Here is a 461,373-nt window from a genome sequence, read left to right as displayed (position 1 = left end):
GGTGCCTTAATCGCCGGGGCAGATTTTAAAGATGCCAAAGCGATATTCAATTTCGGGAAACATGTGGGAATCGCTTTCCAGATTATGGACGATTATCTGGATGTTTTCGGAAACCAGGAACAGTTTGGTAAGAAACACGCCGGCGATATCTATGAAAATAAAAAAACGGTACTGTATCTTTTAGCGAAAGAACATGCCACCGAGGAAGAAAGAAAAGAGCTCGAATTCTGGTACTCCAAAAAAACCGATAATGTGGACAAAGTCTACAGTGTAGAAAAGATTTTCCGCCGTACGAAGGTGGATGAGAAGACCCTGCATCTGATCCAGGAACACAACGAACTGGCACAGCAGTACCTGAATAAAATAAATGTTTCTGATGAAAAGAAAAAACCGTTTATTGAACTGGCGAATTATTTATTGAGAAGAGAATCTTAACGTATTATTTAGAAAGGAAAACATGTGCAGCTGGCTTCTGCTGAGAATCTGTTCATGTGAATATTTTAACGCAAAGGGGTATTCAGAACTGTAATTTTTGTCTTTTTTAAAACATTAAGGGATGAAGGGAAATTAAGATTTCTTCGAAAATTATTTTTAAAAACTTCACTGGAACGTGAAAAGGAATTGCTTAAATGATTATTAAATAAAACAGACCGTTTGTTTTTAACATTATTTTTTCAACATTAAGAGGTAATGAAGAAATTATGAAAATTAAGAGGTCGTTCGGAAAATAGCTTAAACGGTTTTTAAATAAAGCGGAACGCTTATTTTGAAACATTAATCTTTTAGATAAAAAGGTAAACCTTTATACCGTATGCATTTTACAGACTTTTGAATTACTGTTAAAATAAAACTTTTGCGCCTTTTGCGGTAAAAAAAATCTTTGAAGATCACATCACCCCATCATCAAATCACCACATTAACACATCATCACATCATCACATCACCACATCATCCCATGAAATTTAGAACAGAGGTAGAAATTCCAAATTCCGAGATTAAAATTGAAGTTGAAGATCAGATCTTTTCAATCGGTTCCTGCTTTGCCACTGAAATGAGTGATTTGCTTCAGAGCGGGCAATTACAAACTTTTAATAATCCTTTCGGAACGGTTTTCAACCCGTTTTCCATTAATCATGCGGTCAAAAAATTACATGATGCCCGATGGTACGAAGAGTCTGATCTGATCAGTTTTAATGATGAAGTGATTTCACTGGACCATCACAGCTCCTTTAATTCCCGGTTTCTTCACCAGACTTTAGAAAAAATAAATTCGCAGATCGAGACCGGAAACCGGTTTTTACAAAATACGAACTGGATTTTAATTACGTACGGAACTTCCTTTATTTATGAATTTTTGCCGAAGAAAAAACCCGTGGCGAACTGTCATAAAATTCCGGGAAAGTATTTTGAAAAAAGACTGTTGACGAATCTTGAACTGACGGATGCGATGTATGAAACCATCGTTAATCTGAAAGATATTGCGAAACCGAACGTTCAGATTTTATTTACCGTTTCGCCCGTGCGTCATACCAAAGACGGAATGGTGGAAAACAATCTGAGCAAATCGAAATTGATTACCGCCATTCACGAGATTCTGCCCCAATTTGAAAACTGCCATTACCTGCCGGTTTATGAGATTTTAATGGACGATTTGCGCGATTACCGTTTTTACAAAGAAGATTTAATTCATCCCAATAATCAGGCAATTAGATATATCTGGGAGAAATTCGGGAATGCTTATTTTTCTGATGAGACCATGGATTTCATTGAGGAGAATTTAAAAATCGCCAAATCGTTAGACCATAAAACTACCGATGAAAAAAATCCGAAATACACAGAGTTTTTAGAAAAGCTGAAAGCCAGGATTTCGGTGCAGCAGGCGAAAGTGAAACATAAAATATTTTGAGGACCTGTGATAAGTAAAAAACCAAAGAGTCCGTGGTAGAAAAAATAAAAAACCACAAAGTCACAAAGTTTAGAGGAATTATAGGATGAAGAAAAGTTCATAAAGTTGAGAATCAAATATTTTAAAAACTTAGGTGTTCTTCTTTTGTGTGACTTTGTGGTTCATAAACTTTGACTGAAGTAGTAAAAAATCAGTTTAAATGAAATTTAAAAAGGCTCTAATTAAATCCGAAACATTTTAAAACTTAATGATCTTAATTCCTTCCTCTTTCTTAATGGTTCAGAATTTTCATTTAAAATAATTAATATTTTTGTTTTTAACCCGAAACACGTAACTCAGAATCCCAATGATTGATACCCACACCCATTTATATTCCGAAGAATTCGATAACGACCGGAAAGAAATGATTGACAGAGCTCTTGCAAAAGGAGTTTCCAAATTCTATCTTCCCGCCATCAATTCTGAAACCCACGAAAAAATGCTCGCTTTGGAAAGTGAATATCCAAATCAGATCATTTCAATGATGGGATTGCATCCCTGTTATGTAAAACCAGAATCTTGGGAACAGGAACTGAAATTGGTTGAAGATTATTTAAATAAAAGACCTTTTGCTGCGGTCGGAGAAATCGGAATCGATCTATATTGGGATAAAACCACTTTGGATATTCAGATAAAAGCTTTTGAACAGCAAATTGATTGGGCAATTGAAAAAGATTTGCCGATTGTGATTCATACACGGGAAAGTTTTGATGAAACATTTGAAGTTTTAGAGCGCAAAAAACATCCGAAATTACGCGGGATATTCCATTGTTTTTCCGGTAATCTGGATCAGGCAAAAAGAGCCATAGATTTGAATTTCATTTTAGGAATCGGTGGAGTAGTCACCTTTAAAAATGGAAAGATCGATCAGTTTTTAGATCAGATTCCTTTAGATAAAATAGTCCTGGAAACCGATTCGCCTTATCTGGCGCCGGTTCCGCATCGTGGCAAAAGGAATGAAAGTTCTTATCTGGATCTGGTAGTTGGAAAACTTGTGAATATCTATAATAAAGATTTTTCTGAAATCGAGCAGATTACAACGGACAATGCAGGTCGCATTTTTAATAGGTAAAGAAAGATAATGAAAGAAAAATTCGACAGTATAAGATTTTATCATCCCGAAGAAGTGAATCCTGCGATACGCTTTATAATGCGTCATCCAATGATGAAACTTCTTCTGCACTATAGTCTTCCTAATATTTCAGATGAAGAAATACAGCAAATTGTTAGCGATATCCATTCTATTGGAGATTTTCAGAAAGCCATTATTTATCCAAGTATCAAGAATGTTTTGAAAGCAAGTTCTGACGGATTTACTATTTCCGGCGCAGAAAATTTGAATAAAAAGGAATCGTATCTTTTTATTTCCAATCACCGGGATATTCTTTTAGACACGTGTTTGTTAAATTTCGCTTTGTTAGAGAAAGGTTTAAACCTTACAGCATCGGTTATTGGAGATAATCTGGTGCAAAGAGATTTGTACCTTATTTTGGCAAAACTCAACCGGAATTTTTTTGTAAAACGTAATGCCCCGCTACGGGAACTTTTAGAAAACAGCAAACTTTTATCGGAATATATTTTCCAGTTATTAACCAGTGAACATCGTTCGGTTTGGATTGCGCAGCGGGAAGGTCGTGCTAAAGACGGTAATGATTTCACCCAGGTTGGCGTTTTGAAAATGATTTCTATGTTTGATGAGCAAAGTAAACCTTGTCAATATTTTAAAAAATTAAAAGTAGTTCCGGTTTCTATTTCTTATGAGTTAGACCCGACAGACAAACTGAAAGTTGAAAGAATGTGCGCAAATCATCTGAATCAGGATAAGCACAAAAACGAAGATTTTCTCAATATTATGACGGGAGTTTCTGGCCAAAAGAAAAGAATTCACCTGCATTTTGGCAAGATGGAAGAGGAGATTTATACGGATATTGAAAACTCGGTTTCCAATTCTAATAAGCAAATACAGAAGTTGGCAGAAGTTTTAACCAAAAAAATTGTAGAGGGTTACCAACTTTGGCCAAGTAATTACATTGCTGCAGATTTACTAAAAAACAGCACCCTATATTCGAAATATTATACTGAAAATGAAAAGCAATTCTTTATCAAAAGAATGAATTTAAGCATTGTTAAAAATAATAATTGTATGAATCAAGCGCTTTTAGAAATGTATGCAAATCCCGTTTTTAACAAACAAAATCTATAAAGAATGCCACGAATTCACAAATAATTAATTCGCGAGTTCGTGGCAAATGTTTTCAACTTTGGCCAAGTAATTATATTGCTGCAGATTTATTAAAAAACAGCACCCTATATTCCAAATATTATACTGAAAAGGAAAAGCAGTTCTTTATCAAAAGAATGAATTTAAGCATTATTAAAAATAATAATTGTATGAATCAATTGCTTTTAGAAATGTATGCAAATCCCGTTTTTAACAAACGAAATCTATAAAGAATGCCACGAATTCACAAATAATTAATTCGCGAGTTCGTGGCAAATGTTTTCAACTTTGGCCAAGTAATTATATTGCTGCAGATTTATTAAAAAACAGCACCCTATATTCGAAATATTATACTAAAAAGGAAAAGCAATTCTTTATCAAAAGAATGAATTTAAGCATTGTTAAAAATAATAATCGTATGAATCAAGCGCTTTTAGAAATGTATGCAAATCCCGTTTTTAACAAACGAAATCTATAAAGAATGCCACGAATTCACAAATAACTAATTCGCGAGTTCGTGGCATATGTTTTCAACTTTGGCCAAGTAATTATATTGCTGCAGATTTACTAAAAAACAGCACCCTATATTCCAAATATTATACTGAAAAGGAAAAGCAGTTCTTTATCAAAAGAATGAATTTAAGCATTATTAAAAATAATAATTGTATGAATCAATTGCTTTTAGAAATGTATGCAAATCCCGTTTTTAACAAACGAAATTTATAAAGAATGCCACGAATTCACAAATAATTAATTCGCGAGTTCGTGGCATATGTTTTTTTTAGCGACAACCTATTTTCCTCTCGAAAAATTACTTTTGTTGTTCGGTTTCTTAGTGTGACCGCTCGCAGAATTTCCTTGTGGTGGTCTTGGTCTGAAAGGCTTATTGTTCGAGTCTCTTTTCTCAGCAACCAAATTCTCCGTATGGAAAGGATGCTCCTTCTCAACCGGAATTTTCTTACCGATCAGTTTCTCCGTATTCTTTAAATTGACAAGATCCAAACCATCCACAAAAGAGATTGAACTTCCTTCTGCACCTGCTCTTCCGGTTCTTCCGATACGGTGAACATAGGTTTCAGAAACATCGGATAATTCGAAATTAACCACATATTTCAGTTCATCAATATCGATTCCTCTGGCTGCAATATCTGTTGCCACTAGGATTCTTGTTTTCCCTGACTTGAAGTTGGAAAGCGCATTCTGTCTTGCATTCTGGGACTTGTTTCCGTGAATTGCTTCAGCAGAAATTTTGTGACTTTGCAACTTTCGTGCGATTTTATCAGCGCCGTGTTTTGTTCTTGAAAATACCAAAACAGATTCGCGGATATCATTTTGTAAAATGTGCGTTAACAAATCGAGTTTGTTGTCTTTATCTACGAAATATACTTTCTGCTGAATGGTATCTGCGGTTGCAGAAACGGGTGCTACTTCTACTTTTACAGGATTGGTAAGCATGGAACTCGCCAGTTTGTTGATTTCTTCAGGGAACGTGGCCGAGAAGAAAAGGGTTTGTCTTTTTGGTGGAAGCAATTTGATGATTCTCTTCACGTCGTGTACAAATCCCATATCGAGCATTCTGTCTGCCTCGTCTAAAACGAAAACTTCCAGATGTTTCAATGAAATAATTCCCTGTGAAATAAAATCCAGTAATCTTCCCGGAGTGGCTACTAAAATATCAACGCCTCTTTTCAGGGCTGCCTCCTGTGCGGCCTGCTTTACACCACCGAAAACCACGAGATTTCTCAGTCTCAGATGTCTTCCGTATGATTTAAAACTCTCATCAATCTGAATGGCTAATTCCCGGGTTGGAGTCAGGACCAAAACTTTGACGTGATTGCTTTTGACGTTTTTGGTGGCTAAATTCTGAAGGATCGGAATGGCAAATGCCGCTGTTTTTCCGGTTCCGGTCTGTGCGGTTCCCAGTAAATCTCTGCCTTGTAAAATGTGGGGAATCGATTTTTGCTGAATAGGTGTTGGTTGGGTGTAACCCTCTTCCTTAAGCGCTTTTGCGATAGGATCAATTAAGTTTAAGTCGGTAAAATTCAAATGAAATATTTTTTAATTAAAATGAAACTCGTGTCATTCTATAGTATATGTAACGAAGAAAAATGAAGTAAAAAAACTTTTTGGGTTTTCAGTTCCGCAGGAAAGCGGATTCATCTAGAATGACTACGTCCATAAAAAATCCTTCCGCGAAGAAGGAATTTAGTGGTGCAAAGATAGTTTTTTTATTTTTAGCATTTTTAATTACTAAATTTTATTTAACCACAAAGTCACAAAGTTTATTTAACCACAAAGTCACAAAGTTTTTTTTAAATGGAACTTATTGCGGTAATTAAGCCCATAAAGGAGGCGCTTGCTTATTCTTATCACCTATTTTTATCCAATTTCAAATGATAAAATTTAAAGAGATTCCCTGTTGATTAATCAGTCGATTTTTGTCCAGAATTGATTGGTCTTTAATTCTTCGAAAAATTGATACAGCTTTTCCAGTTCTGGTGTTCCATGTTTTCCGTAATCCTGGATTTTTTTCAGGCTTCCGTCCTGATAATTAACGGTTAAATAAGAGGTTGGTAAATCGCTTACGTTTTTATTTCCGTATTGATCTTTTAAATTTTTAAGCTGTAAAGCATTTAATAAGGCGATTAATTCACTGTATTTTTGCTGATCGATCTTCCCTTTAAAAGTCCCTTCATTTTCCTGAGACTCCGTATCCCGGGAAAAATTAAAACGTTCTGCTTCAAAAACTGCGGTTCGGTCTTTATTAATGGTCATCTTAAAAATCGGACAGAAACCAAAACAGGCACCAGCCTCATATTGAATGGTTGCATATTCAGCCGAAGCTTTATTGGTCGAACAGTTAAGCATTATTGTTAAGGCTAATAAAGGAAACAGGTATTTCATATGTTTATTTTTAAAGAGGTTTCAACTATTGTTCCAAAAAAAAAACAGGTCTGGAAAAATCCAAACCTGCTGTTTATGTAAAATGATATTCAATTATCCGTGTAACTGTTTCCAGATTGCATCTTTTAACTCCATTAAACCTTCCTGGGTAACGGCTGAAAAGAAGATAGGCTGTTTGTTTTCCGGGAATTCTTTCGCGATTTCCGCTTTCAGTTCATCATCTAATAAATCTGCTTTAGAGATTGAAATAATAAAGTCTTTATCTAAAAGTTCCGGATTGTATTCCTGTAACTCGTTTTCTAAAATTTTAAACTCCTGAAAATGACTTTCGGAATCGGCAGGAATCAAGAACAGAAGAATGGAGTTTCTTTCAATATGTCTCAAGAACCGGTGTCCCAGCCCTTTTCCTTCTGCTGCGCCTTCGATGATTCCGGGGATGTCGGCCATCACGAATGATTTGTAATTCCGGTAATCTACAATTCCTAAATTGGGCGTTAAGGTCGTAAAAGCGTAGTTCGCAATTTTTGGTTTCGCCGCGGAAACTGCTGCCAGTAAAGTTGATTTTCCGGCATTGGGAAAACCTACCAAACCTACATCGGCGAGTAGTTTCAATTCAAAAGTGATATAGCCTTCTTCACCGGGAAGTCCGGGTTGCGCATATCTTGGCGTTTGGTTGGTGGAAGATTTAAAATGCTCATTGCCTTTACCTCCTTTACCACCACGTTTAATGATGATTTCCTGACCGTGTTCTAAAATTTCAGCAACGATTTCTCCCTCTTCATTTTTGGCAATGGTTCCCAGAGGAACATCGATGTAGACATCTTCGCCATAAGCACCGGTCAACTGGTTTTTGCTCCCGTTTTTACCGCGTTCCGCCTTGATGTGTCGTGTGTAACGCAAAGGAAGTAAAGTCCATTCATGTGAATCTCCTCTTAAAATTACGTGACCACCACGGCCACCGTCACCACCATCGGGACCGCCTTTTGGGACATATTTTTCACGGTTAAGGTGTGCAGATCCTGCACCACCATGACCACTTGTACAATGGATTTTTACGTAATCTACGAAATTTGACATAATTGGTTTCTTAGTCATTACAAGAGAAAACGACAAAGCAATCCAATTCAACAGATTGCTTTACTGCACTCGCAATAACGGTTTTTTATTTTATTTTTTCTACTTCCGCAAAGAGATTTTCAGAGATTTCATCAATGGCTCCAACTCCGTTTACTTCTACATATTTCCCCTGTTGTTTGTACAACTCGGCAACTTCTGCAGTTTTTGCGTAATATTCTTTAATTCTGTTGCTGATAATTTCCTGATTGGAATCATCTGTTCTTCCACTGGTTTCCCCTCTTTTCAAAAGCCGCTCCACCAAAACTTTATCCTCTACAATTAAAGAAAGGCAGATGTTAATCTCGCTGTTTAAAATTTCTTTAACAATTTTTTCCAAAGCTTCTGTTTGGGTGGCTGTTCTTGGGAATCCGTCGAAAATAAATCCCTGTGCGTCACATGGTTTTTTCAATTCATCGGTCAGCATATCGATGGTCACTTGGTCCGGAACCAATTCGCCTCTGTCGATATATGATTTTGCCAATTCACCTAATTCGGTGTTGTTTTTCATATTGTAGCGGAATAAGTCACCGGTAGAAATTTGTTTTAAATTGAATTTCTCAATCAAATTCTGCGCCTGCGTACCTTTTCCACTTCCTGGAGGACCGAATAGAACGATATTTATCATATTACTTATCAGATTTATTTTTTAGTGATTTATTCTTCCTTCAGACAACTGGTATAAATCCGGAAGATTTCTTCCTAATTCATCATAATCCAGTCCGTAACCTAAGACAAACTTATTCGGGATCTCTTTGGCCACGTAATCGATTTTAAATTGTTTTTTGTAAACATCCGGCTTTAATAATAAAGAGGCTACTCTTAAAGATTTCGGGTGCTGGGTGTTTTTAAAGTATTCAAACAGGCTTTCAATGGTGTTTCCTGTATCGATGATATCCTCCATCAGGATGATGTGGCGGCCTTCTACTTCCTTGGTGAGGTCCATTTTCTTATAGACAATTCCTGTGGACTGTAATCCACCGGAATAAGAACTCATCTGAATAAAAGCGATTTCGCATTCTCCCGGATAATGTTTCAGGAAGTCAGAAAAAAACATAATTACTCCATTGAGAACTCCTATAAAAACAGGGACTTCATCTTTGTAATCTTCATATACTTTTAGGGCAAGTTCTTTAATGAGGGATTGAATTTCGTCGTTTTTCAAGTAGGGGACGAATTCTTTATCGTGAATTTTAACTATATTCATATGTTTTTTCTAAAGTGCAAATTTAAGGAAATAATTTGAAAGAGAATGCTGTAAATCCAGACCATCTATAAAGGCGGTTAATATTTCAGGTCTAAATTTTGTTCAAGATTATTATAAGAACTATTTTTGTAGAAATCTAAATAAAAAGTAAAATATGGCAACTTACGTTGTAGTTGGTCTTCAGTATGGCGACGAAGGCAAAGGAAAAATCACAGACGTTTTATCAGCAAAATCGGACTATGTGGTACGTTTTCAGGGAGGAGACAATGCCGGACACACCGTATACGCGGGCGAAGAAAAATTTGTTCTGCACCTGCTTCCATCGGGAGTTTTGCAGTGCAAAGGAAAATGTATCATTGCCAACGGAGTGGTGGTTAACCCGAAAGCATTTTTGAGTGAAATCGCACAGATCGAAGAAAAAGGCATGCGTACCGATCACGTTTTTATCAGCAGAAGAGCGCATGTAATCATGCCGTATCATATTTTGCTCGATACGTACCGTGAAGAGGAAACAGGCGGAACCTACATCGGTACCACCAAAAAAGGAATCGGGCCTTGTTATGAGGATAAAATTGCAAGAGTGGGCATCCGGATGGTCGATCTTTTGAATCCTGAAGTTCTGGCGGAGAAGATCAGAAAAAATTTAAAAATTAAAAACTCACTTTTTGAGAAATATTTTGAAAAACCAACGTTAGAATTTGAAGAAATCTATAACGAATTTCTGGAATTGGGAGAAAAACTGAAACACCGGATCGTGGATACCGAAGTTGAATTAAACCAGGCGATCCACGACGGAAAAAATATTCTGTTCGAAGGTGCACAGGCAGCGATGTTGGATATTGATTTCGGAACGTACCCGTACGTCACTTCTTCATCGCCAACAACGGGAGGCGTCTGTTCAGGCGCAGGAGTACCGCCAACCAGCCTTCAGAATTTAATCGGAGTGGCAAAAGCGTATACTACGAGAGTTGGTGAAGGACCTTTCCCAACGGAGCTTGATGATGAATTGGGCGAAAAAATCAGACAGATCGGTTTCGAATTTGGGGCGACCACAGGAAGACCAAGAAGAACGGGCTGGCTCGATCTGGTTTCGCTGAAACATGCGACCATGATTAATGGAATCAATAATTTGGTCATCACCAAACTGGATGTTCTTTCCGGGATTTCACCAATAAAAATTGCAACGAAGTACAAAACCGAAGACGGAAAAATCATCGATTATTTTACTTCTTCCACCACGAAGCTCTATAATTACGAACCGATGTACGAAGAACTGGAAGGTTGGGATGAGGATATTACCAAAGTCCGCAGTTATGATGAGCTTCCGGAAAATGCCAAAAAGTATATTAAATTCATTGAAAACCATTTGGGAATCAATGTTTACCTTGTTTCAGTCGGTCCTGAAAGAAGTCAGAATATTATCCGGAAAGAATTATTTTAAGTGTATTAGATAAATTTCTGAAAAATATAAAGTAAAAACCACTCTGCAAAGGGTGGTTTTGTTGTTGGTAGGTTAAAATTATTTATCTGTTATGTTTTGAATGGTTTCTTTTATTTATTGTTAAAAAATTGGCTTGTATTTTGATAAAAACTAATCATTGAATACGATAGTGTATTAAATTAATAATCGTAATTTGATTTTTGCCTTTAACCCATTAAAATAATATTGTGATGAGAAATTTACTCCAAAACAAAGAATTTCAATTGAATGAAATTCTTTTCGAACACCGAAACAAGAACTATGGCGCTTATGTTTTAAGAAATGAAGCAGATCATATTTTAACAAAATCGATGTTGATCGGAATAGGCGTTTTTGCGGTGATGGCAATTTCCCCTTTAGTGGTTAACGCTTTTAAAACAACAGGGAAAATAATCACTGATGAAATTCCGCCACCCTATATTATGAAACAGGTGGAAAGAGCAGAAAAACCTCCGGTAGCTGCTCCCGTAACTCCTCCGGTTCAGAAACCTGTGAATACATTAGATTCGACTGTTCCGACTCCGGCAAAAAATCCGCCGGTGGAGAAAGTAATGCCTAAGCAATCGGATTATATCAATGCTGTTCCGGGAACTCAGGATATTATTGGTGATCCGCCTGTTACTACTTATACGCCGCCTGCGGTTCAGGATGTTCCGGTGAAAGGTTCGGAAATGAGCGTTCCAAAACCGGTCGATAATTCACCCAAAACAACAGTCGATGTGGAAGCCAATTTTATGGGTGGAATCAACGCCTTCAGAAATAAAGTGGTGAATCAGTTTGACGGTTCTGCAATCGACGGAACTGGTGAAGTTTTAAAAACAACCATTGTTTTCATTGTTGAAAAAGATGGTTCTATCAGCGAAGTGAAAGCTTCCGGAGCTAATGCGGATTTCAACCGTGAAGCAATAAAAACCATTAAATCCGTCAAAGGAAAATGGGTGCCTGCAAAGTTAAATGGCGAGAATGTGAGAAGTTACTTCAAATTCCCAATTTCTATGCAGTTCGAATAAACAGGCAGTTAACCAAAAAAGATCAGACTTATCCACAAAATACCTCGTTTTGTGGATAATTTTATTTAGGGCTAAACTATTAATTTATAGTACTTTAACTTTATTCAGGGGTTTGGGAATCATTTAAAAATCAGAAAAAAGTGTATTTTTGGGAATTAAATTTTTATATAATGGCTAAAATCATAGGGATCGCTAATCAAAAAGGCGGCGTAGGTAAAACCACTACTGCGGTAAATCTCGCTGCAGCACTGGGAGTTTTGGAAAAGAAAATTCTGATTATCGATGCAGATCCCCAAGCAAATGCAACTTCAGGATTAGGGATTGAAGATGCTACTTTTTCTACCTATCACCTGTTGGAACACAGTGTAGAAGTTGAAAAATGTATTCAGAAAACAGCTTCTCCCAATTTGGATATTATTCCGTCGCATATTGATTTGGTGGCTGCTGAGATTGAATTGGTCGATCGTGAAAACCGGGAGTATATGCTCAAAAAAGCATTGCAGTCTATCAAAGCGAATTATGATTATATCATTATCGACTGCGCACCAAGTTTGGGATTGATTACAGTAAATGCCCTCACAGCAGCGGATTCGGTGATTATCCCCATTCAGTGTGAATACTTTGCGCTGGAAGGTTTGGGTAAATTGCTGAACACGATTAAAAATGTTCAAAAAATTCATAACAAAGATTTGGATATTGAAGGTTTGCTGCTGACCATGTTCGATTCCCGTTTAAGATTATCAAATCAGGTCGTAGAAGAAGTTCACCTTCATTTCCCGGAAATGGTTTTTGAAACAATTATCAGCAGAAATGTCCGTTTAAGTGAAGCACCAAGTTTCGGCGAAAGCATTTTGAATTATGACGCAGAAAGCAAAGGAGCGATCCAGTATCTTCAGTTGGCTGAGGAAGTTTTACTGAAAAACGAAAATTTAATTAGTAACTAAGAAATGATTTTTAAGGGTTGATTTTATTTAAACTTTAAAAATCAAGAAAATATTTTAAAAATGAAAGACAAGAAAAGAGCAATGGGACGTGGATTGGGTGCGATTTTGAGCGCCGAATCAAAAGCCACTGTCAACTCCGCTACCGATGAAGGTGCAGACAAATTTGTCGGCAATATTATGGAGGTCTTTTTAGAAGATATTGATCCGAATACCACGCAGCCCCGAACTTATTTTGATGAAAAAGCACTGAATGATCTGGCGCAGTCCATCAAAACTTTAGGCGTTATACAGCCGATTACTTTAAGAAAAGAAGGTAACAGATTTGAAATTATTTCTGGGGAAAGACGTTTCCGGGCCAGTAAAATTGCCGGTTTAAAAAGCGTTCCAGCTTATATCCGCCTGGTGAATGATCAGGAACTGCTTGAAATGGCTTTGGTTGAAAATATTCAGAGAGAAGATTTAGACGCTATCGAAATTGCGCTCACTTACCAAAGATTGCTGGAGGAAATCGGAATGACACAGGAGAATTTAAGTCAGCGGGTAGGAAAGGAACGAAGTACCATTACCAATTCGATCCGTTTGCTGCGTTTGAATCCCGATTTTCAGAACGCCATCCGGAGTGGTGAGATTTCTGCCGGACATGGCCGCGCCATCATCAGTGTAGAAGAGGAGGAAAAACAAAAGGAACTTTTTGATAAGATTTTAAAAAATAACTTAAGTGTCCGCCAAACCGAGCAGGAAGCCAATTTATTGAAGAATCCCAAGGAGGAAGTTAAGAAATCGAAAACACAGCTGCCGAATCATTTCAAAAAAGTGGAGAAAAATTTAGCCGATATTCTGGCGGTTAAAGTAGAAATAAAAACAGCTGCCAACGGCAAAAAAGGAAAAATCGTTCTCGATTTCAAAAATGAAGAAGAGTTAGAACAAATTCTGGCACACTTTAAATAATGCAAAAACTTACGGTACTATTTCTGGTTTTATTTTCAATGATGACTTTCGCGCAGATCAGTCCGAAAGACACCATCCGTGTTGAAAATTATCCAACAGATTCGGTTTCTGCAAAACAGGTTCCTTCTGAAATAGAGGTACTTACCACTATTAAAAATGCCAATGCGCCTGCCGGTGTAATGAAGTTTAATCCTACCAAAGCAGGTTTGTATTCCGCAATCCTTCCGGGATTAGGGCAGTATTACAATAAGAAATACTGGAAAATCCCCATCGTTTGGGGCGGTATCGGCACCGGAGTTGGGGTTACTCTTTGGAATCAAAAACAGTACAACCGTTACAGAGATGCTTTTGTCGCGGAATTAAACGGTCAAAAGCATGAATTCTCGAATATTCCCGGTGTTACCAAAGAAGTTCTGGGCAGAACGCAGGACCGTGCAAAAAGACAGCGTGATTACGCGATCGCCATTACCGGTTTGGTGTATATCCTGAATATTGTAGATGCAGTCGTAGATGCACAGTTGTATGAAGGAAGACATGATCCTGATCTGGCCTTAAAACCTACCGTTATTTTTGATGAATTCGGAAAGATGAATTCTAAAGCCGGTTTGAGTTTAAGTTATAATTTTTAATTAAAGGTAAATTACTCCAAAAAAAGGAGGTTACTAAAAATAAAATTTTTAAAACCAGAAAGTCACAAAAGATTTTATGGAAAAGAACCGGAAGTAAAAAAGACAATTTTTAAAGTCCCTAAAGGAGGGTAATCTTTGGATTTTCATTTTGTAAACTTTTATTTGACTCTTTTTTAAAGAAATCTTTTGCAAACTTTGTCGTTGAAAACTGTAGATGTAGATTTAAGTAAAATAAGGTTTGATCTACAATAGATCATTCATTTAATAATAAAACGCATTGCGTTACAAAAAATATGAAAATAGCACTTGTTGGTTACGGAAAAATGGGCCATATCATTGATGAGATTGCCACCAAAAGAGGTCACGAAATTGTAGCGCGGTTAAGCGAAACTCCTACTTCTGAGAACCTCAATAATCCTGATGTAGTAATCGAATTTTCTAATCCTGAAGCCGCTTTTAACAATATTAAAATCTGCCTGGAAAATAAAATCCCTGTGATCTGCGGAACGACCGGCTGGCTCGATCAAAAACCGGAAATCGAGGAAATTGCGCTACAAAATGATACCGCTTTTTTATATGGGTCTAATTTTTCGTTGGGCGTTAATTTGTTTTTTGCGTTGAACGAAAAACTGGCCAGTCTGATGAAGGATTTTTCCGAATACAGTGTGCAGCTGGAAGAAATTCACCATACCCACAAAAAAGACGCACCCAGTGGAACTGCTATTTCCCTCGCCGAAGGAATCATTAAAAATGACAAAAGATTCGACGCCTGGAAACTCGATGAAACCCAAAACAAAGAACTCGGTATTTTTGCCATTCGTCAGGATGAAGTTCCCGGCACGCACAGCGTTTACTACAAAAGCGATGTTGACGAGATCGAAATCAAACATACCGCTTTCAACCGGAATGGTTTTGCAGTAGGAGCCTTAGTTGCCGCTGAATGGATTATCGGTAAAACAGGAAATTTCACCATGAATGATGTTCTTTTCAATAAGTAATAGGTAATACGCAATAAGCAATTACCCATTACTTATCACGCATTACTCATGAACCTGTAACAATTTTGAAATACACTAAACTAATAGTGATAAGCAATAAACTATGAATTACTTTCTTACCTATTCGATTTACGTCGTCATCCTCTCTTTACTGATGGGGATTTCTACGTGGAAACTTTTCAAGAAAATGGGTTACAATCCGCTTTTTGCGTTTGTTCCGTTTTATAATTACTTCATTGTCTTAAAAGAAACTGAGCATTCAAAATGGTGGGTGATCTTATCGTATGTTCCGATTGTCGGACCGATTATGATGACGGCTTTCCATTTGTTTTTAATGAGGCATTTCGGCAAAAAGTCTTTTGTACAGACTTTGTTGACGATCCTGCTTCCGTTTATCTATATGGCCACGGTCAATTATTCGAAAGATCCCGAAGTGGAGAAAGAAGACGATTTGTATTTGACAGAAGAAGAATTAGCTTCGAAAAAGAAAGATACTTTTACCGGTTCTATAACCTTTGCGGTTGTTTTTGCCACCATTATTCACGTATTCTTTACCCAACCTTTTGGGATTCCGACCGGTTCTATGGAAAGAACACTTTTGGTCGGAGATTTCTTATTTGTAAATAAATGGTCTTACGGTTTCAGAATGCCGATGCGACCAGTTGCACTGCCATTCCTGCAGGGAACCATTATGGATACGGGACAAAAGGGAAACCCAAAAGATGATCCAAAATCGTATGTAGACGCGATTAAACTTCCTTACAGCAGGATTTTGCAGTTAAAGAAACCGCAGAGACACGATATCGTGGTGTTCAATTATCCTCAGGATTCTGTGCACACGGCCATTGACCGGAAAGATCCTTACGTGAAAAGATGTGTCGCCGTCGCCGGAGACGTTCTGGAGATGAGAGCCGGCCGACTTTTCATTAATGGAAAACCCGAAGTGATTTTAGGAGACCAGCAGTTGCAGCATAAGTACATCGCGACCACAGGGAGCCAGCTGGATATTCCGGCACTGTATAGAACTTATGGCTTTTTACCGGTTCAGGAAATCCAGACGCAGAACGGTTTCATGTATGATTTCCAGGGATTAACCGATCAGACCGCAAGAGAAATAAAAGCCCTTCCACAGATTATCGACCTCAAAGAACATATTTGGGAAAAAGATTCCGCAGCGGTTTCTTATAAAGCAAATGCGGCCAGAGATGCCTATACCAAAAACATCGATACCACCCAATCGATTTTCCCCATTAATAAAAAATGGAATCAGGATTGGTACGGTCCGCTGAGAATCCCGAAAAAAGGCGATGTCGTAACTTTAAATCAGGACACTTTACCCGAATATCAGTGGATTATTTCAGAATATGAACACCATCATCTGGAAAATAAAGACGGAAAGATCTTTATCGACGGTAAAGAAGCCACCCAATATACAATTCAGCAGGATTATTACATGATGATTGGTGATAACCGGGATGCGTCTCTGGATGCGCGGTTTTTCGGCTTTGTTCCGGAAGAAAATATCGTGGGATCCCCCATGTTTACCTGGCTGAGCGTTCAGGGACTGTTCAAGGACGGCGGCTCTTCTTATCAGGCAGACACCAAAATCCGGTGGGACAGAATGTTCAAAGCGACCAATACCGGCGAACTGCACAAAACCTCTTACTGGTGGGTTGCGGTCTTGATTCTTGGATTGTTTTTCGGCTGGGATTTCATTATGAAATTCTTTAAAAAGAAAGAAGAAGAGCAGTAATGTTTTTGGGAGCTGTTTCCCGCTGTCCGCTGTATCCCCTCACTGCTGCCGCAGATTCGGGGGATGCCGCTTCCATCGGGGCTAGGGGTTCCGTTCCCGATCAGAAATTTGTACATCGTAGAAATAGACTGCGATTTTAAAGGAGTACGTTTAATTTTTATCGAATCATCGTTTTGTCTTTTATCCGGAAACGAAGCGGTATTTCATGTTTTATCTAAAATTTAGTATTGAGCAATGCCTATTTTATTACCTATATTTTACCTTCCGCCAATTTCATGGTTCTCTGTTTTTTTGCAGGAAGATGCCCAGATCATTTTCGAACGGTATGAGCATTTCCCCAAGCAGACTTACCGGAACAGAGCCAATATTTATGGCGCCAACGGTAAACTGTCTTTGATTATTCCGATGAATCACAACGGAACAAGACTATTAAAAGAAATACAGACTTCTACCCGCGAAAAATGGCAGCAACTTCACTGGAAATCCATAAAAACCGCTTACCAGACTTCGCCTTATTTTGACTATTATGAAGATCAGCTCGAAGAAATCTTTAAATTTAAGTCCACTTCATTAATAGAATTTAATCTTAACGCCTTAAAAGTGATTCAGAAAATTCTGAAAACAGAAAAGGCATATTCTTTGAATAGTGAGTTCTTCAAAGAACCTTCGATGCTCAATTACAGAGATCAGTTTTCAGCAAAATCAGAAACCGCTTATCAGATGGAAGACTACTATCAGTCTTTTTCAGATAAGTATGGTTTCTTAGAAGACCTGTCAATCATTGACCTTATTTGTAACAAAGGCCCGGAATCGATGACCTATATCAGAACCATTAAACAGAAATAATATGAAAAAGATATTAATTGCAGCTTGTTTTATGACAGGCGTTTTATCATTTGCGCAGCAGGCAACTGCTCCTTTAGATCCGATCAAGGATAAAAATCTGATGACCTGGTATCATCAGGATTTTGCGTCAGGCAATATTTATGGAGTCAATACCCAAAATGCGTATAAGTATTTAGAATCCAAAGGTTTAAAACCGAAATCAGTAATTGTCGGGGTTTTAGACAGCGGAGTAGATGTTGAGCATCCCGGTCTGATCAAAAACAGGTGGGTTAATGTCAACGAAATTCCGGGTAATGGAATCGATGATGACGGAAACGGATATATCGATGATATTTATGGCTGGAATTTCATCGGCGGAAAAAACGGTGATATCGATGTCGATAATATGGAAGTAACCCGTGTTGTTAAAAAATACCAACCGATTTTCGAAGGTGCCAATTCTGTACAGAATAAAGCCAATCAGGCAAAAATGCCTGCGGATTTTGATATGTACATGAAGTCGAAAGAAATTTTCACCAAAAAAAGCATTGAAGCAAAGCAGAATTACGAAACGTATAAGAGAATTTCCGACATGGTTCCGTCGATGATTGCAATGCTTAACGGTCAAAATCTAACGCCGGAAGTGGTGGGGGCAATTAAGCCAACTACTCCTGAGCAAGCGATGGCAGCTTCTGTTTTAGGGCAAGTTAGCAGAGATCCTTCTGTTGCCGGTAAATCTCCGGCTGAAGTTCAGAAGTTTTTAACCGCTCAGATGAAAGAAGCATTAGATTACTACGAGCCACAGGCCCTGAAACAGTATAATTTAGATTATGATCCCAGAGCTTCAGTTGTTGGTGATCACTATGACGATTATTCAGAAAAAAAATATGGGAATAATCACTACAAAGGTCCTGACGCTCAGCACGGAACCCACGTTGCCGGAATTATCGCAGGTACGCCGCAGGGCAGTGAAGTGCAATATGGAGTAGGCTATAAAACGGCGAAAATAATGACTGTACGTGCAGTTCCAAATGGAGATGAAAGAGATAAAGATGTTGCCAATGCGATACGATATGCGGTAGATAATGGCGCAAAAATATTGAATATGAGTTTTGGAAAACCGGTTTCTCCAGGGAAAGAGTTCGTTTGGGATGCCTTTAAATATGCTGAATCAAAAGGAGTTCTTTTGGTGAAAGCCGCAGGAAACGAAAATGAGAATATTGCGGAGCATGTATATTTTCCAACCAATTTTAAAAATGTAACTGATGCCCAGCCATTCATCAGCAATATGATTGTTGTGGGTGCCTCTACGAATGATAATGAGTTCTTAAGAGCAGACTTTTCTAATTACAATAAAAAAATGGTCAATGTATTCGCCCCGGGAGACAAAATTTACTCAACCGTTCCGGATGGTAAATACGAATATCTGCAGGGTACTTCCATGGCATCGCCGGTAGTGGCCGGTGCAGCCTCTGTTTTACTTGCGTATATGCCGAATCTGACTCCTGCCCAGATGATTGAAGCATTGGTGAAAACCTCAAATAAATCGTCGGTAAACGCAATGATTAATTCCAATACCAATAACCGATTTGATCTGATTTCTGAAGCGGGCGGTGTCATCGATGTGAGGAAAGCAGCGGAATATGCCTACACGAATTTTTACAAACCGTCGGCTCATTCAGTTCCATCAAAAGTGAAACCGTCTGCGGTAAAGAAAAAAACGGTAAAACGGTAAACGGTAATTCGTTCATTTAATTAGACTTAATTTAAATAGTAAAAAAGAACCCGTTAATTCGGGTTTTTTGGTTTTTAATGTTTACTTGGCACGGTTTTTTGTAGTGATAAACTAATTAATTGTAATTACTATGAAAAATTTATTATTAGCAGGAATTATTGGAGCAGCAATGACTGTCTCATGTTCCACCGCGAAAACTGCGCAGTCTGACCGTGCAGATTTTTTGAAACTGAAAGGTGACTGGGAGATTACCAGTGTAAATTATGATAAGAACTACAAAGTGAAGCCTTTTGACGAAGGTGCAGACGTACAATGCTTTGTTGGAAGTCACTGGAGACTGATTCCCAATAACTGGACCGGTTCTTATACCATCAATGGTGGTGGAAGCTGCCCAAGTGTTATCCAGCCTATTGAATTTCAAGTAACCAATGGTAATGAATTCAAATTCAAAAAATTGGTGGAAGGTTCTAAAGCAAAAAAAGTTACAGCGGGCTATTCTTTAAACTTAATCAGCCAAACGACTGACGCCTTTAGTTTAGAACAAAATATTCCTTCAAACGGTGAAAATGTACGTGTGGTTTACAATTTTGCCAGAACAGGAATGAAATAACAATATTAAAATAAACATTATGAAAATTTTTAACAAAACAAATATCGCAGCATTATTTATCTCAGCATCAATGTTGACAATGACAAGTTGTGAGGCCGTAAAAAACTCAAACAACCAGCAGAAGGGAACGGTAATCGGTGCTGCTGCAGGAGCGGTCTTAGGTGGTGTTCTTGGTAACAATCTGGGAAAAGGTAGAAACGCACCTTTAGGAGCCGTCCTTGGCGGTGTTGTAGGTGGTGTTGCCGGTAACGTTATCGGAAACAAAATGGATAAACAAGCCAGAGAGATCAAGGAAACTTTACCTGGTGCTGAAGTAGAAAGAGTAGGAGAGGGCATCAAAGTAACCATGAAAGAGAATATGGTCAACTTCGCATTCGATTCCTCTAATCTTACTGCGACCGCTCAAACCAACCTGGATAAATTAGCAACCATATTGGCAAATAACCCTGATACCAATATTAACATCTACGGTTATACCGACAGCAAAGGAACCGACTCTTATAACCTTGCCCTTTCAGACAGAAGAGCGGCAGCCGTCAAAAGCTATTTGTCTTCTAAAGGTGTTTCTTCAATGAGAATGAATACCATGGGAAGGGGTGAAGCAGATCCAATCGCTTCCAATGATACCGATGCAGGCAGAGCACAGAACAGAAGAGTGGAATTTGCTATTACTGCAAATGAAAATATGATTAATGATGCTAAATCAGGACAATAAGTTCATCTTAAAATACTAATATATAATCCGCTTCGGCGGATTTTTTTTTATTTAAAATTCACTAATTTCGCAATAGAATTTTAGATGAATGAAGAAATACTTAAAACTGCTTCGCATAGAGCAGTGGGTCAAAAATAGTTTTGTTTTTTTGCCGCTCTTTTTTTCGGGCAATATTACCCATTATGATTTATTAGTCAGAAGTATTTTTGCTTTTATTATGTTTTCCTTCGTCGCAAGCAGCATTTATATTATCAATGATTATTCTGATATCGAATCCGACAGAAAACATCCTGACAAAAAAGACCGCCCGCTGGCAAGTGGCGCCATCTCAAAATCAACCGCCAAGATTATTTTAATCATCCTTCTGTCTTTGATTGCTGTTTTAATGTTCCTAAGCCGGGATTTTTTATTGGATAATTTCTGGAAATTCGCAAGTATCATCGGTTTTTATTTCGTGATGAATTTAGCATATACGTTTAAATTAAAACACGTGGCGATCGTAGATGTCATGATTATTTCCATTGGTTTTGTGCTGCGGGTTTTAGCCGGCGGTTATGCGACCGGAATTTTAATTTCGCAATGGGCAATCCTGCTTACTTTTGTTTTGGCCTTGGTTTTAGCCATTGGAAAACGGAGAGGCGAACTGATCAATGCCCAAATATCCGGGAGAACAAGAAAATCACTGGACGGTTACAATGTACAGTTTGCCGACATCGCACTTTCGATCAGTTGTGCATTGGCAATCGTATGTTATCTGATGTTTACCCTTTCGCCCGAAGTTCAGCAGCGGTTCCATCCGAGAGTGTTTTATACGGTCATCTTTGTTGTTTTTGCTTTTTTACGCTATTTACAGCAGACTTTAGTTTATAACAAAACCGAATCACCGACCAAAATTATTTATAAAGACCGATACATCCAGGTTACTTTGATGCTTTGGTTGGCGGCGTTTTTATTACAAATTTATTTCAAAAAATGAAACCAGATTATAAACAGACCGTGACGAACTGGGGGAATTTTCCCGTAGTGGAAAAAGAAATGAAGTCCGAAGATTCGCCCGCTAAAATTAAAGAATATGTCCGCAATAATCACGACATTATCGCCAGAGGAAATGGCAGATGTTACGGTGACGCAGCGCTTTCTGAAAATATATTTTCTACCAAAAGACTGAATAAGTTCATCAGTTTCGACCGTTTGAACGGAATTATCGAATGTGAATCCGGCGTTTTACTTTCCGACGTTTTAGAAGTAATTGTTCCTCAAGGTTACTTTCTCTTTGTAACGCCGGGCACCAAATTTATTACGGTTGGAGGAGCAATTGCTTCTGACGTTCACGGAAAAAACCATCATGCGGAAGGCTGTTTTTCAGAATATGTAAATAAATTTTCTTTAATGAACGAAAAAGGAGAAATCCTCAATTGTTCGAGAAGCGAAAATCCGGAGAAATTCTGGGCAACAATTGGTGGAATGGGCCTTACAGGAATTATCCTTTCTGCAAAATTCAAATTAAAAAATATTGAAAGCACTTATATTCGTCAGGAAAGCATTAAAGCTGAAAATTTAGATGAGATTTTTAAATTATTTGACGAAAGTGAATCCTGGACTTATAACGTGGCCTGGATTGACTGTCTTCAAAAAGATAAAAACTTGGGCAGAAGTGTGATGATGCGCGGCGAGCACGCCTTCAAACATGAATTGCCAAAGAAATTGCAGGAGAATCCTCTAAAACTAAAAAAAATCAGCAGCCCGTCCGTTCCGTTCTACTTTCCCAATTTTGTGCTGAATCGCCTTACCGTGAAGTTCTTTAACTTTTTGTATTACCGTAAACAGAAGAACAAAGAAGTTAAAAATTTCGTGCATTATGAACGGTTTTTTTATCCTCTGGATATCGTGAACGACTGGAACCGGATCTATGGGAAAAATGGATTTATCCAATATCAACTGGTGATTCCTAAAGAAAGAGGAAAAGAAGGATTGAAGAAAATTCTGGAAACCATCGCCAAAAGTGGAAACGGATCTTTTCTCGCAGTGTTAAAATTATTCGGTAAAGATCATCCGGAAGCCTACAATTCTTTTCCGATGGAAGGCTATACTTTGGCTTTGGATTTTAAAGTCAATTCGAAACTGAAAAAACTGGTCGCTCAGCTTGATGATATTGTTGAAGAATTTGGCGGCAGAATCTATTTGACCAAAGATTCGATGAGCAAATCATCACTGACCAATTACCTGCAAAATGTTCAGAATACGAAATTTATTTCCATGCAGCAGAAGAGAATCCATAATCAGTAATCTTGGGAATCAAGTAAGTTCCAACCGTATCCAGAATCCACATCCAGAAATTACCAATAAACTATGATCGTTTTAGGAAGCAATTCAGAAGTTGCCCAGGCCTTTGTTGAGAAAGCTTTAAGTGCGGGTGAAAAATTCGCAAAAATATTTCTCTTTACTTCTGATAAAGAAACTACAGAGAAATTTGCCAAACATCTTGAGGTAAAATATGTTCAGCAGTCAGAGATTATCGAACTCGATTTGCTGCGGCCGGTCGATTATACCACTTTTGATGAAATTACTTCGGATCTGCTCTTTTGCGCAACCGGATATCTCGGTGAAGGAACAGAAGAAGGGCTGTATGATAACAGGAATACGGAGAAGATTATCGACATCAATTATGCGAAATTGATTCCTGTTCTTAATTTTTTCGCCAGTAAAATGGAGCGGCAAAGATCCGGAACGATGATCGTTCTTTCATCGGTCGCAGGAGAACGCGGTCGGCAAAGTAACTTTATTTATGGCAGTGCAAAAGCAGGTTTAACGGCCTATTTAAGTGGATTGAGAAATTACCTGTTCAGCAAAAAAGTTCATGTTCTTACCGTAAAGCCCGGTTTTATGGCCACTAAAATGACCGAAGGTCTGCCGCTGAATCCTAAATTAACTGCAAGCCCAAAACAGGCAGCGGAAGAAATTTACAGCGCTTATAAAAATAAAAAAAATGAGGTCTATGTGCTGCCAGTTTGGAGTATTATCATGGTAATCATCAAAAATATTCCGGAGTTTATTTTTAAAAAATTAAAACTTTAATACGATAAAAATACAGTCCGGAGTTTTAGGGGAGAATTAACAGAAAACGTATTTTTAAAAACAAATGAAAAAATTATATTGCTTTGATTTTGATGGAACATTAACGGATAAGGATACCATGTTTCTGTTTCTCAAATTTTATAATGCTTCAAAATTCAGAATACAGTTTATAAAACATATTCCGCTTTTTACTTTGTTGAAATTGAATCTTTTAGAGGCGGAAAAAGTGAAAAAGAGTTTTATTTCTTCAGTTCTCAAAGGACAGAAGAGGGAGGAAATTGAAAAAAAATCACAGCAGTTTTTTGATCAGTATTACCCTGAAATCTTTAGAGAGAATGCTTTAGAATTCATCAAAAATATCGATCATTCACAGACAGACTGCTATATCATATCTGCTTCACTGGATATTTGGGTGAAACCATTTGCAGAAAAATTAAAAATGAATCTGCTGTGCACACAGGCAGAGTTTAAAGAGGAGATTTTCACCGGCGATTTTGTAGGAAGGAACTGCAATGGCAGAGAAAAAGTAAACCGGATAGAAAAAGCAATATCTGACAAAAAATACGATAAGATCATCGCTTTCGGTGATACTTCCGGCGACCAGGAAATGATGGATTGGGCAAATGAAGCTCAGTTTAAATTTTTTCATTAATTTTAAAGTCTGAAAAATCTAAAAAAAGGAAAAGTAAAAATGAATAAAATTTATTTGGATAATGCTGCGACAACGCCGCTCTCAGAAGAGGTTATCGATGCAATGGTGTCTGTTTTGAAAAACAATTATGGGAATCCATCGTCGACCCACAGTTTCGGTCAGGAAGCTAAAATACTCATCGAAAACGTAAGAAGAGAGATCGCAGATTATCTGAAAGTGAGTCCGGGAGAAATAATTTTCACCTCTTGCGGGACAGAATCCAATAACATGATTATAAAATCGTGTGTCGATCATTTGGGAGTAGAGCGGATTATTACCTCGCCTCTGGAGCACAAATGCGTGGCAGAGACGGTTTTGGATATGAAGAAAAGAAGAGGAGTGGAAGTGGCTTATCTCCGTCCTGATCAAAAAGGAGATGTGAGTTTGGAGCAGCTGGAAAATCTGCTGAAAAGTTCTGACAAGAAAACTTTAGTCACCTTGATGCATGCCAATAACGAAATAGGAAACCTGCTTGATATTAAAAAAGTAGCGCAGCTTTGCAAGGAAAATAATGCCTTATTTCACTCGGATACGGTGCAGTCAATGGCACACATGGATTTGGATTTCTCGGATATTCCCCTAGATTTTGCTTCATGCAGCGCTCATAAATTCCATGGACCCAAAGGAAGTGGTTTTGCATTCATTAGAAAAGCTTCAGGCTTAAAAGGAATTATCACCGGTGGTCCCCAGGAAAGAAGTTTACGGGCAGGAACGGAAAACGTCTGCGGAATCGTAGGTTTAGGAAAAGCCCTGGAGATTTACCTGAAAAATATGGACAGTTACGCTAATCATATCAAAGAAATTAAACAATATACCATCGATCAGCTTTCTCAGAAAATTGAAGGCGTAAAATTCAACGGCAGAAGCGCAGAAATGGACAACAGTTTATATACGGTGCTCAGTGTACTGCTGCCTTTCAAAGACCCGATGATCGGATTAAAATTGGATATGAAGGGAATTGCAATTTCCCAAGGGAGCGCATGTTCTTCGGGAGCGGCAAAACCTTCTATGGTGATGATGATGGTCGTGGATGAAGAAGAAATGGATCAAACAACGCCTTTAAGGGTTTCCTTCAGCCATCTTACCACCAAAGAAGAGATCGACGCTTTGGTTGATGCTTTAGTAGAAATTGCAAAAAGTTTTCAAATAGACAAAGCAAATATTGAACATAGATAAATGAAGACTTGAATTAACAGGAATATCGTAAATTTGTACACTGATAAATTAATTTAAAAATAGATAAAAAAATGGCATTAGAAATTACAGATCAATCATTTCAGGAAATGGTTTTGAATTCAGATAAACCGGTATTGGTAGATTTTTGGGCAGTATGGTGTGGACCGTGTAGAACACTGGGCCCAATTATCGAAGAAGTAGCGGCTGATTTCGAAGGAAAAGCAGTGGTAGGAAAAGTAGATGTAGATAACAACCAACAGGTTTCTGTAGACTACGGAATCAGAAATATTCCTACCGTTTTGATTTTCAAAAATGGAGAAGTGGTCGATAAAATTGTAGGAGTAGCTTCAAAAGAAGTGATCTCTGAAAAATTATCAGCACATTTATAAAAAATAAATTGCTTGAAAATGAGTGCTTTCCTGATCAGGAGAGCATTTTTTTTAAAAAACATTTGCAGGCTCTAATAAAAGTTGTACTTTTGCAGTCATCAAAAAGAAAGGAGTTCTTACAAACAAAGATAATACGGTCATTCAAGTGGTAGAAACGCCCAGTCATCCCGATAAGAGATGGTGGGAGCGATTCAAATCACAAATTGATTGATCAGTGCATAAAAAAGATCCGGTAGTTCAGCTGGTTAGAATGCCGCCCTGTCACGGCGGAGGTCGCGGGTTCGAATCCCGTCCGGATCGCTTTTTTATAAATTCATTTCATTTATAAAAAGTTTAATAAAAGTTTATCATTACTTTAAAAAATGATCCGGTAGTTCAGCTGGTTAGAATGCCGCCCTGTCACGGCGGAGGTCGCGGGTTCGAATCCCGTCCGGATCGCAAATCTCTCAAATTATTTTTGGGAGATTTTTTTTTGATGAAATATTTTGTTTACATACTTTATTCCGCCAGTTTGGATGTTTATTATAAAGGTTTTTCAACCGATGTCAATAAACGTCTCGAATATCATTTAGATTCTAAGCATAAGTTTACTTCGCAGGCTAAAGATTGGATTATCGTTTACGTTGAGGAATTTGATGAAAAGAAAGAAGCTTTAAAAGAAGAGAAACGTTTGAAAAAATTAAACCGGAAATCCATTGAGAAACTGATAGGTTAGCATGCTGCCCTGTCATCTCGTCAGCAGCTGACGAGACGGGTTCGAATCCTCCCGTTCCGAAACGGGACGAATCTCTCAAATTATTTTTGGGAGATTTTTTTTTTGATGAAATATTTTGTTTACATACTTTATTCCGCCAGTTTGGATGTTTATTATAAAGGTTTTTCAACCGATGTCAATAAACGTCTTGAATATCATTTAGATTCTAAGCATAAGTTTACTTCGCAGGCTAAAGATTGGATTATTGTTTATGTTCAGGAATTTGATGAAAAGAAAGAAGCTTTAAAAGAAGAGAAACCAAAAAGTGTTTTAAAAGCACAATCTGGGAATCAATTCTAAATATTCCCCCAGTGTATCTTTTACCTTTTGGTCTGAAATTTGAAATTAATATTTTTTTAAACCCGCTCTTATCAATCCTAATTTTCCTTCCCGTCCCTTTAATTGGTTTTAAGTTTATTATTCAAAAAAATAGGAATAGTAGCATTAATCATTCTGTTTTATTTTGATTAGTACAGGAAAAATGGTAATATTGTTAAGCAGCATTATTTATTAATCTATTAAAATAAACGTATATGAAACCCAGTGTTATTTCAATTGTCCTTGGTGGTGGCAGAGGGACGAGGTTGTCGCCTTTAACCCACAGCCGCTCAAAACCGGCGGTTCCTATTGCCGGAAAGTACAGGTTGGTAGATATTCCTATTTCCAATTGTCTTAACTCGGGTTTTAATCGGATTTTGGTGCTGACCCAATTTAATTCCGCGTCGCTGAATTCACACATCAAGAACTCATACCATTTCGATACTTTCAGCAAAGGTTTTGTAGATATTTTGGCAGCAGAGCAAAATATAGAAAGCGATGCCTGGTATCAGGGTACAGCAGATGCAGTACGTCAGTCTATGAAACATCTGGATAAATATGATTATGACTTTATCCTTATCCTTTCGGGTGACCAACTTTATCAAATGGATTTTCGGGAAATGATCGATTTTCATTGCCGGAATAAAGGAGATATTACCATTGCAACGATTCCCGTAAACGCTAAGGATGCACCTGGATTTGGTATTTTGAAATCTGATGAAGAAGGAAATATTACTTCATTTATAGAAAAACCTTCCGGCGACTTGTTAAATGACTGGAAATCTGAAGTATCAGAAAAGAATAAAGCAGAAGGCAAGGAATATCTTGCCTCAATGGGAATCTACGTGTTCAATAAAAATGGGTTGAAGAAAATGTTTGATGAAGATGCCGGTGATGATTTCGGTGGTGAATTAATTCCCAATGGTATTGGTAAATATAAAACATTGAGTTTTCAATATGATGGCTATTGGACCGACATCGGAACCATACAGTCGTTCTTCGATGCGAATTTAGATTTAACCACAGATTTTCCTAAATTTAACTTATTCAGCAAATCCCCAATTTACACGAGAGCGAGAATGTTGCCACCGTCCAAAATTTTAGGATCTTATGTGAGTAAAGCGGTCTTCGGCGATGGATGTATCGTGATGGCAGATAAAATAGAAAATTCAATTGTAGGGAACAGAAGCCGCATTGACAAAGGAAGTACCATCGTGAATTCCTATATGATGGGCGCCGATTTTTATCAGGATACTCAGGAAATTGTTTCAAATGATAAGGACGGTATTCCTAATCTGGGCATAGGGAAATACTGTTATATCGAGCAGGCTATTCTAGATAAGAATTGTAGAATCGGTGATAATGTCAGAATAATTGGAGGAAAACATTTGCCTGATGGTGATTTTGAAAACCATTCCATTAAGGATGGAATTGTCATTGTGAAAAAGAATGCAGTGATTACGCCCGGAACTCAAATTTCTTAAGAAAGTTCATTTTTAAATAAAACTACACGGTATTATTTTTGTGACCGTGTTTTTTTTGCGCGTCTTTTTACCTATTTTTGCCCCATGCGTTGGTTAAAATTCGGAATCATTATCGTTTTGTTTTTTGGGGCAGTTTATGCTGTCTCTATGACTTTTGTGGATGAAAGCAAAAATTTCACCATTGAAAAAGAAATAAATTATCCTGTAGATAAAGTATTTCCGCAATTTAATAATTTACAGAATTTCACCAGATGGAATTCCTTTTTTGCAGATAATAAAAATTTGTCGGTGCAATACTTTACGCCCTATGAAGGGAAAGGAAGTGCAATGAGCTTCCACGACAGAAAGGATGAGAGTAATTTCGGAGATTTTTTTATCCGGTATGAAAATCCCGGGCACACGCTAAGATATCAATTCTTCGAAGGCAAAAAAAATACGCCCTACGAAATCAACCTAAGGTTTATTTCTGAAAATGATAAAACCAGAATTATTTGGTACGTGCATACTCCAAAACAATCTTTTCTAAGGAGACCTTTGAATTTGATTTCAGAAGATTTTTGGGTAAGCAAAATTGATAAAAGCATGAAAAATCTTTATCAGCTTTTAGGAAATAAAGTAAATAAAGAAACTCAGCTCGAAAGTTTAAAATTCGACAGCCTCACCGTTGAGCAACAAGACAGCCAATTGCTGTTGGGGATTAATGTGACGACGAAAAATAATGCCCTTTTCAAAAACATTGCCATCAGTCACAACAAGGTGCTGAACTATGTAAAAATGGACCTTGGTAAAAAAGACGATGAATATGGCGAGCCGATCTTAATTAATGATGCTGATAATTATAAAGATAAAGAGGTTTCTTATTTTTACGGTATTCCACTTTCTAAAAAAGAAACGGTAACCGATAATAATTTTAGTTTTAGAACTTTAAAGAGCGGCAAGTATTACGTGATCTACTATAAAGGAAATTACGAAGGCAGAATAAGGGCAATTCAGCAACTTTTAACAAAAGCCAAACAGGACACGATGCGAATTGGTGATTTGCAACAGACTTTTTTGGAGGAGCCAACTGCTGATAACAAAACGGTTATGAAGTTATCTCTGCCGGTTTACAAATAATTTGTCGTAATCCCCTTTTTAACCATTTTTAGGCTTTAGTACTTCACTTATTTTTGTTAAATTTGTTCTTTAAATAAAAATAAACAGATAATTTGTAAATAATGGACAAATTTTCATTCCTAAACGCTGCCCATTCGCAGTTAATAGAAGACTTATACCAACAATATTTAAAGTTTCCTGATTCGTTAGAGCCTTCCTGGAAAGCCTTTTTTCAGGGATTCGATTTCGCTTTAGAAGGCTATGGTGATGAATTTAGGGAAAATTCTGGCCCGTCACAGGTTTCGGCACCGGTGCAGATGGCTCAGCAAGCTTCTGCAAATGGTCAGATTCCTGAAGATATTCAGAAAGAATTTCAGGTTCTCAACCTGATCGAGGCGTACCGACACCGTGGTCATCTCTTTACCAATACAAATCCGGTAAGAGAAAGAAGACATTACGAACCCACTTTAGCTATTGAAAATTTTGGTCTGACCACTGCAGACTTATCCCGTAAGTTTAATTCTGCGACGACTACAGGTCTTCCGAATGCGATAACACTTCAGGAGCTTATTAATCACCTCGAAAAGATTTATTGCAAATCGATTGGCGTGGAATATATGCACATTAATGATGTTGCTGAGCGCAAATTTATCAGAGAGTGGTTGCAGGTCAATGAAAACCATCCGAAATTAAATGCTGCAGAGAAGATCGAAATTTTAGAAAAACTCAATCAGGCAGTTGCTTTCGAAAATTATCTTCATACCAAATTCGTGGGACAAAAAAGATTTTCCCTGGAAGGAGGGGAATCATTAATTCCTGCGTTGGATCAGCTGATTACGCGTTCTTCGCAGTTAGGCGTTGATGAAGTGGTTTTAGGAATGGCGCACAGAGGCAGATTAAATGTTTTAACTAATATTTTCGGTAAATCCTACAAGCAGATTTTCTCGGAATTTGAAGGGAAAGAATTTGAAGAAGATGTTTTTTCCGGTGACGTAAAATACCACTTAGGTTCTTCTAAGATTATAAAAACTGAAAATGGGGAAGAGGTGTCCATCAATTTAACGCCCAACCCATCACACTTAGAAACGGTTGCAGCCTTGGTAGAAGGGATTTGCCGTGCCAAAGTAGATAACAAATACAAGGATTTCAAGAAAGTCTTACCGATTATCATTCATGGCGACGGCGCGATTGCTGGACAGGGAATCGTGTACGAAGTGGCCCAAATGATGACTTTGGAAGGATACAGAACGGGTGGAACGGTACATATTGTAGTGAATAATCAAGTTTCATTTACGACGAATTTCCTAGACGCACGCTCATCTAACTATTGTACTGATGTCGCTAAAGTGACAGAATCACCGGTAATGCACGTGAATGCAGATGATGTAGAAGCGGTCGTACATGCGATCCGTTTCGCAGCAGATTTCCGGGCGGAGTTTGGTAAAGACGTCTATATCGATCTTTTAGGATATAGAAAATACGGGCATAATGAAGGTGATGAACCGAGATTTACACAACCTAATTTGTATAAATCAATTTCAAAACATCCGAATCCAAGAGAGATTTACAAAGAACAGCTGATTAAAGAAGGAATGCTTTCTGATGAGGTTCTTAAGAATATGGAAACTTCTTTCAAGAAACTTTTAGATGCAGATTTTGATGCGTCGAAAGAAATTGAAAAAAACACCATGGATCCTTTTATGGCTGATGATTGGAAAAATTTGCCAATGTCACCGAAAGGGACTGTTTATAAAGCTGTTGATACTAAGTTCGATGCTGACAAGCTGAAGGATTTAGCCATCAGAATGTCCACTTTACCAAGCGACAAAAAATTCATTAATAAAGTAACGCGTCTTTTTGAGAACAGAATCAAAGCGATTGAAGGAAATACTTTAGACTGGGCAATTGGTGAGTGGCTGGCATACGCAACACTACTTACAGAAGGTCACAATATCAGAATTTCAGGGGAAGATGTGGAACGGGGAACCTTCTCTCACCGTCATGCTTTAGTGAAAACGGAAGATACCGAAGAAGAATATATTCCATTAAGACATATTTCCGAAAACCGTTTCGATATTTATAACTCACACCTTTCAGAATATGGAGTGCTTGGTTTTGATTACGGTTATGCGATGGCTTCACCCAATACGTTAACTGTTTGGGAAGCTCAGTTTGGTGACTTTGTTAATGGAGCGCAGATCATTATTGACCAGTATTTGGTCGCCGCAGAAGAAAAATGGAAAATCCAAAACGGTTTGGTGATGCTTCTTCCACATGGTTATGAAGGGCAGGGTGCAGAGCACTCTTCCGCAAGATTAGAAAGATTCTTAGGCCTTTGTGCCAATGAAAATATGGTCGTTGCCAATGCGACAACACCTGCGAACTACTTCCATTTGTTGAGAAGACAGATGAAATGGAACTTTAGAAAACCTTTGGTAGTGATGACTCCGAAATCGTTATTGCGTCATCCAAAAGTAATTTCAACCATCGAAGATTTAGCCAACGGAGAGTTCCAGCCAATCATTGATGATGAAACTGCCAATGCAGAAAAGGTTGAAAAATTAGTCCTCTGTTCAGGTAAAATTTACTATGAACTTTTAGCTAAAAAAGAAGAGTTGAACTGCGAAACCATTGCCTTGGTAAGAATGGAGCAACTGTATCCACTTCAGCAAGACAAAATCGATGAGGTTTTTGCGAAGTATGGTAACAGAAAACAGTTACTTTGGGTTCAGGAAGAGCCGGAGAATATGGGTGCTTGGGGTTATATTTTAAGAAACTTCCGCGATACCGGAATTCAGGTGATAGCTGCGGTACCAAGTGGTTCACCAGCGCCTGGAAGCCATAAAATGTTTGAAAAAAATCAAAATAGTGTAATCAACAGAGTATTTGATAGAAATGATGAGCCGTCAAAAAGACCGGTAACCGCTTAATTTCGATGATGAAAAAGGTGTTTTTATTTTTATGTTTTTCATTTTCTGTCTTGGCTTTTTCGCAGAATATTCAATCTGATATCGATAGCCAATTTAGAGATTTCAGTTCTTTAATTGAAAATAAAAACTTCGGTAAGGCCCTTGATATTTTCGGTAATGAAGATTTTTTGAAAATTTTTCCCAAAGAGCAGATGATTGCTTTGATGGATCAGATGTTTAATTCTAAAGATTTTGATTTAAAGATTCATCAACCAGAAAATTTGATAGTAAGCACTGATATCATTAAAGATAAAAATAATACTTTCGTTAAATTAAGTTATAAGCAAAATCTGGAGATGAAGTTCAATATGCCGGGTATAAAGTCAGGACAACTGCTTTCGGCATTAAAGGCAGAATTTGGGGACGGACAGGTAGATTATAATGAAAGTACCGGATTTTTTGAAGTAAGAACTATCAAAGATGCGGTGGCCAATTCTTCAGATTTAAAAAACTGGAAGTTCACCATCATAGAAAAAAAACAAATTCCGATTCTCAAACAGTTTATTCCAGAATCGTTTTTAAGATCATTAAATTAATAAACAAAAAAATAAAAAATATATCCGATGTCAATATTAGAAATGAAAGTCCCTTCTCCGGGAGAATCGATCACCGAAGTTGAAATCGCGACGTGGTTAGTAAAAGACGGCGATTATGTAGAGAAGGATCAACCCATCGCGGAAGTAGATTCTGATAAAGCAACCCTTGAATTACCTGCTGAAGAAAGCGGAACCATCACGCTGAAAGCAGAAGAAGGTGAAGTAGTACAAGTGGGTCAGGTCGTATGTTTAATCGATACCTCCGCCGCAAAACCTGAAGGTTCAGCTCCCTCACAACCAGAAGTGAAAGCAGCAGAGCCGGCAAAAGTGGAGGCTCCGAAAGTGGAAGCAAAACCTGTAGCAACCTATGCAACAGGAACCCCTTCACCAGCGGCTAAGAAAATTTTAGACGAAAAAGGAGTGGATGCTTCACAAGTAAGCGGTTCCGGAAAAGACGGTAGAATTACCAAACAGGACGCTGATTCTGCTTCGGTTCCGGCAATGGGATCAATTTCTGCTACAAGCGGATCCAGATCATCCAGCACTACCAAGCTTTCTGTATTAAGAAGAAAAGTGGCGGCCAGACTGGTGAGCGTGAAAAATGAAACGGCGATGTTGACTACTTTTAATGAAGTGGATATGTCAGAAATTTTCAGGATCAGAAAACAATATAAAGAAGAATTTGCACAGAAACACGGTGTTGGTTTAGGATTTATGTCTTTCTTTACCAAAGCGGTTACCAGAGCATTGAAATTGTATCCGGATGTAAATGCTTCTATTGACGGCGATTATAAAATTAATTATGATTTCTGCGATATTTCGGTGGCAGTTTCAGGTCCAAAAGGATTGATGGTGCCAGTACTGAGAAATGCAGAAGATATGTCTTTCAGAGGGGTTGAAAGCAATATTAAATCTTTGGCGGAAAGAGTTAGAGATGGCAAAATTACCATTGACGAAATGACCGGCGGTACATTTACGCTTACCAATGGCGGTACTTTCGGATCAATGATGTCTACCCCGATTATCAACCCGCCACAATCAGCGATTCTGGGAATGCACAATATCCTTCAAAGACCTATGGCAATTGATGGTCAGGTTGTAATCCGCCCGATGATGTATGTGGCGCTGTCTTATGACCATAGAATTATTGATGGCAAAGAATCGGTAGGATTCCTCGTTGCAGTAAAAGAAGCGATAGACAATCCTGTTGAATTCTTATTAGGAGGAGATGAAAGAAAAGGACTGGAACTTTAATTAATTTAAAGATTTTAACTAATTATATAAATCCCGTCTACATAGGCGGGATTTTTGCATTGTTTCCTATAAAATTTCAATCATGTTTTCAACTACAACTTTCGATATTAAGGTTTCTGTTGTTCCGCAATACGATATCAAAAACAGTTTTCCTGCCGAGAACCGTTTCGTTTTCCGTTATAATATCAGCATCGAAAATTTAGGCCGGGACACCATAAGGTTAATGAGTAGAAAATGGCTGATTTTTGATTTGGGCTATGGCTTTACTGAAATAGCCGGAGAAGGAGTGATCGGTTTAACGCCGATTATTGAAGCCGGCGACAATTTTACCTATTTTTCAAATGTCTTACTGCGTTCCGGAGTAGGGAATATGTCAGGTACTTTCTATTGTAAAAATCTGGTGACCAATGAAACTTTAGAAATAGAAGTTCCTAAATTCAATTTGGTTGCTGAAGTTTTGCATAATTAAAATGAAATAATCTTACAATATTTTCAGATTTTTTTTCATCACCTCGGTTACTTCATCATTTCTTGTCAGCATTAAATTATCGAATGCCAAAAGCGATATTTTTGCACACACTTCTGCATCGGCACCGGCTCTGTGATGTTTAAATTGAATGTTGTGCTGTTCCGCTAAATTTTTCAATCCGTACCTCGGTAGATTTTTCCACGATTTTTTGGCTAATGAAATACTGCATAAGTAATTCAGTTTTGGTTTAAAGAAACCATAATAATCCAGACAGGAACGCAAAACTCCGGCATCGAAACCGGCATTGTGAGCGATTATCAGATTGCCGTACATCAATGATTCCGCTTCATGCCAAATCTCATCAAAGGTCGGTGCATCGCGAACTTCTTGTGGCGTAATCCCGTGAACGTCTATATTCCTGGGATGAAAATAAGGGTAGCTTGGCGGTTTGATGAGCCACGTTTTGGTAGAAATGATTTCTCCATTCTCCACCACACAAATTCCCATTTCACACGCAGAATTTCTTTCGTGAGTTGCAGTTTCAAAATCAATGGCGCAGAAATCGATCATAAGGAGGTATTTTATTTAGATTCAGATTATTATTGGAAATTTCAGTCACCTAATATTTTTTTCATTTCCGTCAAAAATAGGTCATAATTTATTAAGTTATCGTGATTTCCGCCGGGAATTTCAATAAATTTTTTTTCAACCTCAGGTTGAGCTTTTTTAAAGACTTCAAAGAGTTTTTTTCCGGATGTAAAAGGAACGACCTTATCTTTTGTCCCATGAAACTGATAGAGCGGAACTTTTACTTTACAGATGTTTTCATTGGATAAAAAATGGTACGTCATTCTTGGCGAAACTTTATCGGTTACATTTCCAGGCAGCCAACGATTTACAATGTCCTGAATGTTAAAAAATGTCGCTTCTAAAATCACAGCTTTTGGATGATTGTCGGCAGCGGTTTTTATGGCAAAAGCTCCACCTAAACTTCTTCCGTACAGCACCGTTTTATTTTCTCCGTAATGTTCTTTTGCAAAATCATAGCAGAATTGCGCATCAGAATAAAGGAATTCTTCATTTCGCGGTCCTGTACTTTTGCCATAACCGCGGTAATCCATGATCAGAACATCATAGCCGAACTGAGTATATTCATGAGCAATTTTTCCCCACCGGTGAATGTTGGCAGAATTTCCATGAAAGTAAATAATCACGCCTTTCGGATTTTTAATTTTAAAATGAAGCACATTTATTTTGCCTTCAAAAGGAGTGTTCCAAAGATATTCATCGAATTTCTTCTCAAAAATAAATTCATGAGTCTGTGGCAAAACGATGGGCGAAAAAACCACTTTTTCCTGTAAATATTGTAGAATTTTTCCCATTTAATGGTTTACTATAGGCGTTATTCTGGTTATCAGAATTTTATCAACACGCTGTCTGTCCTTATCGATAATTTCTAACTCCAGATCTTTAATTCTTATTTTGTCTCCAACTTCCGTGGACCCACTGTGTTCGTTGAGAAAAAAGCCCACCAAAGTGGTATAATTGTCCTTATTCTCAAATTCGTAATCCAGATCAAAATATTTTAAGAATTCTATGATAGGAAACTGCGCATCTGCCAGCCAGGAATTTTCGTTCCGTTGCGTAATTCGGTAATCAAAATTTTCATTGGTGGCGGTATTTCCGACCAACGCATCCAATACATCGTGCATGGTTACAATACCCACCGTATTTCCGTATTCATCGATGACGATTCCGTAATGGTTTTTTTCTTTCCTGAAAATTTCCAAAACTTTGTACGCATAATAATTTTCGTTGAGAAAAACAGGTTGCCGTACATGTTTTTTTAAGTCGAAATTTAAAGGATCCTCAATAGGAAATAAATCTTTTATCAAGACAATTCCGATAATGTTATCCAGGTTATTTCCCTCTGTAACGGGATATGCATCGTGCTTTTCTTTTTTTATATTGGCGATAATATTTTCTAAGCTTTCATTGACATTGAAAAAAGTTATGGCCGTTCTATGCGTCAGAAGCGTGTTGATTTTTCGGTCACCCAATTCGAAAACCCTTTCTACAATATTGTGTTCTATCTGATCAATTTGCCCTTCCAGAGCACTTTCTTTAACAATCGATTTTATTTCTTCTTCGGTAATTGTGCTGTCTGGTGTATTTTTTATTCCCAACATTTTCAATAGTAAGTTATTCGATAGGGTTAAAAATGTAACAAATGGTGAGGTAACTTTAGATAAAATATCCATCGGTTTTGCGAGAATGGTAATAATGCGCTCTGGAAAAGTCATAGCGATTCTTTTCGGCAACAGTTCTCCCAAGAGAATTGACAGATAAGTAATAAAAATAACGATTCCCACCGTTGCTAATGTTTTGGAATAAGGCTGAATAACCGCAAACTGATCCAGAAAACTTTTGAAATCATCGTTGAGATTCGCACCTGAATAAACCCCCAATAAAATACCGATCAACGTAATCCCTATTTGTACCGTCGATAAAAAGCGGGTAGGATTTTCTGAAAGTTCAAGTGCTTTTCTTGCCCCTGTATTGCCTTTCCGCCCCTCATTTTCTAATTTAAATTTTCGGGATGAGACAAGTGACATTTCTGACATTGCAAAAACTCCGTTAAGTAAAACAAGTAAAATAACGATAAGTAATTCCATTAAATTTAATATTTATTACAAAGTTAATTTTTTTGATTTTAGGACTGTATTTTTTATTTCCGGTGAGAATAATCCAGGCTGGTTTTTGTGGAATCGATGACAATCTTTTTTTCTTCGAAAATTTCTTCCATCACGCGGTGGTATTCTTCAAACTGATGAATATTAATATGTCCCGCACCTAAAATTACATACAGTCTTGTTAGTTCTGGATTTATTTCAGACAGAGCAACCGCCGTGCGGAGAGGAACTACCCGATCATCGCTCCCGTGAATAATCTTAATCGGACAGCGTACATTTTTTAAATATTGAAAAGTCGGAATATTATAACGTAGAAAGGGTTTCGCCGGCATAAAGGGGAGATAGTGGTGAATTGTCCGAAGCAGGGAATAAAGCGGTGACGTCAGAATTAACAGTCGGGGATTATTTTTCGAAGCAAGTCTTGCTGCAAAACCGGAACCCAGTGAGCGGCCGTACACCACAATTTTATCTTCGCTGAATTCGTTTTTAGTAATATCATAAATGAACTGAGAGTCCCGTTTCATCGCTTGTACAGTCCTTTTTCCCGTGCTTTTTCCAAAACCGCGATAATCCATCATGATCACTTCGTAGCCCAATCTGGTAAAATCGATGGCAAATTTACCCCAACCTTTGATGCTTTTTGTATTTCCTTTCAGATAAAGAACAACGCCTTTGGGCGAATCAACATGAAAATGCAGGTAATTAATTTTGGCACCAGGCTCGGGCTCGACCGTTTTTTCATCTGCCATTAAATTGTCGTAAGCAAATTTGAAATCGGGCGGAAGTTTTTCAGGCTGAAAGAAAAATTTATGTTGAAAAAAATAGATAAGAATCCCAAGCACGAGAATAACCACCGCAATGATGGTAACCGCCAGGTAGATATCTATCTTTATATTCATAACATAAAAGTAGATAAATTTAATTCAAAAAACAGAAAAGAAAGTGGTGAAAAATTAAAGAAAGTTTTTAAATACCAACCATTTTGCCTGATAAAATTTAGAAATCTGCTTGTTCTGGCGGAGTTTTACCGTTTCGGGAATCTGAGCATAAAATGAAAAATGTGCCCTGATTACCGCCCAGAAATGGGATATGCCGTTTTTGTAACCCAGGTAAATCCCGGCAAATCCGTCTAAAATCAAACGGAATGGAATCAGCCAAAGCAAAGTAGAAAGTGGAGTATTCTTTAAAATCATCGAAAAATTATTCCGGATATTTAAAAAAGTTTTCTGCGGACTTTGTTTATTTAATGTTCCTCCGCCGACATGGTAAACCGTTGATTTTCCCGTATAGAAAATTTTCCTGCCCGAGTTTTTCAAACGCCAGCACAAATCAATTTCTTCCTGGTGAGCAAAGAATCTTGCATCAAAACCATTTTGTGACCAAAAATCTTCAGACCGGATAAAAAAGCAACATCCTGAAGCCCAGAATATTTCAACTTCATCATCAAATTGCCCGTGATCTTCCTCGATATTTTCAAAAATTCTGCCCCGACAGTACGGATAACCGAGATTATCGATCAAACCGCCGCCAGCTCCTGCAAATTCAAAATAATTTCTTCGGTTATAATCAAGGATTTTAGGTTGAACGGCCGCAATATTTTCATCATTTTTAAAAATAGTTAAAACCGGAATTATCCAGTTTTCAGTCACTTCAACATCAGAATTTAAGAGGCAATAAAACTCGTGGTCAATGTGTTTTAATCCTTCATTATAACCTTCTGCAAAACCGTAATTTTTTTTGTTCTGTATGATAGTAACCCCCGGAAAATTTCTCTTTAAAAAAGCCACGGAATCATCGGTCGAAGCGTTGTCGATGACATAAATATCAGCGTTTTCGGAATGCCGGATGACATTGGGAAGAAACTGTTCCAACCAATGTTTACCGTTCCAGTTGAGTATGACGATTGCTAAATTCAATTGATAAAATATTAAAAAAAATGAAATTTATTCCCCCATGACTTTTATGGCGTGTTGGTATTTCCATCTTCTGTGGGACCAAAGATAATTGTCTGGTCTTTTATTAATGGTGTTTTCCAGCAGGTTATGGAATTTTTTCACGACTTCGTGCTCAACGAATTTTTCACCGTCAGGCATAATCCGGTAAAAATTAACCTGATAGAAACCCCGCTTTACTTTTTTCATTTCACAATAAACAAAAGCCAGATCCATTCTCAGTGAAAGTTTATCGTAACCTACAAAAACAGGCGTTTTCTGATTCAGGAAATTTAAACCGTAAGTTACTTCTGAAACGTGGGGCGTTTGGTCTGCAACAAACATATAAACCGAATTGCCATCATTTGGATTTCTGAAAATATGACGAATAACTTCTTTCGCTTCCAAAGGTTGATTTCCGAACCGGTTCCGGAGACCTTTTATTTTCTCTTCCCAAAAACCGCTCTGAACTTTACGGTAAACCGGGAAACTGTTTTCTTCCGGAATGATGGTCGCCAGTACATTGAACCATTCCCAATTAAAAACATGGCCTGCTAACAGAATAACATTTTTATTTTCGGATTTCGCTTCATGAAAAACATCCTGGTTAAGATGCTGAATCCGTACCCGCAATTCATTAGAAGAAATGGTAAATGATTTAAAGGTTTCTACGATATAATCACAGAAATTGAAGTAGAATTTTTTCTCTATTTTTTTAAGTTCTTCCGGTGATTTTGTGGGAAAAGAATTTTGAAGATTTTCCAGCACTACTTTCCGTCTATAGCCCACAACGTAGTAGATCACAAAAAACATGAAATCTGAAAATAAATACAAAACCCGCAGCGGAAGTTTTGAAAAAAGCAGGATTATTTTAAAAATAAAATTCATAAAGATTTGCAAATTTAACGATAATAAACTTTATGATTGGCTCTGTTTTTGTTAATTTGCACGGAATAACAAATTTGAATACAATGATTAATGTTAATTTGAAGATTTTTGCCGTGGCATCCTTACTGATTACTTCCCTGGCATGTTCTCAGAAAACTGAAAATGTTAAGGTAAAAGAAGTTGCTTCTGACAAGACGCTTCTTATCGAATCGGACAGTACTGCCATCGTGGAAGCCAGGAAAAAAGCAGCGGCTGAAGAAAAAGCCAAGCTTCCAAAACCATATAATGATAAGGAAAATGCTGAAGCTAAAATTGCCGAATTGGTAAAACAAGCTCAGGCAGAGAACAAAAATATTATTTTGCAGGCCGGTGGAAACTGGTGTATTTGGTGTTTAAGGTTCAATCAGTTTGTTCAAACCACGCCGGAACTGAAAAATATTGTCGATGAAAATTATCTCTATTATCATTTGAATTACTCGCCGGAAAATAAAAATGAAAAAGTTTTTGCAAAATATGATAATCCAGGAGCAAAATTTGGTTATCCGGTTTTTATCGTTTTAGATAAAAATGGAAAAATGATTCATACGCAAGACAGCTCTATTTTAGAAGAAGGAAAAGGATATAGCTTAGAAAAAGTAAAAGCATTTTTTACCGAATGGGCGCCAAAATCATAAAATAGAAAAGTCCCGTCAAATCAATGACGGGATATTTTTTACAGCATGAGCAAATATCCATTTTTAACCGCAAAGAGGCAAAAGTGAAATTCAGAAAAAGGTCGAAATCAAAAGTGTGCAAAAGTGAAGCGCTTATCCGTACTGGTTTTGCAGATTTTTCAATTTAGGCAGAATTTTTTCTTTATCTTTTCTGTAAAAGGTTTTGGACCTCTGCAAATTTTATAAAAATTTCTTAATCCAATTGAGTTTTTTATCGGTGTATGGTGGATATTTTAAATCCGGTTCGCCCCAGGTTGCTCTATTTAAAATGGCTTTCTGGTGAGAAAATGCTTCAAAACCAAATTTACCATGATAATTTCCGATTCCGGAATTTCCGACACCACCAAAAGGCAGATAGTCATTGCTCAAATGCATTACGACATCATTGATGCAACCGCCACCGAAAGATATTTTGGAAATAAAATGTTCCTTCTCCTCAGAATTGTCCGTAAATAAATAGGCAGAAAGCGGTTTTTCATGTGCTGCGATTTGAAGCAAGGCCTCATTGAAATTTTTAAAAGTTAAAACGGGAAGGATGGGTCCAAAAATTTCCTCCTGCATTACCGCGTCATCCCAGGTAACATTATGCATGATGGTAGGCTCAATGAATCGTTGTGCTGAATTTGAATTTCCACCGAAAAAGACTTTTTCTTTATCAATTAATTTCACCAACCGGTCGAAATTTCTTTCATTAATGATTCTGGTATAGTGTTCAGATTCTGGTTGGTAATTAAATTTTTGGATATACGATTTCAAAGAATCCAGGAAGCTGTCTTTTATTTTTTCATCGACTAAAATGTAATCGGGTGCGACACAAGTTTGGCCGGCATTCAGAAATTTCCCCCAAACTATTCTTTTCGCCGCCACTTCGAAATTAGTGCTGGAAGTTACAATTACAGGACTTTTTCCGCCCAGTTCCAGCGTCACGGGAGTTAAATGTTTGGCTGCAGCTTCGTAAACTATTTGCCCAACTTTCGGGCTGCCGGTGAAAAATATCTTATCGAATTTCAGTTTCAGAATTTCCGTAATTTCTTCTACACCACCTTCGATAACATATAAATATTCTTTTGGGAAATTCTCATTAATTATTTGTGCCATCGCATGCATCGAATGTGCTGCTATTTCGCTTGGTTTCAAAATACAGGTGTTTCCGGCTGCTAAAGCCGCAACCATCGGTGACAGCGAAAGTTGATAAGGATAATTCCACGCACCGATGACCAAAGTGCATCCCAAAGGTTCCGGATACACTTTACTGGAGCCCAGCTGGTTGGCGAGATTAGTGCGCACGTTTTTTGGTTTTGCTAAAGAATTCAGGTTTTTCAGATAATAATCAATGTCTTTCAAAACGAACGAAATTTCGGTGGAATAAGTGTCAAATCTGGATTTACCAAAATCTTTGTAGATGGCTTCATATAATAAATCCTCGTTTTTTAGGATCACTTCTTTAAGCTTCTCCAAATACATTTTTCGGAATTTCAGATTTTTACTCTTCTGACTGTCAAATAATTCCCGCTGTTCGGTTAAAATATCTTTGAAATTCATTACTTTTAATTATTAATTTAATTGTAGTTTAGATTTTGTTATTGACAATTTAGGCAATAATCCGTGTTTAATGAAATTTAGTAACAACTATCAATCCAAACAAATTTAGCTAAAAAAATAATATATTTAAAAAATGGATTTTAAAAATAAAATAGTTCTCATCACGGGCGGCTGCTCCGGAATCGGAAAAATAATGGCCAGAAAATCTTTGGAAAGAGGTTGTTCTAAATTGATAATTTGGGATATCAATGAAGATGGTTTAAGTAGAACAAAAGAGGAATTCTCCAAATTGGGCGGTGAAGTTTTCACTTTTAAAGTCGATGTCTCTAACCTGGATGAAATCAAAATCAATGCTCAAAGGGTAAGAACTGAAGTCGGTTCTGTAGATATTCTTATTAACAATGCCGGAATTGTGGTCGGAAAATATTTTCATGAACACACGCACGATCAGATTCAAAAAAGCATGTCGATTAATTCAAATGCTTTGATGCACATTACGTTAGAGTTTATTCCCGGTATGATTTCGAAGAATTCAGGTGCCATCTGCAATATTGCTTCTTCTGCAGGATTAATTTCCAATCCCAAAATGTCAGTTTATGCCGCTTCAAAATGGGCTGTCATTGGTTGGGGAGACAGTGTCCGTCTGGAAATGGTTCAGTTGAAGAAAAATATTTCGGTGACAACGATAATGCCGTTCTTTATTAATACCGGAATGTTCGATGGGGTAAAATCAAAACTTCTTCCAATTTTGGAGCCAGAAAAGACTTCAGAGCGTATTATTAAAGCAATTGAAAAAGAAACGAAAATGTTGGCAATGCCACTTCCATACTGGTTTATTCGTCTTTCACAAGGTATTTTGCCGATCCCCGCATTTGACTGGGTGATGGAAAATGTTTTTGGAATTTATGACACGATGAAGGAATTTACAGGCCGAAAATAAGTTTTAGACCTCAATATTTTTCCTTAAATTTGTGCAAGTAAAAAGTAAAAGAAAGAATGAATTCCTACAAAAACCCTCTTGAAGAACGCTATTCAAGTGAGGAAATGCTCTATAATTTCTCCCCGAACAACAAGTTCAGAAACTGGCGGAAATTATGGATTGCACTTGCCGAAATCGAAAAAGATTTAGGGCTTGACATTTCCGATGAGCAGATCGCTCAGCTTAAAGAGCACTCAGATATTATCGACTACGAAAAAGCTGCCGTGTACGAGAAGAAATTCCGTCATGACGTGATGGCGCATGTTCACACCTATGGCGACGCTGCTCCTTTGGCAAAAGGAATTATTCACCTCGGAGCCACTTCGGCTTTTGTTGGTGATAACACCGATTTGATTCAGATGCGCGACGGATTATTGCTCATCAAAAAACAGTTGGTGAATGTGATGAAAAATCTGGCTGATTTTGCCATTCAATATAAGGATCTGCCGACTTTAGGATTTACCCATTACCAACCGGCTCAATTAACTACCGTTGGAAAACGGGCCACTTTATGGCTGCAGTCTTTAATTTTAGATTTCGAAGAATTAGAATTTTTCTTAGAAACTTTAAGATTTCGTGGCGTTAAAGGAACAACCGGAACTGCGGCAAGTTTCTTAGAGTTATTTAATGGTGATTATTCCAAAGTAAAACATTTGGATAAAGAACTTTCTAAGCGTTTCGGTTTTGACAAAGTTTTCGGCGTTTCCGGACAAACCTACGATCGAAAAATCGACGCAAAAGTGATTGCTTTACTTTCAAATATTGCGCAATCAGCCCATAAATTCACGAATGATTTAAGACTTTTACAGAATCTAAAAGAAATTGAAGAACCTTTCGAGAAAAACCAAATCGGTTCTTCTGCGATGGCTTACAAACGAAATCCAATGCGTTCCGAAAGAATCGGAGCTTTGGCAAAATTTGTGATTTCTTTGTCAACTAGTTCAGCGATGGTCGCTTCAACACAGTGGTTTGAAAGAACTTTGGATGATTCTGCGAACAAGAGATTAACCATTCCACAAGCTTTTTTAGCGGTAGATGCGATTCTGATGATTTGGAATAATATCATGAATGGAATTGTGGTTTATGAAAACAGAATTCAAAAACATATTATGGAAGAACTTCCGTTTATGGCGACGGAATATATTATTATGGAAGAAGTGAAAGCCGGCGGTGATCGTCAGGAAATTCACGAAACCATCCGCCTTCATTCCATGGAAGCTTCGAAAAAAGTAAAAGAAGAAGGAAAGGAAAACGATTTGCTTGAAAGAATTTTAAACGATCATTCCTTAAAACTGGATAAATCGAAACTGATGGCAGTTCTGGAACCTAAGAATTTTATAGGTTTCGCACCGATACAGACAGAGGAGTTTATTGAAAATGAGGTAAAGCCGATCTTGGAAAAGTACGCCGAATTAATCGGGTTAAAAGCCGACCTTAAAGTATAAAAATTAATGCAGTCTTCTTGGCTGCATTTTTTTTTAAGCTCCGAAGCAGGAATATGGGTAGAAAATTGTTAATCCACAAATTAAGCTCCAAGCGAGCGACCTATTAAAGCATGTCTGATAAAAGAAACTTCGTAGATAAAAATCAAATTTTCGATGAAAATCTGTTTGTCGAATTGTCGCTGCTTATTGAGCAAAGTCGCAATCAGGTGGTAATGTACGCCAATAGTACGCTCACGGTTTTGTTTTGGCAGGTCGGAAAACGCATCAGCGAAGAAATTTTACAAAACCAACGTGCAGAATATGGAAAACAAATTGTGTCCACAGTCTCTATGCAATTGGAAAACAAATATGGCAGAAATTTTACCGAAAGAAATGTGCGGAGAATGATGCAGTTTTCCCAACGATTTCCAGAATTGGAAATTTTGTCGCCACTGGCTACACAATTAAGTTGGTCACATTTTGTAGAATTATTACCATTAAAAAGCAGTGAAGCGAGATTGTTCTACGCAGAATTGGTAATAAAGGAAACGCTTAGTAAAAGGGATTTACGAAAACGAATTGCTAACAAAACTTTTGAACGCACAGAGATTGCCAATATTCAGGTAAATCAAAATGAAAATATACCAATCAACACTTTCAAAGATCCTTATTTGCTGGATTTTCTCGGTTTGCAAAACGGTTATTTAGAAAAAGATGTTGAAACCGCTATTTTGCACGAATTGGAGAAATTCATCCTTGAACTTGGGAAAGGCTTTGCATTTGTGGAAAGACAGAAAAGAATGATTATTGACGGAGAAGATTTTTATCTTGATTTGTTATTTTATCATCGCACTTTAAAAAGATTGGTCGCCGTGGAATTAAAAATGGGAAAATTTCAAGCCAGACAAAAAGGCCAAATGGAACTTTACCTAAAATGGCTCAACAAAAATGAACGAAAATCGGGAGAAGAAACGCCAATCGGTTTAATACTTTGTGCTGAAAGCAGCAAAGAGCAAATTGAACTTTTAGAAATGCATAAAGATGGAATAGTGGTCGCCGAATACTGGACAGAGCTTCCTCCAAAGAAAGAACTGGAAAAGAAACTCCATTCTGCTCTCATGGAAGCAAGAGAACGTTTTGAGCGTAAAAAATTGATGTAATATACCTACTAAGGTAATAAAAAAGCCCTGAAAGGGTGAAATAAAATAGAACAGGGGTAAAACCGGGACGAATTGTCAAAAAGAAATAAAGTGAAATGAAAAGGTACAAGGTGCCGAAATCTCGATAAAAATGAAAAAAAGAATCTTCGTAGAAAAAAAAGGAATTTTCGATGTTGAAAGTCCACTGGTTTTTAATGAAATAAAAAATATCGTACCGACCATTAAAGATGTTAAAGTCTATAATGTGTACGATGTTTTCGGTGTTAATGACAATGAGTTTTCGAAAGTCATCAACAGTACTTTTGTAGATCCCGTGACCGATATTTTGCATGAAGTGAATCCTGCGGAAAGCCTTCATTTCGCCACCGAATTTTTGCCCGGTCAATATGATCAGCGTGCAGATTCGGCACAACAGTGTATTGCTTTACTCACTGAAAATGAAAATGGAAAAGTCAGAAGCGGGAAACTCATCGAATTGTTTGGGGTTGCAGAATCAGATGTTGAAACCATTAAAAATCATCTCATTAATAAAGTTGAATCTCAGGTTAAGGATTTGTCGAAATTAGAAATTCCTGCAGAAGAAACGGCGGATCCTGTTATTGTTCATGAAGGTTTTAATGATTTTTCTTCCGAAGAATTAAAAATATTTTATGACCGCCACGGTTTTGCTTTAGATATTGATGATTTAGAATTTATTCAAACTTATTTTAAATCAGAAAATAGAAATCCAACTGAAACGGAACTTAAAGTTCTGGATACGTATTGGAGTGACCATTGCCGACATACCACTTTCGAAACAGAACTGACTGATATTCAGTTTAATGATTCTTTTAAATCGACTTTACAAACCATTTTTAATGATTATATTGAGAAAAGAAAATTCTTAGGCAGGGAACTGAAACCTATTTCACTAATGGATTTGGCTACGGTGTGCGCCAGGTATTTCCACAAAACCGGGAAACTGGAAAATCTCGTAGTTTCCGATGAAATAAATGCCTGTACCATTGAAATCGAAGCCGAATTCGACGGAAAAAAAGAACCATGGTATTTATTGTTTAAAAATGAAACTCATAATCATCCGACAGAAATTGAACCTTTTGGTGGTGCTTCAACCTGTTTAGGAGGTGCAATCCGAGATCCTTTGTCTGGGCGTGCTTTTGTTTATCAGGCGATGCGTTTATCCGGAGCGGCCAATGTTTTAGAGCCGATTACTGAGACTTTAGCGGGGAAACTTCCGCAAAGAACGATTACGAAACAAGCTGCAAACGGTTATTCTTCTTACGGAAACCAGATTGGTTTAGCGACAACTTCGGTGAATGAAATTTACCACGATGGTTACAAAGCAAAACGAATGGAAGTTGGTTTTGTCGTGGGTGCCGTGAAAAAAGATTGGGTCAAAAGAGAGCAGCCTCAAAATGGAGATCTCGTGATTTTATTAGGTGGCGCAACCGGTAGAGACGGAGTAGGCGGTGCAAGCGGAAGTTCGAAAGTTCAGGATGAAACCTCAATTCACACTTTGTCGACCGAAGTTCAGAAAGGAAACGCTGTTGAAGAACGTAAAATTCAACGACTTTTTAGAAATCCTGAAGTGACGACTTTGATTAAAAAATCAAACGATTTTGGTGCTGGCGGCGTTTCGGTTGCGATTGGCGAAATTGCTGATTCACTGGAAATTAACCTCGATATTCTTCCTTTAAAATATGAAGGTTTAAATGGAACTGAACTCGCTATTTCTGAATCTCAGGAAAGAATGGCGGTCGTTATTGAAGCGAAAGACAAAGAAAAATTCATCAGTTTCTGTGAAAAGGAAAATATAAAAGCCGTAGAAGTGGCTAAAGTAACCGATTCTGGAAGAATGCAGATGTTTTGGCAGGGAAATAAAATTGTTGATTTAAGCCGCGAATTTTTAGATACCAATGGTTGTGCAAAAACGCAGGATGCTGAAGTATCACATCTGCAACCGGTTGAAAGTGAGACGATCGAATTTAACGAAGAAAACTTTTTGAAGATTCTTTCCAGCAAAAATGTTGCTTCCCAAAAAGGTTTGGCGGAAATGTTTGATGCTTCTGTAGGCGGAACGACCGTTGCGATGCCGTTTGGCGGAAAACACCAGTTGACTGAAATGGAAGGAAGTGTGCAAACGTTACCGATTTTAAACGCTCAAAACATCGAAACAGTATCTTTAGCGAGTTGGGGATTCGATGCGGATATCTCGTCTCAGAACTCTCTGGTTGGCGCTGCAAATGCCGTAGTTGAAAGTGTTGCCAAGATCGTCGCCATGGGCGGCGATTACAAAAATATCCGTTTGAGTTTTCAGGAGTATTTTGAAAAGCTCGGAAACAATCCTCAGAAGTGGGGAAAACCTTTGGCTTCTTTGCTTGGCGCGTACGACGCGCAGATGAATTTTGAACTGGCCGCGATTGGTGGTAAAGATTCCATGAGCGGAAGTTTTCAGGATATTCATGTTCCGCCGACTTTGATTTCTTTCGCCTGTGCGAATGGAGAAAAGAAAAATATCATTTCACCTGAATTCAAAAAAGCGGGAAATAAGCTGTATTTATTTCATCACATTCCACAGGAAAACGGAATGCCGAATTATGAAAATTTGAAACAGATTTTTGATTTCATATTTGAAAATAGTAAGGCTAAAAAGATTGTTTCGGTGAAGACCATTAAAGAGGGTGGAGTTGCAGTTGCCTTAGCGAAAATGAGTTTTGGAAATCATCTTGGAGCAGAAATTAAAGCAGATGAAGATTTGCTTTTAACCAAGAATATCGGAAGTTTAATTATAGAAAGTTCAGAGGATTTAGAAAATGATTTGCTTCAAGTTATTGGTGAGGTTTCAAATTCTAATATTTTGAAAATCAGTGATTTTAAATTCGATATCGCAAAACTACTTGAGGTGTGGCGAGGAACTTTTGAAGAACTTTTTCCAACGACGGAAAAAAAGAAAATGGTGGTTGAAATTGATTCAAAATTGAATTCTACTACTCCCAGAAGTATTACTATACTAAAACATAATTTAGCGAAACCGAAAGTTTTTGCGCCGATTTTTCCGGGAACCAATTGTGAATATGAAACCCAAAATGCCTTTCGGAAAGAAGGTGCTGAAGTTTCAGGATTGCCTTTAATAAATCTTAATCATCAATTGTTAAATGAAAGTTTAGAGGCGTGGATTTCTGAAATTAACCGGTCTCAGATTTTGGTTTTATCCGGAGGTTTTTCAGCCGGCGATGAACCAGATGGTTCGGCGAAATTCATTGTCAATGTTTTGAAAAATGAGAAGATGAAAAATGCGGTTCATCAGTTATTGGAACGCGACGGAATGATTCTCGGAATCTGTAACGGCTTTCAGGCTCTGGTAAAATCAGGATTGTTGCCTTATGGTGAAATTCGGGATTTGAATGCGGATTCTCCGACTTTAGCACATAACGCAATCGGTCGTCATATTTCTCAAATGGTCGATGTGAAAGTGATTAATGATGATTCTCCCTGGTTAAAAGGAATGAAAGATCAGGTATTTACGATTCCGATTTCGCACGGTGAAGGCCGGTTTATGGCTTCGGAAAATGTAATTAAAGAATTATACGAAAACGGGCAGATTGCGACACAGTACATTGATTTTGACGGAAATATTGCCCACGGAATGCCGTTTAACCCAAATAATTCACTGTTTGGAATTGAAGGTTTAACTTCTAAATCCGGAAAAATATTAGGAAGAATGGGCCATCCGGAGCGTTTTTCTGAAGGTTTAATGAAGAATATTCCTACGGCGAATTACCATAATATTTTCAAAAATGGAGTTGAATACTTTAAATAGTTTTCTGAAAATGTAAGTTTTTAACCGCAAAAGAAAAATCAAAAAATGGATTCTCAAAAGAATGCAAAAAGTAAAAAATGTAATCCATATGCATTTTGCATTCTTTTGAATTGGTTTTTAAAAATGAAACTTTTGCAGCTTTTGCGGTTAAAAAAAATTGATCAGGGTTTAAAATATCTTCAATTATTATTTATAGAAAAAGTAGTTTTTAATTATAAGTCATCTTGCTTATATTGCTAAAATATTAGGAAATTAACTTATATTTTAGATTGAATTTTAACAAAACATTATAAGGTGTTTGCCTTATAATTTGAATTTATAAGGAATAATGCTTATATTTGAATCATGATTGCAATTATTACCGGTGATATTATTAATTCTCAAAAGTCCGATTCTGAGTTATGGCTCCCAAAATTGAAGGAGTTGTTGGAATCATGGTCAGTGGCGCCTGAGAACTGGGAAATATACCGAGGTGATGAATTTCAGTTAAAATGCAGCGTTGATGAAGTGTTTCGCAAGGCGGTACTGCTGAAATCGCTTATCAGAACTTTTGAAAATTTAGATGTACGTCTGGCAATCGGTATCGGAAACGAGGTATTTCGGTCTGAAAAAATTACAGAATCAAACGGTTCGGCTTATGTGAATTCAGGAAGATTACTCACTGAAATAAAATCTCAGGGAAAAACACTGTCGATACAAACCGAAAATGACAAAGTAAACCGCGATTTAAATATTCTTTTCAAATGGGCTTCTCTCGATTTTGACAGCTGGACTGCAGCAACTGCGGAGATTATTCATCAGCTTCTCCGGAATTCAGAGTTGACTCAGGAAGAGCTCGCAAAAGAATTAAATATCACGCAATCATCAGTAAGTCAAAGGCTTAAAAGAGCTAATTTCGAATTGTTACAGGAAACCGATCAATTCTTCAGAAAAAAAATAGCAGAATTATAAATGATTTTTATTCCTCTCATATTGGCCCATTTATTAGGAGATTTTATTCTTCAGCCTAATTTCTGGGTGGCTGATAAAGAGAAAAAAAAGGGCGGAAGCATTTATTTGTATATTCATGTTTTGTTGCATGTGGTTCTCGCTCTGATTTTTTTATGGGATTTAAATCTTTGGTGGATTGCCGTAATGATCGGCGTTACCCATTTTTTGATCGATTGGGCAAAACTGCAGTTTCAAAGTGAGAAGACCAAAAGAACCTGGTTTTTTATCGATCAGGTTGCGCATCTTTCAGTCATCGGAATACTGTCGATTTTTTATTTTCCCTATTTCAGATGGGAAGATTTCTTTAACCACGAAACTTTAAAATTACTGACCGCCTTAGTTTTTCTGACGGTTCCATCTTCCATATTAATTAAAACGGTCATTTCAATCTGGACGCCGGTTACCATAGAGCACAGCAAATTACAAACAGAATCTCTGGTCAATGCCGGAAAGTATATTGGTATTCTTGAAAGGCTTTTGGTCTTCGTTTTCATTTTGGTCAATCATTGGGAAGGTGTAGGTTTTATGATTGCTGCAAAGTCGGTTTTCAGGTTCAGTGATTTGGCAGAAGCAAAACAGAGAAAACTCACAGAGTATGTATTAATAGGAACTTTGCTGAGTTTTGGCATCGCAGTTCTTACAGGAGTTTTAATAAAAATTTAAAATAAGAAGTATGTTAATTAGGAGGTTTTTAACCGCAAAAGAAACAAAAGATTTCAAGGGTTATAAGTTGTTCAAAAGCGGGCAAAATATAAGTTTAACATTTTGCAATCTTTTGTAATTTTTTTTCAAATATCTCTTTTGTGGCTTTTGCGGTAATAAAAGAAGGGTTTTTATTCAAGACTAAAAAGTAAAAAATAAATCAAATAAAAAAGTAAAAATGACAAAAGGAGCAATGCTTTATGAAGGAAAGGCAAAGCAGGTTTTCGAAACCGATCATCCGAACGAGGTGATTGTCCGTTTCAAAGATGATGCTACCGCTTTCAATGCACAGAAAAAAGGGAGTGTGGATTTAAAAGGTGAAATGAACAACGCAATTACCACGTTGATTTTCGACTATTTAAACCATAAAGGAATTCCAACTCACTTTATTAAAAAATTAGACGAGAGAGAACAACTCGTAAAAAAAGTACACATCATTCCATTGGAAATGGTGGTTCGCAATTACTCTGCCGGAAGTATGGCGCAGAGATTAGGCGTGGAAGAAGGAATTAAATCCCCAGTGACCATTTTCGATATCTGCTATAAAAGAGATGATCTTGGAGATCCTTTAATAAACGATCATCACGCTGTTTTTCTAGGCGCCGCGACTTACGATGAACTGGATGAGATGTATGAACTTTCTTCAGATATTAATGATATTCTGATTGAACTTTTTGATCAGATGAACATCATACTGGTAGATTTCAAAATCGAACTGGGTAAAGATTCCCATGGCAAAATAATTTTGGCCGACGAAATCTCGCCCGACACCTGCCGACTTTGGGACAAAGATACGATGAAGAAACTCGACAAAGACCGTTTCAGACGCGATCTGGGAGAAGTAACCGAAGCGTATGTGGAGATCTATGAAAGATTAAAAAAAGTATTAAACAAATAAAAATCATTGAAACACGAACTCGTGTTTTATTAATAAATCCAGCTTTCTCTTCTTCGGAGTGGGCTGGAGTGAGGATAAAAATGAAAGATTTACAACAATACAGAGAGGATTATTTTAATCAGTTTAAGGAAAATACGTACGGCAGAAATCTGCTCAAAACAGATGAGCCGTTTGACGCACCTGCTGAGGAATGCGGTATTTTCGGACTGTATTCCGACAATAATGTCGATACCTTTTCGCTTTCGCAGTTTGGTCTTTTTGCTTTGCAGCATCGTGGTCAGGAAGCGTGCGGTATTTCGGTGATGAAAAGCGGAAGAATTTTCAATATTAAAGATGAAGGGCTGGTTTTAGATGTATTTAAAGAAATACGGGAACCGGAAACCTTCATGGGGAATTCTGCCATCGGACATACGCGGTATACGACGGCTGGCGACAAGAAGAAATATAATTTCCAGCCATTTTTTGCCAAGAACGAATATGATCAAATCATTCTTTCGATTGCACACAACGGAAATTTAACCAATGCTGCAGAGTTAAAAAAAGAATTGGAAGCAGAAGGAGTCGTATTCAGAGCCACATCAGACTCTGAAGTTATTCTGAGATTAATTCAGAAACACCTGGATTTAGGCCTGCGTGCTGCCATCAAAACCACAATGGAGAAAATTGAAGGAGCGTATTCGGTCGTCGGAATGACCAGAAATAAATTCTTTGCATTCCGTGATTTTCACGGGATCCGCCCGTTGGTTTTAGGAGCAATTGATGAGAAAACGTATGTTGTCGCTTCCGAATCGGTAGCTTTAGATGCGGTCGGTGCGCAATATGTTAGGGATATTTTGCCTGGAGAAATTATTTATACCAATGAAAATGAAACCGGTTTACAAAGTTTTATGGTTAGAGAAAACTGTGAAAAAAGAACCTGCGCTTTCGAATATATTTATTTTGCCAGACCGGATTCCATCATGGAAGGACTTAATGTTCATGAAATCAGGGAAAAATCAGGGAAAAAAATTTGGGAGCAGGCACCTGTAGAAGCAGATATCGTCATCGGTGTTCCGGATTCGGGAGTTCCTGCGGCCATTGGTTTTTCAATCGCTTCCGGTATTCCGTTCCGTCCGGTTTTGATTAAGAACAGATACATCGGCAGAAGTTTTATCGTTCCGACTCAGGAAATGCGCGAGCGGATTGTCAATCTGAAACTTAATCCTATTATTTCTGAAATTAAAGGAAAAAGAGTCGTCATCATCGATGATTCAATTGTTCGCGGCACGACTTCCAAGCGGTTGGTGAAAATTCTGAAAGATGCCGGTGTAAGGGAAATTCACTTCCGCAGTGTTTCGCCTCCGATTATTGCACCGTGCTATTTAGGAATCGATACGCCAACAAAAGACGATTTGATTTCGGCCAATATGAGTGTAGAAGAATTGCGGAAATATTTAGGAGTTGATTCCCTGGAATTTCTGAGCATGGATCATCTCAAAGAAATCCTGGGCAGTTCTGATCATTGTTTTGGTTGCTTCACCGAAAAATATCCTGTTCAGGTAGGGCCAAATCCAGATTTTAAAGATGAATAAAAAAAAAAGGTTGGGAATTATTTCCCAACCTTTCTTATTAATATGTATGAAGTCTGTTTTTAGAATTTGTAAGCCAAACCTACTTGGAACGCGTTGTTTCTTTCTTTAACGTTGTTGTCTTTGTTAAAATCCGTAAGACCAGCAACATATCTCGCTGTTAAACCAACGTTAGGAGTAAAGTAATAACCGGCACCAATACCCAAGCCTACATTAAATCCGTTGATACTATCCTTGTAATTTCCGGACTCAGCTATAGTATTTCCGCTTGTTTCGTTCTTTTGCTTGTTTTTTGCACTAACCATCAAACCGAATTCTGGACCAGCTTCTAAATAAAATCCTGGTGTAGCATTATACTGAAACATAACAGGCAAAGCAACGTAATCTAAATGTCTCGCACTGGACACAGTTTGATTAGTAAGCAAACTTGCTCCTTCTCGTACTGTCTGTCCGCTTTGGCTGTATTTATCTCCATACTGAGTATAAATAAGCTCAGGTTGAATACTGAAATTAGTCGCTAACGGAGCGTTCATAAATACTCCCGCGTTAAAACCAATTTTACTTCCATTGTCTTGTAGACTTGCATCTGATGAAACGGAGGATACATTCATCCCACCTTTGATCCCGAACTGTTGTGCGAATGTCAATGAACTTATTGCAATTGCTGCACCTAATACTAACTTTTTCATAATGTTAAATTTTTCTGATTAATTTTACGTTTTTAATAACAGAATTTTATTTGTTTAAAAAATTAAATGTTTTAATTTCTAAAATAAGTAAATCCTGATTATCATTACATTTTTAATTTTGTTTTACGTGTCAGTACTTTCAAATGGTGTGCCAAAATCAGAATGGATTCCTGTAAATTAAACGATGGTTTAAATAGTATTTATTGTAAGTGTTTGTTTATTAGGTATTTGGATTTTAAATAAAATATCCTCAATCTCATTGAGATTAGGGATATTATTTAGTAAAATTTAGGATTTATTCTAATTTTTGATAATAAATTAACGCCTTTTTTATGTTTTCATTAGGAATGGAACAATCAAAAGTTGCATTTCCAATTCTTTTAATTAAAGAAAAATTAATATTTCCGAAAGAATTCTTTTTGTCATTTCTCATTAAATTTACTATTTCTTCCAATGAAAATTCAGTGATATCCAAATGAGGAAAGTATTTCCGGATCGCAGAAATGATCTGAGTTTCGGTTTCCTCTGAAATTAAACCCTGAAGTTTTGAAATTCTCGTTTCGCAGATCATGCCCATTGCCACGGCCTCACCATGCATGATGGCTTTTCCTTTTAAGAGAAATAAGCTTTCAATCGCATGACCAATGGTATGGCCGAAGTTTAATGTTTTCCGGATGTTTTGTTCTGTAAAATCCTGTTCAACCACATTCTGCTTAATCGTCATCGATCTTTCAATGAAAGGAAATATATTTTCTGACGTTAAATCTTTAATGGAAATTAAATCGTTCCAATGATTTTGATCTGCAATCAAACCATGTTTCAGCATTTCGGCAAAACCGCTTCTCAGTTCCTCAAAAGGTAGGGTATTCAAGAATTCAGGAAAGACAAAAATATGTTCCGGGTGTGCAAAAGTTCCGATAATGTTTTTCAGAAACTGATGGTCAATTCCGGTTTTTCCACCAATCGAAGCATCGCACATTCCTAAAAGGGTCGTTGGAATATTGATAAAAGGAATTCCTCTTTTATAAGTTGAAGCGATAAATCCGCCCATATCTGTAATCACGCCGCCACCCAAATTGATCATTAAAGCTTTGCGATCGGTTTCAAATTCGGTCAAAATTTCCCAAAGTTGCGCTGCCGTTTCTAGCGTTTTCAGTTCTTCACCCGCTTCGATTTCGATGATTTCAAAAGGGATTTCGGTTTCTAAATTTCCTAAAAGTATTGGGAGACAATATTCGTGGGTATTTTCATCCACTAAAATTAAAAGTTGAGTAGGTTCTAAGGTAGTGAGAAAATCGTTGAGTTGTGAGAAATCGTGGTCTAAAATTGAAATCATTGATGCTGAAATTTATCACAAAATTAAACTTTAATTTAGTTTTATCAATCCATTGAGTATTATTAAATTTGCTCTAATTTAAAAACTATTATGAGCATTTTCAACAATACCCAAATTGCCTTTGCAGACAAAACAGATTCTCAGCTGAAAAAAGCGTATTGGATGTTCAAGGCCATTGAACAACCGGTAATTACGAATTTTGGAATTTCTGCGCTGAATTTTACAGTCAGGAACAATTTTCCTTTCGTAACAGACATTGTGAAACAGACCTTGTTCGAGCAATTTTGTGGTGGCGAAACCCACGAAGAAAGTATGAAAGTAGTGAAGCAGATGTTTAAGCATCATGTGGGAAGTATTTTTGATTATGCCATTGAAGGAAAAGAAGAAGAAAAAGTTTTTGATGGTACGTGTACCGAAATCAAGCAAAACATCAAATTTGCCGAAGGAAATCCAGCGATTCCGTTTGTGGTTTTTAAACCAACAGGTTTTGGGCGGATTGAAATTTACGAAGAAGTTGGTAAAAATGTGGAACTAACGACTTCACAAAAAGAAGAGTGGGCGAGAGTCGTCAAAAGATATGAAGAAGTCTGTCAAATGGCTTTTGACAGAAATGTAATATTGATGATCGATGCCGAAGAAACCTGGATGCAGGACGCTACCGACGCTTTGGTGAATGAAATGATGGAAAAATTCAATAAAGAAAAAGCCATTGTCTGGAATACCATTCAAATGTACCGAACCGGCAGATTGGAATATATGGCGAAAGATTTAGAAAGAGCCAAAGGGAAAAACTATTTCCTGGGCTACAAATTCGTGCGTGGCGCTTATATGGAAAAAGAAAGAGAACGTGCCGCAACCATGAAATATCCTGATCCAATTCAGCCGACCAAACAGGCTTCTGACGATAATTATAATGCAGCGGTTGATTTTGTTTTAAATAATCTGAATAAAGTTTCTGCCTTTTTTGGAACCCATAACGAGAAATCAACAGAACTCGTGATGGATAAAATGAAAGCGATGGGCTTGCCTCACGATCATCCACAGATTTATTTTGGGCAGTTGTACGGAATGAGTGACAATATTACTTATTATTTAGGCGCAGAAAAATATAACGTTTGCAAATATCTTCCGTATGGTCCCGTAAAAGATGTGGTTCCTTATCTGACCAGAAGAGCGCAGGAAAATACTTCTGTAGCCGGACAAACAGGTAGAGAATTAGGTTTGATTCAAAAAGAATTAGACAGAAGGAACGGAAAATAAATTCAGATTTCCGTAGAAAAGGCTGATATTCCAGCATCAGATTTATTCCAATTTGACGGAAAAGAAACTTTGGAATCCGCACCAACGCTACCAATAAAAGGATCGGAACCTATTCCGGTCCTTTTTTATTAAATAAAGTCCATTGGTTTTAGCCGAAATTTATTTCTAAATTTGTACATTGAATTGTAGAAAATCATCACATCACCAAATCAACACATCACCAAAATCATCACATCAACTTTCGCCCAAGTTATTCTTCCCTTAAATTTAAAAGGAACTTTTACCTACAAAGTTCCCGATGAGCTTTTATCTTCCATTCAGATTGGAATGCGGGTTCTGGTCTCTTTTCGCGGAAAAAAAATTTATACGGGAATTGTTTTTGATCTCCATGACCAGGAGCCAGAAAATTTTGTACCGAAAGAAATTATCAATATTTTAGACGATTTCCCGATTTTGCCAAAGGAGCAGGTTCAGTTTTGGGATTGGCTATCAGGTTATTATCTTTGTAATCTTGGTGAAATTTACCGTTTTTCATTTCCGGGTTCTTTAAAATTGGAAAGTGAAACATATCTGAAATTAAAACCGAATGTCACCGTTGATTTCGAGAATTTAGATGTGAATGAAATGTATCTTATTCAGGCCTTAGAAGTTCGGCAGCTCATTAATGTGACGGAAATCGAAGCCTTCATTCCGAAAAGGGAAATCGTGAAAACCATTAATTCTTTAATCGATTTACAATACGTTGAAATTGATGAAAAAATAGCCGAAAAGTACAAAGCCAAAGAAGTAGCCTATTTAAAGATCAATGAAGAAACCGTAAAAAATTCCCATTTACCTGAAATCCTTTTGTCGCTGAAACGATCGCCCAAGCAGCAGGAGTTATTTCTACTGATTCTAGAAAAGCAGACAGAACATCCGGAAAAGGCGATTAAAAAATCGGAAGTTTTTGACGACGGGTATTTTGCCCATGCCCAGTTAAAATCGTTGCTTGAAAAAGATTTAGTTCAGGAATATTACCTCCAGAAAGACCGGCTGCAAAGTTATGAAGGCGAAACCGAAGATTTAGAAAAACTGAGTGATATTCAGCTTCAGGCAAAATCTGAAATTGATGATGCCTTCGAACAGGGAAAAAATGTTTTGCTACACGGCGTTACTTCTTCCGGGAAAACCCACGTTTATCTGGAGAAAATAGAAGAAACGGTGGATGACGGGAAAAACGTTTTATTTCTGCTTCCCGAGATTTCTCTGACCAAACAGATTGTTCAGCGTTTAGAGAAGAAATACGGCAGGCAGTTGGGATATTACCATCAGAAACTGACCGATTTCGAAAAGGTTGAAGTATGGCGCAGAATTAAAAATAATGATATTAAAATCCTTATCGGTACAAGGAATGCTCTGTTTTTGCCTTATCAGAATTTAGGATTAATTGTGGTTGATGAAGAGCATGATTCGAGTTATAAACCACGGGAAATTTCTCCGTTTTTTAATGCAAAAGATGCTGCTCAGGTTTTAGCGAAATTTTACAAGGCCAATGTAATATTAGGTTCTGCGACGCCCTCTGTAGAATCGTATTACGCCGCGAAAAAAGAAAAACTGAAATATGTTTATTTAGGCGAACGTTTTGGAAATGTGAAAATTCCGGAATTCGAACTGATTAATTTTAAAGAAGCGCAGGATACTAAAAAATTAGTCGGTAGTTTTTCTCTTCATTTAATTGATGAAATAAGAAAAGAACTCGATCATAAAAAACAAACCATGATTCTCCATAACCGTCGTGGTTACGCCAATGTGGTCGAATGTGAGACCTGTGGCTACGTTAATTACTGCTCAAATTGTGATGTCGTGATGACCTATCATAAATTTTCAAATGAAATGAAATGTCATTATTGCGGGCAAAAAGCGGCAAAACCAAAAGCCTGTCCGAAATGTCATTCTGAGAAATTGAATGTAAGAGGAGTTGGGGTAGAACAGATTCACGAAGAAGTTTCGAGACTTTTTCCCGACGCAGAAGTCGATCGGATGGATGTGGATTCCATGCGCAAAAAATTTGCTTACGAGAAATTATACGAAAAAATAGAAGAAGGCGAAACGGATATTGTTGTCGGTACGCAGATGATTTCCAAAGGGTTGGATTTTGAGAATATAGAACTGGTCGCAATCCCAAAAGCAGACTCCTTATTATATGTACAGGATTTTCGGGCAGAAGAGAGAGCGTTTCAGCTGATCACGCAGGTTTCAGGCCGTGCAGGCCGGCTTTCAGGAAACGGCAAGGTTTTAATTCAAACCTATAATCCGCAACATTCTATTTTTCAGTTATTAAAAGAGCACGATTCGCCCAACATTTATAAACATTTGTTGACGGAGCGCAAGAAGTTTCTGTATCCGCCGTTCGTTAAATTAATTATGATTGAATTGAAGCACCGCCGTGAAGATAAGGTCAATCGTGCTTCCCAGTTTTTAGGATCAATTCTCAGGAAATATTTACCGGAAGAATGCATTCTCGGTCCTGAAAAATCACCGATCGGTAAACTGAATTTAATGTATCAGTACCAACTTTTACTCAAATTGCCGCGCGGTAAAAAATATGCAGAGTATAAAGATCTGGTCGGCAAAAGTTTGGCGGAGTTTGATGAGATTACCGCTTACCATTCTATAAAAAAGGTGATTTTTGTTGACTTTTAACAAAGTTTAACAGTAGTTACCACCTTTTTAGCACCGTTAAATCACTGTGCTTCAACAATATTTTATACTTTTGAGCGTTAAAGAAATGTTTTGCGGCAGAATCGTATTCTTTCATGCAAAAGCATTCATAGATAATCAAATAATAAAATTAAATGATTAACATCAAAAAAATTCTGGTTTCTTCTGCAATCGCAGTTTCTGCATTTGCATTTGGGCAGGGAACCTTCGCTTCTACCAATTATCCTCAATCTTACGACAGTCAAAATTCGAATAGTTCTAAAGAGTCCGCTGAAAAACTTCTCAGCGCAAAAGAACTCGTAGATATCAAGCTGAATTCCATGATGAACGATCCTGTTTTGCGAAACGCAAACTGGGGTTTTGTAGTATATGATCCGAAAACAAAGAAAATCATCAGTTCTTATAATGAGAACGCTTCTCTGATTCCGGCTTCTACTACGAAGTTGTTGACCACAGAAACGGCGATGAATCTTTTGGGTGAAAACTTCAAGTGGATCACTCAGCTAGAATATTCCGGTGAAATCGAAGACGGGGTTCTTAAAGGGAATTTGTACATCGTAGGAAGCGGCGATCCTTCGCTGGGAACCAATAAAGCGGGCGCTGGTTCCTATAGTCAGATTATTTCTGAATTTATTTCCGCTGCCAAAGAAAAAGGAATTAAGAAAATCAATGGCGATATTATCATTCAGACCGGTGTTTTTAAATTAAATAAATCCCAGTCATTACCGGAAAATATTGTTTGGCTTGAAAACGGAAATTATTATTTACCCGTAGGAACGACGCGCGAAATCAATCCTCAAAATGAAAAGTTGATTGCCAAAAAATCGAATCCTTTTTCAGAAAATAAAAACTATTATTACATCTCGCCGTATATTGGTCAAATGGTGTATGCCGATAAATTTGATGGTGGCTATCTGACGACCAAATTACCGGATGCTCCTGCCTATCTGGCGAACAGCCTGCGTGCAGCCATGCTGAAAAGTGGTTTGCCTGTGGTGGGAAAAGTGGTGACAAAAAGTACAGATCCAAATCCTGAGAAACGGGAAGTAATCACGACATATCAATCACCAAGTTTAGCAGAAATCATCATGTACACCAATCAGCACAGTGATAATGCTCTGGCAGAAGCAACCTTGAGAATGGTTGGTTTTCAGAAACTGGGTGACCAAACTTTGGAAGCGGGAAGAATAGTGGTAAATAATCATTTAAAATCAGTCGGTTTCGAAACTGACGGTTTAAATTACTTCGATGGAAGCGGACTTTCAAGAGCAAATGTGGTGACTCCAATTTCTCAGGTAAAGTTTTTAGCGAATTTGATGAACGAAAAATATTACAAAACCTTTCATGAAACCTTGCCAGTAGGCGGACAAACCGGGACATTAAAAAGAATGTTTAATACTACCGGAAACGGGCAGGTTTTTGCCAAAACAGGCACATTAAATAAAGTAAAAACCTTAGCCGGATATATGAAAACAAATTCCGGTAAAACATTAGTTTTCTCTTTGCTCATTAACAATTATGCCGGTTCTGTAGATCAAGTGAAAACCAAAATGGAACAAATCCTGGAGCCCACTTTAAATCTCTGATTGTTTATTTAATTAAAATAACAGCCTTTCAATATAATTGAAAGGTTTTTTTTACCTTTATCAGTAAATAATTTAATCAATGAAACAATTTTATATAATTGCGTTAATATTATGTTTCGGGCACCTGTTTGCGCAGAACGAAGAGGCAGAAAGAAAAAGCATGATCCGAAATGAAACGCAGCGCTATTCGAAAATGATTAATTACAATGTGAACCCAAACACTTTGAATTATGATTTGAAATATCAAAGACTGGATTTGGACCTGGATCCGGGACAACGTTTTGTGAGCGGAACAGTAACGAGTCATTTTGTTCCGAATCAAAATATTTCCGCGATTTATTTTGATTTTTCAAATGCGCTGACGGTTTCCGAAGTAAAATACCATGGCGCCAATCTTACTTTTGCCCAACTGCCAACCAAAGAACTGAAAATTGATTTTCCGGCCAGCCTCGTGTCGGTTACTTTGGATTCGCTGTCGATTAAGTATTCCGGCGTTCCCAGTACTGCGGGAAGTGCAGGAGATGCTTTTACGGTTTCCACACAAAGCGGAACCCCGGTTCTTTTTACACTTTCTGAACCTTACGGTGCGCAGGAATGGTTTCCTACCAAGCAAAGCATGAATGATAAAATAGAGAAAGTCGATATCAGGATTACCACTCCGGCGCAATACAATGTCGCTTCAAACGGTAAATTGTTTTCCGAAACAATCTTACCAGGGAATAAAAAATTAACTTTTTGGCAAACCAATTATCCGATTCCTGCCTACTTAATTGCTTTGGGAATTACCAATTATACAAAGATTAATGACACGATGGGAACGCCGCCTTTTCCCTTTGTGAATTACGTATATCCTTCTACGGCAAATAACAGTGGCATCATGTCCAATATTAACTGGACGAAAGATATCATGAATATTTTCGAAGAATATTTTGGCGCTTATCCGTACAGAAATGAAAAATATGGCCACATGGAATTCGGCTGGGGTGGAGGTATGGAGCATTCTACCATGTCATCCATGGGATCCTGGGGCAAAGGAATTATCGCTCACGAACTGGCCCATCAGTGGTTTGGTGATAAAGTAACCTGCGGCGCCTGGAACGACATTTGGCTCAACGAAGGGTTTGCAACCTATGGTGAGCACCTTGCCAACGAAAAATTATTAATGACCAATATCCAGTTCATGAATTATCTGGCGAATGAAATGAACAGTATTACCAGCTCGCCGGGCGGAAGCGTGTATGTTGCTGATGGTAATTTAGGAAGCACCAATTCTGTTTTTGACAGCCGGTTAAGTTATTCAAAAGGAGGATATGTTTTAAGAATGATGAAGTGGATTCTAGGCGATGCCGCTTTTTATAAAGCTTTAAAAGAATATCATTCCCAACCCAATCTTGCTTATAATTATGCAAGAACTGAAGATCTAAAAAATGCGGTGCTTCAGTCAACAGGCAGGGATTTTTCCGAATTTTTCAACGACTGGATTTACGGCCAGGGATATCCGTCCTATCAAATAAAATGGAATCAGACGCCGGATAAAGTCATCCGTTTTAAAGTGGGCCAAACGCAAAGTCATTCGTCCGTGAGTTTCTTTGAAATGCCTTTGCCGACTAAAGTGACCGGAACTGGTGGGGAAATTGCTTATTTGGTTTTAAATAACAATTTAAATAATCAAAGTTTTGCAGAAGCGCTTACTTTCAATGTAGCTTCAGTGCAATTTAATTATGAAAATCAAATTATTACCAAAGGTTCAACAGTAACAAAAGATACTTCGATTCTTTCCGTAAATGATACGGCCAAAAATGAAATCAGAATTTATCCAAATCCGGTGAAAGACCGACTTTCTGTAGCTGGAATTACCAAAGATGAATCGTATGAAATTTTCAGCCTCGATGGGAAATTGGTGAAATCAGGAACACTTACTTCAAAAACTTCAATTGGTGTAAACGCCCTTCCGAAAGGCGTTTATATTTTGAATATGGCCAATAAAACTTTAAAGTTTATTAAAGAATAATCGGGTTGTCTTTACAATATGGATGTAATAACAAATTGATAAAAGCACTTGAAACAGTGCTTTTTTTTGTATTTTAGCATTTCAAAATAATTAAATATGATTTCTAAAAATTATCTGGAAAATTTACAGGACGAACTTCAAAATATTAAAAATGACGGTTTGTTTAAGACCGAAAGAATCATTACTTCACAACAATCAGCGGTGATTGAAGCCAACGGGAAGACACTTTTGAATTTCTGTGCCAATAACTATTTGGGATTGTCTAATCATCCCGGAGTGATGAAAGCTTCCCAGGATATGATTGAAAGTCACGGTTACGGAATGTCTTCGGTGCGTTTCATCTGTGGAACTCAGGATATTCATAAAGAATTGGAAGCGAAGATTTCAGCGTTTCTGGGATTGGAAGATACCATTTTATATGCGGCGTGTTTTGATGCCAACGGCGGCGTTTTCGAGCCCTTATTTTCTGATCAGGATGCCATTATTTCTGATGAACTGAATCACGCTTCAATTATCGATGGCGTGCGACTTTGCAAAGCAGCAAGATACCGTTACAAGAATAACAATATGGCAGATTTGGAAGAGCAGTTAAAAGCTGCTTCCGAAAAGAATCACCGTTTCAAAATCATCGTAACCGATGGCGTTTTCTCAATGGACGGAATTGTTGCCGATTTGAAAGGAGTATGTGATTTGGCCGATAAATACGATGCTTTGGTAATGGTTGATGATTCTCACGCCACCGGATTCATCGGTAAAACCGGCCGTGGAACGCACGAAGCCAATGAAGTCATGGGAAGAGTAGATATCATCACTTCAACTTTAGGAAAAGCTTTAGGCGGCGCGCTTGGTGGATTTACTTCCGGAAAAAAAGAAATCATCGATATGTTGAGACAGCGTTCAAGACCTTATTTGTTTTCGAATTCTTTGGCTCCGGGAATCGTGGGTGCAGCCATCAAAGTTTTGGATATGATTTCCGACGATACTACTTTGAGAGATCAAGTGATGGAGAATGCCGAATATTTCAGGAAAGAAATGAAAGCCAAAGGTTTCGATATTCCTGATGGCGATGCAGCGATTGTTCCGGTAATGTTGTACGACGCCCCATTAGCCCAAAAAATGGCAGAAAAATTAATGGATGAAGGAATTTATGTCATCGGATTTTTCTATCCTGTAGTACCCAAAGGAAAAGCGAGAATCCGTGTGCAACTTTCTGCTTCCCATACCAGAGAACACTTAGATAAAGCGATTGCCGCTTTTGAAAAAGTAGGAAAGGATTTGGGAGTGATTTGATGCTATGAAAATCAATTATTTAAAACCGACAGCATTGCATTGACCAAAATAAAATAAGAATATAGCGGGTTGGCTTTAGCCCGCTTTTTTCATTCCGGGTTTTCCTGTATTTTCTCTAAACTTTCATTGATTTTATCAAGTAATTTTTTCGGTAATTTCTCGCCTTCTTCTTTATACCACTCAAGTGCTTTTTTAATATCATTCCCGGCTTCTGGCTTTATAATCAGATCATATTCCATATTCTTTTTTCAGTTCCTGTACGCTTTGTCCGACGGTGATTGATCTAAGCTTCTTTGCAAAGTTTTTTTGTGCCTCATTTTCGGGTGTGGCTTTTATTCAAACATTTAATGTACCTGGATTAGTTAAAATATGATATTTTGATTAAGTTAGCAGCTGATTAATTTTATTGAATGTTTAGCAAGCAAGAAGCACAACAAGTTAGAAAAGAATTCTGGATCGCGTTTGGGAAAAGTTTTCCCCGAAAGTGGATTTTGTATAATACCAAGATTAAAGATTTTGCCTTTAAATTTAATGCTGATCCAAAGAAAGCCGAAGTTTCACTGGATATAGAAATAAACGATGAACTCTTTCGCAATGCTTATTTCGAGAAGATGTGGTCGCTGGAATCTATTTTGGAAGAGGAATTAGGTTCCATTCACAAAGACGAATTTTATACTTTAGAAAACGGAAAAGTGATTTCCAGGTTTTGGATCACCAAAGAAAATGTTTCGATTTATAATAAAAATACCTGGCAGGAGATTTTCAAGTTTTTTGTAGAAAAAATGGATGGGTTTGAACGGGTGTTTTATGAATATGAGGATTTTATCAAAGATATTTAGGGTGCCACGAATTCACGAATTTTAAATGAATTGCCACGAATACACTAATTTTTAAATGAATTCTTGGTTTTAAGACATTGTTAAAGACGGTGCAATCTGTAAAATCCGTGGTATATTTTACCAAAAAACCTTTAAGATCTATTCTTGAAGGTTTTTATTTATCGAAACTTTTATTAAAGATATTTAGGGGTGCCACGAATACACGAATTTTTAAATGAATTCTTGGTTTTAAGACATTGTTAAAGTCGGTGAAATCTGTAAAATCCGCAGTATTATTTAAGCAAAAAACCTTTAAAATTCATTCTTGAAGATTTTTATTTAATCAAATTTTCTTTTTCGCCACCAGTAAAAGAATCCGGCCAACAATCCGATAATTGCTAAAGGAAGCAATAAATTAATCCATTGCCAATCGGTTTTTTCTCCGTCGATTCTTTGTCGGTCGAGTAATCTTGCTTCGATATTTCGGTTTCTTAATTCCATTAAATTAGAATCGTCTAAAAGGAAATCGAGGGCATTTCTCAGAAACTGTTCATTGCCATACGATTGTTTGGTGAGCAAATCTTCACCGAGTGGGAGCGGTTTTCCTTTGTAGATTTGATTTCTTCCCACATCACCGTCAGCGATAATAATCATTTTATTTTCCGGACTTTGTGCCTTGAAATTCGGGTAGATGGTTCGCTCACTTCTGGTGGCATAAGCGGAACTGAATTTGCCTTCCAAACTGACTGCGAATATTTTTGGCTGTGTAGGTTTATCGGCTTCGCTCAGGGAATCGGTACGGACGATTTCTGCAAGCGCCACGTAATTGGGAACCTGTTTGATATTCGTTCTTTCACTGGATTCAAATAAAACTTTTGTCTTAATATTTTTGCGTCCTAAAGTATCAATGGAAGTCGGAAATTCAAATTTTACAGGATTGATATTTTTGGTAACCGGATTTTTATTCTCAGCAATTCCTAAAGGAAAATAAGGCCACAGAAAACTGCTGTATTGTGGATTTCCGGCAACTTCACCCGAGACGATTCTAATGAGCGCATATTTTTTCATATCCTTTACCAAGCCAGCATTTAATCGGATCCCATAATTAAAAAAGAAATCGGTTAAGTTCACATCCATCGGATAAGCCATGATTTTTTTGGCGTGAAAAAGCGTGTCCATTTCAGCATTCACGGCATCGATCATCCAGAGGGTTTTTCCACCGTTCATGATGTATTGATCCAGAATGACCTTTTCATTTTCGGTAAAAGCTTTTCTCGGTTTTGCGATGACCAAAGCATCCATGTGCTGAAGTTGTGGTACATCAGCGTAAGTCAATTCCATTTGATTTTTTGGAATAATCGGTCCGGCGTTATAATTTTCCAAAGCCATCTCCATAAACCCGCGGAATTCTTCGGGACGGAGTTCATCCTGATTGATGAGAATACCAATATTTTTTTTATGATCCTGAGTGATGTTTTTAATATTCGAAACAAAATTATATTCCAGGTTTTCGATCGATTTACTCAACTGTTCAGAAGCATCAATTCCGGTTAAATTCACGATTAACGGAATTGACGTTCCGTGCGAATCATATTTAAGGACCGCATAGGGAAACATGACAATTTCCGAAATCCTGCCTTCCTTCATATCCGGTAAAATGGAAGGTTGCATTCCCATGGCTGCCAAAGTATCTTTCGACATTTTGGTCTTAATGGGATCGATGAACCGGTAATCTATTTTTGGATTCACTTTTCGGAATTCTTCCAGAATGAATTTTGTTTCGTTCTGTAACTGACGGAAACTCGCCGGAAAATCACCCGCCAGATAGACCTCAAAGGTCAAAGGTTTGGTCACAGACTTCAAAACTTTAACTGTAGAAGCAGAAAGCGTGTATCTTTTCTCCTGAGTTAAATCGAAACGTTTCGAAAAAATTCCGAAAGTTCCCATTAATAAAAACAGAGCAATTATACTGTAGAGAAGGTTTTTTTTGTTCATTTTTAAAAGCGGTAAATACGGTAATTACTTTTTCTTTTCTACAAAAATTTTAGCGAGAAACAGACAAATCCCAATCACCAGAAGGAAATAAAATAGATCTCTTGTATCGATCAATCCTCTGGTAAAGGCCAGAAAATGTTGATAAAAGCCAATATTGGAAAGGAAATAATCAGCGCCACCCAATAATTTATAACTGGCCAACTGTTCAATTCCGAAATACAAAAAGAAGGACAGGAAAACGCCGAGCAGGTAAGCCATAATTTGGTTTTGCGAGAGCGATGAAGCTAAGATTCCCACTGCGGAAAAAGCGGCAATTAAAATGATTAAACCAAAATAACTTCCGAAAGTGGCTCCTAAATCGATATTCCCTTCCGGAACGCCTAAAACATAAACGGTATATAAATAAACGAGCGAAGGAAGCAAACATAAAATGCCGACCAACCAAACCGATAGAAATTTACCAATGATGATATCGGATGTTTTTATGGGTTGTGAAAAAAGCCAGTTCAGCGTTCCGGATTGCTGTTCTTCTGCCAGCGTCTTCATTGAAATTGCCGGAATGATGAACATTAAAAGCCAGGGGACCAGCACGAAATAACTCTGCAAAGTCGCCGACCCAATCTCGAAAATATTGGAATCATTATCAAAGAAAAATAAGAAAAGCGACCCGATTAAACTGAAAGCCCCAATAATTAACCAGGCGCTCCAGTTTCCGAAATAAGTCCAAAATTCTTTTTTAAATATTGCAATCATGTAATACGTTGAGTTTATTGCTAAGTTTGAGGTTGAGTTGCGTGATACGAGGTTCGAGGCTTAAAAAATTCACCATTCACCATTACTTATTCTTCTTATTCACCAACTTCACCGTCGTCATAATCAAAAGTACCAGAACGATAAATCCGACAATTAATTGCCACCAGTATTCGATGACCATTGATTTTAAAATTACGGTAAAGACCACTAAAAATAATATAAAAGTAGCAATTTCATTCGCCTGCCGAAGTTTAATATTTTCAATAGGAAGAATATTGCCGTGAAGATTTTTGATTTGTAAAACTTTTTTCCAGCACCAGTAATGATAAACCGCAAGACCGACTAAGAAAGTCAGTTTCAGATGAAACCAGGGAGTTTTCATTAAACCAAAGTTGAGGAAAATCATTGTTAAACCCGTGACCAGCATAATAATTCCGGCCGGAACGGTAATGATATTCCATAATCTGCGCGCCATAAAAACATATTGTTCACGAAGAACCTGTTTTTTATTTTCCTCAAACTCATCGGTGTCTTTATAATAGACAAAAATGCGGGCGAGATAAAAAATCCCTGCAAAATAACTGACCATAAAAATGATGTGAACAGCTTTGATAATGGTATAAAGCATCTGAAAAATTTAGAGACAAAGATAAAGGAATTATCTAATAAATTGGAAATTCGGATTTAACCGCTTCTAAAATGGTAAATTTTCTGCGTCTGAAGGAAATACCGATTTTTTTTGGGTTTATTGATATTCGATAAAGATGCTTTCGCCGACCTGCAAACCGAAAAGCGTTCTGGCACCGCTTTCGCCATTTCCTTTATAGATGGTCAATTCCAGTAAGCCGGCGTCGTTAAATACCGCAGCCGCTTTCCCGTGAAATTCCTGCTCCTTCGTCCAGTCGTGCACCAGATCTGTGTATTGATTATGTATTCTGGACAGTGCTAAATTTCTAAACTTTAAAATAAAGTTTTCATAACCGATTCCGCTTTTCTCAAAGAATTTTTTGGTAATATTCGAGACCACATTTCCGAAATTATCGATATACATAATTTCGCCAATCAGCATTTTTTCACTTTCGATAAAAACCGCGCGCGGAAAGGAAAGTTGTTTCGGATTTTTATAAGGTCGCCCAATAACTTCCGGCAAACCGCCATTTTGAAGATGCACCGCAACCGGCGCAAAGATATCGGTTGAGGTAAATGAGACTTCATCATCAAAACGGTTATTAAAGGTGATCTCATATACCGCTTCGGGATTGATGTCATAGAAAATCAAACTCAAAACTCCATTATCCGCAGCGATGAAATAATGATCATCTGCTTTATAAAGAATGCATTTTCTTTCTTTGGTGTAGAAACTGTCTACCGAGATAATGTGTACCGTACCTTTTGGAAAATAAGAATAGGCATTTCTCACGATATACGCGGTTTGCAACAGATTGTATGCCTGTATCTGATGGGTAATATCGACAATAGTGACATCTTCCTTTAAATTCAAAATAGTGCCTTTCACAGAAGCAACTCTGTGATCGACCAATCCGTAATCTGAAGTGAAGGTTATAACTGACATGTTTATTTTTAGGAAAGCACAAATTTAGTCTAAAAAAAATATTATACGCCTCTTTGTGGAAAAGTTAGCCCGATATTTGAATAAAAAATAATACTTTTAATAAAAATAAAAATTAAAACTACCAATCAATGTTTGAACTGAAATACGAGATTGAAGGCATCGATGCCAAAACTTTTTATGGAGTCAATAACCAATATTTTAATTTATTAAAATCAAAATTTCCAACCTTGAAAATTACCGGAAGAGATCAGTCGATCTCCGCTCTGGGAACTCGGGATGCACTCGATGTGCTGAAGACGAAGTTGGATGATGTAGTGGGTTTTATTTCGAAATACCATTCAATTACCTTACAGGATTTTGAAAGCCTTTTGAGTTTGAAAGATGAAGCCGAAAAGCAAATTGTTTTCGACCAGGATATTATTGTAAAAGGAGTGAACGGTAAAATTATAAAAGCAAAAACCACCAATCTGAAAAAATTGGTAAGAGCCTCTCAGACGAAAGATATGGTATTTGCAATCGGTCCGGCCGGAACAGGAAAAACGTACACAAGCGTTGCGCTGGCCGTACGGGCTTTGCGGGATAAAGAAGTGAAGAGGATAATTTTGACCAGACCAGCCGTAGAAGCCGGTGAAAGTCTGGGTTTTCTGCCCGGCGATTTAAAAGAAAAATTAGATCCTTATTTACAGCCACTTTATGATGCCCTTCGCGATATGATTCCTCATGAAAAGCTGGAGGGTTTGATCGAAAAAAATGTCATTGAAGTGGCGCCGCTCGCTTTTATGAGAGGGCGGACTCTGGATGAAGCGTTCGTTATTCTGGACGAGGCTCAGAACACGACCCATTCCCAGATGAAGATGTTTCTTACCAGAATGGGCATGAATGCTAAATTCATAATCACGGGTGATCCAACGCAGATTGACTTACCAATGCGGCAAAAATCCGGTCTGAAGGAGGCCATGCGAATCCTGAAAGATGTAGGTGAAATTGGCTTCGTGCACCTTACGGACGAAGATGTGGTAAGACACCCGGTCGTTCGTAAAATCATCAATGCTTACGTAAAAGAGGAAATAAGGCAGCGGGAAGAGTAGGACCGGTTTTTCCAAATAAATCTCTTTTTTACTTACTTTATCCAAAAAGTAAAATCAGGGAACATCTCAATAAAACTGTTGTGAGCTCTTATCGTGAAAATTTTGCAAGAGTAAAAAATAAACTACGGATAGAAAAAACTGAAATGCCTGTTTAAATACAATAAAAATTCCTTTAGAATACAGAGATTGTGTTTTTTTGAGATTAAATTATTTTAATCAGAATAGTGTTTACGGTATAAAATATTTGTTAATACTTTGTTATTTTTAAAAAATAGTTTTACATTTACTAAACAAAATAAAATTAAAAACCATGAAAAAAGTATTGTTAGTAGGTGCTATTGCACTTTTTGGAGCAGTGAATGCTCAGACGGCAGGAAATTTTAAATTAGGTGCTCATATCGGGTTACCTGTTGGTGATTCCAGTTCTTCGAGTAGTGTATTAATCGGAGCAGATGCAGCTTACCTATGGCCCGTTGCAGCCGAGTTCAATTTGGGACTTGCCACAGGATATTCCGCCTGGATAGGGAAAAGTGGTTATGATACCGTAAGTATGATTCCAGTTGCGGCAGCAGCAGAATACAAATTTTCACCACAGTTCAGTGTAGGTATTGATCTTGGCTATGGTTTTCTCTTTTCAAATGGAGACAGTACAGGTGGATTTTATTATCAACCGAAAGCGGCTTATCATTTCGGGCCAAGTGAAGTGTATGTAGGATATTTGGCGGTTTCTAAATCCGGAAATACCGCAGGTGCTGTTAATTTAGGATATGCTTACTCTTTTGGCCAGTAATTTCTTTTAACTTTAATACCAGCCGCTCTGTTGAGTGGCTTTTTTTTTGGCTACCTGATCAATGTTGTAATGAGAAGTGATGAGAAGAAAACTGAAGTTGGGCCAAATTATCCGCCATAAAATTTTTATTGAATAAAATTTAAACAGGCTCTTATTATACTCTTTATTTTTTACAGTAACCTTTGGAAAAATCACCGCGGTGAAAATAATAAATCACCGCGGTGAAATTTGGAAAAGACCGCGGTGTTTCTTAGTTTTAGGTTTTAAAAAACAAACTGATATGCCTGCAAAATTTATTACCACCAAGAAGACGGTTCCTTCCGGACCGGAAATGAAGGAACTGTATTGTGCCACCCTGGTGAAAAACCGGGAAGTGAACCTCCACGAAATTGCTGAGGCCCTGTCCGAGAGCAGCACCCTGAACCCGGTGGACTGCTACGGGGTGATGGTAGGCATGGCCGCGCAGATCGCAAAACACCTGCAGGAGGGAAATGTCGTGAACATTGAATTTCTCGGCACTTTCAGGATCAGGGCCAAATCCACCGCGGTGGAATCTCCGGAACTGGTCTCCGAAAAAACGATTGGTAAACCCTCGGTCAACTTCCGCCCCTCTGTCCTGATGAAACAGCGGATTTCCAAAACACAGTTTGTACCTAAAAAATAGATTATTTCCATTAATGAACTCATCATGGAAACCTCTAAAAATAGGGTCAAATTAACCGCCATAAAATTTTTATTGAATAAAATTAAATTGGCTTTAACTAAGGTCAATATTACTTTTTAATGCAGTAAATGCGCAATTATAAATTCCAATGCCTGGAAAAAACTGTTCTTTCATGATAAAAACATTCCATTGGTTTATTGAAACAGCATCGAAAATAGCAACTTGAATGATCATACAAGGCTCGATTCTTGCAGCTTAACTCAGGTAAGCGTAATTTTTATTAAAGGAAATTCGAATCATAAAAAAAATTATTATGAAAAAATTTTTAATTGCAGGGATTTTTGCTTTTTTAGGAAACCCTGCTGATGCGCAGTTACAAAAAGGCAATTGGATGGTGGGTGGTGAAGTGGCCGCCGCTAATTTCGGACTCAATAAGGGAGCGGGTTACAATTTTCAGGTGACGCCGCAAGTTGCTTTTTTTGTAAAAGATAATTGGGCGGTCGGCCCATACGTTAGATTAGGATTTTCCGGAGCAAAATCGTCGCCGACCACGTTTACTTATGGAGTAGGAGCGCTGTCCAGGTATTATTTTTCTTCAGGAGAAGAAGGAATGGATAGTTTAGTGAGACACGGCAGATTCTTCGTGGAAGGCAATGCGGGAATAGGTGGAACTACGATTTCAGATGGCGGAGCTTCGGCAAACGGTTTAGACTTAGGAATTGGTCCTGGATATACTTATTTTCTTACCTCTGATATCGGCTTAGACGCTTCCGTGAAACTGAACGGGAATTTAGGTTTTGGAAATAGAGGAACTACTTCTGCGATCGATTTTAGATTAGGTTTAAATATTTTCTTGCCACCGGGCAGAGCGATGAAAGATTTCAAATCTGAATAAAATTAATTTAATTAAAAAAGAACTGTTTTGCTTTGGTGAGACAGTTTTTTATTTTTCAGTAAACCTGTTGTGTTCCGTGAGCGATGTACCTTGTGAATTATCTTTGCGGAGCGTGCAAAAAAAATCCTGAGCGTTATTAACACACAGGATTTTTTTATATATAAGTTTAAATTATCTTCCAAATAAATTACCGCCGCCCATTCCCGGGACTTTCGGCATTCCTTTGCTCATCATTTCCATCATTTGTTTTCCCTGTGGTCCCTGCATCATCTTCATCATTTTGCCCATTTGGTCAAACTGTTTCATCAAAGCATTCACATCCTCGATTTTTCTTCCTGCACCTTTGGCAATTCTGTTTTTTCTCTGGGTATTAATAATAGAAGGTCTTCTTCTTTCTTCGGGCGTCATGGAATGAATGATCGCTTCAATATGTTTAAAGGCGTCATCCTGAATATCGACATCTTTAATGGCTTTCCCAACTCCCGGAATCATCCCCATCAAATCTTTCATATTCCCCATTTTTTTGATCTGATTGATTTGTTTTAAGAAATCATCAAAACCAAATTCATTCTTGGCAATTTTTTTATGAAGTTTTTTGGCTTCTTCTTCGTCAAACTGTTCCTGTGCTCTTTCTACCAATGAAACCACGTCACCCATTCCCAGGATTCTGTCGGCCATTCTTTCCGGATAGAAAATATCCAGCGCTTCCATTTTTTCTCCGGTCGAGATAAACTTAATCGGTTTCTCTACGACGGAACGAATTGTCAAAGCAGCACCACCACGAGTATCACCATCTAATTTGGTAAGGACAACACCGTCAAAATTTAAAGCTTCGTTAAAGGCTTTAGCCGTATTCACAGCATCCTGACCGGTCATGGAATCTACGACGAAAAGCGTTTCATCCGGTTTAATGAAATAGTGAACAGATTTGATTTCGTTCATCATCTGCTCATCAATTGCCAAACGGCCTGCCGTATCCACAATGACGACATCGTGACCATTTTCTTTCGCAAACTTCACCGCATTTTCTGCAATCGAGGAAGGATTCAGTGCACCTTCTTCTGTATAAACAGGAATGCCGGTTTGTGAGCCCAATATTTTCAACTGCTCAATTGCGGCCGGTCGGTAAACGTCACAAGCCACCAAAAGCGGTTTTTTATTTCTTTTCAGTTTTAAATAGTTCGCTAATTTTCCGGAAAAGGTGGTCTTACCCGAACCTTGTAAACCCGCAATCAAGATAACGCTTGGTTTGCCCGAAAGATTAATCCCTTCGTGGGTGCTTCCCATTAATTCTACCAGTTCGTCATGAACGATTTTGGTCATTAACTGTCCCGGCGTTAAACTGGTCAGTACATTTTGCCCGAGTGCTTTGTCCTGAACTCTCTTGGTGAGGTCTTTCGCTACTTTGTAATTAACGTCGGCATCCACCAACGCGCGGCGGATTTCCTTTACCGTTTCTGCAACGTTGATTTCTGAAATTTTCCCGCGCCCTGAAATATTCTGAAGCGCTTTGTCTAATTTATCCTGTAAGCTGTTGAACATAATTTTTCTTTAAGAGTTGCAAAAATAAGTAATTTCGCCCAATTGTCGTAAAGTTGCTTATTTTTGCCGGATGAATATCCTGACTATCGCTTTATTATTCCTTTCAGCAGCTTGCTTAAATGTAATTATGTTCTACGTTTTTAAAAAATATTTGATGAAAACAGAAAATCCTGCCATGTTATTTTTAATCATCAATATATTTAAAGACATTATTTGGGTAGGGTACTGGTTGATTAATTTAGAGACCAACCAAACCAATTTCTTATTCCTTATTGGAATTTTTTTGGTGACTTCTTTTGCCTTATATTTCAAAGTAATCCGCTTATTAAATCGTTCCTGAAAATAACTGATAAAAATCAATTTTTAATATTGGTGGGTTTTAATAAAATCAATATATTTGCAAACCGATAAATTTGACCTATGAACAAGAGAATTTCTTCTTTATTTTTCGTTTTATTTCTAACGCTTTCAAGTGTTTTCACTTATGCACAGCAAGAAGTTGAAGCCAAGACCCCTGAGAGTTTAGAACAGACAATCGTAGAGGATAATCAAAAATTCGATGCGAAGGAGATGATTATGAGTCACATTAGCGACGCTAATGAGTGGCATATCTTAACTTTGAACGAAGGAACTGCGGAGGAAAAACATATTTCTATTCCTTTACCTGTTATTATCAAAGATAAAAACGGGCTTCACATGTTCATGTCGAGTGCGATTGCTCACGGTCACGAACATGAAGGTTATACTTTAGAAAACGGTATTGTAAAATCAACACAGGGGTTGGAACAGGCCAAATTATTTTCGGTAATGAGCGGAAAGCAAACTGAAGCAAATGCTTTTTATGATTTCTCGATTACGAAAAATGTTGCTGCGATTTTTATCTCCATCTTTTTCATGTTGCTTGTCTTTATAGGAATGGCAAAAGGATATGCTAAAACTTTGGTTCCAAGTGGATTTGGCAGATTTATGGAGCCGGTTATTCTTTTTATCAGAGATGAAGTGGCGATTCCCAATATTGGTGCGAAAAAGTATAAAAAATACATGCCTTATTTATTAACTGTATTTTTCTTTATCTGGATTAATAATATGTTTGGTTTAGTTCCATTGCCTCCTTTTGGATATAACTTAACAGGAAATATTGCAATTACAGCAGTTTTAGCAATTATCACTTTATTAATTACCATCTTCAGTGCCAACAAAGATTACTGGAAACATATTTTTATGCCACCGGTGCCATTATTATTATATCCGATCATGGTGCCGATTGAAATCATCGGGATTTTCACCAAACCATTTGCCTTAATGATGCGTCTCTTTGCAAACATCACTGCAGGTCACATTATGGTGTTGGCGATTATGTCACTGATCTTTATCTTTAAAACACCGCTTTTAGGTTTCGCTTCTGTTCCACTTGGATTATTCATCGGAGTATTGGAACTATTGGTAGCAGCTTTACAGGCGTATATTTTTACCGTTCTTTCTGCTTTGTTTATTGGGATTGCAGTACAGGAGCACGAACACGAAGGAGCGCATTAGTATTTAATTTAGAATATTTTTAACCTATATATTTTTTTATTATGGAAATCATTTCACAAGGAACTGGACTTATTTACGTTGGAATCGGATTAGCAGTATTAGGCGTTGGTCTAGGTATTGGTAAAATCGGTGGACATGCAATGGATGCTATTGCAAGACAACCAGAGCAGGCAGGTAAAATCCAGGGAGCAATGCTTATTGCTGCAGGACTTATCGAGGGTGCTGGTTTGATCGCGATCATCTTTGGAGCGTTCGTAAAATAAGAAACCTCAGAAACTAATTCTTAGCAGCGCGGTTGGCTCTGCTAAGAGTTTTTTTAATTCCATATAGAAAAAAAATTACAAAAAATTACAATTATGATAGAACCGGGAATTGGCTTATTGTTTTGGATGACTTTAACCTTTTTGATCCTTTTGTTTTTATTGGCAAAGTTTGCATGGAAACCAATTTTAACTGCAATTAACGAAAGAGAAGTTACCATTGTAGATTCTTTGAACCAGGCTAAATTGGCCAGACAGGAAGTTGAAAACCTGAAAGCTGAAAACGAAATCATCATCCGTGAGGCGAAAGTTGAACGTGATCAGATTTTAAAAGAAGCCAGAGATATCAGAGACAGAATTGTAGGGGAAGCCAAAGGTATTGCAAAAGCAGAAGGCGATAAAATGATTGACGCTGCCAGACAAACTATTCAGGCTGAGAAATCTGCTGCAATGGCAGACATCAAAAGCCAAATCGGTACCTTGTCTGTAAACATTGCAGAATCTATTTTGAAACAGAAACTGGATAACGATGGTGCACAGGATGCATTGGTAGCGAATATCCTTAATACCTCTAACTTAAACTAGTATGCGTACAAGTAAAGTTGCAAAAAGGTATGCACAGGGTTTACTGAATTTCACCCAGGAAGCAGGAAGTACAGCTTCTGTTTTTGGTGAAATGAAGGACTTGGTGAATACCATCGAAAAATCAAAAGAGTTGCAGAGCTTTTTCCATTCGCCGATTATCGAGGTGAAGAAAAAAATAAGTGTTTCCGAAGAGATTTTTAAGAGCTTTTCTCCAGTGACCAGAAATTTAATCCAATTGGTTATCAAGCATGGCCGGGAAGCACAGTTGATCAATATCGGACAGGAATTTATTAATAAAGTGGATGATATGAATGGAGTACAGAGAATTACGCTGACTTCTGCAACCGCACTTTCTGATGAAAATATTAAAAATATTCTGAAATCTACCAGCCTTGTTAATCATAATAACCAGTTCGATGTAAAATCTATCATCAATCCTGAGATCTTAGGAGGATATATTTTGCGGGTGGGCGATCAGCAGGTAGACGCATCGGTGAAATCAAAATTAAGCCGACTGAAAAAAGAATTTCAATTAAATTAAGACAAAAACAACCATAAAATGGCAGAAATAAATCCGGCAGAAGTATCTGCAATTCTTAAACAGCAGCTAGCCAACTTCGAGACGCAGTCGAATGTAGAAGAAGTAGGAACGGTATTAACCATCGGTGATGGTATCGCTTTAGTGTACGGTTTAGAAAATGTTCAGTACGGTGAATTGGTAAAATTCCAAAGCGGTGTTGAAGGAATCGTTCTTAACCTTGCTGAAGACAACGTTGGGGTCGCTCTTTTGGGGGAATCCAAATTAGTAAAAGAAGGTGACACGGTTAACAGAACTCAAAGAATTTCATCGATCAAAGTTGGTGAGGGAATGTTGGGAAGAGTAGTAGATACCTTAGGAAATCCTATTGACGGTAAAGGACCAATCACTGGTGAAACGTATGAATTGCCATTGGAAAGAAAAGCTCCGGGAGTAATTTTCCGTCAGCCGGTAACTGAACCGTTACAGACCGGTATCGTTGCGATTGACTCGATGATTCCTGTAGGAAGAGGACAAAGAGAATTAATCATCGGTGACCGTCAGACAGGGAAAACGGTGGTAGCGATTGACACGATTATTAATCAAAGAGAATTTTATGATGCAGGTGAACCTGTATTCTGTATATATGTAGCGATTGGACAAAAAGGTTCAACCGTTGCTCAGATTGTTAAAACATTAGAAGATAAAGGCGCTTTAGCATATACGGTAATCGTAGCAGCAAACGCTTCTGATCCGGCACCGATGCAGGTTTATGCACCAATGGCAGGAGCAGCAATCGGTGAGTTTTTCCGCGATACCGGTCGTCCGGCATTGATTATCTATGATGATTTATCCAAACAGGCGGTGGCTTACCGTGAACTTTCTCTTTTGTTGAGAAGACCACCGGGCCGTGAAGCTTATCCGGGAGACGTTTTCTACCTTCACTCCAGATTATTGGAGAGAGCAGCAAAAATCATCAAAGATGATACGATTGCAGCACAGATGAATGATTTACCGGATTCATTGAGACCTTTGGTAAAAGGAGGAGGTTCTTTAACCGCACTTCCGATTATCGAAACTCAGGCAGGGGACGTTTCAGCGTATATTCCTACCAACGTAATTTCGATTACAGACGGTCAGATTTTCCTTGAAACCGATTTGTTTAACTCAGGAGTCCGTCCGGCAATTAACGTAGGTATTTCTGTATCGCGTGTTGGAGGTAATGCTCAGATTAAATCAATGAAAAAAGTTTCCGGAACTTTGAAACTGGATCAGGCACAATATAAAGAACTGGAAGCATTTGCTAAATTTGGTTCAGACTTAGATGCTTCCACGCAGGCAGTTATTTCTAAAGGGGAAAGAAACGTAGAAATCCTGAAACAACCGGTAAACTCTCCACTTCCTGTGGATAGCCAGGTTGCGATGATTTATGCTGGAACAGAAAACCTGTTGAGAAATATCCCAATCAATAAAGTGAAAGAATTCCAGATAGAATATGTAGCGTTCCTGAGATCAAAATATCCTGAAACAATGGCAGCCATTAAATCCGGAAAAATTGACAACTCGATTACAGATATTCTGAAACAGGCCGCTGTAGAATTAGCATCGAAATACAACTAAAAAATATTCAATTTTCAGTATTCAGGATTTTTAATTTTGAATACTGAATTTTAAACATTGACTTCATAGAATGGCAAACTTAAAAGAAATACGAGGAAGAATTACTTCAATCTCTTCAACAATGCAGATTACGAGTGCGATGAAAATGGTTTCGGCAGCGAAACTGAAGAAAGCAACCGATGCAATTGTCATGTTGAGACCTTACTCAGAGAAATTACAGGAAATTATAGAGAATGTAAGTTCCACGGTAGATTTAGAAGGCGTGTCGGGCTACACCGAAGAAAGAGAAGTGAACAAAGTTCTTTACATCGTTGTCACTTCTAATAAAGGTCTTGCCGGCGCATTTAACTCTGCGGTAATCAAAGAATTGAATCTCTCGGTTGCAAATGCAGCGCATGAGATCGAAATTCTTACCGTTGGTAAAAAAGTATATGACGCGGTTCGCAGAAGCAGAAAAGTGTACGATAATCAAAGTGCTATTTTCGATGGCATGAGCTTCGAGGTCGTTTCCAATTTTGTAGAAAACGTAATGAAAGATTTCCGTGAAGGAAGTTTTGACAAAGTATATTTGATTTACAATAAGTTCATCAATGCGGCTACACAGGAAGTTATTAAAGAACAGTTGTTGCCGATCGCATTACCGGAAAAAACCGAAGTTTCCAATACCGATTATATCTTTGAGCCTACGGCGAAAGAAATTTTAGAAGTATTAATGCCGAAGTCGATAAAAACTCAGGTTTACAAAGCGATTTTGGATTCGGTAGCTTCAGAGCACGGTGCCAGAATGACTGCGATGCACAAAGCGACCGACAACGCAGAAGCATTGAGAAATGATCTTAAAATATTCTATAATAAGGCTCGTCAGGCTGCAATTACCAACGAGATTTTGGAAATTGTAGGAGGTGCAGAAGCATTGAAAAATTCATAACTTCTAAGAAAACAATAGTTTTCTTTTATAAAACTGAAAAGCACCATCATTGATCGGTGCTTTTTATTTGGAGTAAACTTCAGTTCCTATTCTCAGAATAGTTAATATTAATTATTTTATTTACGTATCTTTGTCGCAATATTTTTAAATTTCTAAATGGATTCTGACATAATTAAGCTTTTTTTAGCTGTATTTTTAGTAGTACTGAATGGTTTTTTTGTAGCCGCAGAATTCTCAATCGTTAAAGTCCGGTACTCTCAGATTCAATTAAAAGCCGCCGAGGGGAACGCCATGGCAAAGCAGGCGGAGCATCTGATAAAGCATCTGGATGAATACCTTTCTGCCACACAGTTAGGGATTACCTTAGCATCCCTTGCTTTAGGTTGGGTTGGGGAAAGTGCGATGCATCACGTCATCGAAAATATTTTCCATTATTCCAATGTAGCAGTTGCAGACAGTACGATTACCACCATTTCACTTATTCTGAGCTTCCTGATTATTACGATCATGCATATTGTGTTTGGTGAATTAATTCCTAAATCAATTGCAATCCGAAAATCTGAGCAGACCGCTATGTTTATTGCGGTTCCTTTACGGGTTTTCTATACCGTGTTCAAACCGTTTATCTGGTCGATGAATCACATGTCGAATGCTTTTCTGCGTTTGGTGAAAATTCACCCTGCTTCAGAACAGGAAATTCACTCCACTGAAGAATTGCAGTTGCTTGTAAAACAATCTGCTGACTCAGGGGAAATCGAAGAAGAGAATTACGAAATCATTAAAAATGCGTTCGATTTTACAGATCACTCCGCAAAGCAAATCATGATTCCCAGACAGAATATCTCGTCGATTGATATCGAACTGCCGATCGAGGATATCATTAATATCATTATGGAAGGCGGGTATTCCAGACTTCCGGTTTATCAGGATTCTATTGACAATATCATCGGGATATTTTACGCCAAAGAAATTATCCGTGAATATGTGAAGAGAAAAGGTGAAATCGATCATGATGATTTAAAAGATTTGATGCGGGATGCATTCTTTGTGGTCGGGAGTAAAAAGATTTCTGACCTGCTGAAAGTCTTCCAGCAGAAAAAGCAGCATTTAGCCGTAGTTATTGACGAATTTGGAGGTACCGAAGGAATTGTTACTTTGGAAGACATTTTAGAGGAATTGGTCGGCGAAATACAGGATGAAGAAGACGATGAAGAAAGAATTGTTGACAAAGTGGGAGAGAATGTTTTCTGGGTAAAGGCGACACAGCCTTTAGATGAAATCAATGAAAAATTACCCAAAATGTTCCCGTTGTCAGATGACGGCGAATACAACACGTTGGCCGGGTTTATCCTGCATGAACTGGAAGATATTCCAGCTGAAAATGAGGAATTTAATATCAATAACTACCATGTTAAAATTCTGAAAATGCAGAATAAAAGTGTGGATCTGGTGGAATTAACCTACAACGAACCACGCATCATGAATGATTTGTCTAATGAAATAGGAGAAATTTAATGTAAAGAATAGTGATTTTTAAAATTAAAGAAATGGGTTTACATTATAATATTCCGGCCAATATAAAGGATTACGAAAATCCGAAAAGGGAAACCGAAGAAGATATCGCGGTTCTGGAAAGAGAAGACGAAGTTTATAAACTGATTTTGTGGAATGACGATGTCAATACTTTTGATTACGTCATTGAAGCACTGATCGAAATTTGTGGTCATACCCTGGAACAGGCCGAGCAGTGTACCATGCTTGTTCATTACAAAGGCAAATGCACCGTAAAAACCGGGGATTTAGAAAAGCTGAAACCCATGCACGAAAAATTATTAGCAAGAAGTTTAACTTCAGAAATTGTTTAAACCAAAGTTTCGGATTTCGAAACTTTTATTTTATAAAAAAATATGAGTCCAGTTCTTTTGATCATTATTGCAGGCACCGCGATTTTCAGTTATATCGCCTTTAGCAATCACGCGCTTTTCGAAAAATACAAATTCAATGTCGGGGCCATTCTGCGCAACAAAGAATATGTGCGTTTGATTTCTGCCGGTTTTCTGCACGCAGATTTGATGCATTTGATATTCAACATGATGACGCTGTATTTCTTCGGCCCAATCGTGGTTCAGGCATTTGGAGCGTTCGGCTTTCTGCTCGTTTATTTTGGCTCCATTCTTTTGGGAAATATTTTCTCGCTTTATCTGTACAAAAATCAATCCTGGTATTCTGCGATTGGCGCGAGTGGTGGAGTTTCAGGGATTTTATTTGCCTCCATTGCGATGATTCCGGATTTAGGGATTTACTTTTTCTTTATACCGATTGCCATTCCGGGCTATATTTTCGGATTCGCCTATTTCGCCTATTCCGTTTACATGATGCTGAATCCCAAACAGCATGATAATGTCGGCCATGCTGCCCATTTAGGCGGCGCATTTTTCGGTTTGGTTTATGCCGTAGCCCTGCAGCCGGAGCGGGCGATCGAGAACGCATTTTACTTAGGAATCATGGCGCTTCCGTTGCTATATATGTCGTATATGGTTTTTGTAAAGAAGAGAATTAACTAGAATTTTCAGGAGCACCGAGATTTCGATTTTTTAGCGAAACCCGTCCCGCTGTCCGCTGTATCTTTTTCTCCGCTGCGCTGCGAAAAAGGATGCCGCTCCCATCGGGGCTAGAATTTCAGGTGGTTTGTTATTTAAGAAAAAAGTAAATAACGGCAGAAAATTTTTCAAAATCGATCTTATCGTTTCAGCATTATTGGCAATATCATTCTGAGTTTGTTGAAGATTTTTAAAAAATATTTTTCTTAAGTTCGTACAGCCAAATTCACTATGAAGAAAATTGTTCTGTTCTTTTTACTCCATTTCTCTTTAAACTTATGCTTTTCCCAGAGTGTAAAAGGATTTCAAATCCCGGATTCTTTAAATAAGAAGACTTATAAATATTTAGAATCCGCATTTAATTCAACAGTAAAAAGCGATTCCAAAAAAAGAGAATTATATGCGAACTCTATTCTCTTAAAAGGAAAAAAAGAAAAGAATGAAACCGGGATTTCCGACGGTTATCAGTTTTTGTATCGAAGTAAATCTGATCCTTCCTTTCTGGACAGCATGATTATCATCTCAAAAAAGAGTCAAGATTTCGATAACATATCGATCGCTTATTTACTTAAAGGGAACCACTATTATTTCACCTCTGATTATTCAAAATCTTTAAATAATTATTTGCTTGCCAAAGATTTTTCCAAAAACAATGAATACAATTATAATGTTGTCAATTTCAATATTGGTTTATTAAAGTTGGAATTAGGAAATTATCGAGAGGCCCAAAAATTATTTTTAGGTTATAAAAAATATTTGGACGGTGAGCAGTTGACCGATAAAATTGATTATATAAGTTGCTTATATACCATTGCATATACTTATACAAAAATGGATCAACTTGATCTGTCTGATTCTTTTATCAGATTAGGTTTAGAAATAAACAGCAAACTTCCTCCCAATGATAATTATCTTAATTTATTGCTAACATCCGGTATCAATCAATACAAAAGGAAGGAATATCTGCAGGCCCAAAAGACTTTAGAGAACGTTTCTAAACAAATCAAAGATCATTCTTACAATACCCAAAATTTAGCGTTAAGCGAATTTTATATCGGAATGAGTCAATATGAAAATAAAGATTACAAATTCTTAGATACTTTTAAAAAAGTAGATTCTCTTATTAACAAAACAAAATATTTAACTTCAGAATTAAGAGGTCTCTATCCGATTCTTATTGAACATTATAAAAAACTGAATGATAAAGAAAAACAGTTATTCTATATTGAGCACCTGTTAGATTTTGATCGTATTTTAAATAAAAATAGCCATCATCTTTCTACAGAAATTAATGAAAAATACGACACACCCATTCTGTTGAAAGAAAAGGAAAAATTGATTTCCGATTTGAATTCTAAAAATACCGTATTATATTGGATTAGCGGAATTATTGGATCAGCAGTTTTTATTTTGCTATTTCTATACTTTAAAAAAAGTAAGAAAGTTAAACATTATGAAGAGCAGGCAATTCTTTTAACCAAAAATTCAGAACCACTGATTACCACAATTATTGAGGGAAAATATATTGATGAAAATCACGATACCGGAAGAGTTAAAAATCAAATTTCAAAAACAGTTCTTTCTGAGGAACTATTAAATTCTCTTTATCTGAAATTCGAAAGTTTTGAAACGAAAAAAGAGTTTTTGAACAGAAACTTAAATTTAGACATTTTAGCAAAAGAATTTGAAACCAACAGAGATTACCTTTCTAAAGCCGTAAAAGAGTTGAAAGGCAAAAGTTTTTCGCAATATGTCAATGAATTAAGAATCACCTATCTCATCGAAGAATTAAAAATAAATCCAAACCTTCAAAAGTTGACCATAGCGGGAATTGCTGAAGAAGCTGGGTTTAATAATTCAGAAACCTTTACCTCTGCATTTAAAAAAATAACCGGTACACTTCCTTCCTACTATTTAAAGGCATTAAAAGAAGAACACAAACGATTAAGCTAAAAATTAGCTGACTTTTGTTTGCGATTTAAATTCCCAAGATTTATCAATTTCGGTATGCTTTTATTGCGCAGATAAACTAAATACTTCAAATTTGAAAAAACAAAGACTTCATTATTTAGTAGTTGATTTAAGCTGTTCGATATCATCATAGGTGTAAATTTCAGGTAATAAATTTTATAATACCGTATTTTGCAAAACACCAAATAGCAGATATTCTTTTAGGTTTAAAGGCCGCCGCATATAATTCAGGATTTATAAATTTAATCGAATAATTCACCCTATGAAGCTTCAGATAATTACAATAGTTTTATTTCTTCCATTTTCTTTCCTAATGGGGCAAAATAATTTCCAAATTGTAGGAAGTTCTGAATTGCTATAATGTATTCTAATTCAGATTTTTATCAAACAAGAGGTTATATTGTTGAAAGCTCAAGAATAGTTATATTTAAAATTATCAGTTAATTATGAAAAATAATATTATTTGTTTTGTTTTATTTTTATTTCTTACTTCTTGTTTAAAGACCAGTAATACACCATTAAATTTAGTAAATGTAATGCAAGAGGCAGATAGTTTGAATTTACTATCTGATAGTGCAACCATTTCAAACTATACCCATAAAAATTTAATTCCATTATTTCATTTATATAATAATTCTAAAAAAGCTATAATTTTAAAATATCTAACAAAATCAAAAGAAAAAAATAATCTTTTATTAGCTGAAGAACTTATAAAAAAAAATTATAGTAAAATAAATAAATGTGATTTAGGAACCAAAGAACTAATACAATATTATAATCTATATAGTAAATGCAACAAAAACAGTGAATTGAGCCAAATTAATTGGAATAAAATTTATGAAGATGATCAAATGTACAGAAGATTGTTTAATAAATACAATAATGATTCTCAAAAACTAGACAGCATAGGTCGTTTGACTATTAAACAAGATTCAATAAACAGGGAATTTGTAAAATCTTTAATAAAAAAACATACTTTAAATAAAATACTTGATGATGATTGTGATTGTTTGGCAAGCAAAAGTATCTTTTATATTGCTCAACACAGTGACATGGAAATTAATTTTAGAAAAGAAATATTGGAATATGTTTCAAAATCAAACTCCTATTCTTTAAATAATAAAGCTTATCTAATAGATAGAGATCTAGTGAGTGAAAAAAAGAAACAAAAATTTGGCACACAGCTAAAATTTAACGCTGACACAAAAAAATTAGGGTCAGATCCAATAGAGGACGTTAAAAACCTAGATTCCTTAAGATACGAATATAATTTGCCAAAGCTAAGTATATATTTAAAATATGTTAATAAAATAAGATGACTTATTTCAATAGATTTGCTTGTTGCTTGGTAAATTATGGGCATACAAGAAGTATAATTTGCGATACACAAAGAAATAATTATTACCTAATTCCAAATTCTCTCTATATTTTACTTATTGAAGAGTTTCCAAATTTTTCCATTGAAGAAATTTATGACAATTATGGAGAAGAAAATGAAAAACATTTAAAAGATTATTTAAATTTTTTATTAGTAAATGAAATAGGGTTTATAGATACCCAAATCATAAAAGAACTAATTCCTTTAAATTATAAGGTTGCTGAACCAATTTCTAGTATAATAATTGATTTAAGTAAAGAATCCTTTTTTCTTGAAGATTCAGTTCAAATTGCAAAATTTATTGATACAAATAGAATAAAACAATTACAAATTAGATGTTATGATTTGGTTTAGGAAATTTCCGATCAAAAAAAACGCTGTTGGTAATTTTCGCATTGACACACCAATATTTCAAGAAAGAGGGGGTACATGGCTTCTTTTTTTGGACAGATTAAAATTAGAGTATTAATTTTAACGTCAAGAAAAAACAATGAAAAAATCAAGATTTACGGAGGCCCAGATTTTAAAGGTGCTCCAGACCCAGCAAGAAGGTAAAAAAGTGGCAGAGATCTGCCGGGAGTTTGGGATTTCCGAGCAGACGTTTTATAACTGGAAGAGCAAATACGGCGGCATGACCCTCTCGGAACTCCAGCGTGTTAAGGAGCTGGAATCGGAAAATGCCCGCCTTAAGCGTATTGTTGCAGACCAGCAACTGTCCATCGATATTTTGAAGGAGATCAACGCAAAAAAGTGGTGACACCTTATCAAAAAGAGCGCTGTATTGCTTACCTGCAGGAGATAAAACCGGATGTAAGTTATGCTAAGGTGTGCCGCGTAATGGGACGCTCACGAACTTCAAAATATTATGAAAAGCGAATGCCGCCGAAGGATGAAAAGCTGAAAGGAGCCATCACATCAATATTGGGAACCAGCAGATTGGGACGCAAGAAAGTCATTGTGAAAGTGAAGAGGAAATTTCCTGAGTTCGGTGCTTCTCAAATCCGACGCGTGTATCAGAAGTATGGTTTTTCGCTTTACAGAAGAATGAAGAGAAAACGCTTCGACAATCCTGCCAATCCCATTTCTGTCCCGTTGGAGCAGAATGAGGAATGGGCAATGGACTTTATGAGTGATGCACTGGCAAGAGGTTCACGGTTCCGGACCCTGAATATTATTGATCAGTATAACAGAAAATGCCTGGACATTGATATTCGCACCTCGATGCCCTCCAGAGCGGTAATAACGTTTTTGGAGCGTGTTATCGAGAAGCATGGCAAACCCAAGGGTATCCGCACCGATAACGGTTCGGAGTTCACCTCGGGTCTGTTCCAGACGTGGCTGCATGAGAATAATATCGAATGGATCAAAATCCAGAAAGGAAAACCACAGCAGAACGCCATCATCGAGCGGTTCAACAAAACCTACCGGGAAGACATTCTGGATGCGCATTTATTTTTCTCACAGCAGCAGGTGAAGCAGCTTACTGCGGTGTGGATTGAGGATTATAACAATGAAAGACCGCATGAGGCACTGAACTTTAAAACCCCGGCGGAATATGAAGCAGCGTAAGGTTTTATTAAGGCATGAGCTTCTGAAATATTGTTCAGAAAAAAGCACCGCAAAAAGCAGTGCTCCTGAAAATTATATTTCGTCGGCCAACTTATCCCTGTCAGGTTGCTCCTCAGCAGCGCCTGATTCCGTTTCGGTTGGCAAGTGCAAATTTCAAATGAAAAAACTATATTTACAAACTGTCGAAAAAGTAGACCACTTACCAGGGAAAATTCAACTTGAAAAATGATGCAGAGATAACAATTGAAAAGAAATCAACTTATTAAAGTGATTTTCAAAATATTAAAATTAAAAAATAAGAAGATGTAACAAAACACTTCTTACTAATGTCTTTATAAAAAAGAAGCTTATTGCATGAAATTTACTATTCTTCCTATTGCCCTTGTTTGCTCAACATTTATCACGGCACAAACCAAACAAGACAGCACCAAACAAAAAGATATTCAGGAAATTGTCGTAATTGCTAAAAAACCTACGGTAGAAAATAAAGTAGACCGCACCGTTTTCAATGTAGCCAATAGTTCTATTCTTGCAGGAAATACCACTTGGGATGTCCTTCGAATGACGCCTTTGGTAAGTATTGATAATAATGATGTCGTTCAGGCTGAGGGGCAAAGTGTCACCGTTTATATTAATGATCGGAAATCGGTATTCTCAGGAAAAGAACTTAAAGAATATTTAAAAACAATCCCAGCCGAAAACCTGATGAAAATTGAGGTTATTACAAGTCCCTCCGCAAAATATGAAACCACCGGCGAAGTCATCAACATTGTTCTAAAGAAACTCGAGAATGAAGGTTTGAAAGGCAGTGCAACATTTAATAATAACCAAAGTGCCAAGAATTCGCAGTATTCTAATCTGAACCTCAATTATCATAAAAAAAGTTTTACCCAAACACTCACCGGCAGTTACGGTGATAATTCCGGCGTCAACACCACCGATAATCAAAATTTTTTGTACGCCAATAAAGCATTGAGACTTATTCATTCCGAAAACGTTTACAGAAATCTAAGTCCATCAATGTCTGCAACCTCCGAATTAGAGCTGAACGATAAAAACAATATCGGACTTATTTTTGAATATTACAGAAACAAAAGAAATCAAAATATCGATTCCTACGGAAGCAATTATTTGGATGACGTGTTCCAAAACTCCTACACCAAAAACCAAACATTGATGGTTTAAATCAAAATTTGGGAACCAATTTTTTTTACAAATATTATGATAAGGTTAAAAATAAAATTTTAGATATCAACCTTGGAGTTAACTATAACCGCTCCGAAGACTCTAACCACCATTTAACCTACCTCAACACCACATCAATCCCTTCTGGAAAAAGAATCGATGGCAATCGCCAACAAAGAGAATATTATCTGAAAGTAGATTACTCTCAACCCATCGGTGCAGACGGAAGCCAACTCGAATTTGGTGGGAAAATCGCTTTTAAAAATAATGGTATTCCGAATGATTATTTTAATTTAACGAATGGCAATTGGATCTTCGATGATTCCCAAAGTAATAATTTCAAATACTCCGACAACCAGAATTCACTCTACGCCAATTTCAGTAAAACTTTCTTTAAAAAACTGGAAACCAGAATCGGATTGAGATTCGAATACATTTCTTACACCGTTCGGCAAGAGGTTGGGAATATCGAAAAAAGCAATTCTTACGGCACGCTTTTACCAGATCTTTTATTGAAATATGCTTTATCCGAAAACTACAATCTAAGCGCAACTTATAATCACAATATTTGGCGACCGTATTATTCGGAATTTAATCCTTTTATGATGCCGACAAATGAGGAAGATACTTTTTATCGTGGAAATATGGATTTGCAGCCGAATCCAAGCGACCGGTTTTCTTTGAAATTGGGAATTAAAAAGAAATATTTTTTCTCTGCAACCTATTTTTTCAGTAACCACGATTATTGGACTTCCTATATCATTGAAGATGGAAAAACCATCAGCACACCTACTAATTTTGACGGTCGTGTTGAGACGCTATCGGGTAATTTTAATACCAATCAAACTTTTTTCAAAAATAAACTGAATGTCAATGTAAACGTTGGAGTTAACTATACGGACAACAGCGATTTCAACAAGAGAAATAAGATCAATGCAAAAGATTATATCACCAACATCACTGGTTCTACCAACATGTCTTACACAAATCTCTTTGAGAAAAACATTAATTTAAATGCGTGGCTTGGTGTTTTTACTCAGAATAATGGGAACTCGAATGGCAATGGAAGTAATGTATACCACACTTTTTCTGCGACCAAAATATTTCCAGTTCTTGAAATGGAAGCAACAGTAAGATTAAATAATATTTTCATGAAACCCTCCTTCGATAGTACAACTTTTGCCCCAATTGGAACCTTCCGAAATGTTGGAGTTTTCGACTGGTATGGCGTCTCTTTTTCCTTAGTTAAAAGATTTGGAAACCAGAAAGTGAAGGAAAATACGAAAACCAATGTCGAGAAAGATGGCGGTGGAGCCAAATAGAATACTAAACATTTTTTTTAGGTGCCAGAAAGATTTCCGCTTCTTAGAGAAACCCGTCCCGCTGTCCGCTGTATCTTTTTCTCCGCTGCGCTGCGAAAAAGGATGCCGCCCCCATCGGGGCTAGAATTTCAGGTGGTTTGTTATTTGAGGAAAAAAGTAAATAACGGCAGAAAATTTTTCAAAATCGATCTTATCGTTTCAGCATTATTGGCAATGTCATTCTGGGTTTGTCGAAGATTTTTCTGCTTTTTTAAATTATTGATAAGGAAATTGGGCCATTTAGTCTTGTGAAATTGGAATTTTTATATAGCTGTCATTGTATAACTTGATTTCTAAAGGTTCTTTTGCATCTTCTATTGATTCGTTGCTTACCTCTTTTCCTGATCCATAATTTATTTCGTAGAAAGGATTTTTGTTAACACCAATTACTGCAATTAATCGGCTGCCTCTTTCTATTTTTTTACTTATAAATTCATTGTTTTTTATTTGTATAGTGGCTTTCTTGTTAGGAATGAGTAATTTTCTTTTTTCAGGATTTTGGGAATAACTGGCTCTTCCTACATAGCTGGAAAGTAGAAAATATTTTCCGTCTGGTAAAAGCTCATATAGTTTTATATTAAGGTCAACATCTTTTTTATTGACTGAAATTTTAAAATTCCCAGAAAAATTTCCAGAAAACTCAAATGGCTTCTCAAAAATATTTGTTGAAAATGTCAAACTATTTTTATTATAAATTGTACTGCCTAAAATTTTCACTTCTTGTTTTATTAATTCACCGGCATCGCTTCTATCTTCGAAATTAATATTCAGTTTTGAAAAACCACTCTTTTTTGAGTTTGATTGAGATAAGACAAATTGATTATTCTGGTTTTGAAGATAAAACCTTAATTGATGTTCATCGAAATTTTCAATTGATGGAGTATGTTTCCATTGATTGGTTCCCATCACTTGATAATTAATTTTATCCTTGAAAAAAGTTGGTTTATTTTTTTCTTTCAACACATAATCAAACCATTCCATACAGATTTCATTCAGGTCAATTTTTGCAATAGGGGCAATTTTGTATCCTAATAATTCATTTTTGATGTAACCTTGTGCTCCGGAATGATCGTAAGGACCAATTATTAAATAATGATTGGCGTTTCTGTTATATTTATAATGATTTCGAAAATAATATAATGCTCCTAACTGATCTGAATCATAATATCCAGTTATTGTTAAAATAGGGATATTAATTTTTGAAAATTCCTCTTTGTAAGGAATCATATTTTTCCAATATTGATCATATCTCGGGTGTTGCAGCCAACGTTGAAAAACTTCATTTCTGTTTCCGCTAATAGAATCTAATTTATTGAAAGGAAGTCCACTTATGTACCATTTTTTATAAATTGAATTCCACTTTTCTTCATTCCTGAAATTTGCAGCATCCGTGGTGTTATTGTTTGTAACATAATTTAGCCATCTTAAAGAATATGAACCAAAGACGTTGTTATTCATAGGGAAATCCATAGAACCAATTCCCACAGAGGCTTGAGGAATTATGGTTTTAAGAGCTGGATGTAATTTTTTGGCTGCTGCCCATTGACTGAAACCTAAATAACTTCCTCCAATCATTCCAACTTTACCATTGCTCCAGGGTTGCTTTATAATCCAGTCAATTACCTCATTAATATCTTCTTGCTCATGCTCAAAAGGTTCAATTTTATCAGTGCTTAAATGTTTTCCACGAGTATAAATGTATACGCAGTTATAGCCATAACTTGCCCTCACTTTAGCATCATTGATATCATCTTCATCAGCATAAATTGTATTGATGATAATTGTAGATTCCGGGTTTTTAATTTTATTATTTATTACTACTCTGACAGATATATCGCGATTGGATTTGTTTTTTATCAAGATACTGTCTTTGACCGTAAAGTTTTCCGCGTCAAATTCTTTTAAATATTCATTTGCCAGGTGAAAAGATTTATTTGCTACAATATAACCGTTGTAGTCTCTGCAAAGTTTCAAAGCAGTTTTTACATCAACACTATCTTTTCCGATAAACTCTTTTTGCAGCAAATCTATAAGTCCTTTCCTTATTTTATCACTATCACCTTTAAAATACAGTGGTAAAATAATTTGTGATTTAGCAGGTAATGTTTCATATTTTTTTTTGAATTCAGTCTTATAGATATATTCAAAATTATTTTTGGCAGCTGGATTAATAATGGTTTTAATATAAATCTCATGTTGTGTCCCCATAGCATTTGCAATCGTAGAATTGCTGTCCATGTAAATACTTCTAACCGAATCCAACTCCGTAAGTGCTAAATCATATTTACCAGCGACAATGCTGATCCTATATATATTATCGTAATAGGTTGACTTATCTTTTTCATCATATTTTTGGAGAATTTTAGACGTGAGATGTTGTACCAAGCTCTCAATTTGATTAAAATCGATTTTCTCAGAAAATTGTTTTATGGCGATTTTTTGAGAAAATGATAACCCATAAAGTAGAATTAAAAAGAAAGAAAAATAGTGCTTCATTATTTGATTATAAAAAAATCAGTAATTTAGTTTTCGTGGTCTTTTTCCAATAGTTTGATGTAAAAGGACGGTAAAGTTCCAGTAGTTCGTTTAAAAGCATTCGAAAATGATTCTGAATTACTAAATCCAACTTCACTTGCAATAGCACTAATTGTGTATTTTCTTAATTTTTTGTCATTTTTTAGTTCTAGAAGAATGTAATTAATTCTTAACTCGTTTAAATATTGAGAGAAATTTTTTCCTTTTTCCTCATTTATAAATTTGGACAGATAGTCACGGTTGGTATCTAAATCTTCAGCAAGTTTACCTAACGTTAGATTGTTTTGTATAAAACCTTTACTACTTTCAAAATGAGTTATTTTAGTCTTTATGTCGTGGTAATTCTCTTCAGATAAAGTGCTTCTGTTTTTTTGATTATTATTTAATCTATTCTCACCACTTTCTACGATTCGTACTTTATTACTATTCTCAATTTCTACATTCTCCAGAAGAATAACAGCTTGCTTCTGATATCGTCGTAATCTCTCTCGCGTACGGAAATATATAACTGTCAAGACAAGAACTAATAGTGAACTAAATAGAAGAAACCACTGCAACGAATTGTTTTTATTTGCTAGTTTATTAATTAGCAGCTCTTTATCCTGTAATAATATTGGGGTGTCATATTTTTTGTAAATGTCTTTCGCAATATATTTGTTGTTATGAGCCATTACACTATCAGCATAAAACAAATGATTAATATATTTCAATTGTTCAACCTGATTTCCATCTTTTTTAAAATAATCTATTAGTCTTTCATATCCGTCACGGGTTACAGGTAGAAATTTATTTAACGCAAAAGATAAGGAGTCAGTCTTTAAAAAATAATTGATCGCTTCTTTTTCTTTTTGCGTTTGATCATAAGTCTTACCAAGGAAATAATAGGAGATTGCTAAATTTTCATAATCCTTATTCTTTAATAACTCCTTTTCTACGGATAAAAAACTTTTAATCGCCTCTTTATAATTTTTTAAATAGAAGTTTGAAACCCCATCGGACAGTATAAAGTAAGTGTAATAGGTATAATCCTTATATTTATGACATTCTTTTAAACCTAAATTGGAGTAAAATCTACTTTTATTATAGTCTTCATTTTTGCTGTAGCTGTTTGATAGAGAAAAGATAGATCCTATGTAGTTTTTTGTATCTCCATTATTGTTATTGTTAATTTTGTTTTTTTCATATCGATAATATTCTATAAAGAGAGGAAGCGCTTCCTCATTTTCGCCTGTAGCAGTTTTTAGAATACCAATAAGTTTTTTTACGTAAAAAAATTGATCTTTATTTTTATCTTTCGCCAGTTTTTGTGCCGAAATGAAATAATCGAGTGCATCCGAATACTTAAAGTCATAATATAATAGGGTCCCTTTTATGATATGTGCTTTTGCAGGATATTCATTTGAAATAAAATTTTTCGTCATTTGCAATAGAGAATCAGCAAAAGGATGTCCATTTTCAGAAGCAAGACCTTTCACATGTGCTAGTTTATAATAACCATCATAAATTAAATTAGAATTTTTGGTCATTTTACCTTTACGAAGAATTGCATTTGCATACAGTTCTGATTTAACATTATCAATTCGGAATACCTTATCATAGGATTCAGTAAGCTCCTTCCCACTTGTATTTTTAAGGGAATCTGGAATCTTAAAACCTACTACACTTTGGCTGAATATAAGATTATAGCATAAAATAAGTAGAATCGTTAACTGTTTTTTCCACATTTCACAAAATTTTTACAATAGTACAGATTTTAACTACAAATTGTTTGTCTAATATGAAAGTAATTTTTATTTAATTAAAAATCAGCGAAGTAAATTATTGTTTTAACTCTGTTTTTTATAAATTGTTGGATGCATCGAAAAAGATACAAACACTTTTCATCAAATAAACTAAAAAGGCAATGTTTTACAAAGTGCTACAAAGACAAAGGTTTTGAAATTATAGTATTCTCTACAGACAGGACACTAGATATTGCTAACTGGCGGAAAACCGTTGATAAAAACAATCTATCTTGGCAAAATGTTTTGGATGAAAATGGGGTAGAAGCAAAGAAATATAATATCAATCAATTTCCCACAACATTTCTTTTAGATGCGGAGGGAAATATTATTAAAAAAAATATTTCGCCAGAAGAATTAGCACAGTTTTTAGAGGAAAATCTTAAAAATTAAGAGTTAATATTTTAAATTTAAAACACGTCATTTTTGTAATTGTATCGTACAAATGACTTAATATCAACAATATAATAATATTATATCCCAAGATTTATCAATTTCGATATCCATTTTATCTTTTCTTCAAATATTAACATTAAGTTTGAAATGTCAGTAATAACGCGAGATAATTTAAAACATTTTAATTAAACCATTTTAATGATTAAAAAATGAAAATGAAAAAAAATAAAAAAAGACTATTTCTTTATCTTTTATTTTTTGCAGTATTTACTTATTCATGCAACAATAAGCAAACCGTCAAGATTGTTGGGGATATCCCCAATCTTCCGGATGGTACCGTTTATTTATTTAAATGGTCTATGCTCGATAAAATAGATAGTGCAGCAACTTCAAAAGGACACTTTGAAATGAATTACGAAGTGAAAGACGAGTTGCCCTTCTATATTGGCATATTTCACAGAGACAAAAAGAACGTTCAGAGGGTTATATCATATACTACCAATGTCCCTAAATGGGGGTCTCCAACTTTTATGACAGATCCTGTAATAAAAATAAAAGGAAACCTTATAGAATATACTCCTGGAAATATTATAACTTCTCCAGACGTAATCTTTGCGGATATCTCCATCTCTAAAATACAGGCAGGCAGGCAAACGGAGGCATTATTTAATACCGGCGACCCAATTTTTACAAACAACACTCCCGGCAATGTAAATATGATAAAAGAAAAACTCAAAAAATATCCTTTTTCATATCATATCCTTTATAAGCTTATTGATAATAAAACTGTTTTTAACAGCCATCAGACTGATGATTTTCTCAAATTGTTTGATGATAATATTAAGCAGAGCAAACCATATAAAGAACTTTTAGAATACAATAATAAAGCAAAAGAAATTGGAAAAATAACATTTCCTCTATTAGAAAATACACAGGGAAATAGAGTTGCTATGTTGGATCCTCATTATAAAAAACACCTCATTGTTTTTTGGGCAAGTTGGTGTGGTCCTTGCAGATTGGAGATTCCTATGCTTAAAAAAGCATATGATCGCAATGGAGAAAACATAGAATTTATTTCTATCTCTACGGATGATGATAAAAACTCATGGAAAAATGCACTTTTGAAAGAACAAATGCCTTGGAAGCAGCTCCTTATAGACAAGAAAAACCCGTCTTTTAACGATTTGCAAATATTACTGAAATTCAATACAGCCATTCCTTATACGGTATTAGTTGATAGTAATCTGAAAATTTTGGGATCTTCTACCGGACTTTCTTCCGAACAGTATTTGCTTAAGCTGATTAAAAAACAATGAATTTCCCAATCTATTAAGCAACTAGAAGTCGATATCCAATATAATTAGATATTTTCAATTTTGGTGTACCTAGTTTGTTTGTATAATACTGAGGATATACTCACAGTTGAAATATAAAATACAGCGGCATCCGAACAGCTTAATCGATCACTGAAAATATCAAATATTTGTACGATGGAAAATTTTAAAAAAAATTTCGAAAAAGGAGTTATAACCTTAGAATCGTCAATATATACTACGGCAAAATAATCCAAAATTTTGCCGAAACTACAAGAGAAGGAAGCCAACTTTTAGGTTTAAAAGGCGGTGCAGAAAATTTAGGATTTGGAAATTTGATTGATTGCAATACAAAAATATAAAACCTAAATACAAGAAAATTTATTAATTTCTGAGCTGAGTTTTCACTATTTTAATTTATAAATCTTGTAATGCCATATCTATAAAACACTAAATGTCAAACATTTAAGTAATTAATATCCCAAGATTTATCAATTTCGATATAGCTTTCATCTTTGCTCCAAATATTAATGTTAAGTTTGAAAGATCAATAATGGCAAAAACAAATAAAACATTTTTATGAAAAAAATATTTTCAGCTTTAATGCTTTTTTCGTTTTTAATTTCATTTTCTCAATACCGGTTTCATTACAGATATAGTTTTATACCAGACGGTAATAAAAAAGATTCCATCGTTCAAGATATCATGACCCTCGATGTTGATCTCAGCAAAAAAGAATCTAATTTTTATAATGATGCCAAAAGATATAATGACTCAATTTTAAGTAAAAATGGAGCAGCAGCGGTACAAAGGCTGTTTTTTCTACAACACAATTCTAACCTGACGTATAATATAACCAAAGATTTATTGAAGGACAAAATGATATACCATACAGTTTATTCTGGGATTCGAATGAAAATCACAGAAAAAAGTCGTCCGAAATGGGCTCTCGCGAATGAAGAAAAAAAAATAAGAGACTATCTATGTCAGAAAGCAGAAACAAATTTTAAAGGACGAAATTGGATTGCTTGGTTTACAAAAGAAATTCCGGTTTCTGAAGGTCCATATAAATTTTCGGGATTACCAGGATTGATTGTTGAAATCTATGATGAAGAAAAGAACCACGAATTTAGCTTGGTAGAAGTTAAAAAAAATAAAAATGCAGAATTACATGATTTTTCAAAAAAAGAAAAAGAAATTACCCAAATGCAGTTGAATAAACTTATTGATGATGGGTACAAAGATCCTAATGCAAACATCAAAGAAATGCACATTTCAAACAGTAATTATACATTCCTCCTGAATGATGGAAACATCTTGAAAATTCGAAAAGGCATAAAAAATTTAGACAGTGAACTTTCAAAACAAATGCGGCGTATGACGAATTCTATTGAAATTGAAAAACGGCTTAACTAAATATCCTCATTAAATCTTACCTATAGAAAAGTTTTCATAAAAAGTAACTTTTCAAATTTTTTAAAAAAAATTATGAAATATTTAATAATAATTTGTTTGATTTTACCGGCCATATATTTTTCTCAAGATACTCGATTTACATATCATTATAAATATGTTACAGATACTTTGAACAAAGATGTTAGCACCGATGAAATTGTAGTTTTAGATTTTAATGCCAAAGAAAAAAAATCTGTTTTCACTGGTCTGAAACATATCATCTCTGACTCAACCATGACAGCAAAATCAAGCCTGGGAATTTCATCATTCCCAGACATATCGACAAAAGTGAGATATGTTATTGAAAAAAATCACATCCAAAACTTAATGCATTTTTACACTACTAATCACCTGATTGATCCAGTTTTAAAAGTCAAAGATGATAGAGAGATGAATTGGGAAATTTCAAATGAAAAAGACAGCATATTGGGTTTTGCAGTTCAAAAAGCAACTATTTATTTTGCCGGAAGATATTGGACTGCATGGTACACTGACGAAATCCCTATATCCGATGGACCGTATAAATTCTACGGATTACCTGGCTTAATTTTGAAAATTTCAGATAAAACCAATACCCATCTATTTCAAATTTTATCTGTGAAAAAACAAAGATCTAATTATGTTGTTTTAGAGGACAAAACATACGAAAAAGTTAAACCAACTTCTTTAGCGGTATATAATAGAATTACTGAAGATGAAAGGAAATCCCCACTAGCAACTTTTAGAAACAAGGCTTTTACCGGAGAAATGTATTTTCACAGTAATGAGGAAAAACAAAAATTCTTAAATGAAATTGATAGAAAGGCAAAAGAAATAGAAATTCATGATAATAATCCTATTGAGCTAAATCATTAAATGAATTTTGAAAGGGATTGATAAAATATTAAAACTATGAGTGCTATTCTACTGAGGGTTATCCTTTTTTTATTGCATAAAATAATCTTTTTAATGCTGTGCGTTTTCAGTTTAACAGCATTTGCGCAAAACGCCACCATTTCCTACGAGCTTATTTACAAACCCAATCCGGATCAAAAAGACAAAATAAAAAAGCAGCAATATAAGCTCGATATTTTACAGGGCAAATCAGTTTTCCGTACAGAAACGCGCAGAGCATCTGACTCGCTTATCAATAAAACAGGATTTGGTTCGGGATATAATACAGATCCTTATTTTGAGCTCTATCTGACCAAAGAACAGGATCATGCGGTTATTAAAAAGCATTTTGTTTCACCAATGAGTCGTGACAGATTTTTCATTAAAATCGAAGATCAGTTAAAATGGAAAATTTTACCGGAAACTGCAGTAATTGCAAATTTTAATTGCCAAAAAGCGGAAGTGGAGTACGGTGGTAGAAATTGGTCGGCGTGGTTTACTAAAGAAATTGCAGTTTCAGAAGGCCCTTATTATTTTCATGGACTTCCGGGTCTTATTTTGCAAATTCAGGATGAGCGGGAAGATTATATTTTCACAGCCACGGAGATAAAAAACTTAGCGGATCATTCCTTGTATGAAACAGAAAACGGTAAACAGATAACCTGGAATCAATTTAATAAGATATTGCAAAATTATTTTGACAGCCCTTATTCCTTTGCAAAAACGAAAGGGATGAAAGTTGTTCAAGATAACGGAAACGGTGGTACTGTTGAGATTAATTACCGGGAAAGAACAAAAGAAACACAGAAAATGCTGTTGGAAAACAACAATCCCATTGAGTTGAATTATAAAATCGATTATTAGTAAAAAATAATTTCAATCGTATTTTTATGGATTTTAACTTTAGCTGAGCATTTTATAGGTTCTATAAGACCCACTTTATGAATAATTTTATGAAAAAAATACTTTTCGTGCTGCTGTTATCGTCGAAGTTTTTAACAGCACAAAATCTAACATTTGTTTATGAATTAAAATTCAAATCTAATTCTGCCAATGAAAATCTCACGACAGCGATGTATTATTTGGATCGATCAGAAAAGCAATCTGTATTCAGATCGGAGAAGGCAAGACTGTCGGATTCATTAAAAGAGAAAATAGGCTATAAATCTGTAGAAAAAATGACTTATGACCAACTGTACATTGTAAAAAACAAAGAAAATAAGGAAGTCATAAAAAACATTACCACTCCGATGATGAATGACGAATTCTTTTTAACCATCGAAGATCAGCTTGTTTGGGAAGTACTGCCCGAAAAAAGTAAAATGGGCGAGATGGAATGTCAAAAAGCGACTGTGAAATATGGAGGTAGAAATTGGACCGCCTGGTTTGATCCCAAAATACCAGTTCAGGACGGACCCTATATTTTTAATGGATTGCCGGGACTTATTGTGAAAATATCCGATGATAAGGGAGATTATGATTTTAGCCTGGCAGAAATCAAAAATCATAACGGTAATAAAATGTTCAATCTGAGAAAGGGAAAAGAAATAAGTTGGGAAAACTACAACAAATTACAAAAAAATTATTATTCAGATCCGTTTTCTGAAATTAAGAGCAAAGGTGTGAAGTACAAAGTAGCCGACGAAAACGGCAACCCTGTTGACATGAATTTTAAACAGTTAACAGAAAATATTCAAAAGCAGATGAGAGAAAATAATAATCCAATTGAATTAAATCACAAAATAAACTACAAATAAAAACTTCTGAAAATATAGAACTATGCTAAAAATGTGGTATAATTTTCTTGGTTTTTTTCACCAGTTTTAATTTCATAACAGTTATAAATAATACATTGATTTATTAAAGTATAAACGTCAAGATGATTTTTTTTTAATGAAATATGATTTCGAATGAAATAATCACTACTCTTATATAAAATTAAAGCGGAATCCGAAAAGCTAACGAGTAGGTAAAATAATAAAATTAATAAATGAAAGTCTACATTTTAATTCCATTTGTGATTTTTAATTTTTGTAATTCACAAAGCGTAAAATTAAAAATTGTTGATGCTGAAAGCGACCTACCAATATCAAATGCAAGAATTATTCTTTCAAATGAAGTTACTTATAGTAACTCTGATGGTTTCGCATTATTACAAAAGCCGATACAAAATATTTCAATCTCAGCATTCGGTTACAAATCTGAGACAATTTCAAATATAACTACAGAAATTAAGCTTACACCATTATATCAAAGTATTGATGAAGTTCAAATTAAAGCAGTTGACTTTAAAACAATTCTTGAAAATGTTTCTGAAAATTATTCTAAATTATATTTTAATAAAAGTTCGATTTATGACATAGTCTACAAACAAAAAAATATAGAAGACGATAGTATTTATTTTCTTTTAATTGCAGAGGCCAATCTTTGGACTAAATCTAATTTATACAACAGGAAGAAAGCTGATCAAAAAAAATACGATGATTTTATTCAGCTGGAATTAAACAATATTAGATTCTTGAAAATTGCTGATGATAAGAAAGATGAAATGAATAATGCAGATATAAGTGCTTCAAAAGAATTCTTGGGAACGCTTTTTTTCAATTACAGTTTAGAAAAATTTTTAAATTTTTTAAATGGAAAAGGAACCAAATACTCCGGTAATTTGACAAACGAAAATAATGGACTTCAAAACATTTCCTTCAATGCAACTTCCCAATCCGGTATAAAATTATTCGGAAATTTCACCTATAATAAGGTTGATAAAGTGATAACTTATTTTGAATTAAATTATGACCAATCTGTTGTTACTCCGTATAAATTCAAAGATAAAAATAACATTGAGCACGAATTTAAACCCGGAAATGGACAAAATATATTTGAGTTTTACAAGAATGAAGATAAATATATACCTTCATTTTCCAAAACCCAAAGCGATAGTTACATTACAACAGATAATATAAAACATAAAAAGAATTTTTCCAGAGAAATCATTTATCAAAGTTTTTTACCAACGAGGGAACTCGGAGTTAGTAATAAAGTTGATTTCACCAAACAGATTTGGAATAATTTAGTAAATGAAAAACCCAGAGAAGATGTAATTTTATTGACTGTAAAAGAACAAGAATTTTTAAAACAAGATATTAATGAGGAATAAGCTACTTTTTATTTTATTTTTAATCGTAATTTCTTACAACGCTCAAACAAAGAGATTTATTTATGATGTAGAATATAAGAAAGATTCTACGTCAAATGTAAAAACTAAGGAAAATTATCATTTGGATATAAATGGGAAAGCAGTCGATTACTACACCCGAGATTATTTTATTGCTGACTCACTCATTGTAAATAATATTCCTTTTCCAGAAACCTTAAAACTCAAACCCTCCTCAATAGTAACACACATCATTGGGTTTAATAATTTTGAAGAGTATGATTTATTAGAGAACACCATTATAAATTTAAAATCTAAAGACCTTCAATCATGGACGCTCACAAACGAAACGAAAGTAGTTAAAACCTTGAACTTACAAAAAGCTCAAACTTATTGGGGTGGAAGGCATTGGACTGCATGGTTCACCGAGGAAATACCGTTTCAAGTAGGTCCTTATAAATTTCATGGTTTACCTGGTCTAATTGTAGAGTTATTTGATGACAATGGAAATTACAAGTTTGAATTGGTGAATTCTCAAAATCTAAAAAATAACGCCGAGAATCAATATTTAAAAGTAGCAAAGCAAAGAAGTGTGCCGGTAAACTGGGAGAAATATAAAAACACAAAATTAAAATACTATCAATCTCCTATTGATTTTATTAAAAATGCTAAGGGTTCATCACAAAAATCGGAATTTTTTCTAAATGATGGCACAATCGTAAATCCCAATAACTCACGCGAAATAAACAAAACGCTTCGGCAGGCAATTAAAAAATTCAATAATCCTATTAACTTAGATAGTGCAATACAATACGATTAATATTTTTAATATGAAAAAGAAATTAACTTTAAGTGGGAACTCATCAACGAGTTTTCAAATATTTTAGATCACAAAGTTCAAAAAGCAACCACTGAATATGGTGGACGAAAATGGAGTGTCTGGTTTGCAGCAGATATTTCCATTCAAGACGGACCGTATAAGTTTAAAAGTTTACCGGGATTGATTTTAAAAGTTGAGGATGAAAAGCAAAATCATATTTTCGAATTGAAAGGAATTCAAAATAGTGAAACTGCTTTTATTTATCCAGATGTAAAAAATTATAGGGAAGTTAATATCACTTTCCCCCAATATGCAAAAGCATATCAAAATTACAGAAAGAACCCCGCGAGCTTAATTGGAAGGATACCTGATCAAAGAAATGCGGACGGTAAATTTCGAACAGGCACAGAAATCATACGGGAAATAGAGAAAAATCTACTTGAAAGAATCAGCAGAGATAATAATATAATAGAAATTGATTTATTAAAGTAATTGCTGGGGAAAAACCGTCTAAAAACTAACGATATGCAAAAAATTATTATCATTATCTCACTTCTATCCTTTCAATTTGGAATATCGCAAACAGTGAGGAATGAATTTGAGTCTAAACAGCCGCAAGATTTAAATGTTCCACCACCACCAAATATTACATTTCCTGCACAATATCCGACAGGAAATAAGAAATTCATTGAGGAAATAAAAGCTAACATTGATAGGACTGGTTTAGAAACAAACAAAACTTATAAAGCCAAAATAATTTTAAAAATTGAAAACGATGGAGAAGTTCTAAATATTTCAACTTATGGAAGTGATGAAAATTTTAATAACGAATTGAAGAAAACAATTCAGAATATTACACAACAAAAAAAATGGACGGCAGGAAAAAACAAACAAGGAGAAAATGTAATTGATATTGTTGCTTTACCAATAGAAATAAAAAGAAAATAAAGAGAAATGGGCGGGATGATGGAGTGTCAGAAAGCGACTGTGAAATATGGAGGTAGAAATTGGATTGCCTGGTTTGATCCCAAAATACCAGTTCAAGACGGAGCCTATTCATAATGGTAATACAATGTTCAATCTGAGAAAAGGAAAAGAAATAAGTTGGGAGAACTACAACAAGTTACAAAAAGATTATTATTCACATCCGTTTTCTGAAATTAAGAGCAAAGGTATGAAGTACAAAGTAGCCGACGAAAACGGCAACCCTGTTGATATGAATTTAAAACAGTTAACGGAAAATATTCAAAAGCAGATGAGAGAAAATAACAATCCCATTGAGTTAAATTATAAGATAGAATATAAAAAATAAACTATTAAATGAAAATTTAGAATATCGATTTATACTTAAAAAAAACATGAATAAAATACTTATCCCAAGCTTTTTCCTGCTTAATACTTATAATTCACCATTAAAGACAAAAAAGCAATCGATTTTAGGCTTAAAATCTGAAGTAACAAATCATTATATCACCGAAAGTTTTACTGGCACAAATTTCAAACTTAAAGATTTGAAATCGATCGCAAAATATTACACGTCCAAAATATCTCAAAAAGGCTTTTCTTACAAATACGAATTGGTTCAAAATATTTACATTATTAAACCGGAATTTAGTGATAATTAAGAACCATCCTTCACTAAAATGGATGATTTTCAAGATCTTATTCCCGGAAATATACAGTCATTAGTTGATGAAAATATTCTCAAATAAAAACATACAATGCAAAAATCTAGTATCCTTTTTATTTTCTCTATAGTATCCGCTTCGTTATTCTCCCAAAATTACAGAATTGGATATGAGTATTCGTTTAAGATGGATTCTTTGAATAGAAATTTAATTGAAAAAGAGTTGATGAATTTAGATATTACGAGAGAAGGTTCCAATTTTTATAGTAACGAAAAATTTATATATGATTCGCTTATAAATGTTGAGATGAAAAGAGCAGAGTCAATGAAATCACGTAATATGGATATTTCAAACATCCCATTAAACTACAAAATTGACTATTCGGTGACCAAAAAATACCCAAATTTTGAAACAAATCTCCACACCGCGATTAACGGTGATGAATTTTCTGTACTTAATACAGATAAATTAAGTTGGAATATTCTGGCTGATAATAAAGAAATTGAAGGTTTCAAAGCCCAAAAAGCAATGACTGAATTTGGCGGAAGAAAATGGATTGCCTGGTTTACTACAGAGATAGCAATCCAAGACGGGCCTTATAAATTTAATGGTTTACCGGGACTAATTCTAAACATTGAAGATGAAAAAGGAGATCATATATTTAAATTTGTAGGAAGTAAAAAAATCACTATAAATCCAACTGTCAATGGTGACTCAAAAGTCAGGCCAGTGGAAATTTCTGCTAAAAAATTCACCCAGATTTGGAAAGAATATACTAATGATCCTACAAAAAAGATACGTCAAATCTTTTCCCAGAATTCAGAAGCAAAACTACAGATGTTTGATAATACAGGAAGGGAGCTTTCAAAGCAGGAAATCCTAAAAATTAGAGATCAACAAGCTAAAGAAAAACTGAAGAGAAATAATAATTTTTTAGAATTATCACTATATCAGTGAAAAAGGCTCAAATTATTAAGTTTAGATTCAATTAAAAACGAGCATTTATCTAAGTCTAATCTAATCTTCGTGAGATAATATTTTCAATTATCTTTCAGTAAAATTTATATTTTCAATATTATGAAAAAACCTCTTTTACCTTTTCTCTTTTTATTAATTAATTATTCAGTTATTCATAGTCAAATTTTCACATATCAATACCAATTTATACCAGATTCAACTGCAACAGAAAAGAAGGTTTCTCAACTAATGATTTTAAACATTGATAAAGATCGATCGGAGTTTTATAGTTTAGAAAAAATGAAAATTGATTCCACACTTTTAGATAGAAGAATTAAGGGAGACAATGATCCCCGATATTCTCAAAGTGAATATATTACGACGTACAGAATTCTTAAATATCCAAATGTTAAAACACTTGATCATAAGCTTACTTTAGGAGTGTCGCCATTTGTATTAAAAGATAACCGTAAGATTAACTGGAAATTAGAATCAGAATTTGCTGAAATACTCGGGTTTAAAGTCCAAAAGGCAACAACAACTTTCGGAGGTAGAAAATGGATTGCTTATTTCACCAGGGATATTCTTTTTACCGATGGACCCTATAAATTTCGTGGATTACCTGGACTTATTGTAAAAGTTGCAGATGAAAAAGACCAACATGTATTTGAATTAATAGGTGTAAAAAACGCTACTGAAAACTTTGTCTATCCCTCCTCCGTCAGTTTAAAAGATCTACCAGCGATAGACTATAAAATGTTTAAAAGAAAGTTTAAAGAATACCGTGATAATCCAGCAGCAGATTTACTGGGAAGTATTCCCGATCAGCCTGATCGTAATGGAAATATGAAAACAGGAACAGAACTTTGGTTAGAAATTTCAAAGATAGAAAAAGATAAATTAAAGAAAGATAATAATATCTTAGAAATTGATTTATTAAAACATTAATCTTGTGTCTGTTTTAATCAATCGAAACTTCACTAATCGAAAAAGTAATTGTAAAAAGTACAATGACAAACAAACCTATAATTCTATTAATATTTTCCCTAATTTTAATTTCTTCCGCACTTCAGGCTCAACGAGTTAGGTTTTATTACAACTACAAATCCATTCCTGATTCACTGAATAAACAAAATGTTTTGGATGAATTAATGGTTCTGGAACTTGATATAGATAAAAAGGAATCTGTTTTCTTTTCTCAAATCAAATTAAAATCAGATTCAGTAATGGCAGCAAATACAATTAAAGGAAATTGGATGATGCCGAATTCATCTATTAGAACTCAATATGTAATAGAAAAGAAATTAGAACATAAAGAAATTTTTTTCTACACGCGCAATCATACGATAGTTCCAGTTTCTAAGGTTAAGGATCAACGCAAATTTGACTGGAAAATCACCAATGAGAAAGATAGTGTGTTGATCTATTCAGTTCAAAAAGCAACTACGGAGTTTGGCGGTAGAATTTGGAATGCCTGGTTTACAAATGATATCCCTTTTTCTGATGGACCTTACAAATTTTCCGGATTACCAGGTTTAATTCTTAAAATTTCTGATGTCACTAACAGTCACAATTTTGAGCTGTTTGGCCTTGAAAAAATAGAATCTAATGCCTACAAATTATTGGGTCAAAAATCATATCTTCAGGCTATGAATCTGTCCTTCGATTCCTATTTTAAGTCAGTGTTAGCTGATCGAAAAGAACCCGGACTTCTTTTAAAACAAAAAGTTTTTCGAGGAGAAGTTTATTTTAAGGATGAAGAAGATAAACAAAAGTACTTGAGAGATAATGAGGCTCATGCTCAGGAAGAACTTGCAAAAGATAATAATCAGATTGAAATTTTACTCTAACAATTTTCAAATTTCAAAAATTTAATAACTATTTATGTTAAAAACATTTCCTATAAAATTAAAAATAGGCTTATTATTTTTCTTTATGTGTAAGTTTTCTTATGCTCAAGATATTAGAGTTTTTTATAAAATGAGTTATAAAAGTGACTCCACTGCAAGTAAATTGTACGATAAAATTATGATTTTAGATAGCAACAAGGATTATGACTTGTTCCACTCCTATCGAATGTACAAAAGTGATTCTATTACGGAAGTAAGTAATAAAAAATCATTTGAAAGTGGCGATAAATTCATAGATTACGATTTTACTGTTAAAATAGATCGCAATAAAAAGGTGATTGATAAGTTTTATAGAATTCTTTTTGGGAATGTTTTTAAAACAAGTGAGAATATAACAATGCTGAATTGGAAAGTACAATCTGCAACAAAACAAATTGGTAATTTTAACTGCCAAAAAGCTACTTTGAACTATAAGGGACGTGAATGGATCGCTTGGTTTACTACCGATATTTCATTGCAAAAGGGACCCTATGTGTTTCAAGGATTGCCTGGATTAATTATTTATATGGCAGACACCAAGAATAATTTTGAATTTACGTTTGAAAAATTACAAAACAATAAAACAATTTTATTCAATGAAAAAACGGCAACTTTAATTAGCAAATTGCAACTTAATAAACTCTATCTCGATTTTTATTATGACCCATTTAAAGAGGCTAAATTAAGCGATGATGGGATTAGAATTGAAACAAATACGGGTGAAGTAAAGAATCCAGACTTTCGTACTATGACAAACAGGATACAATCAGATATCAAACGTTACAATAATCCCATTGAATTGTCTGAAATTATAAATTTTCCATAATTTATGTTTTTGTATGCGGACAATTATATTAAAAAATTAGTTAATCTCTGCTTTTAAGAATATAATTGTAAAATAATAAACAGCAACGAGAACGCGCTTTCGCCGCTTAGTGAGAATCTGGAACAACCATTCACAAAATTCCCCAAACAAACCTCTCATTCCCCGACAGATCCTTCATCAACTCCACTTCAGACAAAACATCAGTAAAAAGTTCCAGCGTCTCTTTTCCCAATTTTTGGTTGATTTCCAGAAAAACCAAACCATTTTCTGCGAGGTGATTTTTGCAGTCTTCAGCAATTTTTTCATAGAAAATTAAAGCGTTTGAAGTTGGAGAAAATAACGCCATTTTCGGCTCAAACTCTTTTACAGAATCTGCGATTTCATCTTCTTCCTCCATCCCGATATAAGGCGGATTCGAAATAATAACGTCATAAATTTCAGTCAAATTTCCGGTCAGATAATCCTGATGGATAAAATGAATTTCAGCCTGATAAAAATCTGCATTTCTTCTGGCCGTTTTCAAAGCGTTTTCAGAAAAATCAATAGCCGAAACTTCCGCGTTGGGAAAATGTTTCTTTAAAACAACCGGAATAATCCCGGAACCGGTTCCAATATCCAAAATTTTAAATGCTTCCGACTTCCGACTTCCAGCCTTTATCTTCGCAATCGCGAACTCCAGAAGTTCTTCTGTTTCAGGTCTTGGGATGAGAACATGTTCATCTACGAAAAATGTCAGACCGTAAAATTCGGTTTCACCCAAAATCTGCTGATAAGGTTTTCCCGATTTTAATTCATCAATGATCCTTTGAAAGTCTTCTGATTGTTTCTCCTGAACCTCATTATTCATCGCTTTCCTCAGTTCAACCTGATTCAGGTCCATCAGATTTTGCACGAAAATACCGAACAAAACTGAACTTTCAGAATCGCTGTATAGTTCAGAAACCTGTTCTTTAAAATAGATTTTGTATTCCCTTAGAGTCATTGTATGTTTTTCGGAATTTTTAAAATATAAATCCTTTTTTTCAAATGCAAAGATAGACTCTTTAAAAAAAATGAGAAAACGGCTGTCAAAAAGGAAAATGTCTTTTAATTAAAAGAAAGATTTGAATATTTTCACTATTTTTGGGAAAATTTGTGATATTAATAAAATGAAGAAATATTTGATGCTTACTTTTTCCGCATTAGTAATCATTTCCTGCGGTTCTTCCAGGAACGTGGTGGTAAAAAGAGAAATCCCTACAAAGACGGTGAAAAAGGCAGACAATTTGAAAACATTGGAGTCTAATTATTCGGGGAAAAACTCAAATGTTGTTAATGAATTATTGAAAGATGCTCAGAAATATTTGGGCGCGCCCTATAAATATGCAGGGAATACTTCCGCCGGTTTCGATTGCTCGGGATTAGTGACCAAAGTTTTTGATGAAAACAGTTACAAACTTCCCAGAAGATCTGAAGAACAGTCAAACCAGGGAATTTCTATTAAAATCAATGAAGCTAAACCCGGTGATTTAGTCTTTTTTGCAACCTCAGGCGGAAATAGAGTTAACCATGTCGGAATCGTTCACGATATTGGAAATGATGGCGAAGTTAAGTTCATTCATTCCTCCACTTCGAAAGGAGTTATTATTTCTTCACTTAACGAAAAATACTGGAACAATGCTTACCTTTTCGCCAGAAGAGTTTTGTAAATTTGCCCTTATTCAAAAATTAAAAATTCAACAATAAATATGTTACAACAAACGATAGAAAATATTTGGGACAACCGGGAACTGTTACAAAATGATGACAGCAAAGCATCAATCCGTGAAGTAATCCGACAATTAGATTTAGGAGAACTCAGAGTTGCCGAACCTACGGACAATGGCTGGAAAGTGAACGAATGGGTAAAGAAAGCTGTGGTCATGTATTTCCCAATCCAAAAAATGGAAACCATTGAAGTAGGTCCGTTTGAATTTCACGACAAAATGCCTTTGAAAAGAGGCTATGCGGAAAAAGGCGTTCGTGTAGTTCCGCACGCGGTGGCAAGAGAAGGTGCTTATATTGCGCCAGGTGTAATTTTGATGCCATCTTATGTGAATATCGGAGCTTATGTAGATTCAGGAACCATGGTCGATACCTGGGCAACGGTTGGAAGTTGTGCGCAAATCGGAAAAGACGTTCACTTAAGCGGTGGAGTAGGAATTGGTGGGGTTTTAGAACCTTTGCAGGCCGCTCCGGTAATTATCGAAGATAATGTTTTCGTTGGTTCAAGATGTATCGTTGTAGAAGGAGTTCATGTAGAAAGAGAAGCGGTTTTGGGAGCAAATGTTGTTTTAACGGCATCCACAAAAATTATCGATGTAACCGGTGATACGCCAGTAGAAATTAAAGGAAGAGTTCCTGCCCGTTCGGTAGTGATTCCCGGAAGTTATACGAAACAGTTTCCTGCTGGGGAATTTCAGGTTCCATGTGCTTTGATTATTGGTCAGAGAAAAGAATCGACTGACAAAAAAACCTCTCTTAACGATGCTTTAAGAGAAAATAATGTTGCGGTTTAAATTTTATACACTGCTTAAAATTGAAAGATAAATTCTTAAAATTCATATCAAATCCCAAATATATTTTTGGGATTTATTTTCTTGTTTCTGCTTTATCGGCCATGGCGAAATACCGCGGCGGACCGGAAAAGTATAATAATTACATGATTTTCAAAAATGTTTTTACCAATACTTTGGCACAGAAAAACATCTATCTGTTGTATCCGGATGTGCATTTTGATTCCAATCATTACGGTATTTTATTCAGCCTATTAATTGCGCCTTTCGCCATTTTACCCGATTGGTTGGGAATTGTCTTATGGAATATTGCCAATACTTTCGTTTTTGTTTTTGCCATTCATAAGCTGCCGTTCTCTAATCCGAAAAAAGCATTTTTTGCCTGGTTATGTTTGCAGGAATTCATTACTGCGGCGGTGAGTCTTCAGTTTAATATTGCTTTGACCGGTTTATTAATGTTGTCGGCGGTTTATATTTATGAACGGAAAGAAACGCAGTCAGCGATTTCCATTTTAATAGGATTTTTTGTGAAACTCTACGGAATTGCCGGGCTTTCTTCTTTCTTATTTATTAAGAATAAATGGAAATTCATCTTTTCTTTTTTAGGATTCGGTATTTTATTTCTGATCTTGCCAATGTTGATTTCTAGTCCGCATTTTGGGCTTCAGTCTTATGCAGATTGGTTTCATTCATTGTCAGAGAAAAATGCAGCGAATCAGGTTTTAGGAAACAGACAGGACTATTCTCTGATGGGAATTGTGAGACGGATTTCGGGACACGCCGATATTTCCAATCTGGTTTTTCTCCTTCCCGGAATGGCCGTTTTCGCTCTTCCTTATTTACGGATAAAACAATATAAAAATCTTTCGTTTCAGTTGATGATTTTAGCGTCGACCCTTTTGTTCATTGTTCTCTTCAGTTCCAGTTCAGAATCGCCGACTTTTATTATCGCCGTTTCGGGCGTGATGATTTGGTTCATCATGCAAAAAGAAAGATCACCATTAATAATTGGTTTATTAATCTTTGTCATCATCTTAACCTGTTTTTCATTTTCGGATTTATTTCCCCAATTCATTAAGGATAATTATATTATGAAATATTCCTTAAAAGCATTACCTTGTTGCATCGTTTGGTTCCGGATTATTTACGAATTGCTGACCAAAGATTTCGAAAAAGATTATCAATTAGATTAATTAAATTTCAGCCGTGAAGAAGATTTCCATCGTCATTCCCGCTCATAATGAAGAAGAGAATGTTGCTTTGATTCACCAGAGAATCAAAAAAGTTTTCGCTAAAATCGAAAATTACCGTTTTGAAATCATCTTTGTAAATGATGGAAGCCGTGATCAGACTCAAACAAAAATTGAAGATTTATCCCGTGAATTTGAAGAAGTAAAATACATTGAATTTTCCAGAAATTTCGGGCATCAGCCTGCCGTAAAAGCCGGAATGGATCTCTCTACCGGAAACGCTGTAATATCAATGGATGCCGATTTGCAACATCCGCCTGAACTCATTCCCGACATGATAAAAAAATGGGAAGAAGGATTTGATATCATTTACACGATACGAACTTATCCTAAACAAATTTCTGCTTTTAAAAGAAAAACGTCTACGATCTATTATAAGTTTTTATCCGCGATATCCGATGTTAATCTTTCTGAAGGTGGCGGTTCCGACTTTCGGTTAATGGATGCCTCGGTGGTCGGTGTTGTGCGGAATATGAATGAAGCGGATATTTTTCTCCGGGGATTATCGAACTGGATGGGTTTCAGGCGAGCCGGAATTCGTTTTACCGCAGGTGAACGGGCGTTTGGTGAAAGCAGTTATGATCTTAAAAAAATGATGAAGTTTGCCTTTACAGGAATTACAGCGTTCAGTGTTAAACCATTGTATTTGGCGGCGTATCTTGGATTCATTTTCTCAGTTTTTTCTATTTTCGGATACGGAATTTATGTGGTTCATTCTTTTATTACGAAAACTGAAATTTCCGGCTGGGCTTCCTTAATTATGACCGTTGTTTTTTTTGGCGGTTTACAGTTAATCATTATGGGAATCATCGGCATTTATCTGGGCAAAATTTTCAAACAGGTAAAAGAAAGACCGAATTATATCATCCGTTCCAAAAATTTTTAACAATGGTTTTACTCAGTTTTGATATTGAAGAATTTGATATGCCTTTCGAATACAAAGGCGATATTTCCTTTGAGGAGCAGCTTTCAATTTCGAGAAAAGGACTACAGAATATATTGGAACTTCTGAAAAAATACAACGCGAAAGCTACTTTTTTTTCAACGGTTGTTTTTGCGGAAAATAATAAAGATTTAATTGTCCAGCTTTTAGAAGAAGGTCACGAATTGGCTTCTCATACTTGGTTTCATTCAAAATTTGAAATTGAAGATCTGAAAAAATCCCGTGAAAGATTAATGGAACTTTTTAATACCGAAATTACCGGACTTCGAATGCCGAGAATGATGAAAGTGGATGAAAAAGAAGTTGAAAAAGCCGGTTATTCCTACAATTCATCGGTCAACCCAACCTTTCTTCCCGGAAGATACAATAATTTAAAAGTATCGCGAACCTATTTTAAAGAAGGCGACGTTCTACAGATTCCGGCTTCTGTTTCTCCGAATTTCAGGATTCCGTTATTTTGGCTGAGTTTCCATAATTTCCCTTTAAATTTCTATAAAAAACTGGCGAAAGATGTTCTGAAAAAAGACAACTATCTGAATATTTATTTTCATCCTTGGGAGTTTGCAGAAATTAAAGACGGGAAATTTAAACTTCCCGGATTTACAACCAAAAATTCAGGAAAAGAAATGATCGAAAGGTTTGATCAGTTTCTATTTTGGCTAAAAAATTCCGGCTGTCAGTTCGGAACTTTTCAGGAATTTCAAAAAAATATTTCATCATGAAAATTGCTTTTGATGCGAAACGTTTCTTTAATAACAGTTCGGGTTTAGGAAACTATTCCCGCGATTTGGTAAGGATTTTGGCGACCTCTTTTCCTGAAAATGACTATATTCTTTTCAATGAAAATCAGTCTGAGAAAGGAAAGGATATTTTAAATTTACCCAGTGTTTTTTTTGTCGAAACTTCTAAAGGAACGATGTCGCGGCAATTTAAAATGGGAATAGACGCGCAAAAAACAAACGCCGGTATTTTCCACGGCCTTTCCGGTGAACTGCCTTTAAAATGGACGGATCAACCGATTAAAAAAATCGTCACCATTCATGATTTGATTTTCATGAGATATCCGCAGTATTATTCTTTTTTCGACCGGATGATTCATTTCTGGAAATTTAAAAGAGCCTCCGTTCAGGCGGATGTTATTATTGCCATTTCTGAACAGACGAAAAGAGATATTATTAAATTCTTAAAAGTTCCGGAAGAAAAAATCCGAGTTGTTTACCAAGGTTGTCATCACGCTTTCAAGGAAAATCAAAGTGAAGAATTTTTAATTTCAGTTAAGGAAAAATATCTTTTACCGGAAAGATTCATCCTGAATGTTGGAACCATCGAAGAACGTAAAAATTTACTAAATGTGGTGAAAGCGGTTAACGGAACAAAAATTCCTTTGGTCGTCGTCGGTAAGAAAACGAAGTACTTTAAGAAAATAGAAAAGTATATCCTCAAGCATCAATTGAAGAGCCAGATTATCTTTCTGGAAAATGTTTCAATGGATGAGCTTGCGGCAATTTTTAAACTCGCAGATATTTTCGTTTATCCCAGTTTTTTTGAAGGTTTCGGGATTCCTGTGATCGAAGCTCTTTTCTCTGAAACACCGGTTATTACAAGTAATGTAAGTTGTCTTCCGGAAGCTGGAGGAAAAGATTCAGTTTATATTAACCCTCATAATGTTGAAGATATCAAAGCAAAAATTCTGTTTCTCTGGAGTAACGAATCCGAAAGAAAACGTCGGGCAGAAAAAAGTTTGGTATTCGTTCAAAAATTTAATGATGAAAATATCGCGCAGGATTTGATGAGTGTTTACCGGCAGATTCTTTAGGTAACCAAAAGAAATATTCAAAACAGAAATTATTTTACAATCAACAAAACAGGATGAAAAATATTTTACTATTTGCTTTTTTTATAGTGTCCACGTTCCTGTATTCGCAGGATGAGAAACAAAGATTCGAACAAACGCAAACCAAAGAACTGGTTTCCAATGCCGCTTATAACAACGCTCTGAACGAAATGCAGAGCAGTGCGGACAAGAGTACTAAAGAAAAAATAAAACAGGTGGACGAACAGTTCGAACTGAACTTCAGTAAAAAAGCAAAATATGAAACCAGGTTGAAATTATTGCTGCAAAAGAAAACAGACGCGAATGAGAAATTAATGCGGGCTAAATCAGATGCAGAAAAGGAAAAGTTTAAAGAAAAAATATCGGAACTCCATGTTGATATCGATAAGTTAAAGAAGAAATTGGTGGAAAATGAAGTCGAATTAAAAACCCTTCAAAATTTCTATAATAAGTTGAAGAAATAAATTATTATCAAATTTAGTATCTGTTTATCAGGTGTTTATGTTTTTATAAAAAATATATCTTGCACATTCGGAAATTTATCAGCTATATTTGCACAGTTAAAATAACATGAAAAATACAACCGCTTTATTCCATCATTATCATCTCATCTAAAGACGAGTTGATTTAATGTGGTCCAAAGTGGCTAAAATAATAATAAACCGTCTGAGCAAAGACGGTTTTTTTTGTTTAAAAAATTAAGACATTTGTTCAGACCCAATCCCAAAACTGAAGATGAACAAATTAAAGATCGCCATCCAGAAAACCGGACGGTTAAGCGAAAAATCTCTTGAACTATTAAAAGAATGCGGTATTAAAATCCCGGATTTTAAAAGCAAACTCAAAAACTCAGCTACTAATTTTCCGCTGGAAATTCTTTTCCTCCGCGATGATGATATTCCAAAATATGTAGAACAGGGCATCGTCGATATCGGGATCATTGGAGAAAATGAAGTGCTAGAACAAGGCAAAAATGTAGAGGTAGTGAGAAAGCTGGGTTTTGCCAACTGCCGGTTGTCATTGGCTATTCCAAAAGAGCAGGACTATTCTGATCTCAGCTTTTTCAACCAGAAGAAAATCGCGACTTCTTATCCAAACATTGTTAAAAATTATTTCGAAAAAAATAATATTGAGGCAGAAATTGTTGAGATTTCAGGAAGTGTGGAAATTGCGCCAAGTATTGGTTTAGCAGATACGATAGCGGATTTGGTGAGTTCCGGAAGTACACTTTTGCACAATGGTTTGAAAGAAGTGGAGCAGGTTTTAAAGAGTGAAGCCGTTTTGATTTCCAGTCAAAATCTTCCCGAAGATATTTCCGTTATTTTAGAATCTTTCCTGTTCCGAATTCAGGCAGTTATCAATTCTCGGGAAAATAAATATATTTTGCTGAATGCCCCGAACGATGCTATTGATAGAATTATTGAAATTTTACCCGGAATGAAATCTCCAACCGTTTTGCCGCTGGCGGAATCTGGATGGAGCAGTATTCACTCGGTAGTTCGTGAAAATGAATTCTGGAAAATTATCGATGAATTAAAAAAATGTGGAGCCGAAGGAATTCTGGTCATCCCAATCGAAAAAATGGTTTTGTGAAAAATTAGAAAGGAGACGATTAGATATTAGACATTAGATGATTAGATATGAAAAATATTATTAAATATCCAGCGCAGAATACCTGGGAAACTCTTTTACAGAGGCCGGTTCTTGAAAAAACTAATTTGAGAAATACCGTTCAGGAAATTTTCATTGAAGTTAGAAATGAAGGTGATTCAGCATTAAAAAAATTCTCGGAAAAATTCGATCGGGTAAACATCGATAATTTATTGGTTGCGAAAGAGGAAATAGAATTGGCTATCAATCAGGTTTCACCGGAATTAAAAGAGGCGGTTTCTCAGGCAAAGGAGAATATTTACCAATTTCACTTTGCTCAGAAAGAGAAATCCGATGAAATTGAAACCATAGAAGGCGTCGTCTGTTGGCGCGAATCCAGAGGGATTGAAAAAGTGGGGTTGTACATTCCTGGCGGAACGGCGCCGCTTTTTTCTACCGTTTTAATGTTGGCCATTCCGGCTCAGATTGCGGGTTGTAAAGAAATTATTTTGTGTACGCCACCGCAAAACGACGGTTCGGTCAATCCCGCGATTTTGTACACGGCAAATCTGTGTGGAATTTCCAAAATATTTAGAGTTGGCGGTGCCCAGGCGATCGCAGCTTTAACTTTTGGAACAGAAAGTATTTCTAAAGCAGATAAAATTTTCGGTCCAGGAAATCAGTATGTTACGCAGGCGAAACAATTGGCCATGGAATATAATGTGGCAATCGATTTGCCGGCGGGTCCAAGTGAGGTTCTGGTGATTGCCGATCAAACTGCAAATCCGGAATTTTGCGCGGCAGATCTATTGTCACAAGCCGAACACGGCACCGATTCTCAGGTGATTTTTATTGCGACAGATGAAACTGTTTTTAATGAAACTTTAAAGGAAATTAAAAAACAGTTATCCGATCTTCCGCGAAACGAAATCGCAAAATCTGCCTTGGAAAAAAGTTCTTTTATCTTAATGGAAAATCTTGATAAATCCATTGAAATGAGTAACTTTTATGCTCCGGAACATTTAATTTTAGCAGTTGATAATCCCAGAGATTCTGTTTCAAAAATCACCAGTGCAGGTTCTGTTTTCCTCGGAAATTATACGCCGGAATCAGCGGGAGATTACGCCAGCGGAACCAATCACACTTTGCCGACGAACGGTTTTGCCAAGAATTACAGCGGCGTTTCGCTCGACAGTTTTGTCAAGAAAATAACCATCCAGGAAATATCAAAAACCGGGATTCAGAATATTGGAAAAACAATAGAAATCATGGCTGCCGCAGAAGGTTTGATGGCTCACAAAAATGCAGTTTCACTTCGCTTAAAATCTTTAGAAAATGGAATTTAATTTAGAAAAAACAATCAGACCGCATTTGGTGGGAATGAAATCCTATTCAACTTCGCGACCGATTGAAAACAAAGACCAGTATATTTTACTGGATGCCAACGAAAATCCTTTCGGCGATTTCAACCGCTATCCGGATGCTGAAAATGTTCGGTTAAAACAAAAACTGGCCGAAATCAATAAGGTTGAAAGCGAAAATTTATTTTTGGGAAACGGAAGTGATGAACTGATCGATTTGATCATGAGAATATTTTGTGATCCGGGAAAAGATTCGGTAATGGTTTTCAATCCTAGTTTCGTGATGTACGAGATTTATGCAAAAATGAATAATGTGGCAGTTGAAAAACTACAATTGAATTCAGACTTTCAGTTGGATAAAAAGGAGTTTGAAAATGCCATTTCGAAATCAAAGGCTAAAATTTTGTTCCTTTGTTCACCCAATAATCCAACGGGAAATTCGATTGATGATTTAGAATATTTTATTCAAAGTTTTAATGGAATCGTAGTGGTGGACGAGGCTTATATTGAGTTTTCGCCTCGGGAATCAACAGTCAGTTTACTGACTCAATATCCGAATTTAATTGTTTTAAAAACGTTGTCAAAAGCTTATGGAATGGCGGGATTAAGAATAGGAGTTGGGATTTCATCAGTCGAAATTGCGGCGTTTTTAAATAGGTTTAAGCCACCTTATAACATCAGTTCAGAAAGTCAGAGACTTGCCTTGCAACAATTGGAAAATGAACAGCAGCACGCAGAAAATATCCAAACAATTTTGGCTGAGAAAGAAAAATTGAAGAAAGGTTTGGAAGAAAATAAAGAGGTTATTAAAATATATCCGTCAGATGCTAATTTCTTTCTGGTAGAATTTAAAAATGCCGAAAAGGTATATCAAAAATTACTGGAAGCTAATATTTATACGAGTCTTCGCCATCCTAAATTAAAAAACTGTCTTCGGTTGAGCGTAGGCAAACCTGCTGAGAATTTAAAAGTTTTAAACGTATTATCAGAAATTTAAATCATGAAAAAAGTATTATTCATCGACCGCGACGGAACTTTAATTATAGAACCGCCTACGGATTTGCAGGTAGATTCTTTAGAGAAACTGGAATTTTATCCTAAAGTCATTCAGAATTTGGCGAAAATTGTCAACGAACTCGACTATGAATTGGTCATGGTGACCAATCAGGACGGTTTGGGAACGGATTCTTTTCCGCATGAAAATTTCCGAATTCCACAGGAGAAAATGCTGAAAACTTTAGAGAATGAAGGGATTGTTTTTTCTGACCTGTTAATTGACAGCAGTTTTGAAACAGAAAATTCACCGAACAGAAAACCGCGAACCGGCTTACTGCAGAAATACATTTACGGAAATTACGATCTGAAAAACTCTTTCGTCATCGGTGACCGAAAAACGGATATAGAACTGGCAAAAAATTTAGGAACGCAATCTATTTTTATTGGAAAGGAAAATTTGGAAGATGCGGAATTAACTACGGAAAGTTGGGACGAAATCTATCAATATTTAAAGCAGATTCCACGCAAAGCCAAGGTCAGCCGAAAAACAAAGGAAACCGAAATTACGGTGGAATTGAATCTGGATGGAAGCGGAAAGTCGAATATCAAAACCGGTTTGGCATTTTTCGATCACATGTTGGAACAGATCTCCAAACACGGAAATTTTGATTTGGATATTTTGGTCAATGGCGATCTGCAGGTCGATGAACATCACACCATCGAAGATACGGCTTTGGTTTTGGGAACCTGTTTTGAACAGGCTTTGGGATCTAAAAAAGGAATAGAAAGATACGCGTTTGCTTTGCCCATGGATGATTGTTTGGCGCAGGTTGCGCTGGATTTTGGCGGACGAAACTGGCTCGTTTGGAATGTAGATTTTAAAAGAGAGAAAATTGGCGATGTTCCGACGGAATTATTTTACCACTTTTTTAAATCGTTTACCGATACCGGAAAATGCAATCTCAATATTCAGTGTGAAGGCGAAAATGAACACCACAAAATTGAATCGATTTTCAAAGCTTTTGCTAAAGTTTTACGCAATGCGGTGAAGCAGGATCAAAATAATTTCTCCATCCCAAGTACCAAAGGAATATTATGATAGCGATCATTGATTACGGTGCGGGAAATGTAAAATCCGTGGAAAATGCCGTAAGAAAATTGGGTTTTAAAACAATCATTACTTCAGATTTTGAAGAAATCCGAAATGCTGAAAAAGTAATTTTTCCCGGAGTTGGAGAAGCTTCTACAGCGATGAATTATTTGAAAGAGAGAAAATTAGATATCTTAATTCCAACGTTGAAGCAGCCGTTTTTGGGAATCTGCTTGGGACAACAGTTATTGTGTGATTATTCGAAAGAGGGAAATACAAAATGTCTCGGGATTTTTGATTTGAAAGTGAAGGAATTTCCCGCCACAGATATTGTTCCGCACATGGGTTGGAATAATTTGCAGAAGATAAAAGGTGACTTGTTAGAAGGAATTTCCGCAGACGATAATTTCTATTTTGTCCACCGTTATTATTGTGAAGTTGGTGAAAACACCACTTCGGAATGTGATTATATTTTGTCATTTTCTGCGACTCTGCAAAAAGACAATTTCTATGGAACGCAGTTTCACCCGGAAAAATCGGGCGATGTGGGTTCCAAGATCCTTGAAAACTTTTTAAAGCTAAAAGTAATAAACTAAAAAACGTAAACCACAAAGTCACAAAGATTAAAACTAATTTAAACTTTTCAGAAGTTAAACTTTCACTTTGTTTTAGAAAATCTGATGTGAATAATGTGTTTAAAAAAGACCAGAAAAACCTTGTGTCTTTGTGGTTTAAATTAAACTTCGACCATTTAGAAAATCTTTGTTTTTCAAACTGATGTGAACTTTTCAGAAGTAAAATTTTCAATTTCTTTTAGAAAACCTAATTTGACTAATGTGTTTAAAAAAGGCCAGAAAAGCTTTGTGACTTTGTGGTTTTAAAAATAAAATAAAAAATGAAACTCATTCCAGCTATAGATATCATCGACGGAAAATGCGTCCGTCTCTCCAAAGGCGATTACGATACCAGGAAAATCTATCATGAAAATCCTTTGGATATTGCCAAAGAATATGAAGCTCACGGAATCCAATATCTGCATTTGGTCGATTTGGATGGCGCAAAAGCCAAAACCATTAAGAATTTAAAAACTTTAGAAATTCTTGCATCTCAAACGAATTTAATTATTGATTTTGGAGGTGGAATAAAAACTATAACCGATTTAGAAAGCGCTTTCAATGCAGGAGCAAATCAAGTCACAATCGGAAGTATCGCCGTGGAAAATCCGGAACTTTGCCAAGAATGGATCACTGAATTTGGCCCAGAAAAATTACTTTTAGGCGCAGACTGTTTAGACCGGAAAATAAAAACTTCGGGTTGGTTAACCAATTCTGATCTGGATGTTCTGGATTTTATTCAATCTTATGAAACGAAAGGATTGAAAGAAGTCATTTGTACTGATATTTCAAAAGACGGAATGCTTCAGGGGCCTTCTTTTGAATTGTATCAAGAAATTTTGAAACAGTCTGAAATCTCCTTAATCGCAAGCGGTGGAATTTCTTCAATGAAGGATCTGGAGGATTTAAAAAAGATCGGCTGTTCCGGAGCAATCATCGGAAAAGCATTGTACGAAGGAAAAATCAGTTTAAAGGAACTTCAAAAATTTAATTAAATGTTGAAAAAAAGAATAATCCCGTGTCTGGATATCAAAGATGGGAAAACCGTGAAAGGAATTCAGTTTGAGGATTTACGCATTGCCGGAGATCCCGTTGAACTCGCCAAAAAATATGTAAAAGAGGGTGCCGATGAATTGGTTTTCCTGGATATTACAGCAACTTTAGAAGGAAGAAAAACATTGATTGAATTGGTGGAAAAACTCAGTTTGGAAATCAATATTCCCTTCACGATTGGTGGCGGAATTTCCTCAGTTAAGGATGTGGAAGCTTTATTAAAAGCCGGGGCGGATAAAATTTCTATTAATTCAGCGGCAGTTCGAAGACCGGAATTGGTTCGGGAAATCGCCCAACAGTTCGGGAATCAATGCGTCGTGGTTGCGATTGATACGAAGAATATTAATGGTGAAGACTATGTTTTCATTAATGGTGGAAAAATTCAAACGGAACTGAAAACTTTGGACTGGGTGAAAACCGTGGCCGATCTCGGAGCCGGAGAAATTTTGCTGACTTCCATGGATTTTGACGGCACGAAAAAAGGTTTCGATATCAGAATGTTGCAGAATGTCGCCGAAGTTTGTCAACTTCCCGTCATCGCTTCCGGCGGCGCAGGAAAAATGGAGGATTTTACCGAAGTTTTTACCAAAACAAAAGTGACCGGAGCATTAGCAGCCAGTATTTTTCACTTCAATGAAATAAAAATAACGGACTTAAAAGAGAATTTAAAACAAAATAAAATCGCCATACGATGAAATTGCTATTAACAAGTTTACAAATAAACACGAATAAAGTCTGATGCGATTGCATATGACATTTAAAAACAATAAAAAATTACATATGAAATTAGATTTTGAAAAAGGAAATGGATTGGTCCCCGTAGTTATTCAGGATTCCCGCACACAACAGGTTTTAATGTTGGGTTATATGAACGCAGAAGCGCTGGAATTAACTCAAAAAGACGGACGTGTTCATTTCTTCAGCCGCACCAAAAACCGAATTTGGCTGAAAGGCGAAACTTCTGAAAATTACCTTTATGTAAAAAATATTAAAGAAGATTGTGATTCCGATGCGCTTTTAATTCAGGTAAAACCTGCGGGAAATGTTTGTCATACCGGAAATTTCAGTTGTTTTGAAGATAAAAATGCCAAAGGTTTTTTATACGAACTGGAAGAAACCATTTCAGAACGGATCGACGGTAAAGTTGAAAAGTCTTACACTTATGATTTATACCAAAGAGGCATCAATAAAATGGCGCAGAAAGTAGGAGAGGAGGCCGTAGAATTGGTCATTGAAGCGAAAGATGACAATACCGATTTATTTAAAAATGAAGCTGCGGATTTGCTGTATCACTTTTTGATTTTATTAAAAGCAAAATCGTTTTCATTAAGTGATATCGAAGAGGTTTTGATGGAAAGAATCCGGAAATAAAGCCGATTTTTTAGCATTTAATAGTACATAATGCCACGAATTCACGAATAATGAATTAATTTATTCGTGAATTCGTGGCGAAATATAAAAACTACTTTTTGATCATAATTTTCTTGGTCAACTTTTGATCTTCAACCGTCATCGTTCCTAAATAAATTCCCGAAGAAAGTTTCGAGATATTAATCTGTTTTTCATTCTTCGTTTGTATTAAAGTTCGGCCGTTTAAATCAGTAACCATAAAGCTGAAATCTTTTAAATTATAGTTCATCATCTCAATCTGTAGGAAATCTTTTGCCGGATTCGGAAAAATTTTTAGTGATTCCAGCATTTTTTCAGGCGGACAATCTGCTGTCGATAAATCTGTCGTATCTGCGTTCGCAAAATGTTGAACCGCTCCCAAAGCAGCTTTACCCACATTATAAACATATACAGGATCCATATTTACGTAAGTGTCAGCCGCGCTGTGTGGTTTTGTACTTTCATTAAATTCAAAAAATCCTGTAATGACCTCATTATTGGCTTGAAAAGGCATGTAATCTGAGGAATAAGCATTTGATAATTTCGTCTGAAGTGGCGAATAGAGCACGACACAATTCATCAGTTGCTGCGTGATCGTCGCCGAAGCTGCGTTGTTAGAAGTTGGACTGCTTGTGTCCTTTTCGCAGATGATGGTGTCATTTGTTTTCCCGGCAACGCCGCCCACTTCATCAATATTGAAAACCAGTTTGATATTCATTTTTGGGCTCGTGGCATTCACTACCGTCTGAACATAATTCTGACTTCCTAGAAGTCCCTGTTCTTCGCCGGTAAAATTGATAAACTTAATGGAATATTCAGTCGGTATCTCTTTCAGAATTCTTGCCATTTCCAAAAGGATAGAAGTTCCGCTTCCGTTATCATTTACGCCGGGACCAACGATGGTATCGTAATGTCCGCAAACGATCACATAAGTATCGGGATATTTCGTTCCGGTTTTTGTCAGGATTAAATTTTTAGCGGTATTTCCCTGGTAAATAAAAGCATTTTCTGAAAGCTGGTCTTCAGAATAGCCGAAAGAAATATATTTGCTTTTCAGCCAGTTAAAGGCATTGTTATTATTCACGCTTCCGGTCTTTTTTACCCCCAGATCTGCAAATTCGGTCAGGTAAGTATTAATATTGGTCTGCGATATTTGGTTCACTCTGTTTTGATAACTCTGGATAAAAGTCTGAGCAAAGAAAGAGCTGGAAAAAGCGATAGAATAGAGGAGAATAAATTTTTTCATGATGGTAATAGAGGCGTAAAAATAACAAAAAATCTCACACCTGATGGTATGAGATTTATAATTGATAACAAATAATTCTACATTTATTTTACTTGATCAACGATTGCTTTGAACGCTTCAGGGTGATTCATTGCTAAATCAGCTAAAACTTTTCTGTTCAATTCGATGTTGTTCGTTTTAAGAGCGCCCATAAACTGGGAGTAAGACATTCCGTGTTCTCTTGCACCAGCGTTGATACGCATGATCCAAAGAGATCTGAAATTTCTTTTCTTTTCTTTTCTACCGCGGTAAGCATATTGCATTGCTTTTTGTACGGCATTTTTAGCGACGGTCCAAACGTTTTTTCTTCTACCGAAAAAACCTTTCGCCAGCTTAATTACTTTTTTTCTGCGAGCTCTGGAAGCTACTGCATTTACTGATCTTGGCATAATTAAATTTGTTTTTTTGAAAAGGGCGGCAAATTATTTCATTACACTTGTTTGCACCGTTTCAGGGTTAAATTTTCTGAATTTGTTAATTCTTATAAACCGGTTGATTTATAAAAACTATTTTAAAGCTAATTGACGTAAAACGCTCTTTTTGTCCACTTCTGCAACATAAGAAGTTTGCGTAAGATTTCTCTTTTGCTTCGTTTCTTTTTTGGTCAGGATGTGGCTTTTGAAAGCACCTTTTCTTTTAATCTTTCCGGTTCCGGTCAGCTTAAAACGCTTCTTAGCACCTGATTTAGTTTTTAATTTTGGCATTTTGCTTAATTTTATCTATTTGTTATCAATGTCATTTTCTTGTCATGTGCACCCACTTTACAGTATTCTACACATTTTTCAGACTGCAAAAGTACGAAATTTCAGTGAATTACAAAAACATATTATCACCGAATATCATTAAAGGTTCACACGCGTTATTTTGTATTTCAGTTCAGAATTTGGGCGTGCCCTTCAGTCGGTCATTATCCCGTCTGACGACGGGACCATTCCCTCCTTCAGGTCGGGCTCTCCGCTCATACTCCTCATGTCAAAGCTTTCCCACCGCTTATTCCGGGGTAACCGCTGCGATCCCTCACGCGGGAGCGTTTTGTTAATTAGAAGATTTTGTGTTGATGATATGGTTACCGTTCATGTAATTTAGACCTGTTGTTGGAATTATTCTTTATATTTGAGAAAAGATGAGAAAATTAAAAATGATTCAGTAAATAATCATATTTTCGTTTTAATTGAACGATTCCGTTTTCGACTTTGAAGCGAAAACATCACCCACTTTAGGTTTACAGAAATCTTACTTTATATAAACTAATTAAATTCATTATCAAAAACCATGACCCCAAATAAAATAGAAATAATAGAGTATACCAACGACCTGAAAGAAGCCATCAAACTCCTCAATTACGAATGGCTGGAAAAATATTTTCGGGTGGAAGAAAGTGATATAAAATCGCTCTCCAATCCGAAAGAAGAGATCATTGATAAAGGTGGATTTATTTTTTATGCAAAACTCAATGATGAAATCGTTGGCACCGTTTCCCTGTTAAAGAAAACCGAAAACGTTTTTGAATTAGGAAAAATGGCCGTCTCTGAAAAGGCACAAGGTCACAAAATCGGAACACTTTTAATGGAGCATTGCTTGGATTTTGCGAAACGGAAACAGATTAAAACTTTAATTTTATACTCCAACACGCAGCTAGAATCAGCCATTCATCTTTACCGTAAATTCGGTTTTTCTGAAATTAAACTGGATGAAGGGCTTTACGAAAGAGCAAACATCAAAATGGAAAAACATCTTTTGTGAATTTCTTACTGATACCATCAATCGCACAAATCAGGTTTAAATAACAGAAATTGAAGTGATCGTTGAAAATTTTCCTCATTTTTGCATCTTGAAAATAGGAGAATGAAGTTAGATAAAAGAATAATACCTCTAGCCATCGGAGGTTTAGGAATAGGAACTACCGAATTTGCGGTAATGGGTTTGTTGCCGGACATCGCAAATACTTTACAAGTCAACATTCCACAAGCGGGGCATTTAATCTCGGCGTATGCTTTGGGAGTGGTCATTGGAGCGCCTTTGATCATTGGATATGCGGTAAGATTTCCTCCTAAAAAAGTACTGATTGCCTTAATGATTATTTTTACTTTATTTAATGGTCTTTCGGCAATTGCGCCCGATTATACTTCGATGCTGATCATCAGATTTCTTTCAGGTTTACCGCACGGTGCATTCTTCGGAGTGGGAACGGTGGTCGCTGCAAGAATGGCAGAAAAAGGCAAGGAAGCATTTAACATATCACTCATGTTTACGGGGCTTACCGTCGCGAATCTCGCGATGGTACCGTTCGTTACTTATATTGGTCATGCCTTTCACTGGCGGTGGTATTTTGTGATTGTTGGAATCATCGGGGTGGTCACCGTGCTGTCTTTAAAATTTTGGCTTCCGGAAATAGAAAGAAAAGGAGAGACTCACTTTTTAGAAGAATTAAAATTTCTAAAACACAAACAATCCTGGTTGGTTTTGCTCATTACCGCCATCGGATTTGGAGGATTATTTACGTGGTTCAGTTATATCACGCCTTTAATGACCGAAGTGTCAAAAATTGACAGTGCCCGTATGGCTTATGTAATGGTACTTGCCGGTGCGGGAATGGTCGTTGGAAACTTAGCCGGTGGATTTTTATCTGACCGGTTGGGTCCGGAAAAAACATGCTCCCTTTTATTGTTTTTAATGATGTTTTCTTTAGTCGGAGTGTTTTTCCTGTCAGAATATCAAAGTGTTTCTCTGGTTCTTACTTTTATCTGTGGAGCGCTGTCAATGGCTGTTGCAGCGCCGATTAATATTATGATGATGAAGGCGGCACCAAGAAGCGAAATGATGGCAGCCGCTTTTATGCAGGCAGGATTTAATATTGCAAATGCCATAGGAGCTTTTTTGGGTGGAATTCCGTTAGAAAAAGGATATGCATTCAATTACCCGGCACTGGTCGGTGTCGGAATGACGTTTTTTGGATTGCTCCTCAGTTTGCGATACCGGTATTTGCACCAAAAGGGACGTTTTGAAACGGATAAACTGGCACTTTGATTTTGATAACCGAGGCTGAAATTTTATAAATTAGTATTGAACTAAAAAAAGAGACTCGTTGAAGTCTCTTTTATATTTATAATTCAAAGCAACGCAATCGGTAAATCATCACATCAACTGATCATCAAATTTACTTCGCCGGTTTTTTAGGGCTCAGCATTGAAATCATTTTCAGGCTAAAAAATCGATTTCAATACTATCGACATCGATGTGATTTAATTTTTTTTAAAAGGTATTTCTACTTCCTTCAGAGTCCATATCCGACTCCATGCCATCGCTTGTAGTGTCATAAAACCGGGTAGCGTCGGTAAAATAAAGATTGTTTTTTGCTTTACTGATTATTCTGGCGCGCTCCGCTTCACTTAATTCATTATGTTTTTCAGCGGATGCAGGATATCTTTCTTTTGTAAATTCGTTTACGTTAATGGCTCCTTCATCGTTCATGATTTTTTTCGCTTTCTCCGCACGGTCCATTTCTTCGGTATAAACGGTTACAATATTACTTTTTGTACCCGCATAACTGTATTTATTTTTTTCATTTTCATTATCACCGAAAAGCCAATGCCAAAATCCCGAAGTTTTTTCATCTTCTTTGTAATGATTAAAACCTGAGGATTTATCGTCTAATGCTGTAGTGGAATAGCGCGAAATAGTATAATCTTCTTTTGGAAAACCGGCACTTTCCAATTGTCTTTCGACTCTATCTAAATCTTCATTGTTCGGGAACATTCCCACGATGGTATACGACATAATTTAAAAATTTTTAAGGTGATTTGGTAATTGATATCATATCAAAAATGATGACAAAATCAATGCCTATAATCAACTTTACAAGTTTTTAACACATAATACTGAAACGGAAATTTCGCTAAAGTTTCTTTAAATGAAAATTTTGCTGTAATTAAAGTGGCTTATCTAAGATTAATTTTTTCTTCATCTATAGCTATTTTCAGCATGCGATTTTGTAAAAAGTATTTCATTTAACGCAAAAAAAAGAGACTCAAAAGAATCTCTTTACTATTTTATAATTCAAAGTTGAAAAATCAACTAATCATCAACTTTACTTAGCCGGTTTTTTCGGGCTCATCATCATAATCATTCTCTTGCCTTCTAATTTCGGCAATTGATCAACTTTTCCAACGTGCTCTAATTCCTGTGCTAATTTAAGAAGAAGGATTTCTCCCTGATCTTTAAAGATGATCGAACGGCCTTTAAAGAAAACATAAGTCTTCAGTTTTGAACCTTCTTCTAAGAATTTTTCGGCGTGTTTTTTCTTGAAATCGTAATCATGCTCATCGGTTTGCGGACCAAATCGGATTTCTTTTACGGTCACTTTTACTTGTTTGGCCTTTAGTTCTTTCTGCTTCTTTTTTTGCTCATAAAGAAACTTTTTATAATCCAGAATTCTGGAAATAAAAGGTTCTGCTTTATCTGAAATAACCACTAAATCTAATTCCTGATCTTTTGCTATTTCAAGAGCTTTTTCTAGCGGATAAACGCCTGGTTCCACATTATCACCTACTAAACGTACTTCTCTTGCCCGGATTTTTTGATTAATCTGGTGCAAATCTTCTTGAACACGTCTCTGTGGACCTCTACCTCTGTAATGAAATTTTTGTGCTATGGTGTCTTATTTTAATTGGTTAAATTCTAATTTTTTTAAATTTTTGCTTCTTTTTTGAAGTAATTGATAAAGTCTTCTACGCTCATGGTTCCCAGATCTCCTTCGGCTCTTCTTCTTACAGAAACAGTTCCGGTACCTTCTTCATTTTCACCTACGATCAGCATAAATGGCAGTTTTTGTAATTCTGCATCCCGGATTTTTTTACCCGTCTTCTCGTTTCGTTCATCAACCAGACCACAAATATCGTGATTTTCCAGCAATTGTGAAACTTTTTTTGCATAATCCACATATTTTTCACTAATCGGTAAAATAGTGAACTGATTTGGAGCTAACCAAAGAGGGAAATCTCCTGCTGTATTTTCCAGCAAAATCGCAATAAACCGTTCCATAGAACCGAATGGCGCACGGTGAATCATTACTGGCCGGTGTTTTTCGTTGTCGCTTCCGTTGTACCAGAGATCAAATCTTTCGGGTAAATTGTAATCGACCTGAATCGTTCCTAATTGCCATTTACGACCGAGCGCATCTTTGACCATGAAATCGAGTTTCGGACCATAGAAAGCTGCCTCGCCATATTCAATCACATAGTTTAAGCCTTTCTTTTGCGCAGCCTGTATAATAGCGTCTTCCGCTTTTTTCCAGTTTTCATCGCTGCCGATATATTTTTCTTTGTTCTCCGGATCTCTTAATGAAACCTGGGTGACAAAATCTTCAAATCCTAAAGATTTAAAAACGTATAATGTTAAATCAATTACATTTTCGAATTCAGCCATCAACTGATCTGGCGTACAGAAAATGTGTGCGTCATCCTGGGTAAAGCCACGGACTCTGGTCAAACCATGGAGTTCTCCTGACTGTTCGTATCTGTAAACCGTTCCGAATTCTGCAAACCGTTTTGGTAAATCTTTGTAAGACCATTGTCCCACTTTATAGATTTCGCAGTGATGTGGACAGTTCATTGGTTTTAACATAAACTCTTCACCTTCGTTTGGAGTTTTGATGGGCTGAAAACTATCAGCACCATATTTATCCCAGTGACCTGATGTTACATATAATTCTTTGGCACCAATATGCGGCGTCATTACGAATTCGTAACCTGATTTTTTCTGAGCAGCCGATAAAAAATCCTCGAGTTTTTTGCGGAGTGCAGTTCCTTTTGGTAACCATAACGGTAAACCTGCACCTACTTTTTCTGAGAAAGCAAAGATTCCTAATTCTTTACCTAGTTTTCTGTGGTCCCGACGCTTTGCTTCTTCAAGACGTTCTAAATATTCAGTTAAATCTTTTTGTTTCGGGAAAGTGATTCCGTACACACGGGTTAACTGTTTGTTTTTTTCGTCTCCTCTCCAGTACGCTCCGGCAGCGTTAAGAATTTTTGCTGCTTTTACAATTCCGGTTGACGGAATATGGCCACCACGACATAAGTCTGTGAAGTTATCGTGGGTACAGAAAGTAATTTCCCCGTCATTAAGGTTAGAAATTAATTCTGTTTTATAGGGATTGTCTGCGTATTCCTTTAACGCATCTGCTTTTGAAACCGGGTATAGACTGAAGGTTGTATTTTTCTTCGCATTCTCCAGCATTTTTTTTTCTATTTTCTCGAAATCTTTTTCAGATAAAGACTCATCGCCGAAATCTACGTCATAATAAAAACCCTGCTCAATTGCCGGACCTATCGTTAATTTTGCCTGCGGATAAAACTCCATAATCGCCTGTGCTAAAAGGTGTGCAGAGGAATGCCAAAATGCTTTTTTACCCAAATCATCGTTCCAGGTCAGCAATTGAAGCGTAGAATCTGTGGTTATAGGAGTGGTTGTTTCTACCTGTGTTCCGTTTAGAATTGCAGAAATGGTATTTCTTGCCAAACCTTCGCTAATTGATTTTGCTACGTCAAGCGGAGTTATCGCGCCTTCAAATTCTTTGATGCTTCCATCGGGAAGAGTGATTTTAATCATTTTGAACTAAAAATTTAAGTTGCAAAAATAAGGATTTTTTTGCTTTATCGGATTGTCTTTTAGTGAAAACTATCCATTATTGAAAACTGATGATATCCAGTTGGAAAATAAGAGAATTTTTTTAAGCGTTGAAGAGAAAGGGTTTGGTTTTTGAAAATGAAAAGTTTATTTCATGAAGTTGTTAAAATCATCTTCTTAAATAAGAAATCGCCCCATATCTTTCCATTTGAGACGATTTCTAACTATTAAAAAAAATATTGCGAAGGTAGTCAGTTTAATGGTTTCTGCCTTAGCCTGATTTTATTTTTCTTCAGGTTTTTTCTTTTATTCGAGAGCGTTAATGAGGTTTTCGCTTGTTTTACATCCTGAACTTTTTCATGGTAAAGACCTGTTATTTTATTGAGTTCAGCTCCAAATTTCATCAAAATGTTTTTCGCTTTATGTGCCCGGTTTAAGTTGGGCGTATACACTGAAATTTCATTCCGGTCGATAAAGTGATCTTCTATCAAAGATTCAGGTTGAAATTTTGTATTTTTTGTAAAACCAGGAAATTGTTTGATAAATCCTGCTTTGGTTAAGGTCGCAGCTGCTGAAATTGCGTCGTCGATGGTTGGGAAAACTCCGGTTATAGTATATGTCATTGCTGAAAGTTTGTTGGATTCTGCATAATGGTATGAGTAACATATTGCATGCAAATTGTGTGACATTTGGCTGGTGCTGCCGGACTTTAATAATACTTTAACAATAAAAAAACAGCGAAAAATTAATTTTCACTGTTTTGTCCTGTATTATCGGTCTTGCCATCGGGCTGTAATCTGGAAGTTTTTTTAATTTGTTTTTTTACAGCATGTTCATTTTTTATTTCTTCAGTAGCGGCCGGTAGATTGGGTAAATCCTCATTTTCCTTTTTTACGCGGGCTTCTTTGTTTTTTTTATTTTGGGGTGAATCCATAGTTCGATAATTAAAGTTTTGATAAATCGATCTGACCGGTCTGGTCTTCTATTTTATAGTTCAAAGCCTTTGCCAAAACAAATATTTGATCCAAATCTTTTAAAAGTTGTTTTTTACCTTCATCCCGAAGTCGGTTTTGGTTGACGGTTTTATAAGCATTGTCTTTTGCTGACTGGGTGATTTTCTGAAAATCTTTGCTGGTAAACCGATTAAAGAAAGCGTCATCCAAAGATTGAATTTCAACGCTTGGAATGATTCGGATTTCGGCATTTGGTAATTCTGTAATAATGAGTTTTTTATTGATGGAATCAACTTTTATTTTCATTTTAGACAAGTCGTAGGTTACCTGTGCATTGGTTTTGGTAAAGGTGATAATCTGCTTTTCAGAGGAAGGTAGCAGCGAGCTGCCTAACATCTGTGAAGTGATTTTCGTTTTCTGCATGCTCGAGAAATCCTGTTCCAGCACGACCAGTTTATTCAGCTTTCTTATTTGATTGGTAATGATGTAATAGTCGTTCTGAACTTTGTCTTCAGCTTTTTTTGTTAAAGAATTCCACAGAAAAAAGAGGAGCAACATCACTACTGCGCCGGCGATAAAGAAAACTGGTTTTTGGTTTGCTTTCAAATTTATTTTATTAAATCTTTAAGGGAAGTATTGTCTTTTTTAAGGATATCCACTAAATCTCTTTCGAGATATCCTGTTGAAGGACTTTCAATAATCCTGCCAATTTCTTTGCCGTATTTCTGTACGATGATGGTCGGGACCCGCTGAATATTTAAGGGCCCTTCCTCGCCATTGGGAGCTTCTTTTTTACGGTTGACCGCAATCATGGTGAGCTTGTTTTCGGGATATCCAACCGCTTCCAATATTTTGAATAATCTGGGAACTTCGCGATGGCTGTCTTGGCACCAGGTGCCCATCACCAAAGTGATGTTGTAAGAATTCAGTTTTTCTTTTTTTAGCTCGGCAATTGCTTTCTGATCAATTTGGTATTCGTGGTGTTCTTTTACGAACCATTCACTGTAAGGCTCTTTTAAGAGTTGATTTTTTGTTTGATGCCCTAAAAGCATTTTTCCATCATTTTTTGTTTCTACTTCACGGTTAATCACAATTTTCTGTGAATTGCAGGATTGTAACGCAAGAAACAACGTAGATGCAGTGAGTATTGTTTTAGTAAAATTTCTCATTGAGTAGGTAATTGAAAAATGGATTATTATAATTCTTCTTTCAGGATGGTTTTCAGATCAGCCGGTGAGTAATAGAGATTTTTAAGAACTTTGTGATCAGACAGGCGGTGTACATTAATTTTATCTCCGGAATTTTGAGCGTAAGCGGCTTCCCCTTTTTCCTTATAAAATGCGATTGTTTCTGCTGCTTCCTGTTGGTTTGCGCAGGCTTTGGACATATTGGAGCGCTGAACTTCATTAAATAATTTTACAAATTTTTCGCCCAATCCAAATTCTAACACCGCTCCGCTTAAAACATATTGTAAATCACATAAAGCGTCTGCAATTTCTACCAAATTATTGTCGGCGATGGCATCTTTCAGTTCATTTAATTCTTCCTGCAAAAGTGCAATTCTTAAGTTGCACCGGTCAAAATCGGGAATTGTAGGTTTTTCCAATACAGGCGCATTAAATGTTTTGTGAAATTCTGCAACCTGATTTAGGGAATCAATTTTATCCATTCAATTTTTAATTTTAACAAATATATACATTCAGTTTAATAAAAAAAAAGCTGACTCATCAATGAAGCAGCTTTTAATTATATTTTTTTAAAAAATTATTTTGAAATTTCTCTTCCTATTACCAATCTTTGGATTTCAGAAGTTCCTTCTCCAATTGTACAGAGTTTAGAATCTCTATAGTATTTTTCAGCCGGGAAATCTTTAGTATAACCATAACCTCCGAAAATTTGAACAGCATTATTAGCGATTCTTACACAAGCTTCAGAAGCATATAATTTTGCCATTGCTCCTTCTTTGGTCATTGGCTGTTTGGCGTTTTTCAGATTTGAAGCACGCTGAATCAATAATTCTGCAGCATCAATTTCTGTGGCCATATCAGCCAGCATGAAATTAATTGCCTGGAACTGATTGATTGCTTTTCCGAACTGATGTCTTTCTTTCGAATATTTTAAAGCAGCTTTATATGCACCTTTTGCAATTCCTAAACTTAAGGCAGCAATAGAAATTCTACCACCATCCAGGATTTTCATCGCTTGTTTAAAGCCAGAACCCACTTCTCCTAAGCGGTTTGCATCGGGAACTCGTACGCTGTCAAAAATAAGTTCTGCCGTTTCTGAGGCGCGCATTCCCAATTTGTTTTCTTTTTTACCTGATGTAAATCCTGCCATTCCTTTTTCTAATACAAACGCAGTAGAATTATTTCTAGCTCCTTTTTCACCGGTTCTGGTCATTACTACGGCGATATCTCCTGAAATGGCGTGCGTAATAAAGTTTTTTGCTCCTGAAATAATCCAGTCGTCACCATCTTTTACGGCAGTAGTGCTCATTCCTCCTGAATCGGACCCGGTGTTATGTTCGGTTAATCCCCAGGCACCGATGACTTTACCGGAAGCGAGTTGTGGCAACCATCTGTGTCTTTGTTCCTCATTCCCGAATTCATAAATATGGTTGGTGCACAGTGAATTATGAGCAGCAACGGAAAGTCCTATCGAAGGATCTACCTGTGAAATTTCATCCAAAATAGTAACATATTCGTGGTAACCCAGGCCCGAACCGCCATATTCTTCCGGAATCACGATTCCCATGAATCCCATATCTCCCAGCTGGTGAAATAATTCTACGGGGAAAGTTTGGCTTTCGTCCCAGTCCATAATGTTAGGACGGATATTCTTTTCTGCAAAATCTCTGGCGGTTTCTGCGATCATATTAAGGTTGTGAGTAGTCTCGCTGTTCATATTTTATATTTGTTCTCAAAGATATAGAAAATGTACAAAATCGTAAAATTAATTATTGTGTTATCCATGGAATTGATAAATAAAAATTAATAATCATATAATTTTATGCAGTCAGCGTGTTTTTATCGGTAAAAATTAATAGCAGGTTTCCATTTATTTCAAAAACATATATTGTAATTTAGTGGAAAAATTTATCCAGTGAAACAACTTCTATTTTCTGTTTTCTTATTGCCTGCCTCCTTTTTTTCCCAATCGCCGACAAATTATTATGACGGGACTTCTGGACTTAATGGGTATGAACTAAAATCTAAACTTCACGATATCATCTCCGCCAAAACCATTGCCTGGCATTATGGCGATTTGCCCAATTTCTATGGACAGACCGACGTGGATCATTATTATGATTATGATGTATCGAACAATACTTATTTACTGGATATGTACAGCAATAATCCAAACGGAACCACTGCTTATCATTATACCAAAGAAAATCTCATCAGTTCTGCCGCCACTGAAGGTTTGGGGTATAACCGTGAACACATGATGCCGCAGAGTAGTTTCAACAGCAATTATCCTATGTATTCTGATTTGTTTTTTGTGATCCCTACCGATGCGAAAATTAATCAACTGAGAAGTAATTATCCTTACGGAATTGCCGGAACACCGAATTATCATACTTTTACTAATGGTTCTAAAATCAGCAAAAACGGCACGCCAAATTCCGCCTACACTGGGAGAGTATATGAGCCAAATTCTGAATTTAGGGGCGATATCGCCAGAACCTTATTGTATTATGTTGTTCGGTATGAAGGAAAATTAAATTCTTTCAATTACTATAACGGAACTTCCCCGGCAAATGATACAAGCCCTCTGGATGGGACGGAAGAGAAGGCTTATGAAGATTGGTTTTTAGCAATGCTTCTGCAATGGCATAAGAATGATCCCGTTTCGCCAAAAGAAATTGAGAGAAACAATACGGTGTATGCGATTCAGAAAAACAGAAATCCTTTTATCGATCATCCGGAATGGGTAGACAAAATTTGGTCGCAAAGTCCCGCGGTCATCACTCCGCAAGCTCCACAGAATTTAAGCAGTGCGCAGACCAGTGCGTATTTTGTTAATTTAAGCTGGACTCCTTCTTCAGATCGCGATGTTTTAGGATATAAAATCTTTCAAAACGGAAATTCGGTGGGCTATACAAAAAATGCAAATTTTACGGCAGATCATCTTTCTCCGTCTACCTCTTATCAATTTACAGTAAAAGCATATTACCGAAATTACACCGAATCACCGGAAAGTAATTTGTTGTCCGTAACCACTTTAGATGAGGATATTTATGCAAAAGATTTAATGATTACCAAATATTTGGAAGGAACAGCTGATAATAAAGCTCTTGAAATCATGAATAAAACCGGGCATACTGTTAATTTGAACAAGTATCGCATTAATATTCAGTTTTATAGTGGGAGTAATTATTATTATCCAGCTCCTTATGAATTAGAGGGCATCGTAGAAAATAATCAAACCTTTGTTATCCTTAATCCAAATTCACATTTTGCCTGTATTTCCAATGATGAGGCAAGGTTTGTTTCGGCATCACCACAAATGACTTTTAATGGAAGCAATTATGTGGAACTCCGTTATGGTTCAACTACTGTGGATGCTGTAGGAAGTCCTTATGTGAGTAATTCTGCAACTTTGTCTGAAATTTCCCTTTATCGGTATCCAACGGTAACACAGCCGACCACCTCCTTTAAGCTTTCAGAATGGGAATCATATCCTTCTGATTATTGCTCAGATTTGGGTGTTTTATCAGCAGCAGATATCAATGTTGCTAAAAAAGAAAAAGTTTCTATTTATCCAAATCCGGTGATAGGGAACACTTTGTATGTTAAAGGAAATCAACTCGAAAAGATTCAGAGTGCGTCAGTTTATGATTTCTCAGGGAAACAGATTTTCCAATTAAATGTTCCGCTGAAAAACAGAAATTCAATTGATCTACCAAAACTTCTTCCGGGCGTGTATATTTTAAAACTTGATAAAGAATCGTTGAAGTTTATCAAAAACTAATGATGACGGTATTTTGTAAAAATCAGTTTCCCCGGAAGCTGATTTTTTATTTGAGGTATAATCTCATATTCTGTTCGGCTTCTGGTTTGATGTTCATTGTTCTGAAAAATTTTTTCTCATCCGAATAGCTGATTCTATAGTAGATGATTTTATCAGCATAGTATTTAAAGTACGGATGGCTTTTCAACCAGGATTCCGGGGCGTCCATCAAAGCGTATTTTGGAATATTATCTGTAGATAAAGGTGCGGTTGCTATTAGCTTTTCAGCGAGATCTCTGTCGATATTGTAGGTGTCTACAATCTGTCTGGCAGAAACGAATCCTCCTAATTTATTCCGAAATCCTATATAGCTTGCAGCACTTTTCTCATCAAAGCCAAACTCTCTTAATTGTTTGAACGTGATTTTGTTCAGATCTGTTTTCGTAAAATCAGTTTTTGTTTCGTCACTATTGGTCGTTTTGGCATTTTGATAAGGAGGAGGACTGTTTATATTAGCAGGGGGATGTGGTAAATTTTTATTATTTAGATTTTCGGAATTTAAAATGATATACGGTTTTATTTGTTCAAATTTCTCCGCGGAAATTACAAAGCAACGGGCAATGTCTTCTAATGATTTAAAACTTCCTTTCAAATTTTTGTCTCTATAATTAATGATTACCTGCGCTTGTTTTTCAGAAAAACCCAGATTTTTCCAGCCTTCAAGATTGGTCGTGTTAGGGTCAAATTGGGAATAGATAACTGCTGGTTTTTCAGGAGAGGAAGACTGGTTTGAAAAGGATTTTTTTTCAAACCTGTTTTCAGAACTGGTTTCCGGCAGAAGTATATAAGGTGCTAGTTTTCGGTAATTTTCTTCACTAATGATATAGCATTCTTTAAATTTTTCTTTGCTGATAAAACTTCCACCCAGATAATTTTTATATTTCAAAATAGAAATGGCTTGCTTTTCTGTAAAACCTAAATTAATGAAATCGGTAATATTGTAAGAGTCAGGATTGAATTTTCCAGGAATAGATAAACCTTTCTTAGGTGAAGTGGTATAACTGTAATAAGTTCTCCCGGGGTTATAACTGCCGGCATACCTTTGGTGGGAATTCGATTTTTCTGTATTATCGGGAAGAATCAAATAGGGTTCTAATTCCCTATATTTTTCTTCTGAAATTGCATAGCACTTGCTGAACTGTTCCTTTGAATTAAAGCTTCCGCCAACTACAGATTTATACTTAAGGATCGTGGCTACCTGCCGTTCAGAGAATCCCAATTTCATCCATTGCTCTTCATCGAGCTCATTCGGATTAAATTTGCTTAAACTGACTTTTTTAGTCGTGAGGTTTTCTGTTTCTAAACTCTCTAAAAAAGTAAGTGGGGCCTTTTCCTCAGTTTTTTCGGTATTGTAAAAGTACAGGCCAGATCCCAAAAAAATACCGGCTATTGCGAACCCCAGAAAATAATTTTTTGCTGCTGAAAGTGGTACGGAGAATCTCATGGTAGTAATTTTCCGTAAAGCTATTAGGAAAAAAAATCATGGAATAGTGAAAAACACCTGTTTTTTAAATACGGAAATGACTAGTTTTATTCGGGTCTTTCAACGAGTGATTCTTTTAATTTTTGTAATTCAGCTTTTACAAACTGTAACCGGTCGATCATAGAGACGGTTTCAGAGATTTTAGAATTGGTCGTTAAAGCGATTCTGGCACCGTCGAGCGTATAGCCTTTTTCTTTAACCAAATGATAGATTATTTTCAGATTTTTAATGTCCTCAGGTGTGAAATATCGGTTTCCTTTTTTGTTTTTCTTGGGCTTTATGATAGGGAACTCCTGCTCCCAATAACGAATCAGCGAAGCATTGACATCAAAAGCTTTGGAAACTTCGCCAATAGAGTAATAGAGCTTATCTGGTAAATTAACTTTCATTTGAAAACAGGTGAAAAAACAAAATTACATAAAAATTAAGACTTTATAAATAGAATATGTGCTCATGTTCAGGGCAAACTTATTTTTTTGTCGGTCATTTTTGCCGCAAATACACGAATAAAAAATTTATAGATTTTTTAGAAATCAGGTGAGTATTTTTTATTGTCATCCAATTGGCTGAAAATTCGTGTATTCGTGGCTCTTTTAGTAAGCAATTTCGATTTTAAGTTTTTTATTTTTCAGTCTTTGGTTTTCTAATTTTTTAAGCAAAGCAACCACTTTTTGCCGGTTTACCGCGACATAAGAAGTGGTGTCTTTTACTTCAATCAGTCCAATATCCTCTTTTTGCAGTTCTCCTTTTTTAATTAAAAAACCTACGATGTCCACTTTATTCACTTTGTCTTTTTTTCCAGCGCTGATATAAATGGTGAGAAAAGGTGTTCTGGCCGGCATTTTATAATCCTGGGTAAGAATTTCTTCGGGCGTATTTTTTTTAATGAAAGGGAAATTTTCATCCTCAGTCATTATTAAATAGACAAAACCTTTTGCATTCATTCTGGCAGTCCTTCCGTTTCTGTGAACGAACGCGTCTTCTTTTGGAGGTAATTGATAATGGACAATCGACTCTACTTCAGGAATATCTAAACCTCTGGAAGCTAAATCTGTTGTAATTAAAATCCGGGAGGAATCATTTTTGAATTTGAGTAAAGCACGTTCTCTTTCGTCCTGTTCCATTCCGCCGTGAAAAGTTTCTCTAGAAATTCCTTTTTCCTTTAATAATTCCGAAATACGGTCGACCGCGTCCCGGTGATTGCAAAAGATGAGGGTTCTTTTATTTCCGATTTTACACAGTAAAGTAAATAGCGTTTCTAACTTTTCTTCTGAAGTAGTTATTACTTTCCGCAGTTGAAAATCTGGTTTTATTTCTAATACTTTCAGAAAATCAACTTTTTCAGGACGATCGATTCCGGTGAATTCCGGAATTTCCGGCATTGCGGTGGCAGAAGTCAATATTCTTTGCGAAAGATTCGGCATTTCATTGATAATGAAACTCATGTCATCATGAAAACCAAATTCCAGTGATTTGTCAAATTCATCTAAAACCATTGTTTCGATGGTTGAAGGGTCGAAATTGTTATTTTTCAGATGGTACGCGATTCTCCCTGGAGTTCCTATTAATACTGCAGGAGCTTCAATTAAATTGTTGACTTCTATTTTTTTATCATGACCGCCGTAGCAAACCGTAACTTTGTAATCAGTGCCCATGCTTTTGAAAACCTGCTCAATCTGTAGCGCTAATTCCCGGGACGGCACTAAAATAATCGCCTGAATTCCGGTGGTGTTTTTCTTTAAATTTCTTAGGATCGGAAATAGAAAACCCAGTGTTTTCCCTGATCCTGTGGGCGAAAGAAGAATAACGTCTTTGTGGTTTTCTGAAGCTTTATAAGTAGTTTTCTGCATTTGATTCAGATCCTGAATCTGCAGGTTTTGATAGATTGTCTTTAATTCCATTTTGCAAAGGTAAGAGAATGCATTTATTAAAGTCTTTTTTTATCATAAAATCATCATAAATTTCATTATTAATAATAGGTATTGTAAAATAATAGCGTAATTTTGCACCACTTTTTGTGGAAGCATTTGGCTAAGGTAAAACATTAACAACTAACATCTTCTGTATTTTTCAAACAACCACAGTAAGCCAGATATTGAAAGATAGAGAATACAAATTATTTAATTATGTCAGAAACGACAGACAAAGCAGAGGTTCTTTTGAACCAAAACGTAGCTCCAGAACAGTTTGATTGGGATTCATTTGAATCAGGTCTAGATGCAGAATCCAGACAAGAGAAAAGTGATCTAGAAGAAATCTATAACGGATCTCTTAACAATCTTCAGGACAACGACGTACTTATTGGTAAAGTTGTAAGACTTACGGATAAAGAAGCGATTGTTGACATCAACTTCAAATCTGAAGGAGTAATCTCTTTAAACGAATTCCGTTACAACCCAGCGCTTAAAGCAGGTGATGAGGTTGAAGTAATGGTTGACAGAAGAGAAGATAAATCAGGTCAATTACAATTATCTCACAGAAAAGCTAGAATCTTGAAAGCTTGGGATAGAGTTAACGAACTTCACGAAACTGGAGAAATCGTAAACGGTTTTGTAAAATCAAGAACGAAAGGAGGTATGATCGTAGATGTACATGGTATTGAAGCATTCTTACCAGGTTCTCAAATCGACGTGAAACCAATTAAAGATTACGATCAGTTCGTAGGTAAAACAATGGAATTCAAAGTTGTGAAAATCAACCCGGAATTTAAAAACGTTGTCGTATCTCACAAAGCGTTAATCGAAGCAGATATCGAAGGTCAGAAAAAAGAGATCATCGCTCAGTTAGAAAAAGGTCAGGTATTAGAAGGTACTGTTAAGAATATTACTTCTTACGGTGTATTCGTTGACTTAGGAGGTGTAGATGGATTAATCCACATTACAGATCTTTCTTGGAGCAGAGTTAATCACCCATCAGAAATCCTGGAAGACGGGCAGACTGTGAAAGTGGTAATCCTTGATTTTGATGACGAGAAAACAAGAATCCAATTAGGTATGAAGCAATTAGAAGCTCATCCTTGGGATGCTCTTTCTGCTGACTTGAAAGTTGGAGACAAAGTGAAAGGTAAAGTAGTAGTACTTGCTGATTACGGTGCATTCGTAGAAGTTGCTCCAGGTGTTGAAGGTTTAATTCACGTTTCAGAAATGTCTTGGTCAACACACTTAAGAAGTGCTGGTGATTTCGTAAAAGTAGGAGATGTAGTTGAAGCAGAAGTTTTAACTTTAGACAGAGAAGACAGAAAAATCTCTTTGGGTATGAAGCAATTAAGCCAAGACCCATGGTCCAATATCGAAGCTAAATATCCAGTAGGTTCAGAGCACACAGGAACAGTAAGAAACTTTACTAACTTCGGTGTATTCGTAGAACTGGAAGAAGGTATCGACGGACTAATCTATATTTCTGATCTTTCTTGGACTAAAAAAATCAAGCATCCATCAGAATTCTGTGCAGTTGGAGATCAATTGAAAGTTGTAGTTCTGGAATTAGATACAGCAGCGAGAAGATTATCTTTAGGTCACAAACAACTACAGGAAAATCCTTGGGATAAATTTGAAACTAAATATGCTGAAGGAACTGTACACGCAGGAACAGCAACTGAAGTTTTCGACAAAGGAGCTCAGGTTCAGTTCGAAGATCTGGAAGTTGAGGCATTCTGTCCATCAAGATTATTAGAGAAGGAAGACGGATCTAAAATCAAGAAAGGAGAAAGCGCTGATTTCAAAGTGATCGAATTCAACAAAGAATTCAAAAGAGTAGTGGTTTCTCATACAGGAATCTTCAGAGACGAAGAAAAGAAAAATGTAAGAGAAGCATCATCTAATACTTCATCTAACAAATCAACAGGTTCTTCAAACAACGAAGAAAAATCAACCTTAGGTGATTTAGATGTTTTAGCAGAATTGAAAAAGAAAATGGAAGGTAAATAAGCCTTAATTTTCAAACTATAGAATTTGAGCTGTCGAAAGACAGCTCATTTTTTTTTGGAAATATATTCATACTCTTACTGATCTCATTTTTCGCAGAATTATTTCTTAGGTTATGTGTGAGTTTTTACTGAATTTGTCCTGTAAGGTGCTAAAATCGATGAAAATCTATATTTACAGCCGCGAATTAGTATCTGATCCACAGGAGCCTGCATGCCTGTTTAAAATTAAATGTGAACGTTATTGGTGTTTTTGTGGTAAAAATTCAAAATATGTCTATTTTTTTTATAAATTCGGCGACAAATAAATAATATATATGAAAAATAGAAATTTACCTTTGAAAATTGCGGCCGTATGCTTTCTGTTCTCTTTTGGGAACGCGAATTCGCAGGATTTTAAAACGATTATTCAGAGTTATATTTCTGCACAGAATAATTTCATGAAAGCTGATTTAAAGAACTTCGAGATCATTAATGAAGATTTTTCTACCTCAATGAAAGGCGATGTGGTGAAAATCCAACAGTCTTATAATGGAATCCCCATTTATAACGCAATCGGTACCGCTTTAATTAAAGATAAAAAGATTACCTATTATGACGATAGTTTTGCTAAAAACTATACAAGTATCGCAAAGCCTGCCTCAGCCTCTTCTACCAGTTCTATTTTTGCAAATGCTGCACAAGCGATAGGGTTGAAAAATGCAACTCAATACCAGCTTATTGGGATTAATGATTCAGAGAAAGATGGAGTTTCGACAGTAAGAAACAGATTGATCTATTTTCAAACCGAGAACAGTGATTTGAAATTGTGCTATGAATTTGTCTTTGAAGAAAAAGGAACGTCAAATTATTGGTTGATTCTTGCGGACTCTTCAAGTGGTGAGATTTTAAGTAAAAGTAATTTAACTGTTTCATGTCAGTTTACGCATGATGCATATAACCATGATTATACGGGACATCTTCCGGAAGGCTTTACCAAAGATTTTGGTTCTAGTGAAAATATAGAATGTGCGCTTACAGGTCCCACAGCATTCGCTCCTTTAAATGCAAGTTACCGGGTGTATGCTTTTCCTTTAGAAAGTCCTAACCATGGCGATCGTACTCTGGTAATCAATCCTTGGTTTGCAGATGCTTCACCGGATGGCTGGCATACCGTAGGTGGTAATATCGCTCCGGGATCTTTTACAACCACCAAAGGCAATAATGTTTTCGCTTATGAAGATAGAAACAACAAAAATGTGGAAGGGGAATTTGCAGATGGAGGAACTTCAAGAGTTTTCGATTTTCCTATTATGGCAGATAATGCGACATTTAATTTAAATGCCTCAATTACCAATTTATTTTACATCAATAATAAAGTTCATGATATTTTCTATCGTTTAGGTTTTACTGAAACAGCCAGAAATTTTCAGGCCTATAACTTTGGAAAAGGTGGTCAGCAGAATGATTATGTTCAAGCGGAAGCGCAAGACGGAGGCGGTCGAAATAACGCTAATTTTTACACACCCTCTGATGGAAGTAGACCGCGAATGCAGATGTATCTTTTCGATGGTGCCATTGTAGAGAGGGTTTTTTATAACACGCCTTCAGAAGCCATCGGTAGAGTGGTACCCAATGTAGTGTCAACTACTTTTGGACCCACTTTAACTGTTACCGGTGTAACCGGTGATGTGAAAATAGCCTCAGTTGCTGATGGGTGTACAGCCCTTCCTGCAGGATCACTAACGGGTAAAATTGGTTTGATAGAAAGAGGGACTTGTGGATTTACCGTGAAGGTGAAAATTGCTCAAGATGCCGGTGCAACTGCAGCAATTATTTATAACTTACCGGACTCTCAGCCAACATCAGGAATGGGTGGAACCGATTCTACTATTAAAATTCCATCAGTTTTAATTGAAAATGATGAGGGTCTTTATATTAAGAATTTATTAGCCACAAAAAATGTGAATATTACTTTGAAGTATGATGCATCGACCCAAAAAACAAGAGATGGAAGTTTTGACAACGGAATTGTTATTCATGAATATGGCCATGGAATTTCTAATAGATTAACAGGAAATGGCTATTCTTGTCTTGTCGCTTATGATTCAGAAAACCCAAGTGCTGGTTCTAGAGAACAAATGGGTGAAGGTTGGTCTGATTTTTTTGCTTTAATGTTAACCAATCAACCTGGGGCTACAAAGGATGTAGCGAGAGGTATGGGAACTTTTGCATCGTCGGAATCAATATCGGGTGTTGGAATTCGGCCAGTGAGGTATTCTACCGATTTTGCAGTTAATAATTACACGTACAGAGCAACAAACTCTATGGGAACTAATACGTCACCTACTGTTCACTCAATCGGATTTGTATGGGCGACCATGCTGTGGGATCTCCATTGGAAATATGTAGAAAAATACGGGTATTCTTCTGATGTAATGGCAAATAAAACCAACGGTAGTACAAGAGCACTACAACTTGTTGCTGATGGTTTGAAATTACAGGCCTGCAACCCAACTTTTATCGACGGAAGAGATGCTATTTTAAAAGCAGAACTTGCCACAACAGGGGGCGAAGATAAATGTATGATCTGGGAAGTATTTGCCAAAAGAGGTTTAGGAGTAAACGCTTCTGCAGGATCCAAACTAATTATAACAGATCAGGTAGAAAATTTCGAAATTCCGGCAGAATGTAAGAATTTGGCAACAAGCAATGTCTCAGCAAATAAAGAAATGAGCATATATCCGAACCCGGCCAAAGACGAATTCTTTATCAGAGCTGCTGCCAATGTTTTAGGTAAAGTAAACGTTCAGATCTATGACGCTTCAGGAAAATTAGTGTCCAGTCAGAAAATTACATCTAGTGATGCAGTGTATACACAAGCGCTTCCAAATGGAGTTTATGTGGTAAAAGTGGAAGGATTAGGGGTGAATTACTCTTCTAAATTAATGATTAAAAAATAAATTATTAATGATAATTCGAAACCGTCTTGTTAACTCAAAGCGTTTTTTTTTTATGGAGGTAATATTTAATTTCACCAGGATTTCCTCAAAAATTATCTACAAAAAAAGCCTGTCATTCCATAGCGTTTAGACAATTTCTGGAAGATAAGAGAAGCGTTTATCTTGGCTTTACAGCAATAAAAAACCCATCAAAATAAATTGATGGGTTTTTCTAATATCGTAAACTGAATTACTTTTTGTAAGCAGCGTCTTTAATTCTCGCTTTTTTACCTCTAAGGTTTTTGAAGTAGAAAATTCTAGCTCTTCTTACTTTACCTCTTCTGTCGATTTCAATTTTTTGCAAAGCTGGCATGTTCATAGGGAAAACTCTCTGTACTCCAACATCACCACTCATTTTTCTGATGGTAAAGGTTTTGGTACCTCCTGTTCCTCTGATCTGCAAAACCACTCCTTTAAAGAACTGGGTTCTGGTTTTAGCACCCTCTCTAATTTCGTAATACACAGTGATGGTATCACCGGCTTTGAATTTAGGAAATTCTTTTTTTGCAATGTACTTGTCTTGTACGTACTGTAATAAATCCATTTTTTTTATAAAAAATATTTTTTGTCAAGCTAAACAACGTTCACGCCTTTCGTCAGAGGTTGATTAACAGGCTGCAAAAATAAGACAAAAAATACAATCTACCAACACTTTACAAAAATAAATAACCACTTTATCAACCTTACTCTTTTCTTGGGCGTGCCCTTCGCCCGGTCATTACGTCCCGTCAGAAGACGAAACTCTATTTCCTCACTTAGGTCGGGCTGTCCGCTCTGTTTTTTTTGCGCTTCCTTCTCCTTCCACAAAAAAAATGATGCGCTTCCATCCCTCACGCAAAGTTTCCTCCTGAAAATTAGACAATTGCCCAAGATGAAAAGTTCCAGAAAAATTATTAAATTTAACAGCCCTTAAAAACGATACTAATGTTGGTCAGTTCTGAAAAATCCTTAATACCAGTTAACACTTACTGGTTTAATAAAGTATACAGGATGAAATGAGCAAACCTAATTAAGAAACAATTTCTAAAATGATTGATAAAAGAGTAAAAAACGTACAGGAAGCCATCGCTGGAATCAGTGACGGGATGACCTTAATCGTAGGAGGATTCGGACTTTGCGGTATCCCGGAAAATTCAATTAATGCTTTGGTAGAAAGCAATGTGACCGATTTAACCTGTATTTCCAATAATGCCGGAGTTGATGATTTCGGGTTGGGTTTGCTTTTGCAGAAAAAGCAGATCAAAAAAATGATCGCTTCTTACGTGGGCGAGAATGCCGAATTCGAAAGACAGATGCTTTCCGGTGAACTCGAAGTAGAACTCACGCCACAGGGAACTTTAGCCGAAAAATGCCGTGCCGCACAGTGCGGAATTCCCGCTTTCTATACTCCTGCAGGATACGGAACAGAAGTCGCCGAAGGAAAAGAAACCAAAGATTTTGACGGAAAAATGCACATTTTGGAACACGCTTTCAAAGCTGATTTTTCCATAGTAAAAGCTTGGAAAGGCGATCACGCCGGAAATTTAATTTTTAAAGGAACAGCAAGAAACTTCAACGCTCCAATGGCGGGATCAGGAAAAATCACCATCGCCGAAGTCGAAGAATTGGTAGAGCCGGGACAATTGGATCCCAATGAAATTCATATTCCGGGAATTATGGTACAAAGAATTTTCCAAGGTGAAAAATTTGAAAAAAGAATTGAGCAGCGAACGGTGAGGAAAAGAGGTTAGAAATTCTTTAACTTTAGATACTAAAAAAAACATTTTTCATATGGAAAATGTTTTTTTTATATTATTTATTAAAGATTATTTTCGTTAAACTGATTCCATTGATTATCAAAATATTCCTTTTCAATTTCAGAATATTCGAAACCATTCTTAAAATCTTGAAGACCATAACTCGTATCTGTTAAAAAACCATAATTATTTTTCCATGGTGCAATACAAACAGCTTCACTATTTAAGTTTAATCCTATTTCTCTTGTCGGAATCTCATTTTCATTGAATTCGATGAGCCAATTCCTGGTATTTTGAATTTGATTTTCAAAATCAGGATTTGCTTTTGGAATTATTGTTGAAAGAAATTTTTCTAAAAGAGTAATAAAGAAATTAGATTTTTCTGGTTGGGAAATTTCATCAAGTTCTATTTTGAGATAAGTGTATTTCATTATTATTCTGCAGCATGTTTTTTATGAAGATTTTCCAGAAAAGATTCCCGATTAAAATTTTCTAAAAAGCCAGATTTTTCGCCTTTTTTCAATTCTTTAATTAATTCAGATTTTTTGGTTTCTTCATGTTCAAACATTCGCAAAGCAGCTCTTACTACTTCACTTGCAGAGGAATATTTACCTGATTTAATTTGTTGGCTGATAAATTGATCGAAATAATCGCCTAACAAAATGGATGTGTTTTTTGCCATCATTTTAAACTTATAATCAAAGATACCAATTGTTGGTATTTATTCAAAATTTTTGGTTGTATTTTTAAGACGGAAAAAATGGTGAAAAAAATTAAACTGCGAACGGTGAGGAAACGAGATGAAAATCTTCGAAACTAACTTTGCCAAAGTTCCGAACTTTGGCAAAGTTTTTATAAGAATAGGCTCTAGTCTATCTTTTTTTGTGAAAAAGTAATTGGAGTCAGTATTTTTAATATCTAGTTTAAAATCACTTTCCTCTCCCCAATCTGCTGCCTCCACATCGCATAATACAACCCTTTTTCAATCAGTAGATCTTCGTGAGAACCGGTCTCGATAACCTGTCCTTTTTCCAAAACATAAATCCGGTCGGCGTGCATAATGGTGCTTAACCGGTGCGCGATGAGAACCGTGATCTGCTCTTTTTCTTTCGAAACATCGATAATCGTAGAAGTGATTTCTTCTTCTGTAATGCTGTCTAAGGCCGACGTTGCTTCATCGAAAATAAGCAAATGCGGTTTTCTGAGTAAAGCGCGCGCGATGGCAATTCTCTGTTTTTCGCCGCCACTTAATTTAAATCCACCTTCGCCGATGATGGTTTCTATTCCTTTTTCAGCTCTTTGGATTAAGGCGGTACAGCTCGATTTTTTCAAAGCCATTTCCAAGTCTTTTTCCGTCGCATCCGGATTTACAAACAGGAGATTTTCTTTGATGCTTCCTGCAAAAAGTTGAGTGTCCTGCGTGACAAATCCAATCTGATTCCGCAATTCATCGAAATCGAATTCATTCCCGTTGATATTATTATAGAAAATAGTCCCTTCTTTGGGGCGGTACAATCCGACCAGCAATTTCACCAACGTACTTTTTCCCGAACCACTCGGACCCACAAAAGCAATCGTTTCGCCGTTTTTGACTTCAAAAGAAATGTCATTTAAAGCTTTATAGGAAGCAGACCGGTGCTGAAAAGAGACATGATTGAAAGCCAGTTTTTCGATGGCACCAATTTGTTTCGGCGTTTGCGGTTTCTGCTCTGCCGGTTTTTTCATCAGCGTATCGAAATTATTCAAAGAAGCCTGTGCTTCCCGGTAAGAGATAATAATATTCCCGATTTCCTGCATCGGTCCGAAAATAAAGAATCCGTAAAACATTAAAGATAAATATTGTCCCGGCGTTACGATATTTTTAAAAATGAGAAAAAGCAACGTGAAGGTGATCATCTGTTGCAGAAAATTCACCATCGTTCCCTGAATAAAACTTAAAGAACGGATGCTTTTTACTTTTCGTAATTCCAATCCTAAAATTTTGTAGGTATTGCTGTTCAGGCGTTTAACTTCCTGTTTCGTTAAGCCCAAACTTTTTACGATTTCGATATTTCGCAGACTTTCCGTCGTACTTCCGGCTAAACTGTTGGTTTCTGCAACGATTGTTTTCTGAATATTTTTAATTCTTTTACTGAGTAAATTGGTGATGAAAGAAATAATTAGAATTCCCACCACATAAACCGGCATAATCGACCAATGCAGTTGGATTGCATAAATAGAAACAAAAATAATACTCACCAGAATGCCGAAAAAGATATTAATGAAATTCGTGATGAACTTCACTGAATCTTCCCGGACTTTCGTTAGAATAGACAATGTTTCCCCACTTCTCTGGTCTTCAAATTCCTGGTAGGGAAGTGCCATAGAATGTTGTAATCCATCGGTAAAAATATTGGCGCCGAATTTTTGGGTAATCACGTTCACTACATAATCCTGAAAAGCTTTGGCAATTCTGCTTACCATCGCCGTTCCGATTAAAAGTCCGAGAAAATAGAAGACGCCGTGGTAAAGATCAGATCCATAAAAATATTCATCTAAATTTCTGGGCAACAGTTTTTCTTTGTCAAAAAAGTTCGGATGCGTTACGAGTTGATCGAGGATATTTCCCGTAATCGCAGGACCAAACAGGGAGAACACCTGATTGATGGTGGCCAAAAGTAACGATATAATCAACAACCATTTATGAGGTTTTAAATAATGTAAAAGCGTTTTCATTTTTGTAAAATAATAAGGTGCAAAACTACTGATATAATTCTGATTGTTTGCGAAATCTCACCGATTGGATCAATCTCATTTTTATATGAAATGAAATTTATTTAAATTGCAGTCAAAGTTTCTACCATGCTTACAAAAGAACAAATCGCGCAAAGAATTTCCAAAGAAGTGAAAGACCGTTATTATGTGAACCTGGGAATCGGGATTCCGACTTTGGTTGCGAACTTCGTTTCTCACGATCTTTCCGTGGAATTTCAAAGTGAAAACGGCGTCCTCGGAATGGGACCGTTTCCCTTTGAAGGTGAAGAAGATCCGGATTTAATCAATGCCGGAAAGCAGACCATCACCACACTTCCCGGCGCATCATTCTTTGATTCGGCGTTCAGTTTCGGCATGATCAGAAGCAAAAAGGTAGATTTAACCATTCTCGGTGCCATGGAAGTTTCCGAAAACGGCGATATTGCCAACTGGAAAATTCCCGGGAAAATGGTGAAAGGAATGGGCGGCGCTATGGATCTTGTGGCTTCTGCCGAAAACATCATTGTCGCCATGATGCATGTGAATAAAGCCGGCGAAAGTAAAATCCTGAAAAAATGTACTTTGCCTTTAACAGGAGTGGGCTGCGTGAAAAAAGTAGTCACCGAAATGGCCGTTCTGGAAGTAACGCCCAAGGGATTTAAATTGCTGGAAAGAGCACCCGGCGTTTCTGTAGAAGACATTATAAAATCGACGGAGGCCGATTTAATTATTGAAGGTGAAATTCCCGAAATGCAGTTTTAGACCAAATCAAATCTTTATATTAAATCCTTTTCAATAATTTTTTGAAAAGGATTTTTTTTAACCGGGAAAGACCGAATGGAAAGTATGTTAAAAGAATAAAGCTCAGCCTTTCCCTTATTTCAAAATCTCTTTCAGAAACATCAAAGTGTGATTCCACGCTCTTTTCGCCATCACAGGATTGTAATCCGGCGATTCCGGATTCGTAAAAGTGTGTTTAGAATTCGCGTAAGTGATGATTTGCCAATCGGCTTTTCCTTCCTTCATTTCTTTGATCAAACTGTTATAATCTTCAGGAGTTACACTTTGGTCGTCAGCCGGATTTTCAACTAAAATTTTGGCAGCAACCGGTCCGTTTTTTCGGGTCTGGTCCTTTCCTAAACCACCATGAATAGAAACAACTCCTGCAACGGGAAGATTTCCGCGCGCTGCTTCCAAAGCGCCTGTTCCGCCAAAACAGTAACCGATCACCGCGATCTTTTCAGGAATCGCTCCGTTTTTTTTCAATTGGTCTAAGGCCAGAGAAATTCTTTTCTGGTACGCTTCATAATTCTGCTTGTAGGAACCTGCAATTTTTGCGGCGTCCGCATTGTCTTTCGGATAATTTCCTTCGCCATAAATATCGGCAATGAAAACAAGGTAACCCTGTTTTTCCAAATCTGATGCAGCGGCTTTCGCTTCATCGTCAATACCTTTCCACGCAGGTAAAATTAAAACTCCCGGCAGTTTTTTTCCGGCATTTGAGGTAACTAAACCGTTGAGTTTTTGAGTTCCGTCCTGATAAGAAACGGTCTTCATTTTTTGACTGAATAAACTGCCTGAAACCATAATTGTTGCTGTTAATAATAAGGATCGTATCATCATTTTATATTTTATTAAGGATAAATTTACATATAATGAACCGAATGTTCATCTGAATGGTTCATCAATTTTCTGAATGAGCTCTATTTTCCGTGGTGGATTCCTGAAAGGAAAAGATTAATTCGTAATTTTGAATCACTTTTAAAACTTCTTTATGTCAAAATATAAAATCCAAAAATCTCCTTTCGTAGTACCTACAACCGATGGAAAACTCATTGAAGAAATTTGGGGAAATTCCACCGGGAATTCGGATATATCCATTGCTCACATGGTGGCACCGCCCAACTGGAGTGAACCTTTTCAAACACCCGAATTCGATGAATATACTTATATCATTAAAGGGAAAAAGCAATTTGAAATCGATGGTGAAACCGTCGTTTTAGAAACCGGACAAAGCATTCTTATCGAGAAAGGAGCGCGCGTCCGTTACAGCAATCCGTTTGAAAACCCTTGTGATTATCTGGCAATCTGTCTGCCGGCGTTTTCGATGGATTTGGTGAATCGGGAAGATTAAAATTGCAGGTATTTTTTATGTATATCCGTTTTTAATCATCATGAATATTTTTGAATCTCTGGAGAGGGATTTATGGTGAGGATCAAAACTCCACTCCCAAATCCCTCAATTCTTTTTCCAAGTCGGTATCCTCTTTCACATGAACACAGATAAATCCTAAGATTTCTGCTACTTTTATATTGTTGAAATTATCATCAATAAATACCGATTCTTCTGCTTTTATCTGATAACGGTCTAATAAAACATTCCAAATGGTCGGATCTGGCTTAATCAGTTTCTCCGTTCCGGAAACCACGATTTTGTCCTGAAAAATTTTAAAGAAATCATAATTTTCCAATGCGTAAGGAAAGGTTTCCGCCGACCAGTTTGTCAAGCCAAAAAGATGATATTTGGAATGTTCCAGTTTTCGTAAAACAGCTACGTTATGTGGGATTTCTGACTTCAACATGGTCGTCCAGTTGTCGTAATAAGCCCGGATTTCCTTTTCCCATTCCGGGTGTTTGGCCACCTGAATTTCCGTTCCTTTGGCTAAAGTCCGTCCGCGGTCCTGTTCCGCGTTCCATTCATCGGTCGCGATGTTTTCCAGGAAATGCTCCATTTTTTCATCATCATTAAAATGATCTTTGAAAAAATAACGCGGATCCCAATCCATCACCACGCCACCGAAATCGAAAATAATATTTTTAATGGTCATGTTTTTAGTCTAAGTTGTAATAGGTTTTATGGCAGAAGTTTTTTTTCTGAAAAATATTGAAATCAAAGTAATTGCCAGCAGAAGATGCAGATAAAAAGAATTAAGAACCAAATCGGTATAACTCATTTTGAAACTGCTCAGAGAAATCAGAATTAAAATCTGCGCGCCATAAGGAATCATTCCCTGAACATAACACGCAAATATATCAAGAACAGAGGCGCTTTCCTGAGGCTTTAATCCGTATTTTTCCGTAATTTCTTTAGAGACTTTACCGGAGATTAAAATAGCAATGGTGTTATTGGCCACGCAGAAATTCGCTACCGTTACCAATCCGCCAATCCCCAGCAATGCTGTTTTTTTGGAACTGATGATTTTATTGATATTCCTTAATAGAAAATTAATTCCGCCCGCTCTTTCTACCAATGCCGCTAAACCACCGGTAAGAAGTGAAAGCAGAAAGATTTCGGTCATGTCCGTAAAACCTTCATAGCTGCTTTTGGCAAAATCCAGGAGGCCAAAAGTTCCGTAGCCCATTCCTAAAGCTCCCGCAAAAAGCAAACCTGCAAAGAGCACGACAAATACATTAATTCCGATGACTGAAAGCGCGATTACGAGCAAATAGGGAAGGATCAAGACAAGGTTGAAATCCTTTTGTTCCATGGGAACGAAGGAAGTTTCCTGATTAAATCCGATCGCGACTAAAATAACAATCGCAATGATGGCAGCCGGTAAAGCGAGTTTGAAATTAACCCGGAATTTATCTTTCATTTCACATCCTAAACTTTGGGTTGCAGCAATGGTCGTGTCTGAAATTACAGAAAGATTATCGCCAAACATCGCTCCCGAAAGCAAAGCCGCACCAATTAATCCTAGAGGAGAACCGCTTTTTTCTGCAAGATCAATAACAATCGGACCCAAAGTTACAATCGTACCCACCGACGTCCCGGACGCAAAAGAAAGAAAGGATGCAATCACAAAAATTCCCACCGGAAAATAAGCAGCCGAAATATAATTTAAACCTAAGTTCACGATTGTGTCTACGCTGCCCGTGGCTTTCGAAACCGTGGCAAAAGCGCCTGCCAGAAGGTAAATAATACACATGGTCAAAATTTTACCATCGCCACAACCTTTCAAAAAAGTATCGATTTTCTCATTCACTTTTCCTTTCAGCAAAACGAAGGCAGAAAAAACCCCAATCAAAGCAGCAATGGGAGAGGGCAAAGCATAAAAATCCTGATTGTAAATTCCGAATCCTAAAAAAATTCCTACAAAGAGGAGCAAAGGTATAATAGAGAGAAAAGTGCCGTTTGTTTTTATCATGGTACAAAACTAAGGTCAAAATGTCAAAAAGCAAAATGTTTATTAAAGAATGATGTCTGTTGGTTGTAAGAAAACAGAACTGAAAAGGAATGAGTTTTAAAATTCTCCCTTGTAGAATTCGTATTTCCCATCAGTAAACTTCGCGGAAATATGCTGCAAACCATTGCTTAAAATAATTTCCTCTGCCTCGAGAATAGAATTGTATCTCGCTGTTTGTTCAAAGGTTTTTTCAGTCAGTTTAATATGGGGCGCTTTGCATTCGACCAGGATTTTAGCGACCGTTTTTTCGGTCACCAAAAGATCGATTCTCTTTGTGGTTCCATTCAAAACCAGTTTTTTCTCTAAAATCAAAGACGATAAGTTTCTGCCTTTTGTCAGGTGAAAATAATGCACCCAATGTTGTCGTACCCATTCTTCCGGCGTAAGCAAAAGCCAGGATTTGCGCACCAGATCATAAATAAAAAACTTATCTTTGTCTCTCTTGATTTGAAAGTCAAAATCCTCATTAAAATTCAGTTTCGGAAGTTCCATTTATGAAAGAATTAGATTTAATCCTCAAAAATATTAAAAATAAAGAGCTTTTGCCTATTTATTTTTTTCATGGCGAAGAACCCTATTTTATGGACGTTGCCTTAAAATCATTTGAAAACGATGTTTTAACCGAAGATGAAAAAGCCTTTAACCAAACTGTAGTGTACGGAAAAGACACCACGTTTGCAGAAGTGCTTTCTCTGGCGAGGCAGTTTCCCATGATGGGGGACCGGCAAGTAATCATCGTTAAAGAAGCTCAGGATATTACGTTGACCGAACCCGAAAGCAAAGCGTTGTTGGCTTATGCCGAAAATCCGGTAGAATCCACGGTTTTAATTATCGCTTATAAATACAAAAAAGCAGATGCGCGGAAAGCATTTGTCAAAACTTTGACGCAGAAAAAGATGCTGTATCTAAGTGAAAAAGTCAAAGATTACAACGTTCCAAAGTGGATTGAAAACGAAATCAAAACGTTGAGAATTCAGGCAAAACCCAATATTCCGACTTTGCTCGCAGAATATTTGGGAACCGATTTATCGCGGATTTCCAATGAATTGCAGAAACTCAAAATGATCTTGAAAGAAGGCGAAATTCTCGACGAAAAGAAGATCGAAACCAATATCGGCATCAGCAAAGATTTTAATGTTTTCGAACTCATCAAAGCGCTGGGGAAAAAAGACGAAATCGGTGCCTTCAAAATCGCGCATTATATGGGGAAATCAAAGACGCATTCCCTGGTGATGACCACCGGAAATCTGTATAATTTCTTTTCGAACCTCATTATTTTTCACACCATGAAAGCTGAATCGCCACAAAACCAGGCTTCAGTAATGGGCGTCAATCCTTATTTCCTGAAAGATTTTGCGGAAGCGGCGCGTTTTTATAATCTCAAAAACTGTACACGGGCTGTTTCTATTTTACGCGAAATCGACCTCAAAAGCAAAGGACTGGGCGCCATTAATATGACTGACGGCGAATTGCTGAAAGAAATGGTTTACAAAATTCTGCATATCGACCAATACAAAGTTCAGACTTAGCATCTTTCTTTTTTGGGCGACTATTTGACTGCGTCGAATGTTTACTTTATATTTTTTTTGGGCGACATTTCCGCCCTCCATTCCCGCTTTTTTGTTCCACTTCGTTCCACAAAAAGAGCTCCATTCAGGTCGGGTCGCGGTTGGGATTTTTTAACAAGATTTTTATTCATTTATTAAAGTATTTTCTATAATAAGAGCCCTGAGCTTTTGATTTTTTTGTTTCAAGACAAAGAATGTAAATAAGAAAATCAATCACGTCAAATTACATGAGTTTAGAAAATATTTGATTTCCCTATTAATGGATTCCTTTTTCCATGGAAAATATTTGAAACTAATGGGACTCATGTTTAAAATATATCCGGTCTGTTTCTAAGAAAATATTTCTCTTTTTTTGCATTCTAACTTTTAAACGCTTTTTATTACAGTATTTTCAAATGCAAAATGATCCCACATTTTCAGTCATTGAAAAAATTCATCACCAAATAATTCGATAACCCGAAATAAATCCCGATTTTTGAAAACTTTAAAAATTCAATTTTAAATCTAATTTTAAATAATGGAAGACAATATTTTAGACTGCGTGATCGTAGGTTCCGGACCATCCGGTTTTACTGCTGCGATTTATGCGGCCAGAGCCGACTTGAAACCTGAATTATACACCGGCCTTGAGCCAGGCGGACAATTAACGACCACGACCGAAGTTGATAATTTCCCAGGATATCCGAATGGAATTACCGGACCAGAAATGATGATGGATCTGCAAAAGCAGGCCGAACGATTCGAAACCAAAGTTCATTACGAAATGATTACCAAAGCCGAATTCTCGCAGGAAGTGGGCGGCATTCACAAGCTTTGGGCAGGAAAGAAAGAAATTTGGGCCAAATCGGTCATTATTTCTACCGGCGCGACTGCAAAATATTTGGGCTTGGATGACGAGAAAAAATATTCCGGTGGAGGAGTTTCTGCCTGTGCCACCTGCGATGGTTTTTTCTACAAAGGAAAAGATGTTGTTGTCGTAGGAGCGGGAGATACCGCAGCGGAAGAAGCAACCTATCTGGCGAAACTGTGCCGCAAAGTGACGATGCTGGTAAGAAAGGACCATTTTCGGGCTTCAAAAGCGATGATTCACCGCGTGAGCAATACGCCAAATATCGAAGTATTGTTCAATCACGAACTGACAGGAATTGAAGGCGAAAATTCTTTGGTTGAAAGAGCTGTGGTGATTAATAACCAGACTCAGGAAACCTCCAAAATAGACGTTCACGGCATCTTTATTGCGATCGGCCACAAACCGAATACGGAAATTTTTAAAGGTCAGATCAATTTAGACGAGAACGGTTATATCAACACACTTCCAGGTTCAACGAAAACAAATTTACCCGGAGTTTTCGCGGCAGGCGATGTGCAGGACAGTCAGTACAGACAGGCGATTACCGCGGCAGGAAGTGGCTGTATGGCCGCTATGGATGCGGAGAAATATTTAGGCGAAGTATAAAGAGCCAAGAAAAAAGTGAAAAGAGCCAAGTGTTTGGGGCGGACATTTTTTCCGGGCAGAGACTTTCAGTCTCGGATGGTTAATTAAAAAATGAAAAACCTTTTCTACATATTTATAGGAGGAGGATTGGGAAGCGTACTGCGCTTCCTGATTTCCAGCTATACGCAGAAGTTATGGAATATCAATTCCTTTCCGATGGGTACTTTTGTGGTGAATATGATCGGGTGTTTTTTGATTGGCGTGCTTACGTCTTATTTCATCAGGGTAGATAATTATCTGAAATTTCTATTGATTACCGGATTTTGCGGAGGCTTTACCACCTTCTCTACTTTTTCGGCCGAAAGCTATTCATTGTGGCAAAGCGGGCACTATCCGATATTGATATTTTATGTTTTATTGAGTGTTATGGTGGGTTTAGCCGCTGTTTATCTGGGTTTGCAAATCATTAAAAATTAATTTTCCCTTTGATAATGAATGATTTAAAACTTTTTTGTAAAAATAATTTGGTCAATATGTAAAAGGTCTTTATATTTGCACCACTGAAAAAGAGAAATCAATTTCATTGGAGAACTGGCAGAGTGGTCGATTGCGGCAGTCTTGAAAACTGTTGACTGTAACAGGTCCTGGGGTTCGAATCCCTAGTTCTCCGCCCAAATCCCTATAAGTTTATACTTGTAGGGATTTTTTTGTGGAAATTTCTTTCCGACCGGGATTCCGAAAATTGGGGATCTGCGATTTTGTCATTAGGTCTTTTATATTCTTATAAAAGAGATAATATAATCTGTCGGGTCAAGGGTTCTTCAGAATGCTGCTGAATAAGATTTGTAAAAGCAAAAATACTATGTATAAATATGATACGATAATCGGAATTTTTCCGATTATGTGCAATTAATTTTACATTATTTTTGTAATTCCGGTTTATTTTATTGATTGCAGAATCCTGATATTTTAATTATTTTCCGGTGTGCAATTTCCAAGTGGCAAAGAAAATTCCGGTGTTTTTTAGACAGAACTGATGGCAACAGCTTTTAGCGTATACCTGTAATGAATAAGTCTCAAAACCGATAGCCAAGCAAAAATTTAATTAGAAAAAACACCTACTCATCTAATTTGCTACCAATAAAAATCATCAGATAGATTCTCTTCAAGAGATCTTCTTTAATCTTGTCTGATAACGCTGTATAAAATTTCTTTTAAGTTGGTCATTGAGAAAAGAACGGTTGGTCAGTTCAATGACTTCATTCTCGTGAGAAGTTAAATTTTTGAAAATTTTGGATATTGTTTTTTCTGGTATTTCAGCTTTTTGACCCAATAAAATAAACTGCTCTTTTATTTTGCCTTTGGCAATGGGTTTGGGTAAGAGACCCTCACTTAACGCAAAATCGGCATCTTCAATATGAATTTTGGTGTTGAGTAGATCATAAGCCGGACTTAATTTAAAATCACCCTGCTCTGTTTCTATTAGAGAAAAATTTTTTAGATGAGCATCTCCATTTGAAAATAAATAATTGAAAAGAATTAATGTGAAAAGTTTTGGTGCTTCTACTTTTGAGGCAGGTACAAATTTTTTCAATGTTTCAAAAAGTTCCAGGTAATTTCCTTGATATTTGTACTGTTCACCGTGTATTGCTGGTGATTTTTGCAATAGAGAAGCAAAATCCTCAACAGCTAATTTTTCCCCGTTTTTTTTGACATCAAATCTTTTTGTAAGATAGGCGGGTTTTCCATTTTCAAAGAACGTCAAAGCATTTTCCGCAGTTTCTATTTTAAAAATTTGTTGTGCGATTTGCATCGTGAGATGTTCGTTTGCAGGTGCATACTCACTGTTTTTTGGAAGCTCTGAAATCGGTTTCAAAATATATTGTCCACGCTCATCTTCAGTCGTTAACCGTAATTTTGAATTTTCGATGATTAATGAGTATTTTTCCTGAAAACCTGAAATAGAAATATGCAGTTGATTTTCATTAAATACCGACCGCTCTTTGGAATCTGATGGGGATGTGTAGGGTAGAACAGGGCTGATTTTTTTACCGTCAAACATTTTCTTTAAAACAACCGGACTGTAAGTATCAAAACCTTCTATAAGTTTTCCTGGACAATATTTTATTTTATGCTGATCCATTTTTAATTCTTTCAATTGTTATAGCTCCCACTGTATCAGTGTTTGCAGTAGTTAAAAGAATTCCGAAAGCATCGGATTCATCAATTTTATAAGTTCGGCAAACCATTCTTTTATTAGTTCCTTCTGGCAAAAGATGGTAAAAAAATGGGAATAATTCTTTAGAGACGAATTCTTTCTGTGTCTTAGGGAGCGTTAGGCTTATAGGAGGTTTATTGGTGTCCAACAGCCAATCCTGATCATATTGAAAAATGAAACTACCATCATCATTTTGCTTCAGCACTCCCGCTGGTTGATCTTTGTATAAGACTTTTGCGGATCTCATTGGTTCATGTTTTTAATTTCCAATTTAATTTCCAAACCTAAAGCGTCGCAAATTTTTTGCAATGTTTCCAGCGTTGGATTTCCTTTTCCGCTTTCCAATTGTTTCAAGGTACGAAGTCCTACACCAGAAATTTCCGCAAGTGTTTCCTGCGTTACATTTAAAATTTTTCTACGTTCTTTAATGGGTACTATTACATTACTTAGTGTCATATATTACACTTTAAGTGCAAATATACATCATTATTTTAAAAATTAAATCATAAGTGTTATTTAGTGCACTTTTTTAAATTTAATTTGGAAGTTTTGCATTTTGGATATTAAAGAGCGATCTACTGCACTTTTATTGGTTTTTGAAATTATAATCTGGTGTTCTGCACATTGAAGCCGATTATTCAATTAAAAGTAGTCGTTTTATTAATTACGCCCAGGTTGCGCTGAGCTTTAATTTTTTTCGGAAAGAGAGTATACATTTAAGATTGATGTTTTTGTAAGTGTGAAAAAAAAGTAAATTTGATAAATAAACCAATCAAAAACCTACATTTTTTCAAGGTGAGTGAATAGGTGAGTAGCTGAATAGTAATATTTGAAAAGGGTTATGACTAGAGATATTTAAAGAGCATGTGCCGCACAAATCCCTATAAGTTTATACTGATAGGGATTTTTTTGTGGAAATTTCTTGCCGACCCCGGATTCTGAAAATTTTGGATAATCTGAAAAGGAAAAATGATTTGTCTTTTACCCCTCGAAGTTGTAATCTGAAGTTTTTATTTTCGGATGCCGAAGCATTGGTGCTTCTTTGGTCAAAATAACCGACTGTATCATTATAAAACAAAAGAACGCACAAAAAAAGAGAACCAATTTCCTGATTCTCTTTGCTTAGTAGCGGAGACACGACTCGAACGTGCGACCTCCGGGTTATGAGCCCGACGAGCTACCTACTGCTCTACCCCGCGTTATTATGGTGCAAATATACAACATTTAATTTCTAAACAATTTTAAAAACTGAAAAATTCATCGTCGTTCAATGGATTTTATTCACCGTTCTTACATTGGTGCAGCAAAATAGAAGGTAAAAGGCTGATTTATAGATTTCCAAAATTAACGTTCAATTTACAATCGGTGTGTTTTAATTTTTTATGCGTCCGCAATGAAGTCCAGATCAGGTTCAGAAATCTATTTTATGGCAGGGTTTTAGAAGAATCTTGTGATTTACCATCCTATTGGGCACAAAAGACTGGATCTGTATTTCAGAATTTCGGTGCGGTGATGATCTTAGCGAAATTACCTGGTTGACCCATTAAGACGCGTGTTGATTACCAAATGTATTATACAAAAGCCAGTTTAGGCCTCTCCAATTCCTCCTGAGATTCCGCGGTTACCGCAAGTTTTTCCAGTTCATCATCCTGGTCAACACTGCGTATTTTCATTTCAGATTAAGCGGTGTATCATTTAATAGGGATAAAATTTGAATTTCTTGTTTCTTAGTTGCATTTTTGCAGCATTAAATAGATTTTCATGAGTTTAGCCTTTTTCATTATGACGGGCGTTTTGGTGGTAACGCTTATTGCGCCGGCTTTTAGTTATTATGCCATTAAAAAAGCAAGACAGAAAGACTATAAAACCCATAAAAAAATACAAACTTTTGTTTATGCATTCTGCACCGCGGCGGTTTTGGTATTAGAGTTGCTTATTCGTTTTTCCGGCGGATCGGGAAGCATGTTCAAGGACAGTTCTCATGCGGACAATCCGGTTTTTAAAACCATTCTCACCGCTCATATTACCGGCGCAGTGCTCACCTATATTTTATGGACTTTTCTGATGATAAAATCCCGCCGGAAATTTGAAAAAACACTGCCCGGACCATTCTCAAATACCCACAGAATGATGGGAATAGCCGTGTTTACAGGATTGGTTTATACCGGATTCAGCGCTTTAACCGTGTATTTAATGACCCTCGATTTCATTTAACATTTATTATTTAAAAAAAAAAGATCAACTTCTTTATGTATAAATTATCCCTATTATTCGCACTATTATTTGCGTCCCTGTTTTCTGCACAAACCGGAAGTATCAATATTAATGTATATGACGATTTCAGCAAGAAACCACTTTCTGCAACCGTAACGGTAAACGCCACGGAAACACAATTCCGGGGTGACGGAAATGTATCATTAACCAATCTTCCCGTAGGCGTTTATCAGTTTCAAGTTTCTTCGGAAGGTTATGCAGAAGGACTTTTAAAAGACATCGATGTTCTGCCGAATCAAAATCTAAGTTTTTCGGTTGGGCTTACCAAACTGTCAACGGCGAATATTGATGAGGTCGTCATTTCCAAAAAAGCCTATAAATCTACGGCCGAAAGTCCACTTTCTCTGCGGAATATTACGAGTGAAGAAGTTCAGAAAAATGCGGGTTCCAACCGGGATATTTCCAAAGCGATTCTTTCTTTTCCGGGAGTGGGCACCACAGCGACTTTTAGAAATGATTTGTTTATCCGCGGCGGTTCTTCAGCAGAAAACAAATTTTACGTCGATGGCATTGAAGTTCCGGTGATCAACCATTTTCAGACTCAGGGAGCGAGTGGCGGACCGAAAGGAATCCTGACCATTGATTTTATTAAAGATGTCGATTTTTACAGCGGTGCATTTCCCGCCAATAGAAACGGCGTTTTGTCTTCGCTGTTTGAATTTAATTTAAAGCAGGCCAGAAAAGACAAAATCGGTTATAAAGGAGTGGTGGGTTTTGATGATATTCAGTTGATGGCCGATGGCCCACTTTCCAGAGATCAATCCTGGACCGGACTTTTCAGCGCACGGAAATCCAATCTTCAGTTTTTATTTAAAGCGATGGGACTTCCGTTTTTACCGTCTTACAGCGATGCTACTTTTAAAATTTCTAAAAAATTCCGATCGGGTGATGAACTTTATTTTCTGGGTTTAGGCGCGCTTGATGAATTTAAATTTAATGAAAAAGCCAATGAATCTCTGTACAATCAAACATTAATTGAAAGGTTGCCGGTTTCCCCACAATGGAATTATACCATCGGAACGGGATACCGTCATTTGGTAGAAAACGGGAACTGGCTTTTTACCTGGAGCCGAAATATGCTCGATAATAAATCCACCAAATATTTTAAAAATATAGAAATTCCGGAGAATTTACTGCTGGATTATCATTCCCAGGAGAGTGAAAATAAAATCCGGGTGGACCGTAATTTCCGGATTGCGGATTATAAACTAAGCTCGGGTGCCCATCTTAATTTCTCCAATTTTACCAACCGGTCGTTTGTAAAAACCGTTACTCAAAACGGACCGGTTACCGATCAGTCGGATTCTGATCTCGATCTGTTTCAGTACGGATTGTATCTTCAGGGCGCAAAAAAATTATTTGACAATAAGATGGAAGTTTCTGCCGGATTCCGTTTAGATGCCAGCAATTATTCTGAGCTTACCAATAATCCTTTAGAACAGTTTTCTCCCAGAGCTTCTTTGAGGTATCTGTTTGCCGAGCAGTTTTCCTTTAATGCCAATGCCGGAATCTATTATATGTTGCCGACTTACACGGCGTTAGGTTTTCAGCAAAACGGGAATCTGGTGAATAAAAATACTTTGAAATATATTAAAAACACGCAGGTCGTCACTGGTTTTGAGTTTAACGGTAAAGATAATCTGCGCATTACTTTAGAAGGGTATTATAAAAAATACCGCAACTATCCGTTCTCATTAAGAAATCAAATTTCGCTGGCCAATCTTGGCGGTGATTTTGGTGTGGTGGGAACCGAACCTCTAGACAGTCGCGGAACTGGTGAAACGTATGGCGTGGAAGTTCTAGCGCAAAAAAGAACCGTCAATGATTTTTACGGAATTGCTTCTTACACTTTCGGTTATTCTAAATTTAGTGATGCAAAAGGCGATTTATTACCATCAAGTTGGGACAGCAGACATATTTTATCCTTGACCGGTGGAAAATATTTTAAAAGAAACTGGAATATCGGTGCAAGATTCCGCATGCAAAGTGGTTTTCCGCAAACACCGTATGATATCAACAGGAGTGAACTCGTGTACAACTGGAATATTACGAACGGACCGGTTTCAGATTACAGCCAACTCAACACCCTTCGCGGAAATTTGGTTCATCAGTTGGATATCCGCGTAGAAAAGAAATGGATTTTCAACAAATGGCAGTTGACTTTCTATGTAGATGTGGTGAATGTTTACGGATCCGACAATCCAAGTGCTTTGCCTGTCATTGGTTTAGAGCGGGACGCGAGCGGGAATGGCATCATACATAATCCAAATGCACCGAAAGATGAGCAGGTTTATAATCTCCATTATGAACAGATCAAACGGTCTTCTCCGCTGCCGTATTTTGGGTTTATATTTGAATTTTAGGTAAAGATGTTGGGATTACAGCGTGATCATTAAACGTTACACTTAAAAAGGCGCAGAATAAAAATATTTTTATTACTGATTCCGGATATCCATAACGCAATTGACGTGCGGGGAAAATTCAAATTTTTTCTCCGCACTTTTTTATTTCAATTGGTTTTCGCCACTGCCGAATATTTCCTGTGGTCACCGTCATAGAAGATGTCCATGAATTTACCAATATATTAAAAGTAACTAATCGTACTTTTCAATGTTTTGTCAGCACGTCAGTGGTTATGCCTATTGCAAATATAAAAATGAAGAATGTGATTAATCCCAATATATAGCAGACCAGTGCTTTGAAATAGTTAACTGTTTTCATTTTTTCAAAGAAATGAGCCATTGCCCAAATTACATAAATCACCCCAATTATTCCTGCGATGTTTAATAATCTTATATCCGTAATTCCTTCGATAAAAGCAAAAAAAGCATAGATCAACATTGGAATCCCCAATACAAAACATAACATTACGAGCAATTCAAAAAAGTTGTATTTATATTTTTTAAAAACCAATTTTAGCCAGACCGCAATAAATATACCTGTCAAAATATTCATATAGCCATAATTTGCCTGTAACCACCGTACAATTTTGAAAACCGAAGATTTTTCTGATCCTTCGTATTTGATATATTCCTCTTCAATATGAAAAAAATGACTTATAAGCGTATAAATTAAAGATGTTATAATTATAAAAATAACAGGTTTTACAAGGCGGCTTCTGTTTCCTGAAATATAATTTCTGATATTTTGCCCTGGATTGATAAGCAGCCCTTTAACTGTGAATAAAATTCCACGCTCAAAATGTAAAACGTGTTGAATTTCGTGAATGATATAATGTCCGTCAATTCTTTTCGGTTTTGAAGCATGCCCGCAGTTGGGGCAAAAGTGATGATTTACTTTGTTGTTGCAGTTTGTACAGTTCATTTTTATTCTAAGTAATAATTTTTCGATTTATTTATTTGCGTTTGTTTCGATAAAATAACCAGTCACAAGGGGCTTTGGGCTTTTGAGATACTCGGTTTTAAGTTATTTTTTAACGGAAGGGGAGTTGATTTTTATAGTGGTTTTAAGGTGCGATGACTTGTAACACGGTAAGGAGGAATGCGATGATCACAGGAATAAGACTTCGTTTTCCCGGATGCATGCTCCAGACTTTAATCAGCGGATGGTGTTTTTTTGACATACGCTTGTTATTTGATTTAAAATTAGCATCTATTAAGTAAAATTAATAAAATTTTGTTAATAAATACCCCAAATGGGGTATTTCGTGATTTTGATATTTTACAGAATTTTGTGCTATGTTATGAATAGGATGATAAAACATGTTTCTCCTCTTTTTCAGGCAGAACAATATTAAAACTATAAAATATGAAAACAGTAAAATTACTTCTGGCGGCTTTTCTTCTGCTGCAAACTATTAACCTCTCCGGGCAAAAGTATATGGTCGACATTCCGGTATCGCAGCAGGATCCACGGGTTCATGTGACATTAATGTATCAGGAGAAGAACAGTGCATTTGGAGTGATGACGCAGGATTACCGGATTTTGGTAAAAAACAACACCGCCGACAAACTTAAAGTTTATATAGAATATGGAGCTCAATTGGTATGCGGCTCTGAAAAAACTCACCAACTTGGCCCGTTAGGAGATGGAATTACCATCGAGCCCTCACAAACAGTTGGGAAGCCTTATGCGACCGATGGTATAGGATCGGCGGTTCGGCTTACGGAGAGCTCCTGTCCCAAAGATACGTGGAGATCAATGGGAAAAGATGCGTCCGGCAGTCTGCTGTACAGCATGATCTCTTCCGTATCTTACCGGATTGTTAATATAGAAAATATTTCTGAAAAAGACCGAGCTGCAGCGGTATCAAAAAGACAGAAACAGGAAGACGAATTAAAAAGGAAAAAACAGGACGATGAGTTAAAACAAAAAAAGGCATCGGAAGAAAAGGCAAAACAAGAGGCCGATAAAAATTCGCGGTTTTCCCAGAGTGCTAATGATAAGCGTCAAAATAGTCCCGCCGCTACTGGTTCTCCGTCTGCTAAATCATCTTCACATGAATTATCTGAAAAAGTAAAGGTGAACGGAGAATATGTGCAGGTATTTCGTCAGAACGGTATTCCTTATATCAAGAGGCCGGACGGAAGCATTCATCAAACCACGGAAACGGCTTACACTCAGATTTCTCATTCGGCCCGGAACAACGCAGCACCTTCAGATCAGCAGGAAAACAGACAGGCCGCTGCCGAGCAGCTTAAAAGAAAGGAAACGGAAAATGTACTGGCAAAACTTGAGCGTGAAAGGATGCAGCAGGAAGCTACCAATAAACAGGTAGAAGCGGCAGTGAGCGGTGTAACCGACCTGTTTACGCAGGCAATCATGCAAGATGCACAGGAAAAGGAAAGGAGATACGAGCGCGAGCAGTTGAGACGGCAACAAAATGACAGCGAAGCGTACAAAATTGTAAACCAGTATGAAAAGCGGGCAGAACGTGGAGATGAGCAGGCCATTGAGCAGATGATAAAAGCGCAGTATCTGATGTCTTCCGGCAATCCTGTGGAGTATATGAAAAGTAAAAGACAGACCTTCGGAAGTCAGACCGCGACGGATGGTCTTATCAATCACTATCAGCGTATCATCACCGCGACAGACAATGAACGGTCCGGAAATTTTTTAAGCAGTGTTCTTTATCTCGCAGGAGGAGCCGGAGCTTATTTTCTTTTAAACTCTCTTTCAGCGGATGAAAAAGAGTCTGAAGGAACAGAAATCGGAATGAAAGAAGTTTACCAGGCGGGCGCATACGGGTTTGGGGGGACGCTCGGTCTTGTGGGAGTTGTTTCCTTAGTACGTGGTCTTTCAGCGAGAGGGCCTTCCTATAGAGCGGCTGTAAAGGAATTGAACAGTATAAGAAATAACACGGATGTTGCCTTCGATTTTACTCCTACCATGTTCAAACACGATAACAGAAATACATTTGGACTTGCGTTAAAACTTAAATTCTAAAAAAGAGGCAGTCTATTTACTTTTAATTCTATGCTTACCGGTGATAAGGTTATGAAGACGTAACATTTTTAAAATTATTTTATTCCCCCTCCCCCTAAAAACCGAACCGGCAAAGGCGATGTAAAACCCAGGCACAGCAGTCCCGCCGGTATTCAAAACCGCAAAGGCTGATAAAGGCTGCATATCAGGAATGGTTCGCCGGCGCTCCGTTCCCAGCTTTAAAAACAACAACTGTATGCCGGAGCTCAGGGTGAGTGGGAATATTATGACGAAAACGGCATCATTGAAAGCATTCTGCGATACTGTTGCAGGCAGTGCTGAGGAGCACCCTGTCAGCTATTTATTGTCAAACTGTGTGGATGAAATATCAGAAGGTAAACCGGATTACATCGGTGTAAACGCTGCCGGCGGTCATCTAAGGAGGCAGAAGTAATAAAATATTTCACCAAAAATAATAACTTCCGGGACTAACTAAGCTTTCAATAAATTTTCCAGTAATCCATCTGATTATGCTCCAGCGGTATGATTTCCTGGTTGCTGAGCGCTTTTTCAAACATAATAACTTCGGATATCGCGCCCTGGTAGCCAGTAATATTTCCAGGTGCACTATTTTCCATATAAATCCCTATACCAAAACCGAAGCCCGGGCTGGAGGTTGCCTGTATAGATGAAGAATTATTCATCCGCGCTATGGTATTTGTTCTTACACTTTTTGTAGTGGCATCTCTTACAAAACTATATTGCTTCCATAAATTCAGATTGGCATTATTGTTTAAATTTCTGTTACCCTGACAGCAAAGTTCTGCCGCATCAAAATAGAGATTCCCATCGTTCCAGTTAAAATGGAAACTCCACCGCCAATTTGTGCTGCTGTTAATGTAACCAAAAGAACCCTGAACTGCATTAGCTGTTGGTTTGGTAACCAATAAAAACGAGCCGAGGCCACCCGGACAGATCTCACTGATGTTTCCCTGTACTACTAAAAATCTGCTGTTCGCTGAATTGGTACCGGAGAATAATAATGCCGGTAAAAACCCGGATCCCGCACTAAAATTGAGAAAAGGCTGATTGGCAACAGTATTTTGTATGGCATTAAACCCGGAAACGTTCTGATTGTACCAAATCTCAACAGACAAATTACTGGTTTCCCTGAAGGTGGATAATGGAACAGTCTGCCCGACAGAATATGGGGAAGTTCCCGGAGTAACTATTACGGCATTGCTTACATTACTTACCCCATCATTTTTATCAAAAAAAATATCCGCAGTAGAATTGTTGTTGATATTCCTGATCCTTATTGCGTAACCGGTATAGGATGATCTCAGTTTTCTTAAGCTGTAGGCAAACGTAGAACCGGTGGAAATTACATCTAAAACAGGTTGATTTACTTGATTTACCTGATGTACTTTATATCTGCTAACGGGTAAAACACCTTGTGAAAGGCCTTTTACAAATACTAAAAGCAATACGAATATAAGTTTTCTCATATTATCTTAAATCACCAGAGAGTATAACCTCTGAATTACCTGCAACTTCCAATCCCGCCTTTGAATACTGTAAGGCTGTTCTTGTAAAGCCATATGCATTTTTGATGGTAACATTATTGTCTGCTGATTTGAATACCACATTTCCCTTCCCTAACTGGGTGACGGAAAACTGAAGTCCTGGGGATAAATTGACCGGAATGGTACAGATCACATCATTTGCAGAATTAAACTCTAATATCTTCCCGCTATCGGCAGAAGTAACAGTATAGTCACTAACGATCGTTTTAATAGTGGGCGATCCCGAAATGATTTCAGTCCATAGGGAATTTTTATATAACCAAAAGCTATTAGAACCAATATCGTAAACCAGCAGACCATTTGCGGGACGCGCAATATTTTCCCGTTCACTGGACGTCACTCTTGCGATCAGTAGCCCCTTGGTGGTACTTCTAATGTCTAAAACTGCACTTTGGTCAGGTTGGTCAGTGTTAATCCCTACACTGCCAGTCTGCGAAAAAACGGACAGTGAAGAAAAAATTACAGTCAAAATAAAAAATTTTCGCATATAGGAAATTTTAATAATAGGTATCTTTTTGTGTATAAAACTTTAAAAAAAACAAAGAAGCCGGGTTTTCTGATGCTAATCTGTAAATTTACGGCAATATATGTTATTATTCCGAATAATTCTGTTCATTTGTAAAAAGGTTAGCTCGTAGGATGCTGTGTGATTGAGTATTTGAGTGGTTGAGTGATTGAGTGATTGAGTGATTGAGTGTTTGAGTGAATGGGTGAATTATGAATGGCTGAATTGAGGAAATCAGATGATGCGGGATGTTGGATGTTGGATTTTGGATGCTGTGTGATGAGTATTTGAGTGATTGAGTGGTTGAGTGAATGGGTGAATTGAGAAAATCAGATGATTCGGGGTTTTGTGTGATGGTTGATTGAGTTTTTGAGTGATTGGGTGAATTGTGAATGGTATTCCTGAGGGAAGTACGAAAGCTGAGGTTACGGCCAGTACCGTAGTTGAATCATCTTTCTTTTTTCTAGCGAAACAGTCTTCAGCTCCCATCAGGAAGTCCGAAGATTTTTGTCTTCCATTACAATCCGAAACCGTGCTCCGACTAACTTTGACAAAGTTGGTGAAGTCATGAACTATTGCGTTAAAAAACATGGTGCGTAAAAGCCGATAATTCAGAAGGCGCTATTATCCTTTTATTGATGGTCTTTAAATCTTTTCTCCTTTAATTACCTCAAAATACGCCTCACCGAGCAATTCTACTGCATCTTCCATTTCCTGAAGGTTAAGAGGGGCAAAACCCAGCCTTAAAGCGGTGACTGTTCGGTTCTGGTAAAGACAGGTCATTGGAATAAAGAGCCCTTTTTCTTTGGCTCTTTTTTGAAGATCCGTCAGCGAAAAGGAGTTTTTAAACCGGATCCAAAATGCCAAACCTGAAACCGGAATTGTAAAGGTAATCTCGTTTTTAAAGTGGGTGCTAAGCAATCCCGCAAAGGCCTCTTTCCGCTCGGCAATTACTTTGGTGGATTTTCTTTGATACCGGTGAATGTCTCCCTGATGAATGAGTTCGCCCAACGCTTTTTCCATCATCGAATCCGGTTTGCCAAAGATATTGAGGTATTTTGCGCCTTCCTCCAGAAGGTCTTTTGGAGCAATAAGAAAATTCATTTGAAAACCGGGATGTAGAAACCGTCCGAAGGTACCGATGTAGAGGACGCGTTTTCCCCCATTTTTCCTCAAGAGCGTATCCTTTTTATTTTTCACCCCGGAAAATTCAAAATCAGTATCATCTTCGAGCACAATGAAATCGTATTCTTCGGCCAGGAGTAATAACTGTGCTTTTCGTTTTTCAGAAAGGGTAACCGTTGTCGGATATTGGCATTTGGTGTTGATATAAACCAGCCGTATTTCCCCGGGTTTAAAATGGTTTCTGATATAATCGATATCCATTCCATCTTCATCCACTGGAATGGTTTTCAATTGGGCTCCCGCCTGGCTGTAAATCATATTGGGTAAAAAATAACTGAGCGCTTCGACCAAAATGACATCGCCTTTGTTGATCAGTAAGCGCGACAGGATGGAGTGTACTTTTTCGAGGCCTGAAACAGGCAGTAAAAAATCCCGTGAGAGATGAAATCCTCTAGTTATATTCAGATAATAGCTCAGTTGATCTCTGAAAAATAAACTTCCATCACTGCTATTTTGGGCGGTTGCCGACTGTTTTTTTCTCCGGATTACGGAGGTGTAAAAGCGTACCAGTTCTTCAGATTTAATAATTCGATAATCGGGGATGCCATCCGTAAAAGACAGTTTTTCCTGATTTCTTTCTAAAGGCGTATCTAAAATAAATTCTTTCCTGAAATGAAAAGGGGCTTTTAGAGGAGGATGCTGAAAAGCTTTGGTATTTTTGACCTGTGTTGTAGAAAGTTCCGGATTTCTGACAAACGTCCCGATGTTGGGAAGCGTTTCTACCCATCCCTGATCCTGAAGTTCTGCCAACGCAGCGACTGCTGTTTTCCGGTGAATCTGAAGGTTTTCAGCGATGATCCTGCTGCCGGGAAGCTTGTCGTTAGCTTCTAAAAGGTTGTTTTTGACCGCATTAATGAATTGATAGACAATCTGCAGATACACCGCGTCTTTTTTACGGCGGTCTATTTTGACAAAGGATTGAAAAGGGAGGTTTACCGGACTACTCATTATTTAAATTTCGGACTACCAAAATTACTGTTTTTATCCAAACCTTTGCAGCCCAATTAAAAATAATACGGTTTAGAAAATAGTTATGAAAAAAGTAATATTCAGTTTAGGATTGTTCTCTACAATATCTGCCTTCGCTCAGCAAAATAATGGAAGTACGGACTCAACAATGAAGAGTAATGATCTGGAGGAAGTAATGATTCAGGGAAACCGACTGCAAACTCCATTTAGTGAAGCAACCCGCGATATTCAGGTCATTACGCAAAAGCAAATTCAGTCCCTCCCGGCAAAGTCGCTGAATGAGGTTTTGTCTTATATCAGTGGCGTAGATATCCGCCAGCGGGGTCCCTTTGGAACGCAAGCCGATATTTCTATTGATGGCGGCACTTCTGAACAGACTTTAGTTCTGATCAACGGCGTGAAAATGATTGATGCCCAATCTGCCCATAATATGATGAATCTTCCGGTTCCTTTAAGTGCGATCGACCATATTGAAATCATCCGTGGTGCCGCAGCCAGGATTTATGGAATCAATGCTTTGACCGGCGCCGTCAATATTGTGACCAAAAGAGGAAAGCGATCGTCTGTGACTGCAGATCTTCAGGCCGGAAGTTCTTTTCAATCGAAGGACGAAGGCGATGGTTCCGGAATGTATGGCGGTACCTCTGCGGAGATTACCGGCATGTTTGGAAGAGATCAGCAAAGTCAACTTTTTTCGGTGGCGCAAAGCGATTACAACGGGCAACGCTACAATTCGGCCGCCAAAAATACCCGTTTGTTTTATAACGGAAATTATGACTTTAATGAGCATAACAGCATTCAGGCGATGGCGGGTTATGCCCGAAACCACTTTGGTGCCAACGGTTTTTATGCTGCTCCCGGTGATATCAATTCAGAAGAACATACAGAGTCTTCTGTTTTCAGTCTTTCCTCCAAACACACCTTTGGCAATTTTACGGTTTCGCCAAGAATCAGTGACCGCTATGGCGAAGATGATTACCGGTATTATAAAGATAATTTAAACAAAGCACGTTCTCTTCATTACACCAACGCACTGATGCTGGAATTAAACAGCAGTCTGAAAACACAGGTCGGAACTTTCGGTTTCGGTGTAGAGTCCCGACTGGAAAAAATCAACAGTTCAAATATTGGTGAGCACCACCGCGATAATCACGGAATGTATGCAGAGCTGAAAACCGAGTTGGGACCAAAAATAAGAGCAACGGCCGGACTTTACGGAAACTACAATACCGATTTTGGCTATCAGCTCTATCCGGGAATTGATGTCGCCTATGTTTTGAATGGGTATTGGAAAATATCCACGAGTATTGGATCCGGACAGCGGATTCCTTCTTTTACAGATCTCTATTTAAACCAACGCCCCGGAAATGTAGGAAATGCATTGCTACAACCTGAGAGTGCCTGGAATTACGAAGGCAATGTACAGTACAATAAAGGAAACCTTCAGTTTAAAACCGGCTATTTTTACCGCAATATTACCGATTTTATCGACTGGGTGCGCGACAATCCTTCACAGCCTTACTCGCCCTACAATTTAGGACAAAACAAAATGCAGGGTATGTATGCAAGGTTACAGCAGGATTTTAAGGTAACAGATACGCAGTCTTTCGGGTACGATGTCAATTATAATTATCTGAATCCCTCCTTCGCAACTTCTACGGAAAAGCAGTCGAAGTATATTTTAGAATCTTTGAAACATCAGTTGGTTGCGGGAATTCATTATAGCATTAACGATTTTTCCTTTCAAATTAAAGACCGGTGGTTAAAGCGTGAAATGGGTGATGCTTATACCATTGCCGATGTCCGTCTCAATTATAAAGTGCAGGATTTTCTTTTGTATACCGAGGTAACCAATCTTTTTAATGCCGATTATCAGGAAGCAGGTGCGGTACCGATGCCTACGAGATGGTTTTCTTTGGGGCTAAAATATCAATGGACTCAGCACTAAATTTTTAAGCACAGAAGATAGTGCTCTCACAGAATCAGATGAGGCGGGATGCTGGTGATTGAGTGATTGAGTGATTGGGTTTTTGAGTGATTCAGTGTTTAGGTGGTGGCCATGAATCACGGACTGCATATCCGCGATATTGGTGAGTATGCCTTTATCCATCGAAATGGGGTGAAGCAACCTGCGGTCTTTAGACAATGGGGCATACTATAACCATACTGTATCTATACTATATTCATTCTATATCTATTGGATTCGTTATCTTTGGGAATATTAATAACTCTTACCAAGATGGCAGAACTTAAAGGTGTCCTTAAAATTACCGGAAAGCTGGGCGGGCTTTCGTTTTATGAAATGAACGGCAAGATCATCGCGCGTACTCCGGGCGGTTTTGACGGCAAAAAGATCCGGAAGGAAGAAAAATACGTGAACGTAAGAAATAATGCTTCTGAATTTGGACGCTGTTCAAAATTTGGCGGAAAACTGCGGCGTGCTCTTCAGCCTTTTGTAAAGGATCTGAATGATCCCCAACTTCATGGTAGAATGGCCAAGATGCTGCACGATCTGGTGAAGATGGATACCGTTTCCGCAAAGGGTGAGCGGACGGTGCAACTGGGTCTGCAACATGCTGAAAGCACAAAAATTCTGAGCGGTTTTATGTGGAACCTTACTGATGGAAAAAGATGCAGGTATGATTACGACCAGCGGACGCTTTTTTTTGACCGTATTCCTAAGGGAAGTACGAAAGCTGAGGTTACGCTGCGGTCTATTAATCCTGATGAGGGACAGGATTCCTTGAAATATGTGGATGTGGTTTTTGAGGTTTCGCTTCCGTGTGCTTCGTTTTTTATTCCTGAGGATGAGGTATTTGAAGCTGTTCACGAAGGAGTGCTGAAATTTGCGCTGATCCGGTTTTTTGATGGGAGCGGCTTACTGTTGCCCGGGAAAACGACGGTGGAGTTGGGTAGGATTGAGTGATTGAGTGGTGGGTGAATTGGGTGAATTGGTGAATGATGCTGGATGCTGGGTGTTGGCAATTGAGTGATTGAGTGATTGAGTGGTTGAGTGATTGTGTGGTTTTGTGATGGGTGAATTGTGAATGGATGAATGATGCTGGATATTTATATGGCCAAGTTTAGGGTAAGGATTCTGTGCAGTAAAAGTCACGGATTAGAAATCCGCGCAATGGGAGTGCACTTAATAGGTGTATCTTTGCGCGATAGTTGCAGATCAGTAACAAACCCCTAATTTAATAGCCACGAAAATGAACATTTTTAAAAAAAGCACTTTAATTGCTGTAATAGTAAGTACAGTTTTAAGTTGCAAAAACAACTCAGAAAAAACCGAAACAGATATTAAGACCGCAGAACAAAGTATTTATACAGATGACTCCGGTAAATCTGTATCAGGCTTGGTGGGAGATTATGTTTCTTCAAGTTATAACAGACGGAATGAAGGTTACGACTGGGTGGCTGTATCTGTAACTCAATTGGCAAACAACAGTATTCATATTTCAGTACGCTCCCGCGCTGATAAGAAGAAACCAACCTGTACTTTTGATGCCGATGCTTCAGAAATAGAGGAAAATGTCTATAGAGCAACTGTTAACGGCAAGAATATTCTGTTCACCTTTAAAAACAACACCGTTACCATTGCTTCTGAAAAACCAGAAGATGGTGGATTGCTAAATTATTACTGTTCAGGCGGAGGTAGTTTAGGTGATGTTTATACAAAAATTGGTGATCCAATAGATAAAAAACAAACCGACCCAAGAATTTTTACGAAAACATTGTCTCTTCAAAATATAGGATTTGATGTAAGTACTGCAGGTAAAGGTTCTATACAGGAAATAACCATCCAGCCTTCCGGTTTAAAAGTAGACAATAATAAAATCACAATAGACATTGATGGCTCCGTTACCAATGCCGAAATTGAAGACCTGAACTCAGACGGATTTCCTGAAATTTTAATTTACACGATGTCGGCCGGGAGTGGCAGTTATGGTAACGTGATTGGCTACTCTGTAAATAACGGAAAATCGATGAGCCAAATCTATTTTCCACCTATTGCAGACAATATCAAAGCCAACAAAGGTTACATGGGACACGATGAGTTTGCAGTTGTAGAAACAACATTAGTTCAGCGTTTCAAAACCTTTACTACAGGAGATACCAATAGCAGTCCGACCGGAAATATACGTCAAATACAATACAAATTAAAAGATGGAGAAGCAACACGAAAATTTGTAATTGATAAAATAACTGAATATCCCGGTAAATAAATAATTGTGAATGATGCAGGATGCTGGGTGTTGGGTGTTGGCAATTTGAGTGATTGAGTAATTGAGTGGCTGATGAATTGGGTGAATTGTGAATGGGTGAATGATGCTGGATGCTGGGTGTTGGCAATTGAGTGATTGAGTGGTGGGTGAACTGGGTGAATTGTGAATGGGTCAATTGGTGAATTTACTTTGCCAAGTTTCGGAAAAAAAAGCCTATTTGTAAATGAAATCTTTGTGTGTTCACGACGGGATTAAAGTATTCATTGTGATAAAAAACGGATATTCATTTAATTTTTAACAGATCAAGCGAAAGGATTGGTTATAGCGAATCTTCGATTTATCCCGCTTGCAGAAATACCCAACCGTTATAGGAAAACCGATACTGCGAATAAAGATACGATCCTGCGTCTGAACCTTACAGGAATAAGCAATGAACTTTACCGCAAAGTGATCCAAGAATAAATATTCTAAATTTGTTCATTCATAAAGTAACAGCGAAATGATGGAAGTACAAGTAGAGGACCAATTAAAAACCTTAAACTATTCAGGAGTATTCCTTTCGTGCTTTTCAGATTATAGCGAAAAGTGCATTCACTCAACACCTGAACACGTTTTGCTGTATTTGTATTCGGGCGAACAAGTGATTGAAGACCGAAATAAAATTATCAAATTACAGGCAGGTGACTGTGCTTTTATAAGAAGAGACCACCGTTTGAAAATGTACAAAAACAGCAAAGGTGAAGATTTATATAAAGGTATTTCGATGACATTCAAACGCAATGTGCTTCGGGATTTTTACAGCAAAATGAATAAATCTGAAATTCCGAATAAGGTGAAAGTTTCTGATAAAACCGTTTTCAAACTCGAACGAAATCCTGCTATAGAAAGTTTGTTTCAATCTCTCACCCCCTATTTTGACAGTAATATACAACCAACAGAAGGGTTCGTCCATTTGAAATTACTGGAAGGAATTTACGCTTTACTGAACAGCAATGAACAACTTTATCCTATACTTTTTGATTTTGCTGAACCCTGGAAAATTGACCTTCTAGGATTCCTGAACAATAATTATATGGAAGAACTTTCAATGGAACAAATTGCTTCATTCACGGGAAGAAGTTTGGCAACTTTCAAAAGAGATTTCAAGAAAATAAGCAACCTCACTCCGCAAAAATGGCTGATAAGAAAACGCCTGGAAATGGCTTATATCCAACTAAAAGAAGATGGTAAAAAAGTAAAGGATGTTTATCTGGAAGTTGGTTTTAAAAACCCTTCTCATTTCTCAACCGCATTTAAAAAACAATATGGCTTTCCACCAACAGCAATCTGAAAACTGAGCTTTACAGAAAAGCGATTTGAGCCTCACAACAAAGCCGTTGCAAGGCTTTGTTTGTAACTTTGCATTGTAATAATTAATAAGACAATGCAGGAAACAAATATATTCGAGCGATTAAGAAACGGGGAAACCATTCCGGCAAACGACAACCAGGCTTATAAAATGCGTGAAGCTTCTTTTGAAACGAAAAAATTATCGGTTCAGATGAATAATTCGTCCAACCCTGATGAAATCAGAAATTTATTAAGCCAAATTACAGCCACCGAAATTGACGAAAGTGTAACCGTATTTACTCCTTTGCACATTAATTACGGAAAGCATACTAAAATCGGTAAAAATGTATTTATCAATTTCGATTGTGTGTTTCTGGATTTAGGTGGAATTACCATTGAAGACAATGTGTTGATCGCTCCAAAAGTGAGTTTATTATCTGAAGGTCATCCCATTTCTCCCGAACAAAGACCATCGTTAAATGTTGGGCACATTCACCTCAAAAAAAATGCCTGGATTGGCGCCAATGCCACCATTTTACAGGGGGTAACTATTGGCGAAAATTCAATCGTAGCAGCAGGATCAGTTGTTTTCAAAGATGTTCCTGATAATACCATGGTGGGTGGAATTCCTTCAAGAATAATTAAAAAAATTTAATTAAAAAAAATATGGTGGGAGATGATAGAAATCAATCCGGGAGAAAATCTATACAGTAATCGGCATTAGCGGGTTCAGGTATGTCCAGTTCAACTTAGAGGGATTTATATACTTTTAGCGCACGACAGCATGTCTTTATTTGGCACTTCGGCTGCGCTCAGTGACCAAGTTGGGCGGTGCTCAGTGATGAAGTTCGGCTCCGTTTACACTGACTAAACCAATTCAAAAGCCATCGCGAATTTAAGCAGCTCGGCAAAAGAAGTAGACTCGGTTTTCCGGATGATATTTTTTCGGTGGGTGCGTACCGTATGCACGGAAATAAACAATGCTTCAGCGATTTCTTTTGATGACTTCCCTTTTGCAATTTTATCAATAATGTTTTTTTCCTGTTTGGTGAGCAACGCAAATTGTTTGTAATGGTTTTTGATATAATGATCTTCATCCAATACCTTGCTGACACGACCAATGACACGGTCTATTCCCTCCACAGGACTCGAAAGAATAATCATCTGGTTCCGTGTAGCTTCTGCAGTTGGCTTCTCCAGGAGTTTACAGATTGAATAAAACCAGGTGTAATCTGTCTGGTTATGAAGTTTTACCCGTTGAAAAAAATTGTATTGCTTTGAGAAATCAGCTTCATCCAAGTAGTTTTGAATTCCTTTAAAAATTGCCAGCGATTCTTCTTTTATAAAATATCTTTCATAATAGGCTTCACCCAATGTATTCACTTCTTCAGCAGAGGTTCCCAAACGCTCGCATCCCCAATTATTCATGTAATTCACCCCCAAAGGCTGCATTTCATTCAAATCATGCAGCATCACCGCAGCGGGTAGAATACTGCCCAAATCATCAATGCCATGTGCGTTCTGTTTTAAATTCTTTTGAACCCCATGAAGTTGCCTGTTAAGTTCCATTTCTTGAAATGAAAAAATTGTGTTTTTGCCTGTCATTTTGATAAAGTATTAAGTAACAAGATGATAAAATTAATAAAATTTTATTAAAAATACCCCCTATTAGGTATTTTATACCCATTGTAATTGTAGGAACTTTGAAGAATTCATTCCTGTACGATCAGGAACGGATATGATTGAAAAAATAACAGCAGGTCTTTTGGGGTTGACCTGTTTGTTGACACGTAACAAAAGGAACCGCTCAAAAAAACCGATGCACCTTATCCTGTAACTCAACAAGAATCCCGTCTGGAAGTCAATATCTATTATCAAACAGAAAAGTATTGCGACAGCGAAAAGAAGAATGACACGTGTTTAGCTAACCTTATAGAAATCTAGAACCGTGGCAGGAATAGCATTGTAAAGGACAAGAAAAAGCGAAATATTGGGAAGAGATCCGAAGAAAAAAATAACAACAATCATATTACAGAAATTATGAAACCATTTATTACCATTTTCGTCCTTATTTTAGGATTTGGGTTAGGTCATGCACAAATAAAAGAGAAAAAGGAGTATTATTCCAACGGAACCCTTAAACATCACAGTTATTATAAGACAGATTCAGATGGCTGGCCAGTAAGAGAAGGAAAATGGAAAGACTATTATGATAATGGCAATCTGAAATATTTTACGTTTTATGTTAAGGGCAAACGGGAAGGAAAAGAGGAAAACTATTATGAAACGGGAGAACTGGAGTCTGTGGAAAGTTATAAAAACGGAATCTCTCAAAATGATGAAAAAACTTATTACAAAAATGGAAAAGAAACAAGGGCTGTTAAAAATTCATTAGGACAAAAGATAAAAACGACGAATGTTAATGCGCATTTTGTACAGGTTGACTTTCCCTCAGAACGTCAATCCATTCAATTATTTACCAATCCTCTAAAAGTAGAAGGTTATTATTTTTCAGGTTTAAAGTTTAAAGTACCTGAAGATGGTTATCTTTATTGGAATTTTCAGCTCCAAAAAAACAATGAAGTCGATAACTTTTACATCGTCAGCGCCGATGCAGAGGATCATGACCTTGACAAAAGATACTTTACCCGAATGGCGTTCAAAATTTCTAAGGATAAAGATCAATTCAGCGATTGGATTATCCAAAAATCATCAGAAAAACTCAAAGCAAATACAGAATATGTTATCTATTTTAAATCCAAAGAGGTAAAACCACGACCTGAAAAGCTAACATTTGAACTGAAATTATCGGCAACAAACGAAGAGAAGCTTGGTGCGTTTTTTAAAAACTCTTTTGAAGGTGGGCTTTTGAGAGACCATTAGGTGAATGATGTTGGCAATTGAGTGGTTGAGTGGTTGAGTGGTTGAGTGAATTGGGTGAATTGTGAATGGGTGAATGGGTGAATGATGCTGGATGCTGGATGTTGGTGATTGAGTGGTTGGGTGATTGAGTGGTTGGTGAATTTGGTTGAATTGTGAATGGGTGAATGATGCTGGATGCTGGGTGTTGGCAATTGAGTAATTGAGTGGTTGTGTGGCGGGTGAATTGGATTTTTCATTCAGAAAATCTTCTCTTTGAATTGAGTCGGTGTCAATCCTGTATTTGATTTAAAAAATTTCGAAAAACTCGCATGGTCATAGAAACCAAGATCATAAACAATATCTTTTACCGACATTTCAGACACTTTGAGCAGACGTTTAGCTTCGAGTAAAATTCTATTCTGAATTAAAGAAGAAGCGGAAGTGTTGAGAAATTTTTTCGACATAATGTTTAAATAGTTCGCCGAAATATGAAGCTTCTCAGCATAAAAAGAAACAGACCGCTCTTCTTTGAAATTCAAATCAATTAAATTTAAAAATTTTGAAATAACAGGATTAGCGTGAATTGCCTCATCATTTTTGAAACGCTCTTCGACAGATCTGCTTAGCATCAGACCAATTGTTTCACATCTTTTCTGTACCATTTCCCAAAAGATATTTTGTGCTTTCACTTCTTTTTTAATGCATTGAAACTCATACAAAACAGACTGGAAGGCATCCTCAGAAAGAGTAATAACCGGATGATTCTGATAAAACAAAGCTGAAAACCGGAGCGACGAAAGAAGATTTTCCAACCAGGATCTGCTGATCATCAATTGATAGCCTACCGTTCCTTTTTTAATATTCCAGTGGTGTACCTGATCAGGAAAGACCAAATGAACCTGATGATCCTGAATGGGATACGAAATAAAATCGATGACATGAGTGCCCCTTCCTTTTTCAAAAATATTGAGAATAAAAAAATCATGCTTATGGGGCAGATCGATTGAACGCTCACCATGGAGCTCATTGAATAAAAGCGGTCCTCCAGAATTTTCAGTATTACTGAAGTCCTGAAGACCCAAGACGGGAAAGTGATCTGACTGTTGGTTCATCCTGAATGATTTTTCGCCTAAAATTAGTAAAATTTAAAACAGAAAAGCATTCAAAATGCAACGCTGTATTTTAAGATTCCAATATTTTCACCATTTCTCTGAAGCCTAATGATTTTGAATGCTGTAAAGCGGTTACGCCGTCCTGATCAGGAATATTCAAATCCGCACCTGCATTTTTTAAGATATGGATGATCTGCTGATATTTTTCGCTGCCATCACCCAGGACCACCGCTTCCATGAGTGCTGTCCATCCCAATCTATTCACATGATCGACAGGGAAACCTTTGGTATGGGCGAGAACTTTTACGGTTTCCACATGGCCTCTTTCGCAGGCAGGAATCAAAGCCGTTCCGTTGTAACGGTTAAAAACATCGAACCGGGCGCCGTTTTTCAAAAATAACTGTACCAATTCGGTTTGTCCGCTTGCTCCGGCGTATAAAAAAGCACTGTCCTTCTGGGTGTCCTGAAGATTTACATCTGCTTTATACGCGACCAGAACTTTGGCCATTTCTGTTTGTTTTCCTACTACTGCAATCAGTAAGAGTGATCTGCCTTTTTGATCGGTCATATTAACGTCAGCGCCTTTGTCCAAAGCATTTTTTACGTGAAAGATGTCATTTTGCATCACCAGATTCACTAAATTTTCCTGTTGCATTCTGTTTTCTTTTAAATGGTGAACGGTCTTTTTTTTGCAGGCGCCCACACTGCAAAAAGCGAATAGAAAAAATAAAATTTTCATTGATCTTTAGGTGTTAAAATACCATATTTCCCTTATGAATCAATGATTTCACTTCTGATATCCTCGAAACTGCTTCGGCCGAACAACTCGCATCCAGAAAAACCAAATCCGCATCATCTCCTGCTTTTGGCCATTGCTGATTTCCTTTATCATCCAGAGGAAGCACATTCGCCGTAGCGAGTTTTAAACTTCTGGATAATAAAAACTCAGTCGACTGACCATACAATTGTGCATAGAGATTGGCTTTTTCCAAAACACTTCCGCTTCCGTAGGTATTCCAGTGATCTACGATGCTGTCGTTTCCTGTATAAACCGTTACTCCATGCTTTTGCAAAGTCGGAAGTGGCATGATGAGTTTTCCAAAAGGAATCGTGGACACAATTCCTACCTGGGCATTTCCTAATTTTTCGGCAATCTCTTCCTGTTTGTTTTGATCCAGTTTCCCTAAAACAAAACAGTGACTCAGAAACGTTTTTCCTTTCAAAGCCGTATTTTCATTGACTTTATCAATCAGGTATTCCACGGTTTTCAAACCTGATTCTCCGCTTTCGTGAAGGTGGATATCTATTCCTTTTTGATGGTCTAAGGCAAGCTGTACCGTAAAATCAATGGTCTTCTCAATGGCTCCATCGATGCTGTAAGGATCTACACCACCAATAAAATCGATATCCATTGTTGCGGCTTCTTTTAAATAAGGGACAGCATTTTTATAAAAGACGCCATGTTGCGGAAAAGCGACCAACTCGGCACCAAAAGTTTTCTTCTTGTTTTCTAAAGCTTTCTGTAGATTTTTTAACGAATCTAATTTGGAAGTGGGCTCGATATTCACATGACTTCTGGCAAAAGAAGTTCCTTTGGAATGCAGCAGTTCAATCATTTTTTCTGCTTTCTCAGTAGAGGTTTTCAGCAGTTCGGGCATCAGTTGTTCTTCCAGCTCAATCATTCCTTTTACACCGCCTTTTCTTTTTCTTACTGCCTGCCATTTTTCACCGTAGAACGTTTTATCCAAATGAATGTGCATATCTTTAAACGCCGGAAGCATCAGGAATCCTTTGGCGTCAACTGCTTTTGCACTGGTATTATTTGGAGCTATTTTTAAAATCTTACCGTTTTCCACTTCGATGAGAAATAAATCTGTTTTTGTTGCAATCACTTCCCCTTCTTCATATTGAAAACCGGTTTCGAGCCTTACATTTTTTAGGATGAGTTTTCCGTTGATGGAGCTATTTTCATCATTTAAAAGAGAAGTTGCCCTCATGATATTGGGAGTTAAGGTGAGACCAGCCACTGCTAATGCTGAATTTCTAAGAAAATTTTTACGCGATATATTCTTTGAATAATTCATAATCTATTATTTACTACAAAAATAAACAGATGACCGATAGAACATCGGTAAGATTTATCCCATTATCTGTACAATTTATTAAAAACAGAAAAGGATAAGGAGAAAATGCATCCCTCAGGATGAATTGCGTGATGGGTGAATTGGTGAATGATGCTGGATGCTGGATGTTGGCAATTAAGTGATTGAGTGATTGAGTGATTGAGTGATTGAGTGATTGGGTGTTGGGTGAATTGTGAATGATGCTGGATGTTTATTTAGCGAAGTTTCGGATGATCATTCTGTGCCGTAAAAGTCACGGATTAGAGATGTGCGCCATCGCAGAGCGGGAGACCGGCAGTTTCTATTCATTGTCAAGTTGCCTTTGAAACTCAGTCAGGTATTTTGCCAAATGAAAACCATCTGCTAATCCATGATGTGCTTCGATGGAGACCGGTAAATATTTCTTGCCCTCCCGAATACTAAACTTCCCAAAGGTAACTTTAGGAACTGATTCTGTTTTGTCAAAATCCGTAGGATGTAATAGTCCAGTAAAAGAAGTCCATGGAATGGTCGAATGCCGGATTAAGTCTTTTTTTACATCATCATTGTTTAACCGCAAACCACTGGAGTTCTGTACGGCTCTGATTTCTTCCTGCAGTTCATTATTGAAGGTTTCGAAATTATCTGAAAAGTTGACAAAGGCAAATCCAAAAGTTCCGTCTGCTCTCCCAATCGTGCAACCAGCATGGATCTTATCGAATAATACTACCTGATGATCAACAATTCTTAATTTCAATTCTTCAACTGAATTGATCGCAGCCATTGATTTATGAAGATAACAGGCAAAAAACGACTGTCCTTTTTCTTTGGTTTTTTCATACACTTTCGTACAGTCAACCTCAGTTACAATACCAAAATAGGGGCTTGCCATTTTTGAGAAGAATTCAAAATGTTCCTTTCTGTTCCATTTTTCGGTGTCGATTACTTTCATGTAGGTTGTTAATTTAATATCGTGTTTTAAGTGAGACAGTATTTTCAGACGAATTTATGGAGCTCACAAGATTAAAAAATAAGCCAAAATTCAGGTGGTCAATTTGCTCCGAATTTGGGAGGTCAATTTGACTTTTTTTTACATTTAAATGCTAAAAAAAACTTACAATTTTGCGAATTTTATTTGTTGATATCGTCGCAATCTGGATGAAGCCGTAAATTGAGGTCAGAAGAATCTGCGATTTCGAAATAAGAATTCCCCGAACCTCATTCACGTATAAGCCAGTCCCATAAAAAGCTGAACTTAAATCATCATTTAATTCGTTACTGCATTTGTCAATGCTTCCGAACCGCCCACAATGGGCAAAGTCAGCTTTGTTCTATCCAGATCAACGGTTAATTCGGTTCCCGGTTCCGGGTGTAAGGTGAACTCTTTATCACTCGAAAAAATCATTAACCCGATCTGCTGTCCTTTTTTGATAATTTGATCGTCGGGCATTAAATCGAAGGATATTTCATAGTATTTACCGGGAATTAAAGGTTCGCTTTTTCTGATGGAAGCATGGTTTTGAGGATCGGCCCAACCGCGGGTAATGATATTGTCCGTTATTTTTGCTGCTCTGCCCTCATTCCAGGGAAGTGAGACCAACCAGACGGATAAATTCGCAGCAGGCTTACTGCTTGCCAGTCTGACGGTGATTTTTGGGACTCCCGAAAGATGCAGGTCTTTTGAAAATTTTGGAGTAACATATAATAAACGGTGATTGGTATTTTCAGCTCTGGCTAAACTTTCACCGCTAAATGAATAATTATCAACCAGGGTTTCTCTGCCCTGACCGGCAGCTTTGGTCATCATTAAACCGCCTACTTTTGGCGCACCTTCCGTTAAATAAAAGGTTACGTCTTTCGCTTCCGGGTTCGGATAATCCCGGTAAGGTGTTGGCTGATCAGGAGCATCATTCTCGCGAACGATAAAGGCTTTATTCTGTTCTTTCTGGATGCCGTTATCAATCCCAAATAAATAATGGGTAAACCATCTATTCATCATTTCGAAGGGTGGCGGTCCGCCGTGACCATTTTGGTGGTAGTAAATGGCTGTTTCCAAGCCCATTTCTCTGGCTTTTTTATAAATACGGTAACTGTGCTCCGGCATCACATTCCAATCGTTAAAACCGTGAGCCATTAAGAGGGCAGCTTTCATCTTCGGCATGTGGTTAAGGTAATCGCGTCCTGCCCAAAAACTGTTGTAATCACCGGTAATGCGGTCCATTCCATTTTTCATTTCGGTGTCCCGGATTTTCGCATTGCTGTAGGCGCGTTTAGATTCATCACCACTGTGAATAAAGTCGTACAAAACATCAACGTCTTCTCCTAAGTAGCCACCGGGTGACCGCACCAATCCATTAGAACGGTAGTAGTGGTAATACGAAGTATTGGGCGCTACCGGAATGATCACTTCCAGGCCTTTTACGCCAGTTGTAGCGGCGGCAAGCGGAATAGTTCCGTTGTAGGAAGTTCCGGTCATGCCTACTTTTCCGGTAGTCCAGTACGCTTTTACTTTTTCATTTCCGTCAGCGGAAGTGTATCCGTTTGCCCTGCCGTTGAGCCAATCAATGACGGCTTTTGGAGCTAAAGATTCGTTATCGCCGCCCACGGTGGGTGAACCCTGCGACAAACCGGTACCCGGAGAAGAGGAGTGAACTACAATAAAACCACGGGGTACCCAGGTTGCAATGAGGGAGTTGGAAATAATGGGACGGGTCCCTGTGCGAACCACTTCGGCATGAACGCGTTCTTTTCCGGCTGCTCCCAATTCATGACTGACATTCCAGAAAGCACCTTCTACATCAGGAGCAACCCCAGAATAGTAAGGACTCGATTCATAGATGACCGGAAGCTTTAATCCTTCAGTTTCGGTTTGATAAGGTCGGGTAACATCCACGTGCATGCGGTCTTTTTTACCATCACCATCGGTATCAAAAGTCGTTTCTACCCAAAGATCAGTTCTGATCCATTGGTTGGCATCTTTAAATTCCGGTACGATCTGGGCTTCACCATTGGTAAAAACAGGGCTTGCTTTTACCCTGTTTTGCGCATCTGCGGAGCAGAATGCAGTAATTGTTAATAAAAGGAAACCTGATTTGATTAGTGTATTCATCCTGTTTTTTGTCATTATAATTTTTAAGGTAAGGCTGTGCTTTGCCGATTGACGGCAGCTGCAAGTTTTAAAAGTTTTTAATTTTTGTCTATGGTCTAATTATCCCGGTAAAGGCAAACGTAAATGTAGTAAAAAATATTTTGCTTAATAGAGGATAGACGAATAGATAATAGAGGATAGACGCATAGATAATAGACAAATAGATAATAGAGGATAGACGCATAGATAATAGACGAATAGATATTAGAGGATAGAATAATAGATCATAGATAGCAGACAATGGTTTGGTATATATTCCGGGACGGCCAGATTTTTAATCCTTGTGGCTCAGGGTTTAAACCATGAAACTTTGAGGGATACAGAATGCGGAACTTTCGGATTATATAATAGGCTAACTTTTCATACGGTAGCCAACAGGGGTAAGATTCTTCCTACGACTATGCACTGTCATTGATTCCGTCGAATATCCGGTTTCTGAACGCAAGGCAGCAAAGCCAAACGCCGAAGGAGCAGACCTCAGACTGATGTCAGTTTGCTCCAATGTTTTTCATTATTTACGGCCGCTGCCTTTCTGTTTTCAGCGTAGTTTAAGCTTCATCATGATGTCAGTCTGCTCATCATCTCCTAATTTGAAAATATGCTTATCAAACGCTATAAAACCGTTCTTTTTATAAAAACGGATCGCTCTTGGATTTTCTTCCCAAACTCCTAACCATACATAATGCGAATTTTTCTGTTGGGCAATTTCAATCGCTTTTTCGTAAAGAATCTGTCCGGCTTTCCTGCCGTGAAACTCTTTCAGAACATAAATGCGTTCAATTTCAAGGGCTTTTTCATCTTTTAATTCAGTTTGTGAAGCTCCGAAATTGATTTTTAAATAACCGATGATGTTGTTTTTGGATAACGCAAAATAAAATTCAGAATTTTCATTGTTCAACTCATTCGTCAGCTTTTCATTGGAAAATCCCTCGGTCAGATATTTTTCTATATTTTTTTCGGTGTTACCTGAAGAAAATGTTTCCGAAAAAGTAGCTTTCCCGATTTTTTGCAGTTTCTCAAGATCTTTTATTGTTACTTTCTGTATGGTGATGTTCTCCATTTCTGTACTTATTTTTTTAGTTTATATTAATGAGCTGATACCGCTTTAAGTCCGACAATTGAACCGATCAAAGTGATAATGAAAAGGATTCGCAGAAAAGTTGCAGGTTCTTTAAATACAATAATTCCAACCAGTACAGTTCCTACTGCTCCGATACCTGTCCACACGGCATAAGCTGTTCCGATTGGCAAACCCTGGGTGGCTTTTATTAAAAGTCCCCAAACTGACCGCTAACTTCAAATATACACAAATAGCTCAACCCTCAAAATTGTTTTTTTATGATTAATTGTCAGCAATTTATAAAATTAATAGACTTGCGTATTGGGTATAATTTTAATTCCGGGTTATGAAAAATGCGCAGGTCTTTAAGCCGGAACGCTATGGCTTACTGCCGGTACTGAACGGTGACTGGAAAGCGTGTAGGGCTGTGAAAACATAAAAATAGGTATTCTATCAGATATTTCGCTCCTCTATTATTTAAGAATGCTTTCTCTGGAAAGCAATATTTATAAATAAATGCTTTTCATAAACAGCAAAAAATGTATATTTGCTTCTTAAAAGTAGCAAATATGGAAGATTTATTGTTGGAATTTCAGTCAAAAATAGCAGGTATATCTTTGAATCTACAGCGCTATCTTGTTCATCAAATAGATTTGAGTAACCGTTTGATTGCGGTAAAAGGCGCAAGAGGTGCCGGAAAAACCACTTTACTTCTGCAAATGGCAAAATTGCATTTACCGCTGCAGTCAACCCTTTATGTAAGTTTAGATCATATTTACTTCTTTGATAACAAACTGTATCATTTGTCAAAACAGTTTACCCAGTTCGGAGGGACTCATCTATTGCTCGATGAGGTTCATAAATACCCGGATTGGTCACGGGAAATCAAATTGATTTACGATAATTTCCCGGAGCTCAATGTTATTTTTACTTCGTCTTCAATGCTCGAAATTTATAAGTCCGAATCGGATTTGAGCAGAAGAGCTGTTACCTATCATTTGAAAGAACTGTCTTTCCGGGAGTTTATCACTTTTGAAACCGGGAAAACAGTTCCTGTTTATTCATTTTTGGAACTGCTGGAACACCATAACCGGATTGCCACAGCACTTTTAGATGAGATAAAACCTTTGCCGTTATTTGAAAAATATCTGAAAATCGGAGCGTATCCTTACTACAGAGAAAGTGAGAGTCTTTATATACAGAAACTGCAAAACACGATTAATCTTATCATTGAAATTGATATCAATGCGGTGGAAGATTTGAATTACGACACGTTGGTAAAGCTGAAAAAATTACTCATCAGCGTGGCTTCAAGTGCGCCGTTTACCCCTAATGTCACGAAACTGAGCGAAAAAGTAGGCGTTTCCAGAAACATGTTGGTGCAAAGCATAAAGATTCTGGAACGTGCAGGATTGGTCAATGAACTTTACAGAGATACTTCGGGTATTGGAGTACTTACCAAACCTGAAAAACTGTATCTGAACAACAGCAACCTGATGTATGCTTTGGCAAAAGATAATACAAATGTTGGAAATGTACGTGAAACATTTTTCCTCAACCAATTCAAGGGTTTACACGAAATAAACCGATCAGAAATTGCCGATTTTGTGATCGACAAAACTTATGTGTTTGAGATTGGAGGAAAAAACAAAACCAAAAAACAAATAACAAACGTAGAAAATGCTTACGTTGCGAAAGACGGTATTGAAATCGGTTTTGCAAATATTATTCCGGTTTGGCTTTTTGGTTTGATGTATTAAGAGCCTGTATAAATTTTGTTCTGCAAACTGAAAACAGCGTGAAAATCCCCCGAAGGCGCGATCGATTATTTTGATTAGCCCGGCCGTGTCCGGCCCTCCGTTTTCAGGCAGCCCATTATAAAGCCGGATCAGACCCGCGTGGAAAGCATGCCGAAACTCCCAATAAAATACGTTCCATGGGGCCAAAAAAGCAAAATCAGATCCAATCCCTGGATCTGGGAAAAGATTTGCAGGTGTGCAGGGAAATTCCTGAGCCAAATGAAAGGTGGGGATGCTGCAGGACAGAAATTACTGCAATATCCAAAAAAATACTATTTTTATACTGACGGAAGACCGGTAATTTTTTGTAAGGATTCAGGTCACCGGTAACCCTAAAAGTATCAGTAATGACGCCCAAACAGATAGAACGGATTCAGTTTAAGATTGCAAAAATCAGGAAGGAACTTGCCGCCGATAAAAAGAGGTGGGGAGGTTATTACGACGACAGCCGCGGACTGCGGTATCTGCCCCCTGAACTGTACCTCAGGATACAGGATTATTCGGGCGCTCTCCGGTATTTTAACTGGTTCAGTAAGAATTTTCCTGATGATTCAGGGTATCCTGTATTTTTATTCGAGTGGGCCGTTACGCTCTTTAAAAAAGACAGAATCAAAGAGGCAAAGGCCAAAATTATACAGACCGATCTTGTCAATACCTGGATTGTTCCCGCTTTTCTGGAGGCGGAGAACAGCCGTCCGCCTACTAAGGTGTTTTCAAACTGGCAGATGCCGGATGTTGCTGAGGACATGGGTTATTCAAAGCATGATGCTGAACTGGCAGATTTTGCAGAATGGCTTAGTGATTTTGTGAGCAGTGGGGAAGCTTCGGAGGGGAATACCGGAAATATTGGGGTGTAATTTGGTAATCTGTACCGATGTACTCCCGGCATCATGATTGGAATCCTTCACGTCTGGAGCGCACTTTCGGTAGCCTGTCCGGGATTCTCCTGCCATTTTATACCGCTACTGCCTGCAGATGATCACGGAATAATCACTTAAAATTTCATTCAATAAATCTTCTGTCAGATCAGAGCTTCCCAGTAATACCGTTCTGAAAATTTCAGTTCTGTCCTCAGGGGTCAGCTGATTGAGTTTTTCGGTATCGCGGAAAAACTTCATGAAGGCTTCCGGGGTTATATTTTCAGTGGTTTCCATAGTACGCGACTTTAATCCAGTTGTTCACTATATTGCACATCAGATAAATATTTATTATATTTGAGAGGTGCAAATTGTTGATAATATGACATTTAACCGCAAAGTTATGAAATATTGAACGCAATAACCATTAAATTCAGGAATTATGAATACCTACTTAAGCGAACAGGAAAAACTAAGCCATCCGTACTACCGGATCATGGAACTGAAGGGTGATGAACTGAACGAAAAACTGAACTCATGGTCAAGGTCTGAACTGATCGACTGGCTGTGCTGGAATGACCGCAATGGGGTTTATACCGATGAGGATTCTTTACGGGAATTCGGAAATATACTCAGCAAGGAAAGAGCAATTGAGATCATCACCGAAATGATTAATGAACCGTAATTAACAGTGAAAAACACAACAGTTACAGACGGGGTTTCTATGGAAACTTACCTTACGGACTGCCGTTTGAAAGTAGGCCGGTCTATCCGGGAAATCCGGGAAAAACGCGGCCAGAGTCAGGAGCAGTTAGCTGATAAAATGAACATCAGCCGCTCCACCATTTCTAAAATTGAAAGCGGGAAATTCAACTGCAGTATTGATTATCTCTCTAAATTCGCATACTTTCTGGATTTTGAAATTATTCTGCAGGATTCTCAGCGGAACCTTTAATTTTTTCTGTCAGCAATTTTACAGTGTCTTCGACCGTGTTTTTTTTCAGCTCACATTCCCAAACCGTAATAACATTCCATCCCTCTTCCTGCAGAAGAGCGGTGTTCCGCTGATCTCTTTCTTTGTTTCCTTTGATTTTTTCGCTCCAGAATTCAGTTCTCGTTTTAGGCATCACAAAATACCTGCAGTCCTGATGGCCGTGCCAGAAACAGCCGTTTACAAAAATGACCGTTTTGTATTTTTTCAGTACGATATCAGGTTTCCCCGGAAGTTTGCTGTTATTTATTCTGTATCTGAAACCTTCTTTGAAAAGTAATTTTCTGAGCAGTATTTCCGGTTTGGTATCTTTACTTTTAATCTTGCTCATGTTGTAGCTGCGCTGCTTCGTTGTATGTCTGTCTGGCATAAATGTTTTTTTTAATTTAATTAATTATGGAAAACCGTATTTTTCATTCTTGAATCTTATGTAAATTTACAACATCACATAATCTTCGGTTTTATAAAAATTAATCAACGACTCTGTAACATACAAAAGAGAATGTAGTTATTTTTTAAATTTTTCAGTTTTTGAAGATTTTAATGTATATTCATCGCTTTATAAAAATAGGATGCCAGAAATAAAATTTATAGACTTGTTTGCAGGTGCAGGAGGACTCTCAGAAGGATTTATAAGAGCGGGGTTCACTCCTATTGCACATGTGGAAATGAATAAAGATGCATGTGATACTTTAAGAACGAGAACCGCTTTTCATTGGTTGAAAGAGGAAGGTCGCGTGGATGAATATTACGATTATTTAAAGGGTGATATCACAAGAGATGTACTTTGGGAAAAGATTCCTGAACATCTGATAAAATCTGTCATTAATACCGAAATTTCTGAAGAAACATTACCTACCATTTTTGATCAGATTGATGCAGAACTGGAACAGAAAGAAGTGGATTTAATTATTGGTGGTCCGCCTTGTCAAGCTTATTCTGTGGCGGGACGAGTGAGGAAGGATATGACGAATGACCCACGAAACCATTTGTACAAACATTATGTGGAATTTTTAAAAAAATACCAACCCAAAATGTTTGTCTTTGAAAATGTTCCTGGAATTCTTACTGCTAAAAATGGGCATTATCTTCAATTGATTTTTGATGCGGTACGGGAAGCAGGATATGAACTTGATAAACAGGTTTTGAACGCGCGGGATTTTGGCGTGTTACAGGATAGGAAAAGAGTAATTATTATTGGTTGGAGAAATGATCTGAAATTAGAATATCCACACTTTAACAAAGTGGAAATGCAGTTTCAAATAGCAAAACATCTTTTTTTGGATTTACCTAAAATCAAAAGTGGACAGGGAAACTGGGGTGTTTCAAAATACACAAACAAGTCTAATTCTTATCTTGAAACTTCCGGTATCAGAAACGGAATCGATTTTACAACACAGCATATCTCCCGTTTCAACAATGATAACGATTTGGAGATTTACAGAATTGCTGTTGACAAATGGGTTAATAAGGGTAAACGTTTAAACTATGCGGAATTACCTGTACGTCTCATAAAGCATAATAATGTTAAGTCTTTTACAAACCGGTTTCAGGTTGTTAATCATGAAGGTGTTTCTCATACGGTTGTAGCGCATATATGCGCCGACGGGCATTATTACATCCATCCAGATATTCATCAAAACCGCTCGATTACCGTTAGAGAAGCAGCAAGAATACAATCTTTTCCAGATGATTATTTTTTTGAATTTGGCAGAACGGCGGCATAAATATATATTAAAAAGACAATGAACAATAAAGAAGAATTCAAAAGTTGGGTTTTAAATAATCTTACAGAAAAATCTGGAGCTGGACCAGCTTACATCACATCAATCGAATGGCTTTCCGATAGATTTTATGAGAAAAATAAAATCGACAAGAAATCTATTTTCGAAATTGAAGATATTGATTTGGTTACAGAACTTCATTCGGAAGTAAAGAAAATCCAACGGGATAAAGATTCTTTTATTTATAACAAAAATGCTCCGTCTTATGGAGAAAGATATTTTTATTCTGCAAGTTTGAGTAAGTACAAAGAGTTTCTACAATTTAAAAACGGAGGTTTTATTATTGAAAAAACTGCAAAGAAACCAATTATTGATGATGCTAAATTCGACATCAATTCATTCAACGAAAGTGTTTTTGAATCAGGTTTAGTTTTTTCTGAAAAATTGATTAGTCGTTTTGTTTCATCACTTCTCACTAAACCTTTTGTTTTATTAACTGGTTTATCTGGTTCTGGGAAAACAAAAATTGCCCAAAGTTTTGTGAAATGGATTTGCGAGGACGAGAACCAATTCAGAATAATTCCTGTTGGTGCAGATTGGACGAATCGTGAACATTTATTAGGTTATCCAAACGGATTAAATCCCGAAGAATACATCACTCCAGATTCTGGTGCTTTGAATTTAATTATTGAAGCTTCCAAAGTTGAAAATGCAGATAAACCGTATTTTTTGATTTTGGATGAAATGAATTTGAGTCACGTTGAAAGATATTTTGCAGACTTTCTAAGTGTGATGGAATCTGATGATAAAATTAATCTTTATTGTGGAACAGCTCGGAAAGATTTAAAAGGAAACGATATTCCTAATGAAATTTTATGGTCAAAAAACCTGTTCATTATTGGCACCGTGAATATCGACGAAACAACTTATATGTTTAGCCCAAAAGTTTTAGATAGAGCAAATACAATTGAGTTTCGAGTTGATGAAACTAATATCAAAAGTTTTTTTGATTTGCCTACAAAAATAGATTTGTCTGTTTTGGAAGGTAAAGGTGCTGCAATGGCGAAAAGCTTTTTAGAAATCTCGGCAGATAATGCTATTGAAAAAGATGATGAATATTCAGATATTTTAGTAAAGTTTTTTAATGAACTAAAAAAAGTTGGTGCAGAATTTGGCTACAGAACAGCTGTCGAAATGCTTTTATTAATTAAGAAATTGAATATCATAAGTAGCATTTCAAAAAACGAAAGTATCGATATTGCAGTAATGCAAAAATTGTTGCCCAAACTTCACGGTTCCAGAAGCAAAATTTCAAAAGTTTTAGATGCGTTGATTTTACTTTGTTTAAAAGACGGACACATATTTTCAATTGCAAAAAGCGATGAAGTTTTGACTGAAAACATCAATTATCCAATAGCATTTGAAAAATTGGTTCGAATGTATAAGAATGCACTCGACAACGGATTTACAAGTTATGCAGAAGCTTAATTGATGCAAAAAGATTTTCTACAAATTCCACTTGACACTTTAGAATCAGGATTAATTTTAACGATTTACCCTGAAGGAAACGCTGTGTTTAGAGAAATTGATATTTTAGAAGCCGAAGAATTTTCTGAAAGTCAATTCCAAATTTTAGAAGGAAATTGCTACGAATATCATTTCAATAGAGATAATTTTCAACTTTCGGCAAGTATTTCTGGAATCGTAATTCCTTCCAAACACCATTCTTCTTCTGGTCGAATTGTTCCTAATATTTATGTTGGAACTTTGACTTTAGATATTTTAAATACCGCTGAAAATATTGGGATTTCAAAACTTGATATTGAGGTTTTAGCGACAAAATTCAATCAGAAATTAGACAAAAGTTATCGGGAGAATTATCGATTTATGTTGGAAGACATTACGGATAAATGCACGGAATTATTGATGCAAATTAATTCTCCTGTTCATCAAACTTTTGAAATTGATTTTGATTCTAACCACAACACAGTTTACCAACGTTTCTGTTTTGTACAATCGATTTTAAATAATTCAGATTTCGGGGAATCAGTTCAGAAAGTAATCAGTAATCCTAAAACAAATTGGGATGAAGAAAATGAAATTTCTGATATTAGAAAAATAAGAAGAGTTACAAATTATGCACTTCGTCAAATAATTTCAGGAACAAACCGTGTTGATTTACCAGAAACTCATTCACTACGAAATTCAAACATAAATTCAGTTCCGCTCAAGATTAATGGTTATCGTAAAATTGAAAACTTAGATACTCCAGAAAATCGTTTTATAAAACACGTTTTGGAAGTTTTCAAAAAGTTTTGCGAAGAATGTTTAGCTGTATTTGCATTGAAACAACTTTCAAAACCAATTCAGGAAGCACAACATTTGATTCATAATTTAGAAAGTCAATTAAATCATGCGTTCTTTCAAAATATCAATCCGCCAACTTCTTTAAAACTAAATAGTCCTGTTTTGCAGAAAAGAGGTGGTTACAGAGAGATTCTCAGTCGCTGGTTGCAATTTGATTTAGCGTCAAAATTAATTTGGAAAGGAGGCGAAGATGTTTACAACGCTGGGAAAAAAGACATTGCCTCGTTGTATGAATATTGGCTTTTCTTCACTTTGTATGATTTGATAAAAGATAAATTTAATATTCAGTCCATAAATTTTGACGAGCAAGCTTACAAACATTTAATTGTTCCAACAAGTGACGGATTAAACGTAATGGTAAAATCTGGAAAACATACCGCGTTAGAAGGAATTTACACCAAACGAAATAGAGATTTAAAAATTAAGTTTTCTTACAACAGAACATTCAAAGGTGGCAATAATTACGGCGAAGCAAAAAGTGGAAGTTGGACTGCACCATTGCGACCTGATTACACTCTAAGCGTTTGGTCAAATGCATTTACCGAAGAGCAAGCCGAAGCGAATGAATCTATTGTTCACATTCATTTTGATGCGAAATATAAAATCACAAATTTCTATCAAACTGTACATCCAAATCTTGATGGTTTAGAATTGGAACAAACCTTAAATCAAGAAGAATTAGACGAACGAAAAGGAACTTACAAGAATGTAGATTTGCTGAAAATGCACGCTTACAAAGATGCAATCCGGCGTTCTGGTGGTGCGTATATTTTGTATCCGGGAGCAAAAGAAAAACCGTTTCGAGGTTTTCACGAAATCATTCCAGGTTTAGGAGCATTTTCTGTAAATCCATCAACCAATAAATCTGAAATTAATGAATTGTCAAGATTTATAGATTCGATTATTGACCATTTGTTGGACAGAACTTCGCAAAGAGAACAATTGTCTGATGAAACGTATAAGATTTTCAAAGAACCAAAATCGGACGATAATGTTTTACACGAATCTATTCCAGAATATATAAATTCAGACAAATTAAATCCAAATGAAACTTTCGTCATTGTTGGTTTTTACAAATCGAAAGACCAATTAGATTGGATTTTGAAAAACAATTTGTACAATTTCAGAACAGGAACAGACAAAGGTTCTTTACCATTATCGAACGAAAACGTTAGTGCTAAATACTTGATTTTGCACGGTTCTGACGAATTAATTACAAACAAAATTTTTCAACTAAAAACTTCTGGACCCAAAATTTTATCACAAAATAATTTGATTAAAAAAGGTTATCCAAATCCTTCTGGCGAATTATATTTGGTTTACGAAATTGAAAAAGAAGTTTCCGAGGATTTTCAAAACATTTCAATTGATATTAGAAATTTATCTAAATTTGAAAGTCATAGAAATTCAGCAAAACCAATTTCTGTAACATTAACTAAAATCCTGAAAGCTAAAATTATTGAACTATGACAAATTACTGGATAAAAAACGAAACTCGCCAAGAAATTATCACAAAAACCTTAATTCCAAACAAAGGAAATTTTGAATTATTTGCAAGCTATTTTAATTTGATGGATGCAAAAGGTTTGTCTTTTCAATTCAAAGAAAATACAGAATTACAGGCAGAAAAATTATTCATCAAAAACGGTTTTGAATATTTTGTTTTGCAACACGAAAATTTCAACGAATTGTTGATTTTGCCTAATAAAAATCTGGAAATTTTAACTGAAAAGATTGTTTCACAAATTAATTTCTGCAATCAAGAATCTGATGTTGTTCATTTAGTTTTAGACGAGATGAATTAAAGTGATGTAAAATAGAAAATATGCAATTAAGAAAAGGAAAGACAAAAACATTATTAGAAAGCTCAATAGATTGTGCATTATTATCCGTTGAAATTTACAACAAGCCAAGAGCACCTTTTCGAGTAGAAAGCTTTATTACTCATATGATAATGTCTTGGACAAGACTTTTACAAGCATATTTTAATCATACTATTGGAGAAACCTTTTTCTATAAAGAATCAAATGGAAGATTTAAATTAGTTGACGGAGAAAAAAAAGCTTGGGAATTAAAAACTTGTATTCAGAAATATGGAGAACTTTCTGAAGCTGTGAAATCTAACCTTGAATTTTTCATAAAACTTCGAAATAAAATTGAACACAGAACAATTGCAAAAGATGAAATTGGATTAATGATATTTGGAGAATGTCAATCTCTGCTTTACAATTATGAAAATGAATTAATCAAACTTTTCGGTTCAGAATACGCAATTAATGAAAGTTTAGCTTACTCTCTTCAATTTTCAAGATTAAGAACGGCAAAACAAGTAGAAGCTAATAAACAATTGCTTTCAACTGAGGTAAGGGAAATTAAAGATTTCATAGAAAAATATCGACTAAATATTAAAGAAAGTATTTTTAATACTCAAGAGTTCAGTGTTAAATTAATTCAAGTTCCAAAAATTACTAATACAAATAGAAATGATTTAGCCATTGAATTCGTTAATTGGAATTCAGTTTCGGAAGAAGATAAAAAAAACTATGAAAAAATAACAACTTTAATTAAAGATAAAGTTCAAAAAGCAGAAGTCATAAATCCAGCTAAACTAAAACCTGGTGCTGTAGTAAAAGCAGTAAATGAAAGTTATCAAAATAACTTCAATCACTATGACCACAAATGTCTACTCTACATATTTTCAATAAAGCCAACTAAAGAAGATGGCGAAAATATTGACCCTTTCGAAACTAATACAAAATATTGCCATTATGACGAAGCTCATAACGACTACTTATTTAAGGAGGAATGGAATGCTTTCATAATAAGCAACATAACGAGTGGAACATTGACTAGAGAAATTTGGAAAACAAACTTTGACAATAAACAAAAACTCGATGTGGGTGTTTTTGAGATAGAATAAAGCAAAATTTAGGAAGGAGCAAGAGTTCTGTCTTACATTCATCCAAATAGTCAAGGCGGAATCGATTGGAAAATCAACGGTTATTGTCTGAAAGACCAATATAAAGATGAAAATAATAAAACTTATTTTGAGACTTTAGACCTGTTTATTACGTGTTTTGGAAATGACAGTTACGAGTATAATATTCCAAAAGATGAATACACAAAGTCGCTGAACCAAATCAAAAGATTCATCAATTCGTCGCTCAAAAGACATATCAATTACATCGACCATTCGCATACAGAACTTAACGAACTGATAAAAATTATTGGAAAACAAGGCAAAGATTTCGATAGAATCAATGTTTATTTTTTGATTAATGGTTTTTCTAATCACGATAAAGAAAAACTGGAAATCAATGATGTTGATGTTTTTGTGCACACTTGGGACGTTGCAAGATTATTTAAAATCAATGAATCCAACAGCGTTCACGAGCCGATAGAAATTGAATTTGAGAAATTTACAGAGGAAGGAAAAGGGTTGCAATGTCTGCAGGTTCCAAGCATTGACGAAATGTACGACTGTTATCTGGCGATTGTTCCCGGTGAAGTTTTAGCCAATTTGTACAAAGAATTTTCAAATGAATTGCTGGAAAGTAATGTTCGTGCATTTTTAGGTCAAGCCGGAAAATTCAACAAAGGAATTCGGGATACCATTCGAAACAAACCACAAATGTTTCTGCCTTACAATAACGGAATCACGGCAACCGCCGAAAGCGTAGAAACAAAATTGGTTGACGGACAAACGGTTATTACAAGACTGAATGATTTTCAAATCGTTAATGGCGGGCAAACCACGGCTTCGCTTTATCACATTCAAAAGAAATACAAAGAAACAGATTTGAGCAAAATTTTTGTTCAGATGAAACTCACAGTGATCAAAGATAAAGAGCAGAAAAATATAGAAGTTCCCAATATTTCACGTTTTGCCAACAGCCAGAATAAAATTTCTGAACTGGATTTGTCTTCCAACAATCCGTATTTCGTTCAGATAGAAAACCTTTCGAGAAAGAAATACGTAGTTAATCCAGAAAATAAAAATCAATCACTTCTTTGGTTTTTTGAACGGGCGAACGGACAGTACCGTGAAACGTTGAACAAACAAACGCCAAGTCAGCAAAAGAAATTCAAGGAGCAAAATCCTTCTCAACTGAAATTTGTAAAGTCTGATGTTGCCAAATTTATCAATCTTTGGGAATTGGAACCGCATTTTGTGTCACAAGGTTCACAGAAAAATTTCATTCATTTCACGAAAAAAATAAATATTTTAGTCAGTAAAAATAAGTTACCAGGAGAAAATCTGTACAAAAAACTCATTGCAAACGCTATTTTATTTAAATCAATAGATAAATTATTTGGGCGAAAAAACGTAGATGCCATCGGCGACACCAACCTAAAATCTTTTAGCGTTGCTTACACCGTTTCGTATTTCCACTATCTGACAGATAACCGGTTGGATTTGTGGAAAGTCTATGAAGACCAAACTATAAATGATAATCTAACTCTTCATTTCAAAAAACTCATGGTTTTTGTGTACGAACATTTGGTAAAAGAAGCCAACAACAGTTTGATTTCTGAATACGCCAAAAGAGAATCGTCCTGGAATAAATTAAAAGAAACTACTTACAATGAGGATTTAAAAGAAATAGTTTCCGAATATTTAATTTCAATTGAAGATAAAGAAGAGCGGGAAAATGAAAAGGAAATAGATACCAATAATGAGGAAGACCGACTTTTCATTATAAGTGGAATTCATAAATTTGGCATGAAGTTTTGGGATGGATTTTATATTTATCTTGGCAGTAATTCTTTAGAAGGTTTTAATAGAAATTCGGTAGAAGAAGTTTTAAAAACAATTCAAAAAAGTAAAAATCTCCTTCCGCGAGATATTACAGTTGGTAGAAAAGTGATTCAATATTTATCAGAAAACCCCTCTTCTTTTGAAGAAATTAAGGCTTTATCTAAATTTGAGGAGAAAGAATCTGTAGAAATAAAATTTATGTTCGACCGATTAAAACTTCTCTCAAAAGATGATTGGAAAAAGATTATCGACTTGGCAAATCAAACAAAAATTTTCACTATTCCAGAATTAGGCAACGTGAAATCAATGCAGTCTGCAATTGCCAGAAATGAAAAGGTAAAGGAACAATCCCTGATCAAAACTTATGAATCACTTTTAAAATTGAAAAGGTTTGGAATTAAAATTTAATAATCATAGGTGAATGATAGTATAGAATGTCTCACAATTTAGCCAATCGTTTCTTTTATTCACACCTTTAACTTTTGAATATTCCACTGTAAACTACACCACCATTTCGAGGCAAAGTGCACCACTTAAATGCATTATTTAAGAAAAAATCGCGAATTATATTTTTTAATGACTCATTAAAAAATCGTGACATTCCGACGCCAAGTACACTACTGAGGTTCAAGTAAACAAATTAATTGCTAGTTTAAATTCCACAAGAATAAAAGCTAGCATTATGGCAAATAAATCTCTACGTTGCTGAAAAGTTAATTGATTGCAAAAATATTCGATGAAAATTTCATACTCGCTTATATAAGTATCGTGGCCATCGGACTGTTTAAGAAAGTGGATTCGGTGTACCGGCGGCAGCAATTTATATTTCCCGAACTCTGCGAAAATTACAGGATCCTCATGCATGATGCGCAGCACCGCAATCACATGAATGATGCCCTGTACTACTCTGATGTCCACCGCAAAATGGAGAACCAAATTTCGGCGGATGTGATATACCTTTCCTCGGTATTTCATGCAGAAGAGTTTAAATACGAAAAGAGGAGGCTAACCCAGAGCAAAAGAATGATGACCATTGGGTTCGTATTGAGCATGATATTGTTGGCAGTCTTCTTTTACCAGTATTATTTGGAAAAGGAAGCAGAAAAGAGATTTCGGGTGATGATTGCGCCCTCCGCATTTTCCGGTGAAACTTCGTCCGCAGGTACGAAACGGAGAAAGGGAAAATTTACGCTTCCACAGGAAATCTACGACAGGATGCAGGAAAAAATGCAGCATTTTGAAGACGGGGAACACTACCTTGATGCGGAACTGACCGAAAAAACACTGGCTGACCAGCTGCGGACCAACACGCAGTATCTCTCTGCCTTTATCAATATCAGCAAGGGTGTAAATTTCCGGACCTACCTCAATGAACTGCGCATCCGCTATATTGCAAAGCAGATTTCTGAAAACCCAGAATACCTGAAGTACGGCAATGATGGCTTGGCCAGTCAGTGCGGGATGGGTTCACGCTCTACCTTTTCGAGGCATTTTTTCAAGATCTATGGAATGAGCCCGCAGAAATACGTGAAAAAATGCCGCGAGGAAAGAGAGGCGCGGTGGCTTCGAGGGCCTCAGCCACCGCGCCCCTATATAAAAGATAGATCCTACTACCGATGCCTGGACTTCGAGAGCCTCAGCCACCGGACCTCGAAGGCAGAGGATCCGTGGCTTCGAGAGCCTCAGCCACCGCGTCTTTTATAGAAGATAGAGTCCTCACCCGATGCTTGAGGTACCCGAAGGCAGAGGAACTGAAATAAAAAAAAAGCGCTATGAAAGGTTCTACCGTACCGCCTGCAGAAAGTCCGGTAAACAGACGGTCTGCCTCATCCCGGCTTCAATAGATGATTTTTTGATTTTTCATGCGGAAACGATTTATTATTTAGGTATTTTGGTCATGTCCATATAAAAAAATTCCCACGTATGTCCGTCGAAATCTTCAATGGTGCGCTGCTACATAAAGCCATAGTCTCTCATTTCTGAAGGTTCAGTACCGCCGGCTGCTAAACCTGCGGTCATTACGGTATTCACCTCATCCACAGAATTCAGGGAAAGGGAGAAAAGTCCTGCCAGCGTAGATTTGGTGTCTGCAATAGGTTTGGTGGCAAACGAAGAAAATTTTTCATGCGTCAGAAGCATCACATAAATGCTGTCGCTCCAAACCATGCATTTTCCCGTCTCATCAGAGAACTGCGGATTGTTGGTAAATCCTAAAGCGGTGTAAAATTCCATGGACTTATCCGGGTCTTTAACTGCGAAATTGAGGAAGATCTGTTTATTCATTGTATGGGGTTTTTAATTTATAATATCGGGAAATGATAATTTCAGGCATCAGGAATATTTGGTTCCACTAATTTTTTAAGTTTCTCCAGTGATTCCTGCCATCCTAAATAACAGAATTCTACGGGAATCATTTCTGGAATACCTTCCTGAGTAATGGTGACGTCTGTTCCGCATACTACTTTTTTGAGCCAGACCGTGGTGAACATTTCTCCGGGCAGATTTTCGTTGTCAAAATGGTCGGTGTATTTTAAAAATTCATTGGGTCTGATTTCTAAATAATCACCGCCAAAAGACTGCGTAGTTCCGGTAGTAAAATTAGTAAAAGACATTTTAAATACCAAAAAATACCACGGTCGAATTCCTGAACTTATTTAAAACCGCCCTCTGCAACCAGACCTTTTAAGAGCCTGTTTAAATTTCATCAAAATTAATTTCCCCAACCCTAAGAATTTTTAATTAATGCATCAATGGGATAATGATTATGAATTTTAAACCTAAAAATTTAGGAAGCTTCCAACTTTGCCAAAGTTGATTAAATAAAAAAAATATTGATGAGTCACGCTATTATCAATACTTTTGCCCCAATACTTTTTTTATTTTTGAGATCTGTTAATGCGCGGTTCGCATCTTCTAACCGGTATTCTTCAATGACAGGTTTAATGGGAATTTCAGCGGCCAGCTGCAAAAACTCCCTTACGTCTTTCCGGGTCACATTGGCCACGCTTCTGATTTGTTTTTCCATCCACAGGTCTTCGTGATAATTCAGGTTAAGCAAATAAGGTCTGTCCCGGTCCTCTTTTCTGATCGCATTAATGATCAGGCGTCCGCCGGGAGTAAGATTTTTCATTGCTTCCACTACGGGAGTCCAGGCTGGGGTGGTGTCTATGATGGCGTGAAGTTTCTCAGGAGAATAGTCCTGCGTATTTCCTGCCCATGCCGCCCCCAGTTCAAGGGCAAACTTCTGTTCACCCGGGTTACGGGCAAAGACGAATACGCTGACCTCAGGATATTGATACTTTATCATTTTTAAGACCAGATGGGCAGAGGCTCCGAAGCCCGTAAGACCCAGACGCTGTCCGTTTCTGATGCCGGAAAGTACTACTGAGCGGTAACCTATCGCACCTGCGCACAAGAGGGGCGCCGCTTCGGAATCGGAAAATATTCCGGGAATGCGATAGGCGAATTTTTCAGAAACCGTCATGTACTCGGCGTAACCTCCGTTAGCATCTCTTCCGGTCGCTTTAAAATCAGCGCAAAGGTTTTCGTTCCCTGTTCTGCAGTATTCACAGACGCCACAGGCGGAAAATATCCAGGCGACACCCACCCTGTCGCCTTGATTAAAAAGCGTAACGGCGGTTCCTTTTTCGGCCACCCGGCCGACAATCTGGTGCCCGGGGATGACCGGAAATACTGTTGGGGAAGTACGGCCTTCAATTTCATCCAGTTCCGTATGGCACACCCCACACCTTGAAACCCTGATCAGTATTTCATCATCGCGGGGAATGGGTACCGGAACATTTTCAAGCACCAATGGCTGACGGTCCGTTGCCAAATTGACCGTTTTGTAAAGCAACATTGCTTTCATGGCTCTTTTTTATGAAAATGGGATGGTAACCAGGCTGAGGCCGGTATCTGTTCACGGTATTTAGACGCCAAAAGGATAGGTCTCTGGGATCTGATGCACATCTTTTGCAACATGCAGCGGATGCAGCGCTTTTGTTTCATCCAGATAAACAAATGCATCGTAGCGGAGCGGCATCAGGCTTGGCACATAGTTTCGGTGCTCATATTCCGGGTGGTAAACCACCCCGACTGCGCGGTGCTTAATCATTTTACTGCCAAAGCGTTTTTTCATGCTGTCATTCATGAATACGATTCTGTCTTTTGCGCCGCAAAGATGAAGGAGGTATTCCCAGCTTCCCTGAGCAGCCTCGGGCAAAGGGAGGATGCGCATGTCGGCTCCCCAGTTATTTCCTGCAATCACGGTTCCTTTATAAGAGCCAAAGCCAACGGCAAATGCGTTGTTATCCCCATGCTGCTCCCGCACCAGCTGGCCTACATTCACCATTCCATCAGCAGTCATATCTGTTGCGCGTGCATCACCGATATGGGTATTGTGTTCCCAGATGATTCCTTTGGCATGGCTTCCGTGAAACTTCATCAGGCGGTTCAGGGTATCCATCATGTGGCGGTCGCGGATATTCCACGACTCAGGTCCGCCTTTTACCATCGTGCGGTAATATTTTTCTGCGTTCACAGCGATGACCGCATTTTGCTCGGCGCTGAAAACCGCTTCGTGATCGGTATTATAGTGGGAGATTCTGGTTCTTATTTCTTTCAGCAGATCAATCACTTCCCGCTCACAGGAAAAAGGCACCATCATGGTTGCCCGGGCATAGGCCTGGCCTTCTTCGGCACTGTAGGGCTCAAAGCACTGAAATGCTTTTTTGGCAATTTCAAGTGCCTGAGGATCTACTTTGCCGAGGTATTTCAATATGGCTTCCATGGATTCCCAAAGACTGTACACATCTAATCCGTAAAATCCTGCTTTTTGACCGCGTGGGAGATTTTCATTGTGCTTCTTCATCCATTCCGCTAACGCTACCACTTCCCAGTTGGCCCACATCCAGGTAGGCCAGCGGTTGAACGCGTGCATCACTTCGAAAGCGCTTTTGCCCGAATCCGGATAATTCTTTACATACCGGTTGACCCGGTAGCAGTCTGGCCAGTCTCCTTCGACGGCGATGAAAGAAAATCCTTTTTCCGCAATCAGTTTTTTGCTGATTTTGCTCCGCCAGGTGTAGTATTCATGGGTGCCGTGTGAAGCTTCACCCAACAGAACATACTGGGCGTCACCGATTTGATCAATCAGTTGATCCAGGTTTTCGGCAGACTGTAATTCCACCGAATTACCGGTAATGGTATGGATAAGTTCTCTGCTGATGAGATGACGGTCTTCTGATAATGAAATTTTCATGGCAGCTGTTTTTGGTCCTGCAAACGAACCGATATTTTGCGTTAAAAACAATGACCAATTTCATTTTTTTTACTGATTGAAATCATTACATGCACGCATTCAGCAGATTATCTTTGACTCATTAAATGCAAAGCGATGAATACTTCAAATCACGAAATGATCATCCCATTCGGGAACATTTCACTGAAAGGAATTTTAACGGCTCCTCCGGGAGCGGCCGCGATCGTTATTTTCAGCCACGGGAGTGGAAGCAGCCGTTTCAGTTCGCGGAATGCTTTTGTAGCGAGGGTACTGAATAAAAGTGGAATGGCAACCCTTCTTATCGATCTGCTTACCCCCGATGAGGATCTCGTGTATGAAAACCGTTTTGACATTGATCTGCTTACCGCGCGGCTGGTAGAAGTAACGAATTTTATTCACCAACAGGAAGCCTATAAAAACTTTAAGATTGGATATTTCGGGGCAAGCACCGGTGCGGCATCTGCAATCAATGCGGCAGAAAGACTGGGAACGCTGATCAGCGCAATCGTTTCTCGCGGTGGCCGTCCTGATCTTGCTGATGCTGATTATCCGCTGGTAAAAGCGCCCACCCTGCTGATTGTAGGCAGTCTGGATGTTCCGGTCATCGAACTGAATGAAGAAGTGTACAACGATTTACGGTGCGAAAAGAAATTGGTTATTGTGGAAGGCGCGACGCATCTATTTGAAGAAGAAGGAAAACTTGAAGAAGTCGCCGAACTGGCTTCCGAATGGTTTCAAAAATGTATTCAGGAACATCATTCTTTACCCAAAAACAGTCACCATGATCTTTAATAACCGATATGACGCTGCAATGCGTCTTGTTCCCCTTTTGAAAAAATATGCGGACACCAAAGGAGTGGTCCTTGCCATTCCGCGGGGTGCGGTCCCTATGGGGTTCTACATCGCCAAAGAACTGCATCTTCCTCTGGACCTTCTGCTTACCAAAAAAATCGGGCATCCCCAAAACCCTGAACTGGCAGTGGGCTCCGTGAGTATGGAAGGACGGGTGGTGGATCCGAGGTTTAATATGGATGAAGACTTTATAGAACGGGAAACGGTGAGAATCCGGGCGACACTGAAGGACCGCTATAAAAAGTTTATGGGCAACCGCTCTTCCATTGATCTGAAAGACAAAACGGTCATTATTGTTGACGACGGGATTGCTACCGGAAACACCATGCTCTTATCGGTTGATTTGGTGAAACATCATGCCCCGGAAAAGGTGGTGGTGGCGACGCCGGTGGCTGCTCCCGAAGCGCTGAGAAAGCTCCGGATGAAAGCAGATGAGGTGATCTGTCTCTATGCGCCGGAAGATTTCAGAGCCGTAGGGGAGTTCTACGATGATTTCTCTCAGGTAACCGATGACGAAGTTATTGATTTTCTGAACAGATTAAGCACCGAACACAAGACGGTGTAACTTTAAATTCCCGGCTCGGGGGTAATATAACATATTCATGACCTGCGGAACTCCCTGTTGAAAAAGGTGACCAACCGGCGGGCGCGGTTTTCCGTTGGTTAAAAGTTCCAGGTTGCCTTTATGTACAGGTTGTTATTCAGGTTTTCCAAAGCCGAGTTCCCGCGGGCAAAGAAGGACTGCAGTATAAAATCAAGATCGAAATCCGGCATTATATTATATTTCAGCGAAGGATAGAGGATGAGCAGGTTGGTGCCCGGACTGAATACGATGCTTGAACGTACAGACAGGAGCGGATTAAGCTCTTTCGCAACCGTACCGATGACGGTCCATTTGGTTGGCATTAACCTTTCTGGAGACGGTATGAATTCGAAGGCCTGCACAATGGGTATCTGGTCTGTAATGCCGTGATCAGTGAAGAGCACACCGGTATTTACATACCAGCCGGTTTTAAACATATAATCCGCTTCTACTGCCAGATTGAAGAGCCCTCCGTTGAGATTGAAATATTGCGCTTCGCCTTTAAACCCAACGGATTTCACCGCGCCGGCCCAGCCGAGACCAACCGTGAGATTTCTTTGGTAAAGCCCTGTAATCACCTGCCAATCGTAATTCCATCTGTTATATGAAAGTTTTGCCGCTGCGATATCACCGCCGGGGGTACCGGAATTGGTGTAAGCAATTTCTGTGTTGACTTCAGGACTGATTTTATAGCTGACCTTCACGCCATCGGCTCCCGGCCGTTCGGCATAATCAAAATCAAGAAAATTGTAGGTATTGAAAATGTCATTGGGGTTCCAGGTGGTCGTCATTCCCCAGTTAATGCGCTGGCGTCCTGCCCGGAAGGCTATTTTGTCGCTGTGATAATCAAAATACAACCGCTCAATATTAGAATGAAAGACCATCGAGCGGTTCTCTATCCAGACTTTCTGAAGGTTGAAATATTCATTGGGATTTCTTAACCGGTTTGTAAAACCGCCGGTCTGTCTGATATCTTCACCCAAAAAAATACGGTTCCTGACCTCAGCGGTCAGTGAGGCGTGCCCGTTTATGCGCCACTTCGCATTGATGCGGTTATGAATAATACTGTTCCAGCTCGGTTTCTCATTTTTGACGAGCCCGATGATCTGAAGGTTTTTCAGATAGCCCTGAACTTCGAACTTTTTTGGCACTGCAGGACTGTCCTGCGCCTGGCCTGAGGGCACTGCGGTCACCATTATGAGGAACAGGAGCAGGGATTTCATTGGGATTGAAGTTCATGTTTATGGGACACCGGCGCAGTGTCGCCGGCAATCCGTCCGTCCACCAAGGTGATCACCCGTCTGGCCCGGACAATGACGCGTTGGTCATGGGTGGAAAAAAGGAAGGTCATATTTTCCTCTTTATTCAGTAATTCCATAACATCGAGCAGATTAGCGGCAGATTTAGAATCGAGATTGGCGGTGGGTTCATCGGCCAGGATAAACTGGGGCTTACTGGCCAGCGCTCTTGCCACGGCAATCCTTTGCTGCTGGCCTCCGGAGAGTTGCGAGGGCAGGCTGTTTTGTTTACCGTCGAGACCAATCTGTTTAAATAACTGATCCACTCTTCTCAAACGTTCTGCTTTGGGAATGTTTTGTAAAAGCATTACAAATTCAACATTTTCTTTTGCGGTCAGTACCGGAATGAGATTAAAGGACTGAAAAACGAAACCGATGTTGTGGAGTCTGAAATCGATTAATGCTCCAGCGGATAACCGGGTAATATCCTGCCCTGCAATCCATGTACTTCCCGCGTCCGGCCTGTCTAAGCCGCCGATGATATTGAGCATGGTGGTCTTACCCGAGCCCGAGGGCCCTACCAGCGCCGTAAATTCGCCCTGGTTAAGATGCAGATGCACATTGTTTATGGCATATACGGGAATGGTGTCCGGATTATAAATTCTGCTCACGTTATGAACATCGATAACGGTTTTCGGATTTTCCATAATTTATCTTTTTAATGCATCAACGGGTTTCAGCATCACTGCTTTTACTGAAGGAAACAGGCAGGCAATAATGGCCGTTACAAAGATGATGATGATAATCCCGGCCAGTTTCTCCGTGGGAAATTCAGGGTAGACCATGGTGCTGAAACCAAAACTGCGCATCATCTCAGTACCCATCGTGGAAAGATCGAGTCCGTGCCGGTTAAAATACTGTATGATCACCCATCCGGCCAGCAGGCCAACAGGTGCTCCGATGGCCGTTAAAATAAAAGTTTCCAACACCACTAAGGTGAAAATTCTGACACGCTGCATTCCCAGGGCCATCATCATCCCGATCTCGCGGGTGCGTTCCAGAACCGCCATCAGCATGGTATTGATGATCCCAAATGCCAATGCAAGCATAATGACGGCCATGATGATATAGGAATACTGATGGGTTGTTTTCACCAGCAGATTGAGCTCAGGGGCAAGGTCTATCCATGATTCCACTTCGGCATCCGGATAGGTCTGCCGGAGTTGCTTCTGGATTTGGGTTACAGCATCATCGTCTTTCAACAGCACTGCGATCTCGTGAAACTTATTATTTAAACCCAACATTGCGTTCAGATCCTTCATCTCTACATATACATTTTTCTCATCTCTCGGGGCATTGTCGGTTTGATAAACAGCAGCCACCCTGAATGCCCCTGAAACTATTTCACCCGACGTATCGGTAAAAGTGAGCACCAGTTTTGCACCGGCCTTCAGTTTCATTTTATCCGCCAGTTTTTTACCGATCCATATTTGGTTTTTCCTGCCGGTTCTGAATAGATTTCCCGCGACAACCTTTTCGTTGAGTTTCGAAATTTTATATTCCAGTGCAGGAATTACTCCGTATATTTTAACGCCGGCACTGCCGCCGGGTGTGGTGAGCATTCCGTTGGTCACGCTTCTTGGTGCAGCGTATTTAACTTCGGGCAGACCGGTTATTTCCTTTAATTTTGCCGGTCCGTTGGCCAGAAAAAATTGCGGTTCCTCCTCTTTTTTGAAAGCGGGCGCATGCAGCTGCAGATGACCCACTTCTGAATAGACTACCGTACGGATGCGGCTTTTAGTCATCCCTTTGTATAAGGCCATAGCAGAAATACCGGCCAGAAGACCCAGCGCAATTGAGATGATGATAATGACGCTTCTGGATCTGTTGCGCCATAAATTCCGCCAAGCCATGGTGAGAATCATCGGTTTATTTTTTAGCGTTTCATTGCAGTTAATGGATTCAGCACAATCACTTTGTAGATGGGATAAAACGAAAGCAGCAATCCGATCACAAATACAATCATCCCCTGATTAAAAAAATTGACAGGGTCTGTTGAGGTGGGAAATACCGGTTCGAACCCAAAGCGTTCGAATGCCTTTGCCGTTTCTCCGCCCATCCTTATCGGGTTCCGGTTCAGGTAATGCACCACCGGGATACTGGCCAGTATGCCTAAAATGCACCCGGTAAGCACGATTAAAATGGATTCATAAAGCAGGAGAAGGGCGAGTTTTCCCTTTTTCATCCCGATGGCTACGAGCATTCCCATTTCAAACCTCCGTTCAATCATCATCATGGATAATGTGCCAAATATTCCGAAGAAAATAAGGAGGTATAAAATGCCTGAAATCACCTTCATATTATTGGTATCGGACCTGATGTGCTGTTTGATATCCGGCATTATTTCTTCCCAGGTCATTACTTCATACTGGGTGCCGAGTTTTGCCTGCACAAAGGCAGCGGTTTCATCCATGTCCGGCGTTTTTTTTAGAGAAAGGATATACCCTGTGGCCAGTCCGGTGGCTCCGTAGAGTTCCTGAGCGCGCTGTAACGGCATCATGACCATCTGATCGTTTAACTGTGGTGAGCCAAACCTCAGCACGCCCTTCACCGGATATTTACCGGCTGCGGTAGAACCGTGGTAGCCCTGACCTATAATGGTAATGGTGTCTCCAACGGAAACTTTAAGCCTTTGAGCCAGTCCTTCGGCAAGAAGAACCGAGCGGGCACTGTCTTCTAAATAGCTGCCTTTGATCACTTTTTCCTTCAGTCTGGTAATTCTGTTTTCTTTTTCGGGATCAATACCCATTACCATACATCCTTTGGTAACATCCAGAGATGAAATCAGGGCAAAGGATTCGAGCCGGGGAGTAACATCGGTCACGTTATCGTCCTCCTTTATTTTTTTCTCCATGTCAGCAGAGACCGCAAAACTGTTGTCGATGATCTGCTCATCCCAGTATCCCTTTTGATGCACCTGAATATATCCGGAGTAAAAACTGACTACATTTTTGACAAGATTATCAAAAATGCCCTGTTGAAGGCTGCTGGTGATGATTGACAGGACTACGGCGAAAAAAATGGAAGCCATCGTCACGGTGGTCCGGTTTTTATTCCGCCAAAGGTTCCTCCATGCAAATACAGGCAACCACATCTCAGTACAGTGTTTTCATGTTATCGAGCCTGAAAAAGTCATCGGAAATCGGTTTGTTGTAGCTGATATTTTTATAAATCATCACTGTTTTCTGTCCTTTTTTGCCGGTAGGGATCATTTCGAACCTTGTCGGAATCACGCGGCCGCCCATCTGTTTGATTTCATCACTGTTCATGATGTTGATCAGTTCACCGTCTTCATCGTAAAACCGGCTGTGCAACTCCAGGAAATCCTTTTTATCGATACACAGAATTACTTTTCCCCATACCACTGCTGCTTCAGGTTTGGGCACCATTCTGATGACGTAGCAATCCCGTTTCTGGATGATGGTGTCGCCCACAACGGTATGATTATAATCGGACACCACGGAAGATTCTTTCACCAGATCATCATTGGTAAAGTCGGTTCCCATCCAGTTTTGGCTCATCATGGAGGGAGGGAGCTTTATGGTTCTTTCCAGCGCAGGCATCCAGTTCCATACTTCTTTTTTTCTTTTTAAAAAGGCAATGCCTTTGTCCCTTACGGGAGACTGGATAAGGATCATGGCCAAACTGCTGCCTTTCATCCATGTTTTGCATTCCATTTCTCTTTTCCAGGTTGGCCGTACCGTCCTGATAATAATTTCTGCCTGCATCGTTTCACCCCGCATCTGCGCGTCTGCTTTTCTGACTATTTCTGTGGCGTTCTGTGGGAAAATCAGTTTTACAATTAGCAGGAATACTGATATTACCGTTATTTTTGTACTCATCATCGTTTTATTATACCATGGGAAAAGCAAATAACTTACTTGTGCATCACTGGTCACTGTCTTCACAAAAAGAATTTTTCCGGATGAGTTTTTCAGCCAGAACCCTCTGAGCTTATTTTTAAAGAAAACCCTGCCGGAATCCTCAGAACGGCAATTTGCCTCTTCCGGCAGGGCTTTAAGTTGATCCCGTATTATCCTGTGTATGAAAATTTCTCCTTTTCACAGGACTGGACTGTTCTTTTTAGGTGCGATTTTAAAAATCAGTATTTCCGTTTTCAACGCACTGTTTTTCACGATAAGTTATGGTTATAGGCTGATACCATTGAAGAGCATTCCCTTTTTTACTCAATTTTAATTTGTTTGTGATTTGTTTTACCGTTATCCACTTTAGCAATATTAATGCTTAACAGGCCGTCCTTGTAATTCGCCTTGATCTGTTCGTCCGTAACATTATCAGGCAAACGGAAACTTCGGCAGAAAGAGGAGGTGGAGAATTCCCTTCTCAGGTAATTTTTTTTCTCTTCTTTGCTTTCCTTGCTGGTTTCTGCACTGATGCTGAGAAAGCCGTTGTCCAGATCCAGTTTGAAATCTTCTTTCTTAAAACCGGGTGCAGAAACGGTGATTTCATACTTAGAGTCCTGATCAAGGATGTTGACATTGGGATAATTGTTCTTTGCCAGCATGGGTTGGTTCAAAAACCCATCGGTATTCCAGAAATCTTCCATCATGGATTCAAAAGTAGGCAGCGTGTTGATTCTTTCTAAGGTTTTCATGACAATCTATTTTTGTTGGTTAATACATCAAAGGTAAAATCCCTCCTTATGGTGTGCCATGATTGCGGTTGTTTTTTGAAATGATTCTAATCACTTTTTTTCACAAACTGCGAATGTTCGCGGGGTGAAACACCGGTGATGGGATCTGAGGGTACCGGGCGACATTGAATCTGTGCATACAGAGTCAGCAGCAATTCTCAGCAGCGACCCAGCGACAGGAAATAGTACCGGAAAAAGTGCGCGCTTTCAGGAAGTGGTGGCAGGAAACCTGTACTGATCAACGGTAATCAGGCCATGCTGCCCCGCCGCCTCAACGAAAAGGAATGCCTTCCAAACGAGCGACCACCATGCTGATTTATGCTTTTTGAAGCCCGCCAACGCAGGATGCTCTGCTCCTTATCCCGCCGGAGGACGTCATGATTCTCAATAGGTAAAGTCCGTATTTATGGATGGCGTTTGCAGCGTATCTTTGGTTTCATCCTTTGTCTTACAGAAGGATAATGTAAATTGCGTACCCTGATTCAGGGAACTGGTGAAATGAATTTCTCCATTCATCAGGTTGACATAACTATCCACGATACTTAGGCCTAATCCTGTTCCGGAAATGTTGCCGGTGTTGTGTGCCCTGAAAAAAGGCTCAAAAATCAAAGCATGATCTTTTTCAGGGATGCCTATGCCATTGTCTTTAACGGTAAAAAGATACTGCTGATCAGTAATTTCTGTGGAAAATTCAATCACGGTATTTTCACCTGAATATTTCACAGCATTGGTAATCAGATTAGTCAGGCAGTGCCTTATCAGGTATTGATCCAGATTTATCTGGCGTTCAGAGCCGGTATGCCGGTAAGTAATGACCTGATTGGTCTTGCTGATCAGCTGCATTTCGTCCCGGAGTTCTTCAGCAAACTTTAAAACATCAAAAAGACGGTTAACCGGAGTAGTAATGCCGATTTCAAGTTTTTCCGCCGAAAGAAACTCATTGAGAATAGCATTGAGATTGCCGATGGCATTTTTCAGCTGATGGAGGTATTTTACTACCGGCACCCGCTCTGAACGCTCGAGATATTTTTCAATGAGGGCTATAGAAAGCTGCATAGCACTTAGTGGAGTACGCAACTCATGGGAGGCCATGGATACCAGACGGCTTTTCAGGTGGCTGAGTTCTTTTTCTTTTTCAAGAGACTGGTGCAGCTCTTCTTTGGCTTGCTGAAGTTCAGTAAGCATTTGCTGCAGACTTTTAGTGCGCTCTTCTACCAGTTCTTCGAGTTCGCCGGTGTATTTTTTAAGGATCTCCTCGGTTTCTTTCTCTCTGGTGAGGTCATGAAGAAATGCGGTATAGATCATTCTGTCCAGATACTGCACTTCACTTACAGCGAGTCTTAAGGGAAATTGAGTACCGTCTTTTCTTTGTCCGATCACCTCCCGAATCTTTCCAATGGATTTTTTCTCACCTGTCTTCCGGTAGTGCTGCATATACTGATGGTGCGCGCTCCTGTCAGGTTCGGGCATCAGGATGGAAACGTTCTGACCAACCAGTTCATCATTTTGATAACCAAATATTTTTAGACCTGCCGGATTAATGCGTTCTATCATACCGCTACTGTCCACAGTGATAATCCCGTCAAGAGCTGTGGTTATAATGGCCTGCAAAAGTCTGGCGTTTTCCATGGCGGCAGTGTAAGGTACCCGAATATACGAAGTTACAAATTTAAAAACCCTTACCCTTATTTATTATGAAAAATGTTGACTGATGCGGTTGGGCCGTAATACCTGTGGGGTTTTATTACGGCCCTCAAAATGGAATCTGATCAGAACAGGAGAGGGACCCCCTGCGGAATAACCATTAATGGAAGATGCAGTTTACGGGCCTGTCTGATGCTGTGGCTGCCCTCGGTTAACCTGTCGAAAAACACTTTATGCTGGTGCCCCATCACCAGCAGATCCAGATCCTTATTTCTTAAAACATCCAGGCCACTGTCGATCCCTTTCTCTTCAATGGGCAGGTAGCTGGTTTTCCCCGGAATGTCTTGAATGAAAAGATCTTTTTTGTGCTCATACGCATCATTATCCAGTTTTTCATTAAAATCAATAACATGACTGATCAGGAGTTCGGCATCAAAATATTCCGCCAACTTGGATAAAGCCTGTGCGGTTTTTTTATCTTCCGTACTCAGGTCCGTCGCGAACGCAATTTTCCGGATAGCCTGGTAGCGGTGATGGTGGGGAATGATGAGTAGGGGATGCTGCGTTTTGTCAATCATTTTCAGACTGTTGCTTCCAAAGAGGAGCTGGTTTAGCTTTCCGCCCCCTGTCATTCCCATAACAATCAGGATAGCATCTGTTGCAATGGCGGTGGTATGAATAAAACTTACCAGATCTTCCCGTTCACAGGAATAAGAAATGGTGGGATGAAAGAGGGTAGGAGCATCTGCCGCCAGAACAGTTTCTTTTTTTTCTAATGTGTTGGCAAACTTTTTCAGGTCTTTGTTGATCTCTTCCTTGAGGTCGGGATATTCGTACAAAGACCAGGTAACCCCGCTCATTACAGGGCTTTCGGCTGGTACGGTAAACGCGTTACAGAGGTGGAGGTCTGCCTTGAGGCCTATGGCCATGTTCAGGGCATAATGAGCAGCGTTTTTGGAGGGTTCTGAAAAATCGGTCGGAACCAGAATTGTTCTCATAATAGGTGTTTTTTAAATTATCAGTGTGGGAACTTTTGTTCCAGATTTTTATCCAGACCATAAATGTCTCTGAACATCTCAGGTTTTCCCTGATGTATTCTACAGGTGAGGTAGGAGATCATGAAGGGCACCGGTTTTTTTAAAATAAAATCTTTTCGGGTATACGTCTGCATTGCCTCTTCCAACTCTGGGATTTGGTTGGCAGCACCGTCACCTATAAGCAGCAGGCCTGCGAGTTGTTTTGCGTCTTCCACCCGAATGCATCCGTGGCTCAGCGCTCTGTATTCCTGATGAAATAAATTGGGCTGGGACGTATCATGCAGGTATACATGATAAGGGTTGGGAAACCGGAATACTATTGCACCCAGCGCATTGCCGGGCCCGGCAGACTGTCTTACCGTGAACTGAGATGGGTTGCTGCGCACGGCTTTCAGGGTGGTGCTGCTCCCCTTTATTGGGTGTCCTTCTTTATTGTAAAATGAATAATGATGGTTGGTTAAATACTGCCTGTTTTTTAAGATTTTGGGCAGGATTTCTTTCATCATGATGCTCTGAGGAACCACCCAGACCGGTGCGGTGGTAAAATAATGAATGGCACTTTTCAGCACAGGGCTTTTATTGGAAGGTTTTCCCACGATAACTTTGAACTCCGATATTTTTCCTGCCTGATGGAATTCTAAGGTGTAGGAAGGGATGTTCACGAGGATATAGGAGTCTTCGTCAGTGTCCACCCACCGCAGGCGTTCCATATTGATGATTATTTTGGTCACCGTCTCCGGAGGAACCTCATTATCGCCGGAAAACGTTCTCCTCAAATAATTTTGAAGATCCTGATAGGCTTTTATTTTTGGCTGTGCTTCGGAAGCTGCATTTTGCAGATTCCGTTTTCTAAGGGCGCCCGCCAGGATTTCGTCGGCACGGAAGCCGTCTATATTCCGTTCATCGATCTCATCGGCTTTATAAAAAGGGTTATACTTTCCAAAATGAAGATGGTTGAGAAATGTGATAAGTTGATCTGTAATCAGAATGTCATTTTTGATCATCGCAACAGAATCCTTTGCGGTGGTAGGATGCGCCGCCTTTTTTAATTTTTCGGCAGAAAACTCCTGCGGCTGATTGGCATAAGAAGACATTCCGTACTGGGGTGCACTTGCCAGCAAAGCAATTGCGCCCTGTAAAAGATCTTTTTCCGAATCCATCCAAGCGTATTTAAACCGGTTTTGTTCATAAAAACGCTTCACTGTTTTTGGATAATGGAGGGTACGCCAATTGGCGGTGTCCGCAAGAAAGAGGTCTAACCTGATATTCTGACCGCTGATCTGAATAACGGCGAGCAGAATAACATGGAAATACAAAATCGCTTTCATCTTGCAGTATTTATTAAGTAAATTTCCGAATTTATATGTTTTTAATTTGTGACAGGAATCATTTTATAAAATGATCTATAGCGCATCCCTGTCGCCGGAATACGAAGCACAGATTTTGAAATATTGGATTTTCGTCATCTTTTGAAACTTCCGGTCATCTGATGCCGCCTGCCTGTTTTTATTGGTATTGTCATTCCTCCGAGGCAGTTCAAGCGGTTTTGTACAGGTTTAATTTTTTGAAAACTGCTGAAGTTTGATAAAACCTCCGCCAGAGATTGAAGTCATCCGTATTTTTTCTGATTCCTAAACCGCTTCAATCGGAATGGTCAGCAGGTGGAGAGGTCCTGATGAAAAATCAGCTCGGGGTGAAAGAACTTCTCAGTGGGTGGAATATGCATTATAACCAATCAATAATGACGGAATTTGAAATTATTTCATTAAATTTAAGGTTTAAAAATCATTTTTTTAATAAAAACAGATATGCATCATCCATTTGAAAAACATTATGTAAACAGAGTGGGCTGGCTTCGTGCCTCTGTTTTAGGTGCTAATGACGGACTGCTTTCCACCACCAGTATTGTAATAGGCATAGCCGCAGCACAGCCAGACCGGAATATCATTGTACTCGCAGCTTTAGCGGGAATGATTGCAGGGGCCATGTCGATGGCGGCAGGGGAATATGTTTCTGTCAGTTCACAGGAAGATACCGAAAAAGCAGATCTGCTGCGTGAGAAAAAAGAACTGGAAGAACTTCCGGAAGTGGAACTGAGAGAGCTTGCTAAAATCTATGAAAACAGAGGGGTAAGTAAAGAAACCGCTTTGCAGGTCGCTACAGAACTCACGGAACACGACGCACTGGGAACGCATGCACATGATGAATTAGGCATTAATGAAATTACACAGGCAAAACCGTTACAGGCAGCGGTGGCTTCATTTGGATCTTTTGCATTGGGCGCTTTATTGCCTTTTGTCGTTTCTTTTTTAGCACCTATTAAAGAAATGGTCTATTATCAATATGGTTTTTCTATTGTTTTTCTTATGATTTTGGGGGCGGTTTCTGCAAAAACGGGAGGTTCTGATATGGGTACCGCGGTTTTAAGAATTTGCTTTTGGGGAACAGTTGCCATGGGAATCACCGCCTTGGTAGGACATCTTTTTGGAGTGAATATCAATTAGGTTGATTCTTTCTTTAATGATGAAAAATGTCGGACCCTTTAAAAAGGCAAATCTATATTTTCCGGTAAAATAAAATCCTTCGTATACGCATTCTCCAGAAAACTCAGAAACGGTTTTTGAAACTGAATGATATCTCCTCTCTGAATGCCGTACACCGACCAATAGTTGGTGAGCAGTTGTGCGAAAGTTTCCTCATCCCAAAATCCGAAAACAGGTCTGTTTTCATTGGCGGTAACAGGAACTGCCTCTATGGTAATTCCGGTTGCGGTGTTTTCAATGTTGTATTCCGGTTTGTACTGTAAAATATAATCTGAGTAATGAAATCTCGCAAATAATTCTTCAAACTGAAGTGGATGCAAAACGTGACCTTTCATTTTTTCGAGTATCTCCTTTTGTTTTTCACCGATCACGCCATTATCCTGAAGACAGGCAATAAAACCAAATCCATTGACGCCAAACTGGAACAGTAAATTAACCGTATCATCACGGTAACTGAAAATATCGGCGGAATATTTCAGCGGAAATACCGCAATACTCCAGGGTTTCTGACCCACAAAAGAAACCGGTTCTATGATGGACTGCATCATCAGATGGAAGTTTCCAAAACGTTCGCGCAGGGTAGCAGAGAGGTCGAAATTTTCTCTCAGTCTCATCCTGCGGCTGCTTTCGTAGCGCATTTCGTAATACAACATGCCGTAAACCATTCTCCCCGTCCAGAGAAAAAGCAACTGTTCATCGAGTGCTGCCATGCCTTCATATCCTTTTTCATAGGCAGCCTGGATTTTTTCCTCCAACGCCTCAAAAGCTTTTTTCACGCGGGGTGAGCAAGGCAACTGCAGATCAGCATATGTGTAAGACTTGCTTTTATCCATCATCTCAATGCGATCGGCTCCAAATTTAAAATGATCCATGAGCCACTCCGGGTAAACAGTCATTTTTTCGGTAGTTAAATCTCCGGTAAGGAAGCAAAACTGTTCATCGAAAATCAAATCCGTGAAGGGATTAAAAAGGGATAAAGACATAAAATGAGTTGATATTGAGGTTGAAAATTTTTGCAAAGATAGCCATTAACGTGGTTTTCTTAAGCCATTTTCCGTCGGATTTATTTTCCGAAAATAAAATATAGACAGAAGTTTCACCCAAATAGAAATTCAATGAATTCTATTTTTTTAAAGATATCCGTCTTTAATCATCATAAAATTTTAAATCCCGTCGTGAACGGGACAAGGGTTTCATGTAAAAACAGGCTGTTTTTCTCGCTCATCTAAAGGCGCAAACCGAAGATTCACCCATTCCTTCAAAACGATAAGAAAACATTGGCAAAGGCATTTGCCACCCTCGAATCTGCGATTTCGCTTAGCAAATGTCCGGAAATAGATGTTTACGACCATTACTCCGATACCTTATTCTTTAAATCCCATTTCAAAAAATCTAAATGGTGTTTTTCGTGAAGCCATTCGTGTTAAAATCACATTCAATAATCTAAACCAATATCCTTGATAAAATTAGTAGTACCATCTGTGTTAAGAACCCACGTTTATTTCCGGCGAAAATCTCAATAGACTTTCATTAATTAATCTTAGGCTGAATTTTAAATTAGAATTTCAAAAAGTTCTGATGATCAAAAACCTTGAAAGCGTCACCAATGTTTTCAAATTTGCTTTACAAAGTCCTGGTTTTCCGGTTACTGCATTTTCATTTCATTTTTCCTGATCGGCATGAGAATCGGAACCATTTTGCTTACGCCCTGCAGGTATTTTTCTGGATTGGGATTTCCGCGGTGACAGGTGATGCAGTAAACGGAAGTGATTTGTTTGGGCTTCGGGTCTGGAGCGTGGGGCAGAAAATATTTCGCATTGATGTCATTGGTCATCTGGAGCATTCCCCGGGCGATCTCTTTGGTTAATTTAGCATCAGAAGGAAAATCCAGTTTTTTGGGATCGGTCTTTTGTGCAGTATGACAAAATACACAATCTACGCCCAGAGAACTGTTAAAAGTTTGCATTACAAACATCAGACTGTCCTTGGTGATGTTCCCGGGCAGCACTTTTAGATTTTTCCAGTCTGTTTGTGTTTCAGTGATTGGGCGGTAAACTCTGGTAGAATTGGTTGTTATCAAAATAATAACACCGATGATTCCTAATAATCCAATAAAGGATAAAGCGGATTTTAATGGGTTTGTTTTCATGATATTTTGTGTTTTTAAAGAATATCTAAGTTATTAATTATTCTTTTAAAAGCGGTAATGAATTTCGAAAATCTGACTGGAACGTTATTTTAGATACCAGCTAAATCCATTGAATAGGAGGAAGTTAGAATTGAAAACAAGAGGGTCGTGCTACATCATTCTTTTGCTTTTCTGGTCAAGGTTTTAAAATCCAGGTTAAAATATTTTGCTGAAATGTCATATAGTGCCCTTTAACTGTTCAGGCTTTGACTGTACCGTAAAATTAATTTTAAACGCCTCCCGAAAGTTTTAAAAAGAACCTAAAAACTGAGGTAAAAAAGCTGCTGCTTAATTTTGAAGACTGATTTTCATTAAAAAATAATTTACAAATATTCAGAAAATATTTGATTTTCAATCTGATGTGCACTTTTGAGCAGCACCATTTTCACTTAGAAAGAAATTGATGTTAAAAAAGTGGCGTTCCGACATTTTCCTTCATCACTGCGTGCTTTTATCAAAACACAAATGGCACTGATTTTTTAACCGCGAGCGAAAAGCTCATTTACATTTTGTTAAAATGCAGTGTTTTTCCAATCCAGGTCCATTTCCAGTAGCCACGGACAATCATCAGGCCATTCTCTTGGATTTCAATATAAGAATCCCAGGTTCTGCCGCTGGAGGCATCGTAGATTTTTCCGTTTTCCCAACGTTGTTTTTCGTGGTTAAAATTCAGGTTTTTCAGAATTTCCATGCCAATCAGTTTTCTGTTTCTTAAATTTAAATCAGGATTATGAGAGTCCACCCGCGTGTTCATTGGCTTTCCGTTTCCTAAACGCTCATCAAACCACAAGATCCTGGCTTTAAAATTTTTTCCTTCCCTGTAAACAGATACGCTTACGGTTTTATCCACGGACATCCATTTTCCCAGAATATCATCAATTCTGTTTTGAGCCGTTGCGGTATAAAACAGGAGGAGAAAGAAAATGATAGAGGATTTTGCCATGGTGATTTAAGTTTCAAAAGTTATAACGGATGTAAAATGTGTTTTATGATGTTCTGAACAGCCAGGATTGTTATTTTAATGGTAAAAACGCCTGCCTTTTGCCAGAATCTTGAACGAAATAGCTTTTATCCATTATCGAGCCATTCCTTCACCTGACAAAACTGGGCCCATTTTTTTTTATTTTCAAACAGCCCGGTGCAATCCGTTCAATATTATTTTTTTGGTAGATCTGTAATTTAGCATAATGGGAAAGTCTTTGCGAAATTTGTCAAGTGAAATCAAAGGTTTGAAAAAGTTAAACACCCTTTCAATCTTTTCTAAATTTTATTTAGCAATTAGGAATCTCCGGACTGCGAACTTTAAAAATAAAATGAAAAACAGGTCATTCTCAAACAAAATATTTGTGGGGGGCTGCCTCAAAAATTTTCATGATGTTTAAAATGGATATCCAAATTATTCATTTATTGAACTAGTTCAACACTTTTTTCCGGTGACCAAACTAACTTTGCCGAAAATTAATTAAAAGAGAGAACCTGTTCAAAACAATAGTAAAGAATTTGAGGATAAGTAAATAGCTTTTAAAATAAAAAAAAGAAAATGATGACACGGGAAAATAACAACACAACTGCATTGCTGATCATCGACATCCAGAATGATTACTTTCCGGGCGGAACCATGGAACTGGAAGGCTCAGTTGAAGCGGCAGAAAAGGCGGGTGCTGTGCTTTCTTATTTTAGAAACAACAGCATGCCGGTCGTTCATATCAAGCATATTTCAAACCAGGAAGGGGCTACTTTCTTTCTACCTGAAACGGAAGGCGCGGAAATTCACCAAAGTGTTGCTCCATCAGAGACAGAAAAGGTGATTACAAAAAACTACCCGAACAGTTTTAGAGAAACAGAATTATTAGGATATTTACAGGAGAAATCTATTTCAAATTTAGTAATTTGCGGAATGATGACCGATGTGTGCGTAAGTGCTACAACCAGAGCAGCCATGGATTTCGGTTTTCAAAATACAATTATCGCAGACGCAGTGACCACCAGAGCCCGCGAACTGAATGGGGAAATGATCCCCGCTGAACAGATTACAGCATCGTTTCTGGCAGGATTAAATGCATTAGGCGGATTGTATGCAACACTCGAAACAAGTGAAAGCTATATAAAAAACCAGTAAACAATATGGGGGCATACCCTTCCTTCGAAAAGAATATCCTAAAATACGTTGATTTGTCGCAGGATGAATTAGCAGCGTTCATCTCTTGTTATACCCTTGAAACAGTTGAAAAAAACAGGATTATTCTGAAAGAAGGAGAAGTGTGCGAATTTGAAAGCTATGTGCTGGAAGGTTGTTTTAAAGTTTTTTATCAGGACGAAAATCTCCGGGAACACATTCTCTATTTTGCAGTCGAGGATTGGTGGGTATTAGATATTGGCAGTTTTGTTTCCGGTAAAGTTTCCAGATTAAATATTCAGGCCCTGGAAGATTCTGTTATTTTAACGGTTGACCGGGCAAAAAAAGAGCAGTTGTATGCCGATATTCCGAAAGCGGAGAAGATTTTCAGAATCATGAATCAAAAGTCTTTGGCATCCATGCACTTAAGAATGATCAGCATGCTTCATAAAACAGCAGAGAGAAGGTACCTGGATTTTACGGAAAGATATCCGGCCCTCGATCAAAGAATAGCCCAACACCAAATTGCTGCCTATTTAGGAATCTCCCACGAATTCTTAAGTAAGGTAAAAAAAAGACTGTTGCGCAATCAGCAGTAAAAAGTCAGGATTACCCCGTTCATTACCGATCAATAAAGTCACTCAGAAAAAAGACGCAGTAAATTGCGGTACCGAACATTCAATTTTTACGATTATGAAAACAGGAAAAAAGATAATAATCACCAGTGTATTGCTGTTCATGTCTGGACTGGCATCTGCACAATATATACAAAAGGAAAACAGTCTGAATCAGGCAGGAGCTTTGAAGTTAGCAGAACAGGCCGGAATTGAAGCTCAAAAATCAGATAAAAAAGTATCCGTTGCGGTACTCAATTCATCCGGCGTAACATTGTTACTGTTAAAAGGAGATCATGTAGGACCGCACAATACAGAAGCCTCCAGACGGAAAGCGTACACCTCACTGTCGACAAAAACGGCAAGTCTGGACCTGATGAAAAATGCAGCCGGTAGTGAAAGTGCGAAAAACCTCAATACACTTCCGGAATTATTATTGTTAGGGGGCGGCGTACCGGTATGGAACGATGGTGAACTCGTTGGAAGTTTAGGAGTTTCCGGCGGCGGAAGCGGAGAAAATGATCACCGTATTGCAACGGAAGCAGTAGAGAAATTAGGATTTAAAACAAATAAATAAATAAAGATGAAAGCAAGAAATTTTTTAACCGTACTTATGCTTGCACTTGCAAGTTTCAGCTTTGCCCAGGAGGCAAAATTCCAGTTATCAAGTCACATCTTAGACATTACGAAAGGCGAGCCTGCTCCAGGTGTGAAAATAAGTCTGTCTAAACAGGATAAAGCTGGCAAATGGACCGCCGTTGATGAAAAAATAACGGATCAAAACGGCAGGATTACCGATTTTTTAAAGGTAACGAAAGGAGTCGATAATGAAGGTATTTATAAGTTGACCTATTTTGTGGCCCCTTATTTTAAAAAAATGAAGCAAGACTCTTTTTACCCTTTCATAGAAGTGGTATTTGAAATTAAAGGAGAAAGCCATTTCCATGTTCCGATTACGCTGTCTGCTTACGGATATTCCACCTACAGAGGTAATTAAAATTTAAAAAAAGACAGTTTTCAAAACCCTGATTAAGTTGGGGTTTTGTTTTTAAATAGTGGTACGTCAATGCGGTCAGATATGATTGTGTTTTGCGTTATCGCGTTAAAAATTTTTAGTATAATTAAAGAAAGAATCTGTATAAAAAGGAGATCGTTTTTTGACTTTTAAAACAAATTTAAACTGACTCTTCCTCTTTTAGGAACCGATTTATTGCATGAAGAAACACAAAGCCGCCCGGTTTTTAATGACATCAACTGTTCTGTTTGTTCAGGTGGTATTTTTATTAATGATTATTAAAGAGCAGTACGAAACCAATCATTTTGCGACCATCATTTCTGTACTGTTCATCACCTTAATGCTGATCTCTGGATATAAATACTTGGATCTGCATCATGAAGAATATGTTTACGAAAATATTTCTGTGGCGATATGGGTACCGGTTGGAGCCTCGGCTTGCTATCTGCTTAATACTTCCACCGATCTTGGAAGCGTCTTGTCAGTTGGGATTACGGGCGCATTTGCCTCCTTTTTTCCGTCCATCGATAAAAAATCAGAGTACTATAACAACGTGCCGGCCGCTATTTATTGTGGCGCATTCATCGGAATGTCGGCCTTGAAAATCGCACCCTCCATTGGTTTTGTTATTGCTGCCGGAATTTTAGCCGGTCTCTTTTTGATGCTGGCAAAAAATCTGTTCGTCGGCATTGGTGGAAAATTGGGCAGTATCGCATTCGGCAGTATGGTGATTGTCACCCTTATACATTGGTTATTATGAATGATTTTATGATAACAGCCGTTGCCGGAACTGTAGGTTCAACGCTTACTTTCTATGTCAGCGAACATTATAAACAGGGTCCGGTTCGGTCTTCGGCTTTAGTTTCGGTTGCGGCAGGGCTGTTTTTCTACTGTTTTCCGCACGCACTGAATTCTTATCTCACCAAAAATATTCCGCTTATCCTGATGGGAACTTCGTTTATTGGAATGGTTTCCCCTAAATACTATGGAAGCTATTTTCGGTTAGCTGCTGCCGGAATGCTGTTCAGCATCATTTACAGTAAAAAAAGTCTTTTCTTTGAAGGCTTTGGCGGCGCTCTTGGTGCCCTGGCTTTTATTTCGCTTTTAACCGTCATCAGTACGTTCAATTTAATTTCAAGAAAATTTAAAGTAAGCAGGGTGTATGTGAGAGCCAGAAGAAGATTTTTGAATAACAGAAATTAGTCCGTCTGCAAATGGATTATTTATTTTTTTGCCCGCCTGTGGATTACCACTTTCGTTGAACAGTTGTTTTCTGGAGAACGTTTATTCTTACAACATTGTATTTGATCATTTTTAAATTAAAGGAACAGCGACTTTGTTCACCTTTAATGTTTGGGCAGGGAAGCATTTCATGATTCCTCTTTAGGTTTAAATAGTATCAGCCATCATCATTTGTTTATTTATAAAAATGAACGTTCATTCTTTTTTTTATATCTTTGCAGCGTAAAACATAAATCAAGTACAATGAGAGTGATTTTTTGGGTGATCGCAAGTATCCTTTTAGCATTTTTAATGATGGCGGCCGGAGTTCAGCACTTGTGGAATCCCGGTTTTTATCTTCCGTTTGTCCCGTCATTTTTACCGTTTCCACTGGCAATTGTTTATTTGTCGGGAATTGTAGAATTACTTTTAGGCATCGTTACCTTATTTTTAAATCAAAAATATACCCAATATGGTTTGTTCGGTATTTTTGTGTTAATGGTGATTTTCCTGCCACTCCATATTGCGGATGCTTTCAAAGCGCAGCCCGTCATCGGAAGTCCTGAGCTGGCCTATTTCAGACTGGTTATTCAATTGATATTGATTTGGCTTTCCTGGAGATCATATAAATTTACCTCGCTTGTAAAATAAAGAAGAATGGCTAAAAAAGAAAAAATAACAGACAAAAAAAATGCGTTGCTCAATGCGACACTTACTTTGGTCAACAACCATGGTTTTCATAATACGCCGATGTCTAAGATCGCTAAAATGGCAGGGGTGTCACCGGCGACCATTTATCTGTATTTCCAACATAAGCAGGATTTGATCAATACGCTTTACTTAGAAGTGAAGGAGTCTTTCAGCGCCTGTGCTTTCGAAGGGTACAGTGAAGAGATGTCTGTGAAAACCGGTTTTGAACTTATTTGGGTTAATATCGCCAACTACAAATTAAATCAGATAAAAGAAGCCAACTTTTTATCCCAGTGCGACAACAGCCCGATGATTGATGAAGCCATTAGAATAGAAGGATTAAAGAATCTGCAACCGTTACTCGATTTATGGGAAAGAGGTAAAAAAGAAGGTGTTATAAAACCACTTTCGGACTATATTTTGTATGCTTATACCATCTATCCTCTGTCTTTTTTACTGGAAATGCAGGAAAGGGAAATCTTTACCTTAGATGAAAAAGTGAAAAAAGAAACGTTTCAGTTGGCATGGGATGCGATAAAAATTTGATTTTTCTTTTAATGTATATCTATAATTAGTAATACAGATATGTTTCTTCTGTCCTTTGTCAAGTTTTACACCTTTGCGTCCTCAAAAAAGTAAGAAAAACAGCCTGTTTGTAAATGAAATCTTTGCGACTTTGCATTCATTAAAGACGGATATAAATATTTAATATGTATATCCGTAATTAGTAATAATTGTAAAGTCTTTGCGAACTTTGCTAAGTGAAACGCCTTTGCGAACTTAAAAAAGATTGTAAACATGGTATTTGTAAATAAAATCTTTGCGAACCTTTGCGTTAAAAAATTACATTATGATTAAAAACGGATATACATAATATTTAATTTTAAAAACCTTCATTAATGAGGGGCCTGTTTAAATTTGCTTACAAAAAAGATATTTTCTTTTTCACCGACCCTAAAGAGTGGAAAATTTCTTAAAATTTATTTCATAAGAAATGGATATCCGAAATGAGTCATCAGAAAGTAAGCTCAAAGCCAGAGCGTATCCTGTATTCAGCAATATCAAAAAAACACAGAAAAAAAGTCATTTATTTTTAATAAAAACCTTTTAAGATGAATAAAACAATAACACTGAACAGCCGACCGGTTGGAAAACCCCAACTGTCAGATTTTAAATTTGTAGATGAAGAAATGCCGGTAATAAAAGAAGGCGAAATTCTTCTGAAAACAAAATTCGTTTCTGTAGATCCTTATTTGCGGGGACGAATGAGCGATGCGCCATCTTATGTGCCGCCTTTTGAACTTCAAAAAGTGATGAATTCCGGCGTTGTCGCGAAAGTAGTGGAATCTAAGAATGAAAAGTATAAAGCCGGAGAATTTGTTACAGGAGCTTTGGACTGGAAAGAATTTCAAACATCAACAGGAAATAATGTTTTAAAAGTAGATGCTCAGACTGCACCACTTTCTAATTATTTAGGGGTTTTGGGAATGACGGGATTAACCGCTTATTTCGGCCTTACAGAAATAGGAAAACCCAAAGCCGGAGAAACCATCGTGGTTTCCGGAGCTGCCGGAGCCGTGGGAAGTGTCGTGGGACAAATCGCAAAAATACTGGGCTGCCGTGTGATCGGCATCGCCGGAACCGATGAAAAAGCAGCCTTGCTGAAATCTGAATTCGGTTTTGATGAAGCCATTAATTACCATACCACAAAGGACATGACCAAAGCCATTGCAGAAGTTTGTCCCAATGGTGTTGATATTTATTATGACAATGTCAGCGGCGCGGTTTCAGACAGTGTACATGCCAATATCAATCGACTGGGAAGAATTATTGTATGCGGCGCGATTTCCGCCTACAACGGTACTTCTGTTCCGCAGGGACCGCGCGTGGAACCTTTCCTCATCCGCAAAAGTGCTTTGATGCAGGGATTCATCGTGAGCAATTATGCGGAGAAATTCCCCGAAGGAATGAAACATCTGTCTCAATGGTTGTCTGAAGGAAAACTGCATGCGGCCGAAACCGTCGTGGAAGGTTTTGAAAATATTCCGCAGGCTTTTATCGGCCTTTTTGAAGGCAGGAATAAAGGGAAAATGATCGTAAAAATATAAACAGGAAAAATAAAAATATGAACAATTTTAAATACAGAAATCCAACAAAAATATTGTTTGGTAAAGGTCAGATCGAAAATCTTCCGGCAGAAATTCCGGTAAACGCAAAAGTATTGATGCTCTACGGTGGCGGAAGTATTAAGAAAAACGGAATCTATGATCAGGTAAAAAAAGCACTTTCAGGTTATGAAGTCGTAGAATTCGGTGGAATTCCTGCCAATCCGGAATACAGCGTTTTACTGGACGCACTGAAAGTCATTAAAGAAGAAAAAATCACCTATCTTTTGGCTGTGGGTGGCGGTTCTGTAATCGACGGTACCAAATTTTTATCAGCCGCAGCTTTATACCAAGGCGAAACTCCCTGGGATTTGTTGACCAATAAAAAACCGGTGACCGAAGGATTGCCTTTTGGAACGGTATTGACACTTCCTGCAACCGGATCTGAAATGAATTCCGGGTCTGTAATTACCAGAGCAGAAACACAGGAAAAATTAGCATTTGGCGGACCGGGACTTTTCCCGATCTTCTCCGTTCTTGATCCGGAAGTGATTAAATCCATTCCGCAACGTCAGCTGGCAAACGGAATTGCAGACGCGTTTACCCACGTGATGGAACAGTATATGACTTATCCGATTGGTGCTTTATTACAGGATCGTTTTGCAGAAAGTATCATGCAGACTTTAATTGAAGTGGCTCCGGCTATTATGAAAGATCCTTCGGATTATCAGGCCGCGTGCAATTTTATGTGGAGCTGTACCATGGCTCTGAACGGATTAATTCAGCAGGGCGTTCCGGGAGACTGGGCCATTCACTCGATGGGCCATGAATTAACGGCGATGTATGGAATTGATCACGCCAGAACTTTGGCCATTTTAGCAGGAAATCATTACCGTTATAATTTCGAAACCAAGAAAGAAAAACTGGCGCAATATGCTGAGCGGGTCTGGAATATTACCGAAGGAACTTTAGAAGAAAAAGCCCACGCCGGAATTAACAAAACCGATGAATTCTTCAAATCTTTAGGAATCGATATTAAATTATCCGACTACACCAAAGACTATTCAGAAACCGGAAATATTGTTTCAAAACGTTTTACAGACCGCGGTTGGATGGGACTTGGAGAGCATAAATTACTTGCGCCCGCAGATGTTCAGAAAATTATCGAAATGAGCTATTAAAACTCACGCCTTTACCAATGTCTTTTTATTTTATTAAAGGAATTAGTGAATCGTCGATTTGCGCCTTTAAAAAAGCAACATAAACAGCTCCTTATTTGACAGGAACAGCATTAAAAATTAACTTAAAATGAATATCATGAAAATATTATTTGTCTTAACCTCCCACGATCAGTTGGGAAATACCCGTGAGAAAACCGGATTTTGGATCGAAGAATTCGCAAGTCCTTATTACTATCTGGTGGATAAAGGCGTTGATGTTATTTTAGCATCTCCAAATGGTGGTCAGCCACCCATCGATCCTACCAGTGACAAACCGGAAAATCAAACGGAAGCTACCATCAGATTTAAAGCGGATAAAGATTTGCAGGAAAAATTAAGCAAAACGCACAAACTATCTGAAGTCTCCGCAAAAGATTACGATGCCGTATTTTATCCCGGCGGTCACGGACCACTTTGGGATTTGGCAGAAAGTGCGGATTCGGCAAAACTGATCGAAAGTTTTTACAACAGCGGTAAACCGGTAGCTTTCGTCTGTCATGCTCCCGCAGCTTTGAAACATGTGAAAAACACTTCCGGTGAACCATTGGTAAAAGGTAAAAAAGTAACCGGTTTTACCAATTCCGAAGAAGCTTTGGTGCAATTGACTGATATCGTTCCTTTTTTGGTAGAAGATATGCTGAAACAAAACGGTGGGATCTACAGCAAAGCTGCCGATTTTGAAGCGCATGCTTTAGAAGACGGTTTGTTGATCACCGGCCAGAATCCGGCGTCTTCCGAAAAAGTAGCTGAGTTGTTGCTGAACAAACTTCAGAAATAAATCCGGAATCTTTTTAGATCAGAAATTATTGATAAAAAGTTCCAAAGTGAATTTTCGCTTTGGAACTTTTTTTTAAGAACTCTCAAGAACTGCTCTTGCCAATGGTGACTTAATTTGCCTAAAGACTTTCTCTGCTTTTTCCTAAATTCGTTTAATAATAAATTAAAATGGACGAAAATATTCTCGGTTTGGCCGCAGGTATCATTACCTCAGTAGCCATGTTGCCACAACTGATCAAAGTTTTAAAGGAAAAAGATGTAGAAGATTTATCTTTATTAATGATGCTCTTCTTAATTACCGGACTGTCACTGTGGGTTTGGTATGGTTTTCTCAAAGACGAACTTCCCATTATTCTGTCCAATGCTTTTGCCGTTGTGGTGAATATCATTCTGCTGATTTCCTATTTTATATACCGTAAAAAGTAAGTGATAATGAATAATGTCATCCACAGCAATTATAAAGGTTTGGCAAACTTTTTTCTGTGAAGAGAATAATTAAAAATGATTCTTATGGCAACTGACAATAATTTATTTGAAAAATTTTCAAATGCTGCAACTACTTTCACCGGAAGTTCTTACGCGTTTTTAGGTGCTTTGGCGATTGTGATTATCTGGGCGGTAAGTGGTCCCATTTTTCAGTTTTCGGAAACCTGGCAATTGATTATCAATACCGGAACTACGATTATCACTTTCCTGATGGTTTTCTTAATTCAAAAAGCCCAGAATAAGGACTCAAAAGCAATCCAAATCAAACTCAATGAATTAATCGCAGCCAGCAAATCTGCGAGTAACAGAATTGTGGATATTGAGAATTTAACCGAAAAAGAATTGGATCAGATTCACAAATATTACGAAAAATTATCGGAGGAAGCAGAGCAAGATGCCAATCTAAACGGTTCGCACTCTATCGATGCTGCGTCCAGAAATCAGGAAGAGAAGGCCGAATATTTTAAAGGGATAAATAAAAAAGAAGAGGAATAATTCACCTCTTCTTTTATCAAATAAAAACGGGACCTCTTTAAAGTTTTATTGATGAAAAAGAGGTCACGCTATAGCATCTTTTTTTCAATCCGCGAAGATATTCCTTATTAAACATGCTGTTTTTCAAATGGATATTCCTGTTTTTATAAACGCTGTACGATTTTTCATTAGACGAACTGGGGTTTCAATTCTTTTGAAAAAACGTTTTTCAGATGTTCCCGGTAAGATTTCATGTCCCGTTCGATATTGGCATTTTTCTCTACATCATGAAAGTGGAAACTTTCCATTTTTTCTAAGGAAACAAAACGGTTCATTCTGTGGAAACCAAACAGCGGCCCGTCGTCAACACTTGTTTCATTAAAAAATTCTCCTGGAAGTGTGAAAGCAGTTTCCGGTGCGTTCCAACTGGTGGTCACCATGTATTTTCTGCCGCCAAGCATACCGCCTGTTCCGTAATTGATTTCGGGATTGTCGGCGTTTCTGCCGTCGCTTTTATAAATTCCTTTGGCGTGACCCGCGGTGAAAACTTCATCAATATATTTTTTAAAACCATTCGGCAGCTGAAACCACCAAATCGGAGTATGGTAAATAATAAAATCGGCCCAGACCCATTTTTCAACTTCCTTTTTTTTATCGTAATCTTCGCTCACATGGGTCACCTGTACTTCAATATTTCCAAATTCTTCTAACACTTTCAGCGTGTTTTCGGTAACCGTCTGATTGTATTTTCCACCCGAATGACCGAAATTTTGTCCACCATTGATGATGAGTACTTTTTTCATTTTTAAATTTTTTAAATTATTAATGCAAAATTACCTTCAATTTTACTATAATGAAAATAATATAAATCATATATTTGTATCATAATTGTAATAGTAAGTGATGGTTAATTTAGAATGGTATCGGACTTTTAAAGCGATTTATAAAGCGGGAACCCTTACCGGTGCGGCAGAGCATTTATTTATTTCGCAACCCGGGGTAAGTTTGCATTTAGGCTCTCTGGAAGCGTATGTCGGATATAAATTATTTGACCGCACGGGTCGGAAAATGATCCCGACAGAGCGCGGGAAAATCTTATTTAATGCGGTTTCCGATCCTTTAACAAAGTTGGCCGAGGTCGAGAAGAATTTTCAGAAATCTACCGAAAAACATACGCCCACCATAAGTGTGGGAATGTGTTTTGAAACTTTTCAGACCACTTTAGAGCAATATGTTTCAAGTTTGCCTTTCAATTTAATTATCAGTTTTGGAGATTATCCTGAAATGCTGGATCAGCTGGATAAAGGAATTTTAGATTTGATTATCACGCCAAAAAAAGGCGTATCTCCGAATATTGAACATGAAGCATTTTCTTCGGAACAGATTATTTTGGTCGGCGGAAAAGAGGTTGATACCAATAGTTTCAGGAATATTCTGAAAACAAAAGATAAGATACAAATCGAAGAATGGCTGAAACAGCAAAAATGGTACGGCACGACCGGCGATATGGAACATCTTTTTCAGTTCTGGATTCTGAATTTCGGACATAAACCTGACTTCCGGCCCAATTATATTGTTCCCAATTTAAACTCAATCATCCGCTGTTTAAAAGGTGGGACAGGACTGGCGGTAATCCCCAATTTCCTGTGCAAAAGCGAAATTGAAAACGGCGAGATCAAATTAGTTTGGGAAGGCGACAAAAAACTGGAAAACACCTTGTATTTCGGTTGCCGGAAGAAAACCAACCATCAATCTGAAATTGAACACCTCAAAAGTCTTTTCCGTAAAGTGATGGCGGGAATTTAAGTATCCGAAGTTGAACTTTGATATTCCGCTTTATAAAAGAAATTTTAAAAAAAATCAGTTATTAAGGTAATTCAAACAGGTTATCAAATGATCGACAAACAAGAAATGCAAAACTCCTTCAGTCGAAAGGAGTTTTTTTGGCAATAATTGTAATGAAGAAATAGCTATTTTAAGCCGTTATTTCTTCTTGATCAAATCAATCTCTTTCTTCAGACTCAAAAACATATCCTTCACCGTCATCATGTCCAAAGTTTCCGTTTCAAATTCTGCCGTGTTGATGCTGCAGGCATATTCCCAGATTTCCACCAACTCCGAAAGTTTGATTTCATAAGGTTTGTACAATGGATTATCCGAGCTCACGGTGATATTTCCGGCGGTTTTCTTTTCGAATCTTTTGTACACAACGCCTTCATTTTGGGTGATGAAAATATAGGTTTTGTTATTCCTTAAATCATTAATGTTTTCCACATATTTCCCCACGATAAAAGTTCCGTTTTTAAAAGGGGGCATTGAATCTCCAGTCGCCGGAAAAGCGCGGTATTTTCCGTTGCGCAAAAAAGGGAGGGAAATGGTCTGCAGTTTTTCAATATATCCGGGATCGCTGTAACCTTGGAGATAGCCCATCTGTGCTTTCTCCGGAATGATTTCTATTTTATTTTCGCCTTTTTCATCCACCATAATGGGGAGGATTATCCGGTTGTCGGGTAACTTCATCATCTTTTCTAAAGTATATTTCCGCACATCCAAACCCACCAGTAAATCAATGCTCACGCGGTAGTATTTTGAAATCTTTATGAGGATTTCAATCGGCGGTTCTGTTGCGCCATCTTCATATTTGGCGTACCGTCCGCGGGTGATCAAAAGATCATCGGCGACTTTTTGTTGCGAGTATTTTTGTTGAGCCCTCAAATACCGCATGTTATCTGATAAAATTGACATTGATACAAATTATAGCAACAAAGATACGGATTTTTGATATAAATCGTACTAATTTTGTACCCATGGAAAGAGCAATTGCACATATGGATCTGGACACTTTTTTTGTGTCCTGTGAAAGATTACAGGAACCGAAACTCAACGGGATTCCCGTCATTATCGGTGGTGGCGACCGTGGCGTGGTGGCATCCTGTTCTTATGAAGCACGGCATTTCGGCGTGCGTTCTGCCATGCCGATCAAGATGGCTTTGAGATTATGTCCGGAAGCCAAAGTCATCCGCGGCGATTACGAACGCTATTCTAAATTTTCCAAAGAAGTCACCGAAATTATTCAGGAGAAAGTGCCCGTTTTGGAAAAAGCCAGCATCGATGAATTTTACATGGACTTATCCGGCATGGACAAATTTTTCGGATGCTATCAATGGACGAAGGAAATTGCAGATTCCGTCACGAAAAATACGGGTTTACCGATAAGTTTTGCTTTATCCACCAACAAAACGGTTTCAAAAATCGGCACCGGAGAATCTAAACCGGTTGGAAGATTGGAAATTCCGGTGCAGAATATACAACCATTTCTAAATCCTTTATCGGTAAGGAAAATTCCGATGGTTGGCGACGTGACTTTTCAATTATTGTCGCGTGTCGGAATCAGAACCATTCAGACTTTGGCAGAAATGCCCGTTTTGGTTCTGCAGCAAATGATCGGCAAAAATGGGAACGAACTCTGGAAAAAAGCCAACGGAATAGATCTCACGCCGGTTGTTCCGTATTCGGAAAGAAAATCATTATCCAGTGAACATACTTTTACGAATGACACGATGGATATTTTCGAACTGAAAAGATTGATTTCACACATGGCAGAATCTCTGGCTTATCAGTTACGACAGGAAAAATGGCTGACTTCCACGGTTGTTTTAAAAATCCGCTACGCCAATTTCGATACGGAAACGAAACAGTGCAAGATTTCTTATACATCGATTGATCATACTTTAGCCAGAGTCGCTTTGGACTTATTTGAAAAATTGTACACGCGCCGGATGCGGTTACGTTTGGTCGGTTTGCGGTTTACCAATCTCGTGCACGGAACCTATCAGATGAATTTATTTGAAGACAGCGAAGAACTCATGAATCTCTACCAGGCCATGGACCGCATGAAAAACCGTTTTGGTAAAAATGCTTTGGGTAGAGCGTCGGGATTTGAACTGGTTTGTTGAAAATTTAAATAAGTCCGCAATCATTAATAAATTATTACCTAAACTGACTGAGAATGTTTCTTTATAACGAAACTTTAATTATCTTTGATTCGTCCAAAATATCTAGTGAATGAAAAATCTTTTTGAAATTTTATTTTTAGAGGAAGCCTTTAAGTTTTTAAGTGGACTTGAAAAAAAGCATTATGAAAAAATCCTTTATAATATCCGTAAGTCTCAAATAAATCACGATCCTGAACTTTTCAAAAAATTAACGGATGATATTTGGGAATTCAGAACACTTTATCAAGGTATCCAATACCGGCTTCTTGCATTTTGGGATAAAAATTCCTCCTCCGAAACACTGGTTATTTCAACCCATGGATTTATCAAAAAAAGAAGTAAAGTACCAGATAATGAAATTAAGAAAGCAATAAACGCAAGAATTAAATATTTTGCAGATCAACAAAACAAGAAATAATGAAAACATATACTTTAAATCAGGTTCAGGATCAATTGATAGGAGAAATTGGAACTCCTGAACGTAATCTATTTGAATATGAACTTCAAATGGATTTAATTGGTAAGGCAATAAAAGAAACCAGAAAAGAAAGAAATTTAACACAGGAAGAATTAGGGAAATTAGTTGGGGTACAAAAAGCGCAAATCTCCAGATTAGAAAGTAATGCCAATAATGCAACAATGGATACTTTATTAAAAGTTTTCACCGCTTTGAAAGCGAAAGTAACGCTACAGGTAGAACTGCCAAACTTGAATATCATCGTTGGAAAATAATAGAATCCATTTTAAAATTTTTATCAATATATAAGTTTCCGAATGAAATCTTGCTCCACTTAATTTCTTAATGTTAAATTTTTTTAACCACAAAAGTCACAAAAGTTTTCGTGAAAATTAAGTTATTCAAAAGAGCAAAAAAGGGGTGCGTATTTCACTTTTCGAAGGAAATCTTGCTCCACTTAATTTCTGAATGTTGAAGGTTTTTTAACCACAAAAGGAACAAAAGGTTTTATGAAAATTAAGTTATTCAAAAGAGCAAAAAAGGGGTGCGTGTTTCACTTTTCGAAGGAAATCTTGTTCCACTTAATTTCTGAATGTTGAAGATTTTTTAACCACAAAAGGAACAAAAGTTTCATGAAAATTAAGTTATTCAAAAGAGCAAAAAAGGGGTGCGTATTTCACTTTTAGAAGGAAATCTTGCTCCACTTAATTTCTGAATGTTGAAGATTTTTTAACCACAAAAGGAACAAAAGGTTTTATGAAAATTAAGTTATTCAAAAGAGCAAAAAAGGGGTGCGTGTTTCACTTTTGGAAGGAAATCTTGTTCCACTTAATTTCTGAATGTTGAAGATTTTTTAACCACAAAAGGCACAAAAATTTTTGTGAAAATTAAGTTATTCAAAAGAGCAAAAAAGGCATTTATCTATAATCTATCAATCTATAGTCTCTAAGTCTCTCATCTATCCGTCTCTCATCTATTATCTATTAACCCATGTTCCTCAATTCCCACACCTTTCACAGCCTTCGTTACGGCACTTTATCGGTTGAAGAACTGGTGAAGCAAGCCGCCGGTGCCGGTGCGAAAGAACTGGTTTTGACCGATATCAATACCGTCACCGCGATCTATGATTTTAAAAAAGAGTGTGAAAAATTCGGCATCAAACCGGTGGTGGGCGTAGAAATCAGAAAGGAAAACCAACTTCTTTATATGACCATTGCCAAAGATGAAACCGGAATTGCCGAGATCAACCGTTTATTGACGAACCACAATTGTGATGGCGCTGAACTTCCCCAGGTTTCTCCCGATTTTCAGAACGTATTTGTTATTTATCCTTTGCAAAATATTCCGGAAGTCTTAAAGGAAAACGAATTTATCGGCGTTCGTGCAGAAGAGCTGAATCTTTTAATCCGTGCGGAATGGAAAAGTTTTTTAGATAAAATGGTCATTTTACATCCGATCACTTTTAAAACGAAAAAAGAATTTAACCTGCACCGGATTTTACGGGCCATTGATCAGAATACATTGATTTCAAAATTGGCAGAAAACGATTTTTGTTCACCCAATGAAGTTTTTGAGCCTGTTTCAACTATTATAGAAAAATTCAAAAGATATCCGGAGATCATTCAAAATACGCAATTTATTTTACATCACTGCGAATTCAATTTTGATTTTAAAACACCGAAAAACAAGATTTACTTTACCGAAAATAAAGAAACCGATGCAGCACTTTTAAGAAAACTTGCCTACGAAGGTTTGGATGAAAGATATCCCGAAAGAACCCAGATTGTGATTGACCGCATTGAAAAAGAACTGAAAGTCGTTACCGAAATGAACTTCGCGGGCTACTTTCTTATTACTTTGGATATTGTGAAATACAGCATGAGTAGAGGTTTTCTGCATGTTGGAAGAGGCAGTGGTGCGAACAGCATCATCAGTTATTGCCTCGGAATTACAGAAATCTGTCCCATCGAACTCAATCTTTATTTTGAACGTTTTTTGAATCAACATCGGAATAATCCGCCGGATTTTGATATTGACTGGAGTTGGCGGGAACGGGACGAAATTCTGAAATATATTTTCGAGCGTTATGGAAAAGAGCACGTCGCTTTTTGTGGGACCAATGTTGAGTTTAAATACCGCTCTATTTTTCGGGAAGTCGGGAAAGCTTTTGGTTTGCCCAAAGAGGAACTCGATGTTTTGGCGAAAAATCCTATGGCCACTCACGATGACAATAAAGTCGTAAAACTCGTGCAGAAATACGGAATGTTGCTCGAAAAATTCCCGAATCAGCGCAGCATGCATTCCTGCGGAATTATCATTTCCCAGGAACCGCTCACGAATTATACCGCCTTGGAAATGCCGCCGAAAGGTTTCCCCATCGTGCAGTTCGATATGAATGTGGCGGAAGATATCGGATTTGAAAAGTTTGATATTCTTTCTCAGCGGGGATTGGGAACCATTAACGATACGCTGAAACTTGTCCATAAAAATCAGGGAGTTACGATTGATATTCACAACACGAAGTTTTTTAAAAATGATAAAAACTGCAATGATTATTTAAGCATCGGGAAAACCATCGGCTGTTTTTATATTGAAAGTCCTGCCATGCGCGGTTTATTGCGGCGTTTGAAGTGTGAAGATTACCCAACTTTGGTTGCCGCTTCGTCAATTATTCGTCCGGGTGTGGCGAAAAGCGGCATGATGAAGGAATATATTTTCCGGCATAATAATCCGACGCAGTTTGAGTATTTCCATGATGTTTTTAAAGAACAGTTGGGCGAAACCTACGGAATTATGGTTTATCAGGAAGATGTGATTAAAATTGCGCTGCATTTTGGCGGCGTTTCTGCAGATGATGGCGATGTGTTGCGGCGGGCGATGAGCGGAAAAAGCCGGTCCATTCAAAAATTGCAGGAAGTACGCGAACATTTTTTTGAATCGTGCGCTCAAAAAGGTCATCCGGAACAGTTATCCAAAGAAGTTTACCGGCAGATCGAATCCTTTGCGGGCTATTCTTTTTGCAAAGCGCATTCGGCTTCGTATGCCGTAGAAAGTTACCAAAGTCTTTATTTAAAGGTGTATTACCCGATTGAATTTATGGTTTCTGCGATCAATAACGGCGGTGGATTTTACCGGACTGAAGTGTACGTTCACGAATGCCGGATGTCCGGCGGAAAAATTCAAAATCCGTGTGTGAACCGGAGTTTGGTGGAAACAACAGTTTATAGCGAAGACGTTTTTTTAGGTTTCATGCATATCGAAAAACTCGAAAGTAAAACCGCTCATTTTATTCCGGAAGAAAGAGCGAAAAACGGTGATTACACTTCTTTGGAAAATTTCATCAAACGCGTTCCGGTCGGGATTGAAACGTTGCAGATTTTGATTTTTGTAGGCGCTTTTCGGTTTACAGGAAAACCAAAAAATGAACTGTTGATCGAAGCGCGTTTGCTCATGATTCATTTCAAACCCGAATACCGGTTGCCCGCTTTTTTTGAAACGCCGGTGCAGGAATATCAACTTCCCACTTTAAAAAGAAACCCTTTTGAAGATGCTTTTGATGAAATAGAAATTCTGGGTTTTTCTGTTTCCTGCAGTCCGTTTGATCTGTTGCAGACGAAATTTCGGGGCGAGGTGATGGCGAAAGATTTACCAAAATATCACAAACGGCAGGTGAGAATGCTGGCGTATCTCATTTCCCGGAAACACGTTCCCACGAAAAGAGGCACTATGTTTTTCGGCACCTGGATTGATGTGGAAGGGAATTTTTTCGACACCGCGCATTTCCCCGATAATTTGCAGAAATATCCTTTTCAGGGCGGCGGTTGTTATTTGTTGGCAGGAATGGTAGAAGTGGATTTTCATTTCCCGACCATTACGGTTTTCAAGATGGCGAAAATGCCTTTTATTCCCGACCCACGTTATGCCGAAGATCAGGAAAAAAGTTATGAAGTTCACAAAAAGATCAATGAAGATGTGAGCATGACCTGGAGAAAACCTTATCCTCAGGAAAGTGAGATCGGTTTGCCGCGGAATAAAATGGTGGTGGAGAAAAGATAAAGTCTAAATCAGAGCCCTATTTTTTGTACCATTAAATTAAGCAAAAAATCACTGTGCTTAAACAAGCTAAAAGATAATTTATAAATTTGGTAAAACTAAAGCAGTCCCTAAAATTTTTTCTATGAAATCCACACGAGACCTATTTAAAAACAATCCGGCATTACTTGAAGAGCCAGAAGTAGCTGAACTTTTGAAGTATTGTGATGAACTGGAAGATGAAATCATAGCATTCAAATTTCAGAAATCGAACAGTAAAGAATTGGCCATGATCGATATGCTGCAGGAAGTAATAAAAGGCTGCAATGACCTGGAAAAAGAGCAAATAGAACATGACCGTTTTGGGTATGAAGCACCGAAATATCAGGACGCTATTTTAAACCTAAAAACATATATTTTGGACCGTTGCAGAGAGGAGAAAATCTGGCTTTAATATTTTTTCAGATCAATATAAGTGCATTCAAACATCGTCAAAAAGCAACAGCCATCAATTCTTACTGAATGGTGAGGGTTATTTTTCGCCCAAGTCCAAGCTCGATTAATTTGTACAATGTTGAAAGCTGAATATCGCTATGTCCGTTTTCGATTCTTGAAATGAAACTCTTTTTAGCACCGATTTTGTCCGCAAGCTGTTGCCGGGTCATATTGGCTAATTTCCTTTCCTCTTTAATTAATTCTCCAATTGCAAAAGATTTTGCTTTAATTTCAAAGTTAGTTCTTCTGTACCTGTTTTGCCATGTCTTTTGTCAAGATGCCCGGCGAACGTTTTGATGTTTTTATTTTTTGTTTCCATTTTGATTTTCTTTTTGGTTGTGAAAACTAATTTACTAAATACACACCGTTAAAAAATGAAATTCTCTAAAAATAATAATCAAAATTTAATTTGTGCATTTATTTTTTCAAATTCCTTTTCAATAAAGAAAACGGCTGATTTAAAAATTAAACTTATATTTAACTTTCCAAAAAATTAAACATGAAAAAAACCAAGTATTTATTACTTCCGTTGGCTTTTGTGCTGTTGCAAAGTTGCGCCGCCAATCTTTCTTATTCGGGTTCGCCTTTTAAGAAATCGTATGAATCGATTACTTCTGATGAGCTGAAAACGCACCTGTATATCGTTGCTTCCGATGAAATGGAGGGTCGCGATACGGGAAGTGAAGGCCAGAAAAAAGCGGGTCGCTATTTGATCGAACAATATCAGAAAATGGGTGTTTCTCATCCGAAATCGATGTCTTCTTATTATCAGGTTATTCCGAAAGAAGCCTTAAATGGAAGAAGAGGAAATTTACCTGAATCTGAAAATATATTGGCTTTTATCGAAGGAACAGAAAAACCCGACGAAGTAATTGTGATTTCGGCGCATTACGATCATGTCGGAATGTCGAAAGGAGAAATTTACAACGGTGCTGATGATGACGGCAGCGGAACGGTGGCGCTTCTGGAAATTGCCGAAGCTTTTCAAAAGGCAAAAAAATCTGGAAAAGGTCCTAAACGGTCGATTTTGTTTTTGCATGTGACCGGCGAAGAACATGGGCTTTTGGGTTCAAAATATTATGCAGATCATCCGGTTTTTCCTCTGGCAAATACCGTTGTAGATTTGAATATCGATATGATTGGAAGATGTGATCCGGGTAATTGCGGCAAAGATTATGTGTATGTGATCGGGTCTGAAATGCTCAGCACCGAATTAAAGAAAATCAACGAAGCAGCAAATAAGGAAACCGTCAATTTAGAACTGAATTACAAATATGATGATCCTAATGATAAAGACCGGTTGTACTACCGTTCGGATCATTACAATTTTGCCAAAAACGGAATTCCGGTGGCTTTCTACTTTGATGGAATTCACGAAGATTATCACAAACCCACCGATACACCTGATAAAATTGATTATGTTGCTTTGAAAAAACGTACGCAGCTGGTATTCGCGACGGCGTGGGAACTGGCGAACAGAAAAGACAGGATTGTGGTGGATAAGAAGTAAGTATAAACTGATAAATCTCCTGTGCTTGCTAAATGTAATATTGTGCGGTGTTTTCAATCATAGTATTGCCTTTTGAAGTAATATCTTGAAAATATATTGATTTGGGGATTTAAATAATGAGTAGGAAAAAAATAAGATTGAAAAATCGTGAAAGTCAGTTTATAAGTTCTGTATAATATGAATGAGAATAATTTTAATAATAATATTATTTTTAATAAATAATTAATAATAGTGTATATAATGTAAAATATATACATATATTTGAGCAAATAAATATTATAAACTATGTAAAAAATTCTATTTGCAGCATTATTGACTGCCGGAACAACATTTGCTTTTGCAAATAACAAAACAAATTCTTTAGATACTGTTTCTGACATGGTTGCGATTTCAGTAGCAGAAGTTTCAATTAATCAGAACAAAGAGGTTAATGATGAAGTATGTACTCATACCAATACTTGGTGGGAATATGAATATTATACCTCGTACGATATGTATGGTAATGCTTATAATGGCGTACGCATGTTCTTGGTAATGGAAAGTGTTTATTACGGTTGCTAATTTAAATAAAATAAAAAAAATAGACCTTCTATTTTAGAAGGTCTATTTATATCCTTAAAACATGAAAAAAATAATAATTCTCTTATTGCTGTCATTTAATTTTTGTTATTCTCAACATTTGAAAGTGGAGTACAATTTTGTAAACAATGTATCATATAAGACAAATGCTACAGAAGGTTTTGATAAGAGAATAGCAGAGATTAATAAAAAGCCTGAAAAACAAATTCTTTATTTTGCGAATGGCAATTCCTTTTATAGAAATTTCCCAGATCAAGTAATCGTTAATGAAAAAAGCCGAGCTGAAGTCGATAAAAAGAATACAAAGATTGAAATAGAAAAATTTAGAAAAGAAGATTTGAAAATTTTTAAAGAAAAAGGATCAGATCATTATTTTCAATTTAAATCTTTCAATGGAGAGGATTTTTATCAAAAACTTAAACCAATATTTTCAACAATTAATTATTTAAACGACATAGAGTACGTTGATAATTATAAATGTAAACTAGTAGAAGTTACAACGGATCGAGGTCAAGTGATAAAAGTGTGGTATACAGAAGATATTCCCGTTTCTACAGGTCCTTTTGTATACGGAATGTTTCCGGGGTTAGTTTTAAAAGTGCAATCAGATAATTTCATAATTTATGCTACTAAAATTAGCAACGAAGCAAAATTATCAGAGGTGGAATCGATCAACAAGAAGTTAGACGTTTATGAAGGTAGTAGTTTTGAAAATAAAATGAATGAAATCAAGAGTAAAGAAGCAAATCCAACAAAAATTAGAAAAGAAATTCATCTTTAGTTTTATAATAATATTCATGCTTTTTGGTATTTCAAACTCTTTTTATTCTCAGAAAATCACTATAAATATTACAAGCGAGAATGATTTTAATGTAGAAGATGTAAATCTTCAACTTTTAAAAGATAATAAATTAATAGATTTTAGAAAAACTAATAAGGGAGGATCTTGTTTTTTTAATATTTCAGTTCCTGGAAAATATTCTTTAAAAATTTCTTCATTTTTTTTTAAAACGAAATTTGTTTCTATTAATACTGAAGAAGCGAACAGATTTGACATTACTTTAGAAGCTCAGTTAACAGAAATAGAGAAGGTTGAGATTAAAGCTCGACCAAACATTGTTTTTGAAAGGAAGGATACTATTTCTTATAATCTCAAGGCAATCGTTGACGGTAGTGAAAGAAATGCCGAAGATATTATTAAAAAGCTACCAGGATTAGAAATTAATGAATTTGGAAAAGTTACTTATCAGGGAGACATTGTAGGAAATATTCTAATTGATGGTAATGAATTTTTTGGTAAAAACCATACTTTGGCCACAAAAAATATTTCTGCAGATATGTTGGCAGGAGTCGATTTATGGAGAAACTATACTACCATTAATGGTAATAGTTCAACAGCATTAAATTTAAAATTAAAAGAGGAATATAGAAGTAGAATTACAGGAAATGCAGAAGGGAATTACGGTTCCAATGATGCATATCTTTTTCATGCAAACTTATTTAACTTTAATAATAAAGGAAATTTTTCCTTTATTAGTGATTTTAATAATATCGCGAAAGATCCAATTAGCTATTCAGATTTTTCTGAAATGAATTATAATGAAGCTGTAGATTTTAAAAACGCTTCTACATTTAATGAAATGCCATCTTTTCTTAATAACGATGGTTTGGCTAAAAATAAGAACAACTCTTTTGGAGCATTACAATATTCAAAATCTTCAAAATCTTTTCAGATTACAAGTTTCGCCATCGTAAATCTAACTAAACTTCAGAAGTTTAATTCAACTAACAAGATGTTTTTCAATGGTGACTTTCAAAACTTTAATGTTTCCGAAAAAAAATCTGAAAATAACCATGGATTTCTAGGAGCTTTGCAATTAAAACTAAAACAAAAGTTGAGTAATGGCTTCCTGTATTACGATTTCAAAATGAATCCTTCCTCCGACACTTTTGAAAACGATATTGACCGTCAATATTATAATTCAAATATTTTATATGCCATTGATAATAAAATTCGAAAAGAAAATATTTCAAATCTTATTTCTTTAAATAAAAGAGTTTTTAATTCAGATCTTATTCTTTCTTTTAACCAAATTTTGCAGTCAGAAAACCGTAAGTTGGATATTATGTCAAATGATGACTTATTTTTTACGAATGATAAATTTATAAAGCAAGATTATAATCTAAAATCGAAGAAATACAGTTTTAATGCTGATTTCAAAAATAAAAATAATTTTTTGAATTTTGAATACCAGTCCGAGTTTTCATCTGAATGGTCTAATTCATCGTTAAATGAAAAAAACTCAAATTCTTTCCAAAATAATGACTTACAATATTTAGTTTATTCCAATAATTTTGTTGTCAATAAAAAAATATTTAATGTTGACTTAACTTATAATGTTGGTTCGAATTTCGTCAATTTTAATAAGTCTGATAATCATTTCTTAAGTCATAATTTTAAAATTATTTATAATCCGATTGCTAGAATTAGTACTAGTTACAAATTAGAATATAATTCTAAATATTCCTATGTTCATCCTGATCAGCTTTTCACAATACCATTTTATTCTAAAAACTTATCTTTTTACCAGAATCTATCCATTGAAGATGATTCATTATTTAGAACCGAAAATTATAAATTCACGTGGAGTAGATTTAATTTGCAAAAGGGTAATTATTTCTTATTTTTATTAATCTATAATAGAGATCATCCTAATATTACAACAAATATGGTGAATGTAAATAGTTTTTATAGAACTGAAGGTATTTTCGGAGCCAACAAAGAAAGACTATTTTTGCATGTTTCAGACGAGCGGAAAGTTTTTAAATTTGCCACCTTGAAATCTAAATTTTCTAATTCTTCAAGTATGAATAACAATCAAATTGAGGGTTTTAATAATAGGTCTTCCTTCAAAAGTTATGAAATTTCCCAAGTATTATCTTCAAATTTTAAGAATTTTCTTTTTCAATTTGATTTAGGTTATAGTTTTAAAGAAAATATTTTTGAACAAAGCTTTTACGATAGTTATTCCACACAACAAAACAAGAAATTCTATTTTGCCATTTCTGGTAATATTAAGAAAAATTTCATATATAATTTAAAAGGAGATTACTTGGTTCAAAATTCGCAAACAAATGTTTTGAGGAATTTTCTATTAGGAGGTAGCTTGTCCTTTAAGCCTATTAATTCTAAAATAGAATATAATATTTTATATGATAATCTATTAAATATGAAATCATTTAAATACATAAATTCTTACAATAGTGAATTAGCATTTGAAGAATCAGTAATTTCAGCGCTGCCTGGATATATTGTGGGTGGACTGAAATATTATTTTTAAAGAAATTGTTGTAAATGGATATGCATACGAAAATAAACGAAAAAAGAAACGTTCGTTCCTGTTTCTTATGCGTGCATTGTCGATTTATAATATTTTTGTAGCTTCACCGGGAATCGAACCCGGATCTAAAGTTTAGGAAACTTTTGTTCTATCCGTTGAACTATGAAGCTGAAAATGAGTTCAAATTTAGGATTTCTTCTTTAGAATATCGCCTGTTTTTAAAAATATTGAAAGCGCTGTTAGAGCTTCGAACTCTAACAGCGCTCACCAAAAAGCCAACTCCGAAAAGTTGGCTTTTGTTATGTTTCGGTAAATCAAATTACGTCAATTTCTCCTTCAAATATTTCCCGGTATGGGATTTTTTATTCTTCACCAAATCTTCGGGAGTCCCCGCAAAAACAACTTCGCCCCCGTATTTTCCGGCTTCCGGACCGATGTCGATAATATAATCTGCGGTTTTAATAATGTCGGGTTGATGTTCAATGACAATCACCGAATGTCCTAATTCTATTAAAGCCTGAAGCGATTTCAGTAATTTATTGATATCGTGAAAGTGCAAACCTGTTGAAGGTTCATCAAAAATAAACAGCGATTTATCGGTCGTTGCTCCTTTTACAAGAAACGATGCTAATTTTACTCTTTGCGCTTCGCCGCCAGAAAGGGTAGAGGAGCTCTGTCCCAACTGCAGATAGCCTAAACCAACTTCCTGCAAAGGTTTTAACTTGGTCACGATTTTAGGCTGTTCGTTGTCTTTAAAGAATTCCAAAGCTTCATCCACCGTCATGTGAAGAATGTCTGAAATGTTTTTCTCGTCATATTTAATTTCGAGGATTTCATTTTTAAAACGCGCACCGTGACAGGTTTCACATTCCAGTTCAATATCGGCCATAAACTGCATGGAGACGGTAATTACGCCTTCACCTTTGCATTCGTCACATCGCCCGCCATCTACATTAAAGGAGAAATGTTTCGGCATTAAACCCTGCATTTTCGCCAGTTTCTGTTTCGAGAACAAATCCCGAATATCGTCGTAGGCTTTTAAATAAGTAACAGGATTTGAACGCGAGGATTTACCAATCGGATTTTGATCGATGAGTTCAATGTTTTTAATCAGTTTGGCGGGGAAATCTACGGAATCATAATCGCCTTTTTTGCCGCCCATTCCCAACTGAATCTGAATATCATTGGTCAGAATTTCTTTCATTAAAGTAGATTTTCCACTTCCCGAAACTCCCGAAATCACAACCAGACATTCCAGCGGAATATCGACATCGATATTTTTTAAATTATTCTGGCGGGCACCTTTGATGTGGATCCATTCTTTTGGTTTGCGGCGGGTTTCCGGAACTTTTATTTCTAATCTTCCGGTCAGATATTTAGAAGTTAAAGTATCTGCATTTTCAAGATCATCAAAGTGGCCGGCGAAGACCAGTTCACCTCCCAAATATCCGGCTTCCGGACCAATATCGATAATGTAATCCGCGGCTTTCATTACGTCTTCATCATGTTCTACGACGATTACAGTATTTCCTAAATCACGAAGACTTTTTAAGACTTCAATTAAATTTTCGGTATCCCGGGAATGTAATCCAATCGACGGTTCATCTAAAATATAAATCGATCCCACCAAAGAACTTCCGAGCGAAGTCGCCAGATTAATCCGCTGACTTTCGCCACCGGAAAGTGTATTCGAAGTTCTGTTAATGGTCAGATAGCCCAAACCAACTTTATCCAAAAATTCTAAACGCGTGGTAATTTCGTACAACAAACGTTTGGCAATTTCAGCATCGTGTTTATTGAGTTTTAAGGATTTTATTAAAGGTAAGAATTCATCCAAAGGCAACTCAATCACCGATTGTATATTATGCCCGTCGATTTTCACCCATTTGGTTTCTTCGCGCAGACGCAAACCTTCGCAAGTCGGACAGAGCGTTTTTCCGCGGTATCTCGACAGCATTACACGGTACTGGATTTTGTATAAATTTTCTTCCAGCATTTTGAAAAAATTATTAATGGAAGGGAAGGTTGCAGTGCCGTCGCCTTTCCATAAATAGTTTTTCTGCTCTTTTGTTAATTGATGATAAGGTTTATGAATAGGGAAATCTTTGGCTTTTTTAATGAAATCTCTTTTCCATTCGCTCATGCTGTCGCCTTTCCAGCTGGCAACTGTTTCTTCAAAAACGGATAAGTTTTTGTTGGGAATCACCAAATCTTCATCGATGCCGATTACTTTTCCGTAACCTTCGCATTCCGGACAGGCGCCGTAAGGATTATTGAAACTGAAAAAATGAACGTTAGGTTCCATAAATTCCATGCCATCCAATTCGAATTTATTGGAGAATTCGGTGATTTTTCCGGTCTCTATATTTTTCAGAGAACAGTATCCGTGGCCTTCATAAAAAGCCATCTGAATGGAATCTGCCAGCCTTTGTAAAAAGCTTTCGTCTTCTTCGTAGCTGAAACGGTCAATCACCAGTTGAATTTCCATATCGGCTTCCGGTACAAAACCGAAACTTTCCAGATCTTCGATTCCTGCGACATTTCCGTTGACTTCTAATCTTGTAAAACCTGAAAGTTTTAAAGTGTTGGCCTGCTCGGTAAATTTAGATACATCAAAATCTAAAGGGGTCCGCAATAGAAAAGTCTGGCTTTCATTTTTCTGAATGAAATTAATAACGTCGGTCACCGAATCTTTTTTGACTTCCCGGCCGGAAATTGGGGAAAAAGTACGCCCAACTCTCGCAAATAATAATTTTAAATAGTCATAAACCTCGGTGGAAGTCCCAACGGTCGAACGCGGATTCGATGAAATTACTTTTTGCTGAATCGCAATTGAGGGAGCCAATCCCTTGATATCATCTACTTTTGGCTTTTCTAATTTCCCTAAGAATTGCCGTGCATAGGAACTCAAACTCTCGACATATCGGCGCTGTCCTTCCGCATAAATCGTGTCAAAAGCAAGTGACGATTTGCCGCTTCCTGAAACTCCCGTTATCACAATCAATTTGTTTTTAGGAATCAGAACGTCAATATGTTTCAGATTATTAAGGTGCGCATTTTTTACGAAAAGCTGTTTCTTAATATCAATATCTGTCGGTGTAATCATTGTAAAATTTAAGGCTACAAAATTACGGATTTTTTAAGAGAAAATTTATCGGAATTATTTGCATGTTTCGATAAAATTCACAATATTTGTTGAAACCAAAATGTAGTAATATCATGAGAAGAATTTTGAATGATTTAATTACACATTTGATGAGAAAAAGATAAGTTTTTACTTAAACCTTCTAAACAGAAAATGCAATACTTCGGTACTGCATTTTTTGTTTTCTTATAAAATACCGTTTCATTAAATTCTGAAACCATCATAAAATAAAGTTAATCAGAAAAATTTATTTTTTCACATTGCCTAAATAAATTATCTTTATGCCATGAAAAAACAGGTTTTTCTGATTTTATTTTTAGCATTTTTTTCTGTAGTTAATGCGCAACGCGAGCATATCTCAAGTCTTGATGTGTTGACGGTGACCTATAAATTTCATCCCAAATTTTACATTGATGCAGAAGCCCAGTTATGGGGAATAGAAGACTATTCTTATCCGGATTATTATGAAATCAAAGGAGGACTGGGGTATAATTTATCTAAAAATCAGAAGATCCTCATTGGCGCCGGCCGCTACGGCACTTACAAAAATCATCGTTTTAGTAAGGAAGAATTTAGGATATGGCTGCAGGACATCATCGAGTTAAAATCGGGAAAGTTTAAATTTGAAAACCGTTTCAGAGTTGAAAAAAGTTGGTTTTACGAACCTGTTACCGATTTGCATTCAGACAGGATAAGATTCAGGTACAGGCTGAATGTTTCGGTTCCGCTGAATTCAGAAACGGTGGAGTCGGGAACTGTTTCTGCAAATGCCTACGACGAAGTCTTTTTTATTTTAAACGATAATCCGGGGTTTGCCAGAAACCGTGTTTATGCTGGTTTTAGTTATCAGATTGACCAAACTTTTGGGGTAGGATCGGGATATCTTTGGCAAAGAGAGTTTTCAAATTCCGGAAATAAGAATTTACACCTTATTTATCTGAATCTGAAAATTAATATTGATCCTTCTAAGCGGAAAAATGGTCCTGTTTTGAAAACAGATTAATGTTGGTAACTTTTTCACCGAAACTTTTTTTATCCTGCCAAATATTGCATTTTTTAGGGTTTAATTTATATATTTGTGAAATTAATAATAATTGATTTTATGAAATTTATTGTTTCAAGTAGTGAATTACAGAAAGCTCTGCAAACCGTAAGCGGAGTAATCTCCAATTCTCAGTCGCGGCCGATTTTAGAAAACTTTTTGTTTGAAATTGAAAAAGAGAACCTGAAAATTACCGCTTCGGATGGAGAGACGACTTTGATTACTTCTTTGGAGGTGAAGTCTGATGCAGAAGGAAGGATTGCAGTTCCCGCTAAAATATTTCAGGAATTTGTGAAAACTTATGGCGACCAACCCCTGACTCTTTCTGTGAAAGATGCCGAAGACGGAAACGGAAAACTGCTCGAAATACTGGATGAGAAAGATAACTTCGCTGTGGCACTGGATCACGCAGAAGATTATCCGGAAATCCCTGAATTTGATGCAGCGCAAAGCGTAACCATTTCTGCGGGTATTTTATCTGAAGCTTTAAACAATACTTTATTTGCAACCAGCAACGATTCCTTGCGCCCGGTGATGACCGGAGTTTTGTTCCAGTTCAAAGAAGATGAAACCAATTTCGTTTCTACAGATTCGCACCGTTTGGTCGTTTACAAAAGAACCGATTTGATGAACGCTGAACCGGTAGAATTCATTATGCCGAAGAAACCTCTGGCGATTTTCAAAAGCATTTTAGCATCTTCTAACGACGAAGTTTCTATTGAGTTTAATGAAAATATGGCAAAATTCACTTTCGGAAATAATATCTGGATCTGTCGTCTGATCGATGGCAAATATCCCAATTATTCAGCGGTTATTCCAAAAGAAAATCCAAATGTTTTGACGATTAACAGAAGTCTTTTATTGAATTCAATCAGAAGAGCTTCTATTATGTCTAATAAATCCACGAACCAGGTCCGTTTCAAATTATCAGGAAATATTCTTCATTTGCATGCCGAAGATACAGAATTTGCCAACAAAGCAGATATGCAGATTCCCTGCGATTACAACGGAGAAGACATCAATATCGGTTTCAGTTCTAAGTTTTTAACGGAAATGTTATCGGTGCTTTCAGCAGACGATATCACCATGAAAATGTCACAACCCAACCGACCGGGAATCATCGAACCGGTAGATGGTTTAGAAGATCAGGAAAAATTACTGATGCTTTCGATGCCGGTGATCGGGATGTAACAAAGCGCTTTTAAATAATTGTACACCATATTAATTGAGATTCAAAACTTTTTGAATCTCAATTTTTTTTTAACCTTCAAAATCACGATATTTGCACCTTTCTTATTTTAATAGCTTTATTAAAGAAATAGGAAATTTAACATCTGAAATTTACGACAGAAATGAAAATCTCAAACAACTGGCTGAAAGAATACATTAACACCGATTTAAAATCCGAAAAGATTGGCGAATACCTGACTGATATTGGTCTGGAAGTGGAGGGAATTGATCCGTTTGAATCTGTGAAAGGCAGTTTGGAGGGAATTGTTGTCGGGAAAATTTTGACTTGTGAGCAACATTCAAATGCTGATAAATTAAAAGTAACGACGGTAGATGTAGGATCCGGAAAAATCTTAAATATCGTTTGCGGTGCGCCCAATGTTGCTGCGGGACAAACCGTTCCTGTCGCCGTAGTTGGAACCAAAATTTACGGAAAAGACGGAAGTTCTTTTGACATTAAAGAAGCAAAAATCCGTGGTGAAGTTTCTCAGGGAATGATCTGTGCTGAAGATGAAATGGGTTTGAGCGATGATCACGGCGGAATCATGATTTTGGATGAAACTAAATTTGAAGTCGGTAAAAATTTCGCAGATTATTTTGAGCTGACCAATGATCTGGTTTATGAAATTGGTTTAACGCCTAACCGAACGGATGCAATGGCACATTACGGTGTTGCCCGTGATCTAAACGCTTATTTAAGTACTCATCAAAATGATTCTAATTTTGAAAAATTAGTTTCAAAACCTTTAAATATTGAAGGAACGACTGATTTTCAAATTGAAGTTGAAGATTCGGAATTATGTCCAAGATATATCGGTGCGGTAATCGAAAATGTAGAAGTGAAGGCTTCTCCGGATTGGTTGAAAAACCGTTTGAAAGCAATTGGATTAAGTCCGATTAATAATATTGTTGACATCACGAATTATATCCTTCACGGTTTGGGTCAACCGCTTCATGCCTTTGACGGTGATAAAATCGCTGGTAAAAAAGTGAAAGTCGGTGTGAATGAAAAAGGAACAAAATTCACCACTTTAGATGGCGTTGAACGAACCCTGAACGGAACCGAAATCATGATCAAAGACGGCGAAAATAACCCAATGTGTATTGCGGGCGTTTTCGGTGGTCAAAATTCCGGCGTGTCAGAAAATACCAAAACCATCTTTTTAGAAAGTGCTTATTTCAATCCGGTTGGTGTGAGAAAAGGAGCGAAATTTCATAGTTTAAATACCGATGCCTCTTTCCGTTTCGAACGGGGAGTAGATCCCAATATGACCAGAACCGCGCTGACACACGCAATCGCTATGATCGCAGAAATTGCGGGTGGTAAAATGGTGGGCGAACTTTTGGAACATTATCCGGCAAAAATCGAAGACCATTATATTATTCTTCGTTTTTCTAAAGTGGAGCAAATCTTAGGAACAAAAATTCATAAAGAAAAAATCAAAGAGATTTTAAAATCACTCGAAATTACGGTTTTAAATGAAATTCAGAATGGTTTAGAAATTTCTGTTCCTGCTTACAGAGCCGATGTTACCAGAGAAATTGATGTGATTGAGGAAATTTTAAGAATTTACGGATACAACAAAATTGATTCTCCACAAAAGATTTCTTTCACGCCAGTAAAATTAAGTTTTGATGACCAGGATGCTCTGGAAAACGGCTGGGCGAGAACTTTGCAAAGCAACGGCTTCAATGAAGTGATGAACAATTCTTTAACATCGGTGAAAGATGAAACAGAGGCGGTGCGACTTTTAAATCCTTTAAGCGGAGATTTAGCATTTATGAGAAAGTCTTTATTAGAAGGACTTTTGGAAAATGCTGATTATAATATTAAAAGAAAAAATCAGAATATTAAGTTTTTTGAGCTGGGCAAAATCTATCACAAAAAACAAACTTATCTGGAAAGAAAACAACTGGCAATTTTGGTTTCAGGCCGAGACGAAGCAGAAAACTGGTTGCAGCCAAAATCGGTTACCGATTTTTACCGATTGAAATCGTATTTGAAAATTCTTTTGGATTCACTCCCGGTTTCGGTTGAAGAAAAATACCTGGAAGATCCCCGTTTTTCCGATGCAATTGAATTAACGGTGAACGGAAAAACCGTCGCAAGGTTAGGAAAAGTAAGTCCCGAATTATTGAAAGATGCGGATATCGATCAGGAATGTTTCTACGCAGAAATAGAACTGGAAGTTGCACAGCGTTTCAGAACCAAAGATAATCTGAAATTCAAAGATATTCCAAAATTCAATAAAACCAGAAAAGACCTCGCTTTACTGATTGACAAGAATATCACCTACGCCGAACTCTATAAAGCGGCGAGAAACAATCCTTCAAAATATTTAAAAAATATTAATTTATTTGATGTTTATGAAGGCAAGAATCTTCCGGAAGGAAAGAAATCTTACGCCATGAGTTTTGAACTTTTAAATGAAGAAAAAACTTTGGAGGATAAAGATATTACTGAAGTGATGAATTCTTTAATCAAAACTTTCCAGAAAGAATTTTCTGCAGAATTAAGATCTTAGACAAATCGATTAATACCAATAAAAAAGCATTTCTGAAAAGAGATGCTTTTTTGTTTTCCCAGAAACATTAAATCCTGCTGTTATCCGTTAAATCAATATTATTACTTAAATTTGAGGTATTAAAATTTTAAAAATGAAAGCAATTCACTTTCCACAAACGAATATTTTTAGAAATATTTTCTTAGCCATTTTTACAGCTGCAACGGTTGTTTCCTGCTCAACCATGGCAACTTCCAAATCAAAAGTTGGAACTCCGCAACCCAATATTGCAAATACCCAATGGACTTTGGCTGATAACGTAAAAGGCAAAAAGCCGACTTTGGTTATAGAAACTGCAAAAATTACCGGAAATGGCGGCTGTAACAGTTATTTTGGAGAGGTAATGCTGGACCGTACTGTCGGGAATTTTTCTACCAAGAATATCGGTTCTACTAAAATGATGTGTGACAATATGAGCGAAGAAACCAACTTCTTCAGTATGTTGGGCGCTGCTACGAAATATGTGGTGAACGGATCTACGTTAGAACTGTATAAAGGAAACCTTTTGTTATTGAAATTTAATAAGTTATAAACTTTACTTCATCACCATTCTGCATAAAAAAAGGAACTCTTTGCGGAGTTCCTTTTTGTTTTGCTATTTAGTCTTCTTCTTCCTCGTCATATTTAGCGAGTTCTTCGTCGCACCATTTGAAAGCTGCTTCGACTACTTTTGTAGCTTCATCTGCTACAGTTTCTTCGTCATCTCCTTCCAGGTCATCGAACCATTCTACTTCCTCTTCCTCAACATTCAAAACAAATCTTGGGTATTCGGTGTGAACTACGAATAAATCTTCAGGAAAATCTGAATTGTCTGCTAATAAAAACTTTGGTAATTTCATTTTCTTAATGTTTATAACTGCGTCAAAGATAATAATTATTTATTGAAATTGATTCCTGTGAATTTTATATTTTCCTGAAATTTTCGAACGGATTATCTCTGTTTTTAATTTGGAGGAAAAGTTTAAGCATTTAAAATTATTTCAAAAACATTTTCGAAACGTTCTCCGCTTTTCTGCTTTCCGAATAATCATAAAAACCTTCACCGGATTTCACTCCTAATTTTCCTGCCGTAACCATATTCACCAATAAAGGATTCGGTGCATATTTTGGATTTTTGAAACCGTCGTACATCACATTAAGAATCGCCAAACAAACATCCAGTCCAATGAAATCTGCCAGTTGCAGAGGTCCCATCGGATGAGCCATTCCCAGCTTCATCACGGTATCGATTTCTTCCACTCCGGCAACTCCGTTATATAAAGTTTCGATGGCTTCGTTAATCATCGGCATCAAAATTCTGTTCGCCACAAAACCCGGATAATCGTTCACTTCGGTCGGCGTTTTTCCTAAAGTTTTACTCATCTCATAAATCTCGTCAAACGTTTCTTTGGAAGTAGAGTAGCCTTTGATGATTTCCACGAGTTTCATAATCGGAACGGGATTCATAAAGTGCATTCCGATTACTTTTTCGGGACGATTAGTTACCGACGCAATTTTGGTAATCGAAATCGAAGAAGTGTTGGTTGCAAGAATACAGTTCGCAGGAGCTAATTCGTCCATCTGTTTAAAGATTTTCAGCTTTAAATCCAGGTTTTCTGTAGCTGCTTCTACAATTAAATCCGCGTTTGAAGCACAATCTGCCAGATTTGTGAAAGTCGAAATATTATTTAAAGTTTCAGATTTCTGTTCTTCGGTAAGGTTTCCTTTGGAAATAATTCTGTCCAGATTTTTAGTAATCGTTGCCAAACCTTTGTCTAATGCCTGCTGTGAAACATCTACTAAATTTACCTTAAAACCGGTTTGTGCAAAAGTATGCGCAATTCCGTTTCCCATGGTTCCGGCTCCGATAACAACAATATTTTTATTCATATTTAAATTTTTAATAATTTTTAGTGTAACTTTTTCCTTCTTCTAAAAGCGTTGCTTCACTTTCAGAAGTTTTAAATTTTGTCTTTATAAATGTCCTTTTTCCGTCTATCCGATTAATAAACACGGCGAAATGTAAATGGGGACCACTTGCAAATCCCGTACTTCCGCTGTAACCGAGAAGCTGGTCTTTTTTTACAAGATCGCCTTTTTTCACGACTGCGCCCTGGAATTTCAAATGAGAGTAATCGGCAAAAGTACCGTCGCTGTGCATGACGAGAATTCTGTTGTTGAATTTTGCGCAGGAAATATCAGGACAACTCCGGTTATTGTTGTTCACCACTTCTACTACAATTCCTTCCCGGGCAGCCAAAATCGGACTTCCCATTTTTAAGTCGAAGTCCAGTGAAAATTCATTCTGATGCGAAAATTTTCCGTTATAACCCTGAAAAATGGTCTGTGTTTTACCTTTTTCAAAAGGCAGTGCGTAGATATAATCATCATCAAAACTTTCCTGTCGTGCATTTCCAAAATTATAGGAATTGGTGTAAGAGAACGAGTTGGCTTCTTTGGGTTTAATGGGAATCAGTTTGGCGATCAGAAATTTTTTAGTTTGAGGTGGAATAACCACGATGTCGTCATTTGGCAATGTACACGTTAAATTGGTCAGTTTAAAAGTAAACTGTGCAGACATCGGCATCAGCTCGTTATTGTCCGCAAATATCGAAATCTCGCGGTTATTGACTTCATTGTAAAATTTAATATTCCATTTCTCTTGGGAGAAAAGAAAAGTTTGAACAAACAAAAATAATATTAATAATATTTTTTTCATTTAATTTTCATTCAGATACTCTAATATTTTTGAAGTCAAGTATTTTCGTTCCTCTTCATTAGCGTCATTATCCATACTGCTATGTTTTATATCAGTGAATTGAACGGTAATTCCAAATTTTTTCTGTTCTTCATTAGAAGGTAAAACGCCTTCGTCGGCCGGATAGTCGCTTGAACGTAAAGTATAAACTTTTGGTTTATGCGTTTTTGGTAAATCCATTCTTCTGTTATCCATAGAAATTAATTTATGAATCAATTCCGGATGTTGATGTGCAAATAGAACCGACATATCTCCACCATTAGAATGACCAATTATAACTAGTTTATCAAAATTTAGTGAAGAATATTCTTCCTTTATTTTATTTAAAACAAAACCGATATTTTCTGCACCTCTTTTCCAATTTGGCATTCTTGTAACTTTTAAAGGTTCATCCATTGCAAGAAGTTCATCCGTCTTTAACTCATGCTGAATGCTGATTACAAAATAACCTTTGCTGGCGAGTGTTTCCAATAAATAAGTGTAATCTTCAATGTAGTCACCTCCCTTATTTCCACCATAACCATGACTGAAAATTATGGGAGTTTTGCTCACTAATTTTTTGTCTAAATGTCCGTAGATCGCTATAGGAATTACTCGATTGCGAGTTGAATCTCTATACTTTACTAGAGATAATAAATATTTATGATTCGAATGATCAGTCGCTACTTTTGATTTACAACCTAAAAGCGAGAATAAAATAAATATAATTAATGATTTTTTCATTCGCAATTTTTGAGTAATTATGAAATCAACCTCACAATTTCCAGCGCAACTTTCAACGCTTCCGTTCCGTCTTCCAAAGAAACTTCTACCTTTTTATTTTCAGTAATCGCATCCGCAAAACTTTCCAGTTCATCAAGAATTGCATTATTGGGCTGAATGTTCGGATATTCAAAAATAATCTGATTTTTTTCACCTTCAGCATTTTCAATAATCATATCGAAATCACTTGGGTGTTCCGGTGCCGGTTTCATGCGGATTACTTCGGCTTTTTTCTCTAAAAAGTCAACGGAAATATAAGCGTCTTTCTGGAAAAAACGGGATTTCCGCATCGCTTTCATCGAAATTCTGGAAGTCGTCAGATTCGCCACACAACCGTTTTCAAACTCAATTCTCGCATTACAGATATCCGGAGATTTCGAAACGACCGAAACTCCGCTCGCATGAATGGCTTTCACTTTTGATTTTACAATCGACAATAAAATATCCAGATCGTGGATCATTAAATCCAAAACCACAGAAACATCAGTTCCTCTGGGATTAAATTCTGCCAACCGGTGAATCTCAATAAACATCGGATCTTTAATATAATCTTTAGAACCAATAAACGCCGGATTGTATCTTTCAACATGACCAACCTGCGCTTTAATCCCGAATTCACGGCATTTGTACAGGATTTCTTCGGCCTGTTTTAAAGTCTGCGTCACCGGTTTTTCAATGAAAAAATGTTTACGGTTTTCGATGGCTTTCATCGCATAATCGTAGTGATAAAGCGTTGGAGTCACAATATCGAGCATGTCGATTTCACTTAAAAGATCCCCGAAATTTTCAAAATATTTATAACCGAATTCCGCTTCCAGTTTTTTACCGTTTTCTTTATCTGCATCATGAAAACCGACTAATTCGTATTTTTCGGATTGATTTAATAATTTTAAATGGATTTTTCCTAAATGGCCTGCGCCAACTAAACCTGCTTTAAGCATAGAAAATTAATTTTTTCAAAGATAATAATTTTAGACAAGAGACGAAGAGATTATAGACGAATAGATAATAGATAAAAGACCATATAATCTGAATTTTAAAAGTCTCAAATCTTAAGTCTTAAAATCTCAAATCTAATTCCTATTTTTGTGACATGCAGGATTCGTACGTACATAAAGGAAAAAGGAAAATTTTGGTGGATTATCTGAGGCAAAAAATGGATATCACCGATGAGAATGTTTTGGCAGCAATTAACAAAGTTCCGCGCCATCTTTTTTTAGAAAGTGTTTTTGAAGATTATGCTTATGAAGACCGGGCTTTTCCGATTTTAGCAAAACAAACTATTTCGCATCCATCAACCGTTGCTGAGCAAACCGCTCTTCTGGAGATTGAAGAAAAGGATAAAGTGCTGGAAATCGGTACAGGATGTGGTTATCAAACGGCGGTTTTAATAACGATGAATGCTTGGGTTTACACCATTGAAAGACAAAAGGATCTGCATGATTTTTCGCAGAAAAAATTTAGAGAACTGCATCTCCGTCCGAAATTTCAAAGTTTTGGTGATGGTTTTCTGGGACTTCCAACTTTTGCTCCTTTTGATAAAATATTGGTCACTTGCGGCGCCGAAATTTTACCCACAGAATTACTTCATCAGTTAAAAGTGGGCGGGAAAATGGTCATCCCTCTGGGAAAAACCGATGAGCAAATCCTGACACGGTTTACCAAAAGATCAGAAAGAGAATTCGAACGGGAAGAATTTGGTGCTTATAAATTTGTACCGATGTTGAACGATACCAACCATTAAACAGGATGAAAGTTTCGCTTCTCTGAAAATAAAATGAAACACTTTTATATTCAAATTCATCTTTTTAAAACGCTCTTTTTTAACTCATTTTTCGTTTTCCTGAACCTAATAAAAATCATCCTGCAAATTCGCTCATTCAATATATAGATTGTATTTTTGCAAGCGTTCAATTTATTCTAAATTAAAATACCTGAAATCAAGAATAAACTTTTTTTCAGTTAAAAGTAAAGTTTTAGATTCTCATGAAAAAAATTCAAAACATTCTTATTTCGACCAGAACCATGGCGGTTTTGTTGTTAGTGTACGCCGCTTCAATGGGTTATGCTACTTTTCTGGAAAATGATTACGGAACTCCTACCGCAAAAGCACTGATTTACGAAGCAAAATGGTTTGAGCTCGTGATGCTTTTACTCATGTTAAACTTCGTAGGAAATATTTCACGATACCGACTTTGGCGCAGAGAAAAATGGCCGGTTTTGGTTTTTCACTTGTCATTTATTTTAATATTCCTCGGTGGTGCAGTCACCCGATATATCAGTTTTGAAGGAATTATGCACATCCGCGAAGGCGAAACGTCTAACGAAATTATTACCGACAAAAATTTCTTTAAAATTCAAATCGAAGAAAAAGGTGATATTTTGAATTATCAGGATGTTCCTTATCTGATGTCGCCACTTCACAAAAATCTTAAAGCAAGTTATGACTATCACGGGAAAAAGGTTTCGGTAAAAGCGCTTGATTTTATTCAGCGAAAAAAAGACAGTCTGGTTGTTGATCCGGCAGGAACAGAATATCTGCATTTGGTTTCTACAGGACAATCTGGACGTGAAAATATCTACATCAAACCCGGAGATTCTAAACTGGTGAACGGAACTTTGGTTTCATTCAACAGAGCGATCGATGGCGCGGTGGAATTTAACAATACCAATGGGACGTTGCTCATCAAAACACCCGTGGAATCGGAATATATGACCATGGCAACCCAGGCAAAAGGGACGACAAAAAAAGATGAATATGAACCTTTGATCTTAAGAAGTTTATATTCCATCAATGATTTGAAATTGGTTGTTCCTGAAGGTTTGATGAAAGGAAAACTGGTTGCTTATGAAGGGGACCGTAAAAAAGATAAAGATGTTTCTGATAATTTAAAAGTCGAAGTTCAGGGACCAAAATCAAAAGTGATCGTTGATCTTCCGGTTGAAAAAGGAAATCCAAATGCCTTTAAACAAATCTCTCTGGATGGTATGAATATTATTCTTGGGTTCGGACCGAAAGTATATACCACGCCTTTTTCTTTAAAACTTGAAAAATTCGTCATGGAAACTTATCCGGGCAGTTCGTCGCCAAGTGCTTATGAAAGCCATGTACAGATTATTGACAACGGCAAACAGACGCCTTATAAAATTTATATGAATCACGTTTTAAATCATGGCGGTTACCGCTTTTTCCAGGCGAGTTTTGATCCGGACAGAAAAGGAACGGTTCTTTCTGTAAATCATGATTTCTGGGGAACTTTAATTACCTACATCGGTTATTTCTTCCTGTTTGGTGGAATGTTTGTGATTTTCTTCTGGAAAGGAACCCATTTCTGGAAACTGAATCAAATGTTGAAAAACGTAAGCAAAAAGAAAGCAGCCACGCTGTTATTAATTTTACTGACATTAAACTTTAATGCCCAGAAAATTGAAACGCATGGTAATACCGATGGTTCTGGCGAACATGTTCATTCTGCAGATGATGGTCATGGCCACGGCGCAGCAGATGTGTTAACAGCAGAGCCGGCTCCCCGGAAACAGCAGAATGCAAAAATGCTAAAATCTCCAAAGCCCATTACTGCTGACGAGATTATTGCCAAAAATACAATTTCAAAAGAGCACGCAGAAAAATTCGGTTATTTATTGGTTCAAAACTACGAAGGCCGTATTGTTCCCATGAACACGCAGGCTTTGGATGTTCTAAGGAAATTATATAAAAAAGACGCTTTCCGCGGAACTGATGGAAAACACATAAGTGCAGATCAGTGGTTTTTGTCCATCAATACCGATACTGCAAGTTGGACCATGGTTCCTTTAATTAAAGTGGGTGAAAAAGGTGGCGACGAATTGAAGAATAAAACAAAAGCCAACGACGAAGGTTATACCACGTTGATGTCGCTTTTCCCTGCTGACGAAACTGGCGCTCTTCACTATGTTTTAGAACAGGATTATCAGGAAGCTTTTAGAAAAAAACCGGCAGAACAGACCAATTACGATAAAGAAGTAATTAAAGTAAATGACCGTGTTCAGGCATTTAATGAATTTTTCAGCGGACAGTTTATGAGAATTGTCCCTGTGAAGAATGATCCGAATAATACCTGGCATTCCTGGCTAGACCAAAACTTCGAACCCGATACCGCTTCACAGGAAGTGATGGGACCTTATTTCTCAGAAGTTTTAGCCGCGCAAAAATCCGGAGACTGGAGCAAAGCAGACGCCGAATTGGCGAAATTAGAGCAATACCAAAAAACCTGGGGAAAAAACGTAGTTCCGAATGAATCAAAAGTAAATTTAGAAGTATTGATGAACAAAGCAAACATCAACTTTTACTTATTGATGTTCTATTCGGTCATCGGTGGTTTATTATTATTGTTAGGATTCATCGAATTATTCAAACCGAATAAGATTTTAAATAAAATAATCAAAGGGTTGATTCTTGTTGGCCTGGTTGGTTATTTCCTGCAATTCTTAGGTTTAATCGGAAGATGGTATATTTCAGGTCACGCACCATGGAGTAACGGTTATGAAGCGATTATCTTCATCTCCTGGGTTGGGATTTCCGCCGGATTATTATTGTACCGAAACTCAAACGCACTAATTCCTGCAGCCGGATTTATGGTAGCAGTAATAATGATGGGATTTGCACACGGTGGTTCAGCACTGGATCCGCAGATTACACCGCTTGTTCCGGTATTGAAATCTTATTGGTTGATTATCCACGTGGCGATTATCACAGCGAGTTACGGATTCTTCGGACTCTCCATGGTTATTGCGATTATTACGTTGTTTTTCTATATTTTCTCCAACAAAAAGATCTATAAAATTCACCATGATACCACGATCAAAGAATTAACGATCGTTTCAGAAATGTCTTTAACCATAGGATTATACGCGTTAACCGTAGGAACTTTCCTTGGTGGAATCTGGGCAAACGAATCGTGGGGAAGATACTGGAGCTGGGATCCAAAAGAAACCTGGGCCTTCATTTCCGTGATGATTTACGCCTTCGTATTACACATGAGATTAGTTCCGGGATTACGGGGCAGATGGGCTTTCCACGTGGCAGCTTTATTCGCAATCAGCACCATTGTAATGACTTATTTCGGTGTAAACTACTACCTAAGTGGATTGCATTCTTACGCAGCGGGAGATCCTGTGCCGGTGCCAATTTGGGTGTATATCGGAATCGCTTTCATGTTCACTTTGGCCATCGTTTCTTATATAAGATTCAAAAAATTAAATACGAAATAATTATAAAATTTTTAAATCCCGGAACTTGTTTTCGGGATTTCTTTTTTAGGAGCAACAAGATTTTCGCTTTTTTACAAAACCCGTCCCGCTTTCCGCTGTATCTTTTTTTCGTCGTTCCTCCTCAAAAAAGGATGCCGCTGCAATCGGGGCTAGAATCAAGACCCGTTTTTCTTTTCAAAATCCCCCAAATAATTAGTAAATTTGTTTAAATTTAAACTTCCAGCAACTCAGCATCCAACACCAAACATCCAACACTTTTGAGCGCACACTTAACTATTCTCGGCTTCAACTCAGCAATTCCAACGGTGAATTCGTCTCCTACAGCACAATTCCTGGAAATGGATGAGCGGTGTTTCCTCATTGATTGCGGCGAAGGAACCCAGGTTCAGTTAAGAAAAGCAAAAGCACGGTTTTCAAAAATCAATCATATCTTTATTTCGCATCTACATGGCGATCACTGTTTCGGTTTGCCTGGATTAATTGCCTCTTTCCGGTTATTAGGCCGCGAAAGCCCTCTGCATGTGTACGGTCCGAAAGGAATTAAAGAAATGCTGGAAACCATATTCAGATTAACAGAAACACACAAAGGGTTTGAAGTCGTTTACCACGAGCTGCAAAGTAAAAAATCAGAGAAAATATATGAAGATCATAAATTGGAAGTTTTTACCATTCCCTTAGACCACCGCATTTACTGCAACGGCTATTTGTTCCGCGAAAAACCCAAAGAAAGGCATCTCAACATGCAGGAAGTTTCGAAATATCCGGAAATAGAAACCTGCGATTACCAGAATATAAAAAACGGAAAAGATTTCGTGCTAAGTGACGGCTATGTTTTGAAAAATGAGCTATTAACCAAAGATCCAACGAAATCGGTTTCTTACGCTTTTTGCAGTGACACCAGATATACCGAATCTATTTTACCGCTGATTAACGGAGTGGATCTGTTGTATCATGAAGCAACTTTTTTACATGATTTAAAAGAAATGGCTGATTACACCGGACATACCACCGCTTTGGAAGCCGCAAGAATTGCCAGAAAAGCAAACGTTGGCCAACTGATTATTGGACATTTCTCTAACCGCTATAATGATCTGAATGTTTTCCTGAATGAAGCGCGCGAAGTGTTTCCCAACACCGATTTACCCAAAGCCTTAGTTCCGGTAGAAATTAAATAACAGGAAAAGTGAACAGTCCAAACCCATTTCCTGAACCTGAATTTCTAAAAGATTTCCTCGATGAAAAAGCTGATTTGTATAACCATACCGATTTTATCGAAAATGATCCCATTCAGATTCCACACCGGTTTTCTTTAAAGCAGGATATAGAGATTGCTGGATTTTTAACTGCAACGATTTCCTGGGGAACCCGAAAGTCAATCATTAATGATGCAGAGAAAATATTGTCGTGGATGGGAAACTCGCCTTATGATTTCGTGCTGAATTTTCAGGAAAAAGATATGGATTTGTTTCATCATCATTCTGTTCACCGTACTTTTAACAAAGAAGATCTCAATGAGTTCATCCGAAATTTAAGCAGACTTTATAAAGAAAATGAATCGCTGGAAAACCTCTTTTTAGTGAAAGAAGATGAAACCAATTTTTACCACAGTCTCCACCGCTTCAGAGCAGAATTTTTTAAAGAAAATCAAATTCACCGAAGTACAAAGCACGTAAGTTCGACTTACAAAAATTCCGCTGCAAAACGCTTAATCATGTTTCTGCGCTGGATGGTTCGCAAAGACCGGAAAGGTGTGGATTTTGGAATTTGGAAAAATATTGATCAGAAAAATTTATCCATTCCGTTGGATGTGCACACCGGAAATATTTCCCGCAAACTCAATCTGATTCAAAGAAAACAAAACGACTGGAAAACGGTGGAAGAAATGGATTTGGTTTTAAGGAAATTCGATGATAAAGACCCCGCGAAGTATGATTTCGCACTTTTTGGTTTAGGAATTGATAAAGAGTTTTAGGACTTATAAACCAAAAAGTAATAAAAGTAAATTGTGAATGTCTAATCTCTTGGATTTGAAAATAATATAATTTTTTTTGCCACGATTTCACGAATTTGTTGTAAATAAATCCTTTGGATTTTTATTGGTGAAATAAAATTAAATGAATTATAAAGGGGAAAAGTCGTGAATTTGTGGTTTAAAAAGCTGAAACAGTTACCTAATAAATTGAGGAAAAATAAAAAATGAAAAACAGAGAAGAAAAAACCAAAGAAAAAATCGAATTTCTAGTTCGTGTTACCGATGGTGTGATGTGGTGGATTGGTTCTATTCCTTCGTTAATTGTACATTCAATTATATTTATATCTGCGTTTTTACTTCCGATTTTTGGTATTGTTGAATTTGATAAGATGCTTTTGGTGCTTACAACGGTACTTTCGTTGGAAGCGATTTATCTGGCCATTTTCATTCAGATGTCGGTAAACAGAAGCAATGAACATATCGAAGATTTGAAAGAAGACGTAAACGAAATTCAGGAAGATATTGAGGATATCCAGGAAGATATTGAAGAAATTAGTGAAGACATTGATGATATTCAGGAAGACATCGAAGATATTGCTGAAGACGATGATGATGAAGATCATAACGAGCGCGCCAGAAATGTAATGTTAAAAAGCAATGTTTCTTCTAATAAAAGTGATATCAAAGCAATGAGAGAAGTAATTGCCAATCTTCAGAAGCGATTGGAAGATTTAAAAACTGAAGAAGAAAATGCGAATCTTCATCCGGAAAACTAACTTTCGAAAAACCTTGTGAGGGTAGTTAGCAGCTTTCGACTTTATCTTTTTTTATACTTTTAAATATTTTAAAAATATAAAAATTTTGTGACTTTCTGGTTTAAAAAAAAATGTTTCAAACGAAAAAAAAACCATTTCAAAGCTGAAATGGTTTTATTTGTTTTTTTAAGAATGCTCTTTCCAAAGCTGCGTAAATGCTATAAAATCTGCGACCGATAATTCCTCCGCCCTTTTATCCATAAATTCATGGGTTTTCAATTCTTCAGGAATATCCAAAGCTTTTAGCGAATTCGATAATTTTTTCCGGCGCTGACCAAAACCTGCCTTTACAATTTTTTTAAACAGAACTTCATTCCCCGCCAAACCTGGTTTCGGATTTCGGGTTAAACGAATAACACCGGATTTTACTTTTGGAGGCGGATTAAACACGTTTTCATGAACGGTGAACAGATACTTGACATCATATAACGCCTGAACTAAAACCGACAGAATTCCGTAGTCTTTCGTCCTCGGAACCGCCGCCGTTCTTTCCGCAACTTCCTTCTGAAACATGCCAACCATTTCCGGGACACGGTCGTAATAATCAATAATTTTAAATAAGATCTGCGAAGAAATATTATAAGGGAAATTTCCAATCACAGAGACTTGACCCTCAAACGATTCCGCAAGATTTAATTTCAGAAAGTCACCCATGAAATGCTGTTCTTCTAATTTCGGATAATGACTTTTTAAATAGGCGATCGATTCGGTATCAATTTCTGCTACGAAAATCTCGGCATCTTTCTCCAGAAGATATTTGGTGAGCACGCCCATTCCGGGACCGATTTCCAGGACCTGATTTTTGTTTTCATAACTCAGTCCGTCTACAATATTTTTGGCAATATTTTCATCCGTCAAAAAATGTTGACCAAGATGTTTTTTGGCTCTTACGCTCATTCAGAAATTTAATTTTATTTGTTAAAAATGAAGGCTGAAAACCCATTTTTAAAGGTTGCTCTTCATTTCTTTTATGTTTTTTTTAACAGCGATTTTCTGCGTTTGTCCGCAAATTACGGAAGTTTTTTTCTATTTTAGCAGAAATTTTTTATTTAATGGCTAAGACAGTTGAAGATTTTAACAAAAAGCGACTTCGCTCCAGCAATATCACCGTAGTGATTAGTATTGCACTGGTGCTATTTTTATTAGGATTGATGGGGTTGATCCTTATTAATGCTCAAAAATACTCAGATTATATCAAGGAGCAATTGGTAGTGAATGCCTATTTTGACGAAAATTACGATGCAAAAGACTCTGTGAAAATTGCGAAATTAGAAGCAGAAACCTTTAAAAAGATTCAAGTGTTGGCACCGGTAAAACGGGCAACTTACATTTCAAGAGAAATGGCTGCAGAAGAAGCAAAGAAAAGTATGGGGATTGAAAGCAGCGCTTTGTTCGATGAAAATATCTTTCCGTCTTCAATCGAAGTTGCTTTGAAACCGGAATTTGTAGATCCTGCAAAAATCGATGAAGCGATTAAGGAAATCAAATCCACACCCGGGATTATCGATGTGAAGAATAACAGTACTTTGATGGTGGAAGTTTATAACAACCTGAATAATATTTTGAAATGGATTTTAGGATTTTCAGTCTTGTTTTTAATCCTGGCAATTGTCCTGATTAACAACTCAATCCGTTTGAAAATTTTCTCGAAGCGATTTATTATCAAAACGATGCAGTTGGTGGGAGCCAAACGCCGTTTTATTTTAAAACCGTTTATTAAGGAAGCAATTATTCTTGGCGTGATCGGCGCTTTAATCGGTTTAGCTGTTTTGTTTGGAGCGTGGTATTATTTCATTACCCAAATCGGGACACCTTTCGCGCAGGACAATAATCAGTTGATTATTCTGGTTATCGGCATTTTCTTACTGGGCGTTTTCATCACCGTTTTCAGTACCATTTTTGCAACATGGCGTTTCTTGAGATCGAATGTTGATGATCTTTATTATTCTTAAAAAATGAGCACAAAAAATAAAAAATTCTCTGGAGATTCTATTGGTAAATCCGTCGAAGTTTCCGAAAGTAATCCGTTCTATTTCGGTAAAGAAAACTACAGATTCATGTTAATTGGATTGGCATTAATTATCGCCGGATTTCTTTTAATGATGGGAGCTGATGCCAATACCGTTGATGGGAAATACGATCCCAACGTCTGGAATGAAGGTATTTTTTCTATCCGCAGAATCCGCATTGCGCCCATGTTGGTCATTGCCGGTTTTGTCGTAGAAGTGTACGCCATCCTGAAAAGAAACAAGAATTAAAATATTCACCAATAATTACCCACTTTGTCAAAGTTCTAACTTTGACAAAGTTTTTTTTAATAATCATTTTACTCTGAGCCTGCCGAAGAGTTTTTTAATATCATAACTAATGGATTTATTCAAAGCAATCATCATTGCAATTATTGAAGGACTTACCGAATTCCTTCCCGTTTCATCAACCGCACACATGGGTTTTACCGCAGCGTTAATGGGCATGGAAGAAACCGAATTTCTAAAAATGTTTCAGGTTTCCATTCAGTTCGGAGCAATTTTAGCCGTCGTTTTTGCCTATTGGAAAAAGTTTTTTGATTTCAAACATTTAAAATTTTATTATAAACTGGCTTTTGCCGTAATTCCAGCTTTGGTTTTAGGATATCTTTTCGATGATAAAATTGAAGCGATTTTGGGGAACCAAATTGCCATCTCAGCGGTATTAGTATTAGGCGGAGTCGTTTTACTCTTCTCTGATTCCTGGTTTAAAAATCCAACAATTGATGATGAAAAAGACATGTCGATCAAGAAAGCCGTGATCGTTGGTTTTTGGCAATGTCTCGCGATGATGCCGGGAACGAGTAGAAGTGCCGCCTCCATCATCGGTGGAATGTCACAAGGTTTGACGCGTAAAGCCGCAGCAGAATTTTCATTCTTCCTGGCAGTTCCGACCATGTTGGCGGTGACCGTATATTCAGTTTTTGTAAAAACCTGGGGGAAAGAAACCGCAGCTCCCATGAAAGGATATGAGATGATTCTATCGTCTTCCGATAATATTATTGCGTTTTTTGTGGGAAATATTGTGGCATTCATCGTCGCTTTAATCGCGATAAAATCGTTTATTGGCTTGCTGAATAAATACGGTTTCAAACCTTGGGGTTGGTACCGGATTATCGTGGGAATCGTTTTATTGATCTATTTTACACAGTTTAAATAATTTTATTTGGGCAGACATTTCCGCCCTCCGTTCCCGCTTTTTGTATTGTTGGCTTCGGCTTGGCTCAGCCAACAATACAAAAGAGCTCCACTCAGGTCGGGCTGCAAGGCAGAACTACTCACCAATTTAGTTTTATAAAATGACTGATACCGATTTCTTAGAAGGACAGATAATACTCCTCGACAAACCTCTGGATTGGACGAGCTTTCAAGCCGTAAACAAACTGAAATATAAACTCAAAAGTGAATTTAATCTTCCGAAGAAATTCAAGATCGGGCACGCCGGAACTTTGGATCCGCGGGCGACAGGGCTTTTAATCGTTTGCACGGGAAAATTCACCAAAATAATTCCAGAAATTCAAGATGCTCCGAAAGAATATTTCACTGAAATAAAAATAGGAGTTCAGACAGAATCTTACGACACCGAAAAACCTGAAATTCTTCCTCAGGATATTTCAAATATTACAGAAGTTCAGATCAACGAAACTTTAAATAAATTTCTGGGCGAAATCGATCAGAAACCGCCTGTTTTCTCCGCCATTAAAATTGAAGGAAACCGCGCGTACGACTTAGCCAGAGCAGGAAAAGAAGTCGAAATGAAATCCCGTAAAACGACCATTAACTATATCAAAGATATTGTGATCGAATTGCCTTTCGTTAGATTTACCGTCGGTTGTTCGAAAGGAACTTATATCCGGAGTCTGGCGCACGATATCGGGCAGGATTTAGGAGTGGGAGCGTATCTCACCAATCTTCGCCGAACAAAGATCGGTGAATATTCTATCGAAAATGGAAGTTCAGAATATCTGGAAAATGAATATCGTTTTGAAGACTTTAATATATAGAGAAAAATTTGAACTGTGAGTTTTAAACCACAAAAGGCAAAAAAGTTAACTGTTTATTGAAGTGAATCAAAAGATAAAAAAAGAGAAGGTGCTTTGTTTTCGATGGAAATCTTAATTAATATTACTTCTTAATTTTCATCTTAAAGGTTAATTTTTAGTAGGGTAATTTGTGCGGTTTGTGTTTAACTTTACATTATAAAATACCGAATTTCGATCAATGAAAAAAATATATCTTCTACTTTTATTGGTTTCCATTTCTGGATTTAGCCAAAAGCAGAAAAGACCTGTTCAAGGTTTTTATTTCAGCCCGGAATTGAGTGCAGGATTTAATTTGTCAAATATGATTAAAGAAAATCGAGATAGAGACAACAATCCGAACAATCCTCCTGTGAATTATCCCAATGATTTTTCTTACGGGATTTCGGCAGTGGCAGGATTTAATTTTATCCCGAATTTGTCTTTAGGTGGCGGATTAAAATACACTTATACTGTAGATAATTTTCATGTTTTGTACGGAATTATTCAACCGAAAATTCTTTTTAATGTCGATGATGGTGAACCTGTTTTTATTGATTTAACTTACGGATTTCAGCTGAACAGATCGGTGGTTGACAATTCGGATTTATTTGGAATTAAAGTGGGGAAATTGGTTTCTCACAGTAAACGATTAAGCCAGCAAGGTGGCTTTTATTTGGAAGGCCAGCAATTAGGAAATACCGGAGTGACCTTTGTGGGCCTATTTTACGGGTTGACGGTCTTCAGCAACAAAAATTATAATGAGTATGGAAAAGACTAGAATAAATAAATACCTTTCAGAAGTTGGTTTCTGTTCACGCAGAGAAGCAGACCGACTTTTGGAGCAGGGGAGAATCATCATTAATGGAGCAGTTCCTGAAATGGGAACCAAAGTTTCTGACGACGATGAAATCTTGGTTGACGGAATTAATATCAGAAAAACAGAAGAAAAACCCATTTATATCGCTTTGAATAAACCGGTTGGCATTGTCTGTACGACCGATATTAAAAGAGAAAGAGACAATATCATCGAATTCGTCAATCATCCGAAAAGGATTTTCCCGATCGGTAGATTAGATAAACCGAGTGAAGGCTTGATTCTTCTGACCAATGATGGCGACATTGTGAACAAAATTCTTCGCTCCAGAAATAACCACGGTAAAGAATATATTGTAAGAGTTGACAAACCCATCACCCCGAAATTCCTTCAACAAATGCGTGGCGGAATTCCGATTTTGGATACGGTCACCAACAAATGTGAAGTCGAACAGATCGATAATTTATCGTTCCGTATTGTTCTCACCCAGGGCTTAAACCGCCAGATTCGCCGGATGTGCGAGTATTGCGGTTATGAAGTGAAAAAACTGAAAAGGATCCGTGTCCTGAATATCAAACTCGATCTTCCGATCGGCAAGTGGCGCGATTTAACAGACGCTGAAGTCAACGAACTGAAAGCGCTCGTTTCGGATTCTGATAAAACGGTGGATTAGTATTTTTCCTTTAAATAAAGATAAGCTGTTAAATATTTATTCAGCCGTTTCATGTCCCGTTCGGTGATAGGATGATTAAATCTGGTTAAACTCATATTATCCTGCAGGTCATTTAACTTTACCGAAACAGCAAGCCTTGATTGCTCAGTTTTTTTGATAAATTCCATATAGTCGATATCGGTTGGGTGTTTGGTGAGACATTTAACTGCAAAAATCAACTCTTCTGTAAATCCTTCGTCACTTAAAGTTTCGTAGGTGATTTCGGGGCAGTCTTCGATCAAATCATGCAATGCGCCAACGATTTTTTCGTCATAGGTGTTTCCGGCATTCATTACGCGCATCACATGACCGATATAGGGACTTCCGAATTTATCGGTTTGTCCTTTATGGGCTTTTTGGGCCAGTTTAATGGCTTTGCTGAGCAATTCGTCTTTGGTCATTGTAATCTAAATTAAAGCAGTTAACAGATCAAATATAAGTGGATTTTTTTTAATATATCAAAACGGAACGAATGAAATTTAAGAAATATCTGATGGTTTCGGGATCTAAAAATATTTAATAATAGCATCTGCAAGCATTTTGGTATTACCGCCAAAGTGATGGTTGCCAGGAAGGTGCAGAAATTGGTAATTCTTTAGCATTATTTGATTTTTAGGGAAATATGCTCTCTCCAGATCGCTCACTACTAAAGTAAAAGGTACATTTTTCAGCTGATTGATTTCGTTGACCACGCTGAATCCGTGTTGCATGTGGCCGGTGACATATTCTTCAAGATGAATTTCAAAATCATTTACTTTAGAGGGGCCGATGATGATTAAATCCTGAATGTTTTTCTGAAAATCACGGTCGAAACGGTTATAAATAAACGGAGCTACATCTGCGCCGTAGGAATAGCCAATGATGATTATCTTTTTATTGGCCCGGTCTTTTATGGCTTGTTTAAGATAATTTTCGGTGTCTTTCGAAGCTCTTGAAGGTGTCTTTTTATTCCAGAAATATTTTTTGGTATTCAGTGCAAAAACATCGTAACCATGCCGGTGAAGTTCCTGAGAAAACGTTTTCGAAAAAGTATTGAATCCCGCGTCGCCGCTGATATAAAAAATAATTGGTTTATCACTGCTGCTGTTCCATTCAGACACTGGAAAACTGGAGGTGTTTTGACAGGAAAATAAAATCAACAGCGAAAATATACTGAGGATTAGTGCTGGTTTTTTCATTTTGGTTTTGTGATTTTATTTAAAGCAGCCGGTATTTGCAATAAATCAAAATCATTGCCATACATCAAATATTTATTTTCCCATTGATCGGCATATTTTTCTTTGAAATCACGCAGGCTCTGATAATGTTTAAAACTTCCAAGTCGGTTATAAACAAACTTCAGGATTTCCTCTGCCGTATTATCGGGTTGTTTCATTCCCCCCAGAGGCGTTAGTCCAAGATTGATGTACATCAGTTTTTTGGACCTGGCATATTCTATTAATTTCACAATCATCGCATCCATACTTCCGTTTGGAGCCGTGACTGTTTTGCGGATTAGATCATAAGTGCATTCTTCGGGTGCGAAATCCGGAATAATATTAAGAAAGGCTTCGATTTTTCCCGCTTCATTTTTGATGACGATTAAATCCTGTTTTTCGATTTCAGCGCGGTCAAACATTCCCTGCGAAAATACCATTTCTTCCTTGTCGAATTCCTTAAGCCATTCATTTGAAATACTTTGAATCTCATTGAGAATTTCTTCACTTTGCGGGCGGTGAAGAATTTCTGAGGTGTACCCTTTTTTGCTTAAAGCATTCAGGCTGTTTCTTAAAGATTTTCGGTCTTTGCCTTCCAGTTTGAAGGTTTCGGTATTCAAAATCGCTTCCTGACCAATAAACAGTTTCTGTTTTTTTAAAGGTTTAAAGAGGTATAAACTTTGTTCATCAATTCTGTAATAAATGGATTTTAAACCGTTCTTTGTGCAGAAATCTTCAAATTCCTGTATCATTTTTTCTTTATTTTCTTCGGCACAAACCGGCTCTTCGAGTACGAAAGCAAACGGGTTTGCAGCGCTGTAAGAAACAAAACCTTCAACCTCATCAGAAAAGTAGAACTGCTTTTCTTTTGCTGTTTTAAAGAAATCAAGGGATGAAGTTCCATACATCTGTACCAGATTTTGTGCTTCCTCAACATCGCTGAAACTTTCTTTGTCGCTGACCAGTCTCCGAACATTAAAGACAGAAAAAAAGAGCAACAGCCAGGAAATGATGCCAAGAAAATAATTGATGTATTCAAAATCTCTGGCAAATCCGGTTCTCGGATTCAGCCCTGTATCCTTAAAAAGCAGAAAACTGTTCAGCGTGTAATAAAGAGACTCTTCCCAGGTGAAATCTACACCGAAATGCTGTTTGTCAATAAAGTAAAAGCTCAGAAAATTAAAAAGGATCACGGCAGCAAAAAGTCCTAAAAACCAGGAAAAACCACGTCTTAAATATTTTCTGTTCGTCTTTAAAACATATTCCTTTCTGCTCATTATCAGCATAAGGATAATAGCTAAAGCAACCATCGATTCTTCATAATCGAGCGCTTTGATGATGTTTCCAAAAAAAGAGATTATCGCCAGGGCGAGTGCAAAATACCACCCCCGTTTTAAACCCCGCAAAAGATAAGCAGAAGTAACCAACAAAAGGATTCCCGCGATTAACGTCAATATTTTAGACAAATGCATCAATTCGGCAGGAAGATACATTTTTCCGATTTTCAAACGCTCTGCAAGTGGTGGGGTAATCACCGAAATAATATTGATCAGTCCCAGTACAAAAATGGCAAGGGCAGGAAGAATTCTGGCCACTATTTTTCTGCCTTTCCAGATGAATGCAAAAAGACCCAGTAACAAAGGCAGCCAAAACTCGAAAACCCTGTACAGTAAAGTGATTCCTAAACCCTGACTGTGAGAAAATCCGAAGTTTGCCAAAATGTAAATCAAAGTAAATTCTACCGCGCCCAAACCCCTTAAAAATGGAGAAACCAACATCAGCAAAACTGAAATCGTATAACCTACCGCCGCTGCAGAAAAGGAACCGGTTGCTCCAAATGCAAACATGGCCATCAGCAAATGAAATATCCCGCAAAATTCAATTAAGATGGAAATTAAGATGGTTACAATAAAATGTTTTGGAGAGATTTCGCCACCGAAAATTTCATCAATACTACTGATTTTTTTGGGAAAACGCTTTTTTAGAAACTGATAAAAAATCCCTTTCGTACGAAGTGAATTGACCAGCCAAAAAACGGAACCGATAAAAATCCCCACTGCGATTAACCAGAATCCGGATTCCCCGAAATCTTTATTGACAACGGCGGCATATCCAACTACCGGAATACCGACCACAAAAACGGTAAGAATTCCTACAAATCCATAAATAGCACTGGCTTTATGAATGCTGTTTTTATCAAAATTCTGCCGTTTCATCTGTCGTGGCGTATAAGCCAGAGAACTGATTCCGCCAGCCGGAAGGAAAACACTCAGGAAATTTCTTTTTAGAAATAATTCTACCGCATCAATAAGTTTCAACCGTACACCAACCGATCGGAAACTGGTAACGTACATCAGCGATTGGAGAAGAACGTAGATGAAGGTAAGAAAAATTCCTGCCAGAATCCACAGCGGTTTTGCATGTTGAATTTGAGGAATGATTGCGGCCATTTCTTTTCTTTCGCTTCTGAAAAATACAAAAGCAAGAAAAAGAATCAGAACAGCAAGGAGTTCCTGCCACCGAATTTTTGAAATTATTTTATGGAAAGGTATTTTCTTAAGTTTACTCATGACTGGATTTTCGGTTCGGGCTTTTGGTTTAATCATACTGCTGATTGCCAAATTACTTCGGCAAACATGATCCATGTTCTATTTGTAAAAATAGTCTTTATCATTTCACCGTGAAAATTTTTTTTCATTGAAAAAGCTAAAAATACTGCCGGAGAAAATGGAAGAGATTCCGAATACCAGAGTCGGTGTTGTACATGATTCAGGACTTTTTATTCATATCTCAAGGCTTCGATCGGATCCAGTTTTGAGGCTTTCAATGCCGGATAATATCCGAAGAACACCCCCGTTATGGCACAGACAAAAAAGGAAAGGATAATAGAAGATTCGGTGATAAAAGTGGGCCAGCCCAGAAATGCAGTCACCATTTTCGTGACAGAAATTCCCAGTATTACACCGATGATGCCGCCGGACACGCTGATCATAATGGCTTCGATGAGAAACTGAAATAAAATGTCTTTTCCGCGCGCACCAATGGACATCCGCAAACCAATTTCTTTGGTTCTTTCTGTTACGGAAACGTACATAATGTTCATAATCCCGATTCCGCCGACCAAAAGAGATATTCCAGCAATCGCGGATAACAGAACGGTTAAGAGCTGGCTTGTAGAACTCATGGTTGCAATCAGTTCTGCCTGGGTTCTCACCGAAAAGTCATCATTACTTCCGTCAGCAGAAAGATGGTGTTGTTTCCGAAGAATCTGTGAAATCTCATCAGATGCTTGTGAGGAAGTGCTTTCGCTGGTTGAAGAGGCGTAAATAGTCTGAACATAATTGATTCCCAAAAATCTTCGTTGCACGGTATTAAAAGGGGCTATAATGACATCGTCCTGATCCTGCCCAAAAGTATTGGCACCTTTGGTTTCCAGCACACCGATAATGGTCATCGGGATTTTATTAAACCGAATCACTTTTCCGATGGGGTCGTCCCCACCTGGAAATAAATTAGAAAATACGGTTTGGCCAATTAAACAAACTTTATTAGAAGCCACAACATCTTTAGAAGTGAAAAAAGCACCTTCTGACAGTTTCCAGTCGCGGATTTTAAAATAATCTGCATTCACGCCCTGAAGTTGGGTAGGCCAGTTACTGGGACCGTTAATCGACTGGCCGTTGGTCTGTACTGCCGGAGAAACGTAGGAGACATCCGGAGCCCCTTTTATAATGGCTTCTACATCGGTCGTTTTTAAACTCTGCAATCCTGATGCACCGATTCTCGCGCCACCGGACACATTCACATTACTGGTAGGCCGGATGTTGATCATATTGGATCCCATGGAAGAAAGCTGACTGCTGATGCTTCTTTTGGAACCTTCGCCAATTGCGGTCATCGCAATCACAGAAGCTACACCGATGATAATCCCGAGCATGGTAAGAAAAGCCCGAAGTTTATTTCGAAGAATGGCTTTCCAGGCAATTTTAAATAAATTTGAAAGTTTCATTTTTTAGGTTTTATCCTCAATTTCTACCGGCAGACTGTTCAGTGCTTCCTTTGCATTTTTAATATTTTCATTTTTCACATCTTTAATCACTTTTCCGTCTTTCAACGTAATTGTTCTTGAACTGAATACCGCAATGTCGGCTTCATGCGTAACGAAGACGATGGTTTTGCCCTGTTGGTTAAGTTCCTGGATCAAAGTCATAATTTCATAGGACGTTCTGGTATCCAGATTTCCGGTGGCTTCATCAGCTAAAATCATTACAGGTTGGTTGACTAATGCTCTTGCAATGGCAACCCGCTGTTGCTGCCCACCCGACATCTGGTTCGGAAGGTAATTGATCCGGTCTGATAATTTTACGGTTTCCAGGGATTTTACAGAACGGTCATATCTTTCCTGAGCCGATATTTTTGGATTGTACAAAAGAGGAAGCTCCACGTTTTCCAATGCGGAAGTTCGGGCGAGTAAATTGTAAGACTGAAAAACAAAACCTATTTTTTCATTTCTTAAACGGGCGAGTTGGTCTTTGTCTAAATTTTTTACATTCACGCCATCCAGAAAATAATCTCCTTCTGTAGGTTTATCCAGGCAGCCTAAAATATTGAGCATCGTAGTTTTTCCCGAACCGCTGTGGCCCATGATGGTTACGAATTCACCTTCTTCTACGCTGAAACTTACGCCCCGTAAAGCATGAACCGTTTCTTCGCCCATTTTAAAGTCTCTTTTAACATCGATAATTTCTAATGTTTTTCCCATTTTCTTTTAATTTATCTTGGTCCGCCGCCACTGCCAGGTCTGTTGCCTCCGGATCGTTGTGGCAAAAACGGACTTTTGGCTGCACTGCCTGATTTTTTGGACAATGTTTTATAACCGGTAATTACATTATCGTTTAAACTTAAACCGGAGATAACCTGCAACTCGGTATCACTGGAGGTTCCTGTTTTAATTTTTTTCATAGAAAGAGACTGATCGGCTTCTAAAATCCAGACTGTTACTTCCTCTTTGGGCTTAGTTTTATTGGCGGAAGGTTTCTGACCATTCCATTGTTTTTTCTGTGTTATATTGTATGGGGAATTAATGGGATGAGTGCTTGCCACTAATGAATCTGGCTTGAAGGTAACTGCCTGTACCGGGATCTTCATAACATTTGGCAGATCGCTTGTAATTACAGAAATATTCGCCGTCATTCCGGGTTTTAATTTTAGTTCAGAATTTTCAGTATTAATGATCGTAATGTAATTAACCACATTTGCGGAAACGGTGGGATGTAAACGGATTTCTACAATTTTTCCTTTAAAATTAAGATCAGGAAAAGCATCTACGGTGAACGTTACGTTCTGTCCGGCTTTTACATTTCCTATATCCGCTTCGTCAATGGAGGCACGCACCTGCATTTTTGTTAAATCCTTAGCGATACTGAATAAGGTTGGCGTACTGAAACTCGCTGCCACGGTTTGCCCTTCGCTCACATTTCTGGATAAGATAGTGCCGTCAATCGGGGAGTAAATTTTGGTGTATGATAAATTGGTGTTTGCAGCAGACAACTGAGCGGTAATGGCAGATATCTGTGCTTTTGCCGCATTATATTGGTTGAGTGCAGACTGAAAATCGGCTTTGCTGACCGCACCTACCTTGTACAGCGCTGCCTGGCGGTTGTAGGCGGTTTGACTGAATACCAGGTTGCTTTTGGCGCTGGCCAGAGTTCCCGCAATTTGTAGAGACTGATCCCGTAATAGAGCAGGATCTAAAGTCGCTAAAAGCTGTCCTTTCTTAACTTGAGAATTAAAATCGACATAGATTTTATTCAGGGTTCCCGAAACCTGAGTTCCTACAGCGACTGTATCGACAGGTTGAATCGTTCCGGTGGCAGTGATGGATTCTGTAATATCGCCGATGATAGGTTTTACGGTGTTGAGCTGGATTTTCACTGCTTCACTTTTTTTGAAATAGTACCAAAGACCAATTCCTAAAACTAAAATAAGGATTCCCCCAATCAGCCATTTTTTATTTTTCATTTCAAGTGTTTTATAAATTAATTTGCTGCCCCGTATAAAATTCATAAATCTGTCTATTGAGTACTGCAGTATATTTTGCCTGCAAATAATTTTGCAATGCCTGGATATAGATCAGTTTTTGTTGCTGCAGCTGCACATAATCAATGGCACCTAACTTCATCTGAGCGTTTACTATCGCGTAAGTTTGCTCATTGATTTCCATCTGTTTTTTTGCAGATTCGTATTGTGAAAGCGAATTTTGAAGGCTGATATAAGCTTGCTCAATCTGCTGATTGAGTACGGTTTTGGTATTTTCTAAATCTAAATGAGCCTGTTGGGTCGCAATTTTAGATTTTTCTACAGCCGTTTTATAAATGCGGTTGTTGTAAATGGGAATTCCCAGACTCAAGCCCACTGGCAGGTAAAACTGATTTCCCAGCTGGCTGAAATAACTGCCGTTTCCCTGAGAATAACCTGTTGAAATATTTCCGGAAATGCTCAGCGTAGGTTTAATGGACGATTTTGCCATTTTCAGTAAAAGTTCTGAGTTTTCGATATTCAGTTCGCCATACTTCACTTCCGGTCGTTGGTTTTGGGCGATACTTTGAACAACTTCCAGAGGTTTAACATCGTTGCTGACAATGATTTCCTGAGGAGCAGAAATCTGGAAATTATAAGAAGTCGGCAATTGCAGCAGCTGCTTTAAATTGACCAAATCAGTTCTCAGATTGTTTTGGGCGGCGATTAAATTGTATTCGTCTTGTGCATGTTGTGACTGAAGCTGCAGGAAATTCAATTTAGAAATGCTTCCTGCATTATAGAGTTGGCTTCCCTGTTTTAGCTGGATCTGAGTCGTCGTTAATAAATTTTCAAGCGCTATTATATTTTCCTGAGCCATCAAAATATTTAAAAATGCCTGGGTGACACTCAGGGTAATATTATTTTCACTTTCCTGTACAGATAAATCGGCAAGCTGAACAGATACCTCTTTAGAAATGGCATTGTTTTTTATATAATTATCGTGGTACAGTGTCATCGAAGAACTGGCTCCGATACTTTGGGTATTCAGTCCCTGGATGTGGAGACCATTAGTTCCGTCTACCGCGAAAAGTCCCTGGGAAACATTGCCGTTCAGATTCGGGTATTTGGCTGCTTTTGCCTGTAACAAATCCTGATTTGCAGAGCTTTTGGAAAGACGCAGGGAGGAAATTGAAATATTATTATTTTTAGCGTAACTGATACAGTTTTCTAAAGTCCAACCTTCGGGATAATTTAAATTTTGACCATCAACATGAAGATAAAGGATATTGAGAAATATCAAAGTAATAATTCTTGCTTTCATGGTCTTTCATTTAAAATTTTTCAACAGAAAATATTAATCCAAAGAACTGTGGCGAATCTACTTTAACATGAAATTAACCACCTTTTAAAAAGAAACTCATTCAAAGTTACATCTTTAGCATCAGATTTTTCATATTTACATTCAATAAGTTACGCTGTTTTTACATTCCCGGTTCTTTTCAAAACACCCCAATTTTGAATCTCCCCTTTTACGGCTTTTCTAAAGGATTTGAAGAGAATATAGTACATCAGTTGCCGGTAAACCAACCGTTGTGGAATCATCCAAATCAGTTTGCTGAATTTTTCTTTTTCAAAAGCAAAAGCCAGAGCTGCTCCTGCGATATCGACCAGAGAGAAAATAACGTAGTACAAAATAATATGGGTAGGATCCGCTACGATCAATCCAAATCCCGATAATATTAAACTTACCACCAACAGCAGATCTGCCAACGGAGCTAGAAATGGCAATAAAATCTGATAGAGCAAAATATTGGGCAAGGCCACTTTGCCAAAGTTTTTATACTGTTTTCTGAAAATCGCGTCGCGGTGTTTCCAGAAACTCTGCAGAATCCCAAAACTCCACCGGAAACGCTGTTTCAGAAACTGGCTCATCGTTTCAGGCGCTTCGGTATAGGAAATGGCATTGTTGCAGTTTTCAACGATATAACCAAGTTTGTGCAACCGCATGGTTAAGTCGCAGTCTTCAGCTAAAGTATCGGTGGTAAATCCGCCGGCTTCCAGGACTGCTTTTCTGCGGAATCCGCCCAGGGCTCCCGGAACTACGGTAATACAATTTAATAATGAAAATGCACGGCGGTCGAAATTCTGAGAAGTGATATACTCAATGCTTTGCCATTTGGTAATCATATTTATTTCATTTCCCACTTTTACATTTCCGGCCACTGCACCAACTTCGAGAGGTTTTCCTTCCAAATAAAAAGTCATCATCAGTTGGGAAACGGCATCGGTTTTCAATTGCGTGTCGGCATCGATGCACACTACGAATTCGGCATCGGTTTCTGCTATTCCAAAATTTAATGCTGAGGCTTTTCCTCCATTTTGTTTGGTAAAAACTTTGACCTTTGGATTTCCTTCGAACGCTTTTTTTACATTTTCAAAAGTTTGATCTTTGCTGCCGTCATCTACAAAAACAATATCGATATTGGGGTAATCCTGGCTGAGCAGTGATTCAAGGGTCCGCACCGCATTTACCTCTTCGTTATAGGCCGGTACGATGATGCTTGCTTTAGGATAGTCTGGCATTCCCGCGAATTCCGATAATAGTTTTTTCTCTTTTTTAGTTTGTAAATAAGCTAAAACTGCCATTATAATCATTCTTGAAATTGATAGAATAATGCCCATTAAAAACAGGGCGTATATCACTTGCCCGGTCCAGTAACTTGCAGAGGCAAAAAAGAAATTAAGGTCATTTTTCCAGCTTCTTTTTATGGGCGGCATCAGTTCGGATTCCGGCACATTCATCAAATCTGCAACTGTGGTAAATTTGCAGCCTTTGCTTTTGAAATATTTAATGATTCCTGGGAGTGCATCTACGGTGGGTTGTCTTGTATCTCCGCCGGCGTCGTGCAGCAGAATAATACTTGCATTATTTGCATTAGCGAAACGAATGGTCCTGTTCAGAATAGAATCGGCATTCATCTTCGGATCCCAATCGTTGGGATCTATACTTTCTCCTATGGCGATATAATTGTCTTTTTTACTTTGGGCCAAAGGTTCGAGTTCTTCATAGGTCTGCGGCTCGGAATCGGCATTATAAGGCGCCCGAAACAGCACGGTGGATTTTCCGGTAATGCATTCGATGAGCGCCCGGGTGGTTTTCAGTTCCAGAGCCGCTCTTTGGGGAGACATTTTCGCAAGATTCCCGTGAGTGAAAGTGTGGTTTCCTATTTCGAAACCGTTGCGGTTGATTCTTTGAACCAAAGGAATATTGGCTTCAGCATTTTCTCCGATCAGAAAGAAAGTAGCCGGAACTTTCTCCCGTTCCAGAATATCCAATATCTTAGGGGTAAACTCTGCACTTGGACCATCATCGAATGTTAAAATGATTTTATGTCCCGGACCGATTTTGGTGCTGTCTTCGGCGAATTTCTCATATAAAAATCCTGAAGGAAGTTGTGAGTACCGCTCTTCGGCAATCAGATTTTCATTTTTATCGAGGTCTATTTTTGTACGTCCCTGTTGTGGGGAATACAGAATATTGATGATTTCTCCACTGCCAATCGAGGTCGGTTTTGAATTGAAATTCGGCGGAATAAGTTCTAAAATGGAATAATTAAAAGGATTTTTTTTCAAACTTTCGGAACTTAGATCTCTTGGGTAAAACGACCATATTCTAGGATCTTCACTGCCTAATCTCCATATTGCTGTTCCGGCATTTCTGTAGTCATCAGAAAATCTCAGGATGTTAAAGGTGGTCGCTGCATCGGTAAACCAGACACTGTTTTTAGAGGCCGGTTCATCTCTGCTTCCAGAGAAATTATAAGCATAATGAAGGTTGTAGGAATTATTGTCAAAAGCAATAGCCGATTTCGAGATTTTTGCACGGTCAATTGCCTGGCCATAAGTAATGTCTTCTGTCCGGGTTCCGTTTTCATCGGTAATCCACTGTCTTCCGTAAGCCCCCAGACCAAGAATCAATTTTTCCGATGGAACATCCTTTGCAATCTGGTCGAGTTGTTTCTCTATCCATTTTTGATCGCTGATGGGACCAGCTTGCGAGGGGTCATTGAACTGATCATACGCCATCACAATAAAGTAATCGGTATAATCCTTTAAATATTTATTGTTATAGTCCGTATTGTCCGGCATAATATCGATGGAGACGATGAGACCGTTTTTCTTGAACTGGGTGTACAGATTTTTCATGAAAGCGTTAAGATGCTCATCAGAATTTTCTTTCAGTTCCTCGAAATCGATGTTGATGCCCTGAAGTTGATTGGCTTTCAAAGTGGCTATAATTTGGGCAATCAACTGGTTTTGAATTCTTTGGTCATGCAGAACAGTATGCAGCAATTCACCATTGAAATTCCCCTGTTTCCCGGGTATAGAAATAAAATTATTGAGAATCGGCTGGATGCTTAGGTCATAATGTTTCATTACAGAAAGCGCTTCTTTGTCAATGCGGGAATCCAACTGAAATGTTTTGGGATTGATGAAAAACCATTCCGGGTAAATGGTATTCAGCCTGCTTCCGTTGGCCCGCAGATCTGAGAGAGAAGTAGGCGACCATGGAACGTAAAATGCCGCGCGGATCAATTTGGTATTGATTGCTCTGGCTGCAGTTTTTTCATCCATAATTCTTTTTTGCAGGAAATCTTTAAAACCTTTGAATTTTTTATTCAGAGGCGTTGCCAAAGTAAATTCATTGTCGGGATTTATTTTAGATTCAAACGATTTTCCAATGGAATTCAGCTGGGGCATCGAGGGATTGGTCCCCCTTAATACCGCAATCACTACCACTACGGTAATAAATGAAAGAATAGTCAGTAAGATGCGTAAAGTCCATTGTGTTGCTTTGTACCGCTTGCCGCTATTGGTTTGAAATACCTGTCTTGATTTCTCCGCCATCTTCTGTTAATTTATAATCAAAGATAAATAAGTATTGAAAATGATGTCTTTTTTTAACCTTAAATTTTAGTTAAAATTGGAAGAAGTGATTTTTGAATTCCAGATTTCTACTTCAGGAATAGTGAGAATTAATTTTAATTGATATTTCGTTTTTAATTAATTTCGTTTTCGCTATTTTTACAGTGATCAAACTTCCATGATGAATTTATCTCCCGAAGGCCAAAAACTCTTTAATAAACTAACTTCCGAAATGTTGGAAGATGGTTTTGTGAGGATCAGCGAGCATACTTTTTATAAAAAATTAGGCAGTATCACGATTTCGTTGGGAGACCGCGCGCTTACTATTATGCATCAGGGGAAATGTTATGGGATTATTCCGGAGCGTGAATTTTTGAAACTGGCGAATGGTTTTGAACCCCTTCTTTTTCAGTTGAAATATCTGCTGGCTTTTTCGATGAGACAGGATATGAACAGGATTGTTAATTTTCTTTCAACCTGTTTTTGGAATTAATTTCTCTGTATGATTGATATTCCTTTATAAAAAGCAAAAAATGCTTTAATTTCTTAAAGCATTGTGGAGGATACTAATCTTATTCTTCGATAGTCATTGCGTTTGGTGCATTTGTTTTTACAGATTCTATGCCATTTTCCATGGCAATTGAACTTTCATACATTTCGCTGGAACCTATAATCTCACCATTTCCTGCTTTCAGATTAAAATACCATTTGTCATTGGTTGATCTTTTTCGGTCGAATTTTGAATCGTCGGCTGAGTTTTTCTTGGTAGATTCAATTCCGTTTTCACAGGAAGCTTTTGCTTTATAACCTTCACTGGTTAAAACAGTAGCGCCGTTTGAAGCTTTCAGATTAAACTGATATTCACCGTTTTTTCTTTTAGAAATAATGAATTTTCCCATAATTGTTTTTTTTAGTTCATTAGTACTTATAAAGTTACAGAAATTTAGGCAATGAACTGAAACGTTTTTTTATGTTAAATTCAATTTTATTTCTTTTCGAGAAATGAAATCGATATTCGGACTTTATTGTTCAACCGCAACCAAATATTCCGGGTCTTTTATGATGTTAACATCAATTACCGCTTCAGCATTGTCTAAAAGCCGAATGCAGTCTGGACTTAAATTTTGAAGATGAACAGTCTTTCCGGCTTGGCTGTATTTTTTGGTAATGCTGTTCAAAGATTCAATGGCAGACATATCGGTGACGCGTGATTCTTTGAAGTTGATAATTATTTCTGTTGGATCTTCTTCAATTTTAAATTTCTCAGAGAAAGCCATGACAGAGCCGAAGAATAAAGGACCATAAATGTCGTAATGTTTTATTCCGTTTTCATCAATATGAGTTCGTGCACGAATTCTTTTTGCACTTTCCCAGGCAAATACCATTGCAGAAATAATGACTCCCACCAAAACTGCCAAAGCCAAATTATGAAGGATCACGGTAATTACAGCCACTGGAATTCCGACGAAGATATCGTGTTTCGGCATTTTTTTAATGATCTTAAAACTTGCCCATTCAAAAGTTCCGAGTGCAACCATAATCATTACTCCAACCAGTGCCGCCATTGGTAATTTCCCGATAACAGGCGCGCCGAAAAGGATGATGAGCAAAATCGTAACCGCTGCAATAATCCCGGAAAGCCGAGCTCTGGATCCTGCTGAAAGATTGACTAAAGTTTGCGCAATCATGGGACAACCGCCCATTCCGAAAAAGAAACCATTCACAATATTCGAGGTTCCCTGAGCGATGCATTCCCGGTTTCCATTTCCTTTTGTTCCGGTCATTTCATCTACCAGGTTTAAGGTAAGAAGACCTTCTGTAAGACCAACCGCCGCAAAGATCATCGAGTAGGGAAGTATGATTTTAAAGGCTTCATACGTCAATGGAATATTGGGAATATGAAAAGGGGGAAAACCACCTTCAATGGAGGCAATATCCTGAACCGTTTTGGTATTGATTCCAAATCCTACTACCAAGGCAAAAACCACCAGAATCGCCACTAATGACGCCGGTATTTTTTTTGTAATTTTCGGAAATAATACCACGATTGCAACTGTTAATGCGACCAGGCCTGCCATAATCATTAATGGTTCACCTTGAAGCCAGGTGAGTTGACCATTGCTCATCATTTTAAACTGATCCAGTTGCGACATGAAAATAATAATGGCCAGTCCATTTACAAATCCATACATCACAGGTTGAGGAACGAGTCTTATAAATTTACTGAATTTAAACAGCCCAATCAAGATCTGGATAATTCCCGCAAGAGCTACCGCTGCGAACACATATTCGATTCCGTGGGAGCGCATCAAAGCGATTAAAACGATTACGGTTGCTCCTGCTCCGCCCGAAACCATTCCGGGTCTGCCGCCAAAAACAGCGGTAATGAGTCCGGCTATAAAAGCCGCGTACAAACCCACCAGCGGCGGGAAACCTGCTAATATGGCAAAGGATAATGATTCCGGAATCATGGTCATTGCGACCGTTAATCCGGCTAATATTTCGTTTCTGTAATTTACTTTTTGAGTGAAGTCAAATAAATTGAGGACAATCTTCATACTGTTTAAATTTAGAGATAAGCTGCCTCGGTGGATTTCTATATCAATTTCAGCGCAGGATGCAAAAATAATACAATAGGAGGAAGTATTGCAACTGGATTACGTTTTTCATTTTTTTGACAAAAAAAGCAGAATGCTGATTGATATCAACATTCTGTTATACTTAGATTAAAAATGGTGTTATTTCTTTTCCATCATTTTTTCATCTTTCTTAATCATGGCGCACTCATTACGGATAAATGGAGGTAAAGCTTCTCGTCATAACTCCGTTTTTTGTCAAAAAAGCAGACCGCTTTTATTAGGGTTTAATGATGATGAAGCCTATCTGTTTTTCATTTTATTGAAGTAGATGTTTTTACCTAAATCGCATTTATTTTTTTGAAACGTTCTCACTTTCAATCTTTTATTATACTTTTGTTGTACATAATGGTAAAGGTTTTTAAGTTAAATAATTAATCAAAAATTTTATATTATGTTCCATAAATTAAGTCATTATTTAATGCTTTTATTAGCTGTTTTTACATGGAGTTGCAACCAGGCGCAGAATGAAAGTAAGAATAATAAAAAGCAAAACAGCACAGTGGTGTCTGATCAATATCCCATGAAGCTTTCTGATGTCGAATGGAAAAAGAGGCTTACACCTGAACAGTATCGAATTCTTCGTCAGAAAGGAACCGAAGTAGCTTTCACAGGGAAATATGATCATTTTTATAAAAAAGGAACCTATTATTCTGCAGCCTCGTTGCAGCCTGTTTTCAGTTCGGCAACTAAATTTGATTCCGGTACAGGATGGCCAAGTTTCTATGAACCGATTTCTCCGGATGCGGTGAAATTAATTGTAGACAACAGCGATGGTGTGGGAAGGGTAGAAGTGGTAGACAGCAAAAGCGGTTCTCATTTGGGGCACGTTTTTGATGACGGACCAAAACCTACAGGAAAAAGATATTGTATGAATTCTGCCGCCCTTATTTTTGTTCCCGAAGGGGGTGCGCCTCCGACCGCTTCACATTAGTTTTAATTTTTTTGAAATGGAAAGAATCAGAAAAAAGCACCCGCTCGCTATCAGATGGTTTCACTGGGTGAATTTCCCTGTGCTTGCGGTAATGATATGGAGTGGACTGCAAATTTATTGGGCCAATGATGTTTACAAAATACAGATTGCCGGTAAAGATCTCATTCACTTTTTTCCTGATTCTTTCTACGATGCCCTCAATCTTCCTTATCACCTCAGCGAAGGAATGGCGTGGCATTTTGTCTTTATGTGGTTCTTTTTTGTGAATGGATTTTTATATGTCGTTTACACTGTTTTTTCCGGTGAATGGCGGTTTTTGACCCCCAATAAAAATTCTCTTAAAGAAGCCTGGCAGGTGGTATTGCATGACCTTCATCTGCGCAAAACAATTCCTCCGCAAGATAAATACAACAGCGCACAGAAAATTGCTTACACCGCCATCGTTATGATGGGATTGGGGTCTTTACTTACGGGTTTAGCGATTTATAAACCGATACAGTTCAGTTGGCTCTGCACTGTTTTCGGCGGCTATGAGACCTGTCGGATTATTCATTTTATTTTGATGATTGGCTATTGTATATTCTTTCTGATTCATGTGTTACAAGTCATATTCGCGGGTTGGCAAAATTTCAGCAGTATGGTTACAGGTTTTGAAGTTTTAAAAAATAAAAAGAAATAAGATGGAAAAAAAGAAAACAAAACAGGAACAGAATATATCATCAGCAAAGATTAGAAATCGAACCATTACTGCCTTCGTGATTTTTATTCTGCTTTTTGCCGGAGCCATATTTACTTTCGTAACCATTAAAAATCAACCTGGCGAAACGCAAAAAACCGGAGTGCAAGATCCTTTGAGAAAAGTACTCAACGGCAATGAGCGCGTTTTTACTAAAATATTTTCCGCCAATCATCTCGCGAAAACATACCCGAAATCCGCCGCAGTAAAAAAGGTGAGGGTTAACGGCGATGTGGGAATGGGAAAAGACTTTGACGCAAAAGACTGGAAATTAAAACTGGTAAAAGCGGCCGGCGATACTTTGCTTATTTCACTGGAGGACATCCGGAAACTTCCCAAAACAGAAATTATTTTCGATTTTAAATGTATTGAGGGCTGGAGCCAGATAACGGATTGGAGCGGAGTAAAATTCAGTGATTTTGTAAAAGCATATCATTTGGATCAGCAGTCGCAGAAAAAATACATCGGTTTGGTCACCCCGGATGGCGGCTATTATGTGGGAATTGATATGCCGAGCGCAATGCATCCTCAGACCCTGCTTTGTTATGAAATGAACGGCAAACCTTTGCCCATGGATCAGGGTTATCCTTTAAGATTAATCATTCCTACAAAATATGGCATCAAAAGTTTAAAACGGATCGGCACGCTTTCTTTCAGTGATGAACGGCCGAAAGATTATTGGTTCGAAAGGGGATACGACTACTATTCCGGTCTGTAGCCCATTTTTATTTCTTATTTAAAACATGGGCATCTTTAGTCATCGCCGGTAAAATCAAAAACCAACTTCATTAAAAGTTGGTCTTTGTTATGCCATCTGAGAGCCTGTCCGCTTTTGTGCCTTTTAAAACAAATTTAAACAGGCTCTGAGAAGTGTCAATTTATTAAATGTTTCAGAAATTAATAAATGTCCTGAAACCGTGATGGTTTCTATTATTTAAATCTTATTTTACAATAATCTTCCCTTTCATCACCAGATGAACGGTGCAGTAATAATCGGAAGTCTTTTCGGGAGTGAACGTCCAGGACTGGCCGGTCTGTAACATCGGAGAAGTCCATGCCTTATGTGTTTCTGTCGCATTGTGCGCCACTACATCTTTGTTGATGAATGTTACCTGATCTCCTTTTTTAACGGTAATTGTTGCCGGATTAAATTTCATGTTTTCTATGGTGACCACTTGAGCGGATGCATTTGCATGAGTACCGCCCGCTGTATTTGTGTTAGCGTTCGCCGTTGCAGAATCCACTTTTGGAGTCGGTGCTGGCGTTGAGGTCTGGCTTACGCTTTTTTCGGTACTCATGGAATTGTCATTTACCGCAGGTATCGTATCTTTGGATCCCGGGTTGCAACTGATTATATTTAGTAAACAAACGATTGCAACGAAAGAAGATCCTGTTCTGAAAATGTTCTTTTGCGAAATCATTTTTCTGTTATTTAAATTCTTTCTGAATCATTTTTGCATGCTCAAGGTGCGTTTTAAAAATAGGCACTGCTTTTTCAAGCAAAGCTTTCAGTTCTGCGTTTTTAGACTGGGGTATCAGGATGGTTTCTACCGCTTTAATCGTGGATTCATGATAGGCAACCTCGTTGTCTACATATGCTTTATCAAAAGCTCTCCCTTTTTTTGCATGTAAGATTGCTTTTTCTTTTGTTGCCGCTTCTAATAAAGATTTTGTAACGGCATTCGTTTTTGGAGTCACTTTTAATTTCGTAACCAGATCTACGGCCATTTTAATCACAGCGTTATGGTCTCTTTTCATCGTAGCAGCAAAGTTTTTAATGTCTTTATGATGAGACTTTTTCAGTGCTATTTCAGCATATCCTATGTCAATTTGATTTGCCGTTACCGCAACAGAGGCAATTTCCGGATCGGTAAGCTGCGGCGTTTTTTGTTCCTGTGCAGAAACTTTGGTGGAAAATAACAATGCCGACAAAAGCATTGTTCCGGATAAAGCCAGGCTTTTTAAAGTTTTCATTTTTTCATGATTTAAGTTAATATATGATTCGATATTAAATTCAAATGATCCTTCCGGTTGCATTTAAAAATAATTTCTTATTTATTTTAAACTTGGATTATTTTTTCAAGAAAACGTATACGAAGTTACAATGTTTTGCATATCAAACCAAGTTAATTTTGAAAAAATATACAATTGGTAATAGTGAAAATATAAAAGGTGAATTTGTAAATTGTTGATTTTCAATAAAGAATTAAGTAATGAGCCGTCTGGTATAGTCCGATTTGGAGCAATCGGAAAATACCCCGACAGGTAAAATGGCCTTTTACTTAGAGAAAAAAGAATTGCTGTTAAACCGTACAAATAGCAAATATTTACAGGTTTCGTTAGGTCTTAGTTTATGAGATTATCTTGTCGATCGCTTTGGCCAGTTTGTAGTCTTTTTCGGTAATGACATCGCCTGCGTCGTGCGTGCATAAACTGATGTTCACTTTATTGTATTCGTTGGACCAGTCAGGGTGGTGCTGCATACTCTCTGCAATCAAGGCCACTCTGGTCATAAAAGCAAAGGCTTCGGAAAAATCTTTAAACTTAAAAGTCTGCTGCAGTTTTCCATCGGTTTCTTTCCACATGATTTTATGTTTTATTGATTATTATACCTTTTGCTGAATGCAAAAATGCCTCCATTTTGCAGTAATGCTGATCTTTATCATTGACACACAGCAAACTTTTATAACGGATTGAATTCCCGTACGGGCAAAAGCCGACGGACTTTATGCATCGGATTAAAAATTAAATTCTTCAGCAGATATCATAAAATATTACCAAAAAAGCTTTAATTTTGAGTATTAATAATAAGAGAAAATTAAAAAATTGAGAAAAAGATCTTAAAATAGTTGGATTTAAAAAGAGCTTCTCAATCCTGCTGTTTTTTAAAAAAAGGGAGAAGACAAAAATTCACCATGAGCACTCAAGTCTATTATTACCTGTTTCTGATTTTGTTTCTTGTCGTTTTTATAATCAGCATTATAGCAATTCTGAAAAACCCATTCTATTCAAACCCGGCAAAATTACTGTGGATTGCTGTTTGTCTTTTCATGCCGTTTTTGGGATCGCTTATATATTACTTTTATAGAAAAGGCTGATTAAGCTACTTTCCTGTTTTTAAAAATTATACAATAAGGAATTTGTTACGGGGAGTTCTGATCTGATCCGTGGCTAAAACTCTGTGCTACGATACCAAAGACTGGTAATCCGCTGGCGTTGCTATTGATGATCTGTACTGACAACCGTAACCGCCAGTACTTGAAAAGGGGAGTGCGGGTTTATAGATAAATGAGGGGATTCCTGGTAATGAAGATGAGGTTGTAGTCAAAACAGGATTTATACCACTTATGTTGATGCGGAGCGCGAAACTTTCAGCTACCACAAAACTCCGTGCGAAGAACGAAACCACGCCTATTGAAAATGTGCTGTCAGCTGCTGGCAATTTCATAGATCTACTTTTCTAAAAATGCAGTCAACGGCTTTATAAATCTGTCAAAAGATTCTATGTGGGGAAGATGTCCTATATTGTCCAATTCTACCAATGTCGAGTTTGGTATCGCTTGTTGTGTTTTCTTTCCTAATTCGTTGTAAAGTCCCATTTTCGATTGTAAATCTTTTGAGGCTCTTTCTCTACCTATCGCTGTCCTGTCACGTGTTCCGATGATAAGCAGTGTCGGACATTTAATGTTTTTGAATTCATATACCACAGGCTGTGTAAAAATCATATCGGTGGTCAGTGCTGCGTTCCATGCTATAACAGGATAGTCTTTGTGCAATGTCCAACCCGCCAAAAGGTTAAGCCAAGGGTCATATTGAGATTTCCAGGTGTTATCATAATAATATTTCAGCTGGTAGTTGCGATAGCTTTCCACGGTGTTTTTCAATTCGCTTTGGTAGTTGGCGTCAATGGTTTGATAGCTTGTCAGCACTTTGTAGTCCTCCAAACCGATTGGGTTTTCGAGAATGAGTTTATCTGTCATTTCAGGATAGGACAATGCAAATCTTGTAGCAAGCATTCCGCCCATAGAATGACCTAATAGCATAATTTTATTGATTTTGAGACGGTCCAGAATAGATTTGGTATTAAAAGCCAGCTGCTGAAAACTGTATTGGTAGTTTGCGGGTTTGGTGGATTTACCGAAGCCAATTTGGTCGGGTGCGATGACACGATAGCCTTTTTTATTCAACTCTTTTATCGTCTGTTCCCAATTAGCCGCATTGAAATTTTTGCCGTGCAGGAGCACGATGACTTTTCCATTAGGATTAATTGGCAATACATCTAAATAAGCCATTTTCAGATCTTGTCCCTGAGATTTCAACGGATGGAATTTGACCTCAAAAGGATAGGTTACAGTAGAAAGATCTTTATCCAAGGCCATTAATTTGTCCTGAGAGAAACAGGAGGAAAACTTTGCGATAACCAAAAGAATTAAAATGATTTTTTTCATTTTTCAATAATATTTTTTGTCAGTTTGTCTTTATAAAATATGAACTGTCGTGTGTCTTTGCTCGCAGCTAACGGTTGAGTATTTCTGCAGGCGGGCTAAAAATACGAAAACTTTCTATCTGCAGGAAATTTAATTAAGGGCTAAAATCTTCCGATGTAAACTTCAACGCCGCTTGTATAAATATCTTATTCAAAAAAAGCAGTCCTTCTGAAAAACTGCTTTGATGATCGAATTTCTAAAAACGATAACTCCATAGACTGCCAAATGCTGTTGAAAAGCCACCGGAGCTGAGCCTGTCCAGAGCACAGCAAAGGATTCAACGCGCTTTCATTTCTTGTCTTGCGGACAAAACGAAAGCTTAGTTATTAGCGGCTGGCATTTTCTCTAAACCATTTATCGGTTTGATATTTTTCAGGCACTTCATTTTTCCATGGATCTATTCCAAGTTTTTCTATTTCATCAAACCATAGGTCTCTTTTGGATTTCGGTAACCTTTCTCCGCAAAATGGGCAAAACTCAATTAAAATTGATGAACTTCCACCGTCGAAAATTTTCAAACCATACTCGTCAAACTTTTCAGTATAACTTATTGGCTTGTCAGTATCGTCAAAGTCAGTTGATGAATTAAGTTTTAGTTTTTCGCACATTGTTTAATCTTTTTTAAGAGTTTGACGGATGCTTGCCGCTAACGTTTAGGTATTTCTGCACGCGGGCTAAAAATACGAAAACTTTCTATCTGCTAAAATTTTAATTAATCGCTAAAATCTTCAAATGAAAACTTGATACCTCTGATCCAAATCCAATATTTCAGATTGATCATGCGCTCTTGATTTCCTTCAGTCAAAAACAAAAGAGAACGCCCCGATTTGGTGAGACCATGAAACCACAAATCAAACTATTTCCGGTAAGATCCTTTTTCCTCGAAAAGGGCTTTTTCGGTGCCCGCAGATTTTGTCGCAGGTGATGAGTGAGATTATTGGGGTTCAAAGCGGGATGAAGATGATAATGGCAATAGACTAAAGGGCATGTCCGTCCCTGATATAGGTTGACATAAATAAGTCAACAAATATGAAAGCAAACATTAAGAAACTTCAGAAGCATCGGGTTTTCAGTGAGGAATTTAAGAGGGAGATTGTCTCTCTATTTGAGAGTGGAAAATTCAGTGTATTACAGCTTGAAAAACTTTATGGAGTTTCGGACTCTGCTATTTACCAATGGATCTATAAATTTTCTACCTTTAACGAGAAAGGAATTAGAGTTGTAGAAATGAAAGAAAGCAGTGTACATAAGCTAAAAGAACTCGAGCAGAAGATTAAAGAACTTGAGCAAGCCGTTGGTCAGAAGCAGATTATGATCGATTATCTGGAAAAAATGATTGATATAGCCAAGGAAGATCTGGACATTGACATAAAAAAAAATTACGGCAACCAACGCTCTGCTGGTTCAGGCAACATTCCGAAGAAAAAGAATTCTCCCTGAATGCTTTATATCGGGCAGTAGGGATCAGCAGGCAGGCGGTGCAACAATATGAGTATCGACAGAACATTTTTGATGAAAAAGTACGTGCTCTAATGTTGGAAGCCCACGAACTACGGAATGAGCACCCAGGATGCGGAGTAGAGAAAATGTATTATGCCTTAAAGCCGGAATTCATGGGCAGAGACCGCTTCATAGAACTTTTTATGGAATTGGGCTTCAGGCTGGAGCACAAGAGGAATTACCGCAAAACGACCCATTCCGTCGCCTCCGAATATCCCAATCTTATCAAAGGTATGGAGGTAAATGCACCTAACACCATCTGGCAGTCGGATATTACGTATATTTACGTTAACGATAGGTTTTATTACGCAGTTTTCATCATTGATGTATACACGAAAAAGATTACAGGATACAAAATATCCAATAATATGAGGGCAACCGCGAATGTAGAAGCCTTGAAAATGGCAGTAAGAGACCATTGTTTTCCTAAAATCCATCACTCGGACAGAGGAGGGCAATACATTTATAAAGAATATGTCAAGTTGCTGAAAGAAGGGTCTACTCAAATAAGCATGGCCTTGTCTGCACAGGATAATGCATATGCAGAGCGGATAAACAAGACCATAAAAGAAGAATATCTGGATCGATGGAAACCCATGAACTTTGAACAGTTGAAGAAATTTACGAAGCGAGCGGTTGATCAATATAATAACCGCCGACCACACAATAACCTTGGCCGGTTATCGCCTGTAGAATTTGAAAGAAGATGGCAGGAAAAGGGATTTTCATCCCAACCCATTATCACCATCTATGATAATAATGAGCCGTAAAAAAAAGAGGTTACCCAATGTGGAAAGCTATTAAAATATGGATAAATTTAGAAATGATTGCACTTAAAATTTACCCACATTTTAACAGCCACATTCAACAACGACCATGAAAATAATTATATAAAAACAAGTCAACACTATTCAGGGATTGGCAGCAGTAAGGTCTTCATCTGTTGATGCGTCCTGCAAAATGTCTGTTTTGGGTGTGAACTTAATATTTTCGCTCTGGCCTGTTTCCATTTTAAAAATTTTATAGAGAATACCCGGCAAGGAAAGTAGCACTGGTCCAAAAACCAAACCCATCATTCCAAAAAGGTTAAGACCTAATAAAACCCCGAAGACGGTAATCAAAGGATGGATATCTGCCATTTTTTTAAGAACGGTAAATCTTAAAATATTATCAATTGAACCCACAAATATCAGACAGTACAGTCCCAGTAGCAAGCCGCTGTTGATATCGCCGGTTGCCAACTGATATATACAGATGGGAATCCAGATAAACATGGTGCCGATTACCGGTAATACGGATGCAGCTCCGGTAAGTAATCCCCAAAAAATAGCGTTGTTTACATCAAAAATAAAATAACCAATAATCGCAACCACTGCCTGCGCAAAAGCGATAATAGGAATACCATACGCGTTGGACGTGATGAGTCCGGCATTTTCATTTATAAAATAATTTTTACTCCGCTCCGATAAGGGCAGCATTTCCTTAAAATCAGCTTCCATGCTTCTGGTGTTTAACAGCATGTAGTACAGTATGAAAAGAGCTACGAAAATATTAGCGAAAATTTGACCAACTGCATTGAGGGTGGAAGGAATGACAGAGATCGCTTTATTAATGAGCTGTACAATCTGCTCATGGGTCACTTTAAAATCAAAGCGTTGCAGAAATTCATTATTTTCCAGGAAGATTTGTATCGACTGAAATTTTTCTATAATGGTATTCCGATCATTGATCAGCTCATTTATTTTGGGCACCAAAAAATCAATTAAGATCCACAGGGGTATGCCAAAGCTGATGATGAGCAAGGTGAAAATAAAAGTAACCGCTAAATCACTGTTCCACTTTTTCTGACCGACCAGTTTACGGTATAATTTCCGTGTTAGAAAATATAAGGTAATAGCGCCCAAAAGACCCGACACAAAATATTGCAAAACAAAAACATCAACCGCTAATATTACAATCGCCAGCACGATAAGTGTTTGCTGAATAGTTTTTTTTCGAAAGACATTTTTCACCACTTTTTATTTATTAATCAAATATACATAAATGAAGTTGCAAATCTTACACAATGGGATCAGAGATGAAATCATGAACTTAGTTTTTTTTCAGTGTAAATATTTTAGAAATTTCTAAGACAATAAATGGTATTATACCGAGTGATAAAGCGACCATCCAACCTTTCGCATCTGGGATATGGAGCTTGAACGCGGTACGTAAAACAGGAATAAATAACAGCATCAACTGCAGGAATATTCCTAAAAGAAGGGTGCTGTTTAAAAATTTGTTGCCCAGAATATTAAATTGATAAAAAGGTTTTTTACTGTTTCGCAAACCGAACGAGTAGAAGAGTTGGGCAAATACCAAAACCAGGAATGTTAAAGTTCGTGCATTTTTAAGTACTTCTTCCGGAATATCTTTATCAAAAGGGGAGGATCCCATTTCATAAAACCCATACCAGAACGCGAAAATGGTTATCGCTCCAATCAAAATACCTCCTGAAAATACCTGAATTCCGCCACCATTAGAAAAGAAATTATCACTGAATTTTCTGGGTTTATCCTTCATTACTTCAGAATCACTCTCATCCATTCCAAGAGCGATTGCAGGAAGTGAATCCGTTAATAAATTAATCCATAAAAGCTGTGTAGCAATTAATGGTGAAGGCCATCCTAAAGAGAGTGGGATAAACATGGCGAGGACTTCGCCCAGATTGCAGGTCAACAGAAACAGGACCGATTTTTTAATATTATTAAAGATGTTTCTTCCCTGTTCAATGGCAACCACGATAGTAGAAAAATTATCGTCGGTGAGAATCATGTCTGCCGCGTTTTTTGCGACATCGGTTCCCGTAATACCCATAGCGACGCCGATGTCTGCAACCTGAAGCGAGGGACCGTCATTAACACCATCACCCGTCATGGAAACGACATTTCCGTTGGCCTGAAACGCCTGAACGATTTTCACTTTATGCTGCGGTGAAACCCTTGCAAAGACCCGGTAGTTTCCGACTTTCTGCTGCAGTTCCTCATCACTTAATTCATCCAGTTCCGGACCTGTCAACACCTGATCCATATTATCGGCAACTTCGAGATTTTTCGCAATGGCTAAAGCCGTGTTTTTGTGATCTCCTGTAATCATAACAGTTTTTATACCGGCCTGTTTTGCCAATGTAATTGCCGGTTTTACTTCTTCGCGCGCCGGATCGATCATTCCGACCAAACCGATTAAAACCAAATCTTTTTCCATTTGATCAGGAGGAGTGCTCATATCAGCAGATTTATAAGCGAGAGCGAGTGTTCGTAATGCATTGTCCGACATTTTTCTGGCCGCATGCCGAAAGTTTTTAATATCCTCCGGGGTGATGTTTCTTATTTCATCTTTATCATAAACCTTCGTTACCAGCTTTAATAAATTGTCTAAAGCGCCTTTCGTATAAACCGTAACCTCATTTCCTGATTTGATCAAAACCGACATCATTTTTCGGTTGCTTTCAAAAGGGTTCTCAGCAATCCGCTCATTTTTTTGTATTAATCCTGTTCTGTCAAGACCGATCTGATCGCCCAGAATGAGCAGGGCAATTTCTGTTGGGTCACCTGTGGCCGCATCATTTTCCAGGGTTGCGTCTGAACATAGAATCATCCCTTCAGATAATTTGCGGTAGGAGTCAGAAACAGTATTTTTTTTAAGTAAATCCAACAGGACTAAACCGTCTGCGGTATAGAGTTCGGTTACGGTCATTTTATTGAGCGTAAATGTCCCTGTTTTATCCGAGCAGATGATGTTCACGGAACCTAAAGTTTCCACCGCCGGCAGTTTACGGATAATCGCATTTTTTTTAGACATGGCGGTAACACCAATGGAAAGTACCACCGCTACAATTGCGGCCAAACCTTCGGGAATAGAAGCAACTGCCAAAGAAACGGATATCAGGAACATTTCGGCCGGATCCCTTCCCTGAAACCAGGAAATCCCAAAGATGACGATACAGATTCCCACCGCAATTTTTCCCAGGGTTTTCCCAAGATCGCTTAATTTTTTTTCCAACGGAGTCTTCATCTGAAAATCGTTATCAAGAAGGTCAGCAATTTTCCCGACTTCGGTATTCATTCCGGTCTCTACTACGATTCCACTGCCACGACCGGCCGTAACAACCGTTGACATAAAAGCCATATTCTCCCGGTCAGCGATTGGTAAATTGAGATCTGTTAAAGTGGCGGCCGCATTTTTAAGTACAGGAACCGCTTCGCCGGTGAGTGACGATTCTTCAATCTGTAAATTCACCGTTTCCAGCAAACGCAAATCTGCCGGGATTATCCGACCGGCATCTAAAATAATAAGATCACCGGGAACAAGTTCTGCACCGTCGATTTCTTTCGTTTGTCCGTTTCTTTTTACTAAGGCTTTGGGAGACGACATTTTCAACAACGCCTCAATAGCTTTGCCTGCTTTTACTTCCTGATAGGTTCCAATGGCGGCATTGAGGAGAATAACCAAAATGATAATGCTGGCATCAATATATTCCCCCATGAAAACTGTGATGATCACCGCCGCAAAAAGAATATAGATCAGCCAGTCTTTTAATTGCGAAAGGAAAATTTTATAGACTGGTTTTTTCGTCTTTGCTTTTAATGCATTTGGCCCGAAACGTTCTTTCCTTTTCAGAGCTTCCACTTCCGACAGGCCATTGTCTGAATCCAGGGAAAGTTTATTTAAAGTTTCCGGGACGGACTGGGTAAACCACTGTTGTATTTCTTTAGACATGCGGAGAAATATATTTAGAAAATAGCTAGATGCAAATTACTGATTTTAAGGGACATCGCAACGGGAAATTTCAAAAAATAAATTTGATCAGACACGAAGCTAAATACCTTACCGCAGAAAAAAAACGCTGATAATAATGAATTTAATGGAACGGAAAAAGTAGTGAGGCACATTATAATACTGCAAAGCGGGGCTTCGGAGTGTGTGATTTTGTAAGATTATTGGGGCACAGGACCGGAGATTTTCAGCAGCGGCAAATTGTCTTCTTTAGCCAAGAAAAACCGAAGAAAACTACTCATAAAGGCTACCAATGGACAAAAAAAAAGCTTGTTATTAACTAATCTTCGGAAGATCTAAAATGGTTAAACTTGCGATTCCTCCGCACTATTGCCAATACGATGTTAGCGGACGTTTTTTTTTATTTTAATTTCCTGAGAGATATTTTATAATTGTCAGCCATTTATTTTCTTTCTAATGTAAATAGTTATGATTGTAAAAATGAATAGTGTTGATAATGTCAAGTAAAAATAGTTCGTCGTTTTGCTCGGAATATTGTGCCCGCCTCCAACTGCTAAAATCCCCATGAATAAGGTCCCGATTAAAAGTAGAATCAATACTGTCAGGATTATATTTATTAATAATTTCATGTAATATTTTGGGTCAAACTTGATTTCTGCTTTCCGAAGACAGTTATTATTTTGGTTAGTTTTAAATGACCGCTAACGGTTTGCGGCTTGGCGTAGTGGCTGATTTAAACCACAAATGTTGATACGAAGCACACAGTTCAAATATAGCACAAATGTTCATACGAAGAACGTCACCCGCCATTACGCCAAACCGCTGTTAGCAGTTCGGGCTTTATTGAGTAGAATAACTTTCAACTTTTGTTTTCTAATTTTGTAGTGTCAATACCTTTTATGAGTAACCATAAACAAAGACCTAATTCGCCTATAAAAATTGGAATTGCAAGGTAAATGAATAGTGGATTAGAAAATCCTTTTGAGAGAAACATTGTAAAACTATTTATCAAGTAACAGAGTCCCGCTAATGCATAAGCTACTCCAACAATTTTAGGTATTGCATTAGTTTTGAAAATTATATATCCAATTAACATACAATAAAATCCAAAGAATACTAAACCAATACCATAACCTTGTGCTTGAATATTTAAGGACAAAAGTGAAAGTGTTGCTAATTGGTTAGGTTGAAAAGTATTTAAGTAAGTGTCATTGCTTAATAGTAACAATGGTGTAATTTGATTTAATAGATTGACTGCAATAATTGCCGTTTGAATAATAACTAATGCTAAAGCAATTTGCAGAATAATTTTATTTGACTTTTTGAAAAAGTGATATATTATCAATATTGTGGGTATGCCAGCTACAAAATTGACAAGGTCAGCCACAAAACCCAAACGAAAAAGCATTTCATTAGTTTGAATGTTGTGGGCAGTTGCTAAAGCATCGTTTGAGACTCTTAATGATTGTCTAACAAAAACTTCTGAAAATAATCCTGTAGCTATTACAATTAAATAACAAAAGCCTGCAATTCGTGCTAAATTTTTATCTGAAATCATTTCATTGTCGGTTTGATATAATTGTTGTTTATCATTCTTGAATTTGCAGGGTGTTTTTAGCCTGCTAACGGTTTGGGCTTTGCGATGGTGGGCATTTCGAAGCCGAAGCTTTCAACTAGAATACAAATTTCTACCGAAGTACAAAAACGTGAATTGAAAACTTTCTGCCCACTATTGCAAAACCAATGTTGGCAGATGGTGTTTTACTTTAAACTATCTTTAGGAATTGGAAACAAATCCCAATTCGTATAATTGGGATATTTTATTTTCATTATTTCATAATAAATGAAATAATGTCTATTTTTCGACATTGATTAGGGGTGGGATCATTCCTTTTTTTTCATCTAATATTTCTGGATGGTTCAATTTCATAATTTTCATACAAATTGAATCTGCTTTATCTAAATACATTTTTTTTGTTTGTATAACAACCATAGAATCTAAATTATCTTTACCGCTGAAATAATATGCATAATTAACTCCTGAACAAAAACTCATAATAACAACTACTGTTCCTTTTTTTTTTCCATCTTGTACAACTAAATCACAAAAGGTTTTGTTATTACTTAATAATTCTTTTTCGCTCAAAAATTTGTGATATTTTCCATTTTTTATATTTTGATTTTTTTTCTCCCTAAGGATTTGTATGGTAGTTAATCTTTCATTGTATTTTACGAAATTTATTGATTTATTAACCATCATTTGGTAATCAGGGTTTTGTGTACAAGAAACACAAAATATTATAAGTATTAAATATTTCATCTCATTTATTTATAAATTGTTGAATATATTTTCCTGCTGTATTTTTAGTAATTACCATTTTATAAACTTCATTTTCAAATAATACACCTGTTTCTGTTCCGTTGATTGGGTTTGTCCCCGTAAGATAATTTCCGTAATGTACAAATTCATGCAAAATTGTGACAGCTAACAAAAAGTTTGTTGCATCAGCTGTCGTATGTAATGTAGCTTGTTGTAATCCTAATGCGAAATCTTCGCGAATATATAAAACGTTTGGAGTTGCAGACGAGAATAAGCCATAACAATCTACTGGATTAGCAGGATCAGTAGCATCTTTTAATCCTGGAATTAGTTCAATTTGTGGTCCTTGTCCAAAAGTAAGTTTATCTAGTATTTGCGCGTAGGTCATTCCAGATATCTCAATCAGTTTATTCAAAATAATTGGATTATTTTGAACATAAGACTTGAGACCTTTTACCATCTGAGTGAACTTTGGATATTTTATTTGGTCTAAGCTTCTCATTTTAAAGTCTGGAGAACTTAAAGTAACATAATCTAAAATATTGGCAGGGTTTTCTAAAATAACCTTTTGTATAAAGTCATTAGGAATATCTGTAATAAACCAATTTTCAAACTGCGCCCAAGTTGTATTAGGTTTTTGTACAAAGAAATCAATACCCCATTTAGAAAAATTTAAATCTTGATTATACTCATAGTTTTGAATTAAATAATTTTTTATTTCCTGATTTAAAGAACTAAATTTTGTTCTGTAATTGGCATCTAAACCAAAATAAAGCGCACCTATTCCTCCTCCAGAGCCATTTCCATCATTTATTCCAATACCTCCACCATCACTTGGATATTCAAAACCATCTATATCACAGTGTAACATTGCTGTTTCAAACACAGTCCAACAATTTGCACAGCAATTAACATTTCCACCACAATCTGCAAGTGTTTTGTGACCAGCTTGGCAAGTGCCACCAGAAGTTAAAATTTGATAGTAGCAATATGTTTTGCTATATATCGTTTTCTTAGATATTTTTTCAGAATCAAATAATTCTTCTATATCGCCATGAAAGTGATTAGGTTGATAAACTTCATTTGGTGTATATTTTAAAACCCTGTAAATCCACTCACCCGTTTTTTTCTTCAGGAAAATAAGGTTATAGAAAACATTATTTTCTTCATTTTTTTTTGAAGCAATAAAAAAAGAATAAGTTGTGGGTTGATTATTTTGATTCATAGTAAACATAATTTCATCCATGTTTATAATGAAATTATCTATTATAAAAGAATCCAGAACTAATAAATTGTTTTTCTTAGAATCATTCGTCAATTTAGAAGAAAAATCCATATTAGTTTCTGCAACAAAATCAGAATAATTAGTATGATTTCTTAAGTACAGTAATTCTGAATGGTTGTGAGAGTTTTCATTTTGATTATCCAAAAGTTCACTTCTGCAACCAAAAAGAAAGAATAAACCAAATAATAGAATTGCATTTAAAAGTAGTTTTCTTTTCATATTGTTTTGTCGGCAGATTTTAAGCGGATTAGTTTGGATACACTGTCTGCCAACGGTTGGGTATTTCTGTTGGCGGGGATTTTTATAACTAATCTTTGTAAATATAACAAAAAGAACAATTAGCAAAAATCTTTATGATGTAAACTTCAACCCCGCTAATAGAAATACTTTGTTGTCTGCAGTGTTTTTCAGATTCACTTTTTTTATAGTTCATGAATAAAAAATCGCATTTGTGGTTTTTAATATTTTTCGAGTAATTTTATAATATCTTCCAATCCTCCGTATTTTTTTTCTACTATTTTACCATTGCTGTCCACTAAAATTTGAAGTGGATAACCTTTTGAATTAAGTTTTTTGGGAAATTCCTTGTTGACATCAAAATAATTTTTCCAAGTTACTTTATTTTCGGTTAAAATTTTATTTGCCAAGTCCTTTTTTTGTTTTTCGTTTTCATCTGCTACAGAAATAAAATTTATTCCTTTCTCTTTATATTTATTATAAAGTTCTACAAGTTTAGGAAGGTCTTCTATACAAGGTTTGCAACTTGTTGCCCAATAATCAATTAAAGTTAACTGGTAATTTTGAAAATCGACTTTTGAAATTTGGTTTGCATTATCAAATTTTAAAGTCGGAAGATTACCACCAATTTCCGTTGAATTTTCAATTTTCATATCTTTTAAGAACTCTTTGTAAGCCTTCGTATCTTTTATTTTTTTAGAAAAAAGTTTTAGATTTTCTAAATAAATATTATTAAAACCAAATCTACTATAATCGTTTACAATTACCCAAAATGCACCGAAAGAACTTGGATCTTTTTTTATCAAATTTCTTATTGTTTTTTGTTTTTCAACTATGAATTTTGGGTCATTATTTTGAAATGTAAGAAGTTTGTCGGTAATATTTTTTGTTAAATTTTCTATATTTTGAAAATCTTTGTTTGCGGATGATTTAGATTCCAAATCAAATTCTAAAAACTTGTCTTTAATGTAAATAACATATTTTAAATTTTCTATAATAAACGGTTTTGAAACATAACCTCCATTTATTTTAGGGTCATAATATGAAATGTTTACTAAAATAGGATATTTTGTAACTCCCGATACTATCGTTTTCCCATTATTTACTTTTGTGGTTGCGGAACTAAATTGATTGTTATATTTCACATCATCATTTGTGTGAATTACCATTTCTGAATATTTTGAATATTCGACAGGCGAAATAAACAGGGAATCTTTTTCAAATAGTTTCGCTGAAATGTTCATTTCAAATTTGTTTTGACAAAAAAACGAATTGAACAATAAACATAAAAATATGGTTACAACTGATTTCATTATGCTGTTTTAAGTTAGGCGATTTGATTACGAAAATTATTTCTCTGTTTTAACATCAATATTTATTGAAGGAACCAGACTTGCAGGAAGTTTTCTCCATTTCTCTACAAAATTTCGGAAATATGAACTTCCAAAAAATCCTGCGCTTATCCAAAAACTCCCTTTGAAATTTCTATCAAGTGGTTGAAAACTAACGAAAATCTTATCTTTAAACCAAATGTTTTTGTCAGAAACATCTAAAGTGAAAACATTGTCTTTAATATTATCACTGCTTACAGAAAAGAAAATGTCTTCCGAATTTAAAATTTTGTCTGGTTTCCCATCCAATTCAGAATAAATGATAAATCGTGCAGGTATTGGATTGCTTACTTCAAATTTTGCAAAATTAATATTGATTTTATTTATTTTAGATTTGGTTTTTGCCTGAATAGGAACTGCAATCTCGGCTTGTGGTTTTTCCAATTCTTCTAGTGTATATTTTTTAATGGCAATTGAAGAATTTTTAGAAAGATAATCTAAATGTATTTTCTTTGATTTAGAGTTATATCCTACATTTTTCACAACATACTTTTTGCTTGAAATTTCAACTTCTTGGATGTTTATTACTTTGGGATTCAGGTCAATTGTTGTAGAATTAAGTTTCATTAAATTCGCAACGCTAATTTTGTAACTTTCAAAACCTGCAATTTCAATTTTTATAATTGAATTCCCATCAATATTTGTTAAATCAATTGAAAAGTCTCCTTTTTCATCGCTGAAAGTTCCTTTCTCAATATTTTCAAAGCCAATTTTTGCAAATTGAATTGGGGTGTTGTCTTCACTAGAGATTAAACTTCCTGAAATAATTTGCGCAAAACAAAAATTTGTAATAAAAATTACTAACAATAAAAAATGTTTCTTCATAAAATTTGTTTGGGTAAATTAGTGCATATTTTTAATATTCAGTGTTGTGATGCAGTTTTTTTGTAACATTGCAGACAACGAAAAAGTATTTGCGAAGAACGGGCAACTAAAAACCAAAAGTGGTAAGGAAAACCGCGCAGAGCAAAATGCTTTTTCAGATTTCTAAATTACTAAAAATTGAAATATGAAAAGCATTTTTGCGGATATTAAAACCAAATTTTCAAAGGAAAAATTCAACCCCGTTTTTTGCAAATACACTGTTAGCCGCAGTATTTTTTAGTCCAAGTAAACATTTACTTTTTTTAACCTTTCAGAAATTCTATTTGTCAAATCTTTTCCTGTTGCATCAAAAATCTTGATGTTTCCATTATAAATTGAAGGATTTTCAATGTAGTTTTTTCTCGCTTCTAAATATTGTTTTTTATTTTTAGTTTCCACCAGATTAGTATACTGAATAAGTTCAATTTCTTCGTTAGATTTCTTCAATTCAGTTGCAAAGATCTTTATGGTATTGTTTTTATTGTAAACTTCTAAAATAAGACCTGACAAACCTTTAAATCTAAACGGTCCATCACTTATTGGAATATCTTCAGTAAACCAAGCATAAAAATGGTCATTATTATCTGTTTTAGTTTCTGCAAGTCTACATTGATAACCCATTATTTCTTTTTTTTCATCTAATATTTTCCATTCAAGTGCAGGTTCAATGAATTTGAAAATATACTTTCCAACTGGTAGAAATGCTAATGTTTTTTCTTCCAATTTTAAAACACTACCTACATATTTTGGGTATCTAGGTATTTGTCCAACGCTTGTTACAATTTTTTCACCTTGATTGTCAGCTCGATTAAAGAATATTTTTGCGCTTTCAAAAAAGTATAAAGATTTTGATTCATTCGCTAAAAGTATGTAATCATAAGTTTCAATTTTTTCTTTGTTTACTGAATCATTTACAAATTTCGTTTCGTAAGTCACCTTAATTTTTGCTACATCTTGACTGTAGATTTGCACTGAAATTAGAAAAATAAAAAATGAAAAAATAATGTTCATTGGTGCGGTTTCTTTATAATATTGCGGCTAACGGTTGGGTATTTCTGTTGGCGGGGATTTTTATAACTGGTCTTTGTAAATATAACCAAAATGAACAACTAGCGAAAATCTTTATGATGTAAACTTCAACCCGCTAATAGAAATATCTTGTTATCTGCAGTCGTTTTATTCATAAGAGGTTTCGATTATAGGTTTTTTAGGAAAATATTTTTTTCCATTAATGTCTTCTAAAGTAGGAAAGCATTTCAATGTTTTTTTATCAATTTGTTCAAACCTTAGTTCAGCATTTTTTATAAAAGTTTCCTCAAAGCCGTTATTGTTTAATTCGGTTTTTAAAATTTGTTTCAGTTTTGGAATGTCAGATGTTAACGCTCTTATCTCAGCGCTTTTAGGGCTCACATTTTCCTCAATGATATTTATTGTGATTTCATTTATGTTAAGTTTATTGAAAAGTCTAATAATCCAATCTGCCATATATCCGTTTTCATAATAACCAAGTGTGCTTAAATAACTTAATGCTAAATTTCCAGGAATTCCTCGCAAGTTTTTAGTTGTTGGCATTTATTTCTTTTGTGTTATGCGGTTTTTCGGACACGATTGCAGATAACGGTTGGGTATTTCTATTGGCGGGGATTATTATAACTGGTCTTTGTAAATATAACAAAAAGAACAATTAGCGAAAATCTTTATAATGTAAACTTCAACCCCGCTAATAGAAATACCGTGTTAGCTGCAGTTCTTTTGTCAGATCTGAAAGAATATCTTTAAAATTGCAAATAATCCAAGCAGAATTGGAAAAATTACATCCAAGAAAAATACAGACTTTTTTATTACCGTGTTAAGAGTATAATTAGGTTTTAACTTGTCAGGAACAAATTTGTCGCTACTATACTGAATATTTATTTCAGTCATATTTCTTTCCTTGATAAACTTTAAGAATTTTGCATATTTTTCTTTGGAAAATTCATCGCTATATCTTATTAACAATGCGATTATTTCAAAAATTATTAGATATCCAACAAGCTGCGGAATGATAGAAGCGTCTTCAACTGGTATTTTAAAGCCAAGAAACTCAATATTTCCCGTCGAGTTTTTCACAAGCATTTTAAAAGATATTCCTGCAAAAGAACTGATTAATAAAGTTTTTCGGATTTGTTTAGTGTCACTAAATTCAAAATTGTCAATCATTTCGGTATTTTCAAATAGAATTGCAGCTAACGTTTTGCGGCTTGGCGTAGTGGCGGATTTTTAGCATAAAAGTTCAATCGAAGAACTGTACTTGAACTTATCACAAAACTGTCATACGAAGCACTGAACCCGCCATTACGCCAAACCGCTGTTAGCACCCGTTTTCATTTCTGTTAGTTTGTCCATAAGGTCTTTTGGAAACATGTTTAATTTACGCATCGCTTTGAATAAAGTCGAAAAGTTTATTATGGGACTTGTGAAGATTTTATTGTATACTTCATTAAGAATAGTCTTTCCACGTCGAGTAAACAACCATTTTGGATATAATAATTTTGTGCCATTTATAAATGATACTTCTACTTTTTCTGTTTCCTTTGTATGGTCAAAATCAGGAAAATAGTTTTTTAACTCAGGCTCCACTAGTGAAATTATAGTGTCGGCTACTTTTTGCAAAGTGTCCGCGGGAAGTGATTTTAGCTTGTATTCTTCGCCTATATTCAATTTTAGATCTTGAATAGATGGATTTCTTTCTTTGTCAATTAGGGCTGCGTAAACAAGGATTGGGTCAACCAAATAATTTTCAATACTGTATCGGTCTATTTTATAAATACCCTCTGAAACTGCATTACCGCTATCAGCATCAATTAGTCCTTGAACAATATTAACCAATCCAGAATCTTGCAATTTATTTACCCAATTTTGAACTATATCTTTTCCTCCGGATTTATCTTTTGTTGATGCAGGAATAAAAACTAAGGGAATATCTGCGTTAATTTGATTTTCTATAGTTAATTGATTGTATACAAATGAATAAAATAAAACATCATCGTTGTCTTCAACCAAAAAATATTTTGTCCCTTCACCAACATAAACTAAACCTGCTGTCAACAGAGAAACAGAATGGTTTTTTGACGGAGATTTTTTAATCCTTGGCTCAACTCTTGACATTTCATAAATTGATTCATTAGGTGCAAGCATAACTGTTGATGGGGAGTGTGTGGTCATTATTACTTGAACTCCAAATTTGTCTACAAGAACATTCTTTATCACATTCAAAAATTGTTGTGACATGGAAGGATGCAAGTGAGCATCGGGCTCATCTAAAAGTAATAATTTAGGGAATACTTGTTTTTCTTGAGAATTATACAGGTAAAATACAAGTGCGATTAGAACTTTTTCCCCTGACGATAAGTCATTAAAGTTTATTTCTTCGTTTAAAATTTGATGCGTTAATTTTAATTGAAAATCATCTCGAAACCCATTATTAGAAGGGTCATTAATATCAAATGGGAGCTTTGATTCTTTTATGATTTCCCTTAAAACCACCCAGGGTTTTTCTCCAACAGTTTTGAGGATTTCTTCTTCTGATATGCCTTTAGCCTTAAGTTCAATTTCTGATAATCTATAATTATAAAATACCTCCGCAATTTTTTGGCTTAATTGACTTTCCTGCTCTAAAAGTATTTCAGGAAAATATTTATTAAATTCTTCTTTTGTGACGGTATTAAATTGCTTGCCTGTTTTTCGAACTATTTCTTGGCAAGCCCAATACATTTTAATTTGATGTTCGTGATTATGATTGTAATTCCCACTCTTAAAATTGTTGTAGTAACTGTCTAATTGTTGTTGAATAGTAGATAAATTAACATGGGAAGTGTTCTGTAACTGCCACTCACCCTTAAGGAATGTAACCTCATTTGGCTGTATTGATTTTCCAGAGATGCTAACTCTCTCTGAAGTTCCTTGTTTATTTATTATAGTATTGTGTATTAAATCTAAAAGTTGAGATTTACCTGTACCGTTAGGTCCAGTAATAATTACGAAATCAGGAATTTCAGTCCAGTTAAAGCTAGTGATAGATTTGAATTTTCCAGTAAAATTTATTTCCATAGTTTTCGGTCTTAAAATAGGTGCTAACGGTTGGGTATTTCTGTTGGCGGGGATTATTATAACTGGTTTTTGTAAATATAACAAAATGATCAATTAGCAAAAATCTTGATGATAGGAACTTCCGACCCGCTAATAGAAATACCGTGTTATCTGTTGCCAATTTTACACTGTTATAATTCTAACCGACCTTCCTTAGTATAAAAAGTAACAAAATCGAAATTTGGTTTATCCTGGTTTTTGAGCATTAGAGTTTTCATGGAAATAAATTTAAAATTTTGGGGTTTATAAATTTCCATTTTTTGCTGGTTAGTATCGAATACAATTTTGTCTGCACAATCAAATGTGACGTTATCCGAACTCAATGAAACGTTTCCTTCATATACGACGACATTAGTCTTATTATCAATTTTTATGTTATCAGCTTTTAAAGCTAAATTTCCAGATTTGACTTTTTCATCTACATTCTGTGCAAAAGTATTTTGAGAAGTGATGAACAGAAGTCCAAGTGCTAAAATTTTTATGGAATTTTTCATATTCTTTTTTATTTAAAATTTAATTTCATTTTTAAGCGTAGTTTATTTGGTAGCAGATAACGTTCCCACGCTTGGCGCAGTGGGGGATTTTGGAAAACTAAACTGTCAGCCACCACAAATGTATAATAGTAGCCAGATTTTTGATTGTAAAACGTCAGCCCCCATTGCGCCAAACGTGTGTTATAGCCAGTGGTTTTTTCGATCGTCATTGTCTGCCAAGTTTTATTATTTTTCCCTTTTGTTCTGTTTCATTGATTTCTTCTTCAAAGTCTTCTTCATCTTCTGTCGGATAAAAGTCAACCCATACTTGTACTAAATAGTCGTGAAAACCCCAACCAATTCCACTCGTGTCGTCAACAACTTTTCCAACTCGGTCTTCAAATTTGTCTAAAAGATTTTCTTTTCTCATTAAAGTCAAGCTGTCAACAAAAGTTGTCGAGACACTTTTATAAAAGGTCTCATTAATGTCACCAAAGTCATTCGTGAATTTCACTCCTGTCTCAACGTAGAATAGCATTAGGTCAGCAAGTAAGTCTAATGATGTCCCAAGTTTTTTAAAGTCGCTAATTGCTTGTTTGCCGTCTTTAAGTTTGTAGTTGTAACCACGTTTAGGGTAAAACGCTTCAAACACTTTGTCACGATACTTTTCAAAAAGTTCTCTCTCGTTAGGATTTACATAAAAGTCAAAAAACTCTTTTACAGATTTGTTCTTTTTGTACAAGTCAGCAACTAGGTCAATAAGTTTGTCCTTGTCGAGTTTTTTAAGTTCCTTTTTTATGTCGGTCAGTCCCATATATTGTTAGTTGTTACGGTCTTCCTACCATTGGCTATAACGGTTGGGTATTTCTGCAGGCGGGCTAAAAATACAAAAACTTTCTACTTGCTAAAAACTTAATTAATCGCGAAAATCTTCGAAGAAAACTTCATACCCGCTTGTAGAAATACCGTGTTATCTGTAGTGCTATTTTAGGTTTTGATTAAAATTTTTTGTTGGTAATTCTAAATCATCATCAAAGTCAGTGTCATAAGTTAAAGAATGTATCATCCATTTGTCATTTGGTTTATAAAATTTAAATACAAATCGGATTGGTTGTCTGTCAAACTTCGCCAAAAAGCTTAAAACGGTATAAGTATCATTAAATTTCACTTCATTTATTTTCTCAAATCCGTAATATTTTCCAAAACTATCTTCATTTAATTTTTCAACTTCTGATTTGAGATTGTCAATATTATCTTGAACTCTGGTCAACCAAATATTTGATTTGAAAAGTTCGTCAACTGCTTTTTTTCTGTCATTTTTAAAAGTTAGAAAAAAACTCTCAGTATATCTTTCCGGTGTGCTTTGAGCAAAAGTCATCCCAAAACAAAAAAGAGCAAAAATTAATAATCTAAATTTCATTTTTCGTGATTTATACGTTTTTTTGGTTAGCATTACAGATAACGGTTACGTATTGGCGATGGTGCGGCTTAAACGCGGAAACATTCTTGTTATAAACTAAATTTCGGAATAGCAAAAATAGTTAAACTTGCGATTCCTCCGCACTATTGCCAATACGATGTTGGCAGGAGTTTTTTATCGGATTAGTATTTTTTGTGAAGTAATTTCATTTCCAGATTTTGTTTTTACAATGTAAATCCCACCTTTTAACGAAATCTGTTTTGTCTCATTTTTCCCGATTTTTTGGTTCGAAACAATTTGTCGACCGATAATGTCAAATATGGTAATCTCCCCGTTATAATTTTCGGATTTAATTATTACGAAACCAGCGTTTGTGAAAATAGTAAATTTTTTAGATATTTTTTCATTAGTTGATAATAGATTTGAACTTTTATAAAACGTATTACTTCCAACAGCATAACCGATATTACCAATAAATTCAAAACTACTAATATAATCTGTACTTGGAACAGTAAATAAAATTGCTTTAGATTCAATATTGTAAATATTCTTGTCGGCATATCCAATAAATAAATTATCAGAATATGAACCTGAACAAGCAAATCTGATAAAATTATTTACGAGTTTTTGCCAAGTATTACCAACTTTCTTAAATGTTGTTCCATCATACCCTAGTGTTCCATAATTATATTCGCCAGTTACAAATCCTCTAAAATTAACTCCTGTAAATTTGTAAGTTTGTGCAGTTGGTGTTGAGGGCATTGTAAAAATTTCCGTCCAGTTTTCACCAAAGTCTGTAGTTTGAAATATTTTTTTATCTGCAATACCGTAACCAAAACCTGTATTTCGATTTATACTTTTTCCAGTAGAAATTAAATCGAAATCTGTTAAATTGTAAGTTTTAAATAAAATCCAATTTACTCCTCCATCAGTAGTTTTATACATTGCAGTCGAAGTAGTCATAACGCCATCATTTAATGAAGTAAACCGTAAACTTTTTAAATAACCTAATGCATTACTAATTGTTGCAGTTGACCATGTCACTCCATTATTCTGTGTTTTATAAATGTTTTGTCCTTGATAAGCCCAAATTATGTTTTCATCTAAATATGTTATTGATGGTGCAAAACTTACATTATTTTGCTTAAAAATTTCTGCCCAAGTTGTTCCGCCATCCGCAGTATATTTTATGGTTCCTTTTCCATCGTTGCTAAAACCTACGACAAAACCTTTATTTTCATCAATGAATGAAGCATATTTATTTTGAAAATGGTCAGTGAAAGTATATTTCAAACTCCAAGTATTTTGTGCTTGAAAAAGGAAGGAATTGAAAATAATTAAAAAAAGTAATTTTTGTTTCATATCTTTTAGGTTTAGTGTTTGTTTAAAATTTCTGCCAACGATCGGGTATTTCTGTTGGCGGGGATTATTATAACAGGTTTTTGTAAATATAACAAAAAGAACAACTAGCGAAAATCTTTATGATGTAAACTTCAACCCCGCTAATAGAAATACTTTGTTATCTGCAGTAATTTTACATTTTAGTTTCTCTTTTTACTTTTTCCCACTCTTTTTTCAATAGAAGTTGTATGTTCTTAACAAATAAGTCAATTTTATTTTTTGCTTCAATCAGATCATCGGCAGATTTGTACTCCTTATTATAGAATTCGATAAAATATTGAACATAACTTAATGTTTCAGAATCTTCGCTAGGATTAAATCTAAGTTTTAAAATATATAATTTTTTAATAACCTCAGAATAATCAATTTTGTTCTTATACGAAAGTAGTTCTGACGTATTGGTATCTAAATTATGCATAGAATCATTATACTTACGATTAAAAGCGGAATTTTCATTAGGGTCTTCCTCTACGATACTACTAACCCCTTTATTATAAAAAATTAAGCTGTCAGAAATAATTGAAATAATTTCTGATATTTCTTCTCTTAAAATGTTTAACCATTTTATTCTTTCGGTAGTTATTGTCTCAATAAATTTAGTGCTTTTTAGGTTTTTTCTAATAATATAGATATTATACACGCCAACAATAAAAGTTGATATTACACCTAAAGGAATAACATAATAATTTAAAAATTCTTTCATTTAGAGGGAAGAAGTTTGAATTTGTTTAAAGGAATTTTATAATAGTAATCATTATCTTCATCGTTAACTTGAAAGCTTACTAGGTAAGCATAATTGGAGTCAATTCCAATGCCTGACATATATAAATCTCCCACTTTTATGAAATTAGCTTTTAACGGCGCTGCTTTTAACGGCGCTGCTTTTAACGGCGTAATAGAATTAATCAAGAAACCAATTGAGAAAGTCAACATTGAAATTCCTGTGATAACTTTAAACCAATTTACTTTTAAAAAATTTTTCATTTTAAACATTATTTTTGTGATTATTGCAGATAACGTTTTGGCGCTTGGCGCAGTGGCGGATTACGGAGCACAAAACTGTCAATACACCACAAAAGTTGATGCGAGGTAGAATGTTCAATTAACCACGTCACCCGCCATTGAGCCAAACGCCTGTTATATGCCGCTTTTCTTTCTGTCATTGTGCTTTCAGTATTTTGTCGGCAATGGTCAAACAGTTTTCTATTGTTCCGTTCATTCCCATATTTTCAGTTTCAAGTTTGTACAGTCTATTTGCGATTTCTTGTTTGTTAGCATTTGCTTTTACAAGTCCAAAGATTTCAGGAACGTAACTTTGATATTCGTCTCTTGGTGCAAGGTCTTTAATTCCAATTGGGTCCCAGTCAAACCAAAGTATGTCGTCAATTTTTTTGTAAAGCAAAAAGTCCTTAGCTGCTGTTAAGTTGTCTTTGAACTTCTTGTTGCGACTAAACATTAGAATTGCAGATTTAACTTCTTCTTCAAGTCTATTGTCGTCAAAATATTCTGTCGCTTTGAGAGCCAAACTTGCAATGTAATGTCCACTGTCGCTGTCAAACGGAGCAGATTGTCCCGAAGCATTGTAAGTTACTTTGGCTACAAGTTCTGCAAGTCTTAAATAGTTTTCGGGTTCGTAATTTTTGTTTTCAAGTCCGAACACTCTGATTTTGGTGAATTGTTCGTGTGCTTCTTTCCAACGGTCTTTGTCGTCTATGATTGGATAAAGTTCACTAATTAAGGTCGGAATGTTTTTTATGTAATGGTCAAAACGAGACAAAACAAGTCCTGCCCAACCTGGTCTTAGGTCGTTGGATAAGTTCTCAAAAATCTCTTGTCCGAGTTTGATATTAGTTTTTATGTCGTATTGTTCTGTCGTCATAAAGTGGCATATAACGGTTGGGTATTTCTGTTGGCGGGGGATTATTATAACTGCGTTTTGTAAATATAACGAGATGAATATTAAGCGAAAATCTTTATGATGTATACTTCAACCCCGCTAATGGAAATACACTGTTATCTGCTGTCGTTTATTATTCATTATTTATTTTCAACTTCTTAAAACCTTTCTTTAATGGTTCATAAATTTTTGTTTTGTTGTCAAATTTGTAAGAGAAAGTAAATGTGCTATCTGTCATATTTTCAATGTCTTTATTGTTAAAATCTAATTCTAATGTATCTGCAATTATTATATATTTTCCTACGGCTTCACAAGCACCGTGATTCATCTGTTTTCTTACCTGAAATGATTCGTTTTTATAAAGAGTTAGTTCATAAAGGTCGTTTTCTGTTTCAGGTATATATTTTTGAAAAATTTCTTTTTCTCCATTGAGAAATCCAATAAGTAAATTTATCAAAAACATGGTCACCAAGATTAAAACCACGTAATTCGTTGTCTTAAATTTCTTCCTTTTGTAATCATTTATATATAAAGCAATTATATAAATTAACACTGTTACTCCAATAACAGGGAGCATAAAAAATAATACATACAAATTACTACAGAAATCGCCATAGAATTTTGTAAAATAGATCAATAGTGCAAAAAGTAAAATCAGCAACAAGTATTTAATCAAAAAATAGAATGTTTCTTTCAATACTTTCATTTATATGGGAGTTTCTTGGCATGATAGCAGATAACGGTTGGGTATTTCTGTTGGCGGGGATTTTTATAACTGGTTTCTGTAAATATAGCAAAATGAACAATTAGCGAAAATCTTCATGATGTAAACTTCAACCCCGCTAATAGAAATACCATGTTACCTGACGTATTTTTAAAGTTCTATTTTTAATTGAGCAGTTTTCCACCTATTATTTTCATCTAAATATTTGTAGTTAACAGTGAATATATTATTTCTAAATTTAGCATCTTTAAAATAATCTTCTGCATGAATATCCCCGCTACTTTTTAAACTTTTTTCGAGTCTTCCTTTTGGTAGATTAAATTTATACGTTTGATCGTCACTGGATTTAAATAATAGAACCGTATTTAAATCTTGAAGTATTAGAAAATATGAATTTTGACCAATATCTTTTTCAGATATTAACGTTCCTAACTTTTTTATTTTGTTACCATTGTCTTTATTGAACAGAAAAATTTCTAATGGTTCACAACAACCTGAAATCACTTTGTTTTTAACTAAAAAATAATTTTTTGTTTCAGTCCATTCTATAAACCCTAATCTACCAGAATAATCTTGTAAATCTTCTTCAAGATAAAATATTTTCTTCTTAAAATTTTTATTTTGAAAAGTAATCCAGGAAGAATTGCAGTCGTAATTCCAATAGATTTTCGCCCCGTTTTTTAAAGTTGTTTTGTTACAAGAAATTATATTTTTTAAGTACGATTTTTTTTCACACGAACAAACTTGGCTGAAAACCTGTAAAGAAAAAAATGTCAATATTGTTGTGAGCACGATTTTCATAATATGGCAGGTAACGTTTTGCGGCTTTGCGATGGTGCGGCTTAATATGCCAAATGCTTCTTTTATAAACTAAACTTCGAAATATCTACAATCTTTAAACTTGCGAAAATCCCGCACTATTGCAAAACCGCTGTTGGCAGAAGTTTTTTATTTACTTTTAATTTTTTCCTGATTGTATAATTTCAAAATTTGAAAAAAATCAGAAATTTCATTTTTGTAGAGTTTTTCAGTTACAAACATTGCGATTTTTTTTGAAAAATACATAACTGCGAGTGAAGGAAGCATTCCTAAACCTACTAATTGTTCGTTATCTGCTAATAAAAAAATAGATACAAACAACAATGTAACTATTAAGAGCGCAACCAATGTAATTATATATGCAAACATATTTGGTTTTAATTTGAAATTAGTATGTGCATCTGTTTTGGTAACCAAAAATTTCAAATTTTTATATTTTAATATATTGCCTGATTTTATTTTTTCAATTGGTTCGAAATAATTTGCGGTGGTAATCTCCATTTATTTAATAATTTTATTTTATTTTTCCGTTGAAAACCTCAATAGTTTCAAAACGATTCAGTTTGTATTGTCCATCTGGCGCAGTATTTCCATTAATAGAAACCCTTTTTTCTCCAGCGGTTTCAACTTCTATTAAACCATTTTCTGTATAGTATTTTGTAAAAGGTTTAAGACCTAAAGTTGGTTCATTATTTTTGTAAGGTTTGCGTTTCATGCAAAAAATCCATATTATCGCAATAACTGGAAAGAAAAATCCCGCGATTGCCCAACTTCCTGCATTTCGATTTAATGTTTTTGCTTGGTTGTAACAGATGAAAACACCAATTATACGAAGTAAAAATTGAAATATTAAGAGAGTATTATTTTGTTCCATATTTTTTTATTTTTTCCAAAGATTATTAATTATCATGCTGTTCATAATTTTATTTGATAAATTATCTGCTAAATATCTATCTTGTTCACTTACCACATTATGAAAATTAAAACTTATAACAATTAAATTCGTTTTATAAGGAACTTGATAGTAAACCATATAATTATCAATTGAAAACTCCGCTCTTCTTATTGTACCAAAAGTAGAAGCAACAGAACTTTTTAAACCTTCAATTTTTGTAGTCCTACATGTTGAATTTCTTATATTTTCAAAGCCCATGCCTTCAAAGTATTCAGAACAATTTGCCGAATTTGGGAAATTCTGTGTCATTATTTCTGCAATATCTTTATCTGAGAGTAAACTAAATGCTTTTTTGTCTGAAGTGGAAGCAGATTCAAGAATATTAGTAATTCCGAAAGTTGACCTGATAGATTTATCTGTGCTTGCAAAATTAAATAACATGTGTGGTCTCTTACCATCTGTTTTTGTCCAATCTGCAGGATAACTAATGTTAATATTTAAACCAGATGATTTTTCGTGATTTTTTGTAGTTACTTTTTGTAATTCCTCTTTTCCTATTTCGTTTATTATTTGAGAGTTGTAATTGCAGAAAAGGAGTAACAGAAAAATTGTAGATATTTTATACATTTATTTGTTAATTTTTAGTGATTGAATAATTTCTTTGATTAATGGTTGAATTGTATCATAATTTTTTTTATCAGTCGAAAACTCTAATTGGTAAAAAAAATTCTCGACAGGAATTGTTATAATGTCCGCGACAATTGTATTATTTTTATTCAACATTAACATTTCTGTACTTATGTGAAAGTAGTTAATGTTTTTTGTTTTATTAAAGGTTGCAGGATTTATTTTTAAGATTTTTGCAACATTTGAATTATTTATTTTTTCTTTATTTCCTTCAATCGATTCGTCATAAATTCTTTTAATTTCCAATTGAAGTTCTGTGTCTAATGAATAATCGTTATTAGAGAAAGAAAAGCCATTTTTAGTTTGAGAAAGAACAAGATTATTTAAACAGTTGCAAAGTAAATTTTTAAAAGAAAAAATGATCCTTTCATTATAATCTAACTCAATTTGTTTGTAAGTTTCATCTAACATTTTATTTTCGTTTCTGACCGTTTTTAAAACATCGTCAAGTATATTCTTGTCTAAAATTTTGTACTGTGATGAAATTTCAAAATTAATACTACCATAATTAATATTTTGTTTTTGGGCGAAAATATTTGAGAAGATAAGAAGGGAAATAAAAAAGTAAAATTTGTGTTTCATAATAAATTTAATTTGTAGCAGCAAGTTGGTAAAATTTCTGCCAACGAAAAAGTATTTGCGAAGAACGGGCAACTAAAAACCAAAAGTGGTAAGGAAAACCGCGCAGAGCAAAATGCTTTTTCAGATTTCTAAATTACTAAAAATTGAAATATGAAAAGCATTTTTGCGGATATTAAAACCAAATTTTCAAAGGAAAAATTCAACCCCGTTTTTTGCAAATACACTGTTAGCCGCAGTATTTTTTAGTCCAAGTAAACATTTACTTTTTTTAACCTTTCAGAAATTCTATTTGTCAAATCTTTTCCTGTTGCATCAAAAATCTTGATGTTTCCATTATAAATTGAAGGATTTTCAATGTAGTTTTTTCTCGCTTCTAAATATTGTTTTTTATTTTTAGTTTCCACCAGATTAGTATACTGAATAAGTTCAATTTCTTCGTTAGATTTCTTCAATTCAGTTGCAAAGATCTTTATGGTATTGTTTTTATTGTAAACTTCTAAAATAAGACCTGACAAACCTTTAAATCTAAACGGTCCATCACTTATTGGAATATCTTCAGTAAACCAAGCATAAAAATGGTCATTATTATCTGTTTTAGTTTCTGCAAGTCTACATTGATAACCCATTATTTCTTTTTTTTCATCTAATATTTTCCATTCAAGTGCAGGTTCAATGAATTTGAAAATATACTTTCCAACTGGTAGAAATGCTAATGTTTTTTCTTCCAATTTTAAAACACTACCTACATATTTTGGGTATCTAGGTATTTGTCCAACGCTTGTTACAATTTTTTCACCTTGATTGTCAGCTCGATTAAAGAATATTTTTGCGCTTTCAAAAAAGTATAAAGATTTTGATTCATTCGCTAAAAGTATGTAATCATAAGTTTCAATTTTTTCTTTGTTTACTGAATCATTTACAAATTTCGTTTCGTAAGTCACCTTAATTTTTGCTACATCTTGACTGTAGATTTGCACTGAAATTAGAAAAATAAAAAATGAAAAAATAATGTTCATTGGTGCGGTTTCTTTATAATATTGCGGCTAACGGTTGGGTATTTCTGCAGGCGGGCTAAAAATACGAGAACTTTGTACTTGCTAAAAACTTGATTAACCGCGAAAATCTTCGATGAAAACTTCATACCCGCTTGTAGAAATACCTTGTTACCTGGAGTTTCTTATCTGTATAAGCTCAATTCTAAAAAGTTGTTAGTCTTTTTTAGATTATCTTTTACTCTTTGTTCCTTATTTCTAATAACTTCAGATTGTGTTAGTGTTTTTCCACTAGCGTCTGTCACAGTAATATTAGAAACCTCTGAACTCGCATAAATCAGTTTGATTTTTTTAGCTGGATCTTTTACATAGTCTTTCCAAAGTTGGTTAAATTTTGTCGCCGAAATAGTTAATTTTTTTTCATCGTCAAAATCTGAGTTTGAAGGAAAATGATTGATTTTTTTACTTCCTACAAAATTAAATATATGATCATTTTTTTCGTCGGAAATTTTTAAAATTAAACCAGGCAAACCTTTGAACTTATATGGTCCATCTTGAATTTGAATATCATTTGTAAACCAAGCAATCCATTTTCTTCCGAGATAATTCGTTGTAGCTTTTTGAACTTTGTATCCTTCAATTACAGAATTTTCAGGAACTATCGTCCACTTAATATTTTCACTTTCTGGAATTTCATATTTATCGCCATTTATTGAAGTGTGTAATTTAGTGTCAGATTTTTGATAGTTTTTGGAGACTGAAAAACTAACTTTTGAATTATTTCTTATTTTACCTAAATCTATATGCGTAGATTGAATAGCTTTCGCTTTTGTAAATTCAGCATTTGTCAAAGAATCATAAACAAATTTTTCACTGCTGTAGAAAATAGAGCCATCTCTGGAAACATCTAAATTCATCAGTTCTTTTGTAATATTATCTTTATTTAATGAGTCAATTTTAAAAGAATATTCATAGATAAATCTATGGTTTTGTGCAATTAAGCAGTTTGATAAGAATAAGAAAGCAAATAACAAATTAATTTTTTTCATAGTTCTGGATTATTTTTTTGACGGTGGTTTTGGGAAATTACAGGTAACGTCCTGCAGCTTTGCGAAGTTGCGACTGGACCCAGCATGGCCTTAGCGTCGCAATTTTGCAAAACTGCTTGTTATCGGAAGTTTTGATTATTCACTCCCCTAAAGTACAAAACTTTTTCAGTTTCATTTCCCAATTAGGGTTTTAATTCATTTTTATATTTTGCAAAACACAGCTTTGCGAAGTCTCAAAAATGAAAACACGGAAACACCAAGCCTAAAAAATGCCACCGTGAAATCACCCAAAATTAACAGCAGTCTTGACTTTCTGATAATTTTCGGGTAACTTAGCCAAACTTATCGGCGAGTCTTCGCTTTGAAAGTACACTTTCAGACAAAGTCCTCTTTGTAAGTTTGCCGGCGAAATCATTCTATTTCGCTTTCACGGATGACATTTTTCTCCTTTAAAATCCAATCCAGTTTCCACGTTATAAAACCCGCTTTTGGGGAATAAAATTGCCGATAACGTTTTCGGGCTTGGCGAAGGTGGCGATTTTCACCACTAATGTTAATGCGGAGAACCAAACTTTGATTAACCACAAATGTGTCTTCGGAGCACTGAACCGCCACTTTTGCCAAACCCGTGTTAGCGGCTGCTTTTTTATCTTGTCGGTTCCCACACATAGTTTCCACTTTTGTCAATGTAGCCACGTTTAAACTCTTCATATTTTTTACCAGTTGTTACTGATGCAAGTCCGTTTTTAAAACTTTCAGCAAGCGTAAAAGTCGGGTTAATAGTCATAGCTCCTGTCTTGTCAACGTAGCCATAAGTTTTGCCCTTGCCATTTGGTTTCACAACAGCAAGTCCCTCTGAAAAATGCTGACCAAGATAAAAGTCGCAAGGGATTACGAGTTGTCCATTAGCATTGATGTAGCCGTATCCGTTGTCATAAACTGCACACATTCCGTCTGAAAAATGAATGTCTGCACCAGTAAATAAAGGTGGTATAATAATCTCATTTTCTTTATTGATAAAAGCATAGAGGTCTTTTCTGTTTGCTTTGCCGTCTATCTTTTTTGGTGCAACGGCTGCTTTGCCTTCTGAAAACTCTCTTGTGTATTTGTAAGTTGGTGGGATAATAAAATTGCCGTTGATGTCAATGAAGCCCCAGTCTCCATTGTCCGAACAGTTTATTAGTCCTTCGCTATACTTTGAAACCAAAAAATTTCTGCCGTTTAGTTTGATAGCACCAAACTTGTCAATAAAGCAACCTGTTGAAACGACTTCTTGCATGACAAGAGCATATCCGTTTTCAAAGCCCCAGCAACGATAAAACTTTGGTTCAATAACGAAGTTTCCTGCTGTGTCTATGTAACCGTATTTGTCGCCCGTTGTGGCGTATGCCATGCCTTCTGAAAATTCTGATACTGTGTCAAACTTGGGTTGAACTTTAATGTTTCCTTTAGTGTCAATGAAACCAACTTTGTCCCCAACAAAAATTCTTGCAAGTCCCTCCGAGAAAGAAGAAACACCGTCAAACACCAAGTCAATTACCACTTGTCCCTTGTCGTTAATGAAACCCGACTTACCGTCTTTTGTTACTTGAAATAAATTTTCGTTCATGTTTATGCTGTGTCGTCAGTAAAGTTGCCGCTAACGTTTTGCGTATTGGCGATGGTGCGGCTTAAAATACCGCCTTTTTCTATTAAAAATTAAATTTCGAAACATCTAAAATAGTTAAACTTGCGATTCCTCCGCACTATTGCCAATACGCTGTTAGCAGGCGTTTCTTATTGTCGAGAAGTGTTCTTTTCGATTTGTTTTAGGATTTCGCAGATTTTATTAATACCGTTTTCAAAATCGTATGTACTTACCATTCGATTTTCAATTGTGGAAATCGCTTGCATATTTTTTTCCGTGTTAGTTTCATTGTTTGCAAGAAACAAAGTTATAATTCTTAATTCTTCCCAAATGACTTTTTGCATATCCTCATCTTTCGAAGGAACAAGTGGATACTTTCTTTTCAAATTAATTAATTTTTATCGTTAAGTTATTATAATATCAACTATCTTTTTTTTAGTGTCTTTTAATAAAGCATTACATAAATTTGACGTATAAAAAAAGTGCTATCCCAAAAATTATAGATATAATTGAAGTAATATTTAACTTTCTAATAGAATATATTTTCATCTGTCCCATTATAAAAAATGCTAATAGAGATGATGACTTTGCAATAACAATATTAAGTGGTATTAAAAAATACCATTTCCAAGGTAATAATTCTTGCAGTGGAAAATAAGACAAAACAAATCCGCTTAAAACTGCTAAAAAATAAATAGGTAGTTTTGTGAATGGATTGTTATCAGAAATTATAGTGCCGACGCCAATTCCATTTTCTCTGCAATAATCACCAAAGGCGCCATCTTTATTATATTGTTTAAACCTTTCATAGCGCCTCACATTGTCTGTAAATAAGCCCAAGGGATAGTGGAGGGTTAAAAATGAAATTGACAATAAAATTATTTCCATATTTATATTAATTATGTATTATTAAAATTTTTATCTCTGAATTTAATAAGATATTTTTAAAAAATTATTATTTAAATAGAATTCTCTATAAATTTAAAATTTCATAGAATTATTTGTAAGTATTCAAATGTTTTTTAACTACCGTGCTTTTTTCTTAATCGTTATCTATTGTGGTCAAAATAACAAATGGAATGTGTAATGCTAAAATTACAATAGAAAAAATGATTGTTAATATGGTCGACCAAAAGCCATAATGTGGAATAAACCACAATAACACAATTAAAACTATTGAAAAGATGGATGTAAAAATAATAGTTATAATTGTTTTTGTTTTATTATTAGGGAATTTTAGATTGACTATCGAAGCCAAATATGATATTCCTGTGATTGCGCTCCCAATAACAAATCCTCCGAAACTTATTAATAAAAATATAATTACTATATTCCAAAACCAATGAGTTCGTATTAAATATATCTGTAGATGCAGATAACTAACAAAAAGAAATTTTACAATTAAAAAACTAATTACTAATAAAACTACTAAAAGCAAGATTGAATAAATCGCATTTGAAAAATAAAGTTTTGTTTTTGTCATAAACTGTTAATTTTGTAAATTATCTTGAAATGTCTGCTAACGTTTTGCGTATTGGCGATGGTGCGGCTTTAACGCGGAAACTTTTTTATTATAAATTAATCTTCGAAACATCTGAGATGGTTAAACTTGCGATTCCTCCGCACTATTGCCAATACGATGTTAGCAGAAGGTGTTTTTATTCGGGATTTATTTTTTCGTAATATTCAGAAATTATTTTCCGCTTTTTATCCTCATCGTACATTTTTGAATTTATTATATTCATTAAAACACTCGCTCCGATTGGACTATATCCAACTTTGATAGTTGCTTTATTAATTAACATTGCCATTAATCCTGAAGCATACATATCGGGCATTTTATTATTTTTTTGATAATCTTCTGCAAATTCGAGATATTCAGGATTGTTTAATTCATTATTGATTATATCTACATCCTTTTTTGTCTTAACTCTTTTTAATTTCAACAATTCGTTCATATATGTCAATGAATAAAATGTTTGTCCATATTTATCATTATTGTGAAGAGTGTCCAATTTGTAATTCTGCATCTCACTTTTTTTAAGTTGCGATATTTGTTTTAAAAATGTAATTTTCTTTGGCGTTCTCTTATAAATCCAAATATTAAACCTTTCGTCTGGATAAGGATTTGTGGTTAATGGAATTGTATCAAGTCTTTCCACCTTTAGAGCAAAAAATTCCTTTCCTAGATCCTGATTTTCCCATATTTTATAATGATTTCGTTTAAAATCTAATTTGGGATTATTTTTCACAGAAAATGTTGTAAAATTATAAAGCGTGTCATTAGATTGCTTATAAACGTGCATTTCGTCAACTCCTACAAAATAATAAGGTTCATCTATAAATTTTTGGGACTTTAAAGATCCGTAAAATATCAATAAAAATAGTACAGGTAAAAATTTCATTTATAAACGATATGTGGTTTTACACTTTCTGCTAACGGTTGGGTATTTCTGTTGGCGGGGATTATTATAACTGGTTTTTGTAAATATAACAAAATGAACAACTAGCGAAAATCTTTATGATGTAAACTTCGACCCCGCTAATAGAAATACCATGTTAGCTGACGTATTACTTGGGATTTCATCTTTCATTCCATTTTCTAATTGAATCTAGTTTGGTTTTGCTTACTTCTTGTGATAGTTTTTGTTTAAGCACTGAAAAATAATTTTTTTTATCTTCATTTTCGAGAAGTAAATAAACTTGTTCCCTTGGAGCTAAAAAGTTACCTTGTGAGTAATAATTTGATTTATTAACAATTTCAGTAATTAATTCTTTCGATTCATTTGATTTATATCTAGTTAACGCTTTTGTATATAATTCTAATTCGAAAAAAATGTCATCAGCTCTAAATTTTTGATCTTTAATTTTTTTGTCAAAATAATCTGTCAATATATCAAAATATTGTTCTTTTGGTGAATTTGCAATAAACTCTATTCCTGAATTAAAATAGGTTGGCTCATCATAGACCGATTTTTTAATAAAATCTTTTATGATAATTACATCCTCAGGTTTATTATAGTTTGAAAAGTAATTAATTATTGCGTGATTATGAAAATACGGTTTCGAAGTTGTGTCTAAAATTTCCTTTCTTAAAATTGAATAATATTTTGGGTCCGGATTATTCTTGTTTTTGTCAAGATACATTGCCAAATAACCATACAAATGTCTTTTGTTATTTATATCTAAAATTATTTTGTCTAAAATTTCATTTAATTGCTCTTCAGTAAATATACTTTGTTTTAATATTGCATAAAATAACATTGCTTGGGAAACCGTCATTTCTTCCAAGGTGTCGTAACTTGTTGCGATTGTTGAAATTTTTTTATTATCAATATTTCTCAAAAACACAGAATAAGCATCATCTGGATATTTATTTACTAAAATTTGAAAAAAATATAAGGCAATTTCTGGATTTTTATTAGATGAAAGTTCAATTATCTGCTTTTTGGAAAAACTACTTATTACTTTTTCATTGAATTTTTTTTCAAAAATTGAATTATTGGATTTTTCAATTTTTTCCAAAATTTGAGTTTGACTCTTGTCATAACCACAAGAAATAAAAATGAAAAGACAAAATAAAATTTGGATAACGATTTTCATAATATGTCAGCTAACGTCCTGCAGCTTTGCGAAGTTGCGACTGGACCCAGCTTGGCCTTAGCGTCGCAATTTTGCAAAACTGCTTGTTATCGGAAGTTTTGTTTATTATTCACTCCCCTAAAGTACAAAACTTTTTCAGTTTCATTTCCCAATTAGGGTTTTAATTCATTTTTATATTTTGCAAAACACTGCTTTGCGAAGTCTCAAAAATGAAAACACGGAAACACCAAGCCTAAAAAATGCCACCGTGAAATCACCCAAAATTAACAGCAGTCTTGACTTTCTGATAATTTTCGGGTAACTTAGCCAAACTTATCGGCGAGTCTTCGCTTTGAAAGTACACTTTCAGACAAAGTCCTCTTTGTAAGTTTGCCGGCGAAATCATTCTATTTCGCTTTCACGGATGACATTTTTCTCCTTTAAAATCCAATCCAGTTTCCACGTTATAAAACCCGCTTTTGGGGAATAAAATTGCCGATAACTCTCAAATATACGCAAGTTTATCAAATCTGCAAAATTATTTTTTTTACCGTGAAAACCTCATTGTCAGTACACTATGTTTTTGATAAATTTGTAAATATATAAAATACGCAAGTTTAGTTATTGAAATACGCATGTTGACTATGGAAAATACAAAACCCGTTTTCGATAAAAAATTTTTTGCCCCAGAGGTGGCGCAACACAAAGACAAAAATATCATTTGGATCAGGTTTCCAAAAGATGCTTTGCTTATCGCAATGCTCAAATCTGTTACAAAACCCAGATGGTCGCAAACCCAAAAATCCTGGTATGTCACCGATAATTCCTTTAACCGCGAACTTTTCGGCCTCGACCAAAAAATAGTCGGCAAAGAAGTTTTGCTCAAAATTCATCCCAATAATTTAGAAACCTTTCAGAAATTTCAAAACCAACTCATTTTGAAAGGGTTCAGCCCAAATACTTTGCGGGTATATTCCATAGAATTCGCACAGTTGCTCTACATCATCAAAGCTTTTCGTGTAGAAGAATTAACCAAAGAAAAACTCCAAAGCTATTTCCTATACTGCATCAAAGAACTTCAACTCTCTGAAAACCAAATTCACAGCAGAATAAACGCCGTTAAGTTTTATTTCGAAAAAGTACTGCATCAGGACAAAATGTTTTTCGATATTCCACGGCCGAAAAAACCCGTGCTTCTTCCTAAAGCATTAAATACAACAGAAATCTCTAAAATCATCAACATTACCGAGAACCCGAAACACAAACTCATCCTGCAGCTGTGTTACGGCATGGGACTCCGCGTGAGCGAAATCGTCAATATAAAAATTGAACACATCGATTCCGTTACCATGACCGTACTCATCGACCGCGGAAAAGGAAAAAAAGACCGGATGGTAAATTTGCCACAGTCTGTTTTAGCAGAGCTGCGCTTATACTACAAAGCATTTCGTCCCAAAGAATATCTTTTTGAAGGCCAGTTTGGCGGCAGGTATGCAATAAGAAGCGCACAGGCGGTTTTTAAAGCGGCGATGAACAAAGCAGGAATCAGAAAAACAGTGGGTATTCACAGTTTGCGCCATAGTTACGCAACCCATCTTCTTGAATTTGGAACCGATATTTCCCTCATTCAAAAATTAATGGGGCACCGGGACATTAAAACCACCCTCGGTTACACCCATGTTGCCGATAGAACTGTTTCTGGGGTTCAGTCGCCCTTAGATAAGCTGTGAACGCGCTTTTTACTCCTTTTGTGGGTGCTTTCTGTAGTGGTAGAAAATTTTCGGAGAAGCAAATCATTAAAAATCATCAAACGGACTTTTTATTTGCGGCAGGCTTTTGGTGCTTTCGTGGGGGGTATATTTCGGTCGTCTTACTGCTGCTGTAACCAGGCGTTCACAAATCGGTTCCACTCTCTAATCAATGCGTGGGGTAGCGGTGACGCAGTCGGTGCAAAGTCACCGGCATGCTGATCTGTGCTTTCTTTAACGCCAACTTCCAAACACTTTTTAAACTTTGCCCGCTGTAAGGCTCACATGCTTTCTGTCCCTCGAACAATCAGGTTTTGGGACGAAACGCTTTATAATCTTCCGGAGCAAATCTGAAATCTTACCGGAAAGTGGAGTGGTACGGTCCTTTTTCCCTTTAGCCTGCCGGATGAAAAACGATATTTCTTTTAGAATTGATGTCTCGCAGTTTCAGGTGGAGCAGCTCCCTGCGTCGCAAATTACAACTGTAAATGAGGCAAATCATGGGTTGGTGCTTTATGTTGTGCTGAGCCTCACTTCCTCTTTACACAGAACATTGGACAAAATCCTAGGTCTTTTGCACCTGTAAAATAGATCACTCCAATGGGCTTTTAGCCATATTAACATGTATTCGTTAGTCAGATCATGAGTTCAGGTTATGCTTCTCCATGTTAACTCCCCACTTCCTCCTGATCTCATTCGCTATAACTGCAATATGCCTCCAATATAAGTCCAATAAAACTCCAATAAACTATTGGAGAAACAGTGCTTTTATAATGGTTTTTTATTGTATCTTTATCGAACTTAATACGTTGATGGTCAGTAGTAATAAGGTCTTCTGCTGACGGGCGGTTGATGGTAACCTAATCCCACGGAAATCGGTATGGCAAATTTAAAGAAAAACGGCAACCTGAGCGGTGCCATCGGCAATATTGTTTTTGTAAACGACGGCGACCGCGTGTTCGTACGCTTGAAACCCGACAGCGTGAAGCAGTCGCCCCAAACCAAAGCTGCTGCCAGAGTTTTCGGACTGGTAAGCAGCCGTGAAAAGATGTTCCGCCTTCAGATTCTCCGCATAATGGGAATTCCCGCCCTCCAGTATTTTGCGGCAAGGCACCGCGCCAGGATCAGGAAAACAGTTTCCGGGGATACCGGCGGCAGCTCCGGAACCACTGCCGGCTTCGGGAATCCGCAGGCACTGGCTGGTTTCTCTTTTAACCCGAAAATGGAATGGGAAAGTTGCACCAACTTTTTCCCCGAGGTAGAACGGGTATCCAACGGTGAAATGAAAGTTCACCTGCCCGAACTGAAATGGAAAACCCAGATCATCCCTCCCAAAAACTGCAGTACAGCAGTACTTACGTTCTTTGCAATCACCGCTGACCTCAATAGTCCGTGGGTTCCCCTAAAAGTACTTTCGAAAATAGAAATGGAAATCAGTGCAACCGCTGCGGTTCCCGCAACGGAATGGAGGATTCCGACAGAACCGGCGGAAGAATGGCTGCTCATCGTAGGCTGCGTGAAGTTTGCCGCACCGGATCAACACTCCGTCCCGAAGGAACATTTTTCGGCAGCGTATCTGTGGGCGCAGTGGGGTGTTGGGTAAAGGGATGCCGGAAAAGACCGCTTCATTACTCCGTTTTCCTTTCAGGTGGAAATTCGGTTAGGAAAGCGTCATCATTGCCACGCTGTTTTTTCGCCAAAAACAATGGTTTGCCGGTCCACCAATTCGCACCCATAGAGCTTTTTTCACCGCAGTTCGGAGCTCGCTGTAAAGTCTATGACTTTGAGCCATTTATAAAAAAAAGAACGCCCCAGTTTCCCGGAGCGTTCAAACCACATATCATACTATTGCTAGTAAGATCCTTTTTCCACGAAATGAGCGGCTACCTTTTCGGTAAGTGCCACCACATTTGGCATATTGGTGTATTTGGTAAATCTTCTTAAACCGGAAAGCATCATGCGCTGCTCATCGCCTTCCGCAAAGGATACGATTCCTTCTTTCGCGGCGGTGGTAATCGCTTCCACGGCTTTGTAAAGGTTGAGTCTTGCCATAGCTGCTTGCACAGAGTCGGTGTCGAAATGTTTTTCTGCCCGTAAAACTGCAGATTCTGCCATATAGATTTGGTTCAGGATTTCAGAGGCATTCAATAAAAGATGCTGCTGTTTTTCGATCTCCATCATGTATTTCTGAAGCGCGGCTCCGGCAACCATTAAGAATACTTTCTTCAGGTTGTGAAGGATCGCTCTTTCTTCAGACATATATTCTGAATAATCAGGAACTTCAAATGAGGGGATTCCCATCAGTTCTTTTCCGATCGCCATGGCTGGTTTCAACAGATCCAGTTCGCCTTTCATGGTTTTCTTGATCAGCATTCCTACGGCTAACAAACGGTTGATTTCGTTCGTCCCTTCATAGATTCTGCCAATTCTGGAATCTCTCCAGGCGGCTTCCATTGGAGCGTCTTCCGAGAATCCCATGCCACCGTAAATCTGGATTCCTTCATCGGCGATGTGTTGCGTTAAATCCGAAACGTACACTTTCAGGATGGAACATTCAACCGCATATTCTGCCAAAGCACTCATTTCTGCGTTTTCGGGTGACATTCCGCCAGCAACCAATTCTTCGATTTTATCTTCTACATTTTTTGCCGCTCTGTACGCGCCGGATTCAGAAACAAATATTCCTGTGGACATTTCTGCAATTTTCTTACGGATCGCACCGAAAGTTGAAATAGACACACCGAACTGTTTTCTTTCATTCGCATAATTAATGGCAAGCGACGTGATTCTTCTTTGTCCGTCGACGTTTGCAGCCGCTAATTTGATACGTCCCGCATTCAAAGCATTTAATGCGATTTTGAAACCGTTGTTTCTTTCGCCCAAAAGATTTCCTACTGGAATTTTCATATCATTAAAGAAAACCTGTCGGGTAGAAGAGGAGCGGATCCCGAGTTTGTGTTCTTCTTCACCTAAAGTCATGCTGTTGGGATCTTCCAGTTCTGAACGGTTGATCACAAAACCGGTGATGTTTTTGTCGTCTTCAATCCGTGCAAACAAAGTGAAAGTATCTGCAAAACCTGCATTGGAAATCCACATTTTCTGTCCGTTGATGATGTAATGTTTTCCGTCTTCAGAAAGTTTCGCACGCGTTTTTCCGGAGTTGGCATCGGAACCTGCATCGGGCTCTGTCAAACAGTATGCTCCGAATTTTTCACCCGTTGCTAAAGCGGGAAGGTATTTTTGTTTCTGCTCTTCCGTTCCGTAAAGAAGGATAGGAAGCGTCCCGATCCCGGTATGTGCGCCGTACGCTGTTGCCAGAGAACCATTGGCTCCGGAAACGATATCACACGCCAGCATGGTGCTCACGAAGCCCATTCCAAGGCCGCCGTAAGATTCCGGCACCGCGATTCCCAGTGTTCCCAGGTCGCCCAGTTTGCGCATGGTTGCTTCCGTTAAAGCATAATCTTTCTGCTCAAAACGTTCTCTGTTTGGAAGGACTTCTCTTTCCATGAATTCATGAAGGGATTCACGAAGCATTTTTTGTTCGTCGTTCAGTTCTTCAAGACTGAATAATTCTGCTGCAGGAATATCTTTGATGATGAATTCGCCGCCTTTTAATGTTGTTTTTGTATCGCTCATTGCTATTTGTTTTAAATTTTAAATTGGAGATTTTAGATTTTGAGAATAAAGAGAAAAGAATAAAGACTTAATTTCGTTTAATCTCTTCATTCAAATTTTTTATTGTAATGTTTTTTGAAAACCAGAAACCATCTTCTGTAATTCAGTAATTTGATTTTCAATGTTTTCTGAACTTTCTTCGAGAATAAATTTTCTTTTTGTAGAAATAATTATTTGAGTTTGCATTTCATAAAGAGAACCTTGACTGTATTCTAAAAAACGATTAAAGTCTTTATTTGAAGATCGGCTTGAACCTTCTGCAATATTTGAAGGAACAGAAACCGCACATCTTCTTAATTGAGATTTCAAACCAAATTCCTCAGATTTTGGAAAGTTTTCAGTCTCATCATAAACATCAACCGCCAAATTGATTGATAATTTCCAAATATTTAAATTTTTAAAATTATGTTTCATCCTGTAAATCTTTAATTTTTATTCTTTATTCTTTTCTCTTTGTTCTTGTCTCTTTCCTCTTTGTTCTTTCCTCTTTATTCTTTTCTCTTTGTTCTTTGTTCTTTCCTCTTTCTTCTCTTCGTCTACCTAAAGCAGCTCAAATATCGAAGCCGCTCCCTGTCCCGTTCCCACACACATGGAAACCATACCGTATTTCATGTTGCCGCGTTTTTTCATTTCGTCAAGTAACTGAACGGTTAATTTTGTTCCGGTGCAACCCAGAGGGTGTCCGAGGGCGATAGCGCCACCGTTCACGTTTAAGAGATCTGGATTAAGATTCAGTTCTTTTTTCAAAGCCACTGATTGGGAAGCGAAAGCCTCATTCAGTTCAATCAAGTCGATGTCCTTTAAATCTAAACCGGCTTGTTTAAGCGCTTTTGGAATTGCATAGAGTGGTCCCATTCCCATGATTCTTGGTTCTACACCAGCAGCGGCATAGGCAACCAATCTTGCTTCGGGTTCCAAACCTAATTCTTTCACCATTTCTTCACTCATTACAATCACGAAAGCTGCACCGTCACTCATTTGAGAAGAGTTTCCGGCGGTTACAGATCCACCGTTGGCAAAGACGGGACGTAATTTTGCCAAACCTTCCAGACTCGTATCTTTTCTCGGACCTTCGTCAACCGTAAAATCGTATTTCCTGGTTTGCATTTTTTGGTTTTCATCCAAATAATTGTATTCTACCGGAATTGAGACGATCTGATCTTTGAATCTGCCGGTTTCATTGGCTTTCAACGCTTTTTGATGAGATTCAAAAGCAAACTGATCCTGTTCTTCACGGGAGATTTTAAACTGATTCGCCACTTCTTCAGCCGTATAACCCATTCCCCAATAATAATCAGGATTGGATTTTGCAACGTCGGTTTGTGGCACGGGTTTGTAACCTCCCATTGGAATGTAGCTCATCGATTCTGTTCCGCCGGCGATAATACAGTCAGCCATTCCTGCCTGAATTTTAGCAGAAGCAATTGCAATCGCCTCAGATCCTGAAGCGCAATATCTGTTAACCGTCACTCCGGGAACCTGATCGGTGTTTAATCCCATTAAGGAGATTAATCGCGCCACGTTCAACCCTTGTTCAGCTTCCGGCATAGCGTTTCCAACGATTAAATCGTCGATTCTGTTTTTATCGAGTTGTGGAACTGCAGCCATTAATTTTTCAATAACAGTTGCGGCCATGACGTCGGGTCTTGTAAATCTCAAACTTCCTTTTGGTGCTTTACCAACGGCAGTTCTAAATCCTTTTATGATGTATGCTTGTTTCATTTTAGATGATAGATTTTTAGACAAGAGAGTTGAGACTCTTGCCGTGTTAATTATTTTTCTTTACATTTTCTTTGAAAACGTAAATCATTTTTTGAATTTCGTCCAATTTGTTTAAGATTGGTTCATTGAGTTCTTTGGAAATGAAGTTCAATCTTTCAGAAATGATCAGTTGAGTTTGGAGTTCGTAAGAAGAGCCAAATGCAATATTTAAAAATTGATTAAACTGCGGATTCGTATCTCTTCCGGCTCCTTCAGCAATATTGGAAGGAATTGAAACTGCAGATCTCTTTATCTGAAATGACAAACCATATTTTTCATCATTAGGCATTGTTGCCAATGCTTTGTAAACATCAACACATAAATCAATGGAATTGTTCCAGATTTTTAATTTTTTAATATTATGCATAACTGTTGATTTTAAAATATGATATGTTATCTCTTCGTCTAATATCTCTTCGTCTCAAGTCTAATTCCTAAGCGGTTTTCCTTTAGTCAGCATGAACTGAATTCTTTCCAAAGTTTTTCTCTCGCCACATAACTGTAAGAAAGTTTCTCTTTCAAGGTTCAATAAATACTGTTCTGTTACGATGGTTGGTTCAGAGAGATTTCCACCTACCAACACGTTGGCTAATTTGTCAGCAATGAGTTTATCGTGCTCAGAAATATATTTTCCGGTGAGCATCTGATCGGTTCCTACTAAGAACATTCCTAATGCGTCACGACCCAAAACTTTTACTTTTTGCTGGATCGGTTGCGTGTAACCCAGTTCTGCGGTTAGTTTTGCCACTTTTTTGGCTTCAGCGATCTGGCGGTTTTTATTCACCACGACGATATCTTTATGGTTTTCAAGAATTCCCATATCGTATGCTTCGTAAGCCGAAGTCGCCACTTTACCCATCGCGATGTTCATAAACATATCCCGGAGTCGGTTGTTTTTTACATCATCAGCATGGAATTCACGGGAAACTCTCAACGCCATTTCCTTCGTTCCACCGCCGCCGGGAATTACACCAACGCCAGTTTCAACCAGTCCTATATACGTTTCTGCAGCAGCAACCACTTTATCAGCGTGCATTGTCATTTCGCAACCACCGCCTAAAGTCATTCCGTGTGGCGCAACAACAACAGGAATTGAGGAATAACGCACTCTCATCATGGATTTCTGGAAATAAGCGATTGCCATATTCAAATCATCCCAATCCTGATCGATCGCCATCATTAAAATCATGGCTAAATTGGCTCCAACAGAGAAATTGGCACCTTGATTTCCGATCACCAAACCGTCGTAATCTTTTTCAGCCAAATCAATGGCTCTGTTCAAACCATCTAAAACTTCGCCACCCAAAGAGTTCATTTTGGAACGGATCTCAAAGTTGATGATTCCGTCACCCAAATCCTGAATTGCAGAACCTGAATTACTCCAAAGGGTTTTGTTTTTTCTGATATTATCAAGAATGATAAAGGCTTCCTGACCCGGAATATTATTGTAGTTTCCGGAGGTTTTATCGAAGTAAATGCTTTGACCTTCGTCATTTACTTTATAGAAAGATTCTACGGTTTTTACCCAGTCAGAAACTTCGTAACCGGCTTCTTTGGCCAGTTCAATTCCTTTCTGAACACCTACGGCATCCCAGATTTCGAAAGGTCCGTTTTCCCAACCGAAACCTGCGCGCATGGCATCATCGATTTTATACAGCTCATCAGAAATTTCCGGAACTTTATGAGAAACGTAAGCGAACAAAGCGCCTAAAGATTTTCTGTAGAGTTCTCCGGCTTTGTCTTTTCCACCAACTAAAACTTTGAAACGGTCGATCGGTTTATCGATGCTTTTTGTTAATTCCAGAGTAGGGAAGTCCGATTTACCCTGAAGTTCATATTCCATAGTATCTAAATTCAGACCTTTAATTTCAGATTTACCTTCGGCGTTCTTTACTTTTTTGTAGAAACCCTGTTCCGTTTTAGATCCCAACCATTTGTTGTCCATCATCTTCTGAATGTAATCCGGAAGTTTGAAAACATCATTGAAATCGTTGGCTTCCGCTTTGCTTTCCCGAACACCGTTGGCAACCATCACCAAAGTATCCAAACCAACAACATCAGCTGTTCTGAACGTCGCCGATTTCGGACGGCCGATCACCGGACCGGTTAACTTATCGATATCAGAAACATTTAAACCTAGATTTTTAACTTCATGAAGCAAATTCATCATGGAGAAAACCCCGATTCTGTTCGCGATAAATGCGGGAGTATCTTTGGCTAAAACCGTTGTTTTTCCTAAAAACTTCGCCCCATATTCCATATAGAATTTGATGATCTCAGGATCGGTTTCCGGTGTTGGAATAATTTCTAAAAGCGGTAAATATCTAACCGGATTAAAGAAATGCGTTCCTGCGAAATACTTTTTGAAATCATCGCTTCGTCCTTCAATCAGGAAATGAATCGGAATCCCGGACGTATTGGAAGATACCAATGTTCCCGGTTTTCTGTGTTGCTCAATCTTTTCATAAACCGACTTTTTAATGTCGAGTCTTTCAACCACGACTTCAATAATCCAGTCGGTTTTTTTGATCTTTTCTAAATCGTCATCAAAGTTTCCAACGGTAATTCTCTCCGCAAATTTCGGTGAGTATAAAAGTGCCGGACTTGATTTCTGTAATTTCACAAAATTCTCCGTTGCGATTCTGTTCCTTACGGTTTTGTCTTCTTTGGTAAGACCTTTTTTTTGCTCAGCTTCAGTCAGTTCGAAGGGTACAATATCGAGTAAGAGCACTTCTACACCAATATTGGCGAAGTGTGCTGCGATACCGGAACCCATAATTCCTGAACCGAGAACCGTTACGTGTTTAATTCTTCGTTTCATTGCTATTTATTTTTTATTATTTAATTGGTTTGCGATTTTCAAAATGTCGGTCATCACCTCTTTGAAAATTTCCATTTTTTCAGCAGGGATCTTATCGATTACTTTTTTGTTGAAATTGACCACCACTTCTTTGGATAAGTTTCTGCTGTTCAAGCCTTTGTCGGTAAGCTTAATGATGACTTCGCGTTTGTCATTGGTGGTTTTTTCTTTGTAGATATAGCCGTTATCTTCCAGGAGTTTAATGATTCTCGTCAAGGAAGTAGGTTCAATGGCCATTTTGGGGCCCAGATTGGTACTTCTGGTTCCATCTTTGGGATCAATTTTAAGGAGTGTTAAGGCTTGAACTGCTGTGGCATCATGGTCCTGCGCTAATTCTGAATACATTTTCGAAACAGCGAGCCAGGTTGACTTTAAGATAAGATCGATATTCTCAACCTTTTCATTGTTTGTTTTATTCATAATATTGAGATAATGTGGTTATCCAAATATAAATAATATTATGCATGCATAGTATATTTTTTCTGTTAAAACTTTGTTAATTGGTGTAAATCAAACAGTTAAAAGGTATGAAAAGCATAATACTATGCATGCATAGTACTTTAAAAACGTCGGCTAGATAAGGATTTAATGAAGGTTTTGAACAAATTCAGCGATTTCCTCAAAAGAATCGCATTTTTGTTGAATTTGATGGGTCGAAATCTCCCAGAAAGGATCGCTGAAAATAAATTTAAACTCAGAAAGGTTTATTTTGAAGTTTTTTTGAAGAAAAGAGTAGAGCATTTCTTTGTGTAATTCCGGCGCGAAAATTTGTGGCGCAACAAATCCTTCGTTGAAGTGAAAAATATGAGGATTAAGCAGTTCGTTATGCTTCAACAGAATCTCTTCTGTAATTCCGGCGTGCAGTTTTTCGTTACTGATGAGCCATATTTTGTCGGCAAACTCTTTTGCCAGCCGCCAGTCGTGGGAAGAAAACAGGATAAGTTTGTTTTGCGTTTTGGCTAAGTTCCGAAGTAACTTGAGAATGATTATTTTATTTTCTTCATCCAGATGAGTGGTAGGTTCATCTAAAATAATCATCGGCGAATTTTGCGCTAAAGCTCTTCCCACAAACGCTTTCTGAAGATTACCATCCGACAGCTGACTTAACTGAAAGTCCCGGTATTGCGTTAAATTCAGGCTTTCAATGATTTCTTCAACTTCCTGTTTGTCTGTATTGTTTAATTCAAAATAATAGGGATAATGAATGTATTTACCGAAAGAAATTAAATCCCATAAAGTATAATTTGCCGGAATTTGCGACTTGGAAAAAACTACGGCAATCTGCTCGGCAATTTCTTTATAGGTAAGTGTTTTAGTATGTTTTCCATTTACTGAAACATCGCCATTTATTAATTCGATTTGATTGAGAATGCTTTTGATTAAAGTGGTTTTTCCCACGCCGTTGTTTCCGATCAAAAGACAGATTTCACCTAAGTCCAGGGAAGTATTCACTTCTTTAATTAAAGGAGTATGGTAACCGATGGTTGTGTTTTTTAATTCTAGAAACATTTAATATTCTGACATTTTTAACGTAAGAGATGCAAAATTACTTATTTTTATTGTGTTTTTAAGACGCAGCAGAATCAAAGATTTTCAATTTTTTGCGGGTAGTAAACTTTAAATATTTCATCTTCTTATTTTAACGCAAAGACGCAAAACTACTTATTTTTATTGTGTTTTAAGACGCGGGAAAATCAAAGATTTTCAATTTTGTGCGGGTAGTAAACTTTAAATATTTTCATCTTCTTATTTTAACGCAAAGACGCTAAATTACTTATTTTTATTGTGTTTTTAAGACGCGGGAAAATCAAAGATTTTCAATTTTGTTCGTGTAGTAAACTTTAAATATTTTCATCTTCTTATTTTAACGCAAAGACGCTAAATTACTTATTTTTATTGTGTTTTTAAGACGCGGGAAAATCAAAGATTTTCAATTTTGTGGGTGTAGTAAACTTTAAATATTTTCATCTTCTTATTTTAACGCAAAGACGCTAAATTACTTATTTTTATTGTGTTTTTAAGACGCGGGAAAATCAAAGGTTTTCAATTTTGTGCGGGTAGTAAACTTTAAATATTTCATCTTCTTATTTTAACGCAAAGACGCAAAGCTATTTATTTTTATTGTGTTTTTAAGACGCAGGAAAATCAAAGGTTTTTAATTTTGTGCATGTATAAATTTTAAATATTTCATCTTCATATTTTAACGCAAAGACGCAAAATTAATTTAGTTTTACTGTGTTTTTAAGACGCGGGAAAATCAAAGGTTTTCAATTTTGTGCGTGTAGTAAACTTTAAATATTTCATCTTCTTATTTTAACGCAAAGACGCAAAATTAATTTATTTTTATTGTGTTTTTAAGACGCAGGAAAATTAAGATTTTCAATTTTGTGCATGTAGAAACTTTAAATATTCATCTTCTTATTTTAACGCAAAGACGCAAAATTACTTATTTTTATCGTGTTTTTAAGACGCGGGAAAATCAAAGATTTCCAATTTTGTGCGTGTAGTAAACTTTAAATATTTCATCTATTTTTAACGCAAACACGCAAAATTAATTTATTTTTATTGTGTTTTTAAGACGCGGGAAAATCAAAGATTTTCAATTTTGTGCGTGTAGGAAACTTTTAATATTTCATCTTCTTATTTTAATGCAAAGACGCAAAACTACTGGTTTTTATTGTGTTTTTAAGACGCAGGGAAATCAAAGAGTTTCAATTTTGTGGGTGTAATAAAATAGAAATCTATAGGCCATTAACCACTCTTTTTACGCCATCTTTAAAAACAGCGGTTCTGAAATTTAAAATAAGACCCAATTTACAATTTGTCATTTTAAGGTAAGTCAATAGTTGCGCCTTGTAAACTTCATTTATAAATTCTACTGTTTTAATCTCCAGAATCAGTTTGTTCTCAACGATCATATCTAATCTGAAAGCATTTTCAATCTTTAATTCCTCATAAATAATTGGAAGTGTTTTTTGCTTTTCGACTTTTAATCCTGCTTTTTGTAATTCATAAAAAAGGCATTCCTCATAAACACTTTCAAATAAACCAGCACCTAATTTTCTGTGGATCTTCATTCCCAGGTCAAATACAATTCTGGACAAATCATTTTCAGTCATCTTATTTGATTTTGTGTAACTATAAATACAATTTAAAAAACATTCAATATCATCTTCAGATGATTTGCGCCTTAAAGCAGTGTTATAATAAAAAATTTTTGCGCCTTTGCGTTAAAAAACATTTTCTTTCTAATAATAAAAATATCAAAAATATCATCTTCAGATGATTTGCGCCTTAAAGCAGTATTATAATAAAAAAAATTTTGCGTCTTTGCGTTAAAAAAAACATCTTCTTTCGACTCATAACAATCAAAAATATCATCTTCAGATGATTTGCGCCTTAAAGCAGTGTTATAATAAAAAATTTTTGCGCCTTTGCGTTAAAAAACATTTTCTTTCTAATAATAAAAATATCAAAAATATCATCTTCAGATTATTTGCGCCTTAAAGCAGTATTATAATAAAAAAATTTTTGCGCCTTTGCGTTAAAAAACATCTCCTTTCTAGTTATAACAATCAAAAATATCATCTTCAGATGATTTGCGCCTTAAAGCAGTATTTTAATAAAAAAAATTTTGCGCCTTTGCGTTAAAAAACATCTCCTTTCTAGTTATAACAATCAAAAATATCATCTTCAGATGATTTGCGCCTTAAAAGCAGTATTATTATAAAAAAAATTTTGCGCCTTTGCGTCAAAAAAATCTTCTTTTAAGAGTAATATAATTGAATTCTAGTATTACAAATTAACAATTTTTGGTCTTTGCATTAAAAACAAAATTAAACCTTTTTCCCTTTCATCATCATCATTAAAATCACGGGTATTCCAAATAAGGAGGTAATCACATTCAGCGGAAACTGCGTTGCTTCTGAAACAATAGAAAAAACTTCCATAATTAATATCCCTAAAAGCATATTCAAAATCCACTGTTGCCACAGTTTCGCAGGATTAAAAAGCATTCTGCAAAAATGCGGAACCACAATCCCGATAAATAAAATAGGCCCTAAAAAAGCCGTGACAGAAGCTGATAAAAGTGACGAGGAAATTATGACCAGAAACTTTAAGTGCTTTAAATTGACGCCCAAACTTTGTGCATAAGCCGTTCCCAAAGAATTTCCGATTAATGGTTTGATGGTTTTAAAACTTAACAATAAACCGATGATTACGATAATTGTTAAAACTAAAATCTGATTCGTAGAAACCTGGTTATTCGCCCCGAAACTCCACAGAATATAATTTTTCAGACTTTGATTTTCAGCATAAAACTGAAGAATAGAAACCACTGCGCCAGCTAAAGCCGAAATTAAAAAACCAAAAATGATGAGAAACGATTTATCCTGAAAACGTCCCGAGAAAGCCAGTAGAATTACCATTAATAATAAACTCCCGGCAATGGCTGAAAAACTTAAAAAACTGTTTTGCAAAAATTCCGGTAAGATAAAATCTGTAGAAAAGAAAATATAAAAAGCGACACTCAAACTCGCCACAGAAGTAATTCCCAAAACCGATGGTCCGGCTAACGGGTTTTGAAAATATTCCTGCAGTAAAAATCCAGAAGTCGGTATGGAAATTCCGGCCAAAAGCATTACTAAAACACGATTGATGCGAAGTTGCGCAATTTGTGAATTCTCCGAACCGGACGAAAGAAAATCTGAAAAACTCAAATTCATAAAACCGATATTCAAATTGATAAGTACCGAAATGACAATTCCGATGATGATGAGTATTCCGGTGATTTTAAAGTTTTTCGACATTTTTAGAGATACAAAAAAGTCACAAAAATTCTGTTTTTATTAAAAGAAAAATGCTGGATTGAAAGCTGATTCAGTATAAAAATCTCCGCTTTTCAAGAATACATTTCCCTTAATTTTACAGCAATCTTTGTGACTTTCGGTTGAAATTATTTAAAAGAATTAATCTTTTCAGTTAAAGCTTCTTCGCTCATCATTCCTACGGTTTCGTCGGTTTTGTCGCCTTTTCTCATGAAGGTGAAAGGAATTGAACCACCGTCCCATTCTTTAAAATTTGCGTGAAAAAATTCGGGAGTTAATAGTGATCCGTCCAGTAAAACTACATTTTGCGACAGACCCTGTTCCTCTGAAAAGTTCTTCACTTTCGTGTCCCAGTCTTCTTTTTCATCTAAACTTACGAAAGTAAATTTAACAGGCTGCGATTTCAGTTCCGCCATTTTTTCTTTAAAATGAGGGATTTCTCTCATACACGGACCACACCAGGTTGCGAAGAAATTGGTTACATATAACGTATCACTATCTTTTTTGCCCAGAAGTTTGGTGCTTTCCTCCGCGCTTATTTCAACATGTTTAAAAGGAAGGGCGGCTTCCGTTGCAACTGTTGAATGATCTCCACCGGCAGAGTCCGTTACGGTTGTATCGGTCGCTTCATTTACGTTCGTTTCTTTTTTACAAGCCGAAAGCGCAGTACATAACACGATACCCAAAATCAATTTTTTCATTTTATTTTTATTATTTTTGAATTCTTAATAATTATGGAAAATCTCTTACCTAAAGCAAGACCAATAGAATTTCACCCGCTAAAATTAGCGAAAAAGCAAGAACTGACCAAAAGTACCTTCGCGCTCGAATTCGAAATCCCGCCCGAATTATCTTCCCAATATCATTTTGAGGCCGGCCAGTATGTAACCCTCCAATTCCCCGTGAACGGAAAAGTTGTACTGAAGGATTTTTCAATGACTTCGGCACCTTATGAAGAGAAAATCACGTTAGGAATCAAAATAAGCAGCGACGAAAGTTTTGCAAGTTCATTATTTAAAGATTTAAAAACTGGTGATTTAATTGAAGTTTCGGAACCGAGAGGAAGATTTACTTTAGGTTCTAAACCGCATGAATTTCGCACGATCGTCGGTTTTGCCGGCGGAATTGGAATAACGCCAATTCTGAGTCATTTCAAAAATATTTTACATACAGAACCCAGAACGCGGCTTTTCCTCTTTTACGGAAATAGAAATAAAAAGCAGGTCGCTTTTAAAAATGAATTGGATGAATTGGCAAAGCAACATCCGGATCGGCTGGAAATTCACTACTTTTACTCACAGGAAAAAGTGGGCAACGGCCTTTTTGAAGGACGGCTGAATGAGAAAAAAGTCGCTTTGATTATCAATCAGATTTTGCAGTTAGATGATACCGATGAAGAGAGTACGATTTGGGACGCCGTAGATGAAGTGTTGATCTGCGGTAAAGGCGAAATGATAAAATCGGTTGCCAATGCCTGTTACAGACACGGGATTCGCAAGAAAAATATTCATTTTGAACTTTTTGAAGAATTTAATGAAGATATTTATCCGGTCGAAAAAGAGTTTCCTTTATTGGAAAATATTGAGGTCGGTTTTAAACTTTTTAACAAAGAATATAAAACGACTTTAAAAGATAATAAAATGCGGCTGTTGCAGCAATTGCTGATTCAGAAATTCCCGGTTCCCTATTCCTGTAAATCGGGGATTTGCGGCAGTTGCGAATGTATTTTAGAAGAAGGCCAGGTTGAGCTTTTAGAAAATGAATATCTGACTGAAAAAGAGGAAGCATCGGGAAAAATACTCGCCTGCATGTCCATCGTTTTAAGTAAAAATATTAAAGTTAATTTTGACTTGATGTAGTTGTTTTGAAGAAATTATTAGACATATTTAAATCATTTTTTAATCTCATTGAAATTGGGGTTTTGCTTATGTTTTTGGCTAATATCTGGGTTTTTGCCGTAACGAATGGGAAAACGTACACCAAAATATCGAAAATCCCACCCAGAGAAACGGCGCTTGTTTTAGGAACTTCTCCGAGAATGAAATCCGGAGTTTCCAATCCTTATTTTACGGCGAGGATGGATGCAACCGCACTTCTGTACCATCATGGGAAAATTAAAAAAATCATTGTCAGCGGCGAAAAAAGCAAAGGTTATGATGAGCCTGCAGCCATGAAAAATTACCTGATTTATCAGGAAGGGGTCCCGGAAAATATTATTACTGAAGATCCGAAAGGTTATAAAACCCAAACCAGCATCAAAAACTGCCTGGAGGTTTACCATCAAACAGATGTGATTATTGTTTCCCAGGGTTTTCATAATCTGCGTGCTTTATTCTACGCCAGAAACAGCGGAATGAATGCGCTTGGCTTTGATGCACATGATGTTTTGACCAATCACAGTTATTACAGAAATCAGTCCCGGGAATTCATAGCACGCGTGGTTGCGGTGATTTATTACCTTCTCAATATCGAGCGAAAAGTATAAATGCAGTGCGGTTATAATTTAGATACAGTTTTAGCAAAGTAATTTACGGCAAAATCTTATATTTGTAAAAACAAAAAATATGCTCGTAATAGGAATTGCAGGAGGAACCGGATCAGGAAAAACCACTGTAGTCAATAAAATTCTTCAACAACTGAATATAGAAGGAGTGAATGTGCTCTCTCAGGATAATTATTACCATGATAATCCGAATCTTACCCTTTCGGAAAGAGAGGTTTTGAATTACGACCATCCCAAATCCATCGATTTTGATCTGCTTATCAAACATGTAAAAGCATTGAAAAACGGCGAAACCATTGAGCAACCTTTGTATTCCTTTGTAACGCATTCCAGAACGGGAGATCATGTATCCATCGATCCCAGAAATGTTTTGATTGTAGAAGGGATTTTGGTACTGACCAATTCTGAACTTTTAAAAGAATATGATCTTAAAGTTTTTGTACATGCCGATTCCGATGAAAGACTGATTCGCAGAATCCGTCGCGATACGCAAGAGCGTGGCCGCGATTTGCAGGAGGTTTTGCACCGTTATCAAACCACTTTGAAACCCATGCATCAGGAGTTTATAGAACCTTCGAAAAATGAAGCGGATTTAATTGTTCCCAATATGAAGCAAAACACTGTTGCGATTGACTTTCTCTCTACTGTCATCAATAATACGCTGAAAAAAACACATTAAAATGGAAGACTTAATTAAAGAAATCAAACCGAAATCGGCAAAGTTAAAATTCATTCGGAAATATTTTGTGAATAAATATTTCGTGACTGTTTTCCTTTTTTTAGTGTGGATGATTTTCTTTGACAGTACTTCTTTTTTAGTCATCAATGAACTGAATGGTGAAGTGAGCCGCTACGAAAGTCAGCTCGCGTATTATCAAACAGAATATCATAAAAATGATGAGTTTTACAAGAAATTGATGAATGATAAAGAGGAAAAAGAAAAATATGCCCGTGAAAATTATTTCATGAAAAAACCAAATGAAGAAATTTTTATTTTGGTTGTAGACAGTGCGAAAGCAGTTAACAGATAACTCATCAGATAAAAGCCAACTTTTGAAACCATCAAAAATATGTTTAAAAAAACTTCACTTCAAGACTGGGAATCTGTTGTTCAGAAACAATTGAAAACAGAAAATATCTATGAGATTTTATCCAAAGAAAACCTCGAGGGAATTACCGTAAAGCCTTATTACGATTCTGTCGCGAAACCTTTAAACAATCTTCCGAAAGTGGAAGAATCCACCCATCTTGTTTCCCCTTATCACGAAAGTTCAGAGGAAAATATTTTCGCTTTTCTTTTGAATGATAATGTCGAAAACCTTGAAGGGAAAGTGATTTTTGTTAACAATAAAGATTTGGCAGAACATATTTCCCTGGAGGACACCAACCGTTATTTTTCGTTAGTCGATGTGTTTTCTGAAGATCAAAAGGGCGGATTAAATCAGCAATTGGTAAAAGAACTTTTAGCAAAAGACTTCGAGAAAAATATTTGCATTAATGTTTCTTTGCATCAAAATGCAGGTGCCACAATCGTTCAGCAGCTGGCAATCGCTTTGGCAAAAACAATAGAACTGACAGAGATTTTCGGTTTGGAAATTTTAAATAAGATCATTTTTAAAGTCGCTGTTGGTGGAAACTATTTCTTTGAAATTGCTAAAATCAGAGCACTTAAATTGCTTTTTAATCAATTTTCAAAAGAATTTGAATTAAATGAAATTCCCTATATTTTTGCGGAAACCTCTTTGCGGAATAAATCGAAAAATGATGCTGAAAATAATCTGATCCGTTCCACACTTGAACTTTCTGCGGCGATGATTGGCGGAGCAGATGCGGTTTTCAGTAATGATTATCAATTTGAAAAATCCGATTCGGTTTCCGAAGAAATTTCATTTAAACAACAAATCGTTTTAGCTTATGAAAGCATTATCAATGTTTTTGAAGATGCCGGAAACGGGAGTTATTATATCGAAAATTTAACGCAACAGTTCGCGGAAAAATCCTGGCAAATGTTCCTCCAAATTGAAAATGATGGCGGTTATTGCGAGCTTTTGAAAAATGGTTCGATTCAAAAACAAATTTTCGAGCAAGCAGTTAAAGAACAAAATTGGGTAGAAGAAGGGAAAATAAAAATCATTGGCGTGAATCTTTATCCGAAACTGGAGAAAACGAAATCTGCGGCAGAAATGTATTCGCCAGGTGAAATTAAAGCAGTTCGTTTAGCAGAAATGTTTGAATAGTTTTTTGCCACGAATTCACGAATTTGGCTTCTTTTCTTGCATAAGCATTTAAAATGTTGAATTACCAAAATCAGTTTTTATGGCAATTATTTACAAAGAAGAATCATACGAAATTATTGGAATCTGTATGGAAATCCATAATTATTTAGGTTTTGGTTTTTCGGAAATAGTTTATAAAGACGCGCTGGAAGTTGAGTTTAGGAATGCAGGAATTGATTATGTGAGGAAAAAAAAACATGAGGTTGTTTACAAAGGAATTGTTTTGCCACATCTGTTTTACGCCGATTTTGTTGTTTTTGATAAAATTATTTTAGAAATTAAAGGAAAAAAAGAAATTGCTGATGTTGATTTGTCTCAGGCCATCAATTACTTAAAAGTTTCTGAAAACAGATTAGCTTTGATTGTGAATTTTGGTGAAGAAAAACAGAATTATAAAAGAATTGTTTTATAGATTGCAACAAATACACGAATTGTTTATAGTTTCAAATTGTATCTGATTACAGATTCCGATATTAAATTAATTCGTGCATTCGTGGCATTTCAATTACTTAAAAGTTTCTGAAAACAGATTAGCTTTGATTGTGAATTTTGGTGAAGAAAAACTGAATTATAAAAGAATTGTTTTATAGATTGCAACAAATACACGAATTATTTATGGTTTCAAATTGTACCTGGTTACAGATTCCGAGATTAAATTAATTCGTGCATTCGTGGCATTTCAATTACTTAAAAGTTTCTGAAAACCGATTAGCTTTGATTGTGAATTTTGGTGAAGAAAAACTGAATTATAAAAGAATTGTTTTATAGATTGCAACAAATACACGAATTATTTATAGTTTCAAATTGTACCTGGTTACAGATTCCGATATTAAATTAATTCGTGCATTCGTGGCATTTCAATTACTTAAAGGTTTCTGAAAACAGATTAGTTTTGATTGTGAATTTTGGTGAAGAAAAACTGAATTATAAAAGAATTGTTTTATAGATTGCAACAAATACACGAATTATTTATAGTTTCAAATTGTACCTGGTTACAGATTCCGATATTGAATTAATTCGTGCATTCGTGGCATTTAATTTAAAATTAAATACGTGGAACATAAAATATTAGACGCAAAAGTTCAAGAATTTATCAATGCAAATCTAAAAACGGATTTGCATTCTTTGTTATTGAAAAAATCGCCTTTTCCGGAAGTTTCGATGCAGGAAATAGTGCAGCAGATCAAAGGCAAAAAAGTCGCTCAAAAGAAGTTTCCTTTTTTATTAAAAGAAGGAATTATTTTCCCACCCAACTTAAATCTGGAACAGGCTTCTTCGCAAGCAACGGCAGAATTTAAGGCAAAGAATTTGAGCGGGAAAAGCTTTATCGATTTGACTTCCGGTTTTGGAATTGACGCTTATTTTTTAAGTCAAAATTTTGAGGAAGTTACTTTGGTAGAACAGAATTCTGAATTATTAGAAATTGTAAAACATAATTGGGGAATTCTTGAAAGAAAAGCCAATTTTATTAATGAAAATTTGGAGAATTTTTTGGCTGAAAATAAAGAAAAATTTGATTTAATTTATCTCGATCCTGCCAGACGGGATTCCGAAAAAAATAAAAAATTTCTCCTTGAAGATCTGTCGCCAAACCTTTTGGAAATCCAAGCCCGGTTGTTAAAGATTTCCGACCAAATTATCATTAAACTTTCACCGCTCATTGATATTTCCTATTTGATTTCAGTGTTAAAAAACATTGTTGAAATTCAGATTATCGCAGTGAGAAATGAAGTGAAGGAATTGTTGGTTTTTATAAATTCAGAAAAAGAGAATGACCATACTACGGTTTCCTGCATCAATTTGGAAAGTGAGGAAAACTCTTTTTCCTTTAATTATAAAGAAGAGCGATCTGCGGTTTCGGAATATTCAGAACCGCTCCAGTATTTATATATTCCCAATAATGCAGTCCTGAAATCAGGTGGTTTTAATAGTGTTTCAGAACAATTTGCTTTAAAAAAACTTCATCCCAATACGCATTTTTATACTTCCGATGAATTGGTGGAAAGTTTCCCGGGCAGGATTTTAAAGGTTGAAATTATTGATTCTAAAGAAATTAAGAAAGGAGAAAAATTCAATATTATTTCAAAGAATTATCCATTAACCCCAGATGAAATCAAGAAAAAGTATAAAATTAAGGATGGTGGAACCGGCTACTTAATTTTTACTCAAACCCAGAAAAATAAAATTATTTTAAGAAGTGTTTAGAATTCATCGAAAACCTTGTGGTAAATATTAATATTTCTTACTTTTGGGGCATTGAAAATTTTAAAAATTCCTAATTATCATCAAGTAGATATGAAAAAAATTATTTTAGTCGTTGCAATCGCAGGTTTAGCTATCAGTTGTAAAAAAGTTCCGGCAGGTGGAAATAAAGGAGTTTTGAAAATGCAGGACGGTGTCGAAAGATACAGCGATGACGTGATGAGCGATGAAGCAACAGCGGCGGTGCAGGCGGCAGACGCTAAAAAAGCTACCGAAATGATGACTTCAGACAGTACGAAAGTTACAGTTCAGCCGGCAGTTACCGTTAAAAAAGACAGTGCTGCTTCTGCGGAGAAGAAATAAGTATTTAAAACATATTAGAAAATGTCTTGCTTCGGCGGGACATTTTTTTTATTTTTACAAAGTTCGATATTCAATAATTTTAATTAAAATAAAATGCAAGAAACCTTAAATTACATTCAGGAAAATAAACAGCGTTATGTTGACGAACTTTTTGAATTGTTAAAAATAGCTTCTATCAGTGCGGATCCTGCTTATAAAGAGGAAGTTCTGAGATGTGCTGATGAAGTGGCAAAATTCCTGAAAGATGCCGGTGCTGATGATGTAGAAGTTTGCGGGACCAAAGGATATCCGATTGTTTTTGGTCAAAAATTCTTAGATAAAAATTTACCGACCGTTTTGGTTTACGGCCATTACGATGTACAACCACCAGATCCACTGGAGTTGTGGACCAAACCACCTTTTGAACCGTATATTGAGAAAACTGAAATTCACCCTGAAGGTGCCATTTTTGCCAGAGGTTCAGCCGATGATAAAGGTCAGTTTTTCATGCACATCAAAGCATTTGAAGCGATGATGAAAACCGATACTTTGCCTTGTAACGTAAAATTTATTTTTGAAGGTGAAGAAGAAGTTGGTTCAAAAAGTCTGGAAGATTTCGTGAATGAAAATAAAGAGAAATTAGCGTGCGATGTTATATTAATTTCCGACACCCATATTTATTCCAACGAACAACCAACGGTAACCACCGGTTTGAGAGGTTTGAGTTATGTAGAAGTTGAAGTGGAAGGTCCAAACAGGGATTTACATTCCGGTCTGTACGGAGGCGCAGTTCCGAATCCGATTCACGTTCTTTCGAGAATGATTGCCAATTTAATTGATGAAAACGGACATATTACGATAGATGGTTTTTACGATAATGTAGAAACTGTTTCTGTTGAAGAAAGAGCTGAAATGAACAAGTTAAAAGACGATCAGGAACATTTCAAAAAATCAATCGGTTTGAATGGAGTAGAAGGGGAGAAAGGATATACGACTCTAGAAAGAACCTCGATCCGTCCGACCTTAGACTGCAACGGAATTTGGGGCGGTTATATTGGTGAAGGCGCGAAAACGGTCATTCCATCAAAAGCTTTTGCTAAAATTTCAATGAGATTGGTTCCTTATCAGACTCCAGAAGAAATCACGGAAAAGTTCACTACCTATTTTGAAAAAATCGCTCCTGCAAATGTGAAAGTAAAAGTAACTCCGCACCATGGTGGGATGCCTTATGTTTTGCCAAGCGATACCAAAGAATTCAGAGCGGCGAAAACTGCTATGGAAACTGCTTTCGGAAAAGAAGTTCTTCCTTACAGAAGTGGCGGAAGTATTCCAATCACCGCGATGTTCGAACAGGTTCTGGGAGCAAAATCTGTTTTAATGGGATTTGGTTTAGATTCCGATGCGATTCACTCGCCGAATGAGCATTACGGCTTGTTTAATTTTTATAAAGGAATTGAAAGTATTCCACTTTTCTTTGAGAATTATTCCAAATAGATAGAAAGCACTTTTTTTAAGGTGCTTTTTTCTTACTGTTAAACCATTATTTTTTAAACTGATCTATTTCCAAAATAGAGCTGTTGTCTTCTTAAAATTACAGAAATTCTTCTAAGTCACAGACTTTTTTTATCTTTAAGCAAATAATACATCATGAAAAATAAAGTCGCTTATATTACCGGCGGAACAAAGGGGATCGGCTTAGGAATCGCAGAAGTACTCCATAAACATGGAATCACCGTCGCAATTTCCGGACGTAGAAAAGAGGATGCGATAGAAGTTGCAGAACAGTTATCGACCATGGAAGCACCTGTTTTTGGGATCGGTTCTGATGTGAAAAACTTTGAAGACGAAAAAAATGCAGTTGCCGAAATCATCAGAAAATTTGGAAAAATTGATTACGTCATTGCAAATGCGGGCGTCGGAATTTTTAAACCCGTAGATGAACTTTCTGTTGAAGAATGGTCTTCAATGATTGACACCAATCTTACCGGAATTTTTCACACTTTGAAAGCATCGGTTGAAGAGCTTAAAAAAACGGAAGGGTATTTTATCACCATTTCGAGTTTAGCAGGAACCAATTTTTTTGAAAACGGTTCGGGTTATAATGCTTCAAAATTTGGCGCAGTAGGTTTTACACAAGCTGCAATGCTTGATTTGAGAAAATACAACATTAAAGTTTCCACCATCATGCCGGGTTCGGTTTCTACTCATTTTAATGGAAATGAACCATCGGAAAAAGATGCCTGGAAAATTCAACCCGAAGATATTGGTCAATTGATCATGGATATTTTTAAAATGAATCCACGCACTTTAGCCAGTAAAATAGAGATTAGACCTTTACAGCCAAAAGGTTAATTATGTATGAAATATAATTTTTTCTAAATACTATGCATGCATAGTAAATAATTTTTTATCTTAGCCAACAGTAAAACAATAAATATTAGCACATGAAAATATTAGTCTGTATCAGTAGTGTTCCAGATACTACGTCCAAAATTAATTTTACAGCAGACAAATCTGCTTTCGACAAAAATGGAATTCAGTGGGTGATTAATCCATTAGATGAGTTCGGATTAACCAAAGCAATCAAATTACAAGAATCTGCCGGAGCAACCGTTACCGTAATTAATGTCGGTGATGCCAGCACAGAGCCAGTGATCAGAAAATCATTGGCCATCGGTGCAAATGATGCCATCAGAATTAATATTGAACCAAAAGACAGCTATTCTGTTGCGAAAGAAATCGCAAATATCGCGCAAAGTGGCGGTTATGATTTAATCTTCTGTGGAAAAGAATCTATCGATTATAATGGTGGAGCAGTTCCAGGAATGGTAGCTCAGTTATTAAATCAACCTTTCGTAAATGCCTGTGTTGGCCTGGAAGTGAATGGTGCTGAAGCCACTGCAGTAAGAGAAATTGAAGGCGGTAAAGAAACGATTTCGGTAAAACTTCCGGCGGTGATTGCAGGTCAAAAAGGATTGGTTGATGAGAAAGATTTAATTATCCCGAATATGCGTGGAATTATGTCTGCCAGATCAAAACCTTTAACCGTTCATGAACCGGCTAATAATGAAGTAAAAGTGGACGCAGTTTCGTTTGATGCTGTACCGGCGAGAGCAGCTGTGAAAATGGTAGCTCCCGACAACCTTGATGAATTGGTAAGATTACTTCACGAAGAAGCGAAAGTAATTTAATTCTAACCTTTAAACAAAATCAATCATGGCAATATACGTATATGCAGAAAATATAAACGGAATCTATAAAAAAGCAGCATTCGAGGCAGTTTCTTATGCGAAAGCAATCGCCGGTAAAAATGGAGAAACCGTTACCGCAATTTCCATTAATCCTACCGATTCTTCAGATTTATTATATAAATACGGGGCAGACAAAGTCCTTAATATTAAAGATGAAGGTTTAAAAGGTTTCAGTGCGAAAGCTTATGCACAGGCGGTAAACGAAGTTGCAGACGGAAATATTATCGTATTCCCACACACCACTGACGCTTCATCTGTTGCACCGATGTTGGCAATTATGAAGAGTTATTCTCTGATTACCAACGCTTTGGAAGCTCCAGAAAGCCTTTCTCCTTTCCAGGTCAAAAGAAGAGCCTTTTCCGGAAAAGGAATCATGCACGCTAAGGCAGACGCGGCTGGAGTTATTGTAACTGTCTCTCAAAATGCTTTCGGTATTAAAGAAAATGCAGTTTCAGGTTCAGAAGAAGTGAAAAATTTATCGGTAGCAAATGAAGATACCAAGGTAATTTCTCACGAACAGAGTTCAGGAAAGCTGGATTTGAAAGAAGCGGAAATCGTAGTTTCTGCGGGTCGTGGAATGAAAGGTCCCGAAAACTGGGGAATGATTGAAGACCTGGCCAATCTTTTAGGTGCCGCCACCGCCTGTTCAAAACCGGTATCTGATATCGGCTGGAGACCACATTCTGAACACGTTGGACAAACCGGTAAAGCAATTTCGCCCAACTTATATATCGCGGTCGGAATTTCCGGTGCAATTCAGCATTTGGCAGGAGTGAATTCTTCTAAAACAATTGTGGTTATCAACAGCGATCCCGAAGCTCCTTTCTTTAAATCTGCGGATTATGGAGTCGTAGGAGATGCATTCCAGATCATACCGCAATTAACTGAGAAAATTAAAGCCTTGAAAGGATAAATCCCTTTTTTGAATATCAACTTAAGTCCAGAATTTATTTTGGACTTTTTTTTTGTAAATTACTCATGATTTTTGTTTTATTTTTTAACAAAAAAGACGGATCAAAACTCATAATGTGAAAATTTCATTTATATTTGTCTCATGGATTATAAAAAATTAACCATTCGCGGAATTTCCTACAGCCAAACGCAATCTGGCGCTTATGCCCTGCTTTTGGAACATGAGGAAAGCAATGTCAAACTGCCGGTTGTAATCGGTAATTTTGAAGCACAGTCTATTTCATTAGGTCTAGAAAAAGATATTCATCCACCGCGGCCCCTTACGCACGATTTATTTTCCAAATTCGTTTTGGCCACTCATTTTGAGATCACTTCCGTCATTATTTATCAAATTATTGATGGCGTATTTTTCTCTAATATCAATTTTAAAAATAAGACGACGGAAGAGGAGCTTATCTTAGATGCAAGAACTTCTGATGCTGTAGCAATGGCTGTCCGTTTTGATGCACCTATTTATACCACACAACAGGTTTTAAATGAAGCAGGTATTTTACTGGAACTCGATGCGCCTTCAAAAGAAACTGATGCAGATCAGCAACCGGAGCCGGAAGGAAATTTGGCCGCACTCAGTTCAGAAGAACTCAATAAACTGCTGGAAGATGCTGTAAAAGACGAAGATTTCGATGCAGCTTTAGAAATTCAGGAAGAAATAAAACGTAGAAAAAATAAAATCGACTAAAATTTTAATAATATTATGAATTTAAAATTAAGACTAACCGTTCTGTCATTCCTGCAGTTTTTTGTTTGGGGAGCGTGGCTGATTACTATTGGCGTATACTGGTTCGGAACAAAACACTGGGGTGGTCAGGAATTTGGAAAAGTTTTTGCGACTTTAGGAATTGCTTCTCTTATAATGCCTGCTCTTGTAGGAATCATCGCTGACAGGTGGGTAAATGCAGAAAAACTGTACGGTATCCTGCATATTCTTTACGGGATTATTCTCGTATTCTTGCCTTCTATCTCGACTCCTGAAAATTTCTTTTGGATCATGCTCATCGCGATGATGTTTTATATGCCGACGATTTCTCTGTCGAATTCTATCGCTTATTACATTCTGAAAAATAATAATTACGATGTTGTAAAGGTTTTCCCACCAATTCGTGTCTGGGGAACAATCGGATTTATTGTAGCCATGTGGATTACCAATCTTACAGGAAATAAAGATTCAGGATCTCAGTTTTATATTGCGGCTGCTGTGGCTTTTATTTTAGGGATTTATGCATTCACGTTGCCAAAGTGTCCGCCGCAGAATTTAATTCCTGCCAATGCTACTTTATCAGAAAAATTAGGACTTAATGCGTTTTCTTTACTTAAAGATTACAAGATGGCGTTGTTCTTTTTATTCTCAATGTTTCTGGGTGCGGCGCTGCAGTTGACCAATATGTACGGCGATACCTACTTATCAGATTTTGGGAAAATCCCGGCATATGCTGACAGTTTTGTCGTAAAACGTTCCACGTTGATCATGTCAATTTCGCAGATTTCAGAAACGTTATTTATTTTGGCAATTCCTTTCTTTTTAAAGAGATACGGAATTAAAAATGTGATGCTATTATCGATGTTTGCGTGGGTTTTACGTTTCGGATTTTTCGCTTATGGCGGACCGGAAGGTTTTGGTTTAGGATTGATCATTCTTTCCTGTATCGTTTATGGGATGGCATTTGACTTTTTCAATATATCGGGATCTCTTTTCGTGGAAACAACAACTGATTATAAAATCCGTTCATCTGCACAAGGTCTGTTTATGATGATGACTAATGGTTTCGGTGCAATTGGTGGAAGTCTGTTAAGCGGTTGGTTAATCCAACAATATTTCACGCTCGAAAATGGTGATAAAATGTGGCAGGAAATCTGGCTTGTTTTCGCAGGTTATGCCTTAGTAATTACGATATTATTTGCCATAATGTTTAAACATAAGCACGATCCGGAAGTTATTGCCGACCTAACGCACTAATTTTTAAAATACCAAACACACTTTTTCAAAGTGTGTTTTTTTTTGTAATTTGGCGTACTTAAAATAAATATAAATTCTACATAATGAAAGAAGTATTCATCGTATCAGCAGTGAGAACTCCAATGGGAAGTTTCTTGGGAAGTTTGGCCTCAGTTCCGGCTACAAAATTAGGTTCAACTGCAATTAAAGGTGCTTTAGACAAAATAAATCTTGACCCGAGACACGTTCAGGAAGTATATATGGGAAATGTTCTGCAGGCCGGAGAAGGCCAGGCACCCGCTCGTCAGGCATTAATGGGAGCAGGTTTATCCAATGAAACTCCCGCCACAACCGTCAATAAAGTATGTGCCTCAGGAATGAAAGCCGTGATGATGGCTGCACAGTCCATCAAAGCAGGTGACCAGGACGTAATCGTTGCAGGTGGAATGGAAAATATGTCTTCAGTTCCACATTATTACAATGCAAGAAATGCTACTAAATTAGGCGATGTTAAGATGTTGGACGGAATGGTGCTCGACGGTTTAACGGATGTTTACAATAAAGTTCACATGGGAGTCTGTGCAGAAAAATGTGCAGCCGAATATGGAATTACGAGAGAAGATCAGGATCAGTTCGCAATTGAATCTTATAAACGTTCGGCAAAAGCCTGGAGCGAAGGTAAATTTAAAGACGAAGTTGTTTCCGTTGAAATTCCACAGAGAAAAGGGGATCCAATTATTTTTTCTGAAGATGAAGAATATAAATCAGTAAACTTCGACAGAATCGGGACTTTGCCAACCGTTTTCCAAAGAGAAAATGGAACGGTAACTGCAGCAAACGCGTCCACTTTAAATGACGGAGCATCTGCCTTGGTTTTGATGTCCAAAGAAAAAATGGAAGAATTAGGATTAAAACCTTTAGCAAAAATTATTTCTTATGCTGATGCGGCGCAGGCTCCGGAATGGTTTACAACGGCACCTTCAAAAGCACTTCCTATCGCGTTGAAAAAAGCCAATTTAGAAATTTCAGATATCGACTTTTTTGAATTTAATGAAGCGTTTGCGGTTGTGGGTTTAGCAAATAATAAAATTTTGGGTCTTGACAGTTCTAAAGTGAATGTGAACGGTGGAGCGGTTTCCTTAGGTCACCCGCTTGGAAGTTCAGGTTCCAGAATTATTGTTACTTTAATTAATGTTTTGAAACAAAACAACGGCAAGTACGGTGCAGCGGCGATTTGCAACGGCGGCGGCGGAGCTTCGGCCATTGTTATCGAAAACTTATAGAATATTTAATAGTCTTTCAATCAAACCATTAAGAATAACTGTTTATTTTTTCAGCAGATTCTTAATGGTTTTGTTACTTTTGTTTAATAAATTAAAAAAATGTCGGAAAACGAATCTCTACAAACTCCAAATATCAAGAATAATCCAAAGATCATGAAAGCCTGGGCTTTGTATGATTGGGCAAATTCTGTTTATTCATTGGTCATTACATCGACTATTTTCCCGATTTATTATTCGATTCTTACCACGGCCTCTGAGAAAAGCGAGTACGTGCAAGAAACCGGACAGTGGATTAAAGTTCCTGTTCGGCACATGATTAAGATTTTCGGAAAAGAGTATCAGCCAGATGCGATTTACGGATATTCTTTGACCATTTCATTTCTGATTGTAGTTTTGCTGTCACCATTTTTGTCATCGTTGGCAGATACGATTGGGAACAAAAAATCATTTCTGCAATTTTTTTGTTATTTGGGAGCCACTTCCTGTATGGGTTTAGCGATGTTTACGGGAATGCAAAATGTATTTCTGGGCTTATTATTCAGCATTACGGCCAGTGTCGGATTCTGGGGGAGTTTAGTCTTCTATAATTCTTTTTTGCCGGATATTGCAACTCCCGATAAGCAGGATGCACTTTCTGCAAAAGGGTATGTATATGGCTATTTAGGTTCTGTTGTTTTAGTGGTAATTTGTTTGTTGCTCATTCAGGTTTTTGCTAAAGATGCGGAGCAGGCGAAAATTTATACCCGAATTTCTTTTCTGCTAACAGGAGCGTGGTGGTTTGGTTTTTCCCAGTACACTTTCAAGCATTTGCCCCAATTTGGTAATATTAAAGAACAATTACCAAAAGATTTGGTGCTGTTGAATTATAAAAATATTTTTGAAAAACATGAAGAACAAGGGGGAATTTGGGTGGTTTTAAATGATAATCTTCACTTTTACCTTGATATTGCTAAGCAAAGCTTTAGGGAATTATTTAAAGTTGGGAGGGTTTTATTTAAGGACAGAAATTTGAAATTTTTCCTGTCGAGTTTCTTCTTTTACAGCGTTGGAATGCAAACCATTTTCTTGATGGCGACACTTTTTGGGAAGAGCGAAATCAATCTGGAACAGGATAAATTAATTATGACTTTATTATTAATTCAGATTGAAGCGATTATCGGAGCAGTTGTTTTCTCACGCTTATCCCGCAAAATTGGGAATAAGAATGTAATTTCGATTGCAATTGTACTTTGGATTGTAGCCTGTTTATCAGCATATTTCCTCAACAAAGAAAATCCAAATGTAGAAATCCAGTTCTACGTAATAGCCGGAATTATAGGTTTGGTAATGGGTGGTTTGCAGGCAATGTCGCGTTCTACCTACTCAAAGCTATTGCCGGAAAATAGTATGGATAATACGACCTTCTTTAGTTTTTATGATGTATTGGAAAAAATAGCTATCATTATTGGGACATTCATTTTTGCAACCATCATTGAAAAATACCATAATATGAGATATTCCGCTTTATCGATGTCGGCCTTTTTCTTTGTAGGACTGGTATTAATCCGGTTTTTGAAAGTAAAAATGGGGAAAGAAAAATAGCAGTTTCAGATTGGTATTGCTTTTGTAATTTTAGCTTAATAATTGCTTATTTTTGCAGAGTTGTTAAATTAAAATTACGTACATTTGCAACTGTAAATCAATGGATTAAATTAAAATATGACCAACCCTTTATTTTACGCAAAGATTCTTTTGTTCGGCGAATACGGTATTATCGAAGATTCGCAGGGACTTACTTTACCCTATAGTTTTTATAAAGGAACATTAAAATTTTCTGATTTAAAAAGCGATTTTGATAAAGAATCAAATGATTCGCTGCTGAAATATTCTGATTATTTAAAAGATTTAGAACTTCCAGAGGTTTTTCAACTCAATATTTCTAAGTTTAAAAAGGATATCAAAAAGGGATTGTTCTTCGATTCCAATATTCCGCAAGGATATGGGGTAGGAAGTTCAGGGGCTTTAGTTGCCGCTATTTTTGAAAAATATTCGATAAAAAGTTACGAACCAGAACAGGTTTCTAAAGATCAACTTATGAATCTCCGTACTATTTTCGGTCAAATGGAAAGTTATTTCCATGGAAAAAGTTCAGGAATTGATCCGCTGATCTGTTATATGAATCTGCCGATTCTTATCGAAAGCAAAGAAAGCGTGGATAAAGTTGCTATTCCGGCAAGTCATGAAGGGAAAGGAGCGATCTTCTTAATCGATTCCGGGATGACCGGGGAAACCGGACCGATGGTTCAGATTTTCTTTGAAAAAATGAAGACTGAAGGTTTCCGTAAAACGATGAAAGAGGAATTTATCCGCTACAACAATGCCTGTATTGATGCTTTTCTGAAAAAAGAAATGACTCCGCTTTTTAGAAATCTAAAGAGTCTTTCTGTCTGGGCTTACGAACATTTCAAACCAATGATTCCTGAAAGTATTTATAATGTCTGGAAAAAAGGATTGGATACCAATGCCTATTATCTTAAGCTTTGCGGAAGTGGCGGCGGCGGTTATATTTTGGGGTTTACCAAAGACTATAAGAAAGCAGAAAAGATGCTTGAAGGTTTCCACAAAGAAGTTATTTACAGGTTCTAGATCTTTCGTAAAAGTCGAAAACCACCGATCAAAATTCAATTTTAATTAAGCAGTTTGTGACTTTACGCTCCATGAAAAATCCCTTACTTTATCGGTTTTCTCAATTCATTGCTTTTTTGATGGGTGCACGGGTTTTCGTCGCTTTACTGCTTACTTTTGCTTTATATGTTTCTACTTTTTTTCTCTTTAATCAGGAAGAAAGTTTGCGGAATTTCGTTTTCGATTTCAAAGTTCACGGCATTATTTTTTGCTCTGTTTTAAGTATTTTGGCAGGCGGAATTATCAATCAGTTTTATGACCGCGAAAAAGATCAGCTCACCAAACCATTCCGGACAAAAATTCAAAATTTCCTGAAACAGAAGTATTTTCTTTATGCCTATATCGTCCTCAATTTATTTTCGCTGGGAATCGCGGGAATGATCTCTGTGCGGGTTTTCTTTTTCTTTCTGATCTACCAGTTTTTAATGTGGTTTTACAGTCATAAATTGAGTAAATTATTGATTATTAATAATTTAACTTTCGTAAGTTTATCGTTATATCCGTTTTTTGGAATGTTGTTTTATTATAAAACTTTTTCAGTACAGATCTTTTTGATGTCTGTTTTTATTTTCCTGATGCTTTTAATTATCGATATTATTAAAGATACTTTAACCAAAAATGCAGACAAAGTTTTTGGTTACACTACTATTCCTAATTATTTCAGTTCTGCCACTTCAGGTGCTTTTATAGTAACGCTATTAATTGTCGCGCAGATTTCTTCCGGATTGATTATCTGGAAAATGGGCTTGCACAGTATTATGAGTTATTATTTTGCAGCAAGTATTTTTATTCAAATCATCTCGGTATTTTTAGCTTTAAATAAAACCAAATATTCGAAGTTTATCAATTTGAATATGCTTAGAATCTGGATTTTTGTGGGCATTATCGCTATGCTGGCCAACGGAATTCATCAGCATTATTTTATTTAAAACTGAAGCTCTTTTTTAATAATTTTTGAGCAACGGTCTTATTTTTACTATTAAATTTTTTTAAGATTGCAGATGTTAAATTTTATCTTATTGCGCAGTCGCATTTAAACAAACAAAAAATACCTTATCTTTGCAGATAAATTTTTCAGAACATGAGCAGAGACAGTAATGGTAATAAGAAGCCACGCATTAGCAAAATTTCTAATTCAGGAAGTTCCCCGAAACCACGAGGAACAAAATCTGCTCGTCCGCGAACTGAAAAACCAGTAGAAAGAAAAGAGCCGAAGGAACCAAAAGCACCGAGAGAACCAAGACTGATGTCTCAATCGGAAGCGAAATCTTACGAGAAAACTTTCGATAAACCAGCTTCCCGAAAGATGGGAAAAAGAATCGGAAAATCTTTTGACAGCAGCAGTAAATTCGATAAAGGTCCTTCGAAATCCGGCGTTAAAAAGCCTTACAAGAAACCTTTCGTTCCTGTAGATGAAGCGGAGAAAACCCGTTCATTTGTACAAAAGAGAAGGTTTGATAAATTAGCCAAAGAAACTCCGAAAGAATCAATCCGTTTAAATAAATACATCGCGAATTCAGGAATTTGTTCCCGTAGAGAAGCTGATGATTTAATTACTCAAGGTTTGGTAGAAGTGAACGGAAAGCCTGTAACAGAAATGGGTTACCAGGTTCAGAAAACCGACAGAGTGGTTTTCGACGGACAGGGAATTACGCCAGAGAAACCGGTTTACGTTTTATTGAATAAACCAAAAGGATATATTTCTACCACCAAAGATGACAAAGCCAGAAAAACGGTTTTAGATTTGGTGGCAAATGCATCACCTTACCGATTGTTCCCGGTAGGAAGATTAGACCGTTCTACAACTGGAGTAATCCTGTTGACCAACGATGGTCACATGACGAAGAAACTGACGCATCCATCTTTTGCCATGAAAAAAATCTATCACGTGACTTTGGATCGGAAATTAGACAGAGCAGATTTAAATATGATTCAGGAGGGAATCCGTTTGGAAGAGGGAATTGCTGAAGTTGACAGCATTTCTTATATCGAAGGAAAACCTAAAAATGAAGTCGGGATCGAATTGAGTATTGGCTGGAATAGAGTAGTACGTCGTATTTTCCAGAAATTAGGATACGAAGTTGAATTACTTGACCGTGTTTTATTCGCAGGATTAACCAAGAAAAACATCAAACGTGGTCACTGGAGAATCTTAACTGATTTGGAAGTGAATACTTTGAAAATGATATAAATTCAGGAAAATAAAAACGCATTTTTCTAAAAATAAAATAAAATAAAAACTTCCCAAGGTGATTCACTTTGGGAAGTTTCGTTTAAAACATAAAAACACAAACTATGAAAAAAACTATTTTTCTCTGTTTAAAATCAGTTGTTTTGCCGAATCTGAAGCGGTTACCAAACCGGCTCCAAGCATGATGATATCTTTTATAACCAATCTTCCAGCTGCGGATAAATAAGGAAACCCGTGATCTGGGCCACCTAAATTTGGGACCCAAGCTTCTGGGGTAGTAATGAGAAATGTTAAAGTTACAATCGACATTCCGAAGGTGAGAATCCCACCAATAAGTCCTATTTTTGGAAACCAAATTCCGAGTAAAACCAAAATTCCGAAAGCGACAATTACTGTTCCTAAACCATACGAAAATGCGTAAGTTCCGTTGGTTTCATGCCATTTGATATTCTCGGCAACTGCTTCTCCTTCTTTGTTTTTGTGTAATTTGTAATTATCGCCGTCTGAAACTTTATGGTTCAAAAAGAAACTCATAAAAGGCGAATTTGCGACAAAAGGAATAATTCCGTCGGCTTCATATTGATAAGCCTTTAGACCACCAATCCATGCCATCACAATGAAAATTCCAATTCTTAAAAGATGAATAAATTTGCGTTGTGAGTTGGCTAATAATTCTAACATATCTATTTGATTTATAGGCAAATTTAGGTCGAATTAATCAGCAGTAAAATGGACGATTTTGGCGATTATTTGGACAAATCTGCCACGATAGAAATTCCTGCTTCTTCGCGGAATTGAGTGGGCGAAATTCCGGTATGTTTTTTAAAATATTTGCTGAAATAAAATTCATCTTCAAAATTGAGTTCACCAGCAACTTCTTTCATTGATTTTCTGGTGAGATGAATTTGTTTTTTTGCTTCCAGAATTACACGTTCCTGAATGATTTGCGAAGGTGTTTTCGAGAATTCTGCTTTTATTTTTTTACTTAAACGATTAGGAGAAATATGAAGTAAGTTTGCATAAAACGCCGGACTTTTCTCCACCAGAAAATGTTGCTCTACCAAATTTTGAAAGTCTTTCAGCTCCTTGAAATCTTTTTGCATTAAATCGGCCGATGGTAGAAATTTACTTTTTTCTTTGCTGGAAATCGCTAAAATTAATTGAAGATAAGACCGCAAAACCGCACCTGAGAAATCTTCGGAAACATTTATTTCTTTAATCTTTGAAAAATAATCATAGATTTCATCGAAAGTATTTTTAGTTAAAGAAAAATGTGGAAAAAGATAAATATTATTGAAAAGTAAACCATTGCAGGCGACTTCTTTTTTATGAAATTCGATGCAATAGAAATCACCGTGGAAACTCAGCATCTGTATTTCAATATTATTTTCAGTGATAATTTGGATATTTTGAAAAGGGGAAGTGAAGAAAACCGTTTGTCCTTTGAATTCATATTCTACAAAATCGACCAATATTTTTCCTTCACCATCAAACAGAAAAATGTGATAAAAAGCGTCGCTGAAGACCTTTTCGAAATCGCTGTTCTGTTTTTGAAGAACCGAAAAATTTGAATTATTCATTTTGTAAAATTACAGTATTTGAATGATTTCATTGATTGTGAAATTTTTTTAGGATGTTTTGAAACAAATATTTTAAATTGCCTCTAACTTTTTAGAGGACTAAAATAGGTCTTCCTTGGAAAAAGAATCTTTAGAAAAGATTGAAAAGCAAAGGTGTGATCTTCAAGATTTCTAAAATGGATTTGGATAATTTTGATGACCAAGTTTTTAAAAATACAATCTTTGGTTAGTCAGGTCTAAGGATGGTCTTATTTTTTAATTTAAATAAAAGGATGAGATTTAATCAATATTATACCTAATTGATAATAAAAAAACACTCCCCAATTTGGAAAGTGTTTTAAATTTATATAAAATTTATTTTAGTTAAAATCACTAATTAAATTCCATCAATGATCGTATTCAAAGTTGTTGAAGGTCTCATCGCTGCATCTGTTTTCTCTGAATTTGGCTGGTAATATCCACCGATATCCTGAGGTTTCCCTTGCGCACCAATTAACTCATCATTAATTATTGATTCCTGATCAAGCATCGCTTTAGCCACAGGAGCGAAAATAGCCGCCATATCAGCATTTTTGGTTTGTGTTGCTAATGCTTCTGCCCAATACATTGCCAGATAGAAATGGGAGCCTCTGTTGTCGATAGAACCTACTTTTCGTGAAGGTGACTTGTCATTAGCCAAAAACTTCTCATTGGCCACGTCTAAAGCATCTGCTAAAATCTGCGCTTTATCGTTATTTTGAGTTTGAGCCAAATGTTCTAAACTCGCCTGTAATGCCATGAATTCTCCTAAAGAATCCCAACGCAAATAACCTTCCTGGATAAATTGTTGGATGTGTTTCGGTGCAGAACCTCCGGCTCCGGTTTCGAAAAGACCGCCACCATTCATCAATGGAACGATAGAAAGCATTTTTGCCGAAGTTCCTAATTCTAAAATAGGGAAGAGGTCAGTTAAATAATCTCTCAATACATTACCGGAAACAGAAATGGTATCTAAACCTTTTCTGATTCTTTCTAAAGTGAAATTCATCGCATCTTCGATATTCATAATTCGGATGTCAAGACCAGTTGTGTCATAATCTTTAAGATATTTCTCAACTTTCCTGATCATTTCCCGGTCATGCGCTCTTTGGTTATCTAACCAGAAAACGGCAGGAGTATCTGATAATCTCGCTCTGTTGACCGCTAATTTTACCCAATCCTGAATTGGTGCATCTTTTGCCTGGCACATTCTGAAAACGTCTCCTGTCTGAACAGGCTGTTCCATATATACATTCCCATCAGCATCAGAAATTTTTACAGTTCCGTCTGCAGAAAGTTGGAAAGTTTTGTCATGAGAACCGTATTCTTCAGCTTTCTGAGCCATTAATCCAACGTTGGGAACTGAGCCCATTGTTCGGGGATCAAGTGCACCATGCTTCTTCATGTCATCAATGGCTGCTTGGTAGAAACCTGCGTAACATCTGTCCGGGATCATTGCAACAGTGTCTTCTTCATTTCCTTCTGCATTCCACATTTTACCGCCACCTCTAATTAAGGCAGCCATAGAAGCATCAACGATAATGTCGGAAGAAACGTGGAAGTTGGTAATTCCTTTGTCAGAATTTACCATCGCGATTCTTGGTCCGTTTTCAATTGTTTTTGCGATATCCGCTTTAATTTCTGCTTCTTTTGGATGACCGGAAATTTTTTCAAAAAGTGTTGCTAATCCGAAGTTTGGATTAATATCTAATTCTTTGAAAGTATCTTTATATTTTTCGAAAACATCTTTGAAATACGTTTCTACAATAGCTCCAAAAATAATTGGATCAGAAATCTTCATCATTGTCGCTTTCAGGTGTCCGGAAAGAAGAACATTTGCTAATTTTGCTTCTGCCATTGCATCGGCAACAAAACCTTTCAGTGCAGAAAGACTCATCACAGAAGAATCGATAATTTCTCCGGCTTTCAAAGGAGATAATCCTTTCAGTTCTTTTACAGAACCGTCATTTCCGAAGAATTCTATTTTATATTGAGCGTCATTTTCTACCGTTACTGATTTTTCAGTTCCATAAAAATCGCCACTTTTCATATTTGCTACGGTAGTTTTAGAATCTGCTGACCAAACTCCCATTTTGTGAGGATTTGCTTTGGCATAATTCTTCACAGCTTTCGGTGCTCTACGGTCTGAATTCCCTTCTCTAAGAACAGGATTCACAGCGCTACCCAAAACTTTGGCATAGGTGTTTTTAATTTTTTCTTCATCCGCATTTTTCGGTTCGGCCGGATAATTAGGTAAAGCGAAACCGTGCTTTTGTAATTCAGCAATGGCTTCATCTAATTGTGGAACTGAAGCTGAGATATTCGGAAGTTTAATAATATTTGCATCTGGAGTAGTTGCCAACTGACCCAATTCAGCCAGAGCATCTTCTACTTTTTGATCGTCTTTCAGATATTCTGAGAAATTTGCCAGGATTCTGCCGGCAAGTGAAATGTCTTTTGGTACAATTTCGATGTCTGCAGTTTTAGTGAACGCTTGTACAACAGGTAAAAAAGAATGAGTTGCCAGCATTGGCGCCTCGTCTGTCAGCGTGTAGACGATTTTAGATTTTTCTGCCATTATATTTGATTTTTAATTTTAAAATTAAGCATGCACAAAAGTAGTGAATTTTAGGCAGATTTCGACTGGTTTTTAGGGATTTCTTACCGTTTATCAGGGTTTATAAAAACAGCAAAAAAAATAAAGTTTAGATTTTATAACTTTTATAAACTTTTGATTTTTTTTGGAATAAAGCTTTTGTCTTTTGCATTAAAAAAAAGAGATTCCTTTCGAAATCTCTTTTTGTATCACTAATCGAATAAGTCTCTCACTTTCTCGAAAAATGTCTTTTCTTTTCCAGAGGGTTCAGCAAGCATTTCGCCATTTGCCAACTGTTTTTCGAAAAAATCTCTTTGTTCCTTTGATAGGTTTTGTGGCGTCCAGACATTGATGTGAACAAACATATCACCGGTTCCATAACTGTCGATGCTTGGTAAACCTTTTTTAGAAAGTCTTAATATTTTTCCGGACTGTGTTCCTGCATCCACTTTTATTTTAACTTTTCCACCCACGGTCGGGATTTCTTTATGTGCTCCCAAAGCCGCTTCTGCAAAAGAAATATACAATTCCTGATGAAGATTATCGCCTTCTCTTTTGATGTGTGCATCTACTTCTTCCTCTACAACGACCAATAAGTCTCCGGGAGTTCCACCGAATGGTGCGTCGTTTCCTTTTCCGCGAACATTCAACTGTATTCCTTCTCTTGCTCCTGCCGGAATATTAATGGTTACTTCTTCGTCCTCCTTGATCAAGCCTTGTGAGTTGGCTCCAGCCGGTATTTTATCGGCGATTTTACCGATACCCTGACAAGTTCCGCAATGCGTTTGTGTTTGCATTTGACCGAACATGGTGTTCATCACTTTCATCTGTACACCGGATCCGTGGCAGGTAGGGCAGGTTTTGGAAGTTGCACCAGGGGCCAGCTTCATTTTTTTAACTTTAATGGTTTTCTGTGTGCCATTAACCATTTCCTCGAGGTTCAGCTTAATTCTTACTCTCAGGTTGCTTCCGCGAAGCTGTTGTCTTTGCTGACCACCGCCACCGCCGAAATGTCCACCGAAAATATCACCGAACTGGGAGAAAATATCGTCCATATTCATTCCGCCGCCGAAGCCACCGCCGCCGCCAAACCCGCCGCCGCCGTTCATTCCGGCGTGACCATACTGGTCATAACGCGCTTTTTTATTGCCGTCGCTCAAAACCTCGTACGCTTCTGCAGCTTCTTTAAATTTCTCTTCCGCGGATTTATCACCTGGGTTTTTATCCGGGTGAAATTTAATGGCCATTTTACGGTAGGCTTTTTTTATTTCCTCTGGAGAAGCACTTTTAGATACTTCCAGAATTTCGTAGTAATCTCTTTTAGACATAATAATTATGAGTGAATTATCTTCAGATAAGGACTGAAAACATTTTTAATATATTTTATTTGGGCAGCTTAATCCGTCTTCCGTTCCCGCTATTTTTTGCCAAAGCAATTTGCCAACGCTAAAAAAATGAGCTCCACTCAAGCCGGGCTGCACAATTCGACTGTTTAAAGTTTAGTTTCCAGTAACCACTTTTGCGAATCTGATTACTCTGTCAGAAAGCTGATAACCCGATTCTATAACGTCTACAATTTTACCTTTTAACTCTGGAGTAGGCGCAGGGATTTGCGTAATTGCTTCGTGGAAATCAACATTGAAATCGTCACCAGCATTTACGGTCATTGCTTTCAATCCTTTATCAGACAGTTTATTTTTAAATTTTTGGTAGATAAGTTCCACTCCTTTCAAATCTGCTTCATTACCATTTTTGGCAATTTCTTTTAGCGCACGTTCGAAATCATCCAGAACATCCAACATCGAAATCATCATGTCTTGATTAGCATATTGAAAGAATTCCATTTTTTCTTTGGCTGTTCTTTTCTTGTAATTTTCGAATTCTGCAAAAAGTCTGATATAGCGGTCTCTTTCTTCTGCCAAAAGGTCTTCTGAAGACGGCTCTGTTGTCACGCTTTCAGTGGTTTCTTCTGTACTGTTTTGAGTAAAATCGTCTTGTGGATTTAAGTTTTCTTCGTGAATATCTTTGTGGTCTGACATAATGTTAAATTTTATACGGAACGATTCACAAAGATTTTGCCAAAAAAGACTTTAGGACATTTCGGCAGATTTATAAGAAAGTACTGCAGTTACATTTCAGTAAATGTCTGAAAGAGCAGAATAATATTAAGAGTGAGAATTATTCCCGAGATGATCCAAACTAATACCTGAAGCCATGGTTTGTTTACAAATACGCCCATTTTTAATTTAGAATTGGTAAACATGATCAGCGGAACAACCGCGAAACTAAGTTGCATCGATAAGATGACCTGGCTTAAAACCAGTAAGTCAGTAGTTCCTTTCTCACCATACAGTATCGTTACGATCAAAGCTGGAACTACCGCAATCGAGCGGGTGATTAATCTTCTTAACCAAGGTTTTAAGCGAATGTTGAGGAAACCTTCCATTACAATTTGTCCGGCCAGTGTTCCAGTTAAAGTAGAATTTTGACCGGACGCCAATAAAGCTATTGCAAAGAAGATACTGGCAAAAGTAGTTCCCAGGATGGGTGTCAGCATTTCGTGAGCATCATGAATGTCGGCGATATCATGATTTCCGGTGGTGTGAAAAGTTGCAGCGGCAACAATAAGTATTGCTGCATTAATGAAAAATGCTATAAATAAAGAAACCGTACTGTCAATGGTGGCGAATTTAATCGCTTCTTTTTTTCCGTCGTGGTTTCTTTTGTAATTTCTGGTTTGCACGATACTGCTGTGCAGGTATAGGTTGTGTGGCATTACAGTCGCTCCCAGGATTCCGATTGCGATATATAGCATAGAAGGATTGGCAATCACTTCTTTCTGAGGAACCAATCCGGCAAGAAGTGGGAAAATATCGGGTTTACTTAAAATGATTTCATACGCAAAACTTCCCAAAATAACAAAAGTTAAGCCTGCAACAATACTTTCGATAACGCGAAAACCTTTGGCCTGAAGGAAAAGAATAATGAAAACATCAACTATTGTGATGGCAACTCCCCAAGTTAATGGAATTCCGAAAAGTAAATTCAAAGCGATTGCTGATCCGATAACTTCTGCCAAATCACAGGCAGCGATAGCGATTTCACAGAGAATCCAAAGGATAAAATTCGTAGTCGGGCTGAAATGGTCCCTACAAGCTTGCGCTAGATCCCGTTCTGCAACAATTCCTAATTTTAAAGATAAATGCTGGAGGATCATCGCAAAGAGATTCGAAATTAAAACTACAGAAAGTAGGGTGTAGCCGAACTGTGCGCCTCCTGCAATATCGGTAGCCCAGTTTCCGGGATCCATATAGCCAACTGCAATCATTAATCCTGGCCCAGCGAACGCAAAGAGTTTCTTCCAAAAGCCAGCATCCTTTGGAATATTGATAGAAGAAAAAACTTCCGGTAAAGAATTGGATTGTTTTTCTCTTCTCCAAGGATTTTTCTGATTGTTCACAAATGTTAGGTTAGCCTAACAAAAATAATTAAATAAATCTTATCATCAATTATAAAACAAAAAAAATCCCGAAAAAATTTCGGGATTCCTATAATATAATTTTAAGAAATTACTTTGTAAAACGTACGGCCATTTTTCTATCAACAGCTCTTTCGTCGTCAGAAGCTGTGGCAGGAACTTTCGCGAATTCGCTTCCGTAGCCTTTTGCTTCAACAACTTGTTTAGTTACGCCTAATTTGCCAAGTTCAGCTTTGATAAAATCAGCTCTTTTTTGAGAAAGCTCTTTATTTTTCGCAGCATCACCAGTTATATCAGTATAACCGCCCACTTTTATTTTAGCATCAGGATAAGCTTTTAAGATTTCTGCTAAGTTTTGGATTTGTCCTTCAGAACCTGGCTCCAATTCAGTAGCAGAACCAATTTTGAAGTTTACATTGTCAAAATTATACCAGGTATCTTTTAATACTGCATCATCTGCGGCGTTTTTATAACCGTCAGATTTTAAGAAACTGATCATTGATGCTTCCATTCCATTGGCATAACCTTTAATCATTTTTCCGTTTAAGTCGATGTCTGTAACTTCTTTTTGAGGCATCATTACTGCTGCGCTGTCATTAGCGGTTGACATTGATGAATCTATTGGAGCGATTTCCGTGTTTTGCGTTACAGGCTCAGGTTTCTTACCATATTGTTTCCAAAGGAACCAGGCTGCTAAAGCCAGTAATATAAGAGGTAATAACCATTTCCAGATAGATCCTCCTTCATTGTTATTGTCACTTGGCGCAGGATGGGAATTTGTGTTTCCGCCTCTGTTGACTTCTACTTTTGGTTGATCGTAAGAAGTTACTTTTACAGTTTCTGCTTCATGTCCGCCGAAAAGATTTCCTACACCTAATGAAGCTAAAGAAAGGCCGGCAGGAAGTAATGAAGAAACGATTCCTTTTTGATCATGTAGCAAACTGGTAATTCCAGATACGCCGATGTTATTATCTGCCGCATATTTCCCTACAGAACCTAAAGTCGCTCCTGTAACCATATTCAATAAAGAACTAGATGTTGAATTGCTGACTCCGGAATAAGAGGATATCGCATTCACAATACCTCCAATTTTATCTCCAAAAATTGCGGTTAATACCGTAGTAATTAAAGAACTGTTTGAAGTTCCACCAAGTAAATTACCAAGCATACCACTTGAAGCTGCTCCTGTAATTGCATCGAGAACTCCTGGTTTATCTGCATTATTAGCCATACCACCAACTACAGCTGGAAGTAATCCACTAATCGCTTTTGAAATTCCTGATTCGCTTTCTCCATATTGAGAGGCAGCTTGTGAAATCAACGCTGGACCTAATTGCCCTTTAATAAGATCAATAATGTTTAATGCCATAATAGTTTAATTTTTAAGGTTAATTGCTGGGATATATGCAAAATTTAGTCCAAAACCTTACATATTAACTAATTTATTAAAATATTAACACTTTAAAGAATACAGTTTGCTTTATGATTGACTAGTAGGCTTTTGCGAAAATCACTCTTTGTTTTGAAGGCTTTCCGGTAATTAAAGAGATGCCATCTTCCAATTCATTATTCAAAGGAATGCAACGGATTGTGGCTTTTGTTTCGTTTTTAATTTGCTCCTCTTCTTCAGCGGTACCGTCCCAGTGCGCAGAAATAAATCCACCTTTTTCATCAAGTACTTTTTTAAATTCGTCATAAGAGTTTACCTTCGTAATGTGAGAGTCTCTATAATTTAATGCTTTAGAGAAAATATCTTTTTGGATTGTTTTTAATAATTCATCAATATAATTCTCAATGTTCTCTAAAGGTTGTGTTTCTTTAGTTAAATTATCTCTACGCGCTATTTCTACCGTTTTATTTTCTAAATCTCTGGCGCCCATTGCAATCCGGATTGGTACTCCCTTCAGTTCATATTCTGCAAATTTCCAACCCGGTTTGTTATCGGTTCGGTTATCATATTTCACAGAAATGCCTTTGGCTTTTAATTTTTCCTGAATTTCAAATGCGACTTCATTAATTTGGTTTAATTGTTCTTCACCTTTAAAGATAGGAACAATCACCACCTGAATTGGCGCTAAACTTGGAGGAAGTACCAAGCCTAAATCATCAGAATGCGTCATAATCAAACCACCGATTAATCGGGTAGAAGTTCCCCACGAAGTACCCCAGGCATGTTCGATTTTGCCTTCTTTATTGGTAAATTTAACATCAAATGCTTTACCGAAATTCTGTCCTAAAAAGTGTGACGTTCCGGCCTGCAGAGCTTTTCCATCCTGCATTAGAGCTTCTATACAATAGGTTTCATCTGCACCTGCAAATCTTTCTGAAGCTGTTTTAATTCCTCTAATCACAGGAATGCCCATGAAATTTTCTACGAAATCTGAATATACATGGATCATTTTTTCAGTTTCTTCAATGGCTTCTTCTTTGGTCGCATGCGCGGTATGTCCTTCCTGCCAAAGGAATTCTGCTGTTCTTAAGAAGAAACGTGTTCTCATTTCCCACCGAACAACATTAGCCCATTGATTTATTAAAATTGGTAAATCTCGGTAAGACTGAATCCATTTTTTATAAGTATTCCAGATAATAGCTTCGGATGTTGGACGGACAATTAGTTCTTCTTCTAATTTTGCCTCCGGATCGACAATTAATTTCTTGGGATTATTAGGGTCTGTTTTCAGGCGGTAATGGGTTACAACTGCACATTCTTTAGCAAATCCTTCTGCATTCTGTTCTTCGGCTTCGAAATAACTCTTCGGAATAAAAAGGGGAAAATAGGCATTTTGGTGACCTGTTTCTTTGAATTTTTTATCAAGTTCATCCCGCATTTTTTCCCAAATTGCATAACCATAAGGTTTAATAACCATACAGCCACGGACTCCGGAATTTTCTGCCAAATCAGCCTGTACAACCAATTCATTATACCATTTGCTATAATCTTCAGCTCTCGAAGTAATTTTTGCCATTATATTTTATCTTTTAATTTAACTAGTACTCGCTTTTATTATCTAATTTAAAAAGCCTATTTTTACTCAAAATTTTTACCCGATAATTGGTACAATTTTGGTGCAATTTGCAAATATAAATCAAATTAAAACTTTTTCACCTTATCATGAAAAAAATTACTTATAAAAATTCAATTGGATTGCTGAAATCTAAAGCGGTTTTAGCAATATTCGGCAGTTTTATTTTAGCCTCTTGTGGTACGACAATGGGTGGTTATAGTGAGACTGACGGCATATATTACGATCCCAATAAAGATACCATTCCAGAGGGAATTGTGATGAACGACGGAAATCACGTGGGGAACTATTATGACTATCAGCAAACTGACAATCAAAACAAATATCTGAATTCCGAAAACAGGAACCAAAGATGGCAAGATTCCCTGAATTCCGATTGGGGGAATTTCACAGGAACCGAAACTTATTATACAGACTGGGGATATCCTTACGGATTTTATTCAGGATTTGGGATGAGTTTTGGATTTGGATCACCTTGGGGATTTGGCGGTTATTATAACCCGTGGAGATTTGGTTACAGTAGTCCTTTCTCCGGATATTACAATCCTTATTACGGCTACTATAATCCTTACTACAGTTACAGTCCTTATGGATACTATTCCCCTTACCAATATGGTTATGGTGGCTACAACAGTTATAATGCACCGCGTTTTAATAATAAAAGAAGTGGCTCTGACGGTTCTGGATTTAGAACTGGTAATACTGCGGTAAGACCGAACAATAATCAAAGTTCTGGCTTTAGAAATGATAATCCGCGATATAACTCTCAGCAGAATAATACACGATATAATTCGCAACAGCAACAGCAAAATAACAATCAACCAAGATATAGAACTTCGCCTCAACCGAATTCAACACCGAGACAAAATAACACGCCGAGACAGGAAGCGCCTACTTATAACCAACCAAGCAGAAATAATTCTGATGGTGGTGGTTTCAGATCCGGGAACTCAGGTGGTGGATTTAACAGTGGATCATCCAGCTCAAGTTCTGGATCTACTAGATCTTCAGGAGGCTTCAGACGATAATATTTAATTCAAGCATATTTTAAAAAATGATTAAAAAGTCTTTTATAATTTTGGGTATTTCCGCAGCATATTTTGTGAATGCCCAAGATATTTCCACTCTTAGGAATACGTCAGAAATTTATTCTAATTCGTCTTTAAACGGAACAGCAAAATACAATGCAATGGCCGGATCTATGGGAGCTTTAGGTGGAGATTTTTCGGTATTAAACTCGAATCCTGCTGGAATTGGAGTGAATATTGCAAGTGAAATGTCAGGAACTTTAGCGATTCAAAACAGTATGAATGCAACTTCATTAGCAGGGAAATCAATCGATTATAAAGTGAATCGGACTGACCTCGGAAATGTGGGAGGTGTTATGGCATTAAAAATTGACGGCTTATCTCCCTGGAAATTTGTAAATATCGGAGTCAACTATTCCAGTCAGTCAATTGAAGATTATTCTGAAACGCCGGGTAACAGCAAAGTGAATTTCAATCTCTATAACAGCGATAATCAATTAGTTGATAATATAGCGTTTGCAGGGCATGCCTACAACCGATATGGTGATCTTTCGAAAATGAGCGTTGCAGTTGGCGGTAATTATGATAACAGGATTTATGTTGGTGCAGGTTTAAATTTTCACAGCGCAGTTATTGACCAGTACGATACCGCTGCATTTGATTCCAGCGTAAATAATACCACAAGTTTTTACAACAAACAATACACCCCATTTTCTGAAACCTCTAACGGTTTTTCTGCTTCCGTAGGGATTATTGGAAAAATAAATCCACAATTCAGAGTAGGCGCGGCTTTAGAAACACCAACCTGGTGGAGTATCGCCAGAGTTTATAAAGAATATGAAAACCCAACAGACGGAACTTATTCCGAGGATAGAAATCTTTCTACGCCGATGAAAGCGACTTTAAGTGCAGCTTTCGTTCCCAATAAAAGTTTTGCAATCAACGTAGACTATAGTTTAGGTTTAACCAAGCCAAAATATAAAGTCTATGGAAATGCTGAAACTGAATTGAATAACTTCTTCAGTGATCATTCTAAAAATTTATCTGAAGTAAAAGTAGGTGCCGAATACAGAATCAATGCTTTGCGTCTTAGAGGTGGATACGGTTTTGCCACAAGTCCTTTTGATTCCGTGAGTATTTCAGTGTTTTCAGATAATGGAACTGCAGGAAATAATTCTTATGATAATTTAATTGTAGGGAAAAGATCTACAGTTGGAGCAGGAATCGGCTATGATTTTAAATCATTCTATATCGATGCGGCTTATCAAAATTTGAGCTCAGAATATAAAAGTCCATTCTTAAGAGGTTATGCTTCTAATAATACGGGATATTTCTCTAACGATAATGTTGTTGAAACCAATTCAGCAATAGTTTCAAACGTAAAAAATAAGAGAGATAATTTCTTTATAACTCTCGGTTGGAAATTCTAACTGAGAACAGCTTAAAAATAATAAAGACTCCGAATTAATTTGGAGTCTTTTTTTTGCGTTAAAATTTAATGATTATGAAAAAGATGACTGGTCATTGCGAGCAAAACGCCTAATGTTACAAAACCAATTTTTTTCCAGTCTACATTGTGATGTTTATTGCTCTCGAAAATAATAACTGATGAAATATGAAGAAAAATTCCGCCTACCAAAGCCAGAAAATACACTTCAAGATTTGGATTAAAATATTTGCCTAAAAGTAAACCTAAAGGCGACGCCAACGCAAAAATCGAAATAATTAGAAAAGCCGAAGCTGAGAATTTTTTATTCTTCACCAAAAAAGCGCCCAAAATAAAAGAGATCGGAATATTATGAACCAAAATCCCCGTTAAATAAGGGCTCAAAGTTTCCCGTTCATTTGCCAGTGGAATTCCTTCTAAAAAAGCGTGTATAAAAAGCCCAATCATTAAGGCCAAGGGAAGAATGTTTTTTCCATCAGAATGATGATGAAAGTGCCCGTGCTCAAAACCTTTGGTTAGATTTTCTAAAAGCATCTGCAGCAAAACGCCGCCAATTACCCAAAGTCCAATGTTATGATGTTCACCGGAATATATTTCGGGAAAAACCTCATTCAAACAAATGGTAATTAAAAAGCCGGCACTTACGATCAAAATAGTCTTAGCAAACCTGTCGCGGTCTCCGAAAAACTTTCCCAGAAAGACTCCAATTAAAACACTGAGAATTAATAAAATAATAATCATAATTCAATTTTAGTCGTGGCTTTTCTTTTTAAAAACATTAATGCAGCGTGGGGAACTTTCTAAATTAAATTCAGTCAAATGGTAATCACCAAAAATTTGAACCCGCTCAAAACCAAACTCCAGAGCATAACCGTTGATTTCTTCCAAAGTATGCAGTTTTACTTTTTCGAAGAAATGATAATTCTTTCCTTTATCTTTAAAAAAGATGTCTTTGATGACGTGTTGATCTTCAATTTTCTTTTTAATTGTAAAATCGATTCCTTCTTTCGTTGTTTGATCTTCTTTAATTAAAGTATTTTCGACCCATTTCGCATTCAGGAAATCCAAAACAAAATAACCGTCGTCTTTCAAAACATTTGAGATTGATTGGAAAACTTTTCGGTCATCGTTTTCATCTTCGAAATAGCCAAAACTGGTAAAAAGATTCAAAACAGCATCAGCTTTTTCCATTGATATTTCAGGAAAAATTTCTGCACGCATATCGTGAACTTCAAATTTTAAATCCGAATTTTCGAACTGTTTATTGTGTTCTATGCTCTGACGAGATAAATCCAGACCCAAAACCTGATAACCCATTTTGTTCAAAAAAACAGAATGCCTGCCTTTTCCGCAAGCCAAGTCAATAATTTTCGAATCTTTCGGAATATTTAAGTTGTTGATTAACAGAGTGATGAAGTTTTCTGCTTCTGCAAAATCTCTGTCTTTATAAAGAATGTGATAATAAGGAGTATCAAACCAAGTTTCAAACCATGCCATTCTGCAAAAATAACTAAATTTGCAATTGCAAAACGACAAGTTGTAAAAATATTTCTTTGGATAAGTATCTTTACAGAAATTATGAAAACAGCAATCGGTCATTTTAATGAACCTTTAATAATAAACTCAATTCACCTTTAATAATTCAACAAATTGTTGGTCATCAATATATGGATACAGAAAATTTAAAAATACAGATTAAAACGTTTTTCGGCCTCGAAGAAATTTTAGCAGAAGAAATCAGAAAACTCGGCGGAACAAATGTAGAAGTAAAAAACCGTGCGGTAAACTGCGAAGGCGATTTGGGCTTTCTTTACAAAATAAATTATTCCGCCCGAACGGCCTTGAAAATCTTAGTTCCGGTACTTACTTTCAAAGCCTGGGACGAAAACCGTTTCTACGACAAGCTTTTCGATTTTCCTTGGGATGAATATATGACAGTTGATCAGTCTTTTGCAATTGATACTACAATTTATTCCGAAAGATTTTCACATTCTCAGTTCATGGCTCAAAAAATGAAAGATGCGATCGTAGATTTCTTTAAATTCAAATACAACAAAAGACCGAGCGTTGATACGCAACAACCGGACATTAAATTACACCTTCATATCGACCGGGAATTGGTGACAATTTCGTTGGATTCTTCCGGCGATCCATTATTTAAAAGAGGATACCGAAAAGAACAGGGAGAAGCGCCATTGAATGAAGTGCTAGCTTCAGGAATGTTACAATTAGCGGGCTGGGACGGAAAAGGAAATTTCCTGGATCCAATGTGTGGTTCGGGAACATTATTGATTGAAGCCGCCATGATTGCTATGGATTTACCGGCGCAGACTTTCCGTAGAAGATTCGGTTTTCAAAACTGGTTGAATTATGACGAAGAATTATTCAAAACAATTAAAGAAGTCCGTCTTAATCGGGTAAAGGAATTCACCGGAAAAATCGTGGGTTACGATATCGATTCAGACATGCTTCATGCGGCAAGAGTCAATATCGAAGCTGCCGAAATGGATGATGTTATCGAAGTAAAACACCAGGATTTCTTTGAATCTAAAAAAGAATTATTTCCGCTGATGATGGTTTTCAATCCGCCTTATGATGAAAGAATTGTAATTAATGATGACGAGTTTTACGCTAAAATCGGAGATACCTTTAAGAAAAACTATCCAAATACTTTGGCTTGGCTAATTTCTTCAGATTTAGATTCATTGAAAAGAGTCGGATTGCGACCTTCGCGTAAAATTAAACTGTTTAACGGAAAACTGGAATGTCGTTTTATGCAGTACGAAATGTATGAAGGAACGAAGAAAATTCATAAACTGGAAGGGAGAGAAGGAGACAGTTAATGACCAAATCATCGCATCGCCAAATCAACAAATCATCGCATTGAATACCATCTCCATCATCATCGCTATCTACAATCGGAAAGACGAACTTTTCGAGCTCCTCAATTCCTTATCCCACCAAACCGATAAAGATTTTGAGGTCATCATTGTCGATGACGGTTCACTGATTAATTTACGGCCAACTGCCGAATTGTTCAATGAAAGTTTAAAGATTGAGTTTTTCCGGAAAGAAAATTCAGGTCCGGGATTGTCAAGAAATTACGGTGCAAAAAGAGCCAAAAATGACTGGCTCGTTTTCGTCGATTCCGACGTAATTGTCGAAACCGATTATATTCAAAATATTAAAAAGAACATTTCCGAGATTCCGTGCGACGCTTTTGGTGGCGCAGACAAAGCCCACAAAGGCTTTAATCTCATGCAGAAAGCCATTTCCTATTCCATGACTTCCGTTTTCACTACAGGCGGAATTCGTGGCAATAAGAAAGCGGTGACTAAATTTCAACCCCGAAGTTTCAATATGGGCGTTCGAAAATCGGCTTTCGAAAAGGTTGGTGGTTTTTCAGAAATGCGCATTGGTGAAGATCCCGATCTTTCGATGCGACTTTGGGAAAACGGCTTTACAACAGCGTTTTTCGATGATATTGGCGTTTATCATAAACGCCGGGTCGACTTTGGAAAATTCTCCACACAGGTCTATCAGTTTGGTTGTGCAAGACCGATTCTCAATCAGCGTCATCCGAAATACACTAAGATTTCCTTTGCCTTTCCATCGTTTTTTTTGGTGGGATATTTCCTCGGATTTATCGAGTATTTTTTCTTTCAAAAAGGACTTATTTTAGGTTTTTACGGACTTTACACGTTCATCGTTTTCTTCCACGCTTTATACAAAACCAGAAACATAAGCATTGCCGCAATGGCGATCATTTCTACATATATCCAAATGTTCTCGTACGGTTACGGCTTTCTGAAATCGTGGATTTTATTGAATATTTTCCGCCAAAAACCCGAAGAAGCATTTCCATTGCATTTTCATAAACCTTAATTTTATTTGGGCGCACATTTGGCTTCGTCGAATAGGAAATTATTATTTTCTTGGGCGCACATTTCCGCCCTCCGTTCCCGCTTTTTTGTTCCGCTTTGCTCCACAAAAAGAGCTCCACTCAGGTCGGGGCGCATTTTCGTCTTAAAATCACTATTTTTGCAAAAAGATAAAGCATGCAAAATTACCTGGAATTCAATTTCAAAATACAGCCACTTCAGCCCTGGAACGAAATCCTGATGGCAGAACTCATCGAAATCGGTTTCGACAGTTTTACCGAAGAACACGACGGGATTTTAGCCTACATTCAAACAGAACTTTTCAAAGAAGAAGAACTGAAAGAAGTTCAGCTGCTTCAGAATCCTGAAATCAGCGTTTCTTATACTTTCAAAGAAATGCCAAATATCAACTGGAATGAAGAATGGGAAAAAAACTTTTCTCCGATCAATATAGAAAACCAGGTTTCTATTCGTGCCGAATTTCATCCAAATCAAAACTTGCCGCACGAAATTATCATTCAGCCCAAAATGTCTTTCGGAACCGGACATCACGCGACGACGTATTTGATGATTCAGCAAATGCTCGACATGGATTTCAAAAATAAAACCGTTTTGGATATGGGTTGCGGAACTTCCGTTTTAGCGATTTTCGCCAAACAAAAGGGTGCCGGAAAAACCGTAGCAATCGATATTGACGAATGGTCAGTAGAAAATTCCATCGAAAACGCCGCAAGAAATAACGTTGAACTTGAAATCTCACAAGGAACTGCAGATAATTTAGGAAACGAAAACTTCGATATTATTTTAGCCAACATCAACCGTAATATTTTGATTTCAGATATCCCAACGTATGTTTCGGTTTTAAATAATGGCGGACAGTTATTACTTTCCGGCCTATGTTTCTTCGATGTAGATGATATTCTGGAAGTTTGTAATGAACAGAAACTGACTTTGAAAAAGAAGTTACAAAGAGAAGAGTGGGTTTCTTTGCTGTTAGAGAAATAAAAAAAACCTAGCGAAATGCTAGGTTTTAGTGACCTCGACAGGATTCAAACCTGTAACCTCCTGAGCCGTAATCAGGTGCGCTATTCAGTTGCGCCACGAGGCCTTTTTTTTAGGTCTGCAAATATAACACTTTTTTATTCTTTTCAAATAATGAAAGTAACTTTTTTTACAATTTTTACACTTTTTCTTTTTTTAGCCTGCAAAAAAGAAAGTTCTGCAAAATTGAACAACTGGCAAATCATCTCAGAAAATGTTCAGTTTAAGGATGAAGGCAATTTTTTTCATCTGAAATCAGGAAAATTCGATTATACTGTTCCTACATCTAAACTTCCTTTTAAGAAGGTGATTTTGTTGAATGCAAGCTTGGTTGGTTATTTCACAGAACTTAATTCAGAACAAAATATCATCGGAATTTCCAGTCCGGAATATGTCTATTCGAAAAAAGTTCAACAAATGATTACCGATGGGAAAATTCAAAATGTCGGAAATGAACAGAAATATAATTTAGAGAAAATTATCGCTTTAAAACCTGATGCTGTTTTCACCAATTACATCGCAAGTTTTGAAAATACCTATGATTTAATTAAGAAAAACGGGATCGAAATTATTTTTCTGGATGAATATTTAGAACAGAATTCTTTAGAAAAATCGAAATATTTAGTGTTGTTTGGGAAACTCTTTAACCAGGAAAAGAAGGCAGTTACTCATTTTGAAACCATTGAGAAAAGTTACGATTCTTTGAAAACGGTAGCCAAAAAAGCGATGAATAAGCCGGTGGTTTTGGCCAACGAAATGTATGGCAACCAATGGTTTTTACCGGGAGGAAAATCTAATTTGGCACAGTTTATTTCTGATGCGAATGCAACTTATATTAATGCTGGCAGTTCCGAATCCAAAGCAGTCCCGATGAGTTTTGAAGAAATTTTTGCCAAAGCTCAAAAAGTTGAATATTGGGTGAATATCGGGAATCACGTCAATAAAAAAGAGCTGCTTCAGATTAATCCAAATTACACCAAACTTCCCGTTTTTAATGACGGCAAACTCTACACGATGAATGGCAGAGAAGTCGGAAAATCAAATGATTACTTTGAAAGCGGAGTGGTGCGGGCAGATTTGGTGCTCAAGGATTATATCAAAATTTTTCATCCTGAATTGTTGCCAAATTATCAATTAACGTATTTAAGAGAGTTGAAGTAAATATTATTTCTATTTTTGCATCTTTAAAAATTAGTCATTCAGCGTTTATGTGGAAGAAAATTAAAAAACTTATTTATATCATCATCCTGGCAAATATTCTGTTTATTGTGTGGGGTAAATTCTTTAATCCGCCCATCACATTTACACAAATTGGTGGTTTGGTGGAATTTGGAAAACTGAAAAGAGATTATATTTCTTACGGTGAAATGGGCGATAATGTGAAAAAGGCGGTGATTGCGGCAGAAGATCAAAGATTTTTTGATCATAACGGTTTCGATTATCAGGCCATTGAGAAAGCTATGCAGCATAATCAGCAGGGGAAAAAGGTCCGCGGAGGAAGTACCATTTCCCAACAGACAGCAAAAAATGTTTTCCTGTGGCAGGGTAGAAGCTGGATTAGAAAAGGTTTTGAAGCCGTTTACACGTTCATCATCGAATTGGTTTGGGGGAAAGATGTTATTCTGGAAAGATATCTGAATTCGATCGAAATGGGACGTGGCGTGTTTGGAGTTGAAGCTGCCTCCCAATATTATTTTAATAAAAGTGCCCGGGATTTAACCAAAAGTGAAGCGGCCTGGATTGCTACTATTTTACCAAATCCTCAAAAATACGATCCCAAAAATCCATCTCCTTATCTCAATAAAAAGCACAACTGGATTATGCGCCAAATGAATAACATTACGCTTAAATAATTTATCTTTACGGAGATTATGGGAGTTATTTTTCGACATAGAGAAGGTTTCAGTACGGTTCTGACCAAATATTTCAGTTTTAAAAATGAGACCAAATCTTTGGATCCTCTCATTGAATTGCTTAGAAGTATTCGTTCAGAGGATTTTCATGAGGTTTTGGATTTTCTGAGGGAAAGCCATGAAGTAACCGAAAATTTGGGATATTATATCCGCAATTTGTTTGAAGGCAAACCATTTAACCTTTCGCTGACCGAAGCTAATATCTTATCAGAAAACGCTTTTTATCCGGAACTGAAGAAAAGACTGCTCGATAAAATTTTGCCCAGTGTGGAGAATGAAGAAACAATTTGGTATTTGGTAGATACGGTTTCTGTCCGCCCGAAAGTTGATTTAGCGTTTTTTAGAAACCTGCAGAAAGAGAGTTTAGATGAGATTTTCAGATTGCTGAAGGTTGATCGGTATATTTTGAAACGCAGTGTGAAAAATGAATTGCTCTTTTCATTAAACATACTTTGCTGGCGGATTATCGGGAATGCGTTGGATGTGCAAGTCATGAATATGGCACCGGAATACCGCAATTTTGACAATCCTTTTTTGGCGATGCAAAATGAAATTGATCTGTTAAACCAAAGCTATAAAGAAAATCCGGATTTTAACCTGACTTCAAAAGATGTCAATTATAAACAGATTAAAGTGCTGATGCAGCAATGTCTGGATTTCGTGGCGCTCGCTTTTAAAAACTCTTCTAAATACGGTATTTCGGGGAAAATCAATCAGTCTTTGATGAAAATCAGGCAACAACTGGAGCGAATGTCAGACATTCTTTCGGTGATGATTTTTGATAAAGAAGAAGATGTTTTAAAGAATTCTAAAAGGTTGTTTTTCAAGATATTAGAATATAAATCTCATAAAAATAATCTGCGGGAATTAATTTTAGACAGTACAAGACTGAAATCTCACCTGATCACAAATCACACTGCAGAAACCGGTTCTCACTACATTACTTCTACGCCCAAAGATTATATGAGCATGTTTTGGCGCGCAAGTGGCGGCGGTGTAATTGTGGGAGCGCTTTGTGTTTTGAAACTCTTGTACGGCTATATTCCGGGAAGTGATTTTTCGCATGCTTTTTACTATGGCTTCAATTATGCCATGGGATTCATCATGATTTATCTGATGAATTATACGCTGGCCACCAAACAACCGGCCATGACTGCCGCTACAATGGCAAAAGTGCTTTCTGAAGGAGAAAATACACGTAAAAATTATGTGGATTTTGCACATTTGGTTTCCAGATTATTTCGCTCGCAGTTCATCGCTTTTGTGGGGAATGTTTTGCTGGCTTTCCCGATTGCACTTGCGATTATTTACGGAATGGATGTTATTTTTAAACAGAATTTTGCAGTTGAAAAATCGGCCAAGCTGTTGAGTGATTTGGATCCCGTGCAGTCGAAAGCTATTTTCCACGCGTGTATCGCCGGATTTTTCTTATTTATTTCCGGGATTATTTCCGGTAATGTGGGCAACAGTTCTGTGTTTTATCATATTCCAAAAAGAATTGAAAAAAATCCTTTTCTTAATTATTTTGTCGGGAAAAATACGGCAAAAGGGCTTTCTGAGTATTACGCGAAAAATTGGGCGGGAATTATTTCGAATTTCTGGTTTGGTATTTTCCTTGGAATTACCGGTCCTATTGGTCTTTTCTTAGGATTAGATTTAGATATTCGCCATATCACTTTCGCTTCCGGAAATTTCGCTTTAGGATTGTACGGCGCTGATTTCTCGGTGAGCAGTGCCACGTTTTGGATTTCTTTTGTAACCGTATTCCTGATCGGATTTTTTAATTTTGCCGTGAGTTTCGGCTTATCGATGATATTGGCATTCCGCTCGAGAAAGGTGAATTTTGGCGAAGTAAAAGAGATTTACCGTGAGATATTCAGGTATTTTATGAAAAACCCACTGCGCTTCTTTTTGCCGATCCGTTCAGACTTAGATACCAGTACGAAAGAAATGGTGGATAATACCGTGATTACAAAACCAGAAGATCAATAAAATGTTCTTCCCCGAATTTCTCCTGAAATTTCTTTAAATAAAAGGTTTTCCGCATTCTGAAATCATTTTTAAGCAAAGGCGATTTTATTCTTATTTCTAAAATTTTCCTGTTTAAATTCACAGATTCTATTTCATTGAAAAGAGCGTCGTTCAGATATTCATGCAAGAAATCCTTGACTTCAAAAGCCAGCAATTTATTTTCGAAACCATAAAGTCTTGCGAATGATTTCACGAGTTCTGAGGATTGAAATTCTCTTTTTTTCTTTTTCATTGGTAAGTGTTACGGGTTTTGGGTTCCGAGTTTCGAGTTTCGAGTTTTTAGATTTATTTTAAACGGGGAGCATTTGTAATTTTAAGTTAAGGTTTTCCTGTTCCGTCATTCCAGTTTAATCTGACCCATTTGAGATAGTTATTGATTTTGCCTCCTAATAAATTGTAATCGTTTCGAAGAACTTCAAAATGCTCTTTTAAATCTGGATATAGAAGAATGATTTTTTCTAAATGTCCTATGGTTTCATCACAACTGGAGTGGCTAAAAACGAGAAATCTCTCGTATTCTTTTTTATAACAACTTCTACCGTAACCTTCAATAATATTTGATACTACAGAATCGGAGGATCTTCTTAGTTGACTTCCCAATTCATAAAGTTCATACTTTGGAAGTTTCAGTGAACTTGGATGTGTTTTTATAAAAAGATCAAAACTCATTTTATAAATATCTAATGTTCTGTAACTCATCGTATTATTTTTAAAATTAATCAGACTCTTTATGAACGGGATTTAAACGCTTAGCCCGTATCTCGGACCTTGATTTACAATTCAAATATCTTGCTTTCCTCATTAATTCTCTTCACCACATTTTCGGTTCTTTCTCTGCTCGTGTCGGTAATGAAAATTTGTCCGAAATGTTCCTGATTCACGAGTTCAATTAATTGTGAAACTCTGGTGTCATCCAGTTTATCGAAAATATCATCCAACAAAAGAATCGGTGTTTTTGCTGTCAATTCTTTAATCCGGTTCATTTGCGAAAGTTTGAGCGCAATCAAAAAAGATTTTTGCTGCCCCTGACTTGCGGTTTTCTTCATCGATGTTCCGTTCATTTCAAAAAGCAGATCATCTTTGTGAATTCCTTTGGAGGTATAAGTCAGGATTCTGTCTTTTTCTAAATTTTGTTGAAGTAAAGTTCCGAAGGTTTGATCGCTTAAATCCGATTCATAAATGACCGTAATTTTTTCTTTCCCTTTAGAAATAATGTCATAATAATTCTGAATTAAAGGCACGATCGAATCGGTGAATTCCCTTCTTTTTTCGAAGATTCTGGTTCCGAATCTTATTAAAGGCTCATTGTAAATTTCCAGATTGTCAGCATCGAAATATCTGTTTTTTGCGAAATCCTTTAATAAAGCATTTCTCTGCTGAACCGTTTTTTGATACTGAATCAAGTTAAAAAGATAATCAGAATCGGTTTGCGAAATCATTGAATCTAAAAACTTCCGGCGGCTTTCGCCCGAATCTGAAATCAGATTGGAATCGTAGGGAGAAATGATTACACTTGGCAAAAATCCGATGTGATCTGACATCCGGTCGTAGCTTTTATCATTTTTTTTAATGATTTTTTTAGCCTCTTTCGGCTGCTGAATTTTGATGATATTTTCTTTTTCGCCATCATCAATAATTCCCTCGATGGTGAAGAAATCTTCGTCCGTTTTAATATTATTAAGATCCTTGTTTCCCAGAAAACTTTTTGCCATTGACAAATAATAGAGACCATCCAGAATATTGGTTTTTCCCACGCCGTTATTCCCCACAAAACAGTTGATCTGTGCTGAAAATTCAAAATTTCGTTCGTGATGGTTTTTAAAATTGATAAGGGATAATTTTTTAATAATCATAATCCTAAAATATTTTCGAGTTTTTCAGGGTTTTGATGATTTTCCCAAAATGAAATAATATAAATAGTTTTTTTTTGGATAGTATAAATTAAACTGTAATTTTTTAAAATTAAAATCCGAGTTTCATCATTCACCGTTTTTTTACCTGAAAAGGGATAGGTTTTTAATAGATCCGTTTTTAATTTAATAGCAGTTTTTAATTTCTTCGAATACGAAGTGCTTTTGTTTCTTTTATTCCAGTAGTTGAAAATTTCATCTCTTTGTTGTTTCGCAAAATGAGTCCATACAACGGTTAATTTAGCCATTCTTCATCCATTTTGTCCATTTCTTCTTCGGTATAAACTCTGCCGTTTTTCACATCATCTAATCCTTTTTCAATCATTTTCAGAACCGCCTCAGGCAGAACAATTTCTTCTTCCCGGAAATATTCTTCTACTTCTTCTTCGGTCATTGGTTTTTCGGATTCATAGATTGATTGAGGTTCAGAAACGGATGTTACATTTTCAGCAGTCACCAATTCCCACAATTTTAAAATCAAATTTCGGTCGGAACTTTCAGAGATTGTTCTGATTAATTTACTTTTTAAAAATTCAAAATTTTCCATCACTCAATATTTCTGTAAAGGTAAAAATTTCATTTCAGAATGCTTTCAAAAAAAGAGCGCTGAATTTTAGTCTTCGAAATTAACGAAATGGAATTCTCGGTGCCTGATTTTTTTAAATGCATTATATTAAAGTAGATTTTTTAAGCAGAAGTGAATATCAATTTATAAGGTGTTTTAATATAATAAATAATAAAGGAAGTCCACTACAACTCTCTACCCAAAGCGAAAAATAGGTTTCTTTGTTTGAGTTTTCCGAAAAATAAATCAGGATGTAAGTTAAAATCGAGGTTAAAAAAAAGGCAAAAGAAAACTCGGTTTTTAAGGAAAAGATGGCAATCATTACGCTGATGAAAATCAAAATATAAGCGAAGTGTTTTGTGTTTTGAATTCCGATTAATCGTGGGAAAGTTACAATCGTATCAGAATTGACATCCCGAATATCAAATGGCAAAACCAGCGCAGTAATAAAGAGCCAGCTGATCCAGAAAATTTCGCGGTTAAATTCCGGCAAAATCAACCAGGAATTGATTAATGCCCAAGTCAAACCCACATAAAATATTTTGAATAACGGGATTTTCCGAACGAAAAATTTAAGAAAAGTACTGTCGTATAAAAGACCTAAAATTACGATGATGCCCCATTTTATCAACCTGTTTTCATTGTGATTGTAGAGAATTAAAACGGCCGAAATAATTCCGGATAACACATTAAAAATCAAGATCCTGTAAAAAAGTTTTCCTGTGTTTTGGTATTTCGTGTAGAGATAGCCGCTGAAGTAAGTGATGAAAATTAGTGCAATGGTCGGTATTTTGATAATATCCTCCTCCAACATAAAAAATACAGCAAAAAAAGTCCCCATCAAAGAAACATACAGTTGACTGTCGATAAGGTATTTTTTTAGTAAATTTAAACTGTTCATAAAAATCGCCTTCAAGTGTTTCAAAAACCCTGAAGTTTTTAAATAAGTAAACAAATCTATGAAAAATAAAATTTTTGCATTCATCCTTCTGCTCTTTGCTTTCAACGGAATTTTCGCACAGAAATATTACGACCTCCAATGGAAGAAAGTTGCCGAAAATTATAAAACCGGAAAGTTTAAATCCAGTCTTCCTTTAATTTTAGAAATTCAAAATCAAGCTATGAAAGAAAAGAATGCGGTTCAACTTATTCGGTCGCTGAAAGCAGAATTTAGTATCGTGAATCAAACCTACGACGATACAAAAAACGATGCTTCAACGAAATTTTTCACAAAAATTGAGGGTTTACAATCGAAGTTAAAAGGCGATGATCAATTGTTATATCAAGTTTTACGGGGTGAATTTTTCAATGATTATTACAATCAGAATCAGTGGCGGATTAATCAAAGAACAAATTTGAATAATAATGATTTAACTGAGATTGAAACATGGTCGAAACTGGATTTTAAAAATTATTTAACCAAACATTTTCAAAACTTAGAAGCGAAAAAAGTTGAACTTCAAAAAGTGAAAATGTCGAAATATAAAGAAATCTTCGATGAAACCGAAAATCTGGACTATTTTCCAACTTTGTTTGACTGGAATGCGATGAACGAAATCAAGTTCTACAACAATTCTCAGTTGTTCACGCCTAATGAACTGAAAGTCAATCAATCAAAAATTTCAAATTTATATTCAGAACTCATTCAGAAAAATACAGGAAACGCAAAACTCTATTTTCAGCACCAGAAATTAAATGACGATTGTGCTTTTTCAAATTGTAAAGATAAATTTCAGCAACTTCAAAATCTGGTTAAATCTCCAACGGAAGGTGATTATAAAGTATTGATCATTTCGGAAATTATCGATCAGTTGACGAACGAACAAAAATATGCAGAAGCGTTGGTTTTAATTAAAAATACGAAACAACAATATCCAAGTTCTAAATTTCTGAACAGTATTCTCAACCGCGAAAACAGCATTTTACAGCCAAGTTTAACTTTAAATTACGAAAAACATACCCAAGCAAATTTGCCGATTCATTTGGTTGCAGAAGCAAAAAATGTTTCGAAATTTTCTTTAAATATTTATGAAGTTAATGACGATCAGCAGAATTTTCTGAAATATGTGGCAAACTCGTATGATAAAAACCGCTTTCCGGCGGTGAAGAAAACTTTGGTTCGGAAAGAAACTTTTGATTTGCAGGATTTGAAAGATTATAAAAATCACAAAACTTCTTTAGAAATAAAAGCACTTCCGTCCGGAATTTATCTCGCAGAATATGTTGTAGAAAATGCGATTCAGGAGAATTTCTATTTTATTGCCACGAATTCACGAATTATCTTTAACAAAAAAGTTGACCGTAAAAATATTGACAATCAATTGCAACTTGTAAACCGGGAAAACGGGAAATCGGTTTCGAATGAAAACCTGAAAATCTTTGAATTTACCAACGATAACAAAGCCAGTTCTTTTCCTGCAAAAACCGATCAATCTGCGCTTTTTAAATTTCCTGTTTCGAAAGATAACCAGTATTACCGCTACTATTTGGTGCAGCAACCTTCTTCGAATGATTATAATTTAATGCAGGTTTATGGTAATCAATATTATAATGAACCCAAAAAAATAGAAGAGAAAAATCTTGCCCAAATTTTCATTGATCGCGGCATTTACCGTCCAGGACAAGTCGTTTATTTTAAAGTCATTAACACCAAATTGTTGATGGATAAAGAATCTGTCGCAGTGGGAATCAAACAGAAAATAACATTGAACGATGCGAATGGCCAAGAGATTTCTTCCCAGACTTTTGCGACCAATGAATTCGGTTCTTATAATGGAAATTTCACTTTGCCGAACGGAAAACTCAACGGTCAGTTTTCATTAGAAGTTGATTCTGATGATTTAGATGATGATGCGACCAAATATTTTCAGGTTGAAGAATATAAAAGGCCGAAATTTGAAGTGACTTTTGAACCCATCAAATCGGAATATAAGTACGGCGAAACCATCGAAATGAAAGGAAAAGCGATGATGTTTTCCGGCGTGGCTTTAAGCAACGCTACCGTAAATTATGAAATTAAAAAACAAAATATTCGGTGGAGATATTTCTGGTGGTTTCCAAGAGGAAATGATAATGAAAACTCCATTTTAGGCGAAGTTAAAACCAATGATAAAGGAGAATTCGTTATTAAAATCGATTTGAAAAAAGACGAAACTTTAGACGGAATTCAGATCGATAATTATCAAATTAATGCTTCGGTGACGGATATTAATGGCGAAACACAATCTGCGGCGGAAAATGTAAAAGTCGCTTCGGTTTCTCATTATATCAAAACCGATGATATCAAAGATTCTTTCACCGATGAACCTGTTAAAATTAAAGTTCAAACCAAAAATTACAACGACCAGAATTTAAAGAAATCCTATCAGGTTAAACTTTTGAAATTGCAGCCGAAAGAAAGAATTTTCCGCTCTGATTTTGAAACCCAAATTCAGGATCTGCCGAAGTTTACAAAAGCGGAATTCATTCAAAAATTTCCACACGATTATTTCTCGAAGGAAGAAGAGCAATGGAAAACACAATCTGTCATTCTGAACGGAGAGAAACAAAGTGAAGAATCTCTTGATTTAGGGAAATTAGGTGCCGGAAATTACAAACTCGAACTCTTTAATATTGAAGGAAAAGATACCATTAAAACTGAAAAAACGTTCGCAGTTTATAATAAGAAATTCCTGACGGATTCTCAGAAACCTTTCCTGAAAGTTATCAATCCGAAAACCGAATATCAGAGAAATGAAAAAGCGAAAATTTATGTTTATTCCGCAATTCCTGATGCTTTGGTAAAAATTTATATGCAAAACGGAAATGGTGAAACAAAAACGGAAGAGAAAAAACTGAAGAATGGCGTTTTGGAATATGAAGTTGCTTTTCCGAAAGATGAAAGCATCGATCAGATTAATGTTCAGTTTCAGCTCATTGCTTTTAATGATGTTCAAACCGAAAACATCAATTTAAGTATTGCTTCCGACAAAAAACCTTTGCTTATCGAAACCGTCACTTTCCGCGATAAATTGGAACCCGGCAAAAAAGAAAAATGGACGGTAAAAGTTTTGGGCGAGGATAAAGAGAAAATCAACGCTGAAGTTTTGGCGAATATGTACGATAAATCTTTGGATCAGTTCGCGGGCAATTCTTTTTCGTGGAGCGCATTGTATCAGAAATATTTCATTATGAATTCTTATGAAATTAATGAAGGTTTAGCGCAGAAAAATTACAGTAAAAGGGTTCAGTATTTAAAAACAAAAATTGTCAATATTCCTGAATTTAATTGGTTTGATCAAGAAATTGTAATGATGACTTATGGACTACAGAGAAAAAAACAAATGTCAGCAAAAATGGAAGTGATGTCAGATGCTGCAATGCCCGCACCGACTGTTGAATCTCAACTAAATGGAAAAGTTGCTGGTTTAAATATTTCTAGTGACTCTGTAAAAACTCAAAATATTGAGGAAGTAGTAACAGTCGCACTTGGCAAGAAAAAAGAAAAGCTTGAAAATATTGGAGTCCGTCAAAACCTTAATGAAACCGCCTTTTTCTATCCGAACTTACTAACCGACAAAGACGGAAATGTAACTTTTGAATTTACTTCTCCTGAAGCATTAACGCAATGGAAACTGATGTTTTTGGCACATACTAAAGATGCGCGCTCGGCAACTTTAGAGAAATCGGTGGTTACCCAAAAAGAGTTTTCCGTAACGCCGAATTATCCGCGGTTTTTGCGTGAAGGTGACGAACTGAATCTGCAATCGAAACTCTCCAGTTTAGTTGATAAAAAATTAAATGGAACGGCGCAGCTGCAGATTTTAGATGCTTTTACGAATGAAGATATTTCCAGTAAATTCAATTTAAATGATACTCAAAAATCCTTTGAATTAAAAGAGAACGGCAACGAAGTTGTAACCTGGAAATTAAAAGTTCCGAATGATGTTTCTTCCATCATTATTAAAGTCGTTGCGAAAGCCGGAAACTTTTCGGATGGTGAGCAAAAAGCCATCGCCGTTTTACCGAACCGAATGTTGGTGACCGATGCCGTTCCGATTTTCGTGAAAGAAGGTCAGACGAAAACCTTTATTTTAGAAAATTTAGCAAAAAATACTTCGACAACAGCAACCAACTTTTCAAATACTTTGGAATTGACGACGAATCCGATTTGGGAGATTATGTTCGCTTTGCCAAGTCTGAAAAATGATACGAACAATTCTGCGGACGTTATTTTCAATAAATGGTTTGCCGATGTTTTGGCTTCCGAAATCTTCAAAGCGAATCCGAAACTGAAAACTGTTTTTGAGGAATATCAATTCAAAGGTTTATTGAAATCTAATCTAGAGAAAAATCAGGAACTGAAACAATTGCTTTTGGAAGAAACGCCGTGGGTTTTGGAATCCAAAAACGAAACCGAACAAATGGAAAAATTAGCCAGGATATTTGACGCGAATAACATGCGGAATTCCATTAATGAAGACTGGAGCGAATTGCTGAAACTACAAAATCCGGATGGCGGATTTTCATGGTATCAAGGTTATCCGAGTTCTTATTATAACTCGCTTTATATCCTGAAATCTTTAGGAAAAATCAGCGAATGGCTGAAAGGAAATGTGGCAGACTATCAATCTGCGGAACAGAAAGAAATGGTTTCTAAACTCATTAATTACGTTGATTCAGAAGTTAATAAATATAGTCAAATTGATAAAAAAGACGTGGTGAATAATTACGTTCTCGATTATTTGGACACGCGAAATTATTGGGAAAAAGAATATCCTTTGAAACAAAAAGGAACAGTCTTGAAAAATGCAGTTCTTTCTAAAGCAAAAACGGAGAAGATCACCGATTTCACTTTCTTTGGACTGCACCGGTTGGCGATGTTATTTGATGATTATGGAATGAAAGATTTTTCTAAAAAATTCCTTACTTATTTAAAAGAAACTTCCACAGAATCGGAAACACAAGGAATTTACTGGAAACAGAATCTCGATAACTGGGGTTGGTATAATTCCAAAACCGTGAATCACGCAGGAGCTTTGGAAGCGTTTAATAAACTCACGCCAAACGATACCGGTTTCATTGAAGAAATGAAAATCTGGCTGATCACGCAGAAGGAAGTCAATTCCTGGGGAAGTTCGCGCGGCACGGCAGAAGTGATCTTCACTATTTTAAATTCGGGGAAATCATGGACTTCAAGTAACAGTGATAAAGCCACCATTGTTTGGGGCGGAAAAGAACTCGCAAACCCTGATACGAAAGCGACGGGTTATGTAAAATCGACTTTAAAAGGTGAAAATATCGACAACAAATTAGGAACCGTTACCGTCACAAAACCCGGTTCTGGGATTGTTCAAGGTGGTTTGTTCTGGCAATACTATGAGGATTTGGATAAAATAAAATCCTCGGAATCTTATCTTTCAATCGTGAAAGAATTGTACAGAAAAGTAAAAACCGTGAATGGTGAAGAACTTCAGAAAATCACCGAAGAAACGCCTTTGAAAGTGGGCGATAAAGTCACCGTAAGAATGATTTTAAATACGGACAGAAACATGGAATTCATTCATTTAAAAGACATGCGAGCTGCAGGTTTTGAGCCTTTAAATGTGATTTCCGGTTACGAATGGAAAAACGGATTGGGTTATTATCAGTCGACCAAAGATGCTTCTACCAATTTTTATATTGAAAATATGCCGAAAGGAAAATACGTTTTCGAATACGATTATATCTGCAACGCCTCGGGGACGTTCAGCAACGGAATCACCACGTTACAGAATTATTACGCACCACAGATGAATGCGCATACGAAAGGAACCAAGGTGATCATTACAGAATAATTCATTTTGGTAAAGTTAAAAAAAAACGATAATCCGTTTCATTGAGTTGGAACGGATTTTTTTTTAAAGAAAAGAGGTTGACGAAAAATGATATGGAATCCATTTTTTGACAAATGTCAAAGGAATGAGAATGTATTATACTCAACTTTGCATCCACAAACAGACAAAGAAAATGATAACCTTTAAAAATAATCTGTCCAAAGTGATGCTCTTTTTACCGCTGGTTTTTTCAGCCCAACAGGTGCCTACTTTGCCGGAGTTAATCGACAGCGCTTTAGTGAACGACGGAACATTAACCCAACAAATCCTGGAAAACAAATACACCAAACTCGATGATCAAAAACTGAAAGATGTTTTTCTTCCTAAAGTTGATATTTCGGGTAAAACCGGCTATCTATATGCTTCAGCGCATTTAAAATCTCCGGAAATCGGTGTTCCTCCCATCCCCGGGGTTTTTCCAGGTGCTGTATTTTCGGAAGGTCAACTTGATAATAATGTGAATGTTTCCGGGATTTCCGCTTTGGCAAAAGCTGAAGCGAGCGTTCTTCTCTATTCCGGCGGGAAAGTGAAATATCTGAAAGAAGCCAACAAAGAAAAAAATATTTCCGAAAATTTATTGATGCAGAAAAGCCGTGACGAAATCATTACGGAAGTTTCAAAAGCGTACGATCAAATGGCGTTGGTGCAGGAATCCAAAAAAGTTTTAGATGAAGCAAAAAAACGTCTCGACATCAATAGAAAAACCGCCGACAAATCATTAGGTTACGGATTGATCACGCCTTACGACCGAAAAAAAATCGAACTGGCGCAGGCAAATTTAGATTCCAAATTGGTGGAATATGAAGGAAAGAAAGAGTTGTTAATTACGCAGATCTATTTATTGACCGGAATCGAGCGTGAAAGAATTGCTTTAATTCAACCGCAATTACAAACTATTTCTTACGAAGTTCTCAATCAGAATATTGAAAATAGAGTAGAAATTCAGGCTTTGGATCACGGGATTAAAGCGAGCGATTATAAAATAAAAGCCGAGGAAAGATGGTGGGTTCCGAAAGTTCAGGCGCAAACTTCACTCAGTTATTTCGGCCTGTTCAACAGCAATATTTCGACTTCAAAAGATTTGTTGCCCAACACAGGGAAGAAACTGGATATGAATCCCGCGAATACAAACGTTTTTCCATTATTTCAGGCGGGAATTGGTTTTAAATGGGATGTTTTTGACGGTAATGAAGGAAAACATCTGGTAGAAAAAGCGAAAATTGAAAAAGAGATTTTAGAAAATAAAAAACGTGATACTTCCAAAAAGCTAAATCTCAATTTGGCGAATAATCAAACCAATTATACGATTGCTAATGCTCAAATTAAGTTAAAAGAAAAATCCCGTGAAATTGCAAAGCAAGGTTTGGAACAGGTGGAAAAAGAATTCCGGTACGGAACAAAAACTTCTTCTGCTTTGATAGATGCAGAAAATGATTTGGAAAATGCCGAACTGGAATTGCAAACCGCGATTTTTAACCAAAGAAGAAGTGCCATCGAGTTGATGAAATCCACTCAGAATTTGCTGATCCAAAACCTTTAAGTTTTAACCGCAAAAGAGACAAAAGACAAATGAAATGTAAAGATTTTCAATAGTCTGCAAAAATTGAGATATTTAGGGTATTTACGTTTTGCAAACTGTTGAATTACTTCTATTAAAAAAAAACTTTTGCCTCTTTTGCGGTTAAAAAATTTAGACTGTCATTAGATACCAATCATAACAAACAAACATTCAACATGAAAAATATTGTATTAACGTCTTTGGCTTTGGTAAGTTTGCTGGCACTTTCAGGCTGCAAAGAATCAAAACCGGAAAGAGAAATTGTGGGTAAAACCAAAAAAGAAGTTATTTCTTTTGCACCGAAAATCACCGGAAGGATTTTAACCATTAAAGTAGAAGAAGGACAAACTGTCAAGGTGGGCGATACGCTCGCAATTCTAGATGTCCCCGAAGTTTCTGCAAAGATTGCGCAGGCAAAAGGTGCAACTTCCGCCGCAAACGCACAGGTCCTGATGGCAAAGAACGGTGCGACCGCCGATCAGCTCCGTCAGTTGAAAGCTAAGCAGAAAGGCTTGCAGGAACAATTTCAATATGCACAGAAATCTTATAACCGGGCAAAAAACATGTACCGAGACAGTTTACTTTCGCCCCAGAATTACGATGAGTATTTTGCGAAATATCAGGGAGCAAAAGCGCAGTTGGATGCGGTCAATGCGGAACTTCATGATGTTGTGATCGGAACGCGTTTCGAAAAAATAGAAATGGCGCAAGGTCAGCAAAATCAGGCAAGAGGTGCTTTGCAGGAGGCTAATGTCGCTTATTCGGAAAAGTACATCATCGCCACCAATGATATGGAAATCGAAACCATCGCTTTGAACAAAGGAGAACTGGCGACGGCTGGCTATCCGCTTTTTACCGGTTATATACCGCAGACTTCGTATTTCCGGTTTACCATTCCCGAATCAAAAATTGCGAAATATCAGAAAGGAATGACGGTGAAAATGTTCGTTAATTACAACAAGAAAGAATTTACGGGAAAAATTGTCGCCATTAAACAACTGGCGAAATACGCGGATATTACGACCGCTTTCCCGGATTACGAACCGGAAGAAGCGATTTACGAAATCAAAGTGGTGCCGGAAAATCAGCAGGCTGCGAAAGATATTTTGGTGAATTCAAATGTGACTTTAAAGTAATTGTAAAATTAAATTAAATCTCACAAAATGAAACAAATCAGATATTTATTAAAAAGGGAATTCCACCTGTTTTTCACCAACAAAACGATGATTTCCGTCTTTTTTTTAGCGCCCGTTTTCTACGCTTTGCTCATTGGTTTTACCTACAAATCCGGGAAAGTAGAAAATATTCCCGTAATCGTGGTGAATCATGACAACACGCCGTTATCCAATCAGGTCGTAGAAATGCTTCAGGACAGTAAATCGTTGAAAGTTTTAAGTTATATTAATGAACCTGCGAACTTGAAAGATGAAACCATCAAAACAGAAGCTGCGGCAGTAATCATTATACCGGAACGTTTCGAAGCGATGATGCTTCAGAAAAAATATCCGGAGGTGAATGTTTACGTGAACACTTCAAATGTATTGACGGCGAATTTTGCCACAAAAGCCATTCAGTTGACTTTAGGAACTTTCTCCGCCGGCGCGGAAATTAAAGCGTTGGAGAAAAAAGGCATGAATGCAGATCTAGCGAAAACCCAATACGAACCTTTCAAAGCGAATTATATTACGCTTTTCAACACCACGAGTAATTATCTGGTTTTTATGTGGCCGGCAATGATGGCCGTCGTTTTACAGCAGGTGATTTTATTGGCAATGGCAGTTACTTTTTCTGAAGAATTTAAAAGAGAATCTTTCCTTAAAGATTTTGCAGGTAAAGAAAAATATGCGGTTGTGGTAATGGCGATTAAATGCCTGCCCATCTGGATTTTCGCGAATTTCAATATCCTGTTTTTCTACCTGTGCAGTTTATATTTTAGAATTCCGGTTCCCGACAATGTTTGGAATTTCTTTCTCATCACCGCAGTTTTCGTGGTGGCGGCAACCAATCTGGGGGTTCTCATAAGTATTTTGGTTCCGGATGCGTTGAAGGCTACGCAATACTTAATGGTGATTGCATCGCCTGCTTTTATCATCAGTGGATTTACGTGGCCAACTTATGCGATGCCTGCGTTTATCAAAAGTTTTACGGCAATTATTCCATTAACACCCTATCTGGATGCGCTGAAAATTATGGTGGTACAGAACGGTTCGGCGATTTTAACCAAAAAACATTTGGTTCACCTGTTCATCTTAGGATGGATTTATTTCATTCTTGGTTGGATGGCACTGAAAATAAAAATTCATTTCCTTTTTAAAAAATATAAAATCTCGCAAAATATTGAAAAAGACGAGTTATCGGAATTAATTTCTTCCGAGGAATAATTTTGACTTAAAGTAATAACAGTTTTCATACTGTTTGTTTGTTGAGGACGTCTGGGCTGTAGTACAGACGTTCTTTTTTATTTTTGGCAAACATTTCGCTCGTCTTTAAGGACGAGATTCCCGCTTTTTTATTCCGTTTCGTTGCATAAAAAGAGTTTCACTCAAGCCGGGCTGCAGATTTTGCTTCATTTACTAGTGATGATTAATATAAAGTCTCTGTCTTTTTACCATATTCTTTCTTTATTTTTGTAAAAACTATACGAAGTGAAACTGCTCGACCAAATTTCAAAATATATAAAACCAGACGCCGTTACCGAAGATTTTTTTCGCAATGAAACGCAGACCAGAATTTTCGCAAAAGGCGAACTGTTAAGCCATCAAAATACTCATAACCGAAATGTTTATTACATGGAAAATGGTCTCGCGCGAACGTATTATTTTGAAAAAGGAAAAGACATCACCACCAATTTTTATTCAGAGGGAAAATCATTCGGCAGCATCGATACGATTTTCAATAATGTTCCCTCGATTTATAATATCGAAACTTTGGAAGAAAGTACGGTTACCTTTTGTGATTATAAAAAGTTGGAAGAACTGTGTTCAGTTTCTTTGACCTCGGCGAATTTCAGCCGGTTTCTTTTGGGGAATTTAATGGCTCAGATGTCGAAACGGATCAGTTCGCTTCAACACATGACGGCGAAAGAGAAATACGCGCAGCTTTTGGAGGAAAACCCCAACATTATCCTTCGTGCCCCTTTGGGAATGATCGCTTCTTATCTGGGGATTTCACAGGAAACGCTGAGCAGAATCAGAAGTGAAATTTAAATCGTAAATATTCCTTAAAATAATTCTATTTTTGTTTGATAAAACTAAACTATGCAAGATATTTTTAATGCTAAAGAAGCGCAGAATTACATCGACAGAATCAATAAACTTTCTCCAGATTCAAAAGCGAAATGGGGCAAAATGTCCGTCGATCAAATGTTGGCGCATTGCAATGTAACTTATGAAATGGTGTATGAACCGCAAAAACATAAAGCACCGGGCGGAATTGCGAAATTTATTTTAAAAAGATTTGTAAAACCGAAAGTGGTGGGCGAAAAATCCTATTCTCAGAATTCTCCGACTGCGCCACAATTTATAATTAAAGAAAGCAAAGATTTTGATTCTGAAAAAAAACGGTTGATCGGCTTTATTCAGAAAACACAGCAGTTAGGACGGGAATCTTTTGACGGAAAAGAATCATTTTCTTTCGGGAAACTCAAGGCTCAGGAATGGAACAATATGTTTGCGAAACATTTAAATCATCATTTGGATCAGTTCGGTGCCTAATTATTTAATTTTAAAAACACAATCATGAAAAAAATTTTACTCACTTTGCTTTTAATAAGCGGTTTTATTACTGCCCAAATGCCCGATATCTCCAGCGTTTGGATGAACAATTCTGAGCCTTATTTAGGAACCATCACTGCGGAAAAAATTCCGATGACGGTGAAAATTAATATTTCGGAACAGGATAAAAAAAATGATCAGGAATATTTTGTTTCCGGATTTTCTTTAGTAGAAAAAACGAATACCAAATTCGAAGGTAAACTGAAAATCACCAAATATAAAGACGCTCAAAAACGAAGTTCGATTTTTGGCGAATATGAATTGGCCGAAGAAGGCACGGGAAAACATTCCGGGATTTTAAAAGGAAAATTTATTTATACCTTTATGTGGAATAAAAAAACCGAGAAAATTGAAAATCAATTTATCGAGTTTATTGGCAACTGGAAAAGTTATGACGGCAATTTAGAGTACCCGACGAACTGGAAAAATCAATAATTTAAAAACAATATCATGGCAACAATTAACGCGTATTTAACTTTCGACGGAACTTGCGAAGAAGCATTCAATTTTTATAAATCCGTTTTCGGTGGTGATTTTCCGATGGTCGGAAGATTTGGCGATATGCCGCCACAGGAAGGAATGCCCGCAATGTCAGATGATGTAAAAAACAGAATCATGCACATGACGCTGCCTATTTCTGCGGAAACCATTTTGATGGGTAGTGACACGATGCCAGGAATTCACGATCATAAAATCGGGAATAATATTTCGCTTTCCATCAACACGGATTCCAAAGAAGAAGCCGACCGGATTTTCAATGGACTTTCCGAAGGTGGAGTAGTTACAATGCCGCTTGCCGACACGTTTTGGGGCGCTTATTTCGGGATGTGGACCGATAAGTTTGGCATCAACTGGATGGTCAACTATGATGATCCTTCCAAAGTTCAGGCTCATTAATTTTTTTAGAAGCAACAGGATTTTCGCTTCTTACAAAACCTATCCCGCTTTTCGCTCTATCTTTTGCTGCACTTCGTTCCGCAAAAGGATGCCGCTGCAATCGGGGCTAGAATGAAGTTCAGTTTTTCTTTTTAAAACTTACAAACAATGAAATTTACATCAGAACAAATCCACGAAGCACAAACAGAGAGTGGAAATATATTTCCGGTTTTAATTCGGCAATTAAAATTATTGGGAGTTGTAAATTTTATCACTTTCGTTACAGATGGTCACACCGATTACTTCGATGATGAAAAGGAAAGTATCACCTCAGAAGCTACACACGATCTTCTAATTTCTGAAAATACCAATGCAGAAAAATTTCTCGAACGATTAAAATTGCATCAAAATGGCGGAACCAGTTTTCAAACATTTTGCCAAGATTGCGCAGAAAATGGAATCGATTGCTGGATTGTAGATTTACAAAAAATGACGTGTACTTATTACGACAAAAGCGGGAAGGAAATATTAGTAGAAAAAATCCCTACTGTTCCTCTTTAATACAAAGCGAAAAACCCTTTCAGCCTTTTAAAGACTGAAAGGGTTTTTAAATAAATTGGATAAAATTTAGATAGTTACATTTTCCAGAATTACGGCATAACCTTGTCCGACGCCGATGCACATTGTCGCCAACGCATATTTCTTTCCTGTTTTTTGTAATTCCAAAGCGGCAGAATACGTGATTCTCGTTCCGCTCATTCCGAGTGGATGACCAAGTGCAATTGCGCCACCGTTTACGTTGACTCTTGCATCATCATTGGCGATTCCGAGTTCTTTCAGACACGCAATACTTTGCGCGGCAAAAGCTTCATTCAATTCAATAATATCGATTTGGTCTAAAGTAAGATTTGCTCTTTTCAAAGCCAGTTTAGTTGCTTCAACCGGACCGATTCCCATAATTCTGGGTTCAACGCCAACCACGGCAGAACTTAAGATTTTAGCCAAAGGTTTTAAACTGTAATTTTTCACCGCATCATCTGAAGCAATAATCACGGCAGCAGCTCCGTCATTTAAACCTGAAGCATTTCCCGCGGTCACCGTTCCGTTTTCCTTTAAAAAAGCCGGTCTTAGTTTCGCTAAAATTTCTAAAGTAGAGTTCGGTTTAATGAATTCATCTTTATTAATGACAACCGGATCTCCTTTTCTTTGTGGGATTTTAAGGTCAGAAATCTCTTCTGCCAATCTTCCGCTTTCCTGCGCTTTTTTGGCTTTCATCTGAGAATTTAAGGCAAATTCATCCTGTTCCTCACGCGAAATTTCAAACATTTCCGCTAAATTTTCTGCGGTTTTTCCCATCGCATCAATTCCGTACATTTTCTCCATTTTTGGATTGATGAAACGCCAGCCAAAACTCGAATCATACATTTTAGAATCGGTTCCAAAAGCAGATTCCGCTTTGGAAAGAACGTAAGGAGCTCTCGACATTCCTTCAACACCGCCCGCAATAAAAAGATCACCTTCGCCGGAACGGATCGCACGCATCGCCTGAACAATCGAACTCATTCCCGAGGCACACAATCTGTTCACCGTTTCGCCCGGAACATTCACCGGAAATCCTGCTAAAAGTGAAGCCATTCTGGCAACATTACGATTATCTTCACCCGCTTGATTAGCGCAACCGATAATAACATCATCGATTTTATCTAATGGTAAATCCGGATTTTTTTCGATTAAACTTTTTAGTACAGAAGCCATCAGATCGTCAGTTCTCACAGCTGCTAAGCTTCCTTTAAAATTTCCGATGGCCGATCTTGTCCCATCGATAATATAGGCGTTTTTCATTCTTTATTTTTAATGAGCGTAAATTTAAGAAAATTAAAAAGACTTCGGGAAATGTAAATCCTGACTTCTTTAAAATGATTTTCCTGTCATCTAACTTTACTTAAACTTCCTTTAATAATTTTGAAACAACTGCTCAAAAAAAGAATTCCTGCTGCGGTCAATGCTGCTAAATAAATTGGCTGACTTTCATTTTTATTTGCCACCGCAATTGCAATTAAAGCCCAGACTGCTACAAAAGCGAACACCGGTGCATTCTTCTTCCAGGTCATAAAAAGGTGAATTAAAGATGCGGTAATGATTAAAGTAATGGTCCAGTTCACTTCCGAAATTCCGAAACCTCTCCATTCGGTTTTTTTTAACCAAGCTGCTGTAGCCGCGATTAGAGCGACACTTACCCAGCCCGAATAAATTTGAAAAGGAAAATTAATGAACCATTTTTCGGCAGCGGTTGAATGGTGATTTAAGGCTTCCAATACAATGATTAAAAGCGAAATAAAGGCGATCAACAGAACGATTACAGATAATCCGGTAAAACCGTAAAGCCAAGTTACGATCCAGGCACAATTAGCAATACAGGAAACGACAAACCACCAACTGATTTTTCTTACAAAGCCATTCGCTTCATTTTTAGCTGGATTGAATAAACTTCGGCCCGTGTAAAAAACGAAACCAATTAAAAGCAGATAAATAAATCCCCAAATTGAAAAAGCATAACCTGCCGGAGTAAAAAAATTGTGGTATTGATCAGAAACATTGGCGATTGTCTTTCCATTAAATATTCCGGTATTGCTCAGATAATTAAAGATAATGGTGAAAATCAGAAAGAAACCATTGGCGATTTGCAGTTTTTTTATCATCTTTCAAGAGTTTTATTGGGTTTGATAATTCTAAATTAGTCAATTTTGCGACAGCAATATAATTTTATTCGACAATCCAATTCCGAAATAAAAATTTCTGTTGATTCTATTTGTAGGATTCCCACCATTTTTCATAAACGATCGAGTCATCTTGCCAAACGATTTTTTCCCCAATCTTAGGAGTAATCAGGCGTAAGTTTTCTGTTTCATTCAGCGTGGTTATTTTTTGTAACGGTTCTTTCCAGTCGTGCAGCGCAAGAGCGAATTTTGAATTATGGACCGGTATTATCCTTTTCGCTTTCAGATTTTCAGCAGCGCGCAGAAACTCTTCCGGCATCATGTGAATATAGCGCCAGTCTTTGTTATACTGGCCATTTTCAAGAATAGCCAAATCAAAATCGCCATATTTTTCACCAATTTTTTCAAAGTGATTATCAAACCCGGAATCGCCGCCGATATAAATTTTTCTTTCCGGAGTTTCAAAAATAAAACTCGCCCAAATGGCTTGGTTCCGCTTAAAACCGCGCCCGGAAAAATGCCGCGCTGTCTCTGCGTAAACTTTGAATCCATTTCCCAAATCAAAATTTTCGCCCCAATCGAGTTCGATAATTTTTTTAGGATCATAATTCCAATACTCCAAATGTTCGGCGGTTCCTAATCCCGTGATGACTTGTTTTGCTTTTGGATTGAGCTTTTTCACGGTTTCATAATCCAGATGATCCCAGTGATCGTGCGTAATGATTAAATAATCCAATCCGGGAATATCTTCTGCGGTGTATAAATCGGTTCCGGAAAAGGCTTTTGCAGCAAATTTTACGGGAGATGCATTTCCACTGAAAACGGGATCGACAAGGATTTTTTTGCCATCAATTTGAATGAAATAAGAAGAATGTCCCATCCAAACATAAATATTTTCATTTGGATTTAAATTTTTCAAATCGGTTTTTTCAAAATTAAATTTTTCCTTCGGGATTAAATTTTTGTTTTTGCCGAATAAAAAGCGGAACATCACTCCCGGAATTGAAGAATCTTCTGCGAGTTGCGGCGTAAAATTAATATTATCGAATTTACCCTTTTGATAATACGGCGATTTTTTTATTCTTTCCAAACGTTTTCCGGTTGGCGCTTTCCCGAATTTAGGATGTTGCATGAAAATGAAAAGTGCCGCGGCAAAAACGATTACCATAAGTAGAACTGTAATCATAATATTTTTAAATAGCTCCAAAGTAGTTTTATAAAAAGGTTGTTATTAGAGAGGAACGTTTCCGAAAAGATTATACTTTAAAATAGATCTCAAATTTAGTTTAAAATGATGAATGCGAAATATCATAGGAATATTTTTTCTTTCTGCTGAAAATTATACTAACTTTATTACAATCAAAAAAACAAAAATTATGCATGAGATTGTACTTGTTCAACAAAGGGTAAATGCCCCTGCTGAAAAGGTTTGGAAAGCCATAACCGACAAAGCGCAGATGAAAGAATGGTATTTTGATATTCCCGATTTTGATTTGGAAGTTCACAATCAGTTCAACTTTTACGAACCGGGTGAAGAAAGAAGATTTCATCATCATGGAGAAATTTTGGAAAGTATTCCAAATGAAAAATTAAAGTACACCTGGACATATCCTGAATTTTCGAAAGAAAAATCTATTGTTAAATGGAAACTCGAAGAAAACGAAAACGGGACTCTGGTTACACTTAGTCACAAAGGTTTAGAAAACTTTGAGCATCTTGGAAAAGATTTTCAGAAAGAAAGTTTCGAAAAAGGCTGGAATGAAATTATCGGAAAAAGTCTGAAAAATTTTGTTGAGAATTAACGCTGACTTTTTAAAATATAAAACACGCCCGAAAGCGTGTTTTTTTGTTTTTATAGTAATTATAATCTTACTTTTTCTTCTTCAAGCTTTCTTTTTTCTATTTTTTTAAAGGTATAAGCACTCATTATAATACTGAATTCGTATAATAAAAGGAGTGGAAATGCAGCCATCATCATACTCAAAACATCTGCCGGCGTTATAACCGCAGCCACTACCATAATTAAAACAATGGCATGACGACGGTAAGTCCGCATGAATTTCGGCGTAAGAATTCCGATAGAAGTCAGGAAATAAACAATGACAGGGAATAAAAAAACAATTCCCATACCCAAAACAATTTGAAGGAAAAGAGTTGCGTAATCACTTAAATCAAAAAGTTGGGTGATAGAATCTGAAACTTTAAACAACAGTCCAAAATTAATCGCAAAGGGAAGAATTAAAAAGTAGCCACAAAGAATTCCGGTCAGAAAAAGAATCCAAACAAAATTAATCAACCATACCGAGTTTTTTCTTTCGTTCGGATGCAGAGCCGGAGAAATAAACCGCCACAACTCCCACACCAAATAGGGAAATGCGGTAACAATACCTCCAAAGATAGACACCGCCATCATTACATTAAACTGCTGAAATAGCTGTTTTTGTTGTACCGCAAAATGGGCGGGAAGTGTGATGCTGTCATGACCAACAATTTCACGGGAAAAATGGTTGACCACCCGAAAAGTTAAAAAATCGTTTCTTGTAGGCCCGAAGAAAATGTGATCCATAATCCAGTTAACATTAAAACCAACCACAATCGCACAAACTACAACCGCAATAATTGCGCGAATCAAGTGTGCCCTCAATTCTCCGATGTGTCCCCAAAAAGACATTTCTTTTTTTTCGCTCACGAAAATTTTTGTTTTAAGGTTTTATAATAATTGTATTTTATAACAACTAATTCTTTTGAAGGTGCGAAATTAATTAATTATTAGCGAATAACGTTTAATTCAACTGACTTTATAAAAAGTCAAATATGCACGGCCGACTTGCAGGCGCTGTACTGAGTTGAAATATTGATTTTAGTTAATTCCTTCATCCAGTAATTTGTGGATGTCGATAATTCCAAAATATTTTCCGTTTTCGGTCACAATCAACTGGCCGATGTTTTTGTCTTTTAAAATTTGCATGGCTTCTTTTGCCAAAGCATTTTTGTCGATGCTTTTCGGGTTTTTACTCATGATTTCCTTAGCGGTGAACTTCGATAAATCCTGCTCGCTCATGAGCATTCTGCGCAAATCACCATCGGTAATAACTCCAGTGATATCATCCCCGTTGGTTACCACGGTAATCCCGTGTTTCGAACTGCTCACGGAAATGATGATGTCCCGTAAATTAGCATTTTCCGAAACGTGCGGTTTTTGTGCAGACAGAAACTGTTCTACTTTGGCCGTAAGGTTTTTTCCTAAACTTCCACCCGGATGGAATTTAGCAAAATCAGATTCTTTAAAACCATTGAGCTCCATTAAACAAACTGCTAAAGCGTCTCCCAAAGCCATTTGAACTGTTGTAGAACTTGTGGGTGCCAGTTTAATAGGGCAGGCTTCTTTTTCAACGAATGTGTTGAGAACAACATCAGAAAATTCAGCGAGTTTGCTTTTTAAATTCCCTGTCATTCCGATAAGACTTGAAGAATATTGCTTTAGAAAAGGCGCGAGTTTTACGATTTCAGGAGAGTTTCCCGAATTTGAAATACATAAAACGACATCCGTTTTTTGAATCACCCCCAAGTCACCATGGATTGCTTCCGAAGCATGTAAAAATTGTGATGGCGTTCCGGTGGAATTCAGGGTAGCAACCATCTTATTTCCTACATGTGCAGATTTTCCGATTCCTACGATAATAAGTTTGCCTTTTGCAGAATTAATAATTTCTACGGCTTTTATAAACTGCCCGTCCAGGCGGTTTTTAAGAAGTTCAAGCTCAGCAATTTCAATCGACAGGGCATTTTTTGCGAGCTGAAGTATTTCTTGGTTATTCATAAAATGGGTGCATCATTTATTTAAAGATTATCGCCACTATCATCAAAATTATCGGGTAGAATTCAATAATAAAGTGGTGAGATTTCTATAAAATACAAAAATATTAAATGGTAATTTATCCAAAAATAAATATCATTTTTTTTTAATGTGGTAATAATTAATTAACTTTGATTAATATGCAAATTTAGGAAAGAAATATTAGAACATAACCTAAAATCCAAATTTTCAGGCAGAGTGAAGATGAAGATATTCTACAAACAAACGCTGCTCAAAAAAATGTCAATTTAAAAGATGAATACACAAACCACCGAATTATCTAAGGAATTAAAGAAATATTTCGGTTTCTCAAAATTTAAAGGTCAACAAGAAGAAATTATAAAAACCCTGATGAAGGGAGATGATGTTTTTGTTTTAATGCCTACCGGCGGAGGAAAATCACTCTGCTATCAACTACCAGCATTGATTTCGGACGGAACTGCGATTGTTGTTTCACCATTAATAGCTTTGATGAAAAATCAAGTAGATGCGATTAACGGACTTTCTTCTGTGGAAGGAATAGCACACGTCCTCAATTCCTCACTCAATAAAACCCAGACCAAACAGGTTTTCGATGATATCAAATCGGGCGTTACCAAATTATTATATGTTGCTCCGGAATCTTTAATTAAAGAAGAATATCAGGAATTTCTGCGGGATGTTAAAATATCATTTGTCGCAATTGATGAAGCTCACTGTATTTCAGAATGGGGACATGATTTCCGGCCGGAATATAGAAACCTGAAAAGCATTATTGATAAAATTGCAGATGTGCCGGTTATTGCTTTAACCGCGACGGCAACCCCGAAAGTACAGGATGATATTCAGAAAACTTTAGGAATGAGCAATGCGTTGGTTTTCAAAGAGAGTTTCAACAGACCGAATCTTTTTTATGAAGTAAGACCGAAAGTGAATATCGATCGGGAAATCGTAAAATTCATTAATTCTCATAAAGGTAAATCGGGCATTGTTTATTGTTTAAGCCGTAGAAAAGTAGAAGAATTTGCACAGGTTCTTCAAGTCAACGGGATTAATGCATTGCCGTATCATGCAGGTCTGGATCAGAAAACCAGAGTGATGAACCAGGATAAATTTCTGATGGAAGACTGTGATATTATTGTAGCAACCATCGCATTTGGAATGGGAATAGACAAACCGGATGTGCGTTTTGTGATTCATTATGACATCCCGAAATCGCTCGAAAGTTATTATCAGGAAACCGGTCGGGCAGGACGTGATGGAGGAGAAGGACATTGTCTTGCATTTTATGATCCGAAAGACATCGAAAAATTAGAAAAATTTCTGGCTCAGAAACCGGTTTCAGAACGCGAAATTGGCTTGCAACTTTTAAATGAAGTAGTGGGTTACGTAGAAACTTCAATGAGCAGAAGGCAATATATCCTCTGTTATTTTGGTGAACAGTTTGATCCCATTAATGGCGATGGTGCATTAATGTGCGACAATTCTGTGAATCCTCCAACATTAAAAGATGCTTCAAAAGAATTGAAACTGGTTCTTAATTTAGTAAAAGAACTGGAAGAGAAATTCAAGACAAAAGATCTTATTTCCGTTATTGTTGGTAAAGAAAATCCTGTGACCAAATCTTATAAATTAGAAACCAATAAGCGTTTTGGTGTCGGCAAAAAAGAAACGGAAAATTTCTGGAAATCGATTATAAGGCAAGCGACCGTCCAAAACTTCCTGCAAAAAGATATCGAGACTTACGGTGTTTTAAAATTAACTGAAAAAGGAAACAAAACACTTTCTTCAAAATCGGATACCGAATTTTTTATCGCTGAAGATCGCGAATATAATTTGGAACAGACCAAGGCAGATTCCGATAAAGTTCAAACCCAAGCTGGCGGCAGTCTGGATCAGGTTCTTTTTGGTCAGTTAAAAGATCTGCGGAAATCGGTGGCCAAGAAATATGGTATTCCGCCTTACACGGTTTTTATGGATCCGAGTTTAGAAGATATGACGGTGCAGTATCCTATTAATATTGAGGAAATCGGAAAGGTGTATGGAGTTGGTGAAGGGAAAGCTAAAAAGTACGGAAAAGAATTTGCAGACTTTATAAAAAAGTATGTTGAAGAAAACGGAATAGAAAGAACTCAGGATATGGTCATGAAAACGGTGGCCAATAAATCCAGTCACAAAGTTTTTATTATTCAGAGTACCGATAAAAAAATCGATTTGGAAGACATCGCCAAAGCGAAAAATATTTCAATGGATGAACTGTTGAAAGAAATGGAACGGATCGTTTATCAAGGCACAAAATTAAATATTGATTATTATATCGATGAAAATTTTGATGAAGATGTCGTAGAGGAATTTATGGAATTTATGGGTGACAGCGAAAGCGACAGTATGAAAGTCCTTTTGGCGGAATTTGGTGATGAGTTGAGTGATGAAGAAGTGAGAATGTTACGGATTAAATTTATTTCTGATGTAGCGAACTAAAATTTGAGTGATGGAAAATCCAATTATTGAAATAAAAAAAGAATTAATCGAGTGGATTAAAAACCTTGATGATTTGGAAACCATCCAATCATTATTGGAGTTGAAAAACGCTGATGAAACTGCTATAACCGTTTCTGATGAGCAAGCAGAGTACGCTGTGAAAGATGATTTTGATGAACGGTTTGCGAGAGGGATGACTTCTAAAGAATTTCGAAGAAGAATTATTCAACATATCGATTCTTTACCTTGGGAGAAATAATTATTTATTCTGATTCTGCAGAAGAAACATTAAGCGAATTGGTCGATTTGCTCTATGATCTTAAATATTTTGGTTTTAGAAACTCTGCAGTAGAATATACAATGAAGATTGTTGATTTTATTGATCAGAATATTGATAAACCTATAACTAAAAATTCTCCCGAACCTTTCCGAAAATTTGGCAGGAAATATCTCAGATATAAAGCCAACAATAAAACTTTCTGGTATATTTTCTTTGATGAAAAAGACAACCGGTTCATCATCAACCATATATTGAACAACCATTCGCAGGATTTTCCGGAATTGTTGTAAATTAGCAATTAACCAAGTCAAAGTTTTAAACCTGGTCAGCGTTCTGAAAAACAAAGTATGAAGAAAATCTCTATTCTATTTATTCTTCCTGATCTCGAAACGGGCGGTGCCGAACGGATTGTCACTACGATAGCGAATCATCTGCCACGCTCTACATTTGAACCGAAAATTCTTCTGTTAAGAAAAGAAGGTGGTTATCTCGAATTTTTAAAAGACGATGTGGAGATTATCGATATCAAAACGCCCAGAATCCGTCATTCTCTAAAACCGATTTTAAAGGAAATACGCAATAGAAAGCCCGATATTGTGTTCAGCGGTTTTGGTGAAGTGAATGCGTATTTAGCTCTTTTTATTAAATTTTTTCCGAAAACAAAATTCATTGCCAGAGAAACCAATGTCGTTTCGCAACACGTCATCAGAAAAGAAATCCGATTTTTCTATAAATTTTACAATAATTATGACAAAATTATTTGTCAGAGCGACGATATGCTAAATGATCTGCTAGAAAATTTTAAAATCAAAAAAGAGAAATTGATTAAAATAAACAATCCGGTCGATTTTGATTTTATTAATGAAAAGTTGCAAGGTATTGAGAAACCCGAATCCTATACTTCAGATTTTAAAAATATTGTAGCTATCGGAAATCTGTCTCCCAGAAAGGGTTTTGATAATTTGCTGAAAGTATTCTTTCATCTAAAGAACGAAAAATTGCTGCTTCATATTTTAGGAGATGGACGGGATCAGGAATTGTTGCATCAAATGAAAAAGGATTTAGATCTGGAAAATGTAATTTTTCACGGGCAGCAAAAAAATCCGTATCAATTTTTAAAATTTGCACATTTATTCATTCTTTCCTCCCGTTACGAAGGTTTTCCAAATGTTCTGTTAGAAGCCGGAGCATGCGGAACTTATTCCCTGGCGAATAATTGTCCGGGTGGAATTACCGAAATCATTCAGCCCAAAATTAATGGCGAAATTTCCAATATTGAGAATCATCAGAAGTTTGCTGAGAAAATCCTCAATATTTTAAAAGAAAGTCACCATAAAGTTGCCATTAAAAATTCAATCGATTCAAGATTTTCGAAAGAAATTATATTAGATACATATACAGAAATTTTAAAAGGGTTAAAATGAAATATTTAAGTGTATTTTTTTTAATAACTATTTTTTCTTGCTCACCATTCTTAAATAAAGAAAAATATGTGGAGCTCTCAATTCTAGAGAACAAAGTTTTATTTACAAAACCGGATTCAATATCATTTGTTAAAGAGAATGAGAGAGTACGAAAATTTTCAGATTCTTGCAGAGATAACAAATTAAACTGTTATTACGACAATGAAACTTTCCCTGCAGCTTATCGTGGCGGAGATAATATGTTTAGAACAAAGTTTTATGATAATTTGAAAATTAAGAAGTTCACAAAACCGTCCAATATTAAGATTAAAATTATTATTGGAAAACAAAACAATATCAGAAAAGTCGAAATATCTGGTTTTCAAAATGAAAATATAAAAAATGAAATTATTAGAGTTTTAAAATTGCGTGAATTAAACAGATGGCACTCAGCGAATACTTTACTTGGGGTTTCAGATTCGGAAATAAGTTTTTTTCTAAAGATTAAGTAGGTGACCTATTTAAAATACAATTTTTTCTGATTTATGCCAAACTTGATAAAAAAATTAAATAGTTTACAAAAAATATGATTTAGATCATATGCGAATTATCAAAATTTGTAAACTTTTTAACATTTTAAAATATTTATTGTTTTGATTATCAAATTTTTAAATTAAATTATTTGTAAACTTTTTTTTATTAAAAGATACTGTTGTATATTTATTTCATTAAAAACGAAAATTATGGAAGCAGCAGTTTTAGCAAAAAAATCAAAAATTTATACCTACGATGAAGCCTATCAATCTTCTTTAAAATATTTTGACGGTGATGATCTGGCAGCTAAAGTTTGGGTAAGCAAATATGCGCTGAAAGATTCAGACAGTAATATTTACGAACAAAATCCAGATGATATGCATCATCGGATTGCCTCTGAAATAGCAAGAGTCGAAGCGAAATATCCAAATCCACTTTCTGAAGAAAAAGTCTTTGACCTCATTAAAAAATTCAAATATATTATTCCGCAGGGAAGTCCGATGACGGGAATTGGGAATAATTTTCAGATTGCGTCGCTTTCAAATTGTTTTGTCATCGGCAGCGGAACGCAAAGTGATTCTTACGGAAGCATTATGAAAATTGATGAAGAGCAGGTTCAATTGATGAAACGCCGCGGTGGAGTTGGTCACGATTTATCAAATATTCGCCCGAAAGGTTCTCCTGTAAAAAATTCTGCTTTGACTTCAACAGGTTTGGTGCCATTTATGGAAAGATATTCTAACTCTACGCGGGAAGTGGCCCAGGATGGCAGAAGAGGAGCATTGATGCTTTCGGTTTCTATCAATCATCCGGATTCTGAGGATTTCGTGAATGCCAAACTGGAGCAGGGAAAAATTACGGGTGCCAATATTTCGGTGAGAATCGATGATGATTTTATGAAAGCAGTTGTTAATAAAGAAAATTACATTCAAAAATATCCAATTCACAGTTCAAATCCTAAATTTCAAAAGGAAATTAAAGCGACCGATCTTTGGGATAAAATTATTCATAACGCCTGGAAATCGGCAGAACCGGGAATCCTTTTTTGGGATACGATTATTAAAGAATCTTTGCCGGATTGTTATTCTGACCTCGGTTACGAAACCGTTTCCACGAATCCGTGTGGCGAGATTCCTTTGTGTCCTTATGATTCTTGCCGACTGTTGGCAGTGAATCTTTTCTCTTACGTTGAAAATCCGTTTACGAAAAACGCGAAATTTAATTTTGATTTATTTAAGGAGCATGTTGGTTACGCGCAAAGAATGATGGATGATATTATCGATCTGGAAATTGAAAAAATCGATACGATTTTGGCGAAAATTGAAGCCGATCCGGAGAGTGAAGAAATTAAATTCACCGAGAAACATCTTTGGTTAAAAATCCGTCAGAAAACCATGGAAGGAAGAAGAACAGGAGTCGGGATTACTGCAGAAGGCGATATGCTCGCTGCTTTAAATATTCAATATGGAAGCAAAGAAGGAAATGAATTTTCGACTTTGGTTCACAAAACTTTGGCTTCGGCTGCTTACCGTTCATCGGTGGAAATGGCGAAAGAAAGAGGAGCTTTTGCAATTTATGATGCCAAAAGAGAAGAAAAAAATCCATTTATTTTAAGGTTAAAAGAAGCTGATCCAAAATTATATGAAGATTTGGTGAAATATGGCAGAAGAAATATTGCTTTGCTTACAATTGCACCCACAGGAAGCACTTCGCTGATGTCACAAACCACTTCGGGGATTGAACCGGTTTTTCTTCCAGTGTATAAAAGACGTAGAAAAGTAAATCCAAATGATCAGGATATCCGCGTAGATTTTGTGGATGAAGTCGGCGATTCGTGGGAAGAATATTTGGTTTTCCACCACCGGTTCAAAGAATGGATGGAAGTTCAGGGGATCGACACCGAAAGAAATTATTCTCAAGATGAATTGAATAAAATCATTGAAAAATCGCCTTATTACAAAGCTACTTCGAATGATGTGGATTGGTTGAGCAAAGTAGAAATGCAGGGCTCGATTCAGAAATGGGTAGATCATTCGATTTCGGTAACGATTAATATTCCGAATGATGCGACCGAAGAACTGGTGAATCAACTGTATATCAAAGCTTGGGAAGTAGGCTGCAAAGGAGTTACAGTCTATCGGGACGGTTCCCGTTCCGGTGTTCTCATTTCGGCGGATGATAAAAAAGAGGACAAAACCGAAATGATCACTTCTGTTTTTCCTACCAAAAGGCCGCATGTTTTACAGGCAGATGTCGTCCGTTTTCAAAATAATAAAGAGAAATGGATTGCTTTTGTTGGTTTAATTGAAGGCAAACCTTATGAGATTTTCACCGGTTTGGCAGACGATGAAGAAGGAATTATGCTTCCACGGTGGGTGAATGAAGGAGTGATTATTAAAAACCAGGACGAAAACGGAAAATCGCGCTATGATTTTCAGTTCAAAAATCTCCGTGGTTATAAAACCACGATTGAAGGACTTTCTCATAAATTCAAACCCGAATTCTGGAATTATGCGAAATTGATTTCCGGAACATTACGCCACGGAATGCCGATTGAAAATGCGGTGGAATTAATCAACCGTCTCGAACTCGATTCTGAGTCCATCAACAATTGGAAAGCCGGTGTCGCCCGTGCTTTGAAACGCTATATCGCTGATGGTACCGAAGCCGGCGGAAGATGTTCTAACTGTGGTTCTGACCAGGTGGTTTATCAGGAAGGTTGTTTGACTTGTAAAAACTGTGGGAATAGCAAGTGTGGGTAATCTACATTCCAAAATAATAAAGGGTTGTCTCATTTTTGAAACAGCCTTTTTTATTTTCCTTCCCCGACGGATTAAAACGTGGTGGTTCGCTCCGTAGGAACGATATATCTGTGGCAAATATGAATAATAAGAACGTTGCGGTCCGTAGGATCACTATCTTTTTACAGGATTCATTTTAGTAAAACTAATCTCATCCTTATTCATTCGTCTTATCGTATAAATATACATTTTACTATCTTCCATAAACTGAATGATATTGTACATTGTTTGACCTTTCAAAGTATCATCTTTTAAAGCAAATGAAATTTGTAAAGGCATTCGTGAATTAATATTAACAATTTTCTCCCGATTTTCATAAAGAATTTTTTCAATTGTTGAAGTTGAAATCGGCTTTGCTATTTGAATTATTTTGATATTTCTATTTACTGCATTTATAGAATCTTGTTTTGTCATTCGATCCATAGTTCCACACATACTTACAAATGGTTCCAGATAATTAATCACGTAATAAGATTTCTCATTATTCTCAATTAAGAAATGAATTCCTCCAAGTGCATAATCTTCATTCAATCTTTTGTCTGAGTAAATAGCTTCTGGCATTTCTACAGTATCTTTTACCTCATAATTCGTATGTCTGCGAATTTTTCGATCATTTTCAGAAACGCTAAAATAGTTTTTATTCACTAAAATATTTTCGTCATTTTTTACTTCTGTAGTTTTTTTACAACTTAGAATTATAAATAAAATGGAGAGAAGTAGAAGTTTATTCATTCAGCGTTTCTTGATTTTGAGATTAGTTTAACGTACATAGAAAAGTAAATATACGAATAACTTCAAATATAACTTGCACAAAGTTATCTTTTGAATTAACTTTGTGTAATGAGCAGGCGAATTGAATTTTACCAAAATCACTTTTTGGACTTTTATATAGTTCAGGATGAAAAGGTAAAATCTAAAATTAAAAATGTCCTCGAACTCATTAAGCAGGTCGAGAGAGTTCCTGAAAAATTTTTGAAACATTTGTCTGGAACAGATGGGATTTATGAAATCAGAATTGAATATCAGTCTAATATTTACAGGATATTCTGTTGTTTTGATAAAGGAAATTTAGTCATTCTGTTCAATGCGTTTCAAAAGAAATCACAGAAAACTCCACAGAAAGAACTGAACAAAGCGGTAAGATTGAAAAATGAATATTTTAAGAATAAAAAAGATTAATAATGGATCAATATAAAGACATCAAAACTTTTGACCAACTCATCGATTTAGAACACGGAGAACTTGGAACTGAAAGCAGAGTGGAGTATGAAGAAAACGCTCAAATGTTTATTATCAGCGAGATGTTGAAGCAAGCACGTAAAGAGGCAAATATGACCCAGGAACAACTTGCAGAAAAAACAGGCACGAAAAAAAGTTACATTTCGAAAATTGAAAATGGCAAAGGAAATATACAACTCTCTACCTTATTTCGACTTTTTGAAGTGGGATTGAATAGACGAATTGGTTTGACTTTTTTGTGAAATAACTGTTGTTCCACCCAAGTTATTAACAGGAAGGTTGTCTTACCTCCAGGAACTGTGCAATAGTAAGTGTGGCAAAACTCTATAAAAATAAAAAGACGCAATTTTTGCGTCTTTTTTGTCATTTAACACCAATGAAGCTACATTACATTTTGTCTGGCGATATTGGTGGAGGTACTACGTTTCTAACTGGTTTAATATTTTTTAAGTACATAAAAATTGCATGAATATCCTCATTTGTCAAAATGGTATAATTCGTCCATGGCATCGGTGGTAAAAGCATCCGCTCGCCGTCCACTCCTTTAAACTTCCCTTCAGTGATTGCCTTTTTGAATTGTTCTTCTGTCCAGTTTCCGATACCCGTTTCGTCAGGAGTAAGGTTTCCGGCGAAAGAAACTCCCCATGGTCCTGCAGCAGCCGTAAGGTCAGGATAGAAAATCCCAAATCCCTGTTTAATCATAGGGTCTACAAATTTCACAATTGGGCGGTCAGAAGGAAACCCCGATAACATTAATTCCGGGATAATTTCGGGACCGTTTGCACCCATTTTTTTGGGGGAATGACAATCATTGCATGCCATAGTTGTCACGAGATATTTGCCCCGTTTCACAACATCTTCAGGTTTAATAGTGACCTTAGCATTCTCTTCACTTGAATCTTGTTTAGCTTTTGAGCATGATGCATTATAAAAAAGTGCAAAGCCTGCTACGATTAATGCCCAAGCTGTAAAATTGTTTTTTTTCATGTCATTTTGTTTTTGTGTTGTTGTTTCCAAATCATTTGGCTTTTCGGAATTTGCCCCGTTTTTTTAAGTGGTTTCTGGTCTCCACATTTATTTCATTTCTATTGGTTATTTCTTAGTTATGAAACATTAAACTGTAATAGGGTAGCATATCCAGTTTGTCTGTTCCTTTTTTTACTTTAAAAATATCTGATTAAATTTAATGATTGTATTGTAAATCAATTTGTTGCGTATTTCAAATTTAAGAATTTAAAATGAATAACTCCATAAATGTAGTGAGGTTTTGCGCAAGCGTTGGCTGAAAAATCACAAATCTTGTATGGTAGAGGGATTGTCGAAGATGAAAAAAATGTGCAAACGTATATTATCAGCGAAATATTAAAACAAGTTGGAAAAGAGCTAACATGACTCAGGAAGAACTTGCAGAGAAAACAGGCACGAAAAAAGTTATATTTCAAAAGTTGAAAACGGCAAAGGAAATAGTACAACTCTCTTATTTATTTCGTCTTTTTGAAGTGGGATTGAACCGGAAAATCGGTTTTACTTTTCTGTAAAACATTTAAGCACAACGACGAAAAAAAGAATCGTAAAGAACACGAAATCAGCTTTGCGAACTTCATGGAAAATCTTTGTGTCTTTGTGTTAGAAATCGTAAATTTGCCTTTACTTTTAATTAAATCATAAAAAGATAAATATGAGTCAATTCGATGTTACCGTAATCGGTTCCGGTCCTGGTGGTTATGTTGCTGCAATCCGTTGCGCGCAATTGGGTTTCAAAACAGCAATTATCGAGAAATATCCTACGATGGGCGGAACTTGCCTGAACGTGGGTTGTATTCCTTCGAAAGCGCTTTTGGACAGTTCTGAACATTTCGAAAACGCAAAACATAATTTCGCAAATCACGGAATTATCATCAATGATCCTGTGGCAGACATCACTAGAATGGTAGCCCGTAAGAATGAAGTGGTGGAACAAACGACCAAAGGAATTCAGTTTTTGATGGATAAAAACAAGATCACTGTTTTCGAAGGCGTTGGAAGTTTCGAATCTGCTACTCAAATTAAAGTGACGAAAAACGATGGTTCTACAGAAATGTTGGATTCTAAATATACCATTATTGCGACGGGTTCTAAACCGAGCACTTTGCCTTTTATTACTTTAGATAAAGAAAGAATTATTACTTCTACCGAAGCGTTGGAACTGAAAGAAATTCCGAAACACTTGATCGTGATTGGCGGTGGTGTGATCGGTTTAGAATTAGGTTCTGTTTATAAAAGATTAGGTTCTGAAGTTACTGTTGTGGAATTTATGGATAAAATTATTCCTACCATGGACGGCGCTTTATCCAAAGAATTGAATAAAGTTTTGAGAAAACAAGGAATGAAATTCAACCTTTCTACCGGAGTTCAATCTGTAGAAAGAAACGGCGATTCAGTAAAAGTAACTGCTAAAGATAAAAAAGGCGAAGAAGTCGTTTTTGAAGGCGATTATGTTTTGGTTGCAGTTGGTAGAAAACCTTACACCGAAGGACTTGCTGTTGAAAAAGCTGGTGTTGATTTGGACGAAAGAGGAAAGGTAAAGGTGAATGAGCATTTACAAACCAATGTTTCGAATATCTACGCAATCGGTGATGTTGTTCAAGGGGCGATGTTGGCACACAAAGCTTCTGAAGAAGGAACTTTGGTGGCTGAATTGATCGCCGGACAAAAACCGCACATTAATTATAATTTAATTCCGGGAGTGGTTTATACCTGGCCGGAAGTTGCTGCTGTAGGTAAAACCGAAGAACAATTGAAAGCAGAAGGCGTGGCCATTAAAATCGGTAATTTCCCGATGCGTGCTTTGGGAAGAAGCCGTGCTTCAGGTGATATTGATGGTTTCATTAAAGTGATCGCCGACGAAAAAACCGATGAGATTCTTGGAGTTCACATGATCGGAGCCAGAGCTGCAGATTTAATCGCAGAAGCGGTTGTAGCTATGGAATACCGTGCAAGTGCAGAAGATATTTCGAGAATGTCGCACGCCCACCCAACGTATGCAGAAGCAATGAAAGAAGCGGCTTTAGATGCGACTGGAAAAAGAGCGATTCATTTTTAAGAGCCAAGGAAAAAGTAAAAAGAGCCAAGGATTAATAACGTAAAAATATTTCCGGCGGTTTGGATTAACTTATAATATTAAAGAGAAGTCTCGGCTTCTCTTTTTTTAGTATTTTTAATGAAAGTTTAAAAAAAATGGACGACGAGAAAAAACAATTAAAAAATGGTGATTTTTGCCTCGTGATCGGCGGAACGCACAAAGGAAAATTCGGAACAGTTCAGGATTTACATCTCAGTAAAACAGGACATCGAACGATCACCGTTTTTCAGGAAAATGGCGTCCGTTTCAAAACGTTGGCAAAAAATGTCTCCGTAGTTTCTTCTGAAAATTAAATTTGAATGTTTTAGAAATTGAGTATCATTTAATTTGTAAACCTTCAAAATACCTTATCTTTGCACCTTATAAATATTTACTTTTAGTTACCCTTCATTATGAACATCGGAAAAACTCAATTATTAAAAATCGCAGAGAAAAATTATTCAGGATTATTTCTGGAAGATGAAGAGGGAGCAAGAGCTTTTCTGCCAAAAATTTTCGCCTCTGAAGATGCTGAAGTTGGCGACGAAATGGAAGTTTTTGTGTATCAAGACGATGATAAATTAAAAGCAACCACCGAAAAAGCCAATGCCGAAGTAGGAGAGTTTGCCGTGATGACTTGCGTACAAAGTTTGCCAGCCGGTGCTTTTATGGATTGGGGAATTATCAAGGATTTATTCGTTCCGTACAAACAGCAGCGGGCAAAAATCTTGGAAGGAAAGCGCTATTTGGTTCAGGTTTATATTGATGACGTTTTAGGTTTAATTACCGGAACCACCAGATATAAAAAGAATCCACATTACGAAAATTTGCCTTTTCAACGAGGTGAAAAAGTGAATCTGATCATTGCTGGAGAAAGTGAACTGGGTTGGAATGTCATTATTAATAAAGAATATGTCGGCTTGATTTATACGTCTGATGTTTATAAAAGACTTTTCCCTTTATCTGAAGAAGTAGGTTACATCAAAACCATTCGTGAAGACGGTAAAATAGATGTTTCTCTACAACCGGAAGGTTATGAAAACATTGATGAATTTCAGAAAATGATCCTTGATAAACTGGACCTGAATTATGGGTTAATTTACCTGTCCGATAAATCTACTCCGGAAGAAATTAAGGACGAGTTGCAAATGAGCAAGAAGAATTTCAAGAAAGCGATTGGCGGTTTGTACCGTGATAAGAAGATTGAAATTTTAGAAGATAAAATTCGATTGATTAAGGAGGACTAAATTAAACAGTCACTTTTAAAGATAAAAAAAGAGCAGAAATTTCTGCTCTTTTTTGTTTTGTGGAATCTTCAGAAGAATCTTCTGTTTTAATTTCTATTTTTAACTAATACCCAGCCATTTAATCGACCGTCAGAAACTTTGATGATATACCAATAATTTTCCATTGGTAATAAAAGTTCCGTCAAATCATGTTTACAATCTGAACTCAGTAATGGTCGGAAGAACAGACTGTGTTACATTTACCTGAGTGGAATTTTCGCACCAAAACTGTTTTTCACTTTAATGTTATATTATGCTCAAATATAAATTATTCTTTCCTCACGAGCAATATCCAGTCATCTTCTAAGAACTTATATCCGATATCATAAACGAATCGGTATTCAGCGCCGTTTTTATAGATTTTCAGACTGGTGAAATATTCGAAATCAAAACCTTTAGAAATTAATTTATTACGTGTCATTTTTGCTTTTCCTTCAATGAATTTCTGCTCGGAGAGAACACGGTGGTTTTTGCGCAATTTATTATTAATGTTGCGCATCAGGTTTGACGAATCTTTGTTGTGTTTATTATTGTAGGCATTTCTGCAGCCGTCGTTGCAGAATTTTTTATCGCTTCTTCCGATAACGGTGTCGCCACATTCCAGACAGTTTTCCATATCAATCATTTGTTAATCAAATATATGAAAATATCCGTTTGTAAACGGATATAATTTTGAATAGGTTATGATTAAATTTTTTTTTTAAAACCTCGGGACAGAATTAGTGTGTTTTCGTTTTCTCCATTTCATCCATGGCGATAGTGGCATGTTCATACGCTGCTCCGGCGCGCATTTCTGCAGCGACCCAAATCGCTTCCATTATTTCTTCCTTAGAGGCTCCTTTTCGCATTGCCTGCTTAGAATGTGACCGGATACAGTACGGACATTGCGTTACATGGGCTACAGCAACCGCAATTAATTGTTTTGTTTTTTGGTCCAAAGCGCCTGCTTCAAATACCGTTTTACTGAAGTTGCGCCAAGCTTCTACATTTTTTGGCGCTAAAGCCGCTTTTTTATCTGCCAACTCTTTGGTGGTAACAGGATAAAGATCTTGATTTTCCATGAGATGCTATTTTGGGTTAAGATTGTAAAGTAATTGTCAAATTTTTTTTAAACCGCAAAAGTTCTATTTTAGTAACATTAAAAATTGCTAAAAGATAGAAGAAAATAAAGATTTCACTGTTTTATACTTCGGAAAAATATCTTTTCGCCTTGATCTTTTGCAAATTTGTATCATTTTTTTTAGTTTTTATTTCTCTAAAAACTGCCGAAGGACGTATTGTAAAATTCCGCCATTCCGGTAATATTCAATCTCAATTAAAGAATCCAAACGGGCGATTACCTGAAATTTTATGTCTGTGCCATTTCCGGTTTTAGCTGTTATTTCAATTTCTTTTAAAGGTTTGATGTCATTTGCAATTCCTGTGACTGAAAAGATTTCTGTGCCGGTAAGTCCAAGTTTTTCGGCGGTATCTCCTTCTTTATATTGTAATGGTAATACGCCTAATCCCACGAGATTGCTTCTGTGAATGCGCTCGTAACTTTCTGCCAGTACTGCTTTTATTCCTAACAGAAAAGTGCCTTTCGCCGCCCAGTCCCGAGAGGATCCGCTGCCGTATTCCTTTCCTGCCAAAACCAATAAAGGAGTTTGCTCTTCTTTGTATTTAACTGAAGCTTCATAAACCGACATTTCTTCGCCAGTGGGTAAGTACGTAGTGAAACCACCTTCCTTCTGTGCTAATTTATTTTTGATCCTCACATTGGCAAAGGTACCGCGTACCATCACTTCATCATTCCCACGGCGGGATCCGTAAGAATTAAAGTTCTCTTTTTCTACGCCTTTGCTTAAAAGGTATTTGCCTGCCGCAGAAGTCTCACTGAATGCACCGGCCGGAGAAATGTGATCCGTAGTCACACTGTCGCCCAATACCAAAAGGACTCTGGCATTTTGAATATCTTGCAAAGGTTCTGTCTGCACTGAAATATCATGAAAGAACGGAATTTCTTTAATATAGGTGGAATCTTTATCCCAATCATAGAGTTTTCCGGTGGGAACTTCCAGGTTTCGCCAGATTTCATTGCCATCGAAAATCTCATCATAATTTTTTGCAAAATCAGAAGGCGATAATACACGGTTTAAGATCTCATTGATTTCATCATCAGTAGGCCAAATGTCTTTAAGATAAACAGGTTCCTGATTAGAATCATAACTGATAGGTTCGGTAGTTAAATCAATGTCAACTCGGCCAGCAATCGCATAAGCGACGACCAACATTGGCGACATCAGAAAATTCATTTTCACCTGTGGATGAATCCTGGCTTCAAAATTTCTGTTGCCTGAAAGTACCGAAGTCACGATTAGATTATAATCGTCTACCGCTTTTGAAATCTCGGGAGCCAGTGGACCTGAATTTCCAATGCACGACGTGCAGCCATATCCGACCAGGTGAAAATCAAGTGCTTCCAAATCCTTCATCAGATCTGCTTTTTCAAGATAATCAGTCACTACTTTTGAGCCTGGAGCCAGCGAAGTTTTCACCCAGGGTTTTACGTTAATGCCGTGTTCTCTAGCTTTTCGGGCGACTAATCCAGCACCTATCATTACAAAAGGATTGGAAGTATTGGTACACGAAGTAATGGCGGCTATCGTAACGGCACCGTCAGAAAGCATGAATTTTTCCTGACCGCGCGTGATCCAGACTGTTTGAAGGCCATTGTTTTCTTTTGCTTCCAGTTCGTGATTTAAAGGTGTTATTTCGGCTTTCGGAATCAGCAAGTCACCACCTTCATTGTCAAACCGTGTGATAGATTTTTCGATTTCACGATTTTCCTGGGAGATATATGTTCTGCTAAAAGAGCTGTGGAGCAGATCAATAAATTTATTTTTAAAGTCTTTTAACAGAATTTTATCCTGTGGTCTCTTTGGTCCTGCCACGGTAGGTTCTATAGTAGAGAGATCCAGTTCTACGACATCAGTATAGTTTATTTTATCTTCATTTTCCCGCCAAAGCATATTGGTTTTGCAGTAAGTTTCCACCAATGAAATCTGTGCTTCAGATCGGTTGCTTTTGCGCATATACTCCAGAGTTTTATCATCAACCGGAAAATAGGTAATTGTACATCCAAATTCTGGAGACATATTTCCGATCGTGGCTCTGTCTGGAACAGAAAGATTCGCCAGACCGGAACCGAAAACTTCTACAAACTTACCAACGACTCCAAATTTCCGAAGCAGATTGGCAATCGTTAAGACCAAATCTGTTGCTGTAGAACCCAAAGGAAGTTTTCCTGTTAATTTCAAACCAATGACTTCGGGCATTATAAAATAAAGTGGCTGACCAAGAATAGCTGCTTCTGCTTCGATACCGCCAACGCCCCAGGCGACGACACCAATACCGTTAACCATGGGTGTATGACTGTCGGTTCCAACTAAAGTATCCGGAAAAACTTCTCCATTTCTCTCGATGACTCCTTTGGAGAGATATTCCAAATTAATTTGATGGCAAATTCCCATTCCCGGTGGAACAACACTAAAGTTGTCAAAAGAATTCTGTGCCCATTTTAGAAATTGATAGCGTTCTTTATTGCGCTTGTATTCTTCCTCCATATTGCGCGAATAGGATTCTTCAGTGCCGAAAAAATCGACCTGTACCGAATGATCGATGACCAGATCAACAGGAACAAGTGGATTGATGGCATCCGGATTTTTACCTTTCCGTGCCACTTCAGCCCGAAGCGCCGCAATATCTACCACCGCAGGAACTCCTGTGAAATCCTGCATTAGAACGCGCGCCGGTTTAAACGGAATATCTTTATCTGTTCCTTTTGGCGTCCAGTTTAATAAAGTTTTAATATTTTCTTCGGTGACCGAAAAGCCATCGTAATTGCGGATCGCATTTTCTAAAAGAATCCGAATTGAAAAAGGTAATTTTTCGATATCATATCCTTTATTTTGTAACTCGGTGAGGCTGTAGTAGGTGTAATTCCCTTCTTTGGTTTGCAGGGTTTTCTTTACTTTAAAAATATCTTTTTCCATAATATTGATGTTTTTAATGATACCGATAAAAGTTTGAAGCCTGGAATGTATAGCAAATCTTTTTAATGAAAATTATTTTGCCCAATAACAGCGGAGATCTGTAAAAGTATTCTTTTGAGGCCTTTAAAAAAAGCTTTTCAATTTCAAATAATGTTTTTTTGACATCAAATTTTTGAATTATCATTCAGAAGTATTTTGCTTTTCTCAAAGTTATGAAATAAAAGAGAGCAAAACGAGAAGTTGTAATATTATCTCTTTCAGAGATATGCGCTTTTTCTTCAGATAATTTGAAAAAATAAGATTTTAAATATTGTGACAGGCTTCCAGTTTAAGTTAACATCTCTCAACACATATAAAAAAAGCACAGTTTAAAACCGTGCTTTCCTTTTTCTTGTCAAAATTACTCCTGATGTCCGTACATTTCGTTATACAGTTTGAGGTATCTTTCTTTGATTGCTTTTCTTTTCAGTTTCAGAGTAGGAGTGAGCAGTCCTAATTCGATAGACCATACTTCTGGGGTGAGCTCGAACTTTTTAATCTGTTCCCAATTTCCTAATTTGGTGTTCAGGTAAGTGATTTCTTTTCCTATTCTGGCGATTAATTCTGGGCTTTTTACCATTTCTGCAGGAGCCGTTCCAAGATTCAATCCTTTTCTTTCTGCCCAGTTTTTAATAAAATTGAAGTCTGGCTGAACAAAAGCACACGGCATTTTCTCTCCATCGCCAACGACCATAATTTGCTCAATGAATTTAGATGCTTTCGCTAAATTTTCAATCACCTGTGGGGCAATGTATTTTCCACCCGAAGTTTTGAACATTTCTTTTTTACGGTCGGTTATATGCAGATAACCTTCTTCATCAATATGACCGATATCGCCTGTTTTAAAGAAGCCCTCATCGGTAAATGATTCTTTGGTCATTTCCTCATTTTTAAAATAACCTTTAAAAACAGACGGGCCTTTTACGGTAATCTCCCCATCTTCCTGAATTTTCACCTGTACATTGTCGAGAGGATGACCCACGGTTCCTATTTTAATTTTCCCGAAACTGTTCACCGAAATCACCGGCGAAGTTTCTGTTAAACCATAACCTTCCAAAATGGGAATTCCGGCATTTTGAAACATCTTATTCAGTCGTGCCGATAGAGCTGCTGATCCGGAAACAAGCGTGATGATGTTGCCTCCCAAACCTTCTCTCCATTTCGAAAAGACCAGTTTGTCAGCGATGATTTCTTTTAATCCGGAGGGTTTTCCTAGCTTTTCTTTCGCTTTATTTACGCCTAATGCCCATAGGAATATTTGAGATTTTAACCCGCCGGCACTGGTTCCTTTATCATAAATTTTATCATACACTTTTTCAATCAATCTCGGAACTACCGACATAATGTGCGGTTGAACTTCCTTGATGTTATCGCCCATTTTCTCAATACTTTCTGCGAAATAAATTGCATAGCCATTATATTGATACAGATAGAAAAGCATCCGTTCGAAAATGTGACAAATAGGAAGGAAACTCAGAATTTTAATATCACTGAATTCCAGTCCTTTCACTCTTGGGATTCTCGGATTAGAACCCAAAACATTCGATACAATATTAAGATGGGAAAGCATTACACCTTTTGGTTTTCCGGTGGTTCCTGAGGTGTAAATAATCGTTGCCAAATCTTCGGTATTGATAGATTTAGAAATATCTTCCACTTCACTTTGGGTGGCTTCATCGTTTCCCAAGTCGATAATTTCCCGCCAGTTTGGGGCACCATTGATTTCATCAAAACTAAAAACTCCCTGCAAAGTAGGTACATTGTCTCTAATTTTCATCACTTTCTCATACAATTCGACATCCGATACAAAACAGTATTTTACATCAGCATTATTAAAGATGAAATTGTAATCATCCGGAGAAATACTGGGGTAAACGGGTACAGATACGGCTCCAATTTGAGAGATTCCTAAATCCATTACTGCCCATTCTGTTCTGGTTGCCGTGGTAATAAGGGCGATTTTATCACCGGGTTTAATTCCCAGTTTCAATAATCCCCGCGAAACTTTATTCCCTAAAGCAATAAATTCCCTGGTCGATGTTTTTTCCCATTTACCATTATACTTGGTAATGAACATATCTTCTCTTGAATATTTTTCCAACGCATTGTGCGCGAAATCAAAAGTTCTTTTTATTAACATATGATAGTTTTATTTGATGAATACTATTATTTAATTTAAATATAATATTGAATTAATGTAAAAATATCATTTTTATTTAACCCCACAATGCCTAATTGAAACTAAGTATTAATTTAATTTTTTAAGTTTTAGAAATATTGTATTTTTACCACCAAACAATTTTTAAACTTTATGAATTTTAATTTATCTGAAGAACAGTTGATGATTCAGCAGGCGGCAAGAGATTTTGCACAAACTGAGCTTTTACCAGGAGTTATAGAAAGAGACAACGCACAGAAGTTTCCGCACGAACAGGTAAAGAAAATGGGAGAATTGGGATTACTTGGAATGATGGTGGATCCTAAATACGGCGGCGCAGGAATGGACAGCGTTTCCTATGTTCTGGCTATGGAAGAAATCGCAAAAGTAGATGCGTCCGCAGCGGTAGTAATGTCCGTTAACAATTCATTGGTGTGCGCAGGATTAGAAAAATATTGCAACGAGGAGCAGAAAATGAAATACCTGAAACCGCTTGCAAGTGGTGAAGTGATCGGAGCTTTTGCCTTGTCTGAGCCAGAAGCGGGTTCAGATGCAACTTCTCAGCAAACAACAGCGGTGGACAAAGGTGATCATTATATCCTGAACGGTACTAAAAACTGGATTACCAACGGTGGTACAGCAACTTATTATATCGTCATTGCACAAACCGATCCTGAAAAAAAACACAAAGGAATCAACGCTTTTATCGTAGAAAAAGGATGGCCAGGTTTTGAAATCGGACCGAAAGAAGATAAGTTGGGAATCCGAGGAAGTGATACCCATTCTTTATTATTTACAGATGTAAAAGTACCGAAAGAAAACAGAATCGGTGAAGACGGTTTTGGATTCAATTTCGCAATGGCAGTTTTAAACGGTGGAAGAATCGGAATCGCTTCTCAAGCTTTAGGAATCGCTTCAGGCGCTTATGAACTGGCTTTGAAATATGCAAAAACCAGAAAAGCATTTAAAACTGAAATTATCAATCACCAGGCAATTGCCTTTAAATTAGCCGATATGGCAACGTCGATTACCGCAGCCAGAATGTTGTGTTTCAAAGCAGCTGTAGATAAAGATGAAGGAAAAGATATTTCTGAAATCGGTGCAATGGCAAAATTATATTCATCACAAGTAGCGATGGATACTACCATAGAAGCTGTTCAAATTCACGGCGGTTATGGTTATGTGAAAGAATATCACGTAGAAAGAATGATGCGCGATGCGAAAATCACCCAGATTTATGAGGGAACTTCTGAGATTCAAAGAATTGTAATTTCGAGAAGCATCGCCAAAAACAGTTAACCGTAAAAATACACGCTATGAAAAAAATTTGGATTATTGTAATTGCCGTTTTGCTTGTTTTAGGAAGTTTTATGTGGTATAAATATTTTTTCGTTTTCGCTGAAGGAGTAAAATCCGGTTACCTAAACTATGCGAATAAGAAAGGCTATATTTTTAAAACCTACGAAGGAAAACTGATTCAGGAAGGTTTCGGCCGCGGTAAAACCGGTGCTTTAACCAGTTATGAATTCGAGTTTTCTGTCGAAAATGAAGCCGTATTTAAACAGCTGGAAGAAAACAGCGGAAAGCAGTTTGATTTGCATTACAAAGAATACAACGGTGTAATCCCATGGCGTGGAAACACGAAATACATTGTTGATAAAGTGGTCAACATGAAATAAAAAGAAAATCCTTTCAGCAATCTGAAAGGATTTCTTATTTTTAGAAAATGAAAGAATACATATTAAAGAAGGAACGGATTTTTCACTTTTTGTCTCTGGCATTAATTGCCGGGTCGATGTTCATCCAGGAGCCTGTACAGAAATTAATCGTTTTGGTGACCGGAATTCTGGGCTTGTTGGTCTTGTCAGCCCTTAAAAAACAGAAAATATTAGTGATTGTTTATTTGGTTTTATTTATCGCAGCCGGAATTTTCTATTATTTAATGACCAATGGAAAACTGAATTTCTAAAAGAGCAATTTAATTAAAGAAAAAATGAAGACACTTTTTCCAATCGCAATGTTGCTCAGTTTCAGTTTGAACGCTCAAAACCTGCCAAAATTTACTGATGATATTGCGATGAAACTGGCCGAAAAGCCAATGAAATGCATCAATCAGGAATATCCGAATAAAACAGCTCATATCATTAATAATGAAAAGGAAGCAACGCTAACGCCTGCAGAATTGCATCCCAGTTTTTACGGCTGTTTCGATTGGCATTCTTCTGTTCATGGACATTGGATGTTGGTTCGCTTATTAAAGTCAAAACCCAATTTGTCGGATAAAAAAGAAATTATTGAAATTTTAGAAGCGTCTTTTCAGCCGGAAAAAATTAAAGAAGAAGCCGCGTATTTTACAAAATATCAGATTTCTGCCAACTTTGAAAGAACATATGGTTGGGCGTGGTTGCTGAAATTAGATGAAGAACTCATGACTTGGGATGATCCGCAAGCAAAGATTTGGCATCAGAATTTAAAACCGCTGACCGATGAAATTCTGAGACTTTGGAAAACTTATTTACCCAAACAAACCTATCCGAACCGAACTGGAGTTCACCCCAATTCTGCCTTTGCTATGGCGTTTGCACTTGATTGGGCGAGAACATCCAACGACAGGATTTTCGAAAATCAACTGGTGGAAAAAGCAAAATACTTTTATTTAAAAGACCATAAAACGCCGGCGTATCTTGAACCTGACGGAAGTGATTTCTTTTCACCAAGTCTTGAAATTGCAGATTTGATGCGGAGAATTCTTCCACAAAAAGAATTTGTAAAATGGTTCAATGGGTTCTACGACAAAAAAAGTATTGCCAATATTTCTGAAATCCCAGTCATCAGTGATATTAATGATTTCCAAACCGTTCATTTGGTCGGACTTTCATTCTCCAGAGCCTGGACGATGAAAGGAATTTCGAAATATTTGCCCGAAAATCATCCGCTTAAAAAACAGCTTGCAACAACATCAGATCTGTTTTTAGCCAACGCTTTGCCACTGCTTTTCCAGGGAAATTATGGCGGCGATCACTGGTTAGCGAGTTTTGCGGTCTATGCTTTGAGCGAGGAATAGGTTGAGTTTTAATTTCAAATTCATTCACAATTAAAGGACGGAGAAATAGATTTGATTTCTTCGTCCTTTCTGTTTTAACTGTAATTTAAAATTCGTGTCATTTGTGTTTAAAAACACACAGGTATTTTCTGTAACCCAAATCAGTTCTTCGGTAAATATTTCGAGTAATCCGGCTCATCAGAATCTGTATTATTATTGTTTTTTACAGTTTCCGGTGGAGTAGTTCTTTCTGTTTTTTGTACAGGAAAATTGGTTTGGTTTTCTATAATTTTTGCTTCTTTATTTTTCTTATTTCTCCTCACAAAATAGAAAATTAAACCGGCAATAATAAAGACTGGCCAAAAGGGTAGAATGGCAATCATCAGATCTCCAAGAACTTTAAAACCGCTCATAAATGCTGAAGAAGATTTTGAACCAAATGAATCAGAATTTTCATTGGGTATATTCTCAACTATTTGATTTGATGCAGTTAATTCTTTCTGAACTAAAGTAATTTCTATATTGCACATCTGGCTGGAAACATAATCGGTTCCTTCACTTTCTGTAGATTTCGATTTCAGTTGTCCAAGTTCATGGGATAGATTAGAAACCAAATTATCGAAATTATACAGCGGAACTTTCGCCGTAATATATTCCCGTTCAAATCCTTCTTTTTGACTGAATTTTTCAGAAATCAGATCGGCATTGCTTTCCCGGATTTTCTGTTTTAAAACTGATTTTGCCTCAGAAATATTATCCACCTGAATTTCCAATATCGCCGTTTTTACCAAAGGATATTTATCTCCTCTTGGCGGAATTACAACCGTGTTTTTTTGGTTGTTTTCTGAATTTTGATTTTCAGTTTTTGATGGCGGAGCAGCTTTTTGGGTTTGGGTTCTTTTCAGAATTTTATCAGCCGTTTTGCTTAAAACTGAGATTGCGTTTTCACCATTTTGAAGCGCTTTATTTGCAGAATCTAAAGTTTTCGCAACGTCGGTTCCAACTTTTACATTTTTGGTAATTTCTGAAATACTTTTATTGATAGAATCCATTTTCCAACTGCCGGATTTCAGCGTGCTGTCGATTCTTTTGGTCTGTTTTTCAATTTGTGGAATCAGAACTTTTTTAGCAATTCCATCAGAATCATTAACTCTTTTCGAAATGGAGTCCAGGGTTTTTAAACCTTTGTTGGCCTTTGTAAAAAGACTGTCGGCTCTTTTAAATGAATCTGTGGTCTGTTGAAATTCCTGTTTGCTGCAAGAACTTAAAGCACACAAAAGAATGAAGCTGGCAACTATTTTTTTCATTTTGATTTTTAAAATTTTAATCGGTGCAAGGTAATCAAATAGCATTCCTTTAAAAATAGAAAAAGTCACTCCAATGAATAAAGTGACTGTATATCTGTATTTTGCAAATTAATTTACAAGAAGTTTACAAATTAATCCTGTTTAAATTCACTGATAAAATGCAGTTTCACGTTCGGGAATTTCTCCTGCGTCATGTGAATCGTAAAAGAAGAATCGGCTAAAAACACGCGTTGCCCGTATTTATCCTTACACATAAACCGCTGTTTCAAACGCGCAAATTCCTTGAATTCTTCTGATTTTTCATCGGCCTCAATCCAACATGCTTTGTGAATGGAAAGGGGTTCATACGTACATTTCGCACCATATTCATGTTCCAGACGGTACTGAATAACTTCATACTGAAGCGCACCAACCGTTCCGATGATTTTCCGGTTATTCATGTCCAGCGTGAACAGCTGAGCCACACCTTCGTCCATCAGCTGGTCGATTCCTTTGGCCAATTGTTTCGCTTTTAACGGATCATCATTATTAATGTATCTGAAATGTTCCGGTGAAAAGTTCGGAATTCCTTTGAAACTCATTTTTTCACCACCGGTCAACGTGTCACCAATTCTGAAATTTCCGGTATCGTGAAGTCCCACGATGTCTCCCGGGAAACTTTCGTCAACCACTTCTTTTTTATCTGCGAAAAACGCATTCGGAGAAGAAAATTTCATTTTTTTATTTTCTCTTACCAAAAGATAATTTTCATTTCTTTTAAAAGTACCGGAAACGATTTTCACGAAAGCCAATCTGTCACGATGTTTCGGATCCATATTGGCGTGAATTTTAAAGATAAATCCGGTGAAATCTTTTTCTTCCGGTTTTACGATTCTGGTATCGCTTTCTTTTGGTTGAGGATTTGGTGCGATTTCGATAAAAGCATCCAACAATTCGCGGACTCCAAAATTATTTAAAGCTGATCCAAAGAAAACCGGTTGTAAATCACCGTTCATATAATCTTCACGGTTAAATTCCGGATAAACTTCCCGAATCAGTTCTAATTCTTCCCTTAAAGTCGCCGCGGCTTTTTCACCAATCGTCTCATCGATTTTTGAATCATTGATGTCATCAAACTTAATTGCTTCACCAACCCGTTGTTTTTTCTCTTCTAAAAATAACTGAATATTATGTTCCCAGATATTATAAATCCCCTGAAAATCCCCTCCCATACCAATCGGCAAAGAAAGCGGAACTACGGTTAAACCCAATTTCTGTTCCACTTCATCCAATAAATCAAAAGCGTCTTTTCCTTCACGGTCCAGTTTATTAATGAAAACAATCATCGGGATATTCCGCATTCTACAAACCTGAACCAATTTTTCGGTTTGTTCCTCAACTCCTTTTGCAACGTCGATAACGACGATTACAGAATCCACCGCCGTTAAAGTTCGGTAGGTATCTTCTGCGAAATCCTTGTGACCTGGCGTGTCTAAAATATTGATTTTGTGACCCTTGTATTCAAATGCCAAGACGGAAGTTGCCACGGAAATCCCTCTCTGTCTTTCGATCTCCATGAAATCGGAAGTTGCCCCTTTCTTAATTTTATTCGATTTTACCGCGCCGGCTTCCTGAATTGCACCTCCAAAAAGCAAGAGCTTTTCTGTAAGTGTGGTTTTTCCGGCATCGGGGTGAGCGATAATTCCGAAGGTTTTTCTTTTTCCTATTTCTTTGAGTAGATCTGACATAATTAAATTTGAGACTGCAAAAATCGCTTTTTTTTACCGAAAATGAAAATGTGGAAATTCTTTTTACGGCGTTCGAATTTTTTGAACAGAAATAAACAGAGGAACCTCAAAGGTTTTTATTTAAAGATTTATCTTTGCCCAAATAAAAAATTCATGGAAGAAAAACCGGTTTGGAAAAAATTCATTTTTGATGGTAGGGGAGTTCTTGCTTTGGTGGGTGGTTTTTTGGCAGGAAGTTTCTTTATGTCAATGTTAAATGTCATATCGATGTTCGTTTTTAATGTCAATATGCAGTACCAGGATTATTACTTATTACTAACCAACGCAGCGGGATTTTTATCAGCGATTTTTGCCTTCGATTATTTTGTATGTCGGCCAAGCACAGGAAAAAAACTGAATTTCAATTTTTCACGGACTAATTTGGTGACCTATCTTTTGATTTTTCCGATGATGCTCGGAATGATGTTTATTGCCGAATTTATAACCTCGCAAATTCCAACTACAGGACCTTTCTTCGGTGAGTATTACAAATATTTTTCGAGATTAATGGATCAGATGAGCAATGACAAAGCCACCTTGATTATCCTTGCCGTCATCATGGCACCGATATTCGAAGAAATTATTTTCCGCGGAATAATACAGAAAGGGCTCATTAATAAAGGATTGAAACCCAAAATGGCAATCATTATTTCTGCCGTAGTTTTCGGATTGGTTCATATGAATCCCTGGCAATTTGTAGGTGCGGTTTTGTTGGGATGTGTTTTAGGTTTGGTTTATGATAAAACAAAATCACTTCTTTTGCCGATTCTTTTGCACGCTTTCAATAATTTAATCTCCTCGGTTTTAATTTTTTATAATGAAACAGAAAGTTTCGCAGATACTTTTAAAGTTTCAGAATGGCTCATTTTGGCTGTCGGAATCGTACTTTTTTCCACTTTCTATTTTCTGTTTACCAAAAAATACCGTGTTCATTACAACGAAAATTAATCGGCTTTAAAAAATTTAAAGTTCATCATCAGGTCTTAATATTACTCATCGCTCATTACCCATTATTTATGAAAAAGGAAATCCTTATCGCAACGCACAACGCACACAAAAAAGAAGAAATTCAACAGATATTAGGTGAAAATTTCACCGTGACTTCGCTCACCGATTATGATATTCATGACGAAATTGTGGAAGACGGAGATACTTTTCACGCCAATGCTTTAATTAAAGCTCAATATTGTTTTAACAAAACAGGGAAACCAAGTTTGGGAGATGATTCTGGTTTAGTCGTTGAATCCTTGGATGGAAGACCAGGGATTTATTCTGCCCGATACGCTGGAAATCATGATTTTGCGAAGAATATGGCGAAAGTTTTAGAGGAAATGAAGGACCAGAAAAACCGAAAAGCGTATTTCGTAACGGTAATGTGTTTGGTTGACGAAACCGGCACAAACTATTTTGAAGGCAGGGTTTATGGCAATCTAACCAAAGAAGTCCGCGGTGAAAAAGGGTTTGGTTACGACCCGATTTTTATTCCGGATAATTACGAAATTACTTTTGCGGAAATGAAAGCAGAAGATAAAAATAAAATCAGCCACCGTAAAAAAGCGATTGAGCAGTTTTTAGAATTTATAAAATAAATTTGGCAAGCCACGAATTCATGAATACGTACAACTGCTTTACAACTTTTACCAAAAGTTGATGATGTTTTGGAACGGAACGCTTTTCAAAAATTTTCCCGCAAATTTCAACATATTGGCGGATTCGTAGCTCAAAGATTCTGCAGTTTGAAATTTTAGTCTAAAACCGCTACCTGATTTTAAACGAAAAATCGTATTTTTGCACTCACTTATATTAAAATCAAATGTTAGAAAAGATTGAGGACTTATTGGTTGAAGTAGGAAATTTCAGTTCAGCGAATAAAGATGAAATTGAACAGTTCCGCATCAAATTCAGTGGTAAGAAAGGAATTATCAATGATATTTTGGCGCAGTTCAAAGAAGTTCCAAATGAACAGAAAAAAGAATTCGGACAAAAGATCAATACGCTGAAACAAGCTGTAGAAGGGAAGCTGGAAGGTTTAAAGAATGCCACGACTTCTACCATTCTTTTTGAAAAAGATGATTTAACCAAACCGGGTTTCCCGTCGGAATTAGGAACCCGTCATCCCATTAATTTGGTTAAAAACAGAATTATCGAAATCTTCAGATCGATTGGTTTTGCTGTTGCAGACGGACCGGAAATTGAAGACGACTGGCATAATTTCACCGCGCTGAATCTTCCGGAATACCATCCGGCGAGAGATATGCAGGATACTTTTTTCATCGAAACCAACCCTGATTTACTGTTAAGAACACATACTTCTTCGGTGCAAATCCGCTATATGGAAGAAAATCAACCGCCGATGAGAATTTTATCTCCCGGCCGGGTTTTCAGAAATGAAGCGATTTCTTCCCGTTCACACTGTATTTTTCATCAGATCGAAGGTTTGTATATTGACCAGAATGTAAGTTTTGCCGATTTAAAACAAACCATTCAATATTTCACCACAGAACTTTTCGGGAAATCGAAAATCAGACTGAGACCTTCTTACTTTCCTTTCACAGAACCAAGTGCGGAAGTAGATGTTTATTGGGGATTAAACTCTGAGACCGATTACCGAATCACCAAAGGAACAGGTTGGTTAGAAATCATGGGTTGTGGAATGGTAGATCCTGCTGTTTTGGCAAATGTGAATATCGATGCTGATAAATATTCCGGTTACGCTTTCGGAATGGGAATCGAAAGAATCGCGATGCTGATGTATCAAATGAGCGACATCAGAATGTTCTTTGAAAATGATAAAAGAATGCTGGAACAGTTTAAAAGTCTTTAATTAAGAAAAAAATGAAGTTGATTCCTCTTTGAATCGGCTTTAAATAAAATAGAAAAACTTCCGGAATAATCTGGAAGTTTTTTCATTTTTAAAAAGGTAAGTATTAACCTTTCTTTTTAAACCAGTGTTTTGCCTGATTGTAATCGAGATAGTAGGTTAATTTCAAAGAAATATTATTGACCATCGGTTCATTAAATAAAGTGTTGAAATTATCTTTAAACTTCATTCTCGAAATTCCCAAATAATCGTCCACGGCATTTCTGTACATTAAAGTAAGTTGACTTCCCGGTGCAAACCACCATGAATAGCGCAAATCTACATTCCAGGAATTATAAGTCCCATTCAGATTTTTATTAAATTGACTGGTTGATGTTAAAGTCCCGTCCTCATTCAAAGTAAAGAAACTTTTATAGGTAACATCTGAGTAATAATGTCGAAACGCTAATGAAAGAGACATTTTATCATTAAAAGTATATTGCGAAGTCAAACTGTTTTCATACGTATTACGTTGTCTTTTTCCCATGTAAATTTCGGTGCCTTCTTTTCCGGCAAAACCAGTTTCATTATTGCTGAAAGAAGGATTGAACCTCCAGACAGTACTGAACTGATCGGAGAACCGATATCTGAAATAGAATGATGGACTTACAAGATTTCGTCCTTTTTCGTTATAAGCATAATAATCAAAGTTTAAATTATACTGAAACTTTTTTCGGCTGTCACTTTCGGTCCAGATCCAGGTGTTTAAATAGGTTGGTTTTTTCATAAAACGGCCGGCTGTTCGCGGTTCATAGATGTCATTTTCACCGAAAGGCGTCAATTCAAAACCGCCGCCGTAGCTTCTGAAATTCTTATTCGTAAACTGATTATTATGATTAATGACCAAATTGGTAAATAAATACGGCGCTAACCGGTGGTAATAATTAACATTAAAGTTGAGATAAATATTATTGAATTTCTTGGTTGGTTCCAGAATTCGATAACCGTAATAAGAATTGTAATTCGCGAAGTTGGTGGAAGTGGAAAACCCTAAATCATTGATGTCCCAATTTTTAGTAACATAATTACCATCAAAACTAAATCTGTTTTTTCCGGAATTTTTTGCGAAACCGGCTTGACCTCGAGACCCGAATTTTGTTCCGTCATCCATCACCCAACTTCCTTTGATGGCTCCATAATAATTGTAGATATTCTTTTTATCATTAATATTCCACAGGAAAGCCGTAGAATTGGCATCCCGGAAATTGCCGTCTCGAACAACATTGGTGTTGACTAAAGTTACAGAAGAGTTCTCATGAAACCTTTGATCCAGCACCAAAACATTATAATTTGTCCATGGTTCCACGACTTCGTTTCGGGTTTCACCCGTTTTTTCATTCAGGATCTGGGCTTCCATTTTTTCAGTGATACCGTTGAAGAATCCGATTCCGAGACCTTTATTCGTTCTTCCGGAAATCTTGAAAGCATTAAATAATTTCACTTTAGAAGGATATTCAGTGACTTTTTCGTCAACTGAAGTTTCGGGATACACAGAAGGATGACCACCAATTCTTCGGGAATAAAAAAGATTTCCTTTGTTGAAAAGTTCTGTTCCTTCGGTGAAAAATGAACGTTGCTCTTCAAACTGCTGCTCAAATGGGCCTAAATTTAAAATAGAATTGTCAAAACTGGTTTGTCCAAAATCTGGAATCAAAGTCATGTCAAAGGTAAAGGCATCATTAATTCCGTATTTAATATCCATTCCGCCATTAAAGTTGGCCGTGGATTTTCCATTAAAATGATTAAAATAAGTAGAAAAATAAGGGGTCAATGACAATCTTAAAGGAGGTTGAATATTCTGGATTCCTTCTACAATCCCGTCGTACATTAAATAAGTTGCTTTTTTGTTATCAACGAAATTCCAGGTTAAATTTTGTCTGGTTTTTTGGATCATTCGGATAAAATTAATTCCCCAGGTTTGGACATCCTTCTTTGGAAAACGCAGTTCTGAATAAGGAATTTTGATTTCAACAGTCCATCCGTTTTCATTAATCTTAACGGCAGAAAACCAAACGGCATTCCACGAAAAATCATCATTTGCATTAGATATAATTTTAGCATCAGCTTGCACACCGGAGGCTTGAATCAGAAAAAGCATTGCTTGCTGATGGTCATCATACCCATTAATAGAGATTCCGAAAACATCATCATTGCCGATATCGTCGCGTTCTGCCAGTTGTTTTTGAATATTCTCAGGATGTGGATCGATCATCGTAGCGCCGAAATAAATTCCGGTGTCGTCATAAAGAACTTTTACTGTTGTTTTGAAATCCGGCGATTCCGGTTTTCCATTGGTAGGATTTCTTTCGATAAAATTTTCCGCCACAGGAGCATTTTTCCAGATTTCTTCATCCAGAATCCCATCGATTTTTGGGGCGTCGTTTATTTTGATGAGCGTAATCTTCTTTCTGGAGATGCTGTCTTTTTCTACCTTTTGCGAATAGATCTTTAAAAAAGAAAATAAAAGCAGGAATGCGGCGAATTTAAATTTCATTTAATAGTTTACAAATAAGACAACGGAAACCGGGATAATGTTACATGAGTTTAAAAAAAATCAAAAAAATAAACGAACCACAATCCGTTTATTTAATTCATAAAGAAAATCTCCCGTATTTAATTTGAAAAATTGAGCGGATATTTTACATTCGAGAAAGAATCGATATCAGCTTTCAGAGAGCCAACTGCTAATTCTGCTTTGATGGCAAGAGGAATATGGTTTCTGTCGTTGCTTACCCAAAGCGTCACCCCTTCTTTATCCTTAAAAACCCTTCCGCTGATGACCTGAGGAACGATTTTCAGACTGTTGATCCAGCCGAATTTTGTTTTGATGTTTTCTGCGCCCACAACTTTTAACTGGAAAGGAAACATTTCATCATCTATCCAAACATTGAGTTTTTTCACACTTCCGACTTTTAGCTCGCTATCGTCAAGACTTCGCAAATAATAAAAAGCCGACAACATATCTTGAACTCCTGAAACCGATTTTAAAGATTGGGTGGTGTTTTTTTCTTTATCAGTCAAAAGCAGGGTCTGATTATTATGGTTAAAAACAGTTTCATAATGTTGGGTATAATTGCCTTCTTTCACGTCTCTCACGTAAAAACTTGGTAAGCCCGTGTTATAGTTGATAAAACTTTCGTAATTATCTTCTACTTTAAAAAAGGCACGTACAGCACCGGTTGTTTTGCCATAACCTTTAACGTAATAATGAGGTTGTCCTTTGTATGTTGTTTTTAAAGTCGTTAAACTGGCTGTTCCCGCATTCAAAATTCCATAGTGAATCCGGTAACGCAAAACCTCACCAGACATGATGTTCTGCAATTTCTGTGCGTTGCCGAGCGTGAGAAATAAAAGTCCAAATAGTACTAAGATCTTTTTCATGAGTTTCCTTTTGCAAATAATTTGCCACAAAGATAAAACTTTGACCGGATTGGATTTCATTATGACATAAATCATAAAACGCCTCTTCAAGATTCTTTTAATTTTTGTAAATTTGTGCTCTTATTACCTAATTTTTAATTAATGATTACTACAGATATATTGATAATTGGAGCCGGCCCTACCGGACTTTTTACTGTTTTTGAGGCAGGTTTATTAAAGTTAAAATGTCATCTCATCGACGCTCTTCCGCAGCCTGGTGGTCAGCTTACAGAATTGTATCCGAAAAAACCTATTTTCGATATTCCGGGATTTCCTTCTATAAACGCTGGCGATTTAGTTGATAATTTAATGGAGCAAACCAAGCAGTTTCAGCCTGGATTTACTTTGGGAGAAACCGCACAGACTTTAACCCGATTAGAAGACGGGACATTTGAAGTAATCACTAATAAAGGAACTGTTCATCATGCGAAAGCAGTGGCAATTGCGGGAGGTTTAGGAACTTTTGAACCTAGAAAACCTGCGCTGGAAAATCTGGCAGATTACGAAGAAAATGGTGTTGAATATTTCATTAAAGAACCTGAACATTTTAGAAATAAAAAAGTAGTCATCGCAGGAGGTGGTGATTCTGCCTTAGACTGGAGTATTTTCCTTGCAGATATCGCAAGTGAGGTTACCTTGATTCACCGTAGAAATGAATTCCGGGGAGCGCTGGATTCTGTAGAAAAAGTTCAAGCTCTAAAAAATCAGGGGAAAATCCACATGATGACTCCGGCAGAAGTGATTGGCTTAAAAGGAGAGGGCAAGTTGAACGCGATTACTGTGGTAAAAGAAGGGGAAACCTTTGATATCGAAACGGATTATTTCATTCCACTTTTCGGATTAACACCAAAATTAGGAGACTTAGGAAACTGGGGACTTGAAATTGAAAAAAATGCCATCAAGGTTAATAATTCACTGGACTATCAAACCAATATACCGGGTGTTTATGCGATTGGTGATATCAACACTTATCCAGGGAAATTGAAACTTATTTTATGCGGTTTCCATGAAGCGACTTTGATGTGTCAAAGTATTTACAACATGCTGAATCCGGGGAAAAAATTCGTTTTGAAATATACAACAGTAAGCGGAATCGATGGTTTCGACGGAAGCCGTAAAGAAGCGGAGAAAGCGGTGGTGATGAAAATCGATTAACAAAGAGCCAAGTAAAAAGTAAAAAGAACCAAGTATAAAGCAATGCAGGATATTAATCTTAAAATTACCGATAGAAACGGTGATACTCATGAAGTGGTCGCACCGACTGATATGTCGATGAATTTGATGGAAGTCATTCGCTCCTACGAATTGGCGGAAGAAGGAACCATCGGAGTTTGCGGCGGTATGGCAATGTGTGCTTCCTGTCAGGTTTATGTGGTGGAAGGTTCGGATAAATTAACTGAAATGGGTGCAGAAGAAGATGCGATGTTGAGTGAAGCATTTCATGTTCAGTATAACAGCCGCTTAGGTTGCCAGATTCATATCACCTCAGAAATAGACGGTTTAGAAGTTGCAATCGCACCTTATCCTTAAAGGAAATCGTTTTTAATAAAAGTTAAAAGGAAAGAAAATTGAGTTTTTCTTTCCTTTTTTATTTCAGAAGATCAGTGAAAGTGAGATACTTTTATTACCTTTAGTAGACTAATTTTCAATAAATGTCTTTCCATATTCCCGAACATTTAAAAGGTTTAACTGACGAAGAAGTTCAGCAGGCCCGCCAGAAATTTGGTTTTAACCAAATGAAGCAAATTGAGAAAAACAGTTGGTTGAAACTGGTTGTTGATATCCTGAGTGAGCCCATGTTGATTCTGTTGATTGTCATCGCAGTAATTTATCTGGTCGTAGGGAATTACGGAGAAGCGCTCTTTATGTTGGCTGCAATTATATTGGTTTCCGGAATTTCTTTTTATCAGGATAACAGAAGTAAAAAAGCGTTACAGGAACTAGAAAAACTCAATGAACCTTTAAGCCGCGTCATTAGAAATTGTAAGATTGTAGAAATCCCTACGCATGAAATCGCAGTGGGGGATTTGTGCATTACCGATGAAGGCAGAATGATTAATGCTGATGGGAAAATCGTGCACAGCAATGATTTTTCTGTCAATGAATCCTCGCTCACGGGTGAAAGTTTTTCTGTTTTTAAAGATAACCGTTCGGAAGACCGACAAGTTTATAACGGAACGTTAACCGTTTCCGGATTGGCCGTTTTCGAAGTGGAATATATTGGAAAAGAAACCAAGCTGGGCAAAATTGGGGAATCAATTTCATCGATCAAAGAGGAGAAATCACCGCTGCAAAATCAAATAGAACAGTTTTTGAAATACATGGCGATTATCGGGTTCGTCGTTTTCTTTTTAGTTTGTGCCGTCAATTATTATCATACCCGAAATATTGTTGATTCTTTATTAAACGGTTTGACGTTGGCAATGTCAATTTTACCTGAAGAAATTCCGGTGGCATTTACCACTTTTATGGCGCTCGGAGCCTGGAAATTAATGCGGGAAGGCATCATTATTAAGAAAAGTACTATTGTAGAAACATTGGGCAGCGCCACCGTTATATGTACCGATAAAACGGGAACAATTACCGAGAACTCAATGCATTTAAAAGCCGTATATGATTTTAAAACTAATCAGGTTTTTGACGACCATCAGTTCACGGACGAATCTATTTCAGAACTTTTCCAATATGCGATGTGGAGCAGCGAACCTGTACCTTTTGATCCGATGGAAAAATCGATACATCATGTATACGGCGAAACCATTAAAAAAGATCTCCGGTCACAGTTTAAAATGTTTCATGAATATCCATTGGATGGGAAACCGCCGATGATGACCCATCTTTTCGAAAATGAAAAAGGGGAACGGATTATTGCTGCGAAAGGCGCTCCTGAAGCCATCATCAATGTCTGTCAACTTACAGTTGAGGAGCAGGAAAAAATTAAAATACAAATCGACAATTTTGGAAAGCAAGGTTACCGAATTCTTGGAGTTGCCAAATCGAACTTTCAGGGAAATGATTTTCCGGAGAGACAACAGGATATTCCGTTTGAATTTTTGGGAATGGTCATTTTTTATGATCCGCCCAAAAAAGGAATTGATGAAGTTTTCAAAAAATTTACTGCCGCCGGAATTAAGATAAAAGTAATCACGGGAGATAATGCTCAAACGACTAAAAGCATCGCTTTACAGGCGGAAATTACGGGAATTTCAAATCCAATAAACGGTGATGAAATAAGTCATCTTAGCGAAGAAGAATTGATGAAAGTGGTGGATCAAAAAGTTTTGTTTACCCGAATGTTTCCGGAAGCTAAATTACGGGTAATCCAAGCTTTGAAAAGGAATAATGAAGTGGTGGTCATGCTCGGAGATGGCGTGAATGATGGTCCTGCCCTGAAAGCCGCCCACATCGGAGTCGCGATGGGAGAAAAGGGAACAGAAATCGCAAAAGCCGCTGCCGCAGTCATTTTGACCAATGATGATCTGGGGAAATTGGTGACCGCAATCGCTGCGGGAAGAAGAATTTACAGCAATATAAAAAAAGCTGTTCAATATATTATTTCGATTCATATTCCGATTATTCTTACCGTTTCGTTGCCCTTGTTTTTGGGCTGGGCTTTCCCGCAGATTTTTTCGCCGGTTCACGTGATATTCCTGGAATTGGTGATGGGACCAACCTGTTCCATCGTTTATGAAAATGAACCGATGGAAAAAAATGCGATGACTCAAAAGCCACGGCCGATTTCAGAGACCTTTCTCACCTGGCGTGAATTAATGGTCAGTATTGTTCAGGGATTAGTGATCACCGCCGGAGTTCTGTTCATCTATCAATTAACCTACAGAAATGGCGGTGATGAAGATACGACCAGAACGATGGTTTTTACGACGTTAATTTTTGCCAATATTCTGTTGAGTTTTGCCAACCGGTCTTTCTATTATACGATGTTTGAAAGTTTCAGCAATAAAAATAATCTATTGATCTATATCACTTTAGCAACCTTAATTGTTTTAATGGTCATGCTATATGTTGACACGGTTTCCCTGTTCTTTAAACTGACTTCACTGAATATAGAGCAACTTTTAACGGCGGGAGCTGCGGCGGTTATTTCTGTAATGTGGTTTGAGATCTACAAACTGGTAAAGAGGAGTTTTAATCTTAATAAAAAAAGAATCTGAAATCATTTTTAAACAAATATTTAAATTGAGTTTCCGTCGTTTTCTGTATTTTTAAGATTGTAGTTCTGATCAGATATTATTAATAATTTTGAATAAAATATTCAGTATGAAAATTGCAACTTATAACGTCAATGGAGTTAATGGCAGGTTGCCTGTACTTCTGCAATGGCTGAGCGAAGAAAACCCGGATGTCGTTTGTTTACAGGAACTGAAAGCACCACAAGATAAATTTCCCGAAAAAGAAATTTTAGAAGCAGGCTACCACGCGGTTTGGGTCGGACAAAAAAGCTGGAACGGCGTGGCAATCTTAACTAAATCTGAGAAAGCTACTGTTATCAGAACTGCATTGCCAGGGGATGAAACTGATGAACAAAGCCGATATTTAGAAGTACAGGTGAACGATTTAACGGTTGTCTGCGTTTACGTACCTAATGGAAATCCCGTGCCCGGCGAAAAATTTGATTATAAATTGAAATGGCTGGAAAGATTAGATGCCCAAGCCGAACTCTTAATCAGTTCTGGGAAACACGTCATCATTGCTGGAGACTTTAATATTATTCCAACCGAGAGCGACGTTTATAAACCGCAAAAATATATAAAAGACGCTCTTTTTCTACCCGAAGTCCGGACTGCTTTCCAGAATTTGATTGCACAAGGCTGGACCGATGCTTTGCGACACCTTTATCCTGAAGAAACCATTTATACTTTTTACGATTATTTTAGAAAAGCCTACGAAAGAAACGCCGGAATGCGGATCGATCATTTTCTGCTTTCGCCTGCCGTAGCACCTCATCTGAAAAATGGTGGCGTACATAAGGCAGTTCGCGGTTGGGAAAAAACAAGTGATCATGTTCCTGCCTGGATCGAGTTACAGGATATTTAGCAGCTCCGTATTTTCAAAAATATATCCCGCTAAAATAAGTCAAAAAAAATCCCTCAATGTAATATTGAAGGATTCTGTAATTGTTCCTAGTTTCGGTTTTTAATCATAACATATCCGGACAGGATTCTATTATCGCTTAGAATAATTTGATACCAATAATTTCCTGTCGGTAATTTTCTACCTAAATATTCACCATTCCAGGAAAAAACACCAGTTACCGTTTTTTCCAGAACCACAGTTCCAAAACGGTCAATCACTTTTATTTTGGACCCGGGATAGTTTTCGATACCTTCAATTTTCCATTCATCATTGATACCATCGTAGTCGGGTGAGAAAACATTTACAATTTTAAAAACTGTAAAGGCACGTTCTGCTATTGCACAAATTTGTAAACCACTTCTTACAAAAGCAATGTGATTTCCGTTTGGTACATTGTAAAATAGATTTGAGGTTTGCCATAAAACACCATCAACCGAATATTCCAAAATTCCTATGCCTGTTGCGAAAATCTGTACCGTATTGTTTTCAATTTTTATATCAGTAATAATGGGTAAACCAACTTTTTTAACCACCACGGATTTTGAAGTGCTGCATCCCAAATTATTGGTTACCGTAATTTTATAAGTTCCACTTTCTTTAACATTGATAATTTGCTGATTGCTGTATGGATTACCATTAAAAGTCCACGTAAAAGAACTTGACGCTGGCTGATTTCCGGCATCTAATTTCACGGTGTTTTCTGGGCAATATTCCGCACTTGATGGAACATTTACGACAGGAGCAGCATTTAATTGAATAGTTAAAATCACTTTGGCGGAACAACCTGCGGCAGAATTTACTTTTACAAAAACGATATTCTGACCAGTTTTTAATTTATAGTTTTTAAAATCGGATATCAAATTATTATTCTGATCAAAAAATTCATAGGTATAACTTTGAGAATTTGAAACTACATTTGATTGGTAGCTCGTCAAATCTATTTTCTTCGCTCCATCTTCATCAGAGCACAAAGCGGCAGCCGCAAAATCAGTCGCTGGAATATTAGTCGCAACCAAAGAGACCATGACGGAAACTCTTTGCATGCTTTCACAACCTTGTTCTGTCTGAGAGGCGAAATAAACAACACCATCTTGTAATTTTGTATTGTTTGGTAAAACTGTATTTCCAGAATTACTGCTGTACCATTTGATTTGGGAACCGGTAACCATAAGATTCGATACCGTTGCACTTTGACTGATACAGAATTCTTGTACCGGAGCTGCAATTGGAGGTGGAGTCGCAATAATATTAATTTTGACCAAAGCTCGCTCGCTTTCACAGGAATTTATAGTCTGCGTTACAAAGTAAGTATTTCCATTAATTAAAGGTTGATTTAAGGCTAATGAAGCAGTCGCCGTCGCCGAAATGTAAAACTGTAAACCAGTTCCCGTTGCAGAAATATTTCCGACGGTAGCATTTTGCTGTAGACAAAAATCCTGAGTACCATTAACCGAAGGTTTCGGTGTAGGATTGATAAATGTATTCACTACAACCGGAGTAGAAACTGAAATACAACCTAAACTGTTTTTAATTTTAAGAGAATATGAATTAGGCAATAATGCCGGAAAAACATTTGAACTTTGCCATGTTAAACCATCATCAATGCTGTATTGTGCAGCATTTTCATTAATTGTAATCTGTGCAAAACGATTTCCACAATCAATTTGAATAATATTTGCCGTTGGTTTTTTTGGAGTATCTGCCGGAATATTAATTGTTACGGAAACTCCTCCGGATTCACACCCAGCAGTATTTTTCACTTTAAGGACATAAGTTCCCGGTGACAATAAACTGGAAGTTGAGGCAGAAGAATAGGAAATTCCACCATCAAAACTATACTGATTTTCCGTGGAAGTAATCGCAATTGTTCCATAAGGATTTATACACGAAATAGGTTGAGTAACGGTAAATAATGGGAGAGTGGGTGCATTCGCTGGCGGATCAATCGTAGCTGTCGTCGATGGAGAACTACAGCCCGTTGCAGTTAATTTTATTTTGATTTTATAGATTCCGGGGGCTAAATCAGCTGACGAATTGGTGACCCAGGTCGCTCCATCATCAAAACTATAATAAGCAGCCGCAGAAATGATGGCAACCGTTCCAAATGCATTGGCACAGCCAGAAGATTGTGCCACCGAAATTTGAGGTGCAGACGGAGTTACAGGCTGCTGATTGATGGTGGCAATTCCAGCCAAAGAAATACACCCGAAACGGTCTTTAATCATTAAATTATAAGTTCCGGGACTTAAATTAGATTTGGTGTCTGAAGTTCCATAAGTAAAACCATTGTCAAAACTATATTCTGCAGCGGTTGTTGTGATTTTTATGGAGCCTAACGATACAGAGCAGTCGGGTTGAGTTATTCTTGAATTAGGACTTGGCAATGGACCGGGAATAGCAACCGTTGCTGACGCTGCATAAGAAATACAGCCAGCAGCATTTTTAATTTTTATCTTATAAGTTCCAGGAAGTAAATCGCTTTTGGTGTTGGCATAAATGAAAGTCAAACCATCATCAAAACTATAGGTTGCAGCAGTGGTATTTACGGTAATGGAACCTGTAGAAACACTGCAAGTCGGTTGAACTACGGAGACCGCTGGGGCCGCAATATTTATTCCCGAATCTAACGTTACCGGTACAGAAACCGATTCGCATGTGGAAGAATTGGTTTTAATTTTCAAAATATAAGTTCCAGATCCAATATTTTTCTTTACTGGATCAGTACTCCAGGATGCGCCATCATTAAAACTAAAACTTTTGCCTGGCGTTGTAATGGTAATACTTCCGTCGGTTGCATCACATGCTGTTGGCTGTGTAACAGTAAACACAGGTATTGGCGGAAGCGCCGGGGCGTTGTAAATATTCACATAAGCTCGTTGCGAAATGCACCCGGCTGCATTTTTAATTAACAGATTATAATTTCCTGAATTGAGATTCGTTTTTACGGGATTTGTTGTCCAGGTTGCTCCATTATCAAAACTGTATAAATCTGCAACAGTATTTATATAAATCGAACCTTTCGGTACTGAACAGGTTGGCTGAATTGTAGTAACAATTGGTTGTGCAAGGTAAAATTGATTGACTGAAGCGGTAGCTGCTTGTGAAATGCATCCTGCAGAATTTTTTATTAAAATATAATAATACCCAGGGGTAGGATTAAGTAAGGAAGAATTTGTTACCCAAGTTGTTCCATTGTCAAAGGAATATTGTGCAGCTTGAGAGACTACCGTTATACTTCCATTGTCTCCGCAGCGTGGTTGCACAACTTTCAATAAAGGTCGCGGTAAATAGAACGTAGTAATCGAAACATTCATTTCATAAGGGTTTGAAGTACAACCCTGTGCGTTTTTAATCACAATATTGTAATAGCCTGAGTTCAGGTTTGTTTTTTCATTAACAGTGCTCCAGGTTTGGCCACCATCAAAACTGTATTGAGAGGCTGCGGTGGTAATCTTAATACTTCCTTTTACAGTACAAGTGGGTTGAACCACCGAAATATTTGGTTTTGGGAGATAGAATTTCTGTAAATTTAAAGAAGAAACGTAGTTTGATGATTTACAACCTGCAGCATTTTGAACCATAATGTTGTAATTTCCATCAGCAAGATTGGTGAAATTCGGTGAAGTGCTCCAGGATTGCCCACCATTGATGCTGTATTGTGACGCGGGAGTCGTTATAGAAATAGTGCCACCAACTCCACAGGTTGGATTCGTAAAGGTATAAGTCGGATTAGGTAAATAGAACTGTTGGATATTTACATAGGTTGTTGTAGAAGAACAATTCCCATCTTTTACCATTACATAGTAATACCCCGATGATAAATTATTTAAAACCGGCGACGTGCTCCAAGTACTGCCGCCATTAAAACTGAATGAAGTGCCCGGCGAAGTTACGGTGATACTGCCACTTGTACCACAAGTTGGCTGTACTACATTCACTGTTGGACTTGCGAGATTGGTAGTGTTCAAATAAACTGAAATACTGTTTGACCTACAATCCGCACTGTTTTTCACCATTAAATAATAATAACCAGCACTCAGATTATTGAAAACAGGGTTGGTACTCCAATTATAACCATCAATACTGTACGAATCTGCGGTAGAAGTAAAAGTGATATTTCCGATATTCCCACAACTTGGGCTTACCGCTGTATAGGTAGGCTCATGAAGATAAATTTGATTAAAATAAACATACTTAGTTTCCGAAACACAATTTTGGCTATTTTTAATCATCACATTATAGCTGCTGCCGGTAAGATTACTGAAAACATTAGAGGTCACCCAGGTTTTTCCACCATCAATACTGTAAAAACTGGAGGATGTTGTTATCGTAATCGTTCCTTTTGTAGTACAGGTTGGTTGTATGATAGTCACCTCAGGAGTTTCTATTTTAGGTGGATACAGAGAAATGTATTGCGGATTAGACATACAGCCAATACTGTTTTTAACTTTGATTTGGTAACTCCCGGCGGGTAATGTTTTAGTAGGAGTCGTTACCCAGGTTGCTCCATTATCAAAACTATAAAAATCTGAAACGGTATTAATACTGATGGATCCATCAGCGCCACAAGTTGGCTGAACAACCGAAACATAAGGTTGGTCTATTCGAGGTTCATATAAATAAACGGAAGTTTCTCTGGAAATACAACCTGCGGCAGTTTTTAACTTGATAATGTAGGTTCCGGCAGGTAAATCCTTCATATTACTCGTCGTCCAGGTTACGCCATTATCAAAACTATAAAAATCTGCTTCTGTTGCAATATAGATTGTTCCATTTACACCACAGGTGGGTTGAATGGTTTCATAGATGGGATACATCGTCTGAAAACTCTGCAGATAAATACTCTCCAAATAAGAAGTACATCCCAGACTGTTTTTAATTCCAATAGAAAAATTTCCAGTAAAAATATTATCTAAAACATTGGTCGTACCCCAAGTTTGGCCACCATCGAAAGTATAGAAATCTGCGGAAGTATTGATGGTTATTTTTCCGGAAACAGTACACGCTGGATTTATAACCGTAAAATCGGGATCTCCTAAAGTATCGCTGGAAATAACAACTCCTTCCGGATTAGAAATACATCCGGATGCATCTTTTGTCCGAATCGTATAAAGCCCGGGATTTAAATTATCCATTGTAGAATTATTCACCCAGGTCACTCCGTTGTCATAACTATAATTCGCTGCAGGAGAGGTAATGGTGATGCTTCCCGTGTCTCCGCAGAATTTAGGCTGCGTAGCGTCATAATATGGATAAGGTAAAAGTGAAGCTTTAATGGTGACCTTCTGAGCGTACGAAGTACAACCTTTCACCGTTTTAATCATAATGGAATAATCACCCGGATAAAGATTAGATTTAATGGGATTTGTTCCCCAGGTTACTCCATTATCAAAACTATATTCCGACGCCGCCGAGGTGACTTTTATCGTTCCCGATGAAACAAAACAAGAAGGCTGGGTTATTTCTAATGTCGGGGTCACCGCAGTCTGACTTGGTTCAATACTTACGGTTGCTGTGCTGGAACATCCAAAACTGTCGGTAACGGTAACTGAATAAACGCCAATGGAAGTCACCGTAATATTTTGGGTGGTTTCTCCCGAACTCCATAAATAAGTGGAACCTGCTGATGCTTTTAATTCTGTACTTCCGGAACAAACATTTAAAATCCCGGAAATGGTAGCAGTGGGATTTCTAACTTCTAAATTTGCCGGAATAATTTTATAGCATCCTGCACTCTGCGAAACCCGCACATAAATTACCGCAGAAGAGGAATTGTACGCCGTGAAATTTGTAATTGCACCCGTATTATTAAAGGCGGAATTATAATCCTTAAAATAATTGAAAGTAAAGCCAGTTGTAGAATTAACAACCTGTGCATTAAAATCAGTTAAATTAAAATCTTCTTGTCCATCGTGATTCACATCACATTTCGATATTTTTGCCGTATTAACCTGAATAGTACAGTTCGAAGAACAGTTTAAAAAACTGATATCCCAACCATCGTTCGCATCAGGATCACTTGCGGAGGCAAACACCTGCGTATTACCACTACTTCCGCAACCACTTCCACCAGAGGAAGTTCCCACATCAAAATCTGCTGTAACCCCAACATTGTAATTGCCCGTAGAAATATTAGGAAAGTTCTGTGGTAAGAGGGTGAAGCAAAATTTTTTTGTGATCGGATCCAGCGAAGAAGTTGTAGTGGTCGTATGAACCACCGCCCCATTTTCATCATAAACCTTTAAGGTTAATTTTTTTAAAGTTGAGGTAACTCCTCCGGAATTTGGTAAAGTATAATTCCCGCAAACCGTCATCGGAAGTGTTGGACAAACTGCGTACAAAGGATCCAAAGTGACCGAACCAACAAAACTTTCGTTGGATTGTAAAAGACAAATATCATCTACATAAGCATATCCGAAATGCCCGCCTAAACCACAACGGGAAGCCATAAATTCTACGGTGAATTCTTCATTATTTGGGATTGAAGAAATATCCAAAATACCGGATTGCCATTTCTCAGTGTATAAAGTAACATACCCTGAACTGCCATCAGAAACTTTAGTGAAAATACAATTCTTCTCGTCACCAACTAAACAAAACTCGCTAACCACCACTTTGTCTTTATTAATAATTCTTGCCTTAAAAAATGGCTGATTGTCCCGGTGACTATCGTCATAAACGGATTGTAGTACTGCTTTGTAATTAAATTTTAAAAAATTTTCATTATTTGTTTTAAATCTTTGCCCCTGAACAATAGAGCCATAAGTTCCAGAATTTTCGTAATTTATTTTGAGCGCATATTGGTCAAATGCTTTAATATCTCCCATATATCGATCAAACAAATTGGCAGGAACCGAAGTCGCCATCAAATTAGTATAACTCGGATTATACTGTGGTATGCGATTTACGCCACTGTTGGAAATAGATTTACATTGGGTTGGTCCAGGCGGATCACCAATATTAAAAAGGAAATTTTTAATGAAATTATTTCCATTAAAAGTTTCAACTTGTTCAAAACCACCATTGGTACACATTTCTACTGCGGTTGAAGTTCCTTTGTGCAGATGAGATTGCTCCAATTGGATTTTACGATTTCTTTCTTTGAGAAACTGAATTTTTTCTGAATGATCCGTAATTATTTTCCCTTTTGCATTTTCAAACATTCCATTCCGCAGATAATTGGTGGTGTCCGAAATTTTATTTTGAGCGTACAGAGCCGAGAATAAACCAAGAAATAAAAAAAGATAAAGTTTCTTCATATAAAGTTGTTTTGCAGTATATTTCAATATTATTAACACATTTTAGGAATGGTTATGAAAATTTAACAAATATAACTCAAAAAGATATTTCGTTTTCAAAAATTTGATTATTTACAGATAAATTTTTCATTTTTAAAACTGATATTCTAATAAATAAAAAATTCCCTTCAATTAAAGGGAATTCATAATATTTATAAATTAAAAGATCAATATATTTTCTGAACTTTTTCAACCACGTAGGTTTTACGTTTGATTTTCGGAGCTACATATTCTAAAACTTCTTGGTCGTCCCATTCTTTTTTCTTGTAAACTGAGCTTGAGGATTTCCAGATCTTTTGCTCAATTAATTCTACTGAAGCTTTGGAAAATTCTTTAATTGTTTGAAGTAATTCTTTCATTTTTTTGGAAGGGATTTTTTCCACCGTACTTTCAGGATGAATCTTACTTAAGAATAAAACTTCATTGCGGATAATATTTCCTAAACCTGGAAATACGTCCTGATTTAAAAGTACATCTCCAATTTTCCGGTCGCCGTATTTTTCAAGCAAAAGTTTTTTCGTTTTTTCTAATCTGTATTTTTTTGAAAATACATTTAATTCCTGATCAAACTCGTAATCTTTTCCAAATTTTTTAATTTTGACAACATAGAAATTGATTAGTTCATCACCGAAAAAAAGCGAAAAACTTGCATTAACTTTTTTAGAATCATTCACTAAAAAACTACCGAATAATCCAAAATGAACGGTGATTAAAAAGTCTTCGAAATCGAGTAGGAGATATTTTCCATACGTTTTAATTGAAACCAGTTTTTTGCCGGAAATTTCATCTGCGAAAGGATTGTTGTAGCCACCGCTTTCGGTCACGGTTTTGCCTTCAAATCTTTCAATCTTTTTTTTAAAGACAACAATCGAGGGACCTTCGGGCATAATTAAGGTTTTTCATTTTTTAGAATTTTCATCACAATCTGTTCTTCTTTGGTTAAACCAGATTTCCCGTCATCAATTTCTATTTCATCTAATTCTCTAAAATATTTTTTAATAGAATCGTGTTCGTAAAGATTTATAATCAGCGGATGAATATAGTATTTTCGGCAAACGGTGCTTGTATTTCCCAGTTCACTGGCTACCAGTTCAATTGCCCGTTTTATTTTAGATTTTTGATTACCATCAATTTCCTGGGCTTCAATTTCTTTAAATGCAATTAACGCATTCACTGTTCCAGACCAGGTTCTAAAATCTTTCGCAGTGAAATCTTCACCACTGATTTCTTTAATGTATTCATTGACCATTCCACTTTCTATGGCGTGGCGTTTTCCCTCATCATCATAAAATTGAAAGAGTTCCTTTCCGGGAATATCGCGGCAGTTTTTAACGGCTTTCGCTAATTTGGCATTCTTTAAATCGATATCGTGGTAAATGCCTTTTTTTCCTTTAAAAGAGAATTTTATCTGTTGACCGTTAATCGCTACATGTTTATCTTTCAAAGTCGTTAAGCCAAAAGATCCATACAATTTTTCATAAATATTATTGCCAATTCTGATATTGGTGCGTTCCATCAGACTTACCACTAAAGCCAAAACTTTGCGCTTGTCTAAGTTCCGGTGATTTAAATCTTTTTCTAATTGCAGTCGGATATCAGGCAAAACTTCGCCAAAGTGCAGCATTCTGTAAAACTTCGTATGATTCCGTAAGGCATTCCAAACGGGATGGTAGCGGTACTGTTTGCGTTTTTTAGCATCCAGACCTGTGGCTTGTAAATGGCCGTTTTGCAAAGCGCAAATCCAGACATTTTCCCAGGCGGGAGGAATCGCCAATTGATTAATTCTATGAATTTCTTCTTTGTCTTTAATCTTTTGACCGCCAATAAAGTAAATGAATTTTTCACCTCTTTTTCGGCGTGCGATTCCTTGATTTTCGCTGTCGCTGGTGTAAACTAAATTTACTGCAGTGGCAGATTTCACCGGATCCTTCATGATTTTTACCATTTTTGAAGGACTTATTTTATGGATAAGTTCTACAGAAGGATTTTCGGTTTTCATTCTCTTTAATTTTTCCCTCTGCTAAACAACCAAACGATTAAACCGATTACCAGAGCAACCAGGAAAAATGCCCACCACATTCCGGCTTTGAAAATGGTTCCTATGGCTTCACAACCTGTTAAAGTCATTAAGGCAAATAGTGCTAACGTAAGAAATGTAAACTTTTTCATAATTTTATTTTTTAAGGTTAATTAATGATAATTTTATTATTTGTTTCTCTATTTAAACTCTATGGTGATCTGGTTTCCAGTTGGTAATCGATTTTTTGATTTCGTCACCTGAAATATTTTGTTGAAGCGCTTTATCGAGCAGCATTTTAAATTCGTCATCGTAGGCGAAACGCAAAGCGGCAATCTGATCAAAAGAAAGTTTGGATTCTGTCTCATCCGCACTTTTACCGAAAAGTTCAAAATACCTTAACTTAAACTCTAATCTTATAATACGGTTTTGATTTCCAAGTGCGTAATGTTGTCGTATCATTAAGGCTAAATAAAGAATAAGAAAAATAACGACTGAGAATAAAATCCAAATTAATTGGTTATGCTCATCTTTAAAAATTTTCCAAATTCCAACAATTTGTAGAATAAAAACAAGAGGAAGATAGATGAAATGATGAGGCGGATAGAATTTTTTGTGATTTTGATAATTTTGATTTTGCATAAATATTTCCCATCAAAAAGTTAACCATTCTTAAAAACCAGAATACATTTTACGGTCAGTTTCTCCATTTTAAAGGTTGAAGCGTCATTAATTCTCAAGGTAATAATCCAAAAAAGCCGGTAAAATCTTAACGCTAAACGTTTAGAAATTACCGGCTTATTACAGGTTATTTTTGGTAAGATTTACATTTAATCGAAACCTCCTTTTCGGGTTGGTTCTTTTACTTCCGGCCAGTTCATAGTTTCGCCGGTTCTTGGGTTGATCGGCAATTTTATTCTTTCCGAGGAAGCCTTTTCCGGATCTTCACTTGCCATATAAGTTAAAATCGCAATCGTCGCAACATTACTTTTAAGATCATCGAAAATGATTTTATCATAGGTATCTCTGTTGGTATGCCAGGTATAATTTCCATAACTCCAGTTTAATGAACTCAACATAAATGCGGGTACGCCGGCTGCGATAAACGAAGCGTGGTCAGAACCTCCACCACCTGGAAATCCAGGGAAAGAAGTTTCGATTCCTTTGGTTAATTCTTTCGGAACGGCGCTTAACCATCTTCCGATATAATCATAAGAATTCAAAAATCCCTGACCGCTGATATTCGCGATTCTTCCTGTGCCATTATCCTGGTTGAAAACTGCCTGAACATTTGGCATTTGGTCTTTGTGTGCCCAGACATAACCGCGTGAACCATTTAAACCCTGTTCCTCACTTCCCCAAAGTCCAACCACAATGGTTCTCTTTGGATTTGGATAATATTTTTTAAGAATTCTGGCAACTTCCATCATGGTGATTGTTCCGGTTCCGTTATCGGTTGCGCCGGTTCCACCATCCCAAGAATCAAAGTGTGCCGAAAGAATCACGTATTCCTCTGGTTTTTCAGAACCTTTGATCACTGCAACTGTATTAAATGTGGGAGCAGTTCCTTTGTCTTTCGACTGAGCATTTATTTTTAATTTAGGCGTCTTTCCATGCTGAATCATTCGGTATAATTGTCCGTAATCTTCTAACGAAATATCTACAACCGGAATTGTTTTGGTTGCAGCGGCAAAAATTTTATTCACTCCAAATCCTCTGGACCAATAAGAAGAAATGATTCCGGCTGCACCGGCTTTTTCTAATTTTTCATTTAAAGTTCTGGAGGTTTCTCCTGTTGCAGTAATTGATTTTCTCCATTCTTCAGAAGCTTCCGCAGATTCTTTTTTCATTTTTTCAAAAGATTCCGGCGTTGCAAATTCTTTCCAGTTATATTCAGGTCTTCCTGTTGGTTGGTATTGGGAAACCATCACCAATTTTCCTTTTACTTTTGGAAGCCAGGCGGTAAATTCTTCTTTGTTTTTAAACATGGGCAACATCACGACATCGGCGGTTAAACCTTTTGATGAAGTCGCAGGACTGAAAGCCAACTGCATTCCTTCGATGGATTTTGCATAAGGAGCAACCATTTCTATGGATGAAGGCCCTCTTTCCCAGGATTTCCATTCGCCCCATTTTTCGTTTTGGGCATCAATTCCCCAATTCTGAAAACGTTTTACGGCCCAGTCATGTGCCTGCTGCATTTTTGGACTTCCGACCAATCTTGGCCCAATGTCGTCCATCAATTCATACGCAAGTGTTTCGAGTTTAGAGTTTTGATAGGTTTCATCCATAATAGATTTTACCATTTGGTCTTTGGTTTGAGCGTTTAAACCCACAGCAAAAACCGTAGAAACCATCAATAATTTAGCATAGTTCTTCATTGAATATTATTTTTGCGATGAAGATAATAAAAATTATTCTAAGGAACTGTCTGTTCATAGGATAAACAAAATACCGGAGAAGTTCTTGCTTAGTCGCTTTAATTTTTTAATTTTATAAAAAAATAGATTATGAATTTAATTATCCGATTATTAGTGACCGCGATTGTCGCTTTTTTATTAACGAAAATTTTAAGTGGAGTCCATATTGACGGCTTTGGATCTGCCGTAATTTTCGCTTTGATTTTAGGAGTTTTAAACTTGATTGTCACTCCTGTTTTAAAGATTCTAGGATTGCCTTTAACTATTATTACGCTGGGTTTTTTCTCTTTAGTAATTAATGCTTTGGTTGTTTTACTGGCTGCAAAATTTGTAGATGGAATGGCGATTGAGGGATTTTGGTGGGCATTTATTTTCAGTATTGCTTTATCCTTAATAACCTCTTTACTTAACGGCATTATTTCTTCTGATAAATAAATCGAACTGATTGTCTAAAGTAAAAGCGGTTTCTATTTCTGTAACCGCTTTTTGTTTTTTATAATTTCTTAAAATTAAATTAATGCGTACCACTCTTACTTCTTTATTGCTGCTGTTTTTCTCTATTCAAATTTTCGCTCAGCAATTATATATTCCACGGAACATTGCTAAAGCTTATGAAAAAAACACCAGGTCACTTGATGGAAAGCCTGGTAAAAATTACTGGCAAAATTCGGGCGATTATACGATTGATTTCAATGTAAATCCTATTTCCAAAGTCGTTTCAGGAAATGAGACGATTATTTATTCAAATAATTCTCCTGATGAATTAAAATCAGTGGTCATCAGATTTGTGAATAATGTTCATAAACCGACTTCACCCAGAGCGGGGAAAGCTTCTCCTGATTTTTTAAGTGAAGGTTTGAAAATAAAATCGCTTTCCATTAACGGAGAAAATTATACCGTAAATTCAGAAGACTGGGAAACATTCTATGATTTAAAATTAAATAAAGCTTTGCTGCCAAATTCCAAAAATACCATTAAAATAGAATGGGAATTCCCATTATCAAAAGAGAGTGGAAGAGAAGGGCAAATCGATGAAACCACGTTTTTCTGTGCGTATGCCTATCCGAGAATTTCGGTGTACGATGATTATAATGGTTGGGATAAATTGCCTCATAACGGCAGAAATGAATTTTATAATGATTTCAGTAATTACGTTGTTTCTGTAACCGTTCCTAGAAATTATGTGGTTTATGCGACCGGAATTTTGCAGAATCCGGAAGAAGTTTTGCAACCGGGAGTTTTAAAGAAATTTAAATATTCATTAAAATCTAATCAGGTTATTCACGTTGCCACGAAAGACGAAATCCAAAAGCAAAAAGTAACCAAACAGAATCCGTTTAATACCTGGAAATTTAAGGCTGAAAACATTACCGACTTTACGTTTGGCTTAAGTTCAACTTATGTTTGGGATGCTTCAAGTGTTCAGCTGAAATCGAAAAGAGTAAGCACGCAGGCAACTTATAATGCGGGAACGGCTGATTTTGAAAAATATGTGGAGTGGGAAAAATACAGCATCAAATGGTTTTCTGAAAACTGGCCGGGAATAGAATATCCGTTTCCTACAATGACCGGTTTCCAGGGATTTGCCGATATGGAATATCCAATGATGGTGAATGATACCGCGATTCCAGATGATTTTGCAGATTCCCGCCAAACGGTAGATCATGAAATTGCACACACTTATTTTCCTTTTATGATGGGAACCAACGAAGCACGATATGCTTTTATGGATGAAGGTTGGGTCACGGCTTTCGAATATCTAATTGGTGAAGCTGAAAACGGAAAAGCTTTTAATGATAAAATGTTTACCGATTTCCGGGTGAAAAAATACATTAATGATCCGTCAACAGAGCAGGATCAGCCGATTATTTCGATGAGCACCCAACTGTCTGGGATCGGCTACGGAAGCAACGCTTATATCAAGCCGGCTTTTGCCTATCTGTCTTTGAAAAATCTATTGGGCGACGAGCTGTTCAAAAAAACGCTGCATTATTATATGAACACCTGGAAAGGAAAACATCCGACGCCGTGGGATTTCTTTTACAGCATGAATGAAGGCAGCGGACAAAATCTTAATTGGTTTTGGAACAACTGGTTTTTCAGCAATAATTATATCGATTTAAAAATTGATTCAGCAGTAGTTTCCGGCAAGAATTTGAATTTGACGGTTGAAAATGCAGGTGGATTTGCCATTCCGTTCGACGTAGAAATAACCGATCAGGATGGAAAAGTTTCTGTAAAACATTTTACGCCGGAAGTTTGGAAAAACAGCCGGTCTTTTACCACGCAAATCGAAGTGAATCAAAAACTGAAATCCGTAAAAATTGACGGTGGAATTTTCATGGATTATACGCCGAATGATAATTTATATACTTTTTAAAAAATGATGAATACCAAAGAATTCGACACAGCAAAAATGGATGAGACCACGAAGATGCTCACAATTATTATTTTGCTGTTTCTCATCCTATTTCCAATTTCTTCTTTTTTCTTCGAACCGCCAAAACCTATGATTTCAATTGGCAGTTTTGTTTTGATGTACGGTGCTATTTTTATTTCGTATGGATTTATTCCAAAAAGAATTGCGGTTTCTGACGATCAAATTTTAATCAAAAACTTTTACGGTTCAATTGTTATTAATATTAATGAAATTGAAACTTTTGATAAAATTGAAAAAACGGGCTTTAATCTAAGAGTTGCTGGAGTTGGTGGATTGTTTGGCTACTTCGGCTATTTTAATGGCAAAGATGTTTGGTACGTAACGAACAGATATAAAAAAGTAAAAATTATTTTAAAGTCCGGAAAAGTTTATATGATCAGTCCTGAAAATCCCGATGATTTTGTGAAAGAAGTTCAGCTGAGAAAGAGCGAAATGGTTTAGTACTTCTGCTTTCCTACTAAATTTTCTATATTTGTAATATTCAAATTTTCGATCCTTTTTCGGAAACTTAATAATAAAGTTTCTACAATTATCAATTTTAAATTAAATTTTAATGAAAATAAAACACACCCTTGTTGCTCTGGCGGCACCTTTCCTCATGAACGCACAAAATGTGATGACGCCGGAAACATTATGGACCCTGAATAAAATAGGAGTCTCTGCCGTTTCACCGGATCAGAATTCACTGATTTACAGTCTTGGAAAAACCGATCTGAAAACAGAGAAAAACAATAAGAAAAACTATTTCTTTACAATTAAAAACGCCGAAGCAGCTGCGCTGGATTTAGGAAAGAAATCTTTAATTCAATGGGATGCCAATGGAATTTACGCTCAGGAAGACGAGAAAATATATCTTTCTAAAGATGCCGGAAAAACCTGGACAGAATTTTACACCGTCGGAAAAGCAGATAATATCGTGATTTCTCCCGATGGCAAAAAAGTAGCTTTCAGTAAAGAAGTTTTGGTAGAAAAATTATTGGGAAAAGATAAATATGCTGATACTCCAAAATCTACCGCACATATTTACACCGACTTGAATCACCGTCACTGGGATTACTTTAATGAAGGGAAATACAATCACGTTTTTGTAGTGAACGTTACTGAAACTGCTGATAAAGCCAAAGATTTATTGGAAGGAAAACCTTGGGATTCTCCACAAAGACCTTCCGGAGGAACTGAAGATTTTATTTGGACACCAGATTCTACACAACTGTTGTATGTGACAAAACCATTGAGCGGCGCAGCGTATGCATTTTCCACAAATACCGACATTTTCGCTTACGATCTGGCTACAGGCAATGTAAAAAACCTTACAGAAAGCAATAAAGGATATGACGTTTCGCCGAAGTTTTCACCAAACGGAAAGTACTTATACTGGATGTCTATGGAAAGAGATGGCTATGAAGCCGACAAAAATGATTTAAAAATCATGGACTGGAAATCGGGGAAAACCACTAATCTTACCAAAGACTGGGATGAAAGCATTACCGGTTCTGTTTTCTGGGCACCCAATTCTAAAGATATTTATTTTACCACCGCCTGGAAAGGAACAAAGCAATTGTTTTCATTAAATCCCAAAAATTCTAAAATTCAGCAGATTACCAAAGGTGATTTTGATTTGAATGATATTTTTGCGCAACACAAAAATTCGTTACTGATTTCCAGAAACGACATGAATCACAATCCTGATTTATTTTCTGTAGATGTGAAAAATGGATCGATGAAGCAGGTGACGGAAGTGAATAAGAAGAATTACGAAAGTATTACCCCTTCCAGAACAGAACTGAAAATGGTGAAAACCACCGACGGAAAAGAAATGGGCGTATGGTTTATTTATCCCCCAAACTTCGATGCGAATAAGAAATATCCAACTTTGTTGTATTGTCAAGGTGGACCGCAATCTGCTTTGACACAGACTTTCAGCGTGCGGTGGAATTTTGCTTTGATGGCCGCCAACGATTATATCGTGGTTGCACCAAACCGAAGAGGAATGCCAGGTTGGGGTACAAAATGGAATGAGGATATCTCTAAAGACTGGGGCGGCCAGGTCATGCAGGATTATTTGGCTGCTGCTGATTTTGCCAAAACATTACCTTACGTTGATGGTGACAGAATGGGAGTAGTGGGAGCGAGTTACGGCGGATACAGCGCCATGATGCTGGCAGGAATCCACGAAAACCGTTTTAAAACTTTCATCGCTCATGACGGTCTTTTCGATATGAAATCCTGGTATTTAACTACCGAAGAATTGTTTTTCGCAAAATGGGATTTAGGAGGTTCGCCTTACGACAATCCGATTCCGAAATCATACACCGAATTCAATCCATCAAACTATGTGAACAAATGGAACAAACCAATGATGATTATTCAGGGAGGAATTGATTACAGAGTGCCTTACGAACAAGGTCAGGAAGCTTTTCAGGCTGCAAAACTGAAAGGCTTGAAAGCAAAATTCCTTTATTTCCCCAATGAAAACCACTGGGTTTTGCATCCACAAAACGGTTTGGTTTGGCAGAGAGAATTCTTTGCCTGGCTGAAAGAAACTTTGTAAAATTCCGCTCAGAAAGAAGGGTGTCAAAATTTTTATCAATTTTTGATCAGCATGTTTTACCTATTTAAAAATTGGGTTTATATAGTTTAGTCTCAATTTTTTTAATCCGAAAAGAAATGCTGAGCGACGACATATTTTACGATAAAGGACTAACTTTTAAGGTTAGTCCTTTTTTCTTTTAAACCCAGCCATGCCAATTACTACATGATCATACCGGGATTTAATTTCCAATTAGTGCTTTCTCAGGAAAATGATAAGATAGCAAGGACCAGATAATAAATGCGTCCAGAAAACTATTTAAGTGAATAAAATTTCAACATGCTGATCTTTTTCAAAATGAGACTAACATCGATCAAAAGACTGAGCCTCTATTTTATGAAAAACAACTCAAAGTTCAAAAAAAAGGTGTATTTTCGAGTAATGTTTTAATTAACAAAAATTTAACATTAATCAAATTAACATCAAAAAGTACTTTATGGATTTATTATTTTATCTCGTACCAATATTTGGTATTATTGCCTTAATCTACACTTTTATTCAGAGCGCCTGGGTGAGTAAGCAAAATGCAGGAAACGACCGTATGAAAGAAATCAGCGGTTATATTTCCGATGGAGCCATGGCCTTCCTGAAAGCGGAATACAAAGTGATGGCCTATTTCGTGGTAGTTGTTGCAATTTTATTGGCCGTAATGGGTGCCTCAAGTGCCAATTCTCACTGGAGCATCGGTATCTCATTCGTTTTAGGGGCAATTCTTTCTGCGCTGGCAGGCTTTATCGGAATGAAAATTGCGACCAAAGCCAACGTAAGAACTGCAGAAGCGGCAAAAACTTCTTTGTCTAAAGCATTAAAAGTGTCCTTTACCGGAGGTTCCGTAATGGGAATGGGTGTTGCTGGTTTAGCCGTTTTAGGTTTAGGAGGCTTGTATATCATTATTAAACAAATATTTGCACCCGGTGCTGGGGTAGATTCCCATGAGATGGAAAGAACCATCGAAATTCTGACTGGATTCTCTTTGGGTGCAGAATCTATTGCCCTCTTCGCCAGAGTTGGTGGTGGTATTTATACCAAAGCAGCGGATGTTGGTGCTGACTTAGTAGGGAAAGTAGAAGCCGGAATTCCGGAAGATGATCCAAGAAACCCGGCCACGATTGCCGATAACGTAGGAGATAATGTGGGAGACGTCGCGGGAATGGGAGCCGATTTATTCGGATCTTATGTTGCAACTGTTTTGGCTACCATGGTTTTGGGTAGAGAAACTTTTTCGATAGACGCTTTTGGAGGTTTTGCTCCCATTCTTTTACCCATGTTAATCGCGGGAACAGGAATTATTTATTCGATGATCGGTACTTTATTTGTTAAAATCGGAGAAACAACAAGTTTAGATATTGCTCCGGTACAGAACGCTTTGAACCTGGGAAACTGGGGAAGTATTGTGTTAACAGCTGTTTCATCTTATTTCCTGGTGAATTATTTAATGCCCGAAACCATGACTTTAAGAGGTCATGAGTTTACCAAAATGGGCGTTTTTGGTGCCATCCTAGTTGGATTGGTAGTAGGAACTCTAATGAGTATTATCACCGAATATTACACCGCGATGGGCAAAAAACCCGTTAGAAGTATTATCAAACAGTCATCTACAGGTCATGCGACCAATATTATTGGTGGTCTTGCAGTTGGGATGGAATCTACACTATTACCGATTCTCGTATTAGCAGGAGGTATTTACGGATCTTATCTTTGTGCAGGATTATACGGTGTTGCCATTGCAGCAGCAGGAATGATGGCGACTACCGCAATGCAGTTGGCAATTGATGCTTTCGGTCCGATTGCAGATAACGCAGGTGGGATTGCAGAAATGAGTGAGCTTCCAAAAGAAGTTCGTGAAAGAACAGATATCTTAGATGCCGTTGGCAATACAACTGCAGCAACCGGAAAAGGTTTTGCAATCGCTTCTGCAGCTTTGACGGCCTTAGCGTTATTTGCGGCCTTCGTGGGTATCGCAGGGATTGACGGAATTGATATTTACAGAGCCGACGTATTAGCAGGTTTATTTGTGGGAGCCATGATTCCATTTATCTTCTCCTCTTTAGCAATCAGAGCAGTAGGTACTGCAGCGATGGCAATGGTAGAAGAAGTCCGCAGACAGTTCCGCGAAATCCCCGGGATTTTAGAAGGAAAAGCGGTCCCTGAATATGAAAAGTGTGTCGCTATTTCCACGGATGCGTCCCTTAAAAAAATGATGCTTCCGGGAGGGATTGCTCTTGTTGCTCCTTTATTGATGGGCTTTATTTTTGGTCCGGAAGTTTTGGGAGGATTCTTAGCGGGCGCTACCGTTTCCGGAGTACTGATGGGAATGTTCCAAAATAATGCCGGTGGAGCTTGGGATAATGCCAAGAAATCTTTCGAGAAAGGAGTTGAAATTAATGGTGATATGCATTACAAAGGTTCGGATGCACACAAAGCATCGGTTACCGGTGATACAGTAGGAGATCCTTTTAAAGATACTTCCGGTCCGTCAATGAATATTTTAATTAAATTAATGTCGATTATTTCTTTGGTTATTGCGCCTACTTTAGCAGTTTTACACAAAGATAAAATCATTGAAAACAGAAGGGTTAAATTAGAATCTTTACAGAAAATGTCAGGAATCACGGCAGCAGCAACTTCGGTAAATGGCGTTACGGGGATTGCTCCCGGAAAAGCTACAGGAATACTTAATGAAGAAGGTGATTACGTTTATAATACCGGAAATATTCAGGAAATTAAATTAACGAACAAATCAATCGGTGTTGGAGAAAATAGCGCGTTGCTTGCTTTGTATAATGGACTTCAATCAAAAGATCAAAAAGTGTTAGACAATACAAAGTGGTTTACGATCGAAAATCTTCATTTCCAGACAGGAAGCAGCGATTTAAAACCAGGTTCGGAAGAGCAATTGAATAATTTGGCTGAAATCTTAAATGCTTTCCCTACTGCAAAAGTGAAATTAGGAGGTTATACCGATAATACCGGCACTGAAGAAGCCAATCTTAAGTTATCGAACTTACGTGCTCAGGCAGCAAAACTTAAATTATTGGAAATGGGAATTGCATCCGACAGAGTAGAAGCTGAAGGTTACGGCTCTCAACATCCGGTTTGTGCCGAAAATGATACTGAGGAATGCAAAGCACAAAACAGAAGAATTGACGTCCGAATTCTAAATTTTTAAACCCAATACGTTTTATTCAAAAATAAATCCCAGCTGAGAAGTTGGGATTTATTTTTATTTATTGAAATGCACTTACGCAGAATTCCTTTTCTTACAGATTCGTTAATCTATTATTTATCAGCGAAGCGATCTCTTGTCTTTTTGTCTCAAAATTTACCAACCCTTTTTTCGAACATATACAAAGGTAATCAGGGTAATTATTCCCATCAGTCCAAGCGTGAAATAATAACCGTATTTCACATTAAGTTCCGGCATGAAAACGAAGTTCATTCCATAAATACCCGCAATAAAAGTAATTGGAAAAAAGTACATCGAATAAATGGCCAGCACTTTCATCACCTGGTTCGCCTTTTGGTCGCTCATCGCCAGAAACATCGAAATTAAACTGGTAACCTGCGTATTCAGATGCTCGAAGTCTGCGATGACGTCTTTGTGCTTGTCCTTTAAATCAGTTACGACCGTATCATCGAGCTGAAGCACTTTAAATTTATCAACCCAAACGGTAGAAATATTAAGAATTCTGGTATTTAAACCGGACTTTCTTTTCAACCGGTAAAGCCGCCGGATATGATTGGTATGATTGGTGGTTTTCAGGAAAATTTCGCTTTCGATCTGATCCATTATTTCCAGCAGATTTTTCGATTCATCATCGTACGACTTGATTACCTTTAAGGCTAAATTCAACGCGATTTCATCCCGGGCGATATGGTCGTTCTGTGGCAGTACAATTTCTTTTTTTAATTCGTAGACGCTTCTGTTCTTCAACCGGTGAATCGTAATGATGACATGATCAAATAAAAAAATTCCCAGTTTGGTAGAAATATCACTGATTGTATTCAAATTCGATCTTTCCAGTTGCGTATTTTCACGCATCAGGAAAAAATTAACATTTCCGTCCTGTTCAAATTTCGGCAGGTGATTCGCATCGGTCGTATCTTCCAAAAGAAGATAATTAATATCATAACGCTCATGCAGAAAAACCAAATCCTCTTTGGTTGGACTTTCTACATCAATCCATTCACAATGTTCATTTTTAAATAATATTTCAATAGGCATTTGGCAAATTTAAGTTAAAATTAACATTTAAAACCACAAATGATACCAACCAACTCAATTTATTTTTTGAGTAAAGGCACCGTTTCTTCTAATTAAAATTGAAACTAATGAGACTGACTGATGTATTTGTAATAAATTTAAAATTTCGGTTAAAACTTAACTTTTTCATTAAAATAAGCATTCCTCTCAAAAGCGATTCTGTAGGACTTATATTTGGAATTGTCATATAAATTTGCTATATTTGGAATATATGGTAGCAAAAAGAGAACCTTCGCACTTTCCTTTAACGAATACTTTCGATGATTCAAAGTGGTTGTTTTTGTCTTATTTGCATGATGACAAATTCCTGAAAAATTCTAAAGAGTTCATTTAATCCGCCCTGTCAGGATTCAGGACAGGGTCATTTACTTTTATTAAATACTCAACAATTTTGAATACTTTTTTATAAAAATACAAACACAATTTTTGTGCTTGCATTTTCTTAGTGAATCCTAGCCAAGTATTCTTCAACCCATTTTTAAAATAAAGCATTATGTCCGAAAATATAGTTTTAACCACCGGAGTTTACGATTTGATCAAAGATCATTTAAGAAGAAAAAGAACAACAGCCAAAGAGGAACAAATTCTACTGGAACAACTGAAATCCTCAAAGCAGGTTCTGCGAAAAGAATTGCCAGGCGATGTGGTGACTGTAAACTGTGAGGTAAAAGTGAAAAACATTTCTACGAACGAAGAAGAAAAATATTTATTTGTACAAACAAATAGAGAAAAGATAAAAAAAGGGAAATACTCTATTTTATCGCCGATCGGATTAGCAATCGTCGGAAATAAAGTCGGAGATGTGATTAACTGGCCATTTGAAGATGGCGATAAAAAACTCGAAATTTTAGGAGTGGAACATTACAATTAATTAATTCCTATTTTTTTTTAAAAGAGACTCGCAATTTTTGCGAGTCTCTTTTGTTTCAGCGAAAATTTCACAGGTTTAATTATATTAAAAAACGTTGCCAATGTAATGGCAATGGCGAAGGTTTCTTTCCGGTTTTTTTGGTTTTATTTTTGATTAAATTTTTCGGAATTTTCTTCGTAATCTTATCGCGGAAATAATTATTTTTATTTGTCGGGATTTTAGAGAGCTTATCTCCAATTTCTAAAAACCTATCTCTGAATTTATAAATTGAATGCGTCATGAAAAAATTAGAGTTTACAGTCGAGATCAGTGCTTCCCGGGAAAAGGTTTGGGATGCGCTTTGGAGTGATCAGAATTACCGCAAATGGACTGCCGTCTTTATACCGGGTTCCTACTATGAAGGTGAACTTC

The 461,373-nt window shown here is 36.8% G+C and carries 427 protein-coding genes, 6 tRNA genes and 1 pseudogene (2 of these 434 running past the window's edge); 247 read left to right on the top strand and 187 right to left on the bottom strand.

Features of this window, described 5'->3' with window-relative positions:
• From QGN23_RS05260 to QGN23_RS05245, 4 genes are all read left to right on the top strand, one after another.
• A protein-coding gene (locus QGN23_RS05260; RefSeq protein ID WP_282906368.1) for a polyprenyl synthetase family protein crosses the window boundary here: on the top strand, positions 1–435 show its 3' portion. It extends 537 nt beyond the left edge of the window; the window shows 435 of its 972 coding nt (coding positions 538–972); the start codon falls outside the window, past its left edge; its stop codon occupies positions 433–435.
• A gap of 520 nt (positions 436–955) precedes the next feature.
• Positions 956–1,906 carry a GSCFA domain-containing protein gene (locus QGN23_RS05255; RefSeq protein WP_282906367.1) on the top strand — a complete coding sequence of 317 codons (951 nt, stop codon included), beginning with the start codon at positions 956–958 and terminating at the stop codon, positions 1,904–1,906.
• 346 nt (positions 1,907–2,252) lie between these two features.
• Positions 2,253–3,017, top strand: a complete 765-nt coding sequence (locus QGN23_RS05250; protein ID WP_282905955.1) for a TatD family hydrolase — start codon at positions 2,253–2,255, stop codon at positions 3,015–3,017.
• A gap of 9 nt (positions 3,018–3,026) precedes the next feature.
• On the top strand, positions 3,027–4,148 hold the full coding sequence (locus tag QGN23_RS05245) for a 1-acyl-sn-glycerol-3-phosphate acyltransferase (RefSeq protein WP_282905954.1): 1,122 nt from the start codon (positions 3,027–3,029) through the stop codon (positions 4,146–4,148).
• A gap of 810 nt (positions 4,149–4,958) precedes the next feature.
• On the opposite strand, the gene QGN23_RS05240 is transcribed toward QGN23_RS05245, so the two are convergent.
• The 5 genes from QGN23_RS05240 to hpt form a co-directional block, all read right to left on the bottom strand.
• Entirely contained in the window at positions 4,959–6,212 is a 1,254-nt protein-coding gene (locus QGN23_RS05240; RefSeq protein WP_282905953.1) for a DEAD/DEAH box helicase, read from the bottom strand.
• A gap of 381 nt (positions 6,213–6,593) precedes the next feature.
• Positions 6,594–7,070 (bottom strand): DUF6438 domain-containing protein, encoded by a 477-nt coding sequence (locus QGN23_RS05235; RefSeq protein ID WP_282905952.1) that lies wholly within the window; start codon positions 7,068–7,070, stop codon positions 6,594–6,596.
• Between the two features lie 93 nt (positions 7,071–7,163).
• A complete protein-coding gene (obgE, locus tag QGN23_RS05230; protein ID WP_282905951.1) occupies positions 7,164–8,147 on the bottom strand; it encodes a GTPase ObgE in 984 nt (327 codons plus the stop codon).
• A gap of 85 nt (positions 8,148–8,232) precedes the next feature.
• The gene (locus QGN23_RS05225; protein WP_282905950.1) at positions 8,233–8,811 is read right to left on the bottom strand and encodes an adenylate kinase; all 579 of its coding nucleotides are present in this window, start codon (positions 8,809–8,811) and stop codon (positions 8,233–8,235) included.
• A 21-nt stretch (positions 8,812–8,832) separates the two neighbouring features.
• Positions 8,833–9,390 carry a hypoxanthine phosphoribosyltransferase gene (hpt, locus tag QGN23_RS05220; RefSeq protein WP_282905949.1) on the bottom strand — a complete coding sequence of 186 codons (558 nt, stop codon included), beginning with the start codon at positions 9,388–9,390 and terminating at the stop codon, positions 8,833–8,835.
• Positions 9,391–9,544: 154 nt separating this feature from the next.
• On the opposite strand from hpt, the gene QGN23_RS05215 reads away from it, so the two are divergent.
• The 27 genes from QGN23_RS05215 (at position 9,545) to apaG (ending at position 35,247) form a co-directional block, all read left to right on the top strand.
• A complete protein-coding gene (locus tag QGN23_RS05215; RefSeq protein ID WP_282905948.1) occupies positions 9,545–10,831 on the top strand; it encodes an adenylosuccinate synthase in 1,287 nt (428 codons plus the stop codon).
• A gap of 230 nt (positions 10,832–11,061) precedes the next feature.
• A complete protein-coding gene (locus tag QGN23_RS05210) occupies positions 11,062–11,880 on the top strand; it encodes an energy transducer TonB (RefSeq protein WP_282905947.1) in 819 nt (272 codons plus the stop codon).
• A 170-nt stretch (positions 11,881–12,050) separates the two neighbouring features.
• Complete coding sequence (locus QGN23_RS05205) at positions 12,051–12,824, top strand: ParA family protein (RefSeq protein WP_282905946.1); 774 nt, start codon at positions 12,051–12,053, stop codon at positions 12,822–12,824.
• A 60-nt stretch (positions 12,825–12,884) separates the two neighbouring features.
• The gene (locus QGN23_RS05200; RefSeq protein ID WP_282905945.1) at positions 12,885–13,772 is read left to right on the top strand and encodes a ParB/RepB/Spo0J family partition protein; all 888 of its coding nucleotides are present in this window, start codon (positions 12,885–12,887) and stop codon (positions 13,770–13,772) included.
• Positions 13,772–14,401 carry a DUF5683 domain-containing protein gene (locus QGN23_RS05195; RefSeq protein ID WP_282905944.1) on the top strand — a complete coding sequence of 210 codons (630 nt, stop codon included), beginning with the start codon at positions 13,772–13,774 and terminating at the stop codon, positions 14,399–14,401. Before QGN23_RS05200 ends, QGN23_RS05195 begins: the two co-directional genes overlap by 1 nt.
• A gap of 293 nt (positions 14,402–14,694) precedes the next feature.
• Entirely contained in the window at positions 14,695–15,399 is a 705-nt protein-coding gene (gene dapB / locus QGN23_RS05190) for a 4-hydroxy-tetrahydrodipicolinate reductase (RefSeq protein WP_282905943.1), read from the top strand.
• A gap of 103 nt (positions 15,400–15,502) precedes the next feature.
• On the top strand, positions 15,503–17,152 hold the full coding sequence (gene lepB, locus QGN23_RS05185) for a signal peptidase I (RefSeq protein WP_282905942.1): 1,650 nt from the start codon (positions 15,503–15,505) through the stop codon (positions 17,150–17,152).
• A 234-nt stretch (positions 17,153–17,386) separates the two neighbouring features.
• Positions 17,387–17,998, top strand: a complete 612-nt coding sequence (locus QGN23_RS05180) for a WbqC family protein (protein ID WP_282905941.1) — start codon at positions 17,387–17,389, stop codon at positions 17,996–17,998.
• Position 17,999: 1 nt separating this feature from the next.
• Positions 18,000–19,712: a S8 family serine peptidase gene (locus QGN23_RS05175; RefSeq protein ID WP_282905940.1), complete on the top strand. Its 1,713-nt coding sequence runs from the start codon at positions 18,000–18,002 to the stop codon at positions 19,710–19,712.
• A gap of 130 nt (positions 19,713–19,842) precedes the next feature.
• Positions 19,843–20,322, top strand: coding sequence for a lipocalin family protein (locus QGN23_RS05170; RefSeq protein WP_282905939.1), 480 nt, complete (start codon positions 19,843–19,845; stop codon positions 20,320–20,322).
• 19 nt (positions 20,323–20,341) lie between these two features.
• Complete coding sequence (locus QGN23_RS05165) at positions 20,342–21,037, top strand: OmpA family protein (RefSeq protein WP_282905938.1); 696 nt, start codon at positions 20,342–20,344, stop codon at positions 21,035–21,037.
• Between the two features lie 88 nt (positions 21,038–21,125).
• Positions 21,126–22,013 carry a decaprenyl-phosphate phosphoribosyltransferase gene (locus QGN23_RS05160; RefSeq protein ID WP_282905937.1) on the top strand — a complete coding sequence of 296 codons (888 nt, stop codon included), beginning with the start codon at positions 21,126–21,128 and terminating at the stop codon, positions 22,011–22,013.
• Positions 22,010–23,323: an FAD-binding oxidoreductase gene (locus QGN23_RS05155; protein ID WP_282905936.1), complete on the top strand. Its 1,314-nt coding sequence runs from the start codon at positions 22,010–22,012 to the stop codon at positions 23,321–23,323. Before QGN23_RS05160 ends, QGN23_RS05155 begins: the two co-directional genes overlap by 4 nt.
• Before the next feature lie 63 nt (positions 23,324–23,386).
• Entirely contained in the window at positions 23,387–24,112 is a 726-nt protein-coding gene (locus QGN23_RS05150) for an SDR family NAD(P)-dependent oxidoreductase (RefSeq protein ID WP_282905935.1), read from the top strand.
• A 64-nt stretch (positions 24,113–24,176) separates the two neighbouring features.
• On the top strand, positions 24,177–24,764 hold the full coding sequence (locus tag QGN23_RS05145) for an HAD family hydrolase (protein WP_282905934.1): 588 nt from the start codon (positions 24,177–24,179) through the stop codon (positions 24,762–24,764).
• A gap of 39 nt (positions 24,765–24,803) precedes the next feature.
• A complete protein-coding gene (locus tag QGN23_RS05140) occupies positions 24,804–25,979 on the top strand; it encodes a cysteine desulfurase family protein (protein WP_282905933.1) in 1,176 nt (391 codons plus the stop codon).
• Between the two features lie 71 nt (positions 25,980–26,050).
• Positions 26,051–26,368: a thioredoxin gene (gene trxA / locus QGN23_RS05135; protein ID WP_133440946.1), complete on the top strand. Its 318-nt coding sequence runs from the start codon at positions 26,051–26,053 to the stop codon at positions 26,366–26,368.
• Between the two features lie 226 nt (positions 26,369–26,594).
• Positions 26,595–26,668: transfer RNA gene (locus tag QGN23_RS05130), tRNA-Asp, on the top strand.
• Positions 26,669–26,732: 64 nt separating this feature from the next.
• A tRNA-Asp gene (locus tag QGN23_RS05125) sits at positions 26,733–26,806 on the top strand.
• A 19-nt stretch (positions 26,807–26,825) separates the two neighbouring features.
• Positions 26,826–27,083 carry a GIY-YIG nuclease family protein gene (locus tag QGN23_RS05120; protein WP_282905932.1) on the top strand — a complete coding sequence of 86 codons (258 nt, stop codon included), beginning with the start codon at positions 26,826–26,828 and terminating at the stop codon, positions 27,081–27,083.
• A 105-nt stretch (positions 27,084–27,188) separates the two neighbouring features.
• Positions 27,189–27,422, top strand: a complete 234-nt coding sequence (locus QGN23_RS05115) for a GIY-YIG nuclease family protein (RefSeq protein ID WP_282905931.1) — start codon at positions 27,189–27,191, stop codon at positions 27,420–27,422.
• A gap of 233 nt (positions 27,423–27,655) precedes the next feature.
• Positions 27,656–28,924 carry a glucose-1-phosphate adenylyltransferase gene (locus QGN23_RS05110; RefSeq protein WP_282905930.1) on the top strand — a complete coding sequence of 423 codons (1,269 nt, stop codon included), beginning with the start codon at positions 27,656–27,658 and terminating at the stop codon, positions 28,922–28,924.
• An 84-nt stretch (positions 28,925–29,008) separates the two neighbouring features.
• The gene (locus QGN23_RS05105; RefSeq protein WP_282905929.1) at positions 29,009–30,040 is read left to right on the top strand and encodes a polyketide cyclase; all 1,032 of its coding nucleotides are present in this window, start codon (positions 29,009–29,011) and stop codon (positions 30,038–30,040) included.
• 101 nt (positions 30,041–30,141) lie between these two features.
• Positions 30,142–32,949 carry a 2-oxoglutarate dehydrogenase E1 component gene (locus QGN23_RS05100; RefSeq protein ID WP_282905928.1) on the top strand — a complete coding sequence of 936 codons (2,808 nt, stop codon included), beginning with the start codon at positions 30,142–30,144 and terminating at the stop codon, positions 32,947–32,949.
• 17 nt (positions 32,950–32,966) lie between these two features.
• Positions 32,967–33,524, top strand: a complete 558-nt coding sequence (locus tag QGN23_RS05095) for a hypothetical protein (RefSeq protein WP_282905927.1) — start codon at positions 32,967–32,969, stop codon at positions 33,522–33,524.
• Between the two features lie 27 nt (positions 33,525–33,551).
• On the top strand, positions 33,552–34,778 hold the full coding sequence (gene odhB, locus QGN23_RS05090) for a 2-oxoglutarate dehydrogenase complex dihydrolipoyllysine-residue succinyltransferase (RefSeq protein ID WP_282905926.1): 1,227 nt from the start codon (positions 33,552–33,554) through the stop codon (positions 34,776–34,778).
• Between the two features lie 82 nt (positions 34,779–34,860).
• On the top strand, positions 34,861–35,247 hold the full coding sequence (apaG, locus tag QGN23_RS05085) for a Co2+/Mg2+ efflux protein ApaG (RefSeq protein WP_282905925.1): 387 nt from the start codon (positions 34,861–34,863) through the stop codon (positions 35,245–35,247).
• 12 nt (positions 35,248–35,259) lie between these two features.
• Here apaG and QGN23_RS05080 read toward each other — a convergent pair whose 3' ends face one another.
• Genes QGN23_RS05080 through QGN23_RS05055 form a run of 6 tightly spaced genes read right to left on the bottom strand, consistent with a single transcriptional unit; the run spans position 35,260 to position 40,759 of the window.
• Positions 35,260–35,817, bottom strand: a complete 558-nt coding sequence (locus QGN23_RS05080; RefSeq protein WP_282905924.1) for a 3'-5' exonuclease — start codon at positions 35,815–35,817, stop codon at positions 35,260–35,262.
• 41 nt (positions 35,818–35,858) lie between these two features.
• The gene (locus QGN23_RS05075) at positions 35,859–36,629 is read right to left on the bottom strand and encodes an alpha/beta hydrolase (RefSeq protein WP_282905923.1); all 771 of its coding nucleotides are present in this window, start codon (positions 36,627–36,629) and stop codon (positions 35,859–35,861) included.
• On the bottom strand, positions 36,630–37,922 hold the full coding sequence (locus QGN23_RS05070) for a hemolysin family protein (RefSeq protein ID WP_282905922.1): 1,293 nt from the start codon (positions 37,920–37,922) through the stop codon (positions 36,630–36,632).
• Positions 37,923–37,975: 53 nt separating this feature from the next.
• On the bottom strand, positions 37,976–38,839 hold the full coding sequence (locus QGN23_RS05065; RefSeq protein ID WP_282905921.1) for an alpha/beta hydrolase: 864 nt from the start codon (positions 38,837–38,839) through the stop codon (positions 37,976–37,978).
• Positions 38,840–38,893: 54 nt separating this feature from the next.
• The gene (locus QGN23_RS05060) at positions 38,894–39,856 is read right to left on the bottom strand and encodes a glycosyltransferase family 2 protein (protein WP_282905920.1); all 963 of its coding nucleotides are present in this window, start codon (positions 39,854–39,856) and stop codon (positions 38,894–38,896) included.
• Positions 39,857–39,883: 27 nt separating this feature from the next.
• Positions 39,884–40,759 (bottom strand): lysophospholipid acyltransferase family protein, encoded by an 876-nt coding sequence (locus QGN23_RS05055; RefSeq protein ID WP_282905919.1) that lies wholly within the window; start codon positions 40,757–40,759, stop codon positions 39,884–39,886.
• 83 nt (positions 40,760–40,842) lie between these two features.
• Here QGN23_RS05055 and QGN23_RS05050 point away from each other — a divergent pair, with 83 nt between their 5' ends.
• Complete coding sequence (locus QGN23_RS05050) at positions 40,843–41,433, top strand: thioredoxin family protein (protein ID WP_282905918.1); 591 nt, start codon at positions 40,843–40,845, stop codon at positions 41,431–41,433.
• A gap of 219 nt (positions 41,434–41,652) precedes the next feature.
• Here QGN23_RS05050 and QGN23_RS05045 read toward each other — a convergent pair whose 3' ends face one another.
• Positions 41,653–43,014 (bottom strand): aldehyde dehydrogenase, encoded by a 1,362-nt coding sequence (locus QGN23_RS05045; protein WP_282905917.1) that lies wholly within the window; start codon positions 43,012–43,014, stop codon positions 41,653–41,655.
• A 133-nt stretch (positions 43,015–43,147) separates the two neighbouring features.
• Between QGN23_RS05045 and QGN23_RS05040 the strand changes: the two genes are divergently transcribed.
• The 8 genes from QGN23_RS05040 to purF all read left to right on the top strand — a co-directional run bounded on the left by QGN23_RS05040 (position 43,148) and on the right by purF (position 54,558).
• The gene (locus tag QGN23_RS05040; RefSeq protein ID WP_282905916.1) at positions 43,148–43,954 is read left to right on the top strand and encodes an SDR family oxidoreductase; all 807 of its coding nucleotides are present in this window, start codon (positions 43,148–43,150) and stop codon (positions 43,952–43,954) included.
• 56 nt (positions 43,955–44,010) lie between these two features.
• The gene (gene purB / locus QGN23_RS05035) at positions 44,011–45,438 is read left to right on the top strand and encodes an adenylosuccinate lyase (protein ID WP_282905915.1); all 1,428 of its coding nucleotides are present in this window, start codon (positions 44,011–44,013) and stop codon (positions 45,436–45,438) included.
• A gap of 110 nt (positions 45,439–45,548) precedes the next feature.
• Positions 45,549–46,577, top strand: a complete 1,029-nt coding sequence (locus QGN23_RS05030) for a PDDEXK nuclease domain-containing protein (RefSeq protein WP_282905914.1) — start codon at positions 45,549–45,551, stop codon at positions 46,575–46,577.
• Positions 46,578–46,707: 130 nt separating this feature from the next.
• Positions 46,708–50,397, top strand: coding sequence for a phosphoribosylformylglycinamidine synthase (locus tag QGN23_RS05025; RefSeq protein WP_282905913.1), 3,690 nt, complete (start codon positions 46,708–46,710; stop codon positions 50,395–50,397).
• Positions 50,398–50,742: 345 nt separating this feature from the next.
• Entirely contained in the window at positions 50,743–51,348 is a 606-nt protein-coding gene (locus QGN23_RS05020) for a SatD family protein (RefSeq protein WP_282905912.1), read from the top strand.
• Positions 51,349–52,050 carry a DUF3307 domain-containing protein gene (locus QGN23_RS05015; protein WP_282905911.1) on the top strand — a complete coding sequence of 234 codons (702 nt, stop codon included), beginning with the start codon at positions 51,349–51,351 and terminating at the stop codon, positions 52,048–52,050.
• Between the two features lie 217 nt (positions 52,051–52,267).
• Positions 52,268–52,987 (top strand): phosphoribosylaminoimidazolesuccinocarboxamide synthase, encoded by a 720-nt coding sequence (purC, locus tag QGN23_RS05010; protein WP_282905910.1) that lies wholly within the window; start codon positions 52,268–52,270, stop codon positions 52,985–52,987.
• A gap of 80 nt (positions 52,988–53,067) precedes the next feature.
• A complete protein-coding gene (purF, locus tag QGN23_RS05005) occupies positions 53,068–54,558 on the top strand; it encodes an amidophosphoribosyltransferase (RefSeq protein WP_282905909.1) in 1,491 nt (496 codons plus the stop codon).
• A 59-nt stretch (positions 54,559–54,617) separates the two neighbouring features.
• Here the strand turns inward: purF and QGN23_RS05000 are convergent, their stop codons facing one another.
• Together QGN23_RS05000 and aroB are read right to left on the bottom strand one after the other, a co-directional pair.
• Positions 54,618–55,244 (bottom strand): porin family protein, encoded by a 627-nt coding sequence (locus QGN23_RS05000; RefSeq protein WP_282905908.1) that lies wholly within the window; start codon positions 55,242–55,244, stop codon positions 54,618–54,620.
• 295 nt (positions 55,245–55,539) lie between these two features.
• Positions 55,540–56,580, bottom strand: a complete 1,041-nt coding sequence (gene aroB, locus QGN23_RS04995; protein WP_282905907.1) for a 3-dehydroquinate synthase — start codon at positions 56,578–56,580, stop codon at positions 55,540–55,542.
• Between the two features lie 90 nt (positions 56,581–56,670).
• Here aroB and QGN23_RS04990 point away from each other — a divergent pair, with 90 nt between their 5' ends.
• From QGN23_RS04990 to kbl, 5 genes are all read left to right on the top strand, one after another.
• A complete protein-coding gene (locus QGN23_RS04990; protein WP_282905906.1) occupies positions 56,671–57,840 on the top strand; it encodes a proline dehydrogenase family protein in 1,170 nt (389 codons plus the stop codon).
• 228 nt (positions 57,841–58,068) lie between these two features.
• Positions 58,069–60,522 (top strand): replication restart helicase PriA, encoded by a 2,454-nt coding sequence (gene priA, locus QGN23_RS04985; RefSeq protein ID WP_282906366.1) that lies wholly within the window; start codon positions 58,069–58,071, stop codon positions 60,520–60,522.
• A gap of 152 nt (positions 60,523–60,674) precedes the next feature.
• Positions 60,675–62,126, top strand: coding sequence for a D-alanyl-D-alanine carboxypeptidase/D-alanyl-D-alanine endopeptidase (gene dacB, locus QGN23_RS04980; RefSeq protein ID WP_282905905.1), 1,452 nt, complete (start codon positions 60,675–60,677; stop codon positions 62,124–62,126).
• A gap of 79 nt (positions 62,127–62,205) precedes the next feature.
• Positions 62,206–64,137 (top strand): M1 family aminopeptidase, encoded by a 1,932-nt coding sequence (locus tag QGN23_RS04975; protein ID WP_282905904.1) that lies wholly within the window; start codon positions 62,206–62,208, stop codon positions 64,135–64,137.
• Positions 64,138–64,233: 96 nt separating this feature from the next.
• Positions 64,234–65,427 (top strand): glycine C-acetyltransferase, encoded by a 1,194-nt coding sequence (kbl, locus tag QGN23_RS04970; protein WP_282905903.1) that lies wholly within the window; start codon positions 64,234–64,236, stop codon positions 65,425–65,427.
• An 89-nt stretch (positions 65,428–65,516) separates the two neighbouring features.
• Here the strand turns inward: kbl and QGN23_RS04965 are convergent, their stop codons facing one another.
• A complete protein-coding gene (locus QGN23_RS04965; protein ID WP_282905902.1) occupies positions 65,517–65,666 on the bottom strand; it encodes a type II toxin-antitoxin system RelE/ParE family toxin in 150 nt (49 codons plus the stop codon).
• A 171-nt stretch (positions 65,667–65,837) separates the two neighbouring features.
• Here QGN23_RS04965 and QGN23_RS04960 point away from each other — a divergent pair, with 171 nt between their 5' ends.
• Positions 65,838–66,266: a DUF4268 domain-containing protein gene (locus QGN23_RS04960; RefSeq protein ID WP_282905901.1), complete on the top strand. Its 429-nt coding sequence runs from the start codon at positions 65,838–65,840 to the stop codon at positions 66,264–66,266.
• Between the two features lie 318 nt (positions 66,267–66,584).
• On the opposite strand, the gene gldG is transcribed toward QGN23_RS04960, so the two are convergent.
• From gldG to QGN23_RS04940, 4 genes are all read right to left on the bottom strand, one after another.
• Complete coding sequence (gldG, locus tag QGN23_RS04955) at positions 66,585–68,240, bottom strand: gliding motility-associated ABC transporter substrate-binding protein GldG (RefSeq protein ID WP_282905900.1); 1,656 nt, start codon at positions 68,238–68,240, stop codon at positions 66,585–66,587.
• 24 nt (positions 68,241–68,264) lie between these two features.
• Positions 68,265–68,993, bottom strand: coding sequence for an ABC transporter permease subunit (locus QGN23_RS04950; protein WP_282905899.1), 729 nt, complete (start codon positions 68,991–68,993; stop codon positions 68,265–68,267).
• A gap of 82 nt (positions 68,994–69,075) precedes the next feature.
• Entirely contained in the window at positions 69,076–69,621 is a 546-nt protein-coding gene (locus QGN23_RS04945; protein WP_282905898.1) for a CopD family protein, read from the bottom strand.
• A gap of 117 nt (positions 69,622–69,738) precedes the next feature.
• Positions 69,739–70,566: an SAM hydrolase/SAM-dependent halogenase family protein gene (locus QGN23_RS04940; protein ID WP_282905897.1), complete on the bottom strand. Its 828-nt coding sequence runs from the start codon at positions 70,564–70,566 to the stop codon at positions 69,739–69,741.
• 128 nt (positions 70,567–70,694) lie between these two features.
• On the opposite strand from QGN23_RS04940, the gene QGN23_RS04935 reads away from it, so the two are divergent.
• From QGN23_RS04935 to QGN23_RS04920, 4 genes are all read left to right on the top strand, one after another.
• Positions 70,695–71,654 (top strand): PhoH family protein, encoded by a 960-nt coding sequence (locus tag QGN23_RS04935; RefSeq protein WP_282905896.1) that lies wholly within the window; start codon positions 70,695–70,697, stop codon positions 71,652–71,654.
• Positions 71,655–71,964: 310 nt separating this feature from the next.
• On the top strand, positions 71,965–72,444 hold the full coding sequence (locus tag QGN23_RS04930; protein WP_282905895.1) for a hypothetical protein: 480 nt from the start codon (positions 71,965–71,967) through the stop codon (positions 72,442–72,444).
• A gap of 280 nt (positions 72,445–72,724) precedes the next feature.
• Positions 72,725–73,108 carry an HU family DNA-binding protein gene (locus QGN23_RS04925; RefSeq protein WP_282905894.1) on the top strand — a complete coding sequence of 128 codons (384 nt, stop codon included), beginning with the start codon at positions 72,725–72,727 and terminating at the stop codon, positions 73,106–73,108.
• Positions 73,109–73,421: 313 nt separating this feature from the next.
• Positions 73,422–74,003 carry a hypothetical protein gene (locus QGN23_RS04920; protein WP_282905893.1) on the top strand — a complete coding sequence of 194 codons (582 nt, stop codon included), beginning with the start codon at positions 73,422–73,424 and terminating at the stop codon, positions 74,001–74,003.
• A 171-nt stretch (positions 74,004–74,174) separates the two neighbouring features.
• Here the strand turns inward: QGN23_RS04920 and ffh are convergent, their stop codons facing one another.
• Positions 74,175–75,545: a signal recognition particle protein gene (gene ffh / locus QGN23_RS04915; protein WP_282905892.1), complete on the bottom strand. Its 1,371-nt coding sequence runs from the start codon at positions 75,543–75,545 to the stop codon at positions 74,175–74,177.
• A gap of 154 nt (positions 75,546–75,699) precedes the next feature.
• Between ffh and QGN23_RS04910 the strand changes: the two genes are divergently transcribed.
• The 17 genes from QGN23_RS04910 (at position 75,700) to QGN23_RS04830 (ending at position 91,016) form a co-directional block, all read left to right on the top strand.
• The gene (locus QGN23_RS04910) at positions 75,700–75,885 is read left to right on the top strand and encodes a hypothetical protein (RefSeq protein WP_282905891.1); all 186 of its coding nucleotides are present in this window, start codon (positions 75,700–75,702) and stop codon (positions 75,883–75,885) included.
• Between the two features lie 80 nt (positions 75,886–75,965).
• On the top strand, positions 75,966–77,081 hold the full coding sequence (gene atpB / locus QGN23_RS04905) for a F0F1 ATP synthase subunit A (protein WP_282905890.1): 1,116 nt from the start codon (positions 75,966–75,968) through the stop codon (positions 77,079–77,081).
• 41 nt (positions 77,082–77,122) lie between these two features.
• Positions 77,123–77,344 carry an ATP synthase F0 subunit C gene (locus QGN23_RS04900; RefSeq protein WP_034716508.1) on the top strand — a complete coding sequence of 74 codons (222 nt, stop codon included), beginning with the start codon at positions 77,123–77,125 and terminating at the stop codon, positions 77,342–77,344.
• A 93-nt stretch (positions 77,345–77,437) separates the two neighbouring features.
• On the top strand, positions 77,438–77,926 hold the full coding sequence (atpF, locus tag QGN23_RS04895) for a F0F1 ATP synthase subunit B (protein WP_133440786.1): 489 nt from the start codon (positions 77,438–77,440) through the stop codon (positions 77,924–77,926).
• A gap of 1 nt (position 77,927) precedes the next feature.
• Positions 77,928–78,467, top strand: a complete 540-nt coding sequence (gene atpH, locus QGN23_RS04890; RefSeq protein WP_282905889.1) for an ATP synthase F1 subunit delta — start codon at positions 77,928–77,930, stop codon at positions 78,465–78,467.
• A gap of 18 nt (positions 78,468–78,485) precedes the next feature.
• On the top strand, positions 78,486–80,063 hold the full coding sequence (atpA, locus tag QGN23_RS04885) for a F0F1 ATP synthase subunit alpha (protein WP_133440784.1): 1,578 nt from the start codon (positions 78,486–78,488) through the stop codon (positions 80,061–80,063).
• A gap of 70 nt (positions 80,064–80,133) precedes the next feature.
• Positions 80,134–80,991 carry an ATP synthase F1 subunit gamma gene (atpG, locus tag QGN23_RS04880; protein WP_133440783.1) on the top strand — a complete coding sequence of 286 codons (858 nt, stop codon included), beginning with the start codon at positions 80,134–80,136 and terminating at the stop codon, positions 80,989–80,991.
• 156 nt (positions 80,992–81,147) lie between these two features.
• Positions 81,148–82,506 (top strand): hemolysin family protein, encoded by a 1,359-nt coding sequence (locus QGN23_RS04875; protein WP_282905888.1) that lies wholly within the window; start codon positions 81,148–81,150, stop codon positions 82,504–82,506.
• Between the two features lie 32 nt (positions 82,507–82,538).
• Positions 82,539–82,856: an ATP-dependent Clp protease adaptor ClpS gene (locus tag QGN23_RS04870; protein WP_282905887.1), complete on the top strand. Its 318-nt coding sequence runs from the start codon at positions 82,539–82,541 to the stop codon at positions 82,854–82,856.
• A 42-nt stretch (positions 82,857–82,898) separates the two neighbouring features.
• Entirely contained in the window at positions 82,899–83,555 is a 657-nt protein-coding gene (locus QGN23_RS04865) for a rhomboid family intramembrane serine protease (protein ID WP_282905886.1), read from the top strand.
• Between the two features lie 267 nt (positions 83,556–83,822).
• Positions 83,823–85,544 (top strand): helix-turn-helix domain-containing protein, encoded by a 1,722-nt coding sequence (locus QGN23_RS04860; RefSeq protein WP_282905885.1) that lies wholly within the window; start codon positions 83,823–83,825, stop codon positions 85,542–85,544.
• Positions 85,545–86,008: 464 nt separating this feature from the next.
• Positions 86,009–86,881 (top strand): hypothetical protein, encoded by an 873-nt coding sequence (locus QGN23_RS04855; RefSeq protein WP_282905884.1) that lies wholly within the window; start codon positions 86,009–86,011, stop codon positions 86,879–86,881.
• Positions 86,878–87,294, top strand: coding sequence for a hypothetical protein (locus tag QGN23_RS04850; RefSeq protein ID WP_282905883.1), 417 nt, complete (start codon positions 86,878–86,880; stop codon positions 87,292–87,294). The genes QGN23_RS04855 and QGN23_RS04850 overlap by 4 nt, the downstream gene beginning before the upstream one ends.
• Before the next feature lie 136 nt (positions 87,295–87,430).
• Complete coding sequence (locus tag QGN23_RS04845) at positions 87,431–87,697, top strand: transposase (RefSeq protein WP_282904626.1); 267 nt, start codon at positions 87,431–87,433, stop codon at positions 87,695–87,697.
• Positions 87,691–88,509 carry an IS3 family transposase gene (locus QGN23_RS04840; RefSeq protein ID WP_282904633.1) on the top strand — a complete coding sequence of 273 codons (819 nt, stop codon included), beginning with the start codon at positions 87,691–87,693 and terminating at the stop codon, positions 88,507–88,509. Before QGN23_RS04845 ends, QGN23_RS04840 begins: the two co-directional genes overlap by 7 nt.
• A gap of 354 nt (positions 88,510–88,863) precedes the next feature.
• On the top strand, positions 88,864–89,694 hold the full coding sequence (locus QGN23_RS04835) for a TonB-dependent receptor (RefSeq protein WP_282905882.1): 831 nt from the start codon (positions 88,864–88,866) through the stop codon (positions 89,692–89,694).
• Between the two features lie 8 nt (positions 89,695–89,702).
• Entirely contained in the window at positions 89,703–91,016 is a 1,314-nt protein-coding gene (locus QGN23_RS04830) for an outer membrane beta-barrel protein (protein ID WP_282905881.1), read from the top strand.
• 279 nt (positions 91,017–91,295) lie between these two features.
• Here QGN23_RS04830 and QGN23_RS04825 read toward each other — a convergent pair whose 3' ends face one another.
• Together QGN23_RS04825 and QGN23_RS04820 are read right to left on the bottom strand one after the other, a co-directional pair.
• On the bottom strand, positions 91,296–93,551 hold the full coding sequence (locus QGN23_RS04825) for a CocE/NonD family hydrolase (RefSeq protein WP_282905880.1): 2,256 nt from the start codon (positions 93,549–93,551) through the stop codon (positions 91,296–91,298).
• A 26-nt stretch (positions 93,552–93,577) separates the two neighbouring features.
• Entirely contained in the window at positions 93,578–95,314 is a 1,737-nt protein-coding gene (locus QGN23_RS04820) for a helix-turn-helix domain-containing protein (protein WP_282905879.1), read from the bottom strand.
• 129 nt (positions 95,315–95,443) lie between these two features.
• Here QGN23_RS04820 and QGN23_RS04815 point away from each other — a divergent pair, with 129 nt between their 5' ends.
• The 16 genes from QGN23_RS04815 to QGN23_RS04740 all read left to right on the top strand — a co-directional run bounded on the left by QGN23_RS04815 (position 95,444) and on the right by QGN23_RS04740 (position 108,682).
• Positions 95,444–95,764, top strand: a complete 321-nt coding sequence (locus tag QGN23_RS04815; RefSeq protein ID WP_282905878.1) for a peroxiredoxin family protein — start codon at positions 95,444–95,446, stop codon at positions 95,762–95,764.
• A 218-nt stretch (positions 95,765–95,982) separates the two neighbouring features.
• The gene (locus tag QGN23_RS04810) at positions 95,983–97,083 is read left to right on the top strand and encodes a TlpA family protein disulfide reductase (RefSeq protein WP_282905877.1); all 1,101 of its coding nucleotides are present in this window, start codon (positions 95,983–95,985) and stop codon (positions 97,081–97,083) included.
• Positions 97,084–97,659: 576 nt separating this feature from the next.
• Entirely contained in the window at positions 97,660–98,496 is an 837-nt protein-coding gene (locus tag QGN23_RS04805; protein WP_282905876.1) for a GLPGLI family protein, read from the top strand.
• Positions 98,497–98,568: 72 nt separating this feature from the next.
• Complete coding sequence (locus QGN23_RS04800; RefSeq protein WP_282905875.1) at positions 98,569–99,390, top strand: GLPGLI family protein; 822 nt, start codon at positions 98,569–98,571, stop codon at positions 99,388–99,390.
• Positions 99,391–99,426: 36 nt separating this feature from the next.
• Positions 99,427–100,272 carry a GLPGLI family protein gene (locus QGN23_RS04795; protein ID WP_282905874.1) on the top strand — a complete coding sequence of 282 codons (846 nt, stop codon included), beginning with the start codon at positions 99,427–99,429 and terminating at the stop codon, positions 100,270–100,272.
• Between the two features lie 89 nt (positions 100,273–100,361).
• A complete protein-coding gene (locus tag QGN23_RS04790; RefSeq protein WP_282905873.1) occupies positions 100,362–101,165 on the top strand; it encodes a GLPGLI family protein in 804 nt (267 codons plus the stop codon).
• A gap of 233 nt (positions 101,166–101,398) precedes the next feature.
• Positions 101,399–102,565: a carboxypeptidase-like regulatory domain-containing protein gene (locus tag QGN23_RS04785; protein WP_282905872.1), complete on the top strand. Its 1,167-nt coding sequence runs from the start codon at positions 101,399–101,401 to the stop codon at positions 102,563–102,565.
• Positions 102,555–103,382 (top strand): GLPGLI family protein, encoded by an 828-nt coding sequence (locus QGN23_RS04780; protein ID WP_282905871.1) that lies wholly within the window; start codon positions 102,555–102,557, stop codon positions 103,380–103,382. Before QGN23_RS04785 ends, QGN23_RS04780 begins: the two co-directional genes overlap by 11 nt.
• Before the next feature lie 21 nt (positions 103,383–103,403).
• Positions 103,404–103,874 (top strand): GLPGLI family protein, encoded by a 471-nt coding sequence (locus QGN23_RS04775; RefSeq protein ID WP_317622319.1) that lies wholly within the window; start codon positions 103,404–103,406, stop codon positions 103,872–103,874.
• Positions 103,875–103,907: 33 nt separating this feature from the next.
• Positions 103,908–104,330: a hypothetical protein gene (locus QGN23_RS04770; protein WP_282905870.1), complete on the top strand. Its 423-nt coding sequence runs from the start codon at positions 103,908–103,910 to the stop codon at positions 104,328–104,330.
• A gap of 46 nt (positions 104,331–104,376) precedes the next feature.
• A complete protein-coding gene (locus QGN23_RS04765) occupies positions 104,377–104,694 on the top strand; it encodes a hypothetical protein (RefSeq protein WP_282905869.1) in 318 nt (105 codons plus the stop codon).
• A gap of 46 nt (positions 104,695–104,740) precedes the next feature.
• The gene (locus QGN23_RS04760) at positions 104,741–105,007 is read left to right on the top strand and encodes a hypothetical protein (protein ID WP_282905868.1); all 267 of its coding nucleotides are present in this window, start codon (positions 104,741–104,743) and stop codon (positions 105,005–105,007) included.
• Positions 105,008–105,103: 96 nt separating this feature from the next.
• Positions 105,104–105,967, top strand: a complete 864-nt coding sequence (locus QGN23_RS04755) for a GLPGLI family protein (RefSeq protein ID WP_282905867.1) — start codon at positions 105,104–105,106, stop codon at positions 105,965–105,967.
• 120 nt (positions 105,968–106,087) lie between these two features.
• Positions 106,088–106,915, top strand: coding sequence for a GLPGLI family protein (locus QGN23_RS04750; RefSeq protein WP_282905866.1), 828 nt, complete (start codon positions 106,088–106,090; stop codon positions 106,913–106,915).
• A 62-nt stretch (positions 106,916–106,977) separates the two neighbouring features.
• Positions 106,978–107,817, top strand: a complete 840-nt coding sequence (locus QGN23_RS04745) for a GLPGLI family protein (RefSeq protein WP_282905865.1) — start codon at positions 106,978–106,980, stop codon at positions 107,815–107,817.
• A 34-nt stretch (positions 107,818–107,851) separates the two neighbouring features.
• A complete protein-coding gene (locus QGN23_RS04740; RefSeq protein WP_282905864.1) occupies positions 107,852–108,682 on the top strand; it encodes a GLPGLI family protein in 831 nt (276 codons plus the stop codon).
• 130 nt (positions 108,683–108,812) lie between these two features.
• Here QGN23_RS04740 and prmC read toward each other — a convergent pair whose 3' ends face one another.
• A complete protein-coding gene (gene prmC, locus QGN23_RS04735) occupies positions 108,813–109,664 on the bottom strand; it encodes a peptide chain release factor N(5)-glutamine methyltransferase (protein ID WP_282905863.1) in 852 nt (283 codons plus the stop codon).
• Positions 109,665–109,830: 166 nt separating this feature from the next.
• Between prmC and QGN23_RS04730 the strand changes: the two genes are divergently transcribed.
• From QGN23_RS04730 to hisIE, 15 genes are all read left to right on the top strand, one after another.
• The gene (locus tag QGN23_RS04730; RefSeq protein WP_282905862.1) at positions 109,831–110,370 is read left to right on the top strand and encodes a C40 family peptidase; all 540 of its coding nucleotides are present in this window, start codon (positions 109,831–109,833) and stop codon (positions 110,368–110,370) included.
• A gap of 39 nt (positions 110,371–110,409) precedes the next feature.
• Positions 110,410–111,219, top strand: coding sequence for a 2,3,4,5-tetrahydropyridine-2,6-dicarboxylate N-succinyltransferase (locus QGN23_RS04725; RefSeq protein ID WP_133440775.1), 810 nt, complete (start codon positions 110,410–110,412; stop codon positions 111,217–111,219).
• A 20-nt stretch (positions 111,220–111,239) separates the two neighbouring features.
• Positions 111,240–112,409 (top strand): glycosyltransferase family 87 protein, encoded by a 1,170-nt coding sequence (locus QGN23_RS04720; RefSeq protein WP_282905861.1) that lies wholly within the window; start codon positions 111,240–111,242, stop codon positions 112,407–112,409.
• A 13-nt stretch (positions 112,410–112,422) separates the two neighbouring features.
• Positions 112,423–113,352 carry a glycosyltransferase family 2 protein gene (locus QGN23_RS04715; RefSeq protein ID WP_282905860.1) on the top strand — a complete coding sequence of 310 codons (930 nt, stop codon included), beginning with the start codon at positions 112,423–112,425 and terminating at the stop codon, positions 113,350–113,352.
• A 2-nt stretch (positions 113,353–113,354) separates the two neighbouring features.
• Positions 113,355–114,131: a polysaccharide deacetylase family protein gene (locus QGN23_RS04710; RefSeq protein WP_282905859.1), complete on the top strand. Its 777-nt coding sequence runs from the start codon at positions 113,355–113,357 to the stop codon at positions 114,129–114,131.
• On the top strand, positions 114,128–115,225 hold the full coding sequence (locus tag QGN23_RS04705) for a glycosyltransferase family 4 protein (protein ID WP_282905858.1): 1,098 nt from the start codon (positions 114,128–114,130) through the stop codon (positions 115,223–115,225). The genes QGN23_RS04710 and QGN23_RS04705 overlap by 4 nt, the downstream gene beginning before the upstream one ends.
• A gap of 53 nt (positions 115,226–115,278) precedes the next feature.
• A complete protein-coding gene (locus tag QGN23_RS04700) occupies positions 115,279–115,707 on the top strand; it encodes a hypothetical protein (protein WP_282905857.1) in 429 nt (142 codons plus the stop codon).
• A 271-nt stretch (positions 115,708–115,978) separates the two neighbouring features.
• Complete coding sequence (hisG, locus tag QGN23_RS04695) at positions 115,979–116,836, top strand: ATP phosphoribosyltransferase (RefSeq protein ID WP_282905856.1); 858 nt, start codon at positions 115,979–115,981, stop codon at positions 116,834–116,836.
• Positions 116,837–116,883: 47 nt separating this feature from the next.
• Positions 116,884–118,179 carry a histidinol dehydrogenase gene (hisD, locus tag QGN23_RS04690; protein WP_282905855.1) on the top strand — a complete coding sequence of 432 codons (1,296 nt, stop codon included), beginning with the start codon at positions 116,884–116,886 and terminating at the stop codon, positions 118,177–118,179.
• Positions 118,169–119,191 carry a histidinol-phosphate transaminase gene (gene hisC, locus QGN23_RS04685; protein WP_282905854.1) on the top strand — a complete coding sequence of 341 codons (1,023 nt, stop codon included), beginning with the start codon at positions 118,169–118,171 and terminating at the stop codon, positions 119,189–119,191. Before hisD ends, hisC begins: the two co-directional genes overlap by 11 nt.
• Positions 119,192–119,194: 3 nt before the next feature.
• Positions 119,195–120,289 carry a bifunctional histidinol-phosphatase/imidazoleglycerol-phosphate dehydratase HisB gene (gene hisB / locus QGN23_RS04680; RefSeq protein ID WP_282905853.1) on the top strand — a complete coding sequence of 365 codons (1,095 nt, stop codon included), beginning with the start codon at positions 119,195–119,197 and terminating at the stop codon, positions 120,287–120,289.
• Positions 120,286–120,876, top strand: coding sequence for an imidazole glycerol phosphate synthase subunit HisH (hisH, locus tag QGN23_RS04675; protein ID WP_282905852.1), 591 nt, complete (start codon positions 120,286–120,288; stop codon positions 120,874–120,876). Before hisB ends, hisH begins: the two co-directional genes overlap by 4 nt.
• Positions 120,877–121,175: 299 nt before the next feature.
• Entirely contained in the window at positions 121,176–121,889 is a 714-nt protein-coding gene (hisA, locus tag QGN23_RS04670; RefSeq protein WP_282905851.1) for a 1-(5-phosphoribosyl)-5-[(5-phosphoribosylamino)methylideneamino]imidazole-4-carboxamide isomerase, read from the top strand.
• Positions 121,890–122,642, top strand: coding sequence for an imidazole glycerol phosphate synthase subunit HisF (gene hisF, locus QGN23_RS04665; RefSeq protein WP_282905850.1), 753 nt, complete (start codon positions 121,890–121,892; stop codon positions 122,640–122,642).
• An 85-nt stretch (positions 122,643–122,727) separates the two neighbouring features.
• A complete protein-coding gene (gene hisIE / locus QGN23_RS04660; RefSeq protein ID WP_282905849.1) occupies positions 122,728–123,318 on the top strand; it encodes a bifunctional phosphoribosyl-AMP cyclohydrolase/phosphoribosyl-ATP diphosphatase HisIE in 591 nt (196 codons plus the stop codon).
• A 91-nt stretch (positions 123,319–123,409) separates the two neighbouring features.
• On the opposite strand, the gene QGN23_RS04655 is transcribed toward hisIE, so the two are convergent.
• From QGN23_RS04655 to rpmI, 3 genes are all read right to left on the bottom strand, one after another.
• Positions 123,410–124,582, bottom strand: a complete 1,173-nt coding sequence (locus QGN23_RS04655) for a M28 family peptidase (protein ID WP_282905848.1) — start codon at positions 124,580–124,582, stop codon at positions 123,410–123,412.
• Positions 124,583–124,665: 83 nt separating this feature from the next.
• A complete protein-coding gene (rplT, locus tag QGN23_RS04650; RefSeq protein WP_133440761.1) occupies positions 124,666–125,010 on the bottom strand; it encodes a 50S ribosomal protein L20 in 345 nt (114 codons plus the stop codon).
• 117 nt (positions 125,011–125,127) lie between these two features.
• Positions 125,128–125,325 (bottom strand): 50S ribosomal protein L35, encoded by a 198-nt coding sequence (gene rpmI, locus QGN23_RS04645; protein ID WP_027377392.1) that lies wholly within the window; start codon positions 125,323–125,325, stop codon positions 125,128–125,130.
• A gap of 568 nt (positions 125,326–125,893) precedes the next feature.
• Here rpmI and QGN23_RS04640 point away from each other — a divergent pair.
• Positions 125,894–126,364 carry a GNAT family N-acetyltransferase gene (locus tag QGN23_RS04640; protein ID WP_282905847.1) on the top strand — a complete coding sequence of 157 codons (471 nt, stop codon included), beginning with the start codon at positions 125,894–125,896 and terminating at the stop codon, positions 126,362–126,364.
• Between the two features lie 102 nt (positions 126,365–126,466).
• Entirely contained in the window at positions 126,467–127,648 is a 1,182-nt protein-coding gene (locus QGN23_RS04635; RefSeq protein ID WP_282905846.1) for an MFS transporter, read from the top strand.
• Between the two features lie 225 nt (positions 127,649–127,873).
• Here QGN23_RS04635 and QGN23_RS04630 read toward each other — a convergent pair whose 3' ends face one another.
• From QGN23_RS04630 to QGN23_RS04590, 9 genes are all read right to left on the bottom strand, one after another.
• Positions 127,874–128,398, bottom strand: a complete 525-nt coding sequence (locus tag QGN23_RS04630) for a hypothetical protein (RefSeq protein WP_282905845.1) — start codon at positions 128,396–128,398, stop codon at positions 127,874–127,876.
• Between the two features lie 310 nt (positions 128,399–128,708).
• On the bottom strand, positions 128,709–129,215 hold the full coding sequence (gene infC / locus QGN23_RS04625) for a translation initiation factor IF-3 (RefSeq protein ID WP_185145765.1): 507 nt from the start codon (positions 129,213–129,215) through the stop codon (positions 128,709–128,711).
• 92 nt (positions 129,216–129,307) lie between these two features.
• Positions 129,308–131,227 carry a threonine--tRNA ligase gene (thrS, locus tag QGN23_RS04620; RefSeq protein WP_282905844.1) on the bottom strand — a complete coding sequence of 640 codons (1,920 nt, stop codon included), beginning with the start codon at positions 131,225–131,227 and terminating at the stop codon, positions 129,308–129,310.
• A 269-nt stretch (positions 131,228–131,496) separates the two neighbouring features.
• On the bottom strand, positions 131,497–131,868 hold the full coding sequence (locus QGN23_RS04615; protein WP_282905843.1) for a hypothetical protein: 372 nt from the start codon (positions 131,866–131,868) through the stop codon (positions 131,497–131,499).
• A gap of 122 nt (positions 131,869–131,990) precedes the next feature.
• A complete protein-coding gene (locus QGN23_RS04610; RefSeq protein ID WP_282905842.1) occupies positions 131,991–132,179 on the bottom strand; it encodes a hypothetical protein in 189 nt (62 codons plus the stop codon).
• Positions 132,180–132,189: 10 nt separating this feature from the next.
• Complete coding sequence (locus tag QGN23_RS04605) at positions 132,190–132,756, bottom strand: DUF4230 domain-containing protein (protein ID WP_282906364.1); 567 nt, start codon at positions 132,754–132,756, stop codon at positions 132,190–132,192.
• A gap of 50 nt (positions 132,757–132,806) precedes the next feature.
• The gene (locus QGN23_RS04600; protein WP_282905841.1) at positions 132,807–133,367 is read right to left on the bottom strand and encodes a TlpA family protein disulfide reductase; all 561 of its coding nucleotides are present in this window, start codon (positions 133,365–133,367) and stop codon (positions 132,807–132,809) included.
• 26 nt (positions 133,368–133,393) lie between these two features.
• Entirely contained in the window at positions 133,394–133,867 is a 474-nt protein-coding gene (locus QGN23_RS04595; RefSeq protein WP_282905840.1) for a nucleoside triphosphate pyrophosphohydrolase family protein, read from the bottom strand.
• A gap of 95 nt (positions 133,868–133,962) precedes the next feature.
• The gene (locus QGN23_RS04590; protein ID WP_282905839.1) at positions 133,963–135,102 is read right to left on the bottom strand and encodes an acyl-CoA dehydrogenase family protein; all 1,140 of its coding nucleotides are present in this window, start codon (positions 135,100–135,102) and stop codon (positions 133,963–133,965) included.
• A gap of 198 nt (positions 135,103–135,300) precedes the next feature.
• On the opposite strand from QGN23_RS04590, the gene QGN23_RS04585 reads away from it, so the two are divergent.
• Positions 135,301–137,172 carry an endonuclease gene (locus QGN23_RS04585; RefSeq protein ID WP_282905838.1) on the top strand — a complete coding sequence of 624 codons (1,872 nt, stop codon included), beginning with the start codon at positions 135,301–135,303 and terminating at the stop codon, positions 137,170–137,172.
• A 46-nt stretch (positions 137,173–137,218) separates the two neighbouring features.
• Here the strand turns inward: QGN23_RS04585 and QGN23_RS04580 are convergent, their stop codons facing one another.
• The 3 genes from QGN23_RS04580 to QGN23_RS04570 form a co-directional block, all read right to left on the bottom strand.
• A complete protein-coding gene (locus QGN23_RS04580; protein ID WP_282905837.1) occupies positions 137,219–138,655 on the bottom strand; it encodes a helix-hairpin-helix domain-containing protein in 1,437 nt (478 codons plus the stop codon).
• An 86-nt stretch (positions 138,656–138,741) separates the two neighbouring features.
• Positions 138,742–139,083: a MerR family transcriptional regulator gene (locus QGN23_RS04575; RefSeq protein ID WP_282905836.1), complete on the bottom strand. Its 342-nt coding sequence runs from the start codon at positions 139,081–139,083 to the stop codon at positions 138,742–138,744.
• Between the two features lie 204 nt (positions 139,084–139,287).
• On the bottom strand, positions 139,288–140,595 hold the full coding sequence (locus QGN23_RS04570; RefSeq protein WP_282905835.1) for a DEAD/DEAH box helicase: 1,308 nt from the start codon (positions 140,593–140,595) through the stop codon (positions 139,288–139,290).
• 225 nt (positions 140,596–140,820) lie between these two features.
• Here QGN23_RS04570 and rpsA point away from each other — a divergent pair, with 225 nt between their 5' ends.
• Positions 140,821–142,620: a 30S ribosomal protein S1 gene (rpsA, locus tag QGN23_RS04565; protein WP_133440745.1), complete on the top strand. Its 1,800-nt coding sequence runs from the start codon at positions 140,821–140,823 to the stop codon at positions 142,618–142,620.
• A 313-nt stretch (positions 142,621–142,933) separates the two neighbouring features.
• Positions 142,934–145,558: a T9SS-dependent M36 family metallopeptidase gene (locus tag QGN23_RS04560; protein WP_282905834.1), complete on the top strand. Its 2,625-nt coding sequence runs from the start codon at positions 142,934–142,936 to the stop codon at positions 145,556–145,558.
• Positions 145,559–145,787: 229 nt separating this feature from the next.
• On the opposite strand, the gene rplS is transcribed toward QGN23_RS04560, so the two are convergent.
• The gene (gene rplS, locus QGN23_RS04555; protein WP_282905833.1) at positions 145,788–146,141 is read right to left on the bottom strand and encodes a 50S ribosomal protein L19; all 354 of its coding nucleotides are present in this window, start codon (positions 146,139–146,141) and stop codon (positions 145,788–145,790) included.
• A 484-nt stretch (positions 146,142–146,625) separates the two neighbouring features.
• Here rplS and QGN23_RS04550 point away from each other — a divergent pair, with 484 nt between their 5' ends.
• The gene (locus QGN23_RS04550; RefSeq protein ID WP_282905832.1) at positions 146,626–147,327 is read left to right on the top strand and encodes a CoA transferase subunit A; all 702 of its coding nucleotides are present in this window, start codon (positions 146,626–146,628) and stop codon (positions 147,325–147,327) included.
• A 68-nt stretch (positions 147,328–147,395) separates the two neighbouring features.
• On the opposite strand, the gene QGN23_RS04545 is transcribed toward QGN23_RS04550, so the two are convergent.
• From QGN23_RS04545 to QGN23_RS04535, 3 genes are all read right to left on the bottom strand, one after another.
• A complete protein-coding gene (locus QGN23_RS04545; protein ID WP_282905831.1) occupies positions 147,396–147,764 on the bottom strand; it encodes a hypothetical protein in 369 nt (122 codons plus the stop codon).
• A gap of 2 nt (positions 147,765–147,766) precedes the next feature.
• Positions 147,767–148,015: a type II toxin-antitoxin system ParD family antitoxin gene (locus tag QGN23_RS04540; RefSeq protein WP_282906363.1), complete on the bottom strand. Its 249-nt coding sequence runs from the start codon at positions 148,013–148,015 to the stop codon at positions 147,767–147,769.
• 236 nt (positions 148,016–148,251) lie between these two features.
• Positions 148,252–150,048 carry an ABC transporter ATP-binding protein gene (locus QGN23_RS04535; RefSeq protein WP_282905830.1) on the bottom strand — a complete coding sequence of 599 codons (1,797 nt, stop codon included), beginning with the start codon at positions 150,046–150,048 and terminating at the stop codon, positions 148,252–148,254.
• 126 nt (positions 150,049–150,174) lie between these two features.
• On the opposite strand from QGN23_RS04535, the gene QGN23_RS04530 reads away from it, so the two are divergent.
• Complete coding sequence (locus QGN23_RS04530; protein ID WP_282905829.1) at positions 150,175–150,828, top strand: CoA transferase subunit B; 654 nt, start codon at positions 150,175–150,177, stop codon at positions 150,826–150,828.
• 114 nt (positions 150,829–150,942) lie between these two features.
• On the opposite strand, the gene QGN23_RS04525 is transcribed toward QGN23_RS04530, so the two are convergent.
• Entirely contained in the window at positions 150,943–151,686 is a 744-nt protein-coding gene (locus tag QGN23_RS04525; protein WP_282906362.1) for a dienelactone hydrolase family protein, read from the bottom strand.
• A 154-nt stretch (positions 151,687–151,840) separates the two neighbouring features.
• Here QGN23_RS04525 and QGN23_RS04520 point away from each other — a divergent pair, with 154 nt between their 5' ends.
• Entirely contained in the window at positions 151,841–152,200 is a 360-nt protein-coding gene (locus QGN23_RS04520) for a cupin domain-containing protein (RefSeq protein WP_282905828.1), read from the top strand.
• Positions 152,201–152,282: 82 nt separating this feature from the next.
• On the opposite strand, the gene QGN23_RS04515 is transcribed toward QGN23_RS04520, so the two are convergent.
• From QGN23_RS04515 to QGN23_RS04505, 3 genes are all read right to left on the bottom strand, one after another.
• Entirely contained in the window at positions 152,283–152,894 is a 612-nt protein-coding gene (locus QGN23_RS04515; RefSeq protein ID WP_282905827.1) for an HAD family hydrolase, read from the bottom strand.
• Positions 152,895–152,903: 9 nt separating this feature from the next.
• Positions 152,904–154,214 carry a Na+/H+ antiporter NhaC family protein gene (locus tag QGN23_RS04510; protein ID WP_282905826.1) on the bottom strand — a complete coding sequence of 437 codons (1,311 nt, stop codon included), beginning with the start codon at positions 154,212–154,214 and terminating at the stop codon, positions 152,904–152,906.
• Positions 154,215–154,310: 96 nt separating this feature from the next.
• Positions 154,311–154,745, bottom strand: coding sequence for a type I restriction enzyme HsdR N-terminal domain-containing protein (locus QGN23_RS04505; protein WP_282905825.1), 435 nt, complete (start codon positions 154,743–154,745; stop codon positions 154,311–154,313).
• A gap of 2 nt (positions 154,746–154,747) precedes the next feature.
• On the opposite strand from QGN23_RS04505, the gene holA reads away from it, so the two are divergent.
• From holA to QGN23_RS04485, 4 genes are all read left to right on the top strand, one after another.
• Positions 154,748–155,782: a DNA polymerase III subunit delta gene (gene holA / locus QGN23_RS04500; protein ID WP_282905824.1), complete on the top strand. Its 1,035-nt coding sequence runs from the start codon at positions 154,748–154,750 to the stop codon at positions 155,780–155,782.
• 556 nt (positions 155,783–156,338) lie between these two features.
• Positions 156,339–157,277, top strand: coding sequence for a thioredoxin-disulfide reductase (trxB, locus tag QGN23_RS04495; RefSeq protein ID WP_282905823.1), 939 nt, complete (start codon positions 156,339–156,341; stop codon positions 157,275–157,277).
• A 90-nt stretch (positions 157,278–157,367) separates the two neighbouring features.
• Positions 157,368–157,733: a fluoride efflux transporter CrcB gene (gene crcB / locus QGN23_RS04490; RefSeq protein WP_282905822.1), complete on the top strand. Its 366-nt coding sequence runs from the start codon at positions 157,368–157,370 to the stop codon at positions 157,731–157,733.
• Between the two features lie 108 nt (positions 157,734–157,841).
• Positions 157,842–157,926, top strand: a tRNA-Ser gene (locus tag QGN23_RS04485).
• Positions 157,927–158,421: 495 nt separating this feature from the next.
• Here QGN23_RS04485 and QGN23_RS04480 read toward each other — a convergent pair.
• The 4 genes from QGN23_RS04480 to QGN23_RS04465 all read right to left on the bottom strand — a co-directional run bounded on the left by QGN23_RS04480 (position 158,422) and on the right by QGN23_RS04465 (position 160,673).
• Entirely contained in the window at positions 158,422–159,399 is a 978-nt protein-coding gene (locus tag QGN23_RS04480; protein ID WP_282905821.1) for a type II toxin-antitoxin system HipA family toxin, read from the bottom strand.
• Positions 159,386–159,721 (bottom strand): HipA N-terminal domain-containing protein, encoded by a 336-nt coding sequence (locus tag QGN23_RS04475; protein ID WP_282905820.1) that lies wholly within the window; start codon positions 159,719–159,721, stop codon positions 159,386–159,388. Before QGN23_RS04475 ends, QGN23_RS04480 begins: the two co-directional genes overlap by 14 nt.
• Positions 159,718–159,930 carry a helix-turn-helix domain-containing protein gene (locus QGN23_RS04470; RefSeq protein ID WP_282905819.1) on the bottom strand — a complete coding sequence of 71 codons (213 nt, stop codon included), beginning with the start codon at positions 159,928–159,930 and terminating at the stop codon, positions 159,718–159,720. Before QGN23_RS04470 ends, QGN23_RS04475 begins: the two co-directional genes overlap by 4 nt.
• A gap of 670 nt (positions 159,931–160,600) precedes the next feature.
• A tRNA-Met gene (locus QGN23_RS04465) sits at positions 160,601–160,673 on the bottom strand.
• Between the two features lie 562 nt (positions 160,674–161,235).
• Between QGN23_RS04465 and QGN23_RS04460 the strand changes: the two genes are divergently transcribed.
• Positions 161,236–161,688 (top strand): DUF420 domain-containing protein, encoded by a 453-nt coding sequence (locus QGN23_RS04460; RefSeq protein ID WP_282905818.1) that lies wholly within the window; start codon positions 161,236–161,238, stop codon positions 161,686–161,688.
• 35 nt (positions 161,689–161,723) lie between these two features.
• Positions 161,724–164,111, top strand: a complete 2,388-nt coding sequence (locus QGN23_RS04455) for a TonB-dependent receptor (protein ID WP_282905817.1) — start codon at positions 161,724–161,726, stop codon at positions 164,109–164,111.
• 244 nt (positions 164,112–164,355) lie between these two features.
• Here QGN23_RS04455 and QGN23_RS04450 read toward each other — a convergent pair whose 3' ends face one another.
• Entirely contained in the window at positions 164,356–165,072 is a 717-nt protein-coding gene (locus QGN23_RS04450; protein WP_282905816.1) for a DUF3667 domain-containing protein, read from the bottom strand.
• 444 nt (positions 165,073–165,516) lie between these two features.
• Between QGN23_RS04450 and QGN23_RS04445 the strand changes: the two genes are divergently transcribed.
• Complete coding sequence (locus tag QGN23_RS04445) at positions 165,517–167,154, top strand: hypothetical protein (protein ID WP_282905815.1); 1,638 nt, start codon at positions 165,517–165,519, stop codon at positions 167,152–167,154.
• A 479-nt stretch (positions 167,155–167,633) separates the two neighbouring features.
• Here QGN23_RS04445 and QGN23_RS04440 read toward each other — a convergent pair whose 3' ends face one another.
• The 3 genes from QGN23_RS04440 to QGN23_RS04430 form a co-directional block, all read right to left on the bottom strand.
• Entirely contained in the window at positions 167,634–168,641 is a 1,008-nt protein-coding gene (locus QGN23_RS04440) for a hypothetical protein (protein WP_282905814.1), read from the bottom strand.
• A gap of 1 nt (position 168,642) precedes the next feature.
• On the bottom strand, positions 168,643–169,206 hold the full coding sequence (locus QGN23_RS04435; RefSeq protein ID WP_282905813.1) for a hypothetical protein: 564 nt from the start codon (positions 169,204–169,206) through the stop codon (positions 168,643–168,645).
• Between the two features lie 663 nt (positions 169,207–169,869).
• Complete coding sequence (locus tag QGN23_RS04430; protein ID WP_282905812.1) at positions 169,870–171,357, bottom strand: aminotransferase-like domain-containing protein; 1,488 nt, start codon at positions 171,355–171,357, stop codon at positions 169,870–169,872.
• Positions 171,358–171,442: 85 nt separating this feature from the next.
• Between QGN23_RS04430 and QGN23_RS04425 the strand changes: the two genes are divergently transcribed.
• The 5 genes from QGN23_RS04425 (at position 171,443) to QGN23_RS04405 (ending at position 177,591) form a co-directional block, all read left to right on the top strand.
• Positions 171,443–173,326 carry a TonB-dependent receptor plug domain-containing protein gene (locus QGN23_RS04425; RefSeq protein WP_282905811.1) on the top strand — a complete coding sequence of 628 codons (1,884 nt, stop codon included), beginning with the start codon at positions 171,443–171,445 and terminating at the stop codon, positions 173,324–173,326.
• Between the two features lie 291 nt (positions 173,327–173,617).
• On the top strand, positions 173,618–174,304 hold the full coding sequence (locus QGN23_RS04420) for a hypothetical protein (RefSeq protein ID WP_282905810.1): 687 nt from the start codon (positions 173,618–173,620) through the stop codon (positions 174,302–174,304).
• 286 nt (positions 174,305–174,590) lie between these two features.
• Positions 174,591–175,607 (top strand): PliI family lysozyme inhibitor of I-type lysozyme, encoded by a 1,017-nt coding sequence (locus QGN23_RS04415; RefSeq protein WP_282905809.1) that lies wholly within the window; start codon positions 174,591–174,593, stop codon positions 175,605–175,607.
• A gap of 499 nt (positions 175,608–176,106) precedes the next feature.
• Positions 176,107–176,937, top strand: coding sequence for a helix-turn-helix domain-containing protein (locus QGN23_RS04410; protein WP_282905808.1), 831 nt, complete (start codon positions 176,107–176,109; stop codon positions 176,935–176,937).
• Positions 176,938–177,030: 93 nt separating this feature from the next.
• Positions 177,031–177,591: a sugar O-acetyltransferase gene (locus QGN23_RS04405; protein ID WP_282905807.1), complete on the top strand. Its 561-nt coding sequence runs from the start codon at positions 177,031–177,033 to the stop codon at positions 177,589–177,591.
• A 212-nt stretch (positions 177,592–177,803) separates the two neighbouring features.
• Here the strand turns inward: QGN23_RS04405 and QGN23_RS04400 are convergent, their stop codons facing one another.
• Positions 177,804–178,505 carry a response regulator transcription factor gene (locus QGN23_RS04400; protein WP_165983221.1) on the bottom strand — a complete coding sequence of 234 codons (702 nt, stop codon included), beginning with the start codon at positions 178,503–178,505 and terminating at the stop codon, positions 177,804–177,806.
• 471 nt (positions 178,506–178,976) lie between these two features.
• On the opposite strand from QGN23_RS04400, the gene QGN23_RS04395 reads away from it, so the two are divergent.
• Positions 178,977–179,819 (top strand): toxin-antitoxin system YwqK family antitoxin, encoded by an 843-nt coding sequence (locus tag QGN23_RS04395; protein WP_282905806.1) that lies wholly within the window; start codon positions 178,977–178,979, stop codon positions 179,817–179,819.
• Positions 179,820–180,055: 236 nt separating this feature from the next.
• On the opposite strand, the gene QGN23_RS04390 is transcribed toward QGN23_RS04395, so the two are convergent.
• From QGN23_RS04390 to QGN23_RS04360, 7 genes and pseudogenes are all read right to left on the bottom strand, one after another.
• Entirely contained in the window at positions 180,056–180,910 is an 855-nt protein-coding gene (locus tag QGN23_RS04390) for an AraC family transcriptional regulator (protein WP_282905805.1), read from the bottom strand.
• Positions 180,911–180,980: 70 nt separating this feature from the next.
• Positions 180,981–181,649 (bottom strand): ankyrin repeat domain-containing protein, encoded by a 669-nt coding sequence (locus QGN23_RS04385; protein ID WP_282905804.1) that lies wholly within the window; start codon positions 181,647–181,649, stop codon positions 180,981–180,983.
• Positions 181,650–181,662: 13 nt separating this feature from the next.
• On the bottom strand, positions 181,663–182,994 hold the full coding sequence (locus tag QGN23_RS04380) for an amidohydrolase (protein ID WP_282905803.1): 1,332 nt from the start codon (positions 182,992–182,994) through the stop codon (positions 181,663–181,665).
• A gap of 340 nt (positions 182,995–183,334) precedes the next feature.
• The gene (locus QGN23_RS04375) at positions 183,335–183,964 is read right to left on the bottom strand and encodes a chloramphenicol acetyltransferase (RefSeq protein WP_282905802.1); all 630 of its coding nucleotides are present in this window, start codon (positions 183,962–183,964) and stop codon (positions 183,335–183,337) included.
• A gap of 315 nt (positions 183,965–184,279) precedes the next feature.
• Positions 184,280–186,121, bottom strand: a complete 1,842-nt coding sequence (locus QGN23_RS04370; protein WP_282905801.1) for a Xaa-Pro dipeptidyl-peptidase — start codon at positions 186,119–186,121, stop codon at positions 184,280–184,282.
• A 577-nt stretch (positions 186,122–186,698) separates the two neighbouring features.
• Complete coding sequence (locus tag QGN23_RS04365; protein WP_282905800.1) at positions 186,699–187,220, bottom strand: GNAT family N-acetyltransferase; 522 nt, start codon at positions 187,218–187,220, stop codon at positions 186,699–186,701.
• Positions 187,221–187,246: 26 nt separating this feature from the next.
• Positions 187,247–187,435 (bottom strand): annotated as a pseudogene (locus QGN23_RS04360) (DMT family transporter); the annotation flags it as partial.
• 354 nt (positions 187,436–187,789) lie between these two features.
• On the opposite strand from QGN23_RS04360, the gene QGN23_RS04355 reads away from it, so the two are divergent.
• Positions 187,790–188,980 (top strand): ATP-binding protein, encoded by a 1,191-nt coding sequence (locus tag QGN23_RS04355; protein ID WP_282905799.1) that lies wholly within the window; start codon positions 187,790–187,792, stop codon positions 188,978–188,980.
• 386 nt (positions 188,981–189,366) lie between these two features.
• Positions 189,367–189,876, top strand: coding sequence for a tetratricopeptide repeat protein (locus QGN23_RS04350; RefSeq protein WP_133440708.1), 510 nt, complete (start codon positions 189,367–189,369; stop codon positions 189,874–189,876).
• A gap of 105 nt (positions 189,877–189,981) precedes the next feature.
• On the opposite strand, the gene QGN23_RS04345 is transcribed toward QGN23_RS04350, so the two are convergent.
• On the bottom strand, positions 189,982–190,173 hold the full coding sequence (locus QGN23_RS04345; RefSeq protein ID WP_133440707.1) for a hypothetical protein: 192 nt from the start codon (positions 190,171–190,173) through the stop codon (positions 189,982–189,984).
• Between the two features lie 145 nt (positions 190,174–190,318).
• On the opposite strand from QGN23_RS04345, the gene QGN23_RS04340 reads away from it, so the two are divergent.
• A complete protein-coding gene (locus QGN23_RS04340; protein WP_282905798.1) occupies positions 190,319–190,561 on the top strand; it encodes a hypothetical protein in 243 nt (80 codons plus the stop codon).
• Positions 190,562–190,567: 6 nt separating this feature from the next.
• Positions 190,568–190,831 carry a helix-turn-helix transcriptional regulator gene (locus QGN23_RS04335; protein WP_282905797.1) on the top strand — a complete coding sequence of 88 codons (264 nt, stop codon included), beginning with the start codon at positions 190,568–190,570 and terminating at the stop codon, positions 190,829–190,831.
• Here the strand turns inward: QGN23_RS04335 and QGN23_RS04330 are convergent.
• Positions 190,800–191,237 (bottom strand): very short patch repair endonuclease, encoded by a 438-nt coding sequence (locus tag QGN23_RS04330; RefSeq protein WP_282905796.1) that lies wholly within the window; start codon positions 191,235–191,237, stop codon positions 190,800–190,802. The genes QGN23_RS04335 and QGN23_RS04330 overlap by 32 nt on opposite strands.
• Positions 191,238–191,439: 202 nt before the next feature.
• Here QGN23_RS04330 and QGN23_RS04325 point away from each other — a divergent pair, with 202 nt between their 5' ends.
• The 7 genes from QGN23_RS04325 to QGN23_RS04295 all read left to right on the top strand — a co-directional run bounded on the left by QGN23_RS04325 (position 191,440) and on the right by QGN23_RS04295 (position 201,421).
• Entirely contained in the window at positions 191,440–192,594 is a 1,155-nt protein-coding gene (locus QGN23_RS04325; protein ID WP_282905795.1) for a DNA cytosine methyltransferase, read from the top strand.
• Between the two features lie 18 nt (positions 192,595–192,612).
• On the top strand, positions 192,613–194,079 hold the full coding sequence (locus QGN23_RS04320; protein ID WP_282905794.1) for an McrB family protein: 1,467 nt from the start codon (positions 192,613–192,615) through the stop codon (positions 194,077–194,079).
• Between the two features lie 3 nt (positions 194,080–194,082).
• Positions 194,083–196,428 (top strand): DUF2357 domain-containing protein, encoded by a 2,346-nt coding sequence (locus tag QGN23_RS04315; protein WP_282905793.1) that lies wholly within the window; start codon positions 194,083–194,085, stop codon positions 196,426–196,428.
• Complete coding sequence (locus tag QGN23_RS04310) at positions 196,425–196,763, top strand: hypothetical protein (RefSeq protein ID WP_282905792.1); 339 nt, start codon at positions 196,425–196,427, stop codon at positions 196,761–196,763. Before QGN23_RS04315 ends, QGN23_RS04310 begins: the two co-directional genes overlap by 4 nt.
• A gap of 20 nt (positions 196,764–196,783) precedes the next feature.
• On the top strand, positions 196,784–197,878 hold the full coding sequence (locus QGN23_RS04305; protein ID WP_282905791.1) for a DUF3644 domain-containing protein: 1,095 nt from the start codon (positions 196,784–196,786) through the stop codon (positions 197,876–197,878).
• A gap of 27 nt (positions 197,879–197,905) precedes the next feature.
• Positions 197,906–200,125 carry an AIPR family protein gene (locus tag QGN23_RS04300; RefSeq protein ID WP_396127350.1) on the top strand — a complete coding sequence of 740 codons (2,220 nt, stop codon included), beginning with the start codon at positions 197,906–197,908 and terminating at the stop codon, positions 200,123–200,125.
• Between the two features lie 309 nt (positions 200,126–200,434).
• Entirely contained in the window at positions 200,435–201,421 is a 987-nt protein-coding gene (locus QGN23_RS04295; RefSeq protein WP_282905789.1) for a helix-turn-helix domain-containing protein, read from the top strand.
• Positions 201,422–201,670: 249 nt separating this feature from the next.
• On the opposite strand, the gene QGN23_RS04290 is transcribed toward QGN23_RS04295, so the two are convergent.
• The 4 genes from QGN23_RS04290 to QGN23_RS04275 all read right to left on the bottom strand — a co-directional run bounded on the left by QGN23_RS04290 (position 201,671) and on the right by QGN23_RS04275 (position 204,977).
• The gene (locus QGN23_RS04290) at positions 201,671–202,000 is read right to left on the bottom strand and encodes a VOC family protein (RefSeq protein WP_282905788.1); all 330 of its coding nucleotides are present in this window, start codon (positions 201,998–202,000) and stop codon (positions 201,671–201,673) included.
• A 41-nt stretch (positions 202,001–202,041) separates the two neighbouring features.
• Complete coding sequence (locus QGN23_RS04285) at positions 202,042–202,329, bottom strand: SRPBCC domain-containing protein (protein ID WP_282905787.1); 288 nt, start codon at positions 202,327–202,329, stop codon at positions 202,042–202,044.
• A 227-nt stretch (positions 202,330–202,556) separates the two neighbouring features.
• Positions 202,557–203,576 carry a zinc-dependent alcohol dehydrogenase family protein gene (locus QGN23_RS04280; protein ID WP_282906361.1) on the bottom strand — a complete coding sequence of 340 codons (1,020 nt, stop codon included), beginning with the start codon at positions 203,574–203,576 and terminating at the stop codon, positions 202,557–202,559.
• 69 nt (positions 203,577–203,645) lie between these two features.
• Positions 203,646–204,977 (bottom strand): erythromycin esterase family protein, encoded by a 1,332-nt coding sequence (locus tag QGN23_RS04275; protein ID WP_282905786.1) that lies wholly within the window; start codon positions 204,975–204,977, stop codon positions 203,646–203,648.
• A 135-nt stretch (positions 204,978–205,112) separates the two neighbouring features.
• On the opposite strand from QGN23_RS04275, the gene QGN23_RS04270 reads away from it, so the two are divergent.
• Together QGN23_RS04270 and QGN23_RS04265 are read left to right on the top strand one after the other, a co-directional pair.
• On the top strand, positions 205,113–205,790 hold the full coding sequence (locus QGN23_RS04270; RefSeq protein WP_282905785.1) for a dienelactone hydrolase family protein: 678 nt from the start codon (positions 205,113–205,115) through the stop codon (positions 205,788–205,790).
• Positions 205,780–206,415: a phosphoribosyltransferase gene (locus tag QGN23_RS04265; RefSeq protein ID WP_282905784.1), complete on the top strand. Its 636-nt coding sequence runs from the start codon at positions 205,780–205,782 to the stop codon at positions 206,413–206,415. The genes QGN23_RS04270 and QGN23_RS04265 overlap by 11 nt, the downstream gene beginning before the upstream one ends.
• Positions 206,416–206,513: 98 nt before the next feature.
• Here the strand turns inward: QGN23_RS04265 and QGN23_RS04260 are convergent, their stop codons facing one another.
• The 9 genes from QGN23_RS04260 to QGN23_RS04220 all read right to left on the bottom strand — a co-directional run bounded on the left by QGN23_RS04260 (position 206,514) and on the right by QGN23_RS04220 (position 216,394).
• Positions 206,514–207,656 (bottom strand): hypothetical protein, encoded by a 1,143-nt coding sequence (locus tag QGN23_RS04260; protein ID WP_282905783.1) that lies wholly within the window; start codon positions 207,654–207,656, stop codon positions 206,514–206,516.
• The gene (locus tag QGN23_RS04255; RefSeq protein WP_282905782.1) at positions 207,653–208,378 is read right to left on the bottom strand and encodes an ABC transporter ATP-binding protein; all 726 of its coding nucleotides are present in this window, start codon (positions 208,376–208,378) and stop codon (positions 207,653–207,655) included. The genes QGN23_RS04260 and QGN23_RS04255 overlap by 4 nt, the downstream gene beginning before the upstream one ends.
• A gap of 3 nt (positions 208,379–208,381) precedes the next feature.
• Positions 208,382–209,596 (bottom strand): ABC transporter permease, encoded by a 1,215-nt coding sequence (locus tag QGN23_RS04250; RefSeq protein WP_282905781.1) that lies wholly within the window; start codon positions 209,594–209,596, stop codon positions 208,382–208,384.
• Between the two features lie 11 nt (positions 209,597–209,607).
• Positions 209,608–210,762 (bottom strand): ABC transporter permease, encoded by a 1,155-nt coding sequence (locus tag QGN23_RS04245; protein WP_282906360.1) that lies wholly within the window; start codon positions 210,760–210,762, stop codon positions 209,608–209,610.
• A gap of 64 nt (positions 210,763–210,826) precedes the next feature.
• The gene (locus QGN23_RS04240) at positions 210,827–211,639 is read right to left on the bottom strand and encodes an outer membrane lipoprotein-sorting protein (RefSeq protein ID WP_282905780.1); all 813 of its coding nucleotides are present in this window, start codon (positions 211,637–211,639) and stop codon (positions 210,827–210,829) included.
• 275 nt (positions 211,640–211,914) lie between these two features.
• Positions 211,915–212,346, bottom strand: coding sequence for an Hsp20/alpha crystallin family protein (locus QGN23_RS04235; RefSeq protein WP_133440685.1), 432 nt, complete (start codon positions 212,344–212,346; stop codon positions 211,915–211,917).
• 423 nt (positions 212,347–212,769) lie between these two features.
• Positions 212,770–214,014, bottom strand: coding sequence for a sensor histidine kinase (locus tag QGN23_RS04230; protein ID WP_282905779.1), 1,245 nt, complete (start codon positions 214,012–214,014; stop codon positions 212,770–212,772).
• Between the two features lie 140 nt (positions 214,015–214,154).
• Positions 214,155–215,027, bottom strand: a complete 873-nt coding sequence (locus tag QGN23_RS04225; protein ID WP_133440683.1) for a universal stress protein — start codon at positions 215,025–215,027, stop codon at positions 214,155–214,157.
• A 20-nt stretch (positions 215,028–215,047) separates the two neighbouring features.
• Entirely contained in the window at positions 215,048–216,394 is a 1,347-nt protein-coding gene (locus QGN23_RS04220; protein ID WP_282905778.1) for a L,D-transpeptidase family protein, read from the bottom strand.
• A 480-nt stretch (positions 216,395–216,874) separates the two neighbouring features.
• Here QGN23_RS04220 and QGN23_RS04215 point away from each other — a divergent pair, with 480 nt between their 5' ends.
• On the top strand, positions 216,875–217,570 hold the full coding sequence (locus tag QGN23_RS04215) for a VIT1/CCC1 transporter family protein (protein WP_282905777.1): 696 nt from the start codon (positions 216,875–216,877) through the stop codon (positions 217,568–217,570).
• A 38-nt stretch (positions 217,571–217,608) separates the two neighbouring features.
• Here the strand turns inward: QGN23_RS04215 and QGN23_RS04210 are convergent, their stop codons facing one another.
• From QGN23_RS04210 to QGN23_RS04200, 3 genes are all read right to left on the bottom strand, one after another.
• A complete protein-coding gene (locus QGN23_RS04210; protein ID WP_282905776.1) occupies positions 217,609–218,592 on the bottom strand; it encodes a hypothetical protein in 984 nt (327 codons plus the stop codon).
• Between the two features lie 662 nt (positions 218,593–219,254).
• Entirely contained in the window at positions 219,255–219,758 is a 504-nt protein-coding gene (locus tag QGN23_RS04205) for a c-type cytochrome (protein ID WP_282905775.1), read from the bottom strand.
• Between the two features lie 541 nt (positions 219,759–220,299).
• Positions 220,300–220,740, bottom strand: coding sequence for a DUF2147 domain-containing protein (locus QGN23_RS04200; RefSeq protein WP_133440678.1), 441 nt, complete (start codon positions 220,738–220,740; stop codon positions 220,300–220,302).
• 597 nt (positions 220,741–221,337) lie between these two features.
• On the opposite strand from QGN23_RS04200, the gene QGN23_RS04195 reads away from it, so the two are divergent.
• The 13 genes from QGN23_RS04195 to QGN23_RS04135 all read left to right on the top strand — a co-directional run bounded on the left by QGN23_RS04195 (position 221,338) and on the right by QGN23_RS04135 (position 230,536).
• The gene (locus tag QGN23_RS04195) at positions 221,338–221,916 is read left to right on the top strand and encodes a cysteine hydrolase family protein (protein WP_282905774.1); all 579 of its coding nucleotides are present in this window, start codon (positions 221,338–221,340) and stop codon (positions 221,914–221,916) included.
• A gap of 5 nt (positions 221,917–221,921) precedes the next feature.
• The gene (locus QGN23_RS04190; protein ID WP_282905773.1) at positions 221,922–222,512 is read left to right on the top strand and encodes a Crp/Fnr family transcriptional regulator; all 591 of its coding nucleotides are present in this window, start codon (positions 221,922–221,924) and stop codon (positions 222,510–222,512) included.
• A 94-nt stretch (positions 222,513–222,606) separates the two neighbouring features.
• Positions 222,607–223,104, top strand: coding sequence for a heme-binding protein (locus QGN23_RS04185; protein WP_396127345.1), 498 nt, complete (start codon positions 222,607–222,609; stop codon positions 223,102–223,104).
• A gap of 6 nt (positions 223,105–223,110) precedes the next feature.
• Positions 223,111–223,524 (top strand): hydroxyisourate hydrolase, encoded by a 414-nt coding sequence (gene uraH, locus QGN23_RS04180; RefSeq protein WP_133440674.1) that lies wholly within the window; start codon positions 223,111–223,113, stop codon positions 223,522–223,524.
• A 217-nt stretch (positions 223,525–223,741) separates the two neighbouring features.
• Entirely contained in the window at positions 223,742–224,302 is a 561-nt protein-coding gene (locus QGN23_RS04175) for a hypothetical protein (protein ID WP_133440673.1), read from the top strand.
• Complete coding sequence (locus QGN23_RS04170; protein WP_133440672.1) at positions 224,299–224,745, top strand: hypothetical protein; 447 nt, start codon at positions 224,299–224,301, stop codon at positions 224,743–224,745. The genes QGN23_RS04175 and QGN23_RS04170 overlap by 4 nt, the downstream gene beginning before the upstream one ends.
• Before the next feature lie 282 nt (positions 224,746–225,027).
• On the top strand, positions 225,028–225,414 hold the full coding sequence (locus tag QGN23_RS04165) for a DoxX family protein (RefSeq protein WP_133440671.1): 387 nt from the start codon (positions 225,028–225,030) through the stop codon (positions 225,412–225,414).
• A 6-nt stretch (positions 225,415–225,420) separates the two neighbouring features.
• A complete protein-coding gene (locus tag QGN23_RS04160) occupies positions 225,421–225,999 on the top strand; it encodes a TetR/AcrR family transcriptional regulator (RefSeq protein ID WP_282905772.1) in 579 nt (192 codons plus the stop codon).
• A 566-nt stretch (positions 226,000–226,565) separates the two neighbouring features.
• Complete coding sequence (locus tag QGN23_RS04155; protein ID WP_282905771.1) at positions 226,566–227,561, top strand: NADP-dependent oxidoreductase; 996 nt, start codon at positions 226,566–226,568, stop codon at positions 227,559–227,561.
• A gap of 17 nt (positions 227,562–227,578) precedes the next feature.
• Positions 227,579–228,739 (top strand): iron-containing alcohol dehydrogenase, encoded by a 1,161-nt coding sequence (locus tag QGN23_RS04150; protein WP_282905770.1) that lies wholly within the window; start codon positions 227,579–227,581, stop codon positions 228,737–228,739.
• A 136-nt stretch (positions 228,740–228,875) separates the two neighbouring features.
• On the top strand, positions 228,876–229,556 hold the full coding sequence (locus QGN23_RS04145; protein ID WP_282905769.1) for a type 1 glutamine amidotransferase domain-containing protein: 681 nt from the start codon (positions 228,876–228,878) through the stop codon (positions 229,554–229,556).
• 167 nt (positions 229,557–229,723) lie between these two features.
• Positions 229,724–229,981: a SemiSWEET transporter gene (locus QGN23_RS04140; RefSeq protein WP_282905768.1), complete on the top strand. Its 258-nt coding sequence runs from the start codon at positions 229,724–229,726 to the stop codon at positions 229,979–229,981.
• Positions 229,982–230,065: 84 nt separating this feature from the next.
• Positions 230,066–230,536 carry a low affinity iron permease family protein gene (locus tag QGN23_RS04135; RefSeq protein WP_282905767.1) on the top strand — a complete coding sequence of 157 codons (471 nt, stop codon included), beginning with the start codon at positions 230,066–230,068 and terminating at the stop codon, positions 230,534–230,536.
• Between the two features lie 167 nt (positions 230,537–230,703).
• Here the strand turns inward: QGN23_RS04135 and QGN23_RS04130 are convergent, their stop codons facing one another.
• Positions 230,704–231,318: an NAD(P)H-dependent oxidoreductase gene (locus QGN23_RS04130; RefSeq protein ID WP_282905766.1), complete on the bottom strand. Its 615-nt coding sequence runs from the start codon at positions 231,316–231,318 to the stop codon at positions 230,704–230,706.
• A 100-nt stretch (positions 231,319–231,418) separates the two neighbouring features.
• Here QGN23_RS04130 and QGN23_RS04125 point away from each other — a divergent pair, with 100 nt between their 5' ends.
• Complete coding sequence (locus QGN23_RS04125; protein ID WP_282905765.1) at positions 231,419–232,321, top strand: LysR family transcriptional regulator; 903 nt, start codon at positions 231,419–231,421, stop codon at positions 232,319–232,321.
• 177 nt (positions 232,322–232,498) lie between these two features.
• On the opposite strand, the gene QGN23_RS04120 is transcribed toward QGN23_RS04125, so the two are convergent.
• Positions 232,499–233,260 (bottom strand): XRE family transcriptional regulator, encoded by a 762-nt coding sequence (locus QGN23_RS04120; protein ID WP_282905764.1) that lies wholly within the window; start codon positions 233,258–233,260, stop codon positions 232,499–232,501.
• A 62-nt stretch (positions 233,261–233,322) separates the two neighbouring features.
• Here QGN23_RS04120 and dinB point away from each other — a divergent pair, with 62 nt between their 5' ends.
• From dinB to QGN23_RS04095, 5 genes are all read left to right on the top strand, one after another.
• On the top strand, positions 233,323–234,471 hold the full coding sequence (dinB, locus tag QGN23_RS04115) for a DNA polymerase IV (protein WP_282905763.1): 1,149 nt from the start codon (positions 233,323–233,325) through the stop codon (positions 234,469–234,471).
• Between the two features lie 109 nt (positions 234,472–234,580).
• A complete protein-coding gene (locus QGN23_RS04110; protein WP_282905762.1) occupies positions 234,581–234,928 on the top strand; it encodes a type II toxin-antitoxin system RelE/ParE family toxin in 348 nt (115 codons plus the stop codon).
• Positions 234,928–235,242, top strand: a complete 315-nt coding sequence (locus QGN23_RS04105; protein ID WP_282905761.1) for a helix-turn-helix domain-containing protein — start codon at positions 234,928–234,930, stop codon at positions 235,240–235,242. The genes QGN23_RS04110 and QGN23_RS04105 overlap by 1 nt, the downstream gene beginning before the upstream one ends.
• A 715-nt stretch (positions 235,243–235,957) precedes the next feature.
• Entirely contained in the window at positions 235,958–239,023 is a 3,066-nt protein-coding gene (locus QGN23_RS04100) for a DNA polymerase III subunit alpha (protein WP_282905760.1), read from the top strand.
• A gap of 121 nt (positions 239,024–239,144) precedes the next feature.
• Positions 239,145–239,453: a hypothetical protein gene (locus tag QGN23_RS04095; protein WP_282905759.1), complete on the top strand. Its 309-nt coding sequence runs from the start codon at positions 239,145–239,147 to the stop codon at positions 239,451–239,453.
• 61 nt (positions 239,454–239,514) lie between these two features.
• Here the strand turns inward: QGN23_RS04095 and QGN23_RS04090 are convergent, their stop codons facing one another.
• Together QGN23_RS04090 and QGN23_RS04085 are read right to left on the bottom strand one after the other, a co-directional pair.
• A complete protein-coding gene (locus QGN23_RS04090) occupies positions 239,515–239,664 on the bottom strand; it encodes a helix-turn-helix domain-containing protein (protein WP_282905758.1) in 150 nt (49 codons plus the stop codon).
• 26 nt (positions 239,665–239,690) lie between these two features.
• Positions 239,691–239,813 (bottom strand): hypothetical protein, encoded by a 123-nt coding sequence (locus tag QGN23_RS04085; protein ID WP_282905757.1) that lies wholly within the window; start codon positions 239,811–239,813, stop codon positions 239,691–239,693.
• 180 nt (positions 239,814–239,993) lie between these two features.
• On the opposite strand from QGN23_RS04085, the gene QGN23_RS04080 reads away from it, so the two are divergent.
• The 4 genes from QGN23_RS04080 (at position 239,994) to QGN23_RS04065 (ending at position 244,924) form a co-directional block, all read left to right on the top strand.
• Entirely contained in the window at positions 239,994–241,004 is a 1,011-nt protein-coding gene (locus QGN23_RS04080) for a M28 family metallopeptidase (protein ID WP_282905756.1), read from the top strand.
• A 312-nt stretch (positions 241,005–241,316) separates the two neighbouring features.
• On the top strand, positions 241,317–241,565 hold the full coding sequence (locus tag QGN23_RS04075) for a hypothetical protein (RefSeq protein ID WP_282905755.1): 249 nt from the start codon (positions 241,317–241,319) through the stop codon (positions 241,563–241,565).
• A gap of 61 nt (positions 241,566–241,626) precedes the next feature.
• The gene (locus QGN23_RS04070) at positions 241,627–242,364 is read left to right on the top strand and encodes a GLPGLI family protein (protein WP_282905754.1); all 738 of its coding nucleotides are present in this window, start codon (positions 241,627–241,629) and stop codon (positions 242,362–242,364) included.
• Positions 242,306–244,924: a hypothetical protein gene (locus QGN23_RS04065; protein ID WP_282905753.1), complete on the top strand. Its 2,619-nt coding sequence runs from the start codon at positions 242,306–242,308 to the stop codon at positions 244,922–244,924. Before QGN23_RS04070 ends, QGN23_RS04065 begins: the two co-directional genes overlap by 59 nt.
• 98 nt (positions 244,925–245,022) lie before the next feature.
• Here QGN23_RS04065 and QGN23_RS04060 read toward each other — a convergent pair.
• Together QGN23_RS04060 and uvrA are read right to left on the bottom strand one after the other, a co-directional pair.
• A tRNA-Arg gene (locus QGN23_RS04060) sits at positions 245,023–245,094 on the bottom strand.
• A 149-nt stretch (positions 245,095–245,243) separates the two neighbouring features.
• Positions 245,244–248,030, bottom strand: a complete 2,787-nt coding sequence (uvrA, locus tag QGN23_RS04055; RefSeq protein ID WP_282905752.1) for an excinuclease ABC subunit UvrA — start codon at positions 248,028–248,030, stop codon at positions 245,244–245,246.
• A 325-nt stretch (positions 248,031–248,355) separates the two neighbouring features.
• On the opposite strand from uvrA, the gene QGN23_RS04050 reads away from it, so the two are divergent.
• The 4 genes from QGN23_RS04050 to QGN23_RS04035 all read left to right on the top strand — a co-directional run bounded on the left by QGN23_RS04050 (position 248,356) and on the right by QGN23_RS04035 (position 253,437).
• Positions 248,356–249,072, top strand: a complete 717-nt coding sequence (locus tag QGN23_RS04050) for a DUF2490 domain-containing protein (RefSeq protein WP_282905751.1) — start codon at positions 248,356–248,358, stop codon at positions 249,070–249,072.
• A 99-nt stretch (positions 249,073–249,171) separates the two neighbouring features.
• On the top strand, positions 249,172–250,302 hold the full coding sequence (dnaN, locus tag QGN23_RS04045; protein WP_133440356.1) for a DNA polymerase III subunit beta: 1,131 nt from the start codon (positions 249,172–249,174) through the stop codon (positions 250,300–250,302).
• Positions 250,303–250,463: 161 nt separating this feature from the next.
• Positions 250,464–252,866 carry a phenylalanine--tRNA ligase subunit beta gene (gene pheT / locus QGN23_RS04040; protein WP_282905750.1) on the top strand — a complete coding sequence of 801 codons (2,403 nt, stop codon included), beginning with the start codon at positions 250,464–250,466 and terminating at the stop codon, positions 252,864–252,866.
• 133 nt (positions 252,867–252,999) lie between these two features.
• A complete protein-coding gene (locus tag QGN23_RS04035; RefSeq protein ID WP_282905749.1) occupies positions 253,000–253,437 on the top strand; it encodes an META domain-containing protein in 438 nt (145 codons plus the stop codon).
• A 67-nt stretch (positions 253,438–253,504) separates the two neighbouring features.
• Here the strand turns inward: QGN23_RS04035 and QGN23_RS04030 are convergent, their stop codons facing one another.
• The 5 genes from QGN23_RS04030 to QGN23_RS04010 form a co-directional block, all read right to left on the bottom strand.
• On the bottom strand, positions 253,505–253,744 hold the full coding sequence (locus QGN23_RS04030; RefSeq protein ID WP_133440359.1) for a hypothetical protein: 240 nt from the start codon (positions 253,742–253,744) through the stop codon (positions 253,505–253,507).
• A gap of 136 nt (positions 253,745–253,880) precedes the next feature.
• On the bottom strand, positions 253,881–254,774 hold the full coding sequence (locus QGN23_RS04025) for a 3-hydroxybutyryl-CoA dehydrogenase (protein ID WP_282905748.1): 894 nt from the start codon (positions 254,772–254,774) through the stop codon (positions 253,881–253,883).
• A 10-nt stretch (positions 254,775–254,784) separates the two neighbouring features.
• Complete coding sequence (locus QGN23_RS04020) at positions 254,785–255,603, bottom strand: M23 family metallopeptidase (RefSeq protein WP_282905747.1); 819 nt, start codon at positions 255,601–255,603, stop codon at positions 254,785–254,787.
• Entirely contained in the window at positions 255,604–256,365 is a 762-nt protein-coding gene (locus tag QGN23_RS04015) for an alpha/beta fold hydrolase (protein WP_282905746.1), read from the bottom strand.
• 17 nt (positions 256,366–256,382) lie between these two features.
• A complete protein-coding gene (locus QGN23_RS04010) occupies positions 256,383–257,345 on the bottom strand; it encodes a Gfo/Idh/MocA family protein (RefSeq protein ID WP_282905745.1) in 963 nt (320 codons plus the stop codon).
• A gap of 152 nt (positions 257,346–257,497) precedes the next feature.
• On the opposite strand from QGN23_RS04010, the gene QGN23_RS04005 reads away from it, so the two are divergent.
• The 5 genes from QGN23_RS04005 (at position 257,498) to QGN23_RS03985 (ending at position 264,402) form a co-directional block, all read left to right on the top strand.
• Positions 257,498–258,148, top strand: coding sequence for a protein-L-isoaspartate(D-aspartate) O-methyltransferase (locus tag QGN23_RS04005; protein ID WP_282905744.1), 651 nt, complete (start codon positions 257,498–257,500; stop codon positions 258,146–258,148).
• Between the two features lie 242 nt (positions 258,149–258,390).
• Positions 258,391–261,654: a cytochrome c biogenesis protein CcsA gene (ccsA, locus tag QGN23_RS04000; RefSeq protein ID WP_282905743.1), complete on the top strand. Its 3,264-nt coding sequence runs from the start codon at positions 258,391–258,393 to the stop codon at positions 261,652–261,654.
• A 257-nt stretch (positions 261,655–261,911) separates the two neighbouring features.
• A complete protein-coding gene (locus QGN23_RS03995) occupies positions 261,912–262,829 on the top strand; it encodes a ribonuclease Z (protein ID WP_282905742.1) in 918 nt (305 codons plus the stop codon).
• 8 nt (positions 262,830–262,837) lie between these two features.
• Positions 262,838–263,626 carry a TIGR02757 family protein gene (locus QGN23_RS03990; protein ID WP_282905741.1) on the top strand — a complete coding sequence of 263 codons (789 nt, stop codon included), beginning with the start codon at positions 262,838–262,840 and terminating at the stop codon, positions 263,624–263,626.
• A 224-nt stretch (positions 263,627–263,850) separates the two neighbouring features.
• On the top strand, positions 263,851–264,402 hold the full coding sequence (locus tag QGN23_RS03985) for a DUF1003 domain-containing protein (RefSeq protein ID WP_282905740.1): 552 nt from the start codon (positions 263,851–263,853) through the stop codon (positions 264,400–264,402).
• A gap of 165 nt (positions 264,403–264,567) precedes the next feature.
• On the opposite strand, the gene rsmA is transcribed toward QGN23_RS03985, so the two are convergent.
• The gene (gene rsmA, locus QGN23_RS03980; protein WP_282905739.1) at positions 264,568–265,338 is read right to left on the bottom strand and encodes a 16S rRNA (adenine(1518)-N(6)/adenine(1519)-N(6))-dimethyltransferase RsmA; all 771 of its coding nucleotides are present in this window, start codon (positions 265,336–265,338) and stop codon (positions 264,568–264,570) included.
• A 155-nt stretch (positions 265,339–265,493) separates the two neighbouring features.
• Between rsmA and QGN23_RS03975 the strand changes: the two genes are divergently transcribed.
• The 6 genes from QGN23_RS03975 to rluF all read left to right on the top strand — a co-directional run bounded on the left by QGN23_RS03975 (position 265,494) and on the right by rluF (position 269,976).
• Positions 265,494–266,393, top strand: coding sequence for a cell division protein FtsX (locus QGN23_RS03975; protein ID WP_282905738.1), 900 nt, complete (start codon positions 265,494–265,496; stop codon positions 266,391–266,393).
• A gap of 3 nt (positions 266,394–266,396) precedes the next feature.
• Positions 266,397–266,699: a DUF3098 domain-containing protein gene (locus tag QGN23_RS03970; RefSeq protein ID WP_282905737.1), complete on the top strand. Its 303-nt coding sequence runs from the start codon at positions 266,397–266,399 to the stop codon at positions 266,697–266,699.
• 109 nt (positions 266,700–266,808) lie between these two features.
• Entirely contained in the window at positions 266,809–267,627 is an 819-nt protein-coding gene (locus QGN23_RS03965) for an undecaprenyl-diphosphate phosphatase (protein WP_282905736.1), read from the top strand.
• A gap of 139 nt (positions 267,628–267,766) precedes the next feature.
• On the top strand, positions 267,767–268,471 hold the full coding sequence (gene truB / locus QGN23_RS03960) for a tRNA pseudouridine(55) synthase TruB (protein WP_282905735.1): 705 nt from the start codon (positions 267,767–267,769) through the stop codon (positions 268,469–268,471).
• 217 nt (positions 268,472–268,688) lie between these two features.
• A complete protein-coding gene (locus QGN23_RS03955) occupies positions 268,689–269,267 on the top strand; it encodes a hypothetical protein (RefSeq protein WP_282905734.1) in 579 nt (192 codons plus the stop codon).
• Positions 269,254–269,976: a 23S rRNA pseudouridine(2604) synthase RluF gene (gene rluF, locus QGN23_RS03950; protein WP_282905733.1), complete on the top strand. Its 723-nt coding sequence runs from the start codon at positions 269,254–269,256 to the stop codon at positions 269,974–269,976. The genes QGN23_RS03955 and rluF overlap by 14 nt, the downstream gene beginning before the upstream one ends.
• Here the strand turns inward: rluF and QGN23_RS03945 are convergent.
• From QGN23_RS03945 to QGN23_RS03910, 8 genes are all read right to left on the bottom strand, one after another.
• Positions 269,973–270,416, bottom strand: a complete 444-nt coding sequence (locus QGN23_RS03945; RefSeq protein ID WP_282905732.1) for a phosphohydrolase — start codon at positions 270,414–270,416, stop codon at positions 269,973–269,975. The two genes, rluF and QGN23_RS03945, sit on opposite strands and share 4 nt — an antisense overlap.
• A 105-nt stretch (positions 270,417–270,521) precedes the next feature.
• Complete coding sequence (locus tag QGN23_RS03940) at positions 270,522–271,193, bottom strand: AcvB/VirJ family lysyl-phosphatidylglycerol hydrolase (RefSeq protein ID WP_282905731.1); 672 nt, start codon at positions 271,191–271,193, stop codon at positions 270,522–270,524.
• Complete coding sequence (locus tag QGN23_RS03935; RefSeq protein ID WP_282905730.1) at positions 271,190–273,781, bottom strand: phosphatidylglycerol lysyltransferase domain-containing protein; 2,592 nt, start codon at positions 273,779–273,781, stop codon at positions 271,190–271,192. Before QGN23_RS03935 ends, QGN23_RS03940 begins: the two co-directional genes overlap by 4 nt.
• A 209-nt stretch (positions 273,782–273,990) precedes the next feature.
• Positions 273,991–275,220 (bottom strand): ABC transporter permease, encoded by a 1,230-nt coding sequence (locus tag QGN23_RS03930; RefSeq protein ID WP_282905729.1) that lies wholly within the window; start codon positions 275,218–275,220, stop codon positions 273,991–273,993.
• Positions 275,221–275,223: 3 nt separating this feature from the next.
• A complete protein-coding gene (locus QGN23_RS03925) occupies positions 275,224–275,973 on the bottom strand; it encodes an ABC transporter ATP-binding protein (RefSeq protein ID WP_282905728.1) in 750 nt (249 codons plus the stop codon).
• Positions 275,974–275,984: 11 nt separating this feature from the next.
• Positions 275,985–277,232, bottom strand: a complete 1,248-nt coding sequence (locus QGN23_RS03920; protein WP_282905727.1) for an efflux RND transporter periplasmic adaptor subunit — start codon at positions 277,230–277,232, stop codon at positions 275,985–275,987.
• A gap of 10 nt (positions 277,233–277,242) precedes the next feature.
• Positions 277,243–278,553, bottom strand: coding sequence for a TolC family protein (locus QGN23_RS03915; RefSeq protein ID WP_282905726.1), 1,311 nt, complete (start codon positions 278,551–278,553; stop codon positions 277,243–277,245).
• A 149-nt stretch (positions 278,554–278,702) separates the two neighbouring features.
• Positions 278,703–282,140, bottom strand: coding sequence for a glycosyltransferase (locus QGN23_RS03910; RefSeq protein ID WP_282905725.1), 3,438 nt, complete (start codon positions 282,138–282,140; stop codon positions 278,703–278,705).
• Positions 282,141–282,336: 196 nt separating this feature from the next.
• Here QGN23_RS03910 and QGN23_RS03905 point away from each other — a divergent pair, with 196 nt between their 5' ends.
• Positions 282,337–282,651 (top strand): hypothetical protein, encoded by a 315-nt coding sequence (locus QGN23_RS03905; RefSeq protein WP_282905724.1) that lies wholly within the window; start codon positions 282,337–282,339, stop codon positions 282,649–282,651.
• A gap of 79 nt (positions 282,652–282,730) precedes the next feature.
• Here the strand turns inward: QGN23_RS03905 and QGN23_RS03900 are convergent, their stop codons facing one another.
• A complete protein-coding gene (locus tag QGN23_RS03900) occupies positions 282,731–283,057 on the bottom strand; it encodes a YegP family protein (RefSeq protein ID WP_282905723.1) in 327 nt (108 codons plus the stop codon).
• 123 nt (positions 283,058–283,180) lie between these two features.
• On the bottom strand, positions 283,181–284,716 hold the full coding sequence (locus QGN23_RS03895) for a SulP family inorganic anion transporter (protein ID WP_282905722.1): 1,536 nt from the start codon (positions 284,714–284,716) through the stop codon (positions 283,181–283,183).
• 472 nt (positions 284,717–285,188) lie between these two features.
• On the opposite strand from QGN23_RS03895, the gene msrB reads away from it, so the two are divergent.
• The 3 genes from msrB to QGN23_RS03880 are packed head-to-tail and all read left to right on the top strand — an operon-like array spanning position 285,189 to position 287,182.
• Entirely contained in the window at positions 285,189–285,728 is a 540-nt protein-coding gene (gene msrB / locus QGN23_RS03890) for a peptide-methionine (R)-S-oxide reductase MsrB (protein WP_282905721.1), read from the top strand.
• Positions 285,729–285,744: 16 nt separating this feature from the next.
• Positions 285,745–286,407, top strand: coding sequence for a cytochrome b/b6 domain-containing protein (locus QGN23_RS03885; protein ID WP_282905720.1), 663 nt, complete (start codon positions 285,745–285,747; stop codon positions 286,405–286,407).
• A 1-nt stretch (position 286,408) separates the two neighbouring features.
• Positions 286,409–287,182, top strand: coding sequence for a molybdopterin-dependent oxidoreductase (locus QGN23_RS03880; protein ID WP_282905719.1), 774 nt, complete (start codon positions 286,409–286,411; stop codon positions 287,180–287,182).
• A 223-nt stretch (positions 287,183–287,405) separates the two neighbouring features.
• Here QGN23_RS03880 and QGN23_RS03875 read toward each other — a convergent pair whose 3' ends face one another.
• The 3 genes from QGN23_RS03875 to QGN23_RS03865 all read right to left on the bottom strand — a co-directional run bounded on the left by QGN23_RS03875 (position 287,406) and on the right by QGN23_RS03865 (position 289,049).
• Positions 287,406–287,885, bottom strand: coding sequence for a cupredoxin domain-containing protein (locus QGN23_RS03875; RefSeq protein WP_282905718.1), 480 nt, complete (start codon positions 287,883–287,885; stop codon positions 287,406–287,408).
• Positions 287,886–287,892: 7 nt separating this feature from the next.
• On the bottom strand, positions 287,893–288,438 hold the full coding sequence (locus QGN23_RS03870) for a DUF4142 domain-containing protein (RefSeq protein ID WP_282905717.1): 546 nt from the start codon (positions 288,436–288,438) through the stop codon (positions 287,893–287,895).
• Between the two features lie 377 nt (positions 288,439–288,815).
• Positions 288,816–289,049, bottom strand: a complete 234-nt coding sequence (locus tag QGN23_RS03865; protein WP_282905716.1) for a 4a-hydroxytetrahydrobiopterin dehydratase — start codon at positions 289,047–289,049, stop codon at positions 288,816–288,818.
• Positions 289,050–289,379: 330 nt separating this feature from the next.
• Here QGN23_RS03865 and QGN23_RS14890 point away from each other — a divergent pair, with 330 nt between their 5' ends.
• Complete coding sequence (locus QGN23_RS14890) at positions 289,380–289,562, top strand: PLDc N-terminal domain-containing protein (RefSeq protein ID WP_396127344.1); 183 nt, start codon at positions 289,380–289,382, stop codon at positions 289,560–289,562.
• Positions 289,563–289,916: 354 nt separating this feature from the next.
• On the opposite strand, the gene QGN23_RS03860 is transcribed toward QGN23_RS14890, so the two are convergent.
• Both QGN23_RS03860 and QGN23_RS03855 read right to left on the bottom strand, forming a co-directional pair.
• Positions 289,917–290,912 (bottom strand): alpha/beta fold hydrolase, encoded by a 996-nt coding sequence (locus tag QGN23_RS03860; RefSeq protein ID WP_282905715.1) that lies wholly within the window; start codon positions 290,910–290,912, stop codon positions 289,917–289,919.
• A 365-nt stretch (positions 290,913–291,277) separates the two neighbouring features.
• Positions 291,278–291,559, bottom strand: coding sequence for a DUF6980 family protein (locus tag QGN23_RS03855; RefSeq protein ID WP_282905714.1), 282 nt, complete (start codon positions 291,557–291,559; stop codon positions 291,278–291,280).
• Between the two features lie 421 nt (positions 291,560–291,980).
• Between QGN23_RS03855 and QGN23_RS03850 the strand changes: the two genes are divergently transcribed.
• Complete coding sequence (locus tag QGN23_RS03850) at positions 291,981–292,391, top strand: transposase (RefSeq protein ID WP_282905713.1); 411 nt, start codon at positions 291,981–291,983, stop codon at positions 292,389–292,391.
• Positions 292,388–293,221 (top strand): IS3 family transposase, encoded by an 834-nt coding sequence (locus tag QGN23_RS03845; protein WP_317622318.1) that lies wholly within the window; start codon positions 292,388–292,390, stop codon positions 293,219–293,221. Before QGN23_RS03850 ends, QGN23_RS03845 begins: the two co-directional genes overlap by 4 nt.
• A gap of 141 nt (positions 293,222–293,362) precedes the next feature.
• Here the strand turns inward: QGN23_RS03845 and QGN23_RS03840 are convergent, their stop codons facing one another.
• From QGN23_RS03840 to QGN23_RS03760, 17 genes are all read right to left on the bottom strand, one after another.
• Positions 293,363–294,463 (bottom strand): AI-2E family transporter, encoded by a 1,101-nt coding sequence (locus tag QGN23_RS03840; RefSeq protein WP_282905712.1) that lies wholly within the window; start codon positions 294,461–294,463, stop codon positions 293,363–293,365.
• 79 nt (positions 294,464–294,542) lie between these two features.
• Positions 294,543–297,209: a cation-translocating P-type ATPase gene (locus QGN23_RS03835; protein WP_282905711.1), complete on the bottom strand. Its 2,667-nt coding sequence runs from the start codon at positions 297,207–297,209 to the stop codon at positions 294,543–294,545.
• 877 nt (positions 297,210–298,086) lie between these two features.
• Positions 298,087–298,785: a DUF4386 domain-containing protein gene (locus QGN23_RS03830; protein ID WP_282905710.1), complete on the bottom strand. Its 699-nt coding sequence runs from the start codon at positions 298,783–298,785 to the stop codon at positions 298,087–298,089.
• A gap of 297 nt (positions 298,786–299,082) precedes the next feature.
• On the bottom strand, positions 299,083–299,547 hold the full coding sequence (locus tag QGN23_RS03825; protein WP_282905709.1) for a hypothetical protein: 465 nt from the start codon (positions 299,545–299,547) through the stop codon (positions 299,083–299,085).
• Between the two features lies 1 nt (position 299,548).
• The gene (locus QGN23_RS03820) at positions 299,549–301,051 is read right to left on the bottom strand and encodes a hypothetical protein (RefSeq protein ID WP_282905708.1); all 1,503 of its coding nucleotides are present in this window, start codon (positions 301,049–301,051) and stop codon (positions 299,549–299,551) included.
• 239 nt (positions 301,052–301,290) lie between these two features.
• Positions 301,291–302,313 carry a TlpA family protein disulfide reductase gene (locus QGN23_RS03815; RefSeq protein ID WP_282905707.1) on the bottom strand — a complete coding sequence of 341 codons (1,023 nt, stop codon included), beginning with the start codon at positions 302,311–302,313 and terminating at the stop codon, positions 301,291–301,293.
• A gap of 105 nt (positions 302,314–302,418) precedes the next feature.
• On the bottom strand, positions 302,419–303,285 hold the full coding sequence (locus QGN23_RS03810) for a carboxypeptidase-like regulatory domain-containing protein (RefSeq protein WP_282905706.1): 867 nt from the start codon (positions 303,283–303,285) through the stop codon (positions 302,419–302,421).
• 276 nt (positions 303,286–303,561) lie between these two features.
• Entirely contained in the window at positions 303,562–304,335 is a 774-nt protein-coding gene (locus QGN23_RS03805) for a GLPGLI family protein (RefSeq protein WP_282905688.1), read from the bottom strand.
• A gap of 165 nt (positions 304,336–304,500) precedes the next feature.
• Positions 304,501–304,896 carry a hypothetical protein gene (locus tag QGN23_RS03800; RefSeq protein WP_282905705.1) on the bottom strand — a complete coding sequence of 132 codons (396 nt, stop codon included), beginning with the start codon at positions 304,894–304,896 and terminating at the stop codon, positions 304,501–304,503.
• A 183-nt stretch (positions 304,897–305,079) separates the two neighbouring features.
• Complete coding sequence (locus QGN23_RS03795; RefSeq protein ID WP_282905704.1) at positions 305,080–305,523, bottom strand: hypothetical protein; 444 nt, start codon at positions 305,521–305,523, stop codon at positions 305,080–305,082.
• Between the two features lie 135 nt (positions 305,524–305,658).
• Entirely contained in the window at positions 305,659–307,413 is a 1,755-nt protein-coding gene (locus tag QGN23_RS03790) for an AAA family ATPase (protein ID WP_282905703.1), read from the bottom strand.
• A 170-nt stretch (positions 307,414–307,583) separates the two neighbouring features.
• Positions 307,584–307,946: an LptA/OstA family protein gene (locus QGN23_RS03785; RefSeq protein WP_282905702.1), complete on the bottom strand. Its 363-nt coding sequence runs from the start codon at positions 307,944–307,946 to the stop codon at positions 307,584–307,586.
• Positions 307,947–307,954: 8 nt separating this feature from the next.
• Positions 307,955–308,155: a hypothetical protein gene (locus QGN23_RS03780; protein ID WP_282905701.1), complete on the bottom strand. Its 201-nt coding sequence runs from the start codon at positions 308,153–308,155 to the stop codon at positions 307,955–307,957.
• Positions 308,152–308,739 carry a DUF6155 family protein gene (locus QGN23_RS03775; protein ID WP_282905700.1) on the bottom strand — a complete coding sequence of 196 codons (588 nt, stop codon included), beginning with the start codon at positions 308,737–308,739 and terminating at the stop codon, positions 308,152–308,154. The genes QGN23_RS03780 and QGN23_RS03775 overlap by 4 nt, the downstream gene beginning before the upstream one ends.
• 168 nt (positions 308,740–308,907) lie before the next feature.
• Positions 308,908–309,345, bottom strand: a complete 438-nt coding sequence (locus QGN23_RS03770) for a hypothetical protein (RefSeq protein ID WP_282905699.1) — start codon at positions 309,343–309,345, stop codon at positions 308,908–308,910.
• 174 nt (positions 309,346–309,519) lie between these two features.
• Entirely contained in the window at positions 309,520–310,707 is a 1,188-nt protein-coding gene (locus QGN23_RS03765; protein WP_282905698.1) for a YCF48-related protein, read from the bottom strand.
• A gap of 172 nt (positions 310,708–310,879) precedes the next feature.
• Positions 310,880–311,449 (bottom strand): hypothetical protein, encoded by a 570-nt coding sequence (locus QGN23_RS03760; protein WP_282905697.1) that lies wholly within the window; start codon positions 311,447–311,449, stop codon positions 310,880–310,882.
• Positions 311,450–311,587: 138 nt separating this feature from the next.
• Between QGN23_RS03760 and QGN23_RS03755 the strand changes: the two genes are divergently transcribed.
• Positions 311,588–311,839, top strand: a complete 252-nt coding sequence (locus QGN23_RS03755) for a hypothetical protein (RefSeq protein ID WP_282905696.1) — start codon at positions 311,588–311,590, stop codon at positions 311,837–311,839.
• A gap of 66 nt (positions 311,840–311,905) precedes the next feature.
• On the opposite strand, the gene QGN23_RS03750 is transcribed toward QGN23_RS03755, so the two are convergent.
• The 14 genes from QGN23_RS03750 to QGN23_RS03685 all read right to left on the bottom strand — a co-directional run bounded on the left by QGN23_RS03750 (position 311,906) and on the right by QGN23_RS03685 (position 323,621).
• A complete protein-coding gene (locus QGN23_RS03750) occupies positions 311,906–312,625 on the bottom strand; it encodes a hypothetical protein (RefSeq protein WP_282905695.1) in 720 nt (239 codons plus the stop codon).
• Positions 312,626–312,776: 151 nt separating this feature from the next.
• Positions 312,777–313,349 (bottom strand): glycosyltransferase family protein, encoded by a 573-nt coding sequence (locus QGN23_RS03745; protein ID WP_282905694.1) that lies wholly within the window; start codon positions 313,347–313,349, stop codon positions 312,777–312,779.
• 168 nt (positions 313,350–313,517) lie between these two features.
• The gene (locus QGN23_RS03740) at positions 313,518–314,159 is read right to left on the bottom strand and encodes a hypothetical protein (RefSeq protein ID WP_282905693.1); all 642 of its coding nucleotides are present in this window, start codon (positions 314,157–314,159) and stop codon (positions 313,518–313,520) included.
• 156 nt (positions 314,160–314,315) lie between these two features.
• Entirely contained in the window at positions 314,316–314,687 is a 372-nt protein-coding gene (locus tag QGN23_RS03735) for a hypothetical protein (RefSeq protein ID WP_282905692.1), read from the bottom strand.
• A gap of 13 nt (positions 314,688–314,700) precedes the next feature.
• A complete protein-coding gene (locus QGN23_RS03730; protein ID WP_282905691.1) occupies positions 314,701–315,060 on the bottom strand; it encodes a hypothetical protein in 360 nt (119 codons plus the stop codon).
• A gap of 6 nt (positions 315,061–315,066) precedes the next feature.
• The gene (locus QGN23_RS03725) at positions 315,067–315,708 is read right to left on the bottom strand and encodes a hypothetical protein (protein ID WP_282905690.1); all 642 of its coding nucleotides are present in this window, start codon (positions 315,706–315,708) and stop codon (positions 315,067–315,069) included.
• Positions 315,709–316,350 (bottom strand): hypothetical protein, encoded by a 642-nt coding sequence (locus tag QGN23_RS03720; RefSeq protein ID WP_282905689.1) that lies wholly within the window; start codon positions 316,348–316,350, stop codon positions 315,709–315,711. It lies immediately after the preceding gene.
• A 242-nt stretch (positions 316,351–316,592) separates the two neighbouring features.
• On the bottom strand, positions 316,593–317,366 hold the full coding sequence (locus QGN23_RS03715) for a GLPGLI family protein (RefSeq protein ID WP_282905688.1): 774 nt from the start codon (positions 317,364–317,366) through the stop codon (positions 316,593–316,595).
• 161 nt (positions 317,367–317,527) lie between these two features.
• On the bottom strand, positions 317,528–318,391 hold the full coding sequence (locus tag QGN23_RS03710; protein WP_282905687.1) for a GLPGLI family protein: 864 nt from the start codon (positions 318,389–318,391) through the stop codon (positions 317,528–317,530).
• A 646-nt stretch (positions 318,392–319,037) separates the two neighbouring features.
• Entirely contained in the window at positions 319,038–320,000 is a 963-nt protein-coding gene (locus QGN23_RS03705) for a WG repeat-containing protein (protein WP_282905686.1), read from the bottom strand.
• 167 nt (positions 320,001–320,167) lie between these two features.
• A complete protein-coding gene (locus QGN23_RS03700; protein ID WP_282905685.1) occupies positions 320,168–320,404 on the bottom strand; it encodes a hypothetical protein in 237 nt (78 codons plus the stop codon).
• 70 nt (positions 320,405–320,474) lie between these two features.
• Positions 320,475–320,906, bottom strand: coding sequence for a hypothetical protein (locus QGN23_RS03695; protein WP_282905684.1), 432 nt, complete (start codon positions 320,904–320,906; stop codon positions 320,475–320,477).
• Between the two features lie 770 nt (positions 320,907–321,676).
• Positions 321,677–322,423 carry a hypothetical protein gene (locus QGN23_RS03690; protein ID WP_282905683.1) on the bottom strand — a complete coding sequence of 249 codons (747 nt, stop codon included), beginning with the start codon at positions 322,421–322,423 and terminating at the stop codon, positions 321,677–321,679.
• Between the two features lie 178 nt (positions 322,424–322,601).
• The gene (locus QGN23_RS03685) at positions 322,602–323,621 is read right to left on the bottom strand and encodes a transcriptional regulator (protein WP_282905682.1); all 1,020 of its coding nucleotides are present in this window, start codon (positions 323,619–323,621) and stop codon (positions 322,602–322,604) included.
• A gap of 623 nt (positions 323,622–324,244) precedes the next feature.
• Here QGN23_RS03685 and QGN23_RS03680 point away from each other — a divergent pair.
• Both QGN23_RS03680 and QGN23_RS03675 read left to right on the top strand, forming a co-directional pair.
• Complete coding sequence (locus QGN23_RS03680) at positions 324,245–325,330, top strand: tyrosine-type recombinase/integrase (protein ID WP_282905681.1); 1,086 nt, start codon at positions 324,245–324,247, stop codon at positions 325,328–325,330.
• A 973-nt stretch (positions 325,331–326,303) separates the two neighbouring features.
• Complete coding sequence (locus QGN23_RS03675; RefSeq protein ID WP_282905680.1) at positions 326,304–326,951, top strand: hypothetical protein; 648 nt, start codon at positions 326,304–326,306, stop codon at positions 326,949–326,951.
• Between the two features lie 248 nt (positions 326,952–327,199).
• On the opposite strand, the gene QGN23_RS03670 is transcribed toward QGN23_RS03675, so the two are convergent.
• The 10 genes from QGN23_RS03670 to QGN23_RS03625 form a co-directional block, all read right to left on the bottom strand.
• Positions 327,200–328,987, bottom strand: a complete 1,788-nt coding sequence (locus QGN23_RS03670; RefSeq protein ID WP_282905679.1) for an acyl-CoA dehydrogenase family protein — start codon at positions 328,985–328,987, stop codon at positions 327,200–327,202.
• A gap of 99 nt (positions 328,988–329,086) precedes the next feature.
• Positions 329,087–329,440, bottom strand: a complete 354-nt coding sequence (locus QGN23_RS03665; RefSeq protein ID WP_282905678.1) for a four helix bundle protein — start codon at positions 329,438–329,440, stop codon at positions 329,087–329,089.
• A 126-nt stretch (positions 329,441–329,566) separates the two neighbouring features.
• A complete protein-coding gene (locus tag QGN23_RS03660; protein WP_282905677.1) occupies positions 329,567–330,748 on the bottom strand; it encodes an acetyl-CoA C-acyltransferase in 1,182 nt (393 codons plus the stop codon).
• Between the two features lie 46 nt (positions 330,749–330,794).
• Complete coding sequence (locus QGN23_RS03655; RefSeq protein WP_282905676.1) at positions 330,795–331,154, bottom strand: four helix bundle protein; 360 nt, start codon at positions 331,152–331,154, stop codon at positions 330,795–330,797.
• Between the two features lie 60 nt (positions 331,155–331,214).
• The gene (locus tag QGN23_RS03650) at positions 331,215–333,608 is read right to left on the bottom strand and encodes a 3-hydroxyacyl-CoA dehydrogenase/enoyl-CoA hydratase family protein (RefSeq protein ID WP_282905675.1); all 2,394 of its coding nucleotides are present in this window, start codon (positions 333,606–333,608) and stop codon (positions 331,215–331,217) included.
• Positions 333,609–333,614: 6 nt separating this feature from the next.
• Positions 333,615–334,067, bottom strand: coding sequence for a MarR family winged helix-turn-helix transcriptional regulator (locus QGN23_RS03645; protein WP_282905674.1), 453 nt, complete (start codon positions 334,065–334,067; stop codon positions 333,615–333,617).
• Between the two features lie 165 nt (positions 334,068–334,232).
• A complete protein-coding gene (locus tag QGN23_RS03640; protein WP_282905673.1) occupies positions 334,233–335,156 on the bottom strand; it encodes an ABC transporter ATP-binding protein in 924 nt (307 codons plus the stop codon).
• 1,232 nt (positions 335,157–336,388) lie between these two features.
• Complete coding sequence (locus QGN23_RS03635) at positions 336,389–336,766, bottom strand: GxxExxY protein (protein ID WP_282905672.1); 378 nt, start codon at positions 336,764–336,766, stop codon at positions 336,389–336,391.
• A gap of 717 nt (positions 336,767–337,483) precedes the next feature.
• A complete protein-coding gene (locus QGN23_RS03630) occupies positions 337,484–338,458 on the bottom strand; it encodes an iron ABC transporter permease (protein WP_282905671.1) in 975 nt (324 codons plus the stop codon).
• 146 nt (positions 338,459–338,604) lie between these two features.
• Positions 338,605–339,177: a TlpA family protein disulfide reductase gene (locus tag QGN23_RS03625; RefSeq protein ID WP_282905670.1), complete on the bottom strand. Its 573-nt coding sequence runs from the start codon at positions 339,175–339,177 to the stop codon at positions 338,605–338,607.
• Between the two features lie 33 nt (positions 339,178–339,210).
• On the opposite strand from QGN23_RS03625, the gene QGN23_RS03620 reads away from it, so the two are divergent.
• The 19 genes from QGN23_RS03620 to QGN23_RS03530 all read left to right on the top strand — a co-directional run bounded on the left by QGN23_RS03620 (position 339,211) and on the right by QGN23_RS03530 (position 358,093).
• Positions 339,211–340,335, top strand: coding sequence for a ferredoxin--NADP reductase (locus tag QGN23_RS03620; RefSeq protein ID WP_282905669.1), 1,125 nt, complete (start codon positions 339,211–339,213; stop codon positions 340,333–340,335).
• Positions 340,336–340,340: 5 nt separating this feature from the next.
• Positions 340,341–340,961, top strand: a complete 621-nt coding sequence (locus QGN23_RS03615) for a SanA/YdcF family protein (RefSeq protein WP_282905668.1) — start codon at positions 340,341–340,343, stop codon at positions 340,959–340,961.
• A gap of 79 nt (positions 340,962–341,040) precedes the next feature.
• On the top strand, positions 341,041–341,658 hold the full coding sequence (gene udk / locus QGN23_RS03610; protein ID WP_282905667.1) for a uridine kinase: 618 nt from the start codon (positions 341,041–341,043) through the stop codon (positions 341,656–341,658).
• 1 nt (position 341,659) lies between these two features.
• On the top strand, positions 341,660–342,010 hold the full coding sequence (locus tag QGN23_RS03605; RefSeq protein WP_282905666.1) for an FtsB family cell division protein: 351 nt from the start codon (positions 341,660–341,662) through the stop codon (positions 342,008–342,010).
• 39 nt (positions 342,011–342,049) lie between these two features.
• Complete coding sequence (locus QGN23_RS03600) at positions 342,050–343,216, top strand: methylmalonyl-CoA mutase family protein (RefSeq protein WP_282905665.1); 1,167 nt, start codon at positions 342,050–342,052, stop codon at positions 343,214–343,216.
• A 79-nt stretch (positions 343,217–343,295) separates the two neighbouring features.
• Complete coding sequence (locus tag QGN23_RS03595; protein WP_282905664.1) at positions 343,296–343,667, top strand: GxxExxY protein; 372 nt, start codon at positions 343,296–343,298, stop codon at positions 343,665–343,667.
• Positions 343,668–344,308: 641 nt separating this feature from the next.
• Positions 344,309–345,460 (top strand): class I SAM-dependent methyltransferase, encoded by a 1,152-nt coding sequence (locus QGN23_RS03590; RefSeq protein WP_282905663.1) that lies wholly within the window; start codon positions 344,309–344,311, stop codon positions 345,458–345,460.
• Between the two features lie 90 nt (positions 345,461–345,550).
• The gene (locus tag QGN23_RS03585; protein ID WP_282905662.1) at positions 345,551–345,820 is read left to right on the top strand and encodes a hypothetical protein; all 270 of its coding nucleotides are present in this window, start codon (positions 345,551–345,553) and stop codon (positions 345,818–345,820) included.
• A 93-nt stretch (positions 345,821–345,913) separates the two neighbouring features.
• Complete coding sequence (locus QGN23_RS03580; protein WP_282905661.1) at positions 345,914–347,293, top strand: dipeptidase; 1,380 nt, start codon at positions 345,914–345,916, stop codon at positions 347,291–347,293.
• 153 nt (positions 347,294–347,446) lie between these two features.
• Positions 347,447–348,151, top strand: a complete 705-nt coding sequence (locus QGN23_RS03575; protein ID WP_282905660.1) for an SDR family oxidoreductase — start codon at positions 347,447–347,449, stop codon at positions 348,149–348,151.
• A 92-nt stretch (positions 348,152–348,243) separates the two neighbouring features.
• Positions 348,244–348,990 carry an electron transfer flavoprotein subunit beta/FixA family protein gene (locus QGN23_RS03570; RefSeq protein WP_282905659.1) on the top strand — a complete coding sequence of 249 codons (747 nt, stop codon included), beginning with the start codon at positions 348,244–348,246 and terminating at the stop codon, positions 348,988–348,990.
• Positions 348,991–349,015: 25 nt separating this feature from the next.
• On the top strand, positions 349,016–349,963 hold the full coding sequence (locus QGN23_RS03565) for an electron transfer flavoprotein subunit alpha/FixB family protein (RefSeq protein WP_282905658.1): 948 nt from the start codon (positions 349,016–349,018) through the stop codon (positions 349,961–349,963).
• Positions 349,964–350,104: 141 nt separating this feature from the next.
• Positions 350,105–350,701 carry a bifunctional nuclease family protein gene (locus QGN23_RS03560; RefSeq protein ID WP_133440414.1) on the top strand — a complete coding sequence of 199 codons (597 nt, stop codon included), beginning with the start codon at positions 350,105–350,107 and terminating at the stop codon, positions 350,699–350,701.
• Between the two features lie 15 nt (positions 350,702–350,716).
• Positions 350,717–351,976 carry a nucleoside permease gene (locus QGN23_RS03555; protein ID WP_282905657.1) on the top strand — a complete coding sequence of 420 codons (1,260 nt, stop codon included), beginning with the start codon at positions 350,717–350,719 and terminating at the stop codon, positions 351,974–351,976.
• 83 nt (positions 351,977–352,059) lie between these two features.
• Positions 352,060–353,238, top strand: coding sequence for an acetyl-CoA C-acyltransferase (locus QGN23_RS03550; protein WP_282905656.1), 1,179 nt, complete (start codon positions 352,060–352,062; stop codon positions 353,236–353,238).
• Between the two features lie 99 nt (positions 353,239–353,337).
• Positions 353,338–354,819, top strand: coding sequence for an MFS transporter (locus QGN23_RS03545; protein WP_133440417.1), 1,482 nt, complete (start codon positions 353,338–353,340; stop codon positions 354,817–354,819).
• A 117-nt stretch (positions 354,820–354,936) separates the two neighbouring features.
• Positions 354,937–355,863, top strand: a complete 927-nt coding sequence (locus QGN23_RS03540; RefSeq protein ID WP_282905655.1) for a mevalonate kinase family protein — start codon at positions 354,937–354,939, stop codon at positions 355,861–355,863.
• A 71-nt stretch (positions 355,864–355,934) separates the two neighbouring features.
• Entirely contained in the window at positions 355,935–356,831 is an 897-nt protein-coding gene (locus QGN23_RS03535; RefSeq protein ID WP_282905654.1) for a UbiA family prenyltransferase, read from the top strand.
• A gap of 152 nt (positions 356,832–356,983) precedes the next feature.
• Positions 356,984–358,093 (top strand): pseudouridine synthase, encoded by a 1,110-nt coding sequence (locus tag QGN23_RS03530; protein WP_282905653.1) that lies wholly within the window; start codon positions 356,984–356,986, stop codon positions 358,091–358,093.
• Between the two features lie 114 nt (positions 358,094–358,207).
• On the opposite strand, the gene QGN23_RS03525 is transcribed toward QGN23_RS03530, so the two are convergent.
• The 8 genes from QGN23_RS03525 to proS all read right to left on the bottom strand — a co-directional run bounded on the left by QGN23_RS03525 (position 358,208) and on the right by proS (position 368,731).
• A complete protein-coding gene (locus tag QGN23_RS03525) occupies positions 358,208–358,774 on the bottom strand; it encodes a DUF417 family protein (RefSeq protein ID WP_282905652.1) in 567 nt (188 codons plus the stop codon).
• A 65-nt stretch (positions 358,775–358,839) separates the two neighbouring features.
• Complete coding sequence (locus QGN23_RS03520; protein WP_282905651.1) at positions 358,840–359,673, bottom strand: helix-turn-helix domain-containing protein; 834 nt, start codon at positions 359,671–359,673, stop codon at positions 358,840–358,842.
• A 376-nt stretch (positions 359,674–360,049) separates the two neighbouring features.
• A complete protein-coding gene (locus QGN23_RS03515; protein WP_282905650.1) occupies positions 360,050–362,269 on the bottom strand; it encodes an NADP-dependent isocitrate dehydrogenase in 2,220 nt (739 codons plus the stop codon).
• Positions 362,270–362,499: 230 nt separating this feature from the next.
• The gene (dnaJ, locus tag QGN23_RS03510; protein WP_282905649.1) at positions 362,500–363,615 is read right to left on the bottom strand and encodes a molecular chaperone DnaJ; all 1,116 of its coding nucleotides are present in this window, start codon (positions 363,613–363,615) and stop codon (positions 362,500–362,502) included.
• A 171-nt stretch (positions 363,616–363,786) separates the two neighbouring features.
• Positions 363,787–364,326, bottom strand: coding sequence for a nucleotide exchange factor GrpE (locus QGN23_RS03505; RefSeq protein WP_282905648.1), 540 nt, complete (start codon positions 364,324–364,326; stop codon positions 363,787–363,789).
• 89 nt (positions 364,327–364,415) lie between these two features.
• Positions 364,416–365,747, bottom strand: a complete 1,332-nt coding sequence (locus tag QGN23_RS03500; protein ID WP_282905647.1) for an Nramp family divalent metal transporter — start codon at positions 365,745–365,747, stop codon at positions 364,416–364,418.
• A 109-nt stretch (positions 365,748–365,856) separates the two neighbouring features.
• Positions 365,857–367,134 (bottom strand): OmpA family protein, encoded by a 1,278-nt coding sequence (locus QGN23_RS03495; protein ID WP_282905646.1) that lies wholly within the window; start codon positions 367,132–367,134, stop codon positions 365,857–365,859.
• Between the two features lie 121 nt (positions 367,135–367,255).
• Positions 367,256–368,731, bottom strand: coding sequence for a proline--tRNA ligase (gene proS / locus QGN23_RS03490; RefSeq protein ID WP_282905645.1), 1,476 nt, complete (start codon positions 368,729–368,731; stop codon positions 367,256–367,258).
• A gap of 146 nt (positions 368,732–368,877) precedes the next feature.
• Between proS and QGN23_RS03485 the strand changes: the two genes are divergently transcribed.
• Together QGN23_RS03485 and QGN23_RS03480 are read left to right on the top strand one after the other, a co-directional pair.
• A complete protein-coding gene (locus QGN23_RS03485; protein ID WP_282905644.1) occupies positions 368,878–369,816 on the top strand; it encodes a prolyl-tRNA synthetase in 939 nt (312 codons plus the stop codon).
• 26 nt (positions 369,817–369,842) lie between these two features.
• The gene (locus QGN23_RS03480) at positions 369,843–371,246 is read left to right on the top strand and encodes an OmpP1/FadL family transporter (protein ID WP_282905643.1); all 1,404 of its coding nucleotides are present in this window, start codon (positions 369,843–369,845) and stop codon (positions 371,244–371,246) included.
• Between the two features lie 65 nt (positions 371,247–371,311).
• On the opposite strand, the gene QGN23_RS03475 is transcribed toward QGN23_RS03480, so the two are convergent.
• Complete coding sequence (locus QGN23_RS03475; RefSeq protein ID WP_282905642.1) at positions 371,312–372,004, bottom strand: ZIP family metal transporter; 693 nt, start codon at positions 372,002–372,004, stop codon at positions 371,312–371,314.
• Positions 372,005–372,013: 9 nt separating this feature from the next.
• Positions 372,014–372,760 carry a class I SAM-dependent methyltransferase gene (locus QGN23_RS03470; protein ID WP_282905641.1) on the bottom strand — a complete coding sequence of 249 codons (747 nt, stop codon included), beginning with the start codon at positions 372,758–372,760 and terminating at the stop codon, positions 372,014–372,016.
• 170 nt (positions 372,761–372,930) lie between these two features.
• Here QGN23_RS03470 and QGN23_RS03465 point away from each other — a divergent pair, with 170 nt between their 5' ends.
• From QGN23_RS03465 to prmA, 3 genes are all read left to right on the top strand, one after another.
• Positions 372,931–374,106 carry a THUMP domain-containing class I SAM-dependent RNA methyltransferase gene (locus tag QGN23_RS03465; RefSeq protein WP_282905640.1) on the top strand — a complete coding sequence of 392 codons (1,176 nt, stop codon included), beginning with the start codon at positions 372,931–372,933 and terminating at the stop codon, positions 374,104–374,106.
• Positions 374,107–374,146: 40 nt separating this feature from the next.
• The gene (locus tag QGN23_RS03460; RefSeq protein ID WP_282906357.1) at positions 374,147–375,148 is read left to right on the top strand and encodes a glycosyltransferase; all 1,002 of its coding nucleotides are present in this window, start codon (positions 374,147–374,149) and stop codon (positions 375,146–375,148) included.
• Positions 375,149–375,321: 173 nt separating this feature from the next.
• Complete coding sequence (prmA, locus tag QGN23_RS03455; protein ID WP_282905639.1) at positions 375,322–376,149, top strand: 50S ribosomal protein L11 methyltransferase; 828 nt, start codon at positions 375,322–375,324, stop codon at positions 376,147–376,149.
• A gap of 29 nt (positions 376,150–376,178) precedes the next feature.
• Here the strand turns inward: prmA and QGN23_RS03450 are convergent.
• A tRNA-Arg gene (locus QGN23_RS03450) sits at positions 376,179–376,252 on the bottom strand.
• Positions 376,253–376,299: 47 nt separating this feature from the next.
• On the opposite strand from QGN23_RS03450, the gene QGN23_RS03445 reads away from it, so the two are divergent.
• From QGN23_RS03445 to QGN23_RS03435, 3 genes are read left to right on the top strand one after another with little or no spacing between them, the layout of a single operon-like run.
• Positions 376,300–377,346 (top strand): ABC transporter substrate-binding protein, encoded by a 1,047-nt coding sequence (locus tag QGN23_RS03445; RefSeq protein ID WP_282905638.1) that lies wholly within the window; start codon positions 376,300–376,302, stop codon positions 377,344–377,346.
• 47 nt (positions 377,347–377,393) lie between these two features.
• Positions 377,394–378,038 carry a monofunctional biosynthetic peptidoglycan transglycosylase gene (gene mtgA, locus QGN23_RS03440; protein WP_282905637.1) on the top strand — a complete coding sequence of 215 codons (645 nt, stop codon included), beginning with the start codon at positions 377,394–377,396 and terminating at the stop codon, positions 378,036–378,038.
• Between the two features lie 18 nt (positions 378,039–378,056).
• Entirely contained in the window at positions 378,057–380,090 is a 2,034-nt protein-coding gene (locus QGN23_RS03435; protein ID WP_282905636.1) for a recombinase, read from the top strand.
• On the opposite strand, the gene QGN23_RS03430 is transcribed toward QGN23_RS03435, so the two are convergent.
• From QGN23_RS03430 to QGN23_RS03405, 6 genes are all read right to left on the bottom strand, one after another.
• Complete coding sequence (locus tag QGN23_RS03430; RefSeq protein WP_282905635.1) at positions 380,068–380,361, bottom strand: hypothetical protein; 294 nt, start codon at positions 380,359–380,361, stop codon at positions 380,068–380,070. The genes QGN23_RS03435 and QGN23_RS03430 overlap by 23 nt on opposite strands.
• An 86-nt stretch (positions 380,362–380,447) precedes the next feature.
• Positions 380,448–380,828, bottom strand: coding sequence for a four helix bundle protein (locus QGN23_RS03425; protein ID WP_282905634.1), 381 nt, complete (start codon positions 380,826–380,828; stop codon positions 380,448–380,450).
• A gap of 74 nt (positions 380,829–380,902) precedes the next feature.
• Positions 380,903–381,982 (bottom strand): DNA replication/repair protein RecF, encoded by a 1,080-nt coding sequence (recF, locus tag QGN23_RS03420; protein ID WP_282905633.1) that lies wholly within the window; start codon positions 381,980–381,982, stop codon positions 380,903–380,905.
• The gene (locus QGN23_RS03415) at positions 381,979–382,287 is read right to left on the bottom strand and encodes a type II toxin-antitoxin system RelE/ParE family toxin (RefSeq protein ID WP_282905632.1); all 309 of its coding nucleotides are present in this window, start codon (positions 382,285–382,287) and stop codon (positions 381,979–381,981) included. Before QGN23_RS03415 ends, recF begins: the two co-directional genes overlap by 4 nt.
• Positions 382,275–382,586: a hypothetical protein gene (locus QGN23_RS03410; protein WP_282905631.1), complete on the bottom strand. Its 312-nt coding sequence runs from the start codon at positions 382,584–382,586 to the stop codon at positions 382,275–382,277. Before QGN23_RS03410 ends, QGN23_RS03415 begins: the two co-directional genes overlap by 13 nt.
• 157 nt (positions 382,587–382,743) lie before the next feature.
• Complete coding sequence (locus QGN23_RS03405) at positions 382,744–383,505, bottom strand: UbiA prenyltransferase family protein (RefSeq protein WP_282905630.1); 762 nt, start codon at positions 383,503–383,505, stop codon at positions 382,744–382,746.
• Between the two features lie 58 nt (positions 383,506–383,563).
• On the opposite strand from QGN23_RS03405, the gene QGN23_RS03400 reads away from it, so the two are divergent.
• The 9 genes from QGN23_RS03400 to QGN23_RS03360 all read left to right on the top strand — a co-directional run bounded on the left by QGN23_RS03400 (position 383,564) and on the right by QGN23_RS03360 (position 396,226).
• On the top strand, positions 383,564–389,419 hold the full coding sequence (locus tag QGN23_RS03400) for an alpha-2-macroglobulin family protein (protein ID WP_282905629.1): 5,856 nt from the start codon (positions 383,564–383,566) through the stop codon (positions 389,417–389,419).
• A gap of 172 nt (positions 389,420–389,591) precedes the next feature.
• The gene (locus tag QGN23_RS03395; RefSeq protein ID WP_282905628.1) at positions 389,592–390,998 is read left to right on the top strand and encodes a TolC family protein; all 1,407 of its coding nucleotides are present in this window, start codon (positions 389,592–389,594) and stop codon (positions 390,996–390,998) included.
• A gap of 194 nt (positions 390,999–391,192) precedes the next feature.
• Positions 391,193–392,152: an HlyD family secretion protein gene (locus QGN23_RS03390; RefSeq protein WP_282905627.1), complete on the top strand. Its 960-nt coding sequence runs from the start codon at positions 391,193–391,195 to the stop codon at positions 392,150–392,152.
• Positions 392,153–392,179: 27 nt separating this feature from the next.
• Positions 392,180–393,397, top strand: a complete 1,218-nt coding sequence (locus QGN23_RS03385) for an ABC transporter permease (RefSeq protein WP_282905626.1) — start codon at positions 392,180–392,182, stop codon at positions 393,395–393,397.
• A 264-nt stretch (positions 393,398–393,661) separates the two neighbouring features.
• Positions 393,662–394,222 carry a Crp/Fnr family transcriptional regulator gene (locus QGN23_RS03380; protein WP_133440445.1) on the top strand — a complete coding sequence of 187 codons (561 nt, stop codon included), beginning with the start codon at positions 393,662–393,664 and terminating at the stop codon, positions 394,220–394,222.
• A gap of 51 nt (positions 394,223–394,273) precedes the next feature.
• On the top strand, positions 394,274–394,729 hold the full coding sequence (locus QGN23_RS03375; protein ID WP_133440446.1) for a DUF1569 domain-containing protein: 456 nt from the start codon (positions 394,274–394,276) through the stop codon (positions 394,727–394,729).
• 24 nt (positions 394,730–394,753) lie between these two features.
• Positions 394,754–395,224, top strand: coding sequence for a hypothetical protein (locus QGN23_RS03370; RefSeq protein ID WP_282905625.1), 471 nt, complete (start codon positions 394,754–394,756; stop codon positions 395,222–395,224).
• Between the two features lie 15 nt (positions 395,225–395,239).
• A complete protein-coding gene (locus tag QGN23_RS03365) occupies positions 395,240–395,686 on the top strand; it encodes a VOC family protein (RefSeq protein WP_133440448.1) in 447 nt (148 codons plus the stop codon).
• Positions 395,687–395,833: 147 nt separating this feature from the next.
• A complete protein-coding gene (locus QGN23_RS03360; protein ID WP_282905624.1) occupies positions 395,834–396,226 on the top strand; it encodes a DUF1398 domain-containing protein in 393 nt (130 codons plus the stop codon).
• A 66-nt stretch (positions 396,227–396,292) separates the two neighbouring features.
• On the opposite strand, the gene pcaF is transcribed toward QGN23_RS03360, so the two are convergent.
• From pcaF to QGN23_RS03345, 3 genes are all read right to left on the bottom strand, one after another.
• Positions 396,293–397,507 carry a 3-oxoadipyl-CoA thiolase gene (pcaF, locus tag QGN23_RS03355; RefSeq protein ID WP_282905623.1) on the bottom strand — a complete coding sequence of 405 codons (1,215 nt, stop codon included), beginning with the start codon at positions 397,505–397,507 and terminating at the stop codon, positions 396,293–396,295.
• Positions 397,508–397,593: 86 nt separating this feature from the next.
• On the bottom strand, positions 397,594–398,364 hold the full coding sequence (locus QGN23_RS03350; protein ID WP_282905622.1) for a tryptophan-rich sensory protein: 771 nt from the start codon (positions 398,362–398,364) through the stop codon (positions 397,594–397,596).
• A gap of 106 nt (positions 398,365–398,470) precedes the next feature.
• A complete protein-coding gene (locus tag QGN23_RS03345; RefSeq protein ID WP_282905621.1) occupies positions 398,471–399,568 on the bottom strand; it encodes an MBL fold metallo-hydrolase in 1,098 nt (365 codons plus the stop codon).
• Positions 399,569–399,758: 190 nt separating this feature from the next.
• On the opposite strand from QGN23_RS03345, the gene QGN23_RS03340 reads away from it, so the two are divergent.
• Positions 399,759–400,184: an SRPBCC family protein gene (locus QGN23_RS03340; protein ID WP_282905620.1), complete on the top strand. Its 426-nt coding sequence runs from the start codon at positions 399,759–399,761 to the stop codon at positions 400,182–400,184.
• A gap of 59 nt (positions 400,185–400,243) precedes the next feature.
• On the opposite strand, the gene tatC is transcribed toward QGN23_RS03340, so the two are convergent.
• Together tatC and QGN23_RS03330 are read right to left on the bottom strand one after the other, a co-directional pair.
• Positions 400,244–401,071 (bottom strand): twin-arginine translocase subunit TatC, encoded by an 828-nt coding sequence (tatC, locus tag QGN23_RS03335; RefSeq protein WP_282905619.1) that lies wholly within the window; start codon positions 401,069–401,071, stop codon positions 400,244–400,246.
• 171 nt (positions 401,072–401,242) lie between these two features.
• Positions 401,243–402,202, bottom strand: a complete 960-nt coding sequence (locus tag QGN23_RS03330; RefSeq protein ID WP_282905618.1) for a KpsF/GutQ family sugar-phosphate isomerase — start codon at positions 402,200–402,202, stop codon at positions 401,243–401,245.
• Positions 402,203–402,493: 291 nt separating this feature from the next.
• Between QGN23_RS03330 and recQ the strand changes: the two genes are divergently transcribed.
• The 6 genes from recQ to QGN23_RS03300 all read left to right on the top strand — a co-directional run bounded on the left by recQ (position 402,494) and on the right by QGN23_RS03300 (position 409,677).
• The gene (recQ, locus tag QGN23_RS03325; protein ID WP_282905617.1) at positions 402,494–404,698 is read left to right on the top strand and encodes a DNA helicase RecQ; all 2,205 of its coding nucleotides are present in this window, start codon (positions 402,494–402,496) and stop codon (positions 404,696–404,698) included.
• A gap of 10 nt (positions 404,699–404,708) precedes the next feature.
• Positions 404,709–404,957, top strand: a complete 249-nt coding sequence (locus tag QGN23_RS03320; RefSeq protein ID WP_282905616.1) for a hypothetical protein — start codon at positions 404,709–404,711, stop codon at positions 404,955–404,957.
• Positions 404,945–405,268, top strand: a complete 324-nt coding sequence (locus tag QGN23_RS03315) for a hypothetical protein (RefSeq protein WP_282905615.1) — start codon at positions 404,945–404,947, stop codon at positions 405,266–405,268. The genes QGN23_RS03320 and QGN23_RS03315 overlap by 13 nt, the downstream gene beginning before the upstream one ends.
• 57 nt (positions 405,269–405,325) lie before the next feature.
• Positions 405,326–406,402, top strand: a complete 1,077-nt coding sequence (locus QGN23_RS03310; protein WP_282905614.1) for a glycosyltransferase — start codon at positions 405,326–405,328, stop codon at positions 406,400–406,402.
• Positions 406,399–406,893, top strand: coding sequence for a hypothetical protein (locus QGN23_RS03305; protein WP_282905613.1), 495 nt, complete (start codon positions 406,399–406,401; stop codon positions 406,891–406,893). The genes QGN23_RS03310 and QGN23_RS03305 overlap by 4 nt, the downstream gene beginning before the upstream one ends.
• A 231-nt stretch (positions 406,894–407,124) precedes the next feature.
• Complete coding sequence (locus QGN23_RS03300; RefSeq protein WP_282905612.1) at positions 407,125–409,677, top strand: adenosylcobalamin-dependent ribonucleoside-diphosphate reductase; 2,553 nt, start codon at positions 407,125–407,127, stop codon at positions 409,675–409,677.
• 153 nt (positions 409,678–409,830) lie between these two features.
• Here QGN23_RS03300 and QGN23_RS03295 read toward each other — a convergent pair whose 3' ends face one another.
• Entirely contained in the window at positions 409,831–410,448 is a 618-nt protein-coding gene (locus tag QGN23_RS03295; protein WP_282905611.1) for a hypothetical protein, read from the bottom strand.
• A gap of 108 nt (positions 410,449–410,556) precedes the next feature.
• On the opposite strand from QGN23_RS03295, the gene QGN23_RS03290 reads away from it, so the two are divergent.
• Together QGN23_RS03290 and QGN23_RS03285 are read left to right on the top strand one after the other, a co-directional pair.
• Positions 410,557–410,895, top strand: coding sequence for a type II toxin-antitoxin system RelE/ParE family toxin (locus QGN23_RS03290; protein ID WP_282905610.1), 339 nt, complete (start codon positions 410,557–410,559; stop codon positions 410,893–410,895).
• Between the two features lie 2 nt (positions 410,896–410,897).
• Positions 410,898–411,197, top strand: coding sequence for a helix-turn-helix domain-containing protein (locus QGN23_RS03285; RefSeq protein WP_282905609.1), 300 nt, complete (start codon positions 410,898–410,900; stop codon positions 411,195–411,197).
• Positions 411,198–411,342: 145 nt separating this feature from the next.
• On the opposite strand, the gene QGN23_RS03280 is transcribed toward QGN23_RS03285, so the two are convergent.
• Positions 411,343–411,972 (bottom strand): c-type cytochrome, encoded by a 630-nt coding sequence (locus tag QGN23_RS03280; RefSeq protein WP_282905608.1) that lies wholly within the window; start codon positions 411,970–411,972, stop codon positions 411,343–411,345.
• Between the two features lie 661 nt (positions 411,973–412,633).
• Here QGN23_RS03280 and lpdA point away from each other — a divergent pair.
• The 3 genes from lpdA to QGN23_RS03265 all read left to right on the top strand — a co-directional run bounded on the left by lpdA (position 412,634) and on the right by QGN23_RS03265 (position 415,302).
• Positions 412,634–414,037: a dihydrolipoyl dehydrogenase gene (gene lpdA, locus QGN23_RS03275; protein ID WP_282905607.1), complete on the top strand. Its 1,404-nt coding sequence runs from the start codon at positions 412,634–412,636 to the stop codon at positions 414,035–414,037.
• A gap of 134 nt (positions 414,038–414,171) precedes the next feature.
• On the top strand, positions 414,172–414,369 hold the full coding sequence (locus tag QGN23_RS03270) for a KOW motif-containing protein (protein ID WP_282905606.1): 198 nt from the start codon (positions 414,172–414,174) through the stop codon (positions 414,367–414,369).
• 99 nt (positions 414,370–414,468) lie between these two features.
• Entirely contained in the window at positions 414,469–415,302 is an 834-nt protein-coding gene (locus QGN23_RS03265) for a CvfB family protein (RefSeq protein WP_282905605.1), read from the top strand.
• A 307-nt stretch (positions 415,303–415,609) separates the two neighbouring features.
• On the opposite strand, the gene QGN23_RS03260 is transcribed toward QGN23_RS03265, so the two are convergent.
• From QGN23_RS03260 to QGN23_RS03245, 4 genes are all read right to left on the bottom strand, one after another.
• Positions 415,610–415,957: a hypothetical protein gene (locus QGN23_RS03260; RefSeq protein WP_282905604.1), complete on the bottom strand. Its 348-nt coding sequence runs from the start codon at positions 415,955–415,957 to the stop codon at positions 415,610–415,612.
• A gap of 103 nt (positions 415,958–416,060) precedes the next feature.
• On the bottom strand, positions 416,061–416,402 hold the full coding sequence (locus tag QGN23_RS03255) for a carboxymuconolactone decarboxylase family protein (protein ID WP_282905603.1): 342 nt from the start codon (positions 416,400–416,402) through the stop codon (positions 416,061–416,063).
• A 186-nt stretch (positions 416,403–416,588) separates the two neighbouring features.
• Positions 416,589–419,375: an aconitate hydratase AcnA gene (gene acnA / locus QGN23_RS03250; RefSeq protein WP_282905602.1), complete on the bottom strand. Its 2,787-nt coding sequence runs from the start codon at positions 419,373–419,375 to the stop codon at positions 416,589–416,591.
• Between the two features lie 400 nt (positions 419,376–419,775).
• Entirely contained in the window at positions 419,776–421,554 is a 1,779-nt protein-coding gene (locus QGN23_RS03245) for an AMP-dependent synthetase/ligase (RefSeq protein ID WP_282905601.1), read from the bottom strand.
• A gap of 171 nt (positions 421,555–421,725) precedes the next feature.
• On the opposite strand from QGN23_RS03245, the gene QGN23_RS03240 reads away from it, so the two are divergent.
• From QGN23_RS03240 to QGN23_RS03225, 4 genes are read left to right on the top strand one after another with little or no spacing between them, the layout of a single operon-like run.
• Positions 421,726–422,871: an acyl-CoA dehydrogenase gene (locus QGN23_RS03240; protein WP_282905600.1), complete on the top strand. Its 1,146-nt coding sequence runs from the start codon at positions 421,726–421,728 to the stop codon at positions 422,869–422,871.
• A gap of 17 nt (positions 422,872–422,888) precedes the next feature.
• Complete coding sequence (locus QGN23_RS03235) at positions 422,889–423,251, top strand: hypothetical protein (protein WP_282905599.1); 363 nt, start codon at positions 422,889–422,891, stop codon at positions 423,249–423,251.
• A 47-nt stretch (positions 423,252–423,298) separates the two neighbouring features.
• Positions 423,299–423,541 carry a hypothetical protein gene (locus tag QGN23_RS03230; RefSeq protein ID WP_282905598.1) on the top strand — a complete coding sequence of 81 codons (243 nt, stop codon included), beginning with the start codon at positions 423,299–423,301 and terminating at the stop codon, positions 423,539–423,541.
• Between the two features lie 24 nt (positions 423,542–423,565).
• Positions 423,566–424,636 carry a DUF2891 domain-containing protein gene (locus QGN23_RS03225; RefSeq protein ID WP_282905597.1) on the top strand — a complete coding sequence of 357 codons (1,071 nt, stop codon included), beginning with the start codon at positions 423,566–423,568 and terminating at the stop codon, positions 424,634–424,636.
• A 140-nt stretch (positions 424,637–424,776) separates the two neighbouring features.
• On the opposite strand, the gene QGN23_RS03220 is transcribed toward QGN23_RS03225, so the two are convergent.
• Entirely contained in the window at positions 424,777–425,922 is a 1,146-nt protein-coding gene (locus tag QGN23_RS03220) for a DUF4349 domain-containing protein (RefSeq protein ID WP_282905596.1), read from the bottom strand.
• 131 nt (positions 425,923–426,053) lie between these two features.
• On the bottom strand, positions 426,054–427,649 hold the full coding sequence (locus QGN23_RS03215) for a peptide chain release factor 3 (protein ID WP_282905595.1): 1,596 nt from the start codon (positions 427,647–427,649) through the stop codon (positions 426,054–426,056).
• Between the two features lie 153 nt (positions 427,650–427,802).
• On the opposite strand from QGN23_RS03215, the gene QGN23_RS03210 reads away from it, so the two are divergent.
• From QGN23_RS03210 to pheS, 3 genes are all read left to right on the top strand, one after another.
• Positions 427,803–428,636, top strand: coding sequence for a CPBP family intramembrane glutamic endopeptidase (locus tag QGN23_RS03210; protein WP_282905594.1), 834 nt, complete (start codon positions 427,803–427,805; stop codon positions 428,634–428,636).
• Between the two features lie 68 nt (positions 428,637–428,704).
• The gene (rdgB, locus tag QGN23_RS03205; RefSeq protein ID WP_282905593.1) at positions 428,705–429,277 is read left to right on the top strand and encodes an RdgB/HAM1 family non-canonical purine NTP pyrophosphatase; all 573 of its coding nucleotides are present in this window, start codon (positions 428,705–428,707) and stop codon (positions 429,275–429,277) included.
• A 224-nt stretch (positions 429,278–429,501) separates the two neighbouring features.
• Positions 429,502–430,512: a phenylalanine--tRNA ligase subunit alpha gene (gene pheS / locus QGN23_RS03200; RefSeq protein ID WP_282905592.1), complete on the top strand. Its 1,011-nt coding sequence runs from the start codon at positions 429,502–429,504 to the stop codon at positions 430,510–430,512.
• 103 nt (positions 430,513–430,615) lie between these two features.
• On the opposite strand, the gene QGN23_RS03195 is transcribed toward pheS, so the two are convergent.
• Both QGN23_RS03195 and QGN23_RS03190 read right to left on the bottom strand, forming a co-directional pair.
• Positions 430,616–433,042 (bottom strand): DUF5916 domain-containing protein, encoded by a 2,427-nt coding sequence (locus QGN23_RS03195; protein WP_282905591.1) that lies wholly within the window; start codon positions 433,040–433,042, stop codon positions 430,616–430,618.
• 119 nt (positions 433,043–433,161) lie between these two features.
• Positions 433,162–433,929 carry a DUF3108 domain-containing protein gene (locus tag QGN23_RS03190; RefSeq protein ID WP_282905590.1) on the bottom strand — a complete coding sequence of 256 codons (768 nt, stop codon included), beginning with the start codon at positions 433,927–433,929 and terminating at the stop codon, positions 433,162–433,164.
• A gap of 141 nt (positions 433,930–434,070) precedes the next feature.
• Here QGN23_RS03190 and QGN23_RS03185 point away from each other — a divergent pair, with 141 nt between their 5' ends.
• From QGN23_RS03185 to xth, 4 genes are all read left to right on the top strand, one after another.
• Positions 434,071–435,123, top strand: coding sequence for an NAD(P)/FAD-dependent oxidoreductase (locus tag QGN23_RS03185; RefSeq protein WP_282905589.1), 1,053 nt, complete (start codon positions 434,071–434,073; stop codon positions 435,121–435,123).
• Between the two features lie 42 nt (positions 435,124–435,165).
• Positions 435,166–435,498 carry a 2Fe-2S iron-sulfur cluster-binding protein gene (locus QGN23_RS03180; protein ID WP_282905588.1) on the top strand — a complete coding sequence of 111 codons (333 nt, stop codon included), beginning with the start codon at positions 435,166–435,168 and terminating at the stop codon, positions 435,496–435,498.
• Positions 435,499–435,620: 122 nt separating this feature from the next.
• Positions 435,621–438,140, top strand: coding sequence for a cation-translocating P-type ATPase (locus tag QGN23_RS03175; protein ID WP_282905587.1), 2,520 nt, complete (start codon positions 435,621–435,623; stop codon positions 438,138–438,140).
• Positions 438,141–438,246: 106 nt separating this feature from the next.
• Positions 438,247–439,023 (top strand): exodeoxyribonuclease III, encoded by a 777-nt coding sequence (gene xth, locus QGN23_RS03170; protein ID WP_282905586.1) that lies wholly within the window; start codon positions 438,247–438,249, stop codon positions 439,021–439,023.
• Between the two features lie 86 nt (positions 439,024–439,109).
• On the opposite strand, the gene QGN23_RS03165 is transcribed toward xth, so the two are convergent.
• The 6 genes from QGN23_RS03165 to QGN23_RS03140 form a co-directional block, all read right to left on the bottom strand.
• Positions 439,110–446,321 (bottom strand): T9SS type B sorting domain-containing protein, encoded by a 7,212-nt coding sequence (locus QGN23_RS03165; protein WP_282905585.1) that lies wholly within the window; start codon positions 446,319–446,321, stop codon positions 439,110–439,112.
• A 206-nt stretch (positions 446,322–446,527) separates the two neighbouring features.
• Positions 446,528–447,247: a DNA-formamidopyrimidine glycosylase family protein gene (locus QGN23_RS03160; protein ID WP_282905584.1), complete on the bottom strand. Its 720-nt coding sequence runs from the start codon at positions 447,245–447,247 to the stop codon at positions 446,528–446,530.
• 2 nt (positions 447,248–447,249) lie between these two features.
• Positions 447,250–448,359, bottom strand: coding sequence for a DNA topoisomerase IB (locus tag QGN23_RS03155; protein ID WP_282905583.1), 1,110 nt, complete (start codon positions 448,357–448,359; stop codon positions 447,250–447,252).
• Between the two features lie 5 nt (positions 448,360–448,364).
• Positions 448,365–448,529: a phosphatidate cytidylyltransferase gene (locus tag QGN23_RS03150; RefSeq protein WP_282905582.1), complete on the bottom strand. Its 165-nt coding sequence runs from the start codon at positions 448,527–448,529 to the stop codon at positions 448,365–448,367.
• Between the two features lie 52 nt (positions 448,530–448,581).
• Positions 448,582–449,019 (bottom strand): DUF6526 family protein, encoded by a 438-nt coding sequence (locus QGN23_RS03145; RefSeq protein WP_282905581.1) that lies wholly within the window; start codon positions 449,017–449,019, stop codon positions 448,582–448,584.
• 188 nt (positions 449,020–449,207) lie between these two features.
• On the bottom strand, positions 449,208–450,758 hold the full coding sequence (locus QGN23_RS03140) for a M20/M25/M40 family metallo-hydrolase (RefSeq protein WP_282905580.1): 1,551 nt from the start codon (positions 450,756–450,758) through the stop codon (positions 449,208–449,210).
• Positions 450,759–450,887: 129 nt separating this feature from the next.
• Here QGN23_RS03140 and QGN23_RS03135 point away from each other — a divergent pair, with 129 nt between their 5' ends.
• The 5 genes from QGN23_RS03135 (at position 450,888) to QGN23_RS03115 (ending at position 458,996) form a co-directional block, all read left to right on the top strand.
• Entirely contained in the window at positions 450,888–451,232 is a 345-nt protein-coding gene (locus QGN23_RS03135; protein WP_282905579.1) for a phage holin family protein, read from the top strand.
• 82 nt (positions 451,233–451,314) lie between these two features.
• Positions 451,315–453,177 carry a M1 family metallopeptidase gene (locus QGN23_RS03130; protein WP_282905578.1) on the top strand — a complete coding sequence of 621 codons (1,863 nt, stop codon included), beginning with the start codon at positions 451,315–451,317 and terminating at the stop codon, positions 453,175–453,177.
• A 3-nt stretch (positions 453,178–453,180) separates the two neighbouring features.
• Entirely contained in the window at positions 453,181–453,678 is a 498-nt protein-coding gene (locus QGN23_RS03125) for a PH domain-containing protein (RefSeq protein ID WP_282905577.1), read from the top strand.
• Between the two features lie 112 nt (positions 453,679–453,790).
• Positions 453,791–455,788 carry a S9 family peptidase gene (locus QGN23_RS03120; RefSeq protein WP_282905576.1) on the top strand — a complete coding sequence of 666 codons (1,998 nt, stop codon included), beginning with the start codon at positions 453,791–453,793 and terminating at the stop codon, positions 455,786–455,788.
• 475 nt (positions 455,789–456,263) lie between these two features.
• On the top strand, positions 456,264–458,996 hold the full coding sequence (locus tag QGN23_RS03115; RefSeq protein ID WP_282905575.1) for a sodium-translocating pyrophosphatase: 2,733 nt from the start codon (positions 456,264–456,266) through the stop codon (positions 458,994–458,996).
• Positions 458,997–459,149: 153 nt separating this feature from the next.
• Here QGN23_RS03115 and QGN23_RS03110 read toward each other — a convergent pair whose 3' ends face one another.
• The gene (locus QGN23_RS03110; protein ID WP_282905574.1) at positions 459,150–460,052 is read right to left on the bottom strand and encodes a CorA family divalent cation transporter; all 903 of its coding nucleotides are present in this window, start codon (positions 460,050–460,052) and stop codon (positions 459,150–459,152) included.
• 532 nt (positions 460,053–460,584) lie between these two features.
• Here QGN23_RS03110 and QGN23_RS03105 point away from each other — a divergent pair.
• Entirely contained in the window at positions 460,585–460,962 is a 378-nt protein-coding gene (locus tag QGN23_RS03105; RefSeq protein ID WP_282905573.1) for a GreA/GreB family elongation factor, read from the top strand.
• Positions 460,963–461,240: 278 nt separating this feature from the next.
• On the top strand, positions 461,241–461,373 hold the start of the coding sequence (locus tag QGN23_RS03100) for an SRPBCC family protein (protein WP_282905572.1). The gene runs 293 nt beyond the window's last position; only the first 133 of its 426 coding nucleotides appear in the window; it begins with the start codon at positions 461,241–461,243; its stop codon lies off the right edge, out of view.

The organism is Chryseobacterium gotjawalense (genome assembly GCF_030012525.1).
GTDB lineage: Bacteria > Bacteroidota > Bacteroidia > Flavobacteriales > Weeksellaceae > Kaistella > Kaistella gotjawalense.
The sequence above is the reverse complement of the archived record's forward strand: the minus strand, read 5'-3'. Positions and strand labels throughout refer to the sequence as shown.

Bases quoted from the DNA above. Each gene is read 5' to 3' on its own strand.
- QGN23_RS05255 (WP_282906367.1), top strand. From the start codon at position 956: ATGAAATTTAGAACAGAGGTAGAAATTCCAAATTCCGAGATTAAAATT.
- QGN23_RS05250 (WP_282905955.1), top strand. From the start codon at position 2,253: ATGATTGATACCCACACCCATTTATATTCCGAAGAATTCGATAACGAC.
- QGN23_RS05245 (WP_282905954.1), top strand. From the start codon at position 3,027: ATGAAAGAAAAATTCGACAGTATAAGATTTTATCATCCCGAAGAAGTG.
- QGN23_RS05235 (WP_282905952.1), bottom strand. From the start codon at position 7,070: ATGAAATACCTGTTTCCTTTATTAGCCTTAACAATAATGCTTAACTGT.
- obgE (WP_282905951.1), bottom strand. From the start codon at position 8,147: ATGTCAAATTTCGTAGATTACGTAAAAATCCATTGTACAAGTGGTCAT.
- QGN23_RS05225 (WP_282905950.1), bottom strand. From the start codon at position 8,811: ATGATAAATATCGTTCTATTCGGTCCTCCAGGAAGTGGAAAAGGTACG.
- hpt (WP_282905949.1), bottom strand. From the start codon at position 9,390: ATGAATATAGTTAAAATTCACGATAAAGAATTCGTCCCCTACTTGAAA.
- QGN23_RS05215 (WP_282905948.1), top strand. From the start codon at position 9,545: ATGGCAACTTACGTTGTAGTTGGTCTTCAGTATGGCGACGAAGGCAAA.
- QGN23_RS05210 (WP_282905947.1), top strand. From the start codon at position 11,062: ATGAGAAATTTACTCCAAAACAAAGAATTTCAATTGAATGAAATTCTT.
- QGN23_RS05205 (WP_282905946.1), top strand. From the start codon at position 12,051: ATGGCTAAAATCATAGGGATCGCTAATCAAAAAGGCGGCGTAGGTAAA.
- QGN23_RS05200 (WP_282905945.1), top strand. From the start codon at position 12,885: ATGAAAGACAAGAAAAGAGCAATGGGACGTGGATTGGGTGCGATTTTG.
- QGN23_RS05195 (WP_282905944.1), top strand. From the start codon at position 13,772: ATGCAAAAACTTACGGTACTATTTCTGGTTTTATTTTCAATGATGACT.
- dapB (WP_282905943.1), top strand. From the start codon at position 14,695: ATGAAAATAGCACTTGTTGGTTACGGAAAAATGGGCCATATCATTGAT.
- lepB (WP_282905942.1), top strand. From the start codon at position 15,503: ATGAATTACTTTCTTACCTATTCGATTTACGTCGTCATCCTCTCTTTA.
- QGN23_RS05180 (WP_282905941.1), top strand. From the start codon at position 17,387: ATGCCTATTTTATTACCTATATTTTACCTTCCGCCAATTTCATGGTTC.
- QGN23_RS05175 (WP_282905940.1), top strand. From the start codon at position 18,000: ATGAAAAAGATATTAATTGCAGCTTGTTTTATGACAGGCGTTTTATCA.
- QGN23_RS05170 (WP_282905939.1), top strand. From the start codon at position 19,843: ATGAAAAATTTATTATTAGCAGGAATTATTGGAGCAGCAATGACTGTC.
- QGN23_RS05165 (WP_282905938.1), top strand. From the start codon at position 20,342: ATGAAAATTTTTAACAAAACAAATATCGCAGCATTATTTATCTCAGCA.
- QGN23_RS05160 (WP_282905937.1), top strand. From the start codon at position 21,126: ATGAAGAAATACTTAAAACTGCTTCGCATAGAGCAGTGGGTCAAAAAT.
- QGN23_RS05155 (WP_282905936.1), top strand. From the start codon at position 22,010: ATGAAACCAGATTATAAACAGACCGTGACGAACTGGGGGAATTTTCCC.
- QGN23_RS05150 (WP_282905935.1), top strand. From the start codon at position 23,387: ATGATCGTTTTAGGAAGCAATTCAGAAGTTGCCCAGGCCTTTGTTGAG.
- QGN23_RS05145 (WP_282905934.1), top strand. From the start codon at position 24,177: ATGAAAAAATTATATTGCTTTGATTTTGATGGAACATTAACGGATAAG.
- QGN23_RS05140 (WP_282905933.1), top strand. From the start codon at position 24,804: ATGAATAAAATTTATTTGGATAATGCTGCGACAACGCCGCTCTCAGAA.
- trxA (WP_133440946.1), top strand. From the start codon at position 26,051: ATGGCATTAGAAATTACAGATCAATCATTTCAGGAAATGGTTTTGAAT.
- QGN23_RS05115 (WP_282905931.1), top strand. From the start codon at position 27,189: ATGAAATATTTTGTTTACATACTTTATTCCGCCAGTTTGGATGTTTAT.
- QGN23_RS05110 (WP_282905930.1), top strand. From the start codon at position 27,656: ATGAAACCCAGTGTTATTTCAATTGTCCTTGGTGGTGGCAGAGGGACG.
- QGN23_RS05105 (WP_282905929.1), top strand. From the start codon at position 29,009: ATGCGTTGGTTAAAATTCGGAATCATTATCGTTTTGTTTTTTGGGGCA.
- QGN23_RS05100 (WP_282905928.1), top strand. From the start codon at position 30,142: ATGGACAAATTTTCATTCCTAAACGCTGCCCATTCGCAGTTAATAGAA.
- odhB (WP_282905926.1), top strand. From the start codon at position 33,552: ATGTCAATATTAGAAATGAAAGTCCCTTCTCCGGGAGAATCGATCACC.
- apaG (WP_282905925.1), top strand. From the start codon at position 34,861: ATGTTTTCAACTACAACTTTCGATATTAAGGTTTCTGTTGTTCCGCAA.
- QGN23_RS05080 (WP_282905924.1), bottom strand. From the start codon at position 35,817: ATGATCGATTTCTGCGCCATTGATTTTGAAACTGCAACTCACGAAAGA.
- QGN23_RS05075 (WP_282905923.1), bottom strand. From the start codon at position 36,629: ATGGGAAAAATTCTACAATATTTACAGGAAAAAGTGGTTTTTTCGCCC.
- QGN23_RS05070 (WP_282905922.1), bottom strand. From the start codon at position 37,922: ATGGAATTACTTATCGTTATTTTACTTGTTTTACTTAACGGAGTTTTT.
- QGN23_RS05065 (WP_282905921.1), bottom strand. From the start codon at position 38,839: ATGAATATAAAGATAGATATCTACCTGGCGGTTACCATCATTGCGGTG.
- QGN23_RS05055 (WP_282905919.1), bottom strand. From the start codon at position 40,759: ATGAATTTTATTTTTAAAATAATCCTGCTTTTTTCAAAACTTCCGCTG.
- QGN23_RS05050 (WP_282905918.1), top strand. From the start codon at position 40,843: ATGATTAATGTTAATTTGAAGATTTTTGCCGTGGCATCCTTACTGATT.
- QGN23_RS05045 (WP_282905917.1), bottom strand. From the start codon at position 43,014: ATGAATTTCAAAGATATTTTAACCGAACAGCGGGAATTATTTGACAGT.
- QGN23_RS05040 (WP_282905916.1), top strand. From the start codon at position 43,148: ATGGATTTTAAAAATAAAATAGTTCTCATCACGGGCGGCTGCTCCGGA.
- purB (WP_282905915.1), top strand. From the start codon at position 44,011: ATGAATTCCTACAAAAACCCTCTTGAAGAACGCTATTCAAGTGAGGAA.
- QGN23_RS05030 (WP_282905914.1), top strand. From the start codon at position 45,549: ATGTCTGATAAAAGAAACTTCGTAGATAAAAATCAAATTTTCGATGAA.
- QGN23_RS05025 (WP_282905913.1), top strand. From the start codon at position 46,708: ATGAAAAAAAGAATCTTCGTAGAAAAAAAAGGAATTTTCGATGTTGAA.
- QGN23_RS05020 (WP_282905912.1), top strand. From the start codon at position 50,743: ATGATTGCAATTATTACCGGTGATATTATTAATTCTCAAAAGTCCGAT.
- QGN23_RS05015 (WP_282905911.1), top strand. From the start codon at position 51,349: ATGATTTTTATTCCTCTCATATTGGCCCATTTATTAGGAGATTTTATT.
- purC (WP_282905910.1), top strand. From the start codon at position 52,268: ATGACAAAAGGAGCAATGCTTTATGAAGGAAAGGCAAAGCAGGTTTTC.
- purF (WP_282905909.1), top strand. From the start codon at position 53,068: ATGAAAGATTTACAACAATACAGAGAGGATTATTTTAATCAGTTTAAG.
- QGN23_RS05000 (WP_282905908.1), bottom strand. From the start codon at position 55,244: ATGAAAAAGTTAGTATTAGGTGCAGCAATTGCAATAAGTTCATTGACA.
- aroB (WP_282905907.1), bottom strand. From the start codon at position 56,580: ATGATTTCAATTTTAGACCACGATTTCTCACAACTCAACGATTTTCTC.
- QGN23_RS04990 (WP_282905906.1), top strand. From the start codon at position 56,671: ATGAGCATTTTCAACAATACCCAAATTGCCTTTGCAGACAAAACAGAT.
- dacB (WP_282905905.1), top strand. From the start codon at position 60,675: ATGATTAACATCAAAAAAATTCTGGTTTCTTCTGCAATCGCAGTTTCT.
- QGN23_RS04975 (WP_282905904.1), top strand. From the start codon at position 62,206: ATGAAACAATTTTATATAATTGCGTTAATATTATGTTTCGGGCACCTG.
- kbl (WP_282905903.1), top strand. From the start codon at position 64,234: ATGATTTCTAAAAATTATCTGGAAAATTTACAGGACGAACTTCAAAAT.
- QGN23_RS04965 (WP_282905902.1), bottom strand. From the start codon at position 65,666: ATGGAATATGATCTGATTATAAAGCCAGAAGCCGGGAATGATATTAAA.
- QGN23_RS04960 (WP_282905901.1), top strand. From the start codon at position 65,838: ATGTTTAGCAAGCAAGAAGCACAACAAGTTAGAAAAGAATTCTGGATC.
- gldG (WP_282905900.1), bottom strand. From the start codon at position 68,240: ATGAACAAAAAAAACCTTCTCTACAGTATAATTGCTCTGTTTTTATTA.
- QGN23_RS04950 (WP_282905899.1), bottom strand. From the start codon at position 68,993: ATGATTGCAATATTTAAAAAAGAATTTTGGACTTATTTCGGAAACTGG.
- QGN23_RS04945 (WP_282905898.1), bottom strand. From the start codon at position 69,621: ATGCTTTATACCATTATCAAAGCTGTTCACATCATTTTTATGGTCAGT.
- QGN23_RS04940 (WP_282905897.1), bottom strand. From the start codon at position 70,566: ATGTCAGTTATAACCTTCACTTCAGATTACGGATTGGTCGATCACAGA.
- QGN23_RS04935 (WP_282905896.1), top strand. From the start codon at position 70,695: ATGTTTGAACTGAAATACGAGATTGAAGGCATCGATGCCAAAACTTTT.
- QGN23_RS04930 (WP_282905895.1), top strand. From the start codon at position 71,965: ATGAAAAAAGTATTGTTAGTAGGTGCTATTGCACTTTTTGGAGCAGTG.
- QGN23_RS04925 (WP_282905894.1), top strand. From the start codon at position 72,725: ATGCCTGCAAAATTTATTACCACCAAGAAGACGGTTCCTTCCGGACCG.
- QGN23_RS04920 (WP_282905893.1), top strand. From the start codon at position 73,422: ATGAAAAAATTTTTAATTGCAGGGATTTTTGCTTTTTTAGGAAACCCT.
- ffh (WP_282905892.1), bottom strand. From the start codon at position 75,545: ATGTTCAACAGCTTACAGGATAAATTAGACAAAGCGCTTCAGAATATT.
- QGN23_RS04910 (WP_282905891.1), top strand. From the start codon at position 75,700: ATGAAAACAGAAAATCCTGCCATGTTATTTTTAATCATCAATATATTT.
- atpB (WP_282905890.1), top strand. From the start codon at position 75,966: ATGAACAAGAGAATTTCTTCTTTATTTTTCGTTTTATTTCTAACGCTT.
- QGN23_RS04900 (WP_034716508.1), top strand. From the start codon at position 77,123: ATGGAAATCATTTCACAAGGAACTGGACTTATTTACGTTGGAATCGGA.
- atpF (WP_133440786.1), top strand. From the start codon at position 77,438: ATGATAGAACCGGGAATTGGCTTATTGTTTTGGATGACTTTAACCTTT.
- atpH (WP_282905889.1), top strand. From the start codon at position 77,928: ATGCGTACAAGTAAAGTTGCAAAAAGGTATGCACAGGGTTTACTGAAT.
- atpA (WP_133440784.1), top strand. From the start codon at position 78,486: ATGGCAGAAATAAATCCGGCAGAAGTATCTGCAATTCTTAAACAGCAG.
- atpG (WP_133440783.1), top strand. From the start codon at position 80,134: ATGGCAAACTTAAAAGAAATACGAGGAAGAATTACTTCAATCTCTTCA.
- QGN23_RS04875 (WP_282905888.1), top strand. From the start codon at position 81,148: ATGGATTCTGACATAATTAAGCTTTTTTTAGCTGTATTTTTAGTAGTA.
- QGN23_RS04870 (WP_282905887.1), top strand. From the start codon at position 82,539: ATGGGTTTACATTATAATATTCCGGCCAATATAAAGGATTACGAAAAT.
- QGN23_RS04865 (WP_282905886.1), top strand. From the start codon at position 82,899: ATGAGTCCAGTTCTTTTGATCATTATTGCAGGCACCGCGATTTTCAGT.
- QGN23_RS04860 (WP_282905885.1), top strand. From the start codon at position 83,823: ATGAAGAAAATTGTTCTGTTCTTTTTACTCCATTTCTCTTTAAACTTA.
- QGN23_RS04855 (WP_282905884.1), top strand. From the start codon at position 86,009: ATGAAAAATAATATTATTTGTTTTGTTTTATTTTTATTTCTTACTTCT.
- QGN23_RS04850 (WP_282905883.1), top strand. From the start codon at position 86,878: ATGACTTATTTCAATAGATTTGCTTGTTGCTTGGTAAATTATGGGCAT.
- QGN23_RS04845 (WP_282904626.1), top strand. From the start codon at position 87,431: ATGAAAAAATCAAGATTTACGGAGGCCCAGATTTTAAAGGTGCTCCAG.
- QGN23_RS04835 (WP_282905882.1), top strand. From the start codon at position 88,864: ATGAAATTTACTATTCTTCCTATTGCCCTTGTTTGCTCAACATTTATC.
- QGN23_RS04825 (WP_282905880.1), bottom strand. From the start codon at position 93,551: ATGAAGCACTATTTTTCTTTCTTTTTAATTCTACTTTATGGGTTATCA.
- QGN23_RS04820 (WP_282905879.1), bottom strand. From the start codon at position 95,314: ATGTGGAAAAAACAGTTAACGATTCTACTTATTTTATGCTATAATCTT.
- QGN23_RS04815 (WP_282905878.1), top strand. From the start codon at position 95,444: ATGCATCGAAAAAGATACAAACACTTTTCATCAAATAAACTAAAAAGG.
- QGN23_RS04810 (WP_282905877.1), top strand. From the start codon at position 95,983: ATGAAAAAAAATAAAAAAAGACTATTTCTTTATCTTTTATTTTTTGCA.
- QGN23_RS04805 (WP_282905876.1), top strand. From the start codon at position 97,660: ATGAAAAAAATATTTTCAGCTTTAATGCTTTTTTCGTTTTTAATTTCA.
- QGN23_RS04800 (WP_282905875.1), top strand. From the start codon at position 98,569: ATGAAATATTTAATAATAATTTGTTTGATTTTACCGGCCATATATTTT.
- QGN23_RS04795 (WP_282905874.1), top strand. From the start codon at position 99,427: ATGAGTGCTATTCTACTGAGGGTTATCCTTTTTTTATTGCATAAAATA.
- QGN23_RS04790 (WP_282905873.1), top strand. From the start codon at position 100,362: ATGAAAAAAATACTTTTCGTGCTGCTGTTATCGTCGAAGTTTTTAACA.
- QGN23_RS04785 (WP_282905872.1), top strand. From the start codon at position 101,399: ATGAAAGTCTACATTTTAATTCCATTTGTGATTTTTAATTTTTGTAAT.
- QGN23_RS04780 (WP_282905871.1), top strand. From the start codon at position 102,555: ATGAGGAATAAGCTACTTTTTATTTTATTTTTAATCGTAATTTCTTAC.
- QGN23_RS04770 (WP_282905870.1), top strand. From the start codon at position 103,908: ATGCAAAAAATTATTATCATTATCTCACTTCTATCCTTTCAATTTGGA.
- QGN23_RS04765 (WP_282905869.1), top strand. From the start codon at position 104,377: ATGGAGGTAGAAATTGGATTGCCTGGTTTGATCCCAAAATACCAGTTC.
- QGN23_RS04760 (WP_282905868.1), top strand. From the start codon at position 104,741: ATGAATAAAATACTTATCCCAAGCTTTTTCCTGCTTAATACTTATAAT.
- QGN23_RS04755 (WP_282905867.1), top strand. From the start codon at position 105,104: ATGCAAAAATCTAGTATCCTTTTTATTTTCTCTATAGTATCCGCTTCG.
- QGN23_RS04750 (WP_282905866.1), top strand. From the start codon at position 106,088: ATGAAAAAACCTCTTTTACCTTTTCTCTTTTTATTAATTAATTATTCA.
- QGN23_RS04745 (WP_282905865.1), top strand. From the start codon at position 106,978: ATGACAAACAAACCTATAATTCTATTAATATTTTCCCTAATTTTAATT.
- QGN23_RS04740 (WP_282905864.1), top strand. From the start codon at position 107,852: ATGTTAAAAACATTTCCTATAAAATTAAAAATAGGCTTATTATTTTTC.
- prmC (WP_282905863.1), bottom strand. From the start codon at position 109,664: ATGACTCTAAGGGAATACAAAATCTATTTTAAAGAACAGGTTTCTGAA.
- QGN23_RS04730 (WP_282905862.1), top strand. From the start codon at position 109,831: ATGAAGAAATATTTGATGCTTACTTTTTCCGCATTAGTAATCATTTCC.
- QGN23_RS04725 (WP_133440775.1), top strand. From the start codon at position 110,410: ATGTTACAACAAACGATAGAAAATATTTGGGACAACCGGGAACTGTTA.
- QGN23_RS04710 (WP_282905859.1), top strand. From the start codon at position 113,355: ATGGTTTTACTCAGTTTTGATATTGAAGAATTTGATATGCCTTTCGAA.
- QGN23_RS04705 (WP_282905858.1), top strand. From the start codon at position 114,128: ATGAAAATTGCTTTTGATGCGAAACGTTTCTTTAATAACAGTTCGGGT.
- QGN23_RS04700 (WP_282905857.1), top strand. From the start codon at position 115,279: ATGAAAAATATTTTACTATTTGCTTTTTTTATAGTGTCCACGTTCCTG.
- hisG (WP_282905856.1), top strand. From the start codon at position 115,979: ATGAACAAATTAAAGATCGCCATCCAGAAAACCGGACGGTTAAGCGAA.
- hisD (WP_282905855.1), top strand. From the start codon at position 116,884: ATGAAAAATATTATTAAATATCCAGCGCAGAATACCTGGGAAACTCTT.
- hisC (WP_282905854.1), top strand. From the start codon at position 118,169: ATGGAATTTAATTTAGAAAAAACAATCAGACCGCATTTGGTGGGAATG.
- hisB (WP_282905853.1), top strand. From the start codon at position 119,195: ATGAAAAAAGTATTATTCATCGACCGCGACGGAACTTTAATTATAGAA.
- hisH (WP_282905852.1), top strand. From the start codon at position 120,286: ATGATAGCGATCATTGATTACGGTGCGGGAAATGTAAAATCCGTGGAA.
- hisA (WP_282905851.1), top strand. From the start codon at position 121,176: ATGAAACTCATTCCAGCTATAGATATCATCGACGGAAAATGCGTCCGT.
- hisF (WP_282905850.1), top strand. From the start codon at position 121,890: ATGTTGAAAAAAAGAATAATCCCGTGTCTGGATATCAAAGATGGGAAA.
- hisIE (WP_282905849.1), top strand. From the start codon at position 122,728: ATGAAATTAGATTTTGAAAAAGGAAATGGATTGGTCCCCGTAGTTATT.
- QGN23_RS04655 (WP_282905848.1), bottom strand. From the start codon at position 124,582: ATGAAAAAATTTATTCTCCTCTATTCTATCGCTTTTTCCAGCTCTTTC.
- rplT (WP_133440761.1), bottom strand. From the start codon at position 125,010: ATGCCAAGATCAGTAAATGCAGTAGCTTCCAGAGCTCGCAGAAAAAAA.
- rpmI (WP_027377392.1), bottom strand. From the start codon at position 125,325: ATGCCAAAATTAAAAACTAAATCAGGTGCTAAGAAGCGTTTTAAGCTG.
- QGN23_RS04640 (WP_282905847.1), top strand. From the start codon at position 125,894: ATGACCCCAAATAAAATAGAAATAATAGAGTATACCAACGACCTGAAA.
- QGN23_RS04635 (WP_282905846.1), top strand. From the start codon at position 126,467: ATGAAGTTAGATAAAAGAATAATACCTCTAGCCATCGGAGGTTTAGGA.
- QGN23_RS04630 (WP_282905845.1), bottom strand. From the start codon at position 128,398: ATGTCGTATACCATCGTGGGAATGTTCCCGAACAATGAAGATTTAGAT.
- thrS (WP_282905844.1), bottom strand. From the start codon at position 131,227: ATGATTAAAATCACTCTTCCCGATGGAAGCATCAAAGAATTTGAAGGC.
- QGN23_RS04615 (WP_282905843.1), bottom strand. From the start codon at position 131,868: ATGACATATACTATAACCGGAGTTTTCCCAACCATCGACGACGCAATT.
- QGN23_RS04610 (WP_282905842.1), bottom strand. From the start codon at position 132,179: ATGGATTCACCCCAAAATAAAAAAAACAAAGAAGCCCGCGTAAAAAAG.
- QGN23_RS04605 (WP_282906364.1), bottom strand. From the start codon at position 132,756: ATGTTGCTCCTCTTTTTTCTGTGGAATTCTTTAACAAAAAAAGCTGAA.
- QGN23_RS04600 (WP_282905841.1), bottom strand. From the start codon at position 133,367: ATGAGAAATTTTACTAAAACAATACTCACTGCATCTACGTTGTTTCTT.
- QGN23_RS04595 (WP_282905840.1), bottom strand. From the start codon at position 133,867: ATGGATAAAATTGATTCCCTAAATCAGGTTGCAGAATTTCACAAAACA.
- QGN23_RS04590 (WP_282905839.1), bottom strand. From the start codon at position 135,102: ATGAACAGCGAGACTACTCACAACCTTAATATGATCGCAGAAACCGCC.
- QGN23_RS04580 (WP_282905837.1), bottom strand. From the start codon at position 138,655: ATGAGATTCTCCGTACCACTTTCAGCAGCAAAAAATTATTTTCTGGGG.
- QGN23_RS04575 (WP_282905836.1), bottom strand. From the start codon at position 139,083: ATGAAAGTTAATTTACCAGATAAGCTCTATTACTCTATTGGCGAAGTT.
- QGN23_RS04570 (WP_282905835.1), bottom strand. From the start codon at position 140,595: ATGGAATTAAAGACAATCTATCAAAACCTGCAGATTCAGGATCTGAAT.
- rpsA (WP_133440745.1), top strand. From the start codon at position 140,821: ATGTCAGAAACGACAGACAAAGCAGAGGTTCTTTTGAACCAAAACGTA.
- QGN23_RS04560 (WP_282905834.1), top strand. From the start codon at position 142,934: ATGAAAAATAGAAATTTACCTTTGAAAATTGCGGCCGTATGCTTTCTG.
- rplS (WP_282905833.1), bottom strand. From the start codon at position 146,141: ATGGATTTATTACAGTACGTACAAGACAAGTACATTGCAAAAAAAGAA.
- QGN23_RS04550 (WP_282905832.1), top strand. From the start codon at position 146,626: ATGATTGATAAAAGAGTAAAAAACGTACAGGAAGCCATCGCTGGAATC.
- QGN23_RS04545 (WP_282905831.1), bottom strand. From the start codon at position 147,764: ATGAAATACACTTATCTCAAAATAGAACTTGATGAAATTTCCCAACCA.
- QGN23_RS04540 (WP_282906363.1), bottom strand. From the start codon at position 148,015: ATGGCAAAAAACACATCCATTTTGTTAGGCGATTATTTCGATCAATTT.
- QGN23_RS04535 (WP_282905830.1), bottom strand. From the start codon at position 150,048: ATGAAAACGCTTTTACATTATTTAAAACCTCATAAATGGTTGTTGATT.
- QGN23_RS04530 (WP_282905829.1), top strand. From the start codon at position 150,175: ATGCTTACAAAAGAACAAATCGCGCAAAGAATTTCCAAAGAAGTGAAA.
- QGN23_RS04525 (WP_282906362.1), bottom strand. From the start codon at position 151,686: ATGATACGATCCTTATTATTAACAGCAACAATTATGGTTTCAGGCAGT.
- QGN23_RS04520 (WP_282905828.1), top strand. From the start codon at position 151,841: ATGTCAAAATATAAAATCCAAAAATCTCCTTTCGTAGTACCTACAACC.
- QGN23_RS04515 (WP_282905827.1), bottom strand. From the start codon at position 152,894: ATGACCATTAAAAATATTATTTTCGATTTCGGTGGCGTGGTGATGGAT.
- QGN23_RS04510 (WP_282905826.1), bottom strand. From the start codon at position 154,214: ATGATAAAAACAAACGGCACTTTTCTCTCTATTATACCTTTGCTCCTC.
- QGN23_RS04505 (WP_282905825.1), bottom strand. From the start codon at position 154,745: ATGGAACTTCCGAAACTGAATTTTAATGAGGATTTTGACTTTCAAATC.
- holA (WP_282905824.1), top strand. From the start codon at position 154,748: ATGAAAGAATTAGATTTAATCCTCAAAAATATTAAAAATAAAGAGCTT.
- trxB (WP_282905823.1), top strand. From the start codon at position 156,339: ATGGAAGACAATATTTTAGACTGCGTGATCGTAGGTTCCGGACCATCC.
- crcB (WP_282905822.1), top strand. From the start codon at position 157,368: ATGAAAAACCTTTTCTACATATTTATAGGAGGAGGATTGGGAAGCGTA.
- QGN23_RS04480 (WP_282905821.1), bottom strand. From the start codon at position 159,399: ATGGATCAGCATAAAATAAAATATTGTCCAGGAAAACTTATAGAAGGT.
- QGN23_RS04475 (WP_282905820.1), bottom strand. From the start codon at position 159,721: ATGAGATCCGCAAAAGTCTTATACAAAGATCAACCAGCGGGAGTGCTG.
- QGN23_RS04470 (WP_282905819.1), bottom strand. From the start codon at position 159,930: ATGACACTAAGTAATGTAATAGTACCCATTAAAGAACGTAGAAAAATT.
- QGN23_RS04460 (WP_282905818.1), top strand. From the start codon at position 161,236: ATGAGTTTAGCCTTTTTCATTATGACGGGCGTTTTGGTGGTAACGCTT.
- QGN23_RS04455 (WP_282905817.1), top strand. From the start codon at position 161,724: ATGTATAAATTATCCCTATTATTCGCACTATTATTTGCGTCCCTGTTT.
- QGN23_RS04450 (WP_282905816.1), bottom strand. From the start codon at position 165,072: ATGAACTGTACAAACTGCAACAACAAAGTAAATCATCACTTTTGCCCC.
- QGN23_RS04445 (WP_282905815.1), top strand. From the start codon at position 165,517: ATGAAAACAGTAAAATTACTTCTGGCGGCTTTTCTTCTGCTGCAAACT.
- QGN23_RS04440 (WP_282905814.1), bottom strand. From the start codon at position 168,641: ATGAGAAAACTTATATTCGTATTGCTTTTAGTATTTGTAAAAGGCCTT.
- QGN23_RS04435 (WP_282905813.1), bottom strand. From the start codon at position 169,206: ATGCGAAAATTTTTTATTTTGACTGTAATTTTTTCTTCACTGTCCGTT.
- QGN23_RS04430 (WP_282905812.1), bottom strand. From the start codon at position 171,357: ATGAGTAGTCCGGTAAACCTCCCTTTTCAATCCTTTGTCAAAATAGAC.
- QGN23_RS04425 (WP_282905811.1), top strand. From the start codon at position 171,443: ATGAAAAAAGTAATATTCAGTTTAGGATTGTTCTCTACAATATCTGCC.
- QGN23_RS04420 (WP_282905810.1), top strand. From the start codon at position 173,618: ATGGCAGAACTTAAAGGTGTCCTTAAAATTACCGGAAAGCTGGGCGGG.
- QGN23_RS04415 (WP_282905809.1), top strand. From the start codon at position 174,591: ATGAACATTTTTAAAAAAAGCACTTTAATTGCTGTAATAGTAAGTACA.
- QGN23_RS04410 (WP_282905808.1), top strand. From the start codon at position 176,107: ATGATGGAAGTACAAGTAGAGGACCAATTAAAAACCTTAAACTATTCA.
- QGN23_RS04405 (WP_282905807.1), top strand. From the start codon at position 177,031: ATGCAGGAAACAAATATATTCGAGCGATTAAGAAACGGGGAAACCATT.
- QGN23_RS04400 (WP_165983221.1), bottom strand. From the start codon at position 178,505: ATGGAACTTAACAGGCAACTTCATGGGGTTCAAAAGAATTTAAAACAG.
- QGN23_RS04395 (WP_282905806.1), top strand. From the start codon at position 178,977: ATGAAACCATTTATTACCATTTTCGTCCTTATTTTAGGATTTGGGTTA.
- QGN23_RS04390 (WP_282905805.1), bottom strand. From the start codon at position 180,910: ATGAACCAACAGTCAGATCACTTTCCCGTCTTGGGTCTTCAGGACTTC.
- QGN23_RS04385 (WP_282905804.1), bottom strand. From the start codon at position 181,649: ATGAAAATTTTATTTTTTCTATTCGCTTTTTGCAGTGTGGGCGCCTGC.
- QGN23_RS04380 (WP_282905803.1), bottom strand. From the start codon at position 182,994: ATGAATTATTCAAAGAATATATCGCGTAAAAATTTTCTTAGAAATTCA.
- QGN23_RS04375 (WP_282905802.1), bottom strand. From the start codon at position 183,964: ATGAAAGTAATCGACACCGAAAAATGGAACAGAAAGGAACATTTTGAA.
- QGN23_RS04370 (WP_282905801.1), bottom strand. From the start codon at position 186,121: ATGAATACACTAATCAAATCAGGTTTCCTTTTATTAACAATTACTGCA.
- QGN23_RS04365 (WP_282905800.1), bottom strand. From the start codon at position 187,220: ATGGAGAACATCACCATACAGAAAGTAACAATAAAAGATCTTGAGAAA.
- QGN23_RS04355 (WP_282905799.1), top strand. From the start codon at position 187,790: ATGGAAGATTTATTGTTGGAATTTCAGTCAAAAATAGCAGGTATATCT.
- QGN23_RS04350 (WP_133440708.1), top strand. From the start codon at position 189,367: ATGACGCCCAAACAGATAGAACGGATTCAGTTTAAGATTGCAAAAATC.
- QGN23_RS04345 (WP_133440707.1), bottom strand. From the start codon at position 190,173: ATGGAAACCACTGAAAATATAACCCCGGAAGCCTTCATGAAGTTTTTC.
- QGN23_RS04340 (WP_282905798.1), top strand. From the start codon at position 190,319: ATGAATACCTACTTAAGCGAACAGGAAAAACTAAGCCATCCGTACTAC.
- QGN23_RS04330 (WP_282905796.1), bottom strand. From the start codon at position 191,237: ATGCCAGACAGACATACAACGAAGCAGCGCAGCTACAACATGAGCAAG.
- QGN23_RS04325 (WP_282905795.1), top strand. From the start codon at position 191,440: ATGCCAGAAATAAAATTTATAGACTTGTTTGCAGGTGCAGGAGGACTC.
- QGN23_RS04320 (WP_282905794.1), top strand. From the start codon at position 192,613: ATGAACAATAAAGAAGAATTCAAAAGTTGGGTTTTAAATAATCTTACA.
- QGN23_RS04315 (WP_282905793.1), top strand. From the start codon at position 194,083: ATGCAAAAAGATTTTCTACAAATTCCACTTGACACTTTAGAATCAGGA.
- QGN23_RS04310 (WP_282905792.1), top strand. From the start codon at position 196,425: ATGACAAATTACTGGATAAAAAACGAAACTCGCCAAGAAATTATCACA.
- QGN23_RS04305 (WP_282905791.1), top strand. From the start codon at position 196,784: ATGCAATTAAGAAAAGGAAAGACAAAAACATTATTAGAAAGCTCAATA.
- QGN23_RS04290 (WP_282905788.1), bottom strand. From the start codon at position 202,000: ATGAATAAACAGATCTTCCTCAATTTCGCAGTTAAAGACCCGGATAAG.
- QGN23_RS04285 (WP_282905787.1), bottom strand. From the start codon at position 202,329: ATGTCTTTTACTAATTTTACTACCGGAACTACGCAGTCTTTTGGCGGT.
- QGN23_RS04280 (WP_282906361.1), bottom strand. From the start codon at position 203,576: ATGTTGCTTTACAAAACGGTCAATTTGGCAACGGACCGTCAGCCATTG.
- QGN23_RS04275 (WP_282905786.1), bottom strand. From the start codon at position 204,977: ATGAAAATTTCATTATCAGAAGACCGTCATCTCATCAGCAGAGAACTT.
- QGN23_RS04270 (WP_282905785.1), top strand. From the start codon at position 205,113: ATGAATACTTCAAATCACGAAATGATCATCCCATTCGGGAACATTTCA.
- QGN23_RS04265 (WP_282905784.1), top strand. From the start codon at position 205,780: ATGATCTTTAATAACCGATATGACGCTGCAATGCGTCTTGTTCCCCTT.
- QGN23_RS04260 (WP_282905783.1), bottom strand. From the start codon at position 207,656: ATGAAATCCCTGCTCCTGTTCCTCATAATGGTGACCGCAGTGCCCTCA.
- QGN23_RS04255 (WP_282905782.1), bottom strand. From the start codon at position 208,378: ATGGAAAATCCGAAAACCGTTATCGATGTTCATAACGTGAGCAGAATT.
- QGN23_RS04250 (WP_282905781.1), bottom strand. From the start codon at position 209,596: ATGATTCTCACCATGGCTTGGCGGAATTTATGGCGCAACAGATCCAGA.
- QGN23_RS04245 (WP_282906360.1), bottom strand. From the start codon at position 210,762: ATGGCTTCCATTTTTTTCGCCGTAGTCCTGTCAATCATCACCAGCAGC.
- QGN23_RS04235 (WP_133440685.1), bottom strand. From the start codon at position 212,346: ATGAAAACCTTAGAAAGAATCAACACGCTGCCTACTTTTGAATCCATG.
- QGN23_RS04230 (WP_282905779.1), bottom strand. From the start codon at position 214,014: ATGGAAAACGCCAGACTTTTGCAGGCCATTATAACCACAGCTCTTGAC.
- QGN23_RS04225 (WP_133440683.1), bottom strand. From the start codon at position 215,027: ATGAGAACAATTCTGGTTCCGACCGATTTTTCAGAACCCTCCAAAAAC.
- QGN23_RS04220 (WP_282905778.1), bottom strand. From the start codon at position 216,394: ATGAAAGCGATTTTGTATTTCCATGTTATTCTGCTCGCCGTTATTCAG.
- QGN23_RS04215 (WP_282905777.1), top strand. From the start codon at position 216,875: ATGCATCATCCATTTGAAAAACATTATGTAAACAGAGTGGGCTGGCTT.
- QGN23_RS04210 (WP_282905776.1), bottom strand. From the start codon at position 218,592: ATGTCTTTATCCCTTTTTAATCCCTTCACGGATTTGATTTTCGATGAA.
- QGN23_RS04205 (WP_282905775.1), bottom strand. From the start codon at position 219,758: ATGAAAACAAACCCATTAAAATCCGCTTTATCCTTTATTGGATTATTA.
- QGN23_RS04200 (WP_133440678.1), bottom strand. From the start codon at position 220,740: ATGGCAAAATCCTCTATCATTTTCTTTCTCCTCCTGTTTTATACCGCA.
- QGN23_RS04195 (WP_282905774.1), top strand. From the start codon at position 221,338: ATGATGACACGGGAAAATAACAACACAACTGCATTGCTGATCATCGAC.
- QGN23_RS04190 (WP_282905773.1), top strand. From the start codon at position 221,922: ATGGGGGCATACCCTTCCTTCGAAAAGAATATCCTAAAATACGTTGAT.
- QGN23_RS04185 (WP_396127345.1), top strand. From the start codon at position 222,607: ATGAAAACAGGAAAAAAGATAATAATCACCAGTGTATTGCTGTTCATG.
- uraH (WP_133440674.1), top strand. From the start codon at position 223,111: ATGAAAGCAAGAAATTTTTTAACCGTACTTATGCTTGCACTTGCAAGT.
- QGN23_RS04175 (WP_133440673.1), top strand. From the start codon at position 223,742: ATGAAGAAACACAAAGCCGCCCGGTTTTTAATGACATCAACTGTTCTG.
- QGN23_RS04170 (WP_133440672.1), top strand. From the start codon at position 224,299: ATGAATGATTTTATGATAACAGCCGTTGCCGGAACTGTAGGTTCAACG.
- QGN23_RS04165 (WP_133440671.1), top strand. From the start codon at position 225,028: ATGAGAGTGATTTTTTGGGTGATCGCAAGTATCCTTTTAGCATTTTTA.
- QGN23_RS04160 (WP_282905772.1), top strand. From the start codon at position 225,421: ATGGCTAAAAAAGAAAAAATAACAGACAAAAAAAATGCGTTGCTCAAT.
- QGN23_RS04155 (WP_282905771.1), top strand. From the start codon at position 226,566: ATGAATAAAACAATAACACTGAACAGCCGACCGGTTGGAAAACCCCAA.
- QGN23_RS04150 (WP_282905770.1), top strand. From the start codon at position 227,579: ATGAACAATTTTAAATACAGAAATCCAACAAAAATATTGTTTGGTAAA.
- QGN23_RS04145 (WP_282905769.1), top strand. From the start codon at position 228,876: ATGAAAATATTATTTGTCTTAACCTCCCACGATCAGTTGGGAAATACC.
- QGN23_RS04140 (WP_282905768.1), top strand. From the start codon at position 229,724: ATGGACGAAAATATTCTCGGTTTGGCCGCAGGTATCATTACCTCAGTA.
- QGN23_RS04135 (WP_282905767.1), top strand. From the start codon at position 230,066: ATGGCAACTGACAATAATTTATTTGAAAAATTTTCAAATGCTGCAACT.
- QGN23_RS04130 (WP_282905766.1), bottom strand. From the start codon at position 231,318: ATGAAAAAAGTACTCATCATCAATGGTGGACAAAATTTCGGTCATTCG.
- QGN23_RS04125 (WP_282905765.1), top strand. From the start codon at position 231,419: ATGGTTAATTTAGAATGGTATCGGACTTTTAAAGCGATTTATAAAGCG.
- QGN23_RS04120 (WP_282905764.1), bottom strand. From the start codon at position 233,260: ATGTCAATTTTATCAGATAACATGCGGTATTTGAGGGCTCAACAAAAA.
- dinB (WP_282905763.1), top strand. From the start codon at position 233,323: ATGGAAAGAGCAATTGCACATATGGATCTGGACACTTTTTTTGTGTCC.
- QGN23_RS04110 (WP_282905762.1), top strand. From the start codon at position 234,581: ATGAAAAATCTTTTTGAAATTTTATTTTTAGAGGAAGCCTTTAAGTTT.
- QGN23_RS04105 (WP_282905761.1), top strand. From the start codon at position 234,928: ATGAAAACATATACTTTAAATCAGGTTCAGGATCAATTGATAGGAGAA.
- QGN23_RS04100 (WP_282905760.1), top strand. From the start codon at position 235,958: ATGTTCCTCAATTCCCACACCTTTCACAGCCTTCGTTACGGCACTTTA.
- QGN23_RS04095 (WP_282905759.1), top strand. From the start codon at position 239,145: ATGAAATCCACACGAGACCTATTTAAAAACAATCCGGCATTACTTGAA.
- QGN23_RS04090 (WP_282905758.1), bottom strand. From the start codon at position 239,664: ATGACCCGGCAACAGCTTGCGGACAAAATCGGTGCTAAAAAGAGTTTC.
- QGN23_RS04085 (WP_282905757.1), bottom strand. From the start codon at position 239,813: ATGGAAACAAAAAATAAAAACATCAAAACGTTCGCCGGGCATCTTGAC.
- QGN23_RS04080 (WP_282905756.1), top strand. From the start codon at position 239,994: ATGAAAAAAACCAAGTATTTATTACTTCCGTTGGCTTTTGTGCTGTTG.
- QGN23_RS04070 (WP_282905754.1), top strand. From the start codon at position 241,627: ATGAAAAAAATAATAATTCTCTTATTGCTGTCATTTAATTTTTGTTAT.
- QGN23_RS04065 (WP_282905753.1), top strand. From the start codon at position 242,306: ATGAAATCAAGAGTAAAGAAGCAAATCCAACAAAAATTAGAAAAGAAA.
- uvrA (WP_282905752.1), bottom strand. From the start codon at position 248,030: ATGATTACACCGACAGATATTGATATTAAGAAACAGCTTTTCGTAAAA.
- QGN23_RS04050 (WP_282905751.1), top strand. From the start codon at position 248,356: ATGAAAAAACAGGTTTTTCTGATTTTATTTTTAGCATTTTTTTCTGTA.
- dnaN (WP_133440356.1), top strand. From the start codon at position 249,172: ATGAAATTTATTGTTTCAAGTAGTGAATTACAGAAAGCTCTGCAAACC.
- pheT (WP_282905750.1), top strand. From the start codon at position 250,464: ATGAAAATCTCAAACAACTGGCTGAAAGAATACATTAACACCGATTTA.
- QGN23_RS04035 (WP_282905749.1), top strand. From the start codon at position 253,000: ATGAAAGCAATTCACTTTCCACAAACGAATATTTTTAGAAATATTTTC.
- QGN23_RS04030 (WP_133440359.1), bottom strand. From the start codon at position 253,744: ATGAAATTACCAAAGTTTTTATTAGCAGACAATTCAGATTTTCCTGAA.
- QGN23_RS04025 (WP_282905748.1), bottom strand. From the start codon at position 254,774: ATGAATAAAAATATTGTTGTTATCGGAGCCGGAACCATGGGAAACGGA.
- QGN23_RS04020 (WP_282905747.1), bottom strand. From the start codon at position 255,603: ATGAAAAAAATATTATTAATATTATTTTTGTTTGTTCAAACTTTTCTT.
- QGN23_RS04015 (WP_282905746.1), bottom strand. From the start codon at position 256,365: ATGAAAAAATCATTAATTATATTTATTTTATTCTCGCTTTTAGGTTGT.
- QGN23_RS04010 (WP_282905745.1), bottom strand. From the start codon at position 257,345: ATGCTTAAAGCAGGTTTAGTTGGCGCAGGCCATTTAGGAAAAATCCAT.
- QGN23_RS04005 (WP_282905744.1), top strand. From the start codon at position 257,498: ATGCAGGATTCGTACGTACATAAAGGAAAAAGGAAAATTTTGGTGGAT.
- ccsA (WP_282905743.1), top strand. From the start codon at position 258,391: ATGAAAAAAATTCAAAACATTCTTATTTCGACCAGAACCATGGCGGTT.
- QGN23_RS03985 (WP_282905740.1), top strand. From the start codon at position 263,851: ATGAAAAACAGAGAAGAAAAAACCAAAGAAAAAATCGAATTTCTAGTT.
- rsmA (WP_282905739.1), bottom strand. From the start codon at position 265,338: ATGAGCGTAAGAGCCAAAAAACATCTTGGTCAACATTTTTTGACGGAT.
- QGN23_RS03975 (WP_282905738.1), top strand. From the start codon at position 265,494: ATGGCTAAGACAGTTGAAGATTTTAACAAAAAGCGACTTCGCTCCAGC.
- QGN23_RS03970 (WP_282905737.1), top strand. From the start codon at position 266,397: ATGAGCACAAAAAATAAAAAATTCTCTGGAGATTCTATTGGTAAATCC.
- QGN23_RS03965 (WP_282905736.1), top strand. From the start codon at position 266,809: ATGGATTTATTCAAAGCAATCATCATTGCAATTATTGAAGGACTTACC.
- truB (WP_282905735.1), top strand. From the start codon at position 267,767: ATGACTGATACCGATTTCTTAGAAGGACAGATAATACTCCTCGACAAA.
- QGN23_RS03955 (WP_282905734.1), top strand. From the start codon at position 268,689: ATGAAAAAAATATATCTTCTACTTTTATTGGTTTCCATTTCTGGATTT.
- rluF (WP_282905733.1), top strand. From the start codon at position 269,254: ATGGAAAAGACTAGAATAAATAAATACCTTTCAGAAGTTGGTTTCTGT.
- QGN23_RS03945 (WP_282905732.1), bottom strand. From the start codon at position 270,416: ATGACCAAAGACGAATTGCTCAGCAAAGCCATTAAACTGGCCCAAAAA.
- QGN23_RS03940 (WP_282905731.1), bottom strand. From the start codon at position 271,193: ATGAAAAAACCAGCACTAATCCTCAGTATATTTTCGCTGTTGATTTTA.
- QGN23_RS03935 (WP_282905730.1), bottom strand. From the start codon at position 273,781: ATGAGTAAACTTAAGAAAATACCTTTCCATAAAATAATTTCAAAAATT.
- QGN23_RS03930 (WP_282905729.1), bottom strand. From the start codon at position 275,220: ATGAAACTTTCAAATTTATTTAAAATTGCCTGGAAAGCCATTCTTCGA.
- QGN23_RS03925 (WP_282905728.1), bottom strand. From the start codon at position 275,973: ATGGGAAAAACATTAGAAATTATCGATGTTAAAAGAGACTTTAAAATG.
- QGN23_RS03920 (WP_282905727.1), bottom strand. From the start codon at position 277,232: ATGAAAAATAAAAAATGGCTGATTGGGGGAATCCTTATTTTAGTTTTA.
- QGN23_RS03915 (WP_282905726.1), bottom strand. From the start codon at position 278,553: ATGAAAGCAAGAATTATTACTTTGATATTTCTCAATATCCTTTATCTT.
- QGN23_RS03910 (WP_282905725.1), bottom strand. From the start codon at position 282,140: ATGGCGGAGAAATCAAGACAGGTATTTCAAACCAATAGCGGCAAGCGG.
- QGN23_RS03905 (WP_282905724.1), top strand. From the start codon at position 282,337: ATGATGAATTTATCTCCCGAAGGCCAAAAACTCTTTAATAAACTAACT.
- QGN23_RS03900 (WP_282905723.1), bottom strand. From the start codon at position 283,057: ATGGGAAAATTCATTATTTCTAAAAGAAAAAACGGTGAATATCAGTTT.
- QGN23_RS03895 (WP_282905722.1), bottom strand. From the start codon at position 284,716: ATGAAGATTGTCCTCAATTTATTTGACTTCACTCAAAAAGTAAATTAC.
- msrB (WP_282905721.1), top strand. From the start codon at position 285,189: ATGTTCCATAAATTAAGTCATTATTTAATGCTTTTATTAGCTGTTTTT.
- QGN23_RS03885 (WP_282905720.1), top strand. From the start codon at position 285,745: ATGGAAAGAATCAGAAAAAAGCACCCGCTCGCTATCAGATGGTTTCAC.
- QGN23_RS03880 (WP_282905719.1), top strand. From the start codon at position 286,409: ATGGAAAAAAAGAAAACAAAACAGGAACAGAATATATCATCAGCAAAG.
- QGN23_RS03875 (WP_282905718.1), bottom strand. From the start codon at position 287,885: ATGATTTCGCAAAAGAACATTTTCAGAACAGGATCTTCTTTCGTTGCA.
- QGN23_RS03870 (WP_282905717.1), bottom strand. From the start codon at position 288,438: ATGAAAACTTTAAAAAGCCTGGCTTTATCCGGAACAATGCTTTTGTCG.
- QGN23_RS03865 (WP_282905716.1), bottom strand. From the start codon at position 289,049: ATGTGGAAAGAAACCGATGGAAAACTGCAGCAGACTTTTAAGTTTAAA.
- QGN23_RS14890 (WP_396127344.1), top strand. From the start codon at position 289,380: ATGAGCACTCAAGTCTATTATTACCTGTTTCTGATTTTGTTTCTTGTC.
- QGN23_RS03860 (WP_282905715.1), bottom strand. From the start codon at position 290,912: ATGAAAAAAATCATTTTAATTCTTTTGGTTATCGCAAAGTTTTCCTCC.
- QGN23_RS03855 (WP_282905714.1), bottom strand. From the start codon at position 291,559: ATGTGCGAAAAACTAAAACTTAATTCATCAACTGACTTTGACGATACT.
- QGN23_RS03850 (WP_282905713.1), top strand. From the start codon at position 291,981: ATGAAAGCAAACATTAAGAAACTTCAGAAGCATCGGGTTTTCAGTGAG.
- QGN23_RS03835 (WP_282905711.1), bottom strand. From the start codon at position 297,209: ATGTCTAAAGAAATACAACAGTGGTTTACCCAGTCCGTCCCGGAAACT.
- QGN23_RS03830 (WP_282905710.1), bottom strand. From the start codon at position 298,785: ATGATTTCAGATAAAAATTTAGCACGAATTGCAGGCTTTTGTTATTTA.
- QGN23_RS03825 (WP_282905709.1), bottom strand. From the start codon at position 299,547: ATGAAATATTTAATACTTATAATATTTTGTGTTTCTTGTACACAAAAC.
- QGN23_RS03820 (WP_282905708.1), bottom strand. From the start codon at position 301,051: ATGAAAAGAAAACTACTTTTAAATGCAATTCTATTATTTGGTTTATTC.
- QGN23_RS03815 (WP_282905707.1), bottom strand. From the start codon at position 302,313: ATGAACATTTCAGCGAAACTATTTGAAAAAGATTCCCTGTTTATTTCG.
- QGN23_RS03810 (WP_282905706.1), bottom strand. From the start codon at position 303,285: ATGAAGAAACATTTTTTATTGTTAGTAATTTTTATTACAAATTTTTGT.
- QGN23_RS03805 (WP_282905688.1), bottom strand. From the start codon at position 304,335: ATGAACATTATTTTTTCATTTTTTATTTTTCTAATTTCAGTGCAAATC.
- QGN23_RS03800 (WP_282905705.1), bottom strand. From the start codon at position 304,896: ATGCCAACAACTAAAAACTTGCGAGGAATTCCTGGAAATTTAGCATTA.
- QGN23_RS03795 (WP_282905704.1), bottom strand. From the start codon at position 305,523: ATGATTGACAATTTTGAATTTAGTGACACTAAACAAATCCGAAAAACT.
- QGN23_RS03790 (WP_282905703.1), bottom strand. From the start codon at position 307,413: ATGGAAATAAATTTTACTGGAAAATTCAAATCTATCACTAGCTTTAAC.
- QGN23_RS03785 (WP_282905702.1), bottom strand. From the start codon at position 307,946: ATGAAAAATTCCATAAAAATTTTAGCACTTGGACTTCTGTTCATCACT.
- QGN23_RS03780 (WP_282905701.1), bottom strand. From the start codon at position 308,155: ATGACGATCGAAAAAACCACTGGCTATAACACACGTTTGGCGCAATGG.
- QGN23_RS03775 (WP_282905700.1), bottom strand. From the start codon at position 308,739: ATGGGACTGACCGACATAAAAAAGGAACTTAAAAAACTCGACAAGGAC.
- QGN23_RS03770 (WP_282905699.1), bottom strand. From the start codon at position 309,345: ATGAAATTTAGATTATTAATTTTTGCTCTTTTTTGTTTTGGGATGACT.
- QGN23_RS03765 (WP_282905698.1), bottom strand. From the start codon at position 310,707: ATGAAACAAAAATTACTTTTTTTAATTATTTTCAATTCCTTCCTTTTT.
- QGN23_RS03760 (WP_282905697.1), bottom strand. From the start codon at position 311,449: ATGAAAGAATTTTTAAATTATTATGTTATTCCTTTAGGTGTAATATCA.
- QGN23_RS03755 (WP_282905696.1), top strand. From the start codon at position 311,588: ATGAAATTAGCTTTTAACGGCGCTGCTTTTAACGGCGCTGCTTTTAAC.
- QGN23_RS03750 (WP_282905695.1), bottom strand. From the start codon at position 312,625: ATGACGACAGAACAATACGACATAAAAACTAATATCAAACTCGGACAA.
- QGN23_RS03745 (WP_282905694.1), bottom strand. From the start codon at position 313,349: ATGAAAGTATTGAAAGAAACATTCTATTTTTTGATTAAATACTTGTTG.
- QGN23_RS03735 (WP_282905692.1), bottom strand. From the start codon at position 314,687: ATGGAGATTACCACCGCAAATTATTTCGAACCAATTGAAAAAATAAAA.
- QGN23_RS03730 (WP_282905691.1), bottom strand. From the start codon at position 315,060: ATGGAACAAAATAATACTCTCTTAATATTTCAATTTTTACTTCGTATA.
- QGN23_RS03725 (WP_282905690.1), bottom strand. From the start codon at position 315,708: ATGTATAAAATATCTACAATTTTTCTGTTACTCCTTTTCTGCAATTAC.
- QGN23_RS03720 (WP_282905689.1), bottom strand. From the start codon at position 316,350: ATGAAACACAAATTTTACTTTTTTATTTCCCTTCTTATCTTCTCAAAT.
- QGN23_RS03715 (WP_282905688.1), bottom strand. From the start codon at position 317,366: ATGAACATTATTTTTTCATTTTTTATTTTTCTAATTTCAGTGCAAATC.
- QGN23_RS03710 (WP_282905687.1), bottom strand. From the start codon at position 318,391: ATGAAAAAAATTAATTTGTTATTTGCTTTCTTATTCTTATCAAACTGC.
- QGN23_RS03705 (WP_282905686.1), bottom strand. From the start codon at position 320,000: ATGAACGAAAATTTATTTCAAGTAACAAAAGACGGTAAGTCGGGTTTC.
- QGN23_RS03695 (WP_282905684.1), bottom strand. From the start codon at position 320,906: ATGGAAATAATTTTATTGTCAATTTCATTTTTAACCCTCCACTATCCC.
- QGN23_RS03690 (WP_282905683.1), bottom strand. From the start codon at position 322,423: ATGAAATTTTTACCTGTACTATTTTTATTGATATTTTACGGATCTTTA.
- QGN23_RS03685 (WP_282905682.1), bottom strand. From the start codon at position 323,621: ATGAAAATCGTTATCCAAATTTTATTTTGTCTTTTCATTTTTATTTCT.
- QGN23_RS03680 (WP_282905681.1), top strand. From the start codon at position 324,245: ATGGAAAATACAAAACCCGTTTTCGATAAAAAATTTTTTGCCCCAGAG.
- QGN23_RS03670 (WP_282905679.1), bottom strand. From the start codon at position 328,987: ATGAGCGATACAAAAACAACATTAAAAGGCGGCGAATTCATCATCAAA.
- QGN23_RS03665 (WP_282905678.1), bottom strand. From the start codon at position 329,440: ATGAAACATAATTTTAAAAATTTAAATATTTGGAAATTATCAATCAAT.
- QGN23_RS03660 (WP_282905677.1), bottom strand. From the start codon at position 330,748: ATGAAACAAGCATACATCATAAAAGGATTTAGAACTGCCGTTGGTAAA.
- QGN23_RS03655 (WP_282905676.1), bottom strand. From the start codon at position 331,154: ATGCATAATATTAAAAAATTAAAAATCTGGAACAATTCCATTGATTTA.
- QGN23_RS03650 (WP_282905675.1), bottom strand. From the start codon at position 333,608: ATGAAACGAAGAATTAAACACGTAACGGTTCTCGGTTCAGGAATTATG.
- QGN23_RS03645 (WP_282905674.1), bottom strand. From the start codon at position 334,067: ATGAATAAAACAAACAATGAAAAGGTTGAGAATATCGATCTTATCTTA.
- QGN23_RS03640 (WP_282905673.1), bottom strand. From the start codon at position 335,156: ATGTTTCTAGAATTAAAAAACACAACCATCGGTTACCATACTCCTTTA.
- QGN23_RS03635 (WP_282905672.1), bottom strand. From the start codon at position 336,766: ATGACTGAAAATGATTTGTCCAGAATTGTATTTGACCTGGGAATGAAG.
- QGN23_RS03630 (WP_282905671.1), bottom strand. From the start codon at position 338,458: ATGTCGAAAAACTTTAAAATCACCGGAATACTCATCATCATCGGAATT.
- QGN23_RS03625 (WP_282905670.1), bottom strand. From the start codon at position 339,177: ATGAAAAAATTGATTTTGGGTATCGTGTTATGTACTGCGCTTTCGGCT.
- QGN23_RS03620 (WP_282905669.1), top strand. From the start codon at position 339,211: ATGGAAAATCTCTTACCTAAAGCAAGACCAATAGAATTTCACCCGCTA.
- udk (WP_282905667.1), top strand. From the start codon at position 341,041: ATGCTCGTAATAGGAATTGCAGGAGGAACCGGATCAGGAAAAACCACT.
- QGN23_RS03605 (WP_282905666.1), top strand. From the start codon at position 341,660: ATGGAAGACTTAATTAAAGAAATCAAACCGAAATCGGCAAAGTTAAAA.
- QGN23_RS03600 (WP_282905665.1), top strand. From the start codon at position 342,050: ATGTTTAAAAAAACTTCACTTCAAGACTGGGAATCTGTTGTTCAGAAA.
- QGN23_RS03595 (WP_282905664.1), top strand. From the start codon at position 343,296: ATGGCAATTATTTACAAAGAAGAATCATACGAAATTATTGGAATCTGT.
- QGN23_RS03585 (WP_282905662.1), top strand. From the start codon at position 345,551: ATGAAAAAAATTATTTTAGTCGTTGCAATCGCAGGTTTAGCTATCAGT.
- QGN23_RS03580 (WP_282905661.1), top strand. From the start codon at position 345,914: ATGCAAGAAACCTTAAATTACATTCAGGAAAATAAACAGCGTTATGTT.
- QGN23_RS03575 (WP_282905660.1), top strand. From the start codon at position 347,447: ATGAAAAATAAAGTCGCTTATATTACCGGCGGAACAAAGGGGATCGGC.
- QGN23_RS03570 (WP_282905659.1), top strand. From the start codon at position 348,244: ATGAAAATATTAGTCTGTATCAGTAGTGTTCCAGATACTACGTCCAAA.
- QGN23_RS03565 (WP_282905658.1), top strand. From the start codon at position 349,016: ATGGCAATATACGTATATGCAGAAAATATAAACGGAATCTATAAAAAA.
- QGN23_RS03560 (WP_133440414.1), top strand. From the start codon at position 350,105: ATGGATTATAAAAAATTAACCATTCGCGGAATTTCCTACAGCCAAACG.
- QGN23_RS03555 (WP_282905657.1), top strand. From the start codon at position 350,717: ATGAATTTAAAATTAAGACTAACCGTTCTGTCATTCCTGCAGTTTTTT.
- QGN23_RS03550 (WP_282905656.1), top strand. From the start codon at position 352,060: ATGAAAGAAGTATTCATCGTATCAGCAGTGAGAACTCCAATGGGAAGT.
- QGN23_RS03545 (WP_133440417.1), top strand. From the start codon at position 353,338: ATGTCGGAAAACGAATCTCTACAAACTCCAAATATCAAGAATAATCCA.
- QGN23_RS03540 (WP_282905655.1), top strand. From the start codon at position 354,937: ATGACCAACCCTTTATTTTACGCAAAGATTCTTTTGTTCGGCGAATAC.
- QGN23_RS03535 (WP_282905654.1), top strand. From the start codon at position 355,935: ATGAAAAATCCCTTACTTTATCGGTTTTCTCAATTCATTGCTTTTTTG.
- QGN23_RS03530 (WP_282905653.1), top strand. From the start codon at position 356,984: ATGAGCAGAGACAGTAATGGTAATAAGAAGCCACGCATTAGCAAAATT.
- QGN23_RS03525 (WP_282905652.1), bottom strand. From the start codon at position 358,774: ATGTTAGAATTATTAGCCAACTCACAACGCAAATTTATTCATCTTTTA.
- QGN23_RS03520 (WP_282905651.1), bottom strand. From the start codon at position 359,673: ATGAATAATTCAAATTTTTCGGTTCTTCAAAAACAGAACAGCGATTTC.
- QGN23_RS03515 (WP_282905650.1), bottom strand. From the start codon at position 362,269: ATGGCAGAAAAATCTAAAATCGTCTACACGCTGACAGACGAGGCGCCA.
- dnaJ (WP_282905649.1), bottom strand. From the start codon at position 363,615: ATGTCTAAAAGAGATTACTACGAAATTCTGGAAGTATCTAAAAGTGCT.
- QGN23_RS03505 (WP_282905648.1), bottom strand. From the start codon at position 364,326: ATGTCAGACCACAAAGATATTCACGAAGAAAACTTAAATCCACAAGAC.
- QGN23_RS03495 (WP_282905646.1), bottom strand. From the start codon at position 367,134: ATGGCATTAAACATTATTGATCTTATTAAAGGGCAATTAGGTCCAGCG.
- proS (WP_282905645.1), bottom strand. From the start codon at position 368,731: ATGGCAAAAATTACTTCGAGAGCTGAAGATTATAGCAAATGGTATAAT.
- QGN23_RS03485 (WP_282905644.1), top strand. From the start codon at position 368,878: ATGAAAAAAATTACTTATAAAAATTCAATTGGATTGCTGAAATCTAAA.
- QGN23_RS03480 (WP_282905643.1), top strand. From the start codon at position 369,843: ATGATTAAAAAGTCTTTTATAATTTTGGGTATTTCCGCAGCATATTTT.
- QGN23_RS03475 (WP_282905642.1), bottom strand. From the start codon at position 372,004: ATGATTATTATTTTATTAATTCTCAGTGTTTTAATTGGAGTCTTTCTG.
- QGN23_RS03470 (WP_282905641.1), bottom strand. From the start codon at position 372,760: ATGGCATGGTTTGAAACTTGGTTTGATACTCCTTATTATCACATTCTT.
- QGN23_RS03465 (WP_282905640.1), top strand. From the start codon at position 372,931: ATGGATACAGAAAATTTAAAAATACAGATTAAAACGTTTTTCGGCCTC.
- prmA (WP_282905639.1), top strand. From the start codon at position 375,322: ATGCAAAATTACCTGGAATTCAATTTCAAAATACAGCCACTTCAGCCC.
- QGN23_RS03445 (WP_282905638.1), top strand. From the start codon at position 376,300: ATGAAAGTAACTTTTTTTACAATTTTTACACTTTTTCTTTTTTTAGCC.
- mtgA (WP_282905637.1), top strand. From the start codon at position 377,394: ATGTGGAAGAAAATTAAAAAACTTATTTATATCATCATCCTGGCAAAT.
- QGN23_RS03435 (WP_282905636.1), top strand. From the start codon at position 378,057: ATGGGAGTTATTTTTCGACATAGAGAAGGTTTCAGTACGGTTCTGACC.
- QGN23_RS03430 (WP_282905635.1), bottom strand. From the start codon at position 380,361: ATGAAAAAGAAAAAAAGAGAATTTCAATCCTCAGAACTCGTGAAATCA.
- QGN23_RS03425 (WP_282905634.1), bottom strand. From the start codon at position 380,828: ATGAGTTACAGAACATTAGATATTTATAAAATGAGTTTTGATCTTTTT.
- recF (WP_282905633.1), bottom strand. From the start codon at position 381,982: ATGATTATTAAAAAATTATCCCTTATCAATTTTAAAAACCATCACGAA.
- QGN23_RS03415 (WP_282905632.1), bottom strand. From the start codon at position 382,287: ATGGCTAAATTAACCGTTGTATGGACTCATTTTGCGAAACAACAAAGA.
- QGN23_RS03410 (WP_282905631.1), bottom strand. From the start codon at position 382,586: ATGGAAAATTTTGAATTTTTAAAAAGTAAATTAATCAGAACAATCTCT.
- QGN23_RS03405 (WP_282905630.1), bottom strand. From the start codon at position 383,505: ATGAACAGTTTAAATTTACTAAAAAAATACCTTATCGACAGTCAACTG.
- QGN23_RS03400 (WP_282905629.1), top strand. From the start codon at position 383,564: ATGAAAAATAAAATTTTTGCATTCATCCTTCTGCTCTTTGCTTTCAAC.
- QGN23_RS03395 (WP_282905628.1), top strand. From the start codon at position 389,592: ATGATAACCTTTAAAAATAATCTGTCCAAAGTGATGCTCTTTTTACCG.
- QGN23_RS03390 (WP_282905627.1), top strand. From the start codon at position 391,193: ATGAAAAATATTGTATTAACGTCTTTGGCTTTGGTAAGTTTGCTGGCA.
- QGN23_RS03385 (WP_282905626.1), top strand. From the start codon at position 392,180: ATGAAACAAATCAGATATTTATTAAAAAGGGAATTCCACCTGTTTTTC.
- QGN23_RS03375 (WP_133440446.1), top strand. From the start codon at position 394,274: ATGCAAGATATTTTTAATGCTAAAGAAGCGCAGAATTACATCGACAGA.
- QGN23_RS03370 (WP_282905625.1), top strand. From the start codon at position 394,754: ATGAAAAAAATTTTACTCACTTTGCTTTTAATAAGCGGTTTTATTACT.
- QGN23_RS03365 (WP_133440448.1), top strand. From the start codon at position 395,240: ATGGCAACAATTAACGCGTATTTAACTTTCGACGGAACTTGCGAAGAA.
- QGN23_RS03360 (WP_282905624.1), top strand. From the start codon at position 395,834: ATGAAATTTACATCAGAACAAATCCACGAAGCACAAACAGAGAGTGGA.
- pcaF (WP_282905623.1), bottom strand. From the start codon at position 397,507: ATGAAAAACGCCTATATTATCGATGGGACAAGATCGGCCATCGGAAAT.
- QGN23_RS03350 (WP_282905622.1), bottom strand. From the start codon at position 398,364: ATGATAAAAAAACTGCAAATCGCCAATGGTTTCTTTCTGATTTTCACC.
- QGN23_RS03345 (WP_282905621.1), bottom strand. From the start codon at position 399,568: ATGATTACAGTTCTACTTATGGTAATCGTTTTTGCCGCGGCACTTTTC.
- QGN23_RS03340 (WP_282905620.1), top strand. From the start codon at position 399,759: ATGCATGAGATTGTACTTGTTCAACAAAGGGTAAATGCCCCTGCTGAA.
- QGN23_RS03330 (WP_282905618.1), bottom strand. From the start codon at position 402,202: ATGAATAACCAAGAAATACTTCAGCTCGCAAAAAATGCCCTGTCGATT.
- recQ (WP_282905617.1), top strand. From the start codon at position 402,494: ATGAATACACAAACCACCGAATTATCTAAGGAATTAAAGAAATATTTC.
- QGN23_RS03320 (WP_282905616.1), top strand. From the start codon at position 404,709: ATGGAAAATCCAATTATTGAAATAAAAAAAGAATTAATCGAGTGGATT.
- QGN23_RS03310 (WP_282905614.1), top strand. From the start codon at position 405,326: ATGAAGAAAATCTCTATTCTATTTATTCTTCCTGATCTCGAAACGGGC.
- QGN23_RS03305 (WP_282905613.1), top strand. From the start codon at position 406,399: ATGAAATATTTAAGTGTATTTTTTTTAATAACTATTTTTTCTTGCTCA.
- QGN23_RS03300 (WP_282905612.1), top strand. From the start codon at position 407,125: ATGGAAGCAGCAGTTTTAGCAAAAAAATCAAAAATTTATACCTACGAT.
- QGN23_RS03295 (WP_282905611.1), bottom strand. From the start codon at position 410,448: ATGAATAAACTTCTACTTCTCTCCATTTTATTTATAATTCTAAGTTGT.
- QGN23_RS03290 (WP_282905610.1), top strand. From the start codon at position 410,557: ATGAGCAGGCGAATTGAATTTTACCAAAATCACTTTTTGGACTTTTAT.
- QGN23_RS03285 (WP_282905609.1), top strand. From the start codon at position 410,898: ATGGATCAATATAAAGACATCAAAACTTTTGACCAACTCATCGATTTA.
- lpdA (WP_282905607.1), top strand. From the start codon at position 412,634: ATGAGTCAATTCGATGTTACCGTAATCGGTTCCGGTCCTGGTGGTTAT.
- QGN23_RS03270 (WP_282905606.1), top strand. From the start codon at position 414,172: ATGGACGACGAGAAAAAACAATTAAAAAATGGTGATTTTTGCCTCGTG.
- QGN23_RS03265 (WP_282905605.1), top strand. From the start codon at position 414,469: ATGAACATCGGAAAAACTCAATTATTAAAAATCGCAGAGAAAAATTAT.
- QGN23_RS03260 (WP_282905604.1), bottom strand. From the start codon at position 415,957: ATGGAAAACTGTCTGGAATGTGGCGACACCGTTATCGGAAGAAGCGAT.
- QGN23_RS03255 (WP_282905603.1), bottom strand. From the start codon at position 416,402: ATGGAAAATCAAGATCTTTATCCTGTTACCACCAAAGAGTTGGCAGAT.
- acnA (WP_282905602.1), bottom strand. From the start codon at position 419,375: ATGGAAAAAGATATTTTTAAAGTAAAGAAAACCCTGCAAACCAAAGAA.
- QGN23_RS03245 (WP_282905601.1), bottom strand. From the start codon at position 421,554: ATGTTAATAAAAAGAACTTTTGATTTCGCGCACAATGCGTTGGAAAAA.
- QGN23_RS03240 (WP_282905600.1), top strand. From the start codon at position 421,726: ATGAATTTTAATTTATCTGAAGAACAGTTGATGATTCAGCAGGCGGCA.
- QGN23_RS03235 (WP_282905599.1), top strand. From the start codon at position 422,889: ATGAAAAAAATTTGGATTATTGTAATTGCCGTTTTGCTTGTTTTAGGA.
- QGN23_RS03230 (WP_282905598.1), top strand. From the start codon at position 423,299: ATGAAAGAATACATATTAAAGAAGGAACGGATTTTTCACTTTTTGTCT.
- QGN23_RS03225 (WP_282905597.1), top strand. From the start codon at position 423,566: ATGAAGACACTTTTTCCAATCGCAATGTTGCTCAGTTTCAGTTTGAAC.
- QGN23_RS03220 (WP_282905596.1), bottom strand. From the start codon at position 425,922: ATGAAAAAAATAGTTGCCAGCTTCATTCTTTTGTGTGCTTTAAGTTCT.
- QGN23_RS03215 (WP_282905595.1), bottom strand. From the start codon at position 427,649: ATGTCAGATCTACTCAAAGAAATAGGAAAAAGAAAAACCTTCGGAATT.
- QGN23_RS03210 (WP_282905594.1), top strand. From the start codon at position 427,803: ATGGAAGAAAAACCGGTTTGGAAAAAATTCATTTTTGATGGTAGGGGA.
- rdgB (WP_282905593.1), top strand. From the start codon at position 428,705: ATGAAAAAGGAAATCCTTATCGCAACGCACAACGCACACAAAAAAGAA.
- pheS (WP_282905592.1), top strand. From the start codon at position 429,502: ATGTTAGAAAAGATTGAGGACTTATTGGTTGAAGTAGGAAATTTCAGT.
- QGN23_RS03195 (WP_282905591.1), bottom strand. From the start codon at position 433,042: ATGAAATTTAAATTCGCCGCATTCCTGCTTTTATTTTCTTTTTTAAAG.
- QGN23_RS03190 (WP_282905590.1), bottom strand. From the start codon at position 433,929: ATGAAAAAGATCTTAGTACTATTTGGACTTTTATTTCTCACGCTCGGC.
- QGN23_RS03185 (WP_282905589.1), top strand. From the start codon at position 434,071: ATGATTACTACAGATATATTGATAATTGGAGCCGGCCCTACCGGACTT.
- QGN23_RS03180 (WP_282905588.1), top strand. From the start codon at position 435,166: ATGCAGGATATTAATCTTAAAATTACCGATAGAAACGGTGATACTCAT.
- QGN23_RS03175 (WP_282905587.1), top strand. From the start codon at position 435,621: ATGTCTTTCCATATTCCCGAACATTTAAAAGGTTTAACTGACGAAGAA.
- xth (WP_282905586.1), top strand. From the start codon at position 438,247: ATGAAAATTGCAACTTATAACGTCAATGGAGTTAATGGCAGGTTGCCT.
- QGN23_RS03165 (WP_282905585.1), bottom strand. From the start codon at position 446,321: ATGAAGAAACTTTATCTTTTTTTATTTCTTGGTTTATTCTCGGCTCTG.
- QGN23_RS03160 (WP_282905584.1), bottom strand. From the start codon at position 447,247: ATGCCCGAAGGTCCCTCGATTGTTGTCTTTAAAAAAAAGATTGAAAGA.
- QGN23_RS03155 (WP_282905583.1), bottom strand. From the start codon at position 448,359: ATGAAAACCGAAAATCCTTCTGTAGAACTTATCCATAAAATAAGTCCT.
- QGN23_RS03150 (WP_282905582.1), bottom strand. From the start codon at position 448,529: ATGAAAAAGTTTACATTTCTTACGTTAGCACTATTTGCCTTAATGACT.
- QGN23_RS03145 (WP_282905581.1), bottom strand. From the start codon at position 449,019: ATGCAAAATCAAAATTATCAAAATCACAAAAAATTCTATCCGCCTCAT.
- QGN23_RS03140 (WP_282905580.1), bottom strand. From the start codon at position 450,758: ATGAAGAACTATGCTAAATTATTGATGGTTTCTACGGTTTTTGCTGTG.
- QGN23_RS03135 (WP_282905579.1), top strand. From the start codon at position 450,888: ATGAATTTAATTATCCGATTATTAGTGACCGCGATTGTCGCTTTTTTA.
- QGN23_RS03130 (WP_282905578.1), top strand. From the start codon at position 451,315: ATGCGTACCACTCTTACTTCTTTATTGCTGCTGTTTTTCTCTATTCAA.
- QGN23_RS03125 (WP_282905577.1), top strand. From the start codon at position 453,181: ATGATGAATACCAAAGAATTCGACACAGCAAAAATGGATGAGACCACG.
- QGN23_RS03120 (WP_282905576.1), top strand. From the start codon at position 453,791: ATGAAAATAAAACACACCCTTGTTGCTCTGGCGGCACCTTTCCTCATG.
- QGN23_RS03115 (WP_282905575.1), top strand. From the start codon at position 456,264: ATGGATTTATTATTTTATCTCGTACCAATATTTGGTATTATTGCCTTA.
- QGN23_RS03110 (WP_282905574.1), bottom strand. From the start codon at position 460,052: ATGCCTATTGAAATATTATTTAAAAATGAACATTGTGAATGGATTGAT.
- QGN23_RS03105 (WP_282905573.1), top strand. From the start codon at position 460,585: ATGTCCGAAAATATAGTTTTAACCACCGGAGTTTACGATTTGATCAAA.